415 protein-coding genes, 5 tRNA genes, 2 other RNA genes, 3 pseudogenes, 1 riboswitch and 1 other annotated feature (1 of these 427 running past the window's edge) are annotated in these 403,955 nt (G+C 53.8%); of the genes and pseudogenes, 129 read left to right on the top strand and 296 right to left on the bottom strand.

The genetic code is table 11. The features are described from left to right. Window positions 1-70 precede the first annotated feature (70 nt). The 8 genes from BN4275_RS05260 to BN4275_RS05225 form a co-directional block, all read right to left on the bottom strand. A complete protein-coding gene (locus BN4275_RS05260) occupies window positions 71-616 on the bottom strand; it encodes a hypothetical protein (RefSeq protein ID WP_066454944.1) in 546 nt (181 codons plus the stop codon). Continuing rightward, window positions 613-1,368, bottom strand: a complete 756-nt coding sequence (locus BN4275_RS05255; RefSeq protein WP_079988084.1) for a hypothetical protein — start codon at window positions 1,366-1,368, stop codon at window positions 613-615. The genes BN4275_RS05260 and BN4275_RS05255 overlap by 4 nt, the downstream gene beginning before the upstream one ends. A gap of 39 nt (window positions 1,369-1,407) precedes the next feature. After that, entirely contained in the window at window positions 1,408-1,821 is a 414-nt protein-coding gene (locus BN4275_RS05250) for a hypothetical protein (protein ID WP_066454941.1), read from the bottom strand. A 21-nt stretch (window positions 1,822-1,842) separates the two neighbouring features. Further along, window positions 1,843-2,310: a hypothetical protein gene (locus tag BN4275_RS05245; protein ID WP_161940184.1), complete on the bottom strand. Its 468-nt coding sequence runs from the start codon at window positions 2,308-2,310 to the stop codon at window positions 1,843-1,845. 39 nt (window positions 2,311-2,349) lie between these two features. Further along, complete coding sequence (locus tag BN4275_RS17225; RefSeq protein ID WP_154018832.1) at window positions 2,350-2,508, bottom strand: hypothetical protein; 159 nt, start codon at window positions 2,506-2,508, stop codon at window positions 2,350-2,352. Between the two features lie 204 nt (window positions 2,509-2,712). Then, a complete protein-coding gene (locus tag BN4275_RS05240) occupies window positions 2,713-3,123 on the bottom strand; it encodes a helix-turn-helix domain-containing protein (RefSeq protein WP_161940183.1) in 411 nt (136 codons plus the stop codon). Window positions 3,124-3,158: 35 nt separating this feature from the next. Then, window positions 3,159-3,470 carry a hypothetical protein gene (locus BN4275_RS05235; protein WP_066454932.1) on the bottom strand — a complete coding sequence of 104 codons (312 nt, stop codon included), beginning with the start codon at window positions 3,468-3,470 and terminating at the stop codon, window positions 3,159-3,161. Between the two features lie 293 nt (window positions 3,471-3,763). Beyond that, window positions 3,764-4,012: a hypothetical protein gene (locus tag BN4275_RS05225; protein ID WP_066454925.1), complete on the bottom strand. Its 249-nt coding sequence runs from the start codon at window positions 4,010-4,012 to the stop codon at window positions 3,764-3,766. Window positions 4,013-4,415: 403 nt separating this feature from the next. Here BN4275_RS05225 and BN4275_RS05220 point away from each other — a divergent pair, with 403 nt between their 5' ends. The 3 genes from BN4275_RS05220 (at window position 4,416) to BN4275_RS05210 (ending at window position 6,227) form a co-directional block, all read left to right on the top strand. Then, window positions 4,416-4,955, top strand: coding sequence for a hypothetical protein (locus BN4275_RS05220; RefSeq protein WP_066454923.1), 540 nt, complete (start codon window positions 4,416-4,418; stop codon window positions 4,953-4,955). Window positions 4,956-5,031: 76 nt separating this feature from the next. After that, window positions 5,032-5,523 carry a zinc ribbon domain-containing protein gene (locus BN4275_RS05215; protein WP_066454920.1) on the top strand — a complete coding sequence of 164 codons (492 nt, stop codon included), beginning with the start codon at window positions 5,032-5,034 and terminating at the stop codon, window positions 5,521-5,523. 317 nt (window positions 5,524-5,840) lie between these two features. Further along, window positions 5,841-6,227 carry a hypothetical protein gene (locus BN4275_RS05210; protein WP_066454918.1) on the top strand — a complete coding sequence of 129 codons (387 nt, stop codon included), beginning with the start codon at window positions 5,841-5,843 and terminating at the stop codon, window positions 6,225-6,227. Window positions 6,228-6,349: 122 nt separating this feature from the next. Here BN4275_RS05210 and BN4275_RS05205 read toward each other — a convergent pair whose 3' ends face one another. Then, entirely contained in the window at window positions 6,350-6,595 is a 246-nt protein-coding gene (locus tag BN4275_RS05205; RefSeq protein ID WP_066454917.1) for a hypothetical protein, read from the bottom strand. A gap of 90 nt (window positions 6,596-6,685) precedes the next feature. Between BN4275_RS05205 and BN4275_RS05200 the strand changes: the two genes are divergently transcribed. Further along, window positions 6,686-7,042 (top strand): helix-turn-helix domain-containing protein, encoded by a 357-nt coding sequence (locus tag BN4275_RS05200; protein WP_066454915.1) that lies wholly within the window; start codon window positions 6,686-6,688, stop codon window positions 7,040-7,042. Between the two features lie 389 nt (window positions 7,043-7,431). Beyond that, a pseudogene (locus BN4275_RS16940) lies at window positions 7,432-8,472 on the top strand (recombinase family protein); the annotation flags it as partial. A gap of 512 nt (window positions 8,473-8,984) precedes the next feature. Here BN4275_RS16940 and ssrA read toward each other — a convergent pair. The 12 genes from ssrA to prfB all read right to left on the bottom strand — a co-directional run bounded on the left by ssrA (window position 8,985) and on the right by prfB (window position 17,684). Next, window positions 8,985-9,332, bottom strand: a transfer-messenger RNA (tmRNA) gene (ssrA, locus tag BN4275_RS05190). Window positions 9,333-9,376: 44 nt separating this feature from the next. Then, window positions 9,377-9,844, bottom strand: a complete 468-nt coding sequence (smpB, locus tag BN4275_RS05185) for an SsrA-binding protein SmpB (RefSeq protein ID WP_066454909.1) — start codon at window positions 9,842-9,844, stop codon at window positions 9,377-9,379. A 41-nt stretch (window positions 9,845-9,885) separates the two neighbouring features. Next, window positions 9,886-10,284 carry a GtrA family protein gene (locus BN4275_RS05180; RefSeq protein WP_066454906.1) on the bottom strand — a complete coding sequence of 133 codons (399 nt, stop codon included), beginning with the start codon at window positions 10,282-10,284 and terminating at the stop codon, window positions 9,886-9,888. A gap of 10 nt (window positions 10,285-10,294) precedes the next feature. Beyond that, complete coding sequence (recR, locus tag BN4275_RS05175) at window positions 10,295-10,894, bottom strand: recombination mediator RecR (protein ID WP_066454903.1); 600 nt, start codon at window positions 10,892-10,894, stop codon at window positions 10,295-10,297. Window positions 10,895-10,906: 12 nt separating this feature from the next. Next, window positions 10,907-11,257: a YbaB/EbfC family nucleoid-associated protein gene (locus tag BN4275_RS05170; protein ID WP_066454900.1), complete on the bottom strand. Its 351-nt coding sequence runs from the start codon at window positions 11,255-11,257 to the stop codon at window positions 10,907-10,909. A gap of 24 nt (window positions 11,258-11,281) precedes the next feature. Further along, the gene (dnaX, locus tag BN4275_RS05165; RefSeq protein ID WP_066454897.1) at window positions 11,282-12,877 is read right to left on the bottom strand and encodes a DNA polymerase III subunit gamma/tau; all 1,596 of its coding nucleotides are present in this window, start codon (window positions 12,875-12,877) and stop codon (window positions 11,282-11,284) included. A gap of 54 nt (window positions 12,878-12,931) precedes the next feature. Beyond that, an RNA gene (gene ffs, locus BN4275_RS05160) (signal recognition particle sRNA small type) lies at window positions 12,932-13,030 on the bottom strand. Between the two features lie 89 nt (window positions 13,031-13,119). Further along, window positions 13,120-13,449 (bottom strand): hypothetical protein, encoded by a 330-nt coding sequence (locus BN4275_RS05155; protein WP_118479560.1) that lies wholly within the window; start codon window positions 13,447-13,449, stop codon window positions 13,120-13,122. Between the two features lie 10 nt (window positions 13,450-13,459). Continuing rightward, window positions 13,460-14,326 (bottom strand): DegV family protein, encoded by an 867-nt coding sequence (locus BN4275_RS05150; RefSeq protein WP_066454890.1) that lies wholly within the window; start codon window positions 14,324-14,326, stop codon window positions 13,460-13,462. 73 nt (window positions 14,327-14,399) lie between these two features. Then, on the bottom strand, window positions 14,400-16,013 hold the full coding sequence (locus tag BN4275_RS05145) for a peptidoglycan D,D-transpeptidase FtsI family protein (protein WP_066454887.1): 1,614 nt from the start codon (window positions 16,011-16,013) through the stop codon (window positions 14,400-14,402). Window positions 16,014-16,108: 95 nt separating this feature from the next. Continuing rightward, window positions 16,109-16,522: an EamA family transporter gene (locus BN4275_RS05140; RefSeq protein ID WP_066454879.1), complete on the bottom strand. Its 414-nt coding sequence runs from the start codon at window positions 16,520-16,522 to the stop codon at window positions 16,109-16,111. A 28-nt stretch (window positions 16,523-16,550) separates the two neighbouring features. Beyond that, window positions 16,551-17,684 carry a peptide chain release factor 2 gene (gene prfB / locus BN4275_RS05135; protein ID WP_066454876.1) on the bottom strand — a complete coding sequence of 378 codons (1,134 nt, stop codon included), beginning with the start codon at window positions 17,682-17,684 and terminating at the stop codon, window positions 16,551-16,553. Window positions 17,685-17,906: 222 nt separating this feature from the next. On the opposite strand from prfB, the gene BN4275_RS05130 reads away from it, so the two are divergent. The 4 genes from BN4275_RS05130 to pheT all read left to right on the top strand — a co-directional run bounded on the left by BN4275_RS05130 (window position 17,907) and on the right by pheT (window position 23,679). Next, the gene (locus BN4275_RS05130; protein WP_066454874.1) at window positions 17,907-18,938 is read left to right on the top strand and encodes an RING finger protein; all 1,032 of its coding nucleotides are present in this window, start codon (window positions 17,907-17,909) and stop codon (window positions 18,936-18,938) included. A 33-nt stretch (window positions 18,939-18,971) separates the two neighbouring features. Next, complete coding sequence (gene galU, locus BN4275_RS05125) at window positions 18,972-19,841, top strand: UTP--glucose-1-phosphate uridylyltransferase GalU (RefSeq protein ID WP_066454872.1); 870 nt, start codon at window positions 18,972-18,974, stop codon at window positions 19,839-19,841. A 100-nt stretch (window positions 19,842-19,941) separates the two neighbouring features. Further along, window positions 19,942-20,180: a binding site (T-box leader), on the top strand. Between the two features lie 52 nt (window positions 20,181-20,232). Beyond that, entirely contained in the window at window positions 20,233-21,252 is a 1,020-nt protein-coding gene (gene pheS / locus BN4275_RS05120) for a phenylalanine--tRNA ligase subunit alpha (RefSeq protein WP_066454870.1), read from the top strand. Between the two features lie 45 nt (window positions 21,253-21,297). Next, window positions 21,298-23,679, top strand: a complete 2,382-nt coding sequence (pheT, locus tag BN4275_RS05115; RefSeq protein WP_066454867.1) for a phenylalanine--tRNA ligase subunit beta — start codon at window positions 21,298-21,300, stop codon at window positions 23,677-23,679. Window positions 23,680-23,798: 119 nt separating this feature from the next. Here the strand turns inward: pheT and BN4275_RS05110 are convergent, their stop codons facing one another. The 3 genes from BN4275_RS05110 to BN4275_RS05100 all read right to left on the bottom strand — a co-directional run bounded on the left by BN4275_RS05110 (window position 23,799) and on the right by BN4275_RS05100 (window position 26,801). After that, the gene (locus BN4275_RS05110) at window positions 23,799-24,818 is read right to left on the bottom strand and encodes a zinc-binding alcohol dehydrogenase family protein (protein WP_066454864.1); all 1,020 of its coding nucleotides are present in this window, start codon (window positions 24,816-24,818) and stop codon (window positions 23,799-23,801) included. A gap of 17 nt (window positions 24,819-24,835) precedes the next feature. After that, window positions 24,836-25,912: a mannonate dehydratase gene (uxuA, locus tag BN4275_RS05105; RefSeq protein WP_066454855.1), complete on the bottom strand. Its 1,077-nt coding sequence runs from the start codon at window positions 25,910-25,912 to the stop codon at window positions 24,836-24,838. A gap of 106 nt (window positions 25,913-26,018) precedes the next feature. Beyond that, window positions 26,019-26,801 (bottom strand): GntR family transcriptional regulator, encoded by a 783-nt coding sequence (locus tag BN4275_RS05100; RefSeq protein WP_066454852.1) that lies wholly within the window; start codon window positions 26,799-26,801, stop codon window positions 26,019-26,021. A gap of 327 nt (window positions 26,802-27,128) precedes the next feature. Here BN4275_RS05100 and BN4275_RS05095 point away from each other — a divergent pair, with 327 nt between their 5' ends. Next, entirely contained in the window at window positions 27,129-27,830 is a 702-nt protein-coding gene (locus tag BN4275_RS05095) for a GntR family transcriptional regulator (RefSeq protein ID WP_079988081.1), read from the top strand. A gap of 54 nt (window positions 27,831-27,884) precedes the next feature. On the opposite strand, the gene BN4275_RS05090 is transcribed toward BN4275_RS05095, so the two are convergent. From BN4275_RS05090 to BN4275_RS05075, 4 genes are all read right to left on the bottom strand, one after another. After that, window positions 27,885-28,247, bottom strand: coding sequence for a DUF1667 domain-containing protein (locus BN4275_RS05090; protein WP_066454850.1), 363 nt, complete (start codon window positions 28,245-28,247; stop codon window positions 27,885-27,887). Further along, window positions 28,241-29,479, bottom strand: coding sequence for an NAD(P)/FAD-dependent oxidoreductase (locus tag BN4275_RS05085; protein ID WP_066454845.1), 1,239 nt, complete (start codon window positions 29,477-29,479; stop codon window positions 28,241-28,243). The genes BN4275_RS05090 and BN4275_RS05085 overlap by 7 nt, the downstream gene beginning before the upstream one ends. Continuing rightward, entirely contained in the window at window positions 29,476-30,927 is a 1,452-nt protein-coding gene (locus tag BN4275_RS05080; RefSeq protein WP_066454844.1) for an NAD(P)/FAD-dependent oxidoreductase, read from the bottom strand. The genes BN4275_RS05085 and BN4275_RS05080 overlap by 4 nt, the downstream gene beginning before the upstream one ends. Before the next feature lie 190 nt (window positions 30,928-31,117). Then, window positions 31,118-31,786: a FadR/GntR family transcriptional regulator gene (locus BN4275_RS05075; protein ID WP_066454842.1), complete on the bottom strand. Its 669-nt coding sequence runs from the start codon at window positions 31,784-31,786 to the stop codon at window positions 31,118-31,120. 208 nt (window positions 31,787-31,994) lie between these two features. Between BN4275_RS05075 and BN4275_RS05070 the strand changes: the two genes are divergently transcribed. The 3 genes from BN4275_RS05070 to BN4275_RS05060 all read left to right on the top strand — a co-directional run bounded on the left by BN4275_RS05070 (window position 31,995) and on the right by BN4275_RS05060 (window position 33,447). Then, a complete protein-coding gene (locus tag BN4275_RS05070; RefSeq protein ID WP_066454840.1) occupies window positions 31,995-32,240 on the top strand; it encodes an IreB family regulatory phosphoprotein in 246 nt (81 codons plus the stop codon). Between the two features lie 53 nt (window positions 32,241-32,293). Further along, window positions 32,294-33,028, top strand: coding sequence for an elongation factor P 5-aminopentanone reductase (gene ymfI / locus BN4275_RS05065; RefSeq protein WP_066454837.1), 735 nt, complete (start codon window positions 32,294-32,296; stop codon window positions 33,026-33,028). Between the two features lie 176 nt (window positions 33,029-33,204). Next, window positions 33,205-33,447, top strand: coding sequence for a helix-turn-helix transcriptional regulator (locus tag BN4275_RS05060; protein WP_066454828.1), 243 nt, complete (start codon window positions 33,205-33,207; stop codon window positions 33,445-33,447). Window positions 33,448-33,503: 56 nt separating this feature from the next. Here the strand turns inward: BN4275_RS05060 and BN4275_RS05055 are convergent, their stop codons facing one another. The 10 genes from BN4275_RS05055 to BN4275_RS05010 form a co-directional block, all read right to left on the bottom strand. Next, window positions 33,504-33,803, bottom strand: coding sequence for a hypothetical protein (locus BN4275_RS05055; protein ID WP_242863566.1), 300 nt, complete (start codon window positions 33,801-33,803; stop codon window positions 33,504-33,506). Window positions 33,804-33,890: 87 nt separating this feature from the next. Beyond that, the gene (locus BN4275_RS05050) at window positions 33,891-36,272 is read right to left on the bottom strand and encodes an endonuclease MutS2 (protein WP_066454815.1); all 2,382 of its coding nucleotides are present in this window, start codon (window positions 36,270-36,272) and stop codon (window positions 33,891-33,893) included. A gap of 4 nt (window positions 36,273-36,276) precedes the next feature. Then, window positions 36,277-37,032, bottom strand: coding sequence for a DNA repair protein RecO (recO, locus tag BN4275_RS05045; protein ID WP_066454812.1), 756 nt, complete (start codon window positions 37,030-37,032; stop codon window positions 36,277-36,279). Continuing rightward, window positions 36,986-37,168 carry a hypothetical protein gene (locus tag BN4275_RS17460; RefSeq protein ID WP_066454809.1) on the bottom strand — a complete coding sequence of 61 codons (183 nt, stop codon included), beginning with the start codon at window positions 37,166-37,168 and terminating at the stop codon, window positions 36,986-36,988. Before BN4275_RS17460 ends, recO begins: the two co-directional genes overlap by 47 nt. Window positions 37,169-37,278: 110 nt before the next feature. After that, on the bottom strand, window positions 37,279-38,190 hold the full coding sequence (gene era / locus BN4275_RS05035; protein ID WP_066455026.1) for a GTPase Era: 912 nt from the start codon (window positions 38,188-38,190) through the stop codon (window positions 37,279-37,281). Window positions 38,191-38,201: 11 nt separating this feature from the next. After that, window positions 38,202-38,702, bottom strand: a complete 501-nt coding sequence (locus tag BN4275_RS05030; protein WP_066454808.1) for a diacylglycerol kinase family protein — start codon at window positions 38,700-38,702, stop codon at window positions 38,202-38,204. Further along, window positions 38,695-39,204: an rRNA maturation RNase YbeY gene (gene ybeY / locus BN4275_RS05025; RefSeq protein ID WP_066454806.1), complete on the bottom strand. Its 510-nt coding sequence runs from the start codon at window positions 39,202-39,204 to the stop codon at window positions 38,695-38,697. The genes BN4275_RS05030 and ybeY overlap by 8 nt, the downstream gene beginning before the upstream one ends. 86 nt (window positions 39,205-39,290) lie before the next feature. Then, window positions 39,291-40,268: a PhoH family protein gene (locus tag BN4275_RS05020; protein ID WP_066454805.1), complete on the bottom strand. Its 978-nt coding sequence runs from the start codon at window positions 40,266-40,268 to the stop codon at window positions 39,291-39,293. Window positions 40,269-40,435: 167 nt separating this feature from the next. Continuing rightward, a complete protein-coding gene (locus tag BN4275_RS05015; RefSeq protein WP_242863576.1) occupies window positions 40,436-41,650 on the bottom strand; it encodes a sporulation protein YqfD in 1,215 nt (404 codons plus the stop codon). 22 nt (window positions 41,651-41,672) lie between these two features. After that, window positions 41,673-41,969, bottom strand: coding sequence for a YabP/YqfC family sporulation protein (locus tag BN4275_RS05010; protein WP_158572868.1), 297 nt, complete (start codon window positions 41,967-41,969; stop codon window positions 41,673-41,675). A gap of 119 nt (window positions 41,970-42,088) precedes the next feature. On the opposite strand from BN4275_RS05010, the gene BN4275_RS05005 reads away from it, so the two are divergent. The 3 genes from BN4275_RS05005 to BN4275_RS04995 all read left to right on the top strand — a co-directional run bounded on the left by BN4275_RS05005 (window position 42,089) and on the right by BN4275_RS04995 (window position 46,286). After that, complete coding sequence (locus BN4275_RS05005; protein WP_066454790.1) at window positions 42,089-43,177, top strand: nucleoside recognition domain-containing protein; 1,089 nt, start codon at window positions 42,089-42,091, stop codon at window positions 43,175-43,177. A gap of 69 nt (window positions 43,178-43,246) precedes the next feature. Further along, window positions 43,247-43,465 (top strand): hypothetical protein, encoded by a 219-nt coding sequence (locus BN4275_RS05000; protein WP_066454788.1) that lies wholly within the window; start codon window positions 43,247-43,249, stop codon window positions 43,463-43,465. A 28-nt stretch (window positions 43,466-43,493) separates the two neighbouring features. Continuing rightward, window positions 43,494-46,286 (top strand): N-acetylmuramoyl-L-alanine amidase, encoded by a 2,793-nt coding sequence (locus BN4275_RS04995; RefSeq protein WP_161940182.1) that lies wholly within the window; start codon window positions 43,494-43,496, stop codon window positions 46,284-46,286. A 150-nt stretch (window positions 46,287-46,436) separates the two neighbouring features. On the opposite strand, the pseudogene BN4275_RS16935 reads toward BN4275_RS04995, so the two are convergent. Together BN4275_RS16935 and BN4275_RS04990 are read right to left on the bottom strand one after the other, a co-directional pair. Continuing rightward, a pseudogene (locus BN4275_RS16935) lies at window positions 46,437-46,589 on the bottom strand (transposase); the annotation flags it as partial. Between the two features lie 336 nt (window positions 46,590-46,925). Further along, window positions 46,926-47,264: a hypothetical protein gene (locus tag BN4275_RS04990; RefSeq protein ID WP_147349465.1), complete on the bottom strand. Its 339-nt coding sequence runs from the start codon at window positions 47,262-47,264 to the stop codon at window positions 46,926-46,928. Between the two features lie 543 nt (window positions 47,265-47,807). On the opposite strand from BN4275_RS04990, the gene BN4275_RS04980 reads away from it, so the two are divergent. Further along, a complete protein-coding gene (locus BN4275_RS04980) occupies window positions 47,808-50,024 on the top strand; it encodes a transglycosylase domain-containing protein (protein ID WP_066454776.1) in 2,217 nt (738 codons plus the stop codon). Window positions 50,025-50,144: 120 nt separating this feature from the next. Here BN4275_RS04980 and BN4275_RS04975 read toward each other — a convergent pair whose 3' ends face one another. The 3 genes from BN4275_RS04975 to BN4275_RS04965 are packed head-to-tail and all read right to left on the bottom strand — an operon-like array spanning window position 50,145 to window position 54,353. After that, window positions 50,145-51,200, bottom strand: coding sequence for a TRAP transporter substrate-binding protein (locus BN4275_RS04975; RefSeq protein ID WP_066454774.1), 1,056 nt, complete (start codon window positions 51,198-51,200; stop codon window positions 50,145-50,147). 24 nt (window positions 51,201-51,224) lie between these two features. Continuing rightward, window positions 51,225-52,919, bottom strand: coding sequence for a DHHW family protein (locus BN4275_RS04970; protein ID WP_066454771.1), 1,695 nt, complete (start codon window positions 52,917-52,919; stop codon window positions 51,225-51,227). Between the two features lie 24 nt (window positions 52,920-52,943). Then, window positions 52,944-54,353, bottom strand: coding sequence for an MBOAT family O-acyltransferase (locus BN4275_RS04965; RefSeq protein WP_066454765.1), 1,410 nt, complete (start codon window positions 54,351-54,353; stop codon window positions 52,944-52,946). Between the two features lie 279 nt (window positions 54,354-54,632). Between BN4275_RS04965 and BN4275_RS04960 the strand changes: the two genes are divergently transcribed. From BN4275_RS04960 to BN4275_RS04945, 4 genes are all read left to right on the top strand, one after another. After that, window positions 54,633-55,493, top strand: coding sequence for a DMT family transporter (locus BN4275_RS04960; RefSeq protein WP_066454762.1), 861 nt, complete (start codon window positions 54,633-54,635; stop codon window positions 55,491-55,493). A gap of 105 nt (window positions 55,494-55,598) precedes the next feature. After that, complete coding sequence (locus tag BN4275_RS04955) at window positions 55,599-56,345, top strand: coenzyme F420-0:L-glutamate ligase (RefSeq protein WP_079988076.1); 747 nt, start codon at window positions 55,599-55,601, stop codon at window positions 56,343-56,345. 330 nt (window positions 56,346-56,675) lie between these two features. Then, on the top strand, window positions 56,676-57,449 hold the full coding sequence (locus tag BN4275_RS04950) for an SDR family oxidoreductase (RefSeq protein ID WP_066454759.1): 774 nt from the start codon (window positions 56,676-56,678) through the stop codon (window positions 57,447-57,449). A 19-nt stretch (window positions 57,450-57,468) separates the two neighbouring features. Then, a complete protein-coding gene (locus tag BN4275_RS04945) occupies window positions 57,469-57,807 on the top strand; it encodes a hypothetical protein (RefSeq protein WP_066454756.1) in 339 nt (112 codons plus the stop codon). Between the two features lie 294 nt (window positions 57,808-58,101). Here the strand turns inward: BN4275_RS04945 and recG are convergent, their stop codons facing one another. Further along, a complete protein-coding gene (gene recG, locus BN4275_RS04940) occupies window positions 58,102-60,141 on the bottom strand; it encodes an ATP-dependent DNA helicase RecG (protein ID WP_066454753.1) in 2,040 nt (679 codons plus the stop codon). 198 nt (window positions 60,142-60,339) lie between these two features. Here recG and BN4275_RS04935 point away from each other — a divergent pair. Both BN4275_RS04935 and BN4275_RS04930 read left to right on the top strand, forming a co-directional pair. After that, a tRNA-Lys gene (locus tag BN4275_RS04935) sits at window positions 60,340-60,415 on the top strand. 5 nt (window positions 60,416-60,420) lie between these two features. After that, a tRNA-Ala gene (locus BN4275_RS04930) sits at window positions 60,421-60,496 on the top strand. Between the two features lie 421 nt (window positions 60,497-60,917). On the opposite strand, the gene BN4275_RS04925 is transcribed toward BN4275_RS04930, so the two are convergent. From BN4275_RS04925 to BN4275_RS04865, 13 genes are all read right to left on the bottom strand, one after another. Next, window positions 60,918-62,219, bottom strand: a complete 1,302-nt coding sequence (locus tag BN4275_RS04925) for a four-carbon acid sugar kinase family protein (protein WP_154018827.1) — start codon at window positions 62,217-62,219, stop codon at window positions 60,918-60,920. Further along, complete coding sequence (locus tag BN4275_RS04920) at window positions 62,212-63,279, bottom strand: alcohol dehydrogenase catalytic domain-containing protein (RefSeq protein ID WP_066454749.1); 1,068 nt, start codon at window positions 63,277-63,279, stop codon at window positions 62,212-62,214. Before BN4275_RS04920 ends, BN4275_RS04925 begins: the two co-directional genes overlap by 8 nt. Window positions 63,280-63,291: 12 nt before the next feature. Then, the gene (pdxA, locus tag BN4275_RS04915; RefSeq protein WP_079988075.1) at window positions 63,292-64,323 is read right to left on the bottom strand and encodes a 4-hydroxythreonine-4-phosphate dehydrogenase PdxA; all 1,032 of its coding nucleotides are present in this window, start codon (window positions 64,321-64,323) and stop codon (window positions 63,292-63,294) included. A gap of 343 nt (window positions 64,324-64,666) precedes the next feature. Next, the gene (locus tag BN4275_RS04910) at window positions 64,667-65,611 is read right to left on the bottom strand and encodes an electron transfer flavoprotein subunit alpha/FixB family protein (RefSeq protein ID WP_066454743.1); all 945 of its coding nucleotides are present in this window, start codon (window positions 65,609-65,611) and stop codon (window positions 64,667-64,669) included. Then, window positions 65,608-66,396, bottom strand: coding sequence for an electron transfer flavoprotein subunit beta/FixA family protein (locus BN4275_RS04905; protein ID WP_066454742.1), 789 nt, complete (start codon window positions 66,394-66,396; stop codon window positions 65,608-65,610). Before BN4275_RS04905 ends, BN4275_RS04910 begins: the two co-directional genes overlap by 4 nt. A gap of 23 nt (window positions 66,397-66,419) precedes the next feature. Continuing rightward, window positions 66,420-67,544, bottom strand: a complete 1,125-nt coding sequence (locus tag BN4275_RS04900; protein ID WP_066454741.1) for a glycerol dehydrogenase — start codon at window positions 67,542-67,544, stop codon at window positions 66,420-66,422. A gap of 46 nt (window positions 67,545-67,590) precedes the next feature. Continuing rightward, window positions 67,591-68,871, bottom strand: a complete 1,281-nt coding sequence (locus tag BN4275_RS04895; RefSeq protein ID WP_066454739.1) for a TRAP transporter large permease — start codon at window positions 68,869-68,871, stop codon at window positions 67,591-67,593. Between the two features lies 1 nt (window position 68,872). Then, the gene (locus BN4275_RS04890; protein ID WP_066454733.1) at window positions 68,873-69,364 is read right to left on the bottom strand and encodes a TRAP transporter small permease; all 492 of its coding nucleotides are present in this window, start codon (window positions 69,362-69,364) and stop codon (window positions 68,873-68,875) included. Window positions 69,365-69,458: 94 nt separating this feature from the next. Next, window positions 69,459-70,514: a TRAP transporter substrate-binding protein gene (locus tag BN4275_RS04885; RefSeq protein WP_066454730.1), complete on the bottom strand. Its 1,056-nt coding sequence runs from the start codon at window positions 70,512-70,514 to the stop codon at window positions 69,459-69,461. Window positions 70,515-70,600: 86 nt separating this feature from the next. After that, complete coding sequence (locus tag BN4275_RS04880; protein WP_066454718.1) at window positions 70,601-72,178, bottom strand: xylulokinase; 1,578 nt, start codon at window positions 72,176-72,178, stop codon at window positions 70,601-70,603. Beyond that, window positions 72,153-73,259 carry a (Fe-S)-binding protein gene (locus BN4275_RS04875; RefSeq protein WP_066454716.1) on the bottom strand — a complete coding sequence of 369 codons (1,107 nt, stop codon included), beginning with the start codon at window positions 73,257-73,259 and terminating at the stop codon, window positions 72,153-72,155. Before BN4275_RS04875 ends, BN4275_RS04880 begins: the two co-directional genes overlap by 26 nt. Before the next feature lie 61 nt (window positions 73,260-73,320). Further along, complete coding sequence (locus BN4275_RS04870) at window positions 73,321-74,751, bottom strand: FAD-binding oxidoreductase (RefSeq protein WP_066454713.1); 1,431 nt, start codon at window positions 74,749-74,751, stop codon at window positions 73,321-73,323. A 430-nt stretch (window positions 74,752-75,181) separates the two neighbouring features. Then, window positions 75,182-76,948 (bottom strand): sigma-54-dependent transcriptional regulator, encoded by a 1,767-nt coding sequence (locus tag BN4275_RS04865; protein ID WP_066454711.1) that lies wholly within the window; start codon window positions 76,946-76,948, stop codon window positions 75,182-75,184. Between the two features lie 216 nt (window positions 76,949-77,164). Between BN4275_RS04865 and BN4275_RS04860 the strand changes: the two genes are divergently transcribed. Together BN4275_RS04860 and BN4275_RS04855 are read left to right on the top strand one after the other, a co-directional pair. After that, complete coding sequence (locus BN4275_RS04860; protein ID WP_066454709.1) at window positions 77,165-78,184, top strand: zinc-dependent alcohol dehydrogenase; 1,020 nt, start codon at window positions 77,165-77,167, stop codon at window positions 78,182-78,184. A gap of 17 nt (window positions 78,185-78,201) precedes the next feature. Continuing rightward, window positions 78,202-79,008: an HAD-IIB family hydrolase gene (locus BN4275_RS04855; protein ID WP_066454706.1), complete on the top strand. Its 807-nt coding sequence runs from the start codon at window positions 78,202-78,204 to the stop codon at window positions 79,006-79,008. Window positions 79,009-79,289: 281 nt separating this feature from the next. Here BN4275_RS04855 and BN4275_RS04850 read toward each other — a convergent pair whose 3' ends face one another. The 3 genes from BN4275_RS04850 to BN4275_RS04840 all read right to left on the bottom strand — a co-directional run bounded on the left by BN4275_RS04850 (window position 79,290) and on the right by BN4275_RS04840 (window position 82,890). Beyond that, on the bottom strand, window positions 79,290-80,567 hold the full coding sequence (locus BN4275_RS04850) for a hypothetical protein (RefSeq protein WP_066454705.1): 1,278 nt from the start codon (window positions 80,565-80,567) through the stop codon (window positions 79,290-79,292). Between the two features lie 398 nt (window positions 80,568-80,965). Further along, complete coding sequence (locus BN4275_RS04845) at window positions 80,966-81,733, bottom strand: hypothetical protein (RefSeq protein WP_066454704.1); 768 nt, start codon at window positions 81,731-81,733, stop codon at window positions 80,966-80,968. Window positions 81,734-81,747: 14 nt separating this feature from the next. Then, window positions 81,748-82,890 (bottom strand): DUF4261 domain-containing protein, encoded by a 1,143-nt coding sequence (locus BN4275_RS04840; protein WP_066454703.1) that lies wholly within the window; start codon window positions 82,888-82,890, stop codon window positions 81,748-81,750. Between the two features lie 154 nt (window positions 82,891-83,044). On the opposite strand from BN4275_RS04840, the gene BN4275_RS04835 reads away from it, so the two are divergent. The 5 genes from BN4275_RS04835 (at window position 83,045) to BN4275_RS04815 (ending at window position 88,273) form a co-directional block, all read left to right on the top strand. Further along, window positions 83,045-83,224, top strand: coding sequence for a hypothetical protein (locus BN4275_RS04835; protein WP_066454701.1), 180 nt, complete (start codon window positions 83,045-83,047; stop codon window positions 83,222-83,224). 388 nt (window positions 83,225-83,612) lie between these two features. Further along, a complete protein-coding gene (locus BN4275_RS04830) occupies window positions 83,613-84,101 on the top strand; it encodes an NADH-quinone oxidoreductase subunit NuoE family protein (protein ID WP_066454699.1) in 489 nt (162 codons plus the stop codon). A gap of 16 nt (window positions 84,102-84,117) precedes the next feature. Further along, entirely contained in the window at window positions 84,118-85,404 is a 1,287-nt protein-coding gene (gene eno, locus BN4275_RS04825; protein ID WP_154018826.1) for a phosphopyruvate hydratase, read from the top strand. A 212-nt stretch (window positions 85,405-85,616) separates the two neighbouring features. Continuing rightward, the gene (locus BN4275_RS04820) at window positions 85,617-86,306 is read left to right on the top strand and encodes a response regulator transcription factor (protein WP_066454693.1); all 690 of its coding nucleotides are present in this window, start codon (window positions 85,617-85,619) and stop codon (window positions 86,304-86,306) included. Window positions 86,307-86,365: 59 nt separating this feature from the next. Next, window positions 86,366-88,273: a sensor histidine kinase gene (locus tag BN4275_RS04815; RefSeq protein WP_161940181.1), complete on the top strand. Its 1,908-nt coding sequence runs from the start codon at window positions 86,366-86,368 to the stop codon at window positions 88,271-88,273. A gap of 39 nt (window positions 88,274-88,312) precedes the next feature. Here the strand turns inward: BN4275_RS04815 and BN4275_RS04810 are convergent, their stop codons facing one another. Both BN4275_RS04810 and BN4275_RS04805 read right to left on the bottom strand, forming a co-directional pair. Beyond that, window positions 88,313-88,702, bottom strand: a complete 390-nt coding sequence (locus BN4275_RS04810; RefSeq protein WP_066454687.1) for a hypothetical protein — start codon at window positions 88,700-88,702, stop codon at window positions 88,313-88,315. A gap of 57 nt (window positions 88,703-88,759) precedes the next feature. Next, the gene (locus tag BN4275_RS04805) at window positions 88,760-90,205 is read right to left on the bottom strand and encodes an SH3 domain-containing protein (protein WP_066454685.1); all 1,446 of its coding nucleotides are present in this window, start codon (window positions 90,203-90,205) and stop codon (window positions 88,760-88,762) included. A gap of 316 nt (window positions 90,206-90,521) precedes the next feature. Between BN4275_RS04805 and BN4275_RS04800 the strand changes: the two genes are divergently transcribed. After that, complete coding sequence (locus BN4275_RS04800; protein WP_066454683.1) at window positions 90,522-90,701, top strand: hypothetical protein; 180 nt, start codon at window positions 90,522-90,524, stop codon at window positions 90,699-90,701. A 139-nt stretch (window positions 90,702-90,840) separates the two neighbouring features. On the opposite strand, the gene BN4275_RS04795 is transcribed toward BN4275_RS04800, so the two are convergent. From BN4275_RS04795 to BN4275_RS04770, 6 genes are all read right to left on the bottom strand, one after another. Continuing rightward, window positions 90,841-91,665 carry a metal ABC transporter permease gene (locus BN4275_RS04795; protein ID WP_066454680.1) on the bottom strand — a complete coding sequence of 275 codons (825 nt, stop codon included), beginning with the start codon at window positions 91,663-91,665 and terminating at the stop codon, window positions 90,841-90,843. Next, window positions 91,658-92,365 carry a metal ABC transporter ATP-binding protein gene (locus BN4275_RS04790; protein WP_066454678.1) on the bottom strand — a complete coding sequence of 236 codons (708 nt, stop codon included), beginning with the start codon at window positions 92,363-92,365 and terminating at the stop codon, window positions 91,658-91,660. The genes BN4275_RS04795 and BN4275_RS04790 overlap by 8 nt, the downstream gene beginning before the upstream one ends. Next, entirely contained in the window at window positions 92,362-93,321 is a 960-nt protein-coding gene (locus BN4275_RS04785; RefSeq protein WP_066454674.1) for a metal ABC transporter substrate-binding protein, read from the bottom strand. The genes BN4275_RS04790 and BN4275_RS04785 overlap by 4 nt, the downstream gene beginning before the upstream one ends. A 10-nt stretch (window positions 93,322-93,331) precedes the next feature. After that, window positions 93,332-93,748, bottom strand: a complete 417-nt coding sequence (locus BN4275_RS04780) for a Fur family transcriptional regulator (protein ID WP_066454669.1) — start codon at window positions 93,746-93,748, stop codon at window positions 93,332-93,334. A 169-nt stretch (window positions 93,749-93,917) separates the two neighbouring features. Next, on the bottom strand, window positions 93,918-96,908 hold the full coding sequence (locus BN4275_RS04775) for an EAL domain-containing protein (RefSeq protein WP_161940180.1): 2,991 nt from the start codon (window positions 96,906-96,908) through the stop codon (window positions 93,918-93,920). A 79-nt stretch (window positions 96,909-96,987) separates the two neighbouring features. Further along, window positions 96,988-98,457, bottom strand: a complete 1,470-nt coding sequence (locus tag BN4275_RS04770) for an extracellular solute-binding protein (RefSeq protein WP_066454663.1) — start codon at window positions 98,455-98,457, stop codon at window positions 96,988-96,990. 371 nt (window positions 98,458-98,828) lie between these two features. Here BN4275_RS04770 and BN4275_RS04765 point away from each other — a divergent pair, with 371 nt between their 5' ends. The 8 genes from BN4275_RS04765 (at window position 98,829) to BN4275_RS04730 (ending at window position 108,736) form a co-directional block, all read left to right on the top strand. Further along, a complete protein-coding gene (locus BN4275_RS04765; RefSeq protein WP_066454662.1) occupies window positions 98,829-99,983 on the top strand; it encodes a galactose ABC transporter substrate-binding protein in 1,155 nt (384 codons plus the stop codon). 154 nt (window positions 99,984-100,137) lie between these two features. After that, window positions 100,138-101,637 carry a sugar ABC transporter ATP-binding protein gene (locus BN4275_RS04760; RefSeq protein ID WP_066454655.1) on the top strand — a complete coding sequence of 500 codons (1,500 nt, stop codon included), beginning with the start codon at window positions 100,138-100,140 and terminating at the stop codon, window positions 101,635-101,637. 19 nt (window positions 101,638-101,656) lie between these two features. Then, a complete protein-coding gene (gene mglC, locus BN4275_RS04755; protein ID WP_066454653.1) occupies window positions 101,657-102,916 on the top strand; it encodes a galactose/methyl galactoside ABC transporter permease MglC in 1,260 nt (419 codons plus the stop codon). Between the two features lie 205 nt (window positions 102,917-103,121). Beyond that, the gene (locus BN4275_RS04750; protein WP_066454650.1) at window positions 103,122-104,738 is read left to right on the top strand and encodes a response regulator; all 1,617 of its coding nucleotides are present in this window, start codon (window positions 103,122-103,124) and stop codon (window positions 104,736-104,738) included. After that, on the top strand, window positions 104,731-106,545 hold the full coding sequence (locus BN4275_RS04745; RefSeq protein WP_066454647.1) for a sensor histidine kinase: 1,815 nt from the start codon (window positions 104,731-104,733) through the stop codon (window positions 106,543-106,545). Before BN4275_RS04750 ends, BN4275_RS04745 begins: the two co-directional genes overlap by 8 nt. Further along, window positions 106,542-107,507 (top strand): substrate-binding domain-containing protein, encoded by a 966-nt coding sequence (locus BN4275_RS04740; RefSeq protein ID WP_066454646.1) that lies wholly within the window; start codon window positions 106,542-106,544, stop codon window positions 107,505-107,507. Before BN4275_RS04745 ends, BN4275_RS04740 begins: the two co-directional genes overlap by 4 nt. 34 nt (window positions 107,508-107,541) lie before the next feature. Next, window positions 107,542-108,585: a galactose ABC transporter substrate-binding protein gene (locus BN4275_RS04735; protein ID WP_066454644.1), complete on the top strand. Its 1,044-nt coding sequence runs from the start codon at window positions 107,542-107,544 to the stop codon at window positions 108,583-108,585. Window positions 108,586-108,659: 74 nt separating this feature from the next. Beyond that, window positions 108,660-108,736, top strand: a tRNA-Val gene (locus tag BN4275_RS04730). A gap of 317 nt (window positions 108,737-109,053) precedes the next feature. Here the strand turns inward: BN4275_RS04730 and BN4275_RS04725 are convergent. Further along, window positions 109,054-109,371, bottom strand: a complete 318-nt coding sequence (locus BN4275_RS04725) for a hypothetical protein (protein WP_066452717.1) — start codon at window positions 109,369-109,371, stop codon at window positions 109,054-109,056. Window positions 109,372-109,858: 487 nt separating this feature from the next. On the opposite strand from BN4275_RS04725, the gene BN4275_RS04715 reads away from it, so the two are divergent. From BN4275_RS04715 to BN4275_RS04705, 3 genes are all read left to right on the top strand, one after another. After that, a complete protein-coding gene (locus tag BN4275_RS04715) occupies window positions 109,859-110,308 on the top strand; it encodes a hypothetical protein (protein ID WP_066454638.1) in 450 nt (149 codons plus the stop codon). A 17-nt stretch (window positions 110,309-110,325) separates the two neighbouring features. Beyond that, the gene (locus BN4275_RS04710; RefSeq protein ID WP_066452710.1) at window positions 110,326-110,730 is read left to right on the top strand and encodes a hypothetical protein; all 405 of its coding nucleotides are present in this window, start codon (window positions 110,326-110,328) and stop codon (window positions 110,728-110,730) included. Between the two features lie 172 nt (window positions 110,731-110,902). Further along, on the top strand, window positions 110,903-111,658 hold the full coding sequence (locus BN4275_RS04705; protein WP_066454636.1) for a hypothetical protein: 756 nt from the start codon (window positions 110,903-110,905) through the stop codon (window positions 111,656-111,658). A 42-nt stretch (window positions 111,659-111,700) separates the two neighbouring features. Here BN4275_RS04705 and BN4275_RS04700 read toward each other — a convergent pair whose 3' ends face one another. From BN4275_RS04700 to BN4275_RS04635, 14 genes are read right to left on the bottom strand one after another with little or no spacing between them, the layout of a single operon-like run. Next, window positions 111,701-111,988 (bottom strand): hypothetical protein, encoded by a 288-nt coding sequence (locus tag BN4275_RS04700; protein ID WP_066452706.1) that lies wholly within the window; start codon window positions 111,986-111,988, stop codon window positions 111,701-111,703. 4 nt (window positions 111,989-111,992) lie between these two features. Continuing rightward, window positions 111,993-112,730 (bottom strand): M23 family metallopeptidase, encoded by a 738-nt coding sequence (locus tag BN4275_RS04695; RefSeq protein ID WP_066454633.1) that lies wholly within the window; start codon window positions 112,728-112,730, stop codon window positions 111,993-111,995. Continuing rightward, complete coding sequence (locus BN4275_RS04690) at window positions 112,727-113,014, bottom strand: phage holin (protein ID WP_079987976.1); 288 nt, start codon at window positions 113,012-113,014, stop codon at window positions 112,727-112,729. Before BN4275_RS04690 ends, BN4275_RS04695 begins: the two co-directional genes overlap by 4 nt. 14 nt (window positions 113,015-113,028) lie before the next feature. Further along, entirely contained in the window at window positions 113,029-113,439 is a 411-nt protein-coding gene (locus tag BN4275_RS04685; protein ID WP_066454629.1) for a carbohydrate-binding protein, read from the bottom strand. Window position 113,440: 1 nt separating this feature from the next. Further along, window positions 113,441-113,665 carry a hypothetical protein gene (locus tag BN4275_RS04680; protein ID WP_066454626.1) on the bottom strand — a complete coding sequence of 75 codons (225 nt, stop codon included), beginning with the start codon at window positions 113,663-113,665 and terminating at the stop codon, window positions 113,441-113,443. Then, window positions 113,662-114,063 carry a hypothetical protein gene (locus BN4275_RS04675; RefSeq protein WP_066454623.1) on the bottom strand — a complete coding sequence of 134 codons (402 nt, stop codon included), beginning with the start codon at window positions 114,061-114,063 and terminating at the stop codon, window positions 113,662-113,664. The genes BN4275_RS04680 and BN4275_RS04675 overlap by 4 nt, the downstream gene beginning before the upstream one ends. A gap of 9 nt (window positions 114,064-114,072) precedes the next feature. Further along, on the bottom strand, window positions 114,073-115,104 hold the full coding sequence (locus tag BN4275_RS04670; protein WP_066454621.1) for a DUF6273 domain-containing protein: 1,032 nt from the start codon (window positions 115,102-115,104) through the stop codon (window positions 114,073-114,075). Window positions 115,105-115,115: 11 nt separating this feature from the next. Further along, window positions 115,116-116,084, bottom strand: coding sequence for a DUF6273 domain-containing protein (locus BN4275_RS04665; protein ID WP_066454618.1), 969 nt, complete (start codon window positions 116,082-116,084; stop codon window positions 115,116-115,118). Next, window positions 116,081-116,548, bottom strand: a complete 468-nt coding sequence (locus tag BN4275_RS04660; protein WP_066454615.1) for a hypothetical protein — start codon at window positions 116,546-116,548, stop codon at window positions 116,081-116,083. Before BN4275_RS04660 ends, BN4275_RS04665 begins: the two co-directional genes overlap by 4 nt. Next, window positions 116,541-117,107 (bottom strand): putative phage tail protein, encoded by a 567-nt coding sequence (locus BN4275_RS04655; protein ID WP_066454613.1) that lies wholly within the window; start codon window positions 117,105-117,107, stop codon window positions 116,541-116,543. Before BN4275_RS04655 ends, BN4275_RS04660 begins: the two co-directional genes overlap by 8 nt. Next, entirely contained in the window at window positions 117,107-118,147 is a 1,041-nt protein-coding gene (locus tag BN4275_RS04650) for a baseplate J/gp47 family protein (protein ID WP_242863564.1), read from the bottom strand. The genes BN4275_RS04655 and BN4275_RS04650 overlap by 1 nt, the downstream gene beginning before the upstream one ends. Before the next feature lie 43 nt (window positions 118,148-118,190). Further along, window positions 118,191-118,580 (bottom strand): DUF2634 domain-containing protein, encoded by a 390-nt coding sequence (locus tag BN4275_RS04645; RefSeq protein WP_066454607.1) that lies wholly within the window; start codon window positions 118,578-118,580, stop codon window positions 118,191-118,193. Further along, a complete protein-coding gene (locus tag BN4275_RS17520; RefSeq protein ID WP_066454604.1) occupies window positions 118,577-118,948 on the bottom strand; it encodes a hypothetical protein in 372 nt (123 codons plus the stop codon). Before BN4275_RS17520 ends, BN4275_RS04645 begins: the two co-directional genes overlap by 4 nt. Next, the gene (locus BN4275_RS04635; RefSeq protein WP_161940179.1) at window positions 118,948-119,946 is read right to left on the bottom strand and encodes an XkdQ/YqbQ family protein; all 999 of its coding nucleotides are present in this window, start codon (window positions 119,944-119,946) and stop codon (window positions 118,948-118,950) included. The genes BN4275_RS17520 and BN4275_RS04635 overlap by 1 nt, the downstream gene beginning before the upstream one ends. Window positions 119,947-119,994: 48 nt before the next feature. Here BN4275_RS04635 and BN4275_RS04630 point away from each other — a divergent pair, with 48 nt between their 5' ends. Both BN4275_RS04630 and BN4275_RS04625 read left to right on the top strand, forming a co-directional pair. Next, on the top strand, window positions 119,995-120,204 hold the full coding sequence (locus tag BN4275_RS04630) for a hypothetical protein (RefSeq protein WP_066454600.1): 210 nt from the start codon (window positions 119,995-119,997) through the stop codon (window positions 120,202-120,204). Between the two features lie 99 nt (window positions 120,205-120,303). Continuing rightward, window positions 120,304-120,975: a hypothetical protein gene (locus tag BN4275_RS04625; RefSeq protein ID WP_066454598.1), complete on the top strand. Its 672-nt coding sequence runs from the start codon at window positions 120,304-120,306 to the stop codon at window positions 120,973-120,975. A gap of 24 nt (window positions 120,976-120,999) precedes the next feature. Here the strand turns inward: BN4275_RS04625 and BN4275_RS04620 are convergent, their stop codons facing one another. The 40 genes from BN4275_RS04620 to BN4275_RS17795 form a co-directional block, all read right to left on the bottom strand. After that, window positions 121,000-121,800: a hypothetical protein gene (locus BN4275_RS04620; protein ID WP_066454596.1), complete on the bottom strand. Its 801-nt coding sequence runs from the start codon at window positions 121,798-121,800 to the stop codon at window positions 121,000-121,002. After that, window positions 121,797-123,245 (bottom strand): hypothetical protein, encoded by a 1,449-nt coding sequence (locus BN4275_RS04615; RefSeq protein WP_066454593.1) that lies wholly within the window; start codon window positions 123,243-123,245, stop codon window positions 121,797-121,799. Before BN4275_RS04615 ends, BN4275_RS04620 begins: the two co-directional genes overlap by 4 nt. Window positions 123,246-123,413: 168 nt before the next feature. Next, window positions 123,414-123,794, bottom strand: coding sequence for a hypothetical protein (locus BN4275_RS04610; protein ID WP_079988067.1), 381 nt, complete (start codon window positions 123,792-123,794; stop codon window positions 123,414-123,416). Between the two features lie 3 nt (window positions 123,795-123,797). Continuing rightward, a complete protein-coding gene (locus BN4275_RS04605; protein ID WP_066454587.1) occupies window positions 123,798-124,259 on the bottom strand; it encodes a phage tail tube protein in 462 nt (153 codons plus the stop codon). A 13-nt stretch (window positions 124,260-124,272) separates the two neighbouring features. Continuing rightward, window positions 124,273-125,544 (bottom strand): phage tail sheath subtilisin-like domain-containing protein, encoded by a 1,272-nt coding sequence (locus BN4275_RS04600; protein WP_066454585.1) that lies wholly within the window; start codon window positions 125,542-125,544, stop codon window positions 124,273-124,275. After that, window positions 125,541-126,017, bottom strand: coding sequence for a phage tail terminator family protein (locus BN4275_RS04595; RefSeq protein ID WP_066454583.1), 477 nt, complete (start codon window positions 126,015-126,017; stop codon window positions 125,541-125,543). The genes BN4275_RS04600 and BN4275_RS04595 overlap by 4 nt, the downstream gene beginning before the upstream one ends. Before the next feature lies 1 nt (window position 126,018). Further along, on the bottom strand, window positions 126,019-126,441 hold the full coding sequence (locus BN4275_RS04590) for an HK97 gp10 family phage protein (protein ID WP_066454581.1): 423 nt from the start codon (window positions 126,439-126,441) through the stop codon (window positions 126,019-126,021). Continuing rightward, window positions 126,438-126,797 (bottom strand): hypothetical protein, encoded by a 360-nt coding sequence (locus tag BN4275_RS17455; protein ID WP_066454578.1) that lies wholly within the window; start codon window positions 126,795-126,797, stop codon window positions 126,438-126,440. Before BN4275_RS17455 ends, BN4275_RS04590 begins: the two co-directional genes overlap by 4 nt. Then, the gene (locus BN4275_RS04580; protein WP_066454575.1) at window positions 126,776-127,165 is read right to left on the bottom strand and encodes a head-tail connector protein; all 390 of its coding nucleotides are present in this window, start codon (window positions 127,163-127,165) and stop codon (window positions 126,776-126,778) included. The genes BN4275_RS17455 and BN4275_RS04580 overlap by 22 nt, the downstream gene beginning before the upstream one ends. After that, the gene (locus BN4275_RS04575) at window positions 127,165-128,271 is read right to left on the bottom strand and encodes a major capsid protein (RefSeq protein WP_066454573.1); all 1,107 of its coding nucleotides are present in this window, start codon (window positions 128,269-128,271) and stop codon (window positions 127,165-127,167) included. The genes BN4275_RS04580 and BN4275_RS04575 overlap by 1 nt, the downstream gene beginning before the upstream one ends. Before the next feature lie 12 nt (window positions 128,272-128,283). After that, a complete protein-coding gene (locus BN4275_RS04570; RefSeq protein ID WP_066454566.1) occupies window positions 128,284-128,838 on the bottom strand; it encodes a phage scaffolding protein in 555 nt (184 codons plus the stop codon). Window positions 128,839-129,118: 280 nt separating this feature from the next. Beyond that, entirely contained in the window at window positions 129,119-129,268 is a 150-nt protein-coding gene (locus BN4275_RS17215) for a hypothetical protein (protein WP_154018824.1), read from the bottom strand. Window position 129,269: 1 nt separating this feature from the next. Continuing rightward, window positions 129,270-130,811 carry a minor capsid protein gene (locus BN4275_RS04565; RefSeq protein WP_066454564.1) on the bottom strand — a complete coding sequence of 514 codons (1,542 nt, stop codon included), beginning with the start codon at window positions 130,809-130,811 and terminating at the stop codon, window positions 129,270-129,272. Then, a complete protein-coding gene (locus BN4275_RS04560) occupies window positions 130,808-132,187 on the bottom strand; it encodes a phage portal protein (RefSeq protein WP_066454561.1) in 1,380 nt (459 codons plus the stop codon). Before BN4275_RS04560 ends, BN4275_RS04565 begins: the two co-directional genes overlap by 4 nt. A 1-nt stretch (window position 132,188) precedes the next feature. After that, on the bottom strand, window positions 132,189-133,400 hold the full coding sequence (locus BN4275_RS04555; RefSeq protein WP_066454558.1) for a PBSX family phage terminase large subunit: 1,212 nt from the start codon (window positions 133,398-133,400) through the stop codon (window positions 132,189-132,191). After that, window positions 133,390-133,830 (bottom strand): transposase, encoded by a 441-nt coding sequence (locus BN4275_RS04550; RefSeq protein ID WP_066454555.1) that lies wholly within the window; start codon window positions 133,828-133,830, stop codon window positions 133,390-133,392. Before BN4275_RS04550 ends, BN4275_RS04555 begins: the two co-directional genes overlap by 11 nt. 207 nt (window positions 133,831-134,037) lie before the next feature. Next, on the bottom strand, window positions 134,038-134,301 hold the full coding sequence (locus BN4275_RS04540) for a hypothetical protein (RefSeq protein ID WP_066454553.1): 264 nt from the start codon (window positions 134,299-134,301) through the stop codon (window positions 134,038-134,040). Between the two features lie 632 nt (window positions 134,302-134,933). Beyond that, a complete protein-coding gene (locus BN4275_RS17210; RefSeq protein WP_154018822.1) occupies window positions 134,934-135,104 on the bottom strand; it encodes a hypothetical protein in 171 nt (56 codons plus the stop codon). Between the two features lie 178 nt (window positions 135,105-135,282). Beyond that, a complete protein-coding gene (locus BN4275_RS17205; protein WP_154018821.1) occupies window positions 135,283-135,426 on the bottom strand; it encodes a hypothetical protein in 144 nt (47 codons plus the stop codon). A 15-nt stretch (window positions 135,427-135,441) separates the two neighbouring features. Then, window positions 135,442-135,831, bottom strand: coding sequence for a beta-sandwich lipoprotein (locus BN4275_RS04530; protein ID WP_066454548.1), 390 nt, complete (start codon window positions 135,829-135,831; stop codon window positions 135,442-135,444). Beyond that, the gene (locus BN4275_RS04525) at window positions 135,831-136,196 is read right to left on the bottom strand and encodes a hypothetical protein (protein ID WP_066454546.1); all 366 of its coding nucleotides are present in this window, start codon (window positions 136,194-136,196) and stop codon (window positions 135,831-135,833) included. Before BN4275_RS04525 ends, BN4275_RS04530 begins: the two co-directional genes overlap by 1 nt. After that, window positions 136,174-136,560 (bottom strand): hypothetical protein, encoded by a 387-nt coding sequence (locus BN4275_RS04520; RefSeq protein ID WP_161940178.1) that lies wholly within the window; start codon window positions 136,558-136,560, stop codon window positions 136,174-136,176. Before BN4275_RS04520 ends, BN4275_RS04525 begins: the two co-directional genes overlap by 23 nt. 33 nt (window positions 136,561-136,593) lie before the next feature. Further along, window positions 136,594-136,944: a hypothetical protein gene (locus tag BN4275_RS04515; protein ID WP_154018820.1), complete on the bottom strand. Its 351-nt coding sequence runs from the start codon at window positions 136,942-136,944 to the stop codon at window positions 136,594-136,596. Then, entirely contained in the window at window positions 136,922-137,248 is a 327-nt protein-coding gene (locus BN4275_RS04510) for a hypothetical protein (RefSeq protein ID WP_066454526.1), read from the bottom strand. Before BN4275_RS04510 ends, BN4275_RS04515 begins: the two co-directional genes overlap by 23 nt. After that, a complete protein-coding gene (locus BN4275_RS17890; RefSeq protein WP_161940177.1) occupies window positions 137,241-137,453 on the bottom strand; it encodes a Lar family restriction alleviation protein in 213 nt (70 codons plus the stop codon). The genes BN4275_RS04510 and BN4275_RS17890 overlap by 8 nt, the downstream gene beginning before the upstream one ends. Then, the gene (locus BN4275_RS04505; protein WP_066454515.1) at window positions 137,453-137,953 is read right to left on the bottom strand and encodes a class I SAM-dependent methyltransferase; all 501 of its coding nucleotides are present in this window, start codon (window positions 137,951-137,953) and stop codon (window positions 137,453-137,455) included. The genes BN4275_RS17890 and BN4275_RS04505 overlap by 1 nt, the downstream gene beginning before the upstream one ends. Beyond that, on the bottom strand, window positions 137,946-138,410 hold the full coding sequence (locus BN4275_RS04500; protein WP_066454513.1) for a hypothetical protein: 465 nt from the start codon (window positions 138,408-138,410) through the stop codon (window positions 137,946-137,948). Before BN4275_RS04500 ends, BN4275_RS04505 begins: the two co-directional genes overlap by 8 nt. Window positions 138,411-138,421: 11 nt before the next feature. Then, window positions 138,422-139,048, bottom strand: coding sequence for a hypothetical protein (locus BN4275_RS04495; RefSeq protein ID WP_066454512.1), 627 nt, complete (start codon window positions 139,046-139,048; stop codon window positions 138,422-138,424). A gap of 72 nt (window positions 139,049-139,120) precedes the next feature. Next, window positions 139,121-139,333 (bottom strand): hypothetical protein, encoded by a 213-nt coding sequence (locus tag BN4275_RS04490; RefSeq protein WP_066454511.1) that lies wholly within the window; start codon window positions 139,331-139,333, stop codon window positions 139,121-139,123. A gap of 3 nt (window positions 139,334-139,336) precedes the next feature. Beyond that, window positions 139,337-139,690, bottom strand: coding sequence for a RusA family crossover junction endodeoxyribonuclease (locus tag BN4275_RS04485; protein ID WP_066454509.1), 354 nt, complete (start codon window positions 139,688-139,690; stop codon window positions 139,337-139,339). Beyond that, window positions 139,687-140,373 (bottom strand): hypothetical protein, encoded by a 687-nt coding sequence (locus BN4275_RS04480; RefSeq protein ID WP_066454507.1) that lies wholly within the window; start codon window positions 140,371-140,373, stop codon window positions 139,687-139,689. Before BN4275_RS04480 ends, BN4275_RS04485 begins: the two co-directional genes overlap by 4 nt. Window positions 140,374-140,385: 12 nt before the next feature. Next, window positions 140,386-140,817: a single-stranded DNA-binding protein gene (locus tag BN4275_RS04475; RefSeq protein WP_066454505.1), complete on the bottom strand. Its 432-nt coding sequence runs from the start codon at window positions 140,815-140,817 to the stop codon at window positions 140,386-140,388. After that, the gene (locus tag BN4275_RS04470) at window positions 140,807-141,118 is read right to left on the bottom strand and encodes an HNH endonuclease (protein WP_066455022.1); all 312 of its coding nucleotides are present in this window, start codon (window positions 141,116-141,118) and stop codon (window positions 140,807-140,809) included. The genes BN4275_RS04475 and BN4275_RS04470 overlap by 11 nt, the downstream gene beginning before the upstream one ends. Continuing rightward, window positions 141,115-141,639, bottom strand: a complete 525-nt coding sequence (locus tag BN4275_RS04465; protein ID WP_066454503.1) for a hypothetical protein — start codon at window positions 141,637-141,639, stop codon at window positions 141,115-141,117. Before BN4275_RS04465 ends, BN4275_RS04470 begins: the two co-directional genes overlap by 4 nt. After that, window positions 141,626-142,207 (bottom strand): ERF family protein, encoded by a 582-nt coding sequence (locus BN4275_RS04460; protein WP_066454501.1) that lies wholly within the window; start codon window positions 142,205-142,207, stop codon window positions 141,626-141,628. Before BN4275_RS04460 ends, BN4275_RS04465 begins: the two co-directional genes overlap by 14 nt. Further along, window positions 142,207-142,635 (bottom strand): hypothetical protein, encoded by a 429-nt coding sequence (locus tag BN4275_RS04455; RefSeq protein ID WP_154018819.1) that lies wholly within the window; start codon window positions 142,633-142,635, stop codon window positions 142,207-142,209. Before BN4275_RS04455 ends, BN4275_RS04460 begins: the two co-directional genes overlap by 1 nt. Beyond that, entirely contained in the window at window positions 142,614-142,826 is a 213-nt protein-coding gene (locus tag BN4275_RS04450; protein ID WP_066454496.1) for a hypothetical protein, read from the bottom strand. The genes BN4275_RS04455 and BN4275_RS04450 overlap by 22 nt, the downstream gene beginning before the upstream one ends. A 204-nt stretch (window positions 142,827-143,030) precedes the next feature. Then, window positions 143,031-143,441, bottom strand: coding sequence for a helix-turn-helix domain-containing protein (locus BN4275_RS04445; protein ID WP_066454489.1), 411 nt, complete (start codon window positions 143,439-143,441; stop codon window positions 143,031-143,033). 35 nt (window positions 143,442-143,476) lie between these two features. Then, window positions 143,477-143,674, bottom strand: a complete 198-nt coding sequence (locus BN4275_RS04440; protein ID WP_066454487.1) for a helix-turn-helix domain-containing protein — start codon at window positions 143,672-143,674, stop codon at window positions 143,477-143,479. A 178-nt stretch (window positions 143,675-143,852) separates the two neighbouring features. Beyond that, on the bottom strand, window positions 143,853-143,975 hold the full coding sequence (locus tag BN4275_RS17795; protein WP_278276516.1) for a hypothetical protein: 123 nt from the start codon (window positions 143,973-143,975) through the stop codon (window positions 143,853-143,855). Between the two features lie 91 nt (window positions 143,976-144,066). On the opposite strand from BN4275_RS17795, the gene BN4275_RS04435 reads away from it, so the two are divergent. Beyond that, entirely contained in the window at window positions 144,067-144,420 is a 354-nt protein-coding gene (locus BN4275_RS04435; protein WP_066454484.1) for a hypothetical protein, read from the top strand. Here BN4275_RS04435 and BN4275_RS04430 read toward each other — a convergent pair. After that, complete coding sequence (locus BN4275_RS04430) at window positions 144,403-144,597, bottom strand: hypothetical protein (protein WP_066454482.1); 195 nt, start codon at window positions 144,595-144,597, stop codon at window positions 144,403-144,405. The genes BN4275_RS04435 and BN4275_RS04430 overlap by 18 nt on opposite strands. Before the next feature lie 97 nt (window positions 144,598-144,694). Between BN4275_RS04430 and BN4275_RS04425 the strand changes: the two genes are divergently transcribed. Beyond that, a complete protein-coding gene (locus tag BN4275_RS04425; RefSeq protein ID WP_066454476.1) occupies window positions 144,695-145,027 on the top strand; it encodes a hypothetical protein in 333 nt (110 codons plus the stop codon). Window positions 145,028-145,173: 146 nt separating this feature from the next. Here the strand turns inward: BN4275_RS04425 and BN4275_RS04420 are convergent, their stop codons facing one another. Further along, window positions 145,174-145,380 carry a helix-turn-helix domain-containing protein gene (locus BN4275_RS04420; protein WP_066454473.1) on the bottom strand — a complete coding sequence of 69 codons (207 nt, stop codon included), beginning with the start codon at window positions 145,378-145,380 and terminating at the stop codon, window positions 145,174-145,176. A 158-nt stretch (window positions 145,381-145,538) separates the two neighbouring features. Here BN4275_RS04420 and BN4275_RS04415 point away from each other — a divergent pair, with 158 nt between their 5' ends. From BN4275_RS04415 to BN4275_RS04395, 5 genes are all read left to right on the top strand, one after another. Then, entirely contained in the window at window positions 145,539-145,898 is a 360-nt protein-coding gene (locus BN4275_RS04415) for a helix-turn-helix domain-containing protein (protein WP_066454467.1), read from the top strand. A gap of 414 nt (window positions 145,899-146,312) precedes the next feature. Then, a complete protein-coding gene (locus BN4275_RS04410) occupies window positions 146,313-147,467 on the top strand; it encodes a site-specific integrase (RefSeq protein ID WP_066454465.1) in 1,155 nt (384 codons plus the stop codon). A 685-nt stretch (window positions 147,468-148,152) separates the two neighbouring features. Then, complete coding sequence (locus tag BN4275_RS04405) at window positions 148,153-149,502, top strand: PepSY domain-containing protein (protein WP_066454463.1); 1,350 nt, start codon at window positions 148,153-148,155, stop codon at window positions 149,500-149,502. 171 nt (window positions 149,503-149,673) lie between these two features. Further along, the gene (locus tag BN4275_RS04400) at window positions 149,674-150,315 is read left to right on the top strand and encodes a MerR family transcriptional regulator (protein ID WP_066454460.1); all 642 of its coding nucleotides are present in this window, start codon (window positions 149,674-149,676) and stop codon (window positions 150,313-150,315) included. After that, the gene (locus BN4275_RS04395; RefSeq protein ID WP_066454458.1) at window positions 150,296-150,607 is read left to right on the top strand and encodes a YbjQ family protein; all 312 of its coding nucleotides are present in this window, start codon (window positions 150,296-150,298) and stop codon (window positions 150,605-150,607) included. Before BN4275_RS04400 ends, BN4275_RS04395 begins: the two co-directional genes overlap by 20 nt. A gap of 45 nt (window positions 150,608-150,652) precedes the next feature. Here BN4275_RS04395 and BN4275_RS04390 read toward each other — a convergent pair whose 3' ends face one another. Further along, on the bottom strand, window positions 150,653-151,018 hold the full coding sequence (locus BN4275_RS04390; protein ID WP_066454455.1) for a YccF domain-containing protein: 366 nt from the start codon (window positions 151,016-151,018) through the stop codon (window positions 150,653-150,655). Window positions 151,019-151,088: 70 nt separating this feature from the next. After that, window positions 151,089-151,502 (bottom strand): hypothetical protein, encoded by a 414-nt coding sequence (locus BN4275_RS04385; RefSeq protein WP_147539304.1) that lies wholly within the window; start codon window positions 151,500-151,502, stop codon window positions 151,089-151,091. Window positions 151,503-152,246: 744 nt separating this feature from the next. Here BN4275_RS04385 and BN4275_RS17790 point away from each other — a divergent pair. The 3 genes from BN4275_RS17790 (at window position 152,247) to BN4275_RS04370 (ending at window position 153,392) form a co-directional block, all read left to right on the top strand. Further along, window positions 152,247-152,798: a collagen-like triple helix repeat-containing protein gene (locus tag BN4275_RS17790; RefSeq protein WP_278276515.1), complete on the top strand. Its 552-nt coding sequence runs from the start codon at window positions 152,247-152,249 to the stop codon at window positions 152,796-152,798. Between the two features lie 100 nt (window positions 152,799-152,898). Then, the gene (locus tag BN4275_RS04375; protein WP_066454447.1) at window positions 152,899-153,138 is read left to right on the top strand and encodes a heavy-metal-associated domain-containing protein; all 240 of its coding nucleotides are present in this window, start codon (window positions 152,899-152,901) and stop codon (window positions 153,136-153,138) included. A gap of 178 nt (window positions 153,139-153,316) precedes the next feature. Next, window positions 153,317-153,392: transfer RNA gene (locus tag BN4275_RS04370), tRNA-Ala, on the top strand. A gap of 871 nt (window positions 153,393-154,263) precedes the next feature. Here BN4275_RS04370 and BN4275_RS04365 read toward each other — a convergent pair. The 5 genes from BN4275_RS04365 to BN4275_RS04345 all read right to left on the bottom strand — a co-directional run bounded on the left by BN4275_RS04365 (window position 154,264) and on the right by BN4275_RS04345 (window position 159,842). Then, entirely contained in the window at window positions 154,264-155,490 is a 1,227-nt protein-coding gene (locus tag BN4275_RS04365; RefSeq protein ID WP_079988062.1) for a molybdopterin molybdotransferase MoeA, read from the bottom strand. Between the two features lie 84 nt (window positions 155,491-155,574). Further along, window positions 155,575-155,850: a glutaredoxin family protein gene (locus BN4275_RS04360; protein WP_066454444.1), complete on the bottom strand. Its 276-nt coding sequence runs from the start codon at window positions 155,848-155,850 to the stop codon at window positions 155,575-155,577. A 68-nt stretch (window positions 155,851-155,918) separates the two neighbouring features. Further along, window positions 155,919-156,434 carry a 4Fe-4S dicluster domain-containing protein gene (locus BN4275_RS04355; protein WP_066454442.1) on the bottom strand — a complete coding sequence of 172 codons (516 nt, stop codon included), beginning with the start codon at window positions 156,432-156,434 and terminating at the stop codon, window positions 155,919-155,921. Beyond that, window positions 156,431-158,575, bottom strand: a complete 2,145-nt coding sequence (locus BN4275_RS04350) for a molybdopterin-containing oxidoreductase family protein (protein WP_066454439.1) — start codon at window positions 158,573-158,575, stop codon at window positions 156,431-156,433. The genes BN4275_RS04355 and BN4275_RS04350 overlap by 4 nt, the downstream gene beginning before the upstream one ends. Continuing rightward, the gene (locus BN4275_RS04345) at window positions 158,562-159,842 is read right to left on the bottom strand and encodes an NAD(P)/FAD-dependent oxidoreductase (protein WP_066454436.1); all 1,281 of its coding nucleotides are present in this window, start codon (window positions 159,840-159,842) and stop codon (window positions 158,562-158,564) included. The genes BN4275_RS04350 and BN4275_RS04345 overlap by 14 nt, the downstream gene beginning before the upstream one ends. A gap of 120 nt (window positions 159,843-159,962) precedes the next feature. Between BN4275_RS04345 and BN4275_RS04340 the strand changes: the two genes are divergently transcribed. Continuing rightward, window positions 159,963-160,874, top strand: coding sequence for a LysR family transcriptional regulator (locus BN4275_RS04340; RefSeq protein WP_066454432.1), 912 nt, complete (start codon window positions 159,963-159,965; stop codon window positions 160,872-160,874). Between the two features lie 50 nt (window positions 160,875-160,924). On the opposite strand, the gene BN4275_RS04335 is transcribed toward BN4275_RS04340, so the two are convergent. From BN4275_RS04335 to BN4275_RS04325, 3 genes are read right to left on the bottom strand one after another with little or no spacing between them, the layout of a single operon-like run. Continuing rightward, window positions 160,925-162,406 (bottom strand): SLC13 family permease, encoded by a 1,482-nt coding sequence (locus BN4275_RS04335; protein ID WP_066454428.1) that lies wholly within the window; start codon window positions 162,404-162,406, stop codon window positions 160,925-160,927. A 15-nt stretch (window positions 162,407-162,421) separates the two neighbouring features. Continuing rightward, the gene (locus BN4275_RS04330) at window positions 162,422-163,495 is read right to left on the bottom strand and encodes an NAD/NADP octopine/nopaline dehydrogenase family protein (protein WP_066454421.1); all 1,074 of its coding nucleotides are present in this window, start codon (window positions 163,493-163,495) and stop codon (window positions 162,422-162,424) included. Window positions 163,496-163,508: 13 nt separating this feature from the next. Further along, the gene (locus tag BN4275_RS04325) at window positions 163,509-164,810 is read right to left on the bottom strand and encodes an L-cysteine desulfidase family protein (protein ID WP_066454417.1); all 1,302 of its coding nucleotides are present in this window, start codon (window positions 164,808-164,810) and stop codon (window positions 163,509-163,511) included. Between the two features lie 271 nt (window positions 164,811-165,081). Here BN4275_RS04325 and gcvH point away from each other — a divergent pair, with 271 nt between their 5' ends. After that, window positions 165,082-165,453, top strand: coding sequence for a glycine cleavage system protein GcvH (gene gcvH, locus BN4275_RS04320; RefSeq protein WP_066454414.1), 372 nt, complete (start codon window positions 165,082-165,084; stop codon window positions 165,451-165,453). A 21-nt stretch (window positions 165,454-165,474) separates the two neighbouring features. Next, window positions 165,475-166,878 (top strand): dihydrolipoyl dehydrogenase, encoded by a 1,404-nt coding sequence (gene lpdA, locus BN4275_RS04315; protein ID WP_066454411.1) that lies wholly within the window; start codon window positions 165,475-165,477, stop codon window positions 166,876-166,878. Window positions 166,879-168,019: 1,141 nt separating this feature from the next. Here lpdA and BN4275_RS04300 read toward each other — a convergent pair. The 11 genes from BN4275_RS04300 to BN4275_RS04250 form a co-directional block, all read right to left on the bottom strand. After that, entirely contained in the window at window positions 168,020-169,666 is a 1,647-nt protein-coding gene (locus BN4275_RS04300; protein WP_066455013.1) for an FAD-binding protein, read from the bottom strand. Window positions 169,667-169,701: 35 nt separating this feature from the next. After that, window positions 169,702-170,424: an enoyl-CoA hydratase/isomerase family protein gene (locus BN4275_RS04295; RefSeq protein WP_066454403.1), complete on the bottom strand. Its 723-nt coding sequence runs from the start codon at window positions 170,422-170,424 to the stop codon at window positions 169,702-169,704. Window positions 170,425-170,434: 10 nt separating this feature from the next. Then, entirely contained in the window at window positions 170,435-171,715 is a 1,281-nt protein-coding gene (locus BN4275_RS04290) for a TRAP transporter large permease (protein ID WP_161940176.1), read from the bottom strand. 57 nt (window positions 171,716-171,772) lie between these two features. Beyond that, entirely contained in the window at window positions 171,773-172,330 is a 558-nt protein-coding gene (locus BN4275_RS04285) for a TRAP transporter small permease (RefSeq protein ID WP_066454401.1), read from the bottom strand. Between the two features lie 39 nt (window positions 172,331-172,369). Further along, window positions 172,370-173,170 (bottom strand): enoyl-CoA hydratase/isomerase family protein, encoded by an 801-nt coding sequence (locus BN4275_RS04280; protein ID WP_066454395.1) that lies wholly within the window; start codon window positions 173,168-173,170, stop codon window positions 172,370-172,372. A gap of 15 nt (window positions 173,171-173,185) precedes the next feature. After that, window positions 173,186-174,370: a CaiB/BaiF CoA transferase family protein gene (locus BN4275_RS04275; RefSeq protein WP_066454393.1), complete on the bottom strand. Its 1,185-nt coding sequence runs from the start codon at window positions 174,368-174,370 to the stop codon at window positions 173,186-173,188. Between the two features lies 1 nt (window position 174,371). Next, entirely contained in the window at window positions 174,372-174,842 is a 471-nt protein-coding gene (locus BN4275_RS04270; protein WP_066454391.1) for a MaoC/PaaZ C-terminal domain-containing protein, read from the bottom strand. 80 nt (window positions 174,843-174,922) lie between these two features. Next, window positions 174,923-175,984, bottom strand: coding sequence for a TRAP transporter substrate-binding protein (locus BN4275_RS04265; protein WP_066454387.1), 1,062 nt, complete (start codon window positions 175,982-175,984; stop codon window positions 174,923-174,925). 91 nt (window positions 175,985-176,075) lie between these two features. After that, window positions 176,076-176,744, bottom strand: a complete 669-nt coding sequence (locus tag BN4275_RS04260; protein WP_066454384.1) for a dihydroxyacetone kinase family protein — start codon at window positions 176,742-176,744, stop codon at window positions 176,076-176,078. 13 nt (window positions 176,745-176,757) lie between these two features. Further along, the gene (locus BN4275_RS04255) at window positions 176,758-177,756 is read right to left on the bottom strand and encodes a dihydroxyacetone kinase subunit DhaK (RefSeq protein WP_066454382.1); all 999 of its coding nucleotides are present in this window, start codon (window positions 177,754-177,756) and stop codon (window positions 176,758-176,760) included. A gap of 12 nt (window positions 177,757-177,768) precedes the next feature. Then, window positions 177,769-178,662: a dihydrodipicolinate synthase family protein gene (locus BN4275_RS04250; protein ID WP_066454379.1), complete on the bottom strand. Its 894-nt coding sequence runs from the start codon at window positions 178,660-178,662 to the stop codon at window positions 177,769-177,771. 249 nt (window positions 178,663-178,911) lie between these two features. Here BN4275_RS04250 and BN4275_RS04245 point away from each other — a divergent pair, with 249 nt between their 5' ends. The 17 genes from BN4275_RS04245 to BN4275_RS04165 all read left to right on the top strand — a co-directional run bounded on the left by BN4275_RS04245 (window position 178,912) and on the right by BN4275_RS04165 (window position 194,874). Continuing rightward, on the top strand, window positions 178,912-179,730 hold the full coding sequence (locus BN4275_RS04245; protein ID WP_079988057.1) for an IclR family transcriptional regulator: 819 nt from the start codon (window positions 178,912-178,914) through the stop codon (window positions 179,728-179,730). A 1,172-nt stretch (window positions 179,731-180,902) separates the two neighbouring features. After that, the gene (locus BN4275_RS04240; protein WP_066454370.1) at window positions 180,903-181,937 is read left to right on the top strand and encodes an NAD(P)-dependent alcohol dehydrogenase; all 1,035 of its coding nucleotides are present in this window, start codon (window positions 180,903-180,905) and stop codon (window positions 181,935-181,937) included. An 11-nt stretch (window positions 181,938-181,948) separates the two neighbouring features. Further along, entirely contained in the window at window positions 181,949-182,737 is a 789-nt protein-coding gene (locus tag BN4275_RS04235; protein ID WP_066454366.1) for a 5-deoxy-glucuronate isomerase, read from the top strand. Window positions 182,738-182,805: 68 nt separating this feature from the next. Then, window positions 182,806-183,888 carry a TRAP transporter substrate-binding protein DctP gene (dctP, locus tag BN4275_RS04230; RefSeq protein ID WP_066454362.1) on the top strand — a complete coding sequence of 361 codons (1,083 nt, stop codon included), beginning with the start codon at window positions 182,806-182,808 and terminating at the stop codon, window positions 183,886-183,888. An 82-nt stretch (window positions 183,889-183,970) separates the two neighbouring features. After that, window positions 183,971-184,462, top strand: coding sequence for a TRAP transporter small permease (locus tag BN4275_RS04225; RefSeq protein ID WP_066454360.1), 492 nt, complete (start codon window positions 183,971-183,973; stop codon window positions 184,460-184,462). Beyond that, window positions 184,455-185,750 (top strand): TRAP transporter large permease, encoded by a 1,296-nt coding sequence (locus tag BN4275_RS04220; protein ID WP_202614982.1) that lies wholly within the window; start codon window positions 184,455-184,457, stop codon window positions 185,748-185,750. The genes BN4275_RS04225 and BN4275_RS04220 overlap by 8 nt, the downstream gene beginning before the upstream one ends. Window positions 185,751-185,790: 40 nt before the next feature. Further along, window positions 185,791-186,876: a mannonate dehydratase gene (locus BN4275_RS04215; RefSeq protein ID WP_341423395.1), complete on the top strand. Its 1,086-nt coding sequence runs from the start codon at window positions 185,791-185,793 to the stop codon at window positions 186,874-186,876. A gap of 42 nt (window positions 186,877-186,918) precedes the next feature. Next, on the top strand, window positions 186,919-187,605 hold the full coding sequence (locus BN4275_RS04210; protein ID WP_066454357.1) for a D-lyxose/D-mannose family sugar isomerase: 687 nt from the start codon (window positions 186,919-186,921) through the stop codon (window positions 187,603-187,605). A gap of 20 nt (window positions 187,606-187,625) precedes the next feature. Continuing rightward, window positions 187,626-188,414 (top strand): HpcH/HpaI aldolase family protein, encoded by a 789-nt coding sequence (locus BN4275_RS04205; RefSeq protein WP_066454353.1) that lies wholly within the window; start codon window positions 187,626-187,628, stop codon window positions 188,412-188,414. Window positions 188,415-188,435: 21 nt separating this feature from the next. Further along, the gene (dhaL, locus tag BN4275_RS04200) at window positions 188,436-189,104 is read left to right on the top strand and encodes a dihydroxyacetone kinase subunit DhaL (protein WP_066454350.1); all 669 of its coding nucleotides are present in this window, start codon (window positions 188,436-188,438) and stop codon (window positions 189,102-189,104) included. After that, window positions 189,085-190,101 (top strand): dihydroxyacetone kinase subunit DhaK, encoded by a 1,017-nt coding sequence (locus BN4275_RS04195; RefSeq protein WP_066454348.1) that lies wholly within the window; start codon window positions 189,085-189,087, stop codon window positions 190,099-190,101. The genes dhaL and BN4275_RS04195 overlap by 20 nt, the downstream gene beginning before the upstream one ends. Further along, complete coding sequence (rpiB, locus tag BN4275_RS04190) at window positions 190,098-190,553, top strand: ribose 5-phosphate isomerase B (protein ID WP_066454346.1); 456 nt, start codon at window positions 190,098-190,100, stop codon at window positions 190,551-190,553. Before BN4275_RS04195 ends, rpiB begins: the two co-directional genes overlap by 4 nt. A 23-nt stretch (window positions 190,554-190,576) precedes the next feature. Further along, window positions 190,577-191,359, top strand: coding sequence for a triose-phosphate isomerase family protein (locus BN4275_RS04185; protein ID WP_066455002.1), 783 nt, complete (start codon window positions 190,577-190,579; stop codon window positions 191,357-191,359). Window positions 191,360-191,375: 16 nt separating this feature from the next. Beyond that, a complete protein-coding gene (locus BN4275_RS04180; protein ID WP_066454344.1) occupies window positions 191,376-192,266 on the top strand; it encodes a TIM barrel protein in 891 nt (296 codons plus the stop codon). A 13-nt stretch (window positions 192,267-192,279) separates the two neighbouring features. After that, window positions 192,280-193,107, top strand: coding sequence for a transketolase (locus BN4275_RS04175; protein WP_278276514.1), 828 nt, complete (start codon window positions 192,280-192,282; stop codon window positions 193,105-193,107). Further along, window positions 193,100-194,029, top strand: a complete 930-nt coding sequence (locus BN4275_RS04170) for a transketolase family protein (protein WP_066454339.1) — start codon at window positions 193,100-193,102, stop codon at window positions 194,027-194,029. The genes BN4275_RS04175 and BN4275_RS04170 overlap by 8 nt, the downstream gene beginning before the upstream one ends. A 170-nt stretch (window positions 194,030-194,199) precedes the next feature. Then, complete coding sequence (locus BN4275_RS04165) at window positions 194,200-194,874, top strand: GntR family transcriptional regulator (RefSeq protein WP_066454337.1); 675 nt, start codon at window positions 194,200-194,202, stop codon at window positions 194,872-194,874. A 122-nt stretch (window positions 194,875-194,996) separates the two neighbouring features. On the opposite strand, the gene BN4275_RS17885 is transcribed toward BN4275_RS04165, so the two are convergent. The 9 genes from BN4275_RS17885 to BN4275_RS04125 all read right to left on the bottom strand — a co-directional run bounded on the left by BN4275_RS17885 (window position 194,997) and on the right by BN4275_RS04125 (window position 203,378). Further along, window positions 194,997-195,140, bottom strand: a complete 144-nt coding sequence (locus tag BN4275_RS17885; RefSeq protein ID WP_423230141.1) for a hypothetical protein — start codon at window positions 195,138-195,140, stop codon at window positions 194,997-194,999. Window positions 195,141-195,640: 500 nt separating this feature from the next. Next, a complete protein-coding gene (locus BN4275_RS04160; protein ID WP_066454334.1) occupies window positions 195,641-196,327 on the bottom strand; it encodes an L-ribulose-5-phosphate 4-epimerase in 687 nt (228 codons plus the stop codon). Window positions 196,328-196,347: 20 nt separating this feature from the next. After that, window positions 196,348-197,370 carry an aldose epimerase family protein gene (locus tag BN4275_RS04155; protein WP_066454332.1) on the bottom strand — a complete coding sequence of 341 codons (1,023 nt, stop codon included), beginning with the start codon at window positions 197,368-197,370 and terminating at the stop codon, window positions 196,348-196,350. A gap of 16 nt (window positions 197,371-197,386) precedes the next feature. Further along, window positions 197,387-198,709: a TRAP transporter large permease gene (locus BN4275_RS04150; protein WP_066454330.1), complete on the bottom strand. Its 1,323-nt coding sequence runs from the start codon at window positions 198,707-198,709 to the stop codon at window positions 197,387-197,389. Window positions 198,710-198,723: 14 nt separating this feature from the next. After that, window positions 198,724-199,272 (bottom strand): TRAP transporter small permease, encoded by a 549-nt coding sequence (locus BN4275_RS04145; protein ID WP_066454321.1) that lies wholly within the window; start codon window positions 199,270-199,272, stop codon window positions 198,724-198,726. Window positions 199,273-199,363: 91 nt separating this feature from the next. Further along, the gene (gene dctP / locus BN4275_RS04140; RefSeq protein ID WP_066454317.1) at window positions 199,364-200,491 is read right to left on the bottom strand and encodes a TRAP transporter substrate-binding protein DctP; all 1,128 of its coding nucleotides are present in this window, start codon (window positions 200,489-200,491) and stop codon (window positions 199,364-199,366) included. A 41-nt stretch (window positions 200,492-200,532) separates the two neighbouring features. Then, window positions 200,533-201,483: a PfkB family carbohydrate kinase gene (locus BN4275_RS04135; RefSeq protein ID WP_066454314.1), complete on the bottom strand. Its 951-nt coding sequence runs from the start codon at window positions 201,481-201,483 to the stop codon at window positions 200,533-200,535. A gap of 18 nt (window positions 201,484-201,501) precedes the next feature. After that, window positions 201,502-202,416: a 6-phosphogluconolactonase gene (locus tag BN4275_RS04130; protein WP_066454310.1), complete on the bottom strand. Its 915-nt coding sequence runs from the start codon at window positions 202,414-202,416 to the stop codon at window positions 201,502-201,504. A gap of 41 nt (window positions 202,417-202,457) precedes the next feature. Then, window positions 202,458-203,378, bottom strand: coding sequence for a 6-phosphogluconolactonase (locus BN4275_RS04125; RefSeq protein WP_066454307.1), 921 nt, complete (start codon window positions 203,376-203,378; stop codon window positions 202,458-202,460). A 242-nt stretch (window positions 203,379-203,620) separates the two neighbouring features. Here BN4275_RS04125 and BN4275_RS04120 point away from each other — a divergent pair, with 242 nt between their 5' ends. From BN4275_RS04120 to BN4275_RS04110, 3 genes are all read left to right on the top strand, one after another. Next, window positions 203,621-204,517 carry a DMT family transporter gene (locus BN4275_RS04120; protein ID WP_066454300.1) on the top strand — a complete coding sequence of 299 codons (897 nt, stop codon included), beginning with the start codon at window positions 203,621-203,623 and terminating at the stop codon, window positions 204,515-204,517. 33 nt (window positions 204,518-204,550) lie between these two features. Beyond that, on the top strand, window positions 204,551-205,399 hold the full coding sequence (locus BN4275_RS04115; protein WP_202614981.1) for an L-ribulose-5-phosphate 3-epimerase: 849 nt from the start codon (window positions 204,551-204,553) through the stop codon (window positions 205,397-205,399). 97 nt (window positions 205,400-205,496) lie between these two features. Continuing rightward, window positions 205,497-206,258: a DeoR/GlpR family DNA-binding transcription regulator gene (locus BN4275_RS04110; protein ID WP_066454288.1), complete on the top strand. Its 762-nt coding sequence runs from the start codon at window positions 205,497-205,499 to the stop codon at window positions 206,256-206,258. A gap of 117 nt (window positions 206,259-206,375) precedes the next feature. Here BN4275_RS04110 and BN4275_RS04105 read toward each other — a convergent pair whose 3' ends face one another. The 10 genes from BN4275_RS04105 to BN4275_RS04060 all read right to left on the bottom strand — a co-directional run bounded on the left by BN4275_RS04105 (window position 206,376) and on the right by BN4275_RS04060 (window position 217,060). Continuing rightward, window positions 206,376-207,155: a 3-ketoacyl-ACP reductase gene (locus BN4275_RS04105; protein ID WP_242863556.1), complete on the bottom strand. Its 780-nt coding sequence runs from the start codon at window positions 207,153-207,155 to the stop codon at window positions 206,376-206,378. A gap of 17 nt (window positions 207,156-207,172) precedes the next feature. Then, window positions 207,173-208,495 carry an oxidoreductase gene (locus BN4275_RS04100; RefSeq protein WP_066454286.1) on the bottom strand — a complete coding sequence of 441 codons (1,323 nt, stop codon included), beginning with the start codon at window positions 208,493-208,495 and terminating at the stop codon, window positions 207,173-207,175. 11 nt (window positions 208,496-208,506) lie between these two features. Beyond that, window positions 208,507-210,513, bottom strand: a complete 2,007-nt coding sequence (locus BN4275_RS04095) for an FAD-dependent oxidoreductase (RefSeq protein WP_066454283.1) — start codon at window positions 210,511-210,513, stop codon at window positions 208,507-208,509. 41 nt (window positions 210,514-210,554) lie between these two features. Next, a complete protein-coding gene (locus BN4275_RS04090; RefSeq protein ID WP_066454279.1) occupies window positions 210,555-211,820 on the bottom strand; it encodes a TRAP transporter large permease in 1,266 nt (421 codons plus the stop codon). A 6-nt stretch (window positions 211,821-211,826) separates the two neighbouring features. Further along, entirely contained in the window at window positions 211,827-212,300 is a 474-nt protein-coding gene (locus BN4275_RS04085; RefSeq protein ID WP_066454277.1) for a TRAP transporter small permease, read from the bottom strand. Between the two features lie 100 nt (window positions 212,301-212,400). Beyond that, window positions 212,401-213,471, bottom strand: coding sequence for a TRAP transporter substrate-binding protein (locus tag BN4275_RS04080; protein ID WP_066454275.1), 1,071 nt, complete (start codon window positions 213,469-213,471; stop codon window positions 212,401-212,403). Window positions 213,472-213,533: 62 nt separating this feature from the next. Then, a complete protein-coding gene (locus BN4275_RS04075; RefSeq protein ID WP_066454265.1) occupies window positions 213,534-214,433 on the bottom strand; it encodes a shikimate dehydrogenase family protein in 900 nt (299 codons plus the stop codon). 254 nt (window positions 214,434-214,687) lie between these two features. Further along, window positions 214,688-215,737, bottom strand: coding sequence for a LacI family DNA-binding transcriptional regulator (locus tag BN4275_RS04070; protein WP_066454263.1), 1,050 nt, complete (start codon window positions 215,735-215,737; stop codon window positions 214,688-214,690). A 142-nt stretch (window positions 215,738-215,879) separates the two neighbouring features. Next, window positions 215,880-216,257, bottom strand: coding sequence for a dimethylsulfonioproprionate lyase family protein (locus BN4275_RS04065; protein ID WP_066454261.1), 378 nt, complete (start codon window positions 216,255-216,257; stop codon window positions 215,880-215,882). 47 nt (window positions 216,258-216,304) lie between these two features. Next, a complete protein-coding gene (locus tag BN4275_RS04060; protein WP_066454258.1) occupies window positions 216,305-217,060 on the bottom strand; it encodes an SDR family oxidoreductase in 756 nt (251 codons plus the stop codon). A 216-nt stretch (window positions 217,061-217,276) separates the two neighbouring features. Here BN4275_RS04060 and BN4275_RS04055 point away from each other — a divergent pair, with 216 nt between their 5' ends. Further along, window positions 217,277-217,849 carry a YcxB family protein gene (locus tag BN4275_RS04055; RefSeq protein ID WP_066454254.1) on the top strand — a complete coding sequence of 191 codons (573 nt, stop codon included), beginning with the start codon at window positions 217,277-217,279 and terminating at the stop codon, window positions 217,847-217,849. A gap of 35 nt (window positions 217,850-217,884) precedes the next feature. Next, window positions 217,885-219,249, top strand: a complete 1,365-nt coding sequence (locus BN4275_RS04050; protein WP_066454251.1) for an MATE family efflux transporter — start codon at window positions 217,885-217,887, stop codon at window positions 219,247-219,249. Window positions 219,250-219,310: 61 nt separating this feature from the next. Here the strand turns inward: BN4275_RS04050 and BN4275_RS04045 are convergent, their stop codons facing one another. From BN4275_RS04045 to BN4275_RS03990, 12 genes are all read right to left on the bottom strand, one after another. Next, a complete protein-coding gene (locus BN4275_RS04045) occupies window positions 219,311-220,228 on the bottom strand; it encodes a dihydrodipicolinate synthase family protein (RefSeq protein WP_066454249.1) in 918 nt (305 codons plus the stop codon). A 16-nt stretch (window positions 220,229-220,244) separates the two neighbouring features. Beyond that, window positions 220,245-221,528: a TRAP transporter large permease gene (locus BN4275_RS04040; protein WP_066454246.1), complete on the bottom strand. Its 1,284-nt coding sequence runs from the start codon at window positions 221,526-221,528 to the stop codon at window positions 220,245-220,247. Continuing rightward, entirely contained in the window at window positions 221,525-222,040 is a 516-nt protein-coding gene (locus BN4275_RS04035; protein WP_066454237.1) for a TRAP transporter small permease, read from the bottom strand. Before BN4275_RS04035 ends, BN4275_RS04040 begins: the two co-directional genes overlap by 4 nt. 75 nt (window positions 222,041-222,115) lie before the next feature. Continuing rightward, window positions 222,116-223,216, bottom strand: coding sequence for a DctP family TRAP transporter solute-binding subunit (locus BN4275_RS04030; protein WP_079988050.1), 1,101 nt, complete (start codon window positions 223,214-223,216; stop codon window positions 222,116-222,118). An 18-nt stretch (window positions 223,217-223,234) separates the two neighbouring features. Continuing rightward, window positions 223,235-224,464, bottom strand: coding sequence for a GNAT family N-acetyltransferase (locus BN4275_RS04025; RefSeq protein ID WP_066454235.1), 1,230 nt, complete (start codon window positions 224,462-224,464; stop codon window positions 223,235-223,237). A 12-nt stretch (window positions 224,465-224,476) separates the two neighbouring features. Continuing rightward, the gene (locus BN4275_RS04020) at window positions 224,477-225,133 is read right to left on the bottom strand and encodes a ribulose-phosphate 3-epimerase (RefSeq protein WP_066454233.1); all 657 of its coding nucleotides are present in this window, start codon (window positions 225,131-225,133) and stop codon (window positions 224,477-224,479) included. Then, window positions 225,130-226,671: a xylulokinase gene (xylB, locus tag BN4275_RS04015; RefSeq protein WP_066454227.1), complete on the bottom strand. Its 1,542-nt coding sequence runs from the start codon at window positions 226,669-226,671 to the stop codon at window positions 225,130-225,132. Before xylB ends, BN4275_RS04020 begins: the two co-directional genes overlap by 4 nt. 3 nt (window positions 226,672-226,674) lie before the next feature. Beyond that, window positions 226,675-227,919 carry a Gfo/Idh/MocA family protein gene (locus BN4275_RS04010; protein ID WP_066454224.1) on the bottom strand — a complete coding sequence of 415 codons (1,245 nt, stop codon included), beginning with the start codon at window positions 227,917-227,919 and terminating at the stop codon, window positions 226,675-226,677. An 11-nt stretch (window positions 227,920-227,930) separates the two neighbouring features. Beyond that, the gene (locus tag BN4275_RS04005; RefSeq protein ID WP_066454221.1) at window positions 227,931-228,746 is read right to left on the bottom strand and encodes a BtpA/SgcQ family protein; all 816 of its coding nucleotides are present in this window, start codon (window positions 228,744-228,746) and stop codon (window positions 227,931-227,933) included. Between the two features lie 30 nt (window positions 228,747-228,776). Next, window positions 228,777-229,853, bottom strand: a complete 1,077-nt coding sequence (locus BN4275_RS04000; RefSeq protein ID WP_161940175.1) for a M42 family metallopeptidase — start codon at window positions 229,851-229,853, stop codon at window positions 228,777-228,779. Window positions 229,854-229,880: 27 nt separating this feature from the next. After that, on the bottom strand, window positions 229,881-230,912 hold the full coding sequence (locus BN4275_RS03995; protein WP_066454217.1) for a zinc-dependent alcohol dehydrogenase family protein: 1,032 nt from the start codon (window positions 230,910-230,912) through the stop codon (window positions 229,881-229,883). Window positions 230,913-230,992: 80 nt separating this feature from the next. After that, window positions 230,993-231,997 carry a LacI family DNA-binding transcriptional regulator gene (locus BN4275_RS03990; protein WP_066454215.1) on the bottom strand — a complete coding sequence of 335 codons (1,005 nt, stop codon included), beginning with the start codon at window positions 231,995-231,997 and terminating at the stop codon, window positions 230,993-230,995. A 511-nt stretch (window positions 231,998-232,508) separates the two neighbouring features. Here BN4275_RS03990 and BN4275_RS03985 point away from each other — a divergent pair. Beyond that, window positions 232,509-233,384, top strand: a complete 876-nt coding sequence (locus tag BN4275_RS03985) for a D-psicose 3-epimerase (RefSeq protein WP_066454993.1) — start codon at window positions 232,509-232,511, stop codon at window positions 233,382-233,384. Between the two features lie 69 nt (window positions 233,385-233,453). Here BN4275_RS03985 and BN4275_RS03980 read toward each other — a convergent pair whose 3' ends face one another. Genes BN4275_RS03980 through BN4275_RS03950 form a run of 7 tightly spaced genes read right to left on the bottom strand, consistent with a single transcriptional unit; the run spans window position 233,454 to window position 239,529 of the window. Further along, entirely contained in the window at window positions 233,454-234,185 is a 732-nt protein-coding gene (locus tag BN4275_RS03980; protein WP_066454212.1) for an aspartate/glutamate racemase family protein, read from the bottom strand. A gap of 47 nt (window positions 234,186-234,232) precedes the next feature. Continuing rightward, window positions 234,233-235,033 carry a pyrroline-5-carboxylate reductase gene (proC, locus tag BN4275_RS03975; RefSeq protein ID WP_066454210.1) on the bottom strand — a complete coding sequence of 267 codons (801 nt, stop codon included), beginning with the start codon at window positions 235,031-235,033 and terminating at the stop codon, window positions 234,233-234,235. 39 nt (window positions 235,034-235,072) lie between these two features. Then, window positions 235,073-236,227 (bottom strand): YkvI family membrane protein, encoded by a 1,155-nt coding sequence (locus BN4275_RS03970; protein WP_066454209.1) that lies wholly within the window; start codon window positions 236,225-236,227, stop codon window positions 235,073-235,075. A 38-nt stretch (window positions 236,228-236,265) separates the two neighbouring features. Beyond that, window positions 236,266-236,820: an FGGY-family carbohydrate kinase gene (locus tag BN4275_RS03965; protein ID WP_066454208.1), complete on the bottom strand. Its 555-nt coding sequence runs from the start codon at window positions 236,818-236,820 to the stop codon at window positions 236,266-236,268. Window positions 236,821-236,847: 27 nt separating this feature from the next. Next, window positions 236,848-237,771, bottom strand: a complete 924-nt coding sequence (locus BN4275_RS03960; RefSeq protein WP_066454204.1) for an FGGY family carbohydrate kinase — start codon at window positions 237,769-237,771, stop codon at window positions 236,848-236,850. 15 nt (window positions 237,772-237,786) lie between these two features. Then, window positions 237,787-238,605: a class I fructose-bisphosphate aldolase gene (locus tag BN4275_RS03955; protein ID WP_066454201.1), complete on the bottom strand. Its 819-nt coding sequence runs from the start codon at window positions 238,603-238,605 to the stop codon at window positions 237,787-237,789. 33 nt (window positions 238,606-238,638) lie between these two features. After that, window positions 238,639-239,529, bottom strand: coding sequence for a D-psicose 3-epimerase (locus tag BN4275_RS03950; RefSeq protein WP_066454198.1), 891 nt, complete (start codon window positions 239,527-239,529; stop codon window positions 238,639-238,641). A 214-nt stretch (window positions 239,530-239,743) separates the two neighbouring features. Between BN4275_RS03950 and BN4275_RS03945 the strand changes: the two genes are divergently transcribed. Both BN4275_RS03945 and BN4275_RS03940 read left to right on the top strand, forming a co-directional pair. Further along, the gene (locus BN4275_RS03945; RefSeq protein WP_066454188.1) at window positions 239,744-240,514 is read left to right on the top strand and encodes a DeoR/GlpR family DNA-binding transcription regulator; all 771 of its coding nucleotides are present in this window, start codon (window positions 239,744-239,746) and stop codon (window positions 240,512-240,514) included. 126 nt (window positions 240,515-240,640) lie between these two features. After that, window positions 240,641-241,516 carry a D-psicose 3-epimerase gene (locus BN4275_RS03940; RefSeq protein ID WP_066454187.1) on the top strand — a complete coding sequence of 292 codons (876 nt, stop codon included), beginning with the start codon at window positions 240,641-240,643 and terminating at the stop codon, window positions 241,514-241,516. Between the two features lie 153 nt (window positions 241,517-241,669). Here BN4275_RS03940 and BN4275_RS03935 read toward each other — a convergent pair whose 3' ends face one another. From BN4275_RS03935 to tet(W), 11 genes and pseudogenes are all read right to left on the bottom strand, one after another. After that, window positions 241,670-243,286 carry a recombinase family protein gene (locus tag BN4275_RS03935; RefSeq protein ID WP_066454186.1) on the bottom strand — a complete coding sequence of 539 codons (1,617 nt, stop codon included), beginning with the start codon at window positions 243,284-243,286 and terminating at the stop codon, window positions 241,670-241,672. Between the two features lie 111 nt (window positions 243,287-243,397). Beyond that, window positions 243,398-243,586, bottom strand: coding sequence for a transposon-encoded TnpW family protein (locus BN4275_RS03930; protein ID WP_020995296.1), 189 nt, complete (start codon window positions 243,584-243,586; stop codon window positions 243,398-243,400). A 14-nt stretch (window positions 243,587-243,600) separates the two neighbouring features. Further along, window positions 243,601-244,443 carry an ATP-binding protein gene (locus BN4275_RS03925; protein ID WP_005875988.1) on the bottom strand — a complete coding sequence of 281 codons (843 nt, stop codon included), beginning with the start codon at window positions 244,441-244,443 and terminating at the stop codon, window positions 243,601-243,603. Next, the gene (locus BN4275_RS03920) at window positions 244,440-245,291 is read right to left on the bottom strand and encodes a replication initiator protein A (protein ID WP_242863555.1); all 852 of its coding nucleotides are present in this window, start codon (window positions 245,289-245,291) and stop codon (window positions 244,440-244,442) included. The genes BN4275_RS03925 and BN4275_RS03920 overlap by 4 nt, the downstream gene beginning before the upstream one ends. Window positions 245,292-245,306: 15 nt before the next feature. Continuing rightward, entirely contained in the window at window positions 245,307-245,693 is a 387-nt protein-coding gene (locus BN4275_RS03915) for a cysteine-rich VLP domain-containing protein (protein ID WP_066454184.1), read from the bottom strand. After that, window positions 245,683-247,309 (bottom strand): annotated as a pseudogene (locus tag BN4275_RS03910) (relaxase/mobilization nuclease domain-containing protein). Before BN4275_RS03910 ends, BN4275_RS03915 begins: the two are co-directional and overlap by 11 nt. Then, window positions 247,281-247,679 carry a plasmid mobilization protein gene (locus BN4275_RS03905; RefSeq protein WP_033121634.1) on the bottom strand — a complete coding sequence of 133 codons (399 nt, stop codon included), beginning with the start codon at window positions 247,677-247,679 and terminating at the stop codon, window positions 247,281-247,283. Before BN4275_RS03905 ends, BN4275_RS03910 begins: the two are co-directional and overlap by 29 nt. A 583-nt stretch (window positions 247,680-248,262) precedes the next feature. Next, a complete protein-coding gene (locus tag BN4275_RS03900; protein ID WP_002586615.1) occupies window positions 248,263-248,475 on the bottom strand; it encodes a helix-turn-helix domain-containing protein in 213 nt (70 codons plus the stop codon). Continuing rightward, a complete protein-coding gene (locus BN4275_RS03895) occupies window positions 248,468-248,890 on the bottom strand; it encodes a sigma-70 RNA polymerase sigma factor region 4 domain-containing protein (protein WP_002586616.1) in 423 nt (140 codons plus the stop codon). The genes BN4275_RS03900 and BN4275_RS03895 overlap by 8 nt, the downstream gene beginning before the upstream one ends. A 171-nt stretch (window positions 248,891-249,061) precedes the next feature. After that, entirely contained in the window at window positions 249,062-249,829 is a 768-nt protein-coding gene (locus BN4275_RS03890) for a class I SAM-dependent methyltransferase (protein ID WP_002586626.1), read from the bottom strand. A gap of 50 nt (window positions 249,830-249,879) precedes the next feature. After that, on the bottom strand, window positions 249,880-251,799 hold the full coding sequence (gene tet(W) / locus BN4275_RS03885; protein ID WP_002586627.1) for a tetracycline resistance ribosomal protection protein Tet(W): 1,920 nt from the start codon (window positions 251,797-251,799) through the stop codon (window positions 249,880-249,882). A 948-nt stretch (window positions 251,800-252,747) separates the two neighbouring features. Between tet(W) and BN4275_RS03880 the strand changes: the two genes are divergently transcribed. Genes BN4275_RS03880 through BN4275_RS03870 form a run of 3 tightly spaced genes read left to right on the top strand, consistent with a single transcriptional unit; the run spans window position 252,748 to window position 254,739 of the window. After that, window positions 252,748-253,584, top strand: a complete 837-nt coding sequence (locus BN4275_RS03880) for a pyridoxamine kinase (protein ID WP_158572855.1) — start codon at window positions 252,748-252,750, stop codon at window positions 253,582-253,584. Between the two features lie 3 nt (window positions 253,585-253,587). Beyond that, entirely contained in the window at window positions 253,588-254,121 is a 534-nt protein-coding gene (locus BN4275_RS03875) for a TIGR04002 family protein (protein ID WP_255420064.1), read from the top strand. 15 nt (window positions 254,122-254,136) lie between these two features. Next, on the top strand, window positions 254,137-254,739 hold the full coding sequence (locus tag BN4275_RS03870) for a TIGR04100 family radical SAM protein (RefSeq protein WP_066454180.1): 603 nt from the start codon (window positions 254,137-254,139) through the stop codon (window positions 254,737-254,739). Between the two features lie 58 nt (window positions 254,740-254,797). On the opposite strand, the gene BN4275_RS03865 is transcribed toward BN4275_RS03870, so the two are convergent. The 16 genes from BN4275_RS03865 to BN4275_RS03790 form a co-directional block, all read right to left on the bottom strand. Continuing rightward, the gene (locus tag BN4275_RS03865; protein WP_066454177.1) at window positions 254,798-255,259 is read right to left on the bottom strand and encodes a NanQ anomerase/TabA/YiaL family protein; all 462 of its coding nucleotides are present in this window, start codon (window positions 255,257-255,259) and stop codon (window positions 254,798-254,800) included. Between the two features lie 33 nt (window positions 255,260-255,292). Continuing rightward, a complete protein-coding gene (gene yiaK / locus BN4275_RS03860) occupies window positions 255,293-256,297 on the bottom strand; it encodes a 3-dehydro-L-gulonate 2-dehydrogenase (protein ID WP_066454174.1) in 1,005 nt (334 codons plus the stop codon). A 96-nt stretch (window positions 256,298-256,393) separates the two neighbouring features. After that, the gene (locus BN4275_RS03855; protein ID WP_066454171.1) at window positions 256,394-257,482 is read right to left on the bottom strand and encodes a Gfo/Idh/MocA family protein; all 1,089 of its coding nucleotides are present in this window, start codon (window positions 257,480-257,482) and stop codon (window positions 256,394-256,396) included. Between the two features lie 12 nt (window positions 257,483-257,494). After that, the gene (locus BN4275_RS03850; RefSeq protein WP_066454168.1) at window positions 257,495-258,646 is read right to left on the bottom strand and encodes a Gfo/Idh/MocA family protein; all 1,152 of its coding nucleotides are present in this window, start codon (window positions 258,644-258,646) and stop codon (window positions 257,495-257,497) included. Window positions 258,647-258,687: 41 nt separating this feature from the next. Beyond that, window positions 258,688-259,818: a Gfo/Idh/MocA family protein gene (locus BN4275_RS03845; RefSeq protein ID WP_066454165.1), complete on the bottom strand. Its 1,131-nt coding sequence runs from the start codon at window positions 259,816-259,818 to the stop codon at window positions 258,688-258,690. Window positions 259,819-259,845: 27 nt separating this feature from the next. Then, window positions 259,846-261,345: a tripartite tricarboxylate transporter permease gene (locus tag BN4275_RS03840; RefSeq protein WP_066454163.1), complete on the bottom strand. Its 1,500-nt coding sequence runs from the start codon at window positions 261,343-261,345 to the stop codon at window positions 259,846-259,848. A 16-nt stretch (window positions 261,346-261,361) separates the two neighbouring features. Then, window positions 261,362-261,844, bottom strand: coding sequence for a tripartite tricarboxylate transporter TctB family protein (locus tag BN4275_RS03835; RefSeq protein ID WP_066454162.1), 483 nt, complete (start codon window positions 261,842-261,844; stop codon window positions 261,362-261,364). A gap of 111 nt (window positions 261,845-261,955) precedes the next feature. Then, a complete protein-coding gene (locus BN4275_RS03830) occupies window positions 261,956-262,987 on the bottom strand; it encodes a tripartite tricarboxylate transporter substrate binding protein (protein WP_066454161.1) in 1,032 nt (343 codons plus the stop codon). Window positions 262,988-263,002: 15 nt separating this feature from the next. Continuing rightward, entirely contained in the window at window positions 263,003-264,028 is a 1,026-nt protein-coding gene (locus BN4275_RS03825; RefSeq protein ID WP_242863553.1) for a LacI family DNA-binding transcriptional regulator, read from the bottom strand. A 317-nt stretch (window positions 264,029-264,345) separates the two neighbouring features. Then, window positions 264,346-265,023: a YoaK family protein gene (locus BN4275_RS03820; RefSeq protein WP_066454156.1), complete on the bottom strand. Its 678-nt coding sequence runs from the start codon at window positions 265,021-265,023 to the stop codon at window positions 264,346-264,348. A 334-nt stretch (window positions 265,024-265,357) separates the two neighbouring features. Beyond that, on the bottom strand, window positions 265,358-266,152 hold the full coding sequence (locus tag BN4275_RS03815) for a ZIP family metal transporter (protein WP_066454154.1): 795 nt from the start codon (window positions 266,150-266,152) through the stop codon (window positions 265,358-265,360). A gap of 344 nt (window positions 266,153-266,496) precedes the next feature. Further along, window positions 266,497-268,278, bottom strand: coding sequence for an NADH-dependent [FeFe] hydrogenase, group A6 (locus BN4275_RS03810; RefSeq protein WP_066454151.1), 1,782 nt, complete (start codon window positions 268,276-268,278; stop codon window positions 266,497-266,499). Window positions 268,279-268,283: 5 nt separating this feature from the next. Then, on the bottom strand, window positions 268,284-271,382 hold the full coding sequence (gene nuoF, locus BN4275_RS03805) for an NADH-quinone oxidoreductase subunit NuoF (RefSeq protein WP_066454149.1): 3,099 nt from the start codon (window positions 271,380-271,382) through the stop codon (window positions 268,284-268,286). Further along, on the bottom strand, window positions 271,369-271,896 hold the full coding sequence (locus tag BN4275_RS03800) for an NADH-quinone oxidoreductase subunit NuoE family protein (RefSeq protein ID WP_066454147.1): 528 nt from the start codon (window positions 271,894-271,896) through the stop codon (window positions 271,369-271,371). Before BN4275_RS03800 ends, nuoF begins: the two co-directional genes overlap by 14 nt. Window positions 271,897-272,243: 347 nt before the next feature. After that, a complete protein-coding gene (locus BN4275_RS03795; RefSeq protein ID WP_066454144.1) occupies window positions 272,244-272,507 on the bottom strand; it encodes a metal-sensing transcriptional repressor in 264 nt (87 codons plus the stop codon). A 9-nt stretch (window positions 272,508-272,516) separates the two neighbouring features. Further along, complete coding sequence (locus tag BN4275_RS03790) at window positions 272,517-275,087, bottom strand: heavy metal translocating P-type ATPase (RefSeq protein WP_066454140.1); 2,571 nt, start codon at window positions 275,085-275,087, stop codon at window positions 272,517-272,519. A gap of 178 nt (window positions 275,088-275,265) precedes the next feature. Here BN4275_RS03790 and BN4275_RS03785 point away from each other — a divergent pair, with 178 nt between their 5' ends. From BN4275_RS03785 to BN4275_RS03775, 3 genes are all read left to right on the top strand, one after another. Next, window positions 275,266-276,069, top strand: a complete 804-nt coding sequence (locus tag BN4275_RS03785) for an amidohydrolase family protein (protein ID WP_066454135.1) — start codon at window positions 275,266-275,268, stop codon at window positions 276,067-276,069. A 146-nt stretch (window positions 276,070-276,215) separates the two neighbouring features. Beyond that, the gene (locus BN4275_RS03780) at window positions 276,216-276,716 is read left to right on the top strand and encodes a COG2426 family protein (RefSeq protein WP_079988045.1); all 501 of its coding nucleotides are present in this window, start codon (window positions 276,216-276,218) and stop codon (window positions 276,714-276,716) included. Window positions 276,717-276,740: 24 nt separating this feature from the next. Further along, window positions 276,741-278,132, top strand: coding sequence for an oligosaccharide flippase family protein (locus BN4275_RS03775; protein WP_066454132.1), 1,392 nt, complete (start codon window positions 276,741-276,743; stop codon window positions 278,130-278,132). Window positions 278,133-278,173: 41 nt separating this feature from the next. Here BN4275_RS03775 and BN4275_RS03770 read toward each other — a convergent pair whose 3' ends face one another. The 3 genes from BN4275_RS03770 to BN4275_RS03760 all read right to left on the bottom strand — a co-directional run bounded on the left by BN4275_RS03770 (window position 278,174) and on the right by BN4275_RS03760 (window position 279,005). Continuing rightward, complete coding sequence (locus tag BN4275_RS03770) at window positions 278,174-278,422, bottom strand: helix-turn-helix domain-containing protein (RefSeq protein WP_066454129.1); 249 nt, start codon at window positions 278,420-278,422, stop codon at window positions 278,174-278,176. 4 nt (window positions 278,423-278,426) lie between these two features. Further along, complete coding sequence (locus BN4275_RS03765) at window positions 278,427-278,678, bottom strand: helix-turn-helix domain-containing protein (RefSeq protein WP_066454126.1); 252 nt, start codon at window positions 278,676-278,678, stop codon at window positions 278,427-278,429. A gap of 102 nt (window positions 278,679-278,780) precedes the next feature. Further along, complete coding sequence (locus tag BN4275_RS03760) at window positions 278,781-279,005, bottom strand: hypothetical protein (RefSeq protein ID WP_066454116.1); 225 nt, start codon at window positions 279,003-279,005, stop codon at window positions 278,781-278,783. Between the two features lie 216 nt (window positions 279,006-279,221). Between BN4275_RS03760 and BN4275_RS03755 the strand changes: the two genes are divergently transcribed. Continuing rightward, window positions 279,222-279,563 carry a helix-turn-helix domain-containing protein gene (locus tag BN4275_RS03755; protein WP_066454110.1) on the top strand — a complete coding sequence of 114 codons (342 nt, stop codon included), beginning with the start codon at window positions 279,222-279,224 and terminating at the stop codon, window positions 279,561-279,563. Between the two features lie 106 nt (window positions 279,564-279,669). Here the strand turns inward: BN4275_RS03755 and thiT are convergent, their stop codons facing one another. The 3 genes from thiT to BN4275_RS03740 form a co-directional block, all read right to left on the bottom strand. Next, window positions 279,670-280,236: an energy-coupled thiamine transporter ThiT gene (gene thiT / locus BN4275_RS03750; RefSeq protein WP_066454106.1), complete on the bottom strand. Its 567-nt coding sequence runs from the start codon at window positions 280,234-280,236 to the stop codon at window positions 279,670-279,672. A gap of 62 nt (window positions 280,237-280,298) precedes the next feature. Continuing rightward, window positions 280,299-280,409, bottom strand: a riboswitch (TPP riboswitch). A gap of 151 nt (window positions 280,410-280,560) precedes the next feature. After that, entirely contained in the window at window positions 280,561-281,838 is a 1,278-nt protein-coding gene (locus BN4275_RS03745; protein WP_066454103.1) for a hypothetical protein, read from the bottom strand. Between the two features lie 344 nt (window positions 281,839-282,182). Further along, complete coding sequence (locus BN4275_RS03740; protein ID WP_066454101.1) at window positions 282,183-283,418, bottom strand: hypothetical protein; 1,236 nt, start codon at window positions 283,416-283,418, stop codon at window positions 282,183-282,185. A gap of 180 nt (window positions 283,419-283,598) precedes the next feature. Here BN4275_RS03740 and BN4275_RS03735 point away from each other — a divergent pair, with 180 nt between their 5' ends. Continuing rightward, window positions 283,599-284,162, top strand: coding sequence for a DUF3795 domain-containing protein (locus tag BN4275_RS03735; protein WP_066454095.1), 564 nt, complete (start codon window positions 283,599-283,601; stop codon window positions 284,160-284,162). Between the two features lie 130 nt (window positions 284,163-284,292). Here BN4275_RS03735 and BN4275_RS03730 read toward each other — a convergent pair whose 3' ends face one another. From BN4275_RS03730 to BN4275_RS03690, 9 genes are all read right to left on the bottom strand, one after another. Beyond that, the gene (locus BN4275_RS03730; RefSeq protein ID WP_066454090.1) at window positions 284,293-285,504 is read right to left on the bottom strand and encodes an LPXTG cell wall anchor domain-containing protein; all 1,212 of its coding nucleotides are present in this window, start codon (window positions 285,502-285,504) and stop codon (window positions 284,293-284,295) included. Window positions 285,505-285,851: 347 nt separating this feature from the next. Continuing rightward, window positions 285,852-287,027: a hypothetical protein gene (locus BN4275_RS03725; protein ID WP_066454087.1), complete on the bottom strand. Its 1,176-nt coding sequence runs from the start codon at window positions 287,025-287,027 to the stop codon at window positions 285,852-285,854. A 195-nt stretch (window positions 287,028-287,222) separates the two neighbouring features. Further along, window positions 287,223-288,173, bottom strand: coding sequence for a DMT family transporter (locus BN4275_RS03720; protein WP_242863551.1), 951 nt, complete (start codon window positions 288,171-288,173; stop codon window positions 287,223-287,225). A 132-nt stretch (window positions 288,174-288,305) separates the two neighbouring features. Next, the gene (locus tag BN4275_RS03715; protein WP_066454083.1) at window positions 288,306-288,812 is read right to left on the bottom strand and encodes a hypothetical protein; all 507 of its coding nucleotides are present in this window, start codon (window positions 288,810-288,812) and stop codon (window positions 288,306-288,308) included. Between the two features lie 78 nt (window positions 288,813-288,890). Then, complete coding sequence (locus BN4275_RS03710; RefSeq protein WP_066454081.1) at window positions 288,891-290,300, bottom strand: glutamate synthase-related protein; 1,410 nt, start codon at window positions 290,298-290,300, stop codon at window positions 288,891-288,893. A 143-nt stretch (window positions 290,301-290,443) separates the two neighbouring features. Beyond that, entirely contained in the window at window positions 290,444-291,322 is an 879-nt protein-coding gene (locus BN4275_RS03705; RefSeq protein WP_066454078.1) for an SIR2 family NAD-dependent protein deacylase, read from the bottom strand. Continuing rightward, entirely contained in the window at window positions 291,243-292,058 is an 816-nt protein-coding gene (locus BN4275_RS03700) for a protein-ADP-ribose hydrolase (protein WP_066454979.1), read from the bottom strand. Before BN4275_RS03700 ends, BN4275_RS03705 begins: the two co-directional genes overlap by 80 nt. Window positions 292,059-292,327: 269 nt before the next feature. Beyond that, window positions 292,328-292,729 (bottom strand): pyridoxamine 5'-phosphate oxidase family protein, encoded by a 402-nt coding sequence (locus BN4275_RS03695; protein ID WP_066454076.1) that lies wholly within the window; start codon window positions 292,727-292,729, stop codon window positions 292,328-292,330. Window positions 292,730-292,989: 260 nt separating this feature from the next. Further along, window positions 292,990-293,622 carry a Crp/Fnr family transcriptional regulator gene (locus BN4275_RS03690; protein WP_242863549.1) on the bottom strand — a complete coding sequence of 211 codons (633 nt, stop codon included), beginning with the start codon at window positions 293,620-293,622 and terminating at the stop codon, window positions 292,990-292,992. 169 nt (window positions 293,623-293,791) lie between these two features. On the opposite strand from BN4275_RS03690, the gene BN4275_RS03685 reads away from it, so the two are divergent. The 4 genes from BN4275_RS03685 to speB all read left to right on the top strand — a co-directional run bounded on the left by BN4275_RS03685 (window position 293,792) and on the right by speB (window position 299,257). Next, entirely contained in the window at window positions 293,792-294,487 is a 696-nt protein-coding gene (locus BN4275_RS03685; RefSeq protein WP_066454073.1) for an ATP-binding protein, read from the top strand. 609 nt (window positions 294,488-295,096) lie between these two features. Then, window positions 295,097-296,773, top strand: coding sequence for a sigma 54-interacting transcriptional regulator (locus BN4275_RS03675; RefSeq protein WP_066454069.1), 1,677 nt, complete (start codon window positions 295,097-295,099; stop codon window positions 296,771-296,773). A gap of 92 nt (window positions 296,774-296,865) precedes the next feature. Beyond that, on the top strand, window positions 296,866-298,263 hold the full coding sequence (locus tag BN4275_RS03670) for a YjiH family protein (RefSeq protein ID WP_066454066.1): 1,398 nt from the start codon (window positions 296,866-296,868) through the stop codon (window positions 298,261-298,263). 28 nt (window positions 298,264-298,291) lie between these two features. Then, window positions 298,292-299,257 carry an agmatinase gene (speB, locus tag BN4275_RS03665; protein ID WP_066454063.1) on the top strand — a complete coding sequence of 322 codons (966 nt, stop codon included), beginning with the start codon at window positions 298,292-298,294 and terminating at the stop codon, window positions 299,255-299,257. Window positions 299,258-299,673: 416 nt separating this feature from the next. Here speB and BN4275_RS03660 read toward each other — a convergent pair whose 3' ends face one another. Together BN4275_RS03660 and BN4275_RS03655 are read right to left on the bottom strand one after the other, a co-directional pair. Then, window positions 299,674-300,030, bottom strand: a complete 357-nt coding sequence (locus tag BN4275_RS03660; RefSeq protein WP_066454060.1) for a helix-turn-helix domain-containing protein — start codon at window positions 300,028-300,030, stop codon at window positions 299,674-299,676. 228 nt (window positions 300,031-300,258) lie between these two features. After that, window positions 300,259-300,450: a helix-turn-helix domain-containing protein gene (locus BN4275_RS03655; RefSeq protein WP_242863572.1), complete on the bottom strand. Its 192-nt coding sequence runs from the start codon at window positions 300,448-300,450 to the stop codon at window positions 300,259-300,261. A 508-nt stretch (window positions 300,451-300,958) separates the two neighbouring features. Between BN4275_RS03655 and BN4275_RS03650 the strand changes: the two genes are divergently transcribed. Then, window positions 300,959-301,435 (top strand): hypothetical protein, encoded by a 477-nt coding sequence (locus tag BN4275_RS03650; protein WP_066454057.1) that lies wholly within the window; start codon window positions 300,959-300,961, stop codon window positions 301,433-301,435. Between the two features lie 120 nt (window positions 301,436-301,555). On the opposite strand, the gene BN4275_RS03645 is transcribed toward BN4275_RS03650, so the two are convergent. From BN4275_RS03645 to malQ, 8 genes are all read right to left on the bottom strand, one after another. Further along, window positions 301,556-301,642, bottom strand: a tRNA-Leu gene (locus tag BN4275_RS03645). A 59-nt stretch (window positions 301,643-301,701) separates the two neighbouring features. Next, on the bottom strand, window positions 301,702-302,829 hold the full coding sequence (locus BN4275_RS03640; protein WP_066454054.1) for a DHHW family protein: 1,128 nt from the start codon (window positions 302,827-302,829) through the stop codon (window positions 301,702-301,704). 51 nt (window positions 302,830-302,880) lie between these two features. Then, a complete protein-coding gene (locus BN4275_RS03635) occupies window positions 302,881-304,212 on the bottom strand; it encodes an MBOAT family O-acyltransferase (RefSeq protein WP_066454049.1) in 1,332 nt (443 codons plus the stop codon). Window positions 304,213-304,233: 21 nt separating this feature from the next. Then, a complete protein-coding gene (locus BN4275_RS03630) occupies window positions 304,234-304,821 on the bottom strand; it encodes a ribonuclease M5 (protein ID WP_066454040.1) in 588 nt (195 codons plus the stop codon). Next, entirely contained in the window at window positions 304,821-305,855 is a 1,035-nt protein-coding gene (gene holA, locus BN4275_RS03625) for a DNA polymerase III subunit delta (RefSeq protein WP_066454036.1), read from the bottom strand. Before holA ends, BN4275_RS03630 begins: the two co-directional genes overlap by 1 nt. Window positions 305,856-305,859: 4 nt before the next feature. Then, on the bottom strand, window positions 305,860-307,896 hold the full coding sequence (locus tag BN4275_RS03620; RefSeq protein WP_066454032.1) for a ComEC/Rec2 family competence protein: 2,037 nt from the start codon (window positions 307,894-307,896) through the stop codon (window positions 305,860-305,862). After that, window positions 307,893-308,066, bottom strand: a complete 174-nt coding sequence (locus tag BN4275_RS17515; RefSeq protein WP_187116816.1) for a hypothetical protein — start codon at window positions 308,064-308,066, stop codon at window positions 307,893-307,895. Before BN4275_RS17515 ends, BN4275_RS03620 begins: the two co-directional genes overlap by 4 nt. 117 nt (window positions 308,067-308,183) lie before the next feature. Continuing rightward, window positions 308,184-309,668, bottom strand: coding sequence for a 4-alpha-glucanotransferase (malQ, locus tag BN4275_RS03615; RefSeq protein WP_066454028.1), 1,485 nt, complete (start codon window positions 309,666-309,668; stop codon window positions 308,184-308,186). A 268-nt stretch (window positions 309,669-309,936) separates the two neighbouring features. Here malQ and uraA point away from each other — a divergent pair, with 268 nt between their 5' ends. Beyond that, on the top strand, window positions 309,937-311,217 hold the full coding sequence (gene uraA, locus BN4275_RS03610; protein ID WP_066454025.1) for a uracil permease: 1,281 nt from the start codon (window positions 309,937-309,939) through the stop codon (window positions 311,215-311,217). 91 nt (window positions 311,218-311,308) lie between these two features. Here uraA and cysS read toward each other — a convergent pair whose 3' ends face one another. The 12 genes from cysS to BN4275_RS17185 form a co-directional block, all read right to left on the bottom strand. Next, window positions 311,309-312,703: a cysteine--tRNA ligase gene (gene cysS / locus BN4275_RS03605; RefSeq protein WP_066454022.1), complete on the bottom strand. Its 1,395-nt coding sequence runs from the start codon at window positions 312,701-312,703 to the stop codon at window positions 311,309-311,311. 94 nt (window positions 312,704-312,797) lie between these two features. Continuing rightward, window positions 312,798-313,484, bottom strand: coding sequence for a serine O-acetyltransferase EpsC (gene epsC, locus BN4275_RS03600; protein ID WP_066454019.1), 687 nt, complete (start codon window positions 313,482-313,484; stop codon window positions 312,798-312,800). Between the two features lie 1,107 nt (window positions 313,485-314,591). Beyond that, entirely contained in the window at window positions 314,592-315,170 is a 579-nt protein-coding gene (gene pgsA, locus BN4275_RS03595) for a CDP-diacylglycerol--glycerol-3-phosphate 3-phosphatidyltransferase (RefSeq protein WP_066454016.1), read from the bottom strand. Between the two features lie 2 nt (window positions 315,171-315,172). Next, complete coding sequence (rimO, locus tag BN4275_RS03590; RefSeq protein WP_066454013.1) at window positions 315,173-316,495, bottom strand: 30S ribosomal protein S12 methylthiotransferase RimO; 1,323 nt, start codon at window positions 316,493-316,495, stop codon at window positions 315,173-315,175. Window positions 316,496-316,505: 10 nt separating this feature from the next. After that, on the bottom strand, window positions 316,506-316,676 hold the full coding sequence (locus tag BN4275_RS17190) for a hypothetical protein (protein WP_154018813.1): 171 nt from the start codon (window positions 316,674-316,676) through the stop codon (window positions 316,506-316,508). A 13-nt stretch (window positions 316,677-316,689) separates the two neighbouring features. Continuing rightward, window positions 316,690-317,277, bottom strand: coding sequence for a regulatory protein RecX (locus BN4275_RS03585; protein WP_066454011.1), 588 nt, complete (start codon window positions 317,275-317,277; stop codon window positions 316,690-316,692). A 20-nt stretch (window positions 317,278-317,297) separates the two neighbouring features. Next, window positions 317,298-318,461, bottom strand: a complete 1,164-nt coding sequence (gene recA / locus BN4275_RS03580; protein ID WP_079988041.1) for a recombinase RecA — start codon at window positions 318,459-318,461, stop codon at window positions 317,298-317,300. Between the two features lie 154 nt (window positions 318,462-318,615). Then, complete coding sequence (locus BN4275_RS03575; RefSeq protein ID WP_066454009.1) at window positions 318,616-319,071, bottom strand: ATP synthase subunit B family protein; 456 nt, start codon at window positions 319,069-319,071, stop codon at window positions 318,616-318,618. Between the two features lie 6 nt (window positions 319,072-319,077). Continuing rightward, a complete protein-coding gene (coaD, locus tag BN4275_RS03570) occupies window positions 319,078-319,596 on the bottom strand; it encodes a pantetheine-phosphate adenylyltransferase (protein WP_066454006.1) in 519 nt (172 codons plus the stop codon). Between the two features lie 6 nt (window positions 319,597-319,602). Then, window positions 319,603-320,235 carry a 16S rRNA (guanine(966)-N(2))-methyltransferase RsmD gene (gene rsmD, locus BN4275_RS03565; protein ID WP_279323650.1) on the bottom strand — a complete coding sequence of 211 codons (633 nt, stop codon included), beginning with the start codon at window positions 320,233-320,235 and terminating at the stop codon, window positions 319,603-319,605. 49 nt (window positions 320,236-320,284) lie between these two features. Next, window positions 320,285-322,129 (bottom strand): excinuclease ABC subunit UvrC, encoded by a 1,845-nt coding sequence (gene uvrC / locus BN4275_RS03560; protein WP_066454000.1) that lies wholly within the window; start codon window positions 322,127-322,129, stop codon window positions 320,285-320,287. Window positions 322,130-322,150: 21 nt separating this feature from the next. Further along, the gene (locus BN4275_RS17185; protein ID WP_066453997.1) at window positions 322,151-323,140 is read right to left on the bottom strand and encodes a hypothetical protein; all 990 of its coding nucleotides are present in this window, start codon (window positions 323,138-323,140) and stop codon (window positions 322,151-322,153) included. Between the two features lie 112 nt (window positions 323,141-323,252). Here BN4275_RS17185 and BN4275_RS03550 point away from each other — a divergent pair, with 112 nt between their 5' ends. Beyond that, complete coding sequence (locus BN4275_RS03550; protein WP_066453992.1) at window positions 323,253-323,543, top strand: hypothetical protein; 291 nt, start codon at window positions 323,253-323,255, stop codon at window positions 323,541-323,543. A 52-nt stretch (window positions 323,544-323,595) separates the two neighbouring features. Here BN4275_RS03550 and BN4275_RS03545 read toward each other — a convergent pair whose 3' ends face one another. The 8 genes from BN4275_RS03545 to ylxM form a co-directional block, all read right to left on the bottom strand. Next, a complete protein-coding gene (locus BN4275_RS03545; RefSeq protein WP_066453989.1) occupies window positions 323,596-323,859 on the bottom strand; it encodes an HPr family phosphocarrier protein in 264 nt (87 codons plus the stop codon). A gap of 229 nt (window positions 323,860-324,088) precedes the next feature. Beyond that, complete coding sequence (locus BN4275_RS03540; protein ID WP_066453981.1) at window positions 324,089-324,832, bottom strand: DUF554 domain-containing protein; 744 nt, start codon at window positions 324,830-324,832, stop codon at window positions 324,089-324,091. 8 nt (window positions 324,833-324,840) lie between these two features. Next, on the bottom strand, window positions 324,841-325,596 hold the full coding sequence (gene trmD / locus BN4275_RS03535) for a tRNA (guanosine(37)-N1)-methyltransferase TrmD (protein WP_079988039.1): 756 nt from the start codon (window positions 325,594-325,596) through the stop codon (window positions 324,841-324,843). Further along, window positions 325,589-326,098 (bottom strand): ribosome maturation factor RimM, encoded by a 510-nt coding sequence (gene rimM, locus BN4275_RS03530; protein WP_066453974.1) that lies wholly within the window; start codon window positions 326,096-326,098, stop codon window positions 325,589-325,591. The genes trmD and rimM overlap by 8 nt, the downstream gene beginning before the upstream one ends. A 76-nt stretch (window positions 326,099-326,174) precedes the next feature. Further along, window positions 326,175-326,408: a KH domain-containing protein gene (locus tag BN4275_RS03525; protein WP_066453972.1), complete on the bottom strand. Its 234-nt coding sequence runs from the start codon at window positions 326,406-326,408 to the stop codon at window positions 326,175-326,177. Between the two features lie 22 nt (window positions 326,409-326,430). Then, window positions 326,431-326,673, bottom strand: a complete 243-nt coding sequence (rpsP, locus tag BN4275_RS03520) for a 30S ribosomal protein S16 (protein ID WP_066453967.1) — start codon at window positions 326,671-326,673, stop codon at window positions 326,431-326,433. A 74-nt stretch (window positions 326,674-326,747) separates the two neighbouring features. Continuing rightward, window positions 326,748-328,139, bottom strand: coding sequence for a signal recognition particle protein (gene ffh, locus BN4275_RS03515; protein WP_066453964.1), 1,392 nt, complete (start codon window positions 328,137-328,139; stop codon window positions 326,748-326,750). A 49-nt stretch (window positions 328,140-328,188) separates the two neighbouring features. Further along, window positions 328,189-328,551, bottom strand: a complete 363-nt coding sequence (gene ylxM, locus BN4275_RS03510) for a YlxM family DNA-binding protein (RefSeq protein ID WP_079988038.1) — start codon at window positions 328,549-328,551, stop codon at window positions 328,189-328,191. A gap of 206 nt (window positions 328,552-328,757) precedes the next feature. Between ylxM and cysK the strand changes: the two genes are divergently transcribed. Beyond that, window positions 328,758-329,684, top strand: a complete 927-nt coding sequence (gene cysK / locus BN4275_RS03505; protein ID WP_079988088.1) for a cysteine synthase A — start codon at window positions 328,758-328,760, stop codon at window positions 329,682-329,684. A 54-nt stretch (window positions 329,685-329,738) separates the two neighbouring features. On the opposite strand, the gene BN4275_RS03500 is transcribed toward cysK, so the two are convergent. From BN4275_RS03500 to BN4275_RS03470, 7 genes are all read right to left on the bottom strand, one after another. Continuing rightward, window positions 329,739-330,365, bottom strand: a complete 627-nt coding sequence (locus BN4275_RS03500) for a hypothetical protein (protein WP_154018810.1) — start codon at window positions 330,363-330,365, stop codon at window positions 329,739-329,741. 24 nt (window positions 330,366-330,389) lie between these two features. Continuing rightward, the gene (locus tag BN4275_RS03495) at window positions 330,390-331,373 is read right to left on the bottom strand and encodes an alpha/beta fold hydrolase (RefSeq protein WP_066453954.1); all 984 of its coding nucleotides are present in this window, start codon (window positions 331,371-331,373) and stop codon (window positions 330,390-330,392) included. Between the two features lie 44 nt (window positions 331,374-331,417). Beyond that, window positions 331,418-331,876 carry a hypothetical protein gene (locus tag BN4275_RS03490; protein WP_066453950.1) on the bottom strand — a complete coding sequence of 153 codons (459 nt, stop codon included), beginning with the start codon at window positions 331,874-331,876 and terminating at the stop codon, window positions 331,418-331,420. Between the two features lie 228 nt (window positions 331,877-332,104). After that, on the bottom strand, window positions 332,105-333,754 hold the full coding sequence (locus BN4275_RS03485; protein ID WP_066453948.1) for a S1C family serine protease: 1,650 nt from the start codon (window positions 333,752-333,754) through the stop codon (window positions 332,105-332,107). Window positions 333,755-333,898: 144 nt separating this feature from the next. Beyond that, a complete protein-coding gene (locus BN4275_RS03480; RefSeq protein WP_066453945.1) occupies window positions 333,899-335,353 on the bottom strand; it encodes a sensor histidine kinase in 1,455 nt (484 codons plus the stop codon). Between the two features lie 81 nt (window positions 335,354-335,434). Next, window positions 335,435-336,130: a response regulator transcription factor gene (locus BN4275_RS03475; RefSeq protein WP_066453942.1), complete on the bottom strand. Its 696-nt coding sequence runs from the start codon at window positions 336,128-336,130 to the stop codon at window positions 335,435-335,437. 145 nt (window positions 336,131-336,275) lie between these two features. After that, a complete protein-coding gene (locus tag BN4275_RS03470) occupies window positions 336,276-336,497 on the bottom strand; it encodes a hypothetical protein (RefSeq protein WP_066453939.1) in 222 nt (73 codons plus the stop codon). 111 nt (window positions 336,498-336,608) lie between these two features. Here BN4275_RS03470 and BN4275_RS03465 point away from each other — a divergent pair, with 111 nt between their 5' ends. From BN4275_RS03465 to BN4275_RS03435, 7 genes are all read left to right on the top strand, one after another. Beyond that, the gene (locus tag BN4275_RS03465; protein ID WP_066453935.1) at window positions 336,609-336,866 is read left to right on the top strand and encodes a helix-turn-helix domain-containing protein; all 258 of its coding nucleotides are present in this window, start codon (window positions 336,609-336,611) and stop codon (window positions 336,864-336,866) included. An 89-nt stretch (window positions 336,867-336,955) separates the two neighbouring features. Continuing rightward, the gene (gene ychF / locus BN4275_RS03460; RefSeq protein ID WP_066453930.1) at window positions 336,956-338,053 is read left to right on the top strand and encodes a redox-regulated ATPase YchF; all 1,098 of its coding nucleotides are present in this window, start codon (window positions 336,956-336,958) and stop codon (window positions 338,051-338,053) included. Beyond that, window positions 338,053-338,595 carry a hypothetical protein gene (locus tag BN4275_RS03455; protein WP_066453928.1) on the top strand — a complete coding sequence of 181 codons (543 nt, stop codon included), beginning with the start codon at window positions 338,053-338,055 and terminating at the stop codon, window positions 338,593-338,595. The genes ychF and BN4275_RS03455 overlap by 1 nt, the downstream gene beginning before the upstream one ends. 340 nt (window positions 338,596-338,935) lie before the next feature. Beyond that, window positions 338,936-339,133: a hypothetical protein gene (locus tag BN4275_RS03450; RefSeq protein WP_066453919.1), complete on the top strand. Its 198-nt coding sequence runs from the start codon at window positions 338,936-338,938 to the stop codon at window positions 339,131-339,133. Then, on the top strand, window positions 339,111-339,470 hold the full coding sequence (locus BN4275_RS17785; RefSeq protein ID WP_341423398.1) for an RNA polymerase sigma factor: 360 nt from the start codon (window positions 339,111-339,113) through the stop codon (window positions 339,468-339,470). The genes BN4275_RS03450 and BN4275_RS17785 overlap by 23 nt, the downstream gene beginning before the upstream one ends. A gap of 138 nt (window positions 339,471-339,608) precedes the next feature. After that, window positions 339,609-340,769: an isocitrate/isopropylmalate family dehydrogenase gene (locus BN4275_RS03440; RefSeq protein ID WP_066453915.1), complete on the top strand. Its 1,161-nt coding sequence runs from the start codon at window positions 339,609-339,611 to the stop codon at window positions 340,767-340,769. 47 nt (window positions 340,770-340,816) lie between these two features. Beyond that, entirely contained in the window at window positions 340,817-341,467 is a 651-nt protein-coding gene (locus BN4275_RS03435; protein WP_066453912.1) for a redox-sensing transcriptional repressor Rex, read from the top strand. Between the two features lie 45 nt (window positions 341,468-341,512). Here the strand turns inward: BN4275_RS03435 and BN4275_RS03430 are convergent, their stop codons facing one another. Together BN4275_RS03430 and rsmA are read right to left on the bottom strand one after the other, a co-directional pair. After that, window positions 341,513-342,211 carry a hypothetical protein gene (locus BN4275_RS03430; RefSeq protein WP_066453909.1) on the bottom strand — a complete coding sequence of 233 codons (699 nt, stop codon included), beginning with the start codon at window positions 342,209-342,211 and terminating at the stop codon, window positions 341,513-341,515. After that, complete coding sequence (gene rsmA / locus BN4275_RS03425; protein WP_066454967.1) at window positions 342,208-343,071, bottom strand: 16S rRNA (adenine(1518)-N(6)/adenine(1519)-N(6))-dimethyltransferase RsmA; 864 nt, start codon at window positions 343,069-343,071, stop codon at window positions 342,208-342,210. The genes BN4275_RS03430 and rsmA overlap by 4 nt, the downstream gene beginning before the upstream one ends. A 131-nt stretch (window positions 343,072-343,202) precedes the next feature. On the opposite strand from rsmA, the gene BN4275_RS03420 reads away from it, so the two are divergent. The 13 genes from BN4275_RS03420 (at window position 343,203) to cls (ending at window position 357,060) form a co-directional block, all read left to right on the top strand. Then, entirely contained in the window at window positions 343,203-343,694 is a 492-nt protein-coding gene (locus BN4275_RS03420; protein ID WP_066453902.1) for a deoxycytidylate deaminase, read from the top strand. A gap of 28 nt (window positions 343,695-343,722) precedes the next feature. Continuing rightward, entirely contained in the window at window positions 343,723-344,778 is a 1,056-nt protein-coding gene (locus BN4275_RS03415; protein WP_278276512.1) for an FAD-binding protein, read from the top strand. 205 nt (window positions 344,779-344,983) lie between these two features. Continuing rightward, window positions 344,984-345,718: a ClpP family protease gene (locus BN4275_RS03410; protein ID WP_079988087.1), complete on the top strand. Its 735-nt coding sequence runs from the start codon at window positions 344,984-344,986 to the stop codon at window positions 345,716-345,718. Between the two features lies 1 nt (window position 345,719). Continuing rightward, the gene (locus tag BN4275_RS03405; protein ID WP_066453891.1) at window positions 345,720-345,917 is read left to right on the top strand and encodes a YlzJ-like family protein; all 198 of its coding nucleotides are present in this window, start codon (window positions 345,720-345,722) and stop codon (window positions 345,915-345,917) included. 23 nt (window positions 345,918-345,940) lie between these two features. Further along, window positions 345,941-346,816: an undecaprenyl-diphosphate phosphatase gene (locus BN4275_RS03400; RefSeq protein WP_066453887.1), complete on the top strand. Its 876-nt coding sequence runs from the start codon at window positions 345,941-345,943 to the stop codon at window positions 346,814-346,816. A 48-nt stretch (window positions 346,817-346,864) separates the two neighbouring features. Further along, window positions 346,865-349,558: an FtsK/SpoIIIE family DNA translocase gene (locus BN4275_RS03395; RefSeq protein WP_066453885.1), complete on the top strand. Its 2,694-nt coding sequence runs from the start codon at window positions 346,865-346,867 to the stop codon at window positions 349,556-349,558. Window positions 349,559-350,407: 849 nt separating this feature from the next. Further along, on the top strand, window positions 350,408-352,363 hold the full coding sequence (locus BN4275_RS03390; RefSeq protein WP_079988036.1) for a YgiQ family radical SAM protein: 1,956 nt from the start codon (window positions 350,408-350,410) through the stop codon (window positions 352,361-352,363). 15 nt (window positions 352,364-352,378) lie between these two features. After that, window positions 352,379-352,582: a helix-turn-helix domain-containing protein gene (locus BN4275_RS03385; protein WP_066453883.1), complete on the top strand. Its 204-nt coding sequence runs from the start codon at window positions 352,379-352,381 to the stop codon at window positions 352,580-352,582. Window positions 352,583-352,781: 199 nt separating this feature from the next. Further along, window positions 352,782-353,000 (top strand): helix-turn-helix domain-containing protein, encoded by a 219-nt coding sequence (locus BN4275_RS03380; protein ID WP_066453881.1) that lies wholly within the window; start codon window positions 352,782-352,784, stop codon window positions 352,998-353,000. Window positions 353,001-353,024: 24 nt separating this feature from the next. Next, window positions 353,025-353,243 carry a helix-turn-helix domain-containing protein gene (locus BN4275_RS03375; protein WP_066453878.1) on the top strand — a complete coding sequence of 73 codons (219 nt, stop codon included), beginning with the start codon at window positions 353,025-353,027 and terminating at the stop codon, window positions 353,241-353,243. After that, window positions 353,243-354,175, top strand: coding sequence for a ComEC/Rec2 family competence protein (locus BN4275_RS03370; RefSeq protein WP_066453876.1), 933 nt, complete (start codon window positions 353,243-353,245; stop codon window positions 354,173-354,175). Before BN4275_RS03375 ends, BN4275_RS03370 begins: the two co-directional genes overlap by 1 nt. Window positions 354,176-354,335: 160 nt before the next feature. Further along, window positions 354,336-355,343 carry a UDP-glucose 4-epimerase GalE gene (galE, locus tag BN4275_RS03365; RefSeq protein WP_066453873.1) on the top strand — a complete coding sequence of 336 codons (1,008 nt, stop codon included), beginning with the start codon at window positions 354,336-354,338 and terminating at the stop codon, window positions 355,341-355,343. A gap of 169 nt (window positions 355,344-355,512) precedes the next feature. Further along, entirely contained in the window at window positions 355,513-357,060 is a 1,548-nt protein-coding gene (gene cls, locus BN4275_RS03360) for a cardiolipin synthase (protein WP_066453869.1), read from the top strand. A 178-nt stretch (window positions 357,061-357,238) separates the two neighbouring features. Here cls and BN4275_RS03355 read toward each other — a convergent pair whose 3' ends face one another. From BN4275_RS03355 to BN4275_RS03345, 3 genes are read right to left on the bottom strand one after another with little or no spacing between them, the layout of a single operon-like run. Next, the gene (locus tag BN4275_RS03355; protein ID WP_066453866.1) at window positions 357,239-359,578 is read right to left on the bottom strand and encodes a DUF6449 domain-containing protein; all 2,340 of its coding nucleotides are present in this window, start codon (window positions 359,576-359,578) and stop codon (window positions 357,239-357,241) included. Then, the gene (locus BN4275_RS03350; protein ID WP_066453864.1) at window positions 359,553-360,452 is read right to left on the bottom strand and encodes an ABC transporter ATP-binding protein; all 900 of its coding nucleotides are present in this window, start codon (window positions 360,450-360,452) and stop codon (window positions 359,553-359,555) included. Before BN4275_RS03350 ends, BN4275_RS03355 begins: the two co-directional genes overlap by 26 nt. Then, complete coding sequence (locus BN4275_RS03345; RefSeq protein ID WP_079988034.1) at window positions 360,449-360,823, bottom strand: GntR family transcriptional regulator; 375 nt, start codon at window positions 360,821-360,823, stop codon at window positions 360,449-360,451. The genes BN4275_RS03350 and BN4275_RS03345 overlap by 4 nt, the downstream gene beginning before the upstream one ends. A gap of 369 nt (window positions 360,824-361,192) precedes the next feature. Here BN4275_RS03345 and pyk point away from each other — a divergent pair, with 369 nt between their 5' ends. Together pyk and BN4275_RS03335 are read left to right on the top strand one after the other, a co-directional pair. After that, entirely contained in the window at window positions 361,193-362,950 is a 1,758-nt protein-coding gene (gene pyk / locus BN4275_RS03340; RefSeq protein ID WP_066453859.1) for a pyruvate kinase, read from the top strand. Between the two features lie 69 nt (window positions 362,951-363,019). Then, complete coding sequence (locus tag BN4275_RS03335; protein WP_066453856.1) at window positions 363,020-363,916, top strand: class B sortase; 897 nt, start codon at window positions 363,020-363,022, stop codon at window positions 363,914-363,916. A gap of 41 nt (window positions 363,917-363,957) precedes the next feature. On the opposite strand, the gene BN4275_RS03330 is transcribed toward BN4275_RS03335, so the two are convergent. Both BN4275_RS03330 and BN4275_RS03325 read right to left on the bottom strand, forming a co-directional pair. Beyond that, entirely contained in the window at window positions 363,958-364,164 is a 207-nt protein-coding gene (locus BN4275_RS03330; RefSeq protein ID WP_066453853.1) for a DUF378 domain-containing protein, read from the bottom strand. A 49-nt stretch (window positions 364,165-364,213) separates the two neighbouring features. Continuing rightward, window positions 364,214-364,585 carry a hypothetical protein gene (locus tag BN4275_RS03325; RefSeq protein ID WP_066453850.1) on the bottom strand — a complete coding sequence of 124 codons (372 nt, stop codon included), beginning with the start codon at window positions 364,583-364,585 and terminating at the stop codon, window positions 364,214-364,216. Window positions 364,586-364,676: 91 nt separating this feature from the next. Here BN4275_RS03325 and BN4275_RS03320 point away from each other — a divergent pair, with 91 nt between their 5' ends. Together BN4275_RS03320 and guaA are read left to right on the top strand one after the other, a co-directional pair. Further along, window positions 364,677-365,300, top strand: coding sequence for a cyclase family protein (locus tag BN4275_RS03320; RefSeq protein ID WP_066453847.1), 624 nt, complete (start codon window positions 364,677-364,679; stop codon window positions 365,298-365,300). Window positions 365,301-365,441: 141 nt separating this feature from the next. Beyond that, the gene (gene guaA / locus BN4275_RS03315; protein ID WP_066453844.1) at window positions 365,442-366,974 is read left to right on the top strand and encodes a glutamine-hydrolyzing GMP synthase; all 1,533 of its coding nucleotides are present in this window, start codon (window positions 365,442-365,444) and stop codon (window positions 366,972-366,974) included. An 87-nt stretch (window positions 366,975-367,061) separates the two neighbouring features. Here the strand turns inward: guaA and BN4275_RS03310 are convergent, their stop codons facing one another. The 4 genes from BN4275_RS03310 to BN4275_RS03295 form a co-directional block, all read right to left on the bottom strand. Further along, window positions 367,062-368,120: a site-specific integrase gene (locus BN4275_RS03310; RefSeq protein ID WP_066453837.1), complete on the bottom strand. Its 1,059-nt coding sequence runs from the start codon at window positions 368,118-368,120 to the stop codon at window positions 367,062-367,064. A gap of 67 nt (window positions 368,121-368,187) precedes the next feature. After that, on the bottom strand, window positions 368,188-368,379 hold the full coding sequence (locus BN4275_RS03305; protein ID WP_066453828.1) for a helix-turn-helix transcriptional regulator: 192 nt from the start codon (window positions 368,377-368,379) through the stop codon (window positions 368,188-368,190). Between the two features lie 77 nt (window positions 368,380-368,456). Further along, window positions 368,457-369,263: a hypothetical protein gene (locus BN4275_RS03300; protein WP_066453823.1), complete on the bottom strand. Its 807-nt coding sequence runs from the start codon at window positions 369,261-369,263 to the stop codon at window positions 368,457-368,459. Window positions 369,264-369,342: 79 nt separating this feature from the next. After that, window positions 369,343-370,578: a site-specific integrase gene (locus BN4275_RS03295; protein ID WP_066453820.1), complete on the bottom strand. Its 1,236-nt coding sequence runs from the start codon at window positions 370,576-370,578 to the stop codon at window positions 369,343-369,345. 354 nt (window positions 370,579-370,932) lie between these two features. On the opposite strand from BN4275_RS03295, the gene BN4275_RS03290 reads away from it, so the two are divergent. From BN4275_RS03290 to BN4275_RS03275, 4 genes are all read left to right on the top strand, one after another. Further along, complete coding sequence (locus BN4275_RS03290) at window positions 370,933-373,653, top strand: DEAD/DEAH box helicase (protein ID WP_066453817.1); 2,721 nt, start codon at window positions 370,933-370,935, stop codon at window positions 373,651-373,653. A gap of 318 nt (window positions 373,654-373,971) precedes the next feature. After that, window positions 373,972-376,221 (top strand): ATP-dependent nuclease, encoded by a 2,250-nt coding sequence (locus tag BN4275_RS03285; protein WP_066453815.1) that lies wholly within the window; start codon window positions 373,972-373,974, stop codon window positions 376,219-376,221. A gap of 3 nt (window positions 376,222-376,224) precedes the next feature. After that, complete coding sequence (locus BN4275_RS03280) at window positions 376,225-378,099, top strand: UvrD-helicase domain-containing protein (protein WP_066453812.1); 1,875 nt, start codon at window positions 376,225-376,227, stop codon at window positions 378,097-378,099. A gap of 395 nt (window positions 378,100-378,494) precedes the next feature. Beyond that, window positions 378,495-378,947, top strand: coding sequence for an SRA domain-containing endonuclease (locus tag BN4275_RS03275; protein ID WP_118480870.1), 453 nt, complete (start codon window positions 378,495-378,497; stop codon window positions 378,945-378,947). Between the two features lie 733 nt (window positions 378,948-379,680). Here BN4275_RS03275 and BN4275_RS03270 read toward each other — a convergent pair. From BN4275_RS03270 to BN4275_RS03200, 15 genes are all read right to left on the bottom strand, one after another. Then, window positions 379,681-380,361, bottom strand: a complete 681-nt coding sequence (locus BN4275_RS03270; RefSeq protein WP_066453810.1) for a sigma-70 family RNA polymerase sigma factor — start codon at window positions 380,359-380,361, stop codon at window positions 379,681-379,683. Next, window positions 380,358-380,795, bottom strand: coding sequence for an anti-sigma F factor (gene spoIIAB / locus BN4275_RS03265; RefSeq protein ID WP_066453809.1), 438 nt, complete (start codon window positions 380,793-380,795; stop codon window positions 380,358-380,360). Before spoIIAB ends, BN4275_RS03270 begins: the two co-directional genes overlap by 4 nt. Further along, window positions 380,782-381,153 (bottom strand): STAS domain-containing protein, encoded by a 372-nt coding sequence (locus BN4275_RS03260; RefSeq protein ID WP_066453806.1) that lies wholly within the window; start codon window positions 381,151-381,153, stop codon window positions 380,782-380,784. The genes spoIIAB and BN4275_RS03260 overlap by 14 nt, the downstream gene beginning before the upstream one ends. Window positions 381,154-381,271: 118 nt before the next feature. Beyond that, window positions 381,272-382,543, bottom strand: a complete 1,272-nt coding sequence (locus BN4275_RS03255) for a bifunctional folylpolyglutamate synthase/dihydrofolate synthase (protein ID WP_066453803.1) — start codon at window positions 382,541-382,543, stop codon at window positions 381,272-381,274. A 201-nt stretch (window positions 382,544-382,744) separates the two neighbouring features. Then, a complete protein-coding gene (locus tag BN4275_RS03250; protein WP_066453800.1) occupies window positions 382,745-385,366 on the bottom strand; it encodes a valine--tRNA ligase in 2,622 nt (873 codons plus the stop codon). Between the two features lie 152 nt (window positions 385,367-385,518). Further along, window positions 385,519-386,475, bottom strand: a complete 957-nt coding sequence (locus BN4275_RS03245; protein WP_066453797.1) for a D-2-hydroxyacid dehydrogenase — start codon at window positions 386,473-386,475, stop codon at window positions 385,519-385,521. Window positions 386,476-386,503: 28 nt separating this feature from the next. Continuing rightward, the gene (locus BN4275_RS03240) at window positions 386,504-387,400 is read right to left on the bottom strand and encodes a sugar phosphate isomerase/epimerase family protein (protein ID WP_066453795.1); all 897 of its coding nucleotides are present in this window, start codon (window positions 387,398-387,400) and stop codon (window positions 386,504-386,506) included. Between the two features lie 27 nt (window positions 387,401-387,427). Further along, window positions 387,428-388,165, bottom strand: coding sequence for a PIG-L deacetylase family protein (locus tag BN4275_RS03235; protein ID WP_066453792.1), 738 nt, complete (start codon window positions 388,163-388,165; stop codon window positions 387,428-387,430). A 24-nt stretch (window positions 388,166-388,189) separates the two neighbouring features. After that, window positions 388,190-388,897, bottom strand: a complete 708-nt coding sequence (gene deoC, locus BN4275_RS03230) for a deoxyribose-phosphate aldolase (RefSeq protein ID WP_066453790.1) — start codon at window positions 388,895-388,897, stop codon at window positions 388,190-388,192. Between the two features lie 13 nt (window positions 388,898-388,910). After that, complete coding sequence (locus BN4275_RS03225; RefSeq protein ID WP_066453788.1) at window positions 388,911-389,588, bottom strand: ribulose-phosphate 3-epimerase; 678 nt, start codon at window positions 389,586-389,588, stop codon at window positions 388,911-388,913. Window positions 389,589-389,600: 12 nt separating this feature from the next. Next, a complete protein-coding gene (locus BN4275_RS03220) occupies window positions 389,601-390,383 on the bottom strand; it encodes an HpcH/HpaI aldolase family protein (protein ID WP_066453786.1) in 783 nt (260 codons plus the stop codon). Between the two features lie 21 nt (window positions 390,384-390,404). Then, window positions 390,405-391,358 (bottom strand): aldo/keto reductase, encoded by a 954-nt coding sequence (locus BN4275_RS03215; RefSeq protein WP_066453784.1) that lies wholly within the window; start codon window positions 391,356-391,358, stop codon window positions 390,405-390,407. Window positions 391,359-391,397: 39 nt separating this feature from the next. Then, window positions 391,398-392,681, bottom strand: coding sequence for a TRAP transporter large permease (locus BN4275_RS03210; protein WP_066453781.1), 1,284 nt, complete (start codon window positions 392,679-392,681; stop codon window positions 391,398-391,400). A gap of 74 nt (window positions 392,682-392,755) precedes the next feature. Continuing rightward, entirely contained in the window at window positions 392,756-393,238 is a 483-nt protein-coding gene (locus BN4275_RS03205; RefSeq protein ID WP_066453778.1) for a TRAP transporter small permease, read from the bottom strand. A gap of 40 nt (window positions 393,239-393,278) precedes the next feature. Continuing rightward, window positions 393,279-394,364, bottom strand: coding sequence for a C4-dicarboxylate TRAP transporter substrate-binding protein (locus BN4275_RS03200; RefSeq protein ID WP_207734362.1), 1,086 nt, complete (start codon window positions 394,362-394,364; stop codon window positions 393,279-393,281). Between the two features lie 390 nt (window positions 394,365-394,754). Between BN4275_RS03200 and BN4275_RS03195 the strand changes: the two genes are divergently transcribed. Then, window positions 394,755-395,483 (top strand): FadR/GntR family transcriptional regulator, encoded by a 729-nt coding sequence (locus tag BN4275_RS03195; protein ID WP_066453775.1) that lies wholly within the window; start codon window positions 394,755-394,757, stop codon window positions 395,481-395,483. Between the two features lie 35 nt (window positions 395,484-395,518). Here the strand turns inward: BN4275_RS03195 and BN4275_RS17650 are convergent, their stop codons facing one another. Then, window positions 395,519-396,322, bottom strand: a complete 804-nt coding sequence (locus BN4275_RS17650; RefSeq protein ID WP_066453773.1) for a peptidoglycan DD-metalloendopeptidase family protein — start codon at window positions 396,320-396,322, stop codon at window positions 395,519-395,521. Window positions 396,323-396,643: 321 nt separating this feature from the next. On the opposite strand from BN4275_RS17650, the gene BN4275_RS03185 reads away from it, so the two are divergent. Beyond that, on the top strand, window positions 396,644-397,294 hold the full coding sequence (locus BN4275_RS03185) for a cobalamin B12-binding domain-containing protein (protein ID WP_066453769.1): 651 nt from the start codon (window positions 396,644-396,646) through the stop codon (window positions 397,292-397,294). 36 nt (window positions 397,295-397,330) lie between these two features. After that, entirely contained in the window at window positions 397,331-398,494 is a 1,164-nt protein-coding gene (locus BN4275_RS03180; RefSeq protein ID WP_066453766.1) for a zinc ribbon domain-containing protein, read from the top strand. 58 nt (window positions 398,495-398,552) lie between these two features. Here the strand turns inward: BN4275_RS03180 and BN4275_RS03175 are convergent, their stop codons facing one another. The 6 genes from BN4275_RS03175 to BN4275_RS03150 all read right to left on the bottom strand — a co-directional run. Next, on the bottom strand, window positions 398,553-399,473 hold the full coding sequence (locus BN4275_RS03175; RefSeq protein WP_066453763.1) for an isocitrate lyase/PEP mutase family protein: 921 nt from the start codon (window positions 399,471-399,473) through the stop codon (window positions 398,553-398,555). A gap of 5 nt (window positions 399,474-399,478) precedes the next feature. Next, entirely contained in the window at window positions 399,479-400,516 is a 1,038-nt protein-coding gene (locus tag BN4275_RS03170) for an aldo/keto reductase (RefSeq protein ID WP_161940174.1), read from the bottom strand. A 21-nt stretch (window positions 400,517-400,537) separates the two neighbouring features. Then, a complete protein-coding gene (locus BN4275_RS03165) occupies window positions 400,538-401,830 on the bottom strand; it encodes a TRAP transporter large permease (protein WP_066453759.1) in 1,293 nt (430 codons plus the stop codon). Continuing rightward, a complete protein-coding gene (locus BN4275_RS03160) occupies window positions 401,827-402,327 on the bottom strand; it encodes a TRAP transporter small permease (RefSeq protein WP_066453757.1) in 501 nt (166 codons plus the stop codon). The genes BN4275_RS03165 and BN4275_RS03160 overlap by 4 nt, the downstream gene beginning before the upstream one ends. A gap of 92 nt (window positions 402,328-402,419) precedes the next feature. Next, a complete protein-coding gene (locus BN4275_RS03155; RefSeq protein ID WP_066453747.1) occupies window positions 402,420-403,499 on the bottom strand; it encodes a TRAP transporter substrate-binding protein in 1,080 nt (359 codons plus the stop codon). 71 nt (window positions 403,500-403,570) lie between these two features. Then, window positions 403,571-403,955, bottom strand: partial view of an enoyl-CoA hydratase/isomerase family protein gene (locus BN4275_RS03150; protein ID WP_066453743.1) — the 3' portion only. 359 nt of this gene lie beyond the right edge of the window; only the last 385 of its 744 coding nucleotides appear in the window; the start codon falls outside the window, past its right edge; it ends in the stop codon at window positions 403,571-403,573.

Below are 403,955 nucleotides of genomic sequence, written 5' to 3'. Positions count from 1 at the left end.
CAGCCCCCGTCACGCTCCCAAACAATGGCTTTGACCTTTGGCGGGATATCACATGCTTTAGACATCCTGCTCATTGGTTCCACTCCCGTTTCATCCGGGCCAGTTCGTCCGGCGTCGCCGTTTCAATTCCCTGCTCCTTGCAGTCAAATACCACCAGATCAATCAAGCGGGTCATTTGCGCTGAATCATAGGACGACGAACCGTAATATTCGGCAATTTCCAGATATCCCGGAACTGCCGAAGGGCCAACCAACTCACTGATCCATCCCATTCCGCGCGCCTCCCAGCGCTTTTTGCGTGACGCGACATCCCCAGCCTTCACAAGCACAATGTCGAAGTTGTCCCCGATTTCCCGAATGTATTCACGGTAAATCTCATTCTTTGGAATACCGGTCACTGCCGCCAGCTTCCCGCAGAGTGTCCAGAAGTAGGCGTTTGCATCTAAGGATCTCTTTTCCCTGAATTTCTTAATCTCTGCGACGTATAGTTCACCGGGATTTATTTCCCCACAAAGTACCCGCGCTGGTAAACGGAAGGCTGGGGGAATTCTAAGCATCAGCCACATCCCGGTAGTATCCTGCTGTGTCCGCACATCATCAAACTTGATCCGTTTCATTGCGCCGCCTTGTCCGGTTTGCCTTTCAGCGCAGGGAGAATAAACTTGTAACCGGCAAAGGTCAAATCCTCAATCCGTTTATAGCTATATCCCAGTTTCTTATTTATGTAATCAAGCATGCCTTGTACATTCCAGCCCGTGCGCTGTAATTCAAAAGAAAGCTCGTTGATCTGATCTATTGTGACCTTATCGCGCATATCCTGCTTTTTCGGTTCCTGCTTTCCTACCGGAAATACCTGTTTGCCCTTGTCGTCCACGATTACAACCGAACGAATTGCGCCGTCATCGTCGTAGGAAATGCTTTTCACTGAAAATCGTGCGAATGTGTTTTCCAGCTCATACCGTGGTTTTCCACTGCCTTCCACCTTTTTCGTTGGCACATTCAGGAAGATGAACGGCGCGGTATAAAGTTCCCTCCCAATTCCCCATTTAAACCCCGCCCGCTTGAATGCGTCCGATGCCTCTCCCTTTTTCTGGTTTCCTTCATCGTCCTCCCGGCTTTCAATACCGCAATCGGTCTTTCCGATCCACTCGCCGGTTTCAGGATTCCGCACCTTGATCGTACAGTAGAGGTTGCCCTTGATCTCGCGGTACTCGTCCTGCCAGTTTTCCGGTCCGGCGCATTCATCCAATATTTTCATATCCGTTCGGGCGGTCTTGTAGAGCAGCGCGATCGCGCCATTTGCCGTAACTTTTTTAACCTTAACTTCAATGTCATCGGCTCTCAGCCGTGGAATTGTTTTTTGAAACAACACCTTAATCCTCCTTTACGTCTAAAACGACCCCGCTTTTCATGCGTGATCCTTTACAAAACCGATCCAGTCATCCGACTGGGTGACAAAGGCTCTTTCCCATTCCTTCAACTCTTCTCCGCCGACCGATGCGGATTCCAAAAGGTATATCCCCTGCAAGACCCGCAGCCGGTCAGTGCGTTCGAGATTGTGAAACCACCAGTTCAAATAAAGGTCGTCGCTGTCAAGTGGGATGTTCTCGATTTCTATGTAGTGTTTCGCATTTTCGTTCAGGTAGAGTTGCCCATACTCCGGGAAAAGATCGTCGCAGTAGTCGGCTATGCAGTCCCGGCAGACGGTAGCCTTGCCGATCTCGACCGTTTCATATTCCGGTACATCTTCCCCGCAGCGGGCGCATTTCGTCATTTTCGGTTCCCGCAATTGTACATCGTACCTATCTGCACCGATCAGCATTCCGTTTTCCTGCACTTGACTTCACCAGCCTTCACTTGATACCCTGATCGGCAGAATGATTCCGCATTCTTCTCCATAAAAGGACTTTACATAAATAGGATCAAGCGGATTGCCAGTTGTTAAAAACATGCACTCCTTCGAAAAGGAATCCAGATATTCCTTATTGACGTAAACCGCGCATTCGCTCCCATCTTCCGGGGTGAGTTTTGCAATCGTTACCTTTTCATTCCTTGACGAACGAAAACTGTTCACGCGAACTACGGTCGTGGCCTTCTCTCTTACGAGGTCGATATAGCTCCCAATGTCGTACGGCCTGAATATGGCTGGATTGAAAATAAATGTGTTCTTTCGGAATGCATAGACAACATATCCATTTGTTACCCAATACGCCTTTTCTTCTTCATAAATTGCGGGCGGCTGGTTGTCGCTCGCAAGAAGCTGATAGATCATAGCCAGAGCTTTTCGATTTATGTACTTCACTTTTTTCAATGACACTTGACTTTCCGCCTTTCTATGTTTACAATGGGGTTAAAGGTATTTTCTTTGTTCGCTCTGTCGAGGTGCCAGCCTCGCAGGGCGTTTCTTTTTTATCCACGGTATCAGGCTCTCCATAATCGCCGCGCTGACTGCCAGATACAGACACCACGCCGCGAAAAACATCATCCAAAACAATCCGTCCGCCGTCATGCTTGTCCCCTCCTTTTCTGCCGCCGCTCCCGGTTTTTACGAATCACTTCTTCCCGGTGTGCCGCGTAATATTTTCGGTGATGCTCCGTCCGATCCTCCCAATGCCTTTTCCGGGATTGCCGATCCCGCTCACTCTGTATCTTGCGTTCGTTTTCTTCACAGGGAAGTGTATCCGCCGGATATGGGCAGGTCAGACAGGAGTATTCATTCTTGTAATGGTCGCAGAGCTTCATGTGAGATCAACTCCTTGTCCATCAGGTCAGCACAGCGTTTCAGGTATTGCGCCTGCGTCATTCCCAATGTCCTGCACTGCTCCTGAATGCGGTTTGCAAGCCCCTCTGTGAGCCGCACGGAGAATTTTAATATCCCTGTGCCCTTCCCGCTTCTGCGCGTCTCACGGGGCTTTACGGGGTCGATAAGGTCATAGTCCCAATCTTCACGGTCGTAGAGCGCTCCGGTTTTGCAGCAGTGAAATTCACACAGGGCTTTCATCTGCTCCGGCGTGGGGTTCGCTTTGCCGGTTTCGTATCGGGAGTAGTCCGGGACGCGAATTTTCAGGGTGCGGGCAAGTTCTCTTTGCGGGCGCTGTCCGCGTAGTTTTTTTAGGTAGTTCACTTTCACCATCCTTTTTCTTTTGGGGTGCTTGTCCGTCAAGTCTCTTGCTTCTCAAAATCTTCGCATGAAACATTTTTAAGGCATATCATTTCGCTGCATTCGTGCATTCCGCCAAAAGGGATATATACATTCCATTTTCGCCTTGCCCCGAACTTGCAAACCTCGCAAAACTTCTGTTCTTTACAGACCTTTACCACGTTTTTCAGGGAGTTGAGATTACCTTCTAGCGACCTTGCTTTAGCTGTTAACTCGTCGTTTTCCTTTTCAAGTGTTTTGTATTTTTCTGCGAGCGCTTTCCCAGCGGCTTTTAACCTTTCGTTTTGAGTTCTCAGGGATTTCCAAAACATGTTGCTCTCCTTCCAGCCATTTGATCTTTGCTTCCTGTTCCTGCCTATCCTGCCATTCGGTTTGCAGACGGATAAACAGCTTTGATACATTCATCATGCCGTGGATTCTTCCTTGATCTTCTCCAAGAATCCATGTCGGACAAGACATTCCGCGAAAAGCCGCATTGTGTTTGGGTATGGCTCGCAGTCTATGAGCTCTTCACGTAAAACCTTCCCGGTTTTCAAGTCCAGCAAAACCCTGATTTTCTTTGTGTACACATCGGGTTCCATACAGCTTTCCGTTCCCACTTTCTTCACCTCTCAATCTTTAGGACGGCTGCGATCAGATCCGCGATTCGCTCGTTATCGCCGTTGTATGTGCCGCACATGAACTTGCGCATTGTGCCATAATTGATTCCGGCTTTTTTCGCGATATCGCGATAGGTCAATTTTTGCAGCCGCTTTTGACGGTCAATTTCAGCCAGAAAGTAATCTGATACGATGGTAAACACCTCCTTTTTGTTGTCATCGCCCACGCTGCAATAAAGTTGCCGTAAAGACATACCGCGCACCACACGGTATCCGCACGTCATTTAAAATCTTGTTGACGCATAAGCGGGTTAACCACGCCCGCGAAGCAGACGAAAACACTTGGCCCGTGAGATCGTGCCTTTGCGGCAGCTTTATTGCAGCGTAAACGGGTTTTCTCACAATCTGCGCAAATGTTGCTTTTATTTTTGTGAGAAAAGCTATTGAACGACCGCGAAAAACATGTTATTCTGTAAGTGCCAACCAACTGAATAACCGCTCCAGTGAGGGGCTTGGTTTTTTGTGGGGTTTAATAGCTTAGTTATATTATAGTTCTCCAAATCGAACCAGTCAAGAGTTTTGGTACGATTTAGAGAACTTTAGCTGTATGAACAATTATTTTCAACAAATGTAGTAAAAATGACGGAGGCTTGAAGCATGGAAAATTCTTTGGTCGGAACTCCTTTTGAATCGTTCCTTGAAATGCAAAGAAGTATTAAGGCGGGGGAAGTTCGGGTAATATTTAGCAGTTATGCTAGATCACGCATGAACGATGCCGCTTGCTATCTCAGTAAAAACGCAAGACTTTTAATGTTTTTACCTTATTTATGCTCCATCGGTTTTTTGTCCGTAGCAATATTTGTCTTAAAGCTCTCATGGGTCTACATCTCATTTTTTCTTCTTTCAATCATCGTTACCGTCTTTTATCACGAAGGCCTAATTTCCCTATCGGTTGTCTTGGTGCTTTCTTCTATCTGTTTATTTGTTTCTGCACCCAATTGGATGCTGTGTATGTTCATATCTGTTTTAGGGGCCATGATTGGAGTTAATGTGTGGTGGAGTAAGGTAAGAAAAATACTATATTCATCTGTATTATTTGACGCGAACTTGCTACAAGAATTGTTTGAAAGCGGCGTTCTCGCTTTAAAAGATCCACAGGGGAATTTTATTATGAGACATATCGAAAGCGTTAGATAACTTTGGCAATTTTTCTCTTGAATCTATTCGAAACTAAAATGAATCAATGATAGCGAAATGGCGGGAGGGCATATCCATGACAAAATGTTGGAAGTGCGGAGCTGACAATGACGATGATTATCAATTTTGTAAAAGCTGCGGGCAATATCGTTTTGCCGGAAAAGGCTATCTGATTATTAACCAATCTGGCAAAGCTCGATTTTTAAAGTTTCGAACCTTTATGTTAATATTGCTTCTAACCGTCGCGGCCTTTGGCTATATCCTGTATTTAAACAACTATAATTACGCTGCCGCCGAAAACTATTATTTTCTCGCCACAGATTTACAAAACCAATTAGACCCCTTGCAAAAAGAATGTGACGAGTTGTCCCAGGCCAACCGCGATCTGTTAGATTCTATCTCTGTGATGTATACCGCCGAAGAGGTCGAATCTTTGCGGCAGGTTTTCCGGGATGAAATGATAGAAGATTTAAATTGGCGAGATCAAAACGGAGATTTAATTACCACGGAAGAACAATATTGGAAATATTCTGATTGGTTTGCAAAAAATATAAACTTCATGGGATAACGCAAAAAAGGACGGTGTAATCATGTCTATTCCTTTAATCTATATATCGGTTTGCATAACTGCTTCTGTGGCTTCAATTGCAACGGTAAGCAGAGGCGCATTTTTTAGCCAGGTGGTTAAATTTATTCTGTCTGTCCTATCGATTATAGTTTTAATAGCTATGGCGATTGTAGCGACAATAAACTTTTCCTGGGTTCATATTTTGGGACTTGTTGCGACTTACTTGGGGTCATTATGGATTGTCTCTTTTGTGTGGGTATCCATATTCTATAGGCATAAATGAAAAGCCCCGCCGAAGCGGGGCCAGGGGTGACAGAATGTATCTTGACAAAACATACTATTCAATTTTACAAACAATATCAGATGAAAATTTAGCTTTCCCTGACATAAAGGAAAGGTTTCCAAAAGTAGACGAATTAGAGTTAAAGGAAATTTTATATGCGCTTGAAAAGGCCGATTACATTAACCATCATTTTAACGGGGATGCTTCCGTCATACGGAACGGTTCGACATTTTCGATTTCTCTTGAAGGAAAGCATGCAATAATGGAATACCTAGAAAATCTGCATTCTGCAAAGATACAAGAAAAATCATCTAGAGATTCTAGCGTTGCCGCGAAGGCGGGTGTTATGTGCTGCATATTAACAGCAATAAGTGTATTAATCGCGGCGCTAGGATTGTTAAAAACAGCACTTGGAATATGATCATCACAATATTAATTGTGGTAATGATTGTAGCGAATACCATATTTTCCGTGTCGCTTCGTTCATCAAAGAAACGGTTTAATCTTTTAAGCAAGTTATTACCACCTTTCGAAGTCAAGCAATCAGTAGCCTATTAGGGCCCTGAAAATAGGGTCAGCAATAGAAGCTATTAACGCTATCAGCGCAAGGTAAAGTGGGAAATCAGGATGTTTCTCGGGGAACGATAGTTTGGGTTTTTGTTCTTCTGGCTCTTGTTCTTCTTGATCAAATAACTGTTGCAGTCTCTTACGATCCTCTTCGGAGGGGCGACATGTATCATTGCTGGGGCAGTTGGCGCAATCAGGGCAGCGCCCTTTTCTGTTGTCCATATTCCAAACTCCTTTCCGCGTGGATGAATTGTGTGTTGTTAATTATATTATAGTTCTCTAAATCGAACTCGTCAATATGGAGGTTCGCCCATGTTTTTTGATATTCTCAGTTCATTATGTTCTGATGCTGGCATTACCCCAACGAAGCTGGTTATGGATCTAGGAATAAGCAAATCCAATGTAACAAATTGGCGGATAGGGAAGGTTCCTAAATCTGATACTGTCCAAAAGATAGCAGCATACTTCGGCGTGTCGACCGATTATCTCCTGGGCAATACAGACATAAAAAACAAGCCCGCCGCCACAGAGGACGACGAGCTTTTGAAGAATCCTGAAATGCGTGAAGCTCTTATTTGGTTCCGCAGTCATTCTCCGGAAGATCAAAAACGAGCTCTGAATCTTCTGAAAGCTCTAGATATTCCTCCAGAACCGCCAAAAGATAAGTAACGTCTGAATGCCGTTTATGTTGTGCCCTGCCAACCGCAATAAGCCATTCTCGTTCTGTGTCGGTCAAGGGCATTAAGTTATCAGCATCGCGGTACGTGTCGCGCCTCTCTCCACGGGGCGCGTGGATAGAAATATGGCGTGCAGGCGCATCACTTTGGATGTCTTTATAGCTCTGTTTGCTCATGTCGTCAATCCTTTCTTTGAAATGTAGAACGTATGTTCTTTTATGATTTGATTTTACTACTAACAGTTGTTATTCGTCAATGGAAGTTTTACACGATAATGGCAAATAATATTGGTGGATTTAGGGATTGACACAAGACATTGTGCTGAATCAGGTTTAGCATTTAACAGATATAGTAATCGTTCTGAAAATTTTGGAGGGTATTATGAAAAAGGCAGTAATCTATGCCCGGTTTAGTTCGGACAACCAGAGGGATGAAAGTATCGACGCACAGGTGAGAGCCTGTCAAGACTATGCAGAAAAGCACGATCTTGAAGTTATCAAAATATATGCGGATAAGGCGCAGTCTGCGACCAGCGACAAGCGCCCCGAGTTCTTGCGGATGATGAACGATGCAGAAGATAGCATTTTTGAGGCAGTGATTATCCATAAGCTGGATAGGTTCAGCCGGGACAGATACGACCACGCCTATTATAAAAGAAAATTGAAGCGCTGCGGAATTCGTCTGTGCTCTGTGTTGGAAAATCTTGACGACAGCCCCGAAAGCATCATTTTGGAATCGGTGCTCGAAGGAATGAGTGAATATTATTCAAAGAATCTCGCGCGTGAAACTATGAAAGGCTTGCGGGAAACAGCCCTTCAATGCAAGCATACAGGAGGAACCCCTCCCCTTGGCTATGACCTCGCATCCGATAATACCTATATCGTTAACGAACATGAAGCTGAGGCGGTAAAGATCATTTTCACAATGTACGCCAACGGCGAGGGATATTCTAAAATTATTGATCGCTTAAATTCGTTGGGATATAAAACGAAACGCGGTACAAGCTTTGGTAAAAATAGTTTATCTGATATTCTTAGGAACGAAAAATATATAGGAAATTTTATTTACAATCGTTCTGCCAGCTATGGACGATCGGGGCCGCGAAATACCCACGCAAACAAAGCCGACGAAGAAATTATTCGCATTCCAGGTGGAATACCGGCTATCATTGACACTGATCTTTTTTACAAAGTGCAAAACAAGAAAAGAACGAACGTTGGTCGGCCCGGTGCGGGCAAGGCAAAGCATGATTATCTTTTGTCTGGAAAAGTTGTTTGTGGGAAGTGCGGCGGATCTATGGTCGGAGAGAGCGCCAGAAATAAAAAAGGTAGCTACGACTATTTTTATGTCTGCGCTACCAGAAAAAGAAAGCGCACTTGCGACAAGCGGGCTGTTGCCAGCCACCGTGTCGAGTCTACAGTTATCGAATATTTAGAAAATGAAGTGTTTTCAGAAAAGAAACTCCCGGAGGTTGCGCAAAAACTTTTTGATTCGCAGGAGAAATCGAAAGCCGAAATTTCAGATAGTCAGAAATTCTTAAAAAGCAAACTGACCGACGTATCTGCTAAAATCGATAATATTATGCAGGCTATCGAAAGCGGCATATTTACCACAACCACTAAAGGGCGATTGGTGGAACTGGAAACTCTAAAAAATGAGCTTTTGGAAGAACTGCATAAAAGCGAAAATGAATCCAACAGGGATATTATGCCTTTGGAGAATATCGTTGCGTCACTCAAAAAATATCAAAATCTTTCCACACTCCCAACTTCTACGCAGCGGGAAGCGATTGAAATATTTGTGGACAAGGTAATTTGTTACGACGACTCTGCCGACGTGACAATCAATCTAAATATTATTTTGCACAATAAAAATTCCGAGTACCCTTCCGATCTTCCTGCAAGGGAAGGTTCGGAAAGATACTCGGATGTAAGTGGTGGAGCCGAGGGGAATCGAACCCCTGTCCGAAAACCCGTCCATATAAGTTTCTCCGAGTGCAGTCGGTTTTTTAAAATTCCCTTGCCGCGTCGCCAGCCGACAGGCTACGCAGCTCGGTATCCCCTGATACAATCATGCGTACGAGGCCGCTCCGCAAGATCGTTCACCACTAATCGACGCCCTATCCGCGGCCGTGGTACTCCGCGGTAGGACGACGGCTTAATTAAGCCGCAAAAGCTAAAGTATCGTTGTCGTTTACTTTAAAAACGTCATGTTTTATAGAGGTCATGCTCCTCTACTCGCTACTCATACTTCAGAATCCCCGTCGAAACCTTTACGACCCCATAAAGAGGATGGCAGTCATCCTCCGGATTTATTATAGCAGAAATTAATTTCTTTGTCTATCGCGCAGAGCGCGGTCAATGTCACGCTGCGCGTCGCGACGTGCCATATCGTCGCGTTTGTCGTGCAGTTTTTTGCCTTTGCAGAGTCCCAGCTGCACCTTCACCTTGGAATCTTTGAAATAGAGAGACAAAGGGATCAGCGTATAACCCTGCTGAGCCACGAGCGCCGCAAGTTTGGCGATCTCACGCCGGTGCATCAGGAGTTTTCGCGGCCGGTAAGGATCCCGGTTGAAGATATTGCCCTGCTCATAGGGGGAAATGTGCATCTGCTTGATGTAAAGCTCCCCGTGATCGATGTCGCACCAGCTGTCCTTCAAGTTGCAGGAGCCTTTGCGCAACGACTTCACTTCGGTGCCGCAGAGTTCGATCCCGGCTTCAAAGCTGTCCTCCACAAAATATTCATGCCGCGCCTTGCGGTTTAAGGTGATCGTTTTGGTGGAAGCGCGTTCCAATAGGCTCCCCTCCTTCTGTCATGCGCGGATGCGCAGTTTTGTCATTTGAATACCCACAGCCGGCTGATGATGAAATTGAGCGCCATCGTGCAGCAGGTGGAAATCAACATTGCCCAAAGATCACTCAGTGCCAAAAATTCCACGAACACCTTGATGAGCACCATACTAACCGCCAGGACGATCAGGTTGGTGGCGATAAAACGCACCATCTGCAGGCTGAAGAACCGGTCCTTCGTCTGGAAGGTCCACTTCCGGTTGATCAGGTAGCTGTTGAGCATCCCGGCACAGTAGCCCACGCATTTCGATGCGTAGACGTTCACGCCGAGAAACAAAAGCAGCGCGCCGACGGCCATATCCACCAACGTGTTCCCCACGCCGGTGATCCCGAACTTGACAATCCGTTTGAGCTCTTCAGCGCCGCGTCCTTCTAGTTTTGACATCCAAATTCCCTCATATCTCGCTTCTGCCTTCGAGCGCACGGTAAAGGGTCACTTCATCCGCGTATTCGAGATTCCCGCCCACCGGAATGCCATAGGCAAGCCGGGTCACCTTCACACCCATCGGTTTTAAAAGCCGCGCGATATACATCGCGGTGGCTTCGCCTTCGACGGTCGGATTGGTGGCCATGACCACCTCGGCGATCTCGCCGGACCCCATGCGGGAAAGCAGTTCCTTGATGTAGAGCTGATCCGGCCCGACCCCGTCCATCGGGGAAATGAGCCCATGCAGCACATGATAAAGCCCATGATATTCACGGGTGCGCTCAAAAGCGATCACGTCCTGGGAGTTTTCCACCACACAGACGATGCCGCGGTCACGGGCCGTATCCGAACAGATCGGGCAGACCTCGCTCTCGGTTAAGCTTTGACAGATTTTGCATTTTTTAATCTTGTCATGCGCTTCCAAAATCGCATCCGCAAATTCCTGCGCCTTCTCCCGCGGCAGCGACAGGACATGAAACGCCAGGCGCTGCGCACTTTTGCGGCCAATGCCGGGCAGCCGTTCAAACTGTTCGATCAGTTTTGTCAGCGGTATTACATTGTATGTCATCTCTTTGAAAGGTTAAACCACGCCCGGAACGTTCAGCCCGCCCGCGATTTTGTCCATTTCGGCGTTGGTTGTATCCTCCACCGTGCGGATCGCTTCGTTGACCGCAGCCATGATCAGGTCCTGCAGCATCTCGATGTCGTCCGGATTGACCACTTCCGGTTTGAGGATCAGCTCCTTGAGCTCTTTCTTGCCGCTGATGGTCACTTCCACCATGCCGCCGCCAGCGGTGGTTTTGAAGTCCATCTCTGCCAGTTCTTCCTGTTTCTTGCGCATATCCTCCTGGATCTTCTGCGCCTGACGGATCATTGCGTTCATATTGTTCGGGGCGCCGCCGCCCATGCCTTTCGGAAGCCTTGCTTTCATCTTTATGATTCCTCCAAATATTGTTTACTTGAGTTCGAGCGGAACGTTCAGTTCGCTCGCCTTCTTCAAAAGTCCCTCGAGCGGGTCGTCCGTTTTCTGGGCGACGGTGTGCTTTTGGGGATTATAGGGTCCCAGATTGTATTTGCGGCCGGTGACCGCGAGGATCGCGTCACGCAAGCTCTCCTTTGCCGCGATGCTGGTGCGTAAAAGCTGGCGGAACATGTCGTTCGCGCAGTCGATCAGCATCAGGTCGCCGCTCGTATACGCCCGCGAATCGATCATCGCGCCGTAGAGCGCGCCGTTGTGCGGCTGCAGCTCGGAAAGCACCTTCGCCCAGTCGGGAAACGGCATCACTTCGGAGGTTCCCGGTTTTGGCGCGCTTGGCGCTGCCGCCTGCCCGGACAAATTCGCCGTTTCGCCGGCCTGCGCGGGCTTCGCTGCCGCCTCCGGCTGCTCCGGCGCCGCGGGCCGCACGCCTGTGCGCACCGCGCGTTCGAGCTTCTCCAGTCGGTCGAGTACGCCCTCCAGGCCGCCTCCAAGCTGTTGATCGCAAAGGCGGATAAGCGCCATCTCAAATTCGGTGCGTTTAAAGGCGGTACGGGAAATTTTCCCCATCGTCTCCTGCAGAAGGTCGATCGCCATGAGCACCTGCGGCAGGGTGATCCCTTTCGCCTGCGTACGCAGGCGTTCGAGATCCTCCGGCGTCGCCTGCACAAGCTCCTCCGGCTCCTTCACCGTTTTCACAAGCATCAAGTTGCGAAAATGCCCCACAAGCTGCTCTGTGAGCCGCGCGAAGTCCACCGAATTTTCGCTGAGCGCCTCGACGGTGCGCAAGGCGGCGGTGGGATCCTTCGCAATCGCGGCGGCAGCGAGATCGAACAGATGCCCCTGCCCGGCAAGCCCGGCCGCTTCAGTCACCGTCCGCACGTTGATCTCACCGGTGTAAGAGGTGCACAGGTCGAGCAGCGAAAGCGCATCGCGCATGCCGCCGTCCGAAAGGCGGGCGATCAGGAGCGCCGCGTCGTCCGTGAGCAAAAAGCCCTCCTCCCCGGCCACATACAAAAGCCGGTCGGCAATCGTGCGGGATTTGATACGTTTAAAGTCAAACCGCTGGCAGCGGGACAGGATGGTCGGAAGCACCTTGTGGATTTCGGTGGTCGCCAGGATGAAGATGACATGCTCCGGCGGTTCCTCCAAAATTTTCAGCAGGGCGTTGACCGCGCCGGCCGAAAGCATGTGGCACTCGTCGAGGATGTACACTCGGTATTTTGCCACCGAAGGCATGAAATACGCCTCTTCGCGCAGCTGGCGGATGTTGTCAACGCCGTTGTTGCTGGCCGCGTCGATTTCAACCACGTCGAGGATCGAACCCTCATCAATGCCGCGGCAGATCTCGCATTCGTTGCAGGGGTTTCCATCGACCGGATGCAGGCAGTTGACCGCCTTGGCAATGATCTTCGAACAGGTGGTTTTGCCGGTGCCGCGCGAACCGGTGAACAGATAGGCGTGGGAGAATTTTCCCGAAGCCACCTCATTTTTGAGGGTTACGGTGATATGATCCTGTCCAACCACATCCTCAAAGTCCTTCGGCCGCCATTTGCGGTAAAGGGCCTGATACATTCCTCCCACCTCCGTTCCGGTTTTTTGACACAAAAATGTGTGCCCACAAATGCGGACATGCAGATTACCTGCGGCGCACATCACAAACCGCTTAATGCTGCTCGGTTCCCCGCCTGACATGGTTCACGGCGCTCTGTCGCACAGGACCCGCATACCCGCATGTCTGGGCACACATGGATCATGCTGATTTTACATAGCCAGAATATTATAGCACAGGAAAGCTACGATTTCAACTACGGATTTCATTCTTCCGCAAGAATTCCCGCTACCGTCCAGCCGGTTGTCACACAGTAGGCCGGGTAATCCTTTGCCTGTGGCCCGCGCACCAGCCAGCACGGCCCGGTGAATAGAAACGGCTCTTCGCCATCCGCCATCAGAAGCCACACGCCGTCCGGATTCTCACAATACTGCGCGGACCAGCCGTTGCGGATCACGATTTCGTCCCGTTCGCGTTCCGGAAAGGTCGCGGCGACCGCATAGACCGCATGGTAGCGGCCCTCGTCCTTTCCCGGCGCATCGCATCCCGCGAGCAGCATCAGCGCCGTAAACAGCGCTGCCATCCACTTTATCAATGTGGATCGCCTATTTATATTTTGCATAGAAAAAGAGCGCCACAGTCCCAGGACCGGAATGCGCGCCGACCGTCGGGCCGACATAGCTGATCGTGTAGTTTTTCAGGCCAAAGCGTTTGCAGACCTCGTCCGCCACAAACTGCGCGTCATCAATGCAGTCTCCATGGCTCAGGGCGAAGCAGTCGCAGCGTTCCCGGTCGATCTGCTGTTCCATCCCGTCCACCAGCGCAAGCAGCGAAGCGCGCCGGCCGCGCACCTTGCCGGTTGGGACGAGACGCCCTTCGTCGTCGACGTGCAGCACTGGCTTGATGCCGAGCATCGTGCCGAAAAGCGCTGTCGCGGCCGAGACGCGGCCGCCGCGGTGCAGGTGGTTCAGGTCGTCCACCGTGAACAGGTGCGCCAGATGTGGAATATCCGCGCGCAGGCGCCGCGCCGCTTCGTCGATTGTCAATCCCTGTGCCTTGTAGCCGACCGCGCGCGCCACCAGCATCCCCTGCCCTGCCGAAGCAGCCAAGCTATCCAGGACGATGATCTTCGCCTCAGGATGCTCCTGCGCGAGCTCCTCCGCCGCCAGCCGCACACTGTTGTAAGTGCCGGAAAGCGCCGACGAAAACATCACGCAAAGCAGGTCGTTTCCAGCTTCGAGCGCGGGCCCCATGATCGCTTTCGCGCTCTCCAGATTGATCTGTGCGGTGATCGGCATCTTGCCGGCCCGCATCCGGGCATAAAACTCCGGACGGGAAAGCGCCGGATCGTTGCAGTAATAAGTTTTGTCATCCAGGGTATAGGTCAGCTCCATCTCAATGACGTCGTTCGCGGCCGCATATCCGGGAACCAGATCCGCATTGGAATCGGTGACAACGAGGTAATTTCGCATCGGCTCGCCCTCCTCAGGCAGTCATTCTATCCAATATATCATACCATATTTTAGCTGCAAAGACAAGCCGCCGTCAGGATTTTGAAAGGTAAATCCCATCCGCGATCCGCTTAAAGATAGGACCCGCCACGTCCTGTCCGGATTCGCCGCCCTCCACCAGCACGGCAATCGCATATTTTGGCGATTCCGCAGGGAAATATCCCGCGAACCAGGCGTGTACGATCTCGCTGTCCTCATCGCCCGGGGTGCGGTAGATGCCGGTCTGCGCCGAAGCGGTCTTTCCGCCCGCCGTGCTGTAATTCGGCTTGGCCGGCCTGCCGCTGCCGTTCTCCACATTTCCCACGAGAAATTCCCGCAGGATGTCCGAGGTGCGCTTTGAAAAAACCCTGTTCGGCGCATAGGCAGTCGCATGCTCATAGATGGTGCGGCCGTTGTCGGTAAACCCCTCCACCAGCCGCGGCGTGACCGCGTAGCCGCCGTTTGCCACGGTGCAGATCATCTGCGCGATCTGCACCGGCGTCGCGGTCAGGCTTCCTTGTCCAAACGAAAGGTTTGCAACCGCTGCAGGGTTCTCGAGTTCCGCTTCGTCCGGAAGGGTGCCGCTCTGGGTTTTGATGTCGTCGGTGAACTGCGCGGCGCGGGTAAATCCGATGTCACGAGCCATTGAAACGATCCGCTTTCCGCCTGTTTCAAGCCCCAGATTGATAAAAAACGGGTTGCAGGAAACCTCGACCGCTTTTTTCATGTCGATCTCGCCGTGGCCGTTGCGCCAGTGGCAGTAAAAGATATGTCCGTCCACATCGATATATCCTTCGCAGTTATAAGGCGCAAAACGTCCGATCCCAGATTCAAGCGCTGCCGCAGCGGTCACAAGCTTGAAGGTAGAGCCGACGCTGTACTGCGAAAACGCACGGTTGACGAACGGGCTGTCCGGGTCCTTGAGGCTGGCCGCCAGATCGTTTGGATCATAAGCGGGCATCGAAACAGAAGCCAAGATGTTCCCGTTTTCCACATCCATCACAACCGCCGCTCCTTTTTCCACCTCCCGCATCGCATACTGCGCCGCCCACTGGATGTCCGCGTCTAGGGTCAGCACCACGCCGCCATCGCTCTCGTAGTTGTTTTTCACCACCTCAGGCGCCATGGTCGACATCGTACGGCCGACCGCATCGAGCGTATACCGCAGCTGCAAGCTGCCGTCATACTGCCGCAGCAGATCGTTGTAAGCCATCTCGATCCCCGCAGCGCCATCGGTCTTTTCAGGATTCAGGTAACCGATGATGTGCGGAGCGAGCTGCCCGTCCGAATACCGCTGTACCACGTCGAACATATCCACATTTTTCGCATAGACCGAAGCCTCCTCCAGAGGTACAGTGTACGGCTTCTGCGCCTGCGGGTCGAAATCGAACTGTTCGCCTTCCTCGCGGATTGCGACTGTGAGCGCGGCGTTTGCCTCCGGCGACGGCAGCACCGCGGCCACCGTCCGTTTCTTCTGGGCCACCAAAGGCTTTAAATTACAGTCGTAAATAAGTCCGCGGGTCCGGTCTACGTCCAGAAGATAGGTGCTCTGGCTATGCGCCGCCGAAGCGAGCAGATCCCCTTGCGCGGAAAGCATATACATCCGGCAAAGCAGCCCCGTGAACATCAAGACGAGCGCCACATAGATTGAAATTGCTCTTTTTCCCATATTTTATCACCCAGTTTCAGGTTGACCGAAACCGCCGGAAAATATACAAAGGCTCTCCGGCCAGAAAAGGCCGGAGAGCCTTTGTGCAATTTTTATTACAGTACCATAAACAGGGTGCCCGCCAGGATCAGGAACGATCCGATCAGCGCCTTCACGGTGAACGGCTCATGCAGGATGAGAAAGGCCATCACCAGCGTGATGATCACGCTGCATTTGTCAATCGGGACCACCTTGCTCGCTTGCCCAATCTGCAGCGCTCTGTAGTAGCAGAGCCAGGAAAGCCCGGTCGCAAGCCCGGAAAGCACCAGGAACAGCATACTTTTCTGGGAAATATCCTTGATGCCGCTCTGGCTTCCGGTCAGGAACACCATCCCCCACGCGAGCACCAGCACCACCACTGTCCGGATGGCGGTGGCCAGGTTTGAGTTTACATTTTCAATGCCGATCTTTGCCAGGATCGAGGTCAGCGCAGCAAACACCGCCGAGCCAACCGCATAGACCGCCCACATACCGCTTTCCCCCAATTTCGTCATCCGATCAGTCGTCCGCGCCGCCGCTGCCGAGCGTGCCGAGGCTCGCCGCCTTGAGGTAGGCGTTGATAAATCCATCGAGGTCGCCGTCCATCACCGCATTGATGTTGCCCATCTCAAAACCGGTGCGGTGGTCTTTGGCCAGGGTGTAAGGCATGAACACATAAGAACGGATCTGCGAGCCCCACGCAATCTGCATCTGCTCGCCCTTGATCTCGTTGATGTTTTCGAGGTGCTCGCGCTCCTTGATTTCCACCAGCTTCGCGGTCAGCATCTTCATACACATCTCGCGGTTCTGGAACTGGCTGCGCTCATTCTGGCAGGAGACCACGATGCCGGTCGGGATATGGATGAGGCGCACCGCCGAGGAGGTTTTATTGATGTGCTGGCCGCCCGCGCCGGACGAACGGAACACTTCCATCTTGATATCCTCAGGGTCAATTTCCACTGTCTTGTCATCCGGCAGCTCGGGGATGACCTCGAGCGACGCGAACGAGGTGTGCCGCCGGCCGGACGCATCGAATGGCGAGACGCGCACCAGCCGGTGCACGCCCGATTCGGAACGCAGGAAGCCGTAAGCGTTGGTGCCTTCGATCAGGATCGACGCGCTCTTGATGCCAGCCTCATCCCCGTCGAGATAATCAAGAATTCGATATTTATAGCCATGGCGCTCGGACCATCGGGTATACATCCGGTAAAGCATCTGGGCCCAGTCCTGCGCCTCGGTGCCGCCCGCGCCCGCATGGAAGGTGAGGATTGCGTTGTTCGCATCGTATTCGCCGGTCAGCAGGGTCGAAAGCTTCTGGGTCTCCAGCTCCTGTTCAAATTTTTCCACATCCGCCAGCGCTTCCGGATAGACCGACTCGTCCTCCTCCTCATTAGCCAGCTCGATGAGGGTCAGCGTGTCATCGTAAAGGCGGCCGAGCCCGTCGCAGCCCTCCAGCTTGGCGCGGACCTTGGCGGTCTCGAGCTGGTTCTGCTGGGATTTTTCCACGTCGTTCCAGAAGCCAGGGACAGTGGTCTTTTCCTCCAGCTCGGCCAGCTTGCGCCTGAGCCCTTCGTAACCGATCGCCTGCGCCAGGTCGGCAAGCTCGTCCTTATGCCCCTCCAGCCGCAGCCGCAGTTCTTCAAATTGTAACATTCCGTTGCACCATTCCTTGTTAAAATCTAGCAAAATTCATATACGCAAATATTATAGTATTTTCCCCGTAAAATGTAAAGAAAATCTTGTTCCCGCAGGCTTTCCCGGGCCCCAATACGAAATGTTCATAATTACGCCCTTGAAATTTCCAGTATCTTTCTGTATTATGAGATTTTAGAAGTATCGGCATTCGATTGGAATTCTATCTCAGGAGTTGATCTTTTGGCAAACTATACAGGTGTTCATTGCCCGGTGTGCAAGAAACGCTTCACGGATGATGACGATATCGTGGTGTGCCCAATCTGCGGCGCCCCCCATCACCGCGAATGCTATCGGCAGCTTGGCCACTGCGCCCTGGACGAACTGCATATCAAAGGACATACCTGGCAACCGGAAGGCGGCCGGCAGGAGGACCGGTCCGCCCAAGGACCAAAAGCCGGGGCCGCTTCCGGAGACAGCACGGCCTGCCCCGCCTGCGGGGCGCACAACCCAACGACCGGTCTTTTCTGCCAGATTTGCGGCGCGCCGCTCAAAGGCCCCGCCGTGCAGCCCCGGCAGGCCCCGCCGCCCTATGGGGCGAATGGGTTCGGCAGCGCGCAGACGCCCTTCCAGAACGCTTATACCCTGGCGTTTGGCGGACTTTCCCCGGAAGAGGAAATCGACGGCGTTACCGCGCGGGATGCGGCGCTGTTTATCGGGGAAAATTCCCAGTACTTTCTTCCGCGTTTTAAAAAAATGGCGGAAGGTTCGCCGGTCAGCTTCAATTTCTGCGCACTCATCTTCAATTTCCTCTATTTCTTCTACCGCAAGATGTATTTCTTCGGCGGCCTGCTTCTGGGCCTCGTCGTACTGACCCAGATTCCCACTTTCTTCGTCATGCCGGAATATACCGCTTTTATTTTAGCCAATATAGAAGATATCAGCATGGGTATCATGCCTGCGGAATTCATCCCGCAGACCAACCTGTGGGCCTGGGCGGTTCTCCCGTATATGCGCTATTTCACCTTCGGCATCTCGATTGCTTTTGCAGCGTTTGCCAATCGCTTCTATATGGGGTTCGTCCTGCGCAGCGTGAAAAATATCCGCGCCCGGTTTCTCGATCAGAACGGGCAGGTTGCGGATGACCGCGCCTATGTCGACGAACTGGCATACCGCGGGCGCACCAGCCGGGCGGCTGTCATCGCGGTGCTTGGCAGCGTCATTGCATGCTATTTTATGGTCTGCTTCCTCATCGCGGGCATTGTCGCCGTTTAAAAAGGAAGATTTGAAAATTACGGAGGGTTATTCGTGAAGGTACGCAAAGCAGTTATCCCCGCCGCTGGGCTCGGCACCCGGGTGCTTCCCGCATCCAAAGCTGTCCCGAAGGAGATGCTCCCCATTGTGGACAAGCCCGCGATTCAGTATATCGTCGAGGAAGCGGTCGCTTCCGGCATCGAGGACATCCTGATCATCACCAACCGCGGCAAGAGTCTCATTGAGGATCACTTTGACCATGCGCCGGAACTTGAGGAAAAACTGCTTTCTTCCGGCAAACAGGATCTTTACGATACGGTGGTCTCGCTCGCGCATCTGGCGAACATCCAATATGTCCGCCAAAAGGAAACCCGCGGGCTCGGCCACGCGGTCTGGTGTGCGAAATCCTTTGTCGGCAGCGAACCGTTTGCCGTCCTTTACGGCGACGACGTCATCATTTCGGAAAAGCCCGCGATCGGCCAGCTGATGGCCGTCAACGAGCAGTACGGCAAAAGCGTCGTCGGCATCAAGCCGGTGGCGGCCGAACTGCTTCCGAGCTATTGCACGCTTGACGTCAAGCAGGTTCAGGACCGCGTCTACCAGGTGTTCGACATGATCGAAAAGCCGCTCCCGTCTGAGATTCTTTCCAATTTTGCCATCCTCGGCCGCTGCGTGCTGACCCCGGACATCTTCGAACTGATCGAACAGACCCCCCCTTCCCGCAACGGCGAAATCCAGCTCACCGACGCGATGCGCGCTTTTGCAAAACGCGGCGACATGATGGGCGTCGAATATGAAGGCGTCCGCTACGACATGGGCAACAAGCTCGGCATCCTGCAGGCCATCGTCGAAGTGGGGCTTGCCCATCCTGAAATTGGGGACGGGTTCCGGGAATACCTGAAGAGCATTTCCAAGAGTCTCTAGTCTTTTTCGCCCGCAGTGCGGGAAGAAAACCGCCGCGTGCCGGAACATGCAAAAATACCCCTTGCATTTGAATGGGGAACATGTTATAGTAAAATCTAGTTATAACGCGACGACCGGGAGAGTAACAAAACCCGGAGCTGCTCCAGAGAGGTTTGTCACCGGCTGAAAGCAAACCGGAATGCTCCATTTTGTGAAGTTCACCCGTGAGCGGTGCTGCTGAAACAACAGTAGGCGGCGACGGCCCGCAGCCGTTATCCTGCGCAGAAGTGTCCGTTTTGCGATACAAGGCGGAAATTTGGGTGGTACCACGGATTGGCTTGAATGCTGTTCGTCCCTTTGCGGACGGACGGCTTTTTTTATTTTTTAAAACGATGTAAAGGATGATACAGCTATGTTAAACGCTCTGCAAAACATCAAAGAGCAGGCAGCAAAGGCTTTGGCCGATGTTTCCGACCCCAAGGCGCTCGATGAACTGCGCGTCAGGTATCTGGGGAAAAAAGGCGAGCTCACCGCGATCTTAAAGCAGATGGGATCCCTCTCCGCCGAGGAGCGCCCGAAGGTCGGCGCGTTTGCAAACGAAGTGCGCACTTCGATCGAAGCGCTGATCGATGAGAAAGCCGCGGCTCTGAAGGCCGCGATGCTTGAGAAAAAGCTCGAGGCGGAAAAGCTCGACGTGACCATGCCTGGAAAGGCCGCGCCGCTGGGCAAAGCGCACCCGCTTTCCAAGGTGCTCGACGAGATCAAGGAAATCTTCCTCGGCATGGGCTTCTCGATCGCGGAGGGCCCCGAGGTCGAGCTCGACTATTATAACTTTGAAGCGCTCAACATCCCGAAGGACCACCCCGCGCGGGACACGCAGGACACCTTCTACATCTCGGACAACGTCCTTCTGCGTTCCCAGACTTCCCCGGTGCAGGTGCGCACCATGGAAAAGCAAAAGCCCCCCATCCGCATCATCTCCCCCGGACGTGTCTATCGCTCGGACGCCGTCGATGCAACCCATTCCCCGCTGTTCCATCAGATTGAAGGGCTGGTTGTCGACAAGGGGATCACCATGGCCGACCTCAAAGGGACCCTTGAGATGTTTGTCAAGCGGCTATACGGCGAGGAATCGGTCGTGCGTTTCCGTCCGCACCACTTCCCGTTCACCGAACCTTCCGCCGAGATGGACTTCCAGTGCTTCGCCTGTCACGGCGAAGGCTGCCGGCTCTGTAAGGGCGAAGGCTGGATCGAGATCCTCGGCTGCGGCATGGTGCATCCGAAGGTGCTTTCAAACTGTGGGATCGATCCGGAGGAGTACAGCGGCTTCGCGTTCGGCATGGGACTCGAGCGGATCGTCATGCGCCGTTACAACATCGACGACCTGCGGCTCTTCTATGAAAACGACGTCCGGTTTCTGAGCCAGTTTTAAATCCGCGGGCAAGAACCATTTTGAAATTTACGGAGGCTTAACAATATGAATCTGTCAATGAGATGGCTTTATGATTATGTGGATGTCCGGGACGCCGCGCCGCGTGCTTTCGCGGAAGCGATGACCATGTCCGGCTCCAAGGTGGAAGGCTGGGAAACCGAGGGCAGCGGAATCCGCAACGTGGTGGTCGGCAAGGTGACTGAAATCGTCCGGCATCCAGATTCCGATCACATGTTCATCTGCCAGGTGGACGTCGGCGCTGGAGAACCTGTTCAGATCGTCACCGGTGCCCAGAACGTCAAACAGGGGGACTATGTCCCCACCGCGCTGCATGACTCGGACCTGCCCGGCGGCAAACACATCAAAAAGGGCAAACTGCGCGGCGTGGAAAGCAATGGCATGCTCTGCTCACTTTCCGAGCTCGGGCTCACTGCTCACGATTTTCCATATGCGATTGAGGACGGCATCTTCATTCTCGAGGAGCCGGATATGAAACCTGGACAGGACATCCAGAGCGCGATCGGGCTCAATGACACCTGCGTCGAGTTCGAGATCACCTCCAACCGTCCCGACTGCATGTCAGTCGCCGGTCTTGCGCGCGAGGCGGCCATCACCTTCGATAAGCCGCTCAACCTTCCTGCTCCGGTCGTGAAACACACGACCGACGATATCAGCCGCTATCTTTCGGTCAAGGTGGAAGCGCCCGACCTCTGCCCGCGCTATGTCGCCCGGATGGTCAAGAACATCAAAATCGAACCGTCCCCGCGCTGGCTGCGCGAGCGTCTGCGTGCCTGCGGCGTACGCCCGATCAACAATATCGTCGATATCACCAACTACGTCATGCTCGAATACGGCCAGCCGATGCACGCCTTCGACCACAAGTATGTCGAGGGCGGCGAGATCATCGTGCGGCGCGCAAAAGACGGCGAACAGATCATGACCCTGGATGGGGTGGAACGCACCCTCACCTCCGACATGCTCGCCATTGCCGACGCGAAGAAACCTTCCGCAGTCGCGGGCGTCATGGGCGGCGAAATGAGCGGCATCATGGACGACACCAATATGATCGTTTTCGAGTCGGCATGCTTCAATGGCGCGTCGGTTCGCACTACCGCCAAAAAGCTCGGTATGCGCACCGAAGCCTCCAGCCGCTTTGAAAAACAGCTCGACCCGGCTACCTGCATTCCGGCAGTCGAACGCGCCTGCGAGCTCTGCGAGCTACTCGGCGCAGGCGAGGTGATCGGCGGCATGATCGACGTGGACAACTCGGATCACGAACCGCGCCGCATCCCGTTCGATCCCGCGTGGATCAACCGCTTCATCGGCATCGAAGTCGCGGAGGAAGAGATGCGCCGTATTTTGACGCGGCTCGGATGCAGATTCGAGGATGGCTGTGTGATCCCGCCCTCTTTCCGACTCGATCTCGAACACAAAGCGGATATCTCCGAGGAGGTCGCGCGTTTTTACGGCTATGACAAGATCCCGTCCACCGCGATCCGTGGCGTGGCAAACGGAAAATATACCCCAGAACAGAAATTTGAGCGCGCAATCAATCAGATTCTACAGGCGCAGGGACTCTATGAAGTCTCCACCTATTCGTTCATCAGCCCCAAATATTACGACAAGATCCGCCTGCCCGCGCAGAGCGAATACCGCAACTGCGTGGTGATCCAGAATCCACTTGGCGAAGACACCAGCGTCATGCGCACCACCGTGGTGCCGTCGATGCTTGAGGTGCTCTCCCGCAACTACAACAACCGCAACAAGTCCGCCGCGCTCTACGAAATCGGCAACGTCTACCTCCCGAAAGATGGCCAGGATCTTCCAGAGGAACGCCCGTTCGTCACCATCGGCATGTACGGCGAGGAACATGACTTCTTCTCGCTCAAGGGTATCCTCGAAACGATGTTCAAGGCGCTGGGTATAAAAAGCGTGGAATATGAAGCCTGCAAGGACCATCCGTCTTACCATCCCGGACGCTGCGCGAAGGTCACGCTTGACGGCACACTGCTCGGTATGGTCGGGGAAGTGCATCCGGCGGTCTGTGAGAACTATCAGATCGGCACGCGCGCCTACATCGCCTGCCTCGACGAAATGCTCCTATTCGGGCATGTCGCTCCGGAGGAAGGTTACAGCCCGCTGCCAAAGTTCCCTGCTTCCACCCGCGATCTCGCGCTCATCTGCGATGACGAGACTCCGGTCGCCTCGCTCGAAAAGGCCATCCGTTCGGCGGTCGGCAATATCCTCGAGCATGTGGGCCTGTTCGACGTCTATCGAGGTGAACAGGTTGCCAAAGGCAAAAAGAGCGTCGCCTACAGCCTGACCCTGCGCGCTGCCGACCGCACCCTCACCGACGAGGAAGCCGACGCGGCCATCAAACGGGTGCTCAAGGCCCTGAAAAACCTGGGCGCGGAAATCCGAAGCTGATCACCGGAAAACGGGAGGGCCGTCCCCAAACCAAAAGTTTGGGAACGGCCCTTTTTTGCGCGCAAAAACAGGGCGGACAGCCGCATCTCTGCGGCCGTCCGCCCTTCCCGTTTCCCGGATCAGTTCATCCGGACGTTGACTTTCAGATAATCGCCGGGATTTTTTTCGATGTCGATGATCGTTTCAGGAGCTTCCTCGAGCGAAATCACCTTGGTGAGGATCCCGCGCGCGTCCACCTTGCCTGTATAGATCAGCTCCACTGCCTCCTCGAATTCGCCCGCGCTGGTGCGCGCACCGCGGACATCAAGCTCTTTGCGGGTGAAAAGGCCGGTGTCGATCTCGGTGGCGTCCTTCGGCCAGCCAGTCAGGATGACGCGGCCCGCGTTTGCCACAATATTGAAGGCATTGAGGATCGCGGGCTTTGCGCCAGACGCTTCCATCGCTACCTGCGCCATACGACCATTCGTGTATTCCTCGATCTTCTCTTCCAGATTCTCCTTGGCCAGGTTAACAGTGCAGCGCACCCCCAATTCCCGCGCCATCTGCAGGCGCTCCTCGACCAGGTCAATCAGGATCGGCTCCGCGCCGTAATGGAGCGCGCCCATCGCGGCCAGCAGCCCGATCGGTCCCGCGCCGGAGATGGCGATATGCTCGCCGGCTTTCAACTGCGCGCGATGCAAGCCATGCAGCGCGATGGTCAGCGGTTCAGCCAGCGGGATCAGCTCCCACTCCATGTCATCCGGAACCTTCACAAGCATATCCGCCGGGTGGGTGAAATACTCCGCCATGCCGCCCTCGATATGCACGCCCAGTACACGCAGGCTGGTACAGCAGTTGGTGCGCCCGATAGAACAGGGATAGCACTCCCCGCAGTAGAGATATGGATCCACGATCACCTTGTCTCCCGGTTTGAGGCCCTTTTTGTTGTCCTGCGGGATCGAAAGGATCTCCCCCGCGATTTCATGGCCGATCACACGCGGATAACTCACCAGGCTGTTGGCGCCGCGGAATGCCCCGATATCCGAGCCGCAGATACCCGCCATATGCACCTTTAAAAGTGCCTCGCCCTGTTTGGGTTCCGGTTTCGGGAGCTCAACCAGCTCCACCTTCCAAGGCTCCGGAATTTTAACTGCTTTCACAATGATTGCCTTCTTTCTTATTTGCCTTGTTTCTCAAGCGCTTCCCAGATTCCATTCAGGTAGGTGATGCCCAGCGCGCGGTCATAGAGGCCGTAACCCGGACGCGCTTTTTCATCCCAGATCATGCGGCCGTGGTCAGGGCGGACATAGGTATCCGGGCAGGTGTCATAGATCGCCTTCATGATGGCGTACATGTCAAGCGAACCGTCGCTCGAAAGGTGCGACGCCTCACGGAATTTGTGATAGCCGAGATATTTGACGTTGCGCACATGCATGCAGCCGATGCGGTTTTTCTCACCGAAATGGCGGATGATCGCGGGGATATCATTTTCGGGGTTCGAGCCGAGCGAACCGGTGCACAGGCAGACGGTGTTGCAGGGGCTGTCGACCAGGGCCACGATCTTGTCATAGTCGTCCTGCGAATGCGCGATGCGCGGCAGGCCGAAAATCGGCCACGCGGGATCGTCCGGATGGCAGGCCATCTTGATGCCGACCTTCTCGCAGGTCGGGATGATCTTCTCAAGGAAGTATTTGTAGTTTTCGCGCAGTTTGTCCTCATCAACCGATTTATAGAGCTCAAGCACATGCTCCAGTTCCTTCAGACGCGCGGGCTCCCAGCCCGGCAGGGTGAATCCGTTCGAATTCTTCGCAGTGTTCTCGACAATTTCGAGCGGGGTCATGCCGAGCAGTTCCTGCTCATCGAAATAGAGCGAGTTCGAGCCATCCTCCGGAATTTCACGCGCCAGATCGGTGCGCAGCCAGTCGAGCACCGGCATAAAGTTGTAGACGATCACCTTGATCCCGCATTTGGCCAGGTTTTCGATGGTCTCGATGTAGTTGGCGATATACTTGTCGCGGGTCGGCAGGCCGAGCTTGATGTCCTCATGGACGTTGACGCTCTCGATGACCTCGACCTCGAGGCCGGCGTCATTGACGTGTTTGACATAGTCCCGGATCACGTCAAGCGGCCAGACCTCGCCCGCGGCATACTGGTCAAGCACGCCCATCAGGCCGGTGCAGCCCGGGATCTGTTTGATTTGCTTGAGGGTTACACTGTCGTTGCCTTCTCCATACCATCTGAATGTCATTTTCATTTTGCAAGCACCTCTGTTTTTTATATTTGTAGAGCTCCAGCCGAAGGCCGGTATGACCTTCTCAGTTGTCTGCGGCTCATTTTCGACGTTTTTATATCCCGAAAGTTCAGTCTTCCAGCGCGGCGTTATCATCGCTGTTGCGATAGATTGTGTAGAAGCTTTCCCGGCGTTTGCAAAAGGCGCGCGGCGGGAAGCTCTCCCAGTTTTCAAAATAATCCGGATGCTGCTCATGGATCGTTTCCAGATCCCAGGAAATCCGGGAAAGATGTTCATTGCTGCGCAGAAGCCCGGCTTCCACGTCTCTTGCCTGGATCGCGGCGATGATCCCGGTATGTTCGGCGACCGTCTGTTCCCAGCGAAACCGCGCCTGCAGTTTCAAAAGCCGCACCCGGTACTGGTCGGCCGAAATACTCTGCAGCGCTTCGTTTGCGAGAGACATGCCGGCAAGCGAAAACAGCAGCTCATGGAAAGCGTTATCCAGTTCGAAGACGTCGCAGGTCTGCTTTTGCTCAAAACTGAAGTTCTGCTGGATCAGGTTCGCCTGCAGCTGCATCAGGCCTTCCCGGCCGATGCCCTCGGTACAGAGGACGCGCATCGCCGCCTGTTCGAGCAGGTTGCGCATGCAGGTTGCCTCATAAACCCGTTTCATATCGATCCGCGACACATACGACCCGCGCTGCGGATAAATTTTGAGCAAGCCTTCGGTCATCAAACGCACTGACGCGCTTTGCAGCGGCGTGCGGCTGACCTGCAGCAGTTTGCCGATCTCTGTTGGGCCAAGGCATTCGCCCGGCAGGAGGTTCCCGGCCAGGATGTTCTTGCGCAGCACACGGTAGACATATTCCCCCGCCGGTTCGGACGGCAGGGATGGGTAGACTGTCAGATTCATCCCTGTTCCCCCATTGCTTCTAAAGAATCCTTCAACTAGCATGCTAGCATGAATGAGAAGTTTTCGCAATATGTATCATCGATTTTATAGATTTTTGTAAATTCTGTCAATTTTTTGCGGAGATATCCTGTCTATTTTTTCGATGTTTTTGCCTCGTATCCCACAGTCCCACACGGATATCCGGCCATTTTTCCAACGCTTCCACCGCTATTTACAATTTAGACACATTTTGAAAAAACTCGCGCCCTTCCCCCCGCCGGTTGACAGGCGGATTCCCGCCGGTTTATAATAAATCATTAAAACCAATCTGGGAGGGCCCTCATAATTATGCTGACGCTTCTCGAACGCCGCCCCCGGGAACCGGCGGGGGATTACGCTTTCCGGGTTCTGCATCACAATATCCTGCACCTGATCCTGAAACCCGGGCAGCCGATCAATGAATCGGCCCTTTCGCAGATTCTTGGCGTGAGCCGGACCCCTGTGCGGGAGGCGCTCTCCTATCTGTCGCGGCTGCGCTTGGTGGACGTACTCCCACAGCGCGGCAGCCGCGTCTCGCTCATCGATACCAGCCTGATCGATGAGGCCAAACGCGCGCGGTATATCCTCGAATCGGCCATGACCGAAACCGCGTGCGGGCTTGCCACGCAGAAAGACCTGCAGGAGCTGGAAAACAACCTCTACATGCAGAAATTCTATCTGGAGCAGGAAAACTATGAGCAGCTGATCGAGCTGGATAACGCTTTCCATGCCGCCATCTTCCGGATCGCCTGCTCCGGGCGCATCTATGAGGCGATGTCCCGCCTGCTCGGGCAGTACAACATCATGCGCTGTCTTTGCCTGCAAAGCCTGAGCGCTCCTCATGCGGTTGCGGAACACGAGCTGATCCTCGAAGCCTTCAAAAGCCGCAACGCCCAGGTCGCCGTGCGGGAGATCCAAAACCACGTGGCACGCTATAAGGCCGACGAGCAGCGGATTTTGGAGGACTGTCCGCAGTATTTTCTTCCCTGCGCCGAGGAGGACGGGCGCTGACCCCGAAATCACAGAAAATCCCCGGAACGGCAAAAATGCCGCTCCGGGGATTTTTTATCCAGCCGGTATATTTTTGGTGGCAATCACGTCGCGGCCAAGGCCCAGAACATTTCCAAGCACGACCGTTCCAGCCTTGACTGGTGCGGTAAGACGGGCCGCGCGAATTTCCGCCATCACGTCAAAAATCTTCCCCTTGGGGATTGGGCCGGACAGCCGCACGCTGCAAAGCGGCAGCGTCCCGCCTTCCACCAGCACCGATGTGGCGATGTTGCGTTGCGGGTCGGACAGTTCCTGTTCGATATACATCCGGCCACGCTCACAGCGCGCGCCTTTGATGGAACGAATTTTTCCGTCCACGATCTCCGCTTCAAGACCACACCCGTTTGGACAGATGATACAGGTATATTCCATCAGCATACGATACACACCTCCAGTTCCCCATCCTCCGAGAGCTGTTCCTTTTCCACCGGGATACGGATCATCTCGGCTGGGAGCGCATTGCGCATCCGGACGGTTTTCACCGTCCTGCCCGTCTGGATGAGTTGGATCTCACAGTCGCGCATCGGCTTTTTTACCCGCAGCGACAAGGTGAAATCCGATTTTCCACTGATCTTCTGCGGCACTGTATAGCCGATGTTTTCATCGGCCTTCACCGCGAGCGGACAGGCCGGAAGGCCGCCGTGCGTGAGATACCCGGCCACCGAATCGGCCAGCGATTCCGCCTCGAGCGAAACAAAATCCACGAGGTCGTGCACATGCAGGACGTTCCCCGCCGCGAAAATGCCATCCACACCGGTCATCAGATGCTCATCGACCACTGCTCCCCGGGTGCGCGGATCCAGCGCAATACCCGCATCGAGCGAAAGCTCATTCTCCGGGATGAGTCCCACCGAAAGGATCAGGGTATCGCATTCATAATCCTGTTCCGTGCCGGGGATTGGCCGCAGGTTCTCGTCCACCTGCGAAACGGTTACGCCGGTCAGCCGCGCCCGGCCGTGGACATCGGTAACCGTACGGCTTAAATACAACGGAATGCCGTAATCATTGAGACATTGCTCGACATTGCGCGGCAGGCCGCTCGCATACGGCTGGATTTCAAAAACCCCCGCCACCTGCACGCCCTCCAGTGTGAGGCGGCGCGCCATGATCATGCCGATGTCGCCCGATCCCAAGATGACGGCCCGCCTGCCGATCATCCGGTTATGAAGATTGATATAACTCTGCGCAACGCCCGCGGTGAACACGCCCGCCGGGCGTTCTCCCGGGATCGCCAGCGCGCCGCGGGTGCGCTCCCGGCATCCCATCGCCAGAACCACTGCTTTCGCATGCCAGCTTTGCAGCCCTTCCCGTGAAACGGCGGTCACCACCTTGTCCCGCGTGACCGAAAGCACCGTCGCGCCGGTGATGCAGCGAATTTCGAGCGTTTCGGCCTCATCAGTAAAGTGCTGCGCATATTCCGGGCCGGACAGGGAGGTTTTAAACCGGGTCAGCCCAAAGCCGTCATGGATACACTGACGCAGGATGCCCCCTGGCGTTTTCTCCCGTTCGAGCAGCAGGATGTCCCGCACCCCTTTTTTATGGAGCGCAACGGCCGCGGCAAGCCCCGCCGGGCCCGCGCCGATGATGATGACGTCCTTCTTTTGCATCATGCTTCCCTCACCTTCCCCGTGAAGATTTCGGAACCGGTGCGCGCATAGAGCACCTCTTCGGGGCGTTTGCCCAGCTCCTCCTCCAGAATCTGCGCGATGCGCATCTGACAGTAGCCGCCCTGACAGCGGCCCATCATCGACCGGGTGCGGTATTTGACGCCTGCCATCGTGTCCGTGCCGAGGGGGTTGTGCACCGCCTGTAAAATCTCCGCCCGGGTGATCTTTTCGCAGCGGCAGATGATCTCTCCGTAATCCGGGTTCTCCGCGACCAGCGCAGCCTGTTCTTCCGGGGACTTTTCCGCGAACCGGACGATCCCCTTGCGACGCGGGTTGAAGGCCGGATTTGGTTGCAGCCGTTCACGCGCGGCGATCAGCCCGATCGCGTGACGGGCGATCGGCAGCGCGGCGGTGAGGCCCGGCGACTCGATCCCGACAAGATTCACGGCATTCGGCGCAAGGTCGTCGCGCACTTCAATGGTGAAGTCGTGGATCACGCCGTCTTCTGTCACCCATTTGGGCAGGATGCCCGCGTATGTACGGATATAATCGGGCTTTCGGATACAGGGCCAGAGATCGGACGCACTCTTGGCGAGATAATCGATATTCTTTTGTGGCACGCCATAATAGGAAAAATCGTCAATGTATTCGGCGTCCGGCCCGACAATGACATTCCCGTCGACTGTAGGCGTAACGTGAATCCCCATATAGGTGTTGCTTGGCACCGGATAGACCGGCATCGGCAAGAGCGAACCGGTGCGCTTGTCAAGCACGATGTAGGTGCCACGCGAACCGAGGATGCGGTAGCCTTTGATCCCGAGCATGTCAGACACCTTCCCGCAGCCGAGCCCCGCCGCATTGACCACCCATCGGGCACGCAGCACGCCGCGGCTGGTCTGCACCGTCCAGGCGTTTTCTTCCCGTGCAAGACTATTTACTTCGTGATCGAAGAAGAATTTCGCGCCGTTCATGCAGGCGTTCTCCGCGAGCGCGACCGCATATTGGAACGGGTCAAGGATACCGCTTGTCTCGGAAAGCATGGCAAACTCGCCAACAACCGCCGGAACCAGTTCGTGCAGCCGCTTTTTATCGATCATCGAAAGACCGGACGCACCGTTCACGCGCCCCGTTTCAATCGTCTGCAAAAGCCGTTCACGGTCCTCGGGCGTATTGCCCACCAATACCTTCCCGGTGCGTTTATACGGCACGTCGAGCTCCCTGGCCGCCGCGTCGAACTCCCGATTCCCCTCCACGCAGAGCCGCGCCTTGAGCGTCCCGGTATCATAAGCAAACCCGCCGTGCAATACGGCGGAATTGCGTCCGCTCGTTTCAAAGCAGACATCCCTGTTCTTTTCGAGCACGCCGATTTTGAGCTTGCAGCGGGTCAGCTCCCGCGCCACAGCGCTGCCAATCACGCCCGCGCCGATGATTAACACATCAAATGATTCCATCCGACCGCCTCCAAATCATCCTATGATTTATAAGTTATATATAACACTTCATGTACCTTATGTCAAGTGGATTTTTTCTTTTTCGCTTATATAACAGGCTTTTTATAAATTGAGCGGCAAAACAGGAAAAGTGAAATCATCCTATGATTTTGCCCATTGGGAATGAAAAATTCCCAATGGGCAAAAAAGGCTATTTCGCATCGAGGAAGCGGTTCTGGTTGAAGAGCAGATGAAACTGCATCGCCTGCTGCGCGTCGCTGCCGCGCCGGTCCCGGATCGCTTCGAAAATTTTGCGGTGGGCGGCGACCGTCTGTTCAAACTCCCGTTCGGTCTGCGCGGCAAAAAAAGTCACACCCGCGCTGATAACCGGCAGAAGGTTCGACATGACCAGATTGTGGCTGCACCGCGCAATCTGCACATGGAACGCGCGGTCCGCGTCGGAAAAATCCGTTCTCGCCACGATAAGCTCCTCGGTTTCGCCGCATCGCCGCTCAAGCTCGCCGATATCCTGCGCGGTGGCGTTCTGGGCAGCGAGTGCCGCGAGCTGCGGCTCGATGATGCAGCGCACCTGCAAAAGATCCGCCACCAGCCTGCGCCGGTCCTCAATCAGCGTGAAGCCCAACGGGTCGTCCGCGATCCCCATCTTCTCTGAAACAAAGGTTCCGGCGCCCTGCCGGATGTCCACGATGTTGCGCGAGGCGAGCATCCGTACCGCTTCGCGTACCGTATTGCGCCCGACACCCAACAGCGCCGATAGTTCGTATTCGTTCGGCAGTTTGTCGCCTGGCGCGCTGCCTTGTTCCCGGATGAGCCGCACCAGCTCATCCGCGGCCTTCTGCGCAAGCGTTTTTCCTTCCAAGTGTAATCCCTCCGTGTTCCGGCTTCGCACCGTTTGACCAAACTATACCATCCCCGGAAATGCCTGTCAATCGCCGCGCGGCAGCGTTTCGCATATTCTTAACAGTTTCATCATACAATAACTCAGTGAAATTTACATGTCCATATTGCCATGCGGCGAATTTTGTTGTAAAATGGAAATATCAAATCGAACAGAAAGGGGTGATGTAATGCACGAGCCAACGATATCCTTTTCGATCCATGAGGATAAGGAAAAGCAGCTCAAGGAAATCCTCACCGCGGTTTACGACGCGCTGCGCCAAAAAGGATACAATCCCATCAACCAGATCGTGGGTTACATCCTTTCGGAGGACCCCACCTATATCACCACGCACAACAACGCACGCGCGCTTATCCGTAAAATCGACCGCGACGAGCTGTTGCAACTATTGGTGAAAAGCTACCTGAACGATTGAATCCCGGCTCCCGTCAAATGGCGGGAGCTTTTGTTTGTGAGGTGTTTTGTAAGATGGCGAAAACGGTGCTCATCACCGGGGCTTCCCGAGGCATCGGGCGCGAAACCGCTTTGCAGTTCGCGCGGGCAGGTTACCGGGTGGCCGCCAATTATCATGCCCGAAAGGATGCGGCAAAATCCCTGCTTTCGGAACTCGCGGCGCTCGGCTGCGACGCGGCTGTCTATCAGGCCGATGTGAGCGACCGGGCCGCAGTCGAGGCGATGGTGCAAAAAGCCACCGTGGATTTCGGGCACATCGATCTGCTGGTCAACAACGCCGGCATCGCCCAGCAGAAGCTCTTCACCGACCTCACCGCCAGCGAGTGGGAGCGGATGTTCGCGGTAAACGTGACCGGGATGTTTCACACCTGCCAGTGCGTCCTGCCGCAGATGATCCGACGCCACGAAGGCCGGATCGTGAACCTCTCCTCAATGTGGGGGATCGCGGGCGCCTCCTGCGAAGTGCACTATTCTGCGGCAAAATCAGCGGTCATCGGCTTCACCAAGGCATTGGCCAAGGAGGTAGGCCCCTCCGGGATCACGGTCAACTGCGTGGCGCCCGGCCTCATCGCCACGGAAATGAACGCACAGCTCGACGCAGCCGCGCTGGAGGCGCTGCGCGAGGAAACGCCGCTCGGGAAAGTCGGCACGCCCGCCGATGTGGCTTCGCTGATCTGTTATCTCTGCTCGGACGCGGCTGGTTTCCTCACCGGACAGGTCATCAGCCCCAATGGCGGGTTTGTCATCTGACGGCAAAGTAGCAAAAATACCAGAACATTTGGCAGGGATTGTGCATCCCTACAAAAATGTGTTTTATCATAAACGATCGATCGTATCTTGTGCTATACTGTTCTTAATAAATCGCCGGGCTTGCTCTCTGGCGGTTGAGATTGTATCAGGCAAAGATCTGAGGAGGAACTTTTACCATGTTTAGCAGAAAAACCTTTGGCGAACGGCTGCTGCTGTTGACGCAAAAGGAGGAGCTCACCCCGCGTGCGCTCGCAATGGCTCTGAATGTCAGTGAAAAGCACATCGAGGACCTCACCAACGGCAAAGCGACCGTATCCACCGAAGAACTTGAAAAATTCTCCGCGTACTTTCTTGTGACACAGGACTATCTGCTCGGACTGACCGACCGTCCGCAGATTGCAGAAGGGGCGGCTGACTGAGGAATCGGACGATAAAAAATGCCGGGAAGCACAAGGCTTCCCGGCATTTCTTCTTTTTATTTCTGGTCGAGCTGGCGTTCCAGCCAGATCGAAGCGATGTTGAGCGCGTCGTAGAGGTTGCTCTTCTCGGTTTTTTTGATCACGCGGTCACGCGGGCGCAGTTCGTCGTCAGTCGACCAGATCTGCACAGAAACCTTGCTGGGGAGCAGCTCCTCCCCGACCTTTTCTTCACCGAGGATCTGGAGCATTGCGACATATTTGTCGCCCATGTCCCCATAATAGATCGTCTTGTCACAGCGCACCAGCGGACGGCCCTTAAACTGGAGCGTGCCTGGTTTTGTAATCTTCTTTTCCAATATACATCTCTCCATCTATCTTAAATTTGTAAAATTATACGTTACCAAATATATCATAACACAAATTCCATAGGCTGTAAAGCGAACCTATTTGAGTTCCGCCACCGTCACGCCTGATTCGCCTTCCCCATAGACGCCCATACGGAACCGCTTGACGCTCCTGTGTTTTTTGAGGTGCTCCTGTACGGCCGCACGCAGGGCTCCGGTGCCTTTCCCGTGGATAATTGTGACGGTTGTCACGCCCGAAAGCACCGCGCCGTCGAGATACCGGTCAAGCTCCATCAAAGCCTCTCCAACGGTCATGCCGCGCAGGTCAACCTCCGTTTTGACCTCCCGCTTCGCCTTGGAGGTCACGCTGCGGGTGTTCACGCTGGAATTATTCAAAGTGACCCGCTTATCCTTGTTGTCAACGAGGCGCACCTCGCTCTGGTGCACCTTGGTCTTGATAATGCCCGCCTGCACGTTGACAAAGCCCTGCCCGTCCGGGGCGGAAAGCAGGATGCCTTCTTTGTTAAGCGAAATAAGCCGCACCGTATCGCCGCGTTTAAGCGGCCGCTGCGGCACATAGTTTTCCGGGTTCTTGCGGGTGACCGGGTCGGCCAGATCCTGGAGTTTGCGCATATCCGCCTTGAAGGATATCTTTGTCTGGGCGATCCGCTCCTTAAAGTCCTCGCTGTCCTTCTGCTTGCGCAGTTCTTCCAGCTCATCGAGCAGCTTTTCCGCCTGGGCGTTCACCTGCTCGACAATGCCCCGCGCCTGCACCCGCGCCCGCTCGAGCTCTCGTTCCCGTTCATTTTCCGCGTTTTTCCGGAGCCTGTCAGCCTCCTCGCTCGTGCGCTGCGCCGCGACCCGCTGACTCTCAGCGAGCTTACGCTCGCGTTCGAGCTCCTGCCGGGTGCCTTCCAGCTGGCTGACCACATCCTCAAACCGTGCGTTCTCGTTCGAGACATGGGATTTTGCGTTCTCGATCACCGCTTCGGGCAGTCCAAGCCGTTCGCTGATCGCGAAAGCGTTCGAACGCCCCGGTACGCCAATCAGCAGCCGGTAGGTCGGCCGCAGGGTGGCCACGTCAAATTCACAGCAGGCGTTCTCGACGCCATCGGTGTTGAGCGCGTACATCTTGATTTCGGCATAGTGGGTGGTTGCGACGATCCGCGCGCCCTGCTCCCGCAGCTGTTCGATGATCGCAACGGCAAGCGCCGCGCCTTCGACCGGGTCGGTGCCCGCTCCGAGCTCATCGAGCAGCACAAGAGAATCTTCATTCGCTTCGGCAAGGATGCGGATGATGTTGGTCATGTGCGCCGAAAAGGTGGAAAGGCTCTGCTCAATGCTCTGTTCGTCACCGATATCGACCAGCAGCTTCTCATAAACCGGCAGGGTACTCCCGTCCGAGACGGGCAGCATCAGCCCGCACTGGGCCATCATTGCGAGCAAACCGAGCGTCTTGATCGCAACCGTCTTGCCTCCGGTGTTTGGGCCGGTAACAACCAGCGTATCGAATCCGTCGCCGAGCCGCAGATCGATCGGAACGACCTTCTTCTGGTCGAGCAGCGGATGCCGCGCCTTTTTGAGATTCACGACCCCGTTTTCGTTGAATACGGGGATGGTCGCGCGCATCTCATCCGCAAGGCGGCTTTTGGCAAAATAGAGATCCAGCTCCACAATCGCCTCGTAACTTCCCGCGATGCTGTCGGCGCAGCCGCCAACCTGCGCGGACAGCTCCGAAAGGATCCGATCAATCTCAAGCTGTTCCTTATTTTGCAGGATACGGATCTCGTTATTCGCCTCAACCACCGCCATCGGTTCGATGAACACGGTTGAGCCGGAGCCGGAGGTGTCGTGTACAAGCCCCTTGACCTCGCCCCGGTATTCGATCTTGACCGGTACGACAAAACGCCCGTCGCGCTGGGTGATGATATTCTCCTGCAAATACTTTTGATAGGTGGCCGAGCGCACCATTTTATCGAGCACCTCGCGGGCTTTCGCGCCGGCCTGCCGGATTTTGCGGCGTATATCCGCCAGTTCCGGGCTCGCGCGGTCGGAGATCTCCTCCTCCGACAGGATCGCAGTCGTGATGCCGCGATAAAGGGTCGGCAGCGCGATCACCGACGAAAGGAGCCCTTCCAGACTGGTCGGCTCGCCTTCGAGCTGGTCGTGCCAGCGTTCAATCGTTTCGATCGCGCGCAGCACCCTTGCCACATCCAGCAGTTCGCGCGGCGAAAGCCGCGCGCCGACCTGTGCGCGCTTTAACGCCGCGCCGCAGTTTTCAACCGAGCCGATCGACGGTGTGCCGTACCGGTTGGTCAAGGTATTTGCATCGACCGTGAGTTGCAAAAGGCGTTTCGCGTCCCGCAGCTCGTACGCCGGCGCGATTGCCAGCGCGGCGTCTTTGCTGTCCGCGCAGCCGCAGTGCTGCGCGAGCCGGTTTAAAATCTTATCGAGTTCAATTGCTCTGCAATATTTATCCATCTGTCTATCCTCTCATGGCCAGATAAAAATCCAGCGTGTCGAAGCGTTTGTCAAGCTGCACCATCACATAGTGCTGGGTGATTTCATTCAGGTTCTGCTGCGTCTCGTCGGAGACGGTAAAACCGAACAGTTTCCCAAAATCCGCATAGATGATATGCCGCATCGCAGCCAGCACGCTTTTGGAAAGCGGCACCGCGATTTCATTTTCCGGAAGTGTTTCGGGCGCGCAGTCCCCACAGATAATCTGCGAAAGCCGCGGCAGAAAAAGCATCCGCTCCGCCTCGTAGTTCCCACAGGAACAGCATCCTACAAGGTTGGGCATGAAACCCGCCATTGTAAGGAGCCTCAGCTCGTAAACCGGTTTGATGAAGACGCAGGTACGTTTGTCCCGGTCGAGCAGGTGCAGGCTGTTTAGGAGAAGACGCAGATAGCCTTCCGCATTTTCCTCATGCGGGGCGACCTCCGCCGTGAGCTGGCAGAAATACGATGCGAGCGAAAGCTTTTCCACATCGCCGCGCACCCCCATGAACATCCGGTTCAGATCCGCTTTGTCCACCGTATACTTCTGCCGGTTTTCAAACAGCACAAAACACGAGTAGCTAAGCAGCTCCGCGCAGGCCCTGAGGGCTGCGCGCGGCTTCCTGGCTCCCCGTGCGTAAGCTGATATGATTCCACGTTCCTTCGAAAGCAAAGTGAGCACGCTGTCGAACTCGTCAACCGCGCGCTCCCGCAGAACGATCGCGTCGGTCGTAATATGCACTGTGTTCTCCCGTCGGATGCGGCGGCACCGGTACGCCCGATGCGCCGGAATGCAAAATCTCAGTATAGCGCAGATAATCGGATACCTTTCCGGTCTGCAAAAACTGTTCGTAAGCGTTCTGTGCGTTCTGTTCCATCGGGACATCCCTCCAACATCTTGTTGGGATTATCTTTTCCGATGCAACGGACGATATCAGAGGGAAAGTCTATCAGGCTTTCCAACAATTTGGACTTGACAAACGAAATTTTAGTTGTATCCGAACGAACGGATGATGTTTTCGCGGTTGCGCCAGTCCTCCCGGACCTTGACCCAGCACTTGAGGTTCACCTTGCAGCCCAAAAACCGCTCGATATCCTCGCGCGCCTGCGAACCGACTTTTTTGAGCATCTCTCCGCCCTTGCCAATGATCATTCCCTTGTGGGAATCTTTTTCACAGTAGATCTGCACCTCGATGTCCAAGATACCGCCGCCTTCGCGTTCCTTCATTCGTTCCACCGCGACCGCCGTGCCATGCGGGATTTCCTCGCGCAGGCTCCGCAGCAGCTTCTCCCGCACGATTTCCGCCACGATCACCCGTTCGGGCTGATCGGTCAGCGTGTCCGCGTCAAAGAAAAACGGCGACGGGGCCGCGAATTTCGCAAGCTCTCCGAGCAGCTCGTCCACCGCGTCCCCGCGAAGCGCCGAAATCGGCACGATCGCCTCAAAATCATATGCCTGTGAAAAGGCCAGAATCCGGCTCATCAGCTTTTCTTTTGCGCTGACGGTGTCGATCTTGTTGATCGCGAGGATCGCCGGGATGCGCTGCGTTTTAAAGGATGCGATCAGATCCTGTTCGGCCTTGTGGATTTCCCCCATGGGTTCGACCACCAGAACGGCGACATCCACGTCCGCGACGCTGTCGGTCACCTGCTGGTTCATATATTCGGAAAGCTTGGTGCGAGGCTTGTGCAGGCCCGGCGTATCGATGAACACGAACTGGGTGTCGTCCTTTGTCAGCACGCCGGTGATCCGGGTGCGGGTGGTCTGCGGCTTATTCGAGACGATCGCCACCTTTTCCCCGACCAACGCGTTGAGAAGGCTCGATTTTCCCACGTTCGGCTTGCCGACAATGGCAACGAACGCCGATTTTGTCTCATACTGAGGTTCCGTATAATTCATAAATTTTCCTTTCATTTGGAGCTGCCGGATTCTTTTGTACCGGCGTCCTTGCGCTGTCCGCTGTAGAAGATAAACCAGACCGAAAACGCGGCGGACAAAACGAACGCGGCGAGGGCGGGCGGAGCCGCCAGCGCCGCTTTTGCGAGCAGCAGCAGCTTCGCGGGACGCCAGAGCAGCGAACAGCCGATCCCGACGCTGACCGACGCCGCGACAAGCACCGCACCCGCCGCCACATCTTTGGCTACCCGCGCGAGCGGATGCACCTGCGGCGACGCAAGGTCCACCACCGCCTCCACCGCCGTGTTGACCATCTCCATGACGATCACGGCCCCAGCAGTCAAAAGCAAAATTGCAAAATCCGTCCCGTCCACATCGATCAGCAGCGCCAGCGCCAGCACGTAGGCCGTCGCGACCAGGTGGATGCGGAAGTTTCGCTCGCAGAGCACACAATATTTCATCCCTGACGCGGCGCAGGCAAAGCTTTTGGCCAGGCTGCGAATCCTGTTATTCATCCTCGTCGAGCACGTAGCTTGCATCCCGGCGCAGCCCGAGGCTTGCAAGGATGCTCTCCTCCTTCTCGCGCATGCGCACCTGTTCGAGCCCGCCCGCCTCGTGATCATAACCGAGCAGGTGCAGCATCGAATGCACAGTCAGGAAACCGATCTCCCGCTGCAGGGTGTGCCCATACATCCGCGCCTGTGCAAACGCGCGTTCGATCGAGATGACGATATCCCCCAACTGCAGCGCGCCGGTTTCCATATTGCGGTCGTAGACGCCGTTCTCCCCGAGCGGGAAGGAAAGCACGTCGGTCGGCATATCCTTATCGCGGAATTCCTTGTTGAGCTGACGGATCTGTTCGTCGGTCACAAAGCTGACGCTCACCTCCGCGTTCTCGTGAAAATCCTCCGAAAGCAAAACCGCATGGCAGCAACGCCTGATCAGCAAACGGATACCGCTGGGGATTTTCACTTCTTTCTGTCTGTTTGAAATCAGGACCTTGATACTCTCTGCCATTTTGTTTGATTGCCCTCCTTGTATTTTTCCCGCCGCGCAGTGTTTTTTGCATCGGCGCACGTCATGCCTGCTGATTGATATACGCATCATCCGGGCCGCCTCTGGTGGGCGTTCGCGTGATAATATTTTTCATATGCTTTGATGATCTCCTGCACCAGGTGATGGCGCACGACATCCTTTTCGGTAAAGTGGATAACCGCAATGCCGTCTACGCCTTTCAGGACTTTCACCGCTTCCACAAGCCCGGAACGGCGCGGGTCAGGCAGGTCGATCTGGGTCACGTCGCCGGTGATGATCGCCTTGGAATTAAAGCCCAGGCGGGTCAGAAACATCTTCATCTGTTCGGGCGTGGTGTTCTGCGCCTCATCGAGGATGATGAAGCTGTCGTCGAGCGTGCGCCCGCGCATGTAGGCGAGCGGCGCAACCTCGATCTGCTGGCGCTCGACATATTTCTGGAAATTCTCCGCGCCGAGCATATCGAACAGCGCGTCATAAAGCGGCCGCAGATACGGGTCGACCTTGTTCTGCAGATCGCCCGGCAGAAAGCCGAGCTTTTCGCCCGCTTCGACCGCCGGGCGGGTCAGGATAATCCGGTTAATCTCATGCGCGCGGAAAGCCCGCACCGCCATCGCCACCGCAAGATAGGTCTTTCCGGTGCCGGCCGGGCCGACGCCCAGCGTGATGGTATTTTCACGGATGGCCTGGATATATTTCTTCTGTCCAAGAGTTTTCGCCTTGACCGGCTTGCCCGCCGTCGTGATGCAGACCACGTCGTCCGAAAGCGCCGCGACTTTTTCCTCGGTGCCCTCGCTCACCATGGCCATGACATAGCGCACATTCTGCTCGGTGATTGCCTCGCCTTTGTTGATGAGCGAAAGCAGGCCGGTGATCGCGCGCACCGCGAGCGAAACCTTTTCCTCATCGCCAAACACCTTGATTTCGGTGCCTCGGCAAGTGACCGTTACACTGTATTCCTGTTCGATCAGCCGCACATTTTCGTCGAAGCTCCCAAAAAGCGCCAGCGCATGTTCCATGCGGTCGATATCTACCAACTGTTCGATCATGTTTTTTAATCCATCCTTTTGGAAGCCCGCCAGATTTCACCGTTTTTTCACAGTGCTGGCGTATCTCTGCGTTTCCATTTAACAGTATAGCAAATTGTCGGAAAGATAACAAGCATATTTCACATAAATTTATGAATATTTTGTGAAACTTCCCTAGTTATTTTTCCCTAATATCCGCCTTCTCGGATCGGTTTCGGGTCCTCCAGGTTCTTTCGGTCGTGAACCGGAATCTCCACCTGTTCAGCAATATCCACCTCCACGACGTACTCCCCCCGCAGGGTCAGTATGCCGTTTTCGGTAGAGGCCGCAGCCTGCCGCATGAGGATTGCATCCCCCCAAGCGGCCTGTTCTTTTTTGAGCAGCTCCCGCTCGGCCATCCGCAGCGCAAGCTCGGGGCTGATCTCCTGTTCGTCGCGTTCGTAGAAAATATAAGTCTCCCGAGATATCTCGAACGGCAGCTCCATCCCAAACACCGTCGGATGCAGACAGGTCTGCTCGAGCTTATAGTCCCCCTCCAGCCCATGATAAAGAAAGAGCGGAACCCGAAGGCCCATCACCTCCAGATACCGGCGGCGGGTCACTTTTCCGGTCTGCCGCACCTGTTCCTGCAAAAGCGGCACCTGCACCTCGAGCGACTGCGGCACATGCGCAATCACCTTCGCGTTCGCGCGCATAAAGTGCGTGAGGCCCCAGCGGTCCTCGTATACGCCACTCACAATCAGGTCGCCCGCGCGCACCGCGTCCCCGGCCTTGCAGACCGCGACCCCGTCGGTCACCTCCATCCGCTTGATCTGCCCGTCCTGCGACGCCACGACGTTCGCCGGCACGCCGGTGTCGATCTTCCGCGGGGGCTTCGCCCGTTCGCGCACCACCAGCGTCGCGGTCGTGCCATGCAGATAGACGGCTGCAAACGACAGATCATCCACCCGGAGCATCATCTCCCGCCCCACAAATCCGGTATCCACATTGTGCTTGAGCACTCCGCGGCGAACACCCGCCTCCGAAAGCGCATTCTGCAAAAGCTGTGTATCCACAGATTCGTTGCCTTCTACCTGCACCACCCAGATGAACTGCTGGGACAGGAGCATCGCCAGCGCGAACAGGACCGCGCCTGCCGTGATGCCGATCCTCCTGCGGTAACGGAAGGTCAGAAACGGCAGGCCGTGCCGTTCGCCCACGCGCAGGCGTACGCCCGCTTTCCGGGAGAGGCGGTGCATCCGGCGGTAGCCGTTCGCGGAGGTGTACCCGGTGAAATGCTCCTCGGTCTTGCGGCATCCCCAGGTCGGGATGCCGTGGTGCGCACAGAGGTTGATAAACCGTTCTATCGAACCGCCGCGTGCAAAAAAACGCACATAGCCGCGCAAAAAGCGCAGCAGTTTCACGATGTACAAAGCGGCCGGCCCCCTAATTTGTGAATTCGATGGAAGTGAAATAACCCTCCACCACCACACTGCTGTCGGTCATACTTTTGAGCTGCAGGTTTCTGCCGGTAAATTTGAGGTTCAGCTTGCCGGTATTGAGCCGGATGACCTTATCGTTATATTCAAGCACCCCCTGGCAGTGCTCGATCACCGCTTCCTTATTCCCCAGCAGCTCGATTTCCGGAAGCCCCTCCACCACGTCGACCGGCAGCCCGGTCAGCCGGGTGAGCTGGTCGGCGAAGGTGGGCCGCTGCTCCTGTCCGCGTTTCTTTTTAAACATATCCGATTCCTCCATACGGGCCTGTTCGCGCAAGTGGGAACGTCCCGGTCATTCTTGTACGCTTCTCTTCATATCTATTAAAAAACATGGGAATTTATGAGGCGGTGGAGGCGTTGGGAATGAAACGGTACGGATGGGTTTGGACGGCGCTCGCGGCGGTGGCGGCCGCGGGGCTTTTGTGGAAGACGCAGGAGGTCTGCGCCGGAGTGCGCACGGGCCTTTTAAACTGCGCAAACGTGCTGATCCCATCGCTCTTTCCATTTATGATTCTGGCAGGGCTCATCTCCCGCACTTCGGCCGGGCCCCTGCTTAGCCGCTGCGTCGGCCTCATCACCCGGCCGATGGGGCTTCCCGAACGACTTGGCTCGGTGCTGCTGATGAGTTTTGTGGGCGGCTTCCCGGTCGGCGCGCAGATGCTCTCCGAAATGCTCGCGCGTCGGGAGATCAGCCGCGATACCGCCGAGCGCGCGCTCTGTTTCTGTGTGAATGCTGGGCCTTCGTTTCTCATCTCCGCCGTCGGAGCGGGGATGCTCGGCAGCAGGACCGCCGGGCTGGTACTGCTCGGCGCGCAGCTTCTTTCATCGCTCACGGTAGGATTCCTGCATTTTCACGGTGGAAACATCCGGCTTCCGCCGGTTTTGCAAACGCCTTCCAAAGATGCGTTTGTCGAGAGTGTGCGCGGCGCGGCCGCCGGGATGATCGGCATCTGCGCGTTTGTGGTGGCCTTTTCCGCGCTGGCGGCGCTGCTCGACGCATTCGGCGTTTTCCGGCTGCTCACCGGAGTCCTGGCCTCCTTTTTCCCGGCGCTTGGGGAACGCTTTTTTTCAGCGGCGCTCACTGGGCTGCTTGAAGTCACAAACGGTTGCATCGCCGCGGCCGGGCTGCACACCTTCCAGGGATTTGTGCTCTGCGCGTTCCTGGTTTCCTTTTCCTCCATAAGCATCATCTTCCAGGTAAAGAGCTGTTTTCCGACCGAAACGGAAATTTCCTTCGGTAAATTTTACCGGTCGCGTCTCCTGCACGGCGGCATCACCAGCCTGCTGGCCGCGCTCGGCTACCGGCTTATCCCTCCCGCAGAGCTGGCCGCGGGCGCAATGGTCTCCCGTCCGGTACCGCAGGCCACACCGAACATGCTCTTCACCTGCGCATGCCTCATCGCGATGTGCACCATCCTCATCCTGCCGCAGCGCGGGAGAATTCATAATTAGCCATAGAAATTGTCGAAAACATACGGTATAATTGTAACGATATGATTTCAAAAATCGCGGAGGTTCAAAATGGGTAAACTATCGTTGTTCTCTAAAGAAATTCCACCGGCATGCGAATACTGCAAATACGGTTTCCTCACGCGGGACGGCAAGACGGTGCTCTGTGAAAAAAAAGGGGTCAGCAATCCGTACGACTCCTGCAGGAAATACCAATATGCTCCGCTCAAACGGGTCCCAAAGCGCCCGAACGCACTGCCGAAATTTGATAAATCGGATTTTTCGCTTTGAACAAATCGATTGAAGGAATGAAACGATGATGAATCATTCAAAAAGACACGTCATCTGGCGCACGCTGGCCGTTTCGCTGGCGACCGTCCTTTTGACCGTTACAGTGCTCGCCGCCAGCGAGCTCTTTTTCGGGGAGATTCCCCGCAAGACCTATCCCGACGGCATCCCTGCCCCGCAGGGGGAGCTGCGCGCGCTGACCGTGCGCACGCAGGACAACGCCGATTTCCCCAGCGCTCCCGGCCTTCCGGCAAAGATCCTGCAGGACGAACTCGACGAGCTCGCCACTTTTGCCAAAACCTACGGCTACAACGCCATTTTTTTTGAAGCTTCGCCGCAGGGCGACGCCTTCTACCGCTCCTCCATCCTGCCGTCGAGCGCTTTCTGGACCGGCGAACAGGGAAAATTCACCTTCTTCGACCCGCTCAAATACCTGGTCAACATCTGCAAGGAAAAGAATATTCAGATCTACGCGGTCGTCAATCCATTTCACCTTGCGGCCGAAGTTTCCACCGATTCCCCCGCCGCAAAGAACCCATCCTGGGTCTCGGCGGGCAGGCTCAATCCCGCAGAAACCGGCGTGCAGAAACTGGTCGGCAAAATCACCGAAGAGCTGACCGCCAACTATGACGTCGCGGGCGTGCTGCTCAGCGGAGTGGATTCCGAGGCGTACGACGCGCAGGACTATGCGAAAGACCTTGCCAATGCTGTGGGGTACGCCCATGACGCGGTAAAGCACAAGGACAGCCAGCGGCTTGGGCTGGTGGTGAACAGCGGCGCGGTCCTGCCGGAAAACGGGATGCGCGATCTTTCCGCCCTGCCGCTGCAAAACGGCGATCTCGATTTTGTGGTGCCGGTTGTCCCGGCCTCCACCGTGAACGACGCGGCGGCCTATGCGGCCGAACTTTCCGCCTGGGATCTGCGCTGTGCGGACAGCGGTTCTGCCGCCTACTACCCGCTGCATGCGGTGGACGACGGCACCGCCTTCCTGCATGTGATCGACAACGGACTTTTTCTCGAACGCCAGCATAACGCCGACGGCGTGGTGGTCAGCAACTATGGCGCGCTGAACACCGAGGCGCGGGTCGCCGCCTATTCGGTTGCGGCCACCTTCGCGCAGGAACCGTCCGCAATGATGCCGGATCTCAGCTATCCCCAGACCTTTGCGGTGACCCGGCCGGCCCAACGGCTCACCACCTCCTATGACAAGTATTTTATCACCGGCACCTCCGATCCCTCTCAGCCGCTTCTCTATAACGGGCAGGAGGTTTCCCGCAGTCCCCAAACAGGGCTTTGGGGACTGCTTGTGAACGTCCCCTATGGAACCAATACCTATTCCTTTTCGCAGGGCGGCGCCACCAAAACTGTGACGATCGTACGCCCGCAGCCATCCGGCGCCGTCGCGACGATCGATTCCATCCAGAAATCCGACCTCTACCCGTCCGCTGCCGAAGTTGTGCTTGACGGCGACGTGCTCAAGCTTTCCTGCGTCGCACCGGCGGGTGGCACTGTGACCGCCTCGGTCGGCGGGCTCACCCAAACGCTTGAACCGCTTTCCGCCGCGAGCCAGAACGGCATTGCAATGACCTACCAAGCCACGCTTGACCTTTCCTCTGTCGCGGTTGCCGGACAGGTCAAAAAACTGGGGCCCATCACCTATAACCTCAACTATGCGGGCATGAATTCCTCCCAGCAGTCGGCGGGCGAGGTCTTCGTAACCGGCGAAGGGATTGTCCCGGTCGCAAAGATGAAAAACTTCTCGCCCATCAGCCAAAACGGCAAGGACGACGGCGATTATTCCACCCTGCTGAAAAAGGACTGCGTCGTGGAGATTGCCGAAAACCCACGCGGCGGCTATTACAAGCTGGTTACAGGCGACTACGTCCCCAAATCGAGCGTCGATATCCCGGAAGGCGCCGTGACCGCGCAAAACAATGTCACCGCCATCTCGCTTTCACGCGTGCCAAAGGGCGAAAAGATCATTCTTACCGGCACGGCGCGGCCATACTTCAAAGGCGAGCTCGTGGATGGGAAGCTCACCGTGACCCTACAGAACATCACAGGTTTTGAAAAGCTCAATGCCAAGGGGCTCGAAAGCCAACTCTGCGAATCGATCGACAGTGAAATCGGTGAGGATCAGAGTCTTACGCTGACCTTCACCCTGGCCCAGGGCGTCGACCTGCTCGGTTGGGACGTTCAGTTCGAAAACGACGATACCATTATTTATCTGCGCAAAAAGCCGGCGCTCCTCAAAGACACCGCCACACCGCTCGCGGGCGTAACCATCCTGCTCGATCCGGGTCACGGCGGCACCGACCCCGGGGCGCTTGGTATTCCGGGTGAGACGGGCCCGATGGAAAAGACCCTCAACCTTGCAAATTCCTACGCCCTGCAAAGCCGCTTTGCGGCACTCGGCGCCGAGGTCCATGTGGCCCAGGCGGATGAGACAATGACCCTGAACGACCGTATCCAGCTCGCCGAGACGCTCGACGCGGACGTATTCATCTCGAGCCATCACAATTCACTCGGAGAGAACGTCGATTCCAATGACGTTTCGGGCATTGAGGTTTATTATTACAACAGCCAGTCGGAACCCTTCGCGCAGGCGATTGGAGAAAACCTTTCGCAGGACACCGGCCGCAAGCTGCGGTGGGCCCAGTGGTCCTGGTACCGGGTCACGATGATGACCGCGCGGCCCGCCGTGCTGATCGAATCGGGTTACATCTGCAACCCGTCCGAGTACGAGGAGATTGCAAATGAACAGGCCATGTACCGCTACGCGAACGCCGTCGCGGATGCGGTGCTCGCCTACTTCGGGGATTGACACGAAGGGCTGCCACCCTTCGCAGCCGCCAGTTATTTTACAGTCATTACACCCTTAAGATGGGTGGCATGAGGGGCCGTCTATAAGGCCATAAGAGAAGCCAGCGCCTAAAAGACGCTGGCTTTCACTTTGTTCAAGCCACGGTGGTATGTACTTTAGATTTGCATGCCGCTCAAACATCATCATTGCACTTTTTCCTTTTAGATATCCCATGATTTGCGACGCACTCTGCTTTGACGGTATACGGAGGAGCAGATAGATGTGGTCGGGCATCATACGCCACTCTATAATTTCTATTCTTTTCCGTTTATCCTTTTCTTAGCGAAAGTCATAATGAAAACCGCCGGACCCTATCAGGCCCGGCGGTTTTCGGAAAAATGGCAGCAAAAAAGCGGCTGCTCGTACAACCGCTTAATTGTGGGGAGTTAAGGCTGATCAGACCTTACGCATTTTTCAAAACTGATTTTTCAGGAGGAAGACTTTCAAGTAATTGAAGTCTTAACCTGTTTTTATTATATGATACGCAAGGGATAAAATCCGCCTTTTTAGATTACAAAGCGGTAACAAAATAGTAACAAAAACAAGGGAAAGATTACAAAGCGGTTACATCTGTCTCCAACCACCAGATGTTGTGGTTGGCTAGCTGATATAATCCTCAATCAGCGCGGTGAGCTCCTCATAGCTCTGCACCCGCACGCCCCGTTGCAGCTCCTGCTGGTCGAGTTCCGGCAGGGTGCGGACATATACGTCGAACACCATGTCCGGCTGCACAAGATCATCGGTAAATACCGCCAGCTTCCCTTCATAATTGCGCAGAAGATATGGATACCCCGTGGTATCTTCAATCGGCGGCGGTTCAGGCATGCTGGAGGAGGTCATCTCTGGCGGAACCGTCTGCGGCACCGCATAGGCGACTCCGATTGTGATCAGGGACACCACCAGAATTCCTACAAGCGTCAATATCACTGCATTACGCATCTTAAAACTACACCTCATTCCGGGATCGGCCAAAAATCCATTTGGATGAATTGATTTACAATATTTTGCACACTGTTTAGGTAAAATATTCAGTAAGCGGTTCCCTGTTTTTGTTTTTCCGAAGCGCCTGCCTCATTCGTTTAAAAAACTGTAACACTTTACCTTTATTCTGTGGTATAATAACCGCATGGCCTTTTTTCAATGCGGTTATTATACCGCTAGGCGCGGGACGATCCGCGCCTTTGGCGCTCCCGCCCCAGTGCGCAATTCTCCCGCCGCACGCTTCGCTCTTGCGGGAGAATATCCGCATGGCCTTTTTCCAATGCGGTTATTATACCGCTATGCGCGGGACGATCCGCGCCTTTGGCGCTCCCGCCCCAGCGCGCAATTCTCCCGCCGCGCGCTTCGCTCTTGCGGGAGAATATCCCATATGCAAATGCATCATCCATTTTTCTCTGTTTTATGGCATACTATTCTATAGATATGTAATCCCAGTAAAAAAGGTCTCTGCATTGCGCTCATCTGTAAGGAGGATTCTACCGAATGGGGTCTAACAAAAAATATTCTGTTGGCAGCATCGTCAAAGGGACGTTTGCCAACATTGGCCGCGTGATTGCTGCGCTTATCATGGTCGGTATCATCACTGGCTGTATCGTGGCTTCGGTATTGACCGTCTATATCCTGCGCTACATCAATTCGGACGACCAGGTCAGCCTCGACAACCTCCCGCTCAAATACACCACCATCATCTATGCCGATGACCCGGCGACCGGTGAACCTTACGAACTGCAGAGCCTGCAGACCGCGGAAAACCGGATATGGGTATCCTACGATGAGATTCCTGAGCACATGGTCGAAGCACTGGTCGCAATTGAGGACAAGCGCTTCTGGGAGCATCAGGGCGTCGACTGGAAGCGCACCTTTGGTGCATTCGTGAACCTCTTTGTCCCCATCTATAACACCCAGCAGGGCGGTTCGACCATCACCCAGCAGGTGGTCAAGAATGTCACCGGGGATGATGACCTGCGCATTGAGCGCAAGGTGCAGGAGATCTTCCGCGCGCTGAACCTAGAAAAACGCTATTCCAAACAGCAGATCCTGGAGGCCTACCTCAATACCGTCTACTATGCGAACTCCTGCTACGGCGTGCAGGCGGCCGCCAATACCTATTTCGGTAAGGATGTAAACGAGCTTTCGGTAGCTGAATCGGCAGCCATCATCGGCATCACCCAGTTTCCCGGCCGGTATGACCCGTTTGTAAACCCCGATGACAACAAGGAGCGTCAGGAGCATATCCTTGCGGAGATGCACGACCAGGGCTATCTGAATGACAAGGAATACGAGGATGCTGTCAATGAGAAACTCGTTTTCCAAAAGGACATCGCCTACGCCAAAAAGAATATTATCTACAGTGATTTTGTCGACCATCTCATCGAGGAGGTAATCGCCGATCTGGTATCGGAAAAAGGCTACACTTACGCTTATGCGCAGAGCCAGGTCTTTAACGGCGGTTACCGCATCTATGCGACTGTAAACCAGCAGATGCAGGACAGCCTTTCGGCCTATTATAAAGATGTCGCGAACTTCCCTCAGACCGTCTACAATGAAGAATACCCGCAGTCGGCCTGTGTGGTCACCGATCCAAACGGTAAGGTGCTCGCGGTCGCGGGCGGCATCGGTGAGAAGGAATATTCCCGCGCGCTCAACCGCGCTACCCAGTCGCTGCGCCAGTGCGGATCGTCGATCAAGCCGATCTCCGCCTATCTGCAGGCGATCGAAAACGATGTGGTCACCTGGTCCACCAAGCTGGAGGACTCCCCCATCAAACTCAACGACAAGGACTGGCCGGTCAACCATTATGGCCGTTACCTGGGGCCGATCACCATCGATGAAGCGATCCAGCGCTCAACCAACACCATCCCGGTCAAGCTGATCGAGATCATAACCCCCCGCCGCGCTTTCGATTTCCTGCACGACAAGCTCGGCATGGAAACGCTGGTTGAACGGCAGGTGGTCGACGGACGGATTCTCGGAGACGTCGATCTCTTCCCGATGGCGCTCGGCGGGCTCACCAACGGCGTCTCGGCGCTTGAAATGGCGGGCGCTTACCAGATATACGCGAACGGCGGTTATTTCACCAAGCCATATGCCTACACCAAGGTGCTCGACGCGAACGGAGAAACGATCCTTGAGCGCGACATTACGCCGCGCCGGGTCATCACCCCGGAAACCGCCACCATCGTCAACAAACTGATGCAGCGGGTCACCACCGGGCCTTACGGAACCGGCGCGGGTGCAAAATTTTCCACCATGCCGGTTGCAGGCAAGACTGGAACCACCGACGACGACCGCGACCAGTGGTTTATCGGCTGCACGCCCTATTATGTCTGCGCTGTCTGGATGGGCTACGACACCCCGGAACGCATCCGCTATTCCAGCTACCCGCCGCCGCTCGTTTTCAAAGCGGTTATGGGACCGCTGCACGAAGGGCTCGAAGTTCAGCAGTTCCCTGTCTGGGGCAATGTGGTTGAGAAGGCCTACTGCACCGAAAGCGGCGACTTGGCGCTCGACACCTGCCCAACCACTGCTATCGGATGGTATAAGGAATCCTACATGCCAGGCACCTGCACGCTCCATTCGGATGTCACCGACTCGATTGACCTCGACGATCTCACTCCCGCCGAGCGGCGCGCGCTCCGGTTGAAGCAGAAGGAAAAGGAAGATAAGGACGATCTCAAGATCATTGACGACGAAGATTAATCAAACTAAAGACAGGAGGCTGCCGTAGGCAGCCTCCTGTCTTTAGTTTTCACGCAGGCGGATACATGCTGATTGCGCGCCCTGCCCAGTGCGAAAAAACAGCCGCAAAGCGGCTGTTTTTTATGAAAAGTTCTGAATCATCTGGTAGACCCGCCGGTCGAACGCGGCAGGCGGCGTGTATTTGTCGGTCCCGGTCCCGCTCGAGCCATAAATCGCCACGCCGATTTCCGGTCGTTCGATGTCCACAATTTCGATCCCCATATTCACCATCTGCGCAAGAAGTTCCCGGTCGCGCCCTTCCCGCCGCAGTTCCATCTGCGCCAGCAACCCAGCCAAGCCTTCGCGCACCACTGCCTGTTCCCATGCGGAAAGGCTTGCGAAGGCCTCCTGATTGGCCACCAGCCAGAGCGGCGAAAGATTGTGGAAGGTACGGATCAAATAGAGCGAATCAGGATCGGACAGCAGCTGGAGCGCCTGTTCGAGGTCAACTTCAATCGTATCGATCGTGACAAGGTCGCCGGGCTTGGTCAAATCATCCGGCAGGATTTCCACCTCCTGCCCAAGCATTGGCACGAGCGAGGTATGCGAATACGGCAGCACCCGTGCGCCAAGCACCTCAAACATTCGGATTTTTTCAGCGTTGTCGGTGCGCATCGCAATTGCCAGATCCCGAAAATCAGAAGGCACCCGCAGCTCCCCACGATTGGTGACCAGGCAGGAGGTACCGTTATAGAGCGCCATCAGCGGCAGCAGATTGGTGCCGGCAAGCCGGTCGGTCAGCAGCGTGAGCATCTCCTCCGAATTGAGCGCAATGCTCATATGGTTATAGTCGTCATAGGTAAACGGCAGCGAAAGCATCCCGAACAGGCTGTTCGCCTGCGCCATCTGAATGTTGCTGAGGAACGCGAAATCCGCCTCTCCCGACGCCACCGTTTCATGATCTGGAAAACCGCTTTGCACCTCGATTTCGAGCATCCCGCCGCTCAATTCAGAAACCCGCGCAGCGAAGCGCTCCGCCTCCTCACGCACCATCGCGTCCTTTTCACTCACCTGCATGGTCAGGCTGCGGGTGATCTTCACCGAAATCTGCCGCATTTCAGCTGTGCCAGAGGCGCACCCGCCCAAAACCAGCATCGCCGAAAGCAACAGGATTACAGTTCTCTTTGCTTTGCACATGGCGCGCACCCCCTTTTTCGGAATTTATCCGCCGTCCATGTTCTTCTTCTTTTTGGCAGACCGTTCTCGGTCGTCCATCTCTTCCTCATCGTCCGGCTGCACTTCGGAGGAGGATTTCTCCATCTGCTGCTTTTTCGGCTTTTCCTCCGTTTTGAGTTCAGCAGGTTCTTCCTTTGCGGGTTCCGGCGCCGGCGGGACAAAGACCTGATGCCGCAGGTTGTCAATGCAGCGGATGTGGTACGGTGTGCATGCCGCAAAGGTGTTGTTGGCAAAGACAAGCTCGTTGATTCCATGTTCCCTGATGAAATCGACCGCGCCAAGCTGGAAGTACCTCTGGTCAACGATATAAACTTCTTCGTAGTGATTGATCAAAAAGGGCGCGAACGCATTGCCGAACGATTCCTTGACCACCATGATTTTGCGTCCGTTCGGGATGCCTGTATGCACCTGGATCAGCGGGAAATCACCCTGCAGGAAAACCGAATAACTGTTTGGGCTCTGCGCATATTCGCCCCACAGGTTGTGCCGGATCGGATAATACGGCGCGTTTGGCATGAACCGTTCGGCCGTGTATGGCTGTTTGAAAAGATAATAGTCCACATAATCCGGTTCTTTGAGCAGTGTGGAATCCTGCGTCTGCGCATACATGGTGCCGATAAAATCGGTGAGCCTGCGCGTTTCAAAGTCACTGACCGAAAGCGGTTCAAAGCCTGCCTGTTCGCAGAAAGCGGTGTAGGCATAATAAGCGCCCAGCCCGGTCCAGTGGTGGTCAGTACGGAAATAGATATATTCGCTGGTGTGCTCGGCAAGCTTCGTCCAGGCATCCACCTGTTTGATCGCCGGGTCGAGCGTACTGTAGATGTGGTCAATCATCGCCTTCTGGCTCTGGGTGAGGTCGCGGTACCGTTCCGGTACATAGAACTCGCCCGCCGTCGGGATCACCATATTATAAATCTGCACATCCGGCAGTTCCTCGTGATAGGCATTCAGAACCTGCGCATACCATTCGCCGTTGGCGGGCAGCCCGCCGAAGAGCGACATCGCCCGGCCCTTATAAACCAGGATGCCATTGCTGATCGTGCTCGCTTCACCCGTGCCGTCGTCCTGGGGCGCGGCCGGTTCGGAAGGCGCCGGAGATTCCGGTGCGCTGCTCTCGGGCATATCCGTTTCGGACGGCGCAAAAGCCCCCGAAGACGCTTCGGCGGCGGAAACGGCGTCCGTTTCCGGCTGAGCAGGCGCTTTGGCGTCGCCGGACGCTGTGACTGGCACATCCTGGACCTCATTCATGCCGCCGTTATGCACGATACGCACATCGTCCTTCCGGATGCCGTGCGCTTCATCGATCACAGCGGAAAAACTTACAAACCATTCGCGCAGCGGGAAGGTGTCCGCGAAGTAAGTTTCCAACCCGCGGGTATATTCCCCGGAAAACAGTGTTTCTGCCGAAAATTCCGGGAGCTTGGCAAGATCCCGTTTCTCGACCTGAGAAAATTCCGGTTTCGGCAGGAAGATCCCACCCAGGAAAAACATCCCCAGCACACATAGGAACACAGCGATATTCACCCAGGAAACCCGCCGCAGCCATTCCATGGAAAGCTTTAATCGGATCAGCAGATAATACCGTTCCCGCGTATCCTCCGGGCGCGCCACACGCGGCGATCCGCCTGCGGCAGGCGGCCGGTAGCGATATGGTTCTGATTTTTTGTTGCGGTCTCTCATGCGGTATCTCCAGTCGGAAGGATTTTAGAATCGATAGTAAAGAAACGGATTGTAGCTCTGCCCAACAAGCTGGGCGGTGCAGATAAGCAGCAGCGCCAGGTTTATGAACGCCTGCCCGCACAGGGCGACCTGGATGCGGCCCGCATTCATCCGCTCACTCACCTCCCGCTTGATTTCCTTGACAATCGGCAGGCAGAACACGACCGCCAAAATCAGCCAGAAAAGGTTGTTGAGCAGGGTGATTTCGACCTGGCTGTCCCACAGCCGGTTTCCCGAAAGGCCGAACATCACCGAAAGGTAGCCGCCCAGCCGTTTCATGTCGGTGAAATAGAAAAGCACCCATCCGACAACCGCGATCAATAACAGATAAAGATGCTGGACAACGGCCGGGAGCCGCTGCAAAATCCCCAGCAAAAATTTCTTTTCCAGCGCGATGAAAAAGCCGAAATAAAGTCCCCACAGAATGAAATTCCAGCTTGCTCCGTGCCAGAAACCGGTCAAAAACCACACCGCCAGAAGGTTCAGGTACTGATGCTTGCGGTTGCCGCCGAGCGGAATATAGACATAATCCCGGAAAAACGAGGAGAGCGAAATATGCCACCTGCGCCAAAACTCGGTGGCTGATTTCGCGATGTAGGGATAGTTGAAGTTCTCCTTATAATGAAAACCGAACATCCGTCCAAGTCCGATGGCCATATCGGAATAGCCGGAAAAATCGTAATAGATCTGCAGCGTAAACATGAGTGCGCCGAACCAGGCCCCCGCCACCGAAAGGCCCGAAAGCCCAGCGCCCATATACTGATCCACCAGCTTTCCAGCCGCGTTTGCGACGATTACCTTTTTGCACAGCCCATAGATAAGCCGCGTCGCGCCTTCGGAAAAGCTTGCGGCGTCGACGGTGCGGTGCCGTATTTCACTCGCCACGTCGGCGTAGCGCACAACTGGCCCCGCCACCAGCTGATGGTACATCGAAAGGTAAAGCAGGTAGTAAACTGGGTTCTGCTGCGCCTTGGTGTCTCCGCGATAGACGTCGATGACATAGGAAATGGTCTGGAAGGTGTAAAACGAGATGCCGATCGGCAATGCAAACGCGGGAACCGGGAACGCCGTCCCCAGAATAGCGTTCAGATTCTGCACCAGAAATCCACTGTATTTGAAGGTGATAAGCAGTCCCAGATTGAGACAGAGCGACGAAACGACCGCCGCTTTCGCCACCCAGGAACCACGGTACCGTTCGATGAGCCGCCCATGCATATAGTCAAACGCGGCCGAGGTCATAAGCAAAAAAACCCAGACCGGCTCGCCCCACGCATAAAATAGGAATGAGAAGCAGACCAGTACCAGGTTGCGGTATACAATTTTTTGGGAAAGAAAGTAAAACAGCAAATTCAGCGGCAAAAACAGATACAGGAACAGCAGATTTGCAAAAACCATTTATTTCTCCTTGACCGCCCGCATGAACAGGCGGCAGAACAATCTACACCGCAGCGGCGGCAAAAACCAGTGCGCCGGATAAGCCCCGCCGCCATCCGAGGGGAGCGCTTTTGCCTTGAAACAGAAACCGTCCCCAACAGGGCCGCGCATGATATTACTATTATACACAGAACCTGCCAAATAATAAAGTGGAATTTTCTAGTACGGCTTGTTTTTTCCATGCAATTACGGTAGTATTAGACTATGTTTGTGAATTGCAGAATGGCAGGGGATTTTTTGATGAAAGCGCTCGACGAACAGAAAAAAGGCATGCTGATGATGTGCGCCTGCGCGGGGCTTTGGAGTATCTCCGGGCTCTTTATCAAGCTGCTGCCCTGGAACCCGTTGGTCATCACCGGCTGGCGCAGCCTGATCGCCGGCTTCTGCGTCCTGATCTATATGCGGTTTTCCCGGCTGCGCGTGCGGGTCAATCACTATTCCCTGGCGAGCGCGTCGCTCATGGTGGTCGTTATGTTTGCATTTGTCAGCGCAACCAAGCTCACCACCGCCGCGAATGCGATCGTTTTGCAGTTCACCGCGCCGGTTTTCGTCATGATTCTTTCCGCGCTGCTGTTCCATCAGCGTTTTTCACGCGCCGATATTTTCACAGTCGCAGCTACGATGGGCGGCATCGCGCTCTTCTTTTTTGACCAGCTCGACCTCGGCAGCCTGATCGGGAATCTGCTTGCGATCGGCGCGGGCCTTGGCTTCGGCTGCATGTTTTTGGTGAACAGCCGCGCGAATATGGAGGAACGGATGAGCGGCATCCTGCTCGGGCAGTTCGTCTCGGCATTCATTGGCATCCCCTTGATGTTTGTCTTTGACACGCCGCTGAACTCCGCTTCCATCTTCTCGATCCTCGTTCTCGGCATCTTCCAGCTCGGCATCCCATATATCCTATACGGCTGTGCGCTCAAAAGCTGTCCTCCGCTCGCCTGTTCCCTGCTCGACGCGGTGGAACCGCTCCTAAACCCGGTCTGGGTGTTCCTCGTGACCGGCGAACGGCCCGGCGCATTTGCGCTGTGCGGCGGTGTAATTGTCATCGTCACTATCACGCTCTGGTGTGTGCGGCGGGACAAGGTGGTGGGGTCTGAAGTCTGAAGCAGCGGACGCCGGGAATTGACGGGACAGGCCCTTTATTGTATAATTTGAATGTTTTCATTCCAGAATAGCGATATGAATAAATTGGTAAGGCAGGCGTTTTAAATGGCAAACGAAGTCAATGAAGCAAACCAAGCCGCCGGGCAGCCGGAAGCGGCGGCCGGATATGTGGTAAATCCGGAGAAGAACGAAGTCATCACAGTGGACGGTGTGGATTACCGCAGGCTCTGCATCAAAACCCATGTCATCACCGATGCGGACAACATTGTTGAGGTTGCGGACAAGTATGGCTCCCCGGTCCTGCAGGATGGCGACATCCTTTTCATCACCGAGAAAGCGGTCGCCTGCACCCAGAAACGCGCCATCCCCCTGAAGGACATCCATCCCCGCCCGTTGGCGCGGTTTTTAAGCCGTTTTGTTCTGCGCACCCCCTATGGCATCGGCCTCGCGATGCCCGAAACCATGGAAATGGCCCTGCGGGAATGCGGTACTATCCGCATCCTTTTTGCGGCGGCGGTTTCCGCCGTTGGTAAGCTGTTCGGTATCCGCGGATGGTTCTACAATATTGCCGGCTACAAGGCGCGCAGTATCGACGGGCCCTGTGATTTTACCCTTCCGCCATATAATGAATATGTCGTCCTCGGCCCGGACAAGCCGGACGAGGTGGCCGCCGATATCGCAAAAAAAATCGGGCACCCGGTTGCCATCACCGACATCAACGACCTCGAGGGACAGATCCTCGGCACCTCGGACAAATCAATCGACCGCGGCCTGCTCTGCAAAATTCTCAAGGACAACCCCCTTGGCCAGTGCAGCGAACAAACCCCTATGGGCGTCATCCGCAAAGCGTAAAACCAAACTCCCCGACCGATTGGCCGGGGAGTTTTATGTTGCAGCATGGAGAAAAATTTCTTTCATTTTTATATAGATTGCCAGCCGTTTCCGGCTGGCTTTTCCTTTGTTTTGTGCGAGTTTCCAAAGAATGGCCCTTTAAAATATACCATATTTGTATAAGATAATTTTTTATCAATTCGAATCAACTAAAATCTCATTAAAAGCTCCATCAAAGCGCATTAAATACCGATTGTGAAAGAAATATTAAAATTGACAATTTAAAAAACGGATGATAATCTAAAAGCATCCAATAAATTATTATCATTCATAGAATGGAGGAATGCATCAATGGCAATCTATGTCATGACCGGCGCGACGACGGGCATCGGTGCCGCTGCCCGAGAGAAATTGCAGGAACAAGGGCATGAGGTATTCAATATTGACTACAAGGGCGGCGATTACACCGCCGACCTTTCCACCCCGGAAGGCCGAAAAGGCGCCATCGCAGAAGTCCACCGGCGTTTTCCGGACGGCATCGACGCAATGATCTGCAATGCAGGCGTCGGCCCCACCGCGCCGATCCCCGTGATCTTCGCGCTCAACTTTTTCGCTTCGGTTCAATTGGCCGAAGGAGTCCGCGATCTGCTCAAAATGAGAAAAGGATGCTGTGTCATCACCTCCTCCAACTCGATCACCAATATGACGGTACGGATGGACTGGGTCGACATGCTCGCCAATGTCATGGATGAAGAACGCGCGATGGAATTTGCCAAAGACCTCCCGCGCGAATTGGCCCCATCCGCTTACAGCTCCTCCAAACGCGCGCTCGCCAAATGGGTGCGCCGGGTTTCGCCCTCCTGGGCTGCGGACGGGCTGCGGATTAACGCGGTCGCGCCCGGCAACACCACCACCCCCATGACCCAGAGTATGACCGCCGCGCAGATGGATGCCGCGCTGCTGATCCCGATCCCCACCCGGTACGGCCGCCGGGAATTCCTCGATGCGGTCGAAATCGCCAACGGCATCTGTTTCCTTGCCTCAAAGGAAGCAAGCGGGATCAACGGTATCATTCTCTTTGTGGACGGCGGCATTGACGCGCTGCTGCGCTCGGAACAGATTTAAGGAAAGGAGCATCCGAACGATGAAAATTCTCGAACAATATATCCACTGCATGCAGGAAGGCAACTGCGCTTGCCTTGCGGACCTCTTTAACGATTACGGCGTACTGCACGATTCCTCGCTCATCAAAGTAGGGCAGGATACCCTGCATCTCGAAGGGAAAATGGCCATCGAAATGATGTTCCATCATAAATTCGGCTTTAATGGCGGCCCATTCCGGATCACTTCAGTGAAACACCTCAACGACACTACCGTCTGGTATTTCATCACCTATAACGGCAAAGTCGTTCCGGTCACCGCCTTCCTTTCCGAAATCGACAGCGAAGGAAAAATCAAACGCCTCAATATTTACCCACTCTGAAGCACGAAAGACTTGCGGCTCCCGTCCGCAAGTCTTTCGTGCTCCTCGTCCTTCCCCACGGCCCCCTTCCTTCCAAAGTGAAAGGCTCAAATCGTGCCGCAGGCACTCCTTGTACCTCATCCGCCGCTTTTGGCGGCGGGCCGTCGCAGACGGCTCCCTGCGGGGGTTCCGAAGGGGGCCTGCGGCCCGTTCCGAAGGGGGCCTGCGGCCCCCTTCGAGCGGCCGTCGCGCCGTCGGCGCGCTCCGGCGAATGCCGGACAGCGCAGGCTGTACGGCTGAACCGGGCAGGCCGCGTCAATTGGGCCTGTCCCCAACGGCATCCATCATTCGTTCAACGGCGGTTTTGAGCGCGGCGTGTTCCGGCGCTTCGAGTGCTGGATCCTGCGCCAGCACGATCCGCGCCGCCTCCTGCGCTTCTTCCACCTGGCGCACGTCGGTGGAAAGGTCCGCGATACGCAGCTGCGGCAGGCCATGCTGCTGCTGGCCGAGGAAATTTCCCGGACCGCGCGTTTTCAAGTCGTATTCGGCCAGCTCGAAACCGCTCTGCGAGCGGCAGAGCATCTGAAGCCGGTCCAGCGTATCCGGACTGCGGCTGTCGGAAAGCAGAATGCAGTAGCTTTGCGCCCTGCCGCGCCCAACCCGTCCGCGCAGCTGATGCAGCTGGCTCAGGCCAAAGCGTTCGGCGTTCTCGACCATCATGATCACCGCGTTCGGCACGTCCACTCCCACCTCCACCACAGTGGTGGAAACCAAAAGCTGGATTTTCCCATCCTTAAAATCGGACATCGTCCGATCTTTATCGGCTGCCTTCATCTTCCCATGCAAAAGCCCCACCGTGTAACCGGAAAACGCACCCGAAGCCAGCGACAGGACGTAATCGCTCGCGGCCTGCATGCCGGTCTGCTCCTCACCCGCTTCAATCAGGGGACAGACAATATATGCCTGCAAACCCTGATCCAGATGTTTCCGGATGAAACTGAACGCCCTGTCGCGCTTTCCTGAGCTGATCTTGTAGGTCATAATCGGTTTGCGGTTTGGCGGCAGCTCATCAATCACCGAGATATCCAGTTCCCCATAAACCATAAGCGCCAAAGTGCGTGGGATCGGCGTGGCTGACATGACCAGCGTATGCGCATGCCGACCCTTCTGCTGAAGCGCGGCGCGCTGCGCGACGCCAAACCGATGCTGTTCATCAGTGACGACCAGTGCAAGATTTTGAAATTCCACCCCATGTGAAAGAAGCGCATGGGTCCCGACACAGAGGTCGATCTCTCCTGCCGCCAGCTTCGCGTGCATCTCCCGCTTTTGTGCAGGCGGCATCGATCCGGTAAGCAGTCCGACCCGCATCCCAAGCCCGGACAGGAGCGGTAAAAGTCCCTCATAATGCTGCCGTGCCAACAGTTCGGTAGGAGCCATAATGGCTGACTGTGCGCCCGATAGGAATGCAAAATAGGCTCCCGCCGCGGCAACCATCGTCTTTCCCGATCCGACGTCTCCCTGGACCAGGCGGTTTGCCGGGACTGTGCGCTGCATATCCATTGTCAGGTCGCCGATCGCGCGCTGTTGCGCACCGGTCAGGGTAAACGGCAACGCATCATAAAATTTCTGCAATGAATGCGGCTGCATCGAGGCCGCCCGGCAGGTCTGCGCACGCGTTTTCAGCATCCCCACGCCCACGGCAAGCGTAAAGAGTTCTTCGAAGATGAGCCGTTTTTTCGCTCGTTCCAAAGCTTCTGTACACGCGGGCAGATGGATTCCCCGAATTGCCTCCATGATGCCATCCAACCCGTAACGTTCCCTGATTGGTTTCGGAAGCACCTCCGGCAGCTGCGGATTCTGTGAGAGCGCCTGTTCCACCAATCCGGTCAACACCTTTGCAGAGAGCCCCTGCGTCAGCGGATAAACCGGAAGATAGGGGCGGTCCGCCCGCGCCGGATAAACCTGAGGCGCATTCATTGTACGGCGCAGAAGGTTGCCTTCGACCCTTCCGTAAAAAAGATATGGAACATCATATTCCAACGCGTCAACAGTAAATTTGGCATTATAAAAAATAAGCGTCATCGATCCGGAATCATCCGCGACTGTGATCTTATAGAGCTTGAGCCCTCCGCGCAGACGCGCCTCTCCGTGTTTTTTGATCACTGTCGCCAGCACCGAGCATGGCGTCTCAAGCGGTGCGGCAGCGATTTCACAGGGTTTGGACAGGTCGATATACCCGCGCGGGTAATGCATCAACAGGTCTCCAACAGTCCTGACGCCAAGCTTTTGCAGCGTTTGTGCGCGCTGCTCGCCTACACCGCGCAGTGCACGGATGTCCTGCTGCGCATTTGCCATACAGCTCATCTCCCGTCAAGCCGAATATATGTTCTTATTTTACCCCTTTTTATAATTTTTGTCACTAGGGTTTTTCTGTCGGGATTTGTCAAATCAGTTTTCTGTAAAAAATTCTGGCAAAATAGTTGACAAGCCCTCCTCTGTTTGCTATAATAATCTAGCGTCGTACAGAGTGCTTCTGTTCTGACTGCGCAGAATGATCCATTAGCTCAGCCGGCAGAGCACCTGACTTTTAATCAGGGTGTCCGGAGTTCGAATCTCCGATGGATCACCATATCTGGGGGCGTAGCTCACCTGGGAGAGCGCTTGAATGGCATTCAAGAGGTAGAGGGTTCGATCCCCTTCGTCTCCACCACAGAACGAAAACCTTGTAAATTGGCTTATCTAGCCGATTCGCAAGGTTTTCGTTTTTTGAGTTGAGAGACTAGAATCAAGGTTAGATTAATAGCAAAAATACTTAACATCTAACGAAACAGTATGCCACAAATCATGGAATCTGACATACAAAAAATTCCTCCAGTTCCAATTGGAACTGGAGGATATCGCGATATAAAAACAGGGGCGAGAGTCATTTTCTCACCCCTGTTTTTATGTCGCTCTCCACCTGATTTAAAATGTACGATTGTGGGAAGGCACCGCATCTTCCGCTCTTTTGATGCACTTCTTTTTATAGCATTATTCCGTAATGACAATAGAAAATCAGCTTCAAAAACGCCAAACATTCATTCTGTGACAAAAATCGTGTGCAGCGCGGCTGTCTGAAAATACTTTTTCCGTTATTGGAAATAATTTGCATCCCTAGATTCTGCCATAAATCGATCGATTTGTTCCGCGAGCTCTAAGGTACCAAGTCCTCCAGACTTCGATATCACACAAAACGGCTGATCATTTACTTGCGACATAGACACCACCACACCAGAAGACAACTCCATCTGTGGTTCTATTCCTTTGCTTCCGAGCCGTTTCATGGTTTCGTAAAGAGAATCACCACCGAATACAGCCAGGCTTCCAAGCTTGACCTGCTTGAAAACCATGACAACCAACTCGCTGATATTTTTGCAGACAAGCCCCCGCATTTTTTTTATGAAAAAGCCGTCTCTCTGGCAGGCATCCGCCACATTCAACTGGCTTCTTTCGCTGACTGACTCGATCAACACACGTTTGTGTTTTTTAATCGTATCTGCAATCTGCTTTGCTAACCTTTCACATTCTCCGCCTTGTACAAAATCTGAGGAGTATTTTTGTGCTGGTGTTAGAGTAAATGATGCATAACCTATCTCTTTGGCATATTGCATTTGGTCAATCGTAATTTGATTTACACTTCCCGCCACTAATAACACGGTTTCTTCCGGGCTTCTACAGAAGGGATGTTTGATCTGATCGGGAAGTATTCTGCACAAAGCATCTGCAAATCCGGCGCATCCGGATAAAACACACGTCTCATCTTCCTTAAAGACACGACCTCCAATTTTATCCAAATCAGCATCCGTACTGGCATCATAGACAACTATTTTAGGAGTAGGAGAAACATCTGTGCTCCCCCAATTCCCATCGGCTGAAATCTGGATTACAGGTGTTTTGCTTTGTTGGAAAATGATATCTGACACACTACTGAATTTTATTGGCTCAAAGGGGTCTTTTGCGAAAACGCTGTTTTCTAAAAGTGTCCCATTTACATACTGGAGCCCATTTTTTGTGATACGTCCATTTTGAGGAAAAGCAGGAGCAAAGTGCAGCACATCCATTTTGGATGCATCTAGCAGTGCGGATAATTCAGCTCCAATGTTCCCACGCAAAGCGGAGTCCGTTTTTTTATAAAAATGACGAACCCCTACCTTGTAGGCAGCCAAAGCAGTCCGATATACAACCGCATATGCTTCCTCTTTTGTCAAATGCCGCGTTTCCAAATCCATGGACAAAACGTCATATTTAGAAAACAGATATTTGAAATCCGGGAAGCGCTCGGCGGTTACCCAAGTCCGAAACCCCTTTTTCGAAAACTGAACGCCGGTGTCCATTGCTCCTGTGAAATCATCTGCAAGAATTAAAAACCGTACCATTTTTGCATGCTCATTCAATATCTTGTGATGTCCTAGGTACTAAAATCATTTTTCCGGGCTTTCCAGCCTGAATGTCATCAAAAGCGGACTGAAATGATTCCAGCGGATAAATACCGCCTACCACGGCGTCTAAATGAAAGTCGTCAGATTCCAGAATTTCTTCACACTCTTTCCAGGTTTGATACATCAGCCGGCCTGTTACGCCAACGATCGTCAGCTCCTTATAAATGATCTGGTTTGACAAATCGAGACTTAATTCTTTATTTGTCAATCCCACCAGAACCATTTTCCCACCCTTTTTAACAGAGGCAAGTCCCTGTAAAATGGCCGAATTTGCGCCTGTATAATCGATCACAACATCGGCATATGCACCGTCAAATGCCTTTGGAATGATTTCCGTGGCTACTTGGAACTTGGAGTTTACGCAGACAGCCGCGCCCATTTTTTTGGCAATTTCCAACTTGTCGTCAAATACGTCAACGGCAACAATCTTTTTCGCACCCCAAACCTTAGCCGCACCAATCGCCATTAGGCCAATCGGACCACAACCAAAAATCACAACATTTTTGTCTTCCACATCAGCAACAGAAACACCATGAACGCCGACGCCCATGGGCTCCAGCATCGCTCCCATTTTATAGCTGACGCTGTCGGCTATTTTATAGGCGCAATCCTGCGGAATAGAGATGTACTCAGCAAACGCGCCAGGTACATGCACGCCGATGATCTTCATATTTTCGCAAATATGACGGTGACCGGTTACGCATTGCTGGCAGTGGTTGCAAGGGATATGCGTCTCGGCCGCAATCCGATCACCCACCTTGAACTCAGTTACATTTGAGCCAACCTCAACAATATCGCCAGAAAATTCATGCCCGAATACCATTGGGGCCGGTACGCGTTCGGATGCATAAGCGTTCCATTCCATAATATGTAGATCCGTGCCACAGATAGCAACTGCACGAATCTTGACCAGAATGTCATTGGGACCTACTTTGGGAACCGGCAGGTCGGTGCGGTAAACTGCACCGGGAGCCGGACTTTCTTTCAAAACTCCACACATTGTTTTTTGATTCATATCCTGCATCCCTTACAAATCAAATTTGTTTTTTGCCATAATGATTCCGGTTTGAATGGCGTCCATCATACTTTCTTCATTGGCACGGCCCTCGCCGGCTTTCCCATAAGCGGTACCATGATCTACAGAAGAACGGATGATCGGCAGCCCAATCGTACAGTTTACACCACTGAGAGAGGAATAGCGGTTGGTTTCCAAATCCAGTTTAAATCCGCTTAGCTTCAAAGGAATGTGTCCCTGGTCATGATACATAGCGACTACAATATCGTATTGCCCCGCCGCACATTTCACAAATACCGTGTCTGGCGGAACCGGACCATCCACACAAATTCCCACCTTCCGGGCATCCTCGATCGCCGGGATAATCTCTTTTTCTTCCTCCCAGCCGAACAGGCCGTTTTCAGAGCTGTGCGCGTTCAGTCCCGCGACCGCGATTTTGGGGTTCCCATTTCCCAAAAGGCGCATCCCTTCATCCGCCAATTTGATCACAGACAGCACGCGGTCGTGTTTAATGTAATCGCATGCGTCCCGCATCGAACAATGTGTTGTCACATGAATGACCTTGAGGTTTTGACCGATCAACAGCATCGCATAATCTGGAGTATGGGTATAATCGGCAAAGATCTCCGTGTGGCCACTGTAATGGTGATCGGCCAGATTGATCGATTCCTTGTTGATCGGACCCGTGACAACCGCCTGAATTTTGCGATCCATGGCCATCTGAATCCCCTTGACGATATACTGAAAAGATGCTTCTCCACACAACTTCTGTACATTTTTATAGGTGAAGCTTCCCGGAGTCAACAGATCCAAATTTATGTAGTCGATTGTCCCAAAATTCCCCTGGGCTTCTTCAGCGGACTGTATCTCCCGCAAATTGAGTTTTAATCCACAAAAATCAATGGCTTCCCTTAATGGAACATAGTCTCCAATAACAATAGGAATGCACTGTCCATAAATTTCCTCATGCGCGAGCGCTTTTACAGTGATCTCCGCTCCAATTCCTGCGGGATCACCCATTGTAATTCCGATTCTAGGCTTCATATTAATTCCCCCTACTATACGAATTAAAAATTAGGTATCAGTAGCCGAAAGGTTAATGGTATATTAAACGCACACAGGCCCGGATTCTTGCTCCGCCCTACAAGCAACGTGGCGCCTTTCACTTGACAGACTTTTTATTGATAAGCCAAATGACCGGTCACCACTACCTATAGGGTAATGGCGCTTTTCCATGTCCAATACCTTGGCCACTTAAGTGATCTTTTCTCCCATATCCTCCTTCTGCTCTGTCTATCGATGTTTTATCCTCAGGTTCATAAGGACGGTTTCATTCCGACTTTTTCAGGAAGTACCGTACAATGCAACTCTGCAAGCTCATGTGGATTCAACTGAACTGCTTAGCTGAAAAATGCTGGATTAGCGCGTCTACCAGAGGCTCCCATGATCCCACAAAAGAAAGGTCTGCATAGTCGAAGATGGGCGCTTTGGGGTCGGTGTTGACCGCAATAACATAACCTGACGCATTCATCCCAGCTAGATGCTGAACCGCGCCGGAGATTCCGAACGCAATATAAGTCTTAGGGTGCACAATCGTCCCGGTCAACCCGACTTGATAGCAGTAAGGTGCATAACCGGCGTTCACGGCCGCCCGACTAGCGCCGAGAGAGGCACCTGTCAACGAGACAAGCTGCCGCAATTTTGAAAATCCTTGACTGCCGATCCCCTTGCCACCCGCTATAATAAGCCGGGAATCGGACAGCGGCTCCTGATGCAGAGAAGTTTCCTCCAGAAGTGTAATCAGGCCTTCAAAGGTTTTTTCAGATCGTGAACAGGTAGAAACGATTTCGCCGTACCGCGAATAACAAAACGAAGGAAGAAAAATTCCCGGGCGAACAGTAGCCATTTGAAGGTGTGTGTGCTTGCACAAAATCTCAGCAATCAAATGTTCGCCATAGGCCGGGCGGATCATGAGCAATTGTCCGTCGTCCTGCAGAGAAAGCCCTGTGCAGTCTGCACATAGCCCACATTCAAGTATGGCCGAAATCTGAGACGCGGCCTGACGCAGCCGAATGGTGGCGGGGAACAAAAGGACAACCGGCAAGTGTTTCCGGCACAAGTCAACAACATCCCATACGAGGCGTTCTTCGGAAGCATCGGGCACCGCATATAGCTTGTGCGCTCCCGCGGCAAAAAGCGCTTCCGTCTGAGAATCTGACGAAATCACAGCGACCGTAGCATCAGACGCAGATAACGATGAACGAAGGAATGAGAGCAATCCCAGCGCGGAAGCGGACTCCGAACCGGCACACACCCAATATTCACCTTTCACGTCTCCTCCTCCTCTTGCTTTTGGATACGATGGCATATTTGCACCGTCATATCCTCTAAGTTTGATATAAATCGCGTATTTCTAAGGCCCTGCATCCGTGTTTGGACAGATCTAACTTGTGTTGGGGAACCGCCTTTCCCATATTCCTTGGAGGAAAGCTTGAGCTCCTGGTTGCTGATACGCTCGATAACAATCGAGGAGGCCATACGGATCTGCTTTAATGTTGGCAACTGACTTAAGATATTGCTTTCACACATACACAGGACAAGCGGCAGCCTCCCTGATAGGGTATGTATCCGGTCTTCTAACAGGCGACGAATATGGATCGAACTCACTTCTGCTTTTTCGACAGATGTGACATTGCTGATACAGGAATAATGTAAGCGGGCAGCAAGCTGGGGCCCGACCTGTCCGGTTTCCCCATCAATTGTACGCCTTCCACACAAAATGATATCCGGGAGGCCCGCTCGCTCAATTGCCCTTGCAAGAATTCTCGATGTTGCTAAAGTGTCGGAGCCTGCAAAGGCAGGGTCGCAAATATGGATCAGGCGGTCCGCTCCATACATTGCGCCCTCATATAATACTGCCTTTGCAGATTCCGGCCCCATGGTGATACAAGTAATTTGGCCTCCAAGTTTCTGCCTCAGTTCGGAAGCTGCCAGCAAAGCGCTTTTGTCTGCCGGGTTCAGTTCTTGCTTACCTCTGGAACGGTCAATGGAAAAATCCTCCTTGAGCCGAACTTCTTCCGATTTTTGCACTTGTTTGAGTAATACCAAAATATTCAAACAGCAACACCGCCTGACCAAATTTATTTGTTCTTAAAACGCGCCTTATAGCGCTCACCCAGCGCGTTGGCAGAAATAATGGCCGCAGAAACAGTGTCGATATTAATGACCAGCGGCTCTGCATAAATTGTCCTGTTACGATTAACAACCTTATCTGCGATTTTAAAGATATTTTCCGGGGTCGCCTCTACGCCAAGGTCTGAAAGCGTCACAGGGATACCAGCTTCCACCATGAATTGCATCACCTTATCAACAATATCCATGGGTGTATTTTCAAAAGCAAACCCACAGACGATGCCAAAAGCTACCTTTTCGCCATGTAGGTAGGAATGGGTCTCCGGGAGCTCCGCGAGGCCGGCATGAATTGCATGTGCCACGCTGCAACCGGTGTTCTGGAACCCAAGACCACTCAACAGCGTATTGGTTTCGATGATGTTTTCCACCGCATCGGTAACAGCGCCTATCTCCAAGTCTCTAAGTGCACGCAGGCCATCCTCCATAAGCAAATCATAGGATAGGCGAGCAATCGCCATACCTGCTTTACAGCGAAGATACCCTTTTCCGATATTGTTCGGAGACTCGGATCGTTCGCGCGCCTGAGCTTCAAACCATGTGGCCAACGCATCTGCCATTCCCGCCCGGAACAGTCTGATTGGAGCTCCAGCAATCAGGTTTGAGTCCATTAAGACGATGTCGGCGCTGCGCTTGAGCATAACGGCTTCCAGATGCTCTCCGGTGTCCGTATACACTACTGCCAAACCGCTGACCGGCGCATCCGTAGCCGCAGAAGTGGGAACAATGAAGTAGGGAAAGAAAAGCGAATTCGCCACCATTTTGGCAATGTCGATGGTCTTGCCTCCTCCGGCGCCAACAATCAAGCCAGCCTTATGTTCCTTGACCAGTTCTGTAATCCGGTTAATTTCGCTATAACAGCACTCGCCTCTGCAGGCTTCACAGATACATACGGAATCGCTTTTGCTAAAAATATTTTCAATACGCTCTTTAAGAGTCGGAAACAGAAAACCATCAATTAAGAAAAAAACGCGATTGGTATAGACACGGCTATATTCTTCAATCTTGTCCAATTCCCCTGGTCCTTGGATATAGGTCATGGCAGAACCAAATGCACGAGTTCGTGAATCTAGCATTATAATAATTTCCTCCTCGAAATCAATCAGATGTGGACACAAAATACTATCCCATGAGCAAATCCGGCATGAATGTCGCGATTGCCGGGAATATGAGAATCAAAATCATAACCAGCAGCACAATTCCCACAACCGGATACATATAACGAATGACGCTCTTGAAGGGAGCTTTGGTCATATTCATGGAGAGGAAAAGATACAGCCCCACAGGCGGGGTTAGCCCTCCTACCACGGTGGAGATGGAGAACAGCACGCCGAATACAAGCGGGTCTACGCCCAAACTCATAACGATGGGATAAATGACGGGAAGAATAACAACCATCGCGGCCACTGTTTCCATGAAGCAGCCAATTACCAGCATAATACCGATAACGAGCAGAACGATCACCGTCGGATCGCTGGACACGCCCAAAAGGAATTCCTTGATGCTGTCTCCCACAGCTTCCTTTGCAAAAATGTAAGAATAGATATTGGCAATACCCATCAACACAATCAGCATGGCAGAAGAGGAAATCGCACGTCTGAAAATGGGAACCATATCCTTGATCGTCAGTGTTTTATAGAAAAAGAAACCGCAGATAAGGCCATATAAACATGCGATGATACCGGCTTCTGTCGCAGTGAAAATGCCGGTGATCACGCCTCCGATGATGATCAGCGGAGTAACCAATGCAAAGAAGGCGTCTTTGAAACTCTTCCACAAAGCCCGCCAGTCAAAGCGGGCGGCAGGCGGATCAATATTTTTTTTGCGTGCATAAAAATAACAGAAAACCATCAAAAATAAACCAATCAGGATTCCGGGGCCAAGGCCGCCGATAAACAGTTTACCAATGGAATACCCAGTCAATGAACCATAGACAATCATATTCACGCTGGGAGGAATAATGGGGCCTAAGGAACCGGAACCCGCAATCAGCGCGGCAACAAATGGCCGTTCATAGCCTGCCTTATCCAGCTCTGGAACAGTAAGAGAACCGATTGCGCTCATGGTGGCGGCGCCGGAACCTGAAATACCGGCAAAAATCATGTTTGCAACGACACACACATATCCCAAACCACCTCTTGCCCATGATACAAGGGATCTGGCAAAATTAATGATCCGTTCTGACAATCTGGCACCGCCCAAAATTTCACCTGCAAGAATAAAAAAAGGACCTGCCATCATTGGAAAGGAATTCATCCCTCGAACCATTTGTTGTACCGCCATCAGGATTGGTACATCGCTGCAAAACATCAGCGCCAGGACTCCCGAAAGGCCAATTGCAAAACTAACCGGAACTCCAATTACAAGGAAGAGCAAAAGACTAACCGCTGCAAATACAAGCATCCTACAGCTCTCCTTTCTTATATTTGATGGAATATTTGGGGATTGCGCTGACATAAGAAAGCAGCATACTTACAATACCTACCGGGATTGCCAAATAGACATAAGTATAAGGAAGCGGAAGCGCAGCGGCTCGCGAAGATCCAGATCTAACTATCAGATCAATGGAAGCCGGGAAAAATAGAATCAGAAAGACAACGGCAGTTAATCGGGAAATAACATACAGCCAACAACGAGCCTTGTTGTTCTTCATAAAGCCAAGCAGGATATCTACCGATACGTGGGCGTCATCCCGAATGGTCAGCCCAGAGCCAATGAACACCATCCAAATACAGGAAAAACGGATCAGTTCCTCACACCAAGGCGGAGAAGCGCTGAACGCGTACCGCCCAATTACTTGCACGGCGCCCAGAAACAGCATGATGATAAAAAATATCATACTGATCATGGTCTGTACCGTCTCAAATCCTCTATCGATTTTTTCAAAATTTTTCATAACATTCCTCCTGATGATCCTTGTGAAAATTGTTGTGTAGACCGAAAACATTTTCGGCCTACACAACGAAGGAAGGAGAACGTTGTAACTTCAGTTATCCAACAACCTCCATCATACGTTTGACAAGATCTTCCATATTGTACTGTTCGATATATTCATCATACATAGGCTGGACTGCTTCACGCATCTTTTGGCGCTCTTCGGCGCTGACGTCGTTGATCTGCACACCCGCATCAGCAATGGCCTTTTCGGCCGCATCATCGGAGGTTTTGCGATTCTTGATCTGCATTTCCGAACTTTCGGTAGCCACTTTGACGAACAGCTGCTGGATATCCGCAGGAAGGCTGTTCCACTTGTCCACATTCATGGAGATGATAAACAAGCCGCCCATGTGTGCTGTGCGGGAATAATACTTGCCCACTTCCTGCAGGTTCGTATTCACAATACCGACAGCGTCAGCTTCGGCCGCATCCGCAACCCCTTGAGAAAGGCCCGTATAAACTTCCCCCCAAGGCATGGTAACAGATTGGCATTTCAAAAGATTCCAAGTGTCAACAAACAGAGGATTTTCGGGGCAGCGCATCTTCAGACCTGACAGATCCTCCATCGTATTGATCGGTTTGGTTTTACAGATGGTGTGACGGATACCGTTGGAATAAATCAAGAATGGATGTACTCCTTTCGGAATCATACGATTCTGAAGTTCTTCCAGCGCCACCTCTTCGATTAGCGCTTTTTGAGACTCCAGTCCATCATAGAGAAACGGAAGCCCAAATACGCCTACTTCAGGCAGGCTAAGTCCGGTAGACCACCCTGCAGGATCGCTGTGAGTGATATCCAGAGTTCCCATGATGCACTGCTCAATCATTTCCCGTTCAGTGCCCAATTGGCTGCTAGGATAAACAGTGATCTTTACTTTTCCATTTGACTGTTCTTCCATTGCCTTGGCAAAATTTTCGATTGCAATATACAGGTCATGTCCAGGGTTTTGGATATGGCCCAGAGACAGCTCATACACTTCTCCACTACCCGCTGTTTCGGGGCTGCTGGCTGTACTGTCACTGGCCGCGGGCTGATTGTTGTTTCCGCACGCAACAAGTAATGCGAGAGTCAATCCACTTAACAACAAGGCAACGATTCTCTTTTTCATATCAGTGCAGTCCTTTCTTTTTTGAGGTAAAATTTTTGTTTATAGGACATAAGCTTTTGCTTTATCAAGACTTTAGATATTGGAGATCATGGTCTGCTGATCTTTTTATAAACCGGGGCCATTGCATCATGGATTTCCCTATAGATTTTAAATTTCTCCGCATAAATCCCCGCCGTCTCCGGATTTGGAACCACATGAACTGTGGGATCATGTTTCACGCAGGTTTTCACGCTGCTCTCATAAGAGGAAAACATTCCGATTCCCACGCCTGCCAACATCGCCGCACCCAGAGAAGAGTCGCTGTTTTTTGTCATAACAAGCTCTACGCCCAGCATATCAGCAATGATTTGACGCCACAGTGGAGACTTTGCGCCGCCTCCCAGAATATTTGCCTGTTTGACCGTTGCGCCCGTGCTCACCACTCGGTCAAGGCTGTCCTTCATCGAGTAACCAACGCCTTCCAGCACCGCTCTTGTAAAATGCGCCTTTGTATGGAAAAGGCGTGCGCCTATAAAGCTTGCCCTTAGGTCACTGTCATAATAAGGGGTGTTTTCTCCTTGCAAATAGGGATGGAAGTAGAGATCGTCGCTCCCCGGAGGTATGGCGGCCGCCATTTCATCCATCAGATCATAAGCGTCCCGCCCGTCTTTTTCCGCCTGCATCATCTCCCCTGCTGATAGCGTATCCCGGTACCATCTGAAGGAAGATGCACATGATTTGGTGCCAGCTCCTGGATACCACAGGCCTGGGACTAGGTGCAGGTAGTTGATAAGCATGGGATCGTCCAAATGCCGGTCTGTGATGACACAAATCCGACCGGCTGTCGCCAACTTGATGGTGGCGTCCCCCTGACTGATCGCTCCATTGGCATAGACTTCCAGCACCGTATCTGTCGATCCTGTCACGACCTTTGTGCGCGGGCTAAGACCTGTGTCAGCGATCGCCTGCGGCGTAAGTGGTCCGATGATATCCTCGGGATTGATAATCTTGGGCAAGATGGAGGGAGAGAGCCCCGCAAAAGCACAGAGCTCCTCCGACCATCTCCGATTTGGGACATCCATCATCAAAGATCCCATAGCATCGATAAAGTCGGTGACAAAGTCGCCAGTGAGACGGTAACGAATGTAGTCCTTCATAAACAGAATTTTTTTGATGCGTTTATAATTCTCCGGTTCATGATCCCGGATCCACATCATATGTGTCAATGTTCGGCTGGGAGCCGCCACATTAAAGCACTGGGAATATACCAGGTCACGATGATTTTGCCACAGGTCCTGCGCATAGGCCGCGCCCCGATTATCACTCCAATAGATCGCCCGGCGGACGGGCCTGTCGTTTTCGTCCAGATAGACAGCTTGCTGAGACCCCGCAGAAATTGCCAGAGCTGACACTGCATCCGGGGCAACACCGGACTTCTCGAATAATGTGCGAATGCAATAGCATAACGCATCATAGTGTCCATCCGGGTCATGCTCTGCCCACCCGTTCTCGGGGTAGTATGTGGGATATTCACGCTGAGAAATCGTGACAACAGTACCATCTTCTCTGAGCAGAGTCGCTTTTGCCGCGCCTCCGCCAAAGTCTACACCGATTGTATAACTATTCATCCAGTGTACATCCCCTTTCTTCGGTTCTTTTTTAGCAACAGCGGTCAAGAAGAACAAAGATATCCTCAATTTCAATGGAATTCTCTGTACGGCCGGCGCTAAAGATGTCATAGCATCCTGGGCAAGCACAAAGCATCGTCTCGGCACCCGTATCTTTTGCCTGCACAAGCCGCGCATTCGCAGTCATCTTGGTAATCTCGGGAGAGTGTGCAGCTACACATTCTCCGCCACAGCATCTGGTATTCGTCTTATTCAGGAAAATTTCATGCATCTCGGCACCCATAGCGGCAATGATTTCCCGTGCGGGCTCCGTCTCATCCAGATCACGTGCCAGCCGGCAGGGATCGTGGTAGCATACCTTCTGATCGGCGGCTTTTTTTGTAATAACCAGCTTGTTCTCTTTCAGAAGCTGAGCGACATATGCAGTCGCCGTATGTACTTCCGCGGACAGCGTACAATCCCAGCGTGGATAATCCGCCAGAAGAATCTTTGCATCGGCGGGATCCAAAACGACCACATGCTTACAATTTGTTTCAGCGACAGCCTGTGCGAAAGTGTTAGCCGTAGCCTGGACTTCAGCGGTTTCACCAATCAGATCGTACATCATGGCGCCAACAGGCGGTTCGTCGCGCAATAGAGTAAAATCGACACCAGCTTTTTTCAGCAGACTGACAACAGCTTTTGCAATCTGTGGTGTCTTGGCCCGGGCAGTGTCGCCCAGCACAAGCAGTACATCCGCTGTTTTGGGCAGGCCGTCGGCCGAAGCGGCAATATCCTCTTTCTCTGCGAACAGGCTGCCAGTGGACAACACCTGATCAACAACAGGAGCTACTTTTTCAGGCAGCACATTTTGCGCTACCGCTTCGCGTCTTGCCTCCCGGATAAACTTGGCAGGCTCGTAGCTGGTTTCACACCAATCGGCGCAAGCGTTGCAAAGGGCGCACTGATAGAAATCAATAACAGATTCTTTAAAAATTTCCGCACCCTGATTAGAACCATCACTGTACTGAGCCAATATAGCTCTGCCACGAGGCGTGTGCGCCTCTTTTCCGGTTGCCAGACCAATAGGGCAAAGGTGCCGGCACATGAAGCAGATACGGCAAGCTGCAATATGATTTTTTGCATCCTGAGAAAACATGGATTCATCCTCCTACTTATATGAATAATTGAAATGATTGGAGCTTATCGGAAATCCAATATTAAACGCCCATCTTGTAAGGATTCATTATTCCATTGGGATCAAACATTTTTTTCAGGCCTTCGAATACGAACATATCGGAGCCATACTGTTCCTTCATAAACTTACCAAGCTTAAGTCCCGTGCCATGATGGTCATTAACCACACCACCGGCTTGAATCGCAGCATGCAGGCCAGTCTGCCACATCTGGTTATGTAACCGAATAGCCTCAATGGGTTCCACCACCGTAGGATTGTTCACCACGAATCGGCCATACATCATTGCGCCCCAGTCATACCAGTGAGAAAAGTGCGCAAGAAATCTGACGTTGTCATATTTGCTTTCAATGGCATCTTTCATAGCCCAGTAGATATTCTCAATTTTGCTATACCGAGCCAAAGTGTCAATGGTACCGAACATCTGGGGATATGCAAAAACATGGTCGGGATAAAAGAATGTAACACGGCTCTCCCACCACTTTTCGCCATACTCAGAACCCATATCCTCCCCACCATGTTTGGCACAGATTTCAATGGAACGGCGCAGTTCAATTTCCGCAATCTCCCGAGGGCCTTCCACACCCATATTCATAAATGCGCCCTTACGGCCGACACCCACGATTTTCTTAATGATGGAGGTGGTTTCGCTTTCGTCATAGAGACGAATCAACGAAGGCTTATATTCATGAAGCATTTCGCGAACAGCTGCGATACCACTGGTAAGATCGGGGAAAAGGAAACCGCGAAAAAGGCGCGCTTCAGGCAGCTTGAACAGCTTGAAACTTGCTTTTGTCATTATGCCAAAGGTACCCTCAGAGCCAATAAACAGGGCCTTCATATCTGGGCCGGAGGAATGTTTCGGGACAGGAGCAGTGTGCAAAATTTGACCGCTGGGCAGTACCATTTCCACGCTTATACACTGATCTTCGATCTTTCCGTATTTGGTGGATAAAACGCCCATGCCGTTGTTTGCCAAAAAACCGCCAACGGTGCCGCAGGTGATTGCGCTTGGAATATGCATAGTGGAATAGCCTCTCTCGTTGACATACCACTCCAACTGCTGGAAATTGATGCCTGTTTCACAGGTGACAACATTGGACTGCTCGTCAAATTCCAGAATCCGGGACATCCGCTTCATATCAATTGCGATTCCACCTCCGCTGACAGGAACGATGCCACCCTGAGAACCCGAAGCGCCACCAAAGGGGATCACGGAAATCTTGTAATAGTTAGCGATCTTTAAGACCTTAGCAACTTCTTCTGTGGAGTTAGGCCGCACAACAAAATCGGGCATCGGAGGAATTCGGTTGTTGGCGACGAGCATGTGAGAGATCCAAAAACCGTCCACTCCATGCGTGATACGGTCTGCAATGGAGCAATCCACATTGTCCGGCCCTACAGCATCCTCCAATTCGGAACGAATTGTTGTCCACAAAATTTCGTTCATTTCCATTTAATAAAACTCCTTTCAATAAAATATCATTTTTTTGTGGGCTCAAAGTCATGCGCTTCTGCACAAGTTTACCGAAGGTAGAAGTTGTTTTCATAATTGAAAACATTTACGGGTATCTGCAAATAAAGGGAAAGCGATCGATCTACTTACACCTCTTCCCCGATCCTGCGCTCTGATTTTCCAAAAAATTATAAGTGGTTCGCCAAAAAGAATTGGATGGATTCACTAAAATAAGACCAGGACCCGGTGTCTTTATATTAAATTAAGACAATTGAAGCGTCAATTTACTCCTTGCCCAAAAACGTAGTATTTTGAAACAATTTGAAAAAATAAAAAAATATCTCACTAAAACGTATTGTTATCAAACACATTTTAGTGAGATATCCAAACTGCAAGGAAACTGTAATATTGTAAAGTCGATCTTAGAGTCCTACAATTTACGCCAAAGCGTACTCCGGCTAATACCGAGACGTTTCGCAGCCTTTGATTGATTCATCCCTTCCTCTTCCAAAACCGCGCGTATAATGCTATTTTCTATATCTGATAACGTACCATTCAATGCCAAGCTTGGCGTTTCTATTAGGTTGCGTGCAAGTTGCTTTTGTAAAGCGGCAGCAACAGCAGCTTTCGAAATGTAATCGCCTTCTGTAAGAATAATAAGTTCTCTCATAACATGGCGAAACTGTTTTAGATTTCCAAACCAATGGAAATTTCCCATCATCTCAATGGCTCCCGCCTCAAATCCAATGACTTGCCGGCCAAACTGGACATTTAACTCATTCAAATAGATACTAGCTAAGCTCGAGATATCTTCTGCATATTCATCAAGCCGGGGCGCCGACAGAGGCAACGCCCCAATTTTATCATAAATATAGTCTAAAAGCGTGCTCTTTTCAAAGGCATTTTGCGCTTTTGGAATATAAGAAAAAAGTAATCGATTCCTTTTATAAACCAAGGTATTATCAAAATAAGTTTCCAGTGCCAAAGCTTGCTGTTCGGAAAGGCACTGCATATTTTTGATGTAAATCGTATAATTTTCATAGCCAAGAGGAGAGTCCGGATCTTTAAGCAGTATTTTCCATTGTTTATCGTCAATAAATTGACAATCCAGCTTCACAAATGGCGCATCCCGCAGCGCTCCTCTACTGCTTGTGGCATATGCAATCGCATCTTTTCCAGAACCTACTCCGCCAAAAATAATCACGGGGAGTGCGGAGTCCCCGTATTTTCTGGCATTTTCAAGCGTTTCCTTTAGACATGGCGATTTTGCATAAAATGTTTCAAAATTTATGTAGGGCAGATCATCGTAGTTCCGGTAGGTCAAAGATCCTCTGTCAATCTTGCCAATGACATCGCCACGTTTGCAGTAAAATGCCACCAGATTTTTAGATTCGATACAGTGGCCATGGATATTCCAATAATTTTTCCCCACTTTTTTGAGTAGAGAAATGCGCCCTCTTTCCTGCAGTGCGGGAACATACTTCGACAAAAACATGGACAAATGTCGCTCATCTTCTACTGGCAATTGAGGTGTCATATAAAAGAGATCCCCATTTTGGTTGAAAACAAGGGTAATTTCCATGGAATGATCTAAAATGCTACGATACGCCTGAACATATTGCCGGCTCTCGGCAATCGTATCATACCAGTTAATAACCTGCGCTAAAGCAGCGTCTACACTTTCCCGGCCAGACATGACCAATATGGTATTAAACCCATAGTGTTTTGCGTGCAAGGTGGTGATAACATCGCCAATAATTAAGCTAATGCCTTGTTCCTTCAAATCGCTGAAACAATTTTTAAGATCGTCTTCCGAATCAATCGTATGGATTTCCAGAGAATATTGCATCAAATCTGAGATGGATTTGGCGCAATCGCCAATCGCTTTGAATCCGACAACCGCAGATTCTCCAATATAATTTTGAGCGAGTTTGATGGCACGGAGCATATCACATACCGAAATTTGGATTCGGATCACGGGAATATTTGCAACCGTCTCAATAAGCTCCGCAGTGCCTGCACGGGAAATAATTGCAACATAGCCATTATGCTGCAGCTCTTGAGCAATATGCAGGCCTTCGTACATATCTCCAATATACGTATCTACTTCTAAATCAGCAAATGCTTTCGCAGACTCGTTGATGATCTCTCGCAAACCTTCATAGGGAACAATTGCTAACAATTTAATCCGCTTCATTCCTGGCACAACCCCTCTCCGCTTTATATTTTGGGGAATATGTGACCAGTATATCATATATTTTAAAATAAATCGATAAGATGAAAAAAATAATAATATGTTTATATTTGAAACACTATTTCCAATCGCGACAGTTGAAAGCCATCCATTCCTTTTCTATAATGAAAAAAGAAAACTGTTAATTTACCATACAGAAAAAAGGGGTTGTATCCTATCATGAAAGCTGCGTTTGTAACAGAACCTTATCATGTCGAGATTCAAGATATTCCTTGTCCGGCCTGTAGACCTCAAGAAGTTCTGATTCAAGTGAAAAATGCAGGTGTATGCGGATCGGATCTTCATCTGTTCCGAGGGACTCACGCGTTCCGCAATCCTCCGGCTATATTGGGGCACGAAGTTGCAGGTACGATTGTGGAGGTTGGCGCTGACGTCTCGAAATTCAAGGTGGGAGATCGGGTCACGGTTGAACCGCAGATCGGTTGTGGCCAATGTGAATTTTGCCGCAATGGAATGGTAAACCACTGCATACATAAAATAGTGCCCGGTACAGATCAGTGGCTTGGGACATTTGCTGAATATTTTGTTGCACCAGAATCAGTGCTCTACCCTTTGGCGGATTCTGTTTCCTTTGAAATAGGAACCTTAATTGAACCGTTGGCTGTAGCCGTTCATGCAATGCATCAATTAAGCGGCGTATCAAAAGACAGTATTCTCATTCTAGGCGCAGGAACGATCGGGCTGCTGTGCCTGACCGTTGCAAAGCAGATGGGATATAAAACCGTCATCTGTACAGATACGGCGCCCTTCAACCGGAAGTCAGCAGAAAAACTTGGAGCAATCGCACTAGATCCGTCGAAAGTTGATGTCCCAAATGAAGTAAAGCGGATCAACGGCGGCGGAGTCGATGCCGCTCTCATCGCCGCAGGAGCAGGAAATATTCTTGATCAAGCCAGCGCTTCTGTAAAAAAACGTGGAGAAATCTGCATGGTGGCAATGGTCACCGAAAAAATTCCGTTTTATAGCTATAGCGTGGTTCTCAATGAGCAGCGCCTGGTTGGCGCTATGACCTATTCTTCGGAACATTTCGCTATGGCGGCCAATATGATCAACAATGGTCTGGATTTAACAATGTTTGTCACACAAAAAATAGATTTGTCCCAAACCCAGGAAGCATTGCAAATGCTCAGCGAGAAAAAAGGGGACATCATTAAAATTTTGATGACTTTTTCGGAATAAATATGGAGGCTGTATCCATGAAAAAATTTCGGGATATCATGCTCATCAGCGATGGAGATGGAACGTTGCTGGATCAATCGAATCAAATCCCGCAAAAAAACATAGAAGCGCTTCGATATTTTATGGAACAAGGAGGTTCTTTTGTACTTGCTACAGGAAGGCCCAAAAACGGAGCAAGACATATTTGGGAAATCCTCCCAGACCACAGCATGCCCACTATCTATTTTAATGGTGCCTTGATTTACGACCCTACACAGCAAGCTGCGCTGCATGCCGATGTACTGCCTGCCGGAATGCATCGAGTTCTCCAATTTTTACTTGACGATTTTTCGGAAATTGGAATTGAATGCTATACGATCGATCAGGCATTCGTTCTCCAGGACAGCGAAATTACGCAGATGCATATCAAAATGCTTCATGAAACGCCTCAGTATGTTTCCGTGAAAGATATTCCCGAAACTGGAATTTTAAAGATGTTCGTCACCGGCAGCCATCAGGAAACCCGCGCCGTGCAGCACAGCCTGCTTGAGACATTTCCGAATATGTTTCAGGCGGTTCCTTCAGGCGATGTCTTTCTTGAAATCTTTAGCCTGCAAAGCGATAAAGGGGCGGCTGTCAGATTTTTGAAGCAATACTACCCCCAAAAAAAGCGATTCTATGCGGTAGGCGACAACTATAATGACTTTTCAATGTTTCGTGAGGTTGAACAGGCATTTGTCCCTGAAAATGGCGTTCCGAAGGCGAAAGAGATCGGACGTGTTGTAAGCTCCTGTGACACCGGCGCATTATTCGATGTTATACAGTATTTGGATGCGCTTTACTAAGTAAGAACGAATCAGGGGCGAAGTCCTGATAAAGTATGTTAAGCTGTCTTCACTGCCCGATGCCCCGGGCAGGAATTCATATCGTCTCTCCGCAAATGCCCGCCACGTGCGGGCATTTTTGCGTTCCCATCCCAACGGATGCGCATAGTCAACAGAAGTCGTTTATAAAGATGTAAAGAGGCGGTATCGGTACTTCTGGGACACCCCTATCCCCCATTGGCAAAAATTAAAAAGGCAGGGCGGACTTTCGTCCGCCCTGCTCCGAAGCAGTCAGAAAGAACTTATTTGGAAGCCTTCTTGACAGCGATGGCGCCAGCGCCGGCGAGGGAAGCGATCGCGGCCATAACAGCCATGTTGATCATGTCGCTCGCACCGGTGCCCGGGTTGTTCTTGTCGGAGTTGGAGGAGCCGTTGTTCTGGCCCTCATCGTCCTTGTCGCTGGTGTCCGCTTCGGTCACAACAGTGCCGTCTTTGATCAGCTTGTTGGTGACAACGAAGGTGTCCAGCTTGTTGGTGCGGAAGGACAGGGTGCTCTCATCGCCGTCAAAGGTGGCGTTGAGTTTGTAGAGCTTGCCATCCGCATAGCGGTAGGTGTACATCTTGTCGAAATCATCGACGATGTCCTCAACATCCAGCACGACACGGCCGGTTGCGGAGAAGCTCGGACGGCCCGGGAAGTTATAGAACTTGAAGTCCTGGTCGTCGAACTTGGAGAGGATCTCCTTGACGCCCGCGTTGTTCGAGAGCATGTTCTTGGTGGACTCATCGGTCACATTGACGGTGAATTCCCAATCGCTGCCCGCGAGGGTGACGTTCTTGTAGTTGTTGATCTTGGCGATCTTGTTGAACTGGGAAGCGGTGATGACCGGGCGGGAGTTGTCGATCTCGACGACGTCGCCTTCGTCCAGGCCGGTGACATAATCGTGCTCAGCCTCGTCATAACCGTACTGGAACTTCACTTCCTGGGAGAAGACGGACAGGTTGTTCGCCTTGCGGACCAGCTTGACGTTGTATTTGACGTCAACCGGCTTGGTCGGGGTCGCGTCTTTCGCCTCAACATAGAGGTAGTAAACGCCTTTGTAGTCATCGATCTCAAAGGTCTTCATGCCTTTGGTGGAAACCTTGGAGTAGCTGAACTTGTAGGTCTTGAGCAGCTCGTCGGAAACCGGGACGGTCTTGTCGCCGATCTTGACGGTTACCGGGAATTTGTACTCGGTGCCGGGCTCCAGGATATCGTCCAGGGTCGCACCGGTGTCCTCGTCAGCGCCGAAGTAGAGCACGGAAGGCTCGGCGTTCGGATCAGCCTCCTCTTCGGAAGAGCTGCCTTCGGAAGAAGTGGGCTCGGAAGAGCTTTCCTGGGAAGAGCTGGACTCTTCGGAAGAAGACTCGGAAGAGGACTCTTCGCTCGAGGAGCTGGAGGATTCTTCGGAAGAAGAATCTTCGAGGGTAACGATGGAGTTGGTTTCGTTTTCGATGGAATTTACGTCATCAGCCAGAGCAGTCACGCCGACAGACATGGCGGCGGAAGCGGCGAGCAGTAATGCAAGCACTTTTTTCATGTGGTGTTTCCTCCTGAAAAATAAGTTTTGGTTCGGCGGCCTTACGAGCGGCACGCTTGGAACGAGTCTCAGTATACGGGAGAGTCAACAGATTTTCAAGAGGTTTTTGTTACCAAATTGTAATAATTGTCGTATAATATACACAATAAACTTTTATTTAGTAAATCAAAATGTGTCAAATATGATAATTCCCAGATATCCACTCTCCTTTTGTCCAACTTCCGCTAATTTTCCTGTCAGCTTTGTGTTCCCTTCCCCTTTTCTTCCCATTTCGTTTTCCAATCCCCGTATTTGGGCTGCTTTTCCAGCACTCGACCTTTCTATATCCGTGGGACCCCCTAAGGGGTCTTCTTTTTGCGCATCAAAAAAACACGCCCGGAATCTTCCGGGCGTGTTTTTTAATAATCCATTTTGAACGGCAAGCGGTTGTCCTGCGCATAAGCAGCCAAATCATAAAAAATTGAAAACGCATATTTCGCAAGCGACTGTGCGTCAAATTCAGTACAGGATTCACCGGTCGGAACAAGTTTTCCATCCACAATTTGCGCATCCTGTGGATATCCTTCGCTCTTTTGCCAGGAAACAATCGTTTCCCGGTCGGCCTGCCACATCCCCGCGTTGATTGCATCGAGCTCTCCCAGCAACCCGCCGATGGTACCGATCCGCGCGCTGTCGCCGCAGGGATCAGAATAGTCAAAAGTGATCGCCTGATCCAACGGAATCCACAGTTCCACTCCGGACAGCAGCGACCCGCCGCACTCTTTGGACGCGTGTGCCTTCTGGATGACCGGATCCTCATACCATTTCCAGCCCTTCACAACTGTCTGCGGCATCCGCTCCCCAAGCTGATAGCAGGCCGAACAGAGCACCAGACAGCCATATGCCTCCCAGTCGGGCTTGTTGGTACGATAAGCTTTTTCATTATCCTCGGTCCATGAAACAACCGGTTCCCCCAATGCCTGGGAAAGCCCCGCCACGACTCCGTCTCGCCAGCCGCACATCCCTTCAAGCACCTCTTCGGGAGTTGCCGCGTCCCCTCCGTCCTGTTCATCCGGCCGGATTGTCTGGAAGCCCCAGCCATTTTCTTCCGCAAACTGCTGCGCCTGGGTCTTCCAATTGTGGTTATAGTATCGGGTCAGGGTTCCCGCGTAGATATCCAGTCCCATAGGTCTCCTCCTCTTTAAAATGCAATTTTTAAACTGTCGCCATCCACCGAAACGCCCTTTGAGCGGGTGATCGGCAGCTTCTGCCGCTCGGAAAAACCAATTGTCTCTCCATCCCGCAGAGTGACATTCGATGAAAGCACATAATAGGACACATCGAACAGGAACCCGTACAGATCCGCGGGCGCGGCCCTGCTGCCAAGGACCTCGATTTCGTCTTTGCCAAAGGCTGTCATCCCGTAGGTGTAACCGTTCATCCCGCCCTCGCTTGGATAGATGCCGAAATAGATCCAGTCAAGCACCGGCAGCTCATCCGGGCCGTTTTTCATCTCCTGCGCGGCGTCGCAATAGGCATCCGCCTGGAATACCGTCCCGCTGGTGTAGACGCCGATCGCCCCCGGCTGCCGCGATGCGGCGTCGCAGAGCTTCACCAGCAGCTTTCCCGCTTCGATCGCGCTTTTTTCACACGGAAGTACCGCCGTCATAATATGCGCCCGATGCTTTTTGACCTCCGCCGCTCCGTCCTTCCACAGAAAGTTGTTCGCGGCGTTGCGTTCCGCTTCACCGTCCGGAACCGGAGCGCAAATCAGGCTCATTGCCGCCATCATGCCATCCACATCAAAGGCCAGGGTGGTCCTGTCCTCCGATGACGCGGATTTGTCCTCTTTTGGGAAGCGGATACCCCATTCGTTTTCCAGATCCGCGCAGAGCTTTTCAAAATCCCACGCGGTATTCTCGAGCAGGACAAACCCCACGAACGGCCCGGTTTTATCCGCGCCGTCCCGCTGCGCCTCCGGGTCATTTTCCGCGTCCGGGCAGGTCCCGCGGCGTTCCGATTCCTCTTGGGCCCGCTGCATCCAGTATTCGCGGATCATCTCGACCATTGCGGCGGCCTTCTCTTGGGCATCTGCCGGGTCGTAAGGCTCCATCTCACTGAACACGTGGCCGCAGTGCTCGGTTTCGCCCGGTTCATATCCGCCGCAGACCCCCAACAGCCATCTGCCCAGCAGGCTTTTCTTATATTTGAAAATATAGTAGTGCATCTCATGCAGGTCGAACTCCCCCGCGCATTCTATCTTTGCGGGTCTACGGCCAAGCTCATGTTTGTCCGCAAGCCATTCAGTCATCGCCCGCTGCGCTGCAATTCGCTGTCCTTCCATCCTTCGGCTCCTTTCGGTGGTATCCACCCTTGCAAAATACGCACTGCATAAACAGCTGCGTGTTTTGTCATTCTAACACAGACCCGCTATTTTTGCAAAAATTCCCTTTGATCATTTTCCTTCATCTGCAAATGCTAAAACCGAGGTGATGAATATGGGTTCCGAAAAATCCATGCAGGAAGGGGCAAACCAGCCCCGGCAGCAATACACGCTTTCGCCCGCGGACATCAAGCTGCTTTCCGCGCGGTTCGGGCATTCGCAGACCTATCCAAACAGTGTGGTTGGCCTCACGAGCGAACAGATGCGCCAGCTGGCTGAACATTTTACACCGTAAGCAAAACGACGGGTTCGCTTTGCCTTTAAAGTTTCTTCACACATTCTTCTCAGAATGTTTTGATAACCATTAAATCTGTGTCATATCTTTCCTTTATACTTTAAACATCTTAGAAAGCCGCCCTGACTGATGGTCGGAATACCGGATTGGCCAGCGGCGGGACAAACAGCTATCCTCCTCTGGAGGTTTCTATATTTTTTCTTTTTCATCTTTTCTTCTCTTTTTCATTATCCTTCTTTATTTCTTATCCCTCCTTTTAAACAGAGTGCGGCATCTGCCGCGCTCTTTCTTTTTATCGGGATTCCTAAAAAAAGCCTACGCCGGGATAACGGGCCGGAAAGCGGCCACAATAAATCCGGAAAGAATCAAAACGTCAGGCGGTGAAACGGTGGAACAGGAAAAGCTGCAGGAAATTTTGGAGCGCTACGCAAAAATACGCGACACCGGCGGGCAGGAGCTCATCGTGACGCTGCTTCGTGAAATCCAGGACGCGGAAGGCTATATTCCGGATTCGCTCCATGCGCAGGCTGCCCGGGCAATGCAGGTCTCCCCTGCTGTAATCACGGCGCTTATAAAGCGAATTCCCGGATTCAAAAGCGCGCCCTCCAAATACGCCATCACTGTCTGTACCGGGCCGCGCTGCGCGGCCAAGGGTTCCCGTGAAATCCTGCGCGCCTTTGAAACAATCCTGCATATCCGCGCCGGACAAGCCACATCGGATGGCCTCATCAGCCTGGAAACGCAGAATTGTTTCAAAAAGTGCGGCAGCGCTCCGAACGTCCGGTGCGGCCACACCATCTATACCAGTTTCTCCCCGGATCAGGCGGCTTATCTGATCGCAAAACTGCGGGACAGGCAGCCGGACCGGAACACCTGACAATCCCACAGGAGGTATCCAAATGAGTAAAATCAGTAAAGTGCATGCCCGGCAGATCATCGACAGCCGCGGCAATCCAACCGTTGAAGCGGAAGTGACGCTGGAGGACGGTTCCCGCGGGATGGCGGCCGTACCGAGCGGAGCTTCGACCGGAAAATTTGAAGCGCTCGAGCTGCGCGACAACGACAAGAGCGCCTATCTGGGACGCGGCGTCCTTCGCGCAGTAGAGAATGTAAACACCCGTATCGCATCCGCGGCAGCCGGGATGGACGCTGCGGATTTTGTGGCGGTTGACGAGGCGATGCTTGAACTCGACGGCACTGAAAACAAACACAGCCTCGGCGCGAACGCGATCCTCGCGGTGAGCCTTGCCGCAGCAAAAGCAGCCGCCGCATCGCAGCCCGCGCCGCTTTTCCGCTTTCTTGGCGGTGAAGATGCTGTCACACTTCCGGTTCCGATGATGAATATTTTAAACGGCGGCGCACACGCTTCCAACAACGTCGATATCCAGGAATTCATGATCATGCCGGCCGGCGCCAAATCCTTCTCCGAGGGTCTGCGCTGGTGTGCGGAAATTTATCACACGCTGGCGCGGCTTTTGAAGGAAAAGGGGCTTTCCACCGCTGTTGGGGACGAAGGTGGATTCGCCCCCGACCTTGCGGGCAACGAAGCCGCGCTCGATTTTATCCTGCAGGCAATCGGGCAGGCCGGTTACCGGCCGGGGGAGGATATCCTGCTCGCAATCGACGCTGCCGCCAGCGAATGGGCGGTGGAGGGCGGCTACTGCCAGCCAAAGAGCAAACGCGCTTTTACAACCGGCGAACTGATCCAATACTGGGCCCAGCTTACCGAACGATACCCCATTGTTTCGCTGGAGGATCCGCTCGGGGAGGAAGACTGGGCAGGCTGGAAGGAGCTGACCAAGCAGATTGGCAGCCGGGTCCAGCTGGTTGGGGACGACCTTTTTGTCACCAATGCCGCACGCCTCTCCCACGGCATCCGCAACGGCTGCGCAAATGCCATCCTGATTAAACTCAACCAGATCGGCTCCCTTTCCGAAACGCTGGAAACGATCCGCATCGCGCACGAAGCAGGCTATGCTGCGATCGTTTCCCATCGTTCCGGTGAAACCGAGGACACCACCATCGCGGATCTCGCAGTCGCGGTAAACGCGGGCCAGATCAAGACCGGCGCTCCCTGCCGCAGCGAGCGAGCCGCGAAATATAACCGTCTGCTGCGCATTGAGGAGCGCCTTTCCCAATCGGCTGTCTATCCGGGCCGGGCCTGTTTCAAATTTGGATAAGCTCTCGCTGGCGGGCCGGTAAATCCGGCCCGCTTTTTGTCAGGACCCCAAATTTGAGGGATGCTTGAGGATTCCACTCCATCCAAACTTTCCCGGCTCCTTTTCTTTATGATATAATGGTTTTGTGTAATACGGACCATAATAGCTTCGTGTGATGCGATCTGCGCCGGGCGTTTCAGCCCCGGTTTAACATACGAAAAAGGGGAGTCATAATGTACCGGGTTCTGATGGTGGACGATGATCCTTCCATTCTGGAGGTCAACCGGAAATACTTTAATTCCAAGGGGTACGATGTCTGCTGCGCGGCAAACGCGCGCGACGCCTTTGCGATCACCCGGACCGCGCAGCTCGACTGTATTGTGCTGGACGTCGATCTGCCTGATCTGGACGGGTTTGAACTTTGCGACCGCATCCGGGAAATCAGCGATCTGCCGATCATTTTCCTCTCCGCCTATACGCAGCAGCAAAGCCGCGTACGCGGGCTTTCTGTCGGTGGGGACGACTATATCTGCAAGCCGTACGATCTTGAGGAACTTGAATTGCGCTGCCGTATCCGCATCCAGCGCAGGCTCGGCGTGGAGGACAAGCAGGTGATGCAGTTTCCCGGGCTTACGATTGATATCGGCCGCCGGATCGCTTTCTGTGGCGATCAGCAGGCAAGACTCACCTCATTAGAGTTCGACATTCTGGCCTTTTTGGCCAAACATCCCGGCCAGGTATTCTCATATGAGCAGATCTATGACCGGGTATGGCGCGCACCAATCAACAGCAGCCTGCACAGCCTGCATGTCTACATGTCCAAAATCCGACAGAACATTTCCATACTCTGCCCGGAATATGAGTATATCCGCACGGTGCGCGGCAAAGGCTATGCGTTTACCCCGCCCAAGGAGGAACCATGATTTGTCGCCGGGAGCATCTTTTTTCCCGGGCGGCATTGGTTGGAGCGCTTCTAGCAGCTTTGCTGTTCTTTTTTTGCGTTTTTCAGCTCGACAACAAATATTCCGAATCCGGTCCACAGGGGGAAAACGGCGTATTCCCCTACTGCGCGGGCCAACTGAGTGAACAGCCCGCCTTTTTGATTGACGGCTGGGAGGTCTGCGCCGGGATCATCCTGCCCGAAGACTTTATAAAACAGGATGTCCGGACGGTTTCCATCGGGCAGTATTCGGATTTTTCCTTTCTGACCGGGTTCCCCTACGGCACGGCGACCTACCGGATCACACTGCGAAACATTGGAGACGCACAAACCATGACCGTTTATCTGCCGGAGGTTTTCTGCGCCGCCAAGGTTTATGTTGACCGCAAGCTGGCTGCACAATCCGGCTCTTTTTCACCTTACCGTCCGTTGGCAAGAGATTTGACCGTTACATTCCCGGCGGATGGAGACACCGAACTGGTTGTACAGGTTGCCAACTACACCCATTACCATGGCGGGCTTTTTTTTATCCCGATGCTCGGCTCACCGGATGTGGTTACCAGAATGGCCGCTATCCGGCTGGCCTTCTATGCCATGCTCTGTTTCGGTTTGCTGGCGGTTTCGCTCTTTTCTACCGCGGTGTGGGTCCTCTTCCGCCATGACCAGCCCACCTTTTGGCTGGGAGCGCTCAGCTTCGCGTATACGCTGACCGTTTCATATCCCTTTCTGCAGCTGGCACGCGTCCCTGTCGTCCGGATGCGTTACGCGCTCGAGGACGCCGCAGCTTCGGCCATGATCTTTTGCGCGGTCTGTTTTGTATCGATCCTGTCGGATGTCTGCCAGAAAAAATTCTACAGGACGTTGGTTCTGCCGGTCTGCGGCGGCTTCCTGCTTATGAGTGCAGTCGCGCCGTTATGGGTGCTGCCGCATCTCCCAGGATTCCTTCCATTCTATGATGCGCTCATCACTTTTTACGAGCTGACCGCTGCCGCCTATCTGGTGATATGCGCATTCCGGGCGGAATGTACCGGGCGGCTTCTCATGCTGACCGGCAGCGTCTTTTTCGGAACTACCCTTTTCTGCGCGGCTCTGAGCGCCGGCATCTATGAGCCGGCACAGTTTGCCTGGCCGCGCGAATACGGCGGATTTGTACTGGTCCTGATCTTCGGTATACTGATGGTGCGCCGGAACCGGCAAATTTTCCTAGAAAATGAACGGCTGACCAGCCATCTTCAGGAGGAGGTCGCTCACAAAACCCAAGGGCTTTCCACCCTGCTTGCCGAACGCAAGCAGTTTCTCTCTGACGTCACGCATGATCTGAAAATACCAATCACCTCGGTGCGCAATTATATACGGATGATCGAGCTCAGTGGCGCGCCGGTCGACGGCAAAATTCGAAGCAGCCTCGATGCGATCAGCATCAAATTTGAAGATATGAATACACGGATTGGGGATCTCCAGCGATTCACCGCGGAAGATGAAGCGCCGCTCGAAATGCGCCCGATATGCTTGAATGAGCTGCTTGCCGATTATCATCGGCTGAACAGGCCCGATGTGGAGGTAACTGGAGCGGATTTTCTGCTGCACCTGCCGGTCCGGCAATATTTTATCCGTGGCGACCGCGACCGGCTCTGCCGGCTGCTGGAAAATCTGGTCTACAATGCCGTCAGCTTTGTCGGCGAAGGCGATTCCATTTCCCTTTCACTGGAAGGCAGCCGGACAACGGCGGTTATCAAGATTTCGGATACCGGCCCAGGTATTCCTGAATCGGCCCTCCCGAACCTGTTCAAGCGGTTTTACAGCACCCGGCCGGAAGGCGGCGGCCGCGGGCTTGGACTTTTCATTGCAAAGTCGATTGCGCTCGAACATGGCGGGGACATTTCCGTAACCTCCACAGAAGGCAAAGGCACTACATTCTCAATCTGTTTTCCTCTGGAACCTGACCGGTGACAAAAAAGCCGGCGTGCTTAGAGCACGCCGGCTTTTCGTTTATTTGTGTCCTGTCCACAGCTTTTTCAGGCCGGCACGCAGTGCCGGACAGTTGACCGCAACAGCCACGCCGCAGATCAGCAGCAGGAGAACCGCCGTCCCACCCACAGTGTCCCTAGCCTGCTCTTCCCTGGACAAACCCGGCGCTTGCGCTCCGGTTTGCACCGCTTCCGTTTCATCCGGCATGGAATCCGCAGGCACGGAGCGGGCCTGTTCCGGATCAACGGATCGCGGCTCATCGGACGCACGCAGATCCGAAACAGACGGCCCGGCTCCACCTGCCGCGGCCGCGATGACAATATCCTGCGCGTACATCGGAAATGCCGTCCCCATCACCTGCAGGACTGCAAAGACAGCCATGAAAAAAGCTACCGGCCGAATGCGGTGCATCGGGTTTCCTCCCAACCAAAATTGTTTTCTTGGTCCTGCGCGGTGTTGGCTCCAACTTTACGGCCGCACCAGAGCATTGATGGTACGGATACTTTTCAGGAAGCTTTCCCCATTCCCGCGCTTGATCCGCAGGCTGCTCACCAGTACACACCCAGCCGGAACCGATTCCCCGCCTTCCGGCGGGACAAAATTGAACGGCTGATGAATGACATACGGTTCCCCTTCGTAAGCACCGAGATACATCACAATGTGGCCGCGCATCTCCAGCAGAGCGCCCGCGGGCATACTGAGGATTTCCGCGGTCTTTTCCGCATCCGACAGCTCAGCGGCGGGGATGCGCCTGCCCTCTACCGCCGCCTGATTGTTTGCATTTCGGGGCAGATCGATTCCAAAACAGCGATAGACATCCAGCACATATCCGGAGCAGTCGCGGGCATTCCAAAGGTTGCTCCAGCCATAGCGCTCCCCAAGCAGCTTAAAGCAGAGCTCCACCAGATTGCGCTGGGTATATGGCAAAAAACCAACCGAAACATCCAGATTATATGGGACGCGCACCGGCGTGAGGATGAGCCCGCCGTCCGGCCCGCGCACCGGAAACTGCACCACGTGGCTGGTCACTGTGGAAAAGCCGTCGATTTCGGCAGGCTTTTTTGCAATAAGCGGCAGACGGGTCCCCATTGTCAATTCCCTGCGCGATACCGCCGGATTTTCCAGGCTGTAATCAAGCAAAACCCGATTTCCAGTAACTACCAGCCAGTTTTGGGGATTTCCAAACGAAAGCCAGTCGTCCCGGCCGGTGAAAGCGATCTCCAAAGCGGCAACCCATCCGAGATAATTGTAAGCCTGGACCAGCAGCCATTCCTCATCGGTGGAAACATGCAGCACCGCCACGCGTTCGCCGGTTTTCAGCACAGTCTCGCAGTTGAGGTCAAAGTTCACGTCATCCTGCAGGTCATAGGAAACGTCATAGGTAGGCCAAGTTCGAAGCTGCGCCTCCCCGGTAACCACGCCCCAACGCACGGCATTCTGCTCCTGCACCGCGATTTCGTTCCGGTTTTGCATAAGGGCCGCGTAATATTCCGGGCCAAGCTGCCGGGAGCCGATATAGCGCGGCTCCTTTGGGATTTCATACGCCCGGATCCTGGCGAGCAGTTCGTCCCGCGTCAGGGTTTCGGGATATTTTTCCAGATTGGCGCAGGCTGTGTCCGGCGTCTGCGGGATCATCCGATTGAATTCCGCAATTTCCTGCGGGGTAAGCAGGACTTCATCCGGATTCGGTATCCTTGCAATCCAGAACGCAGGATCATTCATTTCCAGATAGGCATCCGCAAAAGTCTTTTCGCCCTGCACGCCAGGAGTCTGGCTCGGCTCGGAAGGAGAAACAGCCGCCTGCTGGGAACTGCCGGCGGATTCCGCCGGCTCGGACGGCTGAACGTCAGAATTTCCGGGAGAACATCCGCCTATCAGCAGCAGGGCGGCCATCAAAAGTGCCTGTCGTTTCATCCGGTACCTCCTCTTTTTCTGTATAGTTATTTTAATAATAACATATATGTTTTCTTTTTGCAGTTATCCCTCCCAACAAACATTCCTTTTCTTGGAAAATGAGCAAATATTGAGAATCCGTCCAAACGAAAAGCCACTCCTGATACACCGGAAACTGTGCCCTCCGGAATGATATCCGGGATGATTGCAGAGGATTTTTATACTATTTTAACAAATAACGCTTCGTTTCTAAGTGCACATTAACGAACCATATGATATTCTAAAGCCACAAAGAAAAGATACCAACACCAATTAAAAAACAAAAGGAGTTATCATTATGGGAACTTATGTATTATACAGAATCTGCATGGCCATTTCGGTTGTCATCCTGACTGCGCTTGTTTTGAACGGCGCCAAGCTGATCCACAAGATCTATCGAAGCTATTTTCTCCAGCACACCACGGGACCGAACCTGCCGGGTTCTTCTGAAAAACTTCCGGCTCACCGGGCCGCGTAAATCCCAAGCTTTTCCTCTTCATATCCTTTTCATGGGGCCCGCCGCCGTGCGGGTCCCTTTTTTCTGGCCATCAGCCGGCCGTGAGGAAAAGCAGCCAAAACCCCCGCCGGAAGATTCCCGGCGGGGGATAGGCCCGCATTTAAAACATCCGGTTTTTCAGGACGCCTGCCAGCGTAAACAGTAGGAACATCACAATGTTCGCAACCACGATGGTCGCGCCAGCGGGTGTGGAAAAAGCAAACGACCCAAGCATCCCGCCAAAAAAGCAGATTACCGAAACAGCGGCCGCGGTGACTACCACGCCTTTAAAACTGCGGCAGACACGCATGGCGGTGAGCGCGGGAAAAATGATGAGGCTTGATATGAGCATCGCGCCCATAATCCGCATACCAACCACGATGGTCACAGCGGTCAGCAAGGCGATCAGCATATTGTAGATCCTCGCGTTGGTGCCGGTGGCCTGCGCGAACGCCTCGTCAAAGGTCACCGCAAAAATCTTATTATAAAAGAGTACGAACAGCACCAGCACAAATGCCGAAAGCACCAGCGACAGGAACACATCCCCTTTGCTCATCGCAAGGATGCTGCCGAACAGATAGCCGTTTACATCGGCATTCATTCCGGAGGTGAGCGAGGTGACAATCACGCCGATTGCCAGCGCGCTCGAAGCGATAAGCCCGATGGCCGCGTCGCCCTTGATTTTACTCTGTTCGCTGAGGCGCAGAAGCAGGAATGCCGCAAGGATCACCACCGGCGTGGAAACGGCCAGTGGTGCGACATTCAACGCCATCGCAACCGACAGCGCGCCAAAGCCCACATGCGAAAGCCCATCCCCAATCATCGAATAGCGCTTGAGGACTAAGCTCACCCCCAGCAGCGCCGCACAAAGCGCGACCAGTGTGCCCACGATGACCGCGCGGGTAAGAAAACCATACGAAAAAAGTCCGCGGACCAGCTCAATCATGGCAGTCACCTCCCAGAAAACGGCGGCAGATGTCGCTCTTCAGATACTCCGCGGACGATCCGTAGAACCGGACTGTCGTATCCATGTGCAGGATCTTGCCCGCATTATGGACCGAACAGTTGATGTCATGCGAAACCATGATAACCGTCACGCCATCCTGGTTGAGGGCGCGCAGCAGCGTGTACATATCCGCCGTCACAACCGGGTCGAGCCCGGTGACCGGCTCGTCAAGCAGCAGCAGCTTCTCGGTCGCGCAAAGCGCCCGTGCCAAAAGCACCCGCTGCTGCTGGCCGCCCGAAAGGTCGCGGTAAGATTTTCGGCTAAGGCCGCCGATCCCAAGCCGCTCGATGTTCTGCGCCGCAATTCTGCGTTCCTTCTCGGAATAAAACGGGCGCAGACCCCGCCGGTTGAGGCATCCGGACAGCACAACCTCCCGGACCGAAGCCGGAAAGTCCCGCTGGACGACCGTCTGCTGCGGCAGATAGCCGATCCGATCGCGGGTAAGCCCGCCGCCAAAGGTGATCGTTCCGGCACTGGGCTGCATCAGGCCGAGCAGCCCTTTGAGCAGGGTGCTTTTTCCGGACCCGTTTTCACCAACAATACAGACGTAGTCGCCTTCCTCGATATCAAAACTGACATTTTCGACCGCCAACTGGTTTTCATAGCGCATGCTGACGTTTTTACAGGAGATGAGCGTCATCCGTTGAGTCCCTCCTTCAGGTTTTCGGCATTCTGCCGCATCAGCGACAGATAAGTAGCGCCTTCCCGCAGTTCATCCCGCGACACATTGTGGCAGGAATGCAGAAGCAGCATCTTTGCGCCTGTTTCCTCGGAAATGGCCCGCGCCACTTTCGGGTCGGTCAGTTCCTCGTAGTAAATGACCGGAATCCGCTCCCTTCCAATCGTGTCAATGATCCGCGCCAGTACCTGCGCGCTCGGTTCAGTCTCATGAGAACAGGAATCGAACGCCGCCGTGTAGTCAAGCCCATACCGCTCGGCAAAATAATGCAGCGCGAACCGCCCGCCAAAGACGATCTCCCTGCGTTTTCCATGAGAAACAATTTCGGAAAATTCCCGGTCGAGCGCTGCAAGAGCTTCAAGATAGTCCCGTTCGTTCCCGCGGTAAAAGGCTTCGCCTTCCGGGTCCGCCGCGCAGAGCGCATCCGCGAGGTTTTGCACCATCTGCCGCGCGTTCACCGGGTCGGTCCAGATGTGCGGATCATATCCGCCGTGCCCATGATCCGCGTGGGCGGCATGCTCCGTCTCGGTTTCGCCCGCGTGGTCATGGTCCTCCGGGTCGAGCACGATGCCCGTGGAAATATCGAGCACATCGCCGCCCATCTCCACACCGTCCAAAATATTCTGCGCCCACGGTTCCATATACTGCCCGGTGTATACGAACAGGTCCGCGTTTGCGATTTTGATGATATCAGCCGGCGTCGGTTCATAAGAATGACTCTCCACGCCAGGGGGAAGCAGCAATGTGACTTCCGCCCGTTCCCCGGCAAGCTGCCGGGCAAAATCGTACTGCGGAAACAGGGTTGTCACGATCCTCAGCCGTCCGGCCGCCGGTTCTTCCGGAGCCGCGCATCCGGCGGCGGATGCCGCCAGCGCGGCCGAAAGCAGCGCTGCGCAAATTTTTTTCAAGAACTGCATGATCTACCTCTTAAGCTTTTTGTGCGCAGGACTCACAGAACCCATAAAGCACCGTCTTTGTGTTATCAATGGTGAAATGATGATGCTCCAGAACATGCCGCGCGACCTCGTCGAGATAGTCGCACTCAACATGGATGAGCCTGCCGCATCCGATGCATTTGAGATGGAAATGTTCCCGGCAGGCTGTGCCTTTCCCGGCATACTGGTAGCAGGCCCCCGCGCCTTCTTCCAAAAAGTACCTGCGCACCGCGCCCTGCACGACCAGCCGGTCGAGGCAGCGGTAGACGGTGGAGCGCCCGACCGGTGAACCCTGTCCACGCAGGTAATCCACCACCTCGTCGACGCTCAAATGCCGTTCACGATTGGCTACCAAAAACTGTTCTATCAATTCCCGCTGCCGTGTCCGGTATCCGCCTGAGCCTTCCATAGCGCTCCCTCCAATTTGAATTTGAATTTCAATTTCAAATTTTACGCGCAGTTTCTCACTTTGTCAAGCGGATTCTGCACTTTTCCCGCGTGGAATATACATTTTCCCCAAATGAAAACGGGCCCACAAGCTTTGTGGGCCCGCTGAAGGGGCTGCCGCATAGGAAAAATTATGCTTTTCCGGCGTCGGAAACAGCTTCCCGCGCCGCTTCCAAGATTTCCTTTTTCACCTGCGGATCGATCCTGCGCGGGATCGGCTGCGGCATCGCCACATAAAATCCCTGCAGGTAATCCACGCCGCTGCGCACCAGCGTCTCCATCTCGGCATGGGTCTCGACCCCTTCCGCAATCACCTTGATCCCGCGCGCTTTGGAATAGGAGATGAGGTTTTGCAGGATATTCTGACGGTTTACGTCACTGTCAATGTTGCGCACGATCGAGATATCGATTTTTACAAAATCCGGGCTGATCGAAAGCAGCGCCACATCACTGTTATAGCCGGTTCCAAAATCATCCAGCGCGATCTTGGCATACCAGCGCCGGGCCATCTCCCGTTTGCAGCGGGTGCAATCCTCTCCGGATTTCTCCTCTTCGGTGAACTCCACGACCACACGCGGCAGCATCGGCGCGTATTTGTCCTGCACCGTTTTGATATCCGTCTCGTTGAGGATCTGGTTCGCGATCGAGTTGATAAACAGACAGGTTTTCGGGTCGACGCAGGTAAGCTTGCTGAAGCATTCCAGGCTTTTGCGCCATGTGAGCCGTTCGATACTGTAAAGCTTCGATTGGCTTTTTGCAAGCGCCAGAATTTCCAATGGGGATTTGATGGTCGGCAGAGTCGACCGCATCAGCGCCTCGTAACCAAAAATCTCACCGTTTCTCGCGTCGACAATCGGTTGGAAATGATAGGTCACCAGCTCTCCGTCAATCAGGCGGTTGAGCTCCTCCTTGTTGTGCAGCAGATAGGAATCGCGGTTGTAGCTTTCCATGTCAAACTCGTTGAATTCGCCCTTGGTGGTGTTCTTGACCTTATACATGGCGAAGTCCGCATATTTGATCAGCATCTCGTACGAACCGGAATCGTCCGGATACCAGGCAATCCCTGCGGACGCGCGCACCCTGAATACTTCATTGTCAGGCAGCGGGAACTCGGTGGACTGAATGCCGTTATGAATCCCCGCGATCACTCCGCGGACTTCTTCACGGGAATGGTATCCATACAGGAACACATAGAATTCGTCGCCCGACATGCGCGAAACCAGCGCATGGTATGGGGTGTGGCGTTTGAGGGCATTGGCCATACAGCGGATGTATTCGTCACCGTAATCGTGCCCATAACTGTCGTTGATGAATTTGAGGTTATCCAGGTCGAGCATGATCAGCGCGCCGATCCCCAGTTCCTGCGGATTTTCAAAGTGCTTGGACAGCTCGGTGGTAAAAGCGCGGCGATTGAGCAGGTTGGTCAACAGGTCATAGTCGCGTTCCCGTTCAATCTTGCGCCGTTCGAGCACCTCCTGGGTGATGTCGCTCACAACGCCCATGGCTTTTCCGTTTTCCTCAACGACCTTCAGGCGCACCCAATGCGTCCCTTTCACCTCATTATAAAGCCGCAGAATCCTCGTTTGTCCGCCATCCCGGCGTTCCTCCACCCGGTCCCCCATTGCGGCTATCAGGTTCTGGAATTCTACAGAATCGATCGTGCCATCCTGCGCAAGCTCCGCCCGGATATCGAGCAGCACGAAGAAACGCTCCGTACAGTAAACCCGTCCAGTATCCGGCAGATACTCAAACGCTCCGATCGGGACGCCGGCTATATCAATAATTTGAGAAAGACGGTTTGCCGCCTGCACGACACGATCGCTGAGCGATTCGATCGCGCCGGCGAGCTCGTCGACTTCATAAATATTGATCTTTTCGAGCTGGAGCGGCTTCAGCGGATCGCTTTCCCGCACCTGCCGCACCATCCGGATGACCGGCCGCGCAAGCAACAGACTGGCAAACCACGCGGCAAGCAGCCCAATCAGGAGCGAAATACCCCAAGTGCCCCAGACCGACCGCGCTACCCCATCCGAAAAGCCGAGCAGCTGTTTGCGCTCAAGGATCCCGATAAGCGCCCAGCGTTCATATTCAAACGGCGTGTTGCTGTTATAAAGGGTGAGGTACTGTACGCATCCGTAGACCGGCTGGTCAGTCCGTTCGGTGGGCAGCAGCTCGTAGCTGTTGCCATAAACCGGCGTCCTGGAGAAACCGACTGAAGGCTCTCCGCCGAACAGATGGGTAAAAGCCGGCCCCGTCGAGAGAACCACATCAAAATTCATATCCTGGCTGTCATCCAAACCGAGCAGATACATTCCCTTTTTATCCGCGTTGATCTCCTGGTAAGGAATCAGCGAACGCAGATAATCAAGGGTGATCTCCACTCCTATCACGCCGTAAATTCCCCCGGTTCCGCTGCGCAGCGGGATCGAATAGGTGATCACTCCGAGCCCGGTTTCATCCAGCCGGAAAGGCCCGCACCAATAGCCCAGGTCCTCCTCCCCAATATCCGGGTGCTTCATCGCAGCCTCAAACGGCTTATGGTAAAAGTCCCAATGCTTCTTGTCCTGCGGGTCAAACTGCATGTGCGCCTGCCATTTGGAATCAAGCGAAATGCCCAGTGCTTTTGTAACGCTTGGCGGCGCATATTCTATGAGCAGGTCTGAATTGTCCGCGAGGTAGGTGGTTGGGTCCATGTCACGAATATAAAGCGCGGTTTTCTGCAGCTTCCCCAGCGCGTCGTATTGGTCCTTTTTCCCTTCGAGAATCAGGAATGCGCCGGTCACGGAATTCTGCCGCATCAGGCCGATCAGCTGATCCGACGCGCCCAGCAGGATCTTGCTTTCCAGCGCGGAGTCCATCCCATGGTAATCCCCACTTCTGCGTTCTCCCGCAATGAACTCGGAAATCGTTCCGCGGATGGCATCCGCCGTCTGTCCCACATTTGACCAACGCTGCACCATTTCGTTTTCCAGGTAATTTTTCCGGTTGATCACCTGTTCGTTCAGGATGTCAAACGCATTATTGTTCAGTTTTTCGATGGTGCCGCCCCATAAAATATTACCGGAAAAAAGCCCCGCCTGAACGATCATCGCAATCGCCATCGGAAGCAGAATTTTATTCATAATGGAATTCATCCGTTTGTGCGCTTTTTCCATATCATCCATCCACCCCGGAGACTTGTTTCCCCAATCGAGGCATGTCTTACGCGATTGCCTCCCGGACGGCGCTCACCATCTGCTCATACCAGTCTGTGAATTGCGCGTCGGTGGTAAACTCGGCCACGGCGTCCTCATGGGACACTCCCCCGGCAATTCTGTCCAGCACCCGCTGCCGGTCAGCATCCGCCTGTTTCTGCAGGCAGGTTTCCAATACATCCCGCGCGGCAGCCGAACCGCGGAACGCACGTTCGGCATACATTTCATGGGTATGCACCTCTTCAATTGCGACAGCAAAGGTCTTTTCAAGGGTTGGGGTGAACGCATCCCCTTCACTGTGCGCCATCAGAATCTTTTCCATATTGTTCGCCGCTTTTTTGACAGGGAGATATCCGGAGCTGACCGAGAAGCGGATATTGCGCTCCTCCTCGGTAAACCATTTTAGGAAGGTGACCGCGGCCAGCTCGGTCTGCGGATCGGACTTGATCACGGCCATCCCGGCGCCCTGCTGTACCGCGCTGGGCTTTGCGCCGTCAAAAATCGGGGCGGGCATCACGACCGCTTCGATCGGGTAGGATTCCGTATCGGAAAGGGTCACGGTATCCGGGAAGTAGAGCGAACCGGAAGTGGAACCCACTAGGGCAATAATATCTCCGGTTTTAGCGTCGTCCGAGCGAAAGCGCCCATAAGCGCCGAACCAGCCGTTGATATAGGGAACGTAATAGTTGTCCCACAAGCGTCGGAAAGCAGCTTCATCCGGCTCAAAAACGACAGCGCCGTCCCTGGTTTCAAAAAGCGGATGACCGGCGGTCTGATAATATCCGATCACCATATAATTGGCCATCGCATCCCGGCCGAAAAATGCTCTGCCGTCGTTTTCAATCTCCGGAGTGAGGCCATCGGTCCAGTTGTAGTAGCTTTGCGCGGCGGCCACCACACCTTCGATTGTCGCAAGGGAATCGAGATCGGCCCCGGTTTCGGCAGCGAATTTATCCCAGTCGGTTTTATTGATCATCATAATTTCGGTGGACTTGGCGGTTGGGAAGATTTTCAGCGAACCGGACGCGTCGAAACGGCCTTCCGCTATGTACCCCTCCACATACTCAGAGAGCTCCTCCGGCGTGATGTAGTCGTCCAGCGCGGCAACCAACCCCGCCTGGTCAAGGTCGTATACCGTGTCGCTGTAGGCGGCAAAGACATCCGGAACTTCTCCCGCTCCAACCTTTTTGTCGGCCGCTTCGTGCACCTTGCGGAACAGATCGTTGACATTGCCTTGGCTGAATGCCTCCACAACGATCCCCTTCTCCTGGCCGACCGTTTCGTTGAACTCGGTGACCAGTTCGTCAAAAGCCATTTTCTGCGGGCCATTATAATAGTGCCAGATTTCGACCGACACCGGATCGTCCGGATTGAGTTCCTGCTGCTGTTGCGCAGCCGGAGCGCCCGAGCAGCCAGCTGTCAGAACCGCCGTTGCCAAAAGAGCCGCCAGTAATTTTCCAAAACCGCTTCGCATCATTTCATTTCTCTCCAAACCTTACGGTATTTCGCTGCATAATTTCTTCTATTATACTTCCTTAAGATGCAAATAGCAACGGATGACTTCGATTTTGCCTTTTCCCAAGTCCGGTTATTTTTTTCTATAAAAAGAAACGTTTGTTGCAGCCCGTTTTCAGGTATATTTCACCATCAATATGTAAATTGCACAAATATTAAGAACCATCATCGTCTAAAATGGATTAAGTGCAAAGATATTTTATGAATTTCAAAAGAATATTTTATAGATTCCGGATGTGTTCCTGCCTATAATGATGACAGTGGGCCGAATGAGTTTGGGAGAACCGGTCCCACAGAAAAAAATGAAAAGAAAAATTTAGGAGGAATTTACCGATGAAAAAATCTCTGGCGCTTATCGTTGCGACCCTGATGGTTGCCACGCTGGCTGCTTGCGGTGGCAACAGCACTGCTCCGGCATCTTCTGCCGCACCTGCTTCGTCCGCTGCTCCCGCTTCGTCCGAAGCTGCTTCGTCTGAGGCCGCCTCTTCCGAAGCCGCCGCACCGGCAACCCTCGATGGGTCCGGCATCACCATCGGCGCCTGCATCTACAAATTCGACGACACCTTCATGACCGGCGTGCGCGGCAGCATGGATGATACCGCGAAAGCTCTGGGCGCAACCCTCGAGATTGTGGACTCCCAGAACAAACAGCCGACTCAGAATGACCAGGTCGATACCTACATCACCAAAGGCGTCAACGCCCTGGCAGTAAACCCGGTTGATCTGACCGCTGCCGGCCCGCTGGTTGACAAGGCGATGGCGGAAAACCTGCCGATCGTCTTCCTCAACCGCCAGCCCTCAGAGGACGATATGAACAAGTATGACAAAGCCTGGTACGTCGGCGCACGCGCCGAGGAATCCGGCACCATGTCCGGCGAGATCATCGTCGACTACTTCAAGGCCAACCCGGACGCCGACAAAAATGGCGACGGTAAAATCCAGTATATCATGCTCCAGGGCGAACAGGGCCATCAGGATGCAACCCTGCGTTCCAAATATTCCATCGAGGCGATTCAGGCCGCCGGTTACGAAGTCGAGGATCTCGGCACCGATACCGCGAACTGGGATAAAGTTCAGGCGACCGACAAAATGAAAGCGTTCATCGCTTCCGCTGGCATCGACAAAATCGAAGCGGTCCTCGCGAACAACGACGACATGGCGCTCGGCGCGATCGAAGCGTTGAAAGCCGAAGGCTACAACACCGGCGATCCCGCGAAGTTCATTCCGGTCGTTGGCGTTGACGCGACCGCCCCGGCTCTGGAATCCATGAGCAAAGGCGAGCTGCTCGGCACCGTTCTCAACGACGCACAGAACCAGGGCAAGGCGACCATCAATGTGGCTGTTGCGGCTGCGCAGGGCCTCGAGATCAGCAAAGATACCGTTGGTTACGATGTCTCCGATGCGGACGGCAACGTGGTCGCGGGCGGCAAATACATCTGGGTCCCGTACGTTAAGGTCACCACCGAAAACTACAAGGACTTCATGTAATCCAAAAAAACATTTTTAAGCGGTAACCAAGGGCGGGGAACGCGAAAGCAAGCGCTTTCCGCGTTTCCTGCCCCTCTTTTTGGCAAAGATCTGGCAACCCCTTGTCCCGCCGCCGGACGGCGGCCAATTTTGAGGAAAGAAGGAGGACGGTAGTGTGGGCGAATATGTGCTGGAAATGAACAACATCACAAAAGTTTTCCCAGGCGTCAAGGCATTGGACGGCGTCACTTTAAAAGTGCGGCCGGGCACCGTGCATGCGCTGATGGGTGAAAACGGCGCCGGAAAATCTACCCTGATGAAGTGTCTCTTCGGCATCTATCACGAAGACGGCGGAGAGATCATTCTTGACGGCAAAAAGGAACTCATCAACACGTCAAAGCAGGCCCTGGATCTCGGGGTTTCGATGATCCATCAGGAGCTGCATCCCATCCGGTTCCGGCCGGTTATGGAAAACATCTGGCTCGGCCGGTTTCCAATGAAAGGGATCGCGGTCGACAAAAAGGAAATGATCCGCAAGACCAAAGAGCTCTTCGAGCAGGTTGACCTCGACATCAACCCGGAAATCATGGCAGGAGAGCTTTCTGCATCCACCCTGCAGCTCGTTGAAATCGCACGGGCTGTCAGCTACAACTCGAAAATCATCATCATGGATGAGCCAACCTCATCCCTCACCGACAATGAAACCGAACATCTTTTCAAGATTATCAATAAACTGCGCAGCGAGGGGCGCGCGATCATCTACATCTCCCACAAGATGGAGGAGATCCTGCGCATCTCGGACGAAGTCACCATCATGCGCGACGGCCAGTACGTCGGCACCTGGCCGGCAAGCGAGCTGACCACCGACCTCATTATCAACCGCATGGTCGGCCGCGACATGACCAACCGCTTCCCGCCCAAAACACATACCCCGGGCAAAGAAGTGGTGCTCAGCGTCCGCGACCTCTGTTCCCCGCTGCCAAAATCCTTCCAGCATGTCAATTTTGATCTGCACAAGGGTGAAATCCTCGGCATCGGCGGCTTGGTCGGCGCGCAGCGCACCGAACTGGTCGAAGCGCTGTTCGGTCTGCGTGACATCGAATCCGGCACCGTGGAAAAGGACGGCCAGCCCTTCAAGGTGAAGTCGGTGCGCGACGCGAAGGAACACGGTATCGCCCTGCTCACCGAGGAACGGCGCGCGACCGGCGTGTTCGGCATCCTCTCGGTACTTGACAACACCGTTATCGCAAGCCAGAAGGATTATGCCAGCCACGGCGTGCTTAAACAGAAAAAACGCGCGGATGCCGCGCAGGATTCCTGCAAGCAGCTGAACGTAAAGACCCCTTCGCTTGAAACCCTCATGCAGAACCTCTCCGGCGGTAACCAACAGAAAGTCCTGATTGCCCGCTGGCTGCTGACCCACCCGGATATCCTGATTCTGGACGAACCCACGCGCGGCATCGACGTCGGCGCAAAGTATGAAATCTATTCGATCATGCTCGAACTGATCGCACAGGGAAAATCGATCATTATGATCTCTTCCGAAATGCCGGAACTGCTCGGTATGGCGGACCGGGTCATGGTCATGTGCGAAGGACGGGTTTCGGGCTTCCTCGAACCGGATCAGTTCAATCAGGTGGAAGTCATGCGCCTGGCGACACAATTCATTAAATAAGGAAAGTGAGGCAATCGGAATGAACGAAAAAATTATCCCGCGCAGGACCTACTCCTTCGCGTTTATCATCGCTGGCATCGTAATTGCCGCAATCGGAATCGCTTTGAAAATCGCTGATATCACAGGCGGCGGCGCGCTGCGCCAGGTCATCTTCGACCTGCCGTGGCTGCTCATGGGAATCGGCCTGATCGTTGCGATCTACGGCGCGTTCCAGCTGCGCAACGCAGACCGGCTCGGTAAGGAAGTCGTCTTTTCCACCAAAACTGTCAAGGCCTTTCTCACCAACAACGCGATCATTCTCGCGCTGCTCATCCTGGTCATCGTCATCTGCTTTATTGAAACGCGCTTCATGCAGATCCGCGTTGTGCTTGATATCCTGACCCAGTCCTCCACCAAGCTGATCATCGCGCTCGGTATCTGCTTCACCCTTTTGATCGCCGGTACCGACCTTTCCGCCGGCCGCATGGTCGGCCTGGCCGCGGTCATCTCGACTTCGATGCTCCAGACAGTCGATTATGCGAACCGTTTCTATCCCGACCTGCCGCAGCTGCCGATTATCCTGCCGATCATCGCGGCGATCATCGCCTGCATGCTCTTCGGAACCCTGAACGGCTTCCTCGTTGCGAAATATGATATGCACCCGTTCATTGCAACGCTGGCGGTACAGGTCATGATCTACGGCGCCTGCTCGCTCTACTTCGACATGGAGCCGAATAACTCCCAGCCGATCGGCGGCGTGCGTCCGGACTTTGCGATCATCGGCCAGAAAAAACTGCTCGAAGGCGCCTTTATGATCGACGGCAAACCTTTCCCCGGCGTTTCGATCCTGGTACCGATCGCACTTATCATCTGTGTAATCATCTGGTTCGTCCTCAATAAGACCGTGTTTGGCAAGAACGTCTACGCAATCGGCGGCAACCGTGAAGCGGCGGTCGTTTCGGGCGTCAACGTCTTCAAAACCATCATGGGCATCTTCATCCTGGCCTCCTGCCTGTACGGCGTGGCAGGCGTGCTCGAAGGCGCGCGCACCGCGGGCGCTACCAACAACTACGGCAACGGTTATGAGCTCGACGCCATCGCGGCGTGCGTCGTCGGCGGCGTGTCCTTAAACGGAGGCGTCGGAAGGGTTGGCGGCATCGTGTCCGGCGTTCTGATCTTCTCAGTCATCCAGTACGGCCTGCAGTTTATCAACGTTTCCCCGATGTGGCAGCAGGTCATCAAAGGGATCATCATCGCGGTCGCGGTTGCGATCGATATGGGCAAATACCGCAAAAAATAAGGCTTGTTCACCCACGGGGGAAACCCTGTGGTTCCAGCACACCGGCGGCCGGGTTCCGAAAGGGGCCCGGCCGCCGTGTTTTTCCCACCCCGCCGGAATTTCGGCAGGCAAAGACTGCCTCTTTTCTTTTCCACTATAAAATGGTACAATAAGCGTGGATTATTGCGCCCCAATTTATGCAGGACGCATCAAAAGGAGGATTCCCGTGGCCCTGTACCGCATTATGCTCGTTGACGACGAAGAGGAGATCCGTGAAGGGATCAAACGCAAAATCGACTGGGAGCAAAACGGCTTTGCGCTGGTCGGCACGGCCGAGAACGGCCAGGAAGCGCTTGAACTGGCAGAAGCGCTCCATCCGGACGTGGTGATGACCGATATCAAGATGCCGTTTATGGACGGGCTCACGCTTGGGCGGCGGCTGACCGAAACGATGCCGGGCATCAAACTGCTCATCTTCTCCGGCTTTGACGATTTCGAGTATGCACAGAAAGCGATCCAGATGGGGGCCGCGGAATATATCCTCAAGCCGATCAACGCGCGGGAACTGACCGCGGTGCTGCAAAAGATCCGCGGCCAGCTCGACGCCCAGTTTGCGGAAAAGCGCAACATCCAGCGGCTGCGGGAACATTATGCTTCCTCCCTGCCGCTTTTGCGCGAGCAGTTCTACTGCCAGCTTCTGGATGGGCGCGTTTCCGAAGCCCGTATCCGGGAGCAGGCCGAACGTTACGAGATCGATCTCTCCGGAAGCTTTTGGACGGCGGCCATTCTCCAATATGACACCGATTCGGCCGAAAAGACGCCCATTGGCGAACAGGAGCTGATCCCGCTGTCGATCAAGCAGCTGGTCGATGAAAACCTGGGCCGGCGGTGCTGCTTCAAAAGCCTGATGTATAACGATCACATCGCGGTGGTCGCCTCCTTCGACGCACGCTCCCAGGTGCTTTCGCTCATCGACGGCATGAACCAGATTTGCAAGCTGGCCCGGCGTTTTCTGGAGCTCACTGTGACAGTGGGGATCGGCTCCCCGGTGGACAGCCTCGCCGACCTGCATCATGCGGCGGACGGCGCGCGCGGCGCGCTTGACTACCGGGTGCTCATGGGTTCCGGGCGCGCAATCTATATCGACGACATCGAACCCGATCCGGCCGCGCAGCTGCAGTTTGACGAGCAGGATGAGCGCGCCCTGCTTTCCGCCATCAAAATCGGCTCGCCGGACGACATTTCCCGGGCCGTCGAGCAGATGATCGGCTGTTTTCGCGCTTCACGGCTGCCGCTGGGACAGTATCAGCTCTATTTCATGGAAATGATGGCGGAGCTGATCAAGATCATCCGCACCTATCAAATTGACATCACCGAGGTGTTCGGCCCGGATTTCGACGGAAACTTCCATCTCTCGCGGTTCGATTCGCTTGATGCGCTCGGCAGCTGGTTCAATGAAACCTGCCTGAAAATTTCTTCGCTTATCCGGCGTGAGCGCACCAACTCCTCCAAAGCGATTGCTGAACGCGCCAAACAGTTCATCGCGGAAAATTTTGCAAATTTTGACATCTCAGTCGAGATGCTCTGTGACCATCTGCATGTCTCACCCGCTTATTTCTCCACACTGTTCAAAAAGGAAACCGGGATGAGCTTTGTCACCTATCTGACCCAGGTCCGCATGGAGGAAGCGATCAAGCTGCTTTCCACCACCGAGGACAAAACCTATGAAATCTCTCTGAAGGTCGGCTATTCCGAGCCGAACTATTTCAGTTACGTCTTTAAGAAGCAGTTTGGGATGTCCCCGACAAAATACCGCAGCAGCAAAGGAGCAGGCAATGGTTAAAGCGATCCGCGCGCGGATACGCCAGTTTTTCAAAGCGTTCCAGAAAAGAAACATCCAGTACATGATCTCGATCTCGTTTACAATTGTGGCGATCACCGGGATGCTGTTCTTGGGGATGGCTTTATACTTGCGCTTTGCCGCTTCCACGCAGAACATGGTCGAGGAGGACAATAAACGGGTCATCAACCAGGTCAATATGAATATCGACGTCTACCTGCGCAATATGATGCGCATTTCGGACGCGATGTACTACCGGGTTATCAAAAACGCCGACCTGGCATCCGATTCGATTGATCCGGCCATGGACCTGCTTTACGAAACCAACCGTGACCTGCTGGTGAGCATTGTGCTGGTGGACGACGACGGGCAGCTTGTAGCGGCCTCGCCGCTCTCGAAGCTGAAAAAGACCGTCCGCCCGCAGGATCAGGAATGGTTCATCCGCGCGATGGGAAAGATCGAGAACCTGCATTTTTCCGCGCCGCATGTGCAAAATCTGTTTGAGGACCCGGATTTCCGCTACCGGTGGGTGGTCTCCCTCTCCCGCGCTGTCGAACTGACTTTCGACGGGAATGTCCGGCACGGCGTGCTGCTGGTCGACATGAACTTTTCCGGCATTGAACAGCTCTTTAAAAATGTCACGCTCGGTGGGAACGGCTATGTCTATCTCATCGATTCCAATGGGGAGATCATCTACCATCCGCGTCAGCAGCTGATCTTCTCGAACCTCACCACCGAAAACAACCTCACCGCCGCCGGGTATCAGGACGGCAACCATCTGGAAAACTACCAGGGGGACGAACGGGTTGTGACCGTCAAAACGGTCGGTTATACCGGATGGAAAATCGTTGGGGTCACGCCGGTGGACGACATCACCTCCAGCTACTATCATTTCCGCGCCTTTGCGGTGTTCATTCTGTTTTTCACCATCTTCCTGATGATCTTCGCCAACCTCTTCGTTTCCTCACGCATCGCCGATCCCATTAAACGGCTGGAAGCTTCGGTCAAAAAGCTGGAGCAGGGCGATCTCAGCGTCAAGATCGCAATCGGTGGATCGTATGAGATCCAGCATCTGGGCAAGACGATCCGTTCGATGGTGGCGCAGATGCGCAAACTGATGGACGACATCGTCGTCGAGCAGGAATCGAAACGCAAGAGCGAGCTTGACGCGCTGCAAAGCCAAATCAATCCGCATTTCCTTTATAACACGCTCGACTCGATCATCTGGATGATTGAAAACGAACGCTATCCGGAGGCCATCTCGATGGTCACCGCGCTGGCGCGGCTGTTCCGCATCTCGCTGAGCAAGGGCCGCAATATCATCCCGCTTTCAGATGAGCTGGAACATGCCCGCAACTATATGACCATCCAGCAGATGCGCTACAAGAACAAATTCACTTTTAAGATAGACGCTGCGCCCGAAACGCTGCGGCTTTCAACCATCAAACTGATCGTCCAGCCGCTTTTGGAAAACGCCATCTATCACGGGATGGAGTTTATGGACGGTGACGGCGAACTGCTGGTCAAGACCTATTTGCTGGAGGACGGGCTTTATGTGGATGTCATCGACAACGGCTCCGGAATCCCGGCGGAAATCTGCCGCACGCTGCTCACCGACGAGACACGCGTGCGCTCGAAGGGCTCCGGCATCGGCCTGCGCAATGTCCATCAGCGCATCCAGCTCACCTACGGCAAGAACTACGGGCTCACCATCCTGAGCGAACCGGACGTTGGTACCACGGTGCGCATCCGCCTGCCGAAGGTCCCCTTCGATACGCCGGACACGACGAAGGAGGTGACGGGCAGATGACCAGGCGCAGAATTTTGATATTCCTGCTGATCCTCGCGGGCTTTGGGGTATCTTTCCTGATCCTGATGTTCGATATGCTTGGAGAAAAGCGTCCTCCCGAGGTCTACAACATCTCGGTGATCGTACGCGGAAAAAACTCCGACAGCTGGGAAGGAATCAAACAGGGCGCCGACCAGGCGGCGAACGAAATGAATGTGGACCTGAGCTTTATCACCCTTTCGGAAGAAAACGACCTTGACGAACAGATTTTTCTGTTGCACCGCGAGCTGGAAAGCGGCGTTGATGCGATCGTCCTCTCCGCCGCCGATTCCGCCGGACTTGCCCCGGCAGTGGATCAGATTGCGGAAAAAGTGCCGGTAATTTGCATCGAGTCGAATGTCGAAAGCCCCGCGGTCACTTCGTATATCTCGGCCGACAACTACGAGATGGGCGTGCAGCTCGGGGAGGAGATCCTCTCCTCCGGCAACTCGCGCAAGCGGCTCGCGGTGATCAATTCCTCACAGGGCTGCAATAACGTCCAGCAGCGGATGGAAGGGCTGATGAGCATCCTGGGGCCCATCGGCGGCGAAATCGGCCTCTGGACGATCCCAAACAACACTGCCGAGGCTGTCGAGGAGCTCGAACACAGGCTTTCCGAGCGGGATGTAGACGTGGTCGTGACCCTCGATCTCGCGGCGCTCGAGGCGGCTGCACAGGCGGCAGCGAATGAAAAATCCACCTATCTTGACCTGTTTGGTATCGGCGCAACCGGCAAGGTAGCTTCCTTTATTGAGCAGGATGTGATCAGCGCCACCATTGTGCAAAACGAATTTGGCATTGGCTATCTGGGGGTGCAGGCCGCGGTGAAGGCGATCAGAAAGCAGCCTGTCCCGCCGGTCACCACGCTCGAACACCGGGTGATCAACCGTTCTAATATGTATGACATTGACAACCAGCGCCTGCTCTTCCCCTTTGTACGCTGACACCCGACCGAATGAATTCGCAGGAGGTAATCCTATGAAACGACATTGGATGCTGCGTGCCGCCGCCCTTGCGTCGGCCCTCTGCCTGATGGGTACGATTGGCGGATGCACCGGCTCGAAGCCGGATGCGAAGCTGACCCAGATCAAGATCGGCATGACCCTTTACAAGCAGGATGATACCTTCATTGCCACCGTGCGGGATCATTTTGTGGAGGCCGCCAAAGCCCGCGAGGCGGCGGACAACGTAAAGATTTCGGTCAATATCATGGATGCCAAGGGCAACCAGGGAATCCAGAACGATCAGGTGGACAAATTCCTCTCCCAGGGATATGATGTGATCTGTGTCAACGAAGTCGACCGCACCGCAGCGTCGGTTATCATTGACAAGGCCATGGCGGCGGACATTCCGGCAATCTTTTTCAACCGCGAACCAGTCAGTGAGGATATGCAGCGCTGGGATAAGCTCTATTATGTCGGTTCCGATCCGAGCGAATCCGGAATGATGCAGGGCAATATCGTGGTGAATCTTTACGACGCGGATCCAGACGCAGTTGACCGTAACGGCGATGGAAAAATTCAGTATGTGATGCTGGAAGGTGAACCGGGCCATCAGGATGCGGCTATCCGCACCGAATACACCATCAAGACATTACTTGCCTCCAATATCCGCGTGGATAAACTGGCCAACGACACTGCAAACTGGCAGCGCGCGCAGGCCTCCGCCAAGACGGCGCTCTGGATCGAGGAATTCGGCGACGCAATCGAAGTGGTATTCTCAAATAACGACGATATGGCGCTCGGCGCAATCGACGCATACCGGGCGGCCGAAATCCCGCTCCCGGTCATCGTTGGGATCGACGCAACCCCACCCGCGTTAGAGGCTGTGCGCAACGGAACGCTCGCCGGAACAGTGCTCAACGATTCCAAAGGCCAGGCCCAGGCGATCTTCGAGATTGCCTACGCGCTGGCAACCGGTAAAGATCCCGCTGAAACGGTTCCACAGCTTGAAGGCAGATATGTCTGGATGCCGCACCGGATGGTCACCATCGAAAATGTAGAGGACGCTCTTGCAGATTGATTGGCTTTCAGGAAGATTTTTTTCGATTGGGGCTTTACAACGCCCGTCCAAAATGATATAATATCATTCGTGACGGGAGCATAGCTCAGCTGGTTAGAGTGCCTGCATCACACGCAGGAAGTCCAGGGTTCGAGTCCCCGTGTTCCCACCAAAACGGCTCTGTAAGCGATAAGCTTGCAGAGCCTGTTTTTATGCGCAAATCAGCTTGCAACGCAGGTTTGCGATGTACCATATTTGTTTTTGACGTGCGGATAAAAACGGATGAAACAGCACTAAAAAGGAGCATAAAATGCACAGTAAATGCACAGTAAGCAAACGCTAACAGATGGGTAATTTTATTAATATCATTTCTTAAATTAATAATGCTAATATATGGTAAGCTTTAAGCATGCCTAATGCCCGCAGCGTGCGGGTCTTTTTGCGTAAAGGAAAGCCGCCCCGAAGGCGGCTCTTTTATTGACCTCTCATTTATCTATTCGCCATGCAGTCCCCGCAGCAATAGGTGTGGCAGATGGGGCAAAGACCGTCTGTGTGGATGTGCTTATGAGTGGTAACAGTTTCGGCGGTTTTGATTTCTGCCAGCTTGTAGCAGCGAGTGAGGTACTCTTTGTATTCTTCGATCGTCTCGGCCAGCTTGTCGGAGCGCCAAACTTTATTTGCAGCATCCCATTTCGCGTAAAGATCGGATTTAATGACATCGCGCATTTCGTAAGTTTTCCCCGAGATCGTTCCGGCTTCGGTATCGATGATGATGGTATTTCTGCCTCTGCTCATTTCGTATTTCATTGTGTTACCTCCGTTTTTTTCGTTTTCCCCTTACCTCTTGTCTATATTATAATATAATTGTACAATTATTTCAAGTGGTAAAATAACCATAGTTGTACAATTATATTTGTGCAAGTTTTATAGTTGTACAATTATTTTATTGTGCTATAATAAGATTGGGGTGATAATATGGGAAAAGCTCAAACAAGGGCCAGCAATAAATATGCAGGCAAAACATATGATCAAATCCGATTGCTCGTTAAAAAGGAAAACGGCGGAAAGGAGCGTATCAAGGCGCGAGCCGATGAGTTGGGGATGTCTATCAATTCGTACATCAATTCACTAATTGACCGTGACATTCCAATCGAATAGTTATAATTGTACAATTATAACTAAAACATTCTTTCGATTTGTGCATTTTACCGCTTGATATACTTGTACAATTATATTATAATATAGATACAAGGTAAGGGAAAACAAAGTCAAGCGAGCGAAGGGAGATCACGACATGACTAACATCGACATCCGCAAATATCTTAAAGACGAGACTATGCAAGCCCGGATCGAATACAAGGTGGCCGAACTGGGACTGTCTGAGCGCGTGGATTCTGTGGCCGATGAAATCGCATCAGATTACGACGCGGGAAAAATGCAGGACACCGACCCGTTTGGATTCCCGCGAAATGAGCGCGAGCCGCACGTTGTAGCTCTCGATGAACTTATCTTTAATATCCAGTATATGGCACGACAAGAATACTTTAAGCAAATGAATAAAGATGACGCTCTCGCAATCGCCCGTGGTCTGTACGCCCTCCAATACGTCAAAGGTGCGAGCTGGACTGTGCGGGCAAGCATCGTTGGCGGCGAGCAAATGGACCTCAGCTCGTTTTTGATTGCCTACAACAATGAGCATTCGGACGACCCTATCAGGTATAGTCTCCCAGGCGTTGAAATTTAAAAAAAGGAGGGCAAATCATGAAGATCCAAGTCGGAGTCGGGTACGTTGCGGTCGATCGCGGCCACAATCCCCCGACCTATCATTTTAAGGCGGATGCAATCATCAATATTGTCGGGTCATACGGAGTAACCGGATCTGGTAACTGCCAGCGCCGTACCATCGATGTGGCAGTCCCAGACTGGGTGTCCACGAGCGAAAAATATCCACCGGAAATGGGCATACCCGGCCGCAACTCCAAGACCGGGACATCTGATATGTGCTTTGTGGTCTGCGCGCATCCACAAGAGGCCGAATCCAAATATTTCGGCGCAGTCGATCAGGACGCGCTGATTGATAAAGCGATTGCTGGCGGTATGCTCCTCATCTACCCGGACATAAACGGAGATATGCGCTCCATCCCTGTAGCGATCTGTCGGGATTAATTTATTAGGTCTTGCATTTTTACAAAAATCATGTATACTGTAATTGTCAAATCCAATTTTAAAATTGGATTTGTGGATTGAAATTGAGAAAGTATCCTATATCCTAAGGAAAAGGGCGGGCGCTAAAACGCCCGCCCTCTGTCTTTTTTATTGCAGTGAGGGAGGTCAGAGCATGTACCAACCCGCACACAAACGGCTTGCAAAACTGACCGCCATTGAGCTTGACCGCGAAAAGGCTGATGAGCTGCGGGATTACTTTTGGAGCCATAAGCCTCCGGAGATACTGCCTCCGCTATTTGACGAGTACGTGATCCGTATCACCTACTCGGCAGAGTGGATTCAAAAAAATTTTGGAGGTCAGCTCCCGCTCGGATCAACGAGCCAGGAAATATATGTCTGCCATGACACACCAACCAAAACCTATCTGCTCTCTTACATGGAGGGTAAAAAACAGGTACAGGTAACGTTTGATTATAATGACACAGTGGAGGATGATAAAGGCCGCCTATCCTTGCGGTACAATGTCGAGACATTGATGCCTATCACTGCATGGGCCAGCGATGACGAACTCCACCAGGAGGCTAACGATATTATTAACCTCTATCGCTATGTGACCTTTTATTTGCTCTATTACCGCCCGGATGTTGAGTATGCGGATCGTCCCGTGAGCCGCTCATCCAGGCCCCGTACCAACCGGGGAACCAGCAAGCAGACAAACACGTTTGTACTGCGGTCAAAGATCCGGAGATACTCCATCGACCGGCACGAGATCCCAACCGAGCGAAACTACCGCAAATTTGCATGGTCAGTGCGCGGCCATTACCGCCGTGGTAAAAACGGCAAGCTGATTTATGTTACCCCGCACCAGGCAAGGCGGCGGAGCTCCGGGGAGCGGGCCGCGCCCCGCAAGTACGTTATAAAGACATAAGACAAGACGGACCAGCCGAAATAACCGGTTGGTCCGTCTTTGTTATTTGATAAATGTATTTGCCGCCAGCAGGCCGACGATCGCCCATTGCAGGATGATCCCCACAACCTGGTCCCAGCGTTTTGCAGGCTTGTCCTTTAGCTCCTTAACGTCGCTCTTGACCTCTGCCAGCGTCGCCATAATCGTCTGGTAGTCCTTTCGGCTGCCCGCCGCATCGATTTTTAGCTCCTCAAAACGATTATAAAACTCTCTATGTGTGTTTTGATTGCGCAAGCTGTCCTTTTCCAACGCATCCACCCGTTTCTCGAGCTGGCAGTTTTCGCACGACATCGGCTCACCCCTTATACTTTTTCATAAGCATCTGTAAATCAGATATCAGGCCGTTATAATCGGCCTGGATCGCGTCCCGCTCGGCCACTACGGATTCGTATAGCGCCGCATAGTCCGGCCCGTCCTGCGGCATCTCCGGGGCCTCAACATCATCGGGATTGTACCAGCCTCCAGACCATCCCTTGATGGTCTGGCCCTCTCCCACAAACCACACGTCGTCCGGGTCCATCGTGCTGTCCGCCAATCCTCCCGCGCGTTTGTATTCCGCCAGCGTGTTGATGATCCGGTTGTTGGCCGTTACCGATACCCCATAGGCCAGCGTCGGGAATTTGGTATCTGTGTCAAACTCAATGTGCAGGTGTGGGCCGGTCGTATTCGCGCCGGTGTTGCCATACTGCGCGATAACCTGTCCGCGTTTGACTTTATCCCCGGCCTTGACCTGCACTTTTGCGTGATGATAGGTCCGGGCCACCAGATCGCACACCTTGCCATTATTGCAGAGCACATCCCGGTATATGATAACCGTCACAAGCCCCAGCCGCGAGAGTTTGCCGGTGGTGGTCGGTCCGTCCTGACCGGCTGCAATCACTTCGCCATCACCCAGCGCAAGCACATCATGGGTGTTCGGGTCATAGCAGTCCACGCCGTAATGGTGGAATTTGTGGTAGGCGTAATAATCCGGGTGCTTGTACCCCGCTGTGACAAGCAGCGTTTTAAACGGGAGCGTAAGACGCTGACTCATTTGACCACCCTGTCCTTGTACGGCTGCACATACCCCATTGCGCGGTTACTGTCGCTCACGCCTGCGGTTGTCGGGTCGGTCAGGGCGTTAAACACACTCACGAGCACCGCCACCACCACAACGGGATTCTGCACGGCTGCGACAAAGATATCTCCCAGCGCTGCCCAGGAGGTCATGTCCTCCCACGCAAGCCCAAAGTATGCGAGGATCGGCAGGACAACGGCACATGCCATCTGCGCCCACCAGAGCGGGTTTTTAATGCGTACTTCCCAATTGATTTTCATTATGTAATCCTCCCTTAATTTTCGGTGTATTCCGTCCATCCCGACACGCTCGGTTCCCAGACATTCGCGTCAAGGTCGCTAATCCAGCGCTTGCCGTTGTGGGATACCTTTGCGCCCTTTGCATAAGCGTCTGTACTGCCCTGCGGCTGCCTCCATTCCGGCCACTCGATTGCAGGATCGTCAATACGCACCCACAAAGACGGGGCCGCGTCAGGTGTCCAGCTCGCTTGTGAGGTATGTGCAGTCAGACACTTATAGAGCAGATCCCCGTACCGCACTCGGTCGCCCACGGCATAGGCGACGCTTTCGGCGCTCCAGCGGTCAAACAGCTCCGGCGCAAGGATTGCCTTTTCGTCGGTGGTGCCAGATGCTGCCGCTCGATAATTTGCCATCTTTACCCGCGCTCTGTCCTCATACATGCCCATATCATTCGCCTCCCTCATAGATGTTGATAGCCGCCAGCATGTCCGCCGTTTCGGGGTCAACCGCTCCCGCCCGGATCGCGTTGGCCTGTTCCTGCGTGATTGCGCCCAGGGCGACATAATTGCGGGTCAGATAGACGCTGCCTGTCTCTGCTCCGGTGCCGTCCAGTTGATCATCCCGCACACCGCCATCTGCGTAGCGCTGTGCGATATCGTCATATTTGCTCATGTGCTCTGCACCTCCAATAGCTGTAAATCCATATCGGTTGCCCGCTGTTCGGCCTCCATGCGGGCTAAATCTGCGTCGGTGTATCGCTGTTCCGCGTCCACGGCCCGCGCCTGATAATACGCCGGATTGTCCCCGGTGCTGCGGCTGCGCAAACGGATTTTGGCCCACGTCCTGCTGTCCATGTCCGCGATGTCATAGCAGATGCGCGGGGTATACCGGCTAATGGTGGTTTCCTGCTCGTCGCGGATCTCTTGCGCCGGGTCGAGCAGGGCACGGATTGCGTCGTGATCTGTGGCCGGGAATGCAAGGATGAGTATCTCCTCGCTCGCGTCATTGATTCGCGCCATTGTGACAGACGCGATTGCGTCCGGGTATTGCGTGTTGTCTATGTAGATCATATTGCCTCCTTAAAGTGGGCTGTAAGAGCCATCGGGATTGGGAACGGGGGCGAGAAGTAGGTCGGAAGGAAGGATAAACGCAGGGCGGACGCCGCCAGAGTTGGAACACTTGGAGTTTTGCCAGTCGCCATAGCCGACGTACGAGGCGTACGTGGAGTCGATGATGGCCGGGGAGCGGAGCCACCAGTGCATTGTGGAACCGTTCAGTGTTGCAATACGCTTGCTGTCGGAACTGTTGTCTGCACAACCTGCGAAGTAGGACAGCTCTGCGCCTTCACGGGTAGGCATATAGCTGTGGTTAAAGCTGACTTCCGTAGAACTCAGCAAAAAAATTTTAGCGGATAATCCATCAGCCCCACTGTTTACTGTTTTGCTGGTTCCGCTTCCCGACCGGTACGGAATCTTAACTTGCTTAATGGCAGCTGCAATGTTACTGTCAAATAGGCCAAGATAGGCACTATTCAGATAGCTGTGGATGGTGCTGTTGGCGTAGTCGTTAACATTGGAACTGTGCCACTGCCGCATTTCGTAAATATCTTTTATCAGCAACCATGCCCCGTTACAGCTTGCATCATATAGTGCTGTATCTGGATTTCCCTGATGCACAACCAAATGATTGTAAGCCACACCGCCAAGATTTAATTTGACTTCGCCTCCAACGGCCAAAGTGCTAATCGCGATCCCCGCCAACGGCGTTGCCACCCCATAGGCTATAGGGCTTGTCTGCCAACCATAGGTACACCGGATAAATACCCGCACATGATGGATCACACCATTTGTAAGCCCCGACAGGACACATGATAGCGTCCCCGTCCCCGGCATTACCATGACCGACACGCCATCGTTCGGCCCGGTGGGCATGTGGGTGTTGGCAGTCACAACGTAGTATTTGACCAGTGAGGCGTATGCCGCGTCCACCGCGCTAAAGGTTGCGTCTATTTTGCCGTCCCCGCCTTTGAGGGTGAGGTTCTCCACCTGCGGCGCAAGGTCGCGGGTGTTAATCCCGCCAAAGGATAGGGACTTGCCTTTTATGTCTGACATGAGATCACCTCCTATGTGAGCGGGCTATAAGAGCCGTCTGGGTTGGGTTCGGGAGCAAGGAGAAAATCAGCGGACAGAGTAAACGCAGGGCGGGACCCCATGATGTTATAGCAGCTTGCGACCGTGTATGCGCCATTAGATCCGATCATAAAACAGTTGGCGTTGCTCGTTCGGATCCAATACGCCCTTCTGCCATTATTTAAATATGCCACTCTTCTGGCATTACTACCGAAATATGAGATTGCAACGCCTTCAATGGATGCACTACTGTTCGAGCATCCAAACTCGGTAAGAGAAAGCAGAAATACTTGCTTAGAGATAGTGCTTGTTTTGCTCGGAATAGATATGGGTGTAATTTGATGTCTTATTTCTGTGTCAATGTAATCTAAATATATTCCGTTTAACCATATATCGATATCGCTCCCATTATACGAATAAGAATTGCTATCAAAGGGCCTTTCGTCATATAAATCTTTCCGTAGCACCAGCGACCGCCCGGAATTCTCATAATCATGTTTAAGCAGGATAAACTTCACCGGTATGCCCTGCTCTGGCAACATAAGAATTTGTTCTGTCGCCGCGTCGCTCGCCGCAATCGTCGACAGCGCAATCCCTGCCACTGGCGTTGCCGTCCCCACCGCGTCCACGCTTGTCTGCCAGCCATTCTCGCTTCTCACATAGAGCCGCACAAAATACTGCACCCCATTGGTAAGCCCCGTGATGCTCGCGGAGATAACCGCATCCCCGATTGCCCCGACCTGCACGTCCACGACCTGTACGCCGTCCATTGGGGAGGTTGGCGCACTGCCGGGTTTTGCAATGAGCCGGTAATACTGCCCGAGATACAGCCACTGCGAGGTGATCCCGGTAAAGGTGCAGTCGATCTTTCCGTTACCGCCCTTGAGCGTCAGGTTTAACCCCTGTGGAGGGATCGTCTTTGTACTGATTCCACCCCCGCCTAGCTCCTCGCCGTAGATCACGCTACCACCTCCACCGGCGTTAAGGTCAGCTGCGCCGTGATGTTACTCTCCGGGATCGCTCCAAATGCTTTTGCCGTAGCTGTGCCATTGTTATTGTCAATCCGTAAGGTTACGCCCGCGTCCATAAGGGCAAGCTGTGTGTCGTCGTCCACGCTGATCCCAATGCGCACATCGTCCACGATGGATGGATGCGTTACCGCCTGCGTCCACATCTCGCGGGTGCTGTCCTTGACCCAGGATGCCACGGGGAGGGTTACGGTGATGAGGTCGGATGGATCGGCCTTGCCCGCAATTGCTGCCTCTGCCGCATCCAGGTTCGCTTGCAGATTTGATAAGTCGGCTGTGTGACTGGTGATCTGTTGATCTATCTCCGCAAAAGCCGCGTTTGCTTCCCGAATCGGCCTATTAAAATTATCCGTACTTGCTGCATTTTCATCTAAAAACTGTGTAATCCTATCAGGCAATCCATTCACCCTTTCCAAGTTCTGCAAAGGTCAAATTCTTTGCGGTCAGTCCCCCAAACGTCAGGTCTTGTGCAGTCAGTTCCCCAAATGTGAGCCATCTATACGATATCTCCACAATCAGATTTGCCGGGATCATCTCATACACGGTCGCATAGAGCGGGGCTAAATCCGGCTGTCGGCTCTCGCCGCGATACCACACTTTTATGGTGTAGTTCGGCGCAAGCTCCACGTCCACTTCCAGCCCCATATAAGCCTCCACAACTGCCTTAAATGACTGCAAATTGATCGGGGGCTTTGCCATGATCTTTGCTCTTAATGCCTCCCTGCGGGCTTGCAAAGTGCTATTCAGTGGGGATGTTACCCCGAGAATATTTTCCCACCGCACAACGCCCTGCTCGTCTGCCAAAGATACGCTTTTATTCTGAATTCCTTGCTTAATGGCCGCAAGCAGCTTGTCCATTTGGATGTTTACGCTATTTCCAATCGCCTGCACTTCGAGCAGCTCTCTCCAATTGTCCGGCAAAAGACCAAGGTAATCCGAGGGGTCGTCATAAAACATTACGCCACCTCCGTAACCGTGATTGTGCCGACGATTGGCACCTGATAGGCCGCATAAGTCTTTGTTAACGCGATATTTTCAGCCGATCCGTTCAGCGTTACCGCTCCAACGTCAAGTATACTCTCGTGGCAGTTCAGGATTGCGGCCACCAACTTTGCCAAAAAGACAGTTTCGTCTTTAAATCCGATATCCTCTATGTATTTTTCAATCGTGTCCTCAACCGTAGGTTTCACGATGTCGAAGCTTGCGCCTGTTTTCAGCTTGACGGGCGCGGCCACATTCACCGCAAGGTCTGTTGAGGTCTTGACCGTGACCGTGTGATAGATCGGCGCAATCCCGTCGCCGTTGGTTCCCATTAGGGCCTGCACATTTTCAATAAGCGTTTGCGATGCTTTGTTGCCCTGCTCGTCTCCGATGACCAGCCCAACATTTCCTGCGCCCATGTCTGGCGCTCCGAACACTTTGACGGCCCCAACGCCGTTTACCTCCAATGTTTTCTGTTCATAGTCCGCGATATTGCCGCCATAAGGCGATTGGCGCACCGCCAAATAAAAACGCTCACGCAGAGATTCATCGGTTTCGGTGTCCCTTGCGGCGATTTCCGGCGTACTGACTAATTCCGCTCTGCCAAATTTTACGCCGCCCTGATCCGGTATATTATCCACCGGCAGAATGGTTCCGCTGTAAAGGTTGCCCTGTGTCCCCGCCTGTTCGCATGTCGCCTTGTACTGGCCGGTTGCCTTTTTTTCGGTCAGTGCAAAGGTCAGGTTGTTGATTGCAAACCTGCTGCCAAGCGGGATGTCCATTGGCTGATTTTCGCTGTTGAAGGCGTTGATCTGCCGGATGGCCTGTGTCGCCTGTTCCCGGCTCATCCCGAAATCGTATACCACCCTGTCAAGCCATTCGTCTGTCGCAGTATCTGCAAATACCAGATTCAACAGGTATCCGATCATATAATTCTGCCGCGCTATGGTCATGGCGGCGGGCGCTAGCGTTGAATAAATCACGCTGCCTTCGCGTTTGTCCAATGTATCCGGCACTGCATCCAACATTTCTTGCAAGATTGGCATGTATTCGTAATTTTCAGCCAAGTGAAACGCCCCTTTCGAGTGGAATTTCTCCGAAGTCGGTAACAATCGTCAGCTTGATATAGGCGCTCTCCCGGCCAAATTCTAACGAAAAGTCCTTGACTTCGGTGATCCGGTCATCCTCCGTGAGCGCTTCGGTGATGCGCCGTTCAACGTCGGCCTCAATGTATGCTGGTCGGCGCTCCCCGATCAGTTCTTCCAGTTCTACGCCGTAATCCGCTGAAAAGATGTCCCATGCGTACCGTTCGGTTGTAAGGATCAATTCCGCCGACTGCCGCACCGCGTCCAGCCCGTCTATAATCCCTTCGATCCTGCCGTCGTGGATACGGAAGGTCTTTGACGGGTGATATCCTGTTTGATCTGCATAGGTTTTTAATACGCTCATCCTGTCACCTCGTCGATGATGGAAAATTTGTTCGCGCCCTTCTTTTGAACGACCGCCACCCGCGCACCAGGCACAAGCCCTGTTTGAATCGTGACCGGCGCATCTGTCAGTTTGATGCTTTCAACCTCCACGTCTTTGCCGTCGCATTTGGCCTTGATTTCAAATCCGGAGGTCAGATCGCAGGACAGCTTGCCGGTGATTGTCTGGAGGTGTAAGGGGATGTCTACCATATCGAGCGGTACTTCTACCGGTTTTCCATCTATTTTCAGACCAACGCCGGTGTAGGTCGCATAGGAAAGATCCGAAAGGTTCTCATTATCTATATAATCCCTGACTATTTTTTTAATTGCTGAAACAAGGTCGGCCATTAATACCACCTGCCAAACATGAGATTTACTTTCATTGTGTGGATGGGCTTTCCCGTTCGGTCGCGTGTAAAGTTGTGCGTCGCCTGATCCACCACCGCCCAGGTATCCAAACCCGCCTGCTTTAAGATGACTCTCACACCGCTGCCGCCAATGACCCGCGCATCCCCTATTGCCTCTATGGACAGCGTTTCGGTTTCCCGGTTTTTGATAACGAGCAGGCGGTTTGCCCGATCCTGCAATTGTGCGTCGTTCAGCTCTGCGGTCACTTTGTCATAGATCATGAGCTTGCCCCATTTGGAGATATTGCCGCTATCCTCCGCAATATAGGTATCCCGCGCCCCTGTTTTCTTGTTGTCCTTCGCCACTTTGACAAAGTTGTAAGTGTCGTCGTTGATGGACGCGGCATATTCAAATTCGGTTGCCAGCGATTTATCACCCACGATCAGTGGCAGGCGAAGATCCACCGTATCCCGCAGATCGAGCGCCCCGAAATTGTCCCGCAGGGTGTAGTGATACCCATTCCCGAGTAGGTTATCCGATATGGATTGATAGAGCATGTCCAAATAGGTTTTGTTGTCGAACAGATATTTGTGGAGTGGGTATTCGGTACCGTCCACTTTGCCCAGACGGATTCTATCCCCAAAGGTCGCGCCGACACGGTTTAAAAAGCTATCAAGGGTTTCAACCTGTCGGATCAGAGTGTCCTGTGCTTTCAAGTAGCGCAGCTGGTCATGACAAGTGTAGGCGAGTTTATCCCGGCTCATGGACGCTTTGAACAGCCACCCATAAAAGATATTCGCATTGCCAAAGGTGAACACCACCTCTGTTCCACGGTCGTATAGCTTTGCTTTCTTCGCCGGACAGGTGAATGTCAGCGTCCCCGGCCCATTGTTCCAGTAGGATACGTATTTCACATTCTCCGCAATCTGCGAAAGGTCTGCACCGTTTACAAGCAGTATGGCAATCACCTCTTTTGTTGATAATTTCTCTTGATGCAATCCCCCCGGTATGGTATAATCAGACACACCGGACGGGAGGGAAAGAATATGCTGGATAAAAGCGATTTGCAGGCCATTGCGGATTTGATGGATGCTAAATTGAAACCAATAAGCGAACGGCTCAATTCCATTGACGAGCGGCTTTCAAACTTGGAAGAGGATTCCAAAGTCACACGCGCATCTGTTAATACCCTGCTGGACTGGGCCGAGGACGCACAAATCGAAGTCAAGATCCCCCTATACAAAAAAGCGCAATAAAAGAAATGTTATACAATATCTTCTGGGCCGCCTTTTTGGCGGCTCTTTTTATTGTAAATCTTTACCTGCCGTGTTAGAATGTAGGCAGGAGGTGTTTTTATGAAAAGAATTGTCAAATTAGTCGTTATTTATCTATTAATCTCAAGTCTTTGTTTGCCAATTTACGCCCAAAACGCAAAAGATATATCAAGGTTTTCTGAAAACGGAGAAATATTAGCCGATCAATCAAAATTGAATGATCTTAATACTGGATATGACATTTCTCTCCATTACACAAATTTTGAAAAAATAGCAGCCACTACCCTTCAAGAAATGTCGAGATATGCAACAAACTATCCTAGTTCTAAAAGAGCAATCTTTGAGACAAGGTTGGAAATTGACTCCCCTAGAGAGATTAAAACGATGGGTAGTATAACTGTAGATCTTAAAGCAGCTAGTGCGGCATCTACCGATATCCTACTTCCGATTTATATTGACGAGTACGTCAAAGATCTTTATGAGTTTTTCGAAAAGTTTTATTGCAATAAACTTCTAATCATCAAATTTGCACAGCCGGACAGTTTTGGCATCCCTGTTGATGTTTGTATTCGTGCTCCCCAATTAAATGATTTCGACATGGAAGATTTAAGTATTTACAGTTACGATTCCGAACAAAATATTATCAATTCAATTAATATTACTAACGCCACTTTCGACGATCTATATTTGCGATTTCAAACGTCAAAGGCTGGAATCATTGTTATATCGGAAGGAAAACTCAAATTGAAATGATACTTGTCCAGAAAAGTATTCGTTTTATTGCTTTCCTGCCACCTGATTCTTTTTTCGGTTCTTCTCGTCCCACGATTCCAGCCAATTGTTATAGGCTCCTTTTATAGCGTCAAACGAATTGCTTACCCATTTGTTAAAATCCCCATACTTATAAATTCTGACAGGAGTATTGATAGGAACTTGGTTTGGGTTAGAAGTGGTTTTCACCTCCCCGGAATCACCATCCCACTGATAAAAGTTCACAAGCGAATCCTCCAGGAGCGTGTTTTCCGTCTTGTCTCCGTATTCCATCCGCTTAAAGTCTGCCATCGTCTTATCGTATCCCGACCCATGCCCCATACCGAACCCGGCAACATCACTGGTGTTATTAAACACAACCGTTCTCGGCATTTCCGGTATCTTCCCCGGCCTTGTAATGGTCGGCACACCGGTTGCCCGAACGGTTGTTTTTTTGTACTCGGTCAGCTTTATGGTAAAGTCATAGACCCCCGCGTATTTCTCGCTCATGGTCACGTCTGTCAGATAGGCTAAGACCGAAGTTTTGTCATAGCCGTTCGCAATAACGAGCCGTTCCGGATCGTCTGAATTGAGCATGCCCATAAGTTCATCCAGCAGCTCATGCGCTTCCTGCCAACCTGTCAGGCGGTAATCGTTGCGCTCCGTCCACTGCCCCTTGATCGTCCATTCGCGGAGCTTTTTGTCGTCTGGAATTGGAAATTCTCCCGACCCAATCCCATTATGAACCGTAACGGGGCGGGCGAGCGTCACGCCGACAGTCTCTGATCCATATATAGTTAAGCCTCCAAGATAAACATGGTAACTCATGTCGGTGTGTACGCCCCCTTCGGCATTGCAGCATTCTGCTCGGCAATCATGTCGCCGAACCGTTGATATCCTTCGTCCCAATCCGCATTCTGATTTATCGTTTGGTTTTCAACAATCATCTGCGGCTGGATCATGCTGGTGGAATACATTGCGAGGAAACGCGCACCTGCGAAATCCATCATGTATTTTAGGCTTTCCTGTTCGATTTCTACCTCGCCAGTCACTTTAATGGGGTCGCTGTTTGTTATATGCGCATCTATGTCAGCAGTTCCAGCCAGCCCAGAACTTAATCCGCTTTTTATGTCCGCAAGGCTCTGTTTGGTTTCCATATCGATGTCTTTCGTCAATTCAGAAACCACGTAAGCGCTCCCCGCAAACGCCGCCAGCGCTGCCGCTGCGCTTATCCACCGGCCTGTAAGGATGCCTGTGGAAATAGCCAGAAGTTCAGTCGTGGCTTTCACGATCTTCATGACTCCGTTATAAATAATAAGCGCAGTCATAACCCCGGCAATGGCAGGAACCAACCAATCCGCATTTTGTGCCACCCATGCAAGGCCGTTCCCGATCATCTCCATGCCATTAACCATGACATTGATAAACGGCTGATATTTCCCCGCTTGCATTTCAGCATTCAGGCGTTGCATTACACCTGCGAGATTTTCCATGACCGGAGTCGCCGCTTCGCCAATTGCGGTTTTGAGATTTGAGGTAAAAATATTGGTTTGGGTGATAAGGCCGGTGAAATTCTTGTCCACCACTTCCTGTGTAGCGCCGAATTTATCCATGATGGAGCTAATATAGTCAAGTGCGCCCTGTGTATCCCCGGACTCCATCATACTGCGAATACTTTCGCCACTAATGCCGGTAATCCCATAAACCCCACGTGCGGAAACTGTGTCTCCTGCAAGCAATTCTTTCAAAGAAAAAACTGCCTGCTGCGCACCCTTGGAGGGGTCTTTCGCGTAAAGACGCTCAATCATCCTGATGAACTGCTCAATCTGATTGATATCCCGCGTCACGGTCAACGCCGCCGTCACGCCCTGTGCCACATCTTCACGGCCAAGAGCTGACACTTCGGCATACCGGCTCACATAGTCATAGAGGCCTGAACCAATCTTTTCGCTATGTGTAAGCGCCTGAAACGTGGTTTCCTGCACCTTCTGCATAGCGGACAGATTAACAGCCGCAAACATGCCCTCGAGTGCTTTTTTCCCCAGATATGCAGCAGATACAAGCCCTCCAATCTTTGTTGCAAGGCCACCGATCCCTCCTGACGCAATATCTGCCGATGTCTTTGTCTGCTCCAGACGTTTGTTATATGTGCCCAGGACTTTCTCCATGTCCTTGACTTTTTTCTCTGCCGTATCAGTAGAGTTGATGATCTTAGTCATGACCGTTGTATAGCGGTCGTTCAATGCGAAAACAGCCTGTAAAGTTTGAGCCAAATCATCACCTCTTTTGCTGTTCTTTTAAACGCTCAGCCGCTTCCAGGTCGCTTGCCACGAGAAACACCTGTTCTCGTCTAGGTAAGCTCATAAATTCATGCGGCAGGAGATTGTGGTTTTGCAGGGCGAGGTGAGCGTACACAAAATATCCGTCCTCGCCCTGCTCTATCAGTTTTTTACTTCTTCAACTTCGTCTCTAAACGAGACATCGACACCGGAATAGTCCGTGTACACACTGATTATCTGCGCAAGTTCCGCGCTAGTTGTCATAGCTATCAGCGCGTCAGCGGGATTCATAATTGGATGCCCGACATTTTCAGCAAGGGCATTTTGAAACTCAGCGTCACGCAGGTCAGGCACAACAAGCGCCTCTGCTGCATAAGCGATAAGTGCGTCGGTTGCATCCTTTTTATCGCCAAGACTACGAAGAACTTTCCGGTCTTCTTCGGCGCTCAGCACGCGCATTTCAAATTCATCGGCAAAAGACGAAAGTTTAAATCTGATGTTTGGTTTTCGCTCCGGATGGAGAAAGCTGTCAAGATTTTTCATGATTTACTCCTTAAAAGATTCAATCGTCTGGAAGTCGTCTGCGGTCAGATCACTATCGAAAGTAGAAGCTGTATCACTGCCGTCGTCCAGCGTGAGAAGGCCAATATTTTTCAGGATTACGCCGGTCGCCAAAATTTCCTGTCTCCCGATGCCCGCAACCTTTGAATAAGATTGAATTGTAATGTCTGGGTATTCCGCCTCGCCGTTTTTCCATGCCTCGACAGCTTTTACAAACGCGCTTGTGCAATTGTAATAGGTTACACTGCCGGTAATGTTGCCGCCGCGTGCGGCGTGCTGTGTCATCAGTTCTTCTAGAAATCGCTTTTCATCAGTAATTGTCTCGAACCCGATATTCATTTTGGAAATCAAAAAAGCGTCATATCGCCTGCCATCAACAGTTAGATATGCATTCCCATCATGACCGGTCGGGATGTCTCGGAGCCGCCTGGTTCTTGCTAAAGCCATCTAATCCCCTCCTTTACTGCGAAATCACAGTGACATAAATCTTATCCACCGTGTCAACCACGCGGATACCAACCGTCGCCTTGACCGAATCCCGATCTGAACCCATAATCACAGTGATGTCGTCGGCGGTAAAGCCTTCGACATATCCCGGATTCAAATAATTCTCAACGGTCATTTTGGCAATCATGCCTTTAATCTGGTTTCTGCCGTCCACACCGTTGCGGATCTTCCCGATCACCTTCTGGTCAAGCAACAGCTGTAAGTCGGTCTGGTAGCTGTCAAGCGTCCGCATGACCAGACCTTTGTGGAAATCCTTTGGTTTCTGGTCGGTGTATGTAATCAAGCTGTTGATGTCGTAGAGCACGATCACCTTGCCGTTTTTGAGCACGAACAGGAGTTCCCCCGCGCGGGTTTTGGTTTTCTGCTGCTCGATGGTCAACCGGGTGGAAACGTCCATCCAGCCCTCCACCCCGTCAAAATGTGTCGCGCTGCTATCGATCCCACACTTTGCAATGATCCCCGCCATTGTCGCGCAGGCTTCGGCGGCGGTCAGGTCGTAATTCAGCGTTTTCCCGCCGATGGTGCTTTTATAGATTGCCGGATCGTCTGCGGATACCACGCTCTGCACAAGCTGCACCATCGTACCGGATTCCCGTTGTTCTCCGATGAAACCGATGAGCTCATTGGCAATGGTTGAATCGGTGCCGGTGTAAGCCATGACGTTATAGTCGTATTTCTGGATTTCCGCAAGGAACACATCGTAATCGTCCGCGTCCGCCGTCGCATCAGCCCCACCAGTGAGCGAGACAGTCGCCGCTGCCAGCGTTCCGGTTCCCTCAATCTGAATGAAACCGTTCGCCTTGAAGTCAGCGGGCGCTGCAATAATCTGCTCGTCCATCTCGACGGTGCCGAGGAAGGTCTTGACGCTCCAGTTATCCCCTGAAGCTGCAACCACCACTTTAATGTTATTGCCCACTATACCGCCGTAAACTGCCTTTGCAGTAATGCCGGACGCGAGCGGTCCCGTCGCCTGTGTTCCTGCCGTCAGCCGATACAGAATCAGCTTGTTGGCATAGTTCATGACTTCGCCCACCAGCTTGATTGCCGGATCGGAAAGCCGGTAGCCAAGACTCGCAGTGGTGTCGTCGCCGCGCTCAATTTCGATAACCGTTGCGCCCCAACTCAGTTCCAGCGGCATTGCCACAACGCCCAGCGTCCCAAGCTGCGCCTCCCGTTCCCCGGCAATGGTTTCCACGCTCACGCCGGGAATTACTCTATCAATCATATTGTCACTTCCTTTTCTGCTTTCTGGATGATCGGGTCATCCGGTATGGTTTGCTCAAACGCCCTTACAATGCCCGTGACATGCCCCACGCGGTCGGTAACCGCGCTGTTCTTGCGGTAGACGGTATATTCCCATCCATCGCTTTGAAGCCTGTAAAGCCCCTGTAAGGCCGTGTAGAGTGCCGCGTTTATCTCAGCGTTGCTTGACCTGTTTTTCGGCCAATAAGCGAGATCAAAGCCGAATTCGTATTCGGTCAGGTCGTCCAGCTTTTGCGAATTGACCATCTCATAAAAGGACACAAACCAGCATGGGAGCCTGACATCCTGCCGAACCGGGCCAGTATGGATTGGAAGCTCCGGGAACAGCTCGGCCAGCGCGTCAGCCAGCGCAAGGGTCACATTGTCTGCAATGGTCAGTTTGCCTTCGGCTTCCCGTTTTTTTAGGATGGAATCAGTAAACACATTACTTTTCATGTCAGAATCCCGTTTCCCGCTTTATACGCGCAATCTCCGCATCAAATAGCTGCGGGAGCTTTCGGTCGGCCTCGTTCACGCCCTTATCGAGCATGAACCTGCCTTCCACCCATCCGGTAGTCTCGCCCTTCTGATTGACCGTCCGATGTCCGTTATTCACATAAACACCATACTCAACATTGTTTGAGTACCCAGAAACGTGAGCGTTCCCGATTCTTCGATATTTATTTCGCTTCCACCCTCGTTTAAGGGTTCCGCCAACATGCCCCGGATAAGACTTCCCAACCGGTGTATTCTTGATGGTTACACCCATTCCGTGATTAGCCTGTGCAACCACGACGCGCTTTGCGCTCTCGTCGAAGTCGCCCAGAAGCATTTCAAGTTTCTTGCGGAAATCTGCCAGCGCTTTTGCATTCTCGCTCATGATATCCTCACGCTTTCCAGTTTCACGGACAGGCTGAACGTCCCCCGAAGCGGAAGTCCTGCCGTGCCTGTGAATACCTGCCCTTTGTGGGTGACGGTGATTTCGTCGCCCTGTCGGATGTCCGCGCCGTCGTCCACGAATAGGGTAAATACCGTTGTGGTCTGCGACGCGGTGTCCTCGCCTTCCGATACCGGAAATGTGGTTTGGGACAAATGGCATGGCAGGGAATCGTATATCACGGTATCCGCATCAATTGATTCCCCATAAGGGTCAAGCCGCATCACCTTCGCGTGGTCATCCCGGAGGATTGCAAGGGCGGATTTTCCGCGCAATATCACATTTGCTGAAAAGCCCACGGCACATCCGCCTTTCTGAAATAAACGCTCCGGTATCGGTTCAGGTCGCTTGCATACTGCGAGATGATCCCGTCCGCACCCATCGCCGCCGTTTCTGTCGAGGTTGCAAAGGTGACGGTGGTGTCTCCTTCGGATATACTCTTGACCTCTCCCGTTCCGGCTGATCCAGCATCACAGTTGGAGATGTAAGCGGCGCAGAGTTTGCAGAACGCCCGAAACAGGCCATCCGGGATGCCGTCAGAGTGGATATAGTTCATGGCCTTCTCGGCCATGTCGTCAATCTGGGCCAGCGTCTTTGCGTCCGGTGCGCTGGACGGGATTACCCCGTCCAGCTGTAGACGCTTGACGACATCCGCCGCCGTAAACATTAGCCCATATAGCGGACAGCCAGTTCCGGGTACATGGTCTTGTAACCATACAGGATGTCCATAGAGAGCATTTCTTTCTTGTACTTCATGTCATATCCCTTCGTCACGCGCAGAGACATGCCGTTAAAGTTAACCACATAGCTTTCTACGCCGGAGGGCTTAACCAGCGGGCGGGTGACAAATGCAAATGCCTGCGGGTTAAAGGCAAGGTTTGCGGTATGATTCCCTGCTACAGCAACGACAGTTGCGGTCGTTACATTCTTTTTCAGTGCCGGATAAATATTGACCGTGATCTCGTTAGATGCGGCGGTTGCATCCTCGGTAACCACATAGTGATCATTCAGGATGGTAAGCACGTCGCCCTTGACAAGCGTACCGGTTACGGTAGCTGCGGACAGTGTAAGCGAGGTTGCTCCTGCATTGGTTGCCGATTTCGGCTTGACTTCTGCGGACAAGGTGCCTTTGGCGTGTTTCTTAACGCCCTGTGCCATGTAATTGTCAAGGCCAAAGATGCGACCGATGGAGCCCTCGCGCAGCGCAGCAGTGGTGCCGGATTTCTCCGCGTTGACAATCGCCGGGATTGTGGTAAATTTTGCATCGGCCTCAGTGTCCCATACGGCGCATCGGCCAGAGATAGGAACCTTGTTTTCGTTGAGAATGCGTCGGACTTCCGAAAGGTCAGTCAGGTCGTCCGGCGTGGTTCCTGCGGTGCCGCCGATATACGGAATGTCCTTATAAAGATAAAGGCCGTCGCTGTTGATCTTCTCAGCCAGAGCGTTTGCGGCAGGGATAACGAACAGCCGGTTCACATCGTCAAAACTGACCGCGCCTTCCAGTGCGCCGACCTCAATGTCGACTGTTGCGATCTCGTTCAGCTCGACTTCCACACTCTGTTCTTTGACATCCTGTGTCTCAATTCCAGTGGAGGCATTAAAACTTTTTGCCTCTAGTACGACCGGTTTTCTAACCTGCACTTTCGCACCTTTTCCCATCTGGAAATCATGCGAATAGTCCTTGTAAATTAGGTTCGGGAATACAAGATTTTCCTGGAGGCGCATCAGGGACTGACGCGCGAGCTCAATGATGCTGATGAACTGATTTGCCATGATATCTCTCCTTTAGTTTTTCTGGCTATGTACGGCGAACCACTCCGCATCTGACATCTTATCAAGGTCTGCCTGAGGAGGATTCCCGCCATTTGGTGTATATTCGTGTTTCATTTCCCCGGTTTTAAACAGGAACGGCTTGGATTCCCGGAGCGCCGTCAATTGATCTGACAGGCCGGTAATCGTCCCGTCGTCCGCTACGGTGATCTTATTAAGGTCGAGCGCCGCTACCGTCAGAGCATCGTCGTGCACGTTCTCGTGAGCTACAGCAAGGCGAATCGCCGCGTCACGGCTCTGCTGCTTGAGCTTTTCTGTAAGGGCCGCTGTATCGGCGGCGTGCTTGTCCTTCCACTCCTGCGCCGCCTTTTTTATTCCATCGACATCCAGCTTTTTAAACCCTTCAATGGTTTCGTTGGCGGTTTTGAGCTGATCGTGCAGACCCGCCAGCTCGGTTTTCATCGAGTCGTTTGTGTTTTTGAACTTTTCGATATCCTTGCTGTTAATGGTCAGTACCTTAGTCACCTGTTCTTCGGTCAGGCCGAGCGCAAGCAATTCCTCTGTTTTCATAATTCCTCCATTCCGGCTATGCTTTTTCAAGTGGTCGCATCACTGGGCCGCCCGTAGTTTTCATGTCGTCGGGCCGGACAATTTTTGTAAAATAAAAAGCGTGCCAATAGACTTACATCTACTGGCACGCTGGGTGCGCTACGTTATGCAGTTTTCTTTGGATCAGCCTTGAATATGTTTCGCGTCTTGCACTTTGGGCAAATCTTTACGATTTCGCCGTCTCTCAACTCTGCTTCAAAGAGCAGCCTTCCGCACTGGCGGCATTTATATGGCTTTAGCATTATTCCACCTCGCGTTTTGGCGGTGGTTCCGGCAGTTTGCGTTCCGGTCGATGTTTTCCGCCATCTTCATCCAGTTCAAAGACGGTATCTTCCGGATAGTCCTCGAAGCTATCCACTTCACTGATCTTTACAATCCGATTTTCTCCCATATCATTTTACCTCAAAAGCATAGTCAAGCCCAAATTGTTCCGCAAGCTGTAATAAAATTTGGTGCTGATAGATTTGGTTGTATTCTGCCAGTGTTATTTCTCCCGCTTCGCATCGTGCCCACACCTTAGGTTCAATCAGTTCCTCTAACTTTGTGTATTCGGCCTCAATTTTTGTTCGGGTATTAAAAGCACTATCCCAACGTGTGGGCTGTTTAAGGCGGTAAACGCCCCCACTGGTTACGGCGCGAATTTCCGCCAACCCCGATCCACGCAGCATATTGATATCGGCAGGGGAAAAGGTTGTGTCCTCTGGGTGGTTATGTGTTAGAATCCCGCCCCTCATCATCCCAACTTCTCGAGCGGTAAAGCGAACGGATCTCTCACCGCCCTTTTTAACGAGAAGCGTCGAACCGTCAGGCCCGTAGACAATAGCAGTTTCTTTTTTCCCGCGAATCAATCGGTTCTCATCCCGTGTTATTCCGCTATACTTCTCTTTTGCATTAATTATACCACCTGCCTTTTCTGCGTCAATATATTGCTTTTTCCATTGTGCGTAGGTCATGTTGGCCGGAACTTCTATCGAATTTCCATCCGCATCCCGTGCAAACCGGGTGCCGTCATATTCCACACCCTCAATCATTGGAATCTTGACACATCGGCAGTATGGGTGCATAGGCGGCGCGTTGATCCCGACTTTTAAATCCTTTAAAGCAAAATCCTTGCTATCGAGCGCCCCGCATTCCGGGCAGGTCGTCCCATCCAGTGTTGCGTCGAAGATATATCGCTCGATCCCATCCGCACGGTATGCGTCGGTGTGCGCCTGGTTCGCCATGAACGCAGATTCGGTATAAAGTAGCCGATATGCCTCGCTCCGTTTGACCGAGAACCGCTTTGCGAGTTCCTCCGCGTAGTCCTGTGGCGGTTTGCCGGTAATCAACATCTGGTTGATGAGCTGTTGAATCTGCGGTTTCAAATCCTCCGACTGCCGCCACAGGCGGGTGGAAAACATCAAGCCATCGAATGGATAATCCAGCAGTCGCTTGATCGTCTCGTCGGATATCTGCGCAAACTCCTGATGAAAGCCAGTGTAGCGGTCGATATCAAACAGCGTCCGGTGGTATTGGTCGGTGTAGATTTCTGCGCCTATGGTCGCAATCTGGCCCCGCTGGTCTATGTACAGCTTTTCAATCACCGCGTCCACTTGGCATTTTAGCGCCTGCAAGCGGGTGATCCGCGCTTTGACCGACAGGTTGTCCAACTCCAGGTTAAAGGTGCTCATGCTGTCAATTGCGAGCTTTCGGAAGGACTCCAGATCGTCTTTAAAGTCCCGCAACTCCGCCAGCGACAAGGCTTTCTGCGCATCTGCCAGCGACAGCTTATTGTTTCTTGCGTACCGTCCGTAGAATGCGTCAATCTGACTTTGCAAGTCGCGCCGCGCCCGCTCAAACGACCGCACAAGGGTTTTCTTTGCTGTGAAGATATCGGCCTCTGCGGTCAAATATCGGGCCTGTGTGCGTTCCTGCCAGTAGTCCCGCGACTTCATGCGTCATTGCCGTCCTTCGGCGGCAGGTCGGGTGTTTCAAATCGTCGCATATCCTCCTCCGCTTCGTCGGCTCGAAGCGAGAGCTCCTCCTCCCAATCTTCCACCAGCGGGTTTGCTTTGGCTATGTTCTGCCGCGAGGTTACTGCGGCGAGATTCGCAATGATTTGTGACAGCTCCAGATCATCTCGGATTTTGTTACGCTGCCACGTCTGCGTAATTGGAGTTTCTGTGTTTTCCCCCAAATATTTTAGGATCATCCGAACCAACTTACCGAACCCAAGGCGGAATTCTGTTTCTTTTAGCCCTGCTTTCAGCTCTAGGAATCCATATAGGTGATCAATTACAACGCCCTTTGCCTGTCCAAGTTTGTCCGGGTTAATGTCAACGCCCTGCCCCAGTCGATAGATATTCTTTTCAACGATCTCTGCCAGCTTGTTGCGGGCTTCCACCGGGATTTCAATGGACAAAGTAGACATTCCGGCCCTTTGATCCGGTCGGTTCTGCATATCGACCACTTTATATTTTCTGAGCTGCCCCAGAAATTCATCCAGATCCGTTCCGCCGTAGCCTTCGAGCAAAAAGATAACCTGTTGAATATCCTCGATATCGTTGATATAGCCAGAAAGCACCTTGTCGTAAACGTCGATTAGCTTTTTGACGTTTTTTAGATCGTTCTGCCGCTTATTGTTGTTGGCAAATTCGACGAACGGTACAACGCCCCAATCATGGGGCATGATTTCAGATGCTTGATGCGCCTGTGTGTCGACATCTAAGGCCGAAAACATCTGGTAAGCTTCCAGCGCATTAATATCTCCGCCATAGCAACGATATGCCGATGCGTCCTTGTCTGTCCAATATTCGTAAACACACCACACCTTGCCTTGATCGTCTGTTTGCAGGTACTTGCGCAACACTGCGATCAATTCGTGGTCGATGGAACCCGAATAGAGCGGGATCACTTCGCGCCCATCAATTATCGCATATCGGAATCGGTTCTCGCTGTCCTTCCAAACGTGCAGCCATGCAGTCTTATGGTTACTGGCATCAATAGAAAGATCCTTGCAGATCTTCTGATACTTATCCCCCAAAATCTCCATAATTTTTTTATTTAGCGGCTTATTTCCCGTATCAAAGGTCGGAGGATAGGTGAACATATATGCCGCAGTTTGATCGACGAGTATTTGATAAAAGTTGTGCGATACTCGGTTATCCGCTGTACGCAGAGGGCTTTTGCTGTCAGAAGATTCCTCCAACCTACTTCTCTCTATGTCGTTGTTGGTATCATAGTAAAGATCCGCAATGTTTGCATCGGAGATATAAGCCGAATGACCGCCTACCTTATCCTTTATCAGCTTTTTAATGACTTCTAATTCCAAGCTATCCCTCCTTCGGCTTTAGTACGCGGATTCCCGGTTGAGACATTACAATCGTGTGGACGAAATACCTAATGTCGTCCATTGCGTGGTCATGATCTTTAACCGGCTTATCGCAGACGGCCTTGTCATCCCATACATAGACAGAAAATTCCGCGAATGAATTTGCACAGCAGTCGTTAAATTTTATCTTTTCAAGTGACAGGCAAGTTCCGACATCCCGTATTCCGTCGATTACATCATTATTTGCCGGTTGAACCCTGAAACGTCTGTGTCTTCGTATGCACTCGATGAAGCTCGCGGCAGAAGGGTCAACGATAACCTTGCGTATCGGAAGCCCGCCCGCCAGCTGTTCAAGGTCTGAATAGTGTTCCTCGTCGGTCTTTTGCCCATTTGTCCGGCCATCCCAATAGCGTTCACGGATTCTATACCATATGCCTTCATATTCGCCCCACAAACCCATGCTTGTTGGGTTTGCGGTTCCATAGTCGCAAGATATGTAATATTGTTTATATGGCCTATCCTCCGCCTTGACGACATGCTTTTTCGGGTCAAACATCGGATAAATCAAGCCTTCCGCTACTACCCAAAGCCCCTTGATGAATCGATCGTTGAAAACTCCAGTGTATTCCTTTTTGAGCTGTTCTACATACTCAGGGTCAAGATATGGATTGTCGTCTATCAGAAATTGCATTACCAGCATGTCAAGCTCATCCTGCCGGTCGATATACTTGACTTTGATCCAATGAAACGGCGTGTCCGGGTTTGTTGTCCCAAAAAGTTTTGCTCCTGGGTCAGATAATCGGGATAGCAGCATAGAGAAGAAATCCTCGGTGAATAGTGTCAACTCGTCGCAGTAGGCACCGGCCAAGGTCATGCCCCGAATCTTGCTCTCCGCCCGAGCGTCGTTTACGCCCTCGAGATAAACCGTTCTGCCAAATAGCGTTGCCTGTTTTGCTGACAAGGAATATGTAAAGTGTTCACGGCCCGCCAGTGTTTCTAGAAGGTCGAGACAGTTTCGTTTTAAACTGGTCAGGGTCTTTGCTACCATCAAGTAGGAACCGTCTCGCGGCATGGACAGAATCCAGAATGCCCACAGCACCAGAGATATCCAAGTCTTGCCTGAGCGAACGGAACCATGCAGGATATTGATGCGCCGAAGCTGTCCCTGCTTGAACATCCGAAGCAGCTCGGCCTGCTTATCACTATACCTCATCCATCATTCCCCTTATGAGATCTTCCCATGCGCCCGCGTCTTTATCGGAAGCATTGGGCCGATCGCGCCACTGCTCAGGTTTGCGATTCTTCAGCCAGAAGATTTGAGCGGTCGTATCGGGCACTACCTGCTTTATCGTCTGCGATACTTTTTTGCGACCGCTTTCGTCTATTTCTATTTTCTGCTCTGTATATTCGTATCCAAGCGCCCGTTTCAGGAGGGCGTTTTCCACTTGTCGGTCAACAATTTCCTTGCCCCTTTTTAGGGTGTCCGAAATGACCGAGTGTGACTTTTTCCATTCTCCCAATGTAGAGCGAGAAATCCCGATATTTATTGCGATCTGTTCATCGGTCAACCCGTCCCGCGCCCAACCTTCAAGTTTTGTCAAACCTTCTGGCGTTAGCCACTCTTGATATTTACCATTCGCCACATCACCACCACGCTTATATTTTTTTGGCTTTCTTTATCTCCCGGCACACCGCCTCATACTGTGCATTAAGATCCCTCAACTCCGCTTTTGCCTCCCTGCGCTTCTTCCCGGTCTTGTGGATTAAGCGCTCATTGATCTCTATGCGCTCGCGTAAGATACGCACCCGCTCTTGTTCCAGTGTTTCCAGGTCGATGATAGCCACCGCCCTTATTCAGACGTTGCCTCATAAGTCAATTCGAAAACGTCCGGTTTGCATGGATAGAATTCACCTTTGACCCCTCGAATAATATAATCTCCTACAGATGCAAACATAGTGCCTTCAAGGGTATCAATCACAAGCCTGGGGTTATCCTTGTCTGCATAGTTAACCCTTACTGGGTCTAATCCCAAAACAGACAGTTCAGTCTGTGTATTGCTATCATCATAAAAACGAATGGCATCAATCTCGACCGGTTTTTTCTTGTATTTCATAAACAATAACCTCTCTTTTTCGGCCGCCCCTAAACTGGCTTTCTATGCGGGTTTGATGATAATTTGTTCTTGTTTTTCGGTCACTTTTTGGTAAGGTGGCATACTTTACCCGGTATGCCAGCGGGTGAAAGGAGGCTGCAAATGTATGCGGGTGGAGCGGGGCCGTAGGTACGAGCTACGGCACAACACAAACGCTACCGCGCTCATTTGTGCTGCTGGGCTACTGTTCCCCGCGTGTTGCCGTCTTTCCGGCTGTTACCGTCCTTAATATCCCGTCCGGTCGCGGTTTGGCCGCAGGCTTCGCAAGTTTCTGCAACACGTTCACTGTACCGCATCCGGTTCATGCACCCTTTGCGGCATATCAACACTTTGTCTTTCCGTCAATGCTCGCCTGGATCTGCGACAAACTGTATAACAGGCTCTGTTCCGAGCGATAAAGCCCTTTAATGCGCTTTTCCAGTTCGTCGCGTTCTTTCCCACATAAGCCTTTCAAGCCCGTTTGCAAAGTCTCCCGGCGCTTCCTGATGGGCTCTAATTGGTTGAGATATTCGATTTTCAGTTCTTCGAGATTTTTCATAAGTAAAATAAAAAAGTGGACTACAAGCATTTCTGCTCATAGCCCACTCTGGCTGTTACTCCCGAGACTCTACGGGAGCCGATATTTTTCTTTCTGATATTTTCTCAAACACAACGACTTCATGTTTGAGCCTTTTGACCTCCGCCACATTGCCCCGCAAGACAATATTCTCAATTTCTTGCACAAGGTCGCCGGTCAATAGTTTCTTTTTATCTACTACTTTCATTATAGCATATATCCCTCTAAATTGCAAGTTACATCTTTGTTGGTACTAATGGCCGCTTGCTGTATGCTGCCCCACTCCTGTATAAACCACTCTCTCCAATCGGCACAACTCCTCAACTCGTACTCTCTGTTGTGATAAATGGGGCATATTCTCTTTTTACAGGTATCGCATGGGTAAATCACGGCTTGTCCTCGTCTGTTTTCCGGCGGCTGAATAATCCTCCGAGCAACAACTCCGCGATCATCCTGCCGACCGTAAAAGCAAAACCAACGAGGATAAAACAGGAGAGGGCAAAGAGCACATCGGATGTTGCATTAATCATGGGTAGCCTCCTTAACTAGTCGATTGTTTCGATTCCAACGGGGAGCCACATTTTGGGGTTAAAGTTAAGAGTATATTTGTAACGGTCTACACCTCCGGTTGTGATATCTTCGACTACATAAGTAACGTTATCACTAAGGCCGATAAAGTGTTTCTTGTATTCGCCGTTCTCGTCCTCTACAACAATTTCCAACTGGTTGTCAGCGGCATCCGCTGTAATAGACAATTTACCGGTCATCTGGAAAAGAACGTCCCCTTGTAGACAGTTGATAACCGTAACCTGACGAATATCGTTGAAATTATCCGCTTGTTGGGATAGATTATATGAAACCCTTTCCGCTTCGGTTCCGCATCCCACAAGAATAATCATAACTAATGCGAGTAAAACGATAAGAACTCTTTTCATCATTTGTCCTCCTTTTGCGATTTCGGTATATAAATTCTGTTTTCGTGTTTGCGTTCCACCTTGCGCACATCTCCAAGGAGCCGCTCCAAGGCCTTTATTTCAGGTTGATTATTTCTGACATATTGCTCTATAGGCGCTAGTTCTTCCGCCGCGTCTTTGGCTTCCCTGCGCTTCTGGCGGGCTTCCCGGAGCCTTATGGCGGCTTTTGCGGTATCCCGATAATTGAGGTTGTCCAGCTCTAATGAGTGTAGGATGTCTTGGGTAATTTTCTCCTGTTCCTCCTGTTCTGCTCGCCGGATGTGATAAATCTGAGCGCTGTCCCGGAGAAAGGATAGAAACTCCTCAATCGTCTTGCTGGTATACATCGGTTCCAGTCTCCTTTTCCTTCAGCGCGGCCATTCTGTCAACCGCTTCGTCGATCCGGTATGGGGTACTGCCGCAGATATCTATTAGAGGTGTTGACCATTTGCTTTTGTCAATATAAACTACGGCGTATCGGCCATTATACGCTCGCGCTTTCGCGCTGTTTTTAAATTTGCCATTTTCGAGTGTTTGCTCTATCATAGCGATTATTGGCAACTCTACCAACCGCCCGTCGTCATGGGCCTTTTTCAGCGCGGCGAATTCTTCCACTGTGCCGATGTCCTCGTAGTAGGCCAGTTTTTTAGTTGCCTTCATCCCCCAGCAGGACATACAGTTTTCGTGATTACAATATTCAACCTCACACATGGGATTCTTGCTGATAGTTAGTCGTTCCAGAAGTCATTCCTCCTTTGGTTTCTCGCGGTAGGTTCGCCATGTTCCGCCGTAGCCGTTCCGTGCGTCATACCATGCACCCAAATTGTCCCAAAGGCGGACGGCGTTTATTTGATCGTCCCATTTTACAAGGCGATAACCCTTCCAATTTGGTTTTTTATCAAATTCAGCCCACACAGGTTCCCCGTCCATCTGCCGCAGTTCCTCCAGCGTCAGCGGCTCCGGATTCTCGCGGTCGGCTTTCTCGCGCAGGGCTTCGAGTGCCATATCAAAAACCATCCTTGCGCCGGGCATTGTACTGCCGCTCTTTCGATTTTCGAACCACTTGATTGCTTCATTGGTTGTCATGTTTCTCATCTTCCTTTCCCTCCCACATTTTACAACCGCAGTTGGGACAGTAATTTAGCGCTTCACCCGCGTCAAAATAAGCGTGACAATTCGAACATCTTAATACATCTATCAGCATCCCTTCCCGTCCGGAAAATGGGTTTCCACACTCTACCTGATAAGGTTCCCACTGACCATGCACTACCGGCGCGACATCGGCGGCAGGAGCCTCTAAAATACACTCTAAAATTTGCGCAGCCCGGTGATTTCCGTCAATCTCATGGCGCTGCCCTATTGCGCCAAACAGCGCTTCCCGCTCTATGTATTCAGCCATTGGTGCTCCTCCTGTTCCAAAGTTTACGTAATGCTTTCAAGCAAGCGTTATCGTGCTCTTGTATATCCGAATCTCCCCACGGAATATCAGCATCTATTCTCGCCCCGCAATTCCAACATTTGATGTAACATTCAGAACTTATTTCATATGCACACGCTCTAATATCGTCTGAGCCGCAGAACGGGCAGGGTTTTAAATCTTTCATCAGTGCTCCTCCCTTGGTGGTTCGAGCTTCATAAAGCATCCCCAAAATGTTTGGGACTTCTTGCCGCTGTGATGGCCAAATAGCGGTTTCTGACCAATTGCTTTCCAGACTTTTTCTGCTGCGATGTCGTATTCTGACCACTTAAAGATCAACACCCCATCTGGTTTCAGCACCCGCATACATTCGGCAAATCCATCATGTAGCATCTGCGGCCAGTTATCATCCAGCTTCCCGTATTTTTTAACCAGCCACGCGGTTTCTTTGGCCCCCGTGAGGTGGGGCGGATCAAAAACGGCCAGGGCGAACGAATTGTCCGGGAAAGGGAGCGCCGTAAAATCACATAGGATATCCGGGTGGATATTCAAGACGCAATTCCCAGCGTTTTTCCAAAGATTGCGATATTCCTCCCGGCGCTTATCGCAATAGATAGCAGCTGGATGGTGCTTGTCGAACCACATCGTGCGAGATCCACATGTCACATCGAGTATCTTTTTATCCATCCTTATCCGCCTCCCGTAATATCTCTCTCAGGTCTACGCACTCGCCGAAGTTTATCCACAACAGCAAATTTTCATCGATAGTGTAATAACAATTATCTTCACTGAACCATGCTCCGAGCGCGTGTAATTCTGGTTTTCTCTCGAACGCATACAGATATCCATCTTTATCACGCGCAACCCACGGTGTGCCCTCCGCTACTCTCCCGCGCATGATTGCGATATCCTGATCGGTGTAGCGTGGGCGGCGGATGATTTTTACCTTACCTTGAATGAGTTGACAAAGATAGACTCCGCTCATTGTGTTTCTGACTGACGTGTATACAACCCCGCTTTCGTCCACATAGGCGTTTTCAAAAATACAACTTTCCTCTGATCTAACCTCAAATTTTTCGTCTATTTCCAGCGGCGTTTCCTCCCCGCCGAGTATGTAACAAATGCGTGGTAATTCTTTTTTCATGATTCGACCTCCTATTTATTTGCCTCAAAAAACGCCTTTGCGAATCCAGGCGGTGTGATCGCCCGCAGCGCCGCCCGCTTGTCCGGCTGCCGCGCTATATAGTCCTTCGCCCATTCCGGGCATTGTGGTGCCGCCCATGCGAATTGATTTTTCTTTCCGCTTCGGTATTGTTTTGCAAAATATGGGTCATCAGGCCGCTCAAACACCTTCTGCCGGGGAAGCCGATACTGTCCCCACAGATCCGTGCGTTTAATTCCCAAGTCGCCGAACCACCATTGGTAAAACGTGTACGGCGGCACCCCCAAGAATCTTCGCAGCAGACCGACCGGGTTTTCCAACGCCCAGAATTGCAGCTTCTCGGCTTGCTGATACCCCCAGATGATGCGCAGACATGCTTCGACAATCTCCATGCCCGCCGCCAAATCCCGCTTGCGGTGGCTGCCGTTTTTAGCGAGGCTGAATTCAGTGCATGGCGGCGCGGCCAGTATCCCATACACGCCCTCCGGTGGCTCATATGTACGCACATCGTATTCCGGCAGGGTGATCAGTCTCACATCGTATCCCGCCTCTTTGTATGGGCGGCTCCAGCTCCCCGTTCCGCCGCATAAGTCCAGTATGATCTTTTCTTTGTTTTCCATGTTTGCCTCCTTCTTTGGAGGCGTGCGCACGCCCTCTCCCCGGTTAGCTACGCCGGAAGGTTTGGTTTCGGTTTATGGCGTTTCATCTTTCGCCCATCCTTTGCGCATGTCGTATTCGTACAAAGTCTCATAGACTTTGCGCTTTGCCGCAATCGTGGAGGATATTTCGCTTTCCTTCACTTTTTTTATCAGCATAGGGATGGTATATCCCTGATAAAACATTTTCACGATTTCATCTGCTCGGAGAATTACCGGTGTTCTTTCGTATTTCTTGGTTCTTGCCATGTCTTATCTCCTTTCTTGCGGCATGACCTCAATCTCTGTTCGCGGGCGCTCTTTATCATATCCGCCGCGCAGAATAAGCTCGATGTGCCCGAAACTGTCGTCCTCTATGATTCCCGCCGCTGTCAACCCGTCTAAGATCATCTTGCCGGAATAGTTATCCGGGTCGCGCCGTCCTCTGGTCGGGAAGAAATAGGTCAGCTTCACAACCGCGCGGGAAATTGGCTTTTCCGGGCGCGGGATACACGTCCAGTAAATCAGTTCGGCCCATTCTTTTTTGGCTTTCTGGTACTCCCGGAAGTTCGTTCGCCCTATGTACCGGTTATTGCTCGGCGGGATACGGTCTATGACGTACTTCATTCCGGCACTCCATGCAGCATCCGGTGCAGCTTATCCATGTCCAGCGACGATTCCCCGGTTTTGGCTGACGGGTTCTGCTTTGGCTGTGCAACCCCGTTCCGCTCCCACGTCCTGATGGATGCTTTCCAGTCCTTCATGGGGTTTTTACCAACATGCCATCCGTTGGACTCGTAATAGTCGAAGAACCTTTGCGCGTCCACGCTGTTTCTCCGCTCCTGACAATAGAGCCGGATTTCTTCAACCGTGGGTTTTTTAAACTTCGTGCGCGGCGCTTTAGCGCTTATCTGTTTTGTTTTGTCTTGTTTTGTTTTATTAATAGCGACACTTTGTGCGACAGGTTGTGCGACATATTGTGGGACACTTTGTGCGACAGGTTGTGCGACATTTTCATAGCACATTTTGTCGCACAGGGAATGCAGCGTATAAATCGCAGACTGATTCCCGCGCCGGGATTTCCAACTGATTATCCCGTCCTGCGCAAGCCTGTTTCGAGCACGTTCTATCGCTTTGGCATTCAGCCCCGTCTTGACTTCGAGCACCGATACCGCTACCGCAAACTCTTGCTGCCAACCCGTTTTATTCGCTATGTGCATCAATGCGTGCCATACGGCGATGGCGGGTGAGGGCAGCGGATTTGTTTCGAGCAGATCATAAAATGCTTTTATCTCGGTCATGTAGTTCATGGGGCCACCGCCTTAAAACGGAAAGTCGTCAGAATCACCCGCTGCCATTTCGGAGAAATCACCATCTGCATTCACATTGCCTTGTTCCGGTTCCTCATAGCGGATATCAATGCCGGGCTTTTCGCCGCTGCCCTTCGGCTCCCCGAACTGGACATTGTCGGCCACGACTTCAACCGCCGTGCGCTTGTTTCCGTTTCTGTCCTCATACTTTCGCGTCTGGATCGAACCCTCGACAATCATCATTTTGCCTTTGGCGAAGTATTTTGAGACGAACTCCGCGTTCTGCCGCCACGCAACGATGTCAATGAAATCGGCCTGTTTTTCTTTGCCTGAGTAGGCGCGGTCAACCGCTATACGGAAGGCGCACACCGAAACGCCGTTCGGCGTTTGACGCAGCTCTGGGTCGGCCACAAGGCGGCCCATAAGGATTGCTTTATTTAACATAGTCCCACTTCCTGTATATCAATTTTTCTTCGTTCCATTCCGGGTACTGTTCCATCAGATATTGACGGATTCGCGCTTGCAATGGCTTTCTCTGCCCGCTCTGGTCGTATCTGGTATGACATTTCAAACAGAGCGTGACGACATTCTCAGGCACTCCCAGCCCGCCATGCGAGCGCGGGATGAAATGCGCATTCGGGGCCGCGTGCGGGTTGCCGCACAAAATGCAGCAGCCCCCGTCACGCTCCCAAACAATGGCTTTGACCTTTGGCGGGATATCACATGCTTTAGACATCCTGCTCATTGGTTCCACTCCCGTTTCATCCGGGCCAGTTCGTCCGGCGTCGCCGTTTCAATGTCCAGATCCTTGCATTCTTGTACAATCCCATCCAGAAATCGGGACATCTGAGCGGTATCATATCTGCTTGACCCTTCATAGCATTGACACTGCATCCCCGGTTTTCCGTTGACCGTCACCGGCCCCAATTCCCGGATCTTCCGATAATCGCGGCGCAAAATCTCCACTGCTTTTGGTGGAACGATCGCGTGCAAAAATACACCATATCGCTCGATCATTTCCAGATACAGTGAATCCTTGTCGCTTCCAACTGCCTGAGCCAAACTTTCCAACAGCACCCAGCAGTAAGCGTTGGCATCCAGCGAACGCCGTTGACGAAACATTTTCAGTTCCGCAATGTGTAGGCGATCCTTCATATTGAAGAGGAAGCGCCGTGCGGCTCCAAGACTCTCCTTCTCCAGCTTCAAACAAAGCCAGTACCCGTCTATGTACTCGATCTTTGCCGACCGAAATTTAACCTCTGTCATCCTTAAACCTCTTCTGACATTCCATGCAGAGCGGACGCTTATAGGCCTTTACCGAGAAGTCGTGCACGGATACCGAAATCTTTGAGCCGCACTCCGCGCATTTCAGAAAATCATCTTCCGGGGCGTTGCGGGGCTTTGGAGTAATGCTTTCGGGGGTTTCCGCGTCCGGGTCGCGCATTTCATCCGTTGGGATGCAGAACGCTTCAAAACATGCGTATTTGAACGCCGCCGACATGGCTTTATTGCTCGCCTTGTCCCCGCTGTCCATCCCTTCCCCGATAACCACCGCCGACACATTCGAGCCGTCCTCCGCATAGAATGTGAACTTCACTTTTAGGATTGAGTAAATCAGGCTTCCGCCGCTTTTGGTCTGCCGTTCCTCCCGCGTCTGTTCGAGCACTTCCGGGACAACGAAAATCTTGTGCTCAATTAAGACTGGCTGTAGTGCGTTGTAAACCGCGTCGATCCCGCGATACATGAAGCCCTGTTGACTATTGCGGTCGTTCTTTCCAATCGCTCCGACGCTGTTCATGGCCGCGCACATCGCGGCATAAATTTTGCCTTCCATTAAGCATGCTCCTTTACAAAATCGATCCAGTCATCCGACTGTGTGACAAAGGCTTTTTCCCATTCCTTCAATGCTTCGCCGCCGACCGACGCGGATTCCAAAAGGTATATCCCCTGCAAGACCCGCAGCCGGTCAGCGCGTTCGAGATTGTGAAACCACCAGTTCAGATAAAGGTCGTCGCTGTCAAGCGGGATGTTCTCGCTTTCTATGTAGTGTTTCGCATTTTCGTTCAGGTAGAGCTGTCCATACTCCGGGTAAAGGCCGTCGCAGTAGTCGGCTATGCAGTCCCGGCAGACGGTAGCCTTGCCGATCTCGACCGTTTCATATTCCGGCACATCTTCCCCGCAGCGGGCGCATTTCGTCATTTTCGGTTCCCGCAATTGTACATCGTACCTGTCCGCGCCGATCAGCATTCCGTTTTCCTGCACTTGACTTCGCCCGCCTTTCGTGTTACCTTGTAATTGCAATAGTTTTCTATGCCGCTCTGTTGAGGTGCCAGCCTCGCAGGGCGTTTCTTTTTTATCCACGGTATCAGGCTCTCCATAATCGCCGCGCTGACTGCCAGATACAGACACCACGCCGCGAAAAGCATCATCCAAAACAATCCGTCCGCCGTCATGCTTGTCCCCTCCTTTTCTGCCGCCGCTCCCGGTTTTTACGAATCACTTCTTCCCGGTGTGCCGCGTAATATTTGCGATGGTATTCCGTCCGATCCTCCCAATGCCTTTTCCGGGATTGCCGATCCCGCTCGCTCTGTATCCTGCGTTCGTTTTCTTCACAAGGTAGCGCATCTGCCGGATATGGACAGGTCAGACAGGAGTATTCATTCTTGTAATGGTCGCAGAGCTTCATGTGAGATCAACTCCTTGTCCATCAGGTCAGCACAGCGTTTCAGGTATTGCGCCTGTGTAACTTCCAAAGCCTTGCATTGCTCCTGAATCCGGTTTGCAAGCCCCTCTGTGAGCCGCACGGAGAATTTTAATATCCCTGTCCCCTTCCCGCTTCTGCGCGTCTCGCGGGGCTTTACGGGGTCGATAAGGTCATAGTCCCAATCTTCACGGTCATAGAGCGTTCCGACGTTGCAGCAGTGATATTCGCATAGATCCTTCATCTGCTCCGGCGTGGGGTTCGCTTTGCCGGTTTCGTATCGGGAGTAGTCCGGGACGCGAATTTTCAGGGTGCGGGCAAGTTCTCTTTGTGGGCGCTGTCCGCGTAGTTTTTTTAGGTAGTTCACTTTCACCATCCTTTTTCTTTTGGGGTGCTTGTCCGTTAGGATAATTCACGGGCGAGCGTCGCCTTTGTGACCCCGATTCCTTTTTTAAACAGGCTGCCCAGATATCGCTTGACGGTTTTTTCGTCCCTGCCTAAAAACCTTGCAACTTCTTTTAGTTTGAGGCATTCACGATCCGGGAACGCTTCGTTCAGGCGTTCGAGGTTGTCTCGGTATGCTGGTTTTTCGAGTGGCATGTAATTAACTCCTTTCTGCCCTGACAGGTGGCTTAGTCTCTTATGTTCATGGCCACCAGAAGCGTAGCTGTTCCCCACATCGACATTAAAAGGACTTGTTGGTTACTCATTGGTAAGTCAAAAATCCAAATCACGCAGGCGAGTGTCCCCCAAAATATCGATAGGAATTTTCTAAACTTCATTGGTTGCACCCGATGGCCGTCATGTTTTTTTCGAGCCGATCTACTATTCTCTTGTTTTCCTCAAGCAGATCGGCGAGCTCGTCCAGCCCGTCGATTTTAAAAGATACATTACAGTTCATTTACCTTCTCCTTTCTGCCCCTGATGGGCGGCCTTTCTGTTGCTTGTCCTCCTATTCCGTGGTAATATTTACCTGAAAGGAGGTGATCTCAATGATTATAAAGGTGGATAGTTTCCGGGATTTTGCGGTCTTCTTGTCCAATTGTACAAGTAATGGTGTAACAGATATTCGCGTCTGCATATCACATGCCCCTTATTGGGGAGCTCGCGTTTTAGGCAGCGAACGGCCTGCAACCAACACATCTTTTGCTTACGTTCTTTTTGCGCCAATGTTTACCGTTGTCTATTCGTCTCAGTGCCCAAACGCTGAATATGAGGAAGTGGAAAAGAAACTCTACAAGCTCAGAGAACAAGATGATCTTTTCAGAGTTATGGAGTTTGAAAAGATCGAACCGGTTTTAAAGGAAAACTACATCCTGATATCTGGGCTAAAGAATACCTTCTAACTCACCTAAAAGATCGACCTTAAGTCGGTATGCTTGCAGCAGTTGAGGCAATATCTCAGCTGCTGCTTTCCTGCCTTCTATATTGCTTACAGATCGGAACTCCGCTTCAATTGCTTCGGTAAGCCGGTTAACATTCGCAAATGTGTCTAAAAGCATTGCCTTTCGTGTTTCATCCATCGTATTTTCTCCTTTCTGCCGCCCTAAAGGGCGGCTATTATTCTTGATTGTCCTAAATGTCCGCGCATGATAGAATGTCACTAAAGGGTGTGATGAATTGGATAAAACAAGCAAGCGGGTTCTCCGCTTTTTGGAAAACCAAGAGAATAAGTTTTGGCATTTTGGGAATGGAATTCCCGATGAGTTTGAAGAACAGACATTTATTCTTGCAATAAAATTTCTTGAGAGCAGAGAATACGTAGAAATCGAGCGCACGGATCTGGGCGCACCTAGAGTTGTTCGACTTTCCCACTTTGGGGTAAACCGAAAAAGATATAAGATCGAGGATTTTTTACGATATGTGCGTGATAAATGGATTGATTTTCTGGCGCTGATTATCGCAATTTCCGCGTTCATCCAATCCTGTATCGCGCTATACTGGAAACAATGAGCGCCAAAAGTGAAAACCACAAAGTCAACTTTTGAAATATATTCGCCTTTTTCCATGTCTCTCTACAGCCTGAAAAAAATTCTTTTCGTGTCATGTTTCACCTACTTCTTAGCCGCCCTTCGGGGTGGTTTCTTTTTAAGTGTCTTTTAAGACACTTTTTCGTTAAAAAAAACAGACATCGGATCATCAATGTCCAAACATTCTATAATCAGCTGAATTTCTTTTCTGGTAAAATCGCTTGATCCAGACATCTTTCTTGCGAATGCGGATTTACTAATTCCAATCGCCCCGCACAAATCTTTAGTTTTTATACCCTTCAAAGCCATTTGCGCCCTCAGAGCATTTGAGTTCATGTAACCACCTCCATTCTACGTGTCGTTTAGGACACTTTCATTATATCTATCTGTAAAACTGCTGTCAAGTCTTTTTCGACACTTTTTGAATTATTTTTTCAAAAATTGTTGCATAAAAGACACTGGAATGCTATAATCCGATACAAGGAGTGGTAAAGATGGGAATCAACAAAAAATTAAAAGATAGGCGATTGGAACTGGGGTTAACGCTTGAAGATGTTGGGAAAATTGTAGGAGTTGGGAAAAGTACCGTCAGAAAATGGGAAACTGGAGATATCGAAAATATGCGGCGAGACAAAATTGCGTTATTGGCAAAAGCATTACAGGTTTCGCCATCGTTTATTATGGAATGGAACGATGAAAAGCCCACCACCGTTTCCGATGATGGGCTTTGGAATTCGTTAAGTACTGACCCTACAAAGCTAATGCTTGCTCGCTGGATCGCTGGACTGGATCAGGTTCAACTTGAAAGGGTGCTAAAACTCCTAGATGCTGCTCTTCTTTCACCGAAAGAATAAAAAAGTCCAACTGTTTTTCTGTCAGCAAGACTAGCTTTGTAAAAGCCAATTCTCGTTGTTGTTCAACACCGTCGCATGTTCCTGCCTCTTTTCCGGGACGCTGCCCGTCCGCCTCGTCGACCCTACCATTATAGCACTTTCCATTATTTGATTTCATTGGTAAATTTTGCATGGCATCCTCCTGACCGGGGCTGATTTGTGGAGATAGAACATACGTTCTGTGTTTTAAAGTTTAACAGACTGAACTCACAACTTCAAGTGGTAAAATATATAAATTAACAACTATAAGTTGTTATTAATGCATATTGACACAAACTGTAGTGCATAACCTGATTTAGCTACCCGCAACATGATGTAGGGTAATTGTCGTGCTCCATACGGATCGCGTGGATAGAAATGGAGGAGTATCTAACCATGAAGTGCAAAAAATGCCGTAAGCAGATCCCGGACGACTCCAAATTCTGCAACTATTGCGGCGCACCGCAGAAAAAAGACAAGATGTATCGCCGCCCGGATGGGCTATATGAAAAAGTGCTCACCATAGACGGCAAACGCGTCCCCTTTCGCGCCAAAACCGAAAAAGAGGTCAACCGTAAGATCGCAGAATTCCAGGGCATAAAGGAACGCGGCCCGCTATTCAAAGAGGTGGCCGAAGAATGGAAGGAGGAGCACTTTAAAAAACTTGAATATAACACACAAGTAGGATATGAAAAGCCGCTATCGCGGGCTATGGATGAATTTGGAGATAGGGAAATAAAATCCATCACTCCGGGAAGTGTTGAAAATTATGTGTCGAAGCTGTCCGCGAAATCCTTTGCCCTTAAAACAGTTCGGAATCATTTGCTGGTGTTGAATCTTATTTTTAAATACGCGGTCATCCAGGGGCATATCTCGTCGAACCCGGCGCAATATATTCGCGCTCCTAAAAATCTGCCAAGGACTATTCGGGAATTACCATCAGATGAGCAACTTGATCTTGTAAAGCAAAATTACAATCTTCCGGGCGGAATGATCCCGTATATGATACTTTATACCGGATGTCGCCGTGGCGAGCTTATAGCACTAAAGTATGAGGATATCGACTGGGATAACAAAAAAATCTATATCAAAAAATCTGCTTATCATGAGGGAAACAAGGCGAGCATCAAGGGAACAAAATCCGCTGCCGGAATGCGAGAGATCCCGCTGCTTGATGTGCTTGCCGAGAAACTGAAAAAAGGAAAGCCGAGCGATTTGATATTCCCCGGAAAAGATGGTATGATGTCTTTGTCAGAATTTCGGGGGGCGTGGAATCAGTACTGCAAAACCATTGGGGAATACGAAGAACACATATATACTGACCATGAGAGCCACTCGCACGCTAAGATCGTTCCGCGAATTACACCCCATCAGCTGCGGCACGGATACGCCACAATTTTGTTTGAGGCCGGGGTAAACGAGAAGGATGCACAGGAACTTTTGGGTCATACGTCCATACAAATGACCCGCGATGTGTACACCCATATTCGTAAACGAAGAAAAGAAGAAACGACACAAAAATTGAATGAATTCACAAAAAATGCACAGTAGTATATTCAAACCCGCATTATAAGCCGTTTTTATCAGGGTTCGAGTCCCCGTGTTCCCACCAAAACGGCCTTGCAGAAATCTGCAGGGCCGTTTTTCATCTATTTTCTGCCTTTGGGAATTATAGATTCAAAAAATGTCCGGCCGCCCCTCCAGTCACATGTCATTACACCTATCTCTCTTATACAAATTATTTGTGACCGATTTATTTATTCTTACAAATATTGGCATCACCTCTTGAATTTATCTGCTAAAGTATGGTAAGCTATAAGCACTCGGAGCAACGAGAATATTGTTTCCCTGCAAAGATGCCCGCTATTTTGCGGGTATTTTTGCATTTTAACGATTTTTTGCATTTTCTCAAAATTAAAATGTCATTCTTTCATGCTGTCATTTTCACATCCAAATTTTTCAGTCACAGACTCAGTCACACAAATCCAATATTTTTTTAATCTCCGCACGTTTTATGACCTATTTATATGAGCAGCTCCAATGCCACACTGTACGCTGTTATGGAAACGGGTATCAGCCGAGAGCGGGATCACGTTGAAGCAGTCGGAAGGGTACGCTTATATAAAACCATAAAAAAATTTTTTAATCTTGCAATAAACAGATCTCCTGCCGCATTATACGGATGAAAGGCACGTACGGCCAACCAACGTACCAAGACTGAGAGGAGATTAAAATCATGAACACCAACTGTATCCATAAAAAACGGGGAATTCTTTTCGGGCTGCTGGCTGCCGTTTTGTTTGCGGCAGGCGCACTCTATTTTTATCTCACCACTCCGGTGAACTTTCTTGCAATCGACCTCAACCCCAGCATTGAGATTCAAACCAACCGGCTGGATAAGGTGGTTTCCCTAAAAGCGTCCAACGCTGATGCCAAAAAATTGCTCGAAGGCTATAAACTCACCGATCGGGACCTTGACGATGTCATCGAGGATCTGGTCGATCGGATGATCTACTTCGGTTACCTCGATGGAAAAAATGATGATATCCTGATCACTGTGCAAGACAATAAGCTTTCGGCCCCCCTGCTCAAAAAAGTCAACCAGTCCATTCAGGGGTATCTTGACCATCGCAACCTGCAGGTTGGTATCCTGAACCAACTCGTCAAGATCACCGACGACGATCGAACTGTGGCAGAGGAAAGCAAGATCTCCGCCGGAAAGCTCGCCATGATCCGCCGCCTGCTGGACGATAGCGACGACCTGGAAGATATCGCCAAGTTTGCCGATGTTTCGGTTTCCCAGCTGGTCGCCTACGCAAACGAGAATAAAATCGATCTGGGCGATCTTTTGATCGATTGGGACGACGTGGACGATCTGCCTTCCAACCACGCGCCTTCCGATAAAGTCATCAGCCTCGACCGCGCCAAGAAGATCGCGCTCGAGAAAGCCCCCAGCGGCGCCGCGCTTGTGGAAATCTCCCTCGACGATGACGACGACCGGGACGGCCGCGCGCATTACGAGGGCGAAGTGCGCAAAGGAAACACCGAATATGAGTTTGAAATCGATGCATACACCGGAAAGGTCATCAAGTGGGAGGTTGACGAAAAGTCCGTTTCCTCTTCATCGAAGGACTACATCAGCCTCGACCGCGCCAAGAAGATCGCGCTCGAGAAAGCCCCCAGCGGCGCCGCGCTTGTGGAAATCTCCCTCGACAACGATGACGACGACTGGGACGACCGCGCGCATTACGAGGGTGAAATGCGCAATGGAAATATCGAATATGAATTCAAGATTGATGCGTACACCGGGGAAATCCTGAAATGGGAAACCGATCGGAATGATGACGACCGGTACGACGATGACCGGTATGACGACGACCGGTATGACGACGACCGGTATGACGACGACCGGTACGATGATGACCGGTATGACGACGACCGGTATGACGATGACCGGTATGACGATGACCGGTATGGCGACGACGACGACGATGACGATGATGACGATGATGACGATGACGACGATGACGACGACGATGACGACGACAACCGGTACGATGATGATGACGACGGCTGGGACGACTGAAGCACACCTTATAAAAATCAAAAAAGGTTCCCGATGCGGCTGCATCGGGAACCTTTTTTATCTGGCTGTCCGAAAAAGAAGAAAAAAGCGCAAAACGGCATGAATTTTGGGAAAAATACTTGACATTCCCCTTTATGGAAGGTGTACACTGATGGCAAAGAGGTGGGAATCATGAAAATCAATGAAGTGGAACAGCTCGCGGGTATTCCAAAAAAGAATATCCGCTTTTATGAAAAAGAAGGGCTGCTTTCCCCCAGAAGGAACAGTGAAAACGGCTATCGGGATTATTCCGACATAGACGTGTCACGTCTGCGTCAGATCAAGCTGCTGCGTAAGCTTGCGGTCCCGATTGTTGAAATCCGGCAGATGCTTTCCGGCTCCCTCACAATGGCCGACGCTCTGCGCCGCCATCTGATTCTTTTGGAACGGGAAGAAAAAAATATCAAACAAATCCAGCTTTTCTGTTCCCGCCTGCTTGACAGAGAAACGGCGCTTGACACATTGGATGCGGAGAGCTATCTGCGGGAAATGGAACAGATGGAACAGGAGGGAGTCAGTTTTATGAACATCGGCAAGCAGGACCGCAAGAAAAAATACATCGCGCCAATCGTTGTAACAGCATTGGTGCTGGGGCTTTTGGGATGGCTGCTCGGAATCATTCTCTGGGGTTTCTCTGTCGAGCACGCGCCCATCTTTGTCGTAGCATTGGTCGCCTTGATTCCCATCGCAGTGGGCGTTGGCGCCGTATTGGCACTCATTCAGCGGATCAAAGAAATTCAAGGAGGAGAAGAAGATGCTGCTGGTAAATATTGATTATATCCCAGGGAAGGAATTTGAAGTTCTGGGACTTGTGAAAGGGAATGTCGTCCAGTCGAAAAACTTTGGCAAGGACTTCATGGCCGGGATGAAAACCCTGGTGGGCGGTGAGATCACCGGCTACACCGAAATGCTCAATCAGGCGCGGCAGATCGCCGTCAAACGCATGGTTGACGAAGCCGAAGCGCTTGGCGCGGACGCGGTTCTCAATATGCGCTACGCCTCGTCATCAGTGATGCAGGGCGCGGCCGAGGTCATCGCCTACGGAACCGCTGTCAAATATAAATAATTCCCCTAAAAGCCTCCGCGGCATGCCGCGGAGGCTTTTGACAGGTTATTTGCAGATGACCGAAGCCCCAAACGGCATCAGGGCAAGCTGTGCCATCTTGAAGCACTGTTTGCCAAACGGGATGCCAATAATTGTGATACAGAAAAGGCAGCCGTTGACTGCCGATCCGACAGCAAGCGGAATCCCGCCGAAGATCAGCCACAGGATGTTGAGCAAAAGCGAAACCGCGCCGCCGCCATATTGAACCTCCTTTCCAAAAGGAAAAAAGGCGAGCTGTGCGAATTTAAAGCACTGGGTTCCTACTGGGATTCCCACAATCGTGATACACCACAGAACTCCGGTCGCCAGCCATCCAAGCCCCATCCAGAGTCCCCCAAATAAAAACCAAAGCAGATTTCCAAGGCATCCCATCTCTATCCCTCCTTTTAAAGAAACGATTTAAAGCACTTTCTGGCTTCAACCGGGAAATCCTGTTCCTCACTCAAGCCATCATCATATCCCCTTTTTCGGTAACCTGCCAGGCATTTCCGTCCCACGCAATCAGATTGCCGTGAAACATCACCGCGCCAAGCGGGCCGCGCCATTTTTCTACGTTGAAGCGGATCTTCCCATCCGTATATGGCTCATCCTCAATTGAAACCAGAATCCCATCCGCAAATCCGCCCGGCCGACCAGATTCCTCCACCGTGAGATAACCTTCCTCCTTCAGCTGCGCATAACTTTTGTCGAGCAGCTCGCAGCCGTAGCTTTCCAGCCCGGCGAACAGAGCCTCCTTTGCAGGCGTGGTCAGATTCTGCATCCCGGCGGTATCGACCGCGATCTTTTTAATCTCGGTATTGAGCGCGGGGTCCTCCTGGTAAATCCAATCGAAAATCACCAGATATGCGTCAACCATACGCTGTTCTTCATCGCTCAGGCTGCCGGTAGTTTGTGAATCCAAACCCGGCGGCATGGAGGAGAAAGCTTGCGTTTCAGATGCGGCCGCGGGTGGAAATGCAGTTTGCGGCGGTGTACCGATCAATACTTTCTTGCCGCATGCGCTCAATAAAAGGCAGGTGCAAATTCCAAGCAACAGGAGATATTGGGAGAAACCGCGTTTCATAGCCACCATTCCTTTTCTCTTGTATTCACCCTATTAGTGCACACAAGATACCCCTTTCACTGCCTTGCCCAGATCTTTTCCTCCCGGTTAAAGTCCGTTTTCCGTCTTCGCGCATAGGATGAAGGAGGGACTCATCCCAAGGAGGCATCAGACATGAATTCTTATCATCAATATAGACATCCTGCCAACCACAATTGCGGCAGCCCCTGCCCGCCACCGGTCCCCCCTTGCCCGGTTCCGCCGCCCCCGCCGTTCATTACAGGGCCCACTGGCCCCACCGGCGCAACAGGACCGCAGGGACCTATGGGGCTACCTGGGCCGACCGGCCAGACTGGAGCAACCGGGCCGGCCGGCATCGGAATTCCGGGTCCTACTGGTCCGACAGGTCCGACAGGTCCGCGGGGCGCAACCGGGCCTACTGGGCCTGCTGGCACCGGAACTGGCGGTATCACCGGCCCCACTGGTCCGACTGGAGCCACCGGTGCAATCGGGCCCATGGGGCCCGCCGGTATAACTGGACCCACCGGCGCGACAGGGTTGCCTGGCAAAACCGGGGCAACCGGGCCTACTGGCCCCGCTGGAATTTCCGGCGCAACTGGGCCCCAAGGCAATCCCGGCGCAACCGGTCCGACTGGTATCACCGGCGCAACCGGTCCGACGGGAGGAACCGGGCCATCGGGAATTTTCAACAATGCCTGTGCACAGTTTACCGTTTCTCCTGCCACTTACCGCGACAATGATATGTTCGTATTCGATATCAATATCAAGAACAGCGACTTAATTACCCTGTCACCGGATAAAACGGTTATCATCCTGCAGCCGGGCAATATCTATCTTTTCACTTACGCCATTCAGTCCCGTCTTCCTGAAGGCGGTTATATGCAAATTGTCCCTATAGTTGGTGTTTCAAATGAGATATGGTATTCTTCTTCTGTACAAAGCATCACCGATATGCATCCCATCGCCGCAACGGGCGGCTTTTTGGAATATGCGCCTGTTCAGGTGTATATCCGGCTGAAACTGCGCACTTCTCAGGATATCCCAATCACTGGGAGCTTTTCTATTGTACGCGTCGCTTCAATTAGTTGAAACAATGCGCTTCACGTATGTGAAGCGCATTGTTTTTATCTCAATTATTTCATCTTATTTTTTCTTAGGTTATCGGGAATGCTATTTCTGAGGTGATATTATGCCAAACGAAAGCGCTTATTTTATCATTGAAAACCTGAACGGTAAGCACGATCTGAAGGACGTAAAATCGGAGCTTGACCAACTGCACGGTGTTTCATCGGTCAGCGTCAATACCGAACATCATCTGGTAGCAGTCGATTATGACAGTTCCGGCACCTCTTATGACAAAATCGAAAACCGCTTAAACAAGCTGGGGTACCAGATTGCGGCGGATGCCAGCGACATCCACACCCGCTGACATAATACCGCAAAATCCCAGCTTGAGCCATCCGAGCAATCGGATGGCTTTTCTTTTTCAGATACAGCCGCCAACACAATTTTTTAAATATCTGTCGAAAAATATATTGACATGATTTTCTTCCCATGATATAATAACTCTTGCAGTCTGCGGGTTGTGTCCAGGCTGTGAATAAATTGGGGGCGTAGCTCAGCTGGGAGAGCGTACGGTTCGCATCCGTAAGGTCGAGAGTTCGATCCTCTTCGTCTCCACCAATCATAAAAAGTCTGTAAACTTCGGTTTGCAGACTTTTTGCGTTATGCGGATTTCTGCGTATTCTATTCCAGAACATTCAGCAGGGTCATACTTTTTTCAAATCGACTTGTGATTGATTTTGGCTGTAACTCCACTGTAATACAGATCCGTTGGGCATTATGAGAGGGTAACTATGACGAAATAGTGTCATAATTTTGTCAATTTCGGACCAGCGAAAGGCACATTTGAGAGAAATACAGGCAAAGTTTGATTCCTTCGTGGATGAAACGCCGCATAAGATGGTCGGCCCAAAACAGTGAGCCCCCTTCTTCCAAAAAGGAACGGGGCTCGCTGTTTGTTTTCGTTTAGGTACCGCCCATACGATGTCCAACACCGTTCCCACCCGGACAGCCGCTCCCAACGCTTTTGGGCTTCACTCTACCGGTGGCCGCTGCCCTTCACGAATGTCGCTCCTGCAGTGCCCCGAGTCAGTTTCTCCCGCAAATCTTCCAACGTTCTGAATCCCGTTTCAGCTTTACTGTTTCCTTCACTTTCTCCGGATGCTTCTCCATACTCTTGCGCCATAACATCCGTGAATCAGCCGTTGATTTTCTCCCCAAGGGAAAATGGGCGCGGTACAGCGTTTCGTAATTTAAGTTCTCTAGCTGCCACTTGTCAGCCAGGCGGGTGCATTCTTTGGCAATGTGATTTCACTGTTTAGCACAAATACCAGTGGACAGTTGTGCTCTACTATTCTATATTGTTTTGTTTTAAGCTCTCTTTCACAAATTAACTTTAAAACAAATGCGGAGACCAGGCCCCCCTATGTTTTGGGTGCCTGGTCTCTGAATGTTTTTTGGCTGTTTTGCAACGCATTCTTTTCACATCGCTTTACAGCATAAGCACCGATACCGTATCCCCCGCCTTCAACGGCCCCTGCCCCACCGGAATATCTACAAAGCAGTTGCATCCGGTGCAAAGCAGCAGCGCCGACGAGGAATGGTTGCCCTTTTGAATGTACACCTTTTGATCCTCATAAATCCCCCGGACAAACCGACGGCAACAACCGCCTTTGGGAAAATCGTTCTGGCAAAGAGCGGTTTTACGCGTCAAAACCGGGGCAGTCATGCCGGAAAGGCGCCTTAATACCGGGCGCAGCAACAGCTCAAAGGTAGCAAGCGCAGCAAAGGGGTTACCGGACAGGCAGATGAGCAGCTTGCCTTTATATAAGGCGCACAGCGCCGGGCTGCCGGGCTTTAAGCGCATCCGCCAAAAGAGGGGCTGCGCGCCCAGCAGGTCCACCACCGTGCGCATCCAGTCCCGCTGGCCCACCGATACCCCTCCGGTGGTGACAATGAGATCCGCCGTTTCCCAAATTTGGTCGATGCCCTTGCAGATAGCCTTTGGGTCGTCCGGACAGGAGGGATGCGCCACTTCCGTCATCCCCAGTTCCCGCAGCCGGGCGCAAAGCAGGGTACGGTTGCTGTTGTAGATTTTACCCGGTGCAAGGGGTGTGCCAGGATCGGAAAGCTCGTCCCCGGTACAGATTATCCCAACCTTGGGAGCTTCATAAACCGGCGCCTGTGAGATCCCCACCCCGGCCAGGATGCCTGCCGAAGCGAAGGATATCTGTTCCCCGGCCCGCAAAAGCACCGTGCCAAGGGGGATATCCTCCCCTCCGAAGCAGTAGTTCTCATAAGGCTTCACCGGCGCGTAGACGGATACGGTATCCTCCCCATAATCCGTGTCCTCCTGGCGGATCACGCAGTCGCAGCCGGCGGGCAGCATCGCGCCGGTCATGACCCGCAGCGCTTCCCCCTCCAGCAGCGCCCTGGGAAACACCTCCCCCGCGCAGGCTTTGCCCGCCACCGAAAGGCGCGCCGGCACAGCGGGAGAGGCAAATTGGATCCCCCGGGCGCGCAGGGCGTAGCCGTCCAGGGGGGAACGGTCAAAAGGGGGGTGGCTGATTGGCGAGATGATATCCGCCCCCGCGATCCGCCCAAGGGCGTCCAATAAGGGGAGCGTTTCAATGCTTTTCGGGCGGGGGGTATGTTCCAGCAGCAGTGCCACCGCCGCTTCATATTCCAGCCCTTCCCCCATCAGATCCCATTGATTCATACCTATCCTTTTTCCTCCCGGTAAAGCTTTGTTGCCGGGGTGCTTTTGCGCATCGCCACAAAAGCACCCCGGCTATGAGCCGGATTAACGGAACAGATCCAGATCCATCTCGGCGATAGCGCCGGTATAAACCTGATCGTCGTCGATCACATAAACCGGCAGGCCCACCTTGCCTAATTTTACCGCTTCTGCAAAAACTTCCGGATGCGCGTCCCGGACATTGAGATACTTTTGCAGATGCGCTAAACTGGCGATGACATCCACATATCCATAACGGATCCCCTCTTTGTCCAGAGCCTCTTTCGCGTCGTTGCAGCGGCCGCATTCCTTGCTTCCATAGATGATAATTTTCTTTGCCATATCCTTTGACTCCTTTCTATCATGCCGCCACCAGCGGCTTTCAATCATTGTTTTGCCGGGGCTGCGTTTTATCGGGGCAGCCGGTTTAAAATTTCTTCGCTCATCCGTTTTAAAGATGCGGCGTTTTGCTTTTCTTGATATTCCGCTTCTGTAAGCAGCTGGATCGCGTCATAGGGGCAGCCTCTCACGCAAGCGGGCTGCAAGCCGTGTTGTACCCGGATCAGGCAGCCGTCGCATTTGACCATCTTGCCCGCTGAGAATCCGGGCGCGCCGAAGGGGCAGGCCATGGAACAGCTGTGGCAGCCGATGCAGTTGGCGTTGTCGTAAAGGGTAAGCCCGGTATCCGGATCTTTATAGATGCATCCCACCGGGCAGGCCTTGACACAGGGTGCGTCCTCACAATGCATACAGCTGATGGAAAGATGGAGCAGCTGCAGCTTGCCGCCGGCGGTCTGTTCCTCTAAATAAACATGGCGAAACGGGGGATCGGTAAAGGGATCGATATCGTTTTGATCCATGCAGGAAATGGCGCAGGCGCCGCAGGATACGCATTTGTCCGAATCAAAATCTAAAATCAGCTTCATTTTGCGCCCTCCCCTTTCACAAGCTTGCACCGCACCTGGCGATATCCCGGGAATCCGCTGTATGGATCCAGATGGGCTTTCCCGATCAGCTCGTTGATATCCGCCTGAGCGTAACCGTGATACATATAAACATCCCCGGGCAGCCCCGCGCCGGAAAGATGCACCTTGACCGTCACACTGCCCTTCTCCCCGATGATTTGCATCCAATCCCCTTCCTGCAGGCCCAATGCTTTGGCGTCTTGGGGATGGATATCCGCCGTGGGGTCAGGGCGCATATTTTTTGCCCAGGGCAGCTCATGGGTGCGGGTGTGGATGGCTTGAGGCAGACGTGCTCCGGCGATGAGGGTGAAGGGATATTCCTCCCTATCGGCCGAATCAAAGGATTCGTTCCATACCGGCAGGGGATCCAGTTCGGTGTGATCTCCCCGAACCTGCATAATCTTTTCGGAATAAAGCTCCAGCTTACCGGTGGGGGTTTCAAATCCCTTTTCCCTTAAGGACCCGGGCTTGCGGGGGGCGGCTTCTTTCATTTTTAAAGGCAGGGGCGCCGCTCGCAGCTCCTCCAAGGTAACGCTCAGATTGCTGATCAGATATTCCATCGTCTTTTCATAGCCGCTTTTTAACAGATCATCCTCTATATCCAAATAACCCGCCAGCTCGCAGATAATCTGGGTATCCGGTTTGGACTGGTAAAGGGGCGGGATCGCTGGAGTGGTACAGGTGAGATATCCGCCGCCGTATACCTTGAGCTCGCTGCGCTCCAAAGAGGAACATGCGGGGAGCACGATGTCGGCATACCGGCAGGTTTCGGTCATGATGAGGTCGGTGGCAAAAATGAAATCCAATTTTTCCAGCGCCCCTAGCATCTCGGTTGGCTGAGGGAACATCCGGTGATTCATCCCAAAGGCGCCCAGCGCCCGGATGGGATAGGGCTTTTGTTCCCGGATCTGCCCGGCCAGGGTCATGGCCTGATATTCGTCGGTGAGGGCGTACCAAAGGGGGAAGCTGCCACTGCCGATGGGCGAGCGGCAATTTTGGGGCTTCACATCGTTTAAAAACGCCCGTTCCATGGTGGGGAAACCCCCGTCGGCATAGACCAAGCTGGGATAAACCGGCACCACCCCGCCTTTGCGATCCACATTGCCGATGAGCACCTCCAGAGACATGATCGCCCGCATGTTGTTATAACCGTTGATGTGATGGGTCACCGCGGCGGAGGGAAAATATCCCGCCACCGGGCCGGAGGTGGCGTACAAATGAGCGGCCTTGATAATCAGGTCTTTGTCCACCCCGGTGATCTCCTGGGTGCGCTCCGGAGTAAACTGAGACACATACGCTTTATATTCTGCAAAGCCGTGGACATATTTGTCAATGAAAGGCTGATCGATCCAGCCGTTTTGGATGAGGGTATTGCCCATGCCCAAAGCCAGCGCGCCATCGGTGCCGGGACGGATTTGCAGATGGATATCCGCCAGCTTCTGGGTGGTGGGAGTGATGCGGGGATCGATGATGATCACCTTACCCCCTCGTTTTTTCAGCGCCAGATGAGCTCTTGCCACCACATGGTTGCCGATAAGGGTGTTGCAGCCCCAGCCGATGAGCAGGTTGGCGTTGGCGAAATCCCCCCGGAATCCCCGGCCGGCGATGGTTTTCCAAGCCATGCCGGTGGCGGTGTTGCAGCAGGAGCTTTCGGTGCCGTAATTGAGGCTTCCAAAGGAATGGACCAACCGGTGCAGCCAAGGACGGTACCATTTGCTGTATCCGGTGAACCAGGCCACCGCCTCAGGGCCATCCTGGGCTTTTATCTCATTGAGACGCCCCGCGATCTCCCGATATGCCTCCTCCCAGCTGATCTCCTCAAATTTTCCTTCCCCTCGGGCGCCTATCCGGCGCAAGGGGGTGCGGATCCGGTTTTTGCGGTAAACATACTGTCTGGTGCAGGCTCCCTTGGTACAAATTTTGCCATTGCTGCCAGGATAATTTTCGACGCCTTCCACCTTGAGGATTGTGCCGTCTTTTACATAGACATTCAAACCGCAATGCATCCCCGGGGTACAGATATCGCATAGGGAACGCTTGACTTCTATGCCGGTCTCTTCACAAGGAATTTTTGCTTTTAACAGCTGTTCAATTGTGGCCATCCCCAATACCTCCGATCCGATTCAAAAAGTCGCTGCTCAGCCCCTGGCTTAACAGCATTGCCCGCTGTGCCGGGGCAATCCGGGTTGACTGCCCGTTTATCTGGCGGATCAGCAGGCTTTTCAGCGCCCCGCTGATCCGGTGGTTGCCCAGGATGTTCACACATTGCAGCCGCTTCTCCCTCAGGGTTGCCTGGATGTAAAAATCCCCGTCCAACGCCCCGCAGGAGATGGTTTCACCCTCCAGCCGATTGTCCCCCAGGCCGATGAAATCCATATCCATAAAGTGTGTGATGTTATGTACAATATTGCCGGGATACCGGCAGGATCCTCCCGCCATATTTTTCCCGGCGGTTTCCCCCTGGCTGGCGGCGTTGGCCCAAAGCCCGATGATCATCGTCTGTCCGGTTTGCAGGTTGATCCCTTCGCAGCAATCCCCCGCCGCATAGATGCCCGGACAGCTGGTGGCCATGGTTTCATCGGCCACAATCCCCCGGTTGACAGCTATGGGCTGGCCTTCCACCACCTGGGTGTTGGCTACCAGCTCCACATTCGCCCGGGTGCCAATACAGATGCAGATGAGATCCGCGGACAAGGTTTCCCCATCGGCAAAGGTCACCCCCTGCGGGGTGATCCCCTTTACCGGGGCCCCCCATTTGAAGGCATAGCCCTGATCGACAAGACGGCGTTCGATCTCTCTGGCCACCGGGGCAAAGGCGGCCAGCGGGAAGAGATAATCCGCCCCGTCGGCCAAGGTCACCGGAATATCCGCTTTCCAGATGAGTTCCGCCACTTTAATCCCCACCATCGACGCGCCCACCACCACCGCGTGGCGGATATCCCCTTTTTCCAGACGATCCCTCAGCGCCTGGGCATCCCCCACCGTGCGCATTAAAAATACCCTTGAGTCGGGCAGGCCCTCTATGCCGGGCAAAAACGCCCGGGCGCCGGTGCTGATGAGAATCCGGTCAAAGGGGTGGATCTGTCCGGAGGAAAGGATCACCGCTCTATTTTCGGCGTCGATTTTTTCCACCGGCGCGCCCGTATGGATCCGCAGCCGGTATGTGCCAGCGATTTCCTCCAGTCCCCCGAAGGGGTACAGGGCCGAAGCGGGCAGCTTGTCGGCAGCATAATAGGTGGTGAGCATGGGATTTGCCGGAGGGGCATCCCCCGCTTCAAATACATGGATTTCCCCTTGGGAATCGGTTTGCCGGATTGCCTTGGCGGCATGATATCCGGCGCAGCCGAACCCGATGATGGCATATTTCATGGCAAAAAGCACCTTCTTTCAAAAAGATCGGCTGATTTGCCGACAGCTTGCGATAGAGACCGGTAGGTGTTATAATTCTAATTATACGGGTAATTTGCCGGATTGGAAGGAGGCGGAACGATGAAGATAGAAACTTTGGAATATATCCTGATCACCTCCCGTTTTCCCACGATCTCCATTGCCGCGGAAAAACAGTTCATCAGCCAGACCACTTTAAGCAGTGCAATCAAACAGGTGGAAGCGGTGGTGGGGTATGCGATATTTGAGCGGACTCCCAAAGGTATTGCCCTAACGGAAAAGGGAGCGGAATTTATCCGCCTTACCGAAGAGATCGTCCAAAATTACCGTAAAATATTAGCGTTGGCGGAAACCTCTCAATTCCAGCGGGTGCGCCGGATTGTAGCGCATCCGGTGGCCTGTTTTCGTTACAGCGTGCCGCTGGTGCAGATGTTTCATTCTCTGGCGCCGGGGATTTGTTTATCGGTGATGGAGGTTCCATCCCAGCAGATTATCAGCCTTATGGAGGAGCGGGAATATGATTTTGGGATTGGATATGCGTTTATGGATGAAGAGGAAACCTTTTTAAAGGATGCGAAAAACGCCAAAATAACAGCGGAGCCTATGGTCATTGATGAAACCTATGCTTATGTGGGCCCGAGCTCCCGGTTTTATCACCGGGAGAGCATCCAGCTTTCGGAACTGAAAGGGGCTCATCTGGCTTTTTCCAAAAATTGTATGAACTATTATTTTCGGACGAAGCTTTATAAAATCACCCCCAGCCATTCGATTTTTGGGGATGCTCATCTGGTGCGGCAGGCGGTGGAACAAAGCGACATGGTGACGTTTTTCATGTCCAGCAAGGAGGGGCCGGACAGTTTTTGCGAGCACACCAGCTTAAAGAAGCTGCGGTTTGAAAAACCCGCCTTCGCTCCTATGCAACATTATCTGCTGGCCCGTGAGGATAAAAAACGCAATGAAAACGATGAATTGCTGTTGCAATGCATCCGCTCCACCATATTGCGGGATGTGTAGGAGGATGAGCAAGCCGTTTGCCGGCTTGCTCATCCTTTTTTATTGCACGGTTATAAGATGACCCACGCCTTATCCAGGATCGGGAAGATGATGATTGCCGCGATGCCGTAGATGGCACAAAGCAGAGAGGTGTCTCCAATGATATCCTTCACCGACAGGGATTGCTGTTCCCTTGTACCGTACATCATGGCGGAAAGTCCGGAGGAACCGGGCAGGATGAACCCGAACAGGCAGGAATAGATGGTGCAGATGCCCACAATGTACATGTTGGCCCCCGCGCTTACCGCCAGTGGCACCGCCACCGGCAGCATCATCATCGCCACGCCGCTGCAGCTGGCGATGTTGGTGAGTACCAGGGAAGCCACCACGATCACCGCGTAAATGACCCACAGCGAGCTATTTTCAAAGATAGGGCTGAGGAAACGGGTGATCCAGGACATAAACCCGGTGCCTTCCGAGCACAGGGCGTTTGCCAGAGGGATGGAGGAAGCACAGATCATAAAGGAAGGCCAGAAGGGGGAGGGAGCGATAACTTTCTGGAAATCCAGGATGGGCTTGCCGTTTTTATCCTTAATGAGTATCAACGCAACCACCGCGATGGCAAAGACGCCAGCGGGAGTCACACGGGCGGAGATGTTAAACAGCAAGGAGCCCTGAGGAAAGATGCTGCTGCCCAGCGAGAAGATCACACAGCCTAAAATGGCGACCAGATAAGCGATCTGGGGGCCGGTAAGGCGTTCGTTGGCCTGTTCCGCACGCAGCTGGGAATTGTCGAAATCACGCAGGAAGGAGACATCCACCCGCATCACTTTGATCAATAAGGTCATGATCAGATCCAGCGCCAAAGCGATGACCGTTGCAATCACCATATAGGGCAGGTAATCCAGCTCCTGGCCCACCAGGTTGCCAAACGCGCTCCACAGCGCCACCACCCAGCTCTTATACAGGATGATCAATTCACCGCAGCAGCAGCCTACCACCATAAATACCGACATTTTGCGGAAATAGGATTTGGAGTTTTCCACTCCCAATAAGGTGGCCATGCTGTTGAGGATCGCCCAGGCCAGCAGGATCATCCCGATGGCGGCGGAAAGGGCGGAAATCAGGGAGAACGCGGTGAGCAGCACCCAGGTAAACAGATAGGGCCTGCCTTGGAGGAATTTGCGGCTGATAATCCATTTGGCTAAAAACTCACCGGCACCGGTCATGGTAAGCCCATGGGTAAGGGCGATACACATCATGATCTGCCAGCTTACATTCTGTCCCAGAGCAGATACCACCGCTGCCCCCACAGTGGTAAACTCGGTGAGTCCCAGGGCGACGATGGCCAAGATGCTCGGCCAGATCACGCCGCCCACCGACGACCATAAAAATACCAGGGCAACATAGATACAAAGGATCTGCATACCAGCTTTTGTAATTTCAGGGGCAAAGGGCGGAATCAATCCCCCCAGGAACATCAGGGCAATGCATACGATACAAATGGCATAATAGGAAATGCCGGACCGTTTTGTGATTGCTCGCTGCGCCATACCTACACTCCTCTTTTATTTAGATGTTTTTTTGCCGCTTGTCAAATAGCTGTTAAGCTGCGCAACCGAAAGGCCGTCCAGACCCAGGTTTTCCAGCGTCACCCCCTCACTGTAATAATCGGTGTCGTTGAGCGCCGACGCAATTTCCACCGCCGCCCGGATCAATGGGAGGTCCATTCCCACCAGCTTGCCCATGGAAATCAGCAGGCTGTTGCCCGCGAACGCGTCCTCGACGATGTACCGGTGCCTTATAGAATCCGGGCCGGTGGTCATGCGCAGCCCTTCCAGCGAGGGGGCTCCCCCACGGCACTGTTCCACAATGCCAGCCACATCCCCTGCTTTGTAACCGAAAGCGTCAAGCACCCGATCCCGCTGCGCCTGGACTTTTTGCACCAGCTTTATGAGAGCCGGGGAAACCCCGTCCCGATAAAGCCGAAAATCGTCGCTGTGCTCCATGGCCGACAGACAGCAGATGGAGCAGATGAGATGAGCGGCCACATTGGGACTGCCCAGAGCCGCCTCCAAAACGTTTTGCACCGGCGCTTCAGGGGGGCAAACGGTGGGATAACACACCGAAAGCCGCTTGCTAAGCGCTTGGCTGTCTATTGTAGGGAAAGCGCAGATCCCTTTGGGATAAGCGGGGTGGGAGGCATACCACACCCGGCCTTTGCCAAGATAGCGCACCGAGCAGTAGTTCCCCACGGTTTCCCCCGCCAGGATCTGTCTGTCGGCAGCGCGATGCTTTAACAGGAGGGAACCGCAGTTGCCGTTAAAAAAGCATACCGCCTGGCCATTGGAAAGATATGGGACGATCCAATCGCATAAAGCCCTGTGACGGTTGGCCACCACAGCGATAAAGATGATGGAGGCGTCGAATAACACCCCAGGGTCCAGAGAGATGACGGGTAGGGGGGAAACCTTGGTGGGCCCATATCCCACCCGGCGGATTTCCCCGACCTGTTTTAAATCCTCCAGCCGTCCGGCGTGTTCCGGCTGTTCCAGCAACGTCACCGGGAATCCTGCAAGGTGTAGATCGCCGGCAAACGCGATGCCGGTGCTCCCGCCGCCGATTACAACGATTTTTTCCACTTCCGCCCCTCCTCTATTGCAGCTGCCGCTCCCGGAAGGTTTGCAGCGGGAAGATCCGGCGTTTTTCAAACAGCTTGCGGGAAAGGCCCCGGTCGCTGTCCACCATTTCATAAAGGGCGATATGTCCCAGGATATCGATGGATTCGTCGGCAGTTTTAGAGAGCACGCCTTGGTTGTTGGCCAGGCGCACCCCGTTCAGCGCCAGGTTAGCCGCTTCGATGGCGATACCTGTGCCGGAGGAGATGCGCAGGGCGCAGGCCAGTTTGGCGCCGTCACATACCACACCAAACACATTGGGGATGGTGTTTTGAATGGCGATTTCCACCTGCTGGATGCTGCCGCCCTTCAACAGGACAGTACCCGCTGCGATACCCAGGGCGGCAGCCACCTCACAGGAGCACATGGAGGGACTTTTGCCAATGCGGTGGATGATCGCAATGGCAAGAAGATAGCTTAATGTGATGGCGCGAAGCATCTGCTCCTCGCCAATATGAGCGTCTTTCGCCTGGATGATCAATGGGATCGAAGCGGCAAGGCCCACGTTTCCTTTGCCCCCGCAGCTCATTACCGGCATTGCAACGCCGGACATCCGTCCTTCGCAGGCAGCCGCAGCATACCCTTTTGCCCGTAAAATGTCATTGATGCCTTCGCTTTCCAGCAGGCTTTTCCCAATACCCAGCCCGAGCTGCTGATCCAAGGCCGCCTGGGCCACCGCCAGGTTGTATTCCGCCGCCCGGCGCACGATATCCAGTTCATTTGCAGGGCAGGATAAGGCAAACTCGTAAAAATCCCGGATTTTATATTGCAGCATGGGGGAACCGCCGCTTTGCGCCCGTTCCGGTTCCCGCTCCAGCAGGATTTCGCCGTTCTTTTCCTTTAAAATCAGCCCGTCCTGGCTGCCCGCCACCACCGCCCGGCCAATCCCTTGATCGGTTTCAATGGTCACGTCTATGTAGGCGCCTAAATCGGTGCGGTCCCAAATGGGATAAAGCTCCACCATTTCGGCGATTTTCCGGGCTTGCAGCTCCCCTTCCGGGGTGACGTGATGGAACACCTCCAGCCCGGCGTTCGGGTCGCCGCAGACAGCGCCTAATGCAATGGCCATCTCCACCCCTAAATATTCGGTGCCGGGGATTCCCACATCGTCGATTTTAGCGGCCATGCTCCAATCTACCTTGGCCACGATTCGGCGGATTTTTCCACCTCCCACCGCGTCGTATGCGTTGGCGGCGGCGATGCTCACTCCCAGCGGACCGGTACAGCCAATAGCAGGCTTCAGTTCACTTTTTAAAATGGTCAAAAGCTGTTGTTCCATTTTTAGATCCCCCTAAATCAGTTGATCATCGATCTAAAAAAAGTGTAGCATTCCCGTTTGTTAAAATATAGTTCATACTTTTGTTAAGGATAACGAAAAAATCAATATCTCCAATATGAAGGAATTTCCGTCGTGAATATTGCGTAAAAAAATGATACGTTACCGAAATTTTCGTATAATATAACGAAATCCATCGTTATCAATTCCCATCTGCTTATGCTATCATGAGGCCGTAATCCTCTGATTTTAAGAAGTAAAGGAGTTGCCAGCAATGAATATCCCCGAGAATCTTCGTTATTCCAAAACCCATATCTGGGCTGATTTCACAAGTGACACTGTATCAATCGGACTCACTGATTTTGCTCAGCATTCTATGAAAAGCATTGTCTTTGTCACCCTGCCCGAGGAAGGGGACATGGTCACCGCCGGGGAATCTTTAGGCCAGGTGGAAAGCGTGAAAACCGTTTCCGAAATCATCTCCCCGGTCACCGGCAGGGTATCCCGGATAAACGAAAGGGCGCTGGATGAACCGGAATCCATCAATACCGATCCCTATGGGGTGTGGCTGGTGGAAATGGAAGAGGTTACCGACCGGGAAGAATTGATGGATGCTGCGGCGTTTGCGGCTTATTGCGGGGAATAGCCCGGGAAACGAGGTGGATCAATGGAAACGGCATATGACCTGATTGTCATCGGCGCCGGCCCGGGAGGTTATGTATCGGCTGTCCGGGGGGCGCAATACGGCATGAAAGTGGCAGTGGTGGAAAAGGACGCCCTGGGCGGCACCTGCCTGCATCGGGGCTGCATCCCCACCAAAACCCTTTTGCATACGGCAGGGCTCTGTCGGGAACTAAGGGAAGCGGATGCCATAGGGATATCAGTGGGAGATGTAAAAATCGATCTGGATCGGATTTATCAGCGCAAGCGGGAGGTCACCGGCAAGCTGCGGGATGGGATCGGTTTTCTATTTGAAAGCAATCACATCGATCTGATCCCCGGCTGTGCACAGATCATCGCTCCGGGGAAAGTAAAGGTGTCCAAAGGGGATGAAACCTGTATTTTGAAGGCAAAAAACATCCTTATCGCCTCTGGATCCATCCCCACCCGGCCTCCAATCCCCGGATTGGAACTGCCGGGGGTCATCACCAGCGATGATCTGCTGGGGGATGCGCCTCCCAGCTTTAAAAGCCTGGTGATCATCGGCGGCGGGGTCATCGGGGTGGAATTTGCCACCTTGCTGCACGACTTTGGCTTGGAAATCACCGTGATAGAGGCGATGAACCGTATCCTGCCCACCATGGACCGGGAGATTTCACAAAACCTGTCTATGTTACTGAAAAAACGGGGAGTCGCTCTGTATACCTCCGCCATGGTACAGCGAATCGAAACCTGTGGGGACGGGCTTTGCTGCCATTTTACCCAAAAGGAGAAGGAAACAGCGGTAAATGCCCAGGCGGTGTTGGTGGCCATCGGTCGCAGGGCAAATGTAAGGGATCTGTTTGCCCAAGGGATGCAGGTAAGGCAAAATCGCGGAATCCTGGTGGATGAAGCGTTTCAGACAAGTATCCAAGGGATCTATGCCATCGGGGATGTGGTAGACGGCGGCATCCAGCTGGCCCATGTAGCCAGCGCTCAGGGATGCTGCGCGGTGGCCCATATGGTTGGGTGGCCCGCCCCTATCGATCTGAAGACAGTACCCGCCTGTATCTATACCAGCCCGGAAATCGCGTCGGTGGGGATCACCGCCGATCAGGCCAAGGAACAGGGCATCCCGGTGAAAACCGGTAAATTTATACTTTCCGGCAATGGGAAATCCATCATTGAAAATCAAGATCGCAGCTTTATCAAGCTGGTGTTCCATGAGGACACCCAGGTGCTGCTGGGCGCTCAATTGATGTGCGCCCGGGCCACCGATCTGATCAGCGAACTGGCCACGGCGGTGGCAAATTCCTTCACTCTGGAGCAGCTGTCACAGGTGATCCGGCCCCATCCCACTTACACCGAGGCGGTGACCGAAGCGGTGGAGGATGCGCTGGGGCGCGCGATCCATATCGCCCCCAGAGTCTAAAAACGATTGGGTAGGAGGCTGACCGCCCGTCGATCAGTCGACCTTCCACACCATTTATCCCGACTTTATCGTTATCCGGAATTCCCGCGGTTTTGCTGCTGATTTGTGGGACGACGGGTAGAAAAGTCGGGATAATTTTCTTTAATAAAGCCCCCATCAATCGAAGGGGGCTTTGTAAATGAACAATATTTTTAATTTGATAGATGCAGCAAAGGCTCATCTATCAAATATTGACCTTGCCAATTCAACAATCAAGACATATCAGGAGAGGAGTTTCGACCAAATCATCCGCCGGTACGAGGAAAAGGGTAATTATACGTACAACCAGGTGATTATGGAAAAATTGTTCGATAGATTTCACTTATTCCGGTAAAAAAGAAAATGGCCATGAAATTGAATCCTTTTCTGAATCCGCACTGGAAACCATCCTCTCCGAGCCAGATATCGAAGTACTTTGACAGGTCTACCAGCACCTTAAACAACATCTGTGGATCGGCCGCTGTTTGCCTCCTCATAAACAAGCTGCATTGGGATAGCCAAATGCTATGCCTGCAGGGACAGGACGGGTGCACCCTGTCCTTCTCACCGGCTGGAAAGCAAAGCGGACGTTCAGCGTTCCCATCCGGTCGGGTAGTTTTCATTTCGGGTATTGCCATCTCCTACTGTTTTTACGTCTTCGTCTTTGGGGCTTCAGCGGCTTCGTTTCCGGGACTGGCGCGGCCATAATCCGATTCCCCATCTGAATTAAAACTTCGGGGTTTCGGAATTTCTGTTTATACTTCTGCATGAGTGCCGGGAACAAGGACGCGAAATCTTTCTCCCCCAATCCGCAGATGAATAACCCCCGGCGAAGCCGGGGGTTATTCATAGACAGGCAAATCCCTTTATAACTAACCGCACGCGTCACGTCGCGTTGGCATGGTCTGTCAATTGCGAAGGACTGTTATGTTTTTAAAACAATGCGTCTTTCTTTGTCTCATTGTATTCGCCATGGCGGCTGTGGGTATCTCCACAGCCGCCAATGTAAAAAGCGAAAAGGAATACGCTGATAACCAAATCCCAAGTATTAAAATGATGATCAATTTTCGGATGTTTCTGACATGCGGTAAGTATATATGATGCTCAGCACTCACATACTTATTCATTTTTTTAAAGTAATTTGCATTTCATATGCAGGATTAGATGCGGGATAGTCCTCTCGATAATGACTTCCACGGCTCTCCTTGCGCGCACTGGCCGCCAACGTCATCAGTCGGGCGGAATTGAGGAGATGATAAAGAGAAATGTTCTGCGTTGAGGGATTGTCCGCGGCAGGAGAAGACCAGAAAGCATCTTCCAGCCGTTCAATTTCCAGAAGCATACGGTTTAGCTTTTGTTGTGTCCGACAAATAAAGAGGTTTTCCTGTGCCAAGCACTGCAGCTGCTGTATCATTTCTGCACTGTCCACGTCGCGGAAAAGGGCGGCGTACATCCGTTCTGCCTGTCTGGCATCCTCTTCACACAGCGGTATCCTGCCGTTTTTTTGTGCGAATCCAGCTGCTTCCCTGCCGGAAATCTCACCAAACACCTGGCAGGTCCCCATCATATTTCCACCAAGCCGGTCCGCCCCATGGGGTCCGGCTGCCGTTTCACCCGCAGCAAACAGTCCCGGAAGTGTGGACATTGCTCTATGATCAATTGTAATCCCGCCGTTGATCGCCTGTGCAACGCAGGTGATACCGACAACCTCCCGACAAATATCCACTCCGCTTTCCTTAAAATGCGTCTGCACCATCGGCCAAAGCTGTTTGAGATCCGCGTCATAATCCAGATTTTGAATATATTCCGGGGTAAAATGCGTAAAACTTACCGGCAGGCACATCCGCGCGTCCCCCCCGCCCGCAGCCAGTTCCTTTTGGATGCCGATTTCCAGATAGCGGGAAATGTCCCGGCTGCTGAACGGGAAGTGCCTGCAATGCTCCAGCATGACATCCTTCGATGTGAGCCCCGCCGGCAGGTATTTTTCCAGGAAAAGCTCCCCTCGCGCGTTTGTCAGAAAGGGGAAGCCCGCCCAAAGGTAGGTGTTAAAAAGACTTTTAACCGGATGGAAAAAGCCGATACCCGCCTGCATGAATTCCATGTTTTTAAGCACTGCCCCGTGATCATAGGCGAGCGAATAGCCGTCCCCCGATACATCTGACGGATTGAGATTCTGTAAAAACACCTGGGATGCACCGCCGGTGGCCAGGATCACTGCGCCGGCCTCAATGAGCTGTATCTGACCCGCTTCATCGAGCACCATTGCCCCGCAGCACCGGCCCTCCTTCACAATCAGATCGACCACTGTGGCGTTTTCCATCCGCGCGATCCGGCGTTTTTCAATCTGTGCCAGCAATGCCTGCACGATCGGGTCCCCGTGTCCTTCGATGGTGTATCCACGTCTCCTGCTCGAATAGCAGCCCTTCATGATCACCTCACGACCGTCCTGAACGGCGGGACTGACGCCCCAGCGCCGCAGATCTTCGAAGCGCGGTCCAGCGTTTTCGACCAGCAGCTGTACAAGTTCGGGGTCAGCCATGCCCATCGCCGCAGACATGATATCTGAATAGTAGACTTCCTCATTATCCTGGGGATCACCGCAGCCGGGTACGTTGTATCCGGCGATCTCGCAGCATTTGTGCGTGGTCGCGCCGGAATGTCCCACCGTGTTTTTTAGAACCATTAAAACCTGTGCGTCCTGGTCCGCAGCCGCAATGGCCGCCCGGCAGGCCGCTCCGCCGCCGCCAACCACCAAAACATCTATATGCATTATATCCACGTCTCTGCTTCCTTTCTATCCTCACCCTATCCGAAATCCTTGTATCTCCGGGCCGTTTTCATCGCATGATCCGCAGCTTGTGCCGGGGTTTCGTAAGTGCCCGCATAGATAAGCTCCTTCACTGCGGCGGCATAACCCCGGGGCAGCGCCGCAAACCGTGCGGCCATTTGGAACGCCGTGTCCAGTACTTGCTCCCGTGGCACAGCCGCATGCACAAGCCCCATCCGGAGCGCGGTCTGTGCGTCGACCGAAGTTCCCAAGCTCATCAACTCCATTGCCCGCGCTGGCCCGATTAGCCGCGACAGCCGCATGGGTCCGCCGCTGCCCGGGAAATTCCCGAGATTTATTTCCGGCAGCCCAATTTGGGCCGTTTCGCTCATGATCCGGAAATCACAACACAATGCGATTTCATAGCCGCCGCCCATGGCGCTGCCGCCCAGCGCCGCGACAGTGGGGATCGGAAGCTCTGAAAGCTGCGTGAAAACGGCGTTTTCACGGCGAAGCTTTTGTTCGACAAAACTCCCCCGCAGCGACGGAAATTCCTTCACGTCGCTGCCCGCGCAGAACACCCGGCCGCCCGCGCCGGCGAGCACAAGCGCCCGCACCGCCGCGTCCACGGCGATATCCTCCACGATCCGCTCCAAAAGATCCATCGAATCGAGCGTCTGTAAATTCAGCGGTGGGCTGTTCAGAGTGACCAACAAAATCCCGCCGGGCCGTTTCTCGGTCAGAATCGGTGCATTTTCCATGCCGTTCTCCTTACATCATTCCAAATACTCTGGGCAGGAACAGGACGGTCTCGGGTACAAAGGCAATAAGCAGAATGATCGCAATGAATAGGAAGAAGATGTATTTCATCTTCCGGATGACGTCCACGGTCGCTACGCCGCCGATTCCGGAGCTAATCAGCAGAGTGAGCCCATAAGGGGGCGTGATGAAGCCGAAACACATCGTGACGCAGATCAATACGCCCACATGCAACGGGTTGAGGCCGACATTTGCGGCAAGCGACTGGATGATGGTCATGAAAATGACGATGGCCGGCGTCGCGTCCATGAAGGTGCCAAGGATCAGGTAAAGCACCACGATGAACAGTGTGACAAATACACGTGAATCGGCGATCGGTCCCAGCATATTCAAAAACATCTTGGGAACCTGCAGGTAGGCCATCATATAACCGAAAGCGCCCGCCCCCGCTACACAGATCAGGGGTTTACTCATCCCAAAGAGGGTGTTGACCACTACCGTTTTTGCTTCCTGCCAGCGAATTGAGTGGAATATGAAAAGGGAGACCAGGATGCAGTAAACGGCACAGAGCATGCCCGCTTCGGTCGTAGTTACAAGGCCGCCAGAGATGCCCACCACGATGATCACCGGCGCCAGAAGCGCAACGATCGCCTTACGTGTGGCGAGAAGGACCTCCTTGATAGTCGCGCGCCGTTCACTGATCGGGAAATTGTTACGCTTGGCCCAAACATAGACGTAAATCATCAGCGAAAGGCCGATAATCACGCCCGGGACAAAGCCGCCAATGAAAAGTGCGCCGATTGAAACGCCGGAGTATGCCCCGTAGACCACCATCATGATGCTTGGCGGGATGATTGGGCCAATGGTCGCCGCGGCGGCATTGATCGCGCAGGCGAAATCAATCGGGTAGCCCTCCTGCCGCATCGCGGGCAGCATGATGCTGCCCAAGGCGGTTGCATCTGCGGTTGCCGAACCGGAAATACCGGCCATAAACATATTGGTCAGGATGTTGACATGCCCGAGTCCTCCCCGGATATGGCCCACAAGTACCCGTGCAAAGTTCACCAGACGTTCGGTGATGCCGCCGTACTCCATCACATTCCCTACGATCAAAAAGAGCGGGACCGCCAGCAGCGTGTAACTGTTAAGCATCGAGAAGATATTCTGTATGATTGCAACCGGCGTAATCCCCAGGATCGCGGCGGTAATAAAGCTGGAGACACAAAGGCTGATTGCGATTGGCACGCCGAGGATCGCCAGCAGGGCGAATGAGCCGAATAAGAACAGAATCATTGTATTGACGTCCATATTCATATCCTTTCCTGTTTTCTTTATCGTTGCCTGCAGCGCCTACTGCGCCTGCTTGCCGTCCATCAACTTCGCCGCGTTTTTGCTGATCTGGGAAAGATTGACCCCGAAGACCAGGCACACCAGCTGCTCCAGCAGAAAATAGGCGGACGCCGCACTGGACAGCGGGATACAGATGATGGCGTAGAAGAGCCGGAATCCGGACGAAGAAGATTTTCTGGTCAGCCCCAGGATCGAATATTCCCATCCGTAACGGATCATATAGTAGGCAAAGACAAACAAAACCGCCAGAATAAATAGTTTTTGAACGGTTTTCACGATTTTTGGCATACGGGCAAAGAGTTCTATGCTGAAATGCTCATTTCGACGGATGCAGATTGCCGAAGCGGTGAATACGCACCAGAAATAGCTGAAAATCGCGGCGTCCTGCGTCCAAATCAGTGAATTATTGAGCGTACGCGCCGTTACATCGAGCACCACTGCCAGAAAAAACGCGATGACAAAAGCTGCTCCGATCAGCAGCAGGACATTTTCCAGAAGGTCGCCGATCCCACCCATGACCCGCAGCGCTGCCGCAGGTGCCTTTTCCGGTTGTTTCATAAGAACCGCTCTCCTTTCTTTTATCGTATTTGAGATATCCTATCCGCGACGCACCGCATCCTGAAATACAGGCGGGCGTTTTTCGAGGAACGCTTTGGTACCCTCGATACTGTCCGGGGTCTTCAAGATAATCTCGCTGAGTGCAAGCGATTGTTCAATCGCCTCTGCCGGGGTCTGGGTGTATGCGCTGCGGCAGAGCTCCTTGATGCACTTGAGGGCGAATTTCGGCTTGGCGGCAAGCTCGAGCGCCAGCTCATAGGCAGTTTCCCATGATTTTCCCGCAGGTGCGATACGATTGACGAGTCCCATCTCTAGCGCGTCCTGCGGCGGGACCGCAGTTCCCAGGCAGAGCAGCTCGAGCGCCCGCGCGGGGCCGACCCGGCGGGTCAGCCGGAAGGTGGCGCCGCTTCCCGGGAAGGTGCCGATGTTGATCTCTGGCTGACCAATCTTCGCACGCTCGTCCATCACAATGAAATCACAGGCCAGCGCCATCTCACAGCCGCCGCCGAGTGCCATCGCGTTGATAGCGGCAATGACCGGCTTTCCCATACTTTCGAGCCTGGAAAAGATGGCATTTTCCTTGCGCAGCTTAACTTCCACAAAGCGATCCCGGATCAATGGAAACTCTTTGAGGTCGGACCCGCCGCAAAAGATCCTTTCGCCGGCCGCAGTGAGCACCAACACGCGAACGCGGTCGTCCTCTGAGACAGTGATGACCGCTTCCAACAGCTCGTCTAGGATTTTGACCGTCGTCAAGTTGACCGGCGGGTTGTCCAGTGTGATTCGCGCGATACGTCCATCTTCAAAATAATCTATACGGATTTTATCGCTCTGTTGCATTTGAGACAGCTCCTTTCAGCCATGATACTGGACGGCCAGCTTGTGGTCGAGCAGATCCTGAATCGCATCTTCGGCGTATCCCAGCTCGCGCAGCACTTCCATGGTGTCCTCCCCGAGCTCCGGAGCGGCCTTTCGAACCGGGATTGGCGCATTATCAATTTTGAGCGGATTGCCGAGCGTTCGGACGGTGCCTCCGCGCGGATGCTCAAACTGCGCAATCATGCCGTTGTGGATGACCTGTGGATCGTTCACCACGTCGTCGTAGGTATTGATCTTCGAAAACCAGCAGTCGTGCGCCGCGAAGATCTCCAGCCATTCGGCCGTGGTCTTTTTTGCGATCTCCCGCGCGACCGCCGCGTCCACTTCGGGACGCCGCTCAAAGACGTCCTCGTCTTTGAATTCCCCGAACGCTTCTTCGCCGAAGACTTCCTTCAGCTTGGGAACTGGGGTTTTGGATAGCAGGATGTAGTCGTCGAGGGTTTTATAAATACCGTACGGCGCGTCGTATACCCGTGTGACGCAGCCGGACGGAAGTTTGTCATATACATGGTGATGATAAAGAAAGGCGCCGAACGGTTCGATCTGAAGATGCATCGCCGCGTTTAGCAGGCAGGAGTCCACCTGGTGCCCTTTGCCGGTACGGATCTTGTCCACCAGCGCCGCCACGATCCCAAAGGCCGCGAGCACCGCGCCGTGCGTGTCGATGACGGCGGTTCCCAAGGCAACCGGAGGCTGTCCGGCAACGCCGCTGGAATAACAGAGCCCGCTTTTCGCCTGCGCAAGCAGATCCTGCCCCGGCAGGTTTTTATAAGGTCCATCTGGTCCGTATCCGCTGATATTGCAGTAAACGAGCCCCGGATACCGCTCCTTCAGCTGTTCGTACCCGAAGCCGTATTTCTCCATCACGCCAGGACGGAAATTCTGTATGATGACGTCGGTATCCGGCAGCAGCTTTTCGATGACCGCGCGGCCTTCGGGCGAACGCAGGTCAAGCGCGATACTTCGTTGGTTGCGGTTGACTGACAGATGCATGACGCTCACGCCATTATAAAAGCTGTTCATCGGAGAAAAGCTGCGTTCGTAAGCGCCCTTCGGCGCTTCAATCTTGATGACTTCCGCGCCCATGTCGGCGAGCATCTGCGCCGCCACAGGCCCTTGCAGAAAGTGGGTAAAGCTAAGTACTCTGATCCCTTCTAACATCCTAACTTTCCTCCTTGGTTTCGGCGGGAAGCCGTTTCATCATGATTGATTTGTAACCTTCCTGTACAATCTCCCCGTCCTGATTGAGCACCTGGAAAAGGAATTTGATGATCCCACGGTCTGGCTTTGACCGGCTCGGAATCATTTCCGCCACGGTGATCTTCACCTGAATCGTGTCGCCGAAAAAGACCGGGCGTTTAAATTTCCACTGGTCGATCGATGCGAACGCGATCCCGGTAGGCGTGGTCAGCTTGAGCGCCATGAACAGTCCGTGCGCGTAGGAGAGCACCAGCATGCCATGCGCAATCCGCTGGCCGAACTGGGTATCCTGTGCAACTTTTTTGCTGGTGTGGATTTCGGTATAGTCTCCGGTAAGTCCCGCGAACATCACCACATCTGTTTCGGTAATGGTCCGGGTTGCTGTATAAAAGATTTCACCCTGTTCAAATTCATCAAAATATTTCGGTCCCATTCTTTTTTCCCTTCCCTTTTATAGAATTGCTGCGGCTGAGCGAGAAAATCCCGCACAGCCACAGCAATCGAACCGGTTTATCAGGCGAGTGCAAGAATCGCGTCCAATGCTTCTTTCTGGTTGAGACGCTCAGCATAATCGATATGCAGCGGAGCGCACGCCTCGTAAGCCGGGCTCATGTCGAAGTCCTCAATATAGGTCACGCCCTGCTTGGAGACCGCTTCCTGCAAATAAAACTCATCCTTTTCCATCTGCGCATCGAACAGCGCGTCAGCCGCCGTCTGCGCGGCATCGTAAACGACCTGCTGAAGTTCCTCATCAAGTTTATCCATCGTCTGGCTAGACGCCATAATGGGATGGATCATGATGGTGTGCTGCGTTTTGACAAAATAGGGTGCGACTTCATAATGTGCGTTGGTATAATAGGAGGTCGCACAGTTTTCGGCCGCGACAATCAGGTTGGTTTCAAACGAGGTGTAGATTTCGCCAAAGGACATGGTGACCGGGTTCGCGCCGAGCGTTTTCCACATGTTGGTCTCGATCTCGGCGGCCTGGCAGCGCAGGTTGATCCCCTTGATGTCGTCCAAGGAGTTGATTGCGAAGGTCGAATAAATGTTGCGCCAGCCGGAGGCCGCGATATTCAGAAGGGTGATGTTTGTGTTCGAGTTCTTCACAAGATCCTGCCAGTAGTCCAGAATTTTTTCATCGTTGCAAACCGCGACCGCGTGTTCGGTCGACTGGTACAAAAACGGCATGCCCAGAATGCCCAACTCCGGGATAATACTTGAGGAGTTGGAGGTAGTGCTGATCAAAAAGTCAAGTGTGCCAAGCCGCAGACTTTCGGTCATTTCGGTTTCGGTGCCCAATACGGCGCTATTGAAGATGTCCACCTGGATGCGGCCGTTCGAGTTCGTTTCCACAGCTTGTTTGAACGCCTGGGCAAAGTTTTCATACGGATGGGACTCGCCCTGGTCGTGGCCGATTTTCAGCGTGAATTCCGGGCTGGCTGCGGCAGGTTCGCCGCCGGCGGATGGAGCGGCACCGCCTGATGCGGACGATGACGGGGCGGCGCTGCCACCCGAGCAAGCGCACAGGGTCAGGAGCATTGCAAATGCCAGGAGAAACGCAATTTTCTTTTTCATGTTTTATTCCAACCTTTCTCATTTAGCAGTATGCGGGAAACATCCCCGCTGTCGTACGCTTTCATACTTTACACACATTTCTCGATGAGAATTATTTCGACTCCCCCGATTCGTTTTCTCCGCAGCAGATATAACGTTGATAACCTTGCAGCATCAGCAGTCCGGCATATGCCCCCTGGTCGATCACACCGCGCGCGCGCCGCGCAAAGGTCGCCGCCTTCCCATATTTCGGAAGCATTTCCCGTGTTGACTCGACGCCCTTCTGTGCTCCGATCACCGCTGCTTCGCAGACCGATGCGAGCGTGGCGCCCGGATTTTCCGAAAGGCACCCAAGCGCGGCCTGTGCCGCGGGAGCTATCGCGTCTAAAACGGTCCTGTCCCCTGGTTCACATTTCCCACGCTTCATAATTCCCGCGGAGAATCCGTCAAGGTAAGCGGCAAATCCCGCCGCGTCAAGCGTGGTCTTACCCTTTAACGCCTTTCCGCCAGTCAACACGCCAGACGCCATTAATGTCCCCATTGTGGAAGGGACCACAGACGCCATCTTCATGCCAGCTTTCATCAGCCGAATACCGATATCCGGCTCATCAATCTCTTCAATCAGCTGCGGCAATGCCGCAAACCCTTTTTTCATCGTGAGCCCAAGGTCGCCGTCCCCCATTTTGGCATCCATCTCACATAGCTCGTCCGCATGCGCCGTCATGACCTTTGCGACACAGGTAAATAGACCGGACAGCCCAGATAGTTCGATTTTTTCCATATGTATTCTCCCCTTACACCTGCGTATAAAAAGGCGTATGCGCCGGCGCGTCCAGAAGCTCCTTGAGTTCGCCGTCCAAGCGCATCAGGCTGATCGATGCGCCCGCCATCTCCATAGAAGTGGCATATTCCCCGACGAAGGTCCTGTAGACATGCACGCCTTTCCCCGTAAGCTGACTGGAGGCCGCTCCGCTCAGAATATAAAGCTCCTCCAGCGAGGTCGCGCCAAGGCCGTTCACCAGCAGAGCCACTTCTTCCCCAGAAGCGACCGGCATATCTCCCAAAATCGTATCGAGAGATTCCTTGGCCAGTTCATCCGCTGTGCGTACCGGCCCGTTCCAAACTCCAGGTTCCCCATGGATGCCCATCCCCATGGCCATCTCGTTTTCCCCGAGTTCGAAGTTCGATTTTCCAAGCTCCGGGATGACGCAGGGCGTCAGCGCGAAGCCGACCGTCCTGGTTCTCTCCTTTGCCTTCTTCGCGACCGCGAGCACTTCCTCAAGCGTACCCATCCGCGCCGCTTTCGCGCCCGCGCATTTATAAAGGAAAAATATTCCCGCCACACCGCGCCGCGCACCGGCATTTTCCGCCGGAGCCGAATTCACATCATCCGCCCCTACGATCGACTTGGTCACGATGCCGTCCATCTCGCACATCTCTGCCGCCATATCAAAATTCATGATGTCGCCGGTATAGTTTCCGTAGAGATAAAGGATGCCGGCGCCGGCTTCCACCGCTCTGCTGATATTGTAAATCTGCTCCGCAGATGGAGACTGGAACACACCGCCTACCCCGCATCCGTCGAGCAGCCCTTCGCCTACATATCCGAGGAACAGCGGCAGATGTCCGGTACCGCCTCCAGTGATAATCGCAACCTTACCAGGCTTCTTATAGGCGGCGCAGTAACAGCGCAGATCGTCGTTCACGTATTTGACAATTCCGCTATGCGCGGCATAGATACCGCGCAGCATATCATCGGTGTAATCTTCCGGACGATTGATAATCTTTTTCATTCGGTGCCTCCTTTACTGTTCCGTCAGGTATGGTTTCACTTTTTCCATAAGCGTATCCCGATCGGCATCGGTAAGATCAAGCAGCGGTTTGCGCATGTGTCCGCCCTTCACGCCGCGCAGGGTAAGGATATTCTTAAAGATCGACATGTCTCCGCCGCATTTCATCAGCCAGCATAGATCAGTTGCCTTTTTCTGCGCTTTTTGTGCCGCTTCCATGTTTCCCACACGAAATTGCCGGTATACTTCGACAAATGGTTCCGGTACTGGCCCCGAGCATCCAGAGACGGTTCCATCGCATCCTGCAACCAAAGCAGAAAGAAACATATGGTCCGGCCCAAATACCACGGAAAAATCACCGTTTTTCACCCGGGTATACTGAAGCATCCGATTCATATCTGGATAGCTGTATTTCACGCCGATCACATTCGGGCACTGCGCGCAGATTTTCTCCATTGCCGCAGGCGAGATGTCATTATGCGCTAGCTGGGGAATCACATAAACATATACTGGAAAGTCCGACGGGAGCGCTGCGCAGACGCTGCGATAATATTCCACCATCGCCCGTTCGTCCAGCGAAAAATAGCTCGGCGTGACAACGCCAACCCCATCCGCTCCGATTTCGTGAGCGTGCCGGGCCAACCTGATCGTATCCTCCTGGGTCATTGCACCAGCATGGATGTAAACCGTTACTCGATGATCTGCTTCTTCCACAACGGTCTTAGCAACCTGTTCCCGTTCTTCAAGTGTCATCAGGTACATCTCGCCAGTTGTCCCGCAAGGATACAGACAATTGACACCCTTTTCAATTAGAAAGCGTGTCTGTTGACGAAGCGCTTCGATATCAAGGTTGTTTGCCTCATCGAAAGGGGTTGTCATTGCTGTTATGACGCCATAAAGTTTCTTCATAAGCACCACCTAATTTTCTGTTTAATCGTTCATTAATGCTGAATTATATTCACTTTATTATTTTCAATTTCAATATAGCACAACTATACCCGCACGTCAATATAGCAATAATGCACAAAATTCAATATGATAATTTATATTGACATTTTTTTCGCCCTCGGGTATAACTATATTATAAGAAACGATATTCTGCGATGCTGAACATTTATGCGATTCTATATTTTATCTTTGAAGGGTGTGACAATTTGAATGAAAAAGAGTGAACAATCTGCAGCCGCGAACCTTGTTGGTTCCGTCGTAAAAGCGACTCGAATTCTGGACTGCTTTACCCCAGCTCAGCCACGGCTGTCACTCGCGCAGATCAGCCAGCAACTAGGACAACCCAAAAGCACAACCTTAAATCTGTTGCGTACTTTGGAGCGGGGGGGGCTCTTATTGCGCGCCCAAGGGGAACAGACCTATCAGCTGGGCTATAAGCTCATGGAGCTTAGCTACTGCCTGCGCGCATCCCTGCCAATTATCCAATACGCAATGCCTTTCCTTGAGGAAATCCAGATTAAAACCGGTGAAATCGTATATCTTACCTCCCACATCAACGGGCGGGTTCTCTATCTGGAAGCGATGTATCCCTCTATCCGGATTGGAAACTACTCGATTACCGGAAAAACACTCCCGATGTACTGCACTGGATGTGGGAAAGCTATGATGGCCTATCTTCCACAGGAAGAAATCGACTTCGTGATTGATCGCTGGGGTCTGCAAGGCTTTACACCAAATACCATCACTGACCGAGATGTACTCAATGCCGAGCTGAATTCAACCCGTCAGCGTGGTTATGCAATTGACATTGAAGAGGAGTCTCCGGGAGTAAAATGTGTAGCCATGCCGGTGCGCGATTCCAGCGGCTATCCTACCGGTGCACTGAGTATTTCCGGCACATTGATGAGTATGAAGGATGAGCTGCTTGAAGATTATGCAAAAATACTCTCCCGTATCTGCAACTCCCTTACTCCCTATGCTGATCAGTTTCCTGCGGCACAGATGCGTGCGATCAGCCTTGGCAGATGATTGATCGTTGATAGCCTTTTCAAAGCCAAGTGTCATAACGGAAAGTAACCATCATCGCACCAGTGCCGCAACTGTTTCCTGTGTACGAAAAGATTTCTCCCGAATTATTGTTGTTCGCTTCGCATACGGTTCCATCCTGCCTGAAACGAAATGGACGAGGGATTATCCAGTTCACTCAGCTACCGGCATTTGAAAAACAACAGTTCGATTGCGTTTTGTAAAAATAAATCGGGAACAAAATGCCAAACGAGACGCGCCGGCATTGTCTGTTGATCCATGAAGCTTGATAAAACCACTCGAAAATTTGTCAGGAACAGGCAAAATAAAGGCGGCCACAACTCCCAATCCTGATATGCGAACCCTGGTGAATTTAATCCTGCTCTTTCCGCACTTTGAGCTGCAACCATGAGATTTTCATATCACTTTATAATTGTAATTTACAGTTTGCATCAGGAAAAGATCGAAAATCTCTGCTTTCTGCCAATTATGACAGGTATCTGAAACATGCGAAACTTGGTTCTGCCAGTTTTCCATCCGGCGTGGCGGAATGCTCGCCGATCCAAACACAGCTCTCCGCCCTCAGTCCTTCGGAGAATCACATCATCCACCCCATTGGATTTTTTAGGAGACAGATAAAAAAACACCGCCATCCTGCACATGCTAAATGTGAAGGAGGCGGTGTTTTCCGCATATAGTTTTCAGAGCGTTTGCAAAGACGGCGGAAAGCATACCGGCATCCACCGCAGACTTCCTCCTGTACCTGGATTTCCTGCTACCGGACCTGCTGGAAATAGCAGAACCATACCGTTCCAATACAAGATTCTCCAGCGCTCTACGCAGGTCTTTCAGATCTCAGTTCGACCCAGAAAGCCAGCCTTTTCAAATGTATTTTTCCAGGAATTCTCCTCATCGCTTTCCATATTCCGGTTTCCAGCATTCCAGAAAGCTGGGCTAAAAATTTTTTTGATAGAAGAATTGCACATTCTGGTCGTTTATTATTCCCCATTTCTACTAAAAAACAGAAAAAACGCTGAATTTTTACAAAAAAACATATTCAAATCGTATATTGACTTTCTTTTATTTGATCGATATACTGAAAGCGTATTAGATACTAGTATTCTAGTTTATCAATTGCTCCGTTTTATTGTAATGAATAGGTTAGGAGGAAATATATGGAAAATAGGGTTGCGAGCCTTGTCGGAAAGGCTCAGATTCGGATGACCACCGGGCCAGTCCCTTCCCCCGGCAGCGGTGAAGTGCTGATTAAAGTACGCCATTGCGGTATCTGTGGTTCAGATGTACATAACTTTCAGGAGGCTCGCACCGGTAAGCGGGTGATCTCCTTCCCCTTCGTGCTCGGGCATGAATTCGCGGGTGAAATTGTGGAAACCGGCAAAAATGTCCGCAACGTCAAGGTCGGAGACAGGGTCTGTGTTGAGCCGGGTGTAGGCTGTGGGGAATGCGAATACTGCAAAAGTGGTCGATATAACCTCTGCCAGAACATGAAATTCTTGTCTGCTTATCCCAATGTGGGCAGTATGCAGGATTATGTGGTTTTTCCCGCCAAAAACTGCTTCAAGCTGCCGGACAATCTTTCCACGGTGGAGGGTGCGCTGATTGAACCACTCGCGGTAGGACTTCATGCAGCTAACCGCGGAAATGTCAAGTGCGGCGATACCGTGCTGGTATTGGGGACGGGCTGCATCGGGATCATGACCCTGCTTGCCTGTAAAGCCAAAAACGCCACCCGGATTATCGCGGTGGACATCTTCGACAACCGCCTGCAAAAAGCTAAAGAACTCGGCGCCTCCACTGTGATCAATTCAAAGCAGGAGGACGTTGCTTCCCGGGTGGCGGGACTCACTGACGGTAAGTTCGCGGATGTCGTCTTTGAAACCGCGGGCAGGCCGGAAACGTTGGTGATGGCGGCCGACGCGGTTAAACGGGGCGGCACTATCGTAACAGTCGGAAACGTGTCCAATCCAACGCCGCTGCGCCCGGTCGAGATCAATATGAAAGAAATCGACCTTAAATGTGTCTTTCGCTATGCCAATGTCTATCCGCTCGCGCTGGAGCTGATCTCCAGCGGAAAAATCGATCTCAAGGCACTCAAGCCTGATATCTTCCCGTTTGAGGAGACCGCCAAAGCTTTTGACTATGCGATTCACAATGGGCAGTCGGTGCTTAAATGCATTCTGGAGATGTGAGGAAAAATCTTATGGATCTTCGAAAAAAAAGCTTCGGTTACACGGCTTTTGATTCAAGCGGTGAAAAGCTAATTTTCGACCGTCAGGGCATCTATCGGGATATGTTGATGGAGATGCGTTCCTGGGTACTGGCTGCGGGGCAGGAAAAAACTATCCGCGTACCGGATCAGGACGAGCTTGCGGTCGTCCTTCTGCGGGGCGACGCAGCCTTTCGCTATAACGGAGAACAAAAAAATGTCCTTCGAAAAAGTTTTTTTAATCATGGCATCTATTGCCTACATGTCTGCGGTGGGACTCAAGTCACCATAACCGCCGGTAAGCCCTCAGAAATTGTGCTCATCTACACTGAAAATAACCGAAGGTTTGCGCCGGTATTCTACACACCAGAAAATACACGCGAAAACATTGCGTGCGACGGGCTCTGGGAAGGGACTGCCGTACGAAAGGTCCGAACTGCGTTTGAATACGCCGACGCGCCTTACTCCAACCTTGTACTCGGAGAAACCATCATGTTTCCGGGACGCTGGTCCGGCTATGTTCCGCACTGTCATGAACAGCCGGAGGTCTACTATTTCCGGATGGAAAATCCGGATGGATTCGGCGCTTCCTTCGTGGGGGAGGAAGTTTTCAAAATTAAGGACGGGAGTTTCTGCGCCATCGCTCCGAATCTTGTACATCCGCAGGTGGCTGCACCGGGTTATCCTATCTACTACCTGTGGCTGATCCGCCATCTGGATGGTAATCCCTGGATTCGCGAAAACTGCAGCAACGAACAAGCGCATACATGGCTTCTGAAATGATCTTTCGGTTAGAAGCCATTCCAATCTATCCATTGTCCCCAATCAACCTGTAAAGGAGAAAAGAAGTAATGAAAAAGAAACTGCTCGCATTGATCCTCGCAACAGCTACCATCCTTGCCTGCTTCGCAGGCTGCGGCTCCAATGAGGCCGCCTCATCCAGCGCGCCCGCCACCCCTGCAGCCTCCGCCGCCCCAGCATCCCAGGCGGATAGCGCTCCGAATGCCGCGGCTCCGGCAGAGACAAAAGTTTTGAAGGTCAACCTGACCGTTGGAACCACCGATCCACAATATGCCTGGTGGGAGAGTTTTGTCAGCCGTGTGGAGGAGGCCAGTGAGGGCACCCTCAAGTTGGAGCTCTACACTGACCAGTCTTTGGGCACTAATGATGAAATCACACAGGCGGTTGCCAATGGCGCGGAATTCATCAACGTCCCAGATTATGCGGGCTTGGTCGACTACTGCGCGGATGCCTCCATCTATCATGTCCCATATCTGATTCAGAAGCCCTCTCAAATTTATGACCTGTGGAAATCCGATATCGGTACCGAAATCGACTCCAAGCTGGAGGAAAACGGCGTGCATGTCATCTCCGCCATGTACTTCGGAACCCGCAACGTTATCTCCAAAAAACCCGTCGCACAGGCAGAAGATTTCAAATCCATTAAGCTGCGCGTCGGCACCTCGAAGATGTGGAACTTCACCGCGCAGTGCTTGGGCGCAAACGCCACCAACACCCCGTGGAGCGAGGTTTACCAGGCTCTGACCCAGGGCGTTGCGGACGCGTGTGAAAGTCCGTCTACACTGCTCTATTCCGCAAAAATCTATGAAGTCTGCAAAAACCTGATCAAAACCGAACACCTCGTCTGCAACAGCGCGGTCATCATGTCCGCCGATGTTTATAACAGTCTTCCAGATGTTGCTAAAAAAGCGCTTGATACGGTTGGAGATGATTTCGCTAAGGAAACTGTAGAGCTCACCTCAGCCGTCGCGGACGAATATGATCAGAAATTGATCGACGCCGGTGTGACCATCACCGAAATTGATAAAACCCCCTTCATTGAGTATAGCAAAGCCAATGTTGAAGCTGCGTTCCCTGAGTGGACCGAAGGCCTGTACCAGAGAGCCTATGATCTTCTGTACGGCAACCCGTAAAGCTGACCACTGAACCGATGCGGAGGGAATCCGGTGATCTTTCATCGGATTCCCTCCAATTAAGAAAGGAACTTGAGTGCCTATGTTCGAGAACTTCCTGAAAGAAGAACGAAGGGCGGAACAAATTATCTCCGCGGTCGCCTTTGTTGTGATGGTGATCATGGTCAGCATCAATGTTTTTTGCCGGTATCTTCTCCGTAAGTCCTTCGCCTTTTCTGAGGAAATCGCCTACATCGCCTTCAATTGGAGTGTTTTCATCGGCATGTGCAACATCTTCCGTACCCGTGCGCTGGTCGCTGTAGATGTATTCGTTGACCGGCTGCCCAAAAGAGCTCAGGCTGCGGTCGGAATCTTCACCGATGTCTGCCTGATCGTTGTCAACGTGGTGCTTGCCTATTTCAGTCTCAAACTAGCTATCTCTGGGTGGGCCCGCCGAACCCCATACCTCATGATTCCCTACACCTTCATGTACATGCCTGCTGTCATCTCGTTCGTTATCATGTCCATCTCCTCCATCAGCCTGATTATCCAAAATGTTAAATGCCTCAAAGAAGGAGGGAATCCAAATGGATAATTTGTGGACTTTTCTTCCTCTTGTAATCATGATGATCCTGCTGGTGCTAAAAACTCCTGTGGCCTATGCGATGCTCTTCCCCACCATGCTTTACTTTGTTTTTGGACAGACCATGTCTCCCTATGAAATGATGGTGCAGAAGATGTCCACTACAATGGAAACCTTCACCTATCTTGCAGTCCCATTCTTCACTTTCGCAGGTGTCATTTTCAATTATGCCGGCATTACCAACCGGCTTTTGGGACTAGCCGATCTGCTGGTAGGGCATCTCAAGGGCGGGCTAGCCCATGTAAACATCCTTCTCAGCGCCATGATGGGGGGACTTTCTGGTTCTTCGCTGGCTGACGCTTCAATGCAATCAAAAATCCTAGTTCCAGAAATGGTAAAGCTGGGTTACGACAAGTCTTTCTCAGCCGCTGTGACTGCGACCTCTTCGGTCATCACGCCGATCATTCCTCCGGGCATCATCCTTATCATGTACGCCACCGCTTCCAATACCTCTGTACAGAAGATGTTCTTTGGAGGCGTGATCCCCGGTGTTTTGCTCACATTGGGCCTTATGCTGGTTGCGGCAATCATCTCCCACAAACGCAACTACCGCGGCAGCCGCACCCAACTTGCCAGTCTCCGGGAAATCGGAAGTAACCTCAAGGAGTCGATCTTCGCGCTGCTGGTCCCCTTCGGGCTCATCATGGGGCTGCGTTTTGGCATGTTCACCGCGACCGAAGGCGGCGCTATCTGCGCAGTTTACGCGCTGATCGTTGGCATCTTCATCTATCGAGAAATCCGCCTAAAGGACTTTTTTCCGATTTTACAGGAAACAATTGAATCCACTGCGGCCATCATGTTCCTATTGGCGTCCGCCCAAGCGCTGGGCCGATATCTGACCTGGGAAAGCCTTCCGCAGCGGATTTCCGAAGCGCTGACCGCAACCTTCACCACACCGTTTGTTTTCCTGATGGCGGTCAACGTCTTGCTTCTGGTGGTGGGCTGCTTCTTTGACGGCGGCGCGGCCATGGTGCTCTGCGCTCCGTTACTCGCGCCCGCAGCGGCCGCTTTGGGGATTGACCTCATCCATTTCGGTATCATTATGTCCATCAACTTGACCATTGGCGGTGTAACTCCTCCTTTCGGTACGCTGATGTTCGTTACCTGTCAGATCACTGAAACCAAAATGGAGCATTTCGTCAAATCGGTTATCCCATTCCTCCTGATCGAAATCGGCATCCTGTTCCTGTGCACCTACGTTCCGCAGGTGGTCACCTGCCTGCCGAACCTGCTGTCATAAACAAATCTTTCCGCCATTTTAAAATCGGAGGCGCACTGTTATGATCAAAATGACTTTCCGCTGGTACGGAAAAAAGGAAGATCCGATTCCGCTCTCCCACATACGACAGATTCCGGGTATCGTGGGGCCGGCCTGCATGCTCAACGACATACCAGCCGGCGACGCCTGGCCGCTCGCGCGGATTCTGGAACTCAAATCTGAAGTCAACGCTGCCGGGATGGCGTTTAAAGTGATCGACGGCGTAAACATACGGGAGGATATCAAGCTTGGCCTTCCCAGCCGCGAGGAAGCCATCGAAAACTACAGGCAGACCATCCGCAACGCCGCTGAAGCAGGTGTGGAGGTCATCGTCTACCCCTTTACACCAGTCTTTGAATGGATTCGCACCGATCTGGGGCGCGAGCTGCCAGATGGTTCCCGTGCAATGTCCTATGATCCTGGATTTATTCAGTCGATCACCGATCCACAGCAGCTGGCGGATCACATGCTCGCGCATGCGAACGGTTTTTCACTGGCTGGCTGGGAGCCGGAGCGGATCGCCAACGTTAAGCGTCTGATGGCCCTCTATCGGGACATCACCACCGAGGATGTGCTGCAGAATCTGATCTATTTTCTCCGGGAAGTAATTCCTACCTGTGAGGAATGTGGCGTCAAGTTGGCACTACATCCGGACGATCCGCCTTGGGATGTGCTCAGCGTTCCCCGCGTCGTGATAAACTTCGAAAACATGAAGCGGGTGGTTGAAGCGGTCGACAGCCCTTGTAATGGGCTTTGTCTTTGCACCGGTTCGCTCGGGGAAAATCCTGAAAACGACGTGCCCGCCATTGTGCGGTATTTCGCTCAAAAGCAGCGTATCTCCTATATGCACATCCGCAATGTGAGGTTCGCGGAGAATGGCGTTATCGACGAGTGTTCCCACAAATCCTCAGACGGGAACCTTAATATGTACGAGATCATGAAAGCGCTTGTGGAAGAAGGCTACGACGGATACGCGCGACCCGACCATGGCCGGATGATCTGGGGCGAACGCGGCAGGCCGGGTTACGGACTTTATGATCGTGCTTTGGGAGTGGCTTATCTCAATGGACTGACGGAAGCCCTCGAAAACCATGTTGCCGGACGTTAACCCCCTCCGAGCAGACAATAACTGGTAAGGAGTGCAATATCTATGAAACGTTCAGAAATCAACCAGCATATTGACTGGGCAATCGAGACCTGCGAAAAATGTCGTTTCTCACTGCCGTCCTTCGCCCGTTGGTCCCCACAGGAGTGGGAAAAGCGTGGGAAAGAGACCATCCACATGACTACCGTCATGCAAGGTTGGGACGTAACCGACTATAATTCCGACGATTTTGACAGGGTGGGGGCGGTGCTCTTTACACTGCGCAATGGCAGTATCTATGACAGTTCCAAAGGTACTCCATATTGCGAAAAACTTATCATTATGAAAGCTGGACAGAAACTTCCTCTCCACTTCCATTACGCGAAAACCGAGGATATCATCAATCGCGCAGGCGGTACCCTCTGTGTACGGGTTTACAATTCCACCAGTGAGGAAACCGGCTATCAGCTTGACAGATCCTCAGATGTCCATCTGCGGTTGGACGGAATTGAAAAGGTAATTGGGGCCGGGGATTTTGTCGAGATCAGAAACGGCGACAGCATCACTCTCACCCCTTATATCTATCACGAATTCTGGGCAAAAGCAGAGGACGGCGATTTGGTGATTGGAGAGGTTTCTTCGATCAACGACGACACCAAGGACAATCATTTTGTCAATGATATGCGCTTGCCTAAAATTAAAGAGGACGAACCGGCGCGCTATCCGCTTTGTAACGGTTACGTCCAGAAATAAGAAAGGCAGAATTATTTCGGATGAGCAAAGTAGGAATTGAATTTAAAAAGCGTCTCATGAGCGGCGAACGGCTATTCGGCACCCACGTTTCCCTGACCGATTTCACTCTGACTGAGATGTATGGCAACTTCGGGTTCGACTATGTCTGGATCGATACGGAACACAGTGCGATCGATTATCAGGAGCTGAATATGCATATTCTTGCGGCACAGGCCAAAGGGATGGCCGCTATTGTACGAATTCCCTATGTGGAGCCATTTTTGGCCAAACGTGTGCTGGAGATGGGTCCGGACGGTATCATTTTCCCGATGATCCGCGATGCAGACATGGCCCGGCAGGCGATGAATCACTGCCTGTATCCCCCACGCGGCACCCGTGGGTTTGGCGCAGCGCGCGCCTGGAATTATGGTGTCATGGGGCTTGAATCATATCTGGATACGCTGGACGACAGCCTGTGTAAATTCATCCAGTTCGAGTTGAAAGAAGCGGTGGACAACATTGACGAAATTTTGAAGGTCCCTTATGTGGACGGGTATGTAGTGGGGCCGCTCGACCTGTCCGGCTCATTGGGGCACCTTGGCGACGTTTACGGCGAAGAGAATACCCAAACCATCTCCTACGTGATCGAAAAAATTAAAAAAGCCGGTAAGCCAGTGGGCACTTCTGTTGGAGATACCACGCACGAGAGGCTCAAACATTGGTACGACCTTGGAATGAACTTTATCTCAGGCGGCGGAGATACGGCCTTCATCAACAACGGCTGCGCCTCCCTGATGGATACTTTTCACAAGATAGTCGCAAACGGTTGAGCGCAAAAGGAGGGATCGGTCATGGAAACCTTAAACGCCGCAGCAGCGCGAGAAATGCTGCTTTGCGCCGCTGATGCCATTATCCGGCAGAAATCGCTGCTCACCGAACTGGATAGCCAGATCGGTGATGGTGACCATGGAATCGGAATGGCACGCGGTATGAAAAAAGCCCAAGAAGCACTTGGGAAGCTGGACGGCGAGAGCAACGTCTACCAGTGCTTTTCCGATATGGGAAAAGCGATGCTGCTCAGTATGGGCGGTGCGTCTGGCGTGATCTTTGGCACCATGTTTATGGGCGGTACGAAAGGCCACGAACCTCAAAGCAACCTGTCCTCGGAAGAATTTGTCGCTCTCATGACGGGAAGTTTACGGGCGATCAAAGACCGCGGCAAAGCAGCCGTCGGAGATAAAACCATGGTGGATGCCTTCGAACCCGCCGTTGACGCAATGCGTGCTCATGCGAACGAAGGGTTTGCCGCAATGCTTGCCGCAGCTGCAGCCGCGGCCGAACAGGGTGCGAAATCCACCAAAGCCTACCAGGCGAAATTCGGGCGGGCGAAATCGCTCATGGAGCGCGCAGTTGGCCATATGGATTCTGGTGCGGTTTCAACAGCGATCATCTTTCGGGCAATGTCAGATTATATGAAAAACAGCGGCTGGGAGAAATCATATGTCAAAGAAAATCATTAATTGTCCTGAAAACTGCGTCCGCGAAGCCGCCGAAGGTTTCCTGGCCGCTTATGGAACGGATTACGAGGCGGTGGATGGGGTCAACGGCCTGAAAGTCCGCCAGCACACGGATAAGGTCGCGCTGGTGATCGGCGGCGGCAGCGGCCATGAACCGATGTTCAGCTTTTTCCTAGGAAACGGCCTGGCGGATGCCTCGGCAAACGGAAATATTTTTACCTCTCCTGACCCCGATACAATTGTGCAGACTGCCCTTTCGGTGCAGTCCGGAAACGGAGTCCTATTCGTCTATGGCAACTACGCCGGAGACAATATGAACTTCGATATTGCCTGTGAGATCTTGGAGGATACGGGGATACCCTGCCGGACTGTCCGGGTCTGGGACGACGTGGCCTCCGCGCCTGCCGACCGTATAGAGGACCGTCGTGGAGTGGCCGGAGATCTCTTCGTCATCAAAATTGCCGGCGCAGCCACTGCAGCCGGTCTTGCACTGAAAGACGCCTGGCGAATCACCTCTCGGGCGCGGGACAATACCTGGTCTGTAGGGATCGGACTTTCCGGTGCCACCATTCCCGGCGAGAAAGCCCCCATTTTTATTCTGCCGGAAGATGAGATCGAATTCGGGCTTGGAATCCATGGGGAGCCCGGCATCAAACGTCAAAAACTGATGTTCGCGGATGAAATGGCTGCCGATTTGGTCAAGCTTCTGCTCAAGGAATCTGGTATCCAGCCCGGGGATGAGATCTGCACCTGTGTAAACGGACTTGGTTCCACCACTCTGATGGAGCTTTGCATCCTGAATCGTAAAGTGGATTCCCTGCTACGGAAAAACGGCATCTCCATCTACGACACAGAGATCAATTCCTATGTCACCACTCAGGAAATGGCAGGAGCCTCCGTCACCTTTTTCAAGCTCGACCCCGAACTGAAATCTTATTATGATATGCCGTGTTCCTCACCCTATTATAAAAAGCAAGCAAAGGACCGTGGATCATTATGAACATCGTCGCAGGCTGCGACAACGCAGCAATTTCGCTCAAAAACGATATTCTTGCTCTGCTTCGAGAGTCCGGAGTTCCCATAGAAGATGTGGGCTGCTTTTCTCCGGATGAAACGACCAATTATCCCATGATTGCAAAACGGGTCTGTGAAAAGGTTCTCTCGGCCGGCGGTGAAACACGCGGCATGTTGTTTTGCGGCACCGGGATTGGAATGTGCATGACCGCCAATAAGTTTAGAGGCATCCGCGCAGCAGTCTGTCACGACGTATATTCCGCACAGCGTTCCGTTCTCAGCAACAACGGCAATGTTCTGTGTATGGGGGAACGTGTTATCGGCCATGAGCTGGCCAAGGTCATCGTGAAAGAGTGGATTTCTCTTTCCTTCAACGGCGGTCCTTCCGCTTCCAAAGTGGCAGAAATCCAAGCCATAGAGGCAAAAAATTACAAGTGAACGAAGGGGAACGCAAGCAACGGATGAAAAAAACAATCTATCTTGGCACCAATACTAAAATGTATAAAAATATTGCCCAGACGGTTTGTTTCCTGAGAGAGCTGGAACAGAGCATCCAAGATATAGACCGCCGGAATCTGACCCTTTTTGTTATCCCGTCTTACACCGCCTTACAGGCAGCCCGCGCAAGTGTCGGTTCCGAAAGCATCCTGATAGGCGCGCAGAATATGTGTTGGGAAACAGAAGGCCCGTTCACCGGAGAAGTTTCTCCGCTTATGCTTAAAGAGGTCGGCACTGATATTGTGGAAATAGGCCACGGCGAGCGCCGTCGCATCTTTGGTGAAACAGATGAACAGGAGATGCGCAAGGTGAAATGCGCGCTTGAGCATGATTTCACCGCACTGCTCTGCATCGGAGAAACGGACTCGGAAAAACAGTCCGGTCGGGCGGACGCAGTATTGCGTCAACAGCTGGAAATTGGACTTTCTCAGGTGGGTACCATGAAAACGGGAAAACTCTGGATCGCCTACGAACCGGTTTGGGCAATCGGAACCGGCGGCAAGCCGGTTCCACCGGATTACGTCCAAGAGCGCCACCACACCATCCGGGCGTGCCTGCAAGCTCAGTTCGGCCAAGCAGGAACCGCTATCCCAATCCTGTACGGAGGAGGCGTTAACCACGAAAATGCCTCGGCGCTGATTACGCTTGAAGGTGTTGACGGTCTGTTCATTGGACGCGCTGCTTGGCAGGCAAAACGCTTCGCAGATTTAATCCGGCAGGTTTTGGAAGCGGTAGAAAACAGATAGGAAAGGCATAGATACCATGAAATATGGCCTACACAAAATGACCTGGGGCAATTTTTTTGACCCCGCTGATTTGGAAACCTTCTTTCGGGAGGCAAAAACGGCAGGCGCCCAGACAATTGAATTTCGTCCCCCGGATGAGGCTATGCAGCTTAACCCCCTACAGATTCGAAAAATTCGTTCACTGGCTGCAGATAATGATCTGGAGCTGATGTTCTGCTTCGCGTATCCGCCGGATGCAGATATGCGCGATGCTGATCCACAGGTTCGCCGTCGGGCAGTGGAGCATCTGAAACGCGGAATATACGCGGCGCGGGAACTCGGCGGCACGGAACTCGGCGGCGTACTCTATTCCAGCTGGCCCACCCGCTTTGACGACGGCATGCTGACCCGCGAAGACAAATATGACCGTACTCAACGCAGCCTTGACTGCATACGGGAAGTCATACCAGTGGCGGAGGAGTGCGGGATGCCGCTCAATTTGGAAGTCCTCAATCGCTATGAGAACTATGTCATCAACACAGTCGCCCAAGGAGTCGAATTTTGCCAGCAGATCAACAGTGAATATTGCAAACTGCTCCTGGATGTCTACCACATGAACATCGAGGAAGATGACCTCTGTGGAGCAATTACAACGGCAAAGGGATATATTGGGCACTTCCATGTCTCCGAACCAAACCGCATGATTCCCTACCATACTGCGCGCATCGACTGGGATGCAGTCGGTCGCGCACTTCGCGATACCGGATATGATGGCACCGTGACCATTGAGGCGGTGGTTTCCTTTGACGGACCGTCCACCTACAACATGCGCATGTGGCGGGATCTTTTGCCGGACGGTTCCCGGCAATCGCGGATCAACGCCATGCGTGATGGACTTCGATATATCAAAAGCCGGTTTGAAGGCTGAAATTCAGACAAGAGTGAGAGGTACAACTACTATGAACTATGAACAAAAAGGAACCGCTCTGCGCAAGGACATCCTGAAAATGCTTTGTGCGGCGCATTCTGGTCATTCGGGGGGATCGCTGTCCTGTGTGGAGATCCTCATGGGGCTCTATTATGGGGTGATGAAAGTTGACCCACAGAATCCCAGAATGGGAGATCGAGACCGGTTTTCCATGAGTAAAGGACATGGTTGTCCCACACTTTATGCTATTCTTGCAGATCTGGGATTCTTTCCACGGAAAGAACTGTGGACTCTGCGAAAAATAGACAGCCGTCTGCAGGGACATCCCGACATGCACAAGGTTCCCGGCGTGGACATCAGCACCGGGTCGTTGGGCCAGGGGGCAGCCAACGCCATGGGAATGGCTCTGGCTGCAAAATACATGGGAAAGGACTACAAGGTCTATACACTGCTCGGTGACGGCGAATGTCAGGAAGGAATCGTCTGGGAAACCGCCATGGCTGCGGCGCACTATAAACTTGACAACTTTGTGATGATTCTTGACCACAACGGTCTGCAGATTGACGGTACCAATGATGAGGTGATGGGCCTTGGCGATATCTGCGGGAAATTCTCTTCCTTCGGCTTCGACTGCGCAAGTGTTGATGGCCATGATGTATATGCAATCATCGAGGCGCTGAAACGGCCATCCTCTGGGAAACCCAAGTTCATCGAATGCCGAACCATTAAAGGCAAAGGCGTTTCCTTCATGGAAAACGAGGTCGGTTGGCACGGAAGACCGCCCAGCGAAGCGGAGCTGGAACAGGCGCTCATGGAATTGGAGGGAAAAAAACATGGATAAGGCTTTGCGGACAGCTTACGGGGAAGCACTCATAGAACTTGCGCAAAAAAATGATCAGGTAGTAGTACTGGACGCCGACCTTGGACATGCGACGATGACCCATCTGTTTGCAGAAAAGTTCCCCAATCGATTCTTCAATTTTGGAATCGCCGAAGCCAACATGACCTGTGCGGCCGCAGGCATGGCTCATTGTGGTCTAATTCCTTTCGCCAGTACTTTCGCGATTTTCGGGGCCGGAAGAGCTTACGAAATGGTTCGGAACTCTGTAGCTTATTCCAAAGCGAATGTGAAGATCGCCTGTACCCATCCGGGTATCAGTGTGGGCGAGGACGGGGGCAGTCACGAAGCAATCGAGGATATCGCGCTCATGCGAGTAGTGCCCGGCATGACCGTGTTGGTGCCCTGCGATGCCATCGAAACCAGGAAAGCTGTCTTTGCCGCAGCTGAAATCGAAGGGCCAGTTTATCTGCGTATCTCCAGACAGCCCAGCCCCAACGTCACCGCCATAGACACCCCTTTCGTACCGGGTAAAGCTACCGTACTTCGGGAGGGCAGAGATGTCTGCATCATGGCGATCGGACTTCTGGTCGCGCCGGCGCTCGAGGCGGCTGAAAAACTGATCGAAATGGGAATTTCTGCTGAAGTTGTCAACATGAGTAGTATTAAGCCGATCGACCGTTCCTATATCCTAGAGGCTAATCGGCGGTTTCGAGGAATTGTCACCGCAGAAGAACATTCAGTTATCGGCGGGCTTGGTTCTGCTGTGGCAGAGGTGCTCGCCGGCAACGTCGGTGCCAACTTCGCCATGGTGGGCGTAGAGGACTGCTTCGGGAAATCCGGAACCCCGCATGCGCTTTTTATGCAGTACGGCCTGACTGCGGAAAACATCATACAAAAATGTGTTCAAACCGTAAAGGGCTAATCCTTTCAATCTTCTGCGCTGGCGCGATTTCTCTGATCCTCATAAGGCACCTCAAAAGTTTGCAGAGAAGTGTGAAACCAGGTTTATTTTTCCAGAAATTTAGTTGACAGAAAAAACATAAGGGTTTATCATAAAAAATAAATTGAAAGTGCTTGACGAGGATTGTTTCTATGATCGTACCTCCGCATCTGCCGAAAGAAACCAGAAAAGAATATGCCTTGCGTGCGATCCGGGAAAATATCATCAAATGGGAACTGAAACCCGGAAGCCTGGTAAGCGAACAGAAGCTCGCGGACGAGCTGGGGTTGTCCCGCATCCCGGTGCGGGAGGCCTTGACCGAGCTCTCCAAGTCCCGAATTGTGGAAATCTATCCCCAACGGGGCAGCCGGATCGCACCTATTGATTACGACCTCATCCAAGAGGCGGAATTTATCCGCCGGGTGATGGATTGTGCCATCGTGGAGATGTCCTGCGAAATCGCAACCCAGGAGAATTTTGATTGGTTGGAGGAGCATCTGAACCTGCAGACCTACTACTGGAAAAATTCTTCCCCGGAAAGACTCTCCGAGTTGGATTTCGAGTATCATAAGTATTATTATGAGATTTGCAACAAGATGCAGTGCCATGCCATGGTGCAAAACATGAATATCCATTTCGACCGGGTTCGGCATATCAGCATCTTGATACAGAAGGATCTCAAGCTGGTGGACGACCACCGTAAAATCTTTGAAGCGGTCAGGGCACGGGACCCCGTTCTTGCTCATCAGCTGGTCTGTAAGCATCTGACACGTTATCAAGTGGAAAAAGAGGCTATTGAGGAAGCCTTTTTGCAGTATTTTAAATGAACTTGCTGAATGTCCTCCTTTTATTTCTAAAGCTTTTTTCGCTCCATCAACCAGCCGGTGGTTTGGACGCAGAATTAAAAAGCAGGGGTCTGTGCAGTTTTACACAGACCCCTGCTTTTTCATCAAAGAAACATGCCGTCGTGGAAAAGGGAAATATTCTTGTATTCAAAGTCCTCATTTTTGGTGGTGCAGGCCCCAACCGCAATCGCCAGAAGAAAATCAAAAAGCTGCCACACAGTCATCTCGAACGAAATCCCTTCCAGCACCTGCCCGGCATTGAAATCAATCCCGTGCTGTTTACGTGCATATAGGCAGCCGTACGCTGCTCTTCACCAGGTTGGGGCAGGAACAATGTCGTCGCGCGGACGGATCGGCAGGTTAAGGTCATTTCTCGAACCGGCTGTCCTTAACTGAAATAGGGCGGCTACCATGCAGCGCACAAAGCAAAACAGGTGTATCGCTTAAACAGTGGTACACCTGTTTTGTTACGCAGTGGAATACTATTTTGAGGGGCATAAATATGAGCATCCCCCATCTGGAAAGCACATGAATATAAGGCTTTTCAGGTCCTATTGCGTAACAGCTGTCAAGGGTGCGAAGCGTGAAACTCACCTTTAGCGGCTTTTCGCAGCATTGCTATTTGCACGACGATTAACGGTATATTCAGAACTGCAAAGACACAATGAACTGCGCAAAACAATAGCCCCCAGGCTTTCTAGGGGCTATTTTCAGGTGAAATTCTTCGATTTTAACAGGATACGCTACTTCACTGGCCATAATAAGCGTTTGCACCGTGTTTTCGATAAAAATGCCTGTCCATCAGCCTCTCATCAAATTGAACATCCGCGTTCATACACAGCGTATGCCAGGCCATCATCGCCACTTCTTCCAGGACCACCGCATTATGAACCGCATTGCCTGCGTCACTCCCCCAAGCGAAAGGGCCGTGTCCAGCAACCAAAACAGCGGGGCACTCCTCCGCGGGACGCTCAGCAAAGACCTCTGCAATGAGTTTTCCAGTGTTGTACTCATATTCCCCTTCGATTTCGCTGCCTTTCATGCACCGGGTCACCGGGATACCGCCGTGGAAATAATCCGCATGGGTCGTACCAAGAGCTGGAATCTCACGCTGCGCCTGAGCAAAGACTGTCGCCCAACGGCTGTGCGTATGTACAATCCCACCAACGTTTTCAAACGCGCGATACAGCGCCAGATGCGTCGGCGCATCGGAGGAGGGCTTCCTTTCGCCCTCCACGCGCGCTCCGGTTTCGAGACTGATGCAGACCATATCCTCCGCCTTCATCCTGTCATAGGGTACGCCGCTGGGCTTTATGACGAAGATTCCGCTCTCCCTGTCCACAGCGCTGGCATTGCCCCATGTAAAGGTAACGAGACCGTGCTTTGGCAGTAGGAGATTTGCCTCAAAAACCTGCTTTTTGAGTTCTTCCAACATCGTCTGTCCCTCTAAAATGTTTATCTTGTGGAGAACAGGAACTGCGTCCTGCTCCTGTGATGTTTGCCCGGCTCGATGATGGCAACGCTGCCATACAGGTCGTGCAGCGAGCTGAAAAGCATGGTTTCAAAGCAGATGCCGGCCTGTTTCTGATAGTGGAAACCGCATTTTCCACGAAGGTTGTCTATCATGTTGCCCGTATAAATCATGATGCACGGCATGGTGGTCAGGCATCGCATTTCGATGCCTGATGCGGGGCTGTAAAGGGTACCGGCGTCTTTGATTCTTGCAGACAGGTCAGAAAGGATAAATTTGTGGTCGATGCCGCCGCCCATCTCCTCCATGGACGGGGCGTGCAGGTCGAAAATATCGCCCAGCACACGCTCTTCGTTGAGATCGGTCCCTTCAAAAAGCGGGGCGCGTTCCTCAGTGAGCTGGTTAAAGGAACCCGTCACCGGACAGCGAAGCGTGTGGCTGCGGATATTGCCACTGTCGTGACCATTGAGATTGAAATAACTGTGGTTAGATGGGTTGATCACGGTGCGCCGGTCGGCGGTCATGTCGTAATCGATGGTGAGGCCGTCCTCGTCGAGGGTGTATAAGACCTTTGCGATGACCTCACCAGGATAGCCCTCCTCCCCATCGGGACTGATATAAGTAAACTGTACCTGGTTATCGTCAATGACAGCACCGTCCCACTTGACGCGGGAAAAGCCCTTCACGCCGCCATGCATGTGCATACCGTCGATATGATCCAGCGGATAGTCCCTGCCTTCAAAGTGAAGGGTGCAGTCGGGCATCCGGCTGATCAGGCGTCCGAGAACCGCGCCAAAAAAGGTGGAGTTCTCCTCGTACTCCGTCACCGTGTCGTAACCCAGCACAACATCCCTGAGGTTCCCGCCCTTGTCGGCAACCCACAACCCCTGGATGCATCCCCCAAGTTCAATTAAGGAAACCATACGCTTTTCAGCAGCGTTGATAATAAACTGCCGGACCGCTCTGCCGTCAGCAGTATGGCCAAAGGTTTTTACCGTAACAGACATATTTGTTTCCTTCCTCTCAAATCGCATAGCCGCACAGCTGAGGCAGCCAGGTGGATACGGCCGGCACAAAGGTGACCAGGATCAAAGTGGGAAGCCATGCAAACAGGAAATACATCAAGGTGGGCTTGAGCATCTCCTTCAGCGGAGCGTCAATGATGCGGGAGGAGAAGTAAAGCAGCGGCGCCACAGGAGGAGTGATGTTGCCCATGCCCAGGTTGACTGCCAGGATGGCGGCAAAATGGACGGGGCTGAACCCAAGTTCCCTGATGATGGGGACCAGGATCGGGGTTGCCAGCAGCGTGCCGCTGGTGTCGTCCATCAGCATGCCCAGAACAATCAAAAACAGGTTTATCATAGCTAGAATGCCCCAACGGTTGTCGGTGACGGAATAGAATGCGTTCAGGATAATTTTAGGCAGGTTCACGTCGATGAACATCCGGCTGAGCATCTGCACTGTGATGGTCAGAAGCATGATCGTACCGGTCGATTTGGCGGCTTCAATGAAGCTGTCCTTCATGGCGTTCCAGGTGAGCTTCTTATAGACGATGAAGCCGATGGGGATCGCATACGCGGTGGCAATGGCCGCGGCTTCGGTGGTGGTCGTGATGCCGCCGTATATGCAGCCGAGGATGATAAACGGCATCAGCAGCGCCCAGAAAGGACCCGGCTGCCCGCTTTCCTTGCGGATGCGCTTTTGCTCAGCGTGAACCTTCTTCAGCTCTTCGCCGGTGAGTGTCTCAATATTGGGGTCCTTGCGAAGCATAAACAGCGTAACCAGAGAAAGCAGGATTGCCAGAATGATCCCAGGAACGGCTCCGGCCAGGAAGCACGCCAAAACCGATGTGGAGCTTGACCATCCGTAAAGGATCATAATCCCGCTCGGCGGGATCAGGATACCGATGACGCCCGCGCTTGCCAGCATAGCCGCCACAAGACCCATCGGATATTTCTTCTCGCGGAGCATCGGACCGATGATGCCGCCGATCGCGGAAAGGGTCGCGCAGGCACTGCCGGAGATCGCCGCAAAGATCGAACACGCGATAATGCCGACAACCGCAAGGCCGCCCTTCAGCTTTCCGACAAGCCTGCTGGCCGCGTTGATAATCTGTTTGCCGATGCCGCCGTAGGCCATGATGGAACCAGCCATAATGAACAGCGGAATAGTCAGCAGGACGATCGAGCTGGTGTTTTTATAACTGAAGGACATGAGCAGCGACAGGCTCGCATCGTTTCCTACGGCAATCAGCATGGCGGTCAGAAAGAAGGACAGCGCGACCGGAACGCCGATTATCAGCAGGGCAAACAGCAATACAATTGCTATGATTAATACAGAACTCATATTATTTACCTCGCTTATTCATTTTCTTCAGCGATCTGCCCTGGCTCTGCGCGGTTGTCTTCCGGGGCCGGGCTGCCTTCACGTAAGGCAATGACCGTTTTCACGATATGCGCAACCGTATAAAGGCAGGACATGCCAAAGGAAATAAGCAGAACGATATGGATATATACCACAGGGAAACGGAAAATGACCGATATCTTGTGGCGCACGATGTCAAAAGTCACAAAGTCATAAGCAAGCCAGGTGAGGAGGACAAAAGCAAAAAGCGAGATCACGAGCCTGACAAGCTTCGCGATGTTCTTGGCTTTCTGTGTCTTGAGCATACTTGTAAAAAGATCCGCGCTTATATGCGAGTCCTCATGGGTGGCAATATAGGCGCCAATAAAATACATCCAGAAGGCGATCGCAAGGATGAGCTCCTCCGCCCCTCTGAAGTCACCATTGAAGAGATATCTCTTAGCGGCCCACCAAATGATCAGGGCGCAAATTACAGCGCTGAGTATAAACGCAATATATTCGCTTACCCTGATAAACATATCATTTATTTTTTTCAGAGTTTTCATTTCGCACATCCCTAACAGGTGGTTTTACTAAGTATGGGACCCATAAAGAGTCCCATACCAGTCAGATTCGTTCGATTATACTGCGTTTGGATCAGGTGTTTGCCTCGATATCAGCAAGCAGTTCGGTGAGGAATTCCTCGCCGTACAGTTCATTGAGCTGCGGCCATACCTTGGCGCGGCAGTCGGCTGCAAATGCTTTCTTCTCCTCATCGGTGAAGTAGACCATTTCATAGCCTTCTTTTTCCTCGTACAGTTTTTTGTACTTCGCATCGTTTTCTTCTGCATTCTTGACCGAGAGCTCCGCTTCCTGGAGAATGATGTCGGTGAAGATCTGCTGCTGTTCCGGAGTCAGCGATTCCCAGGTTTTCATGCTTGCGATGTAGTGGCGGGATTCCTGCCAGATGTCATAGTCATAATAGTGGTCTTCGACATCGAGCCACTGTCCGTAGTGCTGGGAAACCGGGCCGCCGCACCAACCCTGGACAACACCGGTCTGCAGGGAGGTGTAGGTGTCGGAATACGGGATGGAGGACACGTTGAAGCCCAGATTCTCAACCGCGAGAAGCATCGAGTTGTTGGGTGGTACGCGGATGATGGATTTGCCCTTCGGAGTGCCGGAGGTGTTCGCGTTTTCGAGCGCGCCCTGCACGCCGATGCCGCAGTAGCCGTCGGCATAAACGCCGAAGTACTTGACATTCAGTTCTTCATAGCACTCTTCCAGAACTTTGTCGTAGTAACCGCCCTTACGGAACACAGTCGCGACCTCATCATAGGTGGCGGTCAGGTACGGCAGGGTGCAGGCTGCGATACGAGGATCGTAGTAGTCGGGAACGGAAGTCGCGGTGAAGTCAATGCCGCCCGCCATAATTTCGTCGAAAACAACGGTCCAGTCACCGAGGATGTTGTCCGGATAAACCTCGAGGATGATCTCGCCGTTGGTTTTTTCTTCGACATAGGCCTTGATGCGCATTGCGGATTCATAGTCGGGATAGCCTTCAGGGGAGTTCGCGGACCATTTCAGTACGCGGGCATCCGCGCTGGGAGCTGCCGCATCGGGAGCGGACGTGTCAGCCGGCGCCGTGCGAGCGGACGTGTCAGCCGGCGCCGTGCTGGCTGTGGGGGCCGCGCTGCTGGACGGCGCCGCCTGCTGCTGGCCGCAGCCCACGGCAGACAGTGCCATAATAAGGCAAAGAGCGACTGTCAGGATACGTTTTGTCATTTCCATTTTCCTCCTTTATTTTTAACCGTAAGGTTAAGGGACTAGTCAAGGCTTTCGCCGCGCTGTTTGTAGAACGCTTCGAGTTCCGCCACGGTGGAGTAGCCCTTCAGCGTACCATCCACCAGGACAACCCGTGCCGCGTATTTGTTCGCCCATCTGCAGGCGTCCTCAAGATTTTTACCCCAATAAAGATTTGCAACCATTGCAGAGAGGAATCCATCGCCGGCGCCGCTGGTGTCGATGATGGGCGAAACGGGGATCTGTTCGCCGCAGAAGAAGTGATCCTCCGCCAGGCCGGCATAGCCGTCGCCGCCGAGGGTGATGATAATATTGGGGGACTTGTACTTCTTTTGCAGGTCAAGGCAGGCCTGTTTTGCGTCGAGAGGCCCCTCTTCAGGCATTCCTAGAAGTTTCTTGGCTTCAATATCGTTTACCACGAAGTAGTCGACGTAAGGCAGTTCCCCCATGGTAAGCCGGGGCAGGGGGCTGGGGTTGAGGACGACCTTCATCCCCAGTTCCTTTGCCTTTTTTGCCGCAGGCAGAACAAGTTCTTCCTTGATTTCAAAACCGGTTATAAAGAATGCGGCGGGAGAAAGTTTCTCCAAGGCGCTGTCAACCTCTTCCCTGGTCAGCCATTTGCTGCTGCTCTCGCCGGTGACAATGAGGTTGCGCCCGGTTTCGCGCTCGTTGATCCCCAGCCCCTGACCGGTCTTTGCCTCGGGGGACTGGATCAGGCATTCGCAGTTGACGCCGCTTTCGCGCAGCCAGTTGGCATCGCGGTCGCCCGCTTCGTCACAACCGAGCTTGCCGATGATAGCGGTCGGGATGCCCAGCCGCTGGATGGCAACCGCAACGTTGCCGCCTTTCGCCAGGTCTTCGCCCACTTCGAACCCGTATCCCATGACCGACTCGCCCACCGAGGGAAGGTGGTCGACCCAGATGTTGATCCCGCCGCCAATATTGTTCAGAACGATTGCGCCGTTTTTATTCATGCTCTTTCCTCCAAAGATTTATCTCTGGTTTTCGACGGACAGAGGGACTTCGTCCAAGCTCAGCGGATGCGTTGCGGTAAACTGATCGGTAAGCACCACGACTTCCGGGATGTACTTGGGCAGCAGCGTGCAGGGATACTCGAGCGTTGCGTCGCTGAACATCAGGACCCTGAGAACCGTCTGTTTCCACTCGCCGGTTGGGATCATGCAGACCGCGCGCTTTGCGGTGAGCATCGATTTCATACCGATGGTGACCGCCTGATGCGGGATCATGTCGTAGCAGCCGCCGAAAACGCGCTGGCTGGCCTCAACAATTTTTTCATTGCTGATGTGGACGACCTTGGTCTTCATGTTGACGTACATTTCCTCGGTTACACGCTGATAAGGGTTCGATGGGGATTCGCAGAACGCGACCAGGCCCTTGTAGCCGATACCCGCCCACAGCGTGTCAACACCGCCCAGCTCTTCGATCTTGTTATCCACATAATCGAGATCCTGGAGCATGGGCCAGATGCGCTGTTCTTCCGGCACATTGAGCTCGGGATCGATCTTGCCGTAGAAACGGACCTTCATCCGTCCCTGCGGGCTGTTGTAGTTATTGCCTTCCGGATAGACCCGGGAGTTCCAGTCAATGCCGTAGTCCATGTGGAATATGTAGAGGTTTTTGAGGCTGATCCTTTCTTTATTGACTCTGTCGATAAAGGTTTTGAACTGGTCTTCCGGCCCGGAACCGAGGATCCACTTGGTGATCTTGCCTTCCGCATTGTTTTTAGCAACTTCGTCGGCCATCATGTTGCCGGCCATTTCCATGGTCGCCCTGCGGTTTTCAAAGATTTTCAGATCCACCTTGCTGTCGGGGTGGTTTACCAGCTCTTCCTGCGGGATAGAGCACCATTTAAGCATATCTTCATGAGAAATTTTATAAACTTCCATGGCTGATTCTCCTTTAATATTAGTGTGAAAGCGAAGCCGATTCAGTGCTTCTCAGTGTTCTCCGCGGAGAGGACGATTTCGCCCTTGGACATGGGGTGCGTCGCGGTGAAGCGGTCGGCCAGAATGATGACCTCGGGAACATGCTTCGGGAACAGGGTTACGGGATACTCTAAGGTGGGCTCGCTGAACATCAGGACCCTGAGAACCGTCTGTTTCCACTCGCCGGTGCAGATCATCGCGACGCAGCGCTTCGCGGAGAGCATCGACTTAAATCCAATGGTGACCGCCTGGAACGGAGCCCGGTCATAACAGCCGCCGAAGCTGCGCTGGCTGGTTGCGATAGTGGTGTCGTAGTTGAGCTCAACGATCCTGGTTTTCATGTTTTCATAGTCCTCCAGCGTGATGCGCTGGTAGGAATCGTGCGGGGATTCGCAGAACGCCACCAGGCCTTTGTAACCAACGCCCGCCCAGACGGTGTCAACGCCGCCGATGGCTTCGATCATCCGGTCCATCTCGTCCAGATCCTCGATGCGGGGCCAGATCCTTTGGCTCTCGGGAACATTCAGTTCAGGATCAATTTTATTGTAGAAACGATAGAGCATCCTGCCGTGCGCGCTTTCGTAGTAATTACCCAGCGGGTAAACCCGGGAGTTATAGTCAAGGACGTAGTCCATGTGGAAAATCGTGAGGTTCTTGAGGCTGATTCTTTCCTTGTTGACCCGGTCAATAAAGGTATCAAACTGATCCGCAGGGCCGGATGGCAGGACCCAGCTGGTGGGTTTGCCGGCTGCGTTATTTTTGATGACTTCGTCGGCCATCATATTGCCGGCCAGGCGCATGGCCTCCTGTCTTGTATCCTTAATCGTAAGCTTGACTTTGCTATCCGGATGATTTTCAAGCTGATCGACCGGGATGGAACACCATTTGAAAAGCTCCTCTTTCTCAATGACGTACTCTTTCATTTTTATCTTTTCCTTTCGTTTTATTTCTTTTATAAAACAATTAGATTTGTGATTGCCCTTATTTTACCTCTGTTATTCATAAAAAGTCAACTTAATATTTTCTTTTTCTCTCTTTTTTATAAAGCAAATTATTTATTCTTGTGCGTTATCTCCAATTGTTGTTTTCTTTTGTTGACATTTAGTTTCCTGTCTGCTATCGTATTTATTACATTGCTTTCGTTGCGTCGTTCGGGAGGTGCTTTATGAACAAACAGTTCTCCGCGGATCTATTATTGCTGCTCTACGCGGTCATTATGGGGGTTACCAGTGTTGTTCTGAAAATTGCCACCCAAGAACTTGCCGTCTTCAATTTTATCGCCCTGCGCTTTCTGCTGGCTTTCCTTGTGTCCTTTATCATTTTTCGAAAAAGGTGCGGGGGCGTCTTTTCAAAAGATGCCAGAAAGCATGTCCTCATCGTGGGTGTTGTCACCTACCTCGCCCATGTGACCTGCACGGGCGGCATCTCGATGACCCCGGTCAGTGTCGCGGGCTTTCTGACAAGCTTGCAGACCATCGCGATTCCCATCATCGCCTTTCTTTTCATGCACCGCCGCTTTGAACGCAAGACGCTTCTCTGCATCACCGGCGCCTTTATCAGCATCTGCCTGATCACCATCGGCAATCATATGGAATATGGCACCGGCATGTGGATCTGTTTGGCAAGTTCCGCCCTGGCGGGACTTCAGATCCTGCTCGTCGAAAGATATCTTGCGATGGGGGATGATCCCGTCGCATTGACCGTCGGCCCCCTCGCCGTCATGGCCCTGTGTGGTATCCTAACCGCTCTGCCCATTTCCGGTATCCGCCTGCCAAGCACTGCCTCCGGCTGGCTTTGCATCGTGTGGACGGGCATTATAAGCACTGCCTTTGCGACCTACATCCAGGCCTATGCACAGCGCTATACCAGCGCTGTGCATACCGGCATCATTTTTGCCAGCATTCCCGTCTTTACCCTGATCGGCGGGAAGCTCGTGTTTCATGAGTACTTTTCCTCCCGCGCCTGGATCGGGACCGCACTGCTGCTCTTTTGTATTGTCGTCATGGAATGCAACGCCGGCAGGCAGGCCGACGCGCGGATGCAGGTGGAAAAACGCGTATGAATGGAGGGATTTTCTGTGCTGGGCGGACATCTTTTGGGGCTTTATGAAAAGGCGATGCCGGACAGGATCGCGCTCTGGGAAAAATTTTCCTTGGCAAAGGAATTGGGATTTGATTATGTTGAAATATCGGTCGATGAAACGGATGAACGAATCGCAAGGCTTTATATGACCGATAAAGAACAGGACACGCTTTTGGACAGGATAACCTCCGCCGGTCTGCGCCCGCAGTCCCTATGCCTCAGTGCCCATCGGCGCTTTCCTTTCGGCAGCGCCGATGAAACGGTCCGTCAAAGGGCTTATGATATCATGGAACGCGCCATCCGCTTCGCTCACAGGCTAGGCATCCGCGTCATTCAGCTGGCGGGCTACGATGTGTATTATGAGCCTTCCACCCCGGAAAGCCTGGCAGCTTTTCTCCAGGGGCTCAGAGATGCCTGTGCCATGGCCGCAAGGTATCAGGTCATGCTCGCCATGGAGATCATGGACACCAAGCTCATGAGCAGTATCGGCCGCTATATGGAGTACAAAAAGCAACTCCCCTCCCCTTGGTTTACGGTTTATCCCGATGTGGGCAACCTCTCGGCGTGGCAGGAAAACGATGTGTTTTATGAGCTCAGTCTCGGGAAACACGAAATGGTCGCCATACACATCAAAGAAACGCAAAAAGAAAGTGAAAAAGGACCCGGCTGCTTCAAGCGCGTTCCCTTTGGCACAGGCTGTGTAAATTTTCAGGGAATTTTCGCTTATCTGGAAGGTTTGGGGTACAGTGGACCCTATACCATGGAGATGTGGCACAGGGAGGGCGGCGATGCAAAAATGCAGATAAAAGAAGCCAAAGCTTTCATTGAAAGGCAGTTTTACGGCGCCGTGCGGAATCCATGAGATCCCAAAGCAACCTTTTTGTTTTTTACTTGCTTTTTTTACCAAAGTGAATATAATGAAATAATATGAAAGAAATCGTATTTAGGGGGCAAATTCTTTGTTGCAGCATGACAGACTTATAAAAATACAAGCGTACCTTAAAGAAAATCAGGCCGCTTCTACCAAGAGTCTGGCTGAATATTTGGGGGTCAGCATTGTTACCATCCGAAAGGATCTTGACATGATGGAGGATGCAGGTATCGTTACCCGCACGCATGGCGGCGCCATCCTGGTTGACGCTTCGGCAAACTCCAAGCCTTCTCAGCCTCCGCTGTTGATTCCCGACAGGATTGATATCGTCACTGATCTTGCAAAAGATTACGTCTGCCCCGGCGATTTCATCTATTTGGGCTCTGGCCGCACCTGCATCTCCCTTGCGGAAAAAATCAAGGAAGTAAAAGGCATTTCCGTAATCACCAACAATGTCTCCGCACTGAGCATCCTCAAGCCTCATGTGGAGAACATCGTGCTTCTCGGCGGGGAAATTGTCATGACCCCGGACGGCCTCTTTTCAGCCTATGACGCCAATTTCAGCAAGCTGGTCAGCGGCTTGTTTGTCAATAAGGCTTTTTCCGGCGGCGTTGGCATTGACAGCGAGATCGGTTTGACCGTTAACAATATGCTAAGCGCCCACGTCACCCGCACCATCCCGCAGCTGTCTGAAGAATGGTATGTCATGATGGACTCGAGCAAATTCGGCATCCGCGCTTTTTATCAGGCTGCGGAACTGGACAAGATCTCCCACCTGGTTACGGACGTCACCAATGAGACCGAGCTTCAAAAATTCAGGGATAAAGGCCTGCACATCATCAGCCCCTGACAGGCCGATGCCGTCCACGGGATTCCTCCGCCTAAAGGAACATTACAAAAAATCCGCCCGTCCATTTAAAAATGGACGGGCGGATTTTTTGCTTTTAGAGGATGCCTGCCGGACAACTCACAGACGGCGAATGGAGAAACCTCCATCCGCATTCAGCACCTGGCCGGTGGCAAAGTCCAACCGGCCGCTGCAGGCAGCGACAACACAGTTGGCGACATCCTTCGGCTGGCCGAAGCGCCGGATCGGCGTAACGCCTTCCGAGATAAGTTTTTCGTATTTTTCAGCCACTTTCGCGGTCATGTCGGTCATGATAATCCCCGGGCGGACCTCAAAGACCGGAATACCGTAATCGGCCAGACGGTCTGCAAACAGCTGGGTGGTCATCGAGATTGCTGCTTTGGAGATACAGTATTCGGCACGGTTGGTCGAGGAAGTATAGGCGGAAATCGAAGAAATATTGATGATACGCGGGGAATATTCCGCGATGTCTCCCGCTTCCTTGAAGGCAATCATCTTGTTGGCCGCAAGCTGGCACATAAAGAAGGTTGAACGGGCGTTGGTATTCACCACATAGTCGTAGCTTTCCTCGGTGGTTTCCAGCAAATCCAACCGGCTCTTGGGCGCGACACCCGCACAGTTCACCAGAATATCGAGTCGGCCGAACTTTTGACAGACCGCACCGAGCAGGGCCTCGCGGGAGGGCGCGTCTGAAATATCGCATTGCATATATTCACAGCTGTCCTGCAGGCCCAGCGCTTTCATCTCTTCCAGCGCATCCTGCGCGTCGGCGGAAAACGCGGACATGACCACATAACAGCCGGCCAGGCCCAGCTCTTTCGCAATGCCGAGGCCGATCCCCCTGCGGGCGCCGGTGACAACAGCAACTTTTTTCATCATTTTGACATTATCCCCTTTTATGTATTCATACTGCGCAAGATGTCCAGATAGGGGTGCGGCATACGCACCACACATCCGGTCAGCTTGCCGGCGCGGATCAGAACCCCGCATTTGCCGCAGGTCACACAGACCTTTTTGGGATCGATCGTCCCGGTCGCCGCAATTTCATTGGGGAACTCCGGATCGGCAAAGGACAGCCGTCCAAACAGCACTTCATCGCAGCAGCCGTCCAGAATCGCTCCCGCTGCCAGGTTCGGTGAATAAGCACGCAGATAGCTGGGCGCCGACGCCGAAACCATCAGATCCGGCAACGCTTCTTTCACCGCTTTGCATCCCTCGTACATCCGCGCGATACCCTCAAACGGATGCTCCGGCGGCGGATAGTTGCCCAGATCATACGGGCGGGTGACGTGGGTATCCTCATAAGGGTTTCCCATCGTGATATTGGCAAATTGCAGACCGCATTCCTCATACAGGATTTTCATCAGCCGGACGCCTTCCGTATAGTCCGGCGCAAGTCCGCCTTCCGGCCGTACGCCAAACCCATAGGGATAAGCGTAACCGTCATAGATGCCAACCCGCGCCACCACCTGGAAATCGTCGGTCTCCGCCTGCTTTGCGTTTTTAAACGCGTTGATAAAGAGACGGAACCGGTTTTCAAAACTGCCGCCATACGGGCCCGGCCGGGTATAGGCTGACGCGAGTTCCGCGAGCAGGTAGCCGTGGCAGCTCTTGATGTCGGCCGCGTCGAACCCTGCTTCCCGGCAGAGTACCGCCGCCTGACCGAATTTCTCCTCCAGGCCCTTCAGGTAATCATCGCTCGCGATGCAGCTGTCGTCCGCGGGACGGCGCTGTTCATAAATTGGGTGCCGGTAAGCGATGATCGGCTTGGGCACGCCGTCCGGTTTGGCATAACGTCCACTGTGATTGGCCTGCATGATCAGATAGGGGGCAAAGCCGTTTGCCCGCATACCCGCCTCCTTGACCTGCGCGGTCAGCCGCTGGAAAGCCGGCAGCGTCTCCCGACTGAGCAAAAGCTGATGCGGGCTGGACCGGCCCTCTGGCACAATCGCGACCGCTTCCAGCCAGATGACGCCCGCGCCGCCTTTCGCAAGGCGGATATAACGTTCAAAAGTCTTTTCGGAAGGCGAACCGTCCGGATTGGAATCCGCTCCTTCCATTGGCGCGATGCCCAGACGGTTACGGATCTCCACCTTGCCGAAGTTAAACGGCGTATTCAGAACCGCGGTGTCCGCGCTCAGCGGAAAAGAAACTCCCACCCGCTGCTGTTCCGCCCTGATTTCATCCAGTGAATGATAGTGAAATTTTGTATGCTCCATGGTATTCCTCTCTATCCCTTTGCACCGACCACACGGTCGTTCAGATAATCGTTGTAGGTGACCTCAAACCAGCAGTTGTCCTCCGGAAGCGGCCTGCGGGGGATATTCTCCACCACGACCCGGCCGTCCGGCTCCAGCGTCACTTCCTGGACGGATCCGGCATGGCGGCCATCATCCAGAACCGACGCAACGCCATTCGCGCGGCAGTCGTCATAGCTGATATCGCCGCGGTCGACCAGATAGGAACCGCGGCTTCCGCCGCCGTCCGAAATGTATGCCTTCATGCCGCTGAGGTAGACAATCTGCGTGACCAGGATATCCCGGTTGATCAACGCGTCAACCACGCGGCCGGTGCTGTCCGCAAGCGTCTGGCGGGTGAAGTCCCTGAGATAGCCCCTGCACCGTTCGATCTGTTGTTCGATTTCCTGGCTGCGGCGCAGGAACGCCGCGCAGACATCCATCTCACGCTGGTATTTCTCCCGAACCTGTTTGGGCGGCAATTTTTCCTCTCCGGGCTTGGCCAGTTCGTCGCAGAAAGACAAAATACGGGAAACCTCCACTTCAGCAGCAGCTTGCAGCGCCTCTGGGGAAAGCGGCGGCTCGGCCGCCCGCGCAGCGATATACTGCGCGGCGCGCAGCGAACCCACCTGCCCCGCGTTGAGCGCGCTGCCGCCCGGCCGGTAAACGCCGAAGTTGCCGCAGGCCTCCCCCACCGGGAACAGATGCTTCACATTCGACTGCCACCACATATCCGCCTGCAGGCCGCCGTTATTGTGCTGCGCACAGACGGCGATCTCCAAAAGGTCCCTTGTGAGGTCGATCCCATGATCGGCATAGAGCTGATAGGCCGGCCGGTTCATCGCCAGCAGACGTTCAATTGGTGTGCCGAACAGCACGCCCGATTTTTCCAGGTATTGATAGGCTTCCTGGGAAAGCAGCGAGAAGTCAAACGTCCCGTCTTTTCCCGCGCAGGAGGGGTTCTTTGTAAAGTCGAGGAACACTCTGCGCCCCTTGCGGTTGATTTCGTGATAAACAGCGATGTCCACAAGGGACGAGCCGCCCTTTTGTACCTTGCGCGGGTCAAACGGCCACTGGTATCCCTTGAGGAACACCGCGTTCAGCATCGCCTGCGGGTCCTCGAAATAGTCCAGCAGAAACTCCCGCGCGTCCGACCCATCGGGCGCGGTTGAGAGGTAGCGCGGGATGACCTGCTGGTAGGTGCCCGAAAGATTCCACCTAAAATCGGTGGACGCGATGCCGTACTGCCATTCGCCCACATTGCTGCCCTTCGCCCCGCACAAAAACGCCGCGCCGTGGGCGCAGGTCTGGCTCTGTGGGAAAACGCTGCGGTAGTAAAGCCCGCTCGGGCCGCCGGTCGCGTAGACGACGTTGGTACAGCCGAACAGGGTGAGCCCTTCCTTGGCGGACGGGCTGCGTTTATTGATGGCAAGCGCGCCGACAACGCTGGTTTCGCCGTTTTCTTCCCGGGTCAGCAGGCTGACAATCCGCAAAGCGTCAAAAACCGCAATCCCCTTCTGCCGGACCGAGCGTTCGAGATGCTCGGTCATGTACCGGGAAGTCAGCGGCCCGCAGGAGGTCGCGCGCTGGGAGGGGTCATGGTCGGTCTTATAACCCACATACTGGCCGTAACGGTCATGTGGGAACGGCACTCCCAAATTGACCAGTTTGTAAAAGCATCTGGCCGAAAGGGCGGCTTCCACCAGAGCGGTGTCGCCATGGACCGACTGTCCCCCATACAGCACCTTTGCCATATCATAAACCGAATCCGGAGTCCCGGAGGCCAGGGAAAGCTTGTAGTAGGTCTGTTTATCCGAACCCGTATTGCGCGAGGTGCCCATATTGACCCCTTCGGTCACGATCGCAACGTCTTTCTGGCCGAAATCGTAAAGACTGTCGGCGGCGTTGAAAGCCGCTGCCCCCGAACCGATTACAATGGTATTGTAAAAATGGACGGGGATTTCCACGCCCGATATGGCGATTTTCGTATTCTCTTGCATGGGGGGAACGCTCTCCTCTCTGATTTCTGGGCCGCCCAACTTTACATATTGACCAGCAGCATGCTCAGCGGCGGGAAGAAGGTAATTACCAGCAGCGCCACAATCATAACCGCCCACAACGGCAGCATCGGCCTGATCATATCTGTCAGCGAAGTCTCCGAAATGCGGGAGGAAACAAACAGGGTGATGCCGACCGGAGGCGTGCTCATACCGATTGCCAGGTTGACGGTGACGATAATGCCGAAGTGCACCGGGTCAACGCCGAACTGGGTCACCAGCGGGAGCAGGATCGGGACAGCGAGGATAATTGCAGGCGTGGAATCGAGGAATGTGCCGAGGATCAGGAAGATGACGTTGATCGCAAGCAGCATCACAATTTTGCTCGAAATAACCGAGCTCATCGACGCGGCAACTTTCGCGGCAACATTCTGGCTGGTCATCAGCCATGCGAGGATGTTGGTGGTCGCAACGCAGAACATGATACCCGAAGAGGTCATCGCGCTCTTGACGAAAATGTCAGTGAGATCGGACAGGTGCAGTTCCCGGTAGATGAAAAAGCCGACGATCAGTGCATAGACCACTGACACACAGGCCGCTTCGGTCGCGGTGAAATAGCCCGAGAAGATGCCTCCGATGATGATGAAGATCATGAAGAGCGCCCATACCGCGTCCCTGAGCGCGATAAAAAATTCCTTGACCGTTGCGCGCCGCCCAGCCGGATAGCCTTTCTTATGCGCAATGACATAGACGCAGGCCATCATGGCGATGCCGAGGAAGCAGCCGGGCAGGTAGCCGGCCAGGAACATCGAACCGACCGAAACATTGGCGGTGGTCGCATAGATGACCATGACGACGCTTGGCGGGATGATGATGCCGAGCGGGCCGGAAACCGCGGTGATAGCACCGGAGAATTCCTTGTCGTAGCCCTGTTCGCGCATCGAAGGGATGCAGATGCCTCCGATCGCCGCGCTCGCGGCCGAACCGGAACCGGAGATCGCGCCAAAAAGCATGCAGCTGAGGATGTCCACCATGCCCAACCCGCCGCGGATATGGCCGACGATGCTGTTTGCAAAGGTGATCAGCTTTCTTGAGATGCCGCCCTTTTCCATCAGGTTGCCCGCCAGGATGAAGAACGGGATTGCCAAAAGCGAAAAGGTGTCGAGCATGGTATACATGCGCTGCGGCACAACCGTCAGCGGGACGTTGCCCACAAAAAGCAATCCCCAGGTCGCCGCCAGGCCGATCGCATACGCAATCGGGATTCCGAGAACCAACATGATGATCAAAATAATAAATACCATTGCCATATTGCGTCAGGCCTCCTTTCTTGCTTTGGCGTCTTTCCAGATCGATTCGATCAGGTGCAGGATCACCAGCACGCCGTTGATTGGGAAAATCGTGTAGATATAGCTCATTTGGATCCCCAGCGCGGGCGAGATACGGTTGGTATTGGACATCATCAGTTTCACACCGAAATAGATCAGAATGACGCTGAAAAGGGCCACCAGCACAAAGCTCAGGTATTTGAGAATCTTCTGCACAACCGGGGAGCATTTGGTCACAAAGAAATCCACACAGAAGTGTCCGTTGTCGGCGGAAACCAGGATCGCGCCGATAAAGGTACACCAGATGAAAAGGAATTTGCACAATTCCTCCGACCAGCCCAATGGGTTATGTAAAAATACACGGAAGGTAACCTGCAGAAAAGCGACCGCGGTGAAAGCCACCATCGAGATAACCGCCAGGGCCGTTTCCACTTTCCGCAAGCCGGAAAAGAAAGTTTTCATACTTGCCTCCAAAGCGTGTTATTGTATTTGCGCCCAGTGGAGTTCCCACTGGGCGCATGTTTGACCATACAACAAACAGGAAAGCCGGAATCTTCTGAACTTATGCCAGAGCCTGGATCTTATCGATGTTCTCCTGGCCGACAACGTCACGGAAGTTGTCCCAAACTTTCTGCGCGGCAGCGATCCACTCGGCCTTGTCGACCTCGGTGACAGTCACGCCGGCGTCTTTCAGCGCGGTCATGGCGTCCTCTTCCTGGGAGAACCACAGTTCGCGCTCGTACTGCATCATATCCTTACCAGCCTGGATGATCGCATCCTGGTATTCCTGCGGCAGGGATTCGAGGTAGCTTTTGCTCATGACAACGATATCCGGAGTCATGATGTGCTCGGTCATGGTCAGGTACGGAGCCGCCTCAAAGTGTTTCTGCTGATAGTAGAAGATCGGAGCGTTCTCAGCGCCGTCAACAACGCCGGTCTGCAGAGCGGTGTACAGCTCGCCAACGCTCATCGGGGTGCCCGCGCAGCCAAACGAATCGCACAGGCCCATGAAGATCGGGGACTCCGGAACGCGGATCTTCCAGCCCTTGATGTCGCTCAGGGCGTTGATCGGTTTGTTGGTGTAGAAGCTGCGGGAGCCGGCATAGAAGTAAGCGATGCCGATCATATCCTGGGTGCCCAGAACGTCTTTCGCATAGTACTCGCCGATTTCGCCGTCGATGACTTTGAAGAACTGATCCGTGTTCTGGAACATGTAAGGCAGGTCGAAGATCTGGATCTCAGGGCAGTAAACCGACAGGCCGGTGGTCATCGATTTTGCGATCTGGACGGTGCCAAGGCTCAGTCCTTCCACCAGGTCGGACTGGTTGCCCAGCGAGGAGTTGACATACACTTCCACCTTGACCTTGCCGCCCGTCAGTTCCGCGACACGGTCTGCAAACCAGTAGTAGGACTGGGAATGCGGGTGGTCTTCAGCCAGAACATCGCCCAGCTTCAGGACATATTCAGCTTCACCGGAATCTGCGGGAGCAGCGGAGGAATCCGCCGGAGCAGTGGAAGCCGCGGGTGTGGACGCTGCAGGGGCCGCGGAGGACGCGGGAGCGGAAGAACCGCCGCAAGCTGCAAACGAGAGGACCATTGCAAGCGCCAGAGTAAGAGCAAGTAGTTTTTTCATATCTTTTCTCCTTTTCTTTTGCTGTTTTTTATTTTTATGAGGGAATCCTCATAAATGACAAATCAATGTGCGGATTCCTGGATGAAACGCAGCCCATCCTGCCGCATCTGCTCAGGCTCCACGTCCATACCGGTCCAAATCTTGAACGAACAGACGCCCTGATGCGAAAGCAGATCCAGCCCGTCCACAATCGGATGCCCGAGCTGCTCGGCTTTTTCCAGAAATTTGGTCTTGAGCGGGGTATAGATCGCGTCGAAAAAGATCGCGTCCGGGTCCGCATATTCGTACGGGAACTGCAAATACAGATCGCCGTCGCAGTTAAGGCCGTTCGGCGTGGCGTTCGCCACCACGTCGGCGCCGGCAAGCGCCTCTTTCCACCCGGCCGGGTCCCAGTCCATAAGACACACCGTGCTGTGCGGCGCTTTCTTCTGCAGGCGCCCGGCAAAAGCCCGGAAGCTGTCCACATAGGCGGTTTCTTCCATGCGGTTGACCGCAATGATCTCCTTTACCCCCTGCAGCGCCGCCTGTGCGGCAGCCGCTTTGGCAAAGCCGCCCATCCCAAGGATAAATACCCGGTTGATTGGCCGGTTTTTGACATTGCGGGAAGCAACCGCCGTCCAGAATCCGCGGCTGTCGGTGTTGTAGCCGATCAGCCTGCCATTCTCATTCTGCACACAGTTGATCGCGCCGGTGATTTCGGCCTCGTCCTTGACCTCATCCATATGGGAAAAGACCATTTCCTTGAGCGGCATTGTGAAAACATATCCCTTCAGGTCCATGAACCGGAGCGAACGCATCATTTCATCGACGTGTTCGGGATCGCAGCGGACCGCCAGGAAAACCTTATCCATCCCGAAACGCCGGAAGGCGTTATTGTGGATGACCGGGGACATCGAATGGGAAATGGGGTCTCCGAGGATCGCATAAAGGTCGGTTTTGGCATTGACAATGAATGGTTCCATGGATATATCACCTCCTATGAAAACGTTTTCAAGTGCGGCAAAAAAATATTGTTTTTCCCGTATACGCCTTTCACACACCAAGGCGTCTCAAGAAAACGTTTTCATGACTCGCAAAAAATAATGATCTTTTGTTTTCAGGCATTTTGAAGAATGTATGTTGTCATCCGGTCCCAAAACAGTTCCTTCTTTGCCGGCCCCAAACCGGCCACACTACTCCTTCACCTATTAAAAGATCGTCCGGCACATACCACGCGCTAAAACGCGCATGGTATGTGCAATTCCTTATTCTCTTCTCTGCCGTCCGCAGCGCGAACCGACTGCCGCTCCACCACCCGTACGGGAAAAACCTGCTGCGGCTGATCGGGCGGCTCACGCTTTTCAATGATCGCGATCAGCTGCCTGGTCGCGGCACGCGCCATTTCATAGAGTTTCTGTTCCACCGTGGTCAGGTAATAATTCTCCGCAAATGGGACATTATCGAATCCGATGACCGAAACATCCCGCGGGATGGAACAGCCCAACCGGTTCAGGGTGATCATCACGTCGAATGCGAGCGGGTCGCTCGATGCGAAGATCGCTTCCGGAATCCGGTTATATTTTTTGTAGTAGGACAGGATGCATTCGGAACCGTTCTCCCGCCCGTCCTTAACGCCTTCCAGACAGATGGACGGATTGAATGGGACCCCATATTCCGCAAGGGCCTTTTTGTAACCCGCAAGCCGCTGCCCATACAGCGCCAGGTTTTGACGCCCGCACACGACGGCAATCTCACGAAATCCCCGGTCCAACAGATATTTGGCGGCGAGATATCCCCCCTCCAAATTGTCCGAAACAACCGAATCCCGTGGATCTCCGGTTTCACGCATCAGGCAGACCACCGGGACGCCTTCCCGGCGAAGCTTATAGATCTCGGCGCTTTCGCCGCCGGCCAGCGCTGTGGAAAAAAGGAATCCGTCCACAAAGTCCCCTTTGAGCTTTTCAACGTACCCCTTTTCCTTCGCTTGCTCCTCCTGCGTATTGCAGAACAGCACGAAATAACCGTATTTCTGCGCTTCATTTTCCACAGTGATCGCAAGGGATGGGTAAATCATATTGACCAGATTTGGGATGACAAAAGCGATCGTATTGGTACGGCCACTTTTCAAAGCTTTCGCAATTGCGCTCGCCTTGTACCCGGTCACCTGTACGGCATCCATCACGCGTTGTCTGGTTTCTTCCTCCACCGGGGCGGTATTGTTCATCACGCGCGAAACCGTGCTGATCGATACATTTGCCAGACGCGCAACATCTCGAATCGTCGACATAGGATGCCCTTCTGCATTTCAAAATTTTAGGAAAACGTTTTCATCGACATAATAATAACAAAATGTTTTCCTGTTTTCAATAGTCAAATTCCCCAAAATATCGTCAAAAATTTCAGCGGAATCGAAAAATTCAAGTCCAATTTTACTTTAATTCGCCGGACTGTTCCTGCGCCCAATGGTCAACCACCACGCTCGGCGCATAGACGAACATCATGTGCAGATCCTCCTCACCGGTGTTGGCGAGGGCATGAGAAAGCATCGGCGGGATGAAGGTATAGTCGCCCGCTTTGACCTTGCGCACTTCCCCATCAACAGTCAGTTCCCCTTCGCCTTTCAGGATAGTGTAGGACTCCACCGTTTCGTGCTCATGCGCCGGAACCGTGCCGCCCGGATATACCACGACATACCCCTGGCAGAACTTGTCTCCTTTGATCGCGCCATTCTGCCCGATCATCACACGCGTCCTGCGGCCCGCCGGCATTTCCATTCCCTCAATTTCAAATATGTTGCAGAGTTCCATATCCGTACCTCTCTTTTTCTAAAATTTTTATCATCCCAAAGGACGGGTCACCGCGCGGAATAGCCGCCGTCCACCGGGATCATCACACCTGTGATATAATCGGAAGCCGCGCTTGCCAGAAAGACCGCGACCCCTTCAAAATCCTCCGGGCGCCCCCAGCGCCCGATCGGCAGGCGTTCATCCATTGGGGCGCGCCGCACAGGGTCGCTCCAGATCGCGCGGGTGAGTTCGGTTTCAACATAACCGGGTGCGATCGCATTGACACAAATGCCCTTGCCGGACAGTTCGTTTGAAAGCGCGCGGGTGAGTCCCAGGATCGCATGTTTCGAACAGGTATAGCCGCTCACTTCAACGCCGCCGAAGCTGGTAAACAGCGAGGCGGTGTTGATGATCTTGCCTCTGCATCCGCGCGCAATGAAATGCCGCGCGGCTTTCTGTGCCAGATCGTACGGTGCCTTTAAATTGACCGCCAGCACCTTGTCGAGCACCTCCTGAGGATAGGTCAGGATGCTTTCCCGGTGCTGCATGCCGGCATTGTTGCAGAGGATATCGATCTTCCCGGCCGCCGCGACAGCGGATTCCCAAGCCTTGCCTACCCCCTCCTGCGTCGATAGATCGGCCTCGACACAGTGACATGCCCGCCCGAGCGCATGGATTTTTTCGGCGGTTTCGGAGAGATCCGCCCGGTCGACCGCGACAATATCCGCGCCCGCCTTGGCGAGCCCGGATGCGAGTCCGGCTCCAATGCCGCCCGCACAGCCGGTGACCAGTGCAATTTTTCCTTCCAATGAGAATAAGTCCATCAGCTTTGCTCCTTTCGTCGATGATGAAAACGTTTTCAGAAAGCAGCAAAAAATGTACGGCGTCTTCTGCGCCGCTTTTCATTTGATGTGATTCATTTTAACCGCTCCGAGCGCGGTTGTAAAGATCAAAAATACACAAAATTTCGCGCGCTCTTTACACACGGACAAAAATTTTCTATACTATATGGGAAATCCATTTTGACGGGAGAGGTCGTTTTGGCGGAATCTTACCATGCCGAAATCCAATATAACGAACAGGCGATCCGCACGCTTGCCAACATCCAGTACCGCGTGTTCGGCGCCAAAGTCCGCACCGCCGTCATCACGGCGTGTTGTGTTTTTCTCGCCCTTGGCGTGCTTGGAAACCTGAGCACCTCCTGGCGCATCTTTTTTTTGATGCTCGGCTGCATCCCCATCCCCAGCATCAACCTGCCTGCTAAGATGGTCGCTGAACGGGTGATCCGGCAGTTTGGCGGAAATTTTCCATTGATGTCCTACGATTTCGGGGAGGCTGGAATTCATGTCGGAACCGGGCAGGGTCGGCAGGACCTGCTCTACAGCGACGTCTATCGGCTGATGGAGGACAGCGATTACCTGTTTGTGCTGATGCGGGACAAGTCCGCTTACCTTTTGGAACAAAGCGGCGATTTTGAGCAAATCAAATCCCGGCTGACACAGCGGACCGGACTCGGATGGGTTGTCAAACGAAAGGCCACCCAGGTTTCGCTGCGCACCCTGTCCCGGGACTACCAGGCCACCCGCCGCCATTCCAAATATGACCGGCATTGACAGTGTTCCGCCATCTGGGAGGTTTTGAGGTCGCAATGAAAAAAGATTATCTGATTACGGAAAGTCCAATGAAAGCGCTGCTGGTTTTCTCGATCCCGATGATCATCGGGAACCTGTTTCAGCAGTTTTACACGATGGCCGATTCAATTGTCGTCGGCCAGTTTGTCAGCGAGGAGGCGCTCGCCGCGGTCGGCGCGTCATACGCGCTTACAAACGTCTTTATCTCTGTGGCAATCGGCGGAGGTGTGGGAGCCTCGGTGATCGCCAGCCAGTATTTTGGGGCCCGCCGCTATACCCAGATGAAACGTGCGATCTTCACTTCCCTGCTCTCTTTTTTCGCGCTCAGCATGCTGCTGGGCGCGTTCGGACTTTTTGCGGGGCACGCGCTGATGCGGCTGCTCAACACCCCGGAAAACATCATCGGCCTGGCGGTCACCTATCTGAACATCTACTTTTTGGGGCTGCCGTTTTTGTTCCTTTACAATGTCGTTTCCGCCACCTTCAACGCGCTTGGGCGCTCCCGTATCCCGCTCTATCTGCTGATCTTTTCCTCCCTTTTTAACATCGTGCTGGATATTTACATGGTGCGCAGCCTCCGGCTTGGCGTGGCGGGCGTTGCCTGGGCGACCCTCATCGCGCAGGGGATCTCCGCCGTGCTCGCCTTCGCGCTCCTGCTGCGGGAGCTCTCCCGCTATCCCACCGAGGGCACCGGACTTTTCGACGGCGCCGCTTTCTGCGATATGGCAAAGGTTGCGCTGCCGTCAATCCTGCAGCAATCCACCGTTTCGATCGGCATGCTGCTGGTGCAGTCGGTGGTGAATTCCTTCGGCTCCGAGGTACTTGCGGGCTTCACCGCCGCTATGCGCGTGGAAAGCATCTGCGTGGTGCCGATGGCCGCCATGGGCAATGCGATCTCCTCCTTCACCGCGCAGAACATTGGCGCATCGGAATATGGCCGGGTGCGCCGGGGGTATCATGCGGGCTATGGGATTGTCTTTTCCTTCGCGCTCATAATCTGCATCGTGCTCGAACTTTTCAACCGGCCCATCATCGCCGCTTTCCTCGGCGCGGACGGAACCCTGTCCGCTTTGCAGACCGGTACCGGCTATCTGCGGTTCATGGGATGGTTTTTCGTGATGATCGGGCTCAAGATGATCACCGACGGGCTTTTGCGCGGCGCTGGGGATATGCGGATGTTCACCGTTGCAAACCTGGTCAACCTCTCGATCCGTGTTTTTATTGCAGTGGCGTTTGCACCGCGTTTCGGGATCGCAATGGTGTGGGTTGCGGTGCCGGTTGGCTGGAGCGCCAACTATGTCCTCTCGTTTTTGCAGTACCGCACTGGCAAGTGGAAACGTTCGCGTTTTGTAAAAGGCGCGGAAAACCTGCCGAAAGAATAGCCTTTGTTTACGGACTCTATAAACGCCCTGTGGAAAACTTCCACGGGGCGTTTTTTCACGCTTACAGGATCTCGGATTTGACCCGTTCGGTGAGTCGCAAAAGCTGATCGAATTCCATCTGCAGGTTGGGGGTGAATTCGGCGGCGCTGCGCGCGCGGGAATGAAGCCCCATGGAAACACCGAGTGCATTCAGGTAGTATTTCGCACAGACCGGATAGACCCGAGACTCCATCACCGAAAAGACGCCCAGGATATCCTGCAGGCGCTGCGCCTTCTCCGGCTGCTTCTGAAAGTTCTTGCAGAGCCATCCGTAAAGTTCGGGATGGAAGTTGGCCATCACCCCGGAATAACCTGCGCAACCCATGCGCAGGCTTTCCAGCAGTGTCGCGGAAACTGCGTTATAAATTTTAAGGCCGGTCCCTTCCGTCGCCTTAAGTTTTTTCCGGATCAGTTCCAAATCGCAGCAGGTGTCCTTCAAAAAGGCGAACCGGCCGGTCTCTGCAAGCTCCCTGAGCGTTTCGGGCCGCATCACCCGCTTGTATGGGTACGGGCATTCATAGATGCCGAATTGCGTACCCGGCAGGGCGTCGATCACCGTATGGATGTTCTGGAGCAGCGTCTCCTCGCCCTCCGTCTCACTGGCAAACCGGTTGGAGATGAAAACATAGGCGTCGATCCCAGCGGCGATGAATGCTTCTGCTTCCCGAATTTGGGTGGGCAGATCGGGAGCTGTATGCCCTGACGCCACCACCGAAATGTGTTTGGGCGTATTCTTCACGATAAATTTTAAAAGCTCCAGCCGTTCCCCAAACGACAGAAAAAAGATCTCACTCGACTGGCAAACAGCGAAGATCCCTTCTACCTCCTGTCTGTCGTACCATTCGATCAGGCGTAGCACCGCGCCGTAATCGATCCTGTTATCCTCTGTGAAAGGCGTCACCATCGTCGGATAGACGCCGTCCGGTATCTGCATTTTCATAAGAACACACCTCTCCCTATCCCATCAGGCTGGGCACAAACAGCACCAACTGCGGGACGAATGTCAACAGCATCAGCACAACCAACAGAACCCCAACCATTGGCAGCACCTCGCGCACCACCGCGCTGAGGGACGTTTTGGCAATGTTCGCGGTGACAAACAGCAAAAATCCAAACGGAGGCGTGGAGAGGCCGATCATCATGTTCAGGCAGATGAGCACGCCGAAATGTACCATATCGATCCCCAACACCCGCACAATTGGAATCACCATCGGCAGGAATACATACTGGAGCACCGCTGTATCCAGGAACATCCCAAGCACCAGAAACAGCGCGTTGATGATGAGCAGCAGAACAATCTTGTTGTCGGTGATGCCCAGCATGAAATCCGAAACCATGTCCGGAATTTTCTCTTTGGCCACAATATAGGAGAACACCGCCGCCGCGGCTGTGAGAATCGTGATCGAGCCGGTGGAGAAAGCCGTGTCTTTCACCGTCTGCTGAAATTCCTTCCAGCCCAGAATCCGGTAAACAAAAACCGAAATGATGAGCGCATAAAGCGCGGCGATCGCACCCGCTTCGGTCGGGGTCATGACCCCGGTATAGATGCCCGCCAGCAGAATAACCGGCGTCAGGAGCGCCGGCAGCGCCCGCAGGGTGAAACGCCAAAATTCCCGCGGGGAGAACTTGATGCCTTCCGGGTATTTTCTTTTTTGGGAAACATAAGCAATATAGAGGGACAGGGCCACCGCAATCAGGATCGCGGGGACCACGCCGCCCAGGAAAAGCGCGCCCACTGAGGTGCCGGAAAGCATTGCATAGATGACGAACGGGATACTCGGCGGGAAGATTGGGCCAATGGTCGCGGTAGCCGCCGTGATGGCGCAGCTGAACGGCAGGTCATAGCCGTCCTTTTCCATCGCTTTGATCTCCATGAGCCCCATGCCGGCCGCATCCGCGATCGCGGAACCGGTCATGCCGGAAAAAATCAGCGAGATCAGCACGTTTACATATGCCAGCGCACCTCGTTTTTTGCCGACCGCCGCTTTTGAGAAGTCGAACATGGCGTCAGTAACCTTGCCGGAATTCATGACGTTGGCGGTGAAGATGAAAAGCGGGATGGCCATGAGCACATAGCCGGTGTACATGGTTCCCATGACCTGCCCAACTACAATTCCGAGATCGGCGCTTGTATACAGTAGATAAAACGCGCCCGCCGCAACCATACCGTAAGTGACGGGAATATTGAGCGCGAAGGTCAGAACCATCATAATGATCGGGATCCAGGTGGAAAAGCTCATGCGGCATCCTCCTTCTTCGGCAGCCTGTACAGGCCGAACAGCGTGCGGATGGCCAGCACGATGTCCCGAATGATATAGATGATACTAAAAAGCAGAAAAATCAGAAACGGTGCATATGCCACGCCAAACGAAAGTTTGAGCACCGGCGTGGTCTTAATATCCATGAAAGAGATATATTCCACCGCATACGGGATCAGCAGAAAAAATGCCACGATTATAATCAGGTTGCCCGCCAGGGACATCAGCGCCTGGCCCTTGCTGCCCAGGCGGTCATAGATCAGATTGAAGGAGACATGATCCCGGATTTTGCTGCTGTAGCAGGCGCCGAAAACAGCTGTCCACATGAACCCGATGACGGTAAACTCATAGGTCCACTCAAACTGGTAATTGAACAGGTAACGGCAGATGATCTGGATGCAAAAGGACACAAACATGATCAGGAAGGTCACACACGGAAGATAGATCCCTATCACTTTCTCGATCACTTCCCAGATGCGGCGAAGTATTTTCAATCGGATTCCTCCTCTGTCGGCAGGGCCGGGTTTTGCGCGGGCCGGGGACATCCCCGGCCCGCCGTCTTACAGGATTTATTCGCCCATCGCTTTGATCTGCTCGAACAGGTCCATATCCCAGTCCTTCACCATCTCCGAATCGTTCAGATAAAAGTCGTTGACCTGTTTTTTGAATGCCTCCACATCGGGGGTCATCACTTCGACGCCCAGCTCCTTATATTTTTCCAGAAGGACTTCTTCGTCCTGCAGCGCCAGCTCGTCGTTTGCGTCCAGACCCTTTTTAAACGCATCCAGCACGTTCTTCTGCAGCTCCGGCGTGAGGCTCTGCCAGATTTCTTCATTGATGCACGGCCAGACCGCGCCGATCATATGGTTGGTCAGCGAGATCGACTTGATGACCTCGTAAAACTTGCCCTCTTCCAAGCCGGAGATCGGGTTTTCGAGGCCGTCGACCGTGCCGGACTGGAGCGCGGTGTAAAGCTCGGAAAAGGCAATCGGGACCGGGTTGCTGCCCAGCGCCTTACCAAGAAAGAGCCAGGATTCCGAGTTCGGCATACGCAGTTTGACCCCTTTGAGGTCGTCCGGGCTCATGATCGCGCGGCCATCGCGCATGCCGACCACGCGCGCGCCGATGTAATAGGCGTACAGTGGGCGCACGCCGACTTCTTTCGCGGTCTGTTCAAAGAGCTGCTGCCCAATTTCGCCGTTTAGCACTTTATCCATATGGTCCTTGTCCTTGAACATGTAGCCAGCGGCAATCATATTCATTGAAGGCATATAGGTAGCCAGCCAGGTCGCGTCGGTATAGCACATCGAAGCATTGCCTTTGATGGTTGCGGGCAGCTCGTCATCCTGGCTGAAAAGTGATCCGGAATCGTGGACTTCGAGCTCGATCTGACCGTTCGAAAGCTTTTCAAGCTCCGGTTTGATCACATCGTAAAGCACCTTGGTGTAGGAAACATCCGGCAGCGAGGCGGTGGTGAACACCAGCGTGATCTTTTCCGCGGGCGCGGCCTGTTCAGACTGCGCCTGGCTCTGAGACGGCGCGGCCGCGGCGGGTGCCGCAGAGGACGCCGGGGCGGACGAGGAGCCGCAGCCGGCCATCAGGCCGGCAAGCAGGGCCAACGCGGCAAGGGATGCGGTCAGTTTAATGCGGATGTTGTTCTTTTTCATCATGTTCTCTCCCTCTTTCCTTTAAAAATAAGTGATTGTTTTGGGTCTTCTTGGATATGCAAACAGTTTACTTACTTCCATAATCTGATCCGCCCGATCGATCTCCGCAAGCCCCAGCGCGTGAAGCTCCGCAAAGTCCGCCGCGCCGGTGACCATTGCCGTGAACACGTCCCCCGGCATCCGGAGCATCGCGTCCCAGGGGCCTTCCTCCGAAATGCGGGCGGTCCCGTCCTCCACTTTCAGCCCCAACTCCTCGGAGCCGTCCGGTCCCAAAAGCGTAAGCCACAGGCGCAGGTTCGCCCCGTTAAAATTGACCGCTCCAATCTGCGCAAACAGATTTTTGGCGTCGAGAACCTTATACATTGAGTCGGCCGCCGCCACATACATCTCATGCGTTTCGTTCTGGAATGCACCGTTGAGCCCGTTCGCCGGGTCCAGCAGGGACAGGTACAGATTTTCTTCCGGTGTGTTCAGAATAACCCGCGTGATCTGGTCGGACTGCGCGTGAAAAAAGGAACAGAGTTCCAAAAACGCTTCCCGGCTGTTCCAAACCCATTCGGAAACCACCATGTTGTCCATATGGACACAGTTTGGGTCCACCTTCTCATAGCGGTAGGCGGCATAACCTTCCACCACGCCGTCCCGTTCATAAGCGGCGATAAGAGTATCCTCCAGCAGCGCGTCGATGTCAACGCTCCGCTTCATGAGCATCCCGTTCGTATTGGCAAAATACGCCGCGAAACAGTCGGTCAGCTTTTTCCGGTCATCCTGCCCCAGCATCCGCACATGTTTGGGTGGGCCGGCGTACGGGAACATGTCCGGCAGGATCCGGTACTGATACATCCGGGTGGCGCAACAGAAACCACGCTTGTGATAAAACCGGATGCTGTAGGGATAGAGCACCAGCACCGGGATCTGCCGTTCCCGGAAATACCGCTCGCAGAAAGCGAGCATTTCGCCGGCCACCCCCTGGCGTTTATGGAAAATGTCCACGGCAATGAAACCGACCCCGCCAACCTGGATCTGGCAGCCGCGCAGATTCATCCGAAAGTCGTAGAGCTCCAGAAAGCCCACCATTTCTTCCGCTTCAAAGCAGCCGTAAAATTCGCCCGATGTCCGCTCGGAAAGCGCCCGGCGCAGGTATTTTTCCCGTTTTGCCTTTTTATCCCCATAGGGCGGATAGGAAAGGTTCGCAATCCGCCAAATCTCCGGCAGATCTTTCATTTCGAGCTTTCGGATGTTTCTGCTCATAGGACTCCTCCTTCATTTCTTGTTCTGATACAAAACCATTGCGGCAAGTTCCCGTGCTCTCTCTCCGGGATTTTCCGCCGAGAATACCGCCCTTCCCAACACTGCAGCGGACGCACCCGCCCGGGCGGCCTGCACGATTGTCTCCGATCCAACGCCGCCGTCCACCCAGATGGGAAGCGCCGTCAGACGGGAAAGATTCCGGATCTTTTCAAGAGTCCGTGCCCGAAAAATCTGCCCTTCCCCATCCGGCTCCGCCGTCATGACAAGTAGGTAATCGGCCCCGGACAAAAATGGCATCACCGCTTCGGCGCCAGAGGAAAAACCCAGCGCCAGGCCCGCGCGCATGCCTAGTTTATGGATAGCGCTCAGCGTCTGAAGCGGATAGGTCAGCGCCTCCAGATGAACCGCCACATTTTTGACGCCGCAGCCCGCGAGCTCCTCAAGATATGCTCCCGGATCGGCCACCATCAGATGCGCGTCCAGTTCTTTCTCCGTATAGGACGCAATCTGCCGGACCGTCTTCATCCCAAAGGTGATGTTCGGCACAAAGTTCCCATCCTCGATATCGAGATGCAGGTACGGCCAGTCCCCCAATCGCTGGATTTCCCCGGCAATCCGCATTTGGTCCGCCGATGCGATCGATGGCAGGATCCGGAAATCCCCGTTCATGTCCATCGCCCCACCTTGCCCGCCTGGCTGGAAAACAGGTCCTGCAGCGCGGGATAAAGCGCCCGGTAAGTTTCATAGTAGTCGGCGTAGAGCGGCACGTTTCTGCGTTCCGGTTCCACCATTCGGACCACCCGAACAATCTTGTCGGCAGCCTGCGGTACGCTGTCAAATAAACCCGCGCCCACCCCCGCCAGGATTGCCGCGCCGACCGCCGGCGCTTCCGCCACATTCGTTACGGCAATGTGCGCATCGAAAATGTCCGCCTGCAGCTGCAGCCACAGCGGGCTCGCCGCGCCGCCGCCCGCCGCGCGCACCTCATCAACCGGGACATGATATTCCCGCAGGATTTCCACCGTGTCGCGCAGGCTGTAGGCCACGCCTTCCAGCACCGACCGGCAGATTTCCGAAATTCCATGCCGGGCGGAAAGCCCGAAAAACACCCCGCGCGCCGCCGGGTCCGGATGGGGCGTGCGCTCGCCGCTTAAGTACGGCAGGAACAGAAGCCCTTCGCTTCCCGGACGGGCCTGCACGGCCAATTCGTCCATCACGCGGTAGGCTGGCTGTCCGCTTGTATTCAAAGTTACATGTTTTTTGTCAAAAAAACAATCCCGCAACCATTTGTAAGCGCCGCCCGCGGCCAGCGTACATCCGTAGACGCACCACGCATCCGGCACGCTGTGGCAGTAGGAAAGCGCCGCCCGCGGCTTCTGGTCGGTGATACAGCAACTGCTGTAGGAAAAGACACATCCGGAGGTGCCGATCGTGGAGGAGAGCACCCCTTCCCGCACAACACCAAGCCCGACCGCCCCGCACATCTGATCTCCGCCGCCCGCAACCACCGGGATACCCGGCAAAAGCCCCAATCTTTCCGCCGCGTCCGCCCGCAGACTCCCAATCACGGCCGTGGATTCAGAAGCCGTTTTGGGAACAAAGCTGCGCGGGAGCGAAAGCTGATCGAAAAGCTCCCAGTCCCAGGCGCGGCGCGCGGTATCGAAAAGCATGGAACCGGTCGCATCGGTCACATCGATGTCATGGACGCCTGTCAACTTAAATTTGAGGTAATCCTTCGGGAAAAGCACCTTGTCGATCTTCGCATAAGTTGCCGGGCGATGTTTACGCAGCCAGAGCAGTTTTGGGGCCCAGTAACTGACCAGCGGATAGTTGGCCGTCCGGCGCAGCAACTCCTCCCTGCCAATTATCGTTTCCACCCACGCAAGCTCCTCCTGCGCGCGCTGGTCCATCCAGATGATGCAGTCCTCGATAACCGCTCCGGCCCGGTCAAGCAGCACGCTGCCGAGCATCTGCCCGGAGATACCGATCCCAACCACTTCCGACCTGCCAGTCACCGACGCGGCTGCCTGCCGCACGGCGGTGCAGCAGGCTTCCCACCATTCGCCCGGGTTTTGTTCTGCAAAACCCGGGCGCGGCGTGGAAAGACACAGCTCACAGGAACCGCTGCCCGCGATCTGCCCTTCCGGCGTCAGCAGAACCGTTTTGATCCCGCTGGTGCCAAGGTCAATACCCAATAACAGTTTCATCGTTCACCGCCTCAGTTTCGCCAGATCCACCACTGTCCCCTCCCTGCGGGATGTTTCCGCCGCAAAGGCAATCAGGTGGCTTTCAATCGCGTTTTCCATACAGGTGAGTCCACCCGCGCCGTCCCGCGCAATCTGCTCCACAAAATATTCCATAATCCCATGATCGCCGCCGCCATATTTGTAACGGGATGGCTTCAGCAAAAGCTTTTCTTTGCGTCCGGTCAAAAGATCGAAAAGCTCGATCTCGTTTTTGTCCATGTCGGCCCGAATTTCACCTCTGCTGCCAGTGATCTTCAGGGTTCGGCCGTTCGCGCTGGCAAATGGCTGCAGGATGAACGACGCGGTCACGTTGTTTTCAAACTCCATGATCACCGTCTGATTGTCCGCCACCGTGTTGTCGCAGCGGTAGACGCATCGTCCGTACGGACCGTTTTCCAGCTCCTTCATCCGCGCCTCGTAAGACATGTCGGTACAGATGGTGGAGGTGGGCCAGCCAGTGTCCTCGGTCAGATAGTAGTCCGGCGCGTAGTATGGACAGTCCGTGCTGTGCGGGCAGCCGTCCAGGCAGCGCTTTGGAGCGCCTTCCGGGGCGTTTTCTTCGTTGAAATGGGTGAGCCCGCCGAAAGATGCCACCTTGCTGCATTTCGCGCCCGCGAACCAGCTGATCAGATCAAGGTCATGACAGCAGTGCGCCAGGATGATCGGGCAGGAAACCTGCTCGTTGCGGAAGATGCCGCGCGTGAAGGCGTGCACCTGATCCACCAATGGAATATTTTCCAGATGCACGATGCTGTTCACCCGGCCAATCCGCCCCTCATCGATCACCTGACGGATGGTCGAGAAAAATTCGGTGTACCGCAGCACAAAGCAGAGGATGAACATTCTGCCGTAACCGCGTGCCGCCTGTTCGAGCGCCACACATTCCGAAAGGGTCGTGGACATCGGCTTTTCCAGCATGATATGATAACCCTGTTCCATCGCCTTGATGGCCGGTTCGTAATGCAGCTTGTCGCTCGTGCAGATGAGCAGCGCGTCCGCGAGCTTCGGCCGCGCGAGCAGCTCCCATAGATCTTTAAAGCGCCGCTCTTGCGGGATGCCGAACCGATCCCCGAACTGACGGCGTTTTTCGTCGTCCATCTCGGCCACCGCCGTGAATTCCAGCTTCCACGGGTTCTCTTCGGCATAGGGCGCGTAGCAGTGGAAGCCCCGGTCCCCCGCGCCGATCAGCGCGGCCTGAACCTTTTTCATAACATTGCCCCCTAACCGCGTCTGCTCCTGATTTCGCGCACCTTATCCATGAACGGTTTCACCCGTTCCGGATCCACGAGGTTGTCAAATTTCCCATCCACTTTAAAGGTGGTGCCGACCACCGCGCCGTCCGCGATGGAAAGCTGACGTTCGATGTTTTCGAGACGGCATCCGGTGTTGCAGAAAACCGCAGTGTCCGGAACCTCGTTCTTCACCCGTGAAAGGATCTGGCTGTCGGTCTCTTCACCCGCTGTGAGACCGGAAACGCAGAGCGCGTCAGGGCGGTTGTTGAAAACAGTCGAGCGGGCGACCTCGGTGATCTCACGCTCCTGGAGGTATTTGGCCGCCTCCGGCACAATATTGAACAGCAGCTTGAGATTCGGGTTGCCAAGCTCCATCTTGTGACGCACCGTTTCGCCCACATGGGTGTTCCACAGGCCATAGTCGCTCGCGTAGACGCCGGTCATGATCTCGCGGATGAAGCTTGCGCCGGTGGCCGTCGCAAGATCGATCGAAGCGATCGGATCCCACAGGACGTTCACCCCGTAAGGGACTCTGATCTCGCTTTTGAGCTCGCCGATGATCCGCGCCATGCAGGCAACCGTTTCGGTCTTTACTTTCAGAAGGTACGGCAGGCTGAATTCGTTCGAAAACATCACCGCGTCCACGCCGCCGTCCTGCAGGTTCAAAAGATCCTGCCGCGCAAGCTCCACCACCCGTTCCATACCGCCCGCGGCATCGAAATACGGGTCGCCGGGCATCGCCCGGATATGGCACATCGCAATAATCGGTTTGTCGGTACCGAAGGTTTCTTTGATCCACTGCATCATTCTGATATCCTTTCTTTCTCTTCGTCGTTAATAACGCGTGAGCCGGAAGGTTTCATCCATCCCGCCAAGCATTTCCCGGATGAGCCGCGCAAGTTGTTCTATATCTTCGGGGTTGCAGGCCTCGACCGGCGTATGGGTATACCGTGCCGGAAATCCCAGGTCGAGCGCGGCAATCCCCTCGTTTTCGAGCTGCACATAGGCGGAATCCGTGAGAATCCCAGTTGAGGCGAACCGCTGCAGCGGGATATCCGCTTCTTTCGCCGCTCGGATTGCAAGGTCAGCCAATCCCCGGTGCGCGATCGTTCCGTTGAGGGTTCCCCGCCCATGAAAATTATAAAGTGATACCACCGGACCTCCGCCAAGCTTCACCGGGAAGCGGCCGGAAAGATCCGGCGTGTCCCCGGCCAGCGCCACGTCGAGCGCAATTGCAATATCGGGCTTCAGAACCCGCGCCGCCAGCATAGCCCCGCGCAGGTTGAATTCCTCCTGTACCGTGCCAACCAGGAAAACCTCCTGTTCCGGCCGCTGTTTGCCGAGCAGCTCGGCCAACCGCAAAAGTGCCGCGCAGCCGCCCCGGTTATCGGCCGATGTGCCAAAACAGACTCCTCCCAGCTCACTGAAGGACGGTTCATAAATGCCCGGGTTTCCGACGCCAAGCCCCATTGCAAAAACTTCTTGCGCGCTTGCGGCTCCGACATCCGCATAAAGCGACCCAATTGGATCGGCATGGTACTTTTCCTCCGCCGGGGTGACATGGTGGGATTTGCTGCCCATCACGCCCGGCACCCAACGCCCGGCATCGGTAAAAAAACGCAGGCGCAGCGCCGGAAGCACTTTTTCCGGCACGCCGCCGAGCCGTTCCAGCCGCAGGTAGCCGTCCTCCGTGATCTGCCGGATGATAAAACCGATCTGATCCATATGCGCATAGACCATGACCGACGGCAGATCCGTCCTTTTTCCCGTGAACCGCGCAATCACATTCCCGGCGCGGTCAAAAAAAACGGTGTCTGCATAAGGAGAAAATCTCTCAGCCATCCTCTGCGCCACGGCATTTTCATAGCCCGACGGGGCCGGCAGCAGCATCAGCTCTCGCAAACTGTCCATGATCTTCATTTCCGCCTCCGCTTTTCCCTATTCCGGATGTACCATGATGATCGATTTCATAAAGCCCTGCGGCTGTGTTTCGATCAGATGGATCGCCTTTTCGTAATCCTCAAGTTTAAGCAGATGCGTCACCAGATGGTCAACCCTGAGCTTCCCGCTTGAAAGCATGTGCAGCGCACGTTCGTAGGTGTAGGGGTTGATCCACGACCCGACGAGGGTCAATTCCTTTTTCAGGATCTGGAACGGCTCGATCTGTGCCTTCACGCCTTCCGCAGGGAACCCAAACTGCACGATCCTGCCCCCCTGCGCGACCATATCCATCGCCATTTCGAGCACTGACGGGTGTCCGACCGCTTCAATCACAACGTCCGCGCCCTTCCCGCCGGTGAGCGCTTTAACCGCTTCAATCGGGTCCGCTTTGCTTCCATCCACCACGTCGGTGGCGCCGTAGGCTTTGGAAACTTCCAGTTTCCAGGCGATGCGATCCACGTGGATGAGCTTTGCCGCGCCGGTGTTGCGTGCCATCTGCAAAAGCAGCTGCCCCATTGTGCCAGCGCCAATGATCACGACATTGTCACCCTGCCGGATGCCTGCCTGCTCGATACCGTGCAGCGCACAGGAAATTGGTTCGACAAAAGCGGCAATCTCCGGCGGAAGGTTTTCCGGGACCAGATAGAGCCCCTTCTCTTTGGCCTTCGCATATTCCGCCAGACCGCCGTCGGTGTAGACACCGTAACCCGCCATCGTTTCACAGAAAGTGGAATGCGCGGTTCGGCAGGCGCCGCAGGTGCCGCAGCTTTCATTCGGGTCCGCCACAACCCGGTCACCCGCTTTAATTCTTGTGACCTTGTCTCCGACTTTGACCGCCCTGCCGGTAAATTCATGTCCCGGCGTCACCGGCAGGCATCCGCTGTATTCCCCCTTGAACATCTTCAAATCGGTGGCACAAATGCCGCATGCCTGCACCTGGATCAGCACCTCGTCCGGTCCAATTTCCGGCATTGGTTTGTCTGCCACGGCCACGCTCCTGCGCGGCGCTTCCAATACGATCGCCTTCAAGGCCTTCACTCCTTTTTTGATCTATGATAAACCGGTTGATCAACGAAAAAAATTTTGCGCCCACAAGGACGCGAAAGATTTTATTCAAAATAGGGAGGAATAAATTTATGGATCTCCTCTTTGGAAACACCATTGATCTGATCGATCAGAACATCCACTGCCGCGCGCGCCAGCGCCTGGACATCCTGCTTGAGGATGATCAACGGTTCTTCCACCACACGGGTCGTCTGGATGTCGTTCATGGAATTATAGGGCAGCCGAAATTCGTCGAACGTCGCAATCGAGAGGTCGCGCGGCACCTTCATGCCGTATTTCCGGCAGAGTTTGAGGATTTCCGGAATCTGCCAGGATGAAATCATTACCAGCGCCGTCGGCCGGTCCTCCTGCAACGCGCGTTCCAGTGAGCGTTCGCCTTCCTCCGCCGCATATAGAAGCTGCTGCGTCAGACCGTTTTCTTCCATCGCCCGCGCATACCCCATGTAACGGTTTTTCTGGACGGTCGTTTTGGTTGCAAAATCGTATCCGACAAAGCTGATCCGCTTATGCCCCTTCTGGATGAGTTCCTGCGTCAGGATGTAAGCACCCTGACGATTTTCAGTGGCCACCACGCTGATGCCGGTGTCCGGAATATAACGGTCCACAAACACAATTGGAAAGCCGTCGTGATGGATCTGTTCATAGAGTTCCCTGTTGGAGGTTCCGTCGCTTGAAGACGCCAGAATCCCATCGATGAGACCCGACTGGTACAGTTTGAGATAATTTGCTTCCCGCGCTGTATTTTCCGCGATGTTACACAGGATGATGTTATACCCCTGCCGAAACGCCTCCTGTTCAATATAAAAGACCAGATCCGTATAAAAGTCGTAATTGGTGTTGGTGACAATGCAGGCGATCAGATTCATCTTCTTGGAGCTCAATGCCGAAGCCACCCGGTTTGGGACGTAGTTGTATTCTTTGATCTTATCAAGAACCTTCTTACGGACTTCGTCGCTGACCCGTACGTCCCTGTTGTTAATGATTTTGGAAATCAGGGACTTTGAAAGCTGCAGCTCATCTGCAATGTCCTGTAGTGTCACCTTCGGCACATGTATACCTCCCGCAGAGTGATCAACCGGTTTATCACCTGTTACATTTATGTTATCATTTTCTTTTTTTACATGCAATAGCATTCTTACCCAAAAATAGGAACGTTTTTTCAGCAATGTTTTTTATACCGCCTGTTCTCAAGGGATCTGCCACGGCATTTTTATAAGATAAATAATAGGAATAACTTTTTCATTTGTCAATAGCGACAATGGTAACGGTGATAGACAATATTTGTTGCCTGCTTAATTAATTTCTGCATTGTGCTGCTTATAAAAATGTAATTTCCTGAATTTGTCTATTTCGACGATGCGAGATCGGGCAGGCTAATATCAATGCGTTTCTATAGCAGGAACTGATTTTGCAAAAGATCCGAGGCGCCTTTTTTAAAAACAATATAAATAAAAAATAATAAAGAAAAAAACAGAATTTCACTTGACAAACCAATATTTGTCCCTTACGATTTATTCAGGAAGTTTTTTGCGCATCAAAACCGGAAGGGACGGGACATTTATGAAATTCGGTATCTATTCGCAGTATTTTCAGCGCGGCTGGGACGGCAGCTTTGAAACTTATGAGAAGGTTATCCCCAAAATCGCAGGGCTGGGTTTCGACCTGTTGGAGATTCTCACCACCGACCTCATGGGAATGGACGAATCCCAGCAGGACCGGCTTTTGAAGCTAGGCCGGGATCACGGCGTATGTCTGACCGCCGGAGGTGGCATGGGCCAAGCTTACGACATCTCCTCGGACGACGCTTCGGTGCGGGAAAATGGCGTACGGCGCTTTTTGAGCTTCCTCCCGACCCTGCACCGAATGGGGATTCAAAAGATCTGTGGGCTCCTTTACAGTTATTGGATGTACGATTATTCCAGGCCGGTTCAGAAGTCCCAGGCCTGGTCGCGCAGCGCGGCCTGTATGCGTGAAATGGCGGACGCCGCGCGGGATTGCGATGTGACAATTATGCTCGAACCGGTCAACCGCTATGAGAATTTCCTTATCAACACCGCGTCGGAGGCCGTTCAATATGTGGAGGAGGTCGGCAGGTCAAATGTAAAGATCCAGCTTGACACCTGTCACATGAACATCGAGGAGGACTCAATGGGCGGAGCGATCCGTACAGCCGGAACACACCTGGGCCACATGCACATCTGTGAAGGCAACCGCAAACTGCCTGGAACCGGCGCTTTGCCGTGGCGGGAGATGGCGCGGGCACTCAGGGAAATCGGTTATAGCGGTGATTTTGTCATGGAACCGTTCGTGCTGTGCGGCTGCGAGGTGGGGGATACGATGTACCTGTTCCACGATTTATCCGGCGGCGCGGATGATGCGCAGCTTGCAAAGGATGCGGCGGATTCCCTGCGGTTTGTAAAAACACTGTTCACCTGAATTCCTATAAAAAAGGGAGCCCCGCGTTTGGTCTTTGCCAAACGCGGGGCTCCCTTTTTCTGAATCTTTTTACAGCGCGAGCGGGAATGATTTGCGCTCCAGAGCTCCATGTACAAAATCAATAAGCGCTGTGATATCGAATACGGGCAGTCCGGTCGCCTCCTGGATCGCCTGCGAATAGGCCGGCATGTTGGTGCACTCCAACAAGATTGCTCCCACCTGTGGATTCTTCCGTAACAGTTTTTGCGCGACCCGCTTATGCTCCTCTCTGCACAGATCGATATCCATCTGGGGTTTATTCTGCATCACCGAGGTATAGAACTCCCGTTCCTCCTCCATCCCGATGATCGCCACAGGGACATCCTGCGCGCCGCTCGCTTTGAAATGTGCGGGCATCAGCCCTGTGGCATCGGCGGTCATGACGCCCACGATTTTCTCTGGCGGAAGCATTCGGTAGATAAGCGGCAGCAGCGCGAGCGCCGACGGGATCACCGGAATTTTCACAGCAGTTTTGATACGCGCATGGAAGATCGACAGAAACCCGCATCCGAGCGCAATGGCGGAAACACCCTGCGCTTCCAGTTCCCTGGCCGCATTGAGGAACGGCGCCAAGTCTTCATCGGTGATGTCCTCCGCGATCTTGTTGGGCAGCGCGTCCTTCACCACCCGGTAAAGCACCGGATAATTCCAAGTGTGGGCATTGCCGACGTCGCCGGGGATACGCGGAAACTGCATATCCAGCATGATGACGCCGATTTTGAAGCCGTAGATATTCTTCTTTCCGGTTACGATGTTGCTCATAAAGACTCCTCCCAAGGCTGCCGGACGACAGTCTCACAATTCCTGTTTCAAAGTCTGCTGCATTTGTCCGCGCAGGCGAGCATCGCCTCGAAAAGGCTGCTGCGCAGTCCTTTCTCCTCCAGCACGCGCACCGCTTCGATGGTAGAGCCGCCCGGCGAGCAGACCATATCCTTCAGGTCTCCCGGATGCCGTCCGGTTTCCAGAACCATCCTGGCACTGCCGATGAGCGCCTGCGCTGCCATGCGGTAGGCCTGCGCGCGGGCGATGCCGCCGTGAACTGCCGCGTCGGCCATCGCTTCGATCATCATGTAGACATACGCCGGGGAGGAGCCGCACAGCGCGGCTTCCATATCGAACAGGTTCTCCGGAATCGGTTCCGCCTGACCAAAGCTCTCAAGGACCCTGACAACCCGGTCTAGCTCCCCTTTTTCCACCAGTGTATTTTGGCAGTAGGCCGTCACACCAACGCCCACCAGCGCCGGGGTATTCGGCATGCAGCGGACAAGCTTGACAGGCCTGCCGAAAGCCTCCTCCAAACGTTTCAGCGTCCAGCCCGGCGCGATGGTCACAACGACCTGATCCTCCCGGATGAGATCGCGGATCTCCGCGATTACCGCAGCGTAAAACTGCGGTTTGACCGAAAGCAGTACAATTTCCGAATTCTCCGCCACAGCACGGTTTTCGGTGCAGGCATCCACCGAAAACTGTTCCCGGACGGCGTTTGCCGCAGTTTCAAAGGCGTCGGAGGCGGCGACCTCCTCCGGTTTGAAGAGGCCGCTCTTCAGGATGCCGCCCAAGATCGCGCCGCCCATGTTGCCGCAGCCGATAAATCCAATCTTTTTCACAATAAACGCTCCTAATTCATTCTATCTGGTATCGCCAGCACTTTATTTGCTGGCGCTTTCCTTCATCAGTTTTGCGGAAACCAGTTCCGGAACCACATCCGGCACAACCGGTTTGCGGATGAAGCGGGTATAGAGGAACGGGAATACATACAGCACCGCAAAGTAGCCGCATGCGCCGAGCACGATGTTCAGCAGCGCGTCGAACGCACCGAAACCGCTGATGATAAAGGAGACGACAACCACGCCGGCGATTATGATGCTATACTTCTTGGTCTTTTCCTCCGCGAACGCGTTGGTAAACGACCAGACCATCGGAATGGTTGTGGTGTAGATCGCGAACATCAGGATGAGGCCAAACAATGCCGCAATGATCGGGCTGAACCTCTGGCCGAGCGCAAGGTTCGGAACCTGCACGCCGTTGAGGGTGGAGGCGTTCGCGATCATGGCGAGCACGGAAACGGTCTGCACGCTGATAAAGACCAGACTGCCGATGACGCAGCTGCCGACTGTGTCCTCGGTGGTGTTCGGGTCATTGGCAGCGCAGCCGTGCCAATAGGGCGCCTGGAACAGGATACACATGGTGGTATAAAGCAGGTTGCTGATGAAGGGATTCTCGCTGACCGCCAGGCCGTGGGCCTTGCTGATGAACTCCGCGCCCAGGGCAATGCCGTCCGACGGGAAAACCAGCGACAGGACCGAGATGAGCAGCACGAACGCGATGATGATCGGGCCAAGCACACCGTTGACGTTGAGCAGCTTCTTGAGACCAAGCAGACAGGTAATAAAGACCACAATGCTCATCAGGATGCGGCCCGGGATGGTACTGTCCATATTAAAATACTGGGCGAAGTTCGCGCCGGCGCCGGCGATCATAACCGCCGCCATACCGAGCAGATAGGCGATGTTGAATACCCAGACGATCTTGCCGATCACCTTGCCGCAATAATGCTGGTAAACGTCATCCAGTGATTTGAGGCCATATTTGCGGGTATCCATAATCAGCATCACGCCGAACAGCAGTGTGATGATCTGGGTGATCCATAGTCCAATCAGGCTGGACGGTCCGTGTACGACGAAATACTGCGTCAATTCCTGGCCGCTGCCGAAGCCGGAGCCCGCGGAAAGCGCACAGTAAGCGCCGCCCAGAAACAGAACCTTGCCAATGTGGAAGTTTTTCCAGGACATACCTTTTGTCATGATCAGTGCCCTCCTCTTTTCTTTCTTCTTTCGTACTGTTAAAACGACTGCAGCTTGGAATAGGAGCCTTTGAGCGCGTGATAAGTGTTCTTATATACCTCGTAGACATGGTTATACTGCGCGACGTTTTCCGGGATCGGAGTTGTCTCAATCGCATTGCTGAGCCAGTCCCGGTAGAAGGCTTCCTCATTTTCAAAAATCCCCACGGCCATAGCGGCCACATATGCGCCCGCAAATGTTTCGTCCGCACCCGACACGTAGGATTGCGGCACACCCAGACAGTCGCTGGTCATCTGGCGCCAGAGCGGGCTCTTGGCTCCTCCTCCGCCGACAGCCAGCTTTTTGACCGGAATCATTTTCCCCTCCGCCTCCATGCCCTCAAGCGCGTGCCGCACCGACAGGCAGAAAGACTCCATGATGGCGCGGTAGACATGGGGCACCTTGTGGTTGAGGTCGAGCCCGTAGAGCACGCCGCGTGCGAAAGGGTCGTTGTCCGGGGTGCGTTCGCCGTTCAGGTGCGGCAGGAAGATGAGCTTGTTCGACCCGATGGGGATTTTCTCCGCCTGCTTATCCAGATACTGCAGCGGGCTCATGCCCGCGGTTTTCGCTTCTTCGCACTCCTACTTGGCAAAGTTTTCGCTGAACCATTCGAGCAGCACCCCGCTGACCGGGAAGATCGGCCCCATGAGCACCGGGTCGCCCTTGCGGCCAACCTGCGAGGGCTTCGTAAGGAAGCTGACCGCCGGTTCCGCGCAGGCCAGCAGCGTTCCGACCGTTCCGAAATAGAGCACCGCGTCGCCCGCGTTGCGCAGTCCGGAAGCCATCTGGGAGAGATAGAAGTCGCCGGTGCCGACCAGCACGCGGGTCGCCTTGGTAAGGCCGGTGGCGGCGGCGGCCTCGTCGGTGAGGCTGCCCGCGATCTCAAGCGGTGAGTACACCTCCGGCATCTCGCACTTGTCAAGTCCCATCGCATCGAACGCCTCGCGCACATAGCAGCGTTTCTCCCGGTCAAAGAGCGGGGTCATCCAGCAGGAGGTGTTGAAGTCGATGCAGTAATGCCCGGTCAGCCGGTAGCAGAGATAGCTGTGGGCAAAGAACACCTTACGGATGCCTGCAAACACCTCCGGTTCGTTCTCTTTCACCCAGAGAAGGTGCGGCAGCAGATAGGTGTTGACCCCCACGTGATCCCACGGCGTCAGTCCAAAATCCTCGAGCCTGCCTTTCGGTCTGCGGATGTCCGACTGGGTAATCCCCATCCGCAGGGGTTTTCCATTTTCGTCGGTGATCCCGATGGACGGCGACATGCCGCTCAGCATGACCGACTGGACTGAGGCGGGATCGATGGCGGATTCGGCCAGCACGCGGCGGATGCATTCCACCCCGTCTCCCCACCAGTTCTGTTCCATATCGTGCTCGGACCAGCCTGAAACCGTTGTCTTCATCACATGCATGACCGCATGCTGCGCCAGGACTTTCCCTGCTTCATTCACCAGGGAAGCCTTGGTATTGGTCGTGCCGACATCGACGCTAATGAATGTCCGCATTTGACTGCCCCTCCTTTATTGATTCTGCCTGTAGACCTCCATCGCCTCATCGACCGAGGCGTCACCATGGACGATGGCCACGATCGCGCGGGTCATTGCAACGATGTGTTCATCCTGCCAGATCTGCCGGCCAAAAACCGGGCCCGCCGCGCCCGCGTCCATCGCGTCGCGCATGATCTGAAGCGTATCGCGCGGCGTTGCGGCTTTGTCCCCGCCCGCGATGATGACCGGGACCGGGCAGCAGGAGGTCACCAGCTTAAAGCTCTCTTTATCCCCAGTGTAGTCGGTTTTGACCATATCCGCGCCAAATTCCGAAGCGATCCGGGATTCGGACGCGACCACCTCCGCTGAATACGGATCCGCTACATGCTCCGCCTTGCAGGCGTGCATCTCCGCGATGCTGGGAATACAGTATTTATCGGCCTGTGCCGCAACGCGGCCGATGGCCGCCAGGGTCGGGCCGTCCACCGGCAGGCCGGGGAACGAATAGGTGATCACGCCGTCCGCGCCAAGCCGCAGCGCATCCTCCACTGTGAATACCTGGTGCCATTCGGTGTAGCTCTCCCACGGCTCGGTGAAACGGCTCGCGCCGGTGTCCAGCCGCAGGATTTTGCTCACTTTCCCATTCATCAGGTATCCAAAATTCTTGATGTTTCCATAGGAGGTCATGATGGCGTCCGCGCCGCCTTCGATCACCGCTTCAATGACCCGTTTCTGATCGTGGAGCCCATTGACAAGGCCGTTCATCCGCGCGTGATCCAGCGCGATCATGACCACCTTGCCATCGGGCTTTAAAATCCTGCTCAAAGTCGGTTTGACATATTTCTGCTCCATGTTTTTTCGCTCCAATCTATGTATTGCTTCCTATTATAAGGATGAAACGCCAAACTCTTTTTTCAGAAAACGCAGTGACTCTTCCAGGTCGCTGTCGAGCCGCGCCTCGTCCGCGCCGTCCGAAAGATCGCGCCAGACGCCGATGTCGTCGCCCACCGGGCAGTTGTGCAGCACGAACGGCTCCATGACCACATCGCCCGAAAAATCGATGTCCCGCAGCCCCTGGCCGATTTCCTTCCATGGGATGTGGCCCTTGCCCGGCACCTTTCGGTTGGATTCACCGATGTGCAGATGGCCCAGATATCTGCCTGCCGTGCGGATCGCGTCTCCGATGTGATCCTCTTCGATATTCATATGGAAGGAGTCCAGCATGACAAAGACATTTTGCTTGCCGACCTCCTTCACATATGCGGTAGCCTCTTCTGAGGTGTTGAGCAGGAAGCATTCGAACCGGTTCGCCACCTCCAGCATCAGCTGTACGCCGTGATCCGCGGCCGCGTCCGCGATCTCCCGCAGGCTCAGGATGCTGCGTTCCCGGTGAGCTTCTTTGGTGGTTCCCTTGCGCACGGCCGTCTCCGGCCAGCAGCTGTACATCATCCCAGCCAGTTTATGGACGCCCGCGCGGTCGAGACATTCAAAGGTGCGCTTTAAATATTCGATGCCCGCGCGGCGGATCTCCGGATTTTCCGAAGCGACATTGCGCTGCGGCGTGAGGCCGCTGCCCGCGGTCAGGCGGATGCCGCAGTCGGATGCCAGCGAGCGAAGGTCCGCGAGCTTTGCCGCATCGAGCGCAGCCAGGTCGACGGCGTTAACCTCCAGGACGTCAAACCCCATCCGGGAAGCTTTCCTGCATTTTTCACAGGTCACTTCAAACGGATCGTTCCACTGCCTGCCCCAATAGACGTGGTAAATACCGAACTTCATTGTGCTCCTCCTTTTTGTTGTTTTTTCTTTAATATAGACCAAAAATATTTGTTTGTCAATATAAAAACTTAAAAAATAAAGATAAATAAAGAAATTCACAAAATACAGCTTGACAAATAGGTTGTTATGACGTATTCTTAGTCTCAAGAAACTGTTTTTTCAAAAAATAAAACAGAAAATAAAATAATCTTACAAAGATCAGGAGGAGATTGCCGTGATTGCTGTAGAACGCCAGCAATGCATCATCGATGCGCTCCATCAGCGGAACGTCGTCACGGTAGGTGATTTGAGCCGGGAACTGGATGTCACAGAGGAGACCATCCGCCGCGACCTGGATAAGCTGGAAGCGCAGGAGGTCATCTGGAGGGTTCATGGCGGCGCCTATCTGCGTACCCCCACCAACGGCGGCGACGTCCCCGTGGATACCCGCAGAAATATGTGTACCGAGGAAAAAACCCGGGTGGCCAAACGCTGCATGGATTACATCAAGGACGACGACGTTTTGATGCTGGACAACAGCACTTCCGTGCTCCATCTCGCAACCGAGCTCAAGTCATCCAACAGGCGTGTAACCGTCATCACCAACTGCCTTGCCATCATAGAGGAATTGACCGGCTGTTCCCAAATCGACCTGATCCTGCTGGGCGGCACGATGAACCATTCGTCCAGGGACTTTTCTTCCACCGTTACGCAGAAGTTCCTGGATCAATTTCATGCCAAGAAAGCGTTTATCAGCTGCTCGGGAATCAGCACTGCAAGCGGGCTCACCGACTATAACGAGAATAACGCCGCCATCCGCAGGAAGATGCTTTTAAACTCCGACGTGCGCTTTTTCATGTCTGACACCACCAAAGTCGGAAAGAGCATGATCCATGTGGTGGGGGAACTCGGCCTGCTCGACTATGTCATCGTGGACCGGCCGGTTGACCAGGATTTTCAGGATGCGCTGGAGGCGCAGCACGTCACCTTTGTAAGCTGCAAATAGCCATCTTTAAAACGGTATTATGAGAATCAACTGAAAAGTGACGCCTTGAGCGGGCGCCGCTTTGATAAGATGTGTCCAAAATGAAGCCCATGAAGCCCCAAAATAATAAATGAGGAGGTATCTGTCATGAAGTTCGGTATCTGTTATTCTTATTTCCAGCACAGCTGGGACGGCGGTTTTGAAACCTATCGCGACGCAATTCCCAAGGTGGCCCGGCTCGGATTCGAGACGCTCGAGGTCGGCACCACCGACCTTGCCGCCATGTCGGATGATCAGCTCGAAACCCTGCGCCGCCTGTGCGAAGAACACGGGATTGCCCTCACCGCCGGCGGCGGCATGGGAAAAGCGCATAACGCCGCTTCAGAGGACGAATCGATCCGGAAAAATGGCGTCCAGCGCCTCAAAAGCTTCCTGCCCGCCATGCAGAAAGCAGGGGTCAAAAAGATGTGCGGTGTTTATTTCGGCTACTGGATGTACGACTATTCACAACCGGTGAACAAGCCTGCGGCATGGGCACAAAGCGTAAAAAGCATGCGCGAGATGGCTGATGCCGCCGCGCAATACGGCATCGAGCTCATGCTCGAGGTCGTAACCCGCTACGAGCACTTTCTCCTCAACACCGCCGCCGAAGCAGTCCGTTATGTACAGGAGGTGGGCCGTCCAAACGTTAAGATCCTGCTGGACACCTTCCACATGAACATCGAAGAGGATTCATTGGCCGGCGCAATCCGCACCGCTGGAAAACACTTGGGGCACATGCACATTGGGGAGGCCAACCGCAGGCTTCCGGGCAAAGGACGCCTGCCGTGGCGGGAGGTCGCGGACGCGCTCAAAGAGATCGGGTACCAGGGAGATCTTGTGATGGAGCCCTTCGTCCTGAGCAACTGTGAAGTGGGCGATACACTCTATCTATTTCATGACCTTTCCGACGGGGCAAGCGACGAACAGCTCGCTGAAGATGCGGCCGACTCGCTGCGTTTTGTCAAAGGGCTTTTCGTATAAGAACATTTCGATCGACTTCAAATTTCGATATCTTCCATGCCTAGAAAAGAAGCCGGCTGCTTTTACTGATGTGCGATAAAGAAGTAATAGAAGTGTAAAAAATTTTGCCGTTCCTATCCGGCACTTGGCCATTGTGCCGGATAGGTCGGGCGGTTATTCTGGCAAGTCAATCTTGCCGACAAAGCTGTAATAAATCTTAATGTCCTGCCTGCGGGTTCCGTTCTCGTCATAGCTGCACTCATGCACGACGATTTTCTCAATCATCTCCCGCAAGAGGGTGGGTGTCAATTCCTCAAAGGCAAGGTGCTTTCGGACGATACCCATAAACTTTTCCGCGTTGACGGTGGCGGCCTGCGACTTGTCCAGTTCTTCCTGCAAAGCGGCGGCGCGGTCTTTCAGTTCCCGCTGCTCCTGCTCATAGTCTGCCGACAGTTCCATGAAACGCTCGTCGCTGATTTTGCCGTTCACATTGTCCTCATAAAGCCGCTTGATAATGCGGCTCACTTCGGAAATGCGCTCCTGCGCCTGTTCAAGCTGCTTCGTGGCTGCGGCGGTCTTTCTCTTGCCGCCGATCTCGTTCTGCTGGATAAGCAGCTTCACAAAGCGGCTCTCATGCTTGGCGGCGTATTCGGTCACTTGCCGGAGATTGGAGAGGACGCCGGCGGTCAACAGGTCGGTGCGGATAAAGTGCGCCGTACAGTCGCGGGTGCGCTTCTTGTAGCTGCCGCAGATGTAACAGTCCTGCTTGCGGTTCTTGTTCTGATACCGCTGCTGGTACATCACATGGCCGCAGTCGGCGCAGAACAGCATACCGGAGAACAGCCCCACTTCGTCATAGCGGTTCGGGCGTTTGCGCTGCTTGCGTAACTCCTGCACACGCTCCCATGTTTCCGTGTCGATAATCGGCTCATGGTGGTTCGGGAAAATGGCCTGCTTCTCCACGGGGTTCTCTACGCTGTGCTTGGTCTTGTAAGAGGGCTTTTCCGTCTTGAAGTTTACCAGACAGCCGGTGTACTCCCGGTTTTCCAACAGGTGGACAACGGTGTTTGTCGCCCATTTGCACTCATAGCCGGGGTGATAGCGGCGGGTGCTGCCCGTCCTGCGGTATTCCAGCGTACCCGGCGTGGGGATTTGCTGCTCCGTAAGCATACGGGCAATCTTGGTCGGGCCGTTCCCGGCAAGGCAAAGCTGGTATATCTGCTGGACTACCGGCGCGGTTTCCTCGTCAACGATATAGTTCTCGTCCTCGTCCATGAGATAGCCGTACACCGGCTTGCTGGTAACGGGTTTGCCGCTCATGCCTTTTGCTCGTTTTACTGCCTTGATTTTTTTGCTCGTATCTCTCACCAGCCATTCGTTGAACAGATTTCGCAGAGGGGTAAAATCGTTGTCCATGCCGCCGTTTGCGCTGTCCACATTGTCGTTGACAGCGATAAAACGCACGCCCTTTTGGGGGAACAGCATTTCCGTGTAAAACCCTACCTGCAAGTAGTTTCGCCCTAACCGGCTCATGTCCTTGACGATAACTGTACCCACTTTCCCGGCTTCAATGTCTGCAAGCATGGCTTGAAAACCGGGCCTTTGAAAGTTCGCGCCGGAATAGCCGTCGTCGGTGTACCAGCGCAGGTTGGTAAAGCCATTCTGTTTTGCAAAGGCTTCGAGTATCCTTTTTTGGTTCGATATGGAATTACTCTCACCTTGCAATTCGTCCTCATGGGACAATCTCGGATAAAGGGCGGTAATGAGGTTTTGGGTGACTTGTCTTAACATAAAATCCTCCGTTTCCGACAGCCAGCCCCACTATTCCGTGGTTTCATTGTACCACGGAACAGGGCTGGTTGTATAGCGGAAAAAGTGTCAAATCTGCTTCTTTACAGCTTGTCAAATCGCCGGTTTTTGTGTAGCAGCGGCTTCCGCTTCCAGTACCCGCGCCATTTTGTCGGCGGCGGTGGTGGTCGTGTCTTTTTTGAAATAGCCGGACACGACAAGGACGGAATTGCCCATGCGGATTTCCGTCACGCAGTCGGGGCGGCGGGCGGTGCGGGTGTCGTGCTGCTTGTTATCTGCCATAGGCAATGCTCCTTTCACTCGTTCATCAGTTCTTTCAAAAGCCCCAGTTTGTCCTGCGCGGCCTTTTTGCGGAAATTGCCGCCGGTACAGCACACCGGGGGACACATTTCCAGCACCCGGTCATAAATCCGGGAATGGGCGGTGTCTTTTGGGTGCTGCAACTCTGAAAGCGTAAGGTTGGTCGTGACGATCAGCGGCTTGCGGCTGCGGTAACGGCTGTCAATCACATTGAAAACCTGTTCCAGCCCGTATTCTGTCCCGCGCTCCATGCCGAAGTCGTCAAGGATAAGCAGCGGATAGCGGCAAAGGCGGGAAATATATTCATTCCTGCCCTCAAAGCTGGCGGCAAGGTCATTGAGGATAAGGGCAAAATTCGTCATATAGACGGGGATTTCTTTCTCCATGAGGGCGTTTGCGATACAGCCCGCAAGGTAACTCTTGCCGGTGCCGACGCTCCCCCAGAACAGGCAGCCCACATTCCCGGCGTATGCCCGTTCCCAGTTCTTCACATAGTTGCGCGCCCGGATTGCCTGCGGGTTCTGGCCGTTGTCGTTCTCAAAAGTCCAGTCCCGCATGGCGGGGTCGGTAAAGCCCCGGCGTTTCAAGTCCTCTACGGTGTCAAGGTGCTTTTGTCGTTTCTCGGCGGCTTCCCGTTCCTCACGGGCGGCTCTCTGGCAGTCGCACTCTGCCGGGTGGCGGTCACGGCCAAAGACAGCGGCCTTGTCCGGCGCAAAATAGGCTTCTTTCGGCTTATGGCACTTGCCGCAGTACAGTAAACCGTCCTCGCCGGTGTAGTCCTCCGGCTCCGGGGTGGTGGCGGTCAATCTGTCAATCATTTCTGAAAATGTGGTGTTCATAGGCTCTCTCCCTCCTTGAATGAGTAATCGGGGACGCCCTGTTTTGCGGCTCCCTTTCTGTCCCGGTCTGCCCACATACGGACAGCGGCGGCATAGTTGCGGTAATCTTTCCCGGTGGCGGCGATATACTGGCTCAATTCCTCAATGAACCGTTCCAGCCTGTCGGGGTAGTCCTCTTTCAGTTCTGCGTATTCTGTTTCTGACAGGAAAATATTCTGGTATCTGCCAAAAGCTGCGGGCGGCTCCCCACTCGCTCCCATTGTTTGGTTCTCTGTAAGGTTGTTTATAGTAGTTTGGTTAGGGGACGGTTTTCCGACCATCATAAGGTCGGTTTTCTGACCATCAGTTGGTCGGTTTTCCGGCTCTATGAGGGTCGGTTTTCCGGCCATCAGTTGGTCGGAAAACTGTACCTGTGGCACACGCGGCACTTTCACATATAGCCGGTTCGGTGCGGAGAAGCCGCCCCGTTCCCGTTCCAGCAGCCCCGCCGCGTCCAGTTCATTCAGCGCCCCCTTGATGGTGGTGCTGCCTTTATCCAGTATTTCGGCTATCTCCGCGATGGGATAGATAATATAAATCCTGCCCTCGTCGTCCTGCCACTTGTTCTTTTGGGAGAGGGTGGAGCGGTCTAACAGCAGCGCATACAGCAGCTTGGCGGTCTGGGAAATCTCCATTTTCAGCAGGAAACGGGGGTAAGGCAGATAGGCGGGCAGCTTCGTGTCTGCCGTGATATAATCAGCGATAGGATCACCTCCCTGTGTTCGGGTTGATTTTGGCGGTTTGTACGCATTTAGAACGCCGTTTCCGGGGGAAAAGGATAAATGTATCGCACACCCTTTGACACCCACGAAAAAAGCCTTGGTTTATGCGGGTTTGAAAGGCTCTAAAGCGTGACATTTATGCCTTTGTTTCCGCTTTCGCTCGGCGGCTTTGATTTTCTTCATGCGTCCGGCGCAGTCGGGGCAGTATTTTCCCCGGTTGGATTTGGGGACAAAGGCCGCGCCGCAGACGGCGCACCGTTTCTGGCTCCCCCGGTACAGGAGGGCTGCGGCCAGCTCCCCGTCAAGGGGCAGGACAGCCACACGGAACCAGCGGCACATGAGGGAAAGGGAAATGCTCTGGACGCACACGCAAGGCTCCCCGTCGTCCAACAGCAGGCAGTTTCCCTCGTCATAGTTACAGCACTCATGCACCAGCCGCCGCGCCCGCCGGTGCTGGCGGTAGTCCATGCGGGGCAGCTTATCGCTCATGGCTCTGCTCCTTTCTGCGCTGTGGCTCGCTCCGGCGCAAAATCTGGTCGATATTCCGCTTGACGGTCTGCAACTCAGCATACCGCTGCTTCTGTTCGTGGTAGGTGTTATACAGGCCGGATTTCTTGGAAACAAGCTGCTCGATCTCGTCCTGCAACGCTTTCCGGGCGGGCAGCCTGGTAATGCCATGTGCCTTGAAATACCGGGCGGCTGCATCGGCTATGATAAAATCGCTCTCATGCGCCTGCCGGTATGCTTCGCGGGCTTTGGGGGATTTCTGCGCTTTCAGGCCGTCGCGGGCGGGCTTGGTCTTGGCGTAGGCAAGTACCTGTCGCTGCAACTCCTTTTTCCCTTGCAGCTTCGTTTCCAGTGCTTTCAGCTTGCCGCTGGTCTGGCGCATTTCCTGATAGGCGGTATCAACGGCGGCTTCCAACTGCTCCGGGGAAGTGAAGCCGTATTCCTGATACACATTCAGCGTCGCGGCCATTTGTTTGAGGTTGTGCATGGTCGCCCAGCGTTCATAGCCCCGGCCTTTGCCCTCGGCTTTCTTCTGCTCAATGTCCACAAGCCGCTGCACACCGTCCTGTTTCGGGGCGGTTTGAGGGGCTTTTGTGGGCTGTATGCCGGTTTTCCCACGCCGGGGGTATTCGAGTATGGCCGCGGCCTTTTCTGTGGCTCTGGCGGCGTTCTGCTCCAAAACGGCAAGGACAGCGGCGCGGTCAAAGTCGTCACCCAGCTTCCGGGCGGTAATGGGCTTTGTCCTGTCCGGCGTAAGGTAGGAAAGCCGCCCCCGGCTCTCCTTGACGGCCACGCCCTCCCGCAGCAGCAGAGAGGAAAAGTCCTCGAATGAGGCCGCTGTAGACAGCGCGGCGCGTATGGTCTGCCGCAGCTTCTCCTTGTTCGTTTCAAACTTGGTCTGCCGGGGCGTGATACCGCCTGCAATCATGGGGGCGTTCTGCCTGTCCAGTGCGGCCTGTCCCTTTTTCTGCGCCCAATACTCCCGGTCTGTGACGCGGTTCTTGCTGCCGTTCAAGAGGTCGATTTGGTAAAGCCCCTCCCGGTGGCACATCTCCATGACTTCGGACTTGAAGTAGCGCAAGGCCGCGTCGGTACAGCGGTGCTTGCAACCGGCTTTCGTGTCGGCTGGCCTGTCCATGTAGGGCAGGAACGGCACTTCCTCAATCCGCAGGCTGTTAATGACGATATGCACATGGATATTTCCGCTGTGGTTATGCCCGTCCGGGTGGGTGCATACAAGGGCTTGGTGGCCGGGGAAATGCTCGGCGCAAAACTTCTCGCCCAACTCCTGCGCCCGGTCTACGGTCAAGCCGTTGTCCGGGCCGTCCCGTGGGTCAAAGCTGATGATATAGTGGTGGCTTTTCACATCTTCCCGCCGCTGGTTCTTCTCATAGCGGAGATTTGCCCGCATACAGGCAACGGCAAAATCCTCCCCGCCGCAGTTCAGCGTGGACAGCCGGTAGTCCCTCGCGGGGGATAAGCCTGCCGGTTTCATCAAGGACAGGCTTCATGGTAAACTCGTCATGCTCAAACAGCAGGTATTGTTCGGCGGCTCCGTAGTCGGCGTTTTTAGAGTTGATATGCTTGAGTGTTGCCAACTGCGTCACCTACTTTCTTGAGGACTTCATACTTGAGGGCGGCAAGGTCGGCTATGGCGGCGCGTACCTCGCCGGACAGCGCGTTATAGGGTACGCCGTACTCGTTCAGATACCGGGCAATCTGGTTGAGGTTGCCGCCAATCTTGCCATACTCGGCGGCCAGCTTTCCAACAGCGGAGAGCAGTTCATCATTGACCGCCGACACATGGATTACGGGGCGTATAGTCGCCCGCCGTATCGCCTGCCGGAGAAATTCGGACTGGCTGATACCATAGGGCGCAAGCCGCGCTGTGAAGTCGGCGTATTCTTCTTCGGACAGCCGGGTTTTCACAACGCGGCTGCGGTGGGGTGTGTTGTATCGCTTCGGCATAGGCTGTAAACCTCCTTTCACTTATCACAAAAAATAGGCTGGTCTGTTAGGTATTTCCGGGGCAGTTCTCGCAAAAAAATGGCCTGCCGGACGGAAATATTTTTGCGGCGCAAGCCGCCATAGCAGGGTTTGGGGAAGGCACTCCCCAACAAGTTTCCCGCGAGGGGCAAAACCGCAGAATTGCGGATTTTGGCACCGTGGTAGAAACTTGCTCTCCGTGACTGCAAACTTTCTCTCACTTCCGTCCGCCACTTTTTTGGAAAACTGCAACCACAAAAGTTTGTTTCTCTTTTTCTGCTACTACTAATCCTGTAAAGGGCATTCCTGCCCGCTTTCGCTAAAATGACACCGGACGCAGTGGTTTCTACCCGGTGTTGGAGAAATCCTTTCTCTTTGCCCTCTACTACGGGTAAATGCTCCAAATGCCAAACACCAGGGCAGAAAAATTCCCTCCTCGCTTACTACTACAACCGGCAGGGGGCAAAATGGCCGGGAGCGGAGCCGGACAACAAAAAAAGCAGTAAATCTTTTTCAAGACTTACTGCTTTCGCTGGCCGCGTCGGTGGCGGCTGGTATTCAGTTTTTATGACTTGTCCGGTGGTTCGTCAAGCCGGAACTTGAATTGACAGTCAATTAACCGCTGCTTTACATAGTCCTCCACCTCGGCGTTGACCTGCCCGTTCACTTTTGAGAAATAGCGGATATATCCGGCGTAGTGGAGCAGGACAGCGTTCACGGCTTCTGGGTCGCCCTCACGGGCTTTGAGGATTGTTTCATAGGGGAGAAGTCTACTCATACCGGCTCACCCCCATTTCTTCGCGTAGCCGCTGCAAGGCAAGCTGGATATGCCGCCCCGCTGTGCTGCGTGACCGGCCAATACACGCGCCGATCACGCGCTGCGGCTGGCGCAGAAAGTAATAGCGCAGGATTTCTTCCCGCGTCTGCTCCGGCAAAACAGAGATCGCGTCGGCAAGGGCGGCGTTGCAGAGCAGGACGGTCTGACCGCAGACGGTAAATGGGTATTCCTCGTCCGGCTCCGACGCGGCAAACTGGACAAACTTCTCGTTCATCAGATAGTCAAGGGAAACTTGCCGTTCCCATTGCCGTTTAAGCTTCAAAATCTTGTCCAAGGCGGCACAGCGGATAACAGTCTTGCAAAAGGCGTTGTACCTGCGCTGGATATATTCTTGATAGGCTATCTGGTCGGTCATGGAAATTCCCCTTTCTGAATAATAGTGCGGGGCGGTGGCACTTCTTGCTGTCGCCCCTTGATTGCCTACCAGCAAAGGCGGGCGGGGCTGTCAACGGCTGCGCATATGCGCCGTTCATCTTGACCGTTGACTGGCTCGGCTGGGTTTGCTATTTACCCGACAAACTTGAATTTATTTTAAGCTATCACGTTTTACCTTCTTAAGCCTTACTATCATTACCATAGGAATTTCTTTGTTGGTTTTAAAACATTCTTCATAAAATCCATCAATGACAAATCCAGCTCTAAAACAAAGGTTAAAAATATCTTGTATGGAACGATGATAATAAATCTGCTCTTTCGGTTGCCCTTCAATCGCTATATCATAGTAACTGTGCGGTGTCATATATTTTTCAGTCAACGTGACAAAACAAGGGTGTTGCGTTGCAAAGACAAAAATTCCGCTTTCCTGCAACAGTTCATAAACAGCCATAAGAAGTGGTTCAATATCCGTAATATCCATAATTGCCATATTAGAAACTGCTTTCGTAAAGGCTCGATTTCTTTTTAATTCTAATATACTTTTTCTATCGGTCGCATCCGCCACACAAAATTCAATTTGTTTTGCATATTGTGATTGCCGTCTTTTAGCCAATTCTATCATTTTTTTGCTGTAATCAAAAGCGACAACCGAAGCGCCTCTTTGTGCAAGATACGAAGAATAATTTCCATTGCCACACGCAATATCCAAAATGTAATCCGCAGGATTAGGAGATAGAAGTTCCGTTACTTTGGGACGCACTACCTCTCTGTGAAATTCATTAGATTCGTCACCCATTGCATTATCCCAAAATTGTGCGTTCTCCTCCCAGATTTTTTTACTTTCCTCTGTTCCCATGTTCTCTCCCACTCCCCAAATTTGCTTTTTTGCTTCCATTAAATCTTCCTTACTATATTCCATTGTTACCCTCCATAACTTCTGATTGTTGCCGTCTTGACGATTATGTATCTTTACATTACCTTCTGAAACATATGGCGCACCTTGTCCAGGCGGCTGTTTGGACGGCGGGGCTGGATGACCGGCTGACCGACAGCGGCCTGATATCCTTTCAGCTCTGTAAGGCATACGCTCCGCCCGTTGGTGTAAAAGGCCAGATCAGTACGGTATGCCTGTATACAGCGGGCGGGAATCTCGCCAGTAAAGACAACTTCATCCTTTTTTACCTGGGCCGTTTCGATGGTGGCACAGTATTTCGGTGCATCATGATAAGCCCTGGAAAGGTATTCCTGGGGCGCATAGAGGATGAAGGAGAGATAAGGTTCCAGCAGCTGCGTCCCCGATTCCTTCAATGCCTGTTCCAATACAATCGGGGCCAATGAGCGGAAGTCCGCCGGCGTGCTGACCGGACTGTAATAAAGCCCGTATTCAAAGCAAATCTTACAGTCCGTTACGTTCCAGCCGAACAAGCCCTGCTCCAGCCCGTAACGGATACCATCCCTGACAGCGTTTTGAAAACTCTGGTTCAAGTATCCCAGCGAAACCCGGCTCTCGTATTGTACACCGGAGCCAAGCGAGAGTGGTGTAACAGACAGTCCTATGGATGCCCAAAACGGGTTGGGCGGCACCTCGATATGGATGGTGTGGCTGGCTGCTTTGAGCGGCCGCTCCATATAAATGACGGAGGGTTCCTTTACCACTGTTTCAAGCTTGTATTTTTCCGACAGCAAAGCGGAAACAACCTCCAACTGCACCCGGCCCAAAAAAGAAAGAATGATCTCATGGGTGATGGAATCCACTTCGCAACGCAAAAGCGGGTCAGTATCCGCAAGTTGCGTAAGAGCGTCCAGCAGCCGTTCTCTTTGCGCTGCCGTTTTCGGCGCAATCGTCGTCCGCAGCATGGGGAGGGGGTCCTCGCGCCACCTTTTACGAGGGAGCCGGGTTTGGTCCCCTAATACATCGTTTAACCTCACGCTGTCGCTGGGAAGGATAACAATTTCACCCTGATAAGCGGTGTCTGTCCGAACAATTTCCCCTTTGGATGGAATACGCATCTCTGTGATTTTCAGCTTTTCTCTCCCGGCCAGGGCCACCGTATCCCGCAGGCGCAGCGTTCCGCTGTATAACCGTAGATAGACACGCCGCTGGCCGCAATCGGTGTACTCAACCTTGAAAACGCTGCCGCATAGGGCGGCGCCCCCCTGTTCCCCAATCGGTTGGAACAGCCCTGTCACCGCATCCATCAACGGTTGAATGCCAAGGCCATTTTTGGCGCTGCCATGATAGACTGGGAACAGGGAGGCGTCTTGAACCCGCTGCTGTTCCTCCCGCGCAAGTTTTTCCCGGCTGATTGGTTCTCCTGCGATATACTTTTCCAATAATTCATCGTTATTTTCGATGACCGCATCCCATGCTTCTATGTCGGTATTTTCCTCCAGGACTATTTCCGGGGACAGCGACACCGTCTGCTTGATGATAATATCGGCGGAGAGCTTATCCCGAACAGACTGAACCACGCTCTGCAAATCAACGCCAGCCTGGTCGATCTTGTTGATAAAGATAACGGTGGGAATGTTCATTTTCCGCAGGGCATGGAACAGAATACGGGTCTGGGCCTGCACGCCATCTTTAGCGGAGATCACCAAGATGGCCCCATCTAAAACAGCCAAAGAGCGGTACACCTCCGCCAAAAAATCCATGTGGCCGGGCGTATCCACAATGTTAACTTTACATCTGTGCCACTGGAAGGAAGTGACTGCCGCTTGAATGGTAATCCCACGCTGCCGCTCCAAAAACATGGTGTCCGTCCTCGTTGTCCCTTTTTCGACGCTCCCCGGTTCTGAAATGGCTCCGCTGGCATATAGCAGGCTCTCCGTCAAGGTCGTCTTTCCAGCGTCTACATGGGCAAGAATTCCAATATTGATTATTTTCATGTGATTGTCCTCCCTTTACAGCCCCAAAGGGCATAAAAATCCCCAGCAGTAAAATACTTTTACCACTGGGGATTATAAGTTGCGGACATACACATATACAGCATACACCTGTTTGTGATTGCTGTTTTTGGGGATATGTCAAAATTGATAAGGCAAAAGTATTCTTAAATTGGGTACAAAAAACTAAGCCCCTACAAAAGGAGCTATCATAATCCTTTGTTCCCACTATTTGATTATAGTTTTATTTAAGAATACCTTGCCGCATATTTTTTACTCCTTTTCTGGTTTAAATCATTGTATCACATCAGTTTTAGGAAAGCAAGTACCTAAAAGAAATTTTTCTTCCCCTTATATGTAACAATCATACCGGCTTCCTAGCGTTCAGAATGTTTTCTGCTGTCTGCTGTGGTGTTTGGTTGGAATTGTCCAACCAAAAGCCGATCCGTGGTGTTGTCTGCATTTTACTAAATACAAATTCAATGTATACAGAAAGATATAAGGAGTGGGAGGGATTCCGCCGTAGTTGGCATTGTAGGAAAATCCAAAAGTTTAGATTTTCCCACAATGCTTATCTTTTGGTCTTTGGTTCGGAATAGTGTAGTGCTGGCGGTCTATCTCTTGTTTTCGGTTGCTTGCTTCCTTACCGTACATGAGCATTCGCAGCCGGCTTCTTTTCTAGGTGCACCGGTCGTTTCCTCAATCCGGAATTTCTACAAATTATATAATTACTTCCTTCCAAATTCCACTGATTTTATGTATCTTTTTCATCTAAAAGCATAATCACTCAAGCGCTCTTTTATTAATCAGCAAAACGCACTATTCGCCCGTATTTATATACAAATTCTACAACATATTGCACATATTTCCATCGAAACATATGATCACTCCCCGCATTTTATTTTTTCAGCCGTACCGGATAAAATGGAAACAGCAAAGGAGGTTTTTCTCTTGGCGGTTCCGAAAGCAGCAGTCATCAATGATCTTTCCGGCCTTGGAAAATGTTCCCTCACGGCGGCGATTCCGGTTCTTGCCGCAATGGGTGTGCAGGCCTGCCCGCTTCCCACAGCCGTGCTCAGCAATCAAACCGGCTTTTCGAGCTACGACTGTGTAGACCTTACCGGGCACCTCGCTTCGTTCGCCGCTGAATGGAAAAAACATGGGGCGCACTTCGACGGGATCTGCACCGGCTTTTTATGCAGCCCGGGTCAGGTGCGCCTTGCGCAGGATTTTATTGATACATTCGGAGGGGTGCACACCCCGGTCCTTGTCGACCCGGTATTGGGCGACAACGGGAAGGTCTATCCGGTTTTTGATGAGGCGATGTGCCACGCGGTGAAAACGCTCACCGCACGGGCGGATGTGATTACCCCCAATCTCACCGAAGCCTGTATCCTTGCAGGCTGTGATTATCCCGGCGCGCAGGCCCAGACGCTGGAACCTATCTGGGAAATCGCCCGCCGCCTTTCCGAAACAGGACCCCGAACGGTTGTGATCACCGGCGTCCATCAGGGCGATTACATTCTGAATCTCGGCTACCAGGCGGACAGCGGGCAGCGTCTGACTGTCAAAACCAGACGGTTCGGCGGCGGATTTTCCGGGACGGGGGACATCCTGGCCGCTGTGCTCTGCGGCGGGCTCGTACGCGGCGACCCGCTGGGTCCAACGCTGCTAAAGGCGGCGGCGCTTCTGGAGGCCGCTGCCGCAGAAACCTGTGCCGACGGGAGCGATCCTAATGATGGGATTGCCTTCGAGCACCACCTGCATCTTTTAATCGAGGAGGAATAAGATTTGAATACGGTCAATTTGACCGCCGGGAGCCGCCGGACCTACCGTACGCTCACCGCAAGCGCGATGTTCGCCGCGATGATCACCCTGACCACCGCGTACCTGTTCCACATCCCCATCGGCTCAAACGGCGGGTATATGCACTTTGGGGATGCGTTTATCTATCTGGCCGCTTCGCTTCTGCCCCTGCCTTATGCCTGCGCGGCGGCTTCGATTGGCGGCGGACTTGCCGATCTCGTTTCCGGCGTGCCCGTCTGGGTGCTGCCCACCATGATCATCAAGCCACTCACCGCAATCTGGTTCACCAACCGTTCCTCCCGCATCCTCTGCCGGCGCAATGCGCTGGCTCTGCTGGCGGCTGGGATCGTCTCGAACGCGGGCTATTACCTGGCCGAGGCAGTCCTCTCGGGCAACTGGCTTGCTCCGTTGGCAACCCAGTGGGGCGGACTCTTGCAGTCAGGCGGCAGTGCCGCCGTCTTTGTGATTGCCGCCGCCGCGCTCGACCGGCTGGATGCTAAGAAGCGGTTTCATTTTTAAGGAGGAGAATACAGGATGGAAGAATTGTTATATACCTATGACGGCAAACTTTATATCAATCTGACCAACAAATGCCCCTGCCGCTGTACTTTCTGTATCCGTTCGCAGATGGATGGGCTCGGTTCCGCCCAAAGCCTCTGGCTGGAGCATGAGCCGTCCGCGGACGAGGTGATCGCTGCTTTCGCGCACTATCATCCCGCGGACTTTGATGAGATCATCTTCTGCGGTTACGGCGAACCCTTCTGCGCGCTCGACCGGCTCCTCGCAGTCAGCCGGTACCTGCGCGGTGTGAGCCGTGCAAAGATCCGCATCAACACGAATGGACTCGGAGACCTCATCTGCAAAAAAACGACTGCCCCGCTGCTGGAAGGACTTATCGATACTGTTTCGATCAGTCTCAACACCTCCGATCCACAGTATTACCTGCGGCTCTGCCGTCCTTCGTTTGGGGAAACGGCCTACGGCGCAATGCTCCAGTTTGCCCGGGACTGCAAACAGTATGTCCCGGAGGTGAAGTTCTCGGTGGTGGACGTCATCCCCGCCGCCGACATCGCGGGCTGCGAAAAAATCGCCCGGGAAATTGGAATTCCGCTGCGGGTAAGGCACTTCACCGAATAATATAGATGTGTAAAAGAGGCGTCCACCGGAAGGTGGACGCCTCTTTTGATCGTTGGGATCAAACCAGAACCTTGATGACGATCTTTTTGGCCGGAACCGGATTTTCCACAGCGCAGCGCGGCTTATGGGCGTCCTCCGGCGCGACGATGACAAATTCGCCCGGCGTTAAAAGGACGTTGGCAACCTGCTTTGCAGCGGGTTCTTTAAAAAATACGATATCGTTTTCCGCATCGTACGCAGTATCCGCTTGCAGCACCTCGCTTGGGCAATAGGCAAAAATCTCCTCACCCGCGACCATGTACTGGATGTCAAAATATTTCTCATGCGCCTCAAAGCGCAGGGTGCTGGCCGGCGCAGTCTCATATTCCTGCACGCTGGCAAAAACCGTTTCTCCGTCGATCGGATACTTTCCCGGCGCAAGCGACGCGAGGTCCTCACGGCGCAGGAATGCATAGGCTTTCTGGAATCTTTCTGAGCAGAAGTCGTATTTTTCCGCAAGTGCAAGCTGGGTTGTCAACATAGTGAATTGCTCCTTTCTGAATAGGCGGTCCGATCAGAACCGCTTGATCCTCTCCCAAATCTCCTCGATGACCGGGATTCCATTTGCCAGGTTGTCCATCCGGGTTTCGTAATCCTTCTGTCCCGGATAGCGGATCTGCCCGCCTTTCCGGTCCGGCATACTGTCCGCAATGTCATTCACCACCGCGTCTACCATCGCATCGGTCATGTCCGGGGTGTTGAATCTGCCCGGATCGATCGCCAGCAGAAACTGGGACAGGCCGTATTCGTCTTCCCCCTGCCTGCCGATTTCGGTGACCGTGCGACCGCCCGAAAGCATCGCCGCGACCAGATCCAGAGCGATGGAAATACCGGAGCCTTTCCAATAGCCCATCGGCAGGACGCGCTGGCTCTTTTCGATCTCGGCTGGATCGCAGGTGAGACGGCCCTCCCCGTCGAACCCGCCCGGAAACGGGAGCGATGCGCCGCTGCGCCTGTATTCCTCGATTTTCCCGTAGGAATACTGCGCCATCGCGCAGTCAACCACGACATGCCGCCCGTTTGCGCGCGGGACCGCAATGACAAAGGGATTGTTTCCGATCCGGCGGTCTTTCGCTCCCCACGCGGGCATATTCGGCTGGGTATTGGTCCAGCAGATGCCGATACAGCCCGCATTTGCGGCCTGCCAGCCATATGAGCCGCCGCGCATCCAGTGGCTGGTATTCTGGAGCGCGACGCATCCGATGCCATACCGGTGCGCCAACTCGACCGCGCGCGTCATGCAGATCTGCGCGTTCAGGTTGCCCATGCCGAGATTCCCATTCCAGCGTTCAACCGCGCCCACGCTTTCCATAAAGGTCGGCGCGGCGTCCACGTCGATGAGCCCTTTTTCAATGTAAGAGATCACACGGGGGAAGCGGTTCACACCGTGGCTGTAGATGCCGTCAAGGCTGTTTTCCGCAAACAGGGTTGCGCTTTTGCGGGCACGCTCCTCGGAAAAGCCGTATTTTATCAGTATGCGGGTGAATTCATTCACCATTTCGTCAAACGGAATTCTCATATCTGCCGCCTTTCTCCTCAATGATACCGCAATTCCGTTTGATGTGCAACTGTAAAACCGGCCGCGGCCATCCCGGTGGGGTGGCCGCGGCCGGTTTTATCCTTTTGTATCGATCCGCAGCGCTTTCTCCTGGGTTTCGATCGCCAGGCGCATCGCCTCAAAGGTGTGCTCCTGCGTGATAGCGTTTTCGGTTCGATCCAGACAGTCTCGGATCAGCCGCCCGAAAAAGACAAACCCAGTCTTTCCGGTCACCTGGGCGCGGTGTTCGCCTTCGGCATCCACCCAGATGACATGGTCGCCGTCGTGCGAAACGGACACGTCGATATATTTGCGGATTTCAATTGATCCCTTCTCGCCCATCACAAAGACGCGCCCGTCCCCCCAGGCGCCCATTCCGTCCGGGGTGAACCAGTCCACCCGAAAAAAACAGGTCGCGCCGTTGTCCGCGAGCAGCACACCTTCTCCGAAATCGCAGAAATGGGGTTTGTCACGGTTGGCGTAATTGGCGACTGCGCTTTGTAGTACCGCCGCGGTCTTTGCGCCGCAGTAGGTCAAAAACTGTTCGATCTGGTGGCTGCCGAGATCGGTGATGATCCCGCCGTTTTCGCTTTCCTCGAAAAACCAGTCCGGACGGGTCGGGCGGTTGAGCCGGTGGGGCGCCAGGATCGTCACCTGCCGCACCTTTCCCACCGCGCCGGAGCGGATCAGCTCCTCGGCAAAGACCGCGCCCTCCACGTGGATGCGTTCACCATAATAGATCACATATTTTTGCCCTGTCCGCGCGCAGGCTTCCCGCGCCGCTGAAAGCTCCTCTTTTGTGAGCATTCCGGGCTTATCGACAAAATAGTCCTTGCCGTGTTCCATCACCCGCAGCCCCAAGGCACAGCGGCGGCTTGGGCGGATCGCGCTGGCAATCAGCCTGGCGTCCGGATCGTCAAGCACCTGCGCTTCATTTTCGGCGGCCTGCGCCTGCGGGTAACGCGCAAGGAAAGCCCGGACCTTCTCTGGGTCCGGGTCCCAGACTTTATTGAGGGTCGCTCCCGCCTCAAGAAGGCCGTTGCAGATCGCATAGATGTGCCCGTGATCCAGCCCGATGACCCCGAATGGGAATTCACCCGGCCTGCAGGCCATCTCCACCCTGCCCTGTGAAACGGGAGCGTAGTTCATTCCGTCGGATTTTTGCATTATGATCTCCTTTTAGAGCGAACCGCCAACCTTGATGCCGATGTCGGCATAGTTTTCCACGCTCTTGGTTTTCTGATGGAACCTGACCGCCTTCTGCATGAGCCCTTCCTTTGTGTAGAAGGGGTCCTTTTCACTCATCGGGAAGGTGACTTTTTCCCCGAGGAACGCGGACTGATAGACCGCCGTGATGAACTCCACCGTCTTGCGGCCATCCACACCGGTAATCAGCGGTTCGGTCCCGTTTTCGATGGCCGAGATCATATTTTCAATCTGGCCGCAGTGATCCTGATACGGCAGGTCGGGGAAGCTTCTGAAAGTCTCCTCGATCTTCTCGCGCATCGGGTCGTTCGGCTCGGGATAGCCGTTTGGCTGCTGTTTGTCGGAAGCGACCTTGTGCGGGATTTCGATTGAGCCGTTTTCGCCGTCGATGATGATCTTCTGCTCCTCGCCATGGTGTAAAAGTGAAGCGATCATCGTGCCGACCGCGCCGTTTTGAAAACGCAGGGTTGAAATTGAAACGTCCTCGACCTCGCTGTTCTGGTGATTCTGATTCGAAACCATCGCGGAAATCTCCCGAAGGTCGCCCATCAGCCACAAAAACAGGTCGATATGATGCACCGCATGGATGAAGGTGCATCCGCCGCCCTCTTTCTCCCAGGTGCCGCGCCACCACAGATCATAATAGTTGTCCCCGCGCCACCAGAGCGAGTTTGCCTGCGTGAAATAAATCGGGCCGAGCACGCCGCTCTCCAGCAGCTTCTTGGTGCGCATGATGTCCGGTTTGAAGCGGTTCTGCGCGACCACACCGAGCTTCGCGCCGCCTTCCTTCGCCGCAGCGATCATCCGGTCGCACTGTTCGAGCGACGGCGCCATCGGCTTTTCGCACAGGACATGCTTGCCAGCCCGCAAAAAATCGACCGCCACATCGCAGTGCGCGGACGGCGGCAGGCAGATCGATACCAGATCGATATCCTTGCGGTCGAGCAGCGTCTTATAATCGGTGACCACGTCACAGGAAAGGCCGTATTTTTGACGTTTTGCTTCCGCCTTATCCTGAAAAATATCCACCAGCGCGCGGATCTCGCAGCGGTCCGCAAGCGCCTGGTAGGCTTCAATGTGGACGTTCGCGATATCCCCGACGCCCAAAATTGCAATTCCAAGCATAGAGATTCTCCTTCCGTTTCCGGGGTGTTCCCCGGCGTCTGCTACAGGGAAATCCGCTTCCCCAAAAGTGCGGACTGGTAAGCCGCATAGATGACTCGCGTGGTTTCATATGCGAGCGCGAAGCCTGATTCCGGGTTTGCCTTGTCGCCCGCAGCGCACATGAGAAAATCCTGCAGTTCACCCACGTATCCGCGGGCGTAAGACTCGTCAAGAAAAACCGACTGCCAGCCCCTGCGGGTCTCCAGCTTTTCGGTAAAGTATTCATTTTGCAGCTTTTCATCTTCCACATGGTAAACCTGCATCGCGTCATTCGGCGCGATGTTGCAGCGATGGGCGCCGCCGGTGGTGAAAACCTCCACCGTGTTGCGCACCCCGCCCAGCACCATGTCGCCCGCAGTCACGCTTCCCTTGGTCCCATCCGCAAACGTGAAGGTCACGTTTGCAAGGTCCTCCACATCCTTCGGACGCGCGCTGATATGGCGGCGCTCCTGTTCGGTGAGCGCGGGGACAAGGTAGCCCATGTCGCCCATGACATCTACGACGCCGCAGTTTCCCGCCTGCGCCCCTTTGAGATAGAGAAGCGCCGAAAGCGGATGGCAGCCCTGCCGGATGAGCGACCCGCCGCCGTTCGCGCTCCAGAGCGCGGCGTGCGGCGCGTGCGAACCGCTGTGGGATTCCTCGCCGCGCAAAAACAGCACCTTGTCTCCCGCCGCCTTAATCAGGCCGCGGCTCTTCTGCACCGACGGCGCATAGACAAAATTCTCCGCGTAAAAGAAATGTTTCCCGCTCGCGTTGACCGCTTCGCGCAGGCTGTCGAGCTCCTCGGTCACATGTTCGAGCATTCGCGGGTCCTGTGGATTCCCAAACCAGCCGGTCAGCGGCTTTTCGCTGATCACGTGTTTTTTTGCCGCGAGCGCTTCACGGATCATCGAAACGTGCATGCAGGGCGGCGTGCAGATATCAACCAGGTCGATCTCCTGTGCCGCAAGCATCTCTTTCATACTGCCATAAACCGACGGTATCCCGTATTTTTTTGCAAAAGCTTTCGCGTCCGGCGCCGGGGAGGCCGCCGCGCAGATGCGCGCGTCGTACCCATGTACCAGGCGGTACGCCTCCGCGTGCAGCGCGGCCGAAAAACCGGTGCCCACAAGCCCAATCCGAATTGTTTTCATATGGCTTTCCCCGCTTTCTTAAAATGTTCAGGCTGTTTTCGCCGTCTTTTTCCGTTTCAGTTTGTTGAACACACCGAACTGGGACAGAATCAGGCAGACGATCGCAACGATAAACAGGATGCTCAGCGGGCGCTGAAGCATCGGCATGAAGCTTCCGTTCGAGATGGTCAGCGCACGGCGCAGATTCGAGTCGGTCATCGAGCCGAGAATAACGCCGAGCAGGAACGGCGCGGCCGGGTATTCCGCCCAGGCCAGGAAGAACCCGACGATGCCGAAGAGGAACATGACCTTCACATCGAAGGTGATGTGGTTGATGACAAAGGAACCGACGATGCACAGGACATAGATGACCGGCATGAGCAGCTCTTTTTTGACGCCGAGGATCTTAACCGAGAATTTCGCAACGATCTGGGCAAGCAGCCACATGGCGATCGCGGCGAGAAACAGGTCGACACAGACCTGATAAAGGAATTCCGGGCTTTCGTTCATCAGGAGCGGCCCAGGACGGTAGCCATGCATCATGAACGCCGCCAGCAGAACCGCCGCGGGGGCGCTTCCGGGGACGGCCAGCGAAAGGATCGGGATGATCGCGCCGCCGATGCAGGAGTTGTTGCCCGCTTCTGCCGAAACCATACCCGCCATCTCGCCTTTTCCGAAGTTTTCCGGATGCTTGCTGCTCGATTTGGTCGCCCAGTAGGAGAGCCAGCCGCCGACGTCTTCGCCGACGCCCGGAATAATGCCGACGCCCACGCCGATAAGCGAAGAACGGATCAGGGCCATCGTATGGTTTTTAATGATCGAGAAGCCCTCCCGCATCTTGAAGGGGGACATTTTCAGGACATGTTCCTCGGTTTTCTTAAAGGCTTTGATGATCTCCGGGAAACCGAACAGGCCGATCATAATCGGAATCAGCGCCAGTCCCGCCATGATGTTGACGTTCCCATAGGAAAAGCGCGGGAATGCGTCGAGCTGGTCGAGCCCGACCTGCGCGATGAGCAGGCCAAGGATGCCGGAAATCCAGCCCTTGATGGCGCTGCCCTTTGAGGTGAGGTTTCCGCAGATGATGACGCCGAACAGGCTCAGCAGGAAGAATTCCCAGCTGCCGAACTGCAGGGACAGTTTGGTGAGCAGCGGGGTCAGGGTGAGCACGCACAATACGCTGATGAGCGTACCAATGCAGGAAGCGGTCGTACACAGGAAAATTGCAAGGCCGCCCTTGCCCTGGTTTGCGAGCGGAAAGCCGTCCAGCGCGGTCGCCGCGCTCGCCGGGGTTCCCGGGATATTCAGAAGGACGGCCGCCTGGCAGCCGCCGGAAATCGAGCCGACATAGACGCCGATCAGCGAAATGATCGCGCTGGTCGGGGAAAGGCTGTATGTAAGGCCGGTCAGCAGCGCCACCGCCATGGTCGCGCTGAGTCCCGGAAGCATTCCCATAATCAGGCCTGCAAAGGTGCTCAGCAGCAATACGCCAATATTGATCGGCGTGAGCACAGTCGCAAACGACTGCGCAAGATACTGTAATGCCATTTGTTGTTATCCTCCTTTATGGTAACGGCACGCGGAAGCATACCTGGAAAAGTAATACGATCAACGCAACCGAAGCTGCCGATACCAGCAGGATCTTGACAAGAGAGCCCGCATCGAGAAAGTACATCAGCAGGAACATGAACAGGAAGGTGGCAATCCAAAACGGCAGGATCTCGATGAGGATGAAGGTGTAAACAGCCATCAGGACAACCCCGATGAACATGCGCATGGTGTTGGAGTCCTTGAAAATCCCGCTGAAATAGGTTTTGACCTCCGCCATGCGCGCGGAGATTCCCCCATCTTTCAGGCTGTAGCCGAAGAGCACCACGCTCAGAAGGCAAAGTACGCACCCCAGCATTGTCGGAACCAACGCGGGGGACAAATAAAAGACTTTTCCAGCCTCGTGATAGATGTGAATCCCTTCAAAGATCACATAGATCGAAAGCAGGAACATCACGACCGACGAGACAAAATCCAATCGCTTTTTATCGTTTTCCACGATCTCACTCCTTGTAACTGTCTAAAGAAAAGCGGCTAGAGCTTTTTAGACATCTAACCGCTTCATTTTCATTCCATCCGGGGCGCCCGTCAGGCGCCCCGGTCAAACTTCTTATGCGCGCGGGATGTCGAACTCTTCCGGAGAAATCGTCGCGACGCCGCAGTCGTACAGGGTCCAGGTGACAGTGGAGGCAAGTTTCTCGATGTAAGGCTCCGCCTCCGCGCGGCCCATTGTGTTGACGATAAAGCCTTTGGTCTTGCAGAAGGACAGGAAGTCCTCGTTCTTGACCGCCTCGTCAAACGCTTTGTCCAGCGCCTCGTAGACATAATCCGGCTGGCCCTTCGGGACAGCGATACCGGTGGTCTCGCCCATCGGCATACGGTCAGCCAGTTCAGGGGCAAATTTCAGAATCGACGGGATAACAGTGCCATTTTCCAGAGTGATGTCGTTTTCAGTGAAATTCGCAAGTGCGCGCATGTCGCCGGAAACGAACATATCCTGCATCTCGACAAGCAGCTGGCTGGTGAAGTCCACTTCGCCGGCGAGCGCCGCAGTGACAGCTTTACCGCCGCCCTCATACGGGACATGCTTGTAGGTCAGGCCGGTTGCCGCGCAGAGCACCTCGATTCCGATGTGTCCGCCGGATCCCATGCCGCCAGTACCGTCGGTGATCTCGCCCGGGTTCGCTTTCATTGCGTCAAGCAGATCCTGCGCGGTCTGATACGGAGAGTCGGCCTTGACGGCCAGGACGTTCGGGGTGAAGGTTGCGAGGTAGTAGTCCCAATCGCGCTGGGTGGTTTCGGTGTAGCCGAGCACGGGCATTGAGGTCAGCGCCAGCATGCCGTTGGCAAGGACGTTGTAACCGTCCTTTTCCGCCTTCATGACGGTCAGCGATCCGACCGATCCGCCGGAACCAGGGGTGTTGGTGACAACGATGTTGGTGCCCAGGCTTTTGCCCATGGCGTCAGCCAGCGCACGGCCGGTCAGGTCGGTGGACCCGCCCGGATTCCACGGCACAACCATGTTGATGTCGCGGGAAGGATACTTGTCCTCTTTGCCCATCATGTTGGTGACGACGAGCCCTGCGATCAGCACGACCACGACAACCGCGATCACGATAATCAATGATTTCTTCTTTTCCATTCTGTCTATTCCTCCTTATAATCTGTATACCGAACTGCCTTCTACTAAAAAGCAGCTTTGTATCTGTTTGCACGGCGCGGGCGGATTCTCGCTCTCGATGATCTCAAAGAGCATCTCTGCGGCCATTCTGCCAAGCCCGCCCCCGCCAAGGTCTACGCAGGTGAAATTGTTGGCTCCTGTGCGCGCCCAGTTTGGCGAACCGATGATGATGAGCGAAATATCCCTGCCGGGGACGATTCCATGCTGCGCCAGGTACTGTACGCCGCCGCGCGCCTGCACGTTGTAAGCATAGACAAGCGCTGTGGCATCCGGATGCTCAGCCAGCGCGCGCTGGGTGAGCTTTGCGCCATCCTGTTCGGTGAATAAGCCATTATAGGCAATACCGTCCTCCCGCGGGATACCTGCGCGTTCAAGGGACTCCCAATAGGCCTGTTCACGCTGCTGCAGCCCGCCGAAATCCGCTTCCCAGCCGATATAGGCGATTTTCCGGTGTCCATGCCCGATGAGATAATCGGCCGCGAGCTGGACGCTTTCGTAGTTCTGGGAAGAAACCCAAAAATAGTCCTCATCAACATCAAGCGATCGGTCAACCACCACAAGCGGCACGCCGATCTGGCGGATCTGTCGGGTATTTTCGCCGCCGCGCGCCGACGGGGTGATGATATATCCGTCGACCCGCTGCGCCTGCATGCGATTTAAGATCTCCGCCTCGCGGTCCGGGTCGTCGAAGGTGTTGCAGATGGAGAGGATGTAGCCGAACCGGTCGGCAACCGTTTCAATATCCAGCACCAGCTCGGTGAAGAACTGGTTGCGAAACTGCGGAACAAGCACGGCGATGATTTTGCGCTTCTTGCCGCGCAGCGAACTGGCCGCGCTGCTCTTGACGTAATTGAGTTCACGCGCGGCCTGTTCGACCCGGCGGCGCATATCCTCGCTGATATAGCGTTTTTTGGAATTGCTGAGTACGTAAGAAACGGTGGCGGCTGTGGTGCCGGCGCGTTGGGCCACATCCTTCAAAGTCGCATATTGTGCCTCTTTCAACAGCCACATCCCCCTTTTCAATAGGCAATCGTTAATCGGCAATCGTTTGCCTATTGCATATAAAATAAAACCTATCAACTTCCATAGGTAATTTTAAGGAGTTTGCATAGGTAATCGTTAATCTATCGTGCGCTTTAGTTATAGCCTATTTGACCGGCAATTGTCAATCAAAAAACAATCTGTTTTTTGATTTTCGTAACAAAATCTAGGCAACTATATTTTGCTTTAGCCAAAATTACCAGTTTTTTGCTATTCCACTTGTTTGATCCGCCATTCTTTTCCGGACAAAAAACTGGGGGCCCGATTGGGCGCCCAGTCTATCTTTCCCTTTCCCCACGGATAAACATCACACCGAATCCGGTGAACAGCAACGCGCAGCAGAACAGCACTGAACGCTCGGCATAAAGCGCCGCAAGCCAGCTGCCGAGAATCGCACCCGCGATAAAAAACAGGATGATCCCATAATATTGCAGACTCTTTTTGCGTTCCTGCGGGTCCCCGCTCACACAAAACCGGTAAATGAGTTCGGTCGCGCTGCGCAGATTTCCAGTGCACATGGTGGTTGCATAGGCGCTGCCGTTGATCTTTCGAAAACTCTCCACCTGCATGGCGCACAAGAAGGATATCGCAACATTGGCCAACACATCCAGATCCCCCCGTGGGAGAAATGCCACACCCGCCAGTACCAGGATTTCAACCGCGACGACAATCTGCCGCCAGTGCAGCCGGGGATGTTCTCGGAAGCGCCGTTTCACCAGCTCTGCCGCCAATACGCCTCCCGCGAAAGCCAGAATCGGGATAAGGTAATAAAACACTCTCCCAATGCGCATCTGCGCGAGATTCAATCCCAAAAGCACGATGTTCCCCGTTTGAGCATTCGCAAAAACCCCGCCGCGCAAGAGGTAGGTGTATGCGTCCAGAAAGCCGCCGACCACCGCCAGCAGCGCCCCAATCAAAAAGGATTCGGACATCTGCCGGTTTTGTTTTTCTGTCATTCCAGTCCCACCTTTTCCAGCTTTTTTTGCCGGATGTAATCCTTTTACAGTATACCGGAATCTGAAAATTTCGCAATCCCCGGAAATTTTTTTAAAACCTATTGACATCTCAGTTAGCGGATGCTAATATAAACACATGGTTAGCTGCAACTAACCATGTGAAACACCTCTGTGGTTTCATACATGTATACCATCTCCTCTTTCTACAAGGGACGCCATTCCCTACCACAAAGGCCCGCAGCCGTCCGCAAACAGCGGCTGCGGGCTTCCTCCTTTTTTCGGAATCTTTCACAGAAAGCCGCGCGGCTTTCTGAAATATCCCCGTCCGTTCCGATTACCCAAGCGCCACATCGAGGATCATCATGATCAAAAATCCTGCCATGACACCGAGCGTCCCCACATTTGAGTGATCGCCCAGATGCGCTTCCGGTATCAGCTCCTCCACCACGACATAAAGCATCGCGCCCGCCGCAAAAGAGAGCAGCCACGGCATCAGCGGCTGGATTCCGCCCGCGATCAGTACGGTCAGAACACCAAAGACCGGTTCCACAAAACCGGAAAAGCTGCCATACAGGAACGCGCGGCCCGATGAGGCCCCTTCCTGCCGCAGCGGCAGGGAAATCGCGGCGCCTTCCGGGAAATTCTGGATGCCGATGCCGATTGCGAGCGCCATCGCCGACGCATAGAGCGCCGGGTCATTGCCGTGCTGCGCCGCAAGCGCAAAGGAAAGGCCGACCGCCATCCCTTCCGGGATATTGTGAAGCGTGACCGCCAGTACCAGCAGCGTGGTGCGTTTCCAGGAGGAGGACATCCCCTCCGGATCGCGCGCGTTCGGATGCAAGTGAGGAAGCAGGCTGTCCATCGCCATCAAAAAGGCAACTCCCAGCACAAAACCACCCGCGGCGGGAATCCATCCAACCATCCCGGATGCTTCGGCCTCCTCGATTGCCGGGATCAGCAGGCTCCAGACCGAAGCCGCAATCATCACTCCGGCCGCAAAGCCCAAGAACATCCGCTGGATGCTCATATTCACCTTGCTGCGGAAAAAGAACACCACCGCCGCGCCCAGTGAGGTCATCAGGAAGGTGAATCCGGTTCCTCCCGCGGCCCATAATACAGCTTCTGACATCTTTCTCTTCCTTTCTGTCACAGGTATTTCTATGCCTGTTATAGTCCTTTTTAATTATACCTTTTCTGTATATTATGTCAAGAGGGAATCACTCCGGCAGCCCCCCCTAACCAGTATATCCATATTTTTCTCCTCTATGGAACAAAACGGGGCCCGCCGGCTGGCCAAGCGAAATCCGGACTCCGATATGAAAGATTCGCGGCTCAAAGGCGCGGGAAGGCCCGGCCGATTCAATCGGCCGGGCCTTCCCGCGGTTTGTGTCCTATGAAAGTATGAGAAGTGGGTCAAATTTCAGGTGCGCGGCATGCGGCATGGCCGCGTGGAGCAGGCCCGGGCCGGAAAGATCAGCGCACCAGTTGGTTATAGAGCCCGCGCGGGACATAATGGGTATGCAGCAGCTCATGGGCCAGATGCCCGTTCGCCGCACCAAGATATTCCTCGTAAAGCGCGGTGATATCGGGGTTTTCGTGACTTTTGCGCATCGGCTTTCCTTCGTCCTCGCGGTAGAGCGCCGCCGCGCGTTTCTCGCGGTAGCCCTCCTCTTTGGGACGCGGCTGGCCGCCGCCATTGATGCAGCCGCCCGGGCAGCCCATGACTTCGACGAAGTGGTAAGGCGACTTTCCCGCCGCGATCTGGTCCATCAGGATATCCGCGCCCGCAAGGCCGCTTGTGACGGCGATCCGCACGGTCACGCCCTCCAGATGCGCAAAATCCGGCAAGGCTCCCTCAATGGTGAGCGAAGCGGTTTTGACCTGCTCAAGACCTACAATCGGGGTGACGTGTAACCCGTCGAACGGCAGCTCCCGCCCGGTCACCAGCTCATAGACGGTGCGCAGCGCGGCCTCCATGACGCCGCCGGTCACGCCGAAGATGTCCGCCGCGCCGGTCGACAAGCCGAGCGGCCGGTCGAAGCCGCCCTCTGGCAGGTTCAAAAAATCGATGCCGGAGGCCTTGATCATCCGGGCAAGCTCCCGGGTGGTGAGCACCGCGTCCACATCCGGGATGCCGTTTTGTCCCATCTCCGGACGTTGGATCTCATATTTCTTGGCGGTGCAGGGCATCACCGAAACGACGAACATTTCCTCGGGTTTCCTGCCGATTTTCTCGGCATAGAAGCTTTTGGCCAGCGCGCCGAGCATCGTGTGCGGGCTTTTGCAGGAGGAAAGATGACCAAGCTGCGCCGGATATTTATGCTCGATGTGCTTGATCCAGCCAGGCGAACAGGAGGTGAGCATCGGCAGTGCGGCTTCGCCGCCGGTGAGGGCCGCACTGAGCCGCCCGAGCAGCTCGGTGCCCTCCTCGATGATGGTCAGGTCAGCCGCGAAGTCGGTGTCGAACACATCGTCAAAACCGATTTCATGCAGCGCCGAAGCCATTTTCCCGGTGACGAGCGTCCCGGCGGGCAGGCCGAATTCCTCGCCCAGCGCGGCGCGCACGGCGGGCGCGACCTGCACGACGACCCGCTTCGCAGGGTTTTCGAGCGCTGCCCAGACTTTGGAAAGGCCGTCGGTTTCGGTGAGCGCGCCGGTCGGACAGACGACGGTGCATTGTCCGCACATGGCGCAGGCGGTAGAATCGAGCGGCAGCCCCATCGCCGGACTCACCACCGTTGCAAAGCCGCGGTTCTGGGCGCCTATCGCGCCGACCTCCTGGATACGGTTGCAGACGGTCACGCACCGGCGGCAGAGCACACACTTTGATGTATCGCGGGTGATGGACGGGGAAACGTCCACCTTGGCCGGGGACATCTCCCCCGAAAGACGGGATTCGGTTACGCCGAGCGTATAGCCGAGCTCCTGCAATTCGCAGTTCTGGTTTCGGGTACAGTTCAGGCAGTCCTTGGGATGGTCGGAAAGCAGTAGCTCGTAGAGCACCTTACGCGCCGCGCGCACTTTGGAGGAATGGGTGTGGACCACCATCCCCTCCTTCGCCTTCACAATGCAGGAAGCCGCAAGGTTTTTCATCCCCTCCACCTCAACCACACAGATGCGGCAGGAGCCGTAGGTATGAATATCTTTCAGATGGCAGAGGCTCGGGATGCCGATGTTATACAGGCGGGCGGCCTCCAGAATTGTCGCGCCGTCCGGCGCCTCGATGGCTTTTCCGTTGATTGTCAAATGGATCATCTTTCTTACCTCCTCTCGCAGTGCAGGCAGCGCAGTGCTTCGCCCATCGCATCCAGCTTGTGGAATCCGCGCGACACTTCACAGAAGCTGTCGCAGCGCTCCTCGGGCGGGACGGCGCGGAATGGGAACCGGCCATGCGGCTCGGTGACTTCGTTGTCCTCGATCACCGGGATGTCAATCCATTCGCCCTTGTTGAGTTCCCCGGTACCGCCCAGATATTTATCGATGTTTGAAGCGGCGCGTTTGCCGTCGGCAATTGCCTGGATGACCACATTCTGGCCCCACGGGGAGGCGTCTCCGCCGGCGAAGATCCCTTCGCGCGAGGTCTGGGAGGTGAATTTGTTGATGTCGAGCGCGCCCGAAGCAGTCACATTGACCTCGGTCGTCTGATAGAATTTGCTGTCCACATCCTGGTTGACGGCGGTGATGACCCCGTCGCAGTCGATCACGAATTCCGATCCCGGTACTTCCACCGAGCGGCGGCGGCCATCTTTGCCATAATCAGCAAGCGCGCGGCGGACGCACTGGATGCCGCAGACCGCGTCGTCATCCCCGATAATTGCGGACGGGGAAACCAGAGGAATGATCCGGATCCCCTCTTCCCGGGCTTCCCGCGCCTCTTCGGCGCCGGCCGGCATCTGTTCCTCGGTGCGGCGATAGACGATGGTGACCGCCTGCGCGCCCAGGCGCACCGCGCTGCGTGCCACATCCATCGCGGTTGAGCCGCCGCCCACGACAACCAGCCGTTTTGGCACGCTTTTGTCAATGCCGAGCCCGACCCTGCGCAGGAACGCAAGCCCGCTTTCCACACCGGCGAGCGTTTCTCCCGGGATACCAAGCAATTTCGACTTTTGGGTGCCGACCGCGAGGTAGACCGCGTCCGACCGCTGCCGCAGCTCTTCAAACGGGATATCACGACCGATCTTGACATCCAGGTGAATCTTCACCCCAGCCGCTTCAATCGCGCGGATTTCCTTGGCGAGCACCTCTTTGGGCAGACGGAATTCCGGGATGCCCCAGTAAAGCACGCCGCCCGCGACCGATTCGGCTTCATAGACGTCTACTTCGTGGCCGAGATGCGCGAGGTAATAGGCACAGGAGAGTCCTGACGGACCCGCGCCGATCACCGCGACCCGCTTGCCGGTCGCGGGACGGGACTGTACAAGCGGGATATTGTATTCGTCGCGCAGCGCGTAGTCCCCGATGAACCGCTTCACACCGCAGATTGCAAGCGGTTCGTCCACCTGCGCCCGTCGGCAGTGATTTTCGCACGGATGGGTGCAGACACGCCCGCAGACCGCGGGGAAGGGGTTTTCCTGCCGGATGAGCTGATAGGCGTCGGTCAGCCTGCCGGCCGCGACCAGCGCCATGTAGCCGGGGATATAGACGTTCGCGGGGCAGGCGTTGCGGCAGGGCGCGGTCTGCAGCTCCGCGCAGACGCCCGCGGCGCAGTGCCTGTCATGGATATGGGTCTCGTATTCCTCACGGAAATATTTGATCGTGCTGAGCACCGGGTTCGAGGCAGTCTGCCCAAGGCCGCACATGGCGGTCTCTTTTAAGGCGCCCGCGAGCTCCTCGAGCATCTCAATGTCGCCGTCTCTGCCGTTGCCCTCGGTGATCCGTTCGAGGATTTCGAGCATCCGCTTGGTGCCGGTGCGGCAGGGCAAACATTTGCCGCAGGATTCGTCCTTGATGAAATCGAGGAAGTACCGCGCGGTATCGACCATGCAGGTGTCCTCATTCATGACCACCAGCCCGCCGGACCCCATGATCGCGCCGAGCGCGGAGAGCGACTCATAATCGACCGGAGTGTTCAAATGCGCCCGGGTGAGGCAGCCGCCGGACGGCCCGCCCGACTGGATCGCCTTAAAGCGTTTGCCGCCCCGGATGCCGCCGCCGATTTTATAGATGATGTCTCCGAGCGGGATGCCCATCGGCACCTCAATGATGCCGGCGGTCTCGATGTCGCCCGCGAGCGCGAACACCTTGGTACCCGCGCTCTTTTCGGTACCGAACCGGCGGTACCATGCCGCGCCGTTCAGAATGATCGGCGCGACGTTCGCGAGCGTTTCGACGTTGTTGATGATGGTGGGCTTCTCGAACAGGCCGCTTTCGAACGGGAACGGCGGTTTCTGGCGTGGCTCGCCGCGCCGGCCTTCAATCGAGGCGAGCAGCGAGGTCTCCTCCCCGCAGACGAACGCGCCCGCGCCGATACGGATTTCGAGGTCGAATGAGAAGCCGCTGCCGAGGATATTTTTCCCGAGCAGCCCGGCTTCCCGCGCCTGCCCGATCGCGTTCGAGAGCCGTTCGACCGCGATCGGGTATTCCGCGCGGACATAGACAAATCCCTTATCCGCGCCGATGGCATAGCCGCCGATCAGCATGCCCTCGATGATGCCGTGGGGGTCGCCTTCCAGCAGCGACCGGTCCATAAACGCGCCCGGATCGCCTTCGTCGGCATTGCAGACGATGTATTTTTGTCCTTTCGGGGCTTTCATTCCAGCTTCCCATTTGATCCCAACCGGGAAGCCCGCGCCGCCGCGTCCGCGCAGCCCGGAGCCCTTCATTTCCGCAACGACTTCGGCGTCGGTCATCGTGAGCGCCCTGGCCAGCGCAAAGTATCCGTCCCGCGCGATGTAGGCGGGAAGAGAAGCGTATTCCATCCGGCCGCAGTTGCGCAGCGCGATGCGGACCTGGTCTCTGAAGAAACCAATTTCGTCAAGCCTGGGGACACGTTTATTCTGCGCGCGGTCAAAAAAGGTGTATTCCTCCAAAATTTCGCCGCCCATGAGATGACGGGCAACGACCTCTTCCACCTTTTCCGGGTCCATCTTTACATAAAAAATGTTGCCGGGCTCCACAAGCAATACCGGTCCGACGGCGCAGGTCCCCATGCAGCCGGTGACAACGGTATGTACGCGTTTGGCCAGTCCATGCGCGGAAAGCGCGTTTTCCAGCGCTTTCTGCACCGCCGCGCAGTCGGAGGAGATGCAGCCCGCTCCGCCGCAGACGAGCACGCGGTATTCCCACTGCTTTTCGGCAGCGAGATAATCCGCCTTGATTTGTGAAAGGTCCTGGGGGCAGGCCGCTTTAAATGGGCTCATCGTCCTCGTCCTCCTTGTAATAGCGTTTCAGGATCTCTTCGAGCTTATCCGGGTTCACCTGTTTATAGACCACATCATCGATCGACATGGCCGGGGCAAGCCCACAGGCGCCGATGCAGCGCGCGACTTCGAAGGTGAATCTGCCATCGGCGGTCGTGTCGCCCACCCCCACGTCGAGCAGCTTTTCCAGACGTTCGACAATCTTCTTGCCGCCGCGCACATAGCAGGCGGTTCCAAGACAGACGCGGATGGTATGCTCACCGCGCGGCTGAGTCGAAAAGAAGGAATAGAAGCTCACGACGCCCGAAACCTCCGAAAGCGGCAGGTCAAGTCCGTCCGCCACCACCTTCTGCACCTCAAGCGGAAGATATCCATAAATTCCCTGTGCAAGATGCAATACCTGGATGAGCGAGCCCTCCCTGCCCTTGTATTCGGCGGCCAGTCGGGCGATCCGTCCGAGCAGCTCCCCAGGATCGTCGGAGCAGCAGCATGTGCATTTGGTTGCCTGTTCCATAGGTGAATCCTCCTTGTTTCGATAATATTTTATCACATTGAATTCGCTTCGCAAATAGACATCTTCTCATAAAATGCAATTTAGATTGTCTATAAATTCACATTATGGATATTTTTTTGACAAATATCCAATATTTTGATTGATTTTTAACAGCATCCATTCATTTTAAAAGGATTTTTCTTGTTGCTTATAGCCTACCATCCGGGAATGAAAAAGTCAACAAATGATAATTTTTTATCTTTCATTTTCCAATCGCTCCCTCCATTTTTGCATCTTTTTCGCAAAATGAAGCAGCAGAACAAAAAAAGTTCCGCCCCGGAATTCCGGGGCGGAACTTTTTTATTTTGTTATTTTATTAATTTATCGAGCAGATCCATCACTTCATCAAGCTTCTCCTGCGCGTCACCCGCCTCAAACGCGTCTGCCACACATCCTTCCATATGGGCGCGCAGCACCTCCTTGTTCGCGCGGGAGAGCACCGACTCGGCCGCCATGATCTGGTTGGAGATGTCAATACAGTACCGATCCTCCTCAATCATCTTGAGCACGCCGTCAATCTGCCCGCGCGCGGTGCGGAGCAGCCGGGTAACTTTCTGTTTATCCGCCTTCATAACACGGCCTCAGTCGAGCGAGACGACTTCGTAGCCCGCGTCGGCCACCGCCGCTTTGAGCGCGTCGTCGTCCACCCTGCCTTCGGTTTCGATCATGGCTGTCTTGGCTTCCAGATCCACTTTGGCGGTCACACCATCCAGCGCGCAGAGCGCCTTCTCCACACGGCCGGAACAATGCGCGCACATCATGCCTTCGATTTTCATGGTTTTTTTCATTGTTTTCACAACCTCTTTCGTTTCTGTTTTTACGATTTTGGATTCGGTTTCTATGGGGACGGAAATCTCCGCCAACGCGCCGCGGCGCGGTTTAAACAATTTTAGCCGCAGAGCGTTCGATACGACGCAGACCGAGCTCAGGCTCATGGCCGCAGCCGCGAACATTGGATTGAGCCTCCAGCCAAGCACCGAGAAGAATACGCCCGCTGCCAGCGGGATGCCGATGGAATTGTAAAAGAACGCCCAGAACAGGTTCTGTTTGATGTTGCGGATAACCGCGCGAGAAAGTTCGATCGCCGAAACCGCGTCGAGCAGGTCACTCTTCATCAACACAATGTCGGCCGATTCAATTGCAACGTCGGTGCCCGCGCCAATCGCAATGCCCACATCCGCGCGGGTCAGGGCAGGCGCGTCGTTGATGCCGTCACCCACCATCGCGACCTTTTTTCCGGCTTGCTGCAGGGCGGAAACCTCCCGTTCCTTATCCTGCGGCAATACCTCGGCCACCACCCGGCCGATCCCCATCTGTTTGCGGATGGCTTCGGCGGTGCGGCGGTTGTCACCGGTCAGCATAACCACGTCAATTCCCATTTCGCGCAGCCGAGCAACCGCTTCCCGGCTGGTCGGCTTGATCACGTCCGCCACGGCGATCACACCGATCACCCGGTTCTCATCCGCAAAATAGAGCGGCGTCTTACCTGCTTCTGCAAGCGACGCACCAGTCTTTTCGAAACCGCCAAGCGGGATTTTTTTCTCAGCGAGCAGCTTAAGGTTGCCCGCATAGTAGATTTTTCCTTCAAATTCCGCCTGCACGCCCTGTCCGACAAGCGCGGAAAATTCCCGCACCGGCGCGATATCCAGCCCGCGCGCTGCCGCCTCGGCCATGATCGCTTCAGCCAGCGGATGCTCGGACGGCTTTTCAACCGCCGCCGCGATCGCAACCAGACGTTCTTCATCCATGCCGTCCGCCGTGAAAATATCGGTCACGCGGGGCTTGCCTTCGGTGATGGTGCCGGTTTTATCGAGCACCACCGTGTCGATCGTATGCGCGGTTTCCAGCGATTCGGCCGATTTGATCAGGATGCCATTTTCCGCTCCCTTGCCAGTTCCAACCATAATCGCGACCGGCGTCGCGAGCCCAAGCGCACACGGACAGGAGATGACCAGCACCGCAATACCGATCGACAGTGCGAATTCAAAATTCTGTCCCAGCATCAGCCACACCACCGTGGAAAGGATCGCAATACAGATGACAACCGGCACAAATACGCCGCTCACCTTGTCAGCGAGCTTTGCGATCGGCGCTTTCGAGTTGGAAGCGTCCTCGACCAGCTGGATAATCTGCGCAAGAGTGGTGTCGTTTCCGACCTTGGTTGCGCGGAATTTTAACCAGCCGGATTTATTGATGGTAGCCGCGATAAGCGTGTCACCCGGATGTTTTTCGACCGGGATACTCTCGCCGGTCAGGGCGGATTCATCCACCGACGAGCCGCCCTCGACGATCTCGCCGTCCACCGGCACACTCTGTCCGGGCTTGACGATCACAAGGTCACCCACCGCGACCTGTTCGACCGGGATTTCCATCTCCGCGCCGTCACGTTCCACAAGCGCCACCTTCGGCGCGAGATCCATCAGTTTGGTGATCGCTTCGCTCGTCTTGCCCTTTGAACGGGTCTCCAGGAATTTGCCCAGCGTAATCAGCGTGAGAATCATCCCGGCTGACTCAAAATAGAGGTCCATCGTGTATTGCTCCACCACCGCCATTTCCCCGTGCCCGAGTCCCCAGCCGATCATGTAGATGGCAAATACGCCGTAGATCATCGCCGCGGCCGAACCGATCGCAATGAGCGAATCCATGTTTGGAGCTGCTTTGAAGAGTGTCTTGAAGCCGACCTGGTAATATTTGCGGTTGACGTAAACGATCGGCAGCGCCAGCAGGAACTGGGTGAACGCAAAGGTCATCGCATTTGCATTGCCGTGCAGGAAACCCGGCAGCGGCATACCCATCATATGTCCCATCGAGATATAGAAAAGCGGGATCAAAAAGGCAAACGAAACCACCAGCCGCCGTTTCATGTTCGCAATCTCGCCCGCCATCAGGCCGTCGGACATGGGCGCGGGCGGCGCGCCCGCGGTGGCCGGTCCTGCCGCTGGGGCGTGCACCGAAGCTCCATAGCCCGCCTCCTCCACAGCGCGGATAATCGCCTCTGTGCCGGTCGCGGTTTCGTCGTATTCCACCGCCATGTTGTTTGAGAGCAGATTCACCTGCACGTTTTTTACGCCCGGAACCTTGGCGACCGCCTTCTCCACGTGCGCCGAGCAAGCGGAACAGGTCATGCCTGTGACGTCAAATTTCTGTTTCATAATTGCCTCCTATATACCCCCAGGGGGTGTGGGTGGTTCGATTTCATTGTATACTCATTCCGTCTATTTGTCAAGCGGAAATTCGTGCGGTTTTTCTTTACAACAGTAAATCGTTGCTGTATAATAAGTTTCAGTATAATATCCCCAAATTTTCCATCATTTATTTGGAGGCTATCACATGCTGATCGATTTCCATACCCATATATTCCCCGATGCGCTCGCCGCACGCACCCTCCAGAAACTCTCCGCCATCGCACAGTGCGCATACCACACCGACGGCACGGTCGCGGGGACTCTGCAAAAATTTGACGAATGGGGTACCGATTACGGCGTGGTGCTGCATATCGCGACCCGGCCCGGCCAGGAAGGCACCATCAACCGCTTTGCCAAACAAATCCAGGAGGAGCATCCAAAGCTCCTCTGCTTCGGCACTGTTTTCCCGGATTCGGAAAATGCCGTCGAAGCCGTCTGGCAGATCAAGGAGCTCGGCCTCTATGGGATCAAGCTGCATCCAGCCTATCAGCATTGCTTCATCCGCGAGGAGAAATATTTTCCGCTCTACGAGGCGGCCGCCGAAGCCGGCCTGCCGATCACGATGCACGCCGGATGGGACCCTGTAGAACCGAAGGTCGTCTATTCCCCGCCGGAGGACATCGCCTTTGTGGCGCGTTCCTTCCCCAATCTCACAATCATTGCAGCGCACATGGGCGGGCTGATGCTCTATCAGGAGGCGGAAGAACATCTTTGCGGCCTGCCGAATGTTTATCTCGACACCGCGATGAGTTCTGTCTACTGCGGCTCTGCGCAGTACGAACGCCTGATCCGCAACCATGGCGCCGACCGGGTGCTGTTCGGGACCGATTGCCCGTGGAACACGGTGCCCGCGGAAAAAGCTTTTCTGGAGGCGACGACCCTCTCCCGGCAGGAGAAGGACAAAATCCTCTATCAGAATGCCCGCGCGCTCCTGCATCTTCCCGGCTGAAGCCGCAACATTACATAAGCTGCCGCCGGACCGGTGCCGGCGGCCTTTTTATGGATTGGCAAAAAGTTTACATGATTCGATTGTAATATGCGCATAATTTTACTATAATAAATAGGCATGTAATGATTTCCAAATCCGGAGGGCTTATGGAACAACTGATGCAGCAGATTTTCGACTTTTTTTCTGTGGCAGGCCGCGAAACCGCCCTGTTTATCGTTTCAATGATCCCGCTCATCGAGCTGCGCGGTTCCATCCCGCTCGGCGCCGCCATGGGGATGGATTGGCATCTGGTCTTTCTCATTTCGATCGCGGGAAACCTATTGCCCGTCCCGTTCATCGTCTGGTTCGGCAGGCCGCTTTTCAAGTGGCTCAAATCGACAAAATTGCTTTCCGGCGTCACCAATTGGTATGAGCAAAAACTCCTGCAAAAAGCGGACAAGGTCACCCGCTACGAAGCGATCGGGCTCTGTCTGTTTGTGGGCGTGCCGCTGCCCGGCACCGGGGCCTGGTCAGGCGCGGCGATTGCGGCCCTGCTCGGTATGCGGATGAAGCCCGCCATCCTTTCGATCGCGGCGGGCGTGCTGATCGCCGGGGTGATCATGACAGTGGCCTCCTATGGCCTTTTGCAGTTCATCAGCCTGTTCTAACATCAAAACGGAGGTGCCGGTGTATTGGATAAGTATAAAAAGCTGATCTCCAACACCTTTATATTCGCGGTCGGCACCTTCAGCTCCAAGGTGCTCGTTTTTCTGTTGATGCCGCTGTATACCCGGGTGCTTACGCCCGAGGATTACGGCGTGGTCAACCTCATTGTAGACACTGCCAACCTCATCATCCCGCTCGTTTCGGTTGGCATCTCCACCGCCATCATCCGGTTCGGCCTGGACCGCGCGGTGGACAAGCGGGACGTCTTTTCAGGCGGGATCATCGTGCTCGGCGTTGGATACCTGATCTTCTTCCTGCTTGGGCCGTTCATCGGGAAATTGCCCAACATGCAGGAGCACACCCATCTCATCTACCTCTATGTGCTCACCTCCTGTCTGCGCTCGCTCTGTTCGCAGTTCGTGCGCGCGAAGGAATATGTCCGGCTCTATGCGTTCGACGGGGTGCTCAGCACGATCATGGTCATCGTGTTCAACGTCCTGCTGCTGGTTGTCTTTAAGCTCGGAATCACCGGCTATGTGCTGGCGACCATCCTGTCCGACCTGTTGTCGGCAGTCTTTCTGTTCACAGCCGCCCGCCTGCACCATTATATCCGTTTCAAGGGCATTGACTGGCTGGTGCTGCGTTCGATGCTTCGTTACTGCATCCCGCTCATTCCGAACACCATCTCCTGGTGGATCACCAACGTTTCCGGCCGGTATATCGTGGTCTATTTCCTCGGCAAGGCGGCGAACGGGCTTTATGCCGCCGCCTACAAGGTCCCGACCATGATCAATCTTGTCTCCGGCATCTTCACCGACGCCTGGCAGCTATCCGCCTTCACCGAAAGCGGGCCCGGCCGCGACCGGTTCTTTTCAAACGTCTGCGCAGCCTACCAGGCGATCATCTTTTCCGCCGCGTCGGGGCTCATCCTGTTCGCAAAATTCATTATGACCCTGCTGGTGGCGAAAAACTATTATGAAGCGTGGCGTTTTATCCCATTTCTGGTGCTGGCGACTTCATTCTCCTGTTTTGTCACTTTCCTGGGAAGCATCTACATGGTGGAGAAGAAAAGCAACGCCACCATGGTCACAACCATGATCGGCGCGGCGGTCAATGTGGCGCTCTGCTTTCTGCTGATCCCGCATTTCGGGGTCAATGGGGCCGGATTTGCCTGTTTTTTCAGTTATTTTGTGGTGTTCATTGTGCGCGCGGTCGATACGCACAAATATGTGAAAATTCGCTGGAATCTGCCGAAGGTCGCGCTCAATCTGGCCGCGCTGCTCATCCAGTCCTGGGTGCTGCTCACCGTCACCGAAAACTGGGTCTTGCCGGAGGTGCTGCTCTGCCTGTTTGTCCTGCTGATTAACTTTAAGCAGATCCTTATCAACATCCAGAAGATCCTGGCCAAACGCCGGTAAAACAAACGCCGCCCGCGTCGGAAAACCGATGCGGGCGGTGTTTATTTTTCTTCAATTCCAAGCAGATATAAAACTGTTACATGCAAAGCTTTCGCAAAGCAGACGACCTCATAGTCGGTCACAATACGGTTGTTCTTTTCAATTTTGCTGATCATCTGCTGATCCATGTTCACATTCAGCGACTGCATACGGGCGGCCAGCTCTTCCTGAGAGATTTTTCCCGCGGTGCGCGTTTCTTTTATTCTCCGGTGGACAATATTTTTGTCCCCATAATACTGTACTTTATTCATCGGCTCAGTCCTTGTCCACTCCGAGCAAATATGTTACGGTCACGTTAAGCGCTTTTGCGAGGATTACCACCTCGTAATCCTGCACAAGCCGTTGCTGCCCTTCCAGGCGAGAGAGGCTTGTCCCACTGATATCCATTCCCATTGTCTGCAACCACGCAAGCAGCTCTTTCTGCTTGATATCTCTCTGCTTTCGGATGGCAACCACCCGTTTACCCACAATATTTTTATCTCCAAGTGGATTTTTACGCGGCTTCATTCGCATCCCTCATAAAATTTGATACTCAAATTTTATGCAGAAACACAGTAGAAATAATGCGAATATCGGAGTAAAATAAATTTACTCCGATATTCGCATATTTTATTGATAATTGTGCAGAAATTCCCGGATTTCCGGGTAACCTGTGAAAGACAGCGGTTCATCTGTCAAATAGGAAAGCGCATACTCCCATTCCGCCAGGCCGTACCGTTGCAGATCGCTGTGGTACAGCTGCTCCAATACCCTTTTTCGGAACGGTTCCCGCTTCAGGTTGGAAAGAAAATCCGCGTTTTCCCGTTGGATCATCTCCAGCAGTTCACTTCGCATTTCTCATCCCCCTATGGGAAATGTTGGAATCTTTAACAGACGCTGTTTTTCAGCGCCCGTCTTTTTATGATATGCCGGACGTATAAGCGCGGTTTCCCAGCTGCATACTAATTTTGGTTTAGGCTAATCCTATTTTAGTTTTTTGCCCCTGTAAGAATTCCATACATTACCATAAAATAGAGGTAGAACCCTATCAAGCCTTCAGGAGATGGACCCATGGAGAATATGTCGAAGATCATTGGCAGCAACATTCGCAAGTACCGCACGCTCAAAAAGATGACGCGGGAACAGCTCGCAGAAGCCGTCGATCTGGACAGCGCCTATCTTGGGCAGTGCGAACGCGGGGAACGACAACTGGGTTTGACGAAAACAATTCAAATCATCGAATTTTTTGGGGTAACAGCCAACGACATCATTGCTGTCAGTAACAAAAAAAGCCGAATACAAAAAAAAGAGTATCTTTCTGAGATCGATGAGCTGCTGCAGGACTGCACAGATAACCAGGCGCTTGCCATCCTGCGGATCATCCAGAATGCACTCCCGTTCCTGAAAGAATAAAAAAATAGCCGCAAAAGCGGCTATTTTTATTTCATGCGCCAGACAAAGGCCGATACGCAAAAAAACAGCGGGCAGAAATATCTGCCCGCTGTTTTTACTTTGGGGCTCAGGCGGCTGAAGCGCCGGCCAGTTTTTGCAGATTTACATAGCGGACGATTACGCATACCGCAATCACTGTCACCACCATCTCCCCGACCATGATCATCCCATTATAACTCAGCGAATAAAGCCACACCGGCATGCCCTCCGGCGCGTATTCAGTCCAAATGAGAATCCCCGACAGGAAACTGCAAAAAAAGCGCATCCCAATGACCGCAATCGTTGCAGCGGCCGCCCCCGCCTGCTTATTTGAAAAACGGCGGGCAATCGCACCGGCAAGCCCCAAAACCCCGAACGCGATCACATAGTCGAGCAGGACCACTGCGAGGTAATTCCAGAAATTCTGAACCGGCGGCGGATAAAAACCCTCCACCATCTGCACCAGCGAATAGGCAAACGAGGTAAACAGGGCCCATTTGGTGTCGTACATCAGCGATATAATGATAATTGGCGCCATGCTGGCGATTGTGACCGATCCGCCGAACGGCATATGGAACAGCTTGAACATCGACAGGATCAGCGCCAGAGCGATCATCAACGCGCTGTGGGTGAGTTTGCGTACGGTTGTGTTCATGGATTTTCGACTCCTTTTTTTGTTTTTCTAAACAAAAAACGCCACAGATAATCCCTGCGGCGTAAAAGAGTTCTCTATCTTCCTACGCTGGCATTACCCAGATCAGGTCGCGGGTTACGCACAGGTCCATGTGCGCTCTCAGCCGGCATCCGCCAGCACCCCAATTATGGCGTTTTTCTGTTTCTGCGTCCTATTATAAGCGATTGGCGGGTATTTGTAAAGAGGTTGTATTGGTTCTTTGGGACACCCCTAACCCCTCATTGCCAAAACCAAAAAGGCAGGGCGGACTTTCGTCCGCCCTGCCCTGAAGCAGTCAGAAAGAACTTATTTGGAAGCCTTCTTGACAGCGATGGCGCCAGCGCCGGCGAGGGAAGCGATCGCGGCCATAACAGCCATGTTGATCATGTCGCTCGCACCGGTGCCCGGGTTGTTCTTGTCGGAGTTGGAGGAGCCGTTGTTCTGGCCCTCATCGTCCTTGTCGCTGGTGTCCGCTTCGGTCACAACAGTGCCGTCTTTGATCAGCTTGTTGGTGACAACGAAGGTGTCCAGCTTGTTGGTGCGGAAGGACAGGGTGCTCTCATCGCCGTCAAAGGTGGCGTTGAGTTTATAGAGCTTGCCATCCGCATAGCGGTAGGTGTACATCTTGTCGAAATCATCGACGATGTCCTCAACATCCAGCACGACACGGCCGGTTGCGGAGAAGCTCGGACGGCCCGGGAAGTTATAGAACTTGAAGTCCTGGTCGTCGAACTTGGAGAGGATCTCCTTGACGCCCGTGTTGTTCGAGAGCATGTTCTTGGTGGACTCATCGGTCACATTGACGGTGAATTCCCAATCGCTGCCCGCGAGGGTGACGTTCTTGTAGTTGTTGATCTTGGCGATCTTGTTGAACTGGGAAGCGGTGATGACCGGGCGGGAGTTGTCGATCTCGACGACGTCGCCTTCGTCCAGGCCGGTGACATAATCGTGCTCAGCCTCGTCATAACCGTACTGGAACTTCACTTCCTGGGAGAAGACGGACAGGTTGTTCGCCTTGCGGACCAGCTTGACGTTGTATTTGACGTCAACCGGCTTGGTCGGGGTCGCGTCTTTCGCCTCAACATAGAGGTAGTAAACGCCTTTGTAGTCATCGATCTCAAAGGTCTTCATGCCTTTGGTGGAAACCTTGGAGTAGCTGAACTTGTAGGTCTTGAGCAGCTCGTCGGAAACCGGGACGGTCTTGTCGCCGATCTTGACGGTTACCGGGAATTTGTACTCGGTGCCGGGCTCCAGGATATCGTCCAGGGTCGCACCGGTGTCCTCGTCAGCGCCGAAGTAGAGCACGGAAGGCTCGGCGTTCGGATCAGCCTCCTCTTCGGAAGAGCTGCCTTCGGAAGAAGTGGGCTCGGAAGAGCTTTCCTGGGAAGAGCTGGACTCTTCGGAAGAAGACTCGGAAGAGGACTCTTCGCTCGAGGAGCTGGAGGATTCTTCGGAAGAAGAATCTTCGAGGGTAACGATGGAGTTGGTTTCGTTTTCGATGGAATTTACGTCATCAGCCAGAGCAGTCACGCCGACAGACATGGCGGCGGAAGCGGCGAGCAGTAATGCAAGCACTTTTTTCATGTGGTGTTTCCTCCTGAAAAATAAGTTTTGGTTCGGCGGCCTTACGAGCGGCACGCTTGGAACGAGTCTCAGTATACGGGAGAGTCAACAGATTTTCAAGAGGTTTTTGTTACCAAATTGTAATAATTGTCGTATAATATACACAATAAACTTTTATTTAGTAAATCAAAATGTGTCAAATATGATAATTCCCAGATATCCACTCTCCTTTTGTCCAACTTCCGCTAATTTTCCTGTCAGCTTTGTGTTCCCTTCCCCTTTTCTTCCCATTTCGTTTTCTCTCCTCCAGAAAAAGGAAACGCCCGCCGCGTAAAACGCGGCGGGCGGACTTGCATGAATCTTCTTTATTTGCGCGTGCGCGTGAAAGCATACACGCCCATCGAAAGCGCCAAAGCGGCAAGCGCAGCGCCGACAAAGTCGCTTGCGCCGGTCGACGGCGGCGGATTCTGCGGTTTCGGCGGCGGCGGAGCCATATCGGACGGTGTCTGTTGCTCTGGCGGCAGATTTTCCGGGTCCTGCGGCTCGCCTTCATAATCTTCCCACAAATCGAGTTCAACGTCCGAAATAACATAGGTTCCGAGCGTGCGGGTGCGCGTCTGCCAGCCGTCGATACCCGCGTCGGTTTCATCCTCGTGCACATAGGTGAACCGATCGGTCACATCCTCAAGATAGCCGTCCTTGTCCACCAGATAGATGAAGCAGTCGCGCGGATTCACATCGTAGCGGTAGTCATAATCGTAATAGTCGCTGTAAGGATTATAAAGGGTCAGTTTCGCGCGGGAGGTGCTGTCAATCGCCGGATTGCCGACAAAATCCCGGAAGTAAAGATCCGCGTCGGCCGGATCGCCGTAATCCTCATAGATGCTGCGGATGTTCTTTGTGGAGAGCTTCGCATAGAACTTGTCCGCGTCGCTGTCCGCTTCAAACTCCAGGCAGGCGATGTCTTCGTCATAGCCCCACGCGATCAGATTGTCCTCATTGGAGGTCGGGTTAAAGACAACCCCCTCCCCCGTCTCAATCGAAGCGTCGGTCTCCTCCTCCGGGTTCTCAATCCAGAGCTCGAACCGGACGCTGATGATGTCCCCGGAATTCCAGACGCGTTGGTTGTCCGGATCATCCTTGGTGCTGCGGGCCTTGAAGTAGGCGTCAAAGCTGAGCTGTTTTTCCTCGGTGATGCGCGAATCCTTCAGCTTCACCTCGATATAGTGGTTGCGGCTGCCGCCGCCAAGCCGTTTGGTGACCAGCTTGACCGAACTGAGCAGGCTTCCGTTCTTGTCCTTGTCGAGCCGGAAATTGAAATAATCTTTGTCTGTGAGGTCCTCCAGATCGATTTCGGTTCCACCCTCAAGCGTGGCCGGACCGGCCAGTTCGACATAAAACCGTTTGCCGGGCGGGACCGCTTCGCCGTAGACATAGCTGTCAGAGATGTCAAATTCCGCGTAATCGAGCGTGTCGCCGTCCTCGTCGAGGATATCGGGACCAAGCCCGACCGTCCCATCGGAGGTAAATGCGAACACCCCGACCGCACCCAGCGTCATCACCAGGACAGCCGCCAGTATAAACGCCGCAAACCGTTTCATTGCGCACCCGACCTTTCGATTTCCTGTAATATGATGCAAAAACCAAATTTCAGATACTTCCACATCTGCATTATATCATGGAAAAACCTGCGAAGTCAACCGATACGCGCGCTCCCCGCCTTGCCACGTATTGTGGAATATGGTACAGTAACAGTATCATTTTAAGGGAAGGAGCTCCATATGAAAAATTTTGATCGCAGCGACCTCTCGTTCTCCCTCTGCGGCCTCAACTGCGGGCTCTGTCCGATGAAACTTGACCGCTACTGCCCCGGCTGCGGCGGCGGAGCCGGCAACCAGTCCTGCCCCATTGCAAGATGCAGCCTGGAGCGCGGCGGTTTCGCATACTGCTTCCAGTGTGAAGAATTTCCCTGCGCACGCTACACACAAACGGACACGTATGATACCTTCCTTTCGAAATGCAATAGAATGCGGGACATCGAGCGATTCAGGCGGATTGGGCAGGACGCCTATCACGCCGAACAAGCGGATCGAATTGCCGTTTTAAACCGTCTGCTGGAAAACTATAACGACGGGCGGCGTAAGAGCCTCTTCTGCCTTGCGGCGCAGCTTTTGGAACCGCAGAGCATTGCTGCGGTCCTGCGTCAACTGGACGCGGAAACCGCCGACCTGCCGCAGCAAGAAAAGGCCATACGCGCTGCGGATCTCCTGCGGGCGCTGGCAGAAGAGCAAAACATCGTGCTCAAGCTCCATAAGAAACCCTCAAAAAAGAAAACCAATCCATAAAAATAGGCGGTCAGCCTTTACCAGAGCTGGCTGCCTTGTTTTATGCACTGCATGAGAAAAATGCCCGGCGGCTGTGGAGGCAGCCGCCGGGCATTCATTTTGTCAAATTAACCAGGTTGATCAGGCCCAATTATTTGGACACTTTTTTGAAGGCAACCGCACCAGCCGCAGCCAGGGACAGGACAGCCGCGACAACCGCAACATTTACCATGTCGCTGGAACCGGTCTGCGGGATGTCCTTGCCGCTGTTGGAAGAGGTGGAGCTGGATGCGCTGGAGGAGGATTCCTCTTCCTCATCCACTTCGATGTCAAGCTCGGTGTCGGAAACGATGTAGGAACCCAGGGTGCGGGTCTTGATACCCCAGCCAGGAATCTCATATTCGTCCTCGGAATAGGTGAACTTCTCAGTGACATCGGTCAGGGTGCCGTCGGAATTTTTCTCATAGATGTACGCATCGGACGGATTCGGAACATAGTCCGCATCCTCATCCCACGGGATGCCGAGGACCAGGGTGGCACGGGAAGTTGCCGGAATGCTCGGATTGCCGACGAAATCATAGAACCACAGGTCCGCGTCAACCGGATCCGCATACTCGGAGTAGATGGTTCGGTCGGCGCTGGTGGACAGGCGCGCATAGAACTTGCCGGCGTCATCGTCCGCTTCGAACTCCAGCGCGGCCAGGTCGTCGCCCCAGATCAGGGTGTTGGTTTCGTTTTCTTCGGGGTTATAGTAGATGCGGTCGCCCGCTTCCGGATTGTCGTCGTTGGTCTTTTCCTCGTTGTTGATCCAGAAGGAATAATCAATGGTGACCTTATCACCCTTTTTAAAGGTGTTTTCACCCGTTTTGGAATCACGCTTCGCAGTGAAGGTGATTTCGCCGTCGGTGTGGATTTCAGAAGTGGTCATCGAATCGGCCAGCTCGAAATACAGGACTGCATCGTAACGAACGCCATTGACGCGCTTGTCGGTCAGCAGCTCGATTTTTTTGATCATCTTGCTGTTGGTATCCTTGTCGTAATCAAATTTGAAGAGGTCCTTATCCTTGAGGTCGCTGGTGGTGGCGTCGGTGTCGGTGTCCCAGACCGGGTTTACGACCGCTTCGACATCGCCGTCAGCCGCTTTGGAATTTACGAGCGGGACATAAAATTTCTTGTTCGGCGTGATGGTGTCCGCCTCGATGGTGTTGGCGGTCACTTCAACCTGGCCGACGGCCTCATCGTTGCCGTCCCAGGCGCCCGCAAAGTTTACGGTGCCGTCCGCGGCATCCGCCGCGAAAGCTGCCACGGACATGACGCTCATCGCCATCGCCGCGGCCAGGATTCCCGAAAGAATCTTTTTCATGGGTTTGTTCCTCCTTAAGAAAAAACAGTTTGATACACTTGGGCACGTCCTCCAACATTGCCCTTTGTGTACCCCAAGTATATCCTTGCCTTTTGGAAATGTCAAGCGTTTTTGTTACCGTTTTGTAATCTTTACAGGCAATATTGTAACCAATTTGTAATATATGGAACCAAAATCGACAATTTACGGCCATAAATATGAATTTATTATGAATATTTTTTGTCCAATCCCAATTTTTCTTCCATTTAATAGAATATACAAATAGTAATAAATCCCTTCTTTTCCGAATGAAAACGCAAAAAATGCCGCAGACTGGGCGTCTGCGGCATTTTGCGTTTTTGTTCCCATTACTTTCCTGTGGGCGGGTTCACCTTGGTATTTTTATTCACATCGACAGCCGGCGGAGCCTGCCAGGTCTGCGCCGGCGTTTCGGGCTCTGTTTGAGGCCTGCGTGACGTGTCCAGCTCCTTGTCCGAGATGATATAGCATCCCAAAGTCCGGATTTTGGTGCGCCAGCCGTTTACCTCATTTCCATCCTCATCCTCTTCCACATAAGAGAACAGACTGCTGACATCCGTCAATTCCCCATCCACATTCTTAGAATAGATCCTGCACTTTTCCGGGACAGGCGCGCCGTCATCCTCCTCCGGCCACGGATAGAGCAGCGTAAGCACAGCGCGCGAAGTCGCGGAAATTGCCGGCGAACCGGTAAAATCACGGAAAAACAGCTCTGCGCCGACTGGATCGCCATAAGTTCCGTAGATGACCGGATCCGCCTTGGTCGAAAGCTTCGCATAGAACTTCGACGCATCATCGTCCGCGGTGAAAGCCAGCGTTGCGACACGATCCCAGGTCACCATGTTCTTCTCATTGGACACCGGATCATAGACAAATTCATCACCCGGGTCGGCGTCCACATCGTCGCCTTTCTGTAAGTCGTTATTGATATAGAAGGTCAGCCGCAGCAGCGCATAATCGCCCTTTTTCCATAAAAAATCCCCGTCGTCGGTTTCTTGGTCCCTGCGCGCCGTAAAGGTGAGATCAAGACGTGCTTTGAGCTCCTCATCCGTCTGAGATTCCCCGATATCGATCTTCAGCCATGCACTGCGCCCACTGCCACCGATGGATTTTTCATTGTACTGGCTGACCTTGACAAGGCCTTTTCCAGCGCCGTCCTTGTCGCTTTTCAAACGGAACAGATCTGAATTGGCCAGTTCTTTCGGCGTGACGTTGTTTTCAACATAGCTTTCTCCGCTCTCGTCCTCAATGAGCGCCACCGACCGGCCGGCACCCGAATCCGCCGGCCCCAGCCGCAGATAGAGCGTCTGATTGGGCGCGACATCAAAGGACAGGCTGCCTCCGGAGGGCGCGTCGCCCGTGGAAGCCTTTACCGCTCCGTCTTCATTTATCAGGTCCGCCGATGCTGCCGGGACAACCCCGCCGCTTCCCTGCGCGGATACGCCGACCGCGCCGAGGCTGCAGACCAGCAGGACGGCAAGCGCCGCCGCTGTTAGCTTTTTCATAGGAATTCCCCTTCTGGTTCGGAATCGGCGGAAAGCAACTCTCCATTTTGCCTTCCGCACGTTGTTTCTTGCTTTTATTATATCCCGAATGAAGTGGAAAAGTCAACGGATTTTGTAACCCTTTTGTAACTATTTCAATCCTTTTGTTACCAAATTGTCACTTTTGCATCATCCACTGGGCAAAAAGAACGCATCTTATGAACGGTCCGTGAATGGAACAGCTTTTTGATGGTTGACGACATAGATTCCGGCACAGACGCAAAACAACGCCGCGAGATTCTGAAGCGTAAAGAAAATCTCATGCAGGAATACCGCCGAAAGCAACGCGCCGAATACTGGCGTGAGGAAGTTATAAATACTGATCTTCGCCACCGGGTTATATTTGAGCAGGATGGTCCAGCCGCCAAAGGCAAGGGCTGAAAGGATCACCAGATAGACAAGCAGGCCAATCCCCTCCGCCGTGACCACGTTTAGGCTCCCACCGAACGCGAGCCCCACCGCCAGCAGCCCGACGCCGCCGATCATGAGCTGCCATCCGCTGATCATGACCGAATCCCCATTGGCCGAGACATTCTTGCTGATCACGAATCCGACCGAAAAGGAAATTGCCGCGATGATGACAAATCCATCCCCTGTAAAATTGAATCCCGCCCCAAAGCTGCCGCCGCTCAGCGTGATCAGAACCACGCCGATGAAGCCAAGTATGCAGCCAGCTACCTTTTTGGGCGTAATACGGTCGTTCTTATAACAAAAATGCGCAAGGATCACCGCGAAAAAGGAGGAAACTGAATTGAGGATCGAAGATTTCACCCCAGTGGTGTTGGCCACGCCGATATAAAAGAATAAATATTCCAGAAAGGTCTGTACAAACCCCAACAAAATAATCCCCCGAATGTTTTTTCGATCGGGCAGCAGCAGGCGGCGGCTCACCAAGCTGCCCGCCGCGATTGTGACCAGCCCGGCGAACGTGAACCGCACGCCCGCAAAGACCAGTTTTCCCGAAATATCGTTGGTTGCAAGCGCAAACAGCTCATATCCGATTTTCAGGCATGGAAACGCACTCCCCCACAGCAGGGTGCAGATCACCGCAACCAGGATGATGACCGGCTCTTTGGTAAAAATGCTGCGATTAGACATTGTCGACATAAAGTTCCCTCTTTCCCGTCCATTTCCAACCCATCCAATTTATCACAATCCGCGGGGTTTGTCCATCTTCCCTACAGGAAAAATCACGGCCGGAGCGAATTCGCCCCGGCCGTGATTTACCGTCGGTCCTTTTCACTGCCCGCCGCCGAACATCCGGGAGAGCGGGCTCACCACGTCATGCAGGTCTTTGATCGCCTTATTGAGCGTGGCGATATCCACCCCCTCGATCACCGAAAGCGCCTTTTCCACGTCGTCAAGCGCCTTGACGATCCCATCCCTGCTCTGCAGCACCAGTCCGTCCACATTTTTCAGCACACCGCCGATATCCGCTTCAGAAAGCTCAGCGCTCACATTTTGCAGGTCGGCAAGCACAACGCCCGCCTGTCCCACAACGTCGTTGGCCGCGCCCACCAGCCCGGTCAACCGCGGAACCAGCAGTGAAAACAGCACGATCACCACAAGCAGTGCCGCCCCGGTAAACACCGCGCAGAGCCGCGCCATAAAAAGCTGTTTTTTCAGGCAGGCGGTCTGCCGTGCGCTTTCTTCCTGCATCTGCCGCAAAAGCGGGATGAACGCATCCTGCCCGGGCTGTACGGTCTGCTCATCCGAACCGTTTTTCTCCAGAATGGTTTCCGTCATCCCGCACCCCTCCCCAAAATAATTTTCCGCACGCGGCCAGAAACGGAGCCCGCCAGCACGCGGCAGGCCCCGGATCTGTCATACATGCGGGACAAACGTATATTCCGCAATCTCGCGGTTGACCGTCACCAGATCCTCCAGCGACAGGCTGTGCACATCGTCATGTCCCAGACAGCGCGCCAGCGTTTTGAGCTCCTCGGTCGACGCGGTAAGGAAGTTCGCCAGCCGCTGTGCACCGATATCGACACGCAGGCGTTTTCTGAGTTCCGGGTCCTGGGTGGCCGCTCCCATCGGACAGGTTCCGGTGTTGCAGATGCGGTATTGCTGGCAGGCCGCGGCCATCAGCGACGCGGTCGCGATTGCCACCGCGTCCGCGCCCATGGCCAGCGCCTTTGCAAAATCGGTCGAGACGCGCAGCCCGCCGGTGATGACAAGGTCGATATCCAGGTGGTGCTCGTCCAGATACCTCCGTGCGCGGTGCAAAGCAAAGATCGTCGGAACACTGGCCGCGTCCTTTAAAAGCTTCGGGGAAGCGCCGGTCGCGCCTCCGCGCCCGTCGATCGTCATAAAATCCGGCTTCGCATGCGCGATGAACGCCATATCCCGTTCAATCCTGCCCGCGGCGATCTTCACGCCAATCGGCCTGCCCCCGGAACGTTCCCGCAGTTCCGCAACCAGTTCACGCAGATCCTCCTTGCTCTTCAGCCGCTCAAACCGGGACGGGCTCACGATATCCTCCCCCATCGGCTTTCCGCGCAGAGCCGCGATCTGTTCGGTGACCTTCTCCCCCGGCAGATGGCCGCCCATACCGGGCTTGGTGCCCTGTCCGATCTTGATCTCGATCGCATCCGCACGGCGCAGGTTCTCATCGGTCACGCCGTAGAGGTTCGGCACGTATTCGAATATGTATTTGTAGGCCGCGTCCCTCTCCGGCGGCAGGATGCCGCCCTCGCCGCTGCACATCGCGGTCTTTGCCATGGCCGAGCCCTTCGCGAGCGCGACCTTCATCTCCTCGGACAGCGCGCCGAAAGACATGTGGGAAACGTATACCGGCGTTTCCAGCACCATCGGCTGTTCGGCATGCTTTCCAATCACGGTGCGGGTGTTGACCGGCGCGTGCTCATCGAGCGGCGGCGGGTCAAGCTGCGCGCCAAGCAGGAGGATCTGATCCCAGCCAATCACCGGCAGACGGGTCCCCATCGCTTCGATAACCGATTGTCCGGTCTGCGCCATCGTATGGATGGTGGCCATATGCGGCTCATGCTCGTCGCTCAGGCGGGCAAACTCCTTCGGGTATGCGAGCGGATTGTCCTGCCGCGCGGGCTCTGCGGGTGCGGCGGCAACCGGTTCCTCCGGAATTTTTTTATACATCCGTTTCGGCACCCCGCAGGCCGGACAGCTCCAGTCCTCCGGCAGGTTGTCAAATTTTACGCCCTGCTCGTCCTCGTCATAGATAAATCCACAGATTTCGCACTGATATTTCGCCATCTGATCCACCCCTTCCTCTTTTTTCCTTGTTTTCATTTTAAGGGCAGAATTGGGGAATGTCAATCATTTCCGGCGTTTTATCCCGGCTTTGGGCGCAGGCCCATGCTTCCGGCCCCGTTCCTCCTCCACCGTTTCACACGGGTTCATCCAGGTTGCGCAAGACTGGCCAGCACTTCCCCGATGTCCCGGTTGATGCAAAGCGACCTGAATCGGATTTCATGCGGCGCGTCCGCCTCCCCATTGTTGATACAGACATATACCGCGTCCGGATTTCTGCGGGCGAACTGCCAGAACGGATATTTGATGATCACCGGGGTGTTCGCGCCCACGCCCAGTTCCAGGTACAGAACGCGCCCGACCCTGTGACGGTCCAGAAACGCCTCGTACCGCTGTTTTGCATGGTACCATCCCTCATCCTGCACGAAACTTGCGTCACAACGCAGGTTCATTGCCATCGGCCTGCCGCAGGCCGGACAGTGCGGAACAAGTTCTTGGGGAATGCGCATCTCCTTTTGTTCGCGGACCATCCGGCGCACCATATCCTCGTTGTCATAGGTTTTCTGATGGCAGGGCTTCACGCACTGCCACAGGCCGTAATCCCCCTGTGTATAGAACAGCCTCCGCTTGTCAAAGCCGGCCAGCTGGAAACTGTGATCCACGTTGGTGGTGATGATAAAATATTCCCGGCCCTCCAGCAGCTTTCTCAGACGCTGGTATGGTTCCCGCGCCGGCTGGTCGTAGCGGTTCAGATAGATATGCCTGCTCCAGTAAGCCCAATATTCCTCCAGTGTGCGGTATGGGTAAAAGCCCGCCGAATACATATCGCGCAGCCCATATTTCTCAATGAAGTCCGCAAAGTTTTCTGTGAAGCGCGGACCGGAATAGGAAAGCCCCGCCGAAGCGGAAAGTCCCGCGCCCGCGCCAACCACCACCGCGTCCGCTTTATCGAGGAGTTCCCGCAGCCGGCCGGCCTGTTCCGAGCAGTTGCTGGTAGATCCGGTAGTCAACCTCTTTAAAAACATTGAATATCACCTTCATGCCGCTGCCGGTGCGGTCCAGAAACGCCCGAACCGTTTCCACCGCAATCTGCGCGGCTTTTTCGTTTGGAAAATGGAATTCCCCCGTTGAAATACAGCAGAACGCCACACTGGCAAGCCTGTTTTCGTTCGCCAGCTCCAGGCAGGAGCGGTAACATCCGGCAAGCAGCCGGCAGTCCTTTGCCGTAAGCTTCCCGCAAACTACCGGCCCCACCGTATGCAGGACATATTTCGCCGGCAGGTTGTAGCCTTCGGTCAGCTTTGCCTGACCGGTGGGTTCCTCATGTCCCTGCGCAGCCATTATCCGGTTGCATGCGTCCCGCAGCTGCAATCCCGCGGCCGAATGGATGGCATTGTCGATACAGCCGTGACAGGGATAAAAACACCCCAGCAAGGCGCTGTTCGCAGCGTTCACAATCGCATCGGCCCGAAGCCTGGTGATATCGCCCCGCCACAACGCAAGCCGCGGGTCTGCGCAGGTCACCGGCAGGCCCGCGGCATCCACCACACCTTTCTCCTCCCGTTCTGCGCGCAGGATTTCATCCTGCGCCGCGAGAAAATCCGTCCGCAGGGGCCATGCGGGACGCAGATTCATCAGACTGCGCAGCAGCCGGCGCCGGGAAGGTTCGTCCGGCGGGAAGCTTTCCGCCCACGCAGCATACTGCGGCAGATCACGGAGCAGCATCCGGATACAATATTCGATCTGTTCCAAACGTTCCATGCATTCACCCCTGTCTTTTTAGAATCTCACGCCGCGGACAGCCCGCGCGCATTTGCCGCTGTGCAAGCAGCGCTCCTGCCGAAACCCTTGCGGACATCGCAAAAACAGATCTCCTGCTGCAAAACACGGAGGGTTTTCGAAGTTTGCACGATAAGCATTCTTTTTTCATTTTACTGCAAAATCCAGCACGCGTAAAGCCGCGCGGGTCCGGACACATATGAAAAAGGCCCCGGCGCGCCCGCTGTGCGCCGGGGCCTTCCAGCATTTTCTCAAAGGTTGAACTCCCTGGGCGGCTCGCCGGAAAAGTCAGCGATAACCGCATGGGCATCCGCCAGATAAAACACCACAAAAATCGGGTTGTCAGCGGTTTGATATTGGCCTTGGACGATTGGATTATGCATACAGCCCTCCTTGACCGCCCGGTTATTTTCAAACACCGCTCTGCCGTTCAGGCGGAGCCAGGCAAAGTCGGCGCTGGAAACCGAAATTTCAATGTACGGATTTTTTTGGATGTCCTGATAGACTTCTTTGGTATTGTTGGTACAGAACCAGAGCTTTCCTTCCCGCTCAAAACAGAACATGAAAGGGCGGCATTTTGCTTTGCCGTCACGGCCTACCGTGGCAAGATATTGCACCGGGTTTTCGGACAGGAATTTTACGACTTCGTTCATGATATGACCTCCATTGCGTCTGATGTTTCCGGCGGCTTTTCACCGCCTTTGTTTTCATGATAAGCCCGAATATCCCCGCTGTAAAGTAAGCACTTTATTGTGCGATAGTTTCCAATTTGATACCATTGGCTATTCATGCGCTTTCTGTGACACATTCGATGCGGCGCGGCAGAAGCCGCCCGCCGGAAATATGCCGTTTTTCCTGATTCCAGGCCGTAAATCCCGCAAAGGGAATCCCCCGGTGTAACGGGGAATTCCCTTTATTCCTTCAACTCAAAATTGATTTTGTCAAAGTCGATGATCCCTTCCGCGCGCATACGGGCCAGCTCGCGGCTCAGCGCGCTGCGGTCCGCGCAGAGATAATCAGCCAGCGCGGTGCGTCCCATCGGACTTATGAACCGCCGCGAGCCGTTTCTCTGCGCCTGTTGGGATGCCCAGACAAGGATCCGCTCCCTCAGAGTTTTTTTTGAGATGATCTCCATCTTTTCCATCAGTAGGACATTTTTGCGTGCCAGGAGCTTCACCATATTTTCGATCAGCCGCTGATGAAACTCGCAGGACGCGCCGCAGGTGTGCAGGACCCGGTAAAAATCCAGCAGCAGCACCGTGCAGTCGCTCGCGGCCGGGAAGGAAACAATACTGCCGGTCTGTTCCCCACAGACAAAGCTCTCCCCGAACACCTCGCCCGGTCCGATCGAAAGCAGGATGCTTTTCTGCCCCCAGACGTCCTCCTTGACCATCTGCACCATCCCGGACATCACCACGCCGATCCGGTGCAGCCGTTCCCCTTCCAGGAAGATATATTCATTTTTCCGGTATTTCTGGGTGACCGCGCCCAGACACCGCAGCATGGAATCCCGTTCCTGTTCCCCGATTTCCCCAAACAGCTCCAAATTTCTGCCCCCTTTGCGGTTCATTCTTTTCAGCATATCAAAAAACGCTGTATGTTGCAACTGCAACATACAAACGGCCCCCCTTATGTTATAGTATCTTTGCCGCAAGACAATATTCCACAGAGAAACCGGAAAACCAGAGGCTTTGGAAAAGAAAGAGGTTTGCATGATGAAACGCAAAATTATAAAAATTGATGAGAACAAATGCAACGGCTGCGGCCTGTGCGCCGAGGCCTGCCATGAAGGCGCCATCGGGATGGTAAACGGCAAAGCCAAACTGCTGCGCGAGGACTACTGCGATGGGTTGGGCGACTGCCTTCCGGCCTGCCCCACCGGGGCGATCACCTTTGAGGAACGGGAGGCCCCCGCTTACGACCACGCGGCAGTGATGGCCGCCAAGCAAGCGGCCGCGCCGCTCCCCTGCGGCTGTCCGGGCAGTCAAAGCAAACACATCCGCCGCACGCCCGAGCAGACCGCTTTAGCCGCGGAGCCTGCCTGCAGCGAACTTTCCCAGTGGCCAGTGCAAATCAAACTTGCCCCAGTCAACGCGCCCTATTTCACCGGCGCGGATCTGCTAATCGCCGCTGACTGCACCGCCTTTGCCTACGGCTACTTCCACCGCCGCTTCATCCGTGGCCGGGTGGCACTGATTGGCTGCCCCAAGCTGGATGAAGGCGATTACGCCGAGAAGCTCACCGAAATCATCCGGCAAAATGACATCCACAGCGTCACCGTTGTGCGTATGGAGGTCCCCTGCTGCGGTGGAATTGAAAACGCGGTTAAGCGCGCACTGCAGGCAAGCGGCAAATTCCTACCCTGGCACGTGGTGGTCATCTCCACCAATGGGCAGATCCTCTCGGAATAAAAAGCCGGATCATTCCGCCGCAGACACAGAACGGAAAACGTCTGAACAGTGCCAAAATGGTTTCATCCCCACACCCATTCATTTTGCCATAGGGAATCGTTTTCGGCCACTTGAAAATTTAGGCGAACATACAATCTTTTAAATTTGGATTCATATTTACGATATATCCAATTCAGCGATATGCTAATATATGGTAAACTTGCAGCACCGATGTTAGAAATATAATCGTCTCCCTGCAAAAACACCCGCGTAAAGCGGGTGTTTTTGCAGGGAGACGTCCGCAGGATTCGGAGCTGTGCGCAGTTTTATGGATGCGCAATCCTACAAGTTCCGGGATTCATTCGTCCCCATCCAGATTGCGGTGGGGAAATCTAAATTGAAATGCGTCCTCGCCCGGGTTCTAAAACCCGGGCGTTTTTTGATGAAGAACAGCAGGCTCCTGGCGCATACTTTACATACAAACTATATTCTTCTATCCTTGAATTGCTGTGGGGGAAAGTTTTGTTTTGAGACCTTTTTCTGTCTGGGCACAACTATCAATCCAAAAGGGCGCATTTTCGGTTGCGCGCAATATCGTTATCTTTATAATAAAAATCAAGGGGTGGCCATATGAACCTGTTCAGCCTGACCAAAATTAAACCCAGCGTCGATCAATATGTCAAAGTCATCGCAGACCTTCTGCATGTGGAGGTTGACATTATTGATTATAAACTGCTGCGTGTTTCCGGCACCGGCAAGTATGCCCATGACTTCTACCGGCAGGGAAATTCCTACCAATGGGTTCTTACCCACCGGCAGACACTCCTTATCGATCATCCCCGCGAACATGAACGCTGCGCTGGATGCAGCAACCTTGACCACTGCGACGACAAGGTGGAAATCACCTGTCCCATCCTGTTGGACGGGGCCGCGATCGGTGTGATCTCCATCACCACCACCGATCTTGCGCGCAAGGAAGCGCTCTGCCAAAACATCGACAATTACATCGCCTTCCTGGAAAATATCGCCGACCTGATCGCCAGCAAGGCGCGGGAATATGACATCTCCCGGCAGGAAGAGCTCCTTTCCAGCCTTCGGGAAAAATTGATCAACCTGATCAGCGACGGGGTGATCCTGCTCGATTCACAAAACCATGTGCAGTATCTCAATCACAAGGCAGAGCTGCTGCTTGCGAATTCCCTTTCGCAAATCCAATACCTGGAAAAAATCCGACAGTTTTCGATTATCCAATGCACCAGTATCCTCGGCACCAGCGCGGCGGAATATCTTGTGCGGATTCGGGAAAAGCAGTTCACCCTTTCAGGGGAGGTGCACATCCTGCGAAACGAGCGCAATGAACTCTGCAAGGTTTTCCTGTTCCAGGGGCTTGACCGGAAACGGGACGGTTTTTATGAGTTCAGCTTCCTGGACGATTTCAACGTCCACTTTCTCGAAGGGAGCAGCCCCCGCACCATCGCCATGCGGGAGCAATGTGAACGCTTTGCCGCGCTCGATTCCGACGTGCTCATTCTTGGGGAGGTCGGCAGTGGAAAAAAAGTACTGGGGTCGCTCATCCATTATAAAAGCAAGCGCCGGGAGGAACCTTTTAAAACAATTCCCTGCCACATCACCGCGGACAGCCTGCTTGAACGGGAACTGTTCAGCGCATTGGAAACCGCCCCCAACGGCACGCTTTTCATCGATGAAATCACCCTTCTGCCGCCGCATCTTCAACAGCGGCTGCTTGCAACGATCGAAGATCCCAACCGGACTGTCCGAGTGATCGCTTCCTCCAACCAGGATCTGCACCAGCTGGCCCAAAGCGGAGGGTTTCTTGGAGAACTGTGTTATGCACTTGAGTCCTTCACTATCTTTGTTCCGCCTCTGCGCAGCCGCCGGGAGGATATCCCCCTGCTGGTGCGGCAGCTGCTTGCCGCCGCCAACCGCCGTTCCGGCAAGATGGTGGCCTTTGAGCGGGATGTCATCCAGCTTTTTATCGCCTATCCGTGGCCAGGGAACGTGCGGGAACTCGAAAATACCATTTCCGCCATCGTCTGCGAGCATGATTTTGACCGGCGGGTATCTGTGTCCAGCCTGCCCCATCCAATCCGGCAGAAGCTCAGCCGTCCGCCGCAGATTTATGACCTGAAGGAAATTGAAAAACAAACCATACGCAAGGCGCTCCGAGATTTCGAAGGGCTGCCGGGCGGAAAGCAGAAAGCGATCCAGGCGTTGGGCATTAGCAAAGCAACCTTCTACCGCAAGCTCGAACGGCTTGGAATCCGCGACCAAACCAAAGACGAATAGGGTGTTGACGGCCAACCATGCGCGCGAATGGGACGGCCTTCCGACATAAAGTTTGGGTGTGCGACCCATTTATTTATGAGAGGAGGATACGCATGTCTAAAGAAAACAACACAAAACTTTCCGGTATGGACCCGGCTGTCTATCAAAAACAACTGCTGCGGTTTCTGTTTTACACATTCCTTGGGTGTCTGGTCTTTTTCTGTCCGGTCAAACAGGGGGATTCCACCAACATCGTCTTTGGTGTGATCACCGATTTTCTCAAAGGTCTGCTGGGGGATTTCGGGGTCTATCTCATCATTGCCATTATCGTCGGGAACTCCATTGCCTATTTCATCTGCCGTTTCTGCACCAAAAAAGATTCAAAGGCTTATCAATTCTATTCCGATGTTTCCCCCTATCAGGCGATCGGCTACGTCCTTGCCGCTGTCTTCGCCATCATGTACATCTTCAACTGCGGTCCGGAATGGATCATCGGCCCGGATACCGGCGGATCGATCGTTGGGATTCTCAAAACCATCCTCTGGACCATTTCCCTTGGCGCGGCGCTCATCTCTCTGCTGACCGCGTTCGGCTCGATGGAATTCATCGGGACGCTTTTTGAGCCGCTGATGCGCCCGCTTTATAAGCTGCCTGGGCGCAGTGCGCTCGACGCGATGGCCTCCTTTGTCGGCACTTCGTCGGTCGGCTGCTACCTGACCAGCCGCATCTATAAAGCTAAGGGCTATACCGTCCGGGAAGCCGCGACCATTTCGACCACCTTTTCGGTGGTAAGCGTCAGTTTTGCCGCCGTCTGCGCCCAGACCGCCGGCATCATGAACCTGTTCTACATCATCTATCCCGTGACTTTCGTCATCACCTTTGTCATGGCTTTTATCATGCCGCGCATCCCGCCCCTTTCCCGCAAACCGGACATCTATATCGACGGGACTGAGCAGCCGGAGTCGGCCCGCAAAGAAAAGATGGTATACGAACACGGGATCTGGCGGGAAGCGCTCAACCGCGCGGTCTCGAAGGCCTCCGAAACGCCGAGCTTCTGGAAGGAGATGTTCCAAAGCCTTTCCCAGGGCGTGATCCTCTGTGTCAAAGCGCTTGGAATTGTCTTTGCGGTCGGCACCATCGGAATGATCCTCGCGGAGTATACACCGGTCTTTACCTGGCTGGGCTATCCGATGGTTCCGCTCCTCAACCTGTTCGGCGTACCGGATGCGTCGGTCATCGCCCCCGCTACTCTCATCGGCGTGGCGGAGATGTTCCTGCCAAACCTGCTGATCGCTGAAATGGAAATCAGCCTTGCCGCCCGTTTTTTTATCCATGTGCTTTCGCTCGTCCAAATCATCTACTTCTCCGAGGTCGGCGCCGTGATGATCATTTCCGGCCTGCCAGTGAAGGTTTGGGAAATGGTGGTCATCTTCCTGGAACGCACCCTGATCGCGATCCCGCTGATCGCGGGCGTGATGCATCTGCTTGTCATGGCCGGAGTACTGGTCTGACCGAATTGATACATTTGGAGGAAATCATATGTCACAACAGCCAAAATACTGCCCGTTGGACCCGAAAATCTACACACGGTTCACCGGCATCCGCACCTTTATGAAGCTGCCGTTTCTGAACGGCGATCTCTCCGGCGCTGATTTTGCGGTCGTGGGCATTCCCTGCGATCTCGGCGCGACCTTCCGTTCCGGCGCCGCCTTCGGGCCCGCCGCAATCCGTGAAATGTCGATCATGCTGCGTTCCGGCAATCCCAATCTGGAAGTGGATATCTTCGACTACCTTTCCGGCGTGGATTACGGGGACGTCAACACCGATCCCTGCTCTCTGCCTGCCTGTCACGCAGAGATTGAAAAAGTCTACGACGAGATTGTCGGCCAGGGTGTGATGCCGATCGGGCTTGGCGGAGACCATTCTGTCACGCTGCCGCAGCTGCGGGCCATCGCAAAAAAATACGGGCCGGTCGCGCTCGTCCAATTTGACTCCCACCTCGACACCAACGATATCCAAAACGGGAACCGCCTGACTCATGGGACCATGTTCCGGCGGGCGGCCGAAGAGGGCCTGATCGATACACGGCATTCGGTCCAGGTTGGCATCCGCGGAATCTACGGGATCGAAACTATCCGTGAGTCAGAGGATCTCGGCTTCACAGTCATCACCGCCCACGATCTGCATGAAAACGGGATCGATTGGGCGGCCGCAAAAATCCTGGAAACGGTCGGGGACAAGAAAACCCATTTCACTTTCGACATCGATTTCTTTGATCCTGCCTATGCCCCCGGCACCGGGACGATCGAGGTGGGCGGTTTCACAAGCTATGAAGGGCTCAAGCTTACCCGCAGCATCCGGGACCTCGATTTCGTGAGCTTCGACCTGGTCGAGGTGCTTCCCGCCTTCGATCCCACCCAGATCACAGCTTATCTCGGCGGCTGCTGCGTTCACGAATTCCTTTCGATGCTCGCCTGGAAACGCAAACAGACCTCCGCGCTTTAAGCGCGTTTCTAATCACTCGCTGCCCGTTGTTAAAAAACCATTTGATCGGCCGCGGACGTATCACTGCTTCAGTGATACGTCCGCTAAAGCAATTGGCTGTTTTCTCTGCTCAGACACACATCAAGCCATGAATTTCGCTTTATGATATCGTTTGCGGTCACACGAATATTTAGGACAACTCACAATCTTTCTGGTTCTGTTACGCATTCACGATATATCCCATTGTATTAGCACGCTAAAGTATGATAAGCTTGCAGCACCCGATGCCCCGGGTAATAATATTGTTTCCCTGCAAAGATGCCCGCCGCGTGCGGGTATTTTTGCGTTTCAAATGAAAAACCGCCAACCGGTAAAGGTTGACGGTTTATGATTTATAGGCGGTATCAGGAGACGTATTTGTTCCGCCCATAAAACAGCTATCCCTCATCGTCAAATCTTGATGATGCAATATAGGAGATCAATCCCAGCGCCTTCATTTGCTTTCTGACTGGCATTTGTTCAAGCTGTTTTTCAATCTGCTGCATTCTAATTCCGAGCGGAGAATTTTCCTTGTGGGCTTGATCATGCTTCTCCTCATAGAGCTGGTCTGTAGAAATACATAAAGCTTGTGCGATCCGGCAGGCGATATCAAACGACAATTTTTGTTTTCCGTTTTCAACTCTACTCAGATAAGACGTGGTTATATCCGCTTGATATGCCAGCTCTTCTTGAACCATATTTATTTTGTCCCGATAATATTTGATATTTCGTCCAACAATGTTCCTATCTGGCATATTCCCCCTCCTTTTCCCCCATAATATACCAATTCTTTTTGACAGACCATGTACATATGTACAAGTCTCTTACTACTCGTACTATGATACATGAACGAAAGGTTAAAAGCTCCGCCACATATTAAAACGGAATTATGTTCTCAGCTTCACATTTACGATATGTCCCGTCAAAAGGCCGAATTAGGCGGCCCGCAATCGTGGTTTACTCCGCGCTTACAACTCATAAAACTATGCAACAAGCCATAATACAGGTACATCTAAGGCCCGCGCTATACTTTCAATCACATCTGCTGTTGGATTTGTCAACCCCCGCTCGATCTTACTGATTGTGGCTACGGATAGATTCGATTTATACGCCAGTTTTTCCTGGGACAATCCTTTTTGCTCTCGGTACTTTTTGACGTTCACTCCTATTGTCATGGACAGCATAATTTTATTCCTTTCTGCGGGCCGCCTGATTAACATTTTATCGCAAACCTCCCGCCAGCACTATGCATATACGAAAAAACCGCCCTGCGGAGCGGTTTTTTTATTCGTTTTCAAGTTTTAAATTGTTGCTTTTAGAATCTTTGCAAGCATTTTTCTCCTCAACCAGTTCTGAAAATTCCCAAGGGTATCTTTTTTCATATTAATCTTATTATCTTATTTTGTCCTGCTTACCATCTTCATATTTTACCCTTTCAATCAGTTGCTCCGGATCTTGCAACAAGTCGTTAATAGGGAGCGGCAGCCGTTCATCTCGCCGGTATTTCGAGGCAAGCGCGATAGCGAATAGATATATTGAATAAATACCCAAAGGCACCCGGAAATGGACGCTTTTTTGCTATGCCTTGCAAATTTTGGACAAAACTGATATACTATCCGCATAAATAACACTCGCGAAAATTACAATTGCTCTTATGCTTAATACATACATTGGGAGGATACTATGGCAAGCTATGAATTACAGCCAGAAGAAGTTGTCCTGTATGAAGGTGCAGTCACTTGCAAAGCGTACAAGGGCAATTTGCTGATGACATTGACTTCAAAGAAAGTGGTCTTTGAGAAGGAGAAGGGACTGTTCAAGAAAGAGCGCGAACTAGTTGATATAATCCTGCTCGAAAGCGTCAAGCTCTATAACGATGCCGCTCAGATTAAGCAAAAGGGCTCTGAAGTTGAAATCCAGACAGTAGAAAAGAACCTCATAATTGTATTTTCTGGTATGCTTGAAGCCAGAAAATTTGCCGGAAAGATCGTCGACACAGTAACAGGGACTACACTTGCAAAACGAAGCTCTAATAAAATCAAAGATGCTTTCACCATGGTTGATGATACTTTGGGCTTAGATACAAGAGGAACTATCAAGGGTGTACTTGAGCAGGGCGTTAAAGGTACCATCTTAAATGGCATAGGCAAGAAAAAGTAAAAATCTTCAAGAATACCAGGGGCTCCCTCTCTTAAGGAAGGGAGCCCTTTTCAAGGAGTTCTTTCGGAGTTTTTCTGCAAAAAAGAACCACCGGGAAAGCCATTCCCAGTGGTTCTTTTTTGGTGCCGCTAACCGGGATCGAACCGGTACGGTATTGCTACCGAGGGATTTTAAGTCCCTTGCGTCTGCCAGTTCCGCCATAGCGGCATCTTCTGCGCAAAAGCGCAGATATTATCATACCCCATTCGGGGCGATTCGTCAAGTATTCAGCCATCTTCTTTGGTCAGCGCGGGCAGTTTATACAGCTTTGTCAGCTCATCCGAACCAATAAATGTGTCCACCATATAGGAAAACAGCACCTGTGTATACTGGGAGACATCGATTGTGCTGAGCATCGCCGGCGTGACTTGGGAAGTATCCACCACCGTGACCCGCCCGTAATGGATGAGCAGGAACGGCAGATAGCTTTGTACCGAACGGTCGGTAAAAATCAAAAGCTGGTTATACTGCACATTCTTTGAGTTGATGGTGATATCCATCACCGGGGACATCCCCCCGAGCAGGACGTCCATCGTGCCGCCGAGCTCCCTGCGGAATTCCGGATACAGTGTGAAATACCGGCGCACGCCGTTCTGATCATAATGCGTAACCGTATAGTTTCTCTGAAACTTTGAAAAGACATACTCGGATACACGGTCGGCTTTCACTTCCCGATACGGGGAAAGGCGGTACAGATCGCCATAATAGTTATAATCGATGTGCTTTACGTCAAATTGGTCGATTTCTCGTACCTTGAGGCCAAGTGTGCGCGCCGCAACGGTGTAAAGATAATAGCCGCCCAGCCCGGTCAGGGTGTTGTCGGTACGGTAGTAGATGTATTCATCCTGATGGCTGAAAAGGATCGGATAGACGCCGATCGCGTTGACATGTCCGGATACCCTGCGATAGACATCATCAATCAGCGCCTTCTGGTCATAAAGCTGCGCAACCTCGGGATATGGGACCTTACTCTGCTGGACAGCGCAGGCGGTCGGGATCAGCATGACATAACTCGCCCGCTGGTAATCCTCTGCGAAATCAAGCATCATCAGCGTATTGGCATTCTCCGCCTGTTCGTCCTTTGGCTGCACATCAAGCATCAGCGAATCCTGCGAAATGAACACCCCGTTCTGCTCTTTGTTGCCGCCCATATAACTGAGCGACACCTGCAGCCTGCGGAAAAAATCCGCAGCCGGGAAATTCTGCGCAACCGTCTGCTCCAGCTTCTCAAGCGGCGGGCGGCCGGGCGTTTTTTCATCCAGCGAAAAACCGCGCAGCCCGCCAGCCGCAATCAGCAGCACCGGGATGGCAAACAAAACCGCCAGGAACAAAATTCCCGCGAACCGTTTTCCCATTGGGCATTCCCCTTTCCGCGCGGCGGCGCCAAATTCAAAATCTATCCGGATTTACAGCAAAAACGCGGTTGCCGCCAACAGGAGCGCCGCGCTGAACACTGCTGATAATACTGCGCTTGTGCGCGGAAGCACCCGGTCAACCATCTTTTTTACCATCCCGACAAGTCCCAGTGAACAGATGACGCATAGCACCAGCACCAGCCAGTTTGAGGCCAGCAGGTAAAGTACACGGGTATTTTCCCCGGCAACCGGCGCGCCGATTCCAAAAAGCAGCTTCAGGCAGGTGAACGACTCGCCAAGTGAACCACACATAAAAAATGTAAAAGAAACCAGAATCACCGCCATACTGTAAACCCAACAGAACAGGGTGGGAATGGCCTCCATATATTTACGCAGGAAATACCGTTCAAAAATGACGAACGCCGCAAAATAGATCCCCCACATCATCATATTGAGGTTGATGCCAAACCACAGCCCCATCAGAATGGTAACCAGCAGGATATTGAACACGCCCGACGCCATGCTTCCCTGCGCGGCGCCGAGATTAATGTAGATATACCGGCGAATGAACCGGTTAACCGTCACATTGAAACGGGAAAAGAAATCGTTGATACTGGTAGCCCGGTAGGGATAGAGAAAATTGTCCGGCAGCTCGATGCCGAAAAGGAGCGCAATCCCCCTTGCCATATCGCAGTAACCCGAAAGAATAAAATAAACGGCAAACGCCATCGTGATCACCATCGTCCAGGCGACGAGCACCGTCGCTTCCGAAAGCGGAATTTCCCGCACCTGCCCAAACAGCCGGAATGCCGCGTCCCCAAGCAGCACTTTTTTCGCAAGCCCCTGGATGAGGATCCGTCCGCCTTCCCCAACCTTCTGCAGAGTCATCTGTGGATTGCGCAGCTGGAAATGCATCCGGTTAAAATAAGTGAGCGGACCGGCGTAAAGCTTCGGGAAAAAGACTGTCATCATTGCAAAATGGATCGGGTTATGCTCTGCCGGCGCGTAACCGTGATAGCAGTCGATCACATATCCGGCACTGGTCAGGCAGAATACGCCGAGCCCCAGCGGAGCGGCCATGCCATAAACCGAAAAACGCACTCCATAAAAAGCGATCAGCCCCACGCTTTTGAGCACCGCACAGATCATAAACGCCTTGCGCAGCCCGGGGAAACCCGCGCTGCGCTCGATGAGCCGCACCATCAGGTAATCGAACAGGACAACCGAAAGCGGAAGAAGGATCAAGCCGCCTTCATGCCAGTAATACAAAAGCCCGGAAAGCAGCAACAGGAACACCGTGCGAAAACGCGCGGGGATCAGCCCGCACAGGAGGATCGACAGCGGGAGAAACAGATAGAGAAACGTCAGGCTGGTGATCTCCATGCGCTCCCCTCCTTTCCCGGTTTATTTTGCTTCCAAAAGGGCCGCAAATTCCTCATACGTATAAAGAGAATTGACCACACCAAGCATCGCTTTGGAACTCATGCGGGATGGAAGTCCCAGCTTTCCCAGAAGCTCCCTGCGGCGTTCAGCGCTCCCGTCGCCGCCCGAAAGCCCCCACGCAGCAAAGTCGGCCGTGGTAATTTTGCGGCCGCTCCCCGGATTTTCCGAGGCCTCCACCGCAACACCCGCGCGCCGGAAGGCCGCAAGCAGCGTTTCGGCCGGGATTCCTTCGACCCCCAGCTTGCCTTCCGCGCCCGGACGGCGTTTGCGGCTCTCCTTGCCGAAAAGGTCGGGGATGTAGACGTGGGTAATCTTATCGGGATCAACCGCACCCGCGATATGCGCACGGATGCGAAACCCCGCCGCATCCGAATCGGTCAGGATGATAAGTCCGTGTTTCTCAGCGAGCCTGCGCAGCAGGCCAAGTTTTTCTTTATCGCGGAAGATGTCGAAACCGCCGGTGGTAAGGATCTCGGCGTCCACAAGCGAGGAAAGCTTCGCTTTGTCGTAGCGGCCTTCCACAACAATCACCTGTTTTATCTTCAGCATCAGCGTTTCCCCGTCAGAAGGAAGAGTTTGGTGATCGTTTCTTCAAGTGCGACCCGTTCGTCGGTTCCGGTGCTTTTGAGCGCAAAATCAGCGTCGGCAAGCGTTTCCAGCATTTTGCCGATCTGCGGCGCGGAGTAGTCCGCGCTGTCACTCATCGCGTTCTTGAGGACGAATTCCCGGTTTTTTGCATAACCGAGCTCAGCCGCGGCGCGCGCCGCCGGGACAGCCGCCTGCCGCGCCGCAAAGCCGCGGTAGAGATCGACGAACGCTCCCGAAAGTGCCGCGAGCACCTTTGTAACCGGTTCACGCAGGTAGATCAGCTGGTCGCACAATTCCATCGCGGCATTAAAATTCCCGCGGAAAATCGCCTTTGAAAGGTCATAGACCCGCGCGGTCATCACAGTGGTGACCACTGCGTCAATGTCCGCTTTGGTGATGGGGCGGGGACCGGTGTAGGCGCAGAGCTTTTCCATCTCGGTGTGGAGCAGCTGCATGTCGTCCCCACAGCGCTCAATCATGTAAGAGGCGCAGTCGCCTGAAAGCTCGCAGCCGTTTTTCTGGGCGCGGTCGCGCAAAAAGCGCAGGTTGTCGCCCAAACGGCGCGCCTGCAGTTCAATGACCGCACCCGCCTTGTCGCAGGCTTTGATGAGCGCGGAGAGCTTTTCCTTTTTCGCGGGCGGCGTTTTCACCGTCACGATCACTGTGGTGGTCATCGGCGGATCGGCAAGCACCGAACACAGCTCCTTCATCTGGCCCGCGTCGAGCTTGTCCGGATCCGCGTCGAGGGTGACGCAGCGGTTGCCGGAAAAGAACGGCAGTGACTCGACCGCGTCATAAAATTCCTGCAGGTCAAGGTTTGCGCCTTCGAATTTATGAAAATTGAAATCGTTAAAATCACCGCTGAGCGTTTTTTTGATCAGCAGCTTTTCATACATCGAGATCAGGTACGGCTGGGTGCCGTAAAGCAGATAGACCCGATGCAGTTCTTCACTCTTGACATGCTTTGAAAAGTCGTTTTCCACCGTATATTTCATGGTTTTATTTCCTTTCGGTCCGTTTGACCGTAATCACTGTGCTGTTAAAATACCGGCTGTTCTCCGCAAGCTCCACGCCAGGCGCCAAGATGATTTCATTGCGCGCGTTGATGAGCACGTCCGCCGCGAACGGCTGCTGCTCAAAGGCTTTTACAAACCGCAGCCCACCGGCTTCAAACGAAAGATGCCGCGCGCTTTGCCCGTCCGCTTGCACCCGCACCGCTCCAAACAGCGTTGCATCAAAACCATAGACGGCATCCAGCCCGCAGGCCGTCTCAACCGGGAACGCCTCGATCAGCAGATTGGCCGGATTGCCATAGAGGTCGTCGTCTTTTTGCAGGACAAAGAGGCTGATCTGTTTGACGCCCCTATCCAGCAGGAAGGTTTTCAAATTGCGCGCGGCCCAGACGCTCTTCGGCGCGCCGATGACAGCGGCCTGTTTTCCGTAGGCCAGCGCAATGCTATCTCCGTTTTTATCCACGGCGATTTCAAGCGCGTCGCCCCAAAGCACCGCGTGCGAACATGCGCCTGCAAGCAGCGCCACGCCCATCAGCGCGGCGGCATATCGTTTGAGCGTCTTCGGGGAACGGGCGGCCCAGAGCAGAATGCCTAAGAGCAGCGCGCCCGCCATCCACAGGACAAGGTATCCGTCCCGCACCGGGACCGCGGAAAACGGCAGGGCTGCCCAGGTATCGGAAATGCGATTGATCCACCGCACCGCAATTCCGGCAGGCAGGCCAAGCAGCCGCGCAAGTGGATAAAGCGGCGGAAAGGACGCAAGAAATCCTGCGATGAGCCCACATCCGAGCGCGAACGGCGCAAGCGGGAGGATCAAAAGGTTCACAACCGGGGATACGATCGAAACCTGTCCGAAATTCCAACAGAGGATGGGCAGCGTGAGCAGGCTGGCGGAGAGGGTGGTGCATACCGCCTGCAAAAGGGCGAACTTCACGCGGCTTTCTTCCGCCAGCTGATAAGCCGGACAGCGGAACATTTTTCCGCAGCACCAGTCGGTCAGCGGATGCAAAAATGCCGCGATACCCATCGTCGCGAAATAGGAGAGCTGTAAACTCAGGCTGAATACAGCGTACGGGTTCCAGATCAGAAGCAGGATCACGGCCAGCCCAAGGGAATTGAGCGAATCCGGATCGCGCCCGAAGAATCCGGCGCACCTGCAAAGCAGTACCATGATTCCCGCCCGCATGACCGACGGGGAAAATCCCGCGAGCCCCATGAACGCCAGAACACAGAACAGAACCGTCAGGCCGCGGGCCCGCCGCGAACAGCCGAACGCCGCCAGGAATGCTTCGAGCAGACCCGCGAGGATCGCAAGGTGCAGGCCGGAAACCGCCAGCAGGTGCGAAATGCCGGTGCGGGAATAGCTGTAGCGGATTTCCGGGGAGATCTGCTCGGTTTTGCCGACGACCATCCCGCCGAGCACGCTTCCCTCCATGCCGGGCAAAAGACCGGTAAGATTTTCAAAAACCCTTTGCCGGTAACGGGAAAGCAATACCCAAAACCGCGTGTCGGATTCCGGCAGGCGTTCAAAACCTCCGGAAAGATACCCTGTAAAGGCCAGATTTTGCGCCAGCAACGCCATGGGCCGGTCAGAAGTCCTGGAAAGGTTTCCTGTACATTTTACCACATCGCCCACCCTGACATCAAGTGCGCCCGGCACCGAGAACCGCACCCGCAGATTGCACAGCCCTTTCGGCAGGTCCGGCGCGGTCAGCAGGGTCACCGAAGCGGATGCGGCATAATCCTCGCATTCAACCACCGTCCCGCGCAGCGTCTGTGCCGTCCCGTCATACCGTTCCTGCGGAGCGACAGCCGCGGCATGGTGGAGCATCACGCCGCACATACACGCACAAAAAGCCGTCGATGCGGCATAAGCCCACAGCGGCAGCTTCCCGATGAAGATGCAGAGGACGAGCAAAGCGGCTCCGGCAATGGCTGGGATCAGCGGGTCACTGCCTGTGGACAGCACAAGGAACACGCTGAAAAACCAAATGAGCCCGCCGATATGGAACGCCCGGTTCATTCGTCCGGAAGTTCGATTTCGCCGTTTTGCTTTTTAAATTGTTCGACCAGCTTGCGGATCATAAAGATGAGCTGGCCGTTGGCGCTGCGGCCGTAATAGCCGCAGACATAGCGAAACTCCCGCAGCAGTTCCTCGTCAATGCGCAGGGAAAAACTCTTTTCCTTTCCCATGAAAACACCTCATAACAGCATTCATATGAGCCCATTTTAATTTCATTATGCAGTCAAAAATCAAAACAGGCCCATTATGGGCCTGTTTTGATTTTTAAAGTATCAGAATGTGAGGCATCACAGCGTCGAACGCTGGTAAAGGCCGCTCATCCGTTCGATCTTTTCCGCGAGCTGTCCGGTCAGCATTCCCTTTTGCAGCCGGAACTGCCAATTGCCGCCCAGTGTCGACGGCGTGTTCATCCGCGCCTCGCCGCCCAGCGCCAAAAAGTCCTGGATCGGCGCGACCGCAAGCTCGGCCACACTCGCCCATACGGTATGAAGAATCCCCCAGTTGACCCCTTCGGATTCATTCAGCCGCATGTAATCCGCCGCGTGCTGCCGGTCCTGCGGCGCGAGCGCCGTTTCCCACCAGTGCATCAGCGTGTCGTTGTCATGCGTGCCGGTATAGATAACGCTGTGGCGCACATGGTTGTGCGGTAGGTAGACATTATCCCAGTTCGAATCGAACGCGAACTGTAAAATCTTCATACCCGGGAAACCGGTTTGCCGGAGCAGCTCGTAAACATCATCGGTCAGAATGCCCAGGTCCTCCGCAATGATCCGGCTCTTTCCGAGTTCCTTCTCCGCCGCCGCGAACACCGCGCGGCCCGGACCTTTTTCCCAATGACCGCCCTTTGCGTCCGCATCCCCGAACGGCACCGCATAAAAGCCCGCAAAGCCCCGAAAATGGTCGATCCGCACCATGTCGCACACCGATGTGACCATCCGGATACGTTCGATCCACCAATGGTAACCCGTTTCTTCATGCACCTTCCAGTCGTAAAGCGGGTTGCCCCAGAGCTGGCCGTCCGGCGAGAAATAATCGGGCGGCACGCCGGCGATAAAGACCGGTTTGCGGTCCTCATCCAGCCAGAAAAGCTCCGGATGTGCCCAGACGTCCGCGCTGTCCGCCGCCACGTAGATCGGCAGGTCTCCGATCAACTCGACGCCGTTTTTGTTTGCATAGGTTTTCAGCGCAAACCACTGGGTGAAAAACAGATACTGCACATAAACCCAGAAGTCGAGATCCTCCACGCATTCCAGCCGGGCGCGTTCGAGCGCGCCCGGTTCGCGCAGGCGCAGCCCGTCGTCCCATTCGCTCCATGCGCGGCCGCCGAACCGGTCCTTGAGCGCCATGAACAGCGCGTAATCCTCAAGCCAGCCCCCCTGCCTGCGCCGAAATTCCGCAACCGCTTTTTCGTCACGGGCAAAACCGCGTTCAAACGCCCGGCGCAGGACGGAGAACCGGTTTTTATAAAGCTTCTCATAGTCGGTACAGGCGGGATCGTCCCCCCAGTCAATGCCTTCATACTCCTGCTTTTCGAGCAGCCCGTCCTGTGTGAGCAGGTCAAGATCGATGAAATACGGGTTGCCCGCAAAGGTGGAAAAGGACTGATACGGACTGTCGCCGTAGCTGGTCGGCCCGAGCGGCAGAACCTGCCAGAAACGCTGGCCCGCCGTATGCAAAAAGTCCACAAAATCAAACGCTGCCTGCCCGATCGTTCCAATCCCGTAATCGGACGGCAGCGAGGAAATATGCAGGAGGATTCCACTGGCTCTCATGAAAACACCTCATCAGTTTCAGAAAAACTCATATTAACATTAACATATATATTCCGCGAATGCAACAGGAAATTCCCGTCCGGGATGAATTCCTACAAATCCGGCATCGTCCCTCCGGATGTCCGACAATCTTTGTGTAATTTTGACTCTTTCCGCGAAATCGATGGTTTGTTATAATAAACAATAGTGTATCCGGGGGTTGTCGTAAAAGGCAGATCCTCCTGTTTGCGGCGGTTTGTGTTTTGATTAAAATAAGAGGAGAATGTGTATGAGTACAAAAAGAATCATCGGTATCGACGAGCGTCCGCCTCTGGGGCAATTTATCCCGCTGAGCCTGCAGCATATGTTTGCAATGTTCGGCGCATCGGTCCTGGTTCCGATCCTGTTTGGCATCAACTCTTCAATCGTCCTGTTCATGAACGGTCTGGGGACGCTGCTCTTCATCGCGGTCACCAAGGGCCGTGCTCCGGCCTATCTCGGATCTTCGTTTGCATTCATCGCGCCTACCCTCTACCTGATCGCCAATCACCCGGCGGGCTTTCGCGCGGCGCAGGGCGGATATGTGGCGGTCGGTATCGCGGGCTGTATCGTGGCCTTCATCATCTATAAATGCGGAACCAACTGGATCGACGTGGTGCTGCCGCCCGCGGCTATGGGCCCGGTCGTCGCGCTCATCGGCCTGGAGCTTTCCGCGGAAGCTGCCAAGACCGCCGGTATGATCGTCAACGAGTCGAATCCTGCGATCGATCCGCGCGCGGTTGTCGTATTTCTGATCACGCTGGGCGTCGCGGTTTTCGGGCAGGTGCTCTTCCGCGGCTTTCTCTCGGTCATCCCGATCCTCATCGCAATCATCGCCGGCTATGCCGCGTCCTATTTTGCGGGGATGGTCAGCTTTGAAGCGGTCCTGCAGTCGGATTTCTTCGTTATCCCGAATTTCCAGATGCCGGTTTTTGACGGCGGCGCCATCATGGTGATGATGCCTGCCCTTCTGGTCATCCTGTCCGAGCATATCGGGCATCAGGTGGTCACCAGCCAGATCGTCGACCGCAACCTGATCAAGGACCCGGGCCTGCATCGCTCGATCTTTGGCGACAACTTCTCCACCGCGGTTTCCGGTATGCTCGGTTCGGTCCCAACCACCACCTACGGCGAAAACATCGGCGTCATGGCGGTCACCAAAGTATACAGCGTCTGGGTCATCGGCGGCGCCGCGATTTGCTCGATCATCCTCTCGTTCGTCGGTCCGATCGCCGCGCTCATCAACACCATCCCCGGCGCAGTCATCGGCGGCATCTCCTTCCTGCTCTACGGCATGATCGGCACCTCCGGCCTGCGCATCCTGGTCGACCAGCGGGTCGATTACGGCAAATCCCGCAACCTGGCGCTCACTTCGGTTATCTTCGTCACCGGTCTTTCCGGCATCGCGATCGATATGGGCAACATCCAGCTCAAGGGCATGGCGCTGGCTTGCATCGTCGGCATGTTTATGAGCCTGATCTTTTATATCTTCGATAAATACAACCTCACCAACGACAAAGAGGAAAACTGATTCGTGCATCACAGGGAAGGCCGATATACTTCCCCATGGGCACCGATCCGATAAGGAAAGCCGCCGGCTGATGCCGGCGGCTTTTTTTCACTTATTTGCGCGACCACTGGACACCCTGCGGGGTGTCCTTGAGGACAATGCCCATTTTGCTCAGCTTGTCGCGGATGGCGTCCGCTCTGGCAAAATCCTTTGCCTTGCGGGCGGCCTGCCGGTCGGCGATCAGCGCTTCAACCTCACTGTCGAGTGAATCGGCCTTTCGGTTATAAAGCAGGCCAAGCACGCCGGTCAGCTCATCAAACTTCGCGATCGCGTAGGAAACCGCTTCCTTCGAGCGCGTCTCAGTGAAAAAGCTGTTGATGTCACGCGCCAGCTCAAACAGCGCGGCGATGCCATCAGCGGTGTTAAGGTCGTCATCCATCGCTTCGACAAACTGTGCAATGCGGTTGTCAGCTGCTTTTTTGAAAGTTTCCTCCCCTTCGGTGGGCGCGCCGCACGCGTTTTCCAGCGCAAAGTCGAGATTGTCACGGCAGTTGTGGAGCCGTTCGAGCGCAGCCTTGCACTGCTCAATCACCTCAAGGTTATAGTTGATGGGGCTGCGGTAATGCGCCTGCAGCATCATAAATTTAATCGGCTCGTAGCCAAACTTCTCCGCAACCTCGCGCACGGTAAAGAAGTTACCGAGCGACTTGCTCATCTTGCGGTTGTCAACGTTGATGTAGCCGTTGTGCATCCAATAACGTACATATTCCGCGCCTGTGCAGCATTCGCTCTGCGCAATCTCATTTTCATGGTGCGGGAAGATGAGATCCTGCCCGCCGCAGTGGATGTCGATCGTTTCGCCCAGATGGCGGCGGATCATCGCGCTGCATTCGATATGCCAGCCGGGACGGCCCTCTCCCCATGGGGAAGTCCAGCTTGGCTCGCCAGGCTTGGCAGCCTTCCAGAGGACGAAATCGAGCGGGTCCTCCTTGGCCTCGCTCACATCAATGCGGGCGCCGCTTTCAAGGTCCTCAAGCGGCTGATGCGAGAGCTTCCCATATTCGGGAAACTTGCGGGAGCGGAAATACACACTGCCTTCGTGCGCATAGGCGTAGCCCTTCTCCTCCAGCGACTTGACCATATCGATGATCGTGTCAATATTTTCGGTCGCGCGCGGATGGATATTCGCCGGGCGGATTCCGAGGCCTTCGGTATCGGTCAGATATTCTTTGATGTAACGCTCCGCGACTTCCTTAACGGTGATTCCTTCCTCATTCGCCTTGTTGATAAGCTTGTCGTCAATGTCGGTGAAATTCTGGACAAAGGTAACGTCATAGCCGCGGTATTCCAAGTAGCGGCGCAGCGTGTCGAACACGCAGATCGGGCGCGCGTTGCCGATGTGGATGAAGTTATAGACGGTCGGGCCGCAGGCATACATTTTGACCTTGCCCGGCTCAATTGGGATAAATTCCTCTTTCTGACGGGTGAGTGTGTTGAAAATTTTCATCGGTTTCGTCTCCTTACGTTTTCAAAAAGTCTCGTCAAAATCCGGCCGGCCGGATGGAATCCTTCTTTCCAAAGGATTCCATCCGCCGCGCCGGTTATTCGTCCAAAACGGCGGCCATCTTTTTTTCCGTCTGCTCTCCCGCGTCCCCGTCCTTTTCCAGTTCCCGGATACGCTTTTCCAGTTTGTCAATTTTAAACTGCAGCTTGCAGAGCTCCTGCGCGACCGGGTCGGGGATGTGCACATGGTCAAGCCCGACCGGCTTGCGCCCCGCCACCCGCACCACACGTGCCGGGACCCCCACCGCAGTCGATTCGGCGGGGACCGATTCGAGCAGCACGGCGTTGGCGGCGACCTTCGCGCCGTCCCCAACCGAGAACGGGCCGAGCACCTTCGCGCCCGCGCCAACCGTGACATTTTTGCCAAGCGTCGGATGGCGCTTGCCCTTGTCCTTGCCGGTACCGCCCAGGGTCACTCCCTGATAAATGGTGCAGCCGTCCCCAACCTCCGCGGTCTCTCCGATAACGACCCCCATGCCATGATCGATCAGCACGCCGGTGCCAATCTTTGCTCCGGGATGGATTTCGACGCCGGTCAGAAACCTGGCCGCCTGGCTGACCACACGGGCGGAGAGAAAGTGTTCGTGTTTATAAAGCCAATGGGCCGGGCGGTGCAGCATAATCGCATGCAGGCCGGATGAAACCAGCACGGTTTCCAATGTGCTCCGCGCCGCCGGGTCCCGGTCTTTGACCGCCTGTATATCCTTTTTGAAAGTTTCAAGCATAAAGGCAATTCCTCCTTGCAGATGATGAAAAACCCGCCTTCGTCAGCCCACAGGACAAACGAAGGCGGGATAAATCCGCGGTTCCACTTCGATTTTTTACTCGAAAGCCCTTAACGCGGGCGACACGCATTCCCCTACTGAGAAAAATCCGTTCGGGTGCAGTGCTGACGGGTGCACTTCCCACACGCTTTCTGCTGGACGCGTTTTCAGCCGACGGCGCGTCCTCTCTGTCGCAGGATTGCGCGGGTACTTCTCCCGCTCATCGCATCGATATTCATACGGGACCCCATAGGGGCCCACAACAGTATATGCAAAGGATACCATAATCGTCCACTTGATGCAAGTGTTTTTCCCGAAATCCCACGCTGTATTTTCCTACGCGCGCCTGGGGATCTTTTGCGCCTTCCAGTCGCCCGGGTTTTTGCGCGTTTCGCCGCGTGCACGGGAATCAAGCGGCCTCGCCGCTTGAGAATCACTAACGCGTTTCGCCGCGCCCCACGAGTGCCTTTCTTGTGCGCACAAGAAAGGTACCAAAGAATGCGCTCAAGGGGCTAGGGGCTCGCTTCCCGGCCTATGGGCCGGAGCGGACTTCGGACGCTCGCTCAAAGGGGGCGACGCGCCGCCTTTGGCGGCGGATTTGTTGCAAGGAGTGCCTGCGGCACAATAGCCCCTCAAGAAAGCCCGCAGACGCCTTGCCAAGACCTGCGCCGCAAGCGCTCCCAATGAAACGGTCAGCTCAAGACTGATGGTAAAGCTTCGCGCTCCCAGGTCATGGGCCGGTTGAAAAACCGTGTGGACACAGCGTAATGCGCGGCCCGCAGGGCCGCGCATTCAAAATCCATTTGTCCTTATTCGGCGCAGCCGGTTTTCGCAACGGTTGCGAAAACTCGTCCCGCGCGTCATTGCGAAGCGCGCGCGGCTCACTTCGTGGAATCTAAGCAGATTGCGCGCCGTTTCTGCCGCAGGCAGCTTTCACGGCGCGCATGGGGCCGCGGGGTGTCCCCGCGTGTCCTTCTTTGGTGACTTTCTTGGACAAGCAAGAAAGTTACCCTGCGGAACAATCTCCGGGCGCGGCGAAACGCGCAAAAATACCCCTGCACGGCGCAGTCAGCGGATGTCGTCAAACAGTCCCCGGTTCTTCCAGATGTAATTCCAGCCCGAAAGCAGGGTCAGCACCACCACGACCAATTGCAGCACCACGTCGCCGATGAAGAACTGCACCGAATAGGAATGCGGAGACGGCGGAAGAATGTCCCAGGTGACCCACATCGCAAACAGCGTATAGAGCACCCAGATGATCTGGAACACAGTCTTAAGCTTGCCAAGCTTGTCGGCGGCAATGACCGCGCCATGCTCTGCGGCAATCAGCCGCACCGAAGTGACCAGCAATTCCCGCGCCAGGATGACAAAGACGCCCAACGCCGAGGCACGCCCGAGCGGGATGAAGCAGATGAGCGCCGAAAAGACCAGCAGCTTATCCGCGAGCGGGTCCATCAGCTTGCCGAAATTTGTGACCAGCCCATCACGGCGGGCGATGTTTCCGTCAAGGTAGTCGGTAAACGACGCCGCCCCAAAGACTGCCGCGGCCCAGAGATAGCGCCACGGGATCGCGTCCGCAAACATAAAGATCAGAAACACCGGAATCAGCGCCATGCGCAGCACGGTGAGCTTATTTGGCAGGTTCATAATCAGTCGATCGCCTTTCCACGCAGGTCATAGCCGACAACCCCATCGATTGCGACCCGCACATATTCTCCGGGCGCATATTTTTTGCGCCCGCTAAAGTAAACTTTGGTGTCAATGTCCGGCGCGTCCATATAGCTGCGCCCATACCAGAATTTTTTCTCGCGGCCTTCAACCGCCACTGTGAGCGTCCTGCCCACCTGGGAAAGGTTGAACGCTTCCATGATACCGTACTGCTCCTCCATCACGATCTGCGCACGGCGTTCCTTCACCTCCGGGTCGATCTGATCCTCCATCTCGCCCGCGGGGGTATCCTCCTCCTGCGAATAGGCAAAGCACCCGAGCCGCTCGAATTTCACCTTCCGGATAAATTCGCACAACTCTGTAAACTCTTCTTCCGTTTCGGTCGGAAAGCCGGTGATCAGCGTGGTGCGCAGCACGACGCCAGGCACCTTCTCCCGGATCTTTTGCATCAGCGCCGCGAGGCTTCCCGCGTCGCCGCGCCGGTTCATCAGATTCAAAATCCGCCCGCTCACATGCTGGATCGGGATATCCATATATTTGACGATCTTCTCCTCCGCAGCCATCGTTTCGAGCAGTTCGTCGGTGACCCGGTCGGGGTAGCAGTAAAGTACCCGCACCCATTTGACCCCGTCAATCCCGCAAAGCCGCCGCAAAAGCTCCGGCAGCATCAGCTTTCCATAGAGATCCTCACCGTACCGGGTGGTGTCCTGCGCGACCACGTCAAGCTCGGTTACGCCGCGCGAAACCAGCCGCTTGGCCTCCTCCACAACCTTCTCAATCGGCCGCGAGCGGAAATGCCCCCGGATGAGCGGGATGGCGCAGTAGGCGCAGCGGTTGTCGCAGCCATCCGCCACTTTGAGATAGGCAAAGAACGGCTCGTTCGCGAGCACCCGCTCGCCCTCGAGCGGCAGGTCGTCCTTCTCCCCGAACGCAACTGTCTTTTTACCTGCGAGCGCGTCCTCGATCGCGGTTATGATATCCGCGTTGCGTCCGATTCCCAGCACCACGTCAGCCTCCGGGATCTCCTCAGCAACCTGCTCGCGGTATCGCTCGGCCAGGCATCCGGTCACGACGACCGCCTTCACCTTCCCCGCATCCTTCATCTGGCAGAACTCCAGAATCGTTTCGATGCTCTCCTGTTTCGCGGCCTCGATGAAGCCGCAGGTGTTGACGATGACCACGTCGCAGCATGCCGCATCGGCGCAGATTTCATAACCGCCTTTCACGATCATCGCAAGCAGCAGCTCCGCGTCGACCTGGTTTTTCGAGCAGCCCAGGGATACCATCCCCACTTTTACAGCCATATTTTTTCTCCTAACCCTGCATTTTATCCGGCATTTCTTCATTTGCCTGCTCCCGCTTCACAAGGGCCTCCAGCCGGTCAAAACGTTCATCAATATGCTCTTTGAGCAGGCTGTAGGTGATCTTCGCCACCAGGATGATGAAGGCTGCCGGAATCAAAATCACCGAAAACGGGATTTGCATAAGCCTTCCTCCTTCAGTCGTAATCTTCCCGCCCGCCGAGCGCTTTGCGCACGTCGGCGGCGCAGTATCCCATCCGCAGCATCGCCGCAAAGGCGCGCCGCTTCACCTTTTCGTCCTCCCAGGCAAGCGGGTACTTCTTTTCGATCAGTTCCCGGATGCGCACAAGCGGCGCGTCCGGCAGCAGCGAAACGGCAAATTCGATCTGCTCGTCCGCCAGTCCCCGCTGCCGCATCTCCTGCCGGATACGGATAAGCCCGTACCGTTTGCGCTCGTAAAGGTCGCGCGCGAACCGCTCGGCGTAATCGCCGTCGTCCACCAGTCCCAGCTCCTCCATCCGGCCGACCGCCAGCGCGGCGCTCTCCTCGTCCACATCCCGCAGGAGCCGCTCCTTGAGCTGGCTCGCGGTATATTCCTTGTACGAAAGATAGTGCAACGCCTTCTCCTTCGCTTTTTTGAGCTGCGCTTCGCCAACCAGTTCCGCAAGCCTTTCGGGATCAATCTGCATTCCGGCCGAAAGCCCCGACGCCGCAAAGACGTCGGGGTGCATGCTCATACAAAATTCGCCGTCCACATAGAGGGCGATATTTCCGCGTTTTGTCATTCTAACCGCCGTGACAGTCATCACTCGTCATCGGTCTCCACATCAATATTCACCTTCGGCGCATCCGTTCCAGCCGCCGGCGCCGGTTCCACCGCCGCGCCAACCTTCACCGGCTTCTTGCCGCCGGAAGCGGTCTTTGCATTCTTGAGCAGTTTGTCGGCGTTATCCCGCACCTTCGCTTCGATCTCAGCGGCAAGCTCCGGATTCGCCTTGAGGTATTCCTTCGCATTGTCGCGTCCCTGTCCGAGCCGGGTTTCGCCGTAATTGAACCACGAGCCGCTCTTCTGGACGATATCGAGCTTTACGGCAAGATCCAGGATTTCTCCGACCTTCGAGATGCCGGTGCCGTACATGATATCAAATTCCGCCTCTTTAAACGGCGGGGCGACCTTGTTTTTGACCACCTTGACGCGCACCCGGTTTCCGATCATCTCGGTGCCGGTTTTGAGCGTTTCAATCCGGCGCACATCGAGCCGCACCGACGCATAGAATTTCAGCGCCCGTCCGCCCGGTGTGGTTTCCGGATTGCCATACATGACGCCGATTTTCTCACGCAGCTGGTTGATGAAGATGACCACGCAATTCGATTTTCCGATCGCACCGGTCAATTTCCGCAGCGCCTGGCTCATCAGGCGGGCCTGCAGGCCCACATGGCTGTCGCCCATCTCGCCTTCGATTTCTGCCTTGGTGACCATCGCCGCAACCGAGTCGACCACCACCACGTCAACCGCGCCCGAACGCACAAGCGCCTCGCAGATTTCGAGCGCCTGTTCGCCGGTGTCCGGCTGCGAAACGAGCAGTGAATCGATATCCACGCCGAGCGCCTGAGCATAGACCGGATCGAGCGCGTGTTCGACATCGATAAAGACGGCCGCGCCGCCAGCCTTCTGCGCTTCCGCAGCGACATGCAGCGCGACGGTGGTCTTACCGGAGCTCTCCGGCCCATAGATCTCGACGATGCGTCCGCGCGGGACGCCGCCGATGCCGAGCGCGATATCCAGGGAAAGCGAACCGGTTGAAACCGCCTCCACATTGAGGGTGCTGTCCTGGCCGAGCTTCATCACGGCGCCCTTGCCGAACTGCCGCTCGATCTGGCCGAGCGCCGTCTCCAGCGCTTTCTGCCGTTCCTCAGCGGACACATTGGATTTTCTGGCCCCAATCGGCGCCGATTTCTTCTCTGCCATTGCACTCATCCTCCATTGTTCATGTCCTAAACCTAGACTCTATTATACATGCCCGGCGGATAAAAAGCAAGCGAATTCGAACGTTTGTTCTTCTTTTCTGCAAAAAAGAACGCCGCTTTGCACGCGGCGTCCCTGCATGATAAATCTGATCTCTTTATTTCGCGGTGGCGTTGCGGAACGCCTGCCGGGTCGCTTTGATTTCGGTCAGCGACTTGACGAGCACTTCCTCCGTTTTGAGCAGGCAGTTATCAGAAAATTCCTGCGCGGCCTGGCGGATTTCGCGGGACTTGAGCTGCGCCTGCGAAAGGATTTCGGATGCCTTGGCCTGCGCGGCCTTGGTGACCTCCTCCTGCGCGATGAGCTGGCGCGCGCGGTCCTCCGCCTTGCGGACGATCTGGTCCGCTTCCTTTTTGGCGCTTTCGATGATCTCGGTGCGGTCGGAAACGATCGCCTTGGCCTGTTTGATCTCAGCTGGGATATTCAGGCGGATATCATCGATCAGATCGCGCACCTTGTCAGCGTCCACGACGCACCGCCCGCCGGACAGCGGCAGGCTCCACGAACGGTCGAGCAATTCGTCAATCACATCAAGAATTTCATCAATATTCATTGGAACTCATCCTTTCGCATGTTTGTCGGTTTTGGATTCATCCATCGGGCACAGGCGTTCCCGGATCTGCCTCAGGACACAGCGTGGAACAAAATCGCTGATGTCTCCGCCGAAGCGTGCAATCTGCCGCACAATACTCGACGAAAGATACATATTGTCGCTGTTTGGGGTCAAAAACACCGTTTCGGCATAAGGCATCAGCTTTTTGTTGGTGAGCGCCATCTGGAATTCATAGTCAAAGTCGGAAACTGCCCGCAGGCCCTTGACGATTGCGACTGCCGACCGTTCCCGTACATAGTCTACCAGCAAACCGCTGAATTTGTCAACTTCCACGTTTGGAATGCCTTCAATCGTTTTCTTGATCATCCCCACCCGTTCATCCAGCGTGAAAACCGGATTTTTGTCGGGGTTCGCGCTGACCACCACAATGACCTGGTCAAACAGGATGCTGGCGCGGCGGATGATATCCTCATGGCCCTTGGTGATCGGGTCAAAACTGCCCGGGCAGATTGCGGTACGCTGCATAAGCTGTCAGTCCTTCCCAAAGTTCTGATGCCGGTAGGTCGTGATCTTCGCTTTCCCGTAGCGGTAGGTTTTGTAAACCAGAAATTCGCCCGCTGATTCGGGCAATTCCTCATTGCGTTCGGTTTCGCAGACAATAATACCGGTTTCGTTCATCTTCTCTGCGAGCCTCGGCAAAACCGCGTCGATCAGCTTCTGCCCGTAGGGCGGGTCGAGAAATGCGATATCAAAGCGTTCGGCTGCCGACTGCAAAAAAGCGTTCACATCCATCGCTGCAACACGTGCCTGCGCGGCGAGTTTTGCCGCGGCAAGGTTGCGGCGGATGACCTCCTGCGCCGCGCGGGAGGTGTCTACAAAAATACAGCTCTTCGCGCCGCGCGAAAGCGCCTCGATCCCAAGCTGTCCGCTGCCCGCGAACAGGTCGAGCACCATCGCCTGCTCAACTTCAAAATGCAGGATGCTGAAAATCGCTTCCTTGGCCATATCGGAAGTGGGACGGGTGGTGAGCCCCTCCGGGGCCTGCAGCCGCGTCCCGCGTGCGGTACCGGTAATTACTCTCATCTGGTTCTCCTTTTGCCGATTGTTGCATCTATTATGGCTTTTTTTGTGGATTTTGTCAACTTGCTGGGAATGCGTCCCCAAACATGGGGCACGCCTGCGCAGCCTGACGAAAAGGTCTGGAAAACGGCTGTCACTCCGCTTCGCTTTCCGCGTGCAGAAAGGCGTACAGCCGTTCGGCGGCGGGCCTGGTCATCCCCTTCACCGCCGCGAGCGCGTCCGCGTCCGCAGCCTTGATCGCCTTAATCGTCTTGAAGTGCTTATAAATTTCCGCCGCGCGGGACGGTCCGATCCCTTCGCACTGGGTGAGGGTCAGTTCAAACGAATTCTTTTGATGCCGCGCGCGGGAGAATGTGACCGAATAGCGGTGCACCTCATCCTGGATGGTCGAAACCAGGGTAAACGCGCTGCGATGTGAGGAAATCGCAATTTCGCCGCCGGTTTCCGCGATGGCCCGGGTGCGGTGCTTGTCGTCCTTCACCATGCCGAACACCGGCACGCCAACGCCCATCTGGCTGAGCATCGGGACGATCGTTCCGACATGTCCCTTGCCGCCATCGAGCAGGATCAGATCGGGCAGCCGGTCGAACGCCTCGTCCTGTTTGTCCGGATCAAGATACCGTTCGAACCGCCTCTGCAGCACCTCCGACATGCTCGCGTAGTCGTCGGTGCCCACGACCGTCTTGATCGTGAATTTGCGGTAGCATTTGCGATTTGGCCGCCCGTTTTCAAAGACGACCATGCCGCCGACCACCGTGTCGGAACCAATGTTCGAGATGTCATAAGCTTCGATATACGCGGGCGGTTTCTCCAATCCCAACAGCCGGGCCAGCTCGTCGAGCGCGGCGACCTCCTTGCCGGTGCGCTGCACCTTCTGGGAAAGTCGCTCGGCCGCATTGGTGCGGGCCATCTCGACGATTTTGAGCTGTTCGCCGCGCTTGGGCACACGGATTTCCACCTTGTGGCCGGCCTGTTCGGAAAAGAGCCGCGACGCAATCTCGATGTCCTCAATCCCGCCGTCGAGCTGGATTTTTGAGGGGATCTCCTGCCGGGTGGTATAATAACGCAGCAGAAATTCCAGCCGCGCCGCATCGAGGTCATCGACCGGGCCGAGCAGGAAATCCTCCTTGTCCACCAGCCGCTCGTTGCGAAATTTGAGCACAACGGCGCAGGTGTCGTTGTCGCTGCGCTGCAAAGCAATCACGTCCTGATTGGCGGTTTTGACGAAAACCACCTTCTGGGATTCGGTGATCCGGCCGATCGCGCGGATGCGGTCGCGCAGCTGCGCGGCCTTTTCGAACTGCATATTCTCGGCGCACTCGTTCATCCGCTCGGTCAGCTTCTCGATGCTCTGGGTGCTGCCGCCCTTGATGTAGTCGATCGCCTGCTCCAAAATCTCATTGTATTCCGCGAGCGAAACCTTCCCGCGGCAGACGCCCATACACTGCTTGATGTGGAAATTGAGGCAAGGCCTGCCCTTGCCGAATTCCTGCGGGAATTTGCGGTTGCAGGTCGGCAGGCGGAAAGCGCGGTTCGCTTCGTCGACCGTCTCGTTCACCACAAACGAGGACATGTACGGCCCGATATACTGCGCGTCCGGGTCGTCCTGCTGGAAGGTCTGGCGAATGCGGGAAAATTGCTTCGGCGCGATCTTGATATAGCTGTAGCCCTTGTCGTCCTTTAAAAGGATGTTATATTTTGGGGAATGCAGCTTGATCATGCTGCATTCGAGCACGAGCGCTTCGAATTCGCTGTCGGTGACGATATAATCGAAATCTTCGACATGCATCACCATCTGATAAACCTTCGGATGGTGTTTTTCGATCGCGCGGAAGTAACTGCTGACGCGGTTCTTGAGCGCCTTGGCCTTGCCAATATAGATGATTTCCCCGGCTTTGTTCTTCATGATATAAACGCCGGGCAGGAGCGGCAGCTTGTGCGCCTTCTCGGCAAGGAATGGGATTCTTAAGTTTTCCACGGAAAGCTTGGGCTCCTTTCCTCAGAATTTATGATGCCCCAAGGAGGGCTTTAACTTTCTTATTTGTCCAAGAAAGTCCTCAAAGAAGGTCACGCGGGGGATTGCGCCCTTCGCGCGCCCGGAGTTCTTGCGCCCTTCGCGCGCCCGGAGTTCCTTTCTTGCTTGTCCAAGAAAGGAACCAAAGAAGGACACGCGGGGACACCCCGCGGCCCCATGCGCGCGATTTCGTTGCCTGCGGCAAAGATCGCGCGCAATCTGCTCAGACGAGACGAAGTGCGCCGCGCGCGCTTCGCAATGACGCGCGGGACGAGTTTTCGCAACCATTGCGAAAACCGGCTGCGCCGAAAGCGGACAAATGGATTTTAAATGCGCGCAAGCGCGCTGGGAGCGTGAAACGCCGGCTTCAGCCCTGAGCTGACCGTGTGTTGGGAGCACTTGCGGAGCAAGTTTTGGCAAGGCGTCCGCGGGGTTTCCAAAGGGGCGGCTAGCCACTTTGGCGTGTTCTTTCCCCCATTTCTTGCACGAACAAGAAATGGGGCCCGGGCGCCTGGAAGGCGCATAATTGTGCACGCGACGAAACGCGCAAAAGGCAAATAGCGCTCGACTTTTGGCGCACAATCGTTTATAATTTTTGTAGGCCAAAAGTAAGGAGATGAGCCATTGCCTGAAAAGAAAAAGATGGGTCGCCCAACCGACAGCCCCAAAATCCATCAGGTAAAAGTCCGCCTGAATGAACAGTCTTACAAAATTCTTATGGCATATTGTGAAAGAAACCACAAGAGCATCGCGGAGGGATTGCGCGATGGGATTGACCGTCTCAAAGAAAATCTTTAAAAACCCTTGATTTTTGGACCCCATTAATTTAAAATAATATTGGGGGCCAAAAATATGGAGGTGAAACGTTGGCCGAAATGAAAAAAATGGGTCGTCCAACAGATGGACAGAATCAAACGGCTTTATGAGGACGAAACAGACTAAAAAAAGAGAAGCAGCCAACATCCCTAAATGCACGCCGCTTCTCCCCCACGCCCGGTTCCGAAGAACCGCTCGCATAAATATTATACACTGTGCGCTGCGTTTTTTCAAGCTGGACGTGAAATTTCTGACAGAAAGGATTTTTCTCATGCCAATCGACATAAACGCCAACAGCTTTGCGGAAAATTTCAACCAGTGCTGCACCATCTCCAGCGCCCGCAGCCTGCCGGACCACCAGGATGACGACGACTTTCGCGAGGCCCGCGCGGAATGCGATACGCTTTACCGGCTGATTGCGGAAAAGCTCGGGGAGGAACGCCTGCTCATCAACCGCTTCGACGCAGCCAAAAATGCCGCCGGCGGCCTGCGCGAACCGCTGATTTACCGGCAGGGCTTTCAGGACTGCGTTTATCTCCTGCGCTGGATCGGCGCGCTTTAGTCTATGCAAAAAGCCCCGTTACAAATTGTAACGGGGCTTTTTTCGTACGAACTTACTCTGTGAAACCGGACTCGACCAATTTTACCAGTCCTTCGACAGCAACCTGCTCATCCGAACCGTCAGCGATGATGCGGATGTTGGTGCCGCCGACGATCCCAAGCGACAGAACGCCAAGAAGGCTCTTCGCATTGACGCGGCGCTCCTCTTTCTCAACCCAGATGGACGACTTGTACTCATTCGCTTTCTGAATAAAGAATGTTGCCGGGCGGGCGTGCAAGCCTACCTGATTCTGAACGGTTACTTCTTTCACAAACATTTCAATACTCTCCTATTTCTAAGTATAGATGTAAACGGTATTAAAGGTGATGCTACTATTATAGGCGCATTTTAAAAAAGCGTCAACGTTTTTTACAGGTGTTTTAAAATTTACAGGCTTTTTCTGCTTGTTTCCCATATGGGTCACAGACAGAACAGAGTGGATTGTGCAAGTTCACCATAAAGTTTTCAACAATTATAGCAACATACCTGTAAAGCCGGACGGAAAATCACGAAAAAAATGGAATTTGGTTGGTAAACTGCAAAAACCACGGATGCACCATATGGTACAGGATCGGCACGAGCAGCGCTGGCAGCAGGTTGGCGGTACGGATATTGGTAAATTCCAAAAAGTTGATCCCGATACACATCACGATCGTATACCCCACCATACAGATGCTTGTGCGCACGTCCGGCGTGAGCAGCGGCTTGAGAAACCCTGCGAACAGCGTGATTCCCCCTTGATAAACCAGCACCGGGATAAACGAGAACACCACGCCGAAGCCCAGCGTCGAGGCCAGGATGACCGCGCAGATGCAGTCGAGCATCGCCTTGATATAAAGGGTCTGGCTGTCGCCGTAAAGTCCGTCGTTGAGCGCGCCCACAATGGCCATGGCGCCGATGCAGAACACGAGCGACGCGTTGATGAATCCCTTCGCAAAGCCCTCACGGCCGAGCTTCTCCTCAATCCGCTTGCCGCCGCGCACCAAAGCGCCATCGATGTCCCAGATTTCCCCGAGCACCCCGCCGACGACCATGCTTGCGATGAGCAGCAGCGACCCATCCGCGGAAAGGCTTCCGTCCGTCTGCACCGTGACCATCGAGGTGATAACCCCCTCGATCCCCACGATAAAAACCGCCAGGCCCAACAGCTTCATGGCGGTCTGCTCCACCTTTTCGGAGATTCCGCGCCGCAAAAGCAACCCCGCCATCCCGCCGATGATGATTGCGATCGAATTTACGATTGTTCCCATACGATTCCTCACCCGTCGTCAATGGAGCCATCTTCCCAGCCAAGCGTGCGCAGATACCATTTATCTTTTTCGTTGAGCTGGGCGGTTTTCAACAGCTCCGGCCGTTTCTCATAGGTATTTTTGAGCGACATTTCCCGCCGCCAGCGCGCGATCGCCGCGTGGTTGCCGTTCGTGATGATCTCCGGCACCGCTACCCCGTGCCAAACGGCCGGTTTCGTATACTGCGGATATTCGAGCAGCCCGCTCCAGTGGCTCTCCTCCATAAAGCAGCTCTCATCGGCCAGCACGCCCGGACAGAGCCGCCCCACGCAGTCGCAGAGCACCAAGGCGGCCAGTTCGCCGCCGGTGAGCACATAATCCCCAATCGAGATTTCCTCGTCAACAATCTCGTCGAGCACCCGCTGGTCGACCCCTTCATAATGCCCGCACATCAGGTAGAGGTGCTCCATTTTCGAAAGCTCGAGCGCCCGCTGCTGGGTGAGGGTCCTGCCCTGCGGCGAAAGATAGATCACATGCGGTTTGCTGCCGCGCGCTTCGCAGGCGGCCTGCCAGGTGCGGTACATCGGGTCGGCCTGCATGAGCATCCCTTTGCCGGGGCCGTAGGGCGTGTCGTCGACGTTGCGGTGCTTATCCACCGTGTAGTCCCGGATGTGCCAGCAGCGGATGTCCAGATATCCCGCCTTGCACGCGCGCCCAATGATGCTTTCGCCCACGACCGTTTCACACATCTGCGGGAACAGGGTCGCGATATCGATCTTAATCATCGAACAGCCCCTCCAGCGGACGGATTTTGACGATGCCCGCGTCCAGGTCGCGTTCGAGCACCACGCTCGGGATCGCCGGCACCAGCCGTTCGGTCCCCTTTTCATCCTTCAGGCAGTAAACGTCGTTTGCGCCGGTCTGCATCACGTCGTAAATTTCCCCATACGCCGCGCCGGTGTCGATATCCGTCACCACGCACCCGATGAGATCCTGCACGAAGGATTCCCCTTCCGCAAGCTCCACATCGTCCCGGTTGACATAAACCGTGCGGCTACGCAGCTTCACAGCGTCCTCCACCGTGTCCACGCCCGCTATTTTGAGAACCACCACGTTTTTATGGGCCCGCGCGCGTTCCACGGTGAACGGTTTTTCGCCCCGGTCGAAATAGAGGGTTTCGAAATCCGTGAGGAAATCCGGCCCGTCGCACCAGGGCTGCACCCGGACTTCCCCCTTGATCCCATGGGTGGTCACGATTTTCCCACATTCCAAAAACTGTTTTTTCATCGTTTGTTTCCTCTTCTGCGGCTCCCTGAAACCGGGCCGCGGGTAAGAAAAAGGGAGCTTCACGCTCCCCTTTGTCTTAGTCGATTTCGACGGCAACCTTCATTTCGGCTTTGTTCGCCGCCGCGCGGACCACGGTTCGGATTGCCTTGGCAATTCTGCCCTGCTTTCCAATGACACGGCCCATGTCATCCGGCGCCACGTGGAGGTGATAGATGATGATCCCCTCCTCGTTGGGCTCGTCCACTGTGACATTGACCGCATCCTTGTCTTCCACAAGGCCGCGTGCGATTGTGACGATCAGCTTATCCAAAACGATTTACCTCCACGCTCAATCAGAGCACGCCTTCGATTTTGAGCAGCGCTTTCACGGTATCGGTCGGCTGGGCGCCGTTCTGAATCCATTTCTTCGCCTTTTCCGCGTCAACTTTGATCACCGAAGGGTCCTTGGTCGGATCATAAGTTCCGATCTCCTCAATGAATCTGCCATCTCTCGGATAACGGGAATCCGCAACAACGATACGGTAGAACGGAGCCTTCTTCGCACCCATTCTTCTCAGTCTGATTTTAACAGCCATGTATGTCACCTCCTAATAAAATGTAAGGGTAAGCAAAATTTATGTCCTCCGGCTATGCCGGGATTGACCAGTTTTTAAAACGGGAACCCGCCCGGCGGCATCCCCATGCCGCCCATACCGCCCATGCCCGCGAACGGGTTGCGGCGGCGTTTGCCCTTTTTGGTGCCCTTCCCGCCGCCAGACACCGCCTTGTAGAGCTTCTGCATCTGCTCGTACTGCTTGATGACCCGGTTGACATCGGACACATCAGTGCCGCTGCCGGCCGCGATACGCCGTTTGCGTGAGGGATTGAGGATGGCAGGCTTGGTGCGCTCGGCCAAAGTCATCGAATGGATGATCGCTTCAACCCGTGCGAGTTCCTTTTCGCCCTGTTCAGCGTCCTCGTCCTTAATTTTCCCGGCCACGCCCGGGAGCATATTCATCACGGATGACAGCGGCCCCATCTTTTTGAGCTGCTGCATCTGTTCGAGCATGTCGTTTAAATCGAAGCTGTTCTGCTTGAGCTTCTCGGCCATCTGGGCGGCCTGTTTCGCGTCAAAGTCAGTCTGCGCCTTCTCGATCAGGGTGAGCACATCTCCCATGCCCAAAATCCGCGACGCCATGCGGTCCGGATAGAATGGCTCCAGATCCGCGAGCTTTTCGCCCATGCCGACAAACTTGATCGGCTTTCCGGTGACCGCGCGCACCGAAAGCGCCGCGCCGCCGCGGGTATCGCCGTCGAGCTTGGTGAGGATCACGCCGTCAATGCCCAGCGCCTCGTCAAACTTCGACGCCACATTGACCGCGTCCTGTCCGACCATCGCGTCGATGACCAGCAGGATCTCATGCGGGCCGACCTCGGATTTGATCGCTTTGAGTTCGCCCATGAGCGCCTCGTCGATGTGCAGCCGTCCGGCGGTATCGAGGATGACCAGGTCATTGCCATGGTCCTTCGCGTGTGCAACCGCCTTTTTGGCAATCTGCACCGGGTCTCCCTGCCCCATCTCAAAGACCGGCACGCCCGCCTTCTCCCCGACGACCTTCAGCTGGTCGATCGCGGCCGGACGGTAGACGTCGCAGGCGACGAGCAACGGACGTTTGCCCTGCCCTTTGAAATGGAGGGCCAGCTTGGCCGAATGGGTGGTTTTACCGGAACCCTGCAAGCCGCACATCATGACGATGGTCGGCGGGTGGCTCTGGAAAGCGATCCGCGCGTTGGTTTCCCCCATGAGAGCGGTCAGCTCGTCATTGACGATCTTGATGACCATCTGCGCCGGAGTGAGGCTCTCGAGCACTTCGTCGCCCACCGCCTTGGCGGTGACGTTCGCGACGAACTCTTTGGCGACCTTGTAGTTGACGTCCGCTTCGAGCAGGGCAAGGCGCACTTCGCGCATCGCGTCCTTGATGTCGCTCTCTTTCAGCTTGCCTTTCGAGCGCATCTTTTTAAAAACGGCGGAAAGCTTGTCGGAAAGTCCTTCAAACGCCATACGGTCACCACCTTTCATCGAAAATAATACTTTATGTATAAATCGGAGATTAATCGTTGATGCTGTTTGCGATCCGGATGATCTCGTCGGTGCGCTCGGCAATCTCCTTATAGGTGCCGAAACGGCTGTTATGTTCACCGATAAACCGTGCGTCCTCCGCGATGCGGTCAAGCCCGTCCTGGATCAGCCGGAACTTCTTGGCAAGGCCGAGCCGCGCTTCGAGGTCGAGCAGGATGCCTTCGGCGCGCTTGATAGAATCCCGCACGCCCTGGCGGGTGATTCTGCTGTGCGCGGCGATTTCAGCAAGCGAGAGGTCCTCGTTGTAATAGAGCTCCACGACATCGCGCTGTTTCTCGGTGAGCATTTCGCCATAAAAATCCAGCAGCACGGAAATTTCAAGATTTTTGGCCATGATCCCGCCTCCTTAGTGTAAAGCAATTTTCTTTACACGTTCCCTCTTGTGGTATTATACCGGATGTACAGGCCTATGTCAAGGCCTTTTTCTTTACAAGACAAAATCTTTTTAGATCCCGCTTTTTTCGCCGGAAAAAGTGTTGTATAATAAAACCGGAAAGCTTGTCAGCTTATTTTAACCGACAACCGGAAGGAGTGATTCCCCTGAACATCAAAAACGACCTCACACAGCTCATCGGCGGCACGCCGATGATATATCTGACCAATTACAGCGCCAGCCTTGGGCTGCCCGTCAAGATTGCCGCAAAGCTTGAATATTTTAACCCTCTCGGTTCAGTCAAGGACCGCGCCGCCTTTGCCATGATCGCGGACGCTGAAAAACGCGGGCTTGTGAATAAGGATACCCTGATCGTCGAACCCACCTCCGGCAACACCGGAATCGGCCTTGCCTTTGTCTGCGCGGCACGCGGTTACCATCTGGTGCTCACCATGCCCGAAACCATGAGCAAAGAGCGCCGCACCCTGCTGGCGGCCCTGGGCGCCGATCTCATCCTGACCGATGGCACAAAAGGTATGCAGGGCGCGATTGACAAAGCGCATGAAATCGCCGCCCAACCCCCCAATTCCTTCATCCCGCAGCAGTTTAAAAATCCCGCCAATCCGGCAATCCACACCGCCACCACCGCCAAGGAAATCCTCATGGACACCGACGGACAGATCGAGCTGTTTGTCGCCACCTTCGGCACCGGCGGAACCGTCTCCGGCGTGGGACGCGCGCTCAAGCAGGCCAATCCCGCTGTCAGGGTCGTTGCGGTCGAACCGGCCGAGTCTCCGCTTGTCACCGAGGGCCGCTGCGGTCCACACGGCATCCAGGGCATCGGCGCCAATTTCGTGCCGGAAAACCTCGATCTTGATGTGATCGACGAGGTGCTCGCCGTCACAACCAGGGATGCCTACGCCGCCTGCCGCGCCGTCGGAAAACAGGACGGCCTGCTGGTCGGGATCAGCTCAGGCGCGGCCATTCAGGCCGCCGCCGTCCTCGCGCGGCGCCCGGAAAATGCCGGCAAGCTGATCACCGCCCTGCTGCCCGACACGGGGGAACGCTACCTCTCCTCCGGCCTCTACGAATAAGCAGAAAAACAGCCCCGGAAAAGGCAGCGCCTTTTCCGAGGCTGTTCATTTTTCTCACTGCGCCGGGCCGTACGCGGGTGGAGGGCCGGAAATCCGCGGCCGCGCGCCCAGTGGTTCTTTCCCGCCCAGCAAAAACAAGAATACCGGCTGGTAAAGCGGCACGAGAAGCCCCAGCGCCATATGTAACACCGCGCGGTTGCGGTCCATGTATTTCTCATAAAGGCTGAAATTTACAAGGGCGGTCAGCGCGCCTTTCACCGCGCCGGCGGCGATCAGGAACAGAACAAAAGCCCCCCAGAACAAAAGAATCGTGATAAACAGGCCGGCCGGCGGAGTATCCCGCTCAAAGGCCGGGATCATCTGCAGGAACATCACCACAAAAAAGATCACGTAACCAATAACGACCGCCGCGCTTTCCACCAGCGGAACAATCACCATCCAAAGCCCAGGGCTGCGGATGACGCGCCGCCCGACTGGGATCTCCCCTGCAAGCGAACCGTGCAGATAGCTGCGCGCGTACGGGATGAAGGCAAGCCAGCCGTTCGGCGTACCCAGCGACTTTGCGATCCCATAAAGGCCGAAGCTGCTGAGCAGGTAGCCAGCCAGCACCCCGACCGCCATCCCGCCGAAAATAATCAGGTTGATAAGCAATGGTAAAAAGCTCCATGCCGCTTGATCCATAGGCGAAATCCTCCGTTCGAATGATCAGGGCTCCTGCCGGTCGTAATCCTCCGGCAGCTGCTCCTGCGGCGCCTGCTCCTGCGGGACAAGATGATCGTCCAGCCAGGACAGCACCTCGCCGAATACCTCTGCCCGGTTCTGCTCATTGAGCATCTCATGCCGTCCGCCGTCATAGAGGATCAGCTCCACATCCGAAAGGCCCGCCTTCAGATAGCGTTTGTAAACCTGAGTGGGGCCTTTCCCGTATTCCCCCACCGGGTCCTGGGCGCCTGAAAAAATGAGAACCGGCATCCGCTTGTTCACCGCGCTGAACGTGCGTTTCTGATTCGCGCCGGAAATGAGTGTAAACAGGTCTCGGAAACCCGAGGCTGTAAATACGAAACCGCATTCCGGATCATCGACAAACCGCCGGACCATCGCCTCGTCGCGGGAAAGCCAGTCAAACTTGGTTTTGGCCGGTTTGAAGCGTTCGTTAAAAAGCCCGAACGCCAATTTATCAAGGTCATGGTCGGCAAGCAGACCTTCGCGCCGCGCCGAAACGGTTGCCATCTGTACTGCGGCGTCGACCTTGAGCCCTCCGCGCGCGGTGCCGCTGAGCACCAGCCCGGCGATCGTCTGCGGGTATCGGGAGGCGTAAAGGCGCGCGACAAACGAGCCCATGCTGTGCCCCAAAAGCACCGTGTGCTCCGGGCCGGGGATTTCGGCATGAAGGATCTTGTGAAATTTATATTGATCCTCAACCAGCGCGCGCCATCCGTCGCGTTCGGCAAAGTAGCCGTACCGGCCATTGTTTGAGCGGCCATGGCCGAGCTGGTCGATGCCCGCCGCGGCATAGCCGTGCTGCGCCAGAAAGCGCATAAATTCATGGTAACGGCCCATATGTTCGGCCATGCCGTGCACGATCTGGACAATGCCGCGCGGTTCCTCCGCCGGGATATAAAGCCATCCGAACAGGCTGGAAGCGCCGTCGGCGCTTTTAAACTCGATCTGTCTGACTGTGATATTCATGCGTATCTATCCTTACTTCCCGGCGCGGGCAAACCGTGCGCCGGTCACTGATTTTGCGCGTTTGCAAAAAGGGAACGGGCTTCCATCAGCGCGTTGTGATAATCCCGGTCGGCCACCTCATGCAGCTCCCCTTTTTTTGTCACAGTAAAAAATTTGACATTCTGCAGGGTTTTCCACATCCGCACCAGGATGGAATCCTCGTTCTGCGGCATACCTGTGATGGCATTCACCACATGGTTTTCCCGAATGAAATGCACGATCGCGCTCTGCGGGTTGTCGGAAAATTCCACCGTCATCTGCGCGCCGTATTCCTTCGCAACCCCGAACAGGTGCTCCAAGGCGGCGGGATTGGTCTGCGCGCCGGTTTTCATCACGCTCAGGACGGTCAGCGCGGTCTGGGAAAGATCCGCGATCACGCGGGCCGCTTTGATGATTCGTTCGCACTCGAACTGGTCGGTGACCAGCACAACGGTTGTGTAGACGGACTGTGTACTGCGGCTCATGGCATACTCCTTTAGTATCTATCTGGAAACAGATTGTATTCGTCCAATATTTACGTTATCAGTATACTACAAATTTGTAAACAAATTATGATAAACCCCATCTTTTTTTCAGTTTTCCCAAAAGAAAAAACGCCCGCATCGCGGCGCCTCCTTATTCCCGGTCCGGCCTTTCATAAAAAATGCGCGGAAAAGGCGTATTCGCCCTTCCCGCGCACCGTTCATCTGTTATCAGCCGAAGAAATCCCGGAAGAAATCCTCAAATTCATCGGTGTTCGGATTCTGCCCGTAGCCGGAGTTTCCGTCATTGCCCGGGTACTGGCCGTATCCCGGATTCTGCTGGGTGTTGTCCTGCGGATTCTGGGTCGAAACGGCGTCCCCCATATCCTCCATCAGCGTGACGGTGATGTTGAAGAAACGGCCCGATTCGTTCCTGCGTGTGGACGGACGGTAAACCTCCAGATCCACCGTGTCGCCGGGTTTTTTGCCTTCCAGCGCATCGGTCAGCGCCTGGAAGCCGTCCAGATCATTGCCATCCGCCTTGGTGATGATGTCGCCCGGGATGACGCCCTTCTTCGAGATATCGGAGTCCGCCTCGGTGGACTGCACCAGCAGGCCGGTCGGCCAGCCGTTGAGGCGCCCAAGCACCTCATCGACCGCGCTTGCGGTGATGCCGAGACGCACGCGCCCGGTGACGCGCCCGTAGTTGATCAGGTCGTCCACGATCGGTTTCGCAACCGCAGACGGGATGGCAAAGCCCATGCCTTCCGCGCCGGTTGCAATGACTTTGGCAGAGTTGATGCCGATGATCTGGCCATATTCATTGACCAGCGCGCCGCCGGAGTTGCCGGGATTGATGGCAGCGTCGGTCTGGATAAGGCTCTGATAGGTGGTCGCGGTGCCGTTGCCGCCCGAAGCGGTCAGCGAGCGGTTCAGACCGGAAACAATGCCCTGGGTGACGCTGCCCGCGAATTCCATCGACTGGGGGTTGCCGATCGCAATGACCGTCTCACCGACTTTGATCTGGTCGGAATTGCCGAAATCCGCCGCGCTCAGGCCGGTCGCGTCAACCTTCACAACCGCAAGGTCGGTTTTGGTATCAATACCAACCACACGGCCTTCATATTTGGTTTCGCCGTCATGCAGCGTCACAGTGATACCCTGCGCGCCTTCCACGACGTGCGCGTTGGTCACGATGTAGCCGTCCTCGCGCATGATGATCCCGCTGCCCATGCCTTCGGCCTGATAACCGCTGTAACCGGTATTCGCATAGGTGGTGATCGCCACGATCGACGGCGCGACCTTCTCGACAATCTGTTCGGTCGAAAGTTTGCCATCCGCGGAAGGGGCGTCGTTCACAGCTGGTTTGTCCTGCAGGGTGATGCCGGGCAGGTTGCTTGCCGGGACGTTCACAGTCGGTTCGCTCGCGGAGGGTTCGGTCTCTTGCGGCGCCCGCGCGAAGGTGCTGTAGATGCCCACGCCCGCAAAGGACACGAGCGATACGACCAGCACCGAGCACATGATGACCGAAAAGACCATCAGGCCCTTGTTTTTGCGCTTGGGTTTGGCGGCGTGGGCCTTGTCATAGTCCGCCATGTTCCACTGGTAGGGTTCCTTGCGCGAGCCGTTCGTATTCGGCTGCTGCCAGCCGCCCGACGCGGAATACTGCTGCGGAGCCTTTTCTTCCTGGCGCGGCGGCTCCTGGTGGTGCGCCTGCTGCGCGTAATAGGGCGGCCGGTAGGCGTCACCATTGTTGTTTGACTGCGGCGGCACGTTCCAGACATTTGGGGAAGCGCCTTCGGAATGCTGCGCGCCGTCCGGCGCGTCCGTATGTTGGTTGTTTTCAAAGTTTTGCGGTTCGTTCGGGTTATAGTCACTCATATATCGTCATCCTTTTCCAAGTTTTACTGTGACATGCCTTTTCTTGTTTCTGTGATCTTAGTATATCGAATAAATGTTACAATAAAATAGATGATATTTGAAAGAAAATATGAAATTCCTTCGTGATTATTTGAACGGTTTATGTCAATTTTTCTGCGCGGACTTTTTTCCCTTCTCATGCGGCTTGGGGATGGAAAAGACAAATTCACAGTACTCTCCTTCGACCGACCGCACAACAATGTCGCCGCCGTGCAGGTTGATGATCGAACGCACGATGTGCAGCCCAAGCCCGGCGCCGCCCTTATCGCGGCTGCGGGATTTGTCGGTTTTATAGAAGCGGTCGAAAACGTGTGGGATCTCATCCTTCGAGATACCTTCGCCCGAATTACGGATGCCGACATAGGTATAGGTGTCGTCCTCCGTATAGTTCACCTCGATATATCCGCCCTCGTTTGCAAACTTCACGGCGTTTTCAATAAGGTTATAAACCACTTGGTGGATGAGGTCCGGGTCGGCTTCGACCATGACCTTGCCGCCGTCCAGCCCGCGCACCTCAATATTCTTCGCTTCGAGCGGCTGCTCGAAGGTAAAGACCGTCTTGATGACCGTGTCGTTGACGTCGAAAAGATCCGGATTGATCTCGAGTTCCCCCGCCTCGATGCGCGCGATGTTGAGCATCGAACGCACCAGCCGTGAAAGCCGCTTGATTTCATCCGAGACGATCTTGAGGTAATGATCCCGTTTTTCCTCCGGGATGGTTCCGTCAAGGATGCCGTCGATGAACCCTCCGATGGTGGTCATCGGGGTGCGCAGCTCATGCGAGACGTTCGCGGTGAAGGAGCGGCGCGCCACCTCAGTGGTGGCAAGCGAGGAGGCCATGTTGTTGAAGGAGATAGCCAGCTGCCCGATCTCATCGTAACTTTCCACCGGCACCCGCATGGTGAAATCCCCTTTGGAGAAAGCCTGCGTGGCTGTAACCATCTTGCGCAGCGGACGCACCAGGTCGGCCGTGATGAAATAGACCGCCGCGAACGCCAGGATCAGCACCGCGAGCGACGAGATGATGAACATTTTGAGGATTTCAGTCAGAAAGACGTGCAGCGCGCTGGCGGAGGCCGAAACAAAAATCACCGCGGCCGGGATGCCGTCGCCGGTTTTGACCGGGACGCCCACCGTGTAGTGCCCTTCGGCATAGAGCCCTTCCATCTTTCCGAGCTCCTTATAGCCGCCGTTTTCAAAGGTTTGATTGATGATTTCCGGCGGGATGCGCCCATTCGAGCGCTCGGTGCCCGAACCTTCCGCATAGAGCAGGATCTCCCCCTCGGTATTGGAAAGGTAGATGTCCGCTTCGATGGCGCCCGCTAAAATGGTGTACATCGGCAGCACGATCTGCGGGCTGACCGCCTGGTAATTGTTGTTGCGGAAATTGTTGTAGGTGAGCGACGCGGCCTGGCCGGCGTTGTGCTCGAGCAGTTTATAGCGGTCCTGCTTAAAATACTGCGACGCGAACGCCAGCAGCACCGCCCCCAGGATGGTGAGCGAAAGCAGGATGATCGCCGCGATGGTGATGAAGTGTTTGCTGAAAAGCGTTTTTTGCAAGGCGCACCGGCCCCTTTCCTATCAATAACGGCCACACGGAAAAACGGGCCGGGCAGAACCCGGCCCGCGGCCTAAATTTCCTCAGGATTCCTTGACTTCAAACTTGTAGCCCACGCCCCAGACGGTTTTGAGCGTCCACTGATCGGACACGCCCTCCAGCTTTTCGCGCAGGCGCTTGATGTGCACGTCAACCGTGCGGCTGTCGCCGTAATATTCAAAGCCCCACACCTCGTCGAGCAGCTGGTCGCGGGTGTAGACGCGGTTCGGGTTGCTCGCCAGGTGGTAAAGGAGCTCCAGCTCCTTGGGCGGCGTATCGACCACCTTGCCGTCCACCTTGAGCTCATACTTGGTCATATTGACCACCAGTTTATCATAGCTGACTTCCTTGACGTCCGCCTCGGAGGCCGACTTCCCGGTGCGCCGCATGATCGCCTTGATGCGCGCGACGATCTCCTTCGGGTCGAAGGGCTTGACCACATAATCGTCCGAGCCAAGCTCCAAACCGAGCACCTTATCAAAAGTTTCGCCCTTTGCGGTGATCATGATGATCGGCACGTTTGATTTTTTGCGGATTTCACGGCAGACCTGCCATCCGTCGAGCTTGGGCATCATGATATCGAGCAGAATCAGGTCGGGGGCTTCCGACGAGAACTTCGCAAGCGCTTCCTCGCCGTCATTGGCAATCGCCAGCGCGTAGCCCTCCTTTTCGAGGTACAGACGCAGCAGCTCACAGATGTTGCGGTCGTCATCGCAGATCAGGATCTTTCCCATGGACATATTCATAACCCCCGTTATCTTCTCAAATACATATGGACAGATTCTATCATATATAGTATCACAATTATACAATAAAGTCATGCGGAATGGTGAATATTTTTTGAATATCCCTTGTCCGAATTCCAAATTATGCCGCGCGTCCTGTTCACAGCCTTTTTGCGGGGGCAAAGAACGGCAGTTCATTTTCATATACTGTCAGGAATACGGTAAAGACTGTGCTGAAGTCCGGATTCTGTTTGGCCTTTTGGAGCAGCATTTCGAACGCCTCCATAACCTCATCGCCTGCGAAGGCCTTCCCGCGCGCCCGGCAGATGGCAAACCAGGTGTCTTTGTTTTGGGCGATCCATTCGATTGTTTCGTGATTCATCTTAATATCTCCACATCTCCTTATTTTGCTCAGTATATTGAGCCTTTTTGTGTCCAGTATAACATATACTAAAGCAAAAATGCACGTTATATTGAGCAAAAGGAGTTGCTAATGGACAGACTAACCGCCGACATGAACATGGGAAGTAACCTGCGCCTCCTTCGGAAAAAGCACAAGTATACACAGGACCGCCTTGTTGCCCGCTTGGGTATTTTCGGCGTATCCACTACGCGCAGTTTGTATTCCCGCTACGAAACAGGGGAACTTAATATTCCGGTGCGTCTCCTCGTCGCCTTACACATGATCTATGGTTGTAGTTATGATGCGTTTTTTGAAGGACTCGAATTGGAGAATACGGATACTTTGTAAGGACTGCCGATCCGGCTTGCCAAATATCGGCCGCTGTGGTATCATGAAAAACTGGAGTAATTTGTAAAACGCTTGAAGGAGTTATCGATATGAAGCTAGGTATCGTCGGGCTGCCGAACGTCGGCAAATCGACCCTTTTTAACGCCATCACCAACGCGGGCGCGCAGTCCGCGAACTACCCGTTCTGCACCATCGAGCCGAACGTCGGCATGGTTGCCGTGCCGGACGAGCGGCTCGACGTGCTCGCAAAGATGTATGATCCGGACAAATACACCCCTGCCGTCATCGAATTCGTCGATATCGCGGGGCTGGTGCGCGGCGCGTCGAAGGGCGAAGGGCTCGGCAACAAATTCCTTTCCCACATCCGGGAGGTCGACGCGATCGTGCATGTTGTGCGCTGCTTCGAAGATGGGGAAATTGTTCACGTCGACGGCGAAATCGGCCCCAGGCGCGACATCGAAACGATCAACCTCGAACTGATCTTTTCAGACATCGACATCGTCGAGCGCAAGATCGACCGCTCGCTCAAGGCGGCAAAAGGCGGCGACAAGACGCTCGCCGCGCAGGCCGACATCTTAAAACGTCTCAAGGAACATCTGGAAGAGGGCAAATCCGCCCGTTCTTTTATCTGCGACCCGGATGAACGCGAAGCGCTCGCGGACATGCCGCTGCTTTCCGATAAGCCGGTCATCTACGCCGCAAACATGAGTGAAAATGACTTTATAAATGGTATCGAAGAAAACCGCTTCTACAAAGAAGTTCAGGAAATCGCCGCCGGGGAACAATCCGAAGTGCTGCCCATCTGCGCACGGATTGAGGAGGAAATCGCGGACATGACCCCGGAGGACAAACTGATGTTCCTTGAGGAAATGGGCCTGCACGAGTCCGGACTTGACCGGCTCATCAAAAAAAGCTATTCCCTGCTGGGGCTCATCTCCTTCCTGACCGCCGGCAAACAGGAGGTTCGCGCCTGGACGATCAAGAAGGGCACCAAAGCCCCGCAGGCCGCCGGAAAGATTCACACCGACTTTGAGAAAGGGTTCATCCGCGCCGAAGTTGTCGCTTATGACGACCTCATTGCCTGCGGTTCAATGGCAGCCGCCAAGGAGAAGGGGCTCATCCGTTCGGAAGGCAAGGAATATGTCTTTCAGGACGGCGATGTGGTGCTGTTTAGGTTTAACGTCTGATGAAACGCTTTTGGATCATTCCGCTCGCGCTGTTCGCCGCCGGGATCGGTATCGGGCTTTTGTACTCCGCGGTGCGGCCCGTGCCACGGGAGAAGGCGTTCTTCCTTCCCGAAGCGCAGAACGACAAGGTCTTTTCGGTGATCGGGTTCGGCAGCTCCGAAGCCCCTGTGACGAGCGTTACAGCGCGTCCTGAACAGGATTCCTACCCCGTCGGGACCGAAAGTATCAGCCTCGTTGTTTTAAATAACGCTTCCGACACGCTGCTCTACACCTCATGGTTCGATTTCCGCAAAGTGGACGGCGGCGAAGTTTTGCCGCTCACCCCGCGCGACGGCGCGATGGTAAACCCGGACAGCGTTTCCGCCTCCTTCCCACTCGCACCGGGCGAAACGGCAACCATCCCGATCCCCATCGATATTTTCGACGAGCCGCTTTCGCCGGGCATCTACCGCGTGTCTCAACTTGCCTGCTTCATCGATCCGCACGGCGAAGCGCTCGCCTGCACCGAAATCACGGCCGATTTTACCATTTCAGCAAACTGACCCCCATACGAACCAAATCCCGCCGGCAATGCCGGCGGGATTTTTTGATCGGCTTGTCCCTGTTGCGCGCAGCGCATTTTCGCACTGGGTGCGAAAATATGTCCCGCGTGCTTTTTATCACGCGGCACACATCGTCTTGCCTGTGGCAGATTGCGCGTAATCTTTGCCGGGAAGCGGCAACAAAATTGCGCGCACGGGGCCGCGGGGTGTCCCCGCGTGTCCTTCTTTGGGTCCTTTCTTGGACAAGCAAGAAAGGACCATTCCCCCGTTTGACTTCGTTTTTTTCCCATGCTACGTTGGGGTTAGAGGGGAAAAACAAGCGAATCGAAAGGGGAATTGCATGGATCTGACCGCACTTTCAGTGGAATACCGCGCTGCTGCCGAAGCGCTGCAGAAGCGCCTATGCGAGCTGCGCAAGCGTCTGCGCACGGCAGACGGTGAGGAAGCACTCCTTCTGCGGCGCCGGATGGACGCGCTCTATACCGAATTGAGTGATTTAAAGGTGGTGACGGCCTATCTCAAGGACTACTACGCATAGTAAATACCGGCAGGATAAACCGCTTTTCCCCCAGCGGGCCTGGAACGCGCACCTGTCCGACCCGGACAAGGTCGCGTCCGAAACCTACGGCGGCAACGGTGACAACACGCCCGCGCGTGAACGCTACCGGCGGTTTGCCGCCAACGCCATCCGCTTTCTGCCGCCAGGCCAGCGGGAAGCCGTCCGGCTCTATTACCTGGAGGGGATCAAGATGCCTGAGGCCGCCAAAATTCTCGGCGTCAGCCGCTCCACGGTCAGCCGCAGGCTGGCCGCCGCGCGCAAAACCCTGCGGGAGCTCGCCCGTTTTTGTACCGACTCTGGTTTCCTGCCGCCCTGAACCTTCCGTTTTTTCTCCAAACTGCATCTTTGGGCAGCTGGCTTTCAGATTGACAAGACCTGCGCAATGATATAAAATAATGTATAATTATTACTGTGATGTAACTGTATCATGAAATGAATCATAGGAGGACTTGCATTGGATCAGAAAGTACAAGCGGCTGTCGAACATTTTGCCGCGCTGGTAGAGGCCCAGCTTGCGCGCAATGAGCGCATTAAAGCAACTAAGGACTTCGTGGATTACGAACATCTCGATAAGATCGTCATCGGTGTCTGCGGCGGCGACGGCATCGGCCCCATTATCACCAATGAAGCCGCCCGCGTATTAAAGCACCTGCTGGCGGATGAAGTGGCCGCCGGCCGTGTGGAATTTAAGCAGATCGACGGCCTCACCATCGAAAACCGCGCCGCCGTCGGCAAAGCTATCCCGGACGACGTGCTCGCGGAACTCAAAAAATGCCACGTCATCCTCAAAGGCCCCACCACCACCCCGCGAGCGGGCGATCCCTGGCCAAATATCGAATCGGCCAACGTTGCGATGCGCAAGGAGCTTGACCTGTTCGCGAACGTCCGCCCGGTCAAAGTCCCGAGCGAAGGCATCGACTGGACCTTCTTCCGTGAGAATACCGAAGGCGCATACACGCTCGGCTCCTGCGGCGTGAATGTCGACGACGAGGTCGCGTTCGACTTTGTCGTCACCACCACCGAAGGCACCGAACGCATCGCGCGGCTCGCTTTCGACTATGCCAAGAAAAACCACAAAGACCGCGTTTCAATCGTCACCAAGGCCAACATCGTCAAGACGACCGACGGCAAGTTCCTCAAACTCTGCCAGAACATCGCCAAGGAGTATCCGGACATCTCCACCGACGACTGGTATATTGACATCATGACCGCAAAACTGATTGACCAGAAGCGCCGCCGTGATTTCAAGGTATTTGTACTTCCGAACCTCTACGGCGACATCATCACCGATGAAGCCGCCGAGTTCCAGGGCGGCGTCGGTACCGCGGGCAGCGCCAACATCGGCAAACGCTACGCGATGTTTGAGGCGATCCACGGCTCCGCGCCGCGTATGATCAAGGAAGGCCGCGGCAAATATGCCGATCCCTGCTCGATGCTGCGCGCAGCGGTGCTGCTGCTGAGCCACATCGGCTTCCAGGCGCAGGCGGATAAGCTCGACCGTGCGCTGGACGTCTGCATGTACGAGGAGAAAAAGCTCACCATCACCGGCCGCGACACCGGCTGCACCTGCGAGGAATTCGGCAATTATGTCATGGATACCGTAGCGAGCCTCTGATCCGCCCGGCACACAAGGAAATCTACACAGGAAGGGTGTTTGTGTCTATGCCAAAGCATGAGGGCGTTTCACTGTCGGTTATCCGGCGTCTGCCGCGCTACTATCGCTTTTTGGGCGACCTTCTGAAAAAGGATGTCACCCGTATCTCTTCGCGGGAGCTTGCACAGCTCATGCAGCTCACCGCCTCCCAGATCCGACAGGATCTCAACTGCTTCGGCGGATTCGGCCAGCAGGGTTACGGTTACAACGTCGCCGCGCTTTATAAGGAAATCGGGAACATCCTCGGCCTCAATAAACAGGCCGACATCATCCTGATCGGCGCGGGAAATCTCGGCCGCACGCTTGCAAAGCATATGAACTTCGACACCAGCGGTTTTAAGCTCGTGGGGATTTTCGACAACTCCCCCACGGTCATCGGGCAGAAGATCCGGGAACATACCGTGCGGGACACCACCGAACTCGAAGACTTCTGCCGGGAAAATCATCCCCGCGCCGCGATCCTCTGCATCCCGCGCGAGGTGGCTTATGAAACGGCCGAGCGGCTCAAAAACCTCGGCATCAACTGCTTCTGGAACTTCTCCCACTACGATCTGCTGCTTAATTTCGAGAACGTCGTGGTCGAAAACGTGCATCTTGGGGACAGCCTTATGACCCTTTGCTACCGGATGAACCAGTTTTATGCTGACGAGAAATCCTGATTTCAAACCAAAACGGCCCCGCTTCTGAGAAGCGGGGCCGTTTCTCTATTCCTTTTTGTCCTCCGGCAATTGTTTTTCGTCCCAGAAATATTTTGCCACAACGAATCCAACCAACAGGATGAGGATGCAAAAAATATCTGTCATGAAAAGCTCGGCTGTCCCAATCCCGGTGCCCGGCCCGTCCGCCATCCCTGACGCGTACAGTTCGGGAGCGAGGTCGTTCCCATCCGCGTCAAGAAGCCGTAGGCCGCGCCAGAGTCCCTCCGTTTTCGGGTGCTCATAAATATCGACGAAATCCCGTTCGGCAATCTCTCCGGAAAACACCACCTGCGGCGGTTCCTCGTCCACCGTAATGACCTCGTAGGCCACCGCGCGCGGGTCGGCGTTCACGCCGCAGACCGCGACCTTCCGTTTGCCCGAAGCGGTGAAGGGATAGACCTCCACGCCGATCGAATTGCCGTAGCCGGCGCTGACCGGCCGGTAAAGGGTGTTCATCCCCCGGTCGAAAAGCGCGTAGCCCATCATCGGGCCGCCGCCCGGGTCCTTGAAGAGCACGAACAGCCGGTTGCCAGCCTCCTCGGTCCCGGCTATCTCCACCGGCATGCCGGTATATTCCGTGAGCGCCTCGGTCAGCGATTCCGGTTTCGCCGTATAGTGGTAAACCATTGTGTAATACGCCCCGGTCGCGATGAGGGTAACAGCCGCGATCACAATGGACAGGATCCTGCGTTTTGTCAGTTTCATCGTTTCATCTCCTTTGCGGCGCGGGAAAGCGCCGCGAACTGTTCCATCGTGAGCTGCTCGGCGCGTGCCGTGCCCGGCACCCCCGCCGTTTCGAGCAGCGCGGCGGCGTCCGGCTTCGCAAGCGAAAGCCCGCTTGCCAGACAGTTCAGGATCGTTTTACGGCGTTGGGAAAAAGCCGCCTTCACCACCGCGAAGAAAGCCTTTTCATCCCCCACGTCGTATTGCGGCCGCTCCCGGATATCCAGCCGGATGACCGTACTGTCCACGTCGGGCGACGGCATAAACGACCCGCGTGACACCTGAAAGAGCACCTTCGGGACGCTGTAGTACCGCACAGCGATTGTGACCGCGCCAACCTCGCGGGTGGCGGGTTCGGCGCAGAGCCGCTGCGCGGCCTCCTTCTGCACCATCACGGTGATCGATTTGACCGGCAGGCGCTGCTCGAGCAGGCTCATAATGATCGGCGAGGTGATGTAGTACGGCAGATTCGCGCAGACAACCACCTCCATGCCGGAAAACTTTTCCGCGATGAGCGCGTGCAGGTCGACCCGCATCACATCCGCATTCACGATCTCGACGTTTTGGTAGCCCGCGAGCGTTTCCGCGAGCACCGGCAGCAGCCGGGCATCAATTTCGATACAGACGACTTTGTCCGCGCGTTTGGCAAGCTCGGCGGTCAGCACACCGACGCCCGCTCCGATTTCAATAACTCCGACGCCTGCTTTCGCGCCGCCAAGCTCGGCCATGCGCGGGCAGACGGTCGGGTTGACAAGGAAATTCTGCCCGAGCGCTTTACTGAATGTAAAACCGTGGCGCGACAATACGTCTCGTATCACGCCAATATTGGAAAGGTTGTCCATAAAATCCTCCAGGAACTGGATTTGGTTTTGCAGGAAATAAAAAAGGAGCTTGCACAGGCCGCCGCGGTATAGTAGAATAAAATCAATGACCAGCTCCATACCTTTCATCATTATAAAGGAAGTGAAGATAGATGGCAAGACGCGATAAAATAAACTATTATTTGGATATTGCCGAGACGGTCGCCTCGCGCGGCACCTGCCTGCGGCGCAACTTCGGCGCGATCATCGTGAAAAACGACCAGATCGTTTCGACCGGCTATGTCGGCGCGCCGCGCGGGCGGGAAAACTGTTCCGATTTGGGCTACTGCACCCGCTCCAAGCTCAACGTCCCGCGCGGCGAGCGATATGAACTCTGCCGCTCGGTACACGCCGAAATGAACGCGATCATCCACGCCTCCCGCGAGCAGATGCTCGGCGCTACGCTTTACCTGGTCGGCAAGGAATATGACACCGGTGAATATGTCCGCAATGCCTGTCCCTGCTCAATGTGCACCCGCCTCATCATCAACGCTGGCATCTCCACCGTGATCATCCGCGACGACAAGGAGGAATTCCGCGTCATCAACGTGGCGGACGAGTGGGTCGTGCATGACGAATCCCTCAAGGGGCTTTCCAACTATTGAAAAAATACATCATCGGGAGCAGATGCATATGTATGATCTGGCCATCGTAGGGCTCGGCCCTGCGGGCTCCACACTGGCGCGCCTGCTCGGGCCCCGGATGCGCGTCGCGGCGATCGACCGCAAGGATTCGCCGGAGAACGGCTTTCGCAAGCCGTGCGGCGGCCTGCTCGCGCCGGACGCGCAGAAGGCGCTTGCCTGTCTCGGCCTCACTCTGCCGCGCGAGCTGATCGTCGACCCGCAGATCTTTTCGGTGCGCACGATCGATCTCGATACCGGTGTCACCCGCTATTACCAGCGTTTTTATGTAAATCTCGACCGCCATCGGTTTGACCTTTGGCTGCGCGGGCTCATCCCGCCGCAGGTCGACCTGTTTACGAATGCTGCCTGCCGCGCGGTGGAAAAAATCCCCGGAGGCTGGCGGGTGCGTTTTTGGCGGGATGGCCGGGAGCAAACCATCGAAGCCGCCCGCCTTGTCGGCGCGGACGGCGCCAATTCGCTGGTGCGGGAGGTTCTCTACCCGCATAAAAAACTGCGCAGCTACGTCTCGATCCAGCAGTGGTTTGCGGACACCCACACCACGCCGTTTTATTCCTGCGTGTTTGATTCCGAAAACACCGACTGCTACTCCTGGGCGCTTTCAAAGGACGGCAGCCTTATATTCGGCGGGGCGTATCCCGCCAAAGGCTGCCGCGAACGGTTTGAGCGTCAGAAGCGCAAACTGGAAAGTGTTGGAATTCATCTGGGCGAACCGAAGCGAACCGAAGCCTGCCGGGTGCTGCGTCCCGCTTCGCCCGGGCAGTTCTGCTGTGGACGCGACAACGCCTTCCTCATCGGGGAGGCGGCCGGATTCATCAGCCCAAGCTCGCTCGAAGGCATCAGCAGCGCGATTTTGAGCGCTGTCATGCTCGCGCGGGTGCTCGCGGCACCGCAGGGCGACCCCAACGGACGTTACCGCGCCGCCACCCTGCGTCTGCGGGCAAAGCTCTCTCTAAAACTGCTCAAATGCCCGTTTATGTATTCCCCGCCGCTGCGCAGGCTCGTGATGAAAAGCGGCCTCAATTCGATCGAGGTCATGGACGGCTGAGCCGCCCGTGGGACCGCGTATGCGGTCCCTTTTTTCGCGCTTGTTCGTTTGACAATCTATCCATGAATGTTATAATGATATTGTATGTTTTGTTGCACGGTCCGCTGTTTTGGCAGGCATAGACCGGTGAAGAACCGGCAAAGATAACCTCGTTACCAATTTGAAGGAGGTTATCGATTTGAAAGCCAGCGAACAGCAAAAATTTATGCAGGACAACGACAATGCGCCCGAAGGCGAAGGCCAGGAGGCCCCGGGGACCCAGGAGGGTCAGGAAAATAACCCAAACCTGTCCGAGCAGACCCAGCAGATCATTGAGACAGGCGGCGTGACCAGCAAAAAGGGCAAGCACGTCATACACTGCCTGACCATCATCGGGCAGATCGAGGGGCATTATATCCTGCCCGCGCAAAACAAAACCACAAAGTACGAGCATGTGATCCCGCAGCTGCTCGCGGTCGAGCAGGACCCAGAGATCGAAGGGCTCGTCATCATCCTCAATACGGTCGGTGGCGACGTCGAAGCGGGGCTCGCAATCGCGGAACTGCTCTCCGGCATGAAGAAGCCGACCGTCTCGCTCGTGCTCGGCGGCGGCCATTCGATTGGCGTGCCGCTCGCGGTGAGCGCCCGCAAGAGCTTCATCGTCCCATCCGCGACCATGACGGTGCATCCGGTGCGGATGAACGGGTTGGTGCTTGGCGTGCCGCAGACCCTCTCATATTTTGACAAGATGCAGGAACGAATCGTCAAATTCGTCACCGACAACTCGAACATCACCGGCGAACGGTTCCGCCAGCTCATGATGAACAAGGACGAGCTCGTGATGGACGTGGGCACCGTGCTCGACGGGCAGTCCGCCGTGGACGAAGGGCTCATCGATTCGCTCGGCGGCGTTTCTGACGTGATCGAAGCACTCTATGCCATGATTGAAGGGAGGGACTGAGATGTTCCTCTATACGATTGTTCCGGCCGAGATGATCCTGGGCGGACAGGACGCGGTGGAATACTCCTACCGCCCGGTGCATAACGCTTATATTGAGGGCGTTTCACAAAACGGAAAATTCACCGTCTCGCGTCTCATCTCGACCAATCCGCGCGACTATCTTGATCCCCGTTATTCCCCCGGGCAGATCCTAAACTGACAAAATAAGGAGCTAAAAGGCTTATGACAATTTTGGAAGCGTTCCTGCAGGGGCTTCTGCAGGGGCTGACCGAATTTCTTCCGGTGTCCAGCTCGGGACACCTTTCCCTGTTCCAGTATTTCACCGGCAACAACAGCGAGAGCGGCTTTCTGTTCTCGATTTTACTGCACGCGGGCACCCTCATCGCGGTGATCATCTGCTTCTGGGGGACGCTCTGGAAGCTGCTGATCGCGCTTGTTACCCTTGTACGCGATCTTCTCACCGGAAAGTTCTCCGCAAAAAACATGTCCTCAGCCCGGCGGATGCTGCTGTTCTTATTCCTGTCGCTGGTGCCGCTTGGGCTGATGCTGCTCTTTAAAGATTTCATTTCCGGATTCTCGACCGACACCGACATCACGGTGGAAGGTTTCTGTTTCCTGCTCACCGGAGCAATGCTGCTCTTCGCGGCAAAGGAGCGCCCCGGCCGCAAAGACGCGCTTACGATGGGCCCCAAGGACGCGCTCTTCATTGGCGCCGCGCAGGTGATTGCCACCATGCCGGGAATCTCCCGCTCCGGCTCGACCATCTCGGCCGGACTGCTCTGCGGACTGGAGCGTTCCTATGCGGTGGCCTATTCGTTCATCCTGGGTATCCCGGCGGTGCTCGGCGCGATCGTCCTCGAGGTGGGCGACGCGGTCCGGGAGGGGTCTTCCCTCTCCGCGCCGGTCATTATTATGGGGCTTTTAAGCTCGGTCATCTTCGGCATCCTGTCGATCAAGCTGGTGCAGTGGGTCGTCAGGGGCAATAAACTCAAATATTTTGGATACTACACCCTTGTGCTCGGCATGGTTGTCCTGACGGTCGGCGCCATTGACCATTTCACCGGCTATGCCGTCCGGGGCTTCTTCCTAGGGGCATAATGCCTTTTTTGCTTTTTTGAAACTCTCTTTTGCATCGGAGGACTGTTCATGGCTACAAAATCATCCACGCGCTCCCGCTCGAAAAGCGCCGCGACCCGCAAACGCAACGCGGCCCAGCAGCGCGCCCGCAAACAGATGCGCGCGCTGGTGCTCTTCGCCGTCGGTATCCTGGTGGGGGCGCTCACTTTGATCGAAGGGGCCAGTGTCTGGCAATGGCTGCATAACACCCTGTTTGGCATCTTTGGATGCGGCGCCATTGCGGTGGCAGCACTGCTCATCTACATAGCCGTCCTTGATACGCAGGACAAGCCGGTCGCCGCCCGCGCCTGGGAAGGAGGCCTGCTTGTTGTCTTTTTCTGCGGCGCGTGGCAGATCTTCAAGATGGGCGCGCCGGTCACCGAGGACGCGCATGTGATGGACATGCTCATCGAATCGATCCTCATGGGCATCAAGGGCGAAAGCGGCGGTTTTGTCGGCGCGGTGGTCGGGCTTCCGCTCCTTACATTTTTTGACAAGCTCGGTGCGGGCATCATCATCGTCCTCGCACTCTTTGTGCTTATCATGCTGATGACCGGCGGCACGCTTATCGGGCTTGCGCGCGCCGCGCATAAGCCGGTTCAGAAGATCGGCGAGTCCTATGCCGAACAGATGCAGCGTCAGGAGGAGCGCCGTGCGCAGCGCGCAGCCGCACCCGCGCAGAAAAAACGCACAATCGACATCCCGCTCGACGAGCCTCCCCGGCGCGGTAAAAATCAGCCGGCTTCCGATGAGCCTGCGCAGCCTGCGGCGGCCGAAGGCATCCCTGCCGCTGCGGCTCCGCAGGTTGCTTTGGCGGACGCTCCCGCACAGCATGCGCCCAAATTTGACATTGACATTCCGCTCGACGACAACTTTGAGCCGGACGCGGTCGGCGGCTTCTCCCTTTCGGTTTCGGACGAGCCGATGCAGTTCGTGCCGTCTCCCGAACCTTCGATTGATGAGCTGGTACATAAGGCAGCAACCGAAACTGGCAAATTCGCCTTCAAGGCGGACGAGCCCATACAGCCCGAAGTGGTTTCCGTGCCGGAATCCGTTTTGGAAAAAGCGTCGGAGGAGACCTTCTCAAGCAGCCTGAACCTGCCGCCGTTGCTCGACGACGACCCGGTTCCGCTTGAACATCCCGAGCCCGGTCAGGCCGCCCCTTCCGAGCCGCCTGCCGATAAAGGCAAACCGGATGAGGGCATCCAGCTTGAGCTGGCACAGGAAGCTTCGATCCCTGTCCAGCCAATCTACATAAAACCATCGCTCGGACTTTTGCGCGAACCGCGCCAGAAGGCCGGTTCGAATGTGACCGACGAAATGAAGCAGAACGCCCAGCGGCTGGTCGATACGCTCGCTTCCTTCGGCGTGCAGACCCGCATTGTGGATATCTCCCGCGGCCCGGCCGTCACCCGTTATGAGCTTCAGCCGTCCGCCGGTGTAAAAATCAGCCGGATCACAGGCCTTGCGGACGACATTGCCCTGAATCTTGCGGCGGCGGGCGTGCGTATTGAAGCGCCGATCCCCAACAAGGCCGCGGTTGGCATCGAGGTGCCGAACAAGGTCATCAGCGCGGTTTCGATTCGTGAAATCATCGATTCTTCCGAATTCATGGACGCGAAAAGCAAGCTCACCGTGGCGCTTGGCCGGGACATTGCGGGCAACACCACTGTGGCGGACATCGGTAAGATGCCGCATCTGCTGATCGCGGGTTCGACCGGCTCGGGCAAATCGGTCTGCATCAACTCGATCATCATTTCCCTGCTCTATAAATCCACGCCCGACGAGGTGCGGTTCCTCATGATCGACCCAAAGGTGGTTGAGCTTGGCGTCTACAACGGTATTCCACAGCTGCTTGTGCCGGTCGTCACCGATCCAAAAAAAGCGGCGGGCGCGCTCTCCTGGGCGGTCACTGAAATGCTCAAGCGATACAAACTCTTCGCGGACAACTCTGTGCGCGATCTCAGCTCCTATAACCACCTGGCCGAAAAGACCGAAGGCATGCAGAAACTCCCGCAGGTGGTCATCATCATCGACGAGCTGGCCGACCTCATGATGGCCGCGCCCAATGAGATTGAGGATTACATCTGCCGCCTCGCGCAGATGGCCCGCGCCGCGGGCATGCACCTGATCATCGCGACCCAGCGGCCTTCGGTCGATGTCATCACCGGCGTCATCAAAGCGAATATTCCTTCACGTATCGCCTTCGCGGTTTCGTCGCAGGTTGACAGCCGCACCATCCTTGATATGGGCGGCGCGGAGAAGCTGCTCGGACGCGGCGACATGCTCTTTAACCCGGTGGGCGCGCCCAAACCGGTGCGCGTGCAGGGCTGCTTTGTCACCGACGAGGAGATTGAAAACGTCATCGCATTTATCAAAAACGACGCCACCGCCGACTACGATGACAGTATCGTGCAGGAGATCGACAACCATGTCGTAGCGGGCAAAGGCGGCAAAGGCTCCTCATCCGATTCCAGTTCAAACGGTGGGGACAGCGACGAGGACGAAATGCTCATGCCCGCGATCGAATGCGTCGTGGAGGCTGGCATGGCTTCCACTTCCCTGCTTCAGCGCCGCTTGAAGCTCGGCTATGCACGGGCTGCGCGCATCGTGGACGAGATGGAAGCGCGCGGTATCGTCGGCCCGTTTGAAGGCAGCAAACCCCGTCAGGTGCTCATCTCGCCCGAACGCTGGGCCGAGATGAAGCTCTCTCAGCAGGAGTAGCTCCGCAGGGTGACTTTCTTGCTCGTGCAAGAAAGTCACCAAAGAACACGCCAAGGGGGAACCCCTTGGAACCCCACCGCCGCAAAACAAAGCGGCGGCCGTGCTCTTAGGCTTCGAGACCTGCGCCGCAAGCGATCCCAATGAAACGATCAGCTCAGGACTGATGGCGACGTTTCGCGCTCCCCGGTCATGGGCCAGGGGAAATCTGGCGGATGGCGGCGTTTTACGCTCCCCGGTCATGGGGCAGGGAAAATCTGTCGGACGGCAGCGTTTCGCGCTCCCCGGTCGCGGGCCAGGGGAAATCTGGCGGATGGCGGCGTTTTACGCTCCTCGGCCGTGGACCGGTTGAAAGCCCATGTGGACACAGCGTAATGCGCGGCCCGCAGGGCCGCGCATTCAAAATCCGTTTGTCCTTATTCGGCGCAGCCGGTTTTCGCAACGGTTGCGAAAACCCGTCCCGCGCGTCATTGCGAAGCGCGCGCGGCGCACTTCGTCTCGTCTGAGCAGATTGCGCGCGATCTTTGCCGCAGGCAACGAAATCGCGCGCATGGGGCCGCGGGGTGTCCCCGCGTGTCCTTCTTTGGTTCCTTTCTTGGACAAGCAAGAAAGGAACTCCGGGCGCGCGAAGGGCGCAAATTAAAGCGTCGCCTCAATATTTTCACCACATATGGCTAAAATTGGGAATTCGCTATATGTTTTATGGTAAGATAACGATTGAGGTGATTTGAATGATCGAAAATACAAAGTATTTGCAGCAAATGGGCGTGGATGTCATATTTCGTCTGATGCAAATCTTCCACGTGCCGTCCGCGGAACTCTTCATTCTGCACTGAAAGAAAGGAACATACCATGTTTTTGCCGCTCACCCAAAAAGAAATGAAAGCCCGCGGCTGGGACGAAGCCGATTTCATCTGCGTCACCGGCGACGCCTACGTCGACCACCCGAGCTTCGGCATTGCGATCGTATCCCGCCTGCTCGAAAGCCTTGGCTACCGGGTCGCAATGATCTCCCAGCCGGTTTCGGACAGCGATTATACCCGCTTCGGTGCGCCGAAATACGGCTTCTGGGTGACTGGCGGCAACATCGACTCGATGGTCGCGCACTACACCGCTGCCAGGCGCAAACGTTCGGACGACGCCTATACCCCCGGCGGCAAGGCGGGCCGCCGTCCGGACCGGGCCACCACCGTCTATTGCAATAAAATCCGGGAACTCTATCCCGATTCTCAGATTGTGATCGGCGGGCTGGAGGCGTCGATGCGCCGGTTCGCCCATTACGACTACTGGGCTGACACGGTCCTGCCTTCGATCCTGTTGGACAGCAAAGCTGACCTGCTCATCTTCGGGATGGGCGAAAAGCAGACCGAAATCATTGCGCGGGAACTTGCGGCCGGCACGCCCGCAAAGGAAATCCGCTGCCGCGGGATTTGCTACCTCACCGACCAGCTCGGCCTGCCCACCGACGCGGTTTCGGTCGCCTCCTTCCAAAAGGTGAAGGAAAACAAGCTTTCCTATGCGAAAGCCACCCATACCGAGATCGAGGAACAGGACGCGGTGCGCGGGCGCAAGATCATCCAGAAACAGGGCGACAACCTCTTTCTGATACAGACCGAGCCGATGCCGCCGCTCTCGACAGAAGAACTCGACGCGGTGTTTGCGCTCCCGTTCGAGCGGATGTACCATCCCTCCTATGAAGCGCAGGGCGGCGTCGACGCGATCAAAGAGGTGGAATTCTCGATCATGCACAACCGCGGCTGCTTCGGCAACTGCAACTTCTGCTCAATTGCGTTCCATCAAGGGCGTTCCGTGACCTGCCGCAGCAAACAATCCATCCTTGCCGAGGCCGAAAGTTTCACCCGCAACCCCCGTTTCAAGGGGATTATCAGCGACGTGGGCGGCCCGTCGGCCAACTTTCGGCACCCCTCCTGCAAAAAGCAGCTCTCCAAAGGCCTGTGTGCCGAACGCAAATGTCTGGCGCCCACGCCATGCCCGGCGCTGGAGGTCGACCACAGCGAATATCTCGACATCCTGCGCGATTTGCGGGAACTGCCCGGCGTCAAGCATGTATTTGTCCGATCCGGGCTTCGCTACGACTACATGATGCTCGAACGCGACGACCGCTTTATGCGTGAGCTGCTCGCGCACCATGTGAGCGGCCAGCTCAAGGTCGCGCCGGAGCATTGCAGCCCGAATGTGCTCGACTGTATGGGAAAGCCCCACATTGAGGTGTACGAACGGTTTGCCGAGCGTTTTTATAAGCTCACCAAACAGGTTGGAAAGGAGCAGTACCTTGTCCCCTACCTGATTTCCTCCCACCCCGGTTCAACTTTGAAGGACGCGGTCAACCTCGCGCTGTTCCTCAAACGCAACCGCATCCGCCCGGAGCAGGTGCAGGACTTCTATCCCACGCCCGGCACCGTTTCGACCTGCATGTTCTATACCGGCCTTGACCCGTACACCCTGCGGCCGGTCTATGCCCCTTCCTCGCAGGAGGACAAATGGCTGCAGCGTTCGCTGCTCCAATACTTCAAGCCGGAAAACCGCCGCGCGGTGATGACGGCGCTCAAAAAGGCCGGCCGTGAGGATCTCATCGGGACCGGGCCGAACTGCCTCATCGCGCCGGACCGCGAAACGCTTGAACGGCAGAAAAACGCCGAGCGCCGCCGCGAAACGGAAAAAGCCCTCAAGCAGCGGCAGGACGGACGTGTCCGCGGGCGTAGCCGCGAACGCAACGACCGCTCGGTCGGAAAGGCGAAAACCGGAAAGAACAGCCGCTACGCGAAGGTCAACCGCGGCGGGCGGTAATGGGAAGGTTTCGATATGGTACGTATTAACATTCTGGAATTGCTTGCACAAAAGGGAAAAAGCAGATCCTGGCTGGGCAAGCAGTTGGGGATGGGCGGTCAGAACCTGAACAAAATCCTCTATGGAAAAACAAAAGGTATCCATTTCGAGACCATCGAAGCACTGTGCCAGGTGCTTGAATGCACGCCGAATGATCTGTTTTGCATCGACGACGAATAGAAGGGGGCCCCACGCGCGCGGCGTGTGGGGCCCCCTTCGTTTGCTCCAGCCGTTTTAGGGAGACGACGTGGATCGACTACAGTATAACATGAATTTAAACATTATGCAATCTATTGATTACTATATTTTTTCGGACTACATGTTTAAATGGTGTATTTATTAATATCATATTGATAAATATGCTATGGGGAGATTTTATATGATCCGATTGAATGCGTTGGAAATCCTTCAGAAAAAGGGAAAGACGAAATATTGGCTCGCAAAACATCTTGGCACCAGTGGTCAAAATCTCAATAAGATCCTTTATAACGAAACCCGTTCGATCCGTTATTCGACCATCGAGGCGCTCTGTCAGATCCTCGAATGCACCCCGAACGATCTTTTCGTTATCGAACCCGACCAACAGGAACATGCCTGATGCACTGTAAATGGAGGATTCTTTATGATTCACATGAACGCTTTGGAAATTTTAAAGAAAAAGGGAAAGAGTAAATACTGGCTTTATAAACAGCTGGGCATCAGCGGCCAGAACGCAAACCGCCTGCTTTATAACGAGACCCGTTCGATCCGTTATTCAACCATCGAGGCGCTCTGTCAGATTCTCGAATGCACCCCGAACGATCTGTTCGTCATCGAGCCCGACCAGCCGGAGCACGACTGATGCGCCGCAAGCAGTCAACCATCACCCTGCTTATAATTTTGACGCTCGTGCTCATCAGCATGGGGATTGTCCTGTCCTACGGCCCGGACGCCGGGTCTGCCATCGACCGGCTCTATCAGGCTGCCGGGCTTTCCGGCACGCCCGCCCCGATCGACGCGCGGCTGTCGGTGCATTTCATCGATGTCGGCCAGGGGGACAGCATCCTGATCCAGACCGCCGGGCAGAACGTCCTGATCGACGCAGGCGACCCCGACCACGCCGAAACAGTCGTCGATTATCTTTTCAGCCAGGGCGTAAAGCGGATTGATCTGCTGGCCGCAACCCACCCGCACGCCGATCACATCGGCTGTATGGCCGATGTGCTGCGCGAATTTCCTGTGGACAAGGTGCTTTTTTCGGAGGTGCCCGGGGAGATCCTGCCGACAACCAGGACTTATGAAATCCTGCTCGACACGATCGCTGACAAAGGCCTGCGGATCACCCGCGCAAAAACCGGGATGCAGTATGCTCTTGGGGAAGGCGCGGTGCTCACTCTGCTGGGCCCTGTGGAGCACGATCAGGAGGAGCTCAACGACACATCTCTGGTTTTCCGGCTCGACTATGGCGAAACGACCTTCCTGTTCACCGGCGACGCGGAAAAGGAGAGCGAAAACAGCCTGCTGGAAGCCTACGATGCCGGGGAACTGCGGGCCGACGTGCTCAAGCTGGGTCATCACGGGTCCAGTACCTCCAGCCAGGCAAAATTTCTGCGGGCTGTCAACCCTTCCGCCGCCGTCGCGAGCTGCGGCTATGAAAATTCCTACGGGCACCCGCATGCCGAAATTCTGCGGCGGCTCGATTCGTTTGGGATCATGCTTTACCGCACCGACCGGGACGGTACGGTGGTTTTCTGTTCGGATGGCGTAAGCCTTGAAGTCCTGACTGAAAAATAAGGCTGTGAAAAACCCGATTGCGGTTTCCGCGCAAATGTTGCGTGTTTATGGACATTTGTTGCATGATTGCTCGAATCCATTGACATTGGCAAAGGCGGAAACTATACTGAAATCACAGAAAGCAAAGCGTTTCACCCGTTTATGATAAGGAGGCTTTCCTATGTCTATTTTAGTCACCGGCGGAGCCGGATATATCGGTTCCCACACCTGTGTGGAGCTGCTTAAGGCGGGGCGCGACATCGTCGTGCTCGACAATTTCTCAAACTCGAAACCGGAGGCGCTGCGCCGCATCGAAAAGATCACCGGCAAGAGCTTCAAATCCTATGAAGTCGACCTGCTCGACCGCGAAGGCGTCGAACGCGTTTTTGCGCAGAATCAGATTGACGCGGTCATTCATTTCGCGGGTCTCAAGGCAGTGGGCGAAAGCTGCAAGATTCCGCTCAAATATTATCACAACAATCTGACCGGCACGCTGGTGCTCTGCCAGGTGATGGAGAAATTCGGCTGCAAAAAATTCGTCTTTTCCTCCTCCGCCACCGTCTACGGCATGCACAATCCCGTCCCGTTCAAGGAGGATATGCCTCTTTCAACCACCAATCCGTACGGCACCACCAAACTGTTCATTGAAAAGATCCTCACCGACCTGCACGAAGCCGATCCCACCTGGAGCGTGGCGCTGCTGCGGTACTTCAATCCCATTGGCGCGCATGAGAGCGGCCTTTTGGGTGAAGACCCGAACGGCATCCCCAATAACCTTCTGCCATACATCTCCCAGGTCGCGACCGGAAAGCTCGATGATCTGGCTGTTTACGGCAACGATTACGACACCCCGGACGGCACCGGCGTGCGTGACTATATCCACGTTGTCGACCTCGCGGTTGGGCATCTGAAAGCGCTCGACTACATCGCGGACAAAAACGTCGTTGAAGCGATCAATCTCGGCACCGGCCACGGCTATTCGGTTCTCGATGTCGTACACGCCTTTGAAAAGGCCTGCGGCTTCCCCATTAAACATCACATCGCCCCGCGCCGGCCCGGCGACATCGCCACCTCCTATGCCGACTGCACCCGTGCCAAGGAGCTGCTCGGATGGACGGCCCAGCGCACCATCGACGACATGTGCGCCGACAGCTGGCGCTTCTCGAAGCAGAACCCCAACGGGCTCTAACCGGCCGCCTTTTTCAACCGCCCTCCACATCTCCCAATATTGTCCATGGACCGGCCGCCGGTTTGCGGCCGGTCCATCCTTTTTATACGTCCTTGAATCTTGATAGAAAGCTGTTATAATAGATAAAATAAAGGGGTTGCATCCAGGTAAAAAAAGGGGGGTACTTCCCATGAAGAATAAAAAAAAGCTGCATATTAAATCGGTGTTCAGCTTTCTATTCAGCAAAGTGGTCATTGTGGCGCTTCTGATCCTTGTCCAAGGCGGCGTACTGCTCGCGGCGATCATCTGGCTCAGCGAATACTTTGCGGCCGTTTACGCGGTGCTGCTCACACTGAGCATCGGTATCGTGGTCTGGCTCATCAGCAAGGACGAAAACCCGTCCTACAAACTCGCATGGGTCATCCTTCTGATGTCTTTCCCGATCTTCGGCGGCTTTTTTTATCTGATGTTCGGCAACAAAACGCTTCCAAAGCTGCTCACCCAGCGGATTGAGCGCGCCGAGCAGGACACCCGCCGCGGATTTACCGCGCCGGAAAGTTATATGGACGAACTGCAGGGAGCCTGCCCGCGGTTCACAACCATTCCGAACTTCTTGCGCAACACAACCGGACTGCCGCTTTGGCGCGGCACCCAAGCCGAATACTTCCCGCTTGGAGAGCATATGTGGAAGCGGATGCTCGAGGAACTGCCCAAATCAAAGAAGTTCATCTTCATGGAATATTTTATCCTCGAAGAAGGGGAAATGTGGGACCCCATTCTCGAGATCCTCACGCAAAAAGCCGCCGAAGGCGTGGACGTGCGTTTCATGTATGACGACATCGGCTCGATCCAGACCATCTCCAGCCGCTATCCGGGCAGGCTGCGCGCGCGTGGGATCAAATGTGTGCTTTTCAACCCGTTTCGTCCCCACCTCAATTCGATGATGAATTACCGCGACCACCGCAAAATCACCGTCATCGACGGCAACGTCGGATTCTGCGGGGGCATCAACCTTGCGGACGAATATATCAACACCTACGAAAAACACGGCCATTGGAAGGATACCGGCGTGATGCTCAAAGGCGACGCGGTGTGGAATCTGACCTCGATGTTTCTTTCTCTCTGGAACTTTTCCGTACCGACCGATGACGACTATATGCGCTTCCGTCCCACCCTGAGCTGCGACAGCGACGGTTTCGTTCAGCCGTTTGGAGACAGTCCCCTCGACCGCATCAACGTTTCGGAAGAAACCTATATGCAGATCATCAATCGGGCAAATCGCTACGTCTACATTACAACGCCCTACCTCATCCTCGACAATGAGATGGTCACAGCGCTCCAGTCGGCGGCGCGCAGCGGCGTGGATGTGCGGATTATAACCCCGCACGTCCCGGACAAATGGTTCGTGCACGAGACGACCCAATCCTTTTATCAGCCGCTGCTCGACGCCGGCGTGCGTATCTATGAATATACGCCCGGGTTTGTCCATGCAAAGATGTATGTGGCGGACGACGAGATCGCTATTGTTGGCACCGCGAATATGGATTACCGCAGCTTTTATCTGCATTTCGAATGCGGCGTCTGTTTCTATAACGCGCGGGTCATCGCCGATGTACGCGACGACATCCTCCAGACTCTGACCGTCTGCCAGGAAATCCCGAAGAACTATCTGCGGCACGTCCCGGTGCTGCGCCGGATCATGCGCGCCTTCCTGCGCCTCTTCTCCCCGATGATGTGAACCCAATGCCGTCTCGCCGCCTGGAGCCCGATGGCACGCGTCAAGGGGAAAACAGGCTGGCCCTTTCCCCAGGTTCCATCCCGGCAAAACGTCTTTTCGTCCTGAGCGCGCAAAGGCCCCTTCCGAAAGCTTTCGGAAGGGGCCTTTTTTCTATGCTGGAGAGAGAGGTGAATCAAATTCAGGGAGCAATGGAACCTTTCAGGAAGGTCTCCATTTCAAACTGACTGCGCATATGTTCCGGCAGGCGGGAAAGCGGGACCAGCACCGGGGTACCGGTGGCCGCGCCGTCAAAATAAAAGTTCGCGTAGACGAGCGGTTCCCCAACCGCATAGCTGCCGACCATCGCGTCCGCCATCGCCTGGATGTCACCCGGATTTTCAAACAGCGCGGTCACTTCATAGCGGCCTCTGGATTGCAGGAATTCTTCCATTCCGATCCGTTCCGCCTCTTCAGTCCAATTTTCCCGTTCACTCCGGATGTTTTCGCGGGTGTATTCCAGCTCCTGCGCGGAGAACTGGTAGTCGCCAGGCGACATCTGCGCGATCGCGGAATAGTTGTTGCGGTAGCGCCCACCGCCGGCGCCGTTGTCCACAATCGCCGACACTGCGACGCAGTCATCGAGATCGACCTCGATTCCGCTGAGCAGGCCCTTCTGCTTGAGGAACTGATAGGTCTGCTGTTTCTCGCTGGAGATGAGGAACTGTCCGGATCTGGCCGCGCGTTCAGCCGGCGTCTTTGGCAGGTTCGCTGTGAAGGAAAGATATGCCACCGGCGTTTCAGTGGGATACCGCAGCTCATCCAGCGTCATCGCGGAAAGATCCGTCCGGATCGCTTCGAGCAGCGCGCTGGAATCCGCGGGCGACAGCAGGTGCTTCACCCGGTTTTTACCGTACAGGTCAGAGATTTCCCATTCAATGATGTTGGAGGGATCGGTAAAGAATGCCGGATGCCGCTGGGTGAGGAACTCCGCGTTCGTTTCGAGCGGCGCGAGCTTCGACATGGTTTCCGCGTCGACTGCATTATAGGTACGAGTCAGCTTGCCGCCGCCCTGCAGCCGATAGGTGATCTCCGTGTTGGTCCACATGACCGGCACGTCGCTGTCCTCCATGTACCCGGCGCGGTCGTATCCTTTCCCGACCGCGTCGGTATGGAAGGCGCGTATCGCATCGATGGCCTGCGGATCGGTCAGCGTGACTGTGCGCAGGCTGTTTGTACGCAGGTCCCCGTCATAATCTATATCCGGACCCACCCGGACAGCATATCCATCGTAACGGCCAGTATAGTTGATCTCAGCCGAAGTCACCTTCGCGGTATCCGGCACGCGCGTTTCATAACCAAACGCGCCGGTCATTGGGATAAGCGTCCCACCCACAGTGACCGCCACCATCAGCACACCAAGCGGCAGGCTTTTTACCAGCGTTTTAAAGCCCCGATTGAGGATCACTTCTATAATTGCGTATGCAAGGATGCCGCCGATGATCGTCCACATGACAAACGGCATCTGCCCGCGCGGATACGAAATCGCATAGAATACGAATCCAACGCAGATGCCGCTGATCATCGTACCGATCAGCTTGATAAGGATTTGCAGGATACCTTTCGAGGTGGTGGTCTCTGCGGTTTCGCTCGGTCGTTTGCGGTAGAGTTTCATGGTCACAAAGAAGAACGCCGCCGCAAGCAGCAGGTAGACTAAAATAGCAATGTTGCTTTCGGTCAGGGCGCTGATTTCGTCCACCGATCTTGACAGCGGCGCTATCCCCGCATACGGGTTTTCAAACGCGAACCGCGCGGGCATCAGGGTGAGCGGCGAAAGCAGGAAAATGATCCGCATGAAGGCATCGCTGGCTGTAAATCCATAGAGGAACTCGCTGCAGAGCCCCACAAAAAGCCCGCTGAGCACCGGTCCGGAGATAAGCAGTGTACAGGCAAACACAAATGCGTCAAATATCGTACCCACACAGACCGAAACAAACGCGGTCACCATATAAATCGTTGCGGATGCCGCGAACCAACCGAGCATATCCAGCCACAGGTAACCGAATGTGCCTGCATCGAAGCCGAATTTGGCGATCTGAAGCAGCGAAATAAGCAGGTTTGAAACGATCACCGGGATCCACAGCATGCTCATGGCGACCGCAAAGTTGACCCCCAGCAGCGTTTCGCGGCGCAGCGGCAGCGCATGGTAGACGTCGGCGGCCTTTTTGCTGTGCATGTAGCCATTCAGCACAAGCGCGAGCACCAACGGGGCGACCAGCATGATCGCCGAGAAGAAGAAGGCGGAAATGCCGGTATAGTTCAGGCCAAGGCCGCCAAGACTGTATTGGTAATAGGGGTTGTCGTAGCGGATGGCCTCGGCGGCCAGGTCGACCGATTTAAACGCCTCCATCGCGTACTGGAACGGATAGAAGATGCCGATGACGGTGCACAGCAGGGCAAAAAAGCCGATGTTGCGGCGGAAGGTGCTCTTATACAACCCAAGGAACCGGCCGCGCTCAGAATATGATGTTGTTGTAGTCATAACCGACCGCCTCCATTTCATGAATGAATACTTCCTCAAGCGTGAGCGGTACGCCTTCCGCGAATACCGCGCCCTGTTCGAGCAGGTAGGCGGCTGCGTCGGCGCTCGTCCCGCGCACCACAAGATTCACAAGGCTTCCGCTGCGGGACATCTGCATAATATCGAGCTTTTTGAAAATCTGGTCGTCCACGCCCTGCGGAAAGGCCGCGTGCACCTTGCAAAATCCCAGCTTAAGCTCGTCGATCTCCCGCTCGAAGAGTATCTGCCCCTTGTGCAGCAGCCCGACGTGGTCGCACAGATCCTCGAGCTCGCGCAGGTTGTGAGAAGTGATGATGACCGTCATATCCCGGGCGGCGATGTCATCCGAAAGCAACTTCTTCACCGCGCCGCGCATCACCGGGTCGAGCCCGTCGAACGCTTCGTCCAGAAGCAGCAGGTCAGGCTGGCAGGAGAGCCCCAGCAGAAGCGCGGCCTGCCGCTTCATCCCTTTTGAGAAGGTATTGATCTTCTTTTTCGGATCGAGCGGGAAAATCGTGCAGAGCTTTGCATACCGTTCGTCCGAAAAGCCGGAGAAGATCCCCTTATAAAACTTCGCCATGTCGTTCATGCTGGACTGCGGAAGGAAATACAGATCATCCGCCACAAAAAAAGTCCGTTCTTTGACCGCGGTGTTCTCGTAGACCTCTTCCCCATCCACCCTGATGGTACCCCCATCCGGCATATAAACACCCGCGACCAGCCGCAGGAAGGTCGATTTTCCCGAGCCGTTCGAGCCAACCAGCCCGTAGATTGAGCTGTCCCGGATGGTTGTGGTGAGCGAAGAAAGCGCCGTGAAATCACCGAAGCATTTGACCAGCGCGTTTGCCTCAATCATCGTTTCAAATCCTCCTCATAAACCGAATCGACCACCTCGTCCACCTGCCGGCGGCTAAGCCCGGTACGCTTGCCGTCCCGGACCGCCTCGCGGATTTTCCCGAGGTTCTGCGCGCAAAGAATTTTATTCGCGTGGTCGCCGGATGCAATAAAACTGCCTTTTCCAGCCACTGAGTATATGATTCCCTGCCGTTCCAGCTCCTGGTACGCCTTCTGGACAGTATTTGGGTTCACGCCCAGATCCCGTGCCAGGTTCCTGACCGACGGCAGCTGTGCGTCCGGCGCGAGCGCGCCCACCGCGATCAGCTCGGACAGCCGCAGGATGAGTTGCTCATAGATCGGCTGGCGGCTTTGCAAATCCAGTTGCAGCACAGTTCCACCCCTTTTCATATGCTTTTCTGAATCGTTCCTTGTGTATTAGTTCACTTGGTACAGTTAAAGAATACCACATCTTTTTCCAGATTGCAAGCAGAAAGATTCTTTGGCGGGCAGTTTTCCTTTTTAAAGGTTTTATGAATTTTTTACCGATCAATTTGACACCCGAAAAAATGATGCTATACTTGAAAAAGATATATTGTGGGGGTGTGTGCCAGCGCGCCCGTATTTGACTGCAATTCTTCCGGAGTCCTTGACTTTGGCGGCCACAATGGATTAATATTATATAATAATATCCTTTCTTTTGCAGCGGGGAAATTTCTGTCGGCCCCCATACATACAGTCCCAGAATTTGAATAGAGGTGTATGTGTCCTTTGAGAAAAACCAAGATTGTCTGCACCATCGGCCCGGCCTCCAACAGCGAGGACAAAATCCGCGCACTGATCGGGGCCGGTATGAATGTGGCGCGTTTCAACTTTTCACACGGATCGCACGAAACCCACATGGAAAACTTTTCCTGCGTCGACCGCCTGCGCCGGGAGCTGAACCTCCCGGTTGCAACGCTGCTCGATACCAAGGGGCCGGAAATCCGGCTCGGCCTTTTTAAAGGCGGCAAGGCCGATCTTCGGAAAGGCAAGCCCTTCATCCTGACCGCTGCCGAATGCGAGGGAGACGAAAACCGCGCTTCCATCAGCTTTTCCGGGCTGGTGGACGATGTGAAGCAGGGGGACACCATCCTCTTGAACGACGGCGCGATCGCGCTGCGGGTCACCGAGGTGATCCCGCCCGAGATCCACTGTGAAGTGCTCAATGACGGCATTATCTCCGACCGCAAGGGGGTCAACGTCCCCGGCGTGCGGCTTTCGATGCCGTATATCAGTGAAAAGGACCGCGCCGACATCATCTTCGGGATCGAAACCGGCTTTGATTTCATCGCCGCCTCCTTCGCCCGCTGCGCGGCCGATATCCTGGAGGTCCGGCAGCTGCTGGAACGCCACGGCAACAACACCATCCGCATCATTGCGAAGATTGAGAATGCCGAAGGCGTCCAGAATATCGATGAAATCCTGCGTGTTTCGGACGGCATCATGGTCGCCCGCGGCGATATGGGCGTCGAAGTCCCATTTGAGGATGTGCCGGTTTTTCAGAAGCTGCTCATCCGCAAAGGCTATCAGGCGGGCAAAATGGTCATCACCGCCACCCAGATGCTGGAGAGCATGATGCATAACCCCCGCCCCACCCGCGCCGAAGCCGCGGACGTGGCTAACGCGATCTACGACGGTACCAGCGCCGTCATGCTGTCAGGCGAGACCGCAGCAGGAGATTACCCGATCGAGGCGGTGCGCACGATGGCGCAGATCGCCGAACGCGCCGAGCAGTCGATCCATTACCGCAAGCGGTTCCAGATGCGGGAGAGCGACAGCGTGCCGAACGTCACGAGCGCCATTTCCCACGCCACCTGCACCACCGCCTACGACCTGAACGCAACCGCCATCATCACGGTCACCTTTTCGGGTACGACCGCGCGGATGATCTCAAAATACCGTCCGGATATTCCGATTATCGCCTGTACCCATCGGGATTCCACCTATTATCAGCTCGCCCTTTCCTGGGGCGTCACGCCGCTCAAAGCGCAGATTCAGGAGAACACCGACGCCTTGCTCGCCCACGCGGTTCAGCAGGCAAAGGAGGCCGGCCTCGTCAAGGACGGCGATCTTGTGGTGATCACCGCGGGCGTCCCGCTGGGTATCAACGGCACCACCAACCTGCTCAAGGTTCATGTAGTCGGAAATATCCTTGTCAGCGGTCAGGGAGTCAACAAGCTTACCGCGGTCGGCAAGGTCTGCGTCGCGCATACCGAAGAAGAGGCGCTCGCCAACTTCAACGACGGCGACATCCTGGTCATCCCGCACACCTCAAACGCGCTGCTGCCGGTCCTCAAGAAGGCTTCCGGCATCATCACCGAGCGCGGCGGCATGAATTCTCACGCGGCGATCGTCGGCATGACACTGGATATTCCAGTGATTGTGTTTGCGGAAAACGCCACCCAGATTCTCAAATCCTCCACCTTTGTGGAGGTGGACGCGGCCAACGGCACGGTCAGCAACTCCTCCCCGGCATAAAAGATGTATAGCAATATCCCGTTTTGCGGGATGATGTAGATAATCCAGTACACATAAAGGAGCCTGTATATGAAACATTTTCATCTTTCTACCCGACTTGTTGCGCTGATGCTGGCGCTGGTCATGCTGTTCGCGATGACGGCATGTGATCGTTCCGCAAAACCGTCCGATGAGGATTCCTCCTCCGTACCCAGCTCCTCCTCCGGGGTCCCGCCGTTCGTAAACCCGCTCGGCGACGTTGACCTTTCGTCCATCGCGAAACCCGAAGCCCCCGCTCCAGAAGTGCTTGAAAAGCTGAACGCGGCTTATAACCTCAACAATGACGTCGTGGGCTGGCTCAATGTCCCGAACACCACCATTAATAACGAGGTCGTTCAGGGCACCGACAACGAGTTCTATCTGCGCCGCGACACGCAGAAGCGGGACTACTTCCCCGGCTGCTTCTACGCGGATTACGAGTGCAAGTTCGGCGACCGCAATACCCTGTCGAAAAACACGGTCATCTACGGGCACAACATGGGAGCGATGCAGATCGGTACGCAGGATGACCCGAACGAGGTCATGTTTGCCCAGCTGCTCAAATTTTCCGATCAGTCGTTTGCCGAGCAGAACCCGATTTTCTACTTCTCCACCCCCGAAGATAACATGACCTTTAAGGTCTTTTCGGTTATGTACACCGATACCAACCTGGCTTACATCCATCCCAACATGACCAACACCGATTTCACCAAGCTGATTTCCGAAATGAAGGATCGTTCGATCTATGACTATGATGTGGATGTCAATGCCAGCGACAAAATCTTCACCATGTCCACCTGCACCTACAAGTTCGGCGCCGCCGGCACCGCGAACTACAAACAGGCCCGTTTTGTTGTCGTCGGCCGTTTGGTGCGTCCGGGCGAGTCGGTTGATTCCACCGCGAAGCTCACGGTCAACGCGGATGCCAAAGGCCCGCAGTTTCAATAATCACAAATAAAAAGAACCGCCCGCGGGCGGTTCTTTTTTTCTTATTTATGGGCTTCGTAAGGGTCGGGCCGGAACAGGAGCGAAATGCACCAGATGGCGGCAATGGCCACCACCGTGTAGATGATGCGGCTGAAGATACTCCCCTGCCCGCCGAACAGCCAGGCTACGGCGTCAATCTGGAAAATCCCGATCAGCCCCCAGTTAAGGCCACCGATGACAGTTAAAAGCAATGCGATTTTATCAATCATAATGATTTACCTCCTTGGGTTCATACGAACCGGTCGGTTCTAGTATGTGTCACAAAATCCGATTTATACAGCGGATGCGCAGGATCTCTTCCCGGGGTGGTTCCGGAACGGCCGCCACCCCGATGGTCACTGGCACGCCCGGCGCCGCGAAAAACATCAGTCTCCCCGCTTCCTCCCGGGAAATCATCCGGTAGGGCTCCAGCCGCTGCCCATCTAGGAACAGGACGCCTTTCGATTCCTCCGGCGGCAGGGTCACTGCCATCCATTGGAACTGATTCCCCAGCGTCTCTTCAAGAAGCGGCATCGGTACCCGGCGCGGCCCGCCGGGCGGCAGGGTCATGCTCTCCTGTGCCGTGACCCGCACCGCGCAGAACAATAACATCAGGACAGCCAAAAAAACCACAAATGTGCGCTGCAGCATCTTCGGTTTCCCCTTTCCGGTTTGTATCCCGCCATCCGGCGTGTTATACTAAATTTATATATGCTTATTATTGGCCCAGGGAGGCGGTATCATGCAAATGGTTGACCTGACCCATCCGATTTCTTCTTCTATCCCGGTCTTTCCCGGCGATCCCGTCCCCGTCCTCACACCGCTGTGTACCATCGAGGCGGATGGCTGCCGGGTAACCGGGCTTTCATTCGGTTCGCATACCGGCACCCACATCGATTCTCCCGCGCATCTGTTCTCAGAGGGGAAAACGCTCGATCAGTACGCGGTCTCGTCTTTTTCCGGCTCCGGCTGGGCAATCGACTGCTCCGGCCATGCCGGTGAAATCGGACCGGATGCGCTTGACGGCGTTCCCGCGGCGGATTTTTTGCTTTTTTATACCGGCTGGTCCCGCTATTGGGAAACGCCGGATTACCTGTCCGGATTTCCTACCTTCTCCCGTGCGCTCGCCATCCGGCTCGCTGCGCGGCGCTGCAAAGGCGTCGGGTTCGATACTCTTTCGCCCGACCCGGTGGATTCGGCCGGTCTTTTCGCACACCGAACGCTGCTCGGACAAAATACCCTGCTGCTTGAAAACCTCGCAGATTTTGGCCAGATCACAGGAAAGCCCTTTTCGCTCTGCGCGGCGCCGCTCTTATTTGCCGGCGCGGACGGCGCACCCGCGCGGATCGCGGCGATTTTGGAATAGAGCCGGTTTCTGATCGATCAAATTTTGTGCAACCCGACAGACCTCGTTCAAAACAAAAACCTACGCTTGTATTTTGTGCGCTTTTATGGCAGAATATAAAAGGTTCGTTATGTAATTTTTTAAAAGGAATGATCTGATAAAATGAGTCATCAAACGGTTGTGGTATTGGATTTCGGCGGCCAGTATAACCAGTTGATCGCACGCCGGGTGCGCGAATGCGCGGTCTATTGCGAGGTACTGCCGTATAAAACCCCGCTTGCTGAAATTGCGGCAAAAAATCCGATCGGCATCATCTTCACAGGCGGCCCGAACAGCGTTTATCTGCCGGACGCGCCGCACGTGGATCCCGCGATCTTTTCGCTCGGCATCCCGGTGCTTGGCATCTGTTACGGCATCCAAACGATGGCCTATGCGCTCGGCGGACATGTTACCAGCCCCGATTCCCGCGAATATGGTAAAACAGATACATACTATGATACCGGGTGCATTCTCTTTAAAGATTTGCCCGAGCGTGGGATTTCCTGGATGAGCCACACCGATTATATTGATAAGCTTCCGGAGGGCTTCACCGCGACGGCGCACACCGATGCCTGCCCCACCGCAGCAATGCAAAATCCTGAGAAGAAGCTCTACGGGCTGCAGTTTCATCCGGAGGTGCTCCACACCGAAAACGGCATTGCCATGCTTCGCAATTTCCTGCTTGAAGTATGCGGGGCCAAAGGCGACTGGACGATGGGTGATTACGCCCGTCAGACGATCGTTTCCCTGCGTGACAAAATTGGGGACGGCAAGGTTCTTCTCGCCCTCTCCGGCGGTGTGGACAGTTCTGTCTGTGCTGCGCTGCTTTCGCAGGCGATCGGAAATCAGCTCACCTGTATCTTTGTTGATCACGGCCTGATGCGCAAAAATGAAGGCGACGAGGTGGAAACCGCGTTCTCTGGGCGAAATATCAATTTTGTGCGCGTAAATGCGGAGGAACGTTTTCTCGCCAAACTCGCGGGCGTTTCGGAACCAGAAAGCAAACGAAAAATTATTGGTGAGGAATTCATCCGTGTCTTTGAAGAGGAAGCAAAAAAGATTGGCAAGGTGGATTTCCTCGCACAGGGAACCATCTATCCGGATGTGATCGAATCCGGTGCGGGCGACGCCGCCGTTATCAAAAGCCATCACAATGTGGGCGGACTTCCCGACTATGTCGATTTCAAGGAAATCATCGAGCCGCTTCGTCTGCTCTTCAAGGATGAAACCCGCGCGCTCGGCCGTGAACTGGGCTTACCGGATTATCTGGTCAATCGCCAGCCGTTCCCCGGCCCAGGGCTTGCAATCCGCGTGATCGGCGAAATCACCAAGGAAAAGCTTGATATCCTGCGTGATGCCGATTTTATCTTCCGCGAGGAGATCGCCAAGGCGGGGCTCGACCGCGATATCCATCAGTATTTTGCCGTACTCACTTCCATGCGTTCGGTCGGCGTCATGGGCGACGGCCGTACTTACGATTATACCCTTGCACTGCGCGGCGTGACTACCACTGACTTCATGACCGCCGATTGGGCGCGAATCCCGTACGAGACGCTCGATATCATAAGCCGAAGGATTGTAAACGAGGTGCGCAATATCAACCGTATTGTCTACGACATCACCTCAAAACCACCCGCAACGATTGAGTGGGAATAACGTAACCACCGCCGCAAACCCTGTATTCATCAGGGTTTGCGGCTTTCTCTTTCCCCTTCAAGTACACAAACGGTACATGAAATGGGGTTAAAAGAAACTTTGAAGCCTTTCAGCCACCTCGTCCTGCTTATTCGGGTAGAGGTGGGAGTAGGTCTGCAAAGTTGTTTTTATATCTTCATGCCCCAGCCGCTCACTGATCAGCAGCGGGGAGAACCCCATCTCGATCAGCAAGCTCGCATGGCTATGGCGGAGGTCATGAATTCTGATAACCTTGACATCGCCCGTCTTACAGCCTCTGTCCATCTCGTGCTTGAGATAGTGCTTTGTCACAGTGAATAACCGTTCGTTTGGCTCGTAATCCACAAGTTTTTCAACATAAGACTTTATGAGGTCGCAGACAAAGGGCGGCAAGGTAACTTTCCGTTTGCTTTTTGGTGTTTTCGGCTCAAGGATCAGATCCTCGTTGTCGAGCCGTGCGTAGTTTTTGCTGATCGACACTGTGTTCGTATCAAAGTCGAAGTCGTTTAGGGTTAATGCCAGCATTTCTCCAGAACGCATCCCCGACCAGAAGAGCAGATTGAAAATGGTCATGGAAACGATCTTATCGCTGACAGCTGCAATGAAACGCTTAAACTCATCCACCGTCCAGAACAACATACAGTCCGCATTCTTCTTTCCCATAGAGCCACAAATCCGGGCTGGGTTTTCCGGGAGCCTGTAATATTTACAGGCAAAGTTGAAGATCGCAGATACCTGATTATGTACAGTCTTGAGATATGTTTCGCTATAGCCAGCGGGATGCGAAATCAGTGTCGTTTGCCATTGCCGAATTGTAGTTGCGGAGATTTTATTGATTGGCATATTCCCGAAGTAGGGCAGCACATGGGCGCCTATGAGAAATTGTTTGTTTGCATAGGTCGTAGGCTTTAGGCGCGGCTTACAGTCCTCCATATAGAGTTCTACAAGAGAGGAAAAGAGCATATCACAAGAAGCGTGTGCCTTGCTTAAAAACTCCGTTTCATAGGCTTTCGCCTCTTTTTGCAGCTTAAAGCCCATCTTCTTTTTCTGTGTCTTCTTGCCCCTCCAATCAGTAAAAACAAATTTGCAATACCACAATCCGGTTTTTGCGTCTTTGTAGGTAGGCATTTGCACCTCCTTCCGCTACCACAGCTTTATTTTAGCATGATTCCGTTTGGGCGTATAGAATCACGGATCATAGATAAACATTTTCAAAAAAGTATCGAGAAGAAATTTTACCGGCAATCGTGATTTTACCCTGGGCCTTGAGTTCGCTGTTTAATCGCTGTATGATGCGATAAGCTGAGCTTCTTGATATATGGAGTATCGCCGCAACCTCGGTAGCGGTTAAAAATTTCTTATCCTGTTGTTGATTTATCGGGTTCATATCGTCCTCCTTTGGATGTGATGGAATAAAAAAGCACCGCTTATAGGGAATGTCCCAATGAACGGTGTCCTGCGTAGCTATAACCTTGCTAGCAAGGTTTGAAAATAGGCAGTAAAGACTGCTTGTGTATCCTCTGGCAGTGGCGGATAGGAATCATATTGCTTTAACTCCGGATGCCGGAGCATGGTCATAGCGAAGAGGTGAGCGAATAGTTCGCTGAGTTCTTCTGTGCTATCCGTGGTTTGGGTGGTTCGCATCAATCCATCCAGTTGTACAAATAGCTCAGGCAACACCAACAGACTGCCAGTCAACTTGAGATTGAGCAGGTGACCCAGTTCATGGAGCAGTATGGAGCCAGGATTAGTCTTTGTATCTCGCTGGACATGGGGCAAGATGATGTCACAGGTCAACTGTCCGTTCGGGGTAGCATATGGGCGGCAAAGGGCATCGTAGGTGCGGTGGGCGTCGTTAGGCAACAACAGATACAAAAGCGCACTGCCCAGCACCTTTTTGGAAAAGTCATAACACTTGTCCAGTATGGATAAAATGTGCGTGATCTCCTGTGTTGTGATTTGCGGGCCATCCGCGCAAAAGTAGTCCTGCTGAAGATGGTCAGCAATCTCCAGCAGATAACCACGGTTTGCCTTGAGGCTGCTTTGGTAGCTCCAATTGCGATAGAGGTAGGTATAGACAGCAGATGCGCCCTCGCAGATGTACCAGTTTCTATACTCAGACAAAAGACCGTTTAGATAATGGTGCTGACAACGCTCCTCCAGTGTGCCATATAGCTGTTTACATTCAGCCTGCTTCAAATCAGTCCGGGCAGCTTGCTCCTTGAGGTAATTGCCTAGGCCGGTAAATGTTTTGCAGTGGTCTATGTCCATGGAGAGACCTTCCTTCCATTTGAATTCGGGATAAGATTTTTGATACCTTTCTTCGTATACTGGATAGACCTATCGCCTCCTAAGAGATAGGTCTTGCGTTCGATTCCTGTTCATTATCCCCTTTTTGGAAAAAGGCCTCGTCCATGCGTTTAGCATTGGCTATGCGATTATTTTCTAAAATATGACCATACAGTTCAGTAATCATTTCTACCTGAGCATGGCCGGAGTCCCCCTGTACCGCCTTAAGATCTCCCTGTGACAGCACCAGCTTATAGGTGATACTACTGTGCCGCAGGCTGTGGAAAGTCACTTGTGGCAGGCCAGCCGCTTTCAGCGCCTCGTGAAAGCGGTCGGTTAAAGTGTGCTCCTGGATGGGCCGCGCATCCGGATAGCAGAAAATGAGTCCCAGTTCGGTTGCTGGAGAGGATGCCCTAAAGGCTTTCAATTCCGACATCACTGAGGCTGGTAAATAGATAACCCGGTTGCTGGCTTTTGTTTTAGGACGTTTGAGCACCAATGTGGTGCAGGCAGTACACAGCACGGATGGAAATTGATAGAGAATATCTCGTCCCTGTAGCTTAGTCAGCACATGGTTACTGACCCGGCACAGGGTTTTGCTAACTCGAATGCTGCCCTCAGCGAAATCTACATCCTGCCAGGTAAGCGCCAGTAGTTCGCCTTTGCGTAGCGTTCCCGCAAAGGCAAGTGTCACGGCCATGTGCAATATAGGGTTGGTGCAATCATCTAATAGATGTCGTACTTGTTCAGGGATGAGGAAAGCAAGGGAAGTGGGATGTGACTTTGGCAGTGACGCGCCGTGAAAAGGGTTTCGCTGTAAATACTCCCACAGCACCGCCTGCTCAAAGGCACTGTGCAGCAGCTTGTGAAGGCTGCGCAGAGTTTGCGTGGTAATAGTTTTACCTGTTGGGGCATGGCAGCGACCACCTTGTTGTGGTAACTGTGCAAAGCGGTGGTATAGATGTGCCACCACACGGGGAGTGAGTTCTTCAAGGCGCATCATGCCGATGGCCGGGATAAGATAACGGCGTATAAGGCTGCAATTGGCTTGGTAGGTGGACAGTGACCAATGGATAACTCCATATAGCTCCACATATTGCGCAAAAAAATGTTCCACCGTCTGTACACACTGACGGCGGACTTCTGTTCGTGTATGTGAGCATAGTTCCAGTAACTCCTTTCGTTGCTGCGCCTCCTCAAGACTGTAGTAGGTCTCCCATTTTTGCCTTTTCTTTTCGCCTGTGGTATCTGTATAGACAACCGCATAACTTTTGTTTCGTTTTACAATAGATGCCATGATATTAATTCCTCCATAAAAAATTACACTATTCAAACGAAAGTGCTATTTTTAGAATAGCATCTATGTGCCACTAGTTAAAAATGCAAATATAGAAACAAATTTTCTGAGTTAAAGAACTGTAGGTGTGTTTATGACAGATATCATAAACACACCTACAGTTCTTTATTAATCGCCATCCAATGATATTGTATAATAAGTTGAAACAGCGGTTGCTCTTATTTGGAAAAACAGCTATACTTAAACTTATAAAAATTAATGTTTTTCTCCAAGAATCCTGTGATATAACACCATTCTACAGAAGGATGCCCTCGGCGTAGTGACTAGATATATTGGTATAGGAGTTTTGAGTATATGGATATTTTTTCCAAGCTGGTTGTGATGAAGGGAAAAGATTATACCGATAAAGTTATTGACATAGAACCTCAGTATCCTTATATCAAAATCATTCTTTCTAATGGACGGGAATACACGCCGAAATATGAAAATACATATATTGCAGATTTAAGCGGAAGTGTGGATCTAAGCAAAAAAATTGTGCTTTATAATTCCACCCCGCTTTTGAATGTGACGCATCTTTTAGATTTTGGAAAGCTGTATCGTGTAATTTTTAAAGATGGAAAATCTAAAATATATCCTCGTCAATCGATTAGAATAGAGGAGGATTTGCAAAAAAAGCATCGAGAGCTTTGGGAGTACTGGTGCGATATCGCACAGCATGTAAAGATTGGGGAGTCGGATGGAGAAAAAGGAGCCACTTTTGTAGCCAGGGTATTTGCGTCAATTCCTTGCATTCATCCCGAGAGTGCTTTAGCTCAGTATATGAACGGTACTTATGAGCAAATAGATTTGGATGAGATCCCTTTGATTTTTCCGTTCGACTTTAATCAAAGTCAACAGGATGCAATTGTTCAAGCCCTTTGCAACTCCATTTCTGTCATCGAAGGGCCTCCTGGAACCGGAAAAACGCAGACCATTATTAATCTCATTTCCAATCTTGTTGGACAAAGGAACTTAAATGTAGCTATGGTTTCCGGTACGAATGAGGCGGTACGGAATGTGCAAGAGAAATTGAGTCAAGAGGGCTATCACTTTTTGCTTGCAGATTTAGGGAGGAAAGACAAGCAGGAGGCCTTTTTTGCAAATCCACCTCATCCAGATTTAGAGGCATTGACAGGCCATATCGTCCATCTATCTCCGGATGAAATAAGCGATTTGAGCAAGCTGTTTCTAGTAGAACGAGAACGGGCCCAACTTGAGCAGCAGCTTGCAAATTATCGATTGGAGTACGAGCATTTCAGACGTTATCGCCAATCGCAAGATTATAATGACATGGAGACACTAAGCGTTTCAAAATTACCATCAGAAAAAATCGTACAGTTTTTGGCGGAAACGCAGTTAAATGTTCTTCAGAATAAGAAGACCTCGTTCTTTTATAGACTAAAACTTTTTTTAAAATATCGCTTTAAAGAGTTTTCTCTACTGAAGCAAAATGAAATTAAACTGGTGTTGGAAGTCCAGAGTTACTATTATGAAGCCAAAATATCAGAAATAAGCAGACAAATTGAGGAGCTTAAATCGCAATTACTGCGCTCTAATTTTGAAGAACGGCAAAAGGCGTATCAGAAGGCTTCCCGAGAAATATTAAACCACAACCTCGTAAAGCGTTATGCCGAACTGGATGATGCGACATTTACGAAAGAGTCGTTCAAAAAGGATTTTGTTCGTTTTCTGACCCACTATCCGGTAATCCTCAGCACAACATTTTCGATTATTAACAGCATCCCCAAAGGGTTCCTATTTGATTATTTGATCATTGATGAATCTTCGCAGGTGGATATTTTAAGCGGCATCCTTGCGTTGTCCTGTTGCAAGCGTGCGGTGATTGTCGGAGATACCAAGCAACTTCCGCAAATTGTCGATGAAAAGATAAAGGACAAGCTTGTTACACATTGCCCAGTCCCTTCTTATGACTACTTTTGCCATAGCTTGTTATCTTCCGTGATAAAGGTGCTTGGAGAAAAAGCACCTCGGAAACTGCTGCATGAGCATTATCGCTGTGAGCCGGCAATCATTCAATTTTGCAACCAACGCTATTATGGCGGAGAACTCGTTGTTTTAAAGAAAGGTTCAGAGCAGACCCCGCTCGTCCTATGCCAAACAGTTCCCGGAAACCACATGAGAATGGTGACAAAAGGTGAAGGGAAAGGAAAATTCAATCAGCGAGAATTAGATACAATCATGGAAGAGATACTGACGGATCCCGATCGGTTGGATACTTCGAAAATCGGGTTTACTACCCCATATGTAAAGCAGGCGCAAAAGGCGGATGGCATATTCCCAAAGGAACTGGAATGCGACACAATACATAAATACCAAGGACGCCAAAAAGAAATTATGATTTTATCAACGGTGTTGAGCAATACACGGTATGGTCATATCGGCCTTCGATTTGTGGACGATCCGCACAAGATTAACGTTGCTGTTTCACGCGCGCAGCGACAGTTTATTTTAGTGACAGATAAAGCCCTTTTTGAACGTTCGGCCAAAGAACTTAAAGCGCTCATTGGGTATATGGAGTATCAGTTGTTGGATGCAGCTATTGTAGAGTCAAAGGTTGTATCTGTCTTTGACTTGCTTTATCAAGAGTATTCTCATACCCTGCTCGAATTTGGAAAACGGCTTCCCTCCATTTCACGATATCAGTCTGAAAATATTATGTTCCAACTACTGTCCGACATCTTAAAAGAACCGAATTACAAGGACTATTCTTTTGCATTTCAAGTTTTGCTGAAGAATTTATTTCATGATTTGCAGCTACTGACAAGGAATGAAATAGAGTATATCAACCATAGGGCCTCCGTTGATTTTGTCGTGTATAATGAAGCTACGCGGAAGCCAGCTTTTGTCATAGAAGTAGATGGCTTTGCATCCCACGAAAATAACCCCCGGCAACAAGAAAGAGATTTGATGAAAGATCACATTTTCAAAGTGTACGGACTTCCACTACTCCGCCTATCAACAAATAGCAGTGGGGAGGAAGTGAAAATCCGTAAAATATTGGAACAGATTTAAGTAGAGTATAGCAATTAGAAGATGCCTCAAACAGTATAACAGTATTCATATCGGGTTGTTTCATATAACTTAAAAGGAAGCCTCTTTGCCTTTTGAAGTAAGAGTGATGCTTGGTTGTTTAGAAATATTGAGCAGATTACGTGTGAAGATGATAATATTGAAAATGCATTTAACATGTTGAATCAAGAATTGTTTACTAATTTGTTAGGCATTGACCAGAGCATCTGTACTCAGTGCCGAACCATTTGGAAAAAGATACAGAAAAGAAGATTGGGACGAGGATAACAATTTAATTTGTTCGAAAGAGGAGCTGATTAGGTGAAAATCGCATTTGTTGAAATTCAGAATTTCAGGAAACTACAATCTTGTAGAATTGAATTCGGTCCTGAGTCAACTGTTTTTGTTGGAGCAAACAATAGTGGCAAAACAAGTGCGATGACAGCACTTAAAAAGTTTCTAAAGAAACGGAAATTAGTGTTAAATGATTTTACGATGACCAATTTTATAGGCATTAATAAGATTGGTCATCGTATTCTCGAACCTCAGGAAGACAATCCAATTTTGCGGAATGAATGGCTACCGTTATTGCCAGCGATGGATGTTTGGCTAGATGTTAAGGCAGATGAACTTAGATATGTTGCTGAAATTATTCCTACTTTAGACTGGACAGAGGGGAAAATTGGAATTCGACTCATATATGAACCAAAGGATTATGAGAAACTTTATGGCGACTTTGCAGAAGCATTTCAGAAAGCACATGGTGGAAAAGATGGTCTAAAATTATGGCCCAACGATTTTTGCGATTTCTTGGGTGTGAAAATGCAGTCGTTGTTTACAATGAATGCCTACATTTTAAATCCTGAAAACATTCAAGATATCGGTGCTGATGATACTGCACGGCCACAAGCAATGCTGGTAGATATAGCCCCGTTGGACTTTGATCCTTTTAAAAAATTAATTAGAGTAGATATCATATCTGCGCAGCGCGGCCTTGATGATAGCGATGACAAAGACGATAAAGATGCACAGTCTGCAGAGAGTAGTTTACTTTCCAATCAGTTAAGAGCGTACTATGATAAACAATTAGATCCAGAACACGAACCATCTGCATCAGATTTGAAGGCACTGAAAGAATTGCAAGGAGCAAGTGAAGTTTTCAACCAACAGATATCCAAAAAGTTTCATAAAGCTATGAGAGAGCTTGCGCAATTTGGCTATCCTGGGAAATATAACCCGAATATCATTGTTGAAGCGAAAACCAAAGCAGGTGATGTGCTTTCGCATAATACAACCATTCGATATCCTCTTTTTTCTAACGAAGAAATTCCATATACATTACCAGAAAAATATAATGGATTAGGGTACCAAAATCTAATTTCTATGTCCTTTAGGCTAATGAGCTTCCGTGACTCTTGGATGAATAGAAATAGGAATAATCCAGATGACGAGGACAAAGAAGTTAAAGTGATTCCGCCAATCCATTTGGTTTTGATTGAAGAACCAGAAGCTCACTTACATACCCAAGTACAGCAAGTGTTCATTAAAAATGCATATAAAATCTTACGGAATCATCCTAAGCTGAAAAACAAAAAGATATATAACACACAATTGCTGGTAACAACGCATTCAAGTTATATTGCTCTTGAAAGCAAGTTCGAGAATCTGCGATATTTTAGAAGGACAAGAAATTCCTCAAAACTCCCAACAACCGTAGTTGTGAACTTAAACACTGTTTTTGGAGCAAAAACTGATACTGCAAAATTTGTTACACGATATTTGAAAACTACCCACTGCGACCTATTTTTTGCAGATGCGGTCATAATGGTTGAAGGTGCTGCTGAGCGAATGTTATTGCCTCACTTTATCGAGCACCACTATAACCAGCTAAATCAAACATATATCTCAATATTGGAAATTAACGGGCGACATGCACATAGGTTACGGGGGTTGATTGAAACATTGGGAATTTTCTGCCTCATTATAACGGATATCGATACTGTAGATCCCAAAAGCAAAAAGAGCGTTATGCCGCAACGAAATAAAGGACAAATTTCCACGAATGAAACAATTATTAATTGGCTTCCCAAGCAAAGCTCTGCCGACACACTATGGGCCGCTTCTTTTGAGGAAAAGCAAGTCAGATATGAGAACAATCCAGATGCGTTTATCGGAGTAGCATACCAAATTCCTGTCAAAATTAAATTTTCTGATGGCTCAGAGTATGAATTGATTCCCAATACGTTTGAAGATGCATTGGCCTATGAAAATTTTAATATGTTCAAAACCTTGAAAGGTCTGGGAACAATAAAAAAATTGAGAGCTATTTTCAAGGATGAAGACGCTTATAAAATATCCACAGGTGTATATAAATTGATTTATGGAGCAAAAGATGAAAATAACAAACGACAGAAAGGCATTGATAAAGCAGAGTTTGCGCTTCAATTGCTGTATAACAAAGATCCCCAAAACATTGTACCTCCCTCATACATTGCAGAGGCTTTGCAGTGGTTGGAAGATTCCCTGATTCAGAGGGAGGACGGGGATTTTGCGTCAGAAGGGGAGGCGTAAGGGATGCCGGACAATAATGTTGTGAACGATGATCAGCGAGATGATGCAGTTGATCAAACAATCAGAACTTGTTTAGACCAAGATAAGCCCCAAAGCTTTTTTCTTTTTGCTGGAGCAGGTAGCGGTAAGACAAAAAGCCTTATCGATGCATTAGACTTTTTGCTATGTAAATATGGGCAACGATTTATGGAACTAAGAAGAAACATTGCTGTTATTACATATACAAATGCGGCTTGTGATGAGATCAAAAGAAGAGTACAGTACAACCCTTTATTTCAAATATCAACCCTGCATAGTTTTGCGTGGACTCTTATCCAACCATATACGCAAGATATAAAAGAGTTTTTATATTCTGATTTGTCTCACCGAATTGAGGAAAATGAGCAAAAGCAGATAACAGGGCGTAAAAATAGCAAAACCTACCGAGACAGAGAAAAGAAAATTGCAGCATATCGTGAACGGATAGAAAAGCTTAGCGGCATCAAAAAATTTATTTATAATCCAGATGGAGTTAATACCGAAAAGAATTCTTTGGATCATGACGAAGTACTCCGTATATGTGCTGCTTTTTTGAGCACTAAGCAAACTTTTCAAGACATTGTAGTGGATCGGTTTCCGGTTCTGCTTATTGACGAGAGTCAAGATACTAAAAAAGTATTGTTGGATGCATTCCTAATCCTGGAAAAGACTCATAGAGGAAAATTTTGTCTGGGACTGTTGGGGGATATTATGCAGCGCATTTATCTTGACGGGAAAGAAAGAATACAAGATTTTGTCCCATCGGAGTGGGCTAAACCTTGTAAAAAGATGAATCATAGAAGTCGAGAAAGAATTGTGACACTGTGTAATGATATTAGGCGGCCAATTGACGGAATTGAGCAAATCACTCGCCAAGATAAGCCAGGAGGAATCGTTCGACTATTTCTTGCGGAGCGAAATGCGGATCGTATAGCCACAGAATCTGCTGTTCAAGAAAAAATGAGTTTATATACAGGAGATCCTAAATGGCTGGCTTCTAGCAATAATAAATATTTAACACTTGAACACCACATGGCAGCAAAACGTTTGGGCTTTGATGACTTTTTTGATCCTCTATATAAAGTTTCTTCATATAAGCAAGGCATAGGTGATGGCTCATTGTCTGCTATTTCGGTGCTGTCAAAAATTATTATTCCATTATTCAAGGTGTGCCAAGAAAATAATCACTTTGCGGTTATGCAACTTATCAAGCAGTATTCTCCTTTGGTGCGTAACAGCGTAAAGCACCACAGTTTCACTGCTACAAATCTTAAAGGCCTTCACGAGAGTACGAAGAAACTTTTGAATTTATGGAATGACGGAAATGATCCCAAATGTATAGAAATTCTGAGAATTATTAAAGCAGAAGGCCTTTTTGATCTGCCTGGCGATATTAGTGTTTTACTCGCACGGGAAGATGACATACAGGGGCAGCAGGAAAACCCGGAAGATCAGGCTGAAAGGATAGATGCATTGGAAAAAGCAATGCAAGTTCCTTTTTCCCATTTCGTAAAGTATTATAGCTATATTTCAGGGAAGGAAGGCTTTGATACGCATCAGGGAGTTAAGGGATTGCAATTTGAACGTGTGATGACAATTATTGACGATAACGAGGCCCAAGGAACAACTTTTAATTACGAAAAACTTCTGGGTATTGCAGAAATGTCTGATGCGGATCAAAGGAATCTGCAACAGGGAAAAGAAACTACAATTGATCGTACAAGAAGATTGCTCTATGTGACTTGTAGTCGTGCAATTGATAGCTTGGCAATTGTCATTTATGTGGATCGTACTGATCAAGCATTTGAAAAAATATTGACATGCGGATGGTTTCGTCCAGAAGAAATACAGACTATTTAAACCAAGGCTGCTTCATGGATTACGAATTTAGCTGGAAAGTAATTCAGGTCGAATAAACTCTCGTTGCAACTTAAAAACGTCAATTTGTAAACATTATGAAAATACACTCTATAGATTAAGGCATGGGCCATCATTTATAAAAGCCCATGCCTTGGTGTGGTAGCACTAATATTGTAAGTTGAAACAGCAAGCGGAGATCATATAGAATTGATCAAAAGCATTGGTGACGAAGCAATGGTACCTGTGAGACATGTGAAATTGCGGTACACGAAAAGTACACGGATTTTCCGCCAATCAAAATACTGCTGAAATTGAGCGGGAATTTTGCGAATGATAGCACCAAAAAGCATTGAAAATAGCTATGAAAACGAACCTGGAACAGAGTGGGAATGATTATGGGAAATCTATTACTAAAGCAAGGAAACGAGTTTATAAATAGGGCTGAAATCAGTGAGTTATTAGGTGGAAATCCGCAAAGTGGAATCACCGTAGCAAGCAAAACAAATGCTATTCTCTTGTTTAAAAACGCGGAAGAGCTTTATTCGGACTATTTCTATCCTCGAGGCTCATATGAATTTTGTATGTACACAGGTATTGGTAGAAATGGTCATCAGGATAGTTTAGAGAACAAAATGTACGATTTGAATATGGCTGTTCTCTCTCATAAGAAACAGGGCAAACCATTATTGCTTTTTGAGAAGAGAAAACGGAAATATTGTTTTGTTGGTGAATATGAATTAACAGAAACACACCAAAACATTCAGCCGGATGATGAAAAATTTCTGCGGCGGGTATTTGTTTTTCACTTAAAAAAGATTGCTGATACTGCTGAATTAGCGCTTTTTTAATTCCGACCGCAACTAAGACGAAATAAAATGCATCCATCCGCCCGGGAACCCTTTTCGGATCACGGGCTTCTCATCGATCAATATCTCCCCATCCCATATGCTGTTCATACACGGAAAATTTTTTCTCAGGCAGATTTACGGGTCCTTTCCCCATAAATCCGGAAAGCTTTCAAAAATGCCGGTGTCCTTTTCGAAAACCTCCAGACCGCTCTTTTCCATCCGAGTCGCCGCTGGGCCTGCCGCCGCATAGTATGGGTTTGTAAGCAACAACAAGCGGCGGCAGTATTAGGGTGGCGACAGCCCTCAGAACAGCCTGCGTATGACGACCTGCCGCTTCAGATAGAGTTGGCTCATCCGGGGAAGGAAAATTCCTTCCCCGGGGGCGGCTGACCTGAGGCCAAAGGCTGTGACAACGCGCCTACTTATTACCGCTTTCGATATTGCTCACCGGCCCTCTCCGCGAAGGCTGTAAAAGGACCGGACGCCTACTGGCGTCCGGTCCTTCTTTCGTGCGGCTGGGCATCGCCGCGCGGTGGATGCGTTCTCCAGGCGCATCCACCTTTTTTCAGTTTAATGACAAACAGAGTTCCGCTCTTGCTCAAACCAAAATGAATGCCGCAGGCACACCCCCTTCCAAATCCGCCACCAAAAGCGGAGAACGAATGTGGGATGGATCTTCAAGCTGCTGTCGCGGCAGCGCCGTCCGTACCTTGCCGTGGTCGAACAGCCGCGGCTAGCCGGTAAGTTCGGCGCGCAGGGCGGTGAGAATTTTCTTTTCACGTCTGGAAACCTGTACCTGGGTCATGCCAAGTCTCGCAGCGGTCTGCACTTGAGTCATACCGGAAAAATAACGCAGGACGATCAGTTTTCGGTCGTTTGGCTCCAGACTGCCTACCACCTGTTTGAGGGAAATAATATCCGAAAGGAGGTCCTCGGGCGAATCAACAGGCAGATCAATCTGCCCGCCGCCATCGTCGTCGCTTTCAGTGAGGGAAATGGGCGGAGCCGAGGCGCAAAGAGCCTCCACGACCTGTTCTTCGGGCAGATCCATCGCCTCAGACAGTTCGCTTACGCTTGGTTCCCGGCCAAGGACATTGGAAAGCGTTTCGCGCTGGCGGGCAATCTTCATGGAGAGCTCCTTGATCGAGCGGGATACCTTGACCGCTCCTCCATCCCGGAACAGGCGGCGCATTTCACCCAGGATGACCGGCACCGCATAGGTGGAAAACCGTACGCCCCGTTCCTCATCGAAGGCATCCGCAGCCTTGCAGAGGCCCATACAGCCCGCCTGGAACAGATCGTCGTATTCAATTCCCCTTCCTTTGAAGCGGTGTGCACAGGAGTGTACCAGCCCGATATTCTGCGAGATGGTCTGCTCGCGTTTTGACGCGGCGCATTCGATCACTGGATTCATGCCTCCTTACAGCGGATTCTCCTTTCCAGCGTCACCGTCGTCCCCTTTCCCTCTTTGGAAACAACCTTCACCTTGTCCATCAGGCTCTGCATCACGGCAAAGCCGAGTCCTGCGCGTTCCTCTTCCGGAGCCGAGGTATAAAGTGGTTCCATCGCTTTTGGAATGTCGGGAATGCCGCAGCCTTTATCCCGGATTTTGATGACAATACGGCTCTGCGGCATGATGCTGGCGGATATGTACACGACGCCGAGCTTATCGCGGTAAGCATGCACAATGCAGTTGGTCACCGCCTCGCTCACTGCCGTCTTAATATCCGAGAGTTCCTCAACCGTCGGATCAAGCTGTGCCACAAACGCCGCCACGGTGGTGCGTGAAAACGCCTCGTTGACCGAACGTCCCTCAAACTGCAGTTTCATGGAATTAATTGCTTTCATCGTCATTTCCTCCGTTGTCCCCGGTTTTTGCCATGGCTTTTGGCCGTTCGGTTTTCTCCATCACCGCGAGGCGGTCAAGCCCCGCGAGTACCATGACTTTTTTCAGATGGCTTGCAATATTCACCAGATGCACTGAACCGCCCAGCTCCTGCATCAGTTTATAGCGGCCCATCACCAGCCCGATGCCGGACGAATCCATAAAGGTCACATCCTTGAAATCAAGGTCCAGTTCCCGGACCTGCGCGCGGGTAACCGCCTCGTCGATCGTTTCCCGCATCTCCTTTGCACTGTGATGATCGATGTCACCAATCAGCCGCGCAATCAGGATTTCATCGGCGATGTCAATCTGTACGCTCATACCCTATTCAACTTCCCTTCTCCGGCTGCCCGGAAATTTTCGTAAAAAGAAAAAGCCCTACCCCTATAGGATAGAGCTTGTCCGATAAAAAACATGTCAAACTTTGCGAAAAAATGGATTAATCTCCGCTATTTTCCAAAAGATACGGCCGCGCCGCAGACGCCAGATAAAGCGACCCGCAGACCACTGCCGCACCGCCTTCCGCACGGGCCTGCGCAATCGCCTGTTTTAGCGCGGCAGGCAGACTTTCGCAAGAGGTGGCGTCCGCGCCCAACGCGGCCGCACGCTGCGAAAGCTCTGCGCCCGAAAGCGCACGGGAATTTTCCGGCGTGACACAGATGAGCCTGCGAAAATACGGCAGCAGAATTTCGAGCGCGCCGGAACTGTCCTTGTCCGCGAGCATGCCCATCACCGCCGTGATGGGACGGCTGCCAAGCAGTGAAAGCGACTGGGCCAGCGCCGCCGCCCCCTGCGGGTTATGCGCACCATCCAAAAATACCGGCGGGTCATGCTGCATCAGTTCCATCCGCGCCGGAAAGCGCACCGAAGCAAGGCCTTGCCCGGCAAAGCAGTGCGCCCCTTTGAAACCAGGAAAGCGGGACAGTTCGTCCACAACGGTGATTGCGGTCAGGGCGTTGTCTATCTGGTAGGCGCCCGGCAGCGGCAGATGAATCTGATATCCGTTATAAATAAAATCCGAACCGGAAATTTCCATGTACAGGCCTTCCACAGCGCTCCTGTTCGGCTGGACGACCGTGCCGTCCCCATGCAGCATTGCCTCCTCATAGATCACGGCAAGCGCGTCCGGGTCCTGCCCGCCGCAGGTCACCGTCCGCACGCCCGGTTTGATGATGCCGCATTTCTCGCGGGCAATCGCTTCCACCGTGTCGCCGAGCAGCGCAGTATGATCCATGCCGATCTTGGTGATGACGCTGAGCATCGGCTTTTTAAGGACATTGGTGGCATCCAGCCTGCCGCCAAGCCCCACTTCGATCACACAAATTTCGCATTTCTGCCGCAAAAACCACAAAAAGGCAAGCGCGGTGACAAAGGCGAATTCTGTGAGGCCGCCCGCCCGCTCTGAGAGCGGGCGGAGTTCCTCGGTGAGCGCGGCAAGCGCCTCTTTAGGGATCATCTCGCCGTCGATCTGGATGCGCTCCCGGAAATCGATGATATACGGGGAGATATAAAGGCCGGTTTTATAGCCCGCGGCGCGCAGAATTGACGCGGTCATCGCGGCGGTCGAGCCTTTGCCGTTCGTCCCGGCGATGTGGACCGTTTTGAGCTCGTCCTGAGGATTTTCGAGCATCCGCATAAGCGCGCGCATTGGGCCGAGGTCCGGAAAACGCGGCAGTGAATGGATATAGGCGAGGGCTTCTTCGTAGGTCATGGGTTCATCTCCTTTGGAAAGCGGCATCGATAGAGCCGGAAAAGAAAAGGATGGGGGGATTTCTCTTGCAAATCCCCCCATACCCCCAAATACGCTTGAACAATCAGGCGTTCCGCGCTTTGCGAAGCGCGGGCCGAGGACACTGTCCCGGCGCCCTTATGAACTTTTAAAAAAGTTCAATCAAAATTTTCTCGCCAGCCGTCAACCAAAGGCCGCGATCGATTCTTCGATCTTTGCGAGGCGCTCCCGCGCTTTTGCGAGACGGGCACGTTCCGCGTCGACCACAGCCGCCGGCGCTTTCGCGACAAAGCCCTGGTTCGCGAGTTTGCCGTTCACCGCGGCGATCTCCTTTTCCACCTTGGCCTTTTCCGCGTTCAGACGGGCGATCTCCTTCTCCCGGTCGATCAGTTCGTCCATCGGGATGAAGATGCGCGCCGCGTCGGTGATCACCTGCACCGCTCCCGGAATTTCAAAACTTCCCGCCACCTTCACCTCCGATGCGGACGCAAGCCGCAGGAAGAATGGGACGCCCGCTTCAAACACAGCCGGTTCGTCGGTCGCGATATAGATACTGGCTTTTTTGGAAGGCGGCACGTTCATCTCCGCGCGGCGGTTGCGGATCGCGCGGATGGCGGCCATGACCATTTCAAACTGCGCTTCCTCCGTGGCAAAGTTGAGCGCTTCGTCGTAAACCGGCCAGGACGAAACCATGATGCTTTCGCCCTCATGCGGCAGCGCCTGCCAGATTTCCTCGGTGATGAACGGCATAAACGGATGCAGAAGCTTGAGGATGCCCGTCATGACATAGACCAGCACCTGCTGCGCCGCCAGCGCCGTTTCGCCGCCAGCGCCCAGCCGCGCCTTGCAAAGCTCGATATACCAGTCGCAGAAGATATCCCAGATGAAGTCGTAGAGCTTTTGGACGGCCATGCCAAGCTCGAATTTGTCGAGGTTGTCAGTAACCTCTTTGACAAGGGTGTTATATTTGCTGAGCACCCATTTGTCCTCAACCGTGAGGGAGGCGGGCAGTTCGGGCTTTTCGACCGCGTCGGACAGGTTCATCAGGATGAACCGCGAAGCGTTCCAGAGCTTGTTGGCAAAGTTGCGCGAGGCGTTCACCTTTTCGTCCGAAAAGCGCATATCGTTGCCCGGGGAGTTGCCGGTGGCAAGGGTGAAGCGCAGCGCGTCCGCGCCGTACTGGTCGATGACTTCGAGCGGATCGATGCCGTTTCCAAGGGATTTGCTCATCTTGCGGCCCTGCGCGTCGCGCACAAGCCCATGGATCAGCACCGTGTCGAACGGCGTTTCGCCCATGTGCTCGATGCCCGAGAAGATCATGCGGGCGACCCAGAAGAAGATGATGTCGTAGCCGGTCACCAACGTGTTGGTCGGGTAAAAATATTTGAGATCCTCGGAATTGTCCGGCCATCCCAGGGTTGAGAACGGCCAAAGCGCCGAAGAGAACCAGGTGTCGAGCGTGTCGGGGTCCTGATGGATATGCGCGCTGCCGCAGTGGGCGCATGCGGTCGGTTCCTCTTTCGACACGGTGATTTCCCCGCAGTCGTCGCAGTACCAGGCCGGAATCCGGTGGCCCCACCAGAGCTGACGCGAAATGCACCAGTCCTTGACGTTATCCATCCAGTTAAAGTAGATTTTATCGAAGCGTTCGGGGACAAATTTGGTTTTGCCGGAACGCACCGCTTCGTTCGCGGGCTTCGCAAGGGGCTCCATCTTGACGAACCACTGTTTTGAGATCCGCGGCTCGATCGTGGTGTCGCAGCGGTAGCAGCCGCCGACATTATGCTTGTAAGGCTCGACGCTTTTGAGGTAACCGCCCGCTTCCAGCTCCGCAATGATCGCCTTGCGGCACTCTTCGCGGGTCATGCCGGCAAATTTTCCGCCGTTTTCGTTGATGGTGGCGTCCTCGTTCATCACATTGATGACCGGAAGGTTGTGGCGCAGGCCGACCTCAAAGTCGTTCGGGTCGTGCGCCGGGGTGATCTTCACGACGCCGGTCCCGAAGTCCATTTCGACATAGCTGTCCGCGACAATCGGGATTTCTTTATTCACGATCGGCAGCAACACCATCTTGCCAATCAGGTGCTTGTAGCGCTCGTCGTCCGGATGAACCGCCACGGCGGTATCTCCGAGCATCGTTTCCGGTCGGGTGGTCGCAATTTCGAGCACCTCTCCGGTGCCGACGATCGGGTAGTTGATATGCCAGAAGAAACCGTCCTTTTCGGAGTAGTTGACTTCGGCTTCGGAGATTGAAGTTTTGCAGTGCGGGCACCAGTTGATGATCCGCTCGCCGCGGTAGATGAGGCCCTTGTTATACAAATTCACAAAAACCTCGCGCACCGCCTTGGAACAGCCCTCGTCCAGCGTAAAGCGTTCGCGCTCCCAGTCACAGGAGGAACCGAGCTTCTTGAGCTGATCGATGATACGGCCGCCGAATACACGTTTCCACTCCCATGCGCGCTCCAGAAACTTTTCGCGGCCGAGCATCTCCTTGGTGAGGCCTTCCTTACGCATCGCCTCCACGATTTTTGCCTCGGTGGCGATCGACGCGTGGTCGGTGCCGGGCAGCCAGAGCGCGGCGCGGCCCTGCATCCGCCGAAAACGGATCAGGATATCCTGCAGCGTCTCGTCGAGTGCGTGTCCCATGTGCAGCTGGCCGGTGATGTTTGGCGGTGGGATGACGATGGTATACGGCTCCTTATCGGGATCCCGTTCGGCGTGAAAATAGTTCCCGTCGAGCCAGAATTGATAGGTTCGGTCTTCAACCTGCTTGGGGTCGTAGACCTTTTCGAGTTCCTTGCGCATTCTATTTCCTCCAAATCCAATAGGCTGGTACAATACCTTATATTATATCGATTATTGGGCATAAATTCAAGGATTACACGAAAGAAATGCGCCGAAACGGCAGAAAAGCCCCGGTGCTTTGCACCGGGGCTTTTCATGGAAGAAATGAAATTTTACGGATTTACAACATTGACCGGTCTGCCCGCGAGGAACTGCCGGAAGTTGTCGACGGCGATATCCATCAGACGTTGGCGGCTCTCCTTGGGCGCCCAGCTGATGTGCGGCGTGATGATGCAGTTCTTCGCCCCCAAAAGCGGGTTGTCCCCCTTGATCGGCTCGGTCGATACCACATCCAGCCCCGCCGCGTAAACCTTCCCGCTGTTTAACGCGTCCGCCAGGTCCTGCTCCACGATGAGCGGACCCCGCGAGTTGTTCAGGATGATCACCCCATCCTTCATCTTCGCGATGTTTTCCCTGCTGATGATCCCCTGCGTCTCCGGGAACAGCGGGCAGTGCAGCGCGATCACATCCGAGGTTTTCAGCACCGTTTCCAGATCCACATATTCCGCCAGCGCTTTTCCGCTCTCATTCGGATACGAATCGTACGCGATCACCTTCATCCCCAGCGCCTTCGCGATCCGCCCCGTCGCCTGACCGATCCGCCCAAACCCGATGATCCCCATCGTTTTGCCCGCAAGCTCGATCAGCGGGTAATCCCAGAAGCACCAGTCGTCGTTATGCTCCCATCTGCCCTCGTGCACCGCCTTGTTGTGGTGCCCGATGTGATGGCAGATTTCCAGAAGCAGCGCGATCGCGAACTGTCCCACCGCGTCGGTCCCGTAGGTCGGGATGTTGCACACCGGTATCCCGCGTTCTTTCGCCGCCCCAACATCCACGATGTTGTAGCCGGTCGCCAGCACCCCGATGAACTTCACATGCGGGCATTTCTCCAGCGTCTCCCGGCTGATCGGGGTTTTGTTCGTGTAAACCGCGTCCGCGTCCCCAATCCGCTCCGCGATCTTCTCCGCCGGCGTCCGGTCATAGACCGTCAGTTCTCCGAGCGCTTCCAGTTCCCCCCATGAAAGGTCGCCCGGATTCTCGGTGTAGCCGTCCAATATCACGATTTTCATAAAAGTTCCTCCTTATCCGGCAAACGCCTCAGTCTTCCACCATTGCCCACGCGCGGTTGATCACACGCTTCGTGTTCGCAAGGATGATATCCGCGTCCTCGTCCCCAAACGGCGACACCTCAAACGACAGCACATACGGGTCGGCCGGGTTGAAGAAGCCTTCTTCCTTCAGCACCGTGAAGAAATCCACCAGCTCCTCCGTGTCGTTCGCGCTGTTCGGGAATCCGAACCGCGGATGCTTGTCTCCGTATGCCGGGCATCCTTCCTTCACCACCGCGTTCCCTATGTGGAAATGCGTGATGTACGGCCGCAGCGTGCGCACCACGAATTTGCTCGTCTCGTAGGTGGTCGGGAAATGGCTCAGGTCCACCATCAGGCCGAAGTTGCTGTGCGTCAGCCGCATATCCGCCGCGAACCGCGCCGCCAGCGGCGCCGGCCCGATCAGCGCAGCTTTGTCCATGTCGTAATCGAATACCTCGAGCTCCACCATCATGCCTTTTGCCTCCGCGTAATCGCACACCGCGCGGGTCGTTTTCAGAAGCTGCGCATACGCTTCCTCCTTATGCGCCGCCTCCCATTTGCCCGCCAGGAACGCGATGCCTTTCGCACCCAGGTATTCCGCTTCGTCCACCGCTTCAATCAGGGTGGCCTCCGCCTTTTTGCGCCCCTCTTCGTCCAGGTCGTTCGGGTTCAGCTTCGGCCCCAGCAGCCGCGGCTGCGCTCCATAGCACACCTTCAGGTGGCTCTGCTCCAAAAGCGCCTTCGCTTTCGCGCGCGTCTCGTCATCCCCGACTTTGCACACTTCCACCGCATCGAAAAATTCGTCGCATGCGATCGTCTTCAGGCTTTCCAGAAGCTCACGCCCAGGGTGGCTCATCCACTGGATCGTTCCTACTTTGAAATATTTGTGAATGCTTTCTCGCATCGATTTTCACTCCTTTTGTTGCTGCGTTTACCGTTTTGTCAAAGGAAACTGCGTCCCCACATAAGGGAGGTACCGTTTGAAGCCTTCCGCATACTGAATCCCACGTTTGGCCCAATCCTTGGCCTGAAAGCCTCTGTGGGTGGCAAAATGGGTGTAATATCCGCCCAGGTGCGGCTGACAGGCAAACTTTGCGACCGCCTGCATCTTGATTTCATAGACGTCGTCGATCTCAATGTAGGTATCGGCACGGAACTCATTAAACTCCGAATGCGGGACGGTGCTTTCAAAGAAATAGACATTGGGGAAATAATGCGCCGGCGTATCCGGGAACGCCCCGATCTGCGCGGCGCTGCTGAGCGCGCGTACCACCGCTTTTCCCGTGATCTCATGATCCAGATTGAGCGGGTCGCTGATCCAGTGGGTAAGGATCAGTTCCGGCCGGATTTCCAGAATCCGCTTGGTGAGCAGCCGGATGCGTTCCTCATCCATGGTCAGCGGATAATCGTTATAAGCGTAAAATTCGATTGTGGCACCCAGAAAATCCGCGGCCGCCTGAGATTCCTCGTGACGGATTTTAGAGCATTCCTCCACCGTACCGCCGGTGGTGTTGCGCCAGTAGTCGCCCGATTCCCCGCGCGAACCATAAGTGAGCGCAATGATGTGGACGTTCCATCCGTCCCGGATGTAGCGTGCGATCGTGCCGCCCGCGCGGGTACAGTAGTCCGCCGCGTGAGCGCTCACGACCAACATGTCTTTTTTGCCCATGGAGGTCTCCTTCCCAGCAGATGTTCAGGGCTTATAACCCATCTTTTCGAGCTGGTCGATGATATTGTGGCGGCCCGCGCTTCGGCTTGCGCCCATCGCGACAAAGCCTGCCGCATCGTCGAGCGAGGCGATGCCGCCGCTCGCTTTGATTTTGACCTTGTCGCCGAACGCATTCAGCAGGAGTCCGATATCATGCACCGTGGCGCGCCCCGGGCCAAAACCGGTGCAGGTCTTGATGAATTTTGCGCCGTTATCGACCGCAATCTGCCCTGCGGTCAGCTTCTGCTCATCGGTGAGATAGCCAGTCTCGATGATCAGCTTGATTTCCACACCGTAACCGGCGGCCAAATCCGCCATCTGGCGCACTTCATTCCCGACGAACGCATAGTCCTCGCTGAAGAACTTGTGCAGGTTCATCACCATATCAATCTCATTGACGCCCGATTCGAGCGCGAGCTCGGCCTCCTTCAGCTTGGTCGCGGTCATGTGGTTGCCCATCGGGAAACCGACCGCCACCTGCGCATGAACTTTGGAGCCCTTCAGCCGCTCGGCTACATACGCGCCCATGACCGGGAACACCGCCACTGCCGCAAAGCCATAAAGCAGTGCTTCGTCGCAGGTTTTTTCGAGCAGTTCCTGGGTGCAATTTGGAATCAATGCGTTGGAATAGTCAATTTTAGAGATGACGTCTTTGATAAACGCCTCGTCCTGAGGCAACGAAAGCAATTTCATGACAGAATGCCTCCTATCTGATTGCGTGCTGATCCATTTCCTTCTGGAACCGCCTGCAGGCGACCGCGAGGCCGTCCGGCTGGTTGAATACCGTATAAACGCCTGTAATCAGAATATCCGCGCCGATTTCGACGCTCCGTACTGAATTGGGGTAATCGATCGCGCCGTCCACCGAGATGAGAAAATCGGTCCCGGTGCTTCTGCGCAGCTCGCACAGCTCTTCGAGCCTGCCGATGGCGTCCGGCATGAACACCTGGCCGGCATAGCCCGGTTCGACCGACATCAGAACCACCATATCGCAAAAGCGCACCAGCGGCTCCAAAAGTGAAATCGGCTGCGAAGGATTGATGATGACGCCCGCCTTCATGCCATTGTCGCGGATGCGTTTTAACAGCCGCCGGGAAAAATTGGTGCTGTCCAGATGGAAGCTCAGGTAATCCGCGCCGTCAGCCGCCATCCGTTCGACATACTGGAACGGGTCGGTCACCATCAGGTGGACGTCCAGCGTGAGCTGGGGATATTTTTGATGGATGGTTTTGACAATGGAAAGCGGGAACAGGATGTTCGGTACATAATTCCCGTCCGCAAGGTCGATATGCACAAAATCCACGCCGCCTTCAATCAGCTGGTCAACCTGGTCCCCCATATGAAGCAGGTCGCAGTTGGCCAGGGAGGGTGCATTGATTGCCATATCCGTTCCTCCTTACTTCCCGTAGCATGCCCGGAATTCATCCGCGCGTTTTTTAGCCAGCTTCGACAGATCCACCACATCCGACATCATGATGATGAGGTTGTAGCCTTTGTCATAAAGCTTCTTGGCCCCATCAAAGTCGTTGGCCACAGTGGCCAGGAATTTCTTCGACGGGATGACGATGTCCTCAATCCGCTTGATGGCCGCTTGAACCTCCGGATCGTTTATCTGGCCCATCTTGCCCATCGAGGTCGAGAGATCCATCGGGCCGATGAAGATGCCGTCAAGCTCCTCCACCTCCATGATGCCGGGGAGGTTGTCGATCCCGGTCGGGGTTTCGATCGCGACCATCACGAGGTTCTCGTCGTTTGCGCGGCTCAGGTATTGTCCGCGGTTCATTCCGTAACCGGCCGCGCGCGGGCTGCCCGCAATGCCGCGGACGCCGAACGGCGGATACTTGCAGCGGGAAACCGCTTCGACCGCTTCTTCCTTGGTGTTGACATACGGGACCGAAACGCCCATGACGCCGCAGTCCATAATCCGCTTGAGGGAGATCAGATCGTTCCACGGCGCGCGCGCGAACGGCGCGGCGCCCGTGGCTTTGATCGCCTGGCACATGCTGAGGACCGTCTGGTAATCGACAGGAGAATGCTCCACATCGATCACCAGAACGTCAAACCCTGCGTTTGCCATGATTTCAGCCGAGACATTGCTTGCCATATGAAGCCACGCCGCGGAAACCTTGCCCTTTTCCTTCAGTTTCCGCTTGACTTCATTGTGATACAGTTCTTCCATAATTACGCTCCGTTCTTCCGGTCACTTCTGCAGGAACTCTGCGGTCTTGGCCGATTCGTATTCCTGATAAAGTTTGGTGGTTTTGATCTGGCCGATCAGTTTCTGATCCGCTTCGGTGAACGGCTTGTCAAACGCTTCCGCGGCGCTGCGCAGATGGTGCGGCTTGCCCGTGCCGTAAACAACCATGTCAATCCCATCCTGGGCCAGGCACCACCGCAGCGCGGCGTCAGCCAGCGCGCCGGTCTCAGTGATTCCCGCTTCCTTGGCCATATGGAACAGCTGGCCCTTCATATAGGCCTCGCGGTCGACAACTCCCATCCCCTGCTCTTTTGCAGCTTTGAGGACCTTGCGGTTCGCCTGGTAATCGGCAAAATTGTAGTTGATGTAGACCACGTCAAAATAACCGGATTCGATCATTTTGAGATAGGTTTCCTCACCGGAGAAGGTATCCGCACACGCAAAGCGGATGAGGCCTTCCTGCTTGAGGGCAGCGATGTTGCGGCCGAGTTTTTCGAGGTATTCCGGATCGTTGTCAAACGCGCACTTCATCGGCGCGATGTTGAAAAAGTCAATGGTGTCCCGCTGCAACAGCTTCAGGATGCGCTGCGCTTCGGCGCGCAGCAGCTCGAGGTTGCCCATCTTGACGTTATTCTCGTCATAGGTGTAAACCATCCCCTCCGGGCGGGTCTGGATGTAAATTTCACGCGGCGGGGGCATCTGCTTCAGGTTGCGCCCGAGCGCTTCCTTCTCGGAATCCTGGGTCACGTCGTAAAAGTTGATCCCAAGATCGTAGGACTCTTTGAGCACTTTGAGCCGGTTCTCGTTGCCGAAACCGTCAAAGATCACGCCAGGTGTGGTGCTCTTCGAAAAATCCTCGTTGAAGCCGCGGGATTTCCCGGTTGGCAGGTATTCATGCCCGCCCATGCCCAGCACCGAAATCTCGATGCCGGTTTTCCCAAGCGGAATATATTTCATAGCGGTAATCCTCCTATCGTAAAAGTGAAGGCAAATGGGTTACGTTCCGTACATCAGTTTCGGCGCCCACAGGATGATGTCCGGGAATATCGTCAGGACGACCACCTCTATCAGCACCGCGACCAAAAACGGAATACTCTCCTTCAGGAACTCCGGCATCTTACAGTCGAGCACACCGCATATCGTGTACATCGCAACGCCGACCGGAGGGGTCAGGATACCGGTGGTGACGACAACCGACATAATGATACCGAAAAAGATCGGGTCAAATCCGAAGTTCTTAATAAGCGGCAGCAGAATGGGAGTGAGCAGCAGGATGACGACCGAGCCCTCCATGAACATACCGAACAAAAGCAGGAACACAACAACGATCGCCATAACGACCATCGGCTCGGAAGTGATCCCGGTGATGAAGTTGGTGATCTTCTGCGGGATCTTGTCGATCGGGATACCGTAACCGAAGATACCGGACATCGAAATCATGAACATGATCGCACCGACGTCCACAATCGCTTCTTTCAGTGTTGCAATCAGCTTTGGAATTGTCAATTCTTTGTAGATGAAGAATCCAACCACCAGCGCGTAGACACAGGCGCACGCGCCGACTTCGGACGGGGTAAACAGTCCCATGCGGATACCAACCAGCAGCAGGATCGGGAAGATCAGCGCCCAGATGGTGTCGCCCAGGGAGTAGAGGATCTCTTTGAAGCTCGCGCGCTTTTCACGCGCGGGTTTGAATCCGCGGATATGCGAAGTGATCGAAACGGTGGTCATCAGAATGACCATCATGAGGACGCCCGCCGCCAGTCCTGCGGCGAACAGCCGTCCGATCGAAACCTCACCCACCGTGCCGTACAGGATCATACCAACTCCCGGCGGGATGGTCGAGGTGATCAATGAAGTGTAGCCGATGACAGCCCCGGTGTAGCCCACCGGGTAACCCTGGCGTTTCATTTCAGGGCCCAGGATACGGGATTCCATCGCCGCGTCCGCGTTCGAGGAGCCGGAAACGCCGCCCATCAGAGTGGAAAGCACAACGCTCACCTGCGCCATACCGCCGCGCATGTGTCCGCACAGCAGCATGGAAAGCTTGATCAGCCGGTCGGTGATACCGGAAGAGTTCATCAGGCTGCCGGCGAAAACAAACAGCGGCACCGCAAGCAGGGTGATGTTCTGTGTTTGGGAGATCGGCAGCTGAACGATTGTGGTAATTGGGAATTCGGGATGCTGCAGGAAAAAAGTCGTTCCAGAGATCGCAATGGAAAATCCAACGGGTGTTCCAATTGCAAGCAGTATGATAAAGGTAATCACTACTACTACCAAGCAAATTCCTCCTCTTCATTTCTTGCGGCAGGCCGGTTGGGACCGGCCTGCCGCAACATTTCAACTCAAAAATGTCAAAAGACTGTGCGTTCGTCCTCGTCTTTCACCGTGTGATACATTTTGATCAATGTGGTGACCACCATGGACGCACAACACACCGGCACGCTCAGGGTAACCCAAGTGTAGCTGAGGAAAGGAATTCCCTGGAATGCGCGATACCAGGTTTTTACTGATTGGATTGCACCCAGATAAACCATCGCGATCAGAAATACAAGGCAGATCAGGTAAATGACTAGTTTCAATGCCTTTTGCGGCTTTCCGCCCATCCGGTTGAAGAGGATATCCACGTTGACCAGCTTTCCTGCCCGGAAAGCGATGTCAGCGCCAAGGAAAGTACTCCAGGTGAACAGGAGCAGCGCAATGTCGGTTCCCCAGTTGATCGGATTTCCAAGAGTGCGCAACATTGCCGAGATAAAGATGACGGCAACACTGGTCACCAGGCCGAAAATCGCCACAACCAGTTCCACCTTACAGAAACCTTCGTAAAACTTCTTCATATTCTCCGCCCTTTTCTTTCGCGCGATAGCGATTGTTCATTTAAGCTGTGCGGCCAAGCTCCGCGAAGATCGCATCGCGTGCTTCCATAAGGTTCAGTTCCTCGTAGGCTTTCTTGCTGGCTTCTTTGAACGCGGCGATGTCCATCTCTTCATACGGGACATATTCCATGCCGGCGTCGATCATGGCCTGTTTTGCGGCGTCGGTGTCTTTCGCCATCTGTTCGGAAACTTCGAGGCCCGCTTTGTCGCACTCCTCGGTCAGGATCTTCTGGTACTCTTCCGGCAGAGCGTCGAACCACTCAGCGGAGCAGACCATGAAGTTGTTCTGGAAGAAGTGCTGGGTTTCAAGGATGTACTTCGCAACTTCCTGAATTTTCAGGTTGTTCGCGGCGATGTACGGCAGCTCGCATCCGTCGACAACCTTGGTCTGGATGCCGTTATACATTTCACCGTAAGCAAGGGAAACAGCGGTGCATCCGAGGGAGTTGACGCCGGAGACCCAGATCGGAGCGCCCGCGGTGCGGATCTGCATGCCTTTGAGTTCGGCAGGGCTGGTGCCTTTCTTGTTCGAGAAGATGTTGCGGTAGCCCTGGACATAAGCGAAGGAGATAACCTTGATGTTGTGGTCGGCTTCCAGTTTCTGCTCCCAGCCGTCGATTGTCGGGGAACCTTCGACCAGCTGCTTGACTTCGTCGAGGCTCTCGAGGAAATACGGGGCAAGCAGGACAGAGAATTCATTGACATAGTTACCCAGACGCGCGGCGTCGGTCTGCCAGCCAACGTTGGTGCCCTGTTTCATCTGCTCAAGGACATCTTCCTCAACACCCAGCTGGCTGTTTGGATAGACATCGATGACCAGTTTGCCGTTGGTCTTCTCGCTGACGGCTTCCGCCCATTTCAGGTACGCGCCGTGGAACGGGTCCTGCTCGGTGAGGGTGTGACCGAACAGCAGGGTGTAGGTTTCGCCGTCATCAGCCGGGGCTTCGCTCTCAGCGGGAGCGCTCGCCGCGGGAGCGGTGGACGCCGCCGGCGCGGCGGATGAAGCGGGCGCGCTGCTGCCTCCGCAGGCTGCGAGGGATACCATCATGGCCAGTGTACAGATGATTGCGAGGGTTCTCTTTTTCATAATGATCCTCCTAATCTACTTCTTGGAATTAATCATATAAGCTGACGTTTTTACATCTCGCTTATTCAAGTAAATAATATTATAACTTTGTTTTGTAGTCAACCGAATTTCGCTTATTTTGTCACATCCTATAAGATTTTTAGGGTAAATTTATGTATATCGCGGTCTTGCGCATGTGTACATGTCATATTTTATGGGGTTTTCACAAAACCCCAGCCCATCTCCTGTACAAACTTTCAATTGCCAGCCTGTAATATTTCTTTTATAATAAAGTTGTATTATTATTTCGATGCACTCTGTACGCGCGGCAAGATTTATGATATGATAAGCTTGGGTTGATGTGGACTGCAAATCAGCCCAAGCTTATCCAGCAAGCAAAGGAGTATCGGTATGTCTTACAATAACAACGCGAGCCAGGAAGTCAGCGATTACATCATCAACAATATCCAGTCCGGCGTTTGGAAGCCAGGGGACAAAATCTGGTCGGAAAGCGAGTTCTGCGCCCATCTGGATGTGAGCCGGATCGCCGTCCGGGATGCAATTGCAAGCCTTTCCGCGATTTCCGTCCTCAAAAAAGTCAAGGGGTCCGGCACCTATGTCGAAGATCCGGACAACGTCTCGCTTGAAGGGATCCGTTGTTTTCTCATGAAGACCGAGGACATGCTGGAACTGATGGAATTCCGACACATTATGGATTCCTACTGTACCGAACTCTTCGCCGAACGCGCCACCGAGGAGGAGATCCGCGATCTCGAGGAGTGCTATTATCAGATGCTTCAAAATTACAAAAATAAGGAGCGCTACGATTATTTCGCCAACGAATTCCACCTGAAAATCGCGCGCGGCTGCAAAAACCAGTTCATTTCCAAGGTCATGGAATACCTGCGCGACAGCATGCTCACCCACCAGAACATCCTGTCCCATGAAATCAACCGCAAGAAGTACCAGATCGGCGTCACCTACCATTACCGGATGCTTCAGATGATCAAGCAGCGTGATTCCGAGATGGCCGGCGCCTACTGCCGGTACCATATCCGTGAGTCGATGGAGCTGTTCCGCAAAATCGTTTCCGAGAACCAGAAAAAGGCCGCCTCGGAAAATAAATCGGAAAATAAATAAAAAAATCGACCGCTGCTCCCAGCAGCGGTCGATTTTTATTGGTCTAAGTATATGAGCGGGTCCAAAAAACGGCTGCCCACCCGCAGCTCCAGATGTAAGTGGTTCCCGGTCGAATTCCCAGTCGAGCCGACTTCCGCGATCTTCTGGCCCTGTTTCACCGTCTGCCCGGCGGAAACCATCAGGGCGCTGTTGTGGCCGTACAGGGTCTGGGAACCATCCGCATGGTCGATGATGACGCACCGGCCGTATTCCCCATACCACCCGGCAAGCGAAACTTTCCCTTCGGCGGCCGCATAGACCGGTGTGCCGCGTGGCGCTGCGATGTCGATTCCGTTGTGTCCATGATAGTCATAAAAATCAGCGGAAAGCCATCCGCGCCCTTTGAGAGGGTTTGCAAAGGATACCTTCGAGGCGCCGCCGTCCACAGTCCGGCTTTCGAGCACCTTCGCACCCCGCCGCACCACTTCGTTGACCGGCTTGGCCAGTTCCCTTGACTGGACCGAGACAATCCGCACCGGGATGCCTCCTTCATAGACCACCTGGAAGGTTGTCTCCTTTTCACCCATGACACCGTCGCTGACGTGTTCGGTATAGCCGCGGTAATAATTCGGCAGTTCGATGTAATCGGTGCGAAAGGGGATCTTCTCCGTGAATGTTACAGCGCGCGTTTCCCGCACAACCTGAGCGCGGGCTTCGGCTTTCATACCCGGGGCCACGGCATAAAACAGGAACACCGCGGCCGCCATACACGCCATCCACAGCAGCTTTCCAAATATCCCGCTTGATTCTGTCATTTTCCCTGCTGTCGTCTTTCGGATCTTGACCGCAGGTTTTTCCATTGATCGCCCTCCTTTTCCTTGGTTCGCCTTGCGGCTCATCAACCATGATAACGGCTGGTTGTGAACATTTTATGAATGTCACAATTTTTTTACCGTCCTTTCATATTATTGGAAACATCCCCCTCCCCCCGCTTGCAGCCGCTGGAAAAAAGCCTGCCGCGCTGGAAATGCCGGAAGATTCTTCCCCTTTGCCGCTCCCTTCAGGCGCTTGAAAAAAACAGGAAAATAAGGTATGATGAAAGCTGGCACGTATAAATATGTATCATTTGCGATACGTTGTTTTAAACAGCCGGCCAGGGCCGGCCACAGGGAGGCAGAATCATGTCCGCTATTTTGGAGGAAATCAGTAAATTTCTGCAGCAGGGCCGCGCGCCCGCCGTCAAAGATGCTGTCAATAAAGCGATTGAAGCCGGGATTCCTCCGCAAGAGATTCTGGACGGCGGCCTGCTCGCCGGGATGAATGTCATCGGGGAAAAGTTCAAGCTGAATCAGGTCTTTATCCCCGAGGTGCTCATCGCCGCGCGCGCCATGAACGCGGGGATCGATCTGCTGCGGCCCCTGCTCGCCAGCGGCGGAATGGAGAATAAAGGCACGGTCGTCATTGGAACGGTCAAAGGGGACCTGCACGACATCGGCAAAAACCTTGTGAAGATGATGCTCGAAGGCAAAGGGCTCAAGGTGATCGATCTCGGGGTCGACGTGTCCGCGGAAAAGTACCTTTCCGCCGCCGAGGAACATCAGGCGCAGATCATCGCCTGCTCGGCGCTGCTGACCACCACCATGAATGAGATGAAAAACGTGGTTGCGCTTGTGAAAAGCTCCCCGCTCGCAGACCGGGTCAAGGTCATGATCGGCGGTGCGCCGGTCACACAAGCCTATTGCGATACGATCGGCGCGGACCGTTATACGCCCGACGCCGCCACCGCGGCCGAGGTCGCGCTGCAGCTCTGTGTCGGCCGGCCGAATGATTGATCGCTTCCCGCGCCGGGAAGCAGGAAGGGGTAACCTATGTTCTGTAGAAAATGCGGCAGCGAGATTGTCGAGGACAGCGTCTACTGCTCCTACTGCGGCGTAAAGATCGAGGAGGAACCCTCTGGCGATGAGCCCCGCGAATCCGCGCCCTCCGCTGCGCCGGCCGAACAGCCGGATGACGGCTGCATTCGGCCGGGCATGCCCAAAAAGCGCTGCTCTGAATGCGGCAAGGAGCTGCCGGGCAGCTCCACTTCAGACACCTGCGCCATCTGTACCGTACGTATCCGCAACCGGGAGCGCGCCGAACAGGAAAAACGTGACGAACAGGCCAACGCGAACCGCGACCGGTACGATATCTCGGATGAATTCGACCAGAGTGTTTTTGAGAAGGAGCGCGGAAACTATTACCGCGCTCCGGCGGGCTATTCCGGCCCCGGCCACAAGCAGAGCTATGACTATTACAATCCGCATAAAACCCGCGGCGACGGCAGCCGCAAAGGCTGCCTGATCGCTCTGGTCATCGCGGGGGTCGCACTGATTCCGTTTATCCTGACAGCGGTCATCGGTCTGTTCTCCTTCGCCAGCGCCACCCCCGAACGGGAACCCGACCTCACGGTGGAGCCGGAATTTTCCATCAGCGAGCCGGCAGAACCGCTCCCGGACGACTGGAATCTCCCGGGTCAGGCCGGGGATAACGCCTATTCCTATACGGTGGATGAGGTTTATGATTACTTTCTCGTACCGGCGGCGGAAGAAACCCTTTCCAGCATGCTATGGCCCGATGACGAGTTCGCCGTGACTGTTCACCGGGATTCTCTCGTTTCAGACGGCGCTTACATCTATGTCTCCGGCTTGTTCAGCCGCACCCATGAAGGTGTTTACGAGGAGGATCCGTTCGTTTTTGGGGTGATGATCTCTGAACTCAGCTATTTCCCGCTCTCCCTTTTCCTGAGCGGCGAAGAGCTCTTCGACTACCGTTACGAGATCGATAACCAGGGCTACCTCACGCCGGAGGGCGCCGAAGTCTTCGGGATGGAGCCGGGCGACCAGCTCTTTGATGATCCGCTCTTCTTTCTTGATGAATTGCAGGAAGGCGGCGACTACGACATGTATCCCTTTGACACCGGCGACAGCGGTTCCTCCGATTTCAGCGGATTTGGCGATTTTGACGGGTTCGACAGCAGCTTCGGGGCTGTTTGATATTTTTAATGTGAAAAGGCCCGGCAATCCCATGGGATTGCCGGGCCTTTATCGTTTGTCATTCGTCCTCTTTTCCCAATTCCTCGGCGTCGCTGATGGCGCTGTTGAACCGGTTGCCGAGTCTCAGCCACTCGTGCAGTCCAAAGAGCTCAAACAGATAGATCGGGCTTGAATCCACGCGCGGGTCCTCGGTAACCGGGATGTCGCTCATCGCCTCATAGCAGAGCCTGCCGTATTCCTCGATCCCCATCAGCGCGCCCGCCATGGCATAGTGCATGGTCATGAGGCCGTAGCCCCAGCCGTGCAGCTGCGCGACGCTCACCTTCGGGCTCGCACCGGCCGACGCCATCGCGAACATCTTGGGGCCCTTGACCCGCTGTCCGATTTCGATGATGTCCGCGATCGAACCCGTCCCTTCGACAAAGGTAATGGCCGCGCCCGCGTCAATCGCGTCGTTGCAGCGGCTGATGGCCTCCTCTTTGCCGAGCAGATGATAGGAGTCGGTGCGCGCGATCAGCACGCATCCGGTTCCCTCCAACGCGTAGGCGGCAGCCTTCACCTTGCTGATGTAATCCTCGTGCGGGATGACCTCCTTACCGCGCAGATGCCCACAGCGTTTCGGGAAGGTCTGGTCCTCCAGGTGCACCGCTTTGGCGCCCGCTTTCGCCACCCGTTTGCAGGTGCGGATCAGATTGATCTCATTGCCGAAACCGGTATCGATGTCGACGATCATCGGGATGCTCGTGCAGGAGGAGATCCGCTCCACCGCCCCCACCAGTTCATCGAGCGTCACAAGGCCAATGTCCGGGAACCCACAGAGGCTGGCGGCAAGCTCGCCGCCCGACAGGCACATGGCTTTGAAGCCCGCGTTCTCCACCAGGCGCGCGGATACGCAGTCATAGACGCACGGCGCCATCAGCGGGCCTTCCTCCATCAGTTCCAGAAAGCCCTTTTTTGTTTGATTATTCTCATAAAGCATCTCGATTACTCCTCTGATTTCATTTCTTGATAGACTGCGGTCTTTTTCTGAACCTCCGGGTGGGAAAAGACCTCCCGCATCCCGTAGCTCAAACGGTCGAGTTCGGCGCGGTCCTCCGAGCGCAGCTCCAACGAGGCGGCTTTGAGCGAATCAGCAAATTCCGCCATGGTGTCCGCGCCGGAGATGGCGCAGGTCACCTGCGAATTCTGCAGCACCCACGCGGTTGCGATCACCGCGGAGGAAACGCCATACCGCCGCGCCATACCGGCCACCGCATCCACAATATGCGCAATGCGTCCCGGGAACACCCGCTTCATATATTCCCTGTAAACGGGATCATAGCCCCAGGTGGATTTTTCCGGCGCGGGCCGTCCATCCGCAAAAGCTCCGCCCAAAAGCCCCGCCCCCAGCGGGCTGTAGGCCATGACGCCGAGCCGTCCGTAAGCCGCCGCCGGAAAAAGCTCCTCCTCCGCCGATCGGTTCAAAAGGTTATATGGGTTCTGGATCACCGAAATGGGGCATCCCCCATACCGTTTATGGATCTCCTGCATCGCAGTGATCTGCCAGGCATTGTGGTTGCAGAGCCCCGCGTAGCGGATCTTCCCGTCACGGCAGAGCTGCTCGAACGCCCGCATTGTTTCCTCGTATGCCGTTTCGCTGTCCGGCATGTGCAGGAGATATACGTCGATATAATCCGTAGAGAACCGTCTGAGTGAATCCTCCACCGCCCGCACCATGTGGTACCGGGACGCTCCCGAACCATTCAAAGTCGGGTGGCGTTCATCGATCTGCGCGCCGAACTTGGAGGTGATGATCACCTTATCCCGAAGCCCTTGGACCGCCTTTCCCAATGCGGTCTCCGCATGGATACCGCTGCGCAGCTTATAGATATTCGCGCAGTCGATGAAGTTCACCCCGCAGTCGATCGCCATCCGTATGGTGCTGGCCGCTTCATTTTCGTCGTAAATTCCCCGGAAGCCGCAGCCAAAGGCAATCCTTGACACCTTCAGACCGGTGCATCCCAGCGGGACGTATTTACCCATATACTGCATTGTATCCCCCCGTCAAGCCGAATAGATCAGGTTCGGGAACCAGGTCGTGATGCCCGGGAACAGGATCATCAGGGTCACAAGCACAATCAGCGCCAGGATGAACGGCATCAGTTCCTTCGCCACCTTCAGAGGATTCGCGTCCGCAATGCTGGCCGTGATGTAGATCAGCGTCCCAACCGGCGGCGTGATAAGTCCCATCTGGCAGACCAGCATCCCCACCACGCCAAACTGGATGGGATCAATCCCAAACGCCCGGACAATCGGCACCATCGCTGGGACGATGACCATTTGGATGACGTTGACATCAAGAATCATACCAAACAGGAAGAATACCAGCAGGATCAGTGTCAGCGCCACCACCGGACTGTCGGTGACATCCATCAGCAGCGTTTTCAATGCGTTGGAAACGCCGATCGAACTGATGATCCAGGTGAACACTCCCGCTACCGCAAGGCACGGAAGCACCTTCGCCGCCATCATTGAAGCGCGCGCGAAACAGTTCATAAACTGCTTTATATTCATGCCGTGGTAGATGAAGCTTGAGATGATCACAGCGCACACCACCGCGATCGCGCCGATCTCGATCACTGTGCCGACCCCCGCGACCAGGCAATAGACGACGATTGCCGGAAGCATAAAAGCGAAAAAGGAGGATCGCGCCGTCTGGAAAAAGTATTTCCAGCCGCGCCATGCTTCCTTGGGATAGTTGCGCTTGACCGAAATCATGTAGGAGACCACAAGCTGGAACGCGCCCATCAGAAGCCCTGGCAGCATGCCGCCCAGGAACAGCTTGTTGATCGAGCAGGACAGGTATACCCCCATCAGGACCAGGCCGCCGGAAGGCGGGATGATCGGCCCGATGCAGGAGGACGCGCCGGTGACCGCCGCCGCGTATTCACCGTCGTAGCCATCCTTTTTCATCATCGGGATCATCAGCGAACCGATGGCCGCGGTATCGGCCGTGGCGCTGCCAGACACCCCCGCAAACACCACCGAAGCCAGAATGTTGATATGGCTGAGGCTGCCGCGGATATGTCCGATGGCCGCCTTGCCGAAATTGACGAGACGGTCGCTCATGCCGCCGTAGTTCATCACTTCCCCAAGCAGGAAGTAAAACAGGATGGCGCAGAAATTATAGCTGTTCATCCCGGAGATGAGGCCCTGCCCGATGACCGCCACCGGGATAGAATCCGGGAAGAGAAAGAAGATGCCCGCAACCGCCATTCCGAGGGAGGCGAATACCGGGAAGCGCAGGCACAAGAACAGGAACATGATCCCGAACAGCAGCACCGCTTTGATAATCATGCTTCGCTTTCCCCCTTTTTCGTCAAAAGATAGATATGCTCAACCAGCATATAAAGCGCGGCAAACAGCAAAAGCGCGCCGCCCACAATCACCGGCAGGTACCGGTTGCCTTCATCCAGATTGATCACCGACATGACCATGCCGTGATTCGTCTGCCAGGTGCGCAGGCCAATCTTTACCGTGGCAAACCCCATAGCCGCGGTGACGATATCGATCCCCGCGTCCATCAGGCGGATCGTCCGGCGGGAAAGGATGTTGTCAAGAACGTCCATCTTGATGTGGCTGCAATTTTCCAGCCAAACCCACGCGACGCCGATCGCGCACATCCAGGTCATGAGGTAGATGGACAGCTCCTCCACCCATACGATGGTCACCGCCACAAAATACCGGGTCACCACCTGCACAGTGGCAAGCACCACCAGCACAAACAGGCAGGCGGCCATAATCCAGCGGAAGACATTGCAGATGTCCTTGCGGACTTTTCTATACTTTTCCATAAATCAATCCTCAATCGATGTAGATGCGGAAAACGGCGGCCGGCCATCCCGGACGGTCCGCCGTTTTCCATTACCTTTATGTAAGGCCCTTTTCAGCCTGCCAGAGCACGGATCTCGTCGTACAGACCCGCAGTGTAGAGGGTTCCTTCAAATTCGCCGACAGCGGCTTCTGTGGCCTCCCGGAAGGAATCCAGATCCGCATCAATGAATTCCATGCCGTTGTCGATCATCTTCTGCTTTTCGGTCTCATACATGCTGTTCAGCTCCTGGTCCATGGCGGCATAGGTCGCGGCAACCGCTTCGTTGATCCAGGCCTGCTGCTGTTCGCTCAGTTCACCGAAGGTCTTGGCAGAAGCCCACAGGAACAGGTTCTGATAGATGTAATTGAGTTCCATATAATATTTCTGGATTTCGTAAAGCGCACTGGTGGAGGTGTTGATGACATCGTTGTCCTGCCCGTCGGCCAGACCGGACTGCAGGGCGGAGTACATCTCGCCGCCGGAGATGATGGTCGGGTTTGCGCCCCAGGCGGACCAGATGGTGGTCATCGCGGTCGCTTCCGGGGTGCGGATCTTCAGATTCTTTACATCCGCAACCGACCGGACGGGTGTGTTGGTGGTGGAAAGGCCGCGCGGCATCTGGCGGGAAAGCGCCCCCAGATATTTCAGGCCGTTTGCGCTTTCGATCTTTCCAACCATACCGCCCAGCAGGTCGGACTCCAGGAATTTATTGTAGTGGGTTTCATCATCAAACAGGAACGGGACCAGAACAACAGCCATGTCTCCGCCCTCCTTCAGACCGGAGGAGGTGTCCAGCGCGGCCATGAAGAAATCGAGATCCCCCTGTGCCATCTGCGAATAATGGGACAGGGTGTTGCCCAGCACGCCCCCCATGTTCACGTTCACGGTGATCAGGCCGCCGGAAACCTCGTTCGCCTTCTGCGCAAAGGTGTTTGCAATTGTCTCATGGAAGGTGCCGACCGGGGAGGTGGAACCCATCTTTAAGGTAATTGCCTCCTCTGCCGGGGCTTCCGGTGCAGAGCCGGACGCCGCGCTGCTTGCGGGGGCATTGGACTGGGAACTTGCGGGCGCACTGCCGCCGGAATTTCCGCAGCCAGCCAGAACGCTCAGCATCATGCTCAGGCAAAGAACCATCGCGAGTGTTTTTTTCATCTTTCTTGCTCCTTTCATATCCAAACAATCACAAAAGCTGTGATCGCTTTTTCCATTTGTTTTGGTGCGGGCTATACATTATATTCTGTTTCGGTTTTCGCCATGGTGGTCAGCACCTCGGAACGGAGCATCTCCATGGCAAACTTCTCACGTTCTTTGGGATCCGGTGTCTCGGCCAGGGTTTCATAGGCCCTTCTCGTCATTTCGATCAACGGGGAGGGCGTGTCCAGGAACACGCGGACAAATTTCTCAACCGTTTCCCCAAACTGCTCCTTGGGGACGACCCGGTTGACGAGCCCCATCATGTAGGCGTCCTCGGCCGAAAAATCCCACCCGGTGAGATATGCTTCCAGCGCGCGTTTTTTCGGCATACAGTCGATCGTTTCCACCATGACCATCATCGGTACGCCGCCCATGCGGATCTCAGGGAAACCGAATTTCACGCCTTCCCGCGCA

The organism is Anaerotruncus rubiinfantis (genome assembly GCF_900078395.1).
Lineage (GTDB): Bacteria > Bacillota > Clostridia > Oscillospirales > Ruminococcaceae > Anaerotruncus > Anaerotruncus rubiinfantis.
The sequence above is the reverse complement of the archived record's forward strand: the minus strand, read 5'-3'. Positions and strand labels throughout refer to the sequence as shown.

Bases quoted from the DNA above. Each gene is read 5' to 3' on its own strand.
- BN4275_RS05260 (WP_066454944.1), bottom strand. From the start codon at position 616: ATGAAACGGATCAAGTTTGATGATGTGCGGACACAGCAGGATACTACC.
- BN4275_RS05250 (WP_066454941.1), bottom strand. From the start codon at position 1,821: ATGCTGATCGGTGCAGATAGGTACGATGTACAATTGCGGGAACCGAAA.
- BN4275_RS17225 (WP_154018832.1), bottom strand. From the start codon at position 2,508: ATGACGGCGGACGGATTGTTTTGGATGATGTTTTTCGCGGCGTGGTGT.
- BN4275_RS05235 (WP_066454932.1), bottom strand. From the start codon at position 3,470: ATGTTTTGGAAATCCCTGAGAACTCAAAACGAAAGGTTAAAAGCCGCT.
- BN4275_RS05225 (WP_066454925.1), bottom strand. From the start codon at position 4,012: ATGTCTTTACGGCAACTTTATTGCAGCGTGGGCGATGACAACAAAAAG.
- BN4275_RS05220 (WP_066454923.1), top strand. From the start codon at position 4,416: ATGGAAAATTCTTTGGTCGGAACTCCTTTTGAATCGTTCCTTGAAATG.
- BN4275_RS05215 (WP_066454920.1), top strand. From the start codon at position 5,032: ATGACAAAATGTTGGAAGTGCGGAGCTGACAATGACGATGATTATCAA.
- BN4275_RS05210 (WP_066454918.1), top strand. From the start codon at position 5,841: ATGTATCTTGACAAAACATACTATTCAATTTTACAAACAATATCAGAT.
- BN4275_RS05205 (WP_066454917.1), bottom strand. From the start codon at position 6,595: ATGGACAACAGAAAAGGGCGCTGCCCTGATTGCGCCAACTGCCCCAGC.
- BN4275_RS05200 (WP_066454915.1), top strand. From the start codon at position 6,686: ATGTTTTTTGATATTCTCAGTTCATTATGTTCTGATGCTGGCATTACC.
- BN4275_RS05180 (WP_066454906.1), bottom strand. From the start codon at position 10,284: ATGTCAAAACTAGAAGGACGCGGCGCTGAAGAGCTCAAACGGATTGTC.
- recR (WP_066454903.1), bottom strand. From the start codon at position 10,894: ATGACATACAATGTAATACCGCTGACAAAACTGATCGAACAGTTTGAA.
- BN4275_RS05170 (WP_066454900.1), bottom strand. From the start codon at position 11,257: ATGAAAGCAAGGCTTCCGAAAGGCATGGGCGGCGGCGCCCCGAACAAT.
- dnaX (WP_066454897.1), bottom strand. From the start codon at position 12,877: ATGTATCAGGCCCTTTACCGCAAATGGCGGCCGAAGGACTTTGAGGAT.
- BN4275_RS05150 (WP_066454890.1), bottom strand. From the start codon at position 14,326: ATGCGAAATTACCTCGTTGTCACCGATTCCAATGCGGATCTGGTTCCC.
- BN4275_RS05145 (WP_066454887.1), bottom strand. From the start codon at position 16,013: ATGGGAAAAAGAGCAATTTCAATCTATGTGGCGCTCGTCTTGATGTTC.
- BN4275_RS05140 (WP_066454879.1), bottom strand. From the start codon at position 16,522: ATGTGGGCGGTCTATGCGGTTGGCTCGGCGGTGTTTGCTGCGCTGACC.
- prfB (WP_066454876.1), bottom strand. From the start codon at position 17,684: ATGTTACAATTTGAAGAACTGCGGCTGCGGCTGGAGGGGCATAAGGAC.
- pheS (WP_066454870.1), top strand. From the start codon at position 20,233: ATGTTAAACGCTCTGCAAAACATCAAAGAGCAGGCAGCAAAGGCTTTG.
- pheT (WP_066454867.1), top strand. From the start codon at position 21,298: ATGAATCTGTCAATGAGATGGCTTTATGATTATGTGGATGTCCGGGAC.
- uxuA (WP_066454855.1), bottom strand. From the start codon at position 25,912: ATGAAAATGACATTCAGATGGTATGGAGAAGGCAACGACAGTGTAACC.
- BN4275_RS05100 (WP_066454852.1), bottom strand. From the start codon at position 26,801: ATGAATCTGACAGTCTACCCATCCCTGCCGTCCGAACCGGCGGGGGAA.
- BN4275_RS05095 (WP_079988081.1), top strand. From the start codon at position 27,129: ATGCTGACGCTTCTCGAACGCCGCCCCCGGGAACCGGCGGGGGATTAC.
- BN4275_RS05090 (WP_066454850.1), bottom strand. From the start codon at position 28,247: ATGCTGATGGAATATACCTGTATCATCTGTCCAAACGGGTGTGGTCTT.
- BN4275_RS05085 (WP_066454845.1), bottom strand. From the start codon at position 29,479: ATGATGCAAAAGAAGGACGTCATCATCATCGGCGCGGGCCCGGCGGGG.
- BN4275_RS05080 (WP_066454844.1), bottom strand. From the start codon at position 30,927: ATGGAATCATTTGATGTGTTAATCATCGGCGCGGGCGTGATTGGCAGC.
- BN4275_RS05070 (WP_066454840.1), top strand. From the start codon at position 31,995: ATGCACGAGCCAACGATATCCTTTTCGATCCATGAGGATAAGGAAAAG.
- ymfI (WP_066454837.1), top strand. From the start codon at position 32,294: ATGGCGAAAACGGTGCTCATCACCGGGGCTTCCCGAGGCATCGGGCGC.
- BN4275_RS05060 (WP_066454828.1), top strand. From the start codon at position 33,205: ATGTTTAGCAGAAAAACCTTTGGCGAACGGCTGCTGCTGTTGACGCAA.
- BN4275_RS05050 (WP_066454815.1), bottom strand. From the start codon at position 36,272: ATGGATAAATATTGCAGAGCAATTGAACTCGATAAGATTTTAAACCGG.
- BN4275_RS17460 (WP_066454809.1), bottom strand. From the start codon at position 37,168: ATGGAACAGAACGCACAGAACGCTTACGAACAGTTTTTGCAGACCGGA.
- era (WP_066455026.1), bottom strand. From the start codon at position 38,190: ATGAATTATACGGAACCTCAGTATGAGACAAAATCGGCGTTCGTTGCC.
- BN4275_RS05030 (WP_066454808.1), bottom strand. From the start codon at position 38,702: ATGAATAACAGGATTCGCAGCCTGGCCAAAAGCTTTGCCTGCGCCGCG.
- ybeY (WP_066454806.1), bottom strand. From the start codon at position 39,204: ATGGCAGAGAGTATCAAGGTCCTGATTTCAAACAGACAGAAAGAAGTG.
- BN4275_RS05020 (WP_066454805.1), bottom strand. From the start codon at position 40,268: ATGATCGAACAGTTGGTAGATATCGACCGCATGGAACATGCGCTGGCG.
- BN4275_RS05010 (WP_158572868.1), bottom strand. From the start codon at position 41,969: ATGTTTAAAAAGAAACGCGGACAGGAGCAGCGGCCCACCTTCGCCGAC.
- BN4275_RS05005 (WP_066454790.1), top strand. From the start codon at position 42,089: ATGAAACGGTACGGATGGGTTTGGACGGCGCTCGCGGCGGTGGCGGCC.
- BN4275_RS05000 (WP_066454788.1), top strand. From the start codon at position 43,247: ATGGGTAAACTATCGTTGTTCTCTAAAGAAATTCCACCGGCATGCGAA.
- BN4275_RS04995 (WP_161940182.1), top strand. From the start codon at position 43,494: ATGAATCATTCAAAAAGACACGTCATCTGGCGCACGCTGGCCGTTTCG.
- BN4275_RS04990 (WP_147349465.1), bottom strand. From the start codon at position 47,264: ATGCGTAATGCAGTGATATTGACGCTTGTAGGAATTCTGGTGGTGTCC.
- BN4275_RS04980 (WP_066454776.1), top strand. From the start codon at position 47,808: ATGGGGTCTAACAAAAAATATTCTGTTGGCAGCATCGTCAAAGGGACG.
- BN4275_RS04975 (WP_066454774.1), bottom strand. From the start codon at position 51,200: ATGTGCAAAGCAAAGAGAACTGTAATCCTGTTGCTTTCGGCGATGCTG.
- BN4275_RS04970 (WP_066454771.1), bottom strand. From the start codon at position 52,919: ATGAGAGACCGCAACAAAAAATCAGAACCATATCGCTACCGGCCGCCT.
- BN4275_RS04965 (WP_066454765.1), bottom strand. From the start codon at position 54,353: ATGGTTTTTGCAAATCTGCTGTTCCTGTATCTGTTTTTGCCGCTGAAT.
- BN4275_RS04960 (WP_066454762.1), top strand. From the start codon at position 54,633: ATGAAAGCGCTCGACGAACAGAAAAAAGGCATGCTGATGATGTGCGCC.
- BN4275_RS04955 (WP_079988076.1), top strand. From the start codon at position 55,599: ATGGCAAACGAAGTCAATGAAGCAAACCAAGCCGCCGGGCAGCCGGAA.
- BN4275_RS04950 (WP_066454759.1), top strand. From the start codon at position 56,676: ATGGCAATCTATGTCATGACCGGCGCGACGACGGGCATCGGTGCCGCT.
- BN4275_RS04945 (WP_066454756.1), top strand. From the start codon at position 57,469: ATGAAAATTCTCGAACAATATATCCACTGCATGCAGGAAGGCAACTGC.
- recG (WP_066454753.1), bottom strand. From the start codon at position 60,141: ATGGCAAATGCGCAGCAGGACATCCGTGCACTGCGCGGTGTAGGCGAG.
- BN4275_RS04920 (WP_066454749.1), bottom strand. From the start codon at position 63,279: ATGAATCAAAAAACAATGTGTGGAGTTTTGAAAGAAAGTCCGGCTCCC.
- pdxA (WP_079988075.1), bottom strand. From the start codon at position 64,323: ATGAAGCCTAGAATCGGAATTACAATGGGTGATCCCGCAGGAATTGGA.
- BN4275_RS04900 (WP_066454741.1), bottom strand. From the start codon at position 67,544: ATGCTAGATTCACGAACTCGTGCATTTGGTTCTGCCATGACCTATATC.
- BN4275_RS04895 (WP_066454739.1), bottom strand. From the start codon at position 68,871: ATGCTTGTATTTGCAGCGGTTAGTCTTTTGCTCTTCCTTGTAATTGGA.
- BN4275_RS04890 (WP_066454733.1), bottom strand. From the start codon at position 69,364: ATGAAAAATTTTGAAAAAATCGATAGAGGATTTGAGACGGTACAGACC.
- BN4275_RS04885 (WP_066454730.1), bottom strand. From the start codon at position 70,514: ATGAAAAAGAGAATCGTTGCCTTGTTGTTAAGTGGATTGACTCTCGCA.
- BN4275_RS04875 (WP_066454716.1), bottom strand. From the start codon at position 73,259: ATGTTTTCTCAGGATGCAAAAAATCATATTGCAGCTTGCCGTATCTGC.
- BN4275_RS04870 (WP_066454713.1), bottom strand. From the start codon at position 74,751: ATGGAAATGAACGAAATTTTGTGGACAACAATTCGTTCCGAATTGGAG.
- BN4275_RS04865 (WP_066454711.1), bottom strand. From the start codon at position 76,948: ATGAAGCGGATTAAATTGTTAGCAATTGTTCCCTATGAAGGTTTGCGA.
- BN4275_RS04860 (WP_066454709.1), top strand. From the start codon at position 77,165: ATGAAAGCTGCGTTTGTAACAGAACCTTATCATGTCGAGATTCAAGAT.
- BN4275_RS04855 (WP_066454706.1), top strand. From the start codon at position 78,202: ATGAAAAAATTTCGGGATATCATGCTCATCAGCGATGGAGATGGAACG.
- BN4275_RS04850 (WP_066454705.1), bottom strand. From the start codon at position 80,567: ATGAAAAAAGTGCTTGCATTACTGCTCGCCGCTTCCGCCGCCATGTCT.
- BN4275_RS04845 (WP_066454704.1), bottom strand. From the start codon at position 81,733: ATGGGACTGGATATCTACGCGGGAACCCTGACCCGATACTATAACCAC.
- BN4275_RS04840 (WP_066454703.1), bottom strand. From the start codon at position 82,890: ATGGAAGGACAGCGAATTGCAGCGCAGCGGGCGATGACTGAATGGCTT.
- BN4275_RS04835 (WP_066454701.1), top strand. From the start codon at position 83,045: ATGGGTTCCGAAAAATCCATGCAGGAAGGGGCAAACCAGCCCCGGCAG.
- BN4275_RS04820 (WP_066454693.1), top strand. From the start codon at position 85,617: ATGTACCGGGTTCTGATGGTGGACGATGATCCTTCCATTCTGGAGGTC.
- BN4275_RS04810 (WP_066454687.1), bottom strand. From the start codon at position 88,702: ATGCACCGCATTCGGCCGGTAGCTTTTTTCATGGCTGTCTTTGCAGTC.
- BN4275_RS04805 (WP_066454685.1), bottom strand. From the start codon at position 90,205: ATGAAACGACAGGCACTTTTGATGGCCGCCCTGCTGCTGATAGGCGGA.
- BN4275_RS04800 (WP_066454683.1), top strand. From the start codon at position 90,522: ATGGGAACTTATGTATTATACAGAATCTGCATGGCCATTTCGGTTGTC.
- BN4275_RS04795 (WP_066454680.1), bottom strand. From the start codon at position 91,665: ATGATTGAGCTGGTCCGCGGACTTTTTTCGTATGGTTTTCTTACCCGC.
- BN4275_RS04790 (WP_066454678.1), bottom strand. From the start codon at position 92,365: ATGACGCTCATCTCCTGTAAAAACGTCAGCATGCGCTATGAAAACCAG.
- BN4275_RS04785 (WP_066454674.1), bottom strand. From the start codon at position 93,321: ATGCAGTTCTTGAAAAAAATTTGCGCAGCGCTGCTTTCGGCCGCGCTG.
- BN4275_RS04780 (WP_066454669.1), bottom strand. From the start codon at position 93,748: ATGGAAGGCTCAGGCGGATACCGGACACGGCAGCGGGAATTGATAGAA.
- BN4275_RS04775 (WP_161940180.1), bottom strand. From the start codon at position 96,908: ATGAATAAAATTCTGCTTCCGATGGCGATTGCGATGATCGTTCAGGCG.
- BN4275_RS04770 (WP_066454663.1), bottom strand. From the start codon at position 98,457: ATGATGCGAAGCGGTTTTGGAAAATTACTGGCGGCTCTTTTGGCAACG.
- BN4275_RS04765 (WP_066454662.1), top strand. From the start codon at position 98,829: ATGAAAAAATCTCTGGCGCTTATCGTTGCGACCCTGATGGTTGCCACG.
- mglC (WP_066454653.1), top strand. From the start codon at position 101,657: ATGAACGAAAAAATTATCCCGCGCAGGACCTACTCCTTCGCGTTTATC.
- BN4275_RS04745 (WP_066454647.1), top strand. From the start codon at position 104,731: ATGGTTAAAGCGATCCGCGCGCGGATACGCCAGTTTTTCAAAGCGTTC.
- BN4275_RS04740 (WP_066454646.1), top strand. From the start codon at position 106,542: ATGACCAGGCGCAGAATTTTGATATTCCTGCTGATCCTCGCGGGCTTT.
- BN4275_RS04735 (WP_066454644.1), top strand. From the start codon at position 107,542: ATGAAACGACATTGGATGCTGCGTGCCGCCGCCCTTGCGTCGGCCCTC.
- BN4275_RS04725 (WP_066452717.1), bottom strand. From the start codon at position 109,371: ATGAAATACGAAATGAGCAGAGGCAGAAATACCATCATCATCGATACC.
- BN4275_RS04715 (WP_066454638.1), top strand. From the start codon at position 109,859: ATGACTAACATCGACATCCGCAAATATCTTAAAGACGAGACTATGCAA.
- BN4275_RS04710 (WP_066452710.1), top strand. From the start codon at position 110,326: ATGAAGATCCAAGTCGGAGTCGGGTACGTTGCGGTCGATCGCGGCCAC.
- BN4275_RS04705 (WP_066454636.1), top strand. From the start codon at position 110,903: ATGTACCAACCCGCACACAAACGGCTTGCAAAACTGACCGCCATTGAG.
- BN4275_RS04700 (WP_066452706.1), bottom strand. From the start codon at position 111,988: ATGTCGTGCGAAAACTGCCAGCTCGAGAAACGGGTGGATGCGTTGGAA.
- BN4275_RS04695 (WP_066454633.1), bottom strand. From the start codon at position 112,730: ATGAGTCAGCGTCTTACGCTCCCGTTTAAAACGCTGCTTGTCACAGCG.
- BN4275_RS04690 (WP_079987976.1), bottom strand. From the start codon at position 113,014: ATGAAAATCAATTGGGAAGTACGCATTAAAAACCCGCTCTGGTGGGCG.
- BN4275_RS04685 (WP_066454629.1), bottom strand. From the start codon at position 113,439: ATGGGCATGTATGAGGACAGAGCGCGGGTAAAGATGGCAAATTATCGA.
- BN4275_RS04680 (WP_066454626.1), bottom strand. From the start codon at position 113,665: ATGAGCAAATATGACGATATCGCACAGCGCTACGCAGATGGCGGTGTG.
- BN4275_RS04675 (WP_066454623.1), bottom strand. From the start codon at position 114,063: ATGATCTACATAGACAACACGCAATACCCGGACGCAATCGCGTCTGTC.
- BN4275_RS04670 (WP_066454621.1), bottom strand. From the start codon at position 115,104: ATGTCAGACATAAAAGGCAAGTCCCTATCCTTTGGCGGGATTAACACC.
- BN4275_RS04655 (WP_066454613.1), bottom strand. From the start codon at position 117,107: ATGTTTTATGACGACCCCTCGGATTACCTTGGTCTTTTGCCGGACAAT.
- BN4275_RS04645 (WP_066454607.1), bottom strand. From the start codon at position 118,580: ATGAGCGTATTAAAAACCTATGCAGATCAAACAGGATATCACCCGTCA.
- BN4275_RS17520 (WP_066454604.1), bottom strand. From the start codon at position 118,948: ATGGCCGACCTTGTTTCAGCAATTAAAAAAATAGTCAGGGATTATATA.
- BN4275_RS04630 (WP_066454600.1), top strand. From the start codon at position 119,995: ATGCTGGATAAAAGCGATTTGCAGGCCATTGCGGATTTGATGGATGCT.
- BN4275_RS04625 (WP_066454598.1), top strand. From the start codon at position 120,304: ATGAAAAGAATTGTCAAATTAGTCGTTATTTATCTATTAATCTCAAGT.
- BN4275_RS04620 (WP_066454596.1), bottom strand. From the start codon at position 121,800: ATGAGTTACCATGTTTATCTTGGAGGCTTAACTATATATGGATCAGAG.
- BN4275_RS04610 (WP_079988067.1), bottom strand. From the start codon at position 123,794: ATGAAAAATCTTGACAGCTTTCTCCATCCGGAGCGAAAACCAAACATC.
- BN4275_RS04605 (WP_066454587.1), bottom strand. From the start codon at position 124,259: ATGGCTTTAGCAAGAACCAGGCGGCTCCGAGACATCCCGACCGGTCAT.
- BN4275_RS04600 (WP_066454585.1), bottom strand. From the start codon at position 125,544: ATGATTGATAGAGTAATTCCCGGCGTGAGCGTGGAAACCATTGCCGGG.
- BN4275_RS04595 (WP_066454583.1), bottom strand. From the start codon at position 126,017: ATGAAAAGTAATGTGTTTACTGATTCCATCCTAAAAAAACGGGAAGCC.
- BN4275_RS04590 (WP_066454581.1), bottom strand. From the start codon at position 126,441: ATGAGCGAGAATGCAAAAGCGCTGGCAGATTTCCGCAAGAAACTTGAA.
- BN4275_RS04580 (WP_066454575.1), bottom strand. From the start codon at position 127,165: ATGTTTACGGCGGCGGATGTCGTCAAGCGTCTACAGCTGGACGGGGTA.
- BN4275_RS04575 (WP_066454573.1), bottom strand. From the start codon at position 128,271: ATGGCAAATCAGTTCATCAGCATCATTGAGCTCGCGCGTCAGTCCCTG.
- BN4275_RS04570 (WP_066454566.1), bottom strand. From the start codon at position 128,838: ATGAAAACAGAGGAATTGCTTGCGCTCGGCCTGACCGAAGAACAGGTG.
- BN4275_RS17215 (WP_154018824.1), bottom strand. From the start codon at position 129,268: ATGGGAGAAAATCGGATTGTAAAGATCAGTGAAGTGGATAGCTTCGAG.
- BN4275_RS04565 (WP_066454564.1), bottom strand. From the start codon at position 130,811: ATGAAGTCGCGGGACTACTGGCAGGAACGCACACAGGCCCGATATTTG.
- BN4275_RS04555 (WP_066454558.1), bottom strand. From the start codon at position 133,400: ATGAGGTATAGTGATAAGCAGGCCGAGCTGCTTCGGATGTTCAAGCAG.
- BN4275_RS04540 (WP_066454553.1), bottom strand. From the start codon at position 134,301: ATGAAATACAAGAAAAAACCGGTCGAGATTGATGCCATTCGTTTTTAT.
- BN4275_RS17210 (WP_154018822.1), bottom strand. From the start codon at position 135,104: ATGAAAGTAGTAGATAAAAAGAAACTATTGACCGGCGACCTTGTGCAA.
- BN4275_RS17205 (WP_154018821.1), bottom strand. From the start codon at position 135,426: ATGATTAATGCAACATCCGATGTGCTCTTTGCCCTCTCCTGTTTTATC.
- BN4275_RS04530 (WP_066454548.1), bottom strand. From the start codon at position 135,831: ATGAAAAGAGTTCTTATCGTTTTACTCGCATTAGTTATGATTATTCTT.
- BN4275_RS04525 (WP_066454546.1), bottom strand. From the start codon at position 136,196: ATGTATACCAGCAAGACGATTGAGGAGTTTCTATCCTTTCTCCGGGAC.
- BN4275_RS04520 (WP_161940178.1), bottom strand. From the start codon at position 136,560: ATGTGTGAGGTTGAATATTGTAATCACGAAAACTGTATGTCCTGCTGG.
- BN4275_RS04515 (WP_154018820.1), bottom strand. From the start codon at position 136,944: ATGAGAAACATGACAACCAATGAAGCAATCAAGTGGTTCGAAAATCGA.
- BN4275_RS04510 (WP_066454526.1), bottom strand. From the start codon at position 137,248: ATGGCTGAATACATAGAGCGGGAAGCGCTGTTTGGCGCAATAGGGCAG.
- BN4275_RS17890 (WP_161940177.1), bottom strand. From the start codon at position 137,453: ATGAAAGATTTAAAACCCTGCCCGTTCTGCGGCTCAGACGATATTAGA.
- BN4275_RS04505 (WP_066454515.1), bottom strand. From the start codon at position 137,953: ATGGATAAAAAGATACTCGATGTGACATGTGGATCTCGCACGATGTGG.
- BN4275_RS04500 (WP_066454513.1), bottom strand. From the start codon at position 138,410: ATGAAAAAAGAATTACCACGCATTTGTTACATACTCGGCGGGGAGGAA.
- BN4275_RS04495 (WP_066454512.1), bottom strand. From the start codon at position 139,048: ATGGAAAACAAAGAAAAGATCATACTGGACTTATGCGGCGGAACGGGG.
- BN4275_RS04490 (WP_066454511.1), bottom strand. From the start codon at position 139,333: ATGGCAAGAACCAAGAAATACGAAAGAACACCGGTAATTCTCCGAGCA.
- BN4275_RS04485 (WP_066454509.1), bottom strand. From the start codon at position 139,690: ATGAAGTACGTCATAGACCGTATCCCGCCGAGCAATAACCGGTACATA.
- BN4275_RS04480 (WP_066454507.1), bottom strand. From the start codon at position 140,373: ATGAACTACATGACCGAGATAAAAGCATTTTATGATCTGCTCGAAACA.
- BN4275_RS04475 (WP_066454505.1), bottom strand. From the start codon at position 140,817: ATGTTAAATAAAGCAATCCTTATGGGCCGCCTTGTGGCCGACCCAGAG.
- BN4275_RS04470 (WP_066455022.1), bottom strand. From the start codon at position 141,118: ATGAGCAGGATGTCTAAAGCATGTGATATCCCGCCAAAGGTCAAAGCC.
- BN4275_RS04465 (WP_066454503.1), bottom strand. From the start codon at position 141,639: ATGACAGAGGTTAAATTTCGGTCGGCAAAGATCGAGTACATAGACGGG.
- BN4275_RS04460 (WP_066454501.1), bottom strand. From the start codon at position 142,207: ATGGAAGGCAAAATTTATGCCGCGATGTGCGCGGCCATGAACAGCGTC.
- BN4275_RS04450 (WP_066454496.1), bottom strand. From the start codon at position 142,826: ATGACGGCGGACGGATTGTTTTGGATGATGCTTTTCGCGGCGTGGTGT.
- BN4275_RS04440 (WP_066454487.1), bottom strand. From the start codon at position 143,674: ATGCCACTCGAAAAACCAGCATACCGAGACAACCTCGAACGCCTGAAC.
- BN4275_RS17795 (WP_278276516.1), bottom strand. From the start codon at position 143,975: ATGAACTGTAATGTATCTTTTAAAATCGACGGGCTGGACGAGCTCGCC.
- BN4275_RS04435 (WP_066454484.1), top strand. From the start codon at position 144,067: ATGATTATAAAGGTGGATAGTTTCCGGGATTTTGCGGTCTTCTTGTCC.
- BN4275_RS04430 (WP_066454482.1), bottom strand. From the start codon at position 144,597: ATGGATGAAACACGAAAGGCAATGCTTTTAGACACATTTGCGAATGTT.
- BN4275_RS04420 (WP_066454473.1), bottom strand. From the start codon at position 145,380: ATGAACTCAAATGCTCTGAGGGCGCAAATGGCTTTGAAGGGTATAAAA.
- BN4275_RS04415 (WP_066454467.1), top strand. From the start codon at position 145,539: ATGGGAATCAACAAAAAATTAAAAGATAGGCGATTGGAACTGGGGTTA.
- BN4275_RS04410 (WP_066454465.1), top strand. From the start codon at position 146,313: ATGAAGTGCAAAAAATGCCGTAAGCAGATCCCGGACGACTCCAAATTC.
- BN4275_RS04405 (WP_066454463.1), top strand. From the start codon at position 148,153: ATGAACACCAACTGTATCCATAAAAAACGGGGAATTCTTTTCGGGCTG.
- BN4275_RS04400 (WP_066454460.1), top strand. From the start codon at position 149,674: ATGAAAATCAATGAAGTGGAACAGCTCGCGGGTATTCCAAAAAAGAAT.
- BN4275_RS04395 (WP_066454458.1), top strand. From the start codon at position 150,296: ATGCTGCTGGTAAATATTGATTATATCCCAGGGAAGGAATTTGAAGTT.
- BN4275_RS04390 (WP_066454455.1), bottom strand. From the start codon at position 151,018: ATGGGATGCCTTGGAAATCTGCTTTGGTTTTTATTTGGGGGACTCTGG.
- BN4275_RS04385 (WP_147539304.1), bottom strand. From the start codon at position 151,502: ATGGTTGACGCATATCTGGTGATTTTCGATTGGATTTACCAGGAGGAC.
- BN4275_RS04375 (WP_066454447.1), top strand. From the start codon at position 152,899: ATGCCAAACGAAAGCGCTTATTTTATCATTGAAAACCTGAACGGTAAG.
- BN4275_RS04365 (WP_079988062.1), bottom strand. From the start codon at position 155,490: ATGAATCAATGGGATCTGATGGGGGAAGGGCTGGAATATGAAGCGGCG.
- BN4275_RS04360 (WP_066454444.1), bottom strand. From the start codon at position 155,850: ATGGCAAAGAAAATTATCATCTATGGAAGCAAGGAATGCGGCCGCTGC.
- BN4275_RS04355 (WP_066454442.1), bottom strand. From the start codon at position 156,434: ATGAAGCTGATTTTAGATTTTGATTCGGACAAATGCGTATCCTGCGGC.
- BN4275_RS04350 (WP_066454439.1), bottom strand. From the start codon at position 158,575: ATGGCCACAATTGAACAGCTGTTAAAAGCAAAAATTCCTTGTGAAGAG.
- BN4275_RS04345 (WP_066454436.1), bottom strand. From the start codon at position 159,842: ATGAAATATGCCATCATCGGGTTCGGCTGCGCCGGATATCATGCCGCC.
- BN4275_RS04340 (WP_066454432.1), top strand. From the start codon at position 159,963: ATGAAGATAGAAACTTTGGAATATATCCTGATCACCTCCCGTTTTCCC.
- BN4275_RS04335 (WP_066454428.1), bottom strand. From the start codon at position 162,406: ATGGCGCAGCGAGCAATCACAAAACGGTCCGGCATTTCCTATTATGCC.
- BN4275_RS04325 (WP_066454417.1), bottom strand. From the start codon at position 164,810: ATGGAACAACAGCTTTTGACCATTTTAAAAAGTGAACTGAAGCCTGCT.
- gcvH (WP_066454414.1), top strand. From the start codon at position 165,082: ATGAATATCCCCGAGAATCTTCGTTATTCCAAAACCCATATCTGGGCT.
- lpdA (WP_066454411.1), top strand. From the start codon at position 165,475: ATGGAAACGGCATATGACCTGATTGTCATCGGCGCCGGCCCGGGAGGT.
- BN4275_RS04300 (WP_066455013.1), bottom strand. From the start codon at position 169,666: ATGCATATAGATGTTTTGGTGGTTGGCGGCGGCGGAGCGGCCTGCCGG.
- BN4275_RS04295 (WP_066454403.1), bottom strand. From the start codon at position 170,424: ATGGAAAATGCACCGATTCTGACCGAGAAACGGCCCGGCGGGATTTTG.
- BN4275_RS04290 (WP_161940176.1), bottom strand. From the start codon at position 171,715: ATGATTCTGTTCTTATTCGGCTCATTCGCCCTGCTGGCGATCCTCGGC.
- BN4275_RS04285 (WP_066454401.1), bottom strand. From the start codon at position 172,330: ATGAAACAACCGGAAAAGGCACCTGCGGCAGCGCTGCGGGTCATGGGT.
- BN4275_RS04280 (WP_066454395.1), bottom strand. From the start codon at position 173,170: ATGCAACAGAGCGATAAAATCCGTATAGATTATTTTGAAGATGGACGT.
- BN4275_RS04275 (WP_066454393.1), bottom strand. From the start codon at position 174,370: ATGTTAGAAGGGATCAGAGTACTTAGCTTTACCCACTTTCTGCAAGGG.
- BN4275_RS04270 (WP_066454391.1), bottom strand. From the start codon at position 174,842: ATGGGACCGAAATATTTTGATGAATTTGAACAGGGTGAAATCTTTTAT.
- BN4275_RS04265 (WP_066454387.1), bottom strand. From the start codon at position 175,984: ATGAAAAAGAAAATTGCGTTTCTCCTGGCATTTGCAATGCTCCTGACC.
- BN4275_RS04260 (WP_066454384.1), bottom strand. From the start codon at position 176,744: ATGGAAAAAATCGAACTATCTGGGCTGTCCGGTCTATTTACCTGTGTC.
- BN4275_RS04255 (WP_066454382.1), bottom strand. From the start codon at position 177,756: ATGAAAAAGATTATCAATCGTCCGGAAGATTACACCGATGATATGCTG.
- BN4275_RS04250 (WP_066454379.1), bottom strand. From the start codon at position 178,662: ATGAAGAAACTTTATGGCGTCATAACAGCAATGACAACCCCTTTCGAT.
- BN4275_RS04245 (WP_079988057.1), top strand. From the start codon at position 178,912: ATGAAAAAGAGTGAACAATCTGCAGCCGCGAACCTTGTTGGTTCCGTC.
- BN4275_RS04240 (WP_066454370.1), top strand. From the start codon at position 180,903: ATGGAAAATAGGGTTGCGAGCCTTGTCGGAAAGGCTCAGATTCGGATG.
- BN4275_RS04235 (WP_066454366.1), top strand. From the start codon at position 181,949: ATGGATCTTCGAAAAAAAAGCTTCGGTTACACGGCTTTTGATTCAAGC.
- dctP (WP_066454362.1), top strand. From the start codon at position 182,806: ATGAAAAAGAAACTGCTCGCATTGATCCTCGCAACAGCTACCATCCTT.
- BN4275_RS04225 (WP_066454360.1), top strand. From the start codon at position 183,971: ATGTTCGAGAACTTCCTGAAAGAAGAACGAAGGGCGGAACAAATTATC.
- BN4275_RS04220 (WP_202614982.1), top strand. From the start codon at position 184,455: ATGGATAATTTGTGGACTTTTCTTCCTCTTGTAATCATGATGATCCTG.
- BN4275_RS04215 (WP_341423395.1), top strand. From the start codon at position 185,791: ATGATCAAAATGACTTTCCGCTGGTACGGAAAAAAGGAAGATCCGATT.
- BN4275_RS04210 (WP_066454357.1), top strand. From the start codon at position 186,919: ATGAAACGTTCAGAAATCAACCAGCATATTGACTGGGCAATCGAGACC.
- BN4275_RS04205 (WP_066454353.1), top strand. From the start codon at position 187,626: ATGAGCAAAGTAGGAATTGAATTTAAAAAGCGTCTCATGAGCGGCGAA.
- dhaL (WP_066454350.1), top strand. From the start codon at position 188,436: ATGGAAACCTTAAACGCCGCAGCAGCGCGAGAAATGCTGCTTTGCGCC.
- BN4275_RS04195 (WP_066454348.1), top strand. From the start codon at position 189,085: ATGTCAAAGAAAATCATTAATTGTCCTGAAAACTGCGTCCGCGAAGCC.
- rpiB (WP_066454346.1), top strand. From the start codon at position 190,098: ATGAACATCGTCGCAGGCTGCGACAACGCAGCAATTTCGCTCAAAAAC.
- BN4275_RS04185 (WP_066455002.1), top strand. From the start codon at position 190,577: ATGAAAAAAACAATCTATCTTGGCACCAATACTAAAATGTATAAAAAT.
- BN4275_RS04180 (WP_066454344.1), top strand. From the start codon at position 191,376: ATGAAATATGGCCTACACAAAATGACCTGGGGCAATTTTTTTGACCCC.
- BN4275_RS04170 (WP_066454339.1), top strand. From the start codon at position 193,100: ATGGATAAGGCTTTGCGGACAGCTTACGGGGAAGCACTCATAGAACTT.
- BN4275_RS04165 (WP_066454337.1), top strand. From the start codon at position 194,200: ATGATCGTACCTCCGCATCTGCCGAAAGAAACCAGAAAAGAATATGCC.
- BN4275_RS04160 (WP_066454334.1), bottom strand. From the start codon at position 196,327: ATGTTGGAAGAACTCAAAAAGCAGGTTTTTGAGGCAAATCTCCTACTG.
- BN4275_RS04155 (WP_066454332.1), bottom strand. From the start codon at position 197,370: ATGTCTGTTACGGTAAAAACCTTTGGCCATACTGCTGACGGCAGAGCG.
- BN4275_RS04150 (WP_066454330.1), bottom strand. From the start codon at position 198,709: ATGAGTTCTGTATTAATCATAGCAATTGTATTGCTGTTTGCCCTGCTG.
- BN4275_RS04145 (WP_066454321.1), bottom strand. From the start codon at position 199,272: ATGAAAACTCTGAAAAAAATAAATGATATGTTTATCAGGGTAAGCGAA.
- dctP (WP_066454317.1), bottom strand. From the start codon at position 200,491: ATGACAAAACGTATCCTGACAGTCGCTCTTTGCCTTATTATGGCACTG.
- BN4275_RS04135 (WP_066454314.1), bottom strand. From the start codon at position 201,483: ATGAATAAAAACGGCGCAATCGTTCTGAACAATATTGGCGGCGGGATC.
- BN4275_RS04130 (WP_066454310.1), bottom strand. From the start codon at position 202,416: ATGGAAGTTTATAAAATTTCTCATGAAGATATGCTTAAATGGTGCTCT.
- BN4275_RS04125 (WP_066454307.1), bottom strand. From the start codon at position 203,378: ATGAAAGAGTACGTCATTGAGAAAGAGGAGCTTTTCAAATGGTGTTCC.
- BN4275_RS04120 (WP_066454300.1), top strand. From the start codon at position 203,621: ATGAACAAACAGTTCTCCGCGGATCTATTATTGCTGCTCTACGCGGTC.
- BN4275_RS04105 (WP_242863556.1), bottom strand. From the start codon at position 207,155: ATGATGAAAAAAGTTGCTGTTGTCACCGGCGCCCGCAGGGGGATCGGC.
- BN4275_RS04100 (WP_066454286.1), bottom strand. From the start codon at position 208,495: ATGGAGCATACAAAATTTCACTATCATTCACTGGATGAAATCAGGGCG.
- BN4275_RS04095 (WP_066454283.1), bottom strand. From the start codon at position 210,513: ATGCAAGAGAATACGAAAATCGCCATATCGGGCGTGGAAATCCCCGTC.
- BN4275_RS04090 (WP_066454279.1), bottom strand. From the start codon at position 211,820: ATGGCAATGGTATTTATTATTTTGATCATCATGTTGGTTCTCGGAATC.
- BN4275_RS04085 (WP_066454277.1), bottom strand. From the start codon at position 212,300: ATGAAAACTTTCTTTTCCGGCTTGCGGAAAGTGGAAACGGCCCTGGCG.
- BN4275_RS04080 (WP_066454275.1), bottom strand. From the start codon at position 213,471: ATGAAAAAACTACTTGCTCTTACTCTGGCGCTTGCAATGGTCCTCTCG.
- BN4275_RS04075 (WP_066454265.1), bottom strand. From the start codon at position 214,433: ATGGAACCATTCATTGTCAATGCCAAAACCGACCTTTATGCGATCCTC.
- BN4275_RS04070 (WP_066454263.1), bottom strand. From the start codon at position 215,737: ATGTCGACGATTCGAGATGTTGCGCGTCTGGCAAATGTATCGATCAGC.
- BN4275_RS04065 (WP_066454261.1), bottom strand. From the start codon at position 216,257: ATGGAACTCTGCAACATATTTGAAATTGAGGGAATGGAAATGCCGGCG.
- BN4275_RS04060 (WP_066454258.1), bottom strand. From the start codon at position 217,060: ATGGACTTATTCTCATTGGAAGGAAAAATTGCACTGGTCACCGGCTGT.
- BN4275_RS04050 (WP_066454251.1), top strand. From the start codon at position 217,885: ATGAAAAAAGATTATCTGATTACGGAAAGTCCAATGAAAGCGCTGCTG.
- BN4275_RS04045 (WP_066454249.1), bottom strand. From the start codon at position 220,228: ATGAAAATGCAGATACCGGACGGCGTCTATCCGACGATGGTGACGCCT.
- BN4275_RS04040 (WP_066454246.1), bottom strand. From the start codon at position 221,528: ATGAGCTTTTCCACCTGGATCCCGATCATTATGATGGTTCTGACCTTC.
- BN4275_RS04030 (WP_079988050.1), bottom strand. From the start codon at position 223,216: ATGATGAAAAAGAACAACATCCGCATTAAACTGACCGCATCCCTTGCC.
- BN4275_RS04025 (WP_066454235.1), bottom strand. From the start codon at position 224,464: ATGAGCAGAAACATCCGAAAGCTCGAAATGAAAGATCTGCCGGAGATT.
- BN4275_RS04020 (WP_066454233.1), bottom strand. From the start codon at position 225,133: ATGAACGGGGATTTCCGGATCCTGCCATCGATCGCATCGGCGGACCAA.
- xylB (WP_066454227.1), bottom strand. From the start codon at position 226,671: ATGAAACTGTTATTGGGTATTGACCTTGGCACCAGCGGGATCAAAACG.
- BN4275_RS04010 (WP_066454224.1), bottom strand. From the start codon at position 227,919: ATGAAAAAGGTTCAGGCCGCGCTGATCGGCGCGGGGGACCGGGGCTTC.
- BN4275_RS04005 (WP_066454221.1), bottom strand. From the start codon at position 228,746: ATGCAGTGGATCAAAGAAACCTTCGGTACCGACAAACCGATTATTGCG.
- BN4275_RS04000 (WP_161940175.1), bottom strand. From the start codon at position 229,853: ATGGACAGTTTGCGAGAGCTGATGCTGCTGCCGGCCCCGTCGGGCTAT.
- BN4275_RS03985 (WP_066454993.1), top strand. From the start codon at position 232,509: ATGAAATTCGGTATCTATTCGCAGTATTTTCAGCGCGGCTGGGACGGC.
- BN4275_RS03980 (WP_066454212.1), bottom strand. From the start codon at position 234,185: ATGAGCAACATCGTAACCGGAAAGAAGAATATCTACGGCTTCAAAATC.
- BN4275_RS03970 (WP_066454209.1), bottom strand. From the start codon at position 236,227: ATGACAAAAGGTATGTCCTGGAAAAACTTCCACATTGGCAAGGTTCTG.
- BN4275_RS03965 (WP_066454208.1), bottom strand. From the start codon at position 236,820: ATGAGCCCGCTGCAGTATCTGGATAAGCAGGCGGAGAAAATCCCCATC.
- BN4275_RS03960 (WP_066454204.1), bottom strand. From the start codon at position 237,771: ATGCGGACATTCATTAGCGTCGATGTCGGCACGACCAATACCAAGGCT.
- BN4275_RS03955 (WP_066454201.1), bottom strand. From the start codon at position 238,605: ATGGAGCAGAAATATGTCAAACCGACTTTGAGCAGGATTTTAAAGCCC.
- BN4275_RS03950 (WP_066454198.1), bottom strand. From the start codon at position 239,529: ATGAAGTTCGGTATTTACCACGTCTATTGGGGCAGGCAGTGGAACGAT.
- BN4275_RS03940 (WP_066454187.1), top strand. From the start codon at position 240,641: ATGAAGTTCGGTATCTGTTATTCTTATTTCCAGCACAGCTGGGACGGC.
- BN4275_RS03935 (WP_066454186.1), bottom strand. From the start codon at position 243,286: ATGTTAAGACAAGTCACCCAAAACCTCATTACCGCCCTTTATCCGAGA.
- BN4275_RS03930 (WP_020995296.1), bottom strand. From the start codon at position 243,586: ATGGCAGATAACAAGCAGCACGACACCCGCACCGCCCGCCGCCCCGAC.
- BN4275_RS03925 (WP_005875988.1), bottom strand. From the start codon at position 244,443: ATGAACACCACATTTTCAGAAATGATTGACAGATTGACCGCCACCACC.
- BN4275_RS03915 (WP_066454184.1), bottom strand. From the start codon at position 245,693: ATGAGCGATAAGCTGCCCCGCATGGACTACCGCCAGCACCGGCGGGCG.
- BN4275_RS03905 (WP_033121634.1), bottom strand. From the start codon at position 247,679: ATGCCGAAGCGATACAACACACCCCACCGCAGCCGCGTTGTGAAAACC.
- BN4275_RS03900 (WP_002586615.1), bottom strand. From the start codon at position 248,475: ATGAGTAGACTTCTCCCCTATGAAACAATCCTCAAAGCCCGTGAGGGC.
- BN4275_RS03895 (WP_002586616.1), bottom strand. From the start codon at position 248,890: ATGACCGACCAGATAGCCTATCAAGAATATATCCAGCGCAGGTACAAC.
- BN4275_RS03890 (WP_002586626.1), bottom strand. From the start codon at position 249,829: ATGGAATATAGTAAGGAAGATTTAATGGAAGCAAAAAAGCAAATTTGG.
- BN4275_RS03870 (WP_066454180.1), top strand. From the start codon at position 254,137: ATGGAAGAATTGTTATATACCTATGACGGCAAACTTTATATCAATCTG.
- BN4275_RS03865 (WP_066454177.1), bottom strand. From the start codon at position 255,259: ATGTTGACAACCCAGCTTGCACTTGCGGAAAAATACGACTTCTGCTCA.
- yiaK (WP_066454174.1), bottom strand. From the start codon at position 256,297: ATGAGAATTCCGTTTGACGAAATGGTGAATGAATTCACCCGCATACTG.
- BN4275_RS03855 (WP_066454171.1), bottom strand. From the start codon at position 257,482: ATGCAAAAATCCGACGGAATGAACTACGCTCCCGTTTCACAGGGCAGG.
- BN4275_RS03850 (WP_066454168.1), bottom strand. From the start codon at position 258,646: ATGCTTGGAATTGCAATTTTGGGCGTCGGGGATATCGCGAACGTCCAC.
- BN4275_RS03845 (WP_066454165.1), bottom strand. From the start codon at position 259,818: ATGAAAACAATTCGGATTGGGCTTGTGGGCACCGGTTTTTCGGCCGCG.
- BN4275_RS03840 (WP_066454163.1), bottom strand. From the start codon at position 261,345: ATGGCATTACAGTATCTTGCGCAGTCGTTTGCGACTGTGCTCACGCCG.
- BN4275_RS03830 (WP_066454161.1), bottom strand. From the start codon at position 262,987: ATGGAAAAGAAGAAATCATTGATTATCGTGATCGCGGTTGTCGTGGTC.
- BN4275_RS03820 (WP_066454156.1), bottom strand. From the start codon at position 265,023: ATGACAGAAAAACAAAACCGGCAGATGTCCGAATCCTTTTTGATTGGG.
- BN4275_RS03815 (WP_066454154.1), bottom strand. From the start codon at position 266,152: ATGTCAGAAGCTGTATTATGGGCCGCGGGAGGAACCGGATTCACCTTC.
- BN4275_RS03810 (WP_066454151.1), bottom strand. From the start codon at position 268,278: ATGATCCATTTGACAATCAACGGAAAAGCCATCGAGGCGCCGGACGGC.
- nuoF (WP_066454149.1), bottom strand. From the start codon at position 271,382: ATGAGCCCATTTAAAGCGGCCTGCCCCCAGGACCTTTCACAAATCAAG.
- BN4275_RS03800 (WP_066454147.1), bottom strand. From the start codon at position 271,896: ATGGAACAGGCAACCAAATGCACATGCTGCTGCTCCGACGATCCTGGG.
- BN4275_RS03795 (WP_066454144.1), bottom strand. From the start codon at position 272,507: ATGAAGGCGGATAAACAGAAAGTTACCCGGCTGCTCCGCACCGCGCGC.
- BN4275_RS03790 (WP_066454140.1), bottom strand. From the start codon at position 275,087: ATGAAACAGAAATTTGACGTCACAGGCATGACCTGTTCCGCTTGCTCG.
- BN4275_RS03785 (WP_066454135.1), top strand. From the start codon at position 275,266: ATGCTGATCGATTTCCATACCCATATATTCCCCGATGCGCTCGCCGCA.
- BN4275_RS03780 (WP_079988045.1), top strand. From the start codon at position 276,216: ATGGAACAACTGATGCAGCAGATTTTCGACTTTTTTTCTGTGGCAGGC.
- BN4275_RS03770 (WP_066454129.1), bottom strand. From the start codon at position 278,422: ATGAATAAAGTACAGTATTATGGGGACAAAAATATTGTCCACCGGAGA.
- BN4275_RS03765 (WP_066454126.1), bottom strand. From the start codon at position 278,678: ATGAAGCCGCGTAAAAATCCACTTGGAGATAAAAATATTGTGGGTAAA.
- BN4275_RS03760 (WP_066454116.1), bottom strand. From the start codon at position 279,005: ATGCGAAGTGAACTGCTGGAGATGATCCAACGGGAAAACGCGGATTTT.
- BN4275_RS03755 (WP_066454110.1), top strand. From the start codon at position 279,222: ATGGAGAATATGTCGAAGATCATTGGCAGCAACATTCGCAAGTACCGC.
- thiT (WP_066454106.1), bottom strand. From the start codon at position 280,236: ATGAACACAACCGTACGCAAACTCACCCACAGCGCGTTGATGATCGCT.
- BN4275_RS03745 (WP_066454103.1), bottom strand. From the start codon at position 281,838: ATGAAAAAAGTGCTTGCATTACTGCTCGCCGCTTCCGCCGCCATGTCT.
- BN4275_RS03740 (WP_066454101.1), bottom strand. From the start codon at position 283,418: ATGAAACGGTTTGCGGCGTTTATACTGGCGGCTGTCCTGGTGATGACG.
- BN4275_RS03735 (WP_066454095.1), top strand. From the start codon at position 283,599: ATGAAAAATTTTGATCGCAGCGACCTCTCGTTCTCCCTCTGCGGCCTC.
- BN4275_RS03730 (WP_066454090.1), bottom strand. From the start codon at position 285,504: ATGAAAAAGATTCTTTCGGGAATCCTGGCCGCGGCGATGGCGATGAGC.
- BN4275_RS03725 (WP_066454087.1), bottom strand. From the start codon at position 287,027: ATGAAAAAGCTAACAGCGGCGGCGCTTGCCGTCCTGCTGGTCTGCAGC.
- BN4275_RS03720 (WP_242863551.1), bottom strand. From the start codon at position 288,173: ATGTCGACAATGTCTAATCGCAGCATTTTTACCAAAGAGCCGGTCATC.
- BN4275_RS03715 (WP_066454083.1), bottom strand. From the start codon at position 288,812: ATGACGGAAACCATTCTGGAGAAAAACGGTTCGGATGAGCAGACCGTA.
- BN4275_RS03710 (WP_066454081.1), bottom strand. From the start codon at position 290,300: ATGGCGAAATATCAGTGCGAAATCTGTGGATTTATCTATGACGAGGAC.
- BN4275_RS03705 (WP_066454078.1), bottom strand. From the start codon at position 291,322: ATGTTTTTAAAGAGGTTGACTACCGGATCTACCAGCAACTGCTCGGAA.
- BN4275_RS03700 (WP_066454979.1), bottom strand. From the start codon at position 292,058: ATGGAACGTTTGGAACAGATCGAATATTGTATCCGGATGCTGCTCCGT.
- BN4275_RS03695 (WP_066454076.1), bottom strand. From the start codon at position 292,729: ATGAACGAAGTCGTAAAATTCCTGTCCGAAAACCCGGTGCAATATCTT.
- BN4275_RS03685 (WP_066454073.1), top strand. From the start codon at position 293,792: ATGAAACGCAAAATTATAAAAATTGATGAGAACAAATGCAACGGCTGC.
- BN4275_RS03675 (WP_066454069.1), top strand. From the start codon at position 295,097: ATGAACCTGTTCAGCCTGACCAAAATTAAACCCAGCGTCGATCAATAT.
- BN4275_RS03670 (WP_066454066.1), top strand. From the start codon at position 296,866: ATGTCTAAAGAAAACAACACAAAACTTTCCGGTATGGACCCGGCTGTC.
- speB (WP_066454063.1), top strand. From the start codon at position 298,292: ATGTCACAACAGCCAAAATACTGCCCGTTGGACCCGAAAATCTACACA.
- BN4275_RS03660 (WP_066454060.1), bottom strand. From the start codon at position 300,030: ATGCCAGATAGGAACATTGTTGGACGAAATATCAAATATTATCGGGAC.
- BN4275_RS03655 (WP_242863572.1), bottom strand. From the start codon at position 300,450: ATGACAATAGGAGTGAACGTCAAAAAGTACCGAGAGCAAAAAGGATTG.
- BN4275_RS03650 (WP_066454057.1), top strand. From the start codon at position 300,959: ATGGCAAGCTATGAATTACAGCCAGAAGAAGTTGTCCTGTATGAAGGT.
- BN4275_RS03640 (WP_066454054.1), bottom strand. From the start codon at position 302,829: ATGGGAAAACGGTTCGCGGGAATTTTGTTCCTGGCGGTTTTGTTTGCC.
- BN4275_RS03635 (WP_066454049.1), bottom strand. From the start codon at position 304,212: ATGGAGATCACCAGCCTGACGTTTCTCTATCTGTTTCTCCCGCTGTCG.
- BN4275_RS03630 (WP_066454040.1), bottom strand. From the start codon at position 304,821: ATGCTGAAGATAAAACAGGTGATTGTTGTGGAAGGCCGCTACGACAAA.
- holA (WP_066454036.1), bottom strand. From the start codon at position 305,855: ATGAAATATACGGTGGAAAACGACTTTTCAAAGCATGTCAAGAGTGAA.
- BN4275_RS03620 (WP_066454032.1), bottom strand. From the start codon at position 307,896: ATGAACCGGGCGTTCCATATCGGCGGGCTCATTTGGTTTTTCAGCGTG.
- BN4275_RS17515 (WP_187116816.1), bottom strand. From the start codon at position 308,066: ATGGGAAAGGAAAAGAGTTTTTCCCTGCGCATTGACGAGGAACTGCTG.
- malQ (WP_066454028.1), bottom strand. From the start codon at position 309,668: ATGAGAGCCAGTGGAATCCTCCTGCATATTTCCTCGCTGCCGTCCGAT.
- uraA (WP_066454025.1), top strand. From the start codon at position 309,937: ATGAGTACAAAAAGAATCATCGGTATCGACGAGCGTCCGCCTCTGGGG.
- cysS (WP_066454022.1), bottom strand. From the start codon at position 312,703: ATGAAAATTTTCAACACACTCACCCGTCAGAAAGAGGAATTTATCCCA.
- epsC (WP_066454019.1), bottom strand. From the start codon at position 313,484: ATGCTTGAAACTTTCAAAAAGGATATACAGGCGGTCAAAGACCGGGAC.
- pgsA (WP_066454016.1), bottom strand. From the start codon at position 315,170: ATGAACCTGCCAAATAAGCTCACCGTGCTGCGCATGGCGCTGATTCCG.
- rimO (WP_066454013.1), bottom strand. From the start codon at position 316,495: ATGGCTGTAAAAGTGGGGATGGTATCCCTGGGCTGCTCGAAAAACCAG.
- BN4275_RS17190 (WP_154018813.1), bottom strand. From the start codon at position 316,676: ATGCAAATCCCGTTTTCGGTGATTTTGATTCCGGCAGCCTTCATCATC.
- BN4275_RS03585 (WP_066454011.1), bottom strand. From the start codon at position 317,277: ATGACAAAACGCGGAAATATCGCCCTCTATGTGGACGGCGAATTTTGT.
- recA (WP_079988041.1), bottom strand. From the start codon at position 318,461: ATGGCAGAGAAGAAATCGGCGCCGATTGGGGCCAGAAAATCCAATGTG.
- BN4275_RS03575 (WP_066454009.1), bottom strand. From the start codon at position 319,071: ATGAATATTGATGAAATTCTTGATGTGATTGACGAATTGCTCGACCGT.
- coaD (WP_066454006.1), bottom strand. From the start codon at position 319,596: ATGCAGCGTACCGCAATCTGCCCGGGCAGTTTTGACCCGATCACCAAG.
- BN4275_RS03550 (WP_066453992.1), top strand. From the start codon at position 323,253: ATGCCAATCGACATAAACGCCAACAGCTTTGCGGAAAATTTCAACCAG.
- BN4275_RS03545 (WP_066453989.1), bottom strand. From the start codon at position 323,859: ATGTTTGTGAAAGAAGTAACCGTTCAGAATCAGGTAGGCTTGCACGCC.
- BN4275_RS03540 (WP_066453981.1), bottom strand. From the start codon at position 324,832: ATGGGAACAATCGTAAATTCGATCGCAATCATCATCGGCGGGATGGCG.
- trmD (WP_079988039.1), bottom strand. From the start codon at position 325,596: ATGATTAAGATCGATATCGCGACCCTGTTCCCGCAGATGTGTGAAACG.
- rimM (WP_066453974.1), bottom strand. From the start codon at position 326,098: ATGAAAAAACAGTTTTTGGAATGTGGGAAAATCGTGACCACCCATGGG.
- rpsP (WP_066453967.1), bottom strand. From the start codon at position 326,673: ATGGCTGTTAAAATCAGACTGAGAAGAATGGGTGCGAAGAAGGCTCCG.
- ffh (WP_066453964.1), bottom strand. From the start codon at position 328,139: ATGGCGTTTGAAGGACTTTCCGACAAGCTTTCCGCCGTTTTTAAAAAG.
- ylxM (WP_079988038.1), bottom strand. From the start codon at position 328,551: ATGGCCAAAAATCTTGAAATTTCCGTGCTGCTGGATTTTTATGGCGAA.
- BN4275_RS03500 (WP_154018810.1), bottom strand. From the start codon at position 330,365: ATGGATCAAGCGGCATGGAGCTTTTTACCATTGCTTATCAACCTGATT.
- BN4275_RS03495 (WP_066453954.1), bottom strand. From the start codon at position 331,373: ATGAATATCACAGTCAGACAGATCGAGTTTAAAAGCGCCGACGGCGCT.
- BN4275_RS03490 (WP_066453950.1), bottom strand. From the start codon at position 331,876: ATGAGCCGCAGTACACAGTCCGTCTACACAACCGTTGTGCTGGTCACC.
- BN4275_RS03485 (WP_066453948.1), bottom strand. From the start codon at position 333,754: ATGAGTGACTATAACCCGAACGAACCGCAAAACTTTGAAAACAACCAA.
- BN4275_RS03475 (WP_066453942.1), bottom strand. From the start codon at position 336,130: ATGTCCATGGGAAAGATCCTGATCTGCGATGACGACCGCAACATCTGT.
- BN4275_RS03470 (WP_066453939.1), bottom strand. From the start codon at position 336,497: ATGAATCACGAAACAATCGAATGGATCGCCCAAAACAAAGACACCTGG.
- BN4275_RS03465 (WP_066453935.1), top strand. From the start codon at position 336,609: ATGGACAGACTAACCGCCGACATGAACATGGGAAGTAACCTGCGCCTC.
- ychF (WP_066453930.1), top strand. From the start codon at position 336,956: ATGAAGCTAGGTATCGTCGGGCTGCCGAACGTCGGCAAATCGACCCTT.
- BN4275_RS03455 (WP_066453928.1), top strand. From the start codon at position 338,053: ATGAAACGCTTTTGGATCATTCCGCTCGCGCTGTTCGCCGCCGGGATC.
- BN4275_RS03450 (WP_066453919.1), top strand. From the start codon at position 338,936: ATGGATCTGACCGCACTTTCAGTGGAATACCGCGCTGCTGCCGAAGCG.
- BN4275_RS03435 (WP_066453912.1), top strand. From the start codon at position 340,817: ATGCCAAAGCATGAGGGCGTTTCACTGTCGGTTATCCGGCGTCTGCCG.
- BN4275_RS03430 (WP_066453909.1), bottom strand. From the start codon at position 342,211: ATGAAACTGACAAAACGCAGGATCCTGTCCATTGTGATCGCGGCTGTT.
- rsmA (WP_066454967.1), bottom strand. From the start codon at position 343,071: ATGGACAACCTTTCCAATATTGGCGTGATACGAGACGTATTGTCGCGC.
- BN4275_RS03420 (WP_066453902.1), top strand. From the start codon at position 343,203: ATGGCAAGACGCGATAAAATAAACTATTATTTGGATATTGCCGAGACG.
- BN4275_RS03415 (WP_278276512.1), top strand. From the start codon at position 343,723: ATGTATGATCTGGCCATCGTAGGGCTCGGCCCTGCGGGCTCCACACTG.
- BN4275_RS03410 (WP_079988087.1), top strand. From the start codon at position 344,984: ATGCAGGACAACGACAATGCGCCCGAAGGCGAAGGCCAGGAGGCCCCG.
- BN4275_RS03405 (WP_066453891.1), top strand. From the start codon at position 345,720: ATGTTCCTCTATACGATTGTTCCGGCCGAGATGATCCTGGGCGGACAG.
- BN4275_RS03400 (WP_066453887.1), top strand. From the start codon at position 345,941: ATGACAATTTTGGAAGCGTTCCTGCAGGGGCTTCTGCAGGGGCTGACC.
- BN4275_RS03395 (WP_066453885.1), top strand. From the start codon at position 346,865: ATGGCTACAAAATCATCCACGCGCTCCCGCTCGAAAAGCGCCGCGACC.
- BN4275_RS03390 (WP_079988036.1), top strand. From the start codon at position 350,408: ATGTTTTTGCCGCTCACCCAAAAAGAAATGAAAGCCCGCGGCTGGGAC.
- BN4275_RS03385 (WP_066453883.1), top strand. From the start codon at position 352,379: ATGGTACGTATTAACATTCTGGAATTGCTTGCACAAAAGGGAAAAAGC.
- BN4275_RS03380 (WP_066453881.1), top strand. From the start codon at position 352,782: ATGATCCGATTGAATGCGTTGGAAATCCTTCAGAAAAAGGGAAAGACG.
- BN4275_RS03375 (WP_066453878.1), top strand. From the start codon at position 353,025: ATGATTCACATGAACGCTTTGGAAATTTTAAAGAAAAAGGGAAAGAGT.
- BN4275_RS03370 (WP_066453876.1), top strand. From the start codon at position 353,243: ATGCGCCGCAAGCAGTCAACCATCACCCTGCTTATAATTTTGACGCTC.
- galE (WP_066453873.1), top strand. From the start codon at position 354,336: ATGTCTATTTTAGTCACCGGCGGAGCCGGATATATCGGTTCCCACACC.
- cls (WP_066453869.1), top strand. From the start codon at position 355,513: ATGAAGAATAAAAAAAAGCTGCATATTAAATCGGTGTTCAGCTTTCTA.
- BN4275_RS03355 (WP_066453866.1), bottom strand. From the start codon at position 359,578: ATGACTACAACAACATCATATTCTGAGCGCGGCCGGTTCCTTGGGTTG.
- BN4275_RS03350 (WP_066453864.1), bottom strand. From the start codon at position 360,452: ATGATTGAGGCAAACGCGCTGGTCAAATGCTTCGGTGATTTCACGGCG.
- pyk (WP_066453859.1), top strand. From the start codon at position 361,193: ATGTGTCCTTTGAGAAAAACCAAGATTGTCTGCACCATCGGCCCGGCC.
- BN4275_RS03335 (WP_066453856.1), top strand. From the start codon at position 363,020: ATGAAACATTTTCATCTTTCTACCCGACTTGTTGCGCTGATGCTGGCG.
- BN4275_RS03330 (WP_066453853.1), bottom strand. From the start codon at position 364,164: ATGATTGATAAAATCGCATTGCTTTTAACTGTCATCGGTGGCCTTAAC.
- BN4275_RS03325 (WP_066453850.1), bottom strand. From the start codon at position 364,585: ATGCTGCAGCGCACATTTGTGGTTTTTTTGGCTGTCCTGATGTTATTG.
- BN4275_RS03320 (WP_066453847.1), top strand. From the start codon at position 364,677: ATGCAAATGGTTGACCTGACCCATCCGATTTCTTCTTCTATCCCGGTC.
- guaA (WP_066453844.1), top strand. From the start codon at position 365,442: ATGAGTCATCAAACGGTTGTGGTATTGGATTTCGGCGGCCAGTATAAC.
- BN4275_RS03310 (WP_066453837.1), bottom strand. From the start codon at position 368,120: ATGCCTACCTACAAAGACGCAAAAACCGGATTGTGGTATTGCAAATTT.
- BN4275_RS03305 (WP_066453828.1), bottom strand. From the start codon at position 368,379: ATGAACCCGATAAATCAACAACAGGATAAGAAATTTTTAACCGCTACC.
- BN4275_RS03300 (WP_066453823.1), bottom strand. From the start codon at position 369,263: ATGGACATAGACCACTGCAAAACATTTACCGGCCTAGGCAATTACCTC.
- BN4275_RS03295 (WP_066453820.1), bottom strand. From the start codon at position 370,578: ATGGCATCTATTGTAAAACGAAACAAAAGTTATGCGGTTGTCTATACA.
- BN4275_RS03290 (WP_066453817.1), top strand. From the start codon at position 370,933: ATGGATATTTTTTCCAAGCTGGTTGTGATGAAGGGAAAAGATTATACC.
- BN4275_RS03280 (WP_066453812.1), top strand. From the start codon at position 376,225: ATGCCGGACAATAATGTTGTGAACGATGATCAGCGAGATGATGCAGTT.
- BN4275_RS03275 (WP_118480870.1), top strand. From the start codon at position 378,495: ATGGGAAATCTATTACTAAAGCAAGGAAACGAGTTTATAAATAGGGCT.
- BN4275_RS03270 (WP_066453810.1), bottom strand. From the start codon at position 380,361: ATGAATCCAGTGATCGAATGCGCCGCGTCAAAACGCGAGCAGACCATC.
- spoIIAB (WP_066453809.1), bottom strand. From the start codon at position 380,795: ATGAAAGCAATTAATTCCATGAAACTGCAGTTTGAGGGACGTTCGGTC.
- BN4275_RS03260 (WP_066453806.1), bottom strand. From the start codon at position 381,153: ATGAGCGTACAGATTGACATCGCCGATGAAATCCTGATTGCGCGGCTG.
- BN4275_RS03255 (WP_066453803.1), bottom strand. From the start codon at position 382,543: ATGACCTACGAAGAAGCCCTCGCCTATATCCATTCACTGCCGCGTTTT.
- BN4275_RS03250 (WP_066453800.1), bottom strand. From the start codon at position 385,366: ATGCGCAAGGAACTCGAAAAGGTCTACGACCCCAAGCAGGTTGAAGAC.
- BN4275_RS03245 (WP_066453797.1), bottom strand. From the start codon at position 386,475: ATGAAAATCGTGATATTGGACGGCTACACCGAGAATCCGGGCGACCTT.
- BN4275_RS03240 (WP_066453795.1), bottom strand. From the start codon at position 387,400: ATGCGAGAAAGCATTCACAAATATTTCAAAGTAGGAACGATCCAGTGG.
- BN4275_RS03235 (WP_066453792.1), bottom strand. From the start codon at position 388,165: ATGGGCAAAAAAGACATGTTGGTCGTGAGCGCTCACGCGGCGGACTAC.
- deoC (WP_066453790.1), bottom strand. From the start codon at position 388,897: ATGAAATTGCTTTCGTTGCCTCAGGACGAGGCGTTTATCAAAGACGTC.
- BN4275_RS03225 (WP_066453788.1), bottom strand. From the start codon at position 389,588: ATGGCAATCAATGCACCCTCCCTGGCCAACTGCGACCTGCTTCATATG.
- BN4275_RS03220 (WP_066453786.1), bottom strand. From the start codon at position 390,383: ATGGAAGAACTGTATCACAATGAAGTCAAGCGGAAACTGAAGGAAAAG.
- BN4275_RS03215 (WP_066453784.1), bottom strand. From the start codon at position 391,358: ATGAAATATATTCCGCTTGGGAAAACCGGCATCGAGATTTCGGTGCTG.
- BN4275_RS03205 (WP_066453778.1), bottom strand. From the start codon at position 393,238: ATGAAGAAGTTTTACGAAGGTTTCTGTAAGGTGGAACTGGTTGTGGCG.
- BN4275_RS03200 (WP_207734362.1), bottom strand. From the start codon at position 394,364: ATGAAAAAGAGAACCCTCGCAATCATCTGTACACTGGCCATGATGGTA.
- BN4275_RS03195 (WP_066453775.1), top strand. From the start codon at position 394,755: ATGTCTTACAATAACAACGCGAGCCAGGAAGTCAGCGATTACATCATC.
- BN4275_RS17650 (WP_066453773.1), bottom strand. From the start codon at position 396,322: ATGGAAAAACCTGCGGTCAAGATCCGAAAGACGACAGCAGGGAAAATG.
- BN4275_RS03185 (WP_066453769.1), top strand. From the start codon at position 396,644: ATGTCCGCTATTTTGGAGGAAATCAGTAAATTTCTGCAGCAGGGCCGC.
- BN4275_RS03180 (WP_066453766.1), top strand. From the start codon at position 397,331: ATGTTCTGTAGAAAATGCGGCAGCGAGATTGTCGAGGACAGCGTCTAC.
- BN4275_RS03175 (WP_066453763.1), bottom strand. From the start codon at position 399,473: ATGCTTTATGAGAATAATCAAACAAAAAAGGGCTTTCTGGAACTGATG.
- BN4275_RS03170 (WP_161940174.1), bottom strand. From the start codon at position 400,516: ATGGGTAAATACGTCCCGCTGGGATGCACCGGTCTGAAGGTGTCAAGG.
- BN4275_RS03165 (WP_066453759.1), bottom strand. From the start codon at position 401,830: ATGATTATCAAAGCGGTGCTGCTGTTCGGGATCATGTTCCTGTTCTTG.
- BN4275_RS03160 (WP_066453757.1), bottom strand. From the start codon at position 402,327: ATGGAAAAGTATAGAAAAGTCCGCAAGGACATCTGCAATGTCTTCCGC.
- BN4275_RS03155 (WP_066453747.1), bottom strand. From the start codon at position 403,499: ATGAAAAAAACACTCGCGATGGTTCTTTGCCTGAGCATGATGCTGAGC.